383 protein-coding genes, 1 tRNA gene, 19 pseudogenes and 2 riboswitches (2 of these 405 cut by a window edge) are annotated in these 461,373 nt (G+C 70.7%); of the genes and pseudogenes, 156 read left to right on the top strand and 247 right to left on the bottom strand.

Going from position 1 to position 461,373, the window contains the following annotated elements; all coding sequences use genetic code 11:
* The 7 genes from K415_RS0113085 to K415_RS0113055 all read right to left on the bottom strand — a co-directional run.
* A protein-coding gene (locus K415_RS0113085; protein ID WP_024287494.1) for a TetR/AcrR family transcriptional regulator crosses the window boundary here: on the bottom strand, window positions 1-188 show its 5' end (the start). 469 nt of this gene lie to the left of the window's left edge; 188 of the gene's 657 nt are visible here — the first part of the coding sequence; its start codon is at window positions 186-188; the stop codon falls past the left edge of the window.
* Window positions 189-294: 106 nt separating this feature from the next.
* Complete coding sequence (locus K415_RS0113080; RefSeq protein ID WP_024287493.1) at window positions 295-1,482, bottom strand: ADP-dependent glucokinase/phosphofructokinase; 1,188 nt, start codon at window positions 1,480-1,482, stop codon at window positions 295-297.
* 15 nt (window positions 1,483-1,497) lie between these two features.
* Entirely contained in the window at window positions 1,498-2,358 is an 861-nt protein-coding gene (locus tag K415_RS0113075) for a ketose-bisphosphate aldolase (protein ID WP_024287492.1), read from the bottom strand.
* Window positions 2,359-2,407: 49 nt separating this feature from the next.
* On the bottom strand, window positions 2,408-3,253 hold the full coding sequence (locus K415_RS0113070) for a carbohydrate ABC transporter permease (protein WP_024287491.1): 846 nt from the start codon (window positions 3,251-3,253) through the stop codon (window positions 2,408-2,410).
* A gap of 1 nt (window position 3,254) precedes the next feature.
* Window positions 3,255-4,196 carry a carbohydrate ABC transporter permease gene (locus K415_RS0113065; protein ID WP_024287490.1) on the bottom strand — a complete coding sequence of 314 codons (942 nt, stop codon included), beginning with the start codon at window positions 4,194-4,196 and terminating at the stop codon, window positions 3,255-3,257.
* Window positions 4,197-4,269: 73 nt separating this feature from the next.
* On the bottom strand, window positions 4,270-5,586 hold the full coding sequence (locus K415_RS0113060) for a sugar ABC transporter substrate-binding protein (protein WP_024287489.1): 1,317 nt from the start codon (window positions 5,584-5,586) through the stop codon (window positions 4,270-4,272).
* 261 nt (window positions 5,587-5,847) lie between these two features.
* Window positions 5,848-6,912, bottom strand: a complete 1,065-nt coding sequence (locus tag K415_RS0113055) for a class I mannose-6-phosphate isomerase (RefSeq protein ID WP_231494891.1) — start codon at window positions 6,910-6,912, stop codon at window positions 5,848-5,850.
* A 202-nt stretch (window positions 6,913-7,114) separates the two neighbouring features.
* Between K415_RS0113055 and K415_RS0113050 the strand changes: the two genes are divergently transcribed.
* From K415_RS0113050 to K415_RS0113020, 7 genes are all read left to right on the top strand, one after another.
* Entirely contained in the window at window positions 7,115-7,942 is an 828-nt protein-coding gene (locus tag K415_RS0113050) for a DeoR/GlpR family DNA-binding transcription regulator (RefSeq protein ID WP_024287487.1), read from the top strand.
* Window positions 7,939-8,949 (top strand): aldose 1-epimerase, encoded by a 1,011-nt coding sequence (locus tag K415_RS0113045; protein WP_024287486.1) that lies wholly within the window; start codon window positions 7,939-7,941, stop codon window positions 8,947-8,949. The genes K415_RS0113050 and K415_RS0113045 overlap by 4 nt, the downstream gene beginning before the upstream one ends.
* A gap of 33 nt (window positions 8,950-8,982) precedes the next feature.
* Complete coding sequence (locus tag K415_RS0113040) at window positions 8,983-11,121, top strand: thioredoxin domain-containing protein (RefSeq protein WP_024287485.1); 2,139 nt, start codon at window positions 8,983-8,985, stop codon at window positions 11,119-11,121.
* A gap of 185 nt (window positions 11,122-11,306) precedes the next feature.
* Window positions 11,307-12,692: an MFS transporter gene (locus tag K415_RS0113035; protein ID WP_024287484.1), complete on the top strand. Its 1,386-nt coding sequence runs from the start codon at window positions 11,307-11,309 to the stop codon at window positions 12,690-12,692.
* A gap of 12 nt (window positions 12,693-12,704) precedes the next feature.
* The gene (locus K415_RS0113030; protein WP_081785238.1) at window positions 12,705-14,999 is read left to right on the top strand and encodes a molybdopterin oxidoreductase family protein; all 2,295 of its coding nucleotides are present in this window, start codon (window positions 12,705-12,707) and stop codon (window positions 14,997-14,999) included.
* Complete coding sequence (locus K415_RS0113025) at window positions 14,996-16,699, top strand: FAD-dependent oxidoreductase (RefSeq protein WP_024287482.1); 1,704 nt, start codon at window positions 14,996-14,998, stop codon at window positions 16,697-16,699. Before K415_RS0113030 ends, K415_RS0113025 begins: the two co-directional genes overlap by 4 nt.
* An 84-nt stretch (window positions 16,700-16,783) precedes the next feature.
* Window positions 16,784-17,890 carry an FAD-dependent oxidoreductase gene (locus tag K415_RS0113020; protein WP_024287481.1) on the top strand — a complete coding sequence of 369 codons (1,107 nt, stop codon included), beginning with the start codon at window positions 16,784-16,786 and terminating at the stop codon, window positions 17,888-17,890.
* 54 nt (window positions 17,891-17,944) lie between these two features.
* Here the strand turns inward: K415_RS0113020 and K415_RS24040 are convergent, their stop codons facing one another.
* Window positions 17,945-18,889 (bottom strand): helix-turn-helix transcriptional regulator, encoded by a 945-nt coding sequence (locus K415_RS24040; RefSeq protein ID WP_024287480.1) that lies wholly within the window; start codon window positions 18,887-18,889, stop codon window positions 17,945-17,947.
* A 372-nt stretch (window positions 18,890-19,261) separates the two neighbouring features.
* Between K415_RS24040 and K415_RS0113010 the strand changes: the two genes are divergently transcribed.
* Genes K415_RS0113010 through K415_RS0112990 form a run of 5 tightly spaced genes read left to right on the top strand, consistent with a single transcriptional unit; the run spans window position 19,262 to window position 25,765 of the window.
* Window positions 19,262-22,801: a hypothetical protein gene (locus K415_RS0113010; protein WP_155859462.1), complete on the top strand. Its 3,540-nt coding sequence runs from the start codon at window positions 19,262-19,264 to the stop codon at window positions 22,799-22,801.
* Between the two features lie 43 nt (window positions 22,802-22,844).
* Complete coding sequence (locus tag K415_RS24035) at window positions 22,845-23,819, top strand: hypothetical protein (protein WP_155859461.1); 975 nt, start codon at window positions 22,845-22,847, stop codon at window positions 23,817-23,819.
* Between the two features lie 14 nt (window positions 23,820-23,833).
* On the top strand, window positions 23,834-24,379 hold the full coding sequence (locus K415_RS22845) for a hypothetical protein (protein ID WP_024287477.1): 546 nt from the start codon (window positions 23,834-23,836) through the stop codon (window positions 24,377-24,379).
* Window positions 24,366-25,493: a M64 family metallopeptidase gene (locus tag K415_RS0112995; RefSeq protein WP_051480577.1), complete on the top strand. Its 1,128-nt coding sequence runs from the start codon at window positions 24,366-24,368 to the stop codon at window positions 25,491-25,493. Before K415_RS22845 ends, K415_RS0112995 begins: the two co-directional genes overlap by 14 nt.
* 17 nt (window positions 25,494-25,510) lie before the next feature.
* Window positions 25,511-25,765, top strand: coding sequence for a hypothetical protein (locus K415_RS0112990; RefSeq protein ID WP_024287476.1), 255 nt, complete (start codon window positions 25,511-25,513; stop codon window positions 25,763-25,765).
* A gap of 5 nt (window positions 25,766-25,770) precedes the next feature.
* Here the strand turns inward: K415_RS0112990 and K415_RS0112985 are convergent, their stop codons facing one another.
* The 16 genes from K415_RS0112985 to K415_RS0112910 form a co-directional block, all read right to left on the bottom strand.
* Window positions 25,771-26,529: a CE1759 family FMN reductase gene (locus tag K415_RS0112985; RefSeq protein ID WP_024287475.1), complete on the bottom strand. Its 759-nt coding sequence runs from the start codon at window positions 26,527-26,529 to the stop codon at window positions 25,771-25,773.
* Window positions 26,526-27,677 (bottom strand): LLM class flavin-dependent oxidoreductase, encoded by a 1,152-nt coding sequence (locus K415_RS0112980; protein WP_024287474.1) that lies wholly within the window; start codon window positions 27,675-27,677, stop codon window positions 26,526-26,528. Before K415_RS0112980 ends, K415_RS0112985 begins: the two co-directional genes overlap by 4 nt.
* A gap of 117 nt (window positions 27,678-27,794) precedes the next feature.
* Window positions 27,795-28,625 carry a DUF6390 family protein gene (locus K415_RS0112975; RefSeq protein ID WP_197024730.1) on the bottom strand — a complete coding sequence of 277 codons (831 nt, stop codon included), beginning with the start codon at window positions 28,623-28,625 and terminating at the stop codon, window positions 27,795-27,797.
* Between the two features lie 11 nt (window positions 28,626-28,636).
* The gene (locus K415_RS0112970) at window positions 28,637-29,554 is read right to left on the bottom strand and encodes a DMT family transporter (protein WP_024287472.1); all 918 of its coding nucleotides are present in this window, start codon (window positions 29,552-29,554) and stop codon (window positions 28,637-28,639) included.
* Window positions 29,551-29,817: a HypC/HybG/HupF family hydrogenase formation chaperone gene (locus K415_RS0112965; RefSeq protein ID WP_024287471.1), complete on the bottom strand. Its 267-nt coding sequence runs from the start codon at window positions 29,815-29,817 to the stop codon at window positions 29,551-29,553. The genes K415_RS0112970 and K415_RS0112965 overlap by 4 nt, the downstream gene beginning before the upstream one ends.
* Window positions 29,804-30,304: a hydrogenase maturation protease gene (locus K415_RS0112960; RefSeq protein ID WP_024287470.1), complete on the bottom strand. Its 501-nt coding sequence runs from the start codon at window positions 30,302-30,304 to the stop codon at window positions 29,804-29,806. Before K415_RS0112960 ends, K415_RS0112965 begins: the two co-directional genes overlap by 14 nt.
* Window positions 30,301-31,614: a Ni/Fe hydrogenase subunit alpha gene (locus tag K415_RS0112955; RefSeq protein WP_024287469.1), complete on the bottom strand. Its 1,314-nt coding sequence runs from the start codon at window positions 31,612-31,614 to the stop codon at window positions 30,301-30,303. Before K415_RS0112955 ends, K415_RS0112960 begins: the two co-directional genes overlap by 4 nt.
* On the bottom strand, window positions 31,611-32,414 hold the full coding sequence (locus K415_RS0112950; protein WP_024287468.1) for an oxidoreductase: 804 nt from the start codon (window positions 32,412-32,414) through the stop codon (window positions 31,611-31,613). Before K415_RS0112950 ends, K415_RS0112955 begins: the two co-directional genes overlap by 4 nt.
* 1 nt (window position 32,415) lies before the next feature.
* Window positions 32,416-33,282 carry an FAD/NAD(P)-binding protein gene (locus K415_RS0112945; protein WP_024287467.1) on the bottom strand — a complete coding sequence of 289 codons (867 nt, stop codon included), beginning with the start codon at window positions 33,280-33,282 and terminating at the stop codon, window positions 32,416-32,418.
* A 1-nt stretch (window position 33,283) separates the two neighbouring features.
* Window positions 33,284-34,471: a 4Fe-4S dicluster domain-containing protein gene (locus K415_RS0112940; protein WP_024287466.1), complete on the bottom strand. Its 1,188-nt coding sequence runs from the start codon at window positions 34,469-34,471 to the stop codon at window positions 33,284-33,286.
* A 108-nt stretch (window positions 34,472-34,579) separates the two neighbouring features.
* Window positions 34,580-36,529 carry a cellulase family glycosylhydrolase gene (locus K415_RS0112935; RefSeq protein ID WP_024287465.1) on the bottom strand — a complete coding sequence of 650 codons (1,950 nt, stop codon included), beginning with the start codon at window positions 36,527-36,529 and terminating at the stop codon, window positions 34,580-34,582.
* A gap of 113 nt (window positions 36,530-36,642) precedes the next feature.
* The gene (locus tag K415_RS0112930; RefSeq protein WP_024287464.1) at window positions 36,643-37,902 is read right to left on the bottom strand and encodes an arginine deiminase; all 1,260 of its coding nucleotides are present in this window, start codon (window positions 37,900-37,902) and stop codon (window positions 36,643-36,645) included.
* A gap of 111 nt (window positions 37,903-38,013) precedes the next feature.
* On the bottom strand, window positions 38,014-38,904 hold the full coding sequence (locus tag K415_RS0112925; protein ID WP_024287463.1) for a carbohydrate ABC transporter permease: 891 nt from the start codon (window positions 38,902-38,904) through the stop codon (window positions 38,014-38,016).
* Window positions 38,901-39,860, bottom strand: a complete 960-nt coding sequence (locus K415_RS0112920; protein WP_024287462.1) for a carbohydrate ABC transporter permease — start codon at window positions 39,858-39,860, stop codon at window positions 38,901-38,903. Before K415_RS0112920 ends, K415_RS0112925 begins: the two co-directional genes overlap by 4 nt.
* 102 nt (window positions 39,861-39,962) lie before the next feature.
* Window positions 39,963-41,318, bottom strand: coding sequence for an ABC transporter substrate-binding protein (locus K415_RS0112915; protein ID WP_024287461.1), 1,356 nt, complete (start codon window positions 41,316-41,318; stop codon window positions 39,963-39,965).
* A gap of 178 nt (window positions 41,319-41,496) precedes the next feature.
* Window positions 41,497-42,339, bottom strand: a complete 843-nt coding sequence (locus K415_RS0112910) for a substrate-binding domain-containing protein (protein ID WP_024287460.1) — start codon at window positions 42,337-42,339, stop codon at window positions 41,497-41,499.
* 140 nt (window positions 42,340-42,479) lie between these two features.
* On the opposite strand from K415_RS0112910, the gene K415_RS0112905 reads away from it, so the two are divergent.
* Window positions 42,480-43,739 (top strand): ROK family transcriptional regulator, encoded by a 1,260-nt coding sequence (locus K415_RS0112905; protein WP_155859459.1) that lies wholly within the window; start codon window positions 42,480-42,482, stop codon window positions 43,737-43,739.
* A gap of 47 nt (window positions 43,740-43,786) precedes the next feature.
* Here the strand turns inward: K415_RS0112905 and K415_RS0112900 are convergent, their stop codons facing one another.
* The 4 genes from K415_RS0112900 to K415_RS0112885 form a co-directional block, all read right to left on the bottom strand.
* On the bottom strand, window positions 43,787-45,097 hold the full coding sequence (locus K415_RS0112900) for a TrpB-like pyridoxal phosphate-dependent enzyme (protein ID WP_231494890.1): 1,311 nt from the start codon (window positions 45,095-45,097) through the stop codon (window positions 43,787-43,789).
* A 64-nt stretch (window positions 45,098-45,161) separates the two neighbouring features.
* Window positions 45,162-47,090 carry an FAD-dependent oxidoreductase gene (locus K415_RS0112895; protein WP_024287457.1) on the bottom strand — a complete coding sequence of 643 codons (1,929 nt, stop codon included), beginning with the start codon at window positions 47,088-47,090 and terminating at the stop codon, window positions 45,162-45,164.
* Between the two features lie 257 nt (window positions 47,091-47,347).
* Window positions 47,348-48,340, bottom strand: a complete 993-nt coding sequence (locus tag K415_RS0112890; protein ID WP_024287456.1) for an SDR family oxidoreductase — start codon at window positions 48,338-48,340, stop codon at window positions 47,348-47,350.
* Window positions 48,341-48,376: 36 nt separating this feature from the next.
* Window positions 48,377-48,787: a DUF5997 family protein gene (locus K415_RS0112885; protein WP_024287455.1), complete on the bottom strand. Its 411-nt coding sequence runs from the start codon at window positions 48,785-48,787 to the stop codon at window positions 48,377-48,379.
* A 157-nt stretch (window positions 48,788-48,944) separates the two neighbouring features.
* On the opposite strand from K415_RS0112885, the gene K415_RS0112880 reads away from it, so the two are divergent.
* Window positions 48,945-49,661, top strand: coding sequence for a LysR family substrate-binding domain-containing protein (locus tag K415_RS0112880; RefSeq protein ID WP_029663729.1), 717 nt, complete (start codon window positions 48,945-48,947; stop codon window positions 49,659-49,661).
* On the opposite strand, the gene K415_RS0112875 is transcribed toward K415_RS0112880, so the two are convergent.
* The 4 genes from K415_RS0112875 to K415_RS21915 form a co-directional block, all read right to left on the bottom strand.
* Complete coding sequence (locus K415_RS0112875) at window positions 49,599-51,128, bottom strand: nitronate monooxygenase (RefSeq protein WP_369795224.1); 1,530 nt, start codon at window positions 51,126-51,128, stop codon at window positions 49,599-49,601. The genes K415_RS0112880 and K415_RS0112875 overlap by 63 nt on opposite strands.
* Before the next feature lie 204 nt (window positions 51,129-51,332).
* Window positions 51,333-52,295, bottom strand: a complete 963-nt coding sequence (locus tag K415_RS0112870) for a DUF5692 family protein (RefSeq protein WP_024287452.1) — start codon at window positions 52,293-52,295, stop codon at window positions 51,333-51,335.
* A gap of 82 nt (window positions 52,296-52,377) precedes the next feature.
* Window positions 52,378-52,995 carry a TetR/AcrR family transcriptional regulator gene (locus K415_RS0112865; RefSeq protein ID WP_024287451.1) on the bottom strand — a complete coding sequence of 206 codons (618 nt, stop codon included), beginning with the start codon at window positions 52,993-52,995 and terminating at the stop codon, window positions 52,378-52,380.
* 98 nt (window positions 52,996-53,093) lie between these two features.
* Window positions 53,094-53,282 carry a hypothetical protein gene (locus tag K415_RS21915; protein ID WP_024287450.1) on the bottom strand — a complete coding sequence of 63 codons (189 nt, stop codon included), beginning with the start codon at window positions 53,280-53,282 and terminating at the stop codon, window positions 53,094-53,096.
* A gap of 17 nt (window positions 53,283-53,299) precedes the next feature.
* On the opposite strand from K415_RS21915, the gene K415_RS0112855 reads away from it, so the two are divergent.
* A complete protein-coding gene (locus K415_RS0112855) occupies window positions 53,300-53,986 on the top strand; it encodes a hypothetical protein (protein ID WP_024287449.1) in 687 nt (228 codons plus the stop codon).
* 39 nt (window positions 53,987-54,025) lie between these two features.
* On the opposite strand, the gene uxuA is transcribed toward K415_RS0112855, so the two are convergent.
* Complete coding sequence (gene uxuA / locus K415_RS0112850; RefSeq protein WP_024287448.1) at window positions 54,026-55,201, bottom strand: mannonate dehydratase; 1,176 nt, start codon at window positions 55,199-55,201, stop codon at window positions 54,026-54,028.
* Window positions 55,202-55,330: 129 nt separating this feature from the next.
* Here uxuA and K415_RS0112845 point away from each other — a divergent pair, with 129 nt between their 5' ends.
* Window positions 55,331-56,368 carry a LacI family DNA-binding transcriptional regulator gene (locus tag K415_RS0112845; RefSeq protein ID WP_029663725.1) on the top strand — a complete coding sequence of 346 codons (1,038 nt, stop codon included), beginning with the start codon at window positions 55,331-55,333 and terminating at the stop codon, window positions 56,366-56,368.
* On the opposite strand, the gene K415_RS0112840 is transcribed toward K415_RS0112845, so the two are convergent.
* Window positions 56,360-56,677, bottom strand: a complete 318-nt coding sequence (locus tag K415_RS0112840; protein WP_024287446.1) for a hypothetical protein — start codon at window positions 56,675-56,677, stop codon at window positions 56,360-56,362. The genes K415_RS0112845 and K415_RS0112840 overlap by 9 nt on opposite strands.
* A gap of 257 nt (window positions 56,678-56,934) precedes the next feature.
* Entirely contained in the window at window positions 56,935-57,756 is an 822-nt protein-coding gene (locus K415_RS0112830; protein WP_024287445.1) for an SDR family NAD(P)-dependent oxidoreductase, read from the bottom strand.
* Between the two features lie 208 nt (window positions 57,757-57,964).
* On the opposite strand from K415_RS0112830, the gene K415_RS0112825 reads away from it, so the two are divergent.
* The 3 genes from K415_RS0112825 to K415_RS22840 all read left to right on the top strand — a co-directional run bounded on the left by K415_RS0112825 (window position 57,965) and on the right by K415_RS22840 (window position 60,442).
* Entirely contained in the window at window positions 57,965-58,702 is a 738-nt protein-coding gene (locus K415_RS0112825) for a GAF and ANTAR domain-containing protein (RefSeq protein ID WP_024287444.1), read from the top strand.
* An 80-nt stretch (window positions 58,703-58,782) separates the two neighbouring features.
* Window positions 58,783-59,505, top strand: a complete 723-nt coding sequence (locus tag K415_RS0112820) for a GAF and ANTAR domain-containing protein (RefSeq protein WP_024287443.1) — start codon at window positions 58,783-58,785, stop codon at window positions 59,503-59,505.
* Between the two features lie 172 nt (window positions 59,506-59,677).
* Window positions 59,678-60,442: an anti-sigma factor antagonist gene (locus tag K415_RS22840; protein ID WP_024287442.1), complete on the top strand. Its 765-nt coding sequence runs from the start codon at window positions 59,678-59,680 to the stop codon at window positions 60,440-60,442.
* Between the two features lie 29 nt (window positions 60,443-60,471).
* Here K415_RS22840 and K415_RS0112810 read toward each other — a convergent pair whose 3' ends face one another.
* The 4 genes from K415_RS0112810 to manD form a co-directional block, all read right to left on the bottom strand.
* On the bottom strand, window positions 60,472-61,845 hold the full coding sequence (locus K415_RS0112810) for a mannitol dehydrogenase family protein (protein WP_024287441.1): 1,374 nt from the start codon (window positions 61,843-61,845) through the stop codon (window positions 60,472-60,474).
* Window positions 61,842-63,272, bottom strand: a complete 1,431-nt coding sequence (gene uxaC, locus K415_RS0112805; protein ID WP_024287440.1) for a glucuronate isomerase — start codon at window positions 63,270-63,272, stop codon at window positions 61,842-61,844. Before uxaC ends, K415_RS0112810 begins: the two co-directional genes overlap by 4 nt.
* A gap of 88 nt (window positions 63,273-63,360) precedes the next feature.
* Window positions 63,361-64,980, bottom strand: a complete 1,620-nt coding sequence (locus tag K415_RS0112800) for a UxaA family hydrolase (protein WP_024287439.1) — start codon at window positions 64,978-64,980, stop codon at window positions 63,361-63,363.
* Window positions 64,977-66,203, bottom strand: coding sequence for a D-mannonate dehydratase ManD (gene manD, locus K415_RS0112795; protein ID WP_024287438.1), 1,227 nt, complete (start codon window positions 66,201-66,203; stop codon window positions 64,977-64,979). Before manD ends, K415_RS0112800 begins: the two co-directional genes overlap by 4 nt.
* A 298-nt stretch (window positions 66,204-66,501) precedes the next feature.
* Between manD and K415_RS0112790 the strand changes: the two genes are divergently transcribed.
* From K415_RS0112790 to K415_RS0112770, 5 genes are all read left to right on the top strand, one after another.
* The gene (locus K415_RS0112790; protein WP_197024728.1) at window positions 66,502-67,497 is read left to right on the top strand and encodes a LacI family DNA-binding transcriptional regulator; all 996 of its coding nucleotides are present in this window, start codon (window positions 66,502-66,504) and stop codon (window positions 67,495-67,497) included.
* Window positions 67,498-67,561: 64 nt separating this feature from the next.
* A complete protein-coding gene (locus K415_RS0112785; RefSeq protein WP_024287436.1) occupies window positions 67,562-68,815 on the top strand; it encodes an extracellular solute-binding protein in 1,254 nt (417 codons plus the stop codon).
* Window positions 68,816-68,817: 2 nt separating this feature from the next.
* Window positions 68,818-69,960: an ABC transporter ATP-binding protein gene (locus tag K415_RS0112780; protein WP_024287435.1), complete on the top strand. Its 1,143-nt coding sequence runs from the start codon at window positions 68,818-68,820 to the stop codon at window positions 69,958-69,960.
* The gene (locus tag K415_RS0112775) at window positions 69,957-70,892 is read left to right on the top strand and encodes an ABC transporter permease (protein WP_024287434.1); all 936 of its coding nucleotides are present in this window, start codon (window positions 69,957-69,959) and stop codon (window positions 70,890-70,892) included. Before K415_RS0112780 ends, K415_RS0112775 begins: the two co-directional genes overlap by 4 nt.
* On the top strand, window positions 70,892-71,824 hold the full coding sequence (locus tag K415_RS0112770; protein WP_024287433.1) for an ABC transporter permease: 933 nt from the start codon (window positions 70,892-70,894) through the stop codon (window positions 71,822-71,824). The genes K415_RS0112775 and K415_RS0112770 overlap by 1 nt, the downstream gene beginning before the upstream one ends.
* Here K415_RS0112770 and K415_RS0112765 read toward each other — a convergent pair.
* The 15 genes from K415_RS0112765 to K415_RS25030 form a co-directional block, all read right to left on the bottom strand.
* The gene (locus tag K415_RS0112765; protein WP_024287432.1) at window positions 71,821-72,681 is read right to left on the bottom strand and encodes a CoA ester lyase; all 861 of its coding nucleotides are present in this window, start codon (window positions 72,679-72,681) and stop codon (window positions 71,821-71,823) included. The two genes, K415_RS0112770 and K415_RS0112765, sit on opposite strands and share 4 nt — an antisense overlap.
* Window positions 72,678-73,886, bottom strand: a complete 1,209-nt coding sequence (locus K415_RS0112760; RefSeq protein ID WP_024287431.1) for a CaiB/BaiF CoA-transferase family protein — start codon at window positions 73,884-73,886, stop codon at window positions 72,678-72,680. Before K415_RS0112760 ends, K415_RS0112765 begins: the two co-directional genes overlap by 4 nt.
* Window positions 73,883-75,886: an SUMF1/EgtB/PvdO family nonheme iron enzyme gene (locus K415_RS0112755; RefSeq protein WP_024287430.1), complete on the bottom strand. Its 2,004-nt coding sequence runs from the start codon at window positions 75,884-75,886 to the stop codon at window positions 73,883-73,885. Before K415_RS0112755 ends, K415_RS0112760 begins: the two co-directional genes overlap by 4 nt.
* The gene (locus K415_RS0112750) at window positions 75,883-76,809 is read right to left on the bottom strand and encodes a ribokinase (RefSeq protein WP_024287429.1); all 927 of its coding nucleotides are present in this window, start codon (window positions 76,807-76,809) and stop codon (window positions 75,883-75,885) included. Before K415_RS0112750 ends, K415_RS0112755 begins: the two co-directional genes overlap by 4 nt.
* Window positions 76,806-78,164 (bottom strand): ADP-ribosylglycohydrolase family protein, encoded by a 1,359-nt coding sequence (locus K415_RS0112745; protein ID WP_024287428.1) that lies wholly within the window; start codon window positions 78,162-78,164, stop codon window positions 76,806-76,808. The genes K415_RS0112750 and K415_RS0112745 overlap by 4 nt, the downstream gene beginning before the upstream one ends.
* Window positions 78,161-79,339: an ADP-ribosylglycohydrolase family protein gene (locus K415_RS0112740; protein WP_024287427.1), complete on the bottom strand. Its 1,179-nt coding sequence runs from the start codon at window positions 79,337-79,339 to the stop codon at window positions 78,161-78,163. The genes K415_RS0112745 and K415_RS0112740 overlap by 4 nt, the downstream gene beginning before the upstream one ends.
* A gap of 95 nt (window positions 79,340-79,434) precedes the next feature.
* Complete coding sequence (locus K415_RS0112735) at window positions 79,435-80,751, bottom strand: ABC transporter substrate-binding protein (protein WP_024287426.1); 1,317 nt, start codon at window positions 80,749-80,751, stop codon at window positions 79,435-79,437.
* Window positions 80,752-80,782: 31 nt separating this feature from the next.
* Window positions 80,783-81,610 (bottom strand): carbohydrate ABC transporter permease, encoded by an 828-nt coding sequence (locus K415_RS0112730; RefSeq protein ID WP_024287425.1) that lies wholly within the window; start codon window positions 81,608-81,610, stop codon window positions 80,783-80,785.
* A 1-nt stretch (window position 81,611) separates the two neighbouring features.
* Window positions 81,612-82,586, bottom strand: a complete 975-nt coding sequence (locus K415_RS0112725) for a carbohydrate ABC transporter permease (protein WP_024287424.1) — start codon at window positions 82,584-82,586, stop codon at window positions 81,612-81,614.
* Complete coding sequence (locus tag K415_RS0112720; protein WP_024287423.1) at window positions 82,583-83,620, bottom strand: LacI family DNA-binding transcriptional regulator; 1,038 nt, start codon at window positions 83,618-83,620, stop codon at window positions 82,583-82,585. Before K415_RS0112720 ends, K415_RS0112725 begins: the two co-directional genes overlap by 4 nt.
* A gap of 124 nt (window positions 83,621-83,744) precedes the next feature.
* Window positions 83,745-86,414, bottom strand: coding sequence for a cation-transporting P-type ATPase (locus K415_RS0112715; RefSeq protein ID WP_024287422.1), 2,670 nt, complete (start codon window positions 86,412-86,414; stop codon window positions 83,745-83,747).
* Window positions 86,415-86,626: 212 nt separating this feature from the next.
* Window positions 86,627-88,015: an FAD-binding oxidoreductase gene (locus tag K415_RS0112710; protein ID WP_024287421.1), complete on the bottom strand. Its 1,389-nt coding sequence runs from the start codon at window positions 88,013-88,015 to the stop codon at window positions 86,627-86,629.
* A gap of 521 nt (window positions 88,016-88,536) precedes the next feature.
* Window positions 88,537-90,123: an acetate--CoA ligase gene (acsA, locus tag K415_RS0112705; protein WP_024287420.1), complete on the bottom strand. Its 1,587-nt coding sequence runs from the start codon at window positions 90,121-90,123 to the stop codon at window positions 88,537-88,539.
* Window positions 90,124-90,257: 134 nt separating this feature from the next.
* Entirely contained in the window at window positions 90,258-90,632 is a 375-nt protein-coding gene (locus K415_RS22835; protein ID WP_051480575.1) for a holo-ACP synthase, read from the bottom strand.
* A 100-nt stretch (window positions 90,633-90,732) separates the two neighbouring features.
* Window positions 90,733-91,863, bottom strand: a complete 1,131-nt coding sequence (locus K415_RS25030) for an IPT/TIG domain-containing protein (RefSeq protein ID WP_024287419.1) — start codon at window positions 91,861-91,863, stop codon at window positions 90,733-90,735.
* Between the two features lie 295 nt (window positions 91,864-92,158).
* On the opposite strand from K415_RS25030, the gene K415_RS0112690 reads away from it, so the two are divergent.
* From K415_RS0112690 to K415_RS0112675, 4 genes are all read left to right on the top strand, one after another.
* Window positions 92,159-93,157 (top strand): patatin-like phospholipase family protein, encoded by a 999-nt coding sequence (locus K415_RS0112690; RefSeq protein WP_024287418.1) that lies wholly within the window; start codon window positions 92,159-92,161, stop codon window positions 93,155-93,157.
* 94 nt (window positions 93,158-93,251) lie between these two features.
* Window positions 93,252-95,231: an APC family permease gene (locus K415_RS0112685; RefSeq protein ID WP_024287417.1), complete on the top strand. Its 1,980-nt coding sequence runs from the start codon at window positions 93,252-93,254 to the stop codon at window positions 95,229-95,231.
* A gap of 4 nt (window positions 95,232-95,235) precedes the next feature.
* A complete protein-coding gene (locus tag K415_RS0112680) occupies window positions 95,236-96,660 on the top strand; it encodes an ATP-binding protein (RefSeq protein ID WP_024287416.1) in 1,425 nt (474 codons plus the stop codon).
* Window positions 96,657-97,331, top strand: a complete 675-nt coding sequence (locus K415_RS0112675) for a response regulator (protein ID WP_024287415.1) — start codon at window positions 96,657-96,659, stop codon at window positions 97,329-97,331. The genes K415_RS0112680 and K415_RS0112675 overlap by 4 nt, the downstream gene beginning before the upstream one ends.
* Window positions 97,332-97,375: 44 nt before the next feature.
* On the opposite strand, the gene K415_RS0112670 is transcribed toward K415_RS0112675, so the two are convergent.
* The 4 genes from K415_RS0112670 to K415_RS0112655 form a co-directional block, all read right to left on the bottom strand.
* Entirely contained in the window at window positions 97,376-98,221 is an 846-nt protein-coding gene (locus K415_RS0112670) for an Ig-like domain-containing protein (RefSeq protein WP_155859458.1), read from the bottom strand.
* Between the two features lie 147 nt (window positions 98,222-98,368).
* Window positions 98,369-99,112 carry a ParA family protein gene (locus K415_RS0112665; protein ID WP_024287413.1) on the bottom strand — a complete coding sequence of 248 codons (744 nt, stop codon included), beginning with the start codon at window positions 99,110-99,112 and terminating at the stop codon, window positions 98,369-98,371.
* A 50-nt stretch (window positions 99,113-99,162) separates the two neighbouring features.
* Complete coding sequence (locus K415_RS21905; RefSeq protein ID WP_024287412.1) at window positions 99,163-99,405, bottom strand: three-helix bundle dimerization domain-containing protein; 243 nt, start codon at window positions 99,403-99,405, stop codon at window positions 99,163-99,165.
* 215 nt (window positions 99,406-99,620) lie between these two features.
* Window positions 99,621-101,192 (bottom strand): CYTH and CHAD domain-containing protein, encoded by a 1,572-nt coding sequence (locus K415_RS0112655; protein ID WP_024287411.1) that lies wholly within the window; start codon window positions 101,190-101,192, stop codon window positions 99,621-99,623.
* Between the two features lie 163 nt (window positions 101,193-101,355).
* On the opposite strand from K415_RS0112655, the gene K415_RS24335 reads away from it, so the two are divergent.
* Window positions 101,356-101,601 (top strand): hypothetical protein, encoded by a 246-nt coding sequence (locus K415_RS24335; RefSeq protein ID WP_024287410.1) that lies wholly within the window; start codon window positions 101,356-101,358, stop codon window positions 101,599-101,601.
* Between the two features lie 73 nt (window positions 101,602-101,674).
* Entirely contained in the window at window positions 101,675-102,514 is an 840-nt protein-coding gene (locus K415_RS22830) for a 4'-phosphopantetheinyl transferase superfamily protein (protein WP_024287409.1), read from the top strand.
* A 29-nt stretch (window positions 102,515-102,543) separates the two neighbouring features.
* Here the strand turns inward: K415_RS22830 and K415_RS0112640 are convergent, their stop codons facing one another.
* The 23 genes from K415_RS0112640 to dgoD form a co-directional block, all read right to left on the bottom strand.
* Window positions 102,544-103,902: a M1 family metallopeptidase gene (locus K415_RS0112640; protein ID WP_024287408.1), complete on the bottom strand. Its 1,359-nt coding sequence runs from the start codon at window positions 103,900-103,902 to the stop codon at window positions 102,544-102,546.
* Window positions 103,899-107,819, bottom strand: coding sequence for a Pls/PosA family non-ribosomal peptide synthetase (locus K415_RS0112635; protein WP_024287407.1), 3,921 nt, complete (start codon window positions 107,817-107,819; stop codon window positions 103,899-103,901). The genes K415_RS0112640 and K415_RS0112635 overlap by 4 nt, the downstream gene beginning before the upstream one ends.
* Before the next feature lie 134 nt (window positions 107,820-107,953).
* Window positions 107,954-108,727: a phosphate ABC transporter ATP-binding protein gene (locus tag K415_RS0112630; RefSeq protein WP_197024803.1), complete on the bottom strand. Its 774-nt coding sequence runs from the start codon at window positions 108,725-108,727 to the stop codon at window positions 107,954-107,956.
* Between the two features lie 155 nt (window positions 108,728-108,882).
* Entirely contained in the window at window positions 108,883-110,424 is a 1,542-nt protein-coding gene (locus tag K415_RS0112625) for a WxL protein peptidoglycan domain-containing protein (RefSeq protein ID WP_024287405.1), read from the bottom strand.
* Between the two features lie 78 nt (window positions 110,425-110,502).
* Window positions 110,503-111,900, bottom strand: a complete 1,398-nt coding sequence (locus K415_RS22825; RefSeq protein ID WP_081785027.1) for an Ig-like domain-containing protein — start codon at window positions 111,898-111,900, stop codon at window positions 110,503-110,505.
* Between the two features lie 176 nt (window positions 111,901-112,076).
* Window positions 112,077-113,261, bottom strand: coding sequence for a hypothetical protein (locus K415_RS0112615; RefSeq protein ID WP_024287403.1), 1,185 nt, complete (start codon window positions 113,259-113,261; stop codon window positions 112,077-112,079).
* 125 nt (window positions 113,262-113,386) lie between these two features.
* On the bottom strand, window positions 113,387-115,075 hold the full coding sequence (locus K415_RS0112610) for an Ig-like domain repeat protein (protein WP_024287402.1): 1,689 nt from the start codon (window positions 115,073-115,075) through the stop codon (window positions 113,387-113,389).
* Window positions 115,076-115,105: 30 nt separating this feature from the next.
* The gene (locus K415_RS0112605; protein WP_024287401.1) at window positions 115,106-116,101 is read right to left on the bottom strand and encodes a substrate-binding domain-containing protein; all 996 of its coding nucleotides are present in this window, start codon (window positions 116,099-116,101) and stop codon (window positions 115,106-115,108) included.
* 151 nt (window positions 116,102-116,252) lie between these two features.
* Window positions 116,253-117,089: a sortase gene (locus K415_RS0112600; protein WP_034662834.1), complete on the bottom strand. Its 837-nt coding sequence runs from the start codon at window positions 117,087-117,089 to the stop codon at window positions 116,253-116,255.
* Between the two features lie 152 nt (window positions 117,090-117,241).
* Window positions 117,242-117,487, bottom strand: a complete 246-nt coding sequence (locus tag K415_RS0112595) for a hypothetical protein (RefSeq protein WP_155859456.1) — start codon at window positions 117,485-117,487, stop codon at window positions 117,242-117,244.
* Window positions 117,484-119,889 (bottom strand): hypothetical protein, encoded by a 2,406-nt coding sequence (locus tag K415_RS24330; RefSeq protein WP_024287398.1) that lies wholly within the window; start codon window positions 119,887-119,889, stop codon window positions 117,484-117,486. Before K415_RS24330 ends, K415_RS0112595 begins: the two co-directional genes overlap by 4 nt.
* Complete coding sequence (locus K415_RS0112585) at window positions 119,886-121,595, bottom strand: phosphate ABC transporter substrate-binding protein PstS (protein WP_024287397.1); 1,710 nt, start codon at window positions 121,593-121,595, stop codon at window positions 119,886-119,888. Before K415_RS0112585 ends, K415_RS24330 begins: the two co-directional genes overlap by 4 nt.
* A gap of 29 nt (window positions 121,596-121,624) precedes the next feature.
* A complete protein-coding gene (gene pstA, locus K415_RS0112580; RefSeq protein WP_081785026.1) occupies window positions 121,625-122,797 on the bottom strand; it encodes a phosphate ABC transporter permease PstA in 1,173 nt (390 codons plus the stop codon).
* The gene (gene pstC, locus K415_RS0112575) at window positions 122,797-123,807 is read right to left on the bottom strand and encodes a phosphate ABC transporter permease subunit PstC (RefSeq protein WP_029663704.1); all 1,011 of its coding nucleotides are present in this window, start codon (window positions 123,805-123,807) and stop codon (window positions 122,797-122,799) included. Before pstC ends, pstA begins: the two co-directional genes overlap by 1 nt.
* A complete protein-coding gene (locus K415_RS0112570; RefSeq protein WP_024287394.1) occupies window positions 123,804-124,199 on the bottom strand; it encodes a hypothetical protein in 396 nt (131 codons plus the stop codon). Before K415_RS0112570 ends, pstC begins: the two co-directional genes overlap by 4 nt.
* 134 nt (window positions 124,200-124,333) lie before the next feature.
* Window positions 124,334-126,010 (bottom strand): protein kinase, encoded by a 1,677-nt coding sequence (locus K415_RS0112565; RefSeq protein WP_024287393.1) that lies wholly within the window; start codon window positions 126,008-126,010, stop codon window positions 124,334-124,336.
* On the bottom strand, window positions 126,007-126,825 hold the full coding sequence (locus K415_RS0112560; RefSeq protein WP_024287392.1) for a lytic transglycosylase domain-containing protein: 819 nt from the start codon (window positions 126,823-126,825) through the stop codon (window positions 126,007-126,009). The genes K415_RS0112565 and K415_RS0112560 overlap by 4 nt, the downstream gene beginning before the upstream one ends.
* 99 nt (window positions 126,826-126,924) lie before the next feature.
* A complete protein-coding gene (gene hrpB, locus K415_RS0112555; protein WP_197024727.1) occupies window positions 126,925-129,483 on the bottom strand; it encodes an ATP-dependent helicase HrpB in 2,559 nt (852 codons plus the stop codon).
* A 42-nt stretch (window positions 129,484-129,525) separates the two neighbouring features.
* Window positions 129,526-130,440 carry a family 43 glycosylhydrolase gene (locus K415_RS0112550; RefSeq protein WP_197024726.1) on the bottom strand — a complete coding sequence of 305 codons (915 nt, stop codon included), beginning with the start codon at window positions 130,438-130,440 and terminating at the stop codon, window positions 129,526-129,528.
* A gap of 32 nt (window positions 130,441-130,472) precedes the next feature.
* On the bottom strand, window positions 130,473-131,312 hold the full coding sequence (locus tag K415_RS0112545) for a carbohydrate ABC transporter permease (RefSeq protein ID WP_024287389.1): 840 nt from the start codon (window positions 131,310-131,312) through the stop codon (window positions 130,473-130,475).
* Window positions 131,299-132,114, bottom strand: a complete 816-nt coding sequence (locus tag K415_RS0112540) for a carbohydrate ABC transporter permease (RefSeq protein ID WP_034661268.1) — start codon at window positions 132,112-132,114, stop codon at window positions 131,299-131,301. Before K415_RS0112540 ends, K415_RS0112545 begins: the two co-directional genes overlap by 14 nt.
* A 131-nt stretch (window positions 132,115-132,245) precedes the next feature.
* Window positions 132,246-133,592, bottom strand: a complete 1,347-nt coding sequence (locus tag K415_RS0112535) for a sugar ABC transporter substrate-binding protein (protein WP_024287387.1) — start codon at window positions 133,590-133,592, stop codon at window positions 132,246-132,248.
* 70 nt (window positions 133,593-133,662) lie between these two features.
* Entirely contained in the window at window positions 133,663-134,796 is a 1,134-nt protein-coding gene (gene dgoD / locus K415_RS0112530) for a galactonate dehydratase (RefSeq protein ID WP_024287386.1), read from the bottom strand.
* 290 nt (window positions 134,797-135,086) lie between these two features.
* Here dgoD and K415_RS0112525 point away from each other — a divergent pair, with 290 nt between their 5' ends.
* The 3 genes from K415_RS0112525 to K415_RS0112515 are packed head-to-tail and all read left to right on the top strand — an operon-like array spanning window position 135,087 to window position 137,398.
* Entirely contained in the window at window positions 135,087-136,046 is a 960-nt protein-coding gene (locus K415_RS0112525) for a sugar kinase (protein WP_024287385.1), read from the top strand.
* Window positions 136,047-136,058: 12 nt separating this feature from the next.
* Window positions 136,059-136,808 (top strand): IclR family transcriptional regulator, encoded by a 750-nt coding sequence (locus tag K415_RS0112520; RefSeq protein ID WP_024287384.1) that lies wholly within the window; start codon window positions 136,059-136,061, stop codon window positions 136,806-136,808.
* Window positions 136,805-137,398, top strand: a complete 594-nt coding sequence (locus tag K415_RS0112515) for a bifunctional 4-hydroxy-2-oxoglutarate aldolase/2-dehydro-3-deoxy-phosphogluconate aldolase (protein WP_051480920.1) — start codon at window positions 136,805-136,807, stop codon at window positions 137,396-137,398. The genes K415_RS0112520 and K415_RS0112515 overlap by 4 nt, the downstream gene beginning before the upstream one ends.
* A 26-nt stretch (window positions 137,399-137,424) precedes the next feature.
* On the opposite strand, the gene K415_RS22820 is transcribed toward K415_RS0112515, so the two are convergent.
* Window positions 137,425-139,734, bottom strand: a complete 2,310-nt coding sequence (locus K415_RS22820) for a GGDEF domain-containing phosphodiesterase (RefSeq protein WP_051480568.1) — start codon at window positions 139,732-139,734, stop codon at window positions 137,425-137,427.
* A gap of 306 nt (window positions 139,735-140,040) precedes the next feature.
* On the opposite strand from K415_RS22820, the gene K415_RS0112500 reads away from it, so the two are divergent.
* Entirely contained in the window at window positions 140,041-141,333 is a 1,293-nt protein-coding gene (locus K415_RS0112500; RefSeq protein WP_024287381.1) for a lycopene cyclase family protein, read from the top strand.
* A gap of 41 nt (window positions 141,334-141,374) precedes the next feature.
* On the opposite strand, the gene K415_RS0112495 is transcribed toward K415_RS0112500, so the two are convergent.
* The 13 genes from K415_RS0112495 to K415_RS21895 all read right to left on the bottom strand — a co-directional run bounded on the left by K415_RS0112495 (window position 141,375) and on the right by K415_RS21895 (window position 154,708).
* Window positions 141,375-141,956 carry a DinB family protein gene (locus K415_RS0112495; protein WP_024287380.1) on the bottom strand — a complete coding sequence of 194 codons (582 nt, stop codon included), beginning with the start codon at window positions 141,954-141,956 and terminating at the stop codon, window positions 141,375-141,377.
* A 121-nt stretch (window positions 141,957-142,077) separates the two neighbouring features.
* Window positions 142,078-142,299 (bottom strand): dihydrofolate reductase family protein, encoded by a 222-nt coding sequence (locus tag K415_RS0112490; RefSeq protein ID WP_024287379.1) that lies wholly within the window; start codon window positions 142,297-142,299, stop codon window positions 142,078-142,080.
* A gap of 125 nt (window positions 142,300-142,424) precedes the next feature.
* On the bottom strand, window positions 142,425-143,669 hold the full coding sequence (locus tag K415_RS0112485) for an O-succinylhomoserine sulfhydrylase (RefSeq protein ID WP_024287378.1): 1,245 nt from the start codon (window positions 143,667-143,669) through the stop codon (window positions 142,425-142,427).
* A gap of 50 nt (window positions 143,670-143,719) precedes the next feature.
* Complete coding sequence (locus K415_RS0112480) at window positions 143,720-144,142, bottom strand: rhodanese-like domain-containing protein (protein ID WP_024287377.1); 423 nt, start codon at window positions 144,140-144,142, stop codon at window positions 143,720-143,722.
* 86 nt (window positions 144,143-144,228) lie between these two features.
* Window positions 144,229-144,666 (bottom strand): OsmC family protein, encoded by a 438-nt coding sequence (locus tag K415_RS0112475; protein ID WP_024287376.1) that lies wholly within the window; start codon window positions 144,664-144,666, stop codon window positions 144,229-144,231.
* Window positions 144,667-144,668: 2 nt separating this feature from the next.
* Window positions 144,669-146,396 (bottom strand): DapH/DapD/GlmU-related protein, encoded by a 1,728-nt coding sequence (locus K415_RS25025; RefSeq protein WP_024287375.1) that lies wholly within the window; start codon window positions 146,394-146,396, stop codon window positions 144,669-144,671.
* 6 nt (window positions 146,397-146,402) lie between these two features.
* Complete coding sequence (locus tag K415_RS0112465) at window positions 146,403-147,284, bottom strand: fumarylacetoacetate hydrolase family protein (protein ID WP_024287374.1); 882 nt, start codon at window positions 147,282-147,284, stop codon at window positions 146,403-146,405.
* 67 nt (window positions 147,285-147,351) lie between these two features.
* Window positions 147,352-148,590, bottom strand: coding sequence for a glycoside hydrolase family 88 protein (locus K415_RS0112460; RefSeq protein ID WP_081785231.1), 1,239 nt, complete (start codon window positions 148,588-148,590; stop codon window positions 147,352-147,354).
* 97 nt (window positions 148,591-148,687) lie between these two features.
* Window positions 148,688-149,374, bottom strand: coding sequence for a DUF624 domain-containing protein (locus tag K415_RS0112455; protein WP_024287372.1), 687 nt, complete (start codon window positions 149,372-149,374; stop codon window positions 148,688-148,690).
* Window positions 149,371-150,279, bottom strand: a complete 909-nt coding sequence (locus K415_RS0112450; RefSeq protein ID WP_024287371.1) for a carbohydrate ABC transporter permease — start codon at window positions 150,277-150,279, stop codon at window positions 149,371-149,373. The genes K415_RS0112455 and K415_RS0112450 overlap by 4 nt, the downstream gene beginning before the upstream one ends.
* On the bottom strand, window positions 150,279-151,184 hold the full coding sequence (locus K415_RS0112445) for a carbohydrate ABC transporter permease (RefSeq protein ID WP_024287370.1): 906 nt from the start codon (window positions 151,182-151,184) through the stop codon (window positions 150,279-150,281). Before K415_RS0112445 ends, K415_RS0112450 begins: the two co-directional genes overlap by 1 nt.
* An 82-nt stretch (window positions 151,185-151,266) precedes the next feature.
* Window positions 151,267-152,610 (bottom strand): ABC transporter substrate-binding protein, encoded by a 1,344-nt coding sequence (locus K415_RS0112440; RefSeq protein ID WP_024287369.1) that lies wholly within the window; start codon window positions 152,608-152,610, stop codon window positions 151,267-151,269.
* A gap of 43 nt (window positions 152,611-152,653) precedes the next feature.
* Entirely contained in the window at window positions 152,654-154,708 is a 2,055-nt protein-coding gene (locus K415_RS21895) for a DUF2264 domain-containing protein (RefSeq protein ID WP_081785023.1), read from the bottom strand.
* Between the two features lie 299 nt (window positions 154,709-155,007).
* Here K415_RS21895 and K415_RS0112430 point away from each other — a divergent pair, with 299 nt between their 5' ends.
* Window positions 155,008-156,948, top strand: coding sequence for a heparinase II/III family protein (locus K415_RS0112430; RefSeq protein ID WP_024287367.1), 1,941 nt, complete (start codon window positions 155,008-155,010; stop codon window positions 156,946-156,948).
* Window positions 156,945-158,066: a substrate-binding domain-containing protein gene (locus K415_RS0112425; RefSeq protein ID WP_024287366.1), complete on the top strand. Its 1,122-nt coding sequence runs from the start codon at window positions 156,945-156,947 to the stop codon at window positions 158,064-158,066. Before K415_RS0112430 ends, K415_RS0112425 begins: the two co-directional genes overlap by 4 nt.
* A 37-nt stretch (window positions 158,067-158,103) precedes the next feature.
* On the opposite strand, the gene K415_RS0112420 is transcribed toward K415_RS0112425, so the two are convergent.
* The gene (locus K415_RS0112420) at window positions 158,104-158,709 is read right to left on the bottom strand and encodes a hypothetical protein (RefSeq protein WP_024287365.1); all 606 of its coding nucleotides are present in this window, start codon (window positions 158,707-158,709) and stop codon (window positions 158,104-158,106) included.
* 150 nt (window positions 158,710-158,859) lie between these two features.
* Between K415_RS0112420 and K415_RS0112415 the strand changes: the two genes are divergently transcribed.
* Window positions 158,860-159,600 carry a hypothetical protein gene (locus K415_RS0112415; RefSeq protein WP_024287364.1) on the top strand — a complete coding sequence of 247 codons (741 nt, stop codon included), beginning with the start codon at window positions 158,860-158,862 and terminating at the stop codon, window positions 159,598-159,600.
* A gap of 28 nt (window positions 159,601-159,628) precedes the next feature.
* Here K415_RS0112415 and K415_RS24025 read toward each other — a convergent pair whose 3' ends face one another.
* The 7 genes from K415_RS24025 to K415_RS0112380 form a co-directional block, all read right to left on the bottom strand.
* Entirely contained in the window at window positions 159,629-159,799 is a 171-nt protein-coding gene (locus K415_RS24025; RefSeq protein WP_155859455.1) for a hypothetical protein, read from the bottom strand.
* 288 nt (window positions 159,800-160,087) lie between these two features.
* Window positions 160,088-160,711, bottom strand: a complete 624-nt coding sequence (ribB, locus tag K415_RS0112405) for a 3,4-dihydroxy-2-butanone-4-phosphate synthase (RefSeq protein ID WP_051480567.1) — start codon at window positions 160,709-160,711, stop codon at window positions 160,088-160,090.
* Window positions 160,708-161,700, bottom strand: coding sequence for a sugar-binding transcriptional regulator (locus tag K415_RS0112400; RefSeq protein WP_024287363.1), 993 nt, complete (start codon window positions 161,698-161,700; stop codon window positions 160,708-160,710). Before K415_RS0112400 ends, ribB begins: the two co-directional genes overlap by 4 nt.
* Before the next feature lie 110 nt (window positions 161,701-161,810).
* Window positions 161,811-162,692, bottom strand: a complete 882-nt coding sequence (locus K415_RS0112395) for a carbohydrate ABC transporter permease (RefSeq protein ID WP_024287362.1) — start codon at window positions 162,690-162,692, stop codon at window positions 161,811-161,813.
* A complete protein-coding gene (locus tag K415_RS0112390; protein WP_024287361.1) occupies window positions 162,692-163,630 on the bottom strand; it encodes a carbohydrate ABC transporter permease in 939 nt (312 codons plus the stop codon). Before K415_RS0112390 ends, K415_RS0112395 begins: the two co-directional genes overlap by 1 nt.
* Window positions 163,631-163,695: 65 nt before the next feature.
* Window positions 163,696-164,979, bottom strand: coding sequence for an extracellular solute-binding protein (locus K415_RS0112385; RefSeq protein WP_024287360.1), 1,284 nt, complete (start codon window positions 164,977-164,979; stop codon window positions 163,696-163,698).
* An 86-nt stretch (window positions 164,980-165,065) separates the two neighbouring features.
* On the bottom strand, window positions 165,066-166,073 hold the full coding sequence (locus tag K415_RS0112380; protein WP_024287359.1) for a nucleoside hydrolase: 1,008 nt from the start codon (window positions 166,071-166,073) through the stop codon (window positions 165,066-165,068).
* 269 nt (window positions 166,074-166,342) lie between these two features.
* Here K415_RS0112380 and K415_RS0112375 point away from each other — a divergent pair, with 269 nt between their 5' ends.
* A complete protein-coding gene (locus K415_RS0112375; RefSeq protein WP_024287358.1) occupies window positions 166,343-167,335 on the top strand; it encodes a LacI family DNA-binding transcriptional regulator in 993 nt (330 codons plus the stop codon).
* Between the two features lie 10 nt (window positions 167,336-167,345).
* On the opposite strand, the gene K415_RS0112370 is transcribed toward K415_RS0112375, so the two are convergent.
* From K415_RS0112370 to K415_RS0112335, 8 genes are all read right to left on the bottom strand, one after another.
* Window positions 167,346-168,311 carry a transketolase family protein gene (locus K415_RS0112370; protein ID WP_024287357.1) on the bottom strand — a complete coding sequence of 322 codons (966 nt, stop codon included), beginning with the start codon at window positions 168,309-168,311 and terminating at the stop codon, window positions 167,346-167,348.
* Complete coding sequence (locus tag K415_RS0112365) at window positions 168,308-169,228, bottom strand: transketolase (RefSeq protein WP_024287356.1); 921 nt, start codon at window positions 169,226-169,228, stop codon at window positions 168,308-168,310. The genes K415_RS0112370 and K415_RS0112365 overlap by 4 nt, the downstream gene beginning before the upstream one ends.
* The gene (locus K415_RS0112360) at window positions 169,225-170,217 is read right to left on the bottom strand and encodes a sugar phosphate isomerase/epimerase (RefSeq protein WP_024287355.1); all 993 of its coding nucleotides are present in this window, start codon (window positions 170,215-170,217) and stop codon (window positions 169,225-169,227) included. The genes K415_RS0112365 and K415_RS0112360 overlap by 4 nt, the downstream gene beginning before the upstream one ends.
* Before the next feature lie 103 nt (window positions 170,218-170,320).
* Window positions 170,321-171,340, bottom strand: a complete 1,020-nt coding sequence (locus tag K415_RS0112355; RefSeq protein WP_024287354.1) for a D-ribose ABC transporter substrate-binding protein — start codon at window positions 171,338-171,340, stop codon at window positions 170,321-170,323.
* A 39-nt stretch (window positions 171,341-171,379) separates the two neighbouring features.
* Window positions 171,380-172,489 carry an ABC transporter permease gene (locus K415_RS0112350; protein WP_024287353.1) on the bottom strand — a complete coding sequence of 370 codons (1,110 nt, stop codon included), beginning with the start codon at window positions 172,487-172,489 and terminating at the stop codon, window positions 171,380-171,382.
* A 2-nt stretch (window positions 172,490-172,491) separates the two neighbouring features.
* Complete coding sequence (locus K415_RS0112345) at window positions 172,492-174,060, bottom strand: sugar ABC transporter ATP-binding protein (protein ID WP_024287352.1); 1,569 nt, start codon at window positions 174,058-174,060, stop codon at window positions 172,492-172,494.
* Complete coding sequence (locus K415_RS0112340) at window positions 174,057-174,722, bottom strand: DUF2291 family protein (RefSeq protein WP_024287351.1); 666 nt, start codon at window positions 174,720-174,722, stop codon at window positions 174,057-174,059. Before K415_RS0112340 ends, K415_RS0112345 begins: the two co-directional genes overlap by 4 nt.
* A gap of 100 nt (window positions 174,723-174,822) precedes the next feature.
* Window positions 174,823-176,328, bottom strand: a complete 1,506-nt coding sequence (locus K415_RS0112335) for an FGGY family carbohydrate kinase (protein ID WP_024287350.1) — start codon at window positions 176,326-176,328, stop codon at window positions 174,823-174,825.
* Between the two features lie 106 nt (window positions 176,329-176,434).
* On the opposite strand from K415_RS0112335, the gene K415_RS0112330 reads away from it, so the two are divergent.
* Entirely contained in the window at window positions 176,435-177,376 is a 942-nt protein-coding gene (locus K415_RS0112330; protein ID WP_024287349.1) for a ribokinase, read from the top strand.
* A complete protein-coding gene (gene rbsD / locus K415_RS0112325; RefSeq protein ID WP_024287348.1) occupies window positions 177,373-177,765 on the top strand; it encodes a D-ribose pyranase in 393 nt (130 codons plus the stop codon). Before K415_RS0112330 ends, rbsD begins: the two co-directional genes overlap by 4 nt.
* Window positions 177,766-177,774: 9 nt before the next feature.
* On the opposite strand, the gene K415_RS0112320 is transcribed toward rbsD, so the two are convergent.
* The 10 genes from K415_RS0112320 to K415_RS0112275 form a co-directional block, all read right to left on the bottom strand.
* A complete protein-coding gene (locus K415_RS0112320; RefSeq protein ID WP_024287347.1) occupies window positions 177,775-180,657 on the bottom strand; it encodes an alpha-L-rhamnosidase in 2,883 nt (960 codons plus the stop codon).
* Window positions 180,654-181,607 (bottom strand): nucleoside hydrolase, encoded by a 954-nt coding sequence (locus K415_RS0112315; protein WP_024287346.1) that lies wholly within the window; start codon window positions 181,605-181,607, stop codon window positions 180,654-180,656. Before K415_RS0112315 ends, K415_RS0112320 begins: the two co-directional genes overlap by 4 nt.
* Window positions 181,607-184,102, bottom strand: coding sequence for a beta-glucosidase (locus tag K415_RS0112310; protein WP_024287345.1), 2,496 nt, complete (start codon window positions 184,100-184,102; stop codon window positions 181,607-181,609). The genes K415_RS0112315 and K415_RS0112310 overlap by 1 nt, the downstream gene beginning before the upstream one ends.
* A gap of 73 nt (window positions 184,103-184,175) precedes the next feature.
* The gene (locus K415_RS0112305) at window positions 184,176-186,296 is read right to left on the bottom strand and encodes a beta-galactosidase (protein WP_231494889.1); all 2,121 of its coding nucleotides are present in this window, start codon (window positions 186,294-186,296) and stop codon (window positions 184,176-184,178) included.
* The gene (locus K415_RS0112300) at window positions 186,289-187,785 is read right to left on the bottom strand and encodes a glycoside hydrolase family 43 protein (RefSeq protein WP_024287343.1); all 1,497 of its coding nucleotides are present in this window, start codon (window positions 187,783-187,785) and stop codon (window positions 186,289-186,291) included. The genes K415_RS0112305 and K415_RS0112300 overlap by 8 nt, the downstream gene beginning before the upstream one ends.
* 47 nt (window positions 187,786-187,832) lie before the next feature.
* On the bottom strand, window positions 187,833-188,741 hold the full coding sequence (locus K415_RS0112295; RefSeq protein WP_024287342.1) for an ATP-binding cassette domain-containing protein: 909 nt from the start codon (window positions 188,739-188,741) through the stop codon (window positions 187,833-187,835).
* Window positions 188,738-190,594 carry a dipeptide/oligopeptide/nickel ABC transporter permease/ATP-binding protein gene (locus tag K415_RS0112290; protein WP_024287341.1) on the bottom strand — a complete coding sequence of 619 codons (1,857 nt, stop codon included), beginning with the start codon at window positions 190,592-190,594 and terminating at the stop codon, window positions 188,738-188,740. The genes K415_RS0112295 and K415_RS0112290 overlap by 4 nt, the downstream gene beginning before the upstream one ends.
* Window positions 190,591-191,532 carry an ABC transporter permease gene (locus tag K415_RS0112285; protein WP_024287340.1) on the bottom strand — a complete coding sequence of 314 codons (942 nt, stop codon included), beginning with the start codon at window positions 191,530-191,532 and terminating at the stop codon, window positions 190,591-190,593. The genes K415_RS0112290 and K415_RS0112285 overlap by 4 nt, the downstream gene beginning before the upstream one ends.
* Before the next feature lie 162 nt (window positions 191,533-191,694).
* Window positions 191,695-193,239, bottom strand: a complete 1,545-nt coding sequence (locus tag K415_RS0112280) for an ABC transporter substrate-binding protein (RefSeq protein WP_024287339.1) — start codon at window positions 193,237-193,239, stop codon at window positions 191,695-191,697.
* A 232-nt stretch (window positions 193,240-193,471) separates the two neighbouring features.
* Window positions 193,472-194,461, bottom strand: a complete 990-nt coding sequence (locus tag K415_RS0112275) for a LacI family DNA-binding transcriptional regulator (RefSeq protein ID WP_024287338.1) — start codon at window positions 194,459-194,461, stop codon at window positions 193,472-193,474.
* A 217-nt stretch (window positions 194,462-194,678) separates the two neighbouring features.
* Here K415_RS0112275 and K415_RS0112270 point away from each other — a divergent pair.
* Window positions 194,679-195,161 (top strand): annotated as a pseudogene (locus K415_RS0112270) (integrase core domain-containing protein); the annotation flags it as partial.
* On the opposite strand, the gene K415_RS0112265 reads toward K415_RS0112270, so the two are convergent.
* Window positions 195,092-195,781, bottom strand: coding sequence for a TetR/AcrR family transcriptional regulator (locus tag K415_RS0112265; RefSeq protein ID WP_024287336.1), 690 nt, complete (start codon window positions 195,779-195,781; stop codon window positions 195,092-195,094). The pseudogene K415_RS0112270 and the gene K415_RS0112265 overlap by 70 nt on opposite strands.
* Window positions 195,782-195,956: 175 nt before the next feature.
* On the opposite strand from K415_RS0112265, the gene K415_RS0112260 reads away from it, so the two are divergent.
* The 3 genes from K415_RS0112260 to K415_RS0112250 are packed head-to-tail and all read left to right on the top strand — an operon-like array spanning window position 195,957 to window position 198,410.
* A complete protein-coding gene (locus K415_RS0112260) occupies window positions 195,957-196,460 on the top strand; it encodes a heme-degrading domain-containing protein (RefSeq protein WP_024287335.1) in 504 nt (167 codons plus the stop codon).
* Entirely contained in the window at window positions 196,457-197,389 is a 933-nt protein-coding gene (locus K415_RS0112255) for a hypothetical protein (RefSeq protein WP_024287334.1), read from the top strand. The genes K415_RS0112260 and K415_RS0112255 overlap by 4 nt, the downstream gene beginning before the upstream one ends.
* Before the next feature lie 31 nt (window positions 197,390-197,420).
* A complete protein-coding gene (locus K415_RS0112250; protein WP_051480562.1) occupies window positions 197,421-198,410 on the top strand; it encodes a Gfo/Idh/MocA family protein in 990 nt (329 codons plus the stop codon).
* Window positions 198,411-198,415: 5 nt separating this feature from the next.
* Here the strand turns inward: K415_RS0112250 and K415_RS21890 are convergent, their stop codons facing one another.
* The 6 genes and pseudogenes from K415_RS21890 to K415_RS0112225 all read right to left on the bottom strand — a co-directional run bounded on the left by K415_RS21890 (window position 198,416) and on the right by K415_RS0112225 (window position 201,216).
* Window positions 198,416-198,694, bottom strand: a complete 279-nt coding sequence (locus K415_RS21890) for a substrate-binding domain-containing protein (RefSeq protein WP_024287332.1) — start codon at window positions 198,692-198,694, stop codon at window positions 198,416-198,418.
* Window positions 198,691-199,119, bottom strand: a complete 429-nt coding sequence (locus tag K415_RS24325; protein ID WP_024287331.1) for a hypothetical protein — start codon at window positions 199,117-199,119, stop codon at window positions 198,691-198,693. Before K415_RS24325 ends, K415_RS21890 begins: the two co-directional genes overlap by 4 nt.
* 125 nt (window positions 199,120-199,244) lie before the next feature.
* On the bottom strand, window positions 199,245-199,571 hold the full coding sequence (locus K415_RS0112235; RefSeq protein WP_024287330.1) for a putative quinol monooxygenase: 327 nt from the start codon (window positions 199,569-199,571) through the stop codon (window positions 199,245-199,247).
* 100 nt (window positions 199,572-199,671) lie between these two features.
* A complete protein-coding gene (locus K415_RS24715) occupies window positions 199,672-199,851 on the bottom strand; it encodes a TIM-barrel domain-containing protein (protein WP_024287329.1) in 180 nt (59 codons plus the stop codon).
* A 71-nt stretch (window positions 199,852-199,922) separates the two neighbouring features.
* Window positions 199,923-199,988: pseudogene (locus tag K415_RS25150) on the bottom strand (hypothetical protein); the annotation flags it as partial.
* Between the two features lie 61 nt (window positions 199,989-200,049).
* Complete coding sequence (locus K415_RS0112225; protein ID WP_024287328.1) at window positions 200,050-201,216, bottom strand: aminotransferase class I/II-fold pyridoxal phosphate-dependent enzyme; 1,167 nt, start codon at window positions 201,214-201,216, stop codon at window positions 200,050-200,052.
* A gap of 231 nt (window positions 201,217-201,447) precedes the next feature.
* Between K415_RS0112225 and K415_RS0112220 the strand changes: the two genes are divergently transcribed.
* Both K415_RS0112220 and K415_RS0112215 read left to right on the top strand, forming a co-directional pair.
* Window positions 201,448-202,482: a zinc-dependent alcohol dehydrogenase family protein gene (locus K415_RS0112220; protein WP_024287327.1), complete on the top strand. Its 1,035-nt coding sequence runs from the start codon at window positions 201,448-201,450 to the stop codon at window positions 202,480-202,482.
* Window positions 202,483-202,558: 76 nt separating this feature from the next.
* Complete coding sequence (locus K415_RS0112215; RefSeq protein ID WP_024287326.1) at window positions 202,559-202,939, top strand: DUF2255 family protein; 381 nt, start codon at window positions 202,559-202,561, stop codon at window positions 202,937-202,939.
* Between the two features lie 48 nt (window positions 202,940-202,987).
* Here the strand turns inward: K415_RS0112215 and K415_RS0112210 are convergent, their stop codons facing one another.
* The 4 genes from K415_RS0112210 to K415_RS0112195 all read right to left on the bottom strand — a co-directional run bounded on the left by K415_RS0112210 (window position 202,988) and on the right by K415_RS0112195 (window position 207,584).
* Window positions 202,988-204,172, bottom strand: coding sequence for an MFS transporter (locus tag K415_RS0112210; protein ID WP_024287325.1), 1,185 nt, complete (start codon window positions 204,170-204,172; stop codon window positions 202,988-202,990).
* A 210-nt stretch (window positions 204,173-204,382) separates the two neighbouring features.
* Window positions 204,383-205,171: a carbohydrate ABC transporter permease gene (locus K415_RS0112205; RefSeq protein ID WP_024287324.1), complete on the bottom strand. Its 789-nt coding sequence runs from the start codon at window positions 205,169-205,171 to the stop codon at window positions 204,383-204,385.
* On the bottom strand, window positions 205,164-206,024 hold the full coding sequence (locus K415_RS0112200) for a carbohydrate ABC transporter permease (protein ID WP_231494888.1): 861 nt from the start codon (window positions 206,022-206,024) through the stop codon (window positions 205,164-205,166). The genes K415_RS0112205 and K415_RS0112200 overlap by 8 nt, the downstream gene beginning before the upstream one ends.
* A gap of 159 nt (window positions 206,025-206,183) precedes the next feature.
* Window positions 206,184-207,584: an ABC transporter substrate-binding protein gene (locus K415_RS0112195; RefSeq protein WP_231494887.1), complete on the bottom strand. Its 1,401-nt coding sequence runs from the start codon at window positions 207,582-207,584 to the stop codon at window positions 206,184-206,186.
* A gap of 340 nt (window positions 207,585-207,924) precedes the next feature.
* On the opposite strand from K415_RS0112195, the gene K415_RS0112190 reads away from it, so the two are divergent.
* Window positions 207,925-209,085 carry an ROK family transcriptional regulator gene (locus K415_RS0112190; RefSeq protein ID WP_029663675.1) on the top strand — a complete coding sequence of 387 codons (1,161 nt, stop codon included), beginning with the start codon at window positions 207,925-207,927 and terminating at the stop codon, window positions 209,083-209,085.
* A gap of 266 nt (window positions 209,086-209,351) precedes the next feature.
* A complete protein-coding gene (locus tag K415_RS0112185; RefSeq protein WP_024287320.1) occupies window positions 209,352-209,810 on the top strand; it encodes a VOC family protein in 459 nt (152 codons plus the stop codon).
* Window positions 209,811-209,832: 22 nt separating this feature from the next.
* On the opposite strand, the gene K415_RS0112180 is transcribed toward K415_RS0112185, so the two are convergent.
* The 20 genes from K415_RS0112180 to K415_RS0112085 form a co-directional block, all read right to left on the bottom strand.
* A complete protein-coding gene (locus K415_RS0112180) occupies window positions 209,833-210,813 on the bottom strand; it encodes a Gfo/Idh/MocA family protein (protein ID WP_024287319.1) in 981 nt (326 codons plus the stop codon).
* A gap of 90 nt (window positions 210,814-210,903) precedes the next feature.
* Window positions 210,904-211,695, bottom strand: coding sequence for an SDR family NAD(P)-dependent oxidoreductase (locus K415_RS0112175; protein ID WP_024287318.1), 792 nt, complete (start codon window positions 211,693-211,695; stop codon window positions 210,904-210,906).
* A complete protein-coding gene (locus K415_RS0112170; RefSeq protein WP_024287317.1) occupies window positions 211,692-212,579 on the bottom strand; it encodes a PQQ-binding-like beta-propeller repeat protein in 888 nt (295 codons plus the stop codon). The genes K415_RS0112175 and K415_RS0112170 overlap by 4 nt, the downstream gene beginning before the upstream one ends.
* 4 nt (window positions 212,580-212,583) lie before the next feature.
* Window positions 212,584-213,612, bottom strand: coding sequence for a sugar phosphate isomerase/epimerase (locus K415_RS0112165; RefSeq protein ID WP_024287316.1), 1,029 nt, complete (start codon window positions 213,610-213,612; stop codon window positions 212,584-212,586).
* Between the two features lie 20 nt (window positions 213,613-213,632).
* Window positions 213,633-214,379: a sugar phosphate isomerase/epimerase gene (locus tag K415_RS0112160; protein WP_024287315.1), complete on the bottom strand. Its 747-nt coding sequence runs from the start codon at window positions 214,377-214,379 to the stop codon at window positions 213,633-213,635.
* 49 nt (window positions 214,380-214,428) lie between these two features.
* Window positions 214,429-215,586, bottom strand: coding sequence for a Gfo/Idh/MocA family protein (locus K415_RS0112155; protein WP_231494886.1), 1,158 nt, complete (start codon window positions 215,584-215,586; stop codon window positions 214,429-214,431).
* 70 nt (window positions 215,587-215,656) lie between these two features.
* Window positions 215,657-217,048 carry a GH1 family beta-glucosidase gene (locus K415_RS0112150; protein ID WP_024287313.1) on the bottom strand — a complete coding sequence of 464 codons (1,392 nt, stop codon included), beginning with the start codon at window positions 217,046-217,048 and terminating at the stop codon, window positions 215,657-215,659.
* Window positions 217,049-217,162: 114 nt separating this feature from the next.
* Window positions 217,163-218,026, bottom strand: coding sequence for an aldo/keto reductase (locus K415_RS21885; RefSeq protein WP_231494885.1), 864 nt, complete (start codon window positions 218,024-218,026; stop codon window positions 217,163-217,165).
* Between the two features lie 91 nt (window positions 218,027-218,117).
* Window positions 218,118-218,891: a VOC family protein gene (locus tag K415_RS0112140; RefSeq protein ID WP_024287312.1), complete on the bottom strand. Its 774-nt coding sequence runs from the start codon at window positions 218,889-218,891 to the stop codon at window positions 218,118-218,120.
* 185 nt (window positions 218,892-219,076) lie between these two features.
* Entirely contained in the window at window positions 219,077-220,201 is a 1,125-nt protein-coding gene (locus K415_RS0112135) for a Gfo/Idh/MocA family protein (RefSeq protein ID WP_231494884.1), read from the bottom strand.
* A 100-nt stretch (window positions 220,202-220,301) separates the two neighbouring features.
* Entirely contained in the window at window positions 220,302-221,144 is an 843-nt protein-coding gene (locus tag K415_RS0112130; protein ID WP_024287310.1) for a DUF1080 domain-containing protein, read from the bottom strand.
* A gap of 119 nt (window positions 221,145-221,263) precedes the next feature.
* Window positions 221,264-222,592, bottom strand: a complete 1,329-nt coding sequence (locus tag K415_RS0112125; protein ID WP_029663671.1) for a hypothetical protein — start codon at window positions 222,590-222,592, stop codon at window positions 221,264-221,266.
* A 2-nt stretch (window positions 222,593-222,594) separates the two neighbouring features.
* A complete protein-coding gene (locus tag K415_RS0112120; RefSeq protein WP_024287308.1) occupies window positions 222,595-223,662 on the bottom strand; it encodes an alcohol dehydrogenase catalytic domain-containing protein in 1,068 nt (355 codons plus the stop codon).
* 2 nt (window positions 223,663-223,664) lie between these two features.
* A complete protein-coding gene (locus tag K415_RS0112115) occupies window positions 223,665-224,735 on the bottom strand; it encodes a Gfo/Idh/MocA family oxidoreductase (RefSeq protein ID WP_024287307.1) in 1,071 nt (356 codons plus the stop codon).
* Window positions 224,735-226,276 carry an FGGY-family carbohydrate kinase gene (locus K415_RS21880; RefSeq protein WP_024287306.1) on the bottom strand — a complete coding sequence of 514 codons (1,542 nt, stop codon included), beginning with the start codon at window positions 226,274-226,276 and terminating at the stop codon, window positions 224,735-224,737. Before K415_RS21880 ends, K415_RS0112115 begins: the two co-directional genes overlap by 1 nt.
* On the bottom strand, window positions 226,273-227,205 hold the full coding sequence (locus K415_RS0112105) for an SIS domain-containing protein (RefSeq protein WP_051480558.1): 933 nt from the start codon (window positions 227,203-227,205) through the stop codon (window positions 226,273-226,275). The genes K415_RS21880 and K415_RS0112105 overlap by 4 nt, the downstream gene beginning before the upstream one ends.
* Window positions 227,202-228,131: an NAD(P)-dependent oxidoreductase gene (locus tag K415_RS0112100; protein WP_024287304.1), complete on the bottom strand. Its 930-nt coding sequence runs from the start codon at window positions 228,129-228,131 to the stop codon at window positions 227,202-227,204. The genes K415_RS0112105 and K415_RS0112100 overlap by 4 nt, the downstream gene beginning before the upstream one ends.
* Entirely contained in the window at window positions 228,128-229,093 is a 966-nt protein-coding gene (locus K415_RS0112095; RefSeq protein ID WP_197024723.1) for a shikimate dehydrogenase, read from the bottom strand. Before K415_RS0112095 ends, K415_RS0112100 begins: the two co-directional genes overlap by 4 nt.
* On the bottom strand, window positions 229,090-229,752 hold the full coding sequence (eda, locus tag K415_RS0112090; RefSeq protein WP_024287302.1) for a bifunctional 4-hydroxy-2-oxoglutarate aldolase/2-dehydro-3-deoxy-phosphogluconate aldolase: 663 nt from the start codon (window positions 229,750-229,752) through the stop codon (window positions 229,090-229,092). Before eda ends, K415_RS0112095 begins: the two co-directional genes overlap by 4 nt.
* Entirely contained in the window at window positions 229,749-230,396 is a 648-nt protein-coding gene (locus K415_RS0112085) for a glucose-6-phosphate isomerase family protein (RefSeq protein ID WP_081785015.1), read from the bottom strand. The genes eda and K415_RS0112085 overlap by 4 nt, the downstream gene beginning before the upstream one ends.
* Before the next feature lie 194 nt (window positions 230,397-230,590).
* Here K415_RS0112085 and K415_RS0112080 point away from each other — a divergent pair, with 194 nt between their 5' ends.
* Window positions 230,591-231,568, top strand: coding sequence for a phosphotriesterase (locus K415_RS0112080; RefSeq protein ID WP_024287300.1), 978 nt, complete (start codon window positions 230,591-230,593; stop codon window positions 231,566-231,568).
* A gap of 36 nt (window positions 231,569-231,604) precedes the next feature.
* Here the strand turns inward: K415_RS0112080 and K415_RS0112075 are convergent, their stop codons facing one another.
* The 10 genes from K415_RS0112075 to K415_RS0112030 form a co-directional block, all read right to left on the bottom strand.
* Window positions 231,605-232,522: an SIS domain-containing protein gene (locus K415_RS0112075; protein WP_024287299.1), complete on the bottom strand. Its 918-nt coding sequence runs from the start codon at window positions 232,520-232,522 to the stop codon at window positions 231,605-231,607.
* Between the two features lie 68 nt (window positions 232,523-232,590).
* Complete coding sequence (locus K415_RS0112070) at window positions 232,591-234,543, bottom strand: bifunctional diguanylate cyclase/phosphodiesterase (protein WP_024287298.1); 1,953 nt, start codon at window positions 234,541-234,543, stop codon at window positions 232,591-232,593.
* Window positions 234,544-234,729: 186 nt separating this feature from the next.
* Window positions 234,730-236,409: a phosphoenolpyruvate--protein phosphotransferase gene (ptsP, locus tag K415_RS0112065; protein WP_024287297.1), complete on the bottom strand. Its 1,680-nt coding sequence runs from the start codon at window positions 236,407-236,409 to the stop codon at window positions 234,730-234,732.
* A gap of 8 nt (window positions 236,410-236,417) precedes the next feature.
* Window positions 236,418-236,678: an HPr family phosphocarrier protein gene (locus K415_RS0112060; protein WP_024287296.1), complete on the bottom strand. Its 261-nt coding sequence runs from the start codon at window positions 236,676-236,678 to the stop codon at window positions 236,418-236,420.
* Complete coding sequence (locus tag K415_RS0112055) at window positions 236,671-236,931, bottom strand: PTS transporter subunit EIIB (protein ID WP_024287295.1); 261 nt, start codon at window positions 236,929-236,931, stop codon at window positions 236,671-236,673. Before K415_RS0112055 ends, K415_RS0112060 begins: the two co-directional genes overlap by 8 nt.
* A complete protein-coding gene (locus K415_RS0112050; protein WP_024287294.1) occupies window positions 236,928-237,809 on the bottom strand; it encodes a PRD domain-containing protein in 882 nt (293 codons plus the stop codon). The genes K415_RS0112055 and K415_RS0112050 overlap by 4 nt, the downstream gene beginning before the upstream one ends.
* An 84-nt stretch (window positions 237,810-237,893) precedes the next feature.
* Window positions 237,894-239,321 carry a glycoside hydrolase family 1 protein gene (locus K415_RS0112045; RefSeq protein WP_024287293.1) on the bottom strand — a complete coding sequence of 476 codons (1,428 nt, stop codon included), beginning with the start codon at window positions 239,319-239,321 and terminating at the stop codon, window positions 237,894-237,896.
* A gap of 97 nt (window positions 239,322-239,418) precedes the next feature.
* Window positions 239,419-241,296, bottom strand: coding sequence for a beta-glucoside-specific PTS transporter subunit IIABC (locus K415_RS0112040; RefSeq protein ID WP_024287292.1), 1,878 nt, complete (start codon window positions 241,294-241,296; stop codon window positions 239,419-239,421).
* 273 nt (window positions 241,297-241,569) lie between these two features.
* On the bottom strand, window positions 241,570-242,394 hold the full coding sequence (locus K415_RS0112035) for an HAD hydrolase family protein (RefSeq protein WP_024287291.1): 825 nt from the start codon (window positions 242,392-242,394) through the stop codon (window positions 241,570-241,572).
* A gap of 106 nt (window positions 242,395-242,500) precedes the next feature.
* Window positions 242,501-243,175, bottom strand: a complete 675-nt coding sequence (locus tag K415_RS0112030; protein WP_024287290.1) for an SDR family NAD(P)-dependent oxidoreductase — start codon at window positions 243,173-243,175, stop codon at window positions 242,501-242,503.
* A gap of 154 nt (window positions 243,176-243,329) precedes the next feature.
* On the opposite strand from K415_RS0112030, the pseudogene K415_RS23580 reads away from it, so the two are divergent.
* A pseudogene (locus tag K415_RS23580) lies at window positions 243,330-243,575 on the top strand (tyrosine-type recombinase/integrase); the annotation flags it as partial.
* Here K415_RS23580 and K415_RS0112020 read toward each other — a convergent pair.
* Both K415_RS0112020 and K415_RS0112015 read right to left on the bottom strand, forming a co-directional pair.
* The gene (locus K415_RS0112020) at window positions 243,505-244,596 is read right to left on the bottom strand and encodes a LacI family DNA-binding transcriptional regulator (RefSeq protein ID WP_081785011.1); all 1,092 of its coding nucleotides are present in this window, start codon (window positions 244,594-244,596) and stop codon (window positions 243,505-243,507) included. The pseudogene K415_RS23580 and the gene K415_RS0112020 overlap by 71 nt on opposite strands.
* 72 nt (window positions 244,597-244,668) lie before the next feature.
* A complete protein-coding gene (locus tag K415_RS0112015; protein ID WP_024287288.1) occupies window positions 244,669-245,661 on the bottom strand; it encodes a ketose-bisphosphate aldolase in 993 nt (330 codons plus the stop codon).
* 122 nt (window positions 245,662-245,783) lie between these two features.
* Here K415_RS0112015 and K415_RS0112010 point away from each other — a divergent pair, with 122 nt between their 5' ends.
* From K415_RS0112010 to K415_RS0111995, 4 genes are all read left to right on the top strand, one after another.
* Window positions 245,784-247,154, top strand: coding sequence for an FGGY family carbohydrate kinase (locus tag K415_RS0112010; RefSeq protein WP_024287287.1), 1,371 nt, complete (start codon window positions 245,784-245,786; stop codon window positions 247,152-247,154).
* Between the two features lie 148 nt (window positions 247,155-247,302).
* Complete coding sequence (locus tag K415_RS0112005) at window positions 247,303-248,388, top strand: substrate-binding domain-containing protein (RefSeq protein WP_024287286.1); 1,086 nt, start codon at window positions 247,303-247,305, stop codon at window positions 248,386-248,388.
* A 94-nt stretch (window positions 248,389-248,482) separates the two neighbouring features.
* Window positions 248,483-249,409 carry an ABC transporter permease gene (locus tag K415_RS0112000; protein WP_024287285.1) on the top strand — a complete coding sequence of 309 codons (927 nt, stop codon included), beginning with the start codon at window positions 248,483-248,485 and terminating at the stop codon, window positions 249,407-249,409.
* Complete coding sequence (locus K415_RS0111995) at window positions 249,406-250,170, top strand: ATP-binding cassette domain-containing protein (RefSeq protein WP_024287284.1); 765 nt, start codon at window positions 249,406-249,408, stop codon at window positions 250,168-250,170. The genes K415_RS0112000 and K415_RS0111995 overlap by 4 nt, the downstream gene beginning before the upstream one ends.
* A 532-nt stretch (window positions 250,171-250,702) precedes the next feature.
* On the opposite strand, the gene K415_RS22815 is transcribed toward K415_RS0111995, so the two are convergent.
* Complete coding sequence (locus K415_RS22815; protein WP_155859453.1) at window positions 250,703-251,944, bottom strand: EAL domain-containing protein; 1,242 nt, start codon at window positions 251,942-251,944, stop codon at window positions 250,703-250,705.
* Between the two features lie 447 nt (window positions 251,945-252,391).
* Between K415_RS22815 and K415_RS22810 the strand changes: the two genes are divergently transcribed.
* On the top strand, window positions 252,392-252,586 hold the full coding sequence (locus K415_RS22810; protein ID WP_024287282.1) for a hypothetical protein: 195 nt from the start codon (window positions 252,392-252,394) through the stop codon (window positions 252,584-252,586).
* A gap of 118 nt (window positions 252,587-252,704) precedes the next feature.
* Here the strand turns inward: K415_RS22810 and K415_RS25020 are convergent, their stop codons facing one another.
* Window positions 252,705-253,283, bottom strand: coding sequence for an ATP-binding protein (locus K415_RS25020; protein ID WP_369795280.1), 579 nt, complete (start codon window positions 253,281-253,283; stop codon window positions 252,705-252,707).
* Here K415_RS25020 and K415_RS24005 point away from each other — a divergent pair.
* Window positions 253,189-253,578, top strand: a pseudogene (locus tag K415_RS24005) (transposase); the annotation flags it as partial. The gene K415_RS25020 and the pseudogene K415_RS24005 sit on opposite strands and share 95 nt — an antisense overlap.
* A 111-nt stretch (window positions 253,579-253,689) precedes the next feature.
* On the opposite strand, the gene K415_RS0111970 reads toward K415_RS24005, so the two are convergent.
* Entirely contained in the window at window positions 253,690-254,712 is a 1,023-nt protein-coding gene (locus K415_RS0111970) for a LacI family DNA-binding transcriptional regulator (protein ID WP_024287280.1), read from the bottom strand.
* 164 nt (window positions 254,713-254,876) lie between these two features.
* Between K415_RS0111970 and K415_RS0111965 the strand changes: the two genes are divergently transcribed.
* The 7 genes from K415_RS0111965 (at window position 254,877) to K415_RS0111935 (ending at window position 264,945) form a co-directional block, all read left to right on the top strand.
* Window positions 254,877-255,803 (top strand): hypothetical protein, encoded by a 927-nt coding sequence (locus K415_RS0111965; protein WP_024287279.1) that lies wholly within the window; start codon window positions 254,877-254,879, stop codon window positions 255,801-255,803.
* A gap of 33 nt (window positions 255,804-255,836) precedes the next feature.
* Window positions 255,837-257,069, top strand: a complete 1,233-nt coding sequence (locus K415_RS0111960; protein WP_024287278.1) for an MFS transporter — start codon at window positions 255,837-255,839, stop codon at window positions 257,067-257,069.
* Window positions 257,070-257,949: 880 nt separating this feature from the next.
* Entirely contained in the window at window positions 257,950-260,031 is a 2,082-nt protein-coding gene (locus K415_RS0111955; protein ID WP_024287277.1) for an FAD-dependent oxidoreductase, read from the top strand.
* Window positions 260,028-260,684, top strand: coding sequence for an NADH-ubiquinone oxidoreductase-F iron-sulfur binding region domain-containing protein (locus K415_RS0111950; RefSeq protein ID WP_024287276.1), 657 nt, complete (start codon window positions 260,028-260,030; stop codon window positions 260,682-260,684). The genes K415_RS0111955 and K415_RS0111950 overlap by 4 nt, the downstream gene beginning before the upstream one ends.
* A gap of 35 nt (window positions 260,685-260,719) precedes the next feature.
* Entirely contained in the window at window positions 260,720-262,225 is a 1,506-nt protein-coding gene (locus K415_RS0111945) for an FAD-dependent oxidoreductase (RefSeq protein ID WP_024287275.1), read from the top strand.
* Between the two features lie 119 nt (window positions 262,226-262,344).
* Window positions 262,345-263,706 (top strand): MFS transporter, encoded by a 1,362-nt coding sequence (locus K415_RS0111940; RefSeq protein WP_024287274.1) that lies wholly within the window; start codon window positions 262,345-262,347, stop codon window positions 263,704-263,706.
* 246 nt (window positions 263,707-263,952) lie between these two features.
* Window positions 263,953-264,945, top strand: a complete 993-nt coding sequence (locus tag K415_RS0111935; protein WP_024287273.1) for an enoyl-CoA hydratase/isomerase family protein — start codon at window positions 263,953-263,955, stop codon at window positions 264,943-264,945.
* Window positions 264,946-265,364: 419 nt separating this feature from the next.
* On the opposite strand, the gene K415_RS0111930 is transcribed toward K415_RS0111935, so the two are convergent.
* On the bottom strand, window positions 265,365-266,270 hold the full coding sequence (locus tag K415_RS0111930) for a LysR family transcriptional regulator (protein WP_024287272.1): 906 nt from the start codon (window positions 266,268-266,270) through the stop codon (window positions 265,365-265,367).
* A 182-nt stretch (window positions 266,271-266,452) separates the two neighbouring features.
* Between K415_RS0111930 and buk the strand changes: the two genes are divergently transcribed.
* From buk to K415_RS0111860, 14 genes are all read left to right on the top strand, one after another.
* Complete coding sequence (gene buk / locus K415_RS0111925) at window positions 266,453-267,577, top strand: butyrate kinase (protein ID WP_024287271.1); 1,125 nt, start codon at window positions 266,453-266,455, stop codon at window positions 267,575-267,577.
* Window positions 267,578-267,621: 44 nt separating this feature from the next.
* Window positions 267,622-268,452 (top strand): 3-keto-5-aminohexanoate cleavage protein, encoded by an 831-nt coding sequence (locus K415_RS0111920; RefSeq protein WP_024287270.1) that lies wholly within the window; start codon window positions 267,622-267,624, stop codon window positions 268,450-268,452.
* On the top strand, window positions 268,449-269,447 hold the full coding sequence (locus K415_RS0111915) for a phosphotriesterase (RefSeq protein WP_051480550.1): 999 nt from the start codon (window positions 268,449-268,451) through the stop codon (window positions 269,445-269,447). Before K415_RS0111920 ends, K415_RS0111915 begins: the two co-directional genes overlap by 4 nt.
* Window positions 269,444-270,412: a phosphate acyltransferase gene (locus tag K415_RS0111910; RefSeq protein WP_024287268.1), complete on the top strand. Its 969-nt coding sequence runs from the start codon at window positions 269,444-269,446 to the stop codon at window positions 270,410-270,412. The genes K415_RS0111915 and K415_RS0111910 overlap by 4 nt, the downstream gene beginning before the upstream one ends.
* Window positions 270,412-271,599 carry an acetyl-CoA C-acyltransferase gene (locus K415_RS0111905; RefSeq protein WP_024287267.1) on the top strand — a complete coding sequence of 396 codons (1,188 nt, stop codon included), beginning with the start codon at window positions 270,412-270,414 and terminating at the stop codon, window positions 271,597-271,599. The genes K415_RS0111910 and K415_RS0111905 overlap by 1 nt, the downstream gene beginning before the upstream one ends.
* 11 nt (window positions 271,600-271,610) lie before the next feature.
* Window positions 271,611-272,291 (top strand): CoA transferase subunit A, encoded by a 681-nt coding sequence (locus tag K415_RS0111900; protein ID WP_029663655.1) that lies wholly within the window; start codon window positions 271,611-271,613, stop codon window positions 272,289-272,291.
* A complete protein-coding gene (locus K415_RS0111895; RefSeq protein WP_197024722.1) occupies window positions 272,288-272,977 on the top strand; it encodes a 3-oxoacid CoA-transferase subunit B in 690 nt (229 codons plus the stop codon). The genes K415_RS0111900 and K415_RS0111895 overlap by 4 nt, the downstream gene beginning before the upstream one ends.
* Window positions 272,978-273,070: 93 nt before the next feature.
* On the top strand, window positions 273,071-273,256 hold the full coding sequence (locus tag K415_RS0111890; RefSeq protein WP_024287264.1) for a hypothetical protein: 186 nt from the start codon (window positions 273,071-273,073) through the stop codon (window positions 273,254-273,256).
* Window positions 273,257-273,434: 178 nt separating this feature from the next.
* Entirely contained in the window at window positions 273,435-275,540 is a 2,106-nt protein-coding gene (locus K415_RS0111885; protein ID WP_024287263.1) for an FAD-dependent oxidoreductase, read from the top strand.
* Window positions 275,541-275,807: 267 nt separating this feature from the next.
* The gene (locus tag K415_RS0111880) at window positions 275,808-277,385 is read left to right on the top strand and encodes a 4-hydroxyphenylacetate 3-hydroxylase family protein (protein ID WP_024287262.1); all 1,578 of its coding nucleotides are present in this window, start codon (window positions 275,808-275,810) and stop codon (window positions 277,383-277,385) included.
* Entirely contained in the window at window positions 277,382-278,233 is an 852-nt protein-coding gene (locus K415_RS0111875) for a 3-hydroxyacyl-CoA dehydrogenase family protein (protein WP_024287261.1), read from the top strand. The genes K415_RS0111880 and K415_RS0111875 overlap by 4 nt, the downstream gene beginning before the upstream one ends.
* 84 nt (window positions 278,234-278,317) lie before the next feature.
* Window positions 278,318-279,913 carry an acyl CoA:acetate/3-ketoacid CoA transferase gene (locus tag K415_RS0111870; protein WP_024287260.1) on the top strand — a complete coding sequence of 532 codons (1,596 nt, stop codon included), beginning with the start codon at window positions 278,318-278,320 and terminating at the stop codon, window positions 279,911-279,913.
* 82 nt (window positions 279,914-279,995) lie between these two features.
* On the top strand, window positions 279,996-281,264 hold the full coding sequence (locus K415_RS0111865) for an OFA family MFS transporter (RefSeq protein WP_051480546.1): 1,269 nt from the start codon (window positions 279,996-279,998) through the stop codon (window positions 281,262-281,264).
* Between the two features lie 126 nt (window positions 281,265-281,390).
* Window positions 281,391-282,542: a thiolase family protein gene (locus K415_RS0111860; protein WP_024287258.1), complete on the top strand. Its 1,152-nt coding sequence runs from the start codon at window positions 281,391-281,393 to the stop codon at window positions 282,540-282,542.
* 143 nt (window positions 282,543-282,685) lie between these two features.
* Here K415_RS0111860 and K415_RS0111850 read toward each other — a convergent pair whose 3' ends face one another.
* Window positions 282,686-283,666 carry a zinc-binding dehydrogenase gene (locus K415_RS0111850; RefSeq protein WP_024287257.1) on the bottom strand — a complete coding sequence of 327 codons (981 nt, stop codon included), beginning with the start codon at window positions 283,664-283,666 and terminating at the stop codon, window positions 282,686-282,688.
* Entirely contained in the window at window positions 283,663-284,109 is a 447-nt protein-coding gene (locus tag K415_RS22805; protein ID WP_155859452.1) for a MarR family winged helix-turn-helix transcriptional regulator, read from the bottom strand. The genes K415_RS0111850 and K415_RS22805 overlap by 4 nt, the downstream gene beginning before the upstream one ends.
* A 235-nt stretch (window positions 284,110-284,344) precedes the next feature.
* Between K415_RS22805 and K415_RS24315 the strand changes: the two genes are divergently transcribed.
* From K415_RS24315 to K415_RS0111830, 3 genes are all read left to right on the top strand, one after another.
* Window positions 284,345-284,560, top strand: coding sequence for an ATP-binding protein (locus tag K415_RS24315; RefSeq protein WP_024287255.1), 216 nt, complete (start codon window positions 284,345-284,347; stop codon window positions 284,558-284,560).
* The gene (locus K415_RS0111835; RefSeq protein WP_024286078.1) at window positions 284,557-285,237 is read left to right on the top strand and encodes a response regulator transcription factor; all 681 of its coding nucleotides are present in this window, start codon (window positions 284,557-284,559) and stop codon (window positions 285,235-285,237) included. Before K415_RS24315 ends, K415_RS0111835 begins: the two co-directional genes overlap by 4 nt.
* Window positions 285,238-285,429: 192 nt before the next feature.
* A complete protein-coding gene (locus K415_RS0111830; RefSeq protein ID WP_197024721.1) occupies window positions 285,430-286,839 on the top strand; it encodes a ferric reductase-like transmembrane domain-containing protein in 1,410 nt (469 codons plus the stop codon).
* A 97-nt stretch (window positions 286,840-286,936) separates the two neighbouring features.
* Here K415_RS0111830 and K415_RS0111825 read toward each other — a convergent pair whose 3' ends face one another.
* Entirely contained in the window at window positions 286,937-287,608 is a 672-nt protein-coding gene (locus K415_RS0111825; RefSeq protein ID WP_024287253.1) for a TetR/AcrR family transcriptional regulator, read from the bottom strand.
* 196 nt (window positions 287,609-287,804) lie between these two features.
* On the opposite strand from K415_RS0111825, the gene K415_RS0111820 reads away from it, so the two are divergent.
* The 3 genes from K415_RS0111820 (at window position 287,805) to K415_RS0111805 (ending at window position 292,465) form a co-directional block, all read left to right on the top strand.
* Complete coding sequence (locus tag K415_RS0111820; protein ID WP_024287252.1) at window positions 287,805-290,285, top strand: MMPL family transporter; 2,481 nt, start codon at window positions 287,805-287,807, stop codon at window positions 290,283-290,285.
* A 508-nt stretch (window positions 290,286-290,793) separates the two neighbouring features.
* Complete coding sequence (locus K415_RS0111810; RefSeq protein ID WP_024287251.1) at window positions 290,794-291,408, top strand: TetR/AcrR family transcriptional regulator; 615 nt, start codon at window positions 290,794-290,796, stop codon at window positions 291,406-291,408.
* A gap of 55 nt (window positions 291,409-291,463) precedes the next feature.
* Window positions 291,464-292,465 (top strand): SDR family NAD(P)-dependent oxidoreductase, encoded by a 1,002-nt coding sequence (locus K415_RS0111805; protein ID WP_024287250.1) that lies wholly within the window; start codon window positions 291,464-291,466, stop codon window positions 292,463-292,465.
* A gap of 840 nt (window positions 292,466-293,305) precedes the next feature.
* Here the strand turns inward: K415_RS0111805 and K415_RS0111800 are convergent.
* A complete protein-coding gene (locus K415_RS0111800; RefSeq protein ID WP_029663648.1) occupies window positions 293,306-294,733 on the bottom strand; it encodes an MFS transporter in 1,428 nt (475 codons plus the stop codon).
* 144 nt (window positions 294,734-294,877) lie between these two features.
* Here K415_RS0111800 and K415_RS0111795 point away from each other — a divergent pair, with 144 nt between their 5' ends.
* From K415_RS0111795 to K415_RS0111780, 5 genes are all read left to right on the top strand, one after another.
* On the top strand, window positions 294,878-295,492 hold the full coding sequence (locus K415_RS0111795; protein WP_024287249.1) for a TetR family transcriptional regulator: 615 nt from the start codon (window positions 294,878-294,880) through the stop codon (window positions 295,490-295,492).
* A 125-nt stretch (window positions 295,493-295,617) separates the two neighbouring features.
* Window positions 295,618-296,163 carry a glycoside hydrolase family 3 N-terminal domain-containing protein gene (locus K415_RS25145; RefSeq protein WP_155859589.1) on the top strand — a complete coding sequence of 182 codons (546 nt, stop codon included), beginning with the start codon at window positions 295,618-295,620 and terminating at the stop codon, window positions 296,161-296,163.
* Window positions 296,045-296,983, top strand: a complete 939-nt coding sequence (locus K415_RS0111790; RefSeq protein WP_197024720.1) for an SDR family NAD(P)-dependent oxidoreductase — start codon at window positions 296,045-296,047, stop codon at window positions 296,981-296,983. Before K415_RS25145 ends, K415_RS0111790 begins: the two co-directional genes overlap by 119 nt.
* A gap of 8 nt (window positions 296,984-296,991) precedes the next feature.
* Window positions 296,992-297,630 carry a TetR/AcrR family transcriptional regulator gene (locus tag K415_RS0111785; protein ID WP_024287247.1) on the top strand — a complete coding sequence of 213 codons (639 nt, stop codon included), beginning with the start codon at window positions 296,992-296,994 and terminating at the stop codon, window positions 297,628-297,630.
* Window positions 297,631-297,692: 62 nt separating this feature from the next.
* Window positions 297,693-298,673, top strand: coding sequence for an alpha/beta hydrolase (locus tag K415_RS0111780; RefSeq protein WP_197024719.1), 981 nt, complete (start codon window positions 297,693-297,695; stop codon window positions 298,671-298,673).
* Here K415_RS0111780 and K415_RS23565 read toward each other — a convergent pair.
* From K415_RS23565 to K415_RS24910, 3 genes are all read right to left on the bottom strand, one after another.
* Window positions 298,601-299,191, bottom strand: a complete 591-nt coding sequence (locus K415_RS23565) for a DDE-type integrase/transposase/recombinase (protein ID WP_197024718.1) — start codon at window positions 299,189-299,191, stop codon at window positions 298,601-298,603. The genes K415_RS0111780 and K415_RS23565 overlap by 73 nt on opposite strands.
* A 175-nt stretch (window positions 299,192-299,366) precedes the next feature.
* A complete protein-coding gene (locus K415_RS0111770; RefSeq protein ID WP_155859450.1) occupies window positions 299,367-299,630 on the bottom strand; it encodes a hypothetical protein in 264 nt (87 codons plus the stop codon).
* A gap of 246 nt (window positions 299,631-299,876) precedes the next feature.
* Window positions 299,877-300,119 carry a helix-turn-helix domain-containing protein gene (locus K415_RS24910; RefSeq protein WP_034661247.1) on the bottom strand — a complete coding sequence of 81 codons (243 nt, stop codon included), beginning with the start codon at window positions 300,117-300,119 and terminating at the stop codon, window positions 299,877-299,879.
* A gap of 1,226 nt (window positions 300,120-301,345) precedes the next feature.
* Here K415_RS24910 and K415_RS24905 point away from each other — a divergent pair.
* Complete coding sequence (locus tag K415_RS24905; RefSeq protein ID WP_255347180.1) at window positions 301,346-301,930, top strand: tyrosine-type recombinase/integrase; 585 nt, start codon at window positions 301,346-301,348, stop codon at window positions 301,928-301,930.
* Here the strand turns inward: K415_RS24905 and K415_RS0111755 are convergent.
* The 6 genes from K415_RS0111755 to K415_RS0111730 form a co-directional block, all read right to left on the bottom strand.
* A complete protein-coding gene (locus K415_RS0111755; RefSeq protein ID WP_024287242.1) occupies window positions 301,863-303,005 on the bottom strand; it encodes a glycerate kinase in 1,143 nt (380 codons plus the stop codon). The genes K415_RS24905 and K415_RS0111755 overlap by 68 nt on opposite strands.
* A gap of 39 nt (window positions 303,006-303,044) precedes the next feature.
* Window positions 303,045-303,941, bottom strand: a complete 897-nt coding sequence (gene garR / locus K415_RS0111750; protein ID WP_024287241.1) for a 2-hydroxy-3-oxopropionate reductase — start codon at window positions 303,939-303,941, stop codon at window positions 303,045-303,047.
* Window positions 303,942-303,980: 39 nt separating this feature from the next.
* Window positions 303,981-304,781 carry an aldolase/citrate lyase family protein gene (locus tag K415_RS0111745; protein ID WP_024287240.1) on the bottom strand — a complete coding sequence of 267 codons (801 nt, stop codon included), beginning with the start codon at window positions 304,779-304,781 and terminating at the stop codon, window positions 303,981-303,983.
* 31 nt (window positions 304,782-304,812) lie between these two features.
* Window positions 304,813-305,709, bottom strand: a complete 897-nt coding sequence (locus K415_RS0111740) for a carbohydrate ABC transporter permease (protein WP_024287239.1) — start codon at window positions 305,707-305,709, stop codon at window positions 304,813-304,815.
* The gene (locus tag K415_RS0111735; protein WP_051480540.1) at window positions 305,706-306,632 is read right to left on the bottom strand and encodes a carbohydrate ABC transporter permease; all 927 of its coding nucleotides are present in this window, start codon (window positions 306,630-306,632) and stop codon (window positions 305,706-305,708) included. The genes K415_RS0111740 and K415_RS0111735 overlap by 4 nt, the downstream gene beginning before the upstream one ends.
* Before the next feature lie 81 nt (window positions 306,633-306,713).
* Window positions 306,714-308,075, bottom strand: coding sequence for a sugar ABC transporter substrate-binding protein (locus K415_RS0111730; RefSeq protein WP_197024716.1), 1,362 nt, complete (start codon window positions 308,073-308,075; stop codon window positions 306,714-306,716).
* Window positions 308,076-308,298: 223 nt separating this feature from the next.
* On the opposite strand from K415_RS0111730, the gene K415_RS0111725 reads away from it, so the two are divergent.
* Genes K415_RS0111725 through K415_RS0111715 form a run of 3 tightly spaced genes read left to right on the top strand, consistent with a single transcriptional unit; the run spans window position 308,299 to window position 310,906 of the window.
* Window positions 308,299-308,892 (top strand): GntR family transcriptional regulator, encoded by a 594-nt coding sequence (locus K415_RS0111725; protein ID WP_231494883.1) that lies wholly within the window; start codon window positions 308,299-308,301, stop codon window positions 308,890-308,892.
* A gap of 20 nt (window positions 308,893-308,912) precedes the next feature.
* Window positions 308,913-310,070, top strand: coding sequence for a mandelate racemase/muconate lactonizing enzyme family protein (locus tag K415_RS0111720; protein WP_024287235.1), 1,158 nt, complete (start codon window positions 308,913-308,915; stop codon window positions 310,068-310,070).
* A 32-nt stretch (window positions 310,071-310,102) separates the two neighbouring features.
* The gene (locus K415_RS0111715; RefSeq protein ID WP_024287234.1) at window positions 310,103-310,906 is read left to right on the top strand and encodes a hydroxypyruvate isomerase family protein; all 804 of its coding nucleotides are present in this window, start codon (window positions 310,103-310,105) and stop codon (window positions 310,904-310,906) included.
* A 141-nt stretch (window positions 310,907-311,047) separates the two neighbouring features.
* Here K415_RS0111715 and K415_RS24305 read toward each other — a convergent pair whose 3' ends face one another.
* Together K415_RS24305 and K415_RS0111705 are read right to left on the bottom strand one after the other, a co-directional pair.
* On the bottom strand, window positions 311,048-311,362 hold the full coding sequence (locus tag K415_RS24305) for a hypothetical protein (protein ID WP_051480537.1): 315 nt from the start codon (window positions 311,360-311,362) through the stop codon (window positions 311,048-311,050).
* A gap of 394 nt (window positions 311,363-311,756) precedes the next feature.
* On the bottom strand, window positions 311,757-312,416 hold the full coding sequence (locus K415_RS0111705; RefSeq protein ID WP_024287232.1) for an undecaprenyl diphosphate synthase family protein: 660 nt from the start codon (window positions 312,414-312,416) through the stop codon (window positions 311,757-311,759).
* 919 nt (window positions 312,417-313,335) lie between these two features.
* Here K415_RS0111705 and K415_RS23555 point away from each other — a divergent pair.
* Complete coding sequence (locus tag K415_RS23555) at window positions 313,336-313,506, top strand: CsbD family protein (RefSeq protein WP_081784996.1); 171 nt, start codon at window positions 313,336-313,338, stop codon at window positions 313,504-313,506.
* Between the two features lie 342 nt (window positions 313,507-313,848).
* Here the strand turns inward: K415_RS23555 and K415_RS24300 are convergent, their stop codons facing one another.
* Window positions 313,849-313,986, bottom strand: coding sequence for a GPGG-motif small membrane protein (locus K415_RS24300; RefSeq protein ID WP_197024833.1), 138 nt, complete (start codon window positions 313,984-313,986; stop codon window positions 313,849-313,851).
* 135 nt (window positions 313,987-314,121) lie between these two features.
* Window positions 314,122-315,223, bottom strand: a pseudogene (locus K415_RS21855) (IS1634 family transposase); the annotation flags it as partial.
* Here K415_RS21855 and K415_RS0111685 point away from each other — a divergent pair.
* Window positions 315,188-316,225, top strand: a complete 1,038-nt coding sequence (locus K415_RS0111685) for a DUF1206 domain-containing protein (protein WP_155859449.1) — start codon at window positions 315,188-315,190, stop codon at window positions 316,223-316,225. The pseudogene K415_RS21855 and the gene K415_RS0111685 sit on opposite strands and share 36 nt — an antisense overlap.
* 1 nt (window position 316,226) lies before the next feature.
* Here K415_RS0111685 and K415_RS0111680 read toward each other — a convergent pair whose 3' ends face one another.
* Window positions 316,227-316,925: a phosphatase PAP2 family protein gene (locus K415_RS0111680; RefSeq protein ID WP_024287228.1), complete on the bottom strand. Its 699-nt coding sequence runs from the start codon at window positions 316,923-316,925 to the stop codon at window positions 316,227-316,229.
* A 2-nt stretch (window positions 316,926-316,927) separates the two neighbouring features.
* Window positions 316,928-317,596, bottom strand: coding sequence for a phosphatase PAP2 family protein (locus K415_RS0111675; protein ID WP_024287227.1), 669 nt, complete (start codon window positions 317,594-317,596; stop codon window positions 316,928-316,930).
* Between the two features lie 142 nt (window positions 317,597-317,738).
* On the opposite strand from K415_RS0111675, the gene K415_RS0111670 reads away from it, so the two are divergent.
* A complete protein-coding gene (locus tag K415_RS0111670) occupies window positions 317,739-318,713 on the top strand; it encodes a diacylglycerol kinase family protein (protein WP_024287226.1) in 975 nt (324 codons plus the stop codon).
* A gap of 639 nt (window positions 318,714-319,352) precedes the next feature.
* The gene (locus tag K415_RS23980; RefSeq protein ID WP_155859448.1) at window positions 319,353-320,177 is read left to right on the top strand and encodes a bacterial transcriptional activator domain-containing protein; all 825 of its coding nucleotides are present in this window, start codon (window positions 319,353-319,355) and stop codon (window positions 320,175-320,177) included.
* Window positions 320,178-320,530: 353 nt separating this feature from the next.
* Here the strand turns inward: K415_RS23980 and K415_RS23975 are convergent.
* Window positions 320,531-321,458 (bottom strand): IS5 family transposase gene (locus K415_RS23975; RefSeq protein ID WP_197024800.1). Its coding sequence is split into 2 segments (ribosomal slippage): window positions 320,531-321,079 and window positions 321,081-321,458, totalling 927 coding nucleotides; the frame shifts between segments, so codons are not numbered across the junction.
* 338 nt (window positions 321,459-321,796) lie between these two features.
* Between K415_RS23975 and K415_RS0111645 the strand changes: the two genes are divergently transcribed.
* The 3 genes and pseudogenes from K415_RS0111645 to K415_RS21850 form a co-directional block, all read left to right on the top strand.
* Window positions 321,797-322,216 carry a hypothetical protein gene (locus tag K415_RS0111645; protein ID WP_024287222.1) on the top strand — a complete coding sequence of 140 codons (420 nt, stop codon included), beginning with the start codon at window positions 321,797-321,799 and terminating at the stop codon, window positions 322,214-322,216.
* Between the two features lie 102 nt (window positions 322,217-322,318).
* Window positions 322,319-322,669 (top strand): hypothetical protein, encoded by a 351-nt coding sequence (locus K415_RS0111635; protein WP_024287221.1) that lies wholly within the window; start codon window positions 322,319-322,321, stop codon window positions 322,667-322,669.
* Between the two features lie 95 nt (window positions 322,670-322,764).
* A pseudogene (locus tag K415_RS21850) lies at window positions 322,765-323,760 on the top strand (ISL3 family transposase); the annotation flags it as partial.
* Between the two features lie 202 nt (window positions 323,761-323,962).
* Here K415_RS21850 and K415_RS0111625 read toward each other — a convergent pair.
* Window positions 323,963-324,574, bottom strand: a complete 612-nt coding sequence (locus K415_RS0111625) for a TetR/AcrR family transcriptional regulator (protein WP_024287220.1) — start codon at window positions 324,572-324,574, stop codon at window positions 323,963-323,965.
* 94 nt (window positions 324,575-324,668) lie between these two features.
* On the opposite strand from K415_RS0111625, the gene K415_RS0111620 reads away from it, so the two are divergent.
* From K415_RS0111620 to K415_RS25140, 4 genes and pseudogenes are all read left to right on the top strand, one after another.
* Window positions 324,669-325,640, top strand: coding sequence for an ABC transporter ATP-binding protein (locus K415_RS0111620; RefSeq protein ID WP_081784992.1), 972 nt, complete (start codon window positions 324,669-324,671; stop codon window positions 325,638-325,640).
* On the top strand, window positions 325,637-326,773 hold the full coding sequence (locus tag K415_RS0111615) for an ABC transporter permease (RefSeq protein WP_024287218.1): 1,137 nt from the start codon (window positions 325,637-325,639) through the stop codon (window positions 326,771-326,773). Before K415_RS0111620 ends, K415_RS0111615 begins: the two co-directional genes overlap by 4 nt.
* Window positions 326,770-327,876 carry an ABC transporter permease gene (locus K415_RS0111610; protein ID WP_024287217.1) on the top strand — a complete coding sequence of 369 codons (1,107 nt, stop codon included), beginning with the start codon at window positions 326,770-326,772 and terminating at the stop codon, window positions 327,874-327,876. The genes K415_RS0111615 and K415_RS0111610 overlap by 4 nt, the downstream gene beginning before the upstream one ends.
* 9 nt (window positions 327,877-327,885) lie before the next feature.
* Window positions 327,886-328,372: pseudogene (locus K415_RS25140) on the top strand (FAD-dependent monooxygenase).
* Here K415_RS25140 and K415_RS22800 read toward each other — a convergent pair.
* Window positions 328,305-329,348 (bottom strand): hypothetical protein, encoded by a 1,044-nt coding sequence (locus K415_RS22800; protein WP_155859447.1) that lies wholly within the window; start codon window positions 329,346-329,348, stop codon window positions 328,305-328,307. The pseudogene K415_RS25140 and the gene K415_RS22800 overlap by 68 nt on opposite strands.
* Before the next feature lie 444 nt (window positions 329,349-329,792).
* On the opposite strand from K415_RS22800, the gene K415_RS0111595 reads away from it, so the two are divergent.
* From K415_RS0111595 to K415_RS0111585, 3 genes are all read left to right on the top strand, one after another.
* Window positions 329,793-331,100: an ISL3 family transposase gene (locus tag K415_RS0111595; protein WP_024287215.1), complete on the top strand. Its 1,308-nt coding sequence runs from the start codon at window positions 329,793-329,795 to the stop codon at window positions 331,098-331,100.
* Between the two features lie 123 nt (window positions 331,101-331,223).
* Window positions 331,224-332,573, top strand: coding sequence for a hypothetical protein (locus K415_RS0111590; RefSeq protein ID WP_024287214.1), 1,350 nt, complete (start codon window positions 331,224-331,226; stop codon window positions 332,571-332,573).
* Complete coding sequence (locus tag K415_RS0111585) at window positions 332,570-332,818, top strand: hypothetical protein (RefSeq protein ID WP_024287213.1); 249 nt, start codon at window positions 332,570-332,572, stop codon at window positions 332,816-332,818. The genes K415_RS0111590 and K415_RS0111585 overlap by 4 nt, the downstream gene beginning before the upstream one ends.
* Before the next feature lie 117 nt (window positions 332,819-332,935).
* Here K415_RS0111585 and K415_RS0111580 read toward each other — a convergent pair whose 3' ends face one another.
* Complete coding sequence (locus K415_RS0111580) at window positions 332,936-334,552, bottom strand: hypothetical protein (protein ID WP_024287212.1); 1,617 nt, start codon at window positions 334,550-334,552, stop codon at window positions 332,936-332,938.
* Window positions 334,553-334,616: 64 nt separating this feature from the next.
* Window positions 334,617-336,044, bottom strand: coding sequence for a HEPN domain-containing protein (locus K415_RS0111575; RefSeq protein ID WP_024287211.1), 1,428 nt, complete (start codon window positions 336,042-336,044; stop codon window positions 334,617-334,619).
* Window positions 336,045-336,425: 381 nt separating this feature from the next.
* Here K415_RS0111575 and K415_RS0111570 point away from each other — a divergent pair, with 381 nt between their 5' ends.
* On the top strand, window positions 336,426-337,595 hold the full coding sequence (locus K415_RS0111570) for a tyrosine-type recombinase/integrase (protein ID WP_197024714.1): 1,170 nt from the start codon (window positions 336,426-336,428) through the stop codon (window positions 337,593-337,595).
* A gap of 665 nt (window positions 337,596-338,260) precedes the next feature.
* Here the strand turns inward: K415_RS0111570 and K415_RS0111565 are convergent.
* The 5 genes and pseudogenes from K415_RS0111565 to K415_RS24680 all read right to left on the bottom strand — a co-directional run.
* Window positions 338,261-338,806 carry a hypothetical protein gene (locus K415_RS0111565; protein WP_024287209.1) on the bottom strand — a complete coding sequence of 182 codons (546 nt, stop codon included), beginning with the start codon at window positions 338,804-338,806 and terminating at the stop codon, window positions 338,261-338,263.
* Window positions 338,807-344,830 (bottom strand): RHS repeat-associated core domain-containing protein, encoded by a 6,024-nt coding sequence (locus tag K415_RS25015; protein WP_197024713.1) that lies wholly within the window; start codon window positions 344,828-344,830, stop codon window positions 338,807-338,809. It abuts the gene before it with no gap.
* A gap of 382 nt (window positions 344,831-345,212) precedes the next feature.
* Window positions 345,213-345,539 (bottom strand): annotated as a pseudogene (locus K415_RS0111555) (integrase core domain-containing protein); the annotation flags it as partial.
* 1 nt (window position 345,540) lies between these two features.
* Entirely contained in the window at window positions 345,541-346,938 is a 1,398-nt protein-coding gene (locus tag K415_RS0111550; RefSeq protein WP_029663637.1) for an IS30 family transposase, read from the bottom strand.
* 49 nt (window positions 346,939-346,987) lie between these two features.
* Window positions 346,988-347,873, bottom strand: a pseudogene (locus K415_RS24680) (IS3 family transposase); the annotation flags it as partial.
* Between K415_RS24680 and K415_RS0111535 the strand changes: the two are divergent.
* Window positions 347,859-348,311, top strand: a complete 453-nt coding sequence (locus K415_RS0111535) for a tyrosine-type recombinase/integrase (RefSeq protein WP_024287204.1) — start codon at window positions 347,859-347,861, stop codon at window positions 348,309-348,311. The pseudogene K415_RS24680 and the gene K415_RS0111535 sit on opposite strands and share 15 nt — an antisense overlap.
* Window positions 348,312-348,571: 260 nt before the next feature.
* On the opposite strand, the gene K415_RS0111530 is transcribed toward K415_RS0111535, so the two are convergent.
* Together K415_RS0111530 and K415_RS0111525 are read right to left on the bottom strand one after the other, a co-directional pair.
* Window positions 348,572-348,844, bottom strand: a complete 273-nt coding sequence (locus K415_RS0111530; RefSeq protein WP_024287203.1) for a hypothetical protein — start codon at window positions 348,842-348,844, stop codon at window positions 348,572-348,574.
* Between the two features lie 127 nt (window positions 348,845-348,971).
* Window positions 348,972-355,928 (bottom strand): IPT/TIG domain-containing protein, encoded by a 6,957-nt coding sequence (locus K415_RS0111525; RefSeq protein WP_024287202.1) that lies wholly within the window; start codon window positions 355,926-355,928, stop codon window positions 348,972-348,974.
* 375 nt (window positions 355,929-356,303) lie between these two features.
* On the opposite strand from K415_RS0111525, the gene K415_RS0111520 reads away from it, so the two are divergent.
* From K415_RS0111520 to K415_RS0111480, 9 genes and pseudogenes are all read left to right on the top strand, one after another.
* Window positions 356,304-356,741, top strand: coding sequence for a hypothetical protein (locus K415_RS0111520; protein WP_024287201.1), 438 nt, complete (start codon window positions 356,304-356,306; stop codon window positions 356,739-356,741).
* Entirely contained in the window at window positions 356,678-357,622 is a 945-nt protein-coding gene (locus K415_RS23540) for a tyrosine-type recombinase/integrase (RefSeq protein ID WP_197024712.1), read from the top strand. The genes K415_RS0111520 and K415_RS23540 overlap by 64 nt, the downstream gene beginning before the upstream one ends.
* Window positions 357,623-357,877: 255 nt before the next feature.
* Window positions 357,878-359,408 (top strand): annotated as a pseudogene (locus tag K415_RS21835) (transposase).
* Entirely contained in the window at window positions 359,405-360,205 is an 801-nt protein-coding gene (gene istB / locus K415_RS0111505; protein ID WP_051480526.1) for an IS21-like element helper ATPase IstB, read from the top strand. The pseudogene K415_RS21835 and the gene istB overlap by 4 nt, the downstream one beginning before the upstream one ends.
* 157 nt (window positions 360,206-360,362) lie before the next feature.
* Window positions 360,363-361,061, top strand: coding sequence for a DUF4760 domain-containing protein (locus K415_RS0111500; RefSeq protein ID WP_034661243.1), 699 nt, complete (start codon window positions 360,363-360,365; stop codon window positions 361,059-361,061).
* A 1,130-nt stretch (window positions 361,062-362,191) separates the two neighbouring features.
* Window positions 362,192-363,313, top strand: coding sequence for a site-specific integrase (locus K415_RS21830; protein ID WP_024287198.1), 1,122 nt, complete (start codon window positions 362,192-362,194; stop codon window positions 363,311-363,313).
* Complete coding sequence (locus K415_RS22795) at window positions 363,310-363,882, top strand: hypothetical protein (protein ID WP_024287197.1); 573 nt, start codon at window positions 363,310-363,312, stop codon at window positions 363,880-363,882. The genes K415_RS21830 and K415_RS22795 overlap by 4 nt, the downstream gene beginning before the upstream one ends.
* Window positions 363,883-364,195: 313 nt before the next feature.
* Window positions 364,196-364,363: a hypothetical protein gene (locus tag K415_RS22790; RefSeq protein WP_155859445.1), complete on the top strand. Its 168-nt coding sequence runs from the start codon at window positions 364,196-364,198 to the stop codon at window positions 364,361-364,363.
* Between the two features lie 39 nt (window positions 364,364-364,402).
* Window positions 364,403-364,603 carry a transposase gene (locus tag K415_RS0111480; RefSeq protein ID WP_197024711.1) on the top strand — a complete coding sequence of 67 codons (201 nt, stop codon included), beginning with the start codon at window positions 364,403-364,405 and terminating at the stop codon, window positions 364,601-364,603.
* Between the two features lie 6 nt (window positions 364,604-364,609).
* On the opposite strand, the gene K415_RS0111475 is transcribed toward K415_RS0111480, so the two are convergent.
* Window positions 364,610-366,061 (bottom strand): mannitol dehydrogenase family protein, encoded by a 1,452-nt coding sequence (locus K415_RS0111475; RefSeq protein ID WP_024287194.1) that lies wholly within the window; start codon window positions 366,059-366,061, stop codon window positions 364,610-364,612.
* A gap of 21 nt (window positions 366,062-366,082) precedes the next feature.
* Complete coding sequence (locus K415_RS0111470; protein ID WP_029663631.1) at window positions 366,083-366,766, bottom strand: nucleoside/nucleotide kinase family protein; 684 nt, start codon at window positions 366,764-366,766, stop codon at window positions 366,083-366,085.
* 211 nt (window positions 366,767-366,977) lie between these two features.
* Here K415_RS0111470 and K415_RS0111465 point away from each other — a divergent pair, with 211 nt between their 5' ends.
* On the top strand, window positions 366,978-367,706 hold the full coding sequence (locus K415_RS0111465; RefSeq protein WP_024287192.1) for an SDR family oxidoreductase: 729 nt from the start codon (window positions 366,978-366,980) through the stop codon (window positions 367,704-367,706).
* An 89-nt stretch (window positions 367,707-367,795) separates the two neighbouring features.
* Window positions 367,796-368,779 (top strand): LacI family DNA-binding transcriptional regulator, encoded by a 984-nt coding sequence (locus tag K415_RS0111460; RefSeq protein WP_034662726.1) that lies wholly within the window; start codon window positions 367,796-367,798, stop codon window positions 368,777-368,779.
* Between the two features lie 23 nt (window positions 368,780-368,802).
* Here the strand turns inward: K415_RS0111460 and K415_RS0111455 are convergent, their stop codons facing one another.
* The 7 genes from K415_RS0111455 to K415_RS0111425 all read right to left on the bottom strand — a co-directional run bounded on the left by K415_RS0111455 (window position 368,803) and on the right by K415_RS0111425 (window position 375,960).
* The gene (locus K415_RS0111455; RefSeq protein ID WP_024287191.1) at window positions 368,803-369,690 is read right to left on the bottom strand and encodes a tagatose-bisphosphate aldolase; all 888 of its coding nucleotides are present in this window, start codon (window positions 369,688-369,690) and stop codon (window positions 368,803-368,805) included.
* Window positions 369,691-369,751: 61 nt separating this feature from the next.
* Window positions 369,752-371,119: an L-fuculokinase gene (locus K415_RS0111450; RefSeq protein WP_024287190.1), complete on the bottom strand. Its 1,368-nt coding sequence runs from the start codon at window positions 371,117-371,119 to the stop codon at window positions 369,752-369,754.
* Window positions 371,120-371,242: 123 nt separating this feature from the next.
* On the bottom strand, window positions 371,243-372,262 hold the full coding sequence (locus K415_RS0111445; RefSeq protein ID WP_024287189.1) for an ABC transporter substrate-binding protein: 1,020 nt from the start codon (window positions 372,260-372,262) through the stop codon (window positions 371,243-371,245).
* On the bottom strand, window positions 372,263-373,357 hold the full coding sequence (locus K415_RS0111440; RefSeq protein ID WP_024287188.1) for an ABC transporter permease: 1,095 nt from the start codon (window positions 373,355-373,357) through the stop codon (window positions 372,263-372,265).
* Window positions 373,354-374,130, bottom strand: a complete 777-nt coding sequence (locus K415_RS0111435; protein ID WP_024287187.1) for an ATP-binding cassette domain-containing protein — start codon at window positions 374,128-374,130, stop codon at window positions 373,354-373,356. Before K415_RS0111435 ends, K415_RS0111440 begins: the two co-directional genes overlap by 4 nt.
* Window positions 374,114-375,193: a LacI family DNA-binding transcriptional regulator gene (locus K415_RS0111430; protein WP_024287186.1), complete on the bottom strand. Its 1,080-nt coding sequence runs from the start codon at window positions 375,191-375,193 to the stop codon at window positions 374,114-374,116. Before K415_RS0111430 ends, K415_RS0111435 begins: the two co-directional genes overlap by 17 nt.
* Before the next feature lie 209 nt (window positions 375,194-375,402).
* Entirely contained in the window at window positions 375,403-375,960 is a 558-nt protein-coding gene (locus tag K415_RS0111425; protein WP_081784985.1) for an AAA family ATPase, read from the bottom strand.
* A 360-nt stretch (window positions 375,961-376,320) separates the two neighbouring features.
* Here K415_RS0111425 and K415_RS0111420 point away from each other — a divergent pair, with 360 nt between their 5' ends.
* On the top strand, window positions 376,321-377,220 hold the full coding sequence (locus K415_RS0111420; protein ID WP_024287184.1) for an ArdC-like ssDNA-binding domain-containing protein: 900 nt from the start codon (window positions 376,321-376,323) through the stop codon (window positions 377,218-377,220).
* Window positions 377,221-377,255: 35 nt separating this feature from the next.
* Here K415_RS0111420 and K415_RS23970 read toward each other — a convergent pair whose 3' ends face one another.
* Window positions 377,256-377,399, bottom strand: coding sequence for a DUF6119 family protein (locus K415_RS23970; RefSeq protein WP_155859443.1), 144 nt, complete (start codon window positions 377,397-377,399; stop codon window positions 377,256-377,258).
* Window positions 377,400-377,442: 43 nt separating this feature from the next.
* On the opposite strand from K415_RS23970, the gene K415_RS0111410 reads away from it, so the two are divergent.
* A complete protein-coding gene (locus tag K415_RS0111410; RefSeq protein WP_155859442.1) occupies window positions 377,443-377,856 on the top strand; it encodes a hypothetical protein in 414 nt (137 codons plus the stop codon).
* A gap of 77 nt (window positions 377,857-377,933) precedes the next feature.
* Entirely contained in the window at window positions 377,934-378,323 is a 390-nt protein-coding gene (locus tag K415_RS0111405; RefSeq protein WP_024287182.1) for a DUF2511 domain-containing protein, read from the top strand.
* A gap of 378 nt (window positions 378,324-378,701) precedes the next feature.
* Here the strand turns inward: K415_RS0111405 and K415_RS0111400 are convergent.
* From K415_RS0111400 to istA, 3 pseudogenes are all read right to left on the bottom strand, one after another.
* A pseudogene (locus tag K415_RS0111400) lies at window positions 378,702-379,019 on the bottom strand (integrase core domain-containing protein); the annotation flags it as partial.
* A 7-nt stretch (window positions 379,020-379,026) separates the two neighbouring features.
* Window positions 379,027-379,728 (bottom strand): annotated as a pseudogene (locus tag K415_RS24295) (IS30 family transposase); the annotation flags it as partial.
* A 153-nt stretch (window positions 379,729-379,881) separates the two neighbouring features.
* Window positions 379,882-380,721, bottom strand: a pseudogene (istA, locus tag K415_RS24290) (IS21 family transposase); the annotation flags it as partial.
* A gap of 131 nt (window positions 380,722-380,852) precedes the next feature.
* On the opposite strand from istA, the pseudogene K415_RS0111390 reads away from it, so the two are divergent.
* From K415_RS0111390 to K415_RS0111375, 3 pseudogenes are all read left to right on the top strand, one after another.
* Window positions 380,853-381,069 (top strand): annotated as a pseudogene (locus K415_RS0111390) (transposase); the annotation flags it as partial.
* Between the two features lie 60 nt (window positions 381,070-381,129).
* Window positions 381,130-382,243: pseudogene (locus tag K415_RS23965) on the top strand (IS3 family transposase).
* 32 nt (window positions 382,244-382,275) lie between these two features.
* Window positions 382,276-382,497 (top strand): annotated as a pseudogene (locus K415_RS0111375) (IS630 family transposase); the annotation flags it as partial.
* Here K415_RS0111375 and K415_RS0111370 read toward each other — a convergent pair.
* A complete protein-coding gene (locus K415_RS0111370; protein ID WP_155859440.1) occupies window positions 382,494-382,688 on the bottom strand; it encodes a hypothetical protein in 195 nt (64 codons plus the stop codon). The pseudogene K415_RS0111375 and the gene K415_RS0111370 overlap by 4 nt on opposite strands.
* Before the next feature lie 496 nt (window positions 382,689-383,184).
* Here K415_RS0111370 and K415_RS23525 point away from each other — a divergent pair.
* The 4 genes and pseudogenes from K415_RS23525 to K415_RS24675 form a co-directional block, all read left to right on the top strand.
* Window positions 383,185-384,542: pseudogene (locus tag K415_RS23525) on the top strand (IS1380 family transposase).
* A gap of 422 nt (window positions 384,543-384,964) precedes the next feature.
* Window positions 384,965-385,573, top strand: a complete 609-nt coding sequence (locus K415_RS24285) for a TetR/AcrR family transcriptional regulator (protein ID WP_024287175.1) — start codon at window positions 384,965-384,967, stop codon at window positions 385,571-385,573.
* 31 nt (window positions 385,574-385,604) lie between these two features.
* Window positions 385,605-386,819 (top strand): MFS transporter, encoded by a 1,215-nt coding sequence (locus tag K415_RS0111355; protein WP_024287174.1) that lies wholly within the window; start codon window positions 385,605-385,607, stop codon window positions 386,817-386,819.
* A 264-nt stretch (window positions 386,820-387,083) separates the two neighbouring features.
* A pseudogene (locus tag K415_RS24675) lies at window positions 387,084-387,551 on the top strand (IS1380 family transposase); the annotation flags it as partial.
* Window positions 387,552-387,560: 9 nt separating this feature from the next.
* Here the strand turns inward: K415_RS24675 and K415_RS24670 are convergent.
* From K415_RS24670 to K415_RS0111340, 3 genes are read right to left on the bottom strand one after another with little or no spacing between them, the layout of a single operon-like run.
* A complete protein-coding gene (locus K415_RS24670) occupies window positions 387,561-387,830 on the bottom strand; it encodes an integrase core domain-containing protein (RefSeq protein WP_231494990.1) in 270 nt (89 codons plus the stop codon).
* Window positions 387,758-388,222, bottom strand: coding sequence for a hypothetical protein (locus tag K415_RS24665; protein ID WP_024287172.1), 465 nt, complete (start codon window positions 388,220-388,222; stop codon window positions 387,758-387,760). The genes K415_RS24670 and K415_RS24665 overlap by 73 nt, the downstream gene beginning before the upstream one ends.
* Before the next feature lie 59 nt (window positions 388,223-388,281).
* Entirely contained in the window at window positions 388,282-390,564 is a 2,283-nt protein-coding gene (locus K415_RS0111340; RefSeq protein ID WP_081784980.1) for a bifunctional diguanylate cyclase/phosphodiesterase, read from the bottom strand.
* Window positions 390,565-390,728: 164 nt separating this feature from the next.
* Here K415_RS0111340 and K415_RS23505 point away from each other — a divergent pair, with 164 nt between their 5' ends.
* The 3 genes from K415_RS23505 to K415_RS0111330 are packed head-to-tail and all read left to right on the top strand — an operon-like array spanning window position 390,729 to window position 391,779.
* Window positions 390,729-391,106 carry a helix-turn-helix domain-containing protein gene (locus K415_RS23505; protein WP_369795219.1) on the top strand — a complete coding sequence of 126 codons (378 nt, stop codon included), beginning with the start codon at window positions 390,729-390,731 and terminating at the stop codon, window positions 391,104-391,106.
* Window positions 391,106-391,474, top strand: a complete 369-nt coding sequence (locus tag K415_RS0111335) for a cupin domain-containing protein (RefSeq protein ID WP_024287170.1) — start codon at window positions 391,106-391,108, stop codon at window positions 391,472-391,474. The genes K415_RS23505 and K415_RS0111335 overlap by 1 nt, the downstream gene beginning before the upstream one ends.
* Window positions 391,475-391,530: 56 nt before the next feature.
* A complete protein-coding gene (locus K415_RS0111330) occupies window positions 391,531-391,779 on the top strand; it encodes an SCO4226 family nickel-binding protein (protein WP_024287169.1) in 249 nt (82 codons plus the stop codon).
* Window positions 391,780-391,962: 183 nt separating this feature from the next.
* On the opposite strand, the gene K415_RS23500 is transcribed toward K415_RS0111330, so the two are convergent.
* A protein-coding gene (locus K415_RS23500) for an IS5 family transposase (protein ID WP_369795279.1) occupies window positions 391,963-392,806 on the bottom strand; the annotation gives its coding sequence in 2 pieces (ribosomal slippage) (window positions 391,963-392,511 and window positions 392,513-392,806; 843 coding nt in all).
* Window positions 392,807-393,058: 252 nt separating this feature from the next.
* Here K415_RS23500 and K415_RS0111315 point away from each other — a divergent pair.
* From K415_RS0111315 to K415_RS0111290, 6 genes are all read left to right on the top strand, one after another.
* Window positions 393,059-394,411 (top strand): IS1380 family transposase, encoded by a 1,353-nt coding sequence (locus tag K415_RS0111315; RefSeq protein WP_024287166.1) that lies wholly within the window; start codon window positions 393,059-393,061, stop codon window positions 394,409-394,411.
* 188 nt (window positions 394,412-394,599) lie between these two features.
* A riboswitch (TPP riboswitch) is annotated at window positions 394,600-394,706 on the top strand.
* Between the two features lie 45 nt (window positions 394,707-394,751).
* Window positions 394,752-396,353: a phosphomethylpyrimidine synthase ThiC gene (gene thiC / locus K415_RS0111310; RefSeq protein WP_231494879.1), complete on the top strand. Its 1,602-nt coding sequence runs from the start codon at window positions 394,752-394,754 to the stop codon at window positions 396,351-396,353.
* Window positions 396,354-396,355: 2 nt separating this feature from the next.
* Window positions 396,356-397,258 carry a hydroxyethylthiazole kinase gene (gene thiM / locus K415_RS0111305; protein WP_231494878.1) on the top strand — a complete coding sequence of 301 codons (903 nt, stop codon included), beginning with the start codon at window positions 396,356-396,358 and terminating at the stop codon, window positions 397,256-397,258.
* Between the two features lie 4 nt (window positions 397,259-397,262).
* Entirely contained in the window at window positions 397,263-397,892 is a 630-nt protein-coding gene (gene thiE, locus K415_RS0111300; protein ID WP_024287162.1) for a thiamine phosphate synthase, read from the top strand.
* A complete protein-coding gene (gene thiD, locus K415_RS0111295; RefSeq protein WP_024287161.1) occupies window positions 397,889-398,713 on the top strand; it encodes a bifunctional hydroxymethylpyrimidine kinase/phosphomethylpyrimidine kinase in 825 nt (274 codons plus the stop codon). Before thiE ends, thiD begins: the two co-directional genes overlap by 4 nt.
* Before the next feature lie 150 nt (window positions 398,714-398,863).
* A complete protein-coding gene (locus K415_RS0111290) occupies window positions 398,864-400,174 on the top strand; it encodes an MFS transporter (protein ID WP_051480522.1) in 1,311 nt (436 codons plus the stop codon).
* A 422-nt stretch (window positions 400,175-400,596) separates the two neighbouring features.
* Here the strand turns inward: K415_RS0111290 and metE are convergent, their stop codons facing one another.
* The 6 genes and pseudogenes from metE to K415_RS0111260 form a co-directional block, all read right to left on the bottom strand.
* Complete coding sequence (gene metE, locus K415_RS0111285; protein WP_024287159.1) at window positions 400,597-402,846, bottom strand: 5-methyltetrahydropteroyltriglutamate--homocysteine S-methyltransferase; 2,250 nt, start codon at window positions 402,844-402,846, stop codon at window positions 400,597-400,599.
* A gap of 116 nt (window positions 402,847-402,962) precedes the next feature.
* Window positions 402,963-403,169, bottom strand: a riboswitch (cobalamin riboswitch).
* Window positions 403,170-403,242: 73 nt separating this feature from the next.
* Window positions 403,243-403,803: pseudogene (locus K415_RS0111280) on the bottom strand (ribonucleotide-diphosphate reductase subunit beta); the annotation flags it as partial.
* A 233-nt stretch (window positions 403,804-404,036) separates the two neighbouring features.
* Window positions 404,037-406,232, bottom strand: a complete 2,196-nt coding sequence (locus tag K415_RS0111275) for a bifunctional diguanylate cyclase/phosphodiesterase (RefSeq protein ID WP_024287157.1) — start codon at window positions 406,230-406,232, stop codon at window positions 404,037-404,039.
* A gap of 197 nt (window positions 406,233-406,429) precedes the next feature.
* Window positions 406,430-408,700, bottom strand: a complete 2,271-nt coding sequence (locus K415_RS0111270; protein ID WP_155859438.1) for a hypothetical protein — start codon at window positions 408,698-408,700, stop codon at window positions 406,430-406,432.
* Window positions 408,701-408,780: 80 nt separating this feature from the next.
* A complete protein-coding gene (locus tag K415_RS0111265) occupies window positions 408,781-409,128 on the bottom strand; it encodes a helix-turn-helix transcriptional regulator (RefSeq protein WP_029663616.1) in 348 nt (115 codons plus the stop codon).
* A 17-nt stretch (window positions 409,129-409,145) separates the two neighbouring features.
* Complete coding sequence (locus tag K415_RS0111260) at window positions 409,146-410,258, bottom strand: tyrosine-type recombinase/integrase (protein ID WP_029663615.1); 1,113 nt, start codon at window positions 410,256-410,258, stop codon at window positions 409,146-409,148.
* Window positions 410,259-410,287: 29 nt separating this feature from the next.
* Here K415_RS0111260 and K415_RS23955 point away from each other — a divergent pair, with 29 nt between their 5' ends.
* Window positions 410,288-411,343 (top strand): ImmA/IrrE family metallo-endopeptidase, encoded by a 1,056-nt coding sequence (locus tag K415_RS23955; protein ID WP_155859437.1) that lies wholly within the window; start codon window positions 410,288-410,290, stop codon window positions 411,341-411,343.
* 182 nt (window positions 411,344-411,525) lie between these two features.
* Entirely contained in the window at window positions 411,526-414,261 is a 2,736-nt protein-coding gene (locus K415_RS0111250; protein ID WP_197024708.1) for an AAA family ATPase, read from the top strand.
* Window positions 414,262-414,272: 11 nt separating this feature from the next.
* Here K415_RS0111250 and K415_RS22775 read toward each other — a convergent pair whose 3' ends face one another.
* Window positions 414,273-414,662, bottom strand: a complete 390-nt coding sequence (locus tag K415_RS22775) for a hypothetical protein (RefSeq protein ID WP_024287151.1) — start codon at window positions 414,660-414,662, stop codon at window positions 414,273-414,275.
* Complete coding sequence (mobF, locus tag K415_RS0111240; RefSeq protein WP_197024707.1) at window positions 414,659-418,237, bottom strand: MobF family relaxase; 3,579 nt, start codon at window positions 418,235-418,237, stop codon at window positions 414,659-414,661. The genes K415_RS22775 and mobF overlap by 4 nt, the downstream gene beginning before the upstream one ends.
* A 376-nt stretch (window positions 418,238-418,613) precedes the next feature.
* On the opposite strand from mobF, the gene K415_RS21785 reads away from it, so the two are divergent.
* The 3 genes from K415_RS21785 to K415_RS0111225 all read left to right on the top strand — a co-directional run bounded on the left by K415_RS21785 (window position 418,614) and on the right by K415_RS0111225 (window position 420,953).
* Window positions 418,614-419,042, top strand: a complete 429-nt coding sequence (locus tag K415_RS21785; RefSeq protein WP_051480518.1) for a hypothetical protein — start codon at window positions 418,614-418,616, stop codon at window positions 419,040-419,042.
* Window positions 419,043-419,133: 91 nt separating this feature from the next.
* Window positions 419,134-419,559, top strand: coding sequence for a hypothetical protein (locus K415_RS0111230; protein WP_024287148.1), 426 nt, complete (start codon window positions 419,134-419,136; stop codon window positions 419,557-419,559).
* On the top strand, window positions 419,556-420,953 hold the full coding sequence (locus K415_RS0111225; protein ID WP_024287147.1) for a hypothetical protein: 1,398 nt from the start codon (window positions 419,556-419,558) through the stop codon (window positions 420,951-420,953). Before K415_RS0111230 ends, K415_RS0111225 begins: the two co-directional genes overlap by 4 nt.
* Here K415_RS0111225 and K415_RS0111220 read toward each other — a convergent pair.
* From K415_RS0111220 to K415_RS22770, 3 genes are all read right to left on the bottom strand, one after another.
* Window positions 420,937-421,182, bottom strand: coding sequence for a hypothetical protein (locus tag K415_RS0111220; RefSeq protein WP_024287146.1), 246 nt, complete (start codon window positions 421,180-421,182; stop codon window positions 420,937-420,939). The two genes, K415_RS0111225 and K415_RS0111220, sit on opposite strands and share 17 nt — an antisense overlap.
* Before the next feature lie 319 nt (window positions 421,183-421,501).
* Window positions 421,502-422,494 carry a hypothetical protein gene (locus tag K415_RS0111215; protein WP_024287145.1) on the bottom strand — a complete coding sequence of 331 codons (993 nt, stop codon included), beginning with the start codon at window positions 422,492-422,494 and terminating at the stop codon, window positions 421,502-421,504.
* Window positions 422,495-422,688: 194 nt separating this feature from the next.
* Window positions 422,689-424,152: a hypothetical protein gene (locus K415_RS22770; RefSeq protein WP_155859436.1), complete on the bottom strand. Its 1,464-nt coding sequence runs from the start codon at window positions 424,150-424,152 to the stop codon at window positions 422,689-422,691.
* A gap of 479 nt (window positions 424,153-424,631) precedes the next feature.
* On the opposite strand from K415_RS22770, the gene K415_RS0111200 reads away from it, so the two are divergent.
* Window positions 424,632-426,104 (top strand): hypothetical protein, encoded by a 1,473-nt coding sequence (locus K415_RS0111200; protein WP_024287143.1) that lies wholly within the window; start codon window positions 424,632-424,634, stop codon window positions 426,102-426,104.
* Window positions 426,105-426,284: 180 nt separating this feature from the next.
* Window positions 426,285-427,124, top strand: a complete 840-nt coding sequence (locus tag K415_RS0111195; RefSeq protein WP_231494876.1) for a restriction endonuclease — start codon at window positions 426,285-426,287, stop codon at window positions 427,122-427,124.
* Window positions 427,125-427,282: 158 nt separating this feature from the next.
* Here the strand turns inward: K415_RS0111195 and K415_RS23495 are convergent, their stop codons facing one another.
* On the bottom strand, window positions 427,283-427,582 hold the full coding sequence (locus tag K415_RS23495; protein ID WP_081785224.1) for a transposase: 300 nt from the start codon (window positions 427,580-427,582) through the stop codon (window positions 427,283-427,285).
* Window positions 427,583-427,599: 17 nt separating this feature from the next.
* Between K415_RS23495 and K415_RS24900 the strand changes: the two genes are divergently transcribed.
* Entirely contained in the window at window positions 427,600-427,965 is a 366-nt protein-coding gene (locus K415_RS24900; RefSeq protein ID WP_081784978.1) for a transposase, read from the top strand.
* A gap of 97 nt (window positions 427,966-428,062) precedes the next feature.
* Here the strand turns inward: K415_RS24900 and K415_RS0111185 are convergent, their stop codons facing one another.
* The 3 genes from K415_RS0111185 to K415_RS0111175 all read right to left on the bottom strand — a co-directional run bounded on the left by K415_RS0111185 (window position 428,063) and on the right by K415_RS0111175 (window position 432,615).
* Entirely contained in the window at window positions 428,063-429,178 is a 1,116-nt protein-coding gene (locus tag K415_RS0111185; RefSeq protein ID WP_231494875.1) for a PIN domain-containing protein, read from the bottom strand.
* 214 nt (window positions 429,179-429,392) lie between these two features.
* A tRNA-Met gene (locus K415_RS0111180) sits at window positions 429,393-429,466 on the bottom strand.
* Window positions 429,467-429,615: 149 nt separating this feature from the next.
* Window positions 429,616-432,615 carry a UPF0182 family protein gene (locus tag K415_RS0111175; protein ID WP_024287140.1) on the bottom strand — a complete coding sequence of 1,000 codons (3,000 nt, stop codon included), beginning with the start codon at window positions 432,613-432,615 and terminating at the stop codon, window positions 429,616-429,618.
* A gap of 178 nt (window positions 432,616-432,793) precedes the next feature.
* Between K415_RS0111175 and K415_RS0111170 the strand changes: the two genes are divergently transcribed.
* Complete coding sequence (locus K415_RS0111170; RefSeq protein ID WP_024287139.1) at window positions 432,794-433,378, top strand: PPA1309 family protein; 585 nt, start codon at window positions 432,794-432,796, stop codon at window positions 433,376-433,378.
* 73 nt (window positions 433,379-433,451) lie between these two features.
* On the opposite strand, the gene K415_RS0111165 is transcribed toward K415_RS0111170, so the two are convergent.
* Both K415_RS0111165 and K415_RS0111160 read right to left on the bottom strand, forming a co-directional pair.
* Entirely contained in the window at window positions 433,452-434,585 is a 1,134-nt protein-coding gene (locus K415_RS0111165) for a PDZ domain-containing protein (protein WP_024287138.1), read from the bottom strand.
* A gap of 25 nt (window positions 434,586-434,610) precedes the next feature.
* Window positions 434,611-435,723 (bottom strand): hypothetical protein, encoded by a 1,113-nt coding sequence (locus K415_RS0111160; protein ID WP_024287137.1) that lies wholly within the window; start codon window positions 435,721-435,723, stop codon window positions 434,611-434,613.
* A 78-nt stretch (window positions 435,724-435,801) separates the two neighbouring features.
* On the opposite strand from K415_RS0111160, the gene K415_RS0111155 reads away from it, so the two are divergent.
* Complete coding sequence (locus K415_RS0111155) at window positions 435,802-437,271, top strand: zinc-dependent metalloprotease (RefSeq protein WP_024287136.1); 1,470 nt, start codon at window positions 435,802-435,804, stop codon at window positions 437,269-437,271.
* Window positions 437,272-437,287: 16 nt separating this feature from the next.
* Here K415_RS0111155 and K415_RS21770 read toward each other — a convergent pair whose 3' ends face one another.
* Entirely contained in the window at window positions 437,288-437,944 is a 657-nt protein-coding gene (locus K415_RS21770) for a M48 family metallopeptidase (protein ID WP_024287135.1), read from the bottom strand.
* 271 nt (window positions 437,945-438,215) lie between these two features.
* Between K415_RS21770 and K415_RS24280 the strand changes: the two genes are divergently transcribed.
* Both K415_RS24280 and K415_RS0111140 read left to right on the top strand, forming a co-directional pair.
* A complete protein-coding gene (locus tag K415_RS24280; protein ID WP_149204333.1) occupies window positions 438,216-438,371 on the top strand; it encodes a DUF5679 domain-containing protein in 156 nt (51 codons plus the stop codon).
* 139 nt (window positions 438,372-438,510) lie between these two features.
* Window positions 438,511-439,512, top strand: a complete 1,002-nt coding sequence (locus tag K415_RS0111140; protein WP_024287134.1) for a ThiF family adenylyltransferase — start codon at window positions 438,511-438,513, stop codon at window positions 439,510-439,512.
* Between the two features lie 17 nt (window positions 439,513-439,529).
* Here K415_RS0111140 and K415_RS0111135 read toward each other — a convergent pair whose 3' ends face one another.
* From K415_RS0111135 to K415_RS0111125, 3 genes are all read right to left on the bottom strand, one after another.
* On the bottom strand, window positions 439,530-439,886 hold the full coding sequence (locus tag K415_RS0111135; RefSeq protein ID WP_024287133.1) for a WhiB family transcriptional regulator: 357 nt from the start codon (window positions 439,884-439,886) through the stop codon (window positions 439,530-439,532).
* 143 nt (window positions 439,887-440,029) lie between these two features.
* Window positions 440,030-440,221, bottom strand: a complete 192-nt coding sequence (locus K415_RS0111130) for a hypothetical protein (RefSeq protein ID WP_155859435.1) — start codon at window positions 440,219-440,221, stop codon at window positions 440,030-440,032.
* 224 nt (window positions 440,222-440,445) lie between these two features.
* Window positions 440,446-442,473 (bottom strand): ATP-dependent helicase, encoded by a 2,028-nt coding sequence (locus tag K415_RS0111125; protein ID WP_024287131.1) that lies wholly within the window; start codon window positions 442,471-442,473, stop codon window positions 440,446-440,448.
* A 140-nt stretch (window positions 442,474-442,613) separates the two neighbouring features.
* Between K415_RS0111125 and K415_RS0111120 the strand changes: the two genes are divergently transcribed.
* The gene (locus K415_RS0111120; RefSeq protein ID WP_024287130.1) at window positions 442,614-442,877 is read left to right on the top strand and encodes a glutaredoxin domain-containing protein; all 264 of its coding nucleotides are present in this window, start codon (window positions 442,614-442,616) and stop codon (window positions 442,875-442,877) included.
* Window positions 442,878-442,881: 4 nt separating this feature from the next.
* On the opposite strand, the gene nudC is transcribed toward K415_RS0111120, so the two are convergent.
* Complete coding sequence (gene nudC, locus K415_RS0111115; RefSeq protein ID WP_024287129.1) at window positions 442,882-443,943, bottom strand: NAD(+) diphosphatase; 1,062 nt, start codon at window positions 443,941-443,943, stop codon at window positions 442,882-442,884.
* A gap of 148 nt (window positions 443,944-444,091) precedes the next feature.
* Here nudC and K415_RS0111110 point away from each other — a divergent pair, with 148 nt between their 5' ends.
* Window positions 444,092-445,390, top strand: a complete 1,299-nt coding sequence (locus tag K415_RS0111110; RefSeq protein WP_024287128.1) for a phosphotransferase — start codon at window positions 444,092-444,094, stop codon at window positions 445,388-445,390.
* On the opposite strand, the gene K415_RS0111105 is transcribed toward K415_RS0111110, so the two are convergent.
* From K415_RS0111105 to K415_RS0111095, 3 genes are all read right to left on the bottom strand, one after another.
* Window positions 445,378-448,971, bottom strand: a complete 3,594-nt coding sequence (locus K415_RS0111105; protein ID WP_024287127.1) for an ATP-dependent DNA helicase — start codon at window positions 448,969-448,971, stop codon at window positions 445,378-445,380. The genes K415_RS0111110 and K415_RS0111105 overlap by 13 nt on opposite strands.
* The gene (locus tag K415_RS0111100; protein WP_029663605.1) at window positions 448,968-452,300 is read right to left on the bottom strand and encodes an ATP-dependent DNA helicase; all 3,333 of its coding nucleotides are present in this window, start codon (window positions 452,298-452,300) and stop codon (window positions 448,968-448,970) included. The genes K415_RS0111105 and K415_RS0111100 overlap by 4 nt, the downstream gene beginning before the upstream one ends.
* A 98-nt stretch (window positions 452,301-452,398) precedes the next feature.
* Window positions 452,399-453,415, bottom strand: coding sequence for a DUF3152 domain-containing protein (locus tag K415_RS0111095; RefSeq protein WP_231494874.1), 1,017 nt, complete (start codon window positions 453,413-453,415; stop codon window positions 452,399-452,401).
* Window positions 453,416-453,506: 91 nt separating this feature from the next.
* Here K415_RS0111095 and K415_RS0111090 point away from each other — a divergent pair, with 91 nt between their 5' ends.
* Together K415_RS0111090 and K415_RS0111085 are read left to right on the top strand one after the other, a co-directional pair.
* Window positions 453,507-454,178, top strand: a complete 672-nt coding sequence (locus K415_RS0111090; protein ID WP_024287125.1) for a TetR/AcrR family transcriptional regulator — start codon at window positions 453,507-453,509, stop codon at window positions 454,176-454,178.
* 91 nt (window positions 454,179-454,269) lie between these two features.
* Window positions 454,270-454,500, top strand: a complete 231-nt coding sequence (locus K415_RS0111085; RefSeq protein ID WP_369795217.1) for a DUF3107 domain-containing protein — start codon at window positions 454,270-454,272, stop codon at window positions 454,498-454,500.
* Window positions 454,501-454,569: 69 nt separating this feature from the next.
* Here the strand turns inward: K415_RS0111085 and K415_RS0111080 are convergent, their stop codons facing one another.
* Window positions 454,570-455,301: a ferritin-like fold-containing protein gene (locus K415_RS0111080; protein ID WP_024287123.1), complete on the bottom strand. Its 732-nt coding sequence runs from the start codon at window positions 455,299-455,301 to the stop codon at window positions 454,570-454,572.
* Window positions 455,302-455,536: 235 nt separating this feature from the next.
* On the opposite strand from K415_RS0111080, the gene K415_RS0111075 reads away from it, so the two are divergent.
* Window positions 455,537-457,312 (top strand): DEAD/DEAH box helicase, encoded by a 1,776-nt coding sequence (locus K415_RS0111075; RefSeq protein ID WP_024287122.1) that lies wholly within the window; start codon window positions 455,537-455,539, stop codon window positions 457,310-457,312.
* Window positions 457,313-457,399: 87 nt separating this feature from the next.
* Here the strand turns inward: K415_RS0111075 and K415_RS0111070 are convergent, their stop codons facing one another.
* The gene (locus K415_RS0111070) at window positions 457,400-458,020 is read right to left on the bottom strand and encodes a MarC family protein (RefSeq protein ID WP_024287121.1); all 621 of its coding nucleotides are present in this window, start codon (window positions 458,018-458,020) and stop codon (window positions 457,400-457,402) included.
* Window positions 458,017-458,859 (bottom strand): PHP domain-containing protein, encoded by an 843-nt coding sequence (locus K415_RS0111065; RefSeq protein WP_024287120.1) that lies wholly within the window; start codon window positions 458,857-458,859, stop codon window positions 458,017-458,019. The genes K415_RS0111070 and K415_RS0111065 overlap by 4 nt, the downstream gene beginning before the upstream one ends.
* A gap of 83 nt (window positions 458,860-458,942) precedes the next feature.
* On the opposite strand from K415_RS0111065, the gene K415_RS0111060 reads away from it, so the two are divergent.
* Window positions 458,943-460,526: an aminopeptidase P family protein gene (locus K415_RS0111060; protein WP_024287119.1), complete on the top strand. Its 1,584-nt coding sequence runs from the start codon at window positions 458,943-458,945 to the stop codon at window positions 460,524-460,526.
* A 50-nt stretch (window positions 460,527-460,576) separates the two neighbouring features.
* Here the strand turns inward: K415_RS0111060 and K415_RS0111055 are convergent, their stop codons facing one another.
* Both K415_RS0111055 and K415_RS0111050 read right to left on the bottom strand, forming a co-directional pair.
* Window positions 460,577-460,780, bottom strand: coding sequence for a hypothetical protein (locus K415_RS0111055; protein WP_051480511.1), 204 nt, complete (start codon window positions 460,778-460,780; stop codon window positions 460,577-460,579).
* Window positions 460,777-461,373, bottom strand: the 3' portion of a protein-coding gene (locus K415_RS0111050) for an SPFH domain-containing protein (protein WP_024287118.1). It continues 339 nt past the right edge of the window; the window shows 597 of its 936 coding nt (coding positions 340-936); its start codon lies off the right edge, out of view; its stop codon occupies window positions 460,777-460,779. Before K415_RS0111050 ends, K415_RS0111055 begins: the two co-directional genes overlap by 4 nt.

The raw sequence follows: 461,373 nt of genomic DNA, 5'->3' as shown, positions 1-461,373 counted from the left end.
TCGTCCACCGACGCGAAGTGGTTGAAGACAGTACGTCTGGCGACGTCCGCCCGGGTTGCCAGGTCGTCGACCGTGAAGCCGACGCCCTCCTGCTCCGCCATGAACGATGCCGCGGCGTCGACGATCGCCCGCCGGTGGCGCTGCTTGAGCGCCGCACGGCGGTCCGGCGCGGGGATGTCGGGGCTCACCTGAATACACTAAGTGCAACGCTGCACCATGTGCAATCTCGGTGCCCGCCACGGACGCACGGCGCCGATGGGGCCACGGAGGCGCACCCCCACGCTCGGCGCCCGGTCAGCCCCGGGCCACCGCCGCGATGAACCCGCCGACGAAGGTGTCGCCCAGCCCGATCGTCGTCGGGCGCTCGACGTCCACCACGAAGGCCGGGACGCAGCAGACCGCGCTGCCCATCGCCTCCTCGATGCGGGTCGCGAACTCGGCACCACCCGGGTTCAGCGGGAGCCGGCTCACCTCGTCGTACTCCCTCTCGGTGAAACGGTCCCCATGCATGTAACGCGTGCTGGCCATCGTGATCCCGCCGCGCAGGTTCGCCTCATTGGCCCGAGCACGTTCTCCCAGCGCGAGCGACCAGTACTTGGTGTGGACGACGAGCGTCTCGGCCGGGATCACCCGGCGCAGCTCGTCGAGCGCCCGCTGCATCTCGCGCGGATCCAGCAGGTCCAGCGGACGACCGACGTACGACTGCAGCTCCTCCTCGTTCATGCTGTACACGTCGACCAGCCCGACCAGCGCGTCGCGCACGCGCAGGCTCAGCGACGGTACGTGGTAGCCCGCGTCCTCGTAGATGACGACGGCCTTCGGCGGCAGGTGCCGCATGTGGCCCAGCAGGGTCGCCAGCCTTCGGTCGAGCACCGCCGCGTCCTGGATGCAGTTGAAGCCCGAGATCAGGAAGACCTCAGCCCTGTCAAGCGCCGCGCCGAGCTCGTCGCTGAGCACCAGCTCCCGGTTCGGCGGGTCGTTCGTCAGGATCACCCGATTCGGGTGCGGTGAGCGCAGGTCGATGTCTCCGGCCCGGATGCGGACGCCCTGCCCGAACTGGACGATCAGGTGCGGATCGGTCGAGTCCCGCGTCGCGCTGCAGATGTACGAGCAGCCCTGCGGCAGCAACCTGCGGACGTGGTCGTCGATGCTGACCAGGTGGATCGTGGACGTGATACCCAGCGCGCGCATCGCCAGCGCGGCACGGACGGGTGTCCCCCCCAGCGTGATCCGGGTGTCGAACCGCCCGGCGAACGCCTCGACGATGTCGGAGGAGGCGACGAACCGCTCTCCTCCGACACCGTCCCGCACGAAGGCCAGCACGGAGACGACCAGGTCCCGCTCGCTGTCGATCGCGATCGCGGTCGTCAGCTCGGCGGCACTGATGGCGTACGCCGCGACGAGCGACTCGACGACCGCCGAGTCCCAGACGATCTCGTAGTCGACCGTGCCACCCAGGCCGAGCACCAGCGTGTCGCTCATGGGAGATGGTCCCGCTCAGTAGAGCGAGGCCTTGCCGGCCGCCTGGAAGAGATCGATCTTCTGCGCCGCGGTGACCTTCATCGCCGCGATGCAGGGCGGCTGGATCGTGTTCGGCTCACGCAGGCCCAGATCGGCCAGGACCTCACGCATCTTGTCGTGGTAAGCCACCTTGATGTCACTCGAGATGTTGATCTTGTTTACGCCCAGCGTGACCGACTCACCGATCTCGGCGTCCGGGTTGTTCGAGCCACCGTGCAGCACCAGCGGCACGCCGACCTTGCTCTTGATGCGCCGCAGGAGGTCGAGCTTGAGCTCGGCCTTCATCCCCGGGGGGTAGATGCCGTGGCACGTCCCGATGGCGATGGCGAGGCTGTCGACACCGGTCGCAGCGACGAACGTCACCGCGTCCTCGGGATCGGTGTAGATGATCGTGGCCGTGCCGTCCTCCGCCTCGTTGTCCGTCTTGCCGATGGTTCCGAGCTCACCCTCGACCGACAGACCCACCGCGTGTGCGGCGTCGACAACGCGCTTCGTGATGGCGACGTTCTCGTCGAACGGCAGGATCGAGCCGTCGATCATCACGGACGTGAACCCGCTCTTGACGGCCAGCAGCACCTGCTCGTAGGTCGCGCCATGGTCCAGGTGGACGGTCACCGGCACCGAGGAACGGTGCGCGCGGGCGATGATCGACGGCAACATGTCGACGCCGATGTGGCTGAGCTCATCGGGGTGGATCGCGATGATCACCGGCGCCTGCTTCTCCTCGCTGATCTCGAAGATGCCGTTGAGCATCGCGTGGTCGCTGACATTGAAGGCCGGGACGGCGAAGTTGTTCGCGTTCGCCACGGCGAGAAGGTCCTTGCCATTCATCAACATCTCGGGGTTTCTCCTTGGTTGGTTGACGTGCTCCGGAATATCCTGCGGCCTAGCCCTTGACCGAGCCACCGGTAAGGCCGCCGATGAAGTACCGCTGGAAGAAGAGGAAGAGCAGGAGCACGGGAATACACCCGAGAATGCTCATCGCCATCATCTCGTTCCACTCGTACGAGTGCTGGCCCATGAGCAGCTGGATACCGATCGGGACGGTCCGCATGTCTTCTGTCCGCGTCAGGGTCAGGGCGAACAGATACTCGTTCCAGGCGATCATGAAGGTGTAGATGCCGACCGAGACGATCCCTGGCACCGCGATCGGGACCAGAACGCGCCGCAGTGCGGTGAGCGCATTTCCGCCGTCCAGCTTGACGGCCTCGTCGAGCTCTCTGGGCAGGGTGTTGAAATAGCCGGTCATCATGATGATCGCGTACGGGAGGGTGAACACCATGTACGTCAGGATCAGGCCCTGATAGGTGTTGTAGAGCCGCAGGGTGACCATGAGACCGAAGTACGGGATGAGCAGCGTGATCGGCGGCACGGCCTGCACGCTCACGATGATCATGTTGAGCGGGTGCTTGTGCCGGAACTCGTAGCGGCTGAAGGCGTACGCGGCCAGGATCGCGACGATGAGGGTCAGTGCGGTGACCGAGAGCGACACCACATAGCTGTTGATGAAGAACCGCACCTTGACCGGATCGGTCAGGATCGTCGCATAGGCGTCGAACGAGAAGCTCTCGGTGATGATCCTCGGTGGGTACTCGAAGATCTCCGTGTTGGACTTGAAGGAGCTCACGAGCATCCAGAAGACGGGGAACCCGGCGAAGACGGCCCCGACGACCAGCGCGACGACGACGCCGAGCTTCTGTGCAGCACGCTTCTGCGCCCTGGTGTTCGACATGTCAGTCCCGCGCCTTCTGGTGCCTGACGTAGAAGAACGCCAGGACCATGGAGAAGAGGAGGATGAGGACCGCACTGGCCGAGGCCGCCGAGAACTCGTACCTGCTGAAGGCCAGCTTGTAGGTGTACGTGCTCAACATCTCGGTGACGTTGATCGGTCCGCCACCGGTGGTCATCCAGATGAGGGCGAACTGCTGGGTGGTCCAGATGATGTCGAGCATCGCCATCGAGATGATGATCGGCTTGAGCTGCGGGAGCGTGACGTTGAGGAACTGCTGGAACCCGCTCGCGCCGTCCATCGTGGCGGCCTCGTAGAGGTCACGGGGTATTCCCTGCAGGCCGGCCAGGAGGCTGACCATGTAGAACGGGTACCCGGCCCAGATGTTGATGAACGTGACCGCATACAGCGCGGTCTCGCGCGTCGCGAGCCACTCGACCCCGTTGTCCGTGAGACCGATGCTGATCAGGAGGTAGTTGAGGATGCCGTTGGGGTTGAGGAGCATCCGCCACAGGACCGCGATGATCGCCACCGTGAACAGCCACGGCAGGACGTACACGGTCCGGAACAGGGCCTTGGTCCGCGTGCTCAGCAGGCTCGTGTTCAGCAGCATCGCGAACATGAGGCCCAGAACGAGGTGGGCGACCACGCTGACGACGGTGAAGAAGGAGGTGTTGCGGATGGCGGTGTAGAACACCCGGTCCGTGAGGATCTCGCGGTAGTTGGCGAGCCCCACGAAATGCGGATCCTTGATCATGATGACGTTGTCCATGACCGAGTAGCCGATCACCATGACGATCGGCACCAGCATCAGGACGAACATCAGGAGTGCCGTCGGGGAGACGAACGCGTAGGGCGGGAGCTTCCGCCTGAGCGACGACCACGGCGTCCTGCTCCGCGCCTGCGGCTCGATCCGCACGTCGCGATCGACGAGTGCACGTGTCACAGCGCAAGCCTCCTGGGTGGTCGGCCGCGCCACGGGACCTGCCGTGGCGCGGCCTTGGTGAACCGCGATCGGTCTAGAACTCGGCCATCCAGGCGTCCTGGGACGCCTGCAGCATCTCCTCGACGGTCTGGTCGCCTTCCAGCATCAGCTGGAACTGCTCGTCGAACAGGCGCATCAGCTGCTCAGCCACCGGCAGGCCGGTGAACTCGTTCGCCGGGTAGCCGCTCGTGTAGATGTCGAACGCGGCGGCGAAGAGCTCGTCGCTCTCGACGAAGTCGGGCACCGCGGTGGTGTTGCCCGGGAAGGCGAAGGCGACCGACGCAAGCTCCGCGTTGGTTGTCTCGCTCATGAGGAAGTCCACCAGCTTCCAGGCCTCGGCCGGGTGCTCGGAGTTCTCGGCGACGCCGATGCCCCACGAGGCGTACGGGATACCCCGCTCGCCGGTGAACCCGTCCTCGGCGGGAAGCGCCGAGATGCTGAAGTTGAGATCCGGGTTGCTCTCCCGGATCAGGTTGATGTGCGCGAGCGAGTCGATCATCATGCCGACGCGGCCGTTGGTGAACTCCTCGACCTTGTCCTGCTCCTTCATGGTCAGGGCCCCCGGCGCGACGACCCCGGCGTCCCACAGGCCCTTGAGGTACTCCATGGCCTTGGTCACGTCGTCGTTCGTCAGGTCGGGCTGCCCGTCCGCGAGCATGCTGCCGCCCGACGCCCAGACCCACGACATCACGTCGTTCTGGATGCCGTTCGGCGCCTCGAGCGACAGTGGCATGACCCAGCCCGACGTGTTGTCACCCAGGCCGCCGATGGCCGCGGCCGCGGCCGCGAACTCCGTACGGTTGGTCGGCGGTGCCGCGATGCCGGCCTGAGCCAGGAGGTCGTCGTTCGTGAACATCGGGTAGACGAAGTTCACGACGGGGATCATGTACGTGGCGCCGTCGATCTGGATCTGGCTGGCCAGCTGGCTCTCGTCGTAGCCTGCGTCGGCCATCAGCGCCGAGAGGTCCGCGAGCGCGCCCTGCTTCGTGAAGTCGCTGACCCAAGCGCCGTCCAGGCCGACGACGTCCGACATGGTGCCCGCAGCGGCACCGGCCACGACCTGCTCCTTCGTCGAGGCGTAGGGCCCGCTGAGCAGCTCCACCGTGATGCCCGGGTTCTCGGCCTCGAAGGTGTCCATCAACCCGCGGAGCGCGCCGTCGGGCAGCTCCGGCTCCCACCACTGGGCGAACTCCAGGGTGACCTCTTCACCTGCTGTTGCTTCTCCGCCTGTCGTCGCGTCCGGCGTCGTGGCCTCCGGGGTGGAGCCACTGCAGCCGGCGACCAGCGCCAGGGCCGTCGCCGCGCCAAGGAAGGGCAGAACTCGCCGTGCGAGGTGAGCTTCGTTGCTCATGATTCTCCTATCGGTGTCGTGCAGTATCTCGCGGCTCTTTGCGGCTTGATGCACGTATCTGCATGCTAGGGCGGCGATCCGTGAGCCGTCAAGAACGGGCAGATGCCGTAACCATCCTGTGATCTGGACCGGTCCACCCGGTCGAGACGGCACTCTGGCCCCCAGGGGCAAGCCCGCCGTGCGCCTTGTTGCGGTTGTGTGCCGCGTCGGTCGCAGACGCCGATCTCCAGACGTGCGCACGCCCGCCGTCGGACGTGGTCGCTACTGGGCGGCGCCGGGCTCGACACGGCCTGCGCCGAAGGCGAGCACCCTCAGGTCGTCGGACCCCTCCAGGACCAGCGGCCCGGCTGCCGCCGGCACCGCGAAGGTGCCACCCCTGCCCACCGCGACGACCGGCGAGTGCCTGGACGTGGCGGGCACGAGGACGCCGGTGCCGGCGATGACCACGAGCGTCCGGTACTCCGCGGGGAGGGTCGAGCCCGCGCCGAGGACCGTCGCCGAGAAGTACTCGCGCGACTCCTCCGGCAGCAGGTCCGCGCCGACCGGGGACTCCAGCGCGCCGCGCCGGACGAGCGCTTCCGCGTCCGTGCGGGACATCCCGTGCAGGTCGACGCAACCGAGGGCCGCGGCACGCTCGACCCCGAGGAACGCACCCGAGCTGTCGGCGAAGAAGCCCGTCCACTCCAGGAGGACCGACAGGTCCGCCGCCTGCTGGACCTCGACCAGGAAGATGTCCTGGCCGATCGCGTGCACCGTGCCCGGCGGCACGTACACGCTGTCCCCGGCCGCGACGTCGAGGGCGTGCATCGCGCCTAGCATCGCCGCGACGTCCTGCTCGTCGACCCACCGGGTGAGCTCGTCGTCCCCGACGGCGCGGGTCCAGCCCAGGTGGACGACACCGGACGTCGGCGCCTCGATCACGAACCACGCCTCGGCCTTGCCCTGCGGCCAGACGCCCAAGGTCCGTGCGTACGCGTCGTCCGGGTGAACATGGATAGGCAGCCGCTGGCCGGCGTCGAGCAGCTTGACCAAGGGGACCGCGAGCTCGGGCGTCGGACGGTCGATCGGCCCCAGCCAGTACGCCGGATCGGCACGCACCGCATCCCGCAGGAACCGGCCGGTGACGAGCGTGGTCAGGCCGGCCGTCTCCTCGCCCAGGCGGGTCACCGTGGAGGCCACCCAGTCCTCGGGACGCTCGTCGACGTCCGGGGTCCCACCACGGAACAGCGCGATCCGGCCGGCTCCCCGGTAGAAGGTCGGTGGCGCGTTCGCCGTGAGCGCGACCGCTCTCGCACCGAGGATGCCCTCCTGCAGGCTCCGGTCCACGCTGACCTCCGATGGGGCGGTGCAGGGCATCACGACATCGGCTCTGCACTCTTCCGCGGTTTCATGCTGTCTCCTCGGACGCTAGACGGCGGACCTGCGGCGGTCAAGCACACCGACTGCACAGAACAGCACAACAGGGCATATGCTGTGCAGCACACTGCTCCACGACCGGCGACGAGGGCACGCCACCAAAGGGGGAGACATGGCCGCCACGAAACGTCCGCCGCGCCTACCTGCCCGGCGCAAGGACGAGCTGGTCACCTACGTCGACAAGGTCGGCGAGGTCACCGTCAGCGAGCTGTCCGAGCACTTCGACGTGTCGGTCGACACCGCGCGGCGGGACCTGGACGAGCTTGCGGCGGCGGGCCTGCTCAAGCGCACCCACGGCGGCGCGGTGCGGATCACCACCCTCACGCGATCGGAGACCCCGTTCCCGGACCGGATGCGGGTCCATGGTGCGGCCAAGCGACGGATCGGCCGGCTCGCCGCGTCACTCATCGAGGACGGGCAGACGATCCTGCTCAACGGGGGCACCACGACGCTCGCTGTCCTGCCCCACCTCGCCGTCCGCCGCAACCTCACCGTGGTGACCAACAACCTCGTCGCACCCAGCGAGATGCCGCGGGAGTGCGCCCGCGACGTCTACCTGCTGGGCGGGAACGTCCGGGTCGGCTCCCAGGTCACCGTGGGTCCCGTGGAGTTCCCGGGGACGGACGGCAGCCACTCCCACCGGATCCAGGCCGACATCGCCCTGATCAGCGTCGGCGGGGTCGCCGAGGAGATGGGGTACTCGACGAGCAACCTGCACGAGGCCCGGATGATGCTCGAGATGATGCAGTCCGCGCGGGTCGTCGTCGTGCTGGCGGACAGCTCGAAGTTCGACCGGAGCATCTTCGCCCAGGTGGCTGAGCTCTCCGCAGCCGACATCCTCGTCACGGACGCGCCGGTCTCCGAGCCCATGGCCGAGGCCCTCGCTGCTGCTCAGGTCAAGGTCATGGTGGCCTGGGAGAACTCCGGTGATGCGCTGTGAGGCGATCGAGCACGACGTCCGGGGCGCTCGAGGACGAGCCGACCGTCGTCCTGCGGTTCGGCGCTGCGACGGCCGAGGTCGCACTCCTGGGGGCCACGGTGCTGAGCTGGTTTGTCGACCTCGGCGACGGCCCCGTCGACCTCCTCGACGGCTACCGGACCGCCGAGGAGCTACGGTCCCAGCGCGGGATACGGAACGGCATCATGGCCCCGTTCGGCGACCGGATCGACGACGGCAGATACTCCTTCGAGGGCGTGGAGCACGACCTTCTCCCGGGACAGGCGACCCGCGTCGTCTACCACGGCATGGTCAGGTCGATGCCGTTCGCCCTCGAGGACGTCACCGACGGGGCCGACGCCGTCTCGGCCACGTTCGTCTGCCGGGGCCTGTCGGCCGAGCCGCAGCCGGGATACCCGTTCCTGGTGGACGTCCAGGTCACCTACCGGCTCGGCACCGCCTCGCTCGGGGTCGAGATCGTCGGGCACAACACGGGAGCGACGCCGGCGCCGTTCGCCGTCGGCTGGCACCCGTACTTCCGCCTGCCGGGCGCGGCCACCATCGCGGGGCTCGACCTCCTGGTCCCCTCCACCGTTCGTGTCGAGACGGATCCGGCTCTCATCCCGCTGCCCGGCCGGGCGGCGTACTACCGCATCGACCCAGCGGCAGCACGCTGGACGCCGATCGGAGAAGCGGTCCTCGACGTCGGATTCCTCGCGGGCGGCGACCATGCCGAGCCGACCGTCCTGAGGGATCGCGCGAGCGGGATCCGGTTGTCCCTCACACAGGACACCGGCCTCGTCCACCTGTTCACCGGGGACACGCTCGATCGTGACCGGCGCGCCTCGATCGCCATCGAGCCGGTGGTGTCGATGACGGATGCCTTCAACCGGCCGGACTGCGCGACGGCCATCCGCCTCGAGCCCGGCGAACGCCGCGCTTTCCGTGCGACGGTGGATGTCTCCCGCCTCGCGCACACCGGTGCCGTCGACACCGGTACCGCCGACTGAACCGTTCGTCCACTGATGTGAAGGGGAGCCGCCGTGGCGAACCGACTGGCGGCCAGCACCAGCCCTTACCTGCAGCAGCACGCGGGCAACCCGGTCGACTGGTACGAGTGGGGTGACGAGGCGTTCGCCGAGGCGCGGCGCCGCGACGTCCCGCTCCTCATCTCGGTCGGGTACGCGGCCTGCCACTGGTGCCACGTCATGGCGCACGAGTCGTTCGAGGACGAGGCGACCGCAGCGCAGCTGAACGCAGGCTTCGTCGCGGTCAAGGTGGACCGCGAGGAACGCCCGGACGTCGACGCCGTCTACATGGCGGCGACCCAGGCGACGACCGGCAGCGGCGGGTGGCCGATGACCGTCTTCGCGACCCTGGACGGCGCGCCCTTCCACTGCGGGACGTACTACCCGCCACGACCCGTGCACGGTCTGCCGTCGTTCCGTCAGGTGCTCGCTGTGGTGAGCGAGTCGTGGAGCGAGCGGCGTGCCGACGTCCTGGCGCACGCCGACGCGATCGGCTCGGCGCTGGCGGGCGCGGGCCCGCCGTCCGGGCTGCCGCACCGCGACGCCGCCGGTTCGCAGGCCTTCGCCGCGACGGCGGAGCAGGCTGTGGTCCAGCTCGCCCGGACCTTCGACGCCACCCACGGCGGGTTCGGGCGGGCCCCCAAGTTCCCGCCGTCGATGGTGCTGGAGTGGCTGCTGCGCCACGACGCGCGGACCGGGTCGGCGCAGGCCGCCACGATGGCGGAGCGCACCCTCGAGGGGATGGCCCGGGGCGGTGTCTACGACCAGCTGGCCGGAGGGTTCGCGCGGTACTCGGTGGACGAGCGCTGGGGCGTGCCGCACTTCGAGAAGATGCTCTACGACAATGCCCTGCTGCTGCGGGTCTACGCCCACTGGTGGCGCGCGTCCGGATCGCTGCTGGCGCGCCGCGTCGTCACCGAGACCGCTGAGTGGCTCGTCGGTGAGCTCCGCACGGCGGAAGGCGGCTTCGCCTCGGCCCTGGACGCGGACAGCCTCGACCACCACGGGGTGACCAGGGAGGGCGCCTACTACGTGTGGACGGCGGCCGAGCTCCTCACCGCCCTCGGGCCCGACGACGCCGCCTGGGCGGCGCGGGTGTGGACCGTCACGGCCGAGGGGACCCTCGAGAACGGGGCGTCCGTCCTGCAGCTGCGCACCGAACCCGGCGACGCCGACCGGTACGCGTCGGTCCGGGCGCGGCTGGCTGCGGCCCGCGAGCGCCGTGCGCGCCCCGCGCGGGACGACAAGATCGTGGCGGCCTGGAACGGCCTGGCCGTCGCCGCGCTCGCCGACGCCGGGAGCCTGTTCGACCGACCGGACTGGGTCGGCGCGGCTGCCGAGGCGGCCGACCTGCTCCTCGCGGTGCACGTGGTCGAGGGCACCGGCACCACCGCTCGTGGTGCCGGTCCGGTCCGGCTCGCGCGGACCTCGCGGGACGGCGTCGCCGGCTCCGCGCCGGCCGTTCTCGAGGACTACGCGGACGTCGCCGAGGGGCTGCTGGCCCTCTACCAGGCGACCGGTGCCGACCGTTGGGTCACCTGGGCGGGCCGGCTGCTCGACGAGGTGCTGCGCCGCTTCCCCGACGGTTCCGGCGGGTTCTTCGACACTGCACAGGACCAGACCGACCCGGCGATCGCGCGGATCGGACGTCCCCGTGACCCGGCCGACGGTCCCCACCCGTCCGGGCAGGCCGCGGCGGCCGGCGCGCTGCTCACCTACGCGGCGCTGACCGGCTCGCACCCCCACCGGGAGGCTGCCGGCCGGGCGCTCACCGAGCCGTTGCTCATCTCGGCCCACCACCCGCGGGCCGCCGGGTGGGCCCTGGCCGTGGCCGAGGCCCTCATCGACGGCCCGCGCGAGATCGCCGTCGTCGGGCCGGCCGAGGACCCCGCCACGGCAGCCCTGTGCGCGACGGCGCGCCACGCCCGCGCCCCCGGCGCCGTGCTCGCGGTCACCGACCCGCGACCGGCCGCGGCGGAGACGGTGCCGGTCCAGCCGACACGTCACGACGCGGCGGCCTACGCCGGGCCGGTGGCCCTGCTCCGGGACCGGCCGATGGTGCACGGGCGCCCGACGGCCTACGTGTGCCGCGGGTTCGCGTGCGACCGGCCGACGACCGACCCGGTCGAGCTCGCCGCCCAGCTGACGTCCTAGCCCCCACGGCCGCCGAGGCCGTCGGATCTCACAGGCCGGTGCGTCGGACCGTGCGGCGACCGTTCCGTGGAGGTAACACCGCGGCTCCTGTGTCCGTAACACCGCGTCCGTAGCGTCGTCTGCACAGTCCGGCTCCGGTCGGCTGCTCGCCCGGCACCACACCCGCCCGAGCAGGAGGCATCACGATGACCGCACCGACGACCTTGACTCCCGCCGCCCCCGGCAGCGCACCGACCGCCACCTCCGCGACCACGACCCGGCCCGGGGGCGCCCCGGCCCGTGGTCGCTGGATCGACCACTGGGACCCTGAGGACGCCACCTTCTGGAAGGGGGGTGGGCAGCGCATCGCCCGGCGCAACCTCTACCCGTCGATCTTCGCCGAGTTCCTCGGCTTCGCGGTGTGGGCATCGTGGAGCATCGTCGTGCCGCAGCTCGCGACCGTCGGCTTCGTGCTGAGCGTCGACCAGATGTTCTGGCTCGTGGCCGTGCCGAGCCTCGTTGGCGCGACACTTCGCATCCCGTACACGTTCGCGGTCCCCCGGTTCGGCGGTCGCAACTGGACGATCGTCTCGGCGCTGCTGCTCCTGCTCCCGGCGAGTGCGCTGGCCTACGTGGTGTCGCGCCCCGAGACGCCCTTCTGGACCCTCATGGTCGTCGCGGCCCTGGCCGGCCTCGGCGGCGGCAACTTCGCCTCGTCGATGGCGAACATCTCGTTCTTCTACCCGGAGAAGGAGAAGGGCAAGGCGCTCGGCCTCAACGCTGCGGGTGGCAACATCGGCACTGCCGCCGTCCAGTTCGCGGTCCCCTTGGTCATCGTCACGGCCGCGGGCCTGTCCCTGGAGCGTGCGGGGCTCATGTTCATCCCGCTGATCCTGCTCGCAGCCGTCCTCGCCTGGCGCAGGATGGACAACCTCACCGGCGCCAAGGCCGACTACAAGGCGTTCGGTGCGGCCGTGCACAACCGGCACACCTGGATCATCTCGTTCCTGTACATCGGCACCTTCGGATCGTTCATCGGCTACGCAGGTGCCTTCCCGACGCTGCTCAAGGGCCAGTTCCCCGAGGTCGTCATGAATCTGGCCTTCCTCGGTGCCCTGGTCGGCTCGCTGGCCCGCCCCGCGGGCGGCATCCTCGCCGACAGGTGGGGCGGTGCGCGCGTGACGATCGCCTCGTTCGCTGTCATGGCTGCCGGTGCCGCCGGCGCCGTCTTCGCACTCCGGGCCCACCACTTCGGGCTGTTCCTGACCGCCTTCCTGATCCTCTTCGTCGCCACGGGAGCCGGCAACGGTGCGACGTACCGGATGATCCCGGCCGTCTTCCAGGTCGGCGCGACCACCCCGGACCGCGCCGCACGTGCCCGCAAGGCCGCCGCCGGATGCATCGGCATCGCCGGGGCGATCGGTGCCTTCGGTGGATTCCTCATCCCGCGCGGCTTCGCAGTCTCCAACGAGCTGGCGGGCTCCCTCCAGCCGGCTCTGTGGGCGTTCGTCGCCGTCTACCTGGTGATGGGCGTCACGACCTGGGCGGTCTACACGCGCCGCTCGGCCGCCATGAGCCCTGCCGGGATCTGAGTGGTCACCACGATGCCCGCGAGGCACCCCGCGCCGCCCGCACCGGGTCGGCACGGGGTGCCGGGCAGTGCCGCGGTGCCGGGCAGTGCCGCGGTGCCGGGCAGCGGCGCACCGATCACGCCGACCGACACGCACTGCCCCTACTGCGCCCTGCAGTGCGCGCAGACCCTCTCCGCCCCCGACGACGCTGCACACGCGACCGGGGCGCCGGTCACCGTGGCCGGCCGGGACTTCCCGACGAACCGCGGCGGGCTGTGCCAGAAGGGCTGGACGAGCGCCCAGGTGCTGGGTACCCCCGACCGGTTGACCACACCGTTGCTGCGCGGCCGGGACGGTGAGCTGCGCCCCGTCGGCTGGGACGAGGCGCTGGGCCACGTCGCGGCACGGCTGACGGCACTGCAGGCCGAGCACGGCCGGGAGAGCATCGCGGTGTTCGGCGGCGGCGGCCTGACGAACGAGAAGGCCTATGCGCTCGGCAAGTTCGCCCGGGTCGTGCTCCGCACCCCGTTCATCGACTACAACGGCCGGTTCTGCATGGCGAGCGCGGCCGCCGGGGCGACTCGCGCGTTCGGCGTCGACCGGGGCCTGCCGTTCCCGCTCGCCGATCTCGGCGGCGCCCAGGCGGTGCTGCTCCTCGGCTCCAACCTGGCCGAGACCATGCCGCCGGCGGTCGCGCACCTCGCCGGCGCCCGGGCCGCCGGCGGGCTCGTGGTGGTCGACCCGCGACGGTCCGCGACGGCCGGTCTCACCGAGGGCGACGGCGGCCTGCACCTGCAGGCACTGCCCGGGACCGATCTGGCCGTCCTGCTCGGCCTGCTGCACGTGGTGTGGGCCGAGCGGCTCGCCGACACCGCGTACCTCACGGCCCGCACCACCGGCGCCGACGACGTCCGGCGCAGCGTCTCGGCGTGGTGGCCCGAGCGGGTCGAGCAGGTCAGCGGGGTGCCGGCCGCCGAGCTGCGGCGCACCGCGCGCCTGCTCGCCGACGCCTCACCCGCCCGCGGGGGCACCGGCGCGTACATCCTGACCGGTCGCGGTGCCGAGCAGAGCACCCAGGGCACGGCGACCGTGACGGCGGCGATCAACCTGGCGCTGGCCCTGGGCCTGCCCGGCCGGGTCGGCAGCGGCTACGGCGCCATCACGGGCCAGGGCAACGGCCAGGGCGGGCGCGAGCACGGACAGAAGTCCGACCAGCTGCCGGGCTACCGCAAGATCGACGACCCGGCGGCGCGCGCGCACGTCGCCGCCGTATGGGGCGTCGACCCCGCCGACCTGCCCGGCCCGGGCCTGCCGGCGATCGAGCTCCTCCGGCGGTGCGGCACCCCGGGCGGACCTCGCGCGCTGCTCGTGCACGGCTGCAACCTCGTGGTCAGCGCACCGGACAGCGACCGGGTGCGCGATCGGCTCGCCGCCCTCGACCTCCTCGTCGTCTGCGACATCGTCCCTTCCGAGACGACCCGGCTCGCCGACGTCGTGCTCCCCGTCACCCAGTGGGCCGAGGAGGAGGGCACGATGACCTCGCTCGAAGGACGGGTGATCCGGCGGCGCCTAGCCCTGTCACCACCACCGGGCGTGCGCTCGGAGCTCGAGGTGCTGCACGAGCTCGCGGTCCGGCTCGGAGTCACCGTGGGCTTCCCCACCGATCCGGCGGCCGTCTTCGACGAGCTGGCCAGGGCCAGCGCGGGCGGGCCGGCCGACTACAGCGGGCTGAGCCACGCCCGTCTCGACGCCGAGTCCCGCGGCCCGGGCGGGGCGCTGCACTGGCCGTGCCCCGCCGTTCCCGACGGTCAGGTCCAGCACCCGGGGACCCCGCGCATGTTCCTGGAGCGCTTCGGCACACCCGACGGCCGCGCGCGCATGGTCGCGGTCGAGCACCGCGGCCCGTCCGACGACCTGCGCCCGGACGCCCCGGTCTACCTGATCACCGGCCGGGTGCTGCAGCACTACCAGTCCGGTGCTCAGACCCGCCGGGTACCTGCGCTCGCCGCAGCCCAGCCCGAGCCGTACATCGAGATGCACCCGCTGCTCGCCGACCGGATCGGGGTCCGCGACGGCGAGCTCGCGCAGGTCACCTCGTCGCGCGGGACCGCCGTCGCCGTCGCGCACGTGACCGCCGGCGCCCGGCCGGACACCGTCTTCATGCCGTTCCACTGGGCCGGAGAGGGCAGCGCCAACCGGGTCACGACCGACGCCACCGACCCGGTCTCGGGCATGCCGGAGTTCAAGGTCTGCGCGGTGGACGTCCGCTCGGTGGACGCCCGCGCAGCCGATGTCCGGGCGGCCCGTCGACCGGCGGCGATCGCGTGACCCGCGTCGTGGTCGTCGGCAACGGGATGGTGGGCTCACGGTTCGTCGAGGAGCTCACCGCGCGAGCGCCCGGCGTCGACGTGACGGTGCTCGGCACCGAGGAGTACGAGCCCTACAACCGGGTCCTCCTGAGCGAGGTCGTCGCCGGCGCCCTCGACGTGGCGTCCCTGACGCTGCCCCGTCCACCCGCAGGACCCTCCCCGGCCGTCGGGGCCCGGGGGGCCGGGTCGCCGTCGAGCCCACTGGTCCGACCGGGCACCACAGCCCTGGCGATCGACCGGGTGCGCCGGAGCGTGTCGACGGACGCCGCAGGGCCGGTCGGGTACGACCTGCTGGTGCTCGCCACCGGCGCCCGTGCCCGCGTCCCGGAGATCCCCGGGCTCGAGGAGCTCGCCGGGCTCGACCCGCTCGACCGCCCGATGCGACCGGGCGCCCTGCCGGCCGGCGTGCACGCCCTGCGCACCCTCGACGACGCCCGTGAGATCGTCGCCGCGACGGTCAATGCCCGCCGGGCGGTCGTGCTCGGCGGAGGGGTCCTCGGGCTGGAGGCAGCCTGCGGGCTGGCGAGGCGCGGGCTGCACGTGACGGTGGTGCACGCCGGCCCGCACCTGATGGATCGCCAGCTCGACCGGGAAGCTGCCGACGCCGTGCTGCACGGACTGGATCGGCTGGGCATCGAGCACCGCACCGACACCCGCACCGAGCAGGTGCTCGTCCGGGACGGCGTGCTGCGGGGTCTGCGACTCGCGCCGTCCGCCGAGGCCGACGGCACCTTCGGGGACGACGACAGCTGCAGGGACGACGACATGCTGCCGGCAGACCTGCTCGTCCTGGCCACCGGGACCGTCCCCGAGACGGGCCTCGCCGCCACCGCCGGGCTCGAGGTCCGGCGCGGGATCGTCGTGGACAGCAGCGGCGCGACGTCCGACCCGGCCGTCTTCGCCATCGGCGACTGCGCCGAGCCCCCGGAGGGCGGCACCGGGCTGGTCGCCCAGGGCTGGGACCAGGCGCGCCGGCTCGCGGCGCAGCTGGCGGCCGGCCGGGTGGAGGCTGACCGGGTCGTCGACGGCAGGTTGCCGGCGACTCCCGTGACCCTGCACGGGACGGACGTCGTGCGGCTCAAGGCGCACGGCCTCGAGGTCGTGGCGATGGGCGTGTGCGGACCCCAGGGCCGTCGGTCGAACGGTCGCCGGGCGGTGCGTCTGAGCGACCCGTTCACCGGCCGGCATGTCGAGGTCGTCGTGCAGGACGGCGTGGTCGTCGGCGCCACCTGCGTGGGCGCGGGCGCCCTCGGGGCCGACCTGGCCGCGGCGTACACCCGGCAGACCCCGGCTCCGACCGACCCCGCTCACCTCCTCCTGCGGCCGGTCCGCGGGGCCTCGTCCGAGACCGGTGCGGAGCCGTCGCCGACCCTCATGCCGGATCGCGCGACCGTGTGCCGGTGCAACGGCGTGACCAAGGGCGACATCGTCGCCTGCTGGCGAGCCGGAGCAGCATCGGTCGCCGACGTCACGCGGGCCACCCGGGCGACGACCGGCTGCGGCGGCTGCACCGACGCGGTGTGCGGCATCGTCGACTGGCTCGAGCGCAGCGACCCACCGGCACCACCCACCGACCCACCGGCACCGCCCGCCGACCTGGCCGGGTCGACGGGTGCAGGGCAGCGGGTTGCGCGGCGGCCGGTGCGGTCTCTGCCCTGACCGGCCGTGGTGGGTCGCCTTTGTCGTCCGTGGGCACCATGCTGGACGGCGACGGGCACGGCGGCCGACCAGGAGGACGAGCAGATGCAGCAGCGCGTGGTGGTGATCGGCGGGGGCTACGGCGGCGTCGCCCTGGCCAAGGAGCTCGACGACCATGCCGAGGTCGTCCTGGTCGAACCGAAGGACGCCTTCGTGCACGCGGTTGCCGCCCTGCGGGTCGTCGTCGACCCGACGTGGCACGAGCGGGCGTTCTTCCCGTACGACCGCGTGCTGGAGCACGGTCGGGTGGTCCAGGACTGGGCCCGCCTCGTCTCGCCGGGCCTCGTCCAGCTCTCCGCGAGCCAGTCGCTCGAAGCCGACCACATCGTGCTCGCGACCGGCACCGGCTACCCGTTCCCGGCCAAGTTCCTCGAGGACCAGGCGTTCGTCGCGACCGCCCGGCTCGCTCGGCTGCGCGCCGCGCTGGCGATCTGCGAGCGCGTGCTCCTGGTCGGCGCCGGCCCGGTCGGCATCGAGCTCGCCGGCGAGCTGACGTCCGCGTTCCCCGGACTCGGGGTCACGCTCGTCGACCGGGAGCCGGACATCCTGACCCAGGGCGACTACCTGCCCGAGCTTCGCGACCTGGTGCGCGGCCAGCTGGTCGACCGCGGTGTCGTGCTGGAGCTCGGCGCCGGGCTCGGCTACCTCCCGCCGGTCGACGTCGGCGTCCACGAGCCGTTCACGGTCGAGACCGCCGCCGGTACGACCATCGAGGCGCAGATGTGGTTCCGCTGCTACGGCGCCCGCCCGATGACCGGGTACCTCGACGCGACCCTGTCGGCCGGGATGCACGACGACGGGTCGATCCCGGTCACCGCACACCTCAACGTCGTCGGGCAGGATCGCGTCTGGGCGATCGGCGACATCACCGACGTGCGCGAGTCCAAGCGCGCCACGGCGGCCCGCGACCACGCCGGCGTCGTCGCCCAGAACATCCGGGACGTGATCGAGGGTCGCGAACCGTCCGCCACCTATGCCGCGGCGCGCGAGCGCATCGTCCTGCCGATCGGACCGGACGGCGGTGCGTCCCAGATCGAGCAGGAGGACGGCAGCCGGATCGTGCTCGGCCCCGAGGAGACCAGCCGGATGAAGGGTGTCGACCTGTTCAGCGGCTCGATGGCAGAGCTCTTCGGCCGCCCCGGCGTGCGCTGACCTGGCGCGAGCCGGCCGAACCCTGCACACCGGTCGTCCGCCGCCCTGACGCGTTCAGCGGTCGGGACCTCGGCGGCCGGTGGCCGGCCTCTCACCCGTCCGGGCGCCGGCACCGACCAGTCCCGCCGCCTGCGCGCGGAGCACCGTGGTCAGCCGGTCACTGGTGTCGAGCTTGCGGTAGATCCGCTCCTGATGCTTGGCGACCGTGCGCGGTGAGACACCCAGCCGATGCCCGATCGCCTGCGCGATCAGGCCCTCCGCCATGAGCGCCAGCACGGCGTGCTCGCGGTTCGTCAGGGGTTGCGCGAGGGGCGACGGTGGCGCGAGCGGCGAGAGCTGCGACCGTGAGCGGAGCTGCGGCTGCGGCTGCGGCTGCGGCGGGACCGTGTCCAGCAGCCCAGGTGCCGCGAGGGACCGGACGGCCGGCACCCGACCATGCGTGACCGTCGAGTCCACCGGCTGCTGCCCCGCCGCCGCCGGCCGGACGCACGCCGCGTAGCGCTCGAGCCCGACGACCAGCGGATGGACCCGGCGCGCCAGCAGGAGCTCACGCTCGCTGAAGGGCTCGGACCGCGCAACGACGAGCCACAGCGGTCCACGGTCGCCGAGCGACGGAACCGGGAACACGAGGCACTGGTCGAGCCGGTCCGCGCGCAGCCGGCCGACGACGAGTCCGGATGCACGGTCGCCGTCGCACGGGTCGACCTCCTGGGAGCAGCGCACCTGCTGGTCGTACGGCCGCGCGAGGAAGTGCCGCAGCACCGGCGCGTCAAGCGCATGTCGCGCGTAGAACCCGACGTCGAGCGGCTGGGGACACCGCGGTCCGAGTGGTCGCAGGGTCGTGCAGTCGTGCCCGCTCGCGATCGCCACCGCAGCCGCCGCGTGGAAGTCGTCCGCGAGGGCACGGCAGACCGGGACCGTCGGATCAGTGCCGACAGGTTGCGCGAGCACCCCTGCCGCGAGCTCGAGCCACCGCAGGTAGACCTGCTTCATCCCCATCGCCGCCCGCCTCACGCCAGTTCTGCGTCCCGACAGCCCTGCGTCCCGATAGCTGTGCGTCCCGACAGCTGTGCGTCCACCAGCGCTGCCGTCCCGACAGCCTCCCGTGCGGCGAAGGACCGCGGTCGCCACGTCGCCGCGAATCGTGTCATATCCACAGGTTCAGGACCTTTACTCCGGTCACAGCCGGTTGTCAATGAGCGGTAGTGCGTATCGCCGTCCGCGGCACGCGCGGCGAGGCTGGACGGGTCGCGGCGCTCGACGGCAGGCGCCGGGCGCGACTGCCAGGTGGGGGACCCATGTCACAGCACGCACCACGCCGAGACCGATCGTCCGTCCCGTCCAGGGCATCGCGCGCAGGGGGTGGCCTCGATGGCTGAGCGCAAGGAACCACGGGTGACAGTCACGCTGCGCGACGCGGCGCGGACCGAGGCCGGCCTACGGGCTGCGTCGGGCGCCACCGGAGGCTTCCCGACCGACGCGGCGGGTACCGGGTCGGGTCTCGGCAGCACCGCGACCCGAGGCGACGCGTACGTGCTCGATGACCGCGTGACCCGGCCGGTCGAGAGCCTCGACCTGGAGGACCTCGGCCTCGAGGTGCAGATCTCGAGCGAGCAGTTCACCGATCTGTTCAAGGAGCGGCTCGAGGCAGTCACGAAGGTCTTCAGCACGCTGAACGTGATCAAGAAGGACCTCACGACCTTCCTGCCGCTGGTCCCCGAGACGTTCCCTCCGGTGATCAGCGGGCGGCTGCTCAACCCGGACGGCACGAGCGCGGCCTACGTCTCCGTCCGCGCGCTCGAGCCGACGAGTCCGGCGACGACACCGGGCGGGGCCTTCACGCTGACCCTCCCGTGGCCGAACCCGGAGACCACGGCCGACCAGCGCGGCGCGTTCCGGCTGTCGCTGCCGCCGAGACCGATCCCGGACGCCGGCCTGATCCTGCTCGTGACGGGGTCGAACCGGGTCGTCGAGGTCGGACTGCGCCGCCTCGACCTGATCGCGGGCACCGGCACCCTCGGGGTGCTGCCGCTCGACCTGCAGGTCGAGCCGCTGCCCCGCAGCGTGCTGGCAGAGCTGCACGACGTCGTGCTGCCCACCAGCGAGGACGACGTGTCCGACCACCCGGCGGAGTTCGCGCAGTCCGCACCGGCGCTGACCCTCGGCGAGGGCGAGTGCGCCAAGTCGTTCCGCTCCAACTCCGGGGCGATCGACACGTTCCGCTACTCGATGCTGGTGCGACTCGTGGCACCGCACCTCAGCAGCAAACGCCTGGGCACCCGGGTGACCCAGGGCCGCTCGTCCTACACGCTCTCGACCACATTCGCCGACCAGGGCCGGTACATCGAGTCCGGCGCCCTGATCGAGCAGCTCGGCAAGCTCGGCTCCTGGGAGATCGTCGAGCGCGTGCCGATCGAGGCACCGATCGATGTCTCGCAGTTCCTCGAGCTGGTCGAGCGCAACCCGCGCGCCGTGCCGAAGGCCGCAACGCTCGGGCTCGGCTACATCGTCAAGATGCATCAGCTGTGGATCCCCCAGGGCCTTTCCCTCGGCGACCTCGTGTACTCCCTCCCGCTGGCACCGGGCGAGCAGCAACGGATCGCCCTGTCCGACGAGCGCGAGACGCTGAGCGTCCGCGAGCAGGAGTCGATGACCGCGAGCGAGTTCCAGACGTACAACGAGAACGCCGACTCCTCGACGACCGCCGTGTTCTCCAGCGCCTTCGACGAGGCGGCATCCGGCGGAAGCACGATGAAGGTCAACACCGAGTCCGGATCCTTCGGCGGCGGGCTCGGCATCGGCGGCATCGTCGGCCCGGTCGTCGCGGGCCTCGGGGTCGGCGGCGGTTATGCGGACTCGACGACCACCGGCTCGACGTCGAGCTGGCAGAACGCCAGCCGGGACTACGTCTCGAATGCTGCCCAGGACTTCCACTCGAGCCTGGCCCGGCAGGCCGCAGCACGCCGGCAGTCCTCCCGGACGAGCGTGCGGCTCGCCTCCTCCTCGGAGCGCCGCGAGGTCGTGACCAAGGTCATCACGAACCACAACCACAACCACGCCCTGACCATGCAGTACTGGCAGGTGCTGCGGCACTTCGGGGTGACCAGCTCGGTCGACGACGTGCAGCTCGTCTGCTTCGTCCCGCTCGAGGTCATCCAGTTCATCCCGAGCGCCGTGACCAGGACCCTGCCGACCGGCTCCTACAGCCGCGATTTCCTGCTCTTCCGGTACGGCCAGCTGCTCAAGCACGCCGACGTCATCGAGAGCCGGGTCCGCCGTCGGCCGACGCTGCGACACGGCCTGAACGTCCTCAAGGCGTTCGCCGGGAACCCAACGATGCTCGTGGAGAGCTCGTCCGGCAGCGCCGAGGACGTCGTCAACGTGTCGATCAGGGGGACGTTCCTGCCGTTCGAGGACGTCTACGTCACGGCTGTCTCGACCACCGGCGCACGGGTCGGGCCGGTGCGGCTCACCGGTGCCAGCCCCGCGATCGCGACCGGTTCGGAAACTCGTGCCGGTCTGCTCCAGGTGCTGCGGACCCGCCGGTCGGAGACGTTCGAGACCCGCGCCGGTGCCCTCGTCCTGCCGAGCCACCTGCCACGCAGCAGCCTCGGCCGCTTCGAGTACTCCCGGGCGTTCCGGGCGTTCTCCTACCGGCTCAGCCTGCCGTCGAGCCTCGACTTCACCGACCTGCTGGCCTACCTGCGCAACACGGCGTCGCTCGACGTGACGATGGGCGCCGACGAGCTCGAGCGTGAGCTGTCCGGTCCGCTGGTCCTCGACCCCGATGCCAAGATCTTCGGAACCGGCGGCAGCGCGGACCTCGAGCTCATCGAGACCTACAACGGCCCGGGCAGCACCGATCGGATGCCGGTCGTGATGCCGGTCGCCGCCAAGCGGCTGCCGCCGGTGGTCGCGTTCGCCGACCTGCTGCGGATCGAGGAGCTGCTCCAGCACGTGGTGCAGAACACCGTCGAGTACTCCAAGGCGGTGTGGCAGTCCCTGACGCCGGAGGAGCGGGCGATCATGCTCGAGCAGTTCACGATCGGCGTCCCGTCCGGGGGCATCTCGGACCCGACGGACGAGGTGCCGCTGCTCAACTGCGTCGCCAACCAGGTGCTCGCGTACTTCGGCAACTGCGCCGTGATGCCGTTCTTCATCCCCGCGCCGCTCGCCGACGACGTCGGGTACACGTCTCGGGACATCCAGGAGGCCCTGCTCAAGTTCCACCGCCAGGCCTACCTCCCGGCGCAGTCGGCGCTCACGCTGCCCGCGCGCGGGGTCCTCGGTGAGGCCGTGCTCGGGTCGTGCAACTCCAGCGAGAAGATCGACCTGACCCGGTTCTGGAACTGGCAGGACTCCCCCGCCGACACCGCGGCCGAACCCGGTGACCTCACCGCCCTGCTCTCCGGCGGCAACCAGCTCGTCGGCTCCGGAGGCGCCCAGGCCCCGGCGACGCTCGAGTCGAGTCCGATGATCACCATCAACCAGGGCCCGACGGCGATGAGCCCGACGGACCTCGCCGCCGCCCTGATCGCGAGCCAGCCGGCCACCAACCTGCCGACGGACCTGACCGGGATCACCCAGCTGGGTGCCCAGGCGAAGGTCCAGACCGAGACGACAGCCGAGACGCTCAACAAGACGATCGCCGAGGCCAGCGGGCTGGCGAAGGCCGCCATGACGGCGCTGCCGGGTGCGATCAACGCAAAGAACGGCACGACGCCGGGTACCGGCTCGGGCTCCGGCGGCACAGGGACCGGCGGCACGGGCACCGGCGGCACAGGCACCGGCGGTGGTGGCGGGACCGGATCCGGCGGTACCGGCGGCACCGGCGGCACCGCCGGCACCGGCGGCACTGGCGGCACCGGTACGGGCGGTGCTGTCGACGGCGGCAGCGCACCATCTCCGTGACCTCGCCCGTTCCCGCCCGCGTCCAGCCCAGAAGGAGCCCACGATGACCGAGACGCCCAGCACAGCGGAGGACCGCGCGCTCGATGCGTTGACCAAGATCCTCGAGTCGGCGATCGCGCCGGACATGCTCGAGGCGCAGCAGCTGATCCTGCGTCGGCTCGCCCTCGCCGGGGACCTGTTCCCGGCGAGGGTGCCGCCGCCGCTCAACATCACCGAGGTGGGCGGGTATCTCAACCTGGTCAAGGACGACCCGATCCTGACCGCTCAGGTGCTCGCGGCCACCCTCGGCGTGGCCGGCCCCAACCCGGCCCCCGGCTTCGACCCGACACTGCCACCGCTCTACTACGTCACGCAGCCCAACGACCGCCCGCCCGGGCCGGCCCAGACCGCGACCCCGGTCCAGCTCACGGTGCGCAGCGACTTCGCGCCGTCGTTCACCGCGGCGCTGGCGGCGTTGCACGCGGCCGGGACCACGCTCCCGGTGCTCGCGACCAACCGTCCGCTGCCGCCGGTCGTGCTCGGCGTGCCGGGGCCGACGGACCTGCTGCCGTACCTGGGGCGATCGCTCGACCTCGTCCCGGGCGCCGCCCTCGTCGACCCGACCACCGACCCGCTGGCCGTCGGCCAGGAGGGCGGCGCCGGACCTCAGGTCGTGGTGACCCGGCAGCTGGACGCCACCGCACCCGCTGCGGCCACGATCACCTCGGCGGCGTGGTCGATGTGGACCTGCGACGCGACGGCGTGCACGCAGAGCACCGTCACCGACGCCTTCGCGCCGTTGGGGCCCGTGCTCAACGCCGCCGGGTGGTACCAGGCGACGCCGTTGGCCGCGCCGACCTCGCTCGGCCAGCCGGGCAGCTGGGCGCACTGGACCAACGTGACCAGCCTGGTCGCGGGCGTGAGCACCGTCGGTGACGAGCTCCGGCTGCTGCACAGCGCAGGCGTGATCGCGGCCTCGAGCGTCCGCGAGCGGCTCGACTGGGTGTGGGACGGCACGGCGTTCGTGGCGCCGGCCTGAGACCAGGGGGACACATGAGCGACGACAACGACGCCGGCCCACCGCCCGATCTCCCGGACAGCGTGCCGGACGCGCCGTCGACCCCGTACGCCTGGCGGCTGACCTTCGAGTACGAGGGCGAGGAGGTCCGTCTGGTCGCGCGTCAGCGGGTGGCGATGCTCGCGCCCGTCGACGATGCCGAGCTGCTGGACCGCGGCCAGGACGGGTTCTGGCTCGAGCTGCGTGACGAGGCCGACGGCTCCGTCTACCGCCAGGTGCTGCACGAGCCCGTCCAGACGCACTACGAGGTCTTCTCGCCCGACCCGGCCGAGCTGCCGCACCACGTGACGGCACCGCAGGTACGCGGGGTGTTCCAGGCCGTCGTCCCCGACCTCGCGGACGGGCGGTCGATCGCCCTGCACGGTCCGGCACGACGGGCTCCTGCGCCCGGTGGCGCCGCGCGGACCGCGGCCCGGCCCGGGGCCGCCAAGGGGCGCAAGGGAGCGAAGCCACCGCCCGAGCCGCGCACGTTGCTGGTCGCCCCGCTGCGCGAGGAGGGGGACGACGATGGGCGCGGCTGACGGCGCGGTGGTCACCACGACCAAGGTCGTCGACCACGGCCCGGATGCCGCCCGGTGGACCCTGGTGATCCTCGCGGAGGGCTACCGGGCCACTGAGCTGGCGACCTTCCACGCCGACGCGGACGCGTTCGTGACCAAGCTCTTCACGACCGCCCCCTTCGCCGCGATGTGGTGCGCGATCAACGTCTACCGGGTCGATGTGTCGTCGACCGACAGCGGCGCCGACGAGCCGGCCGCCTGCGCGGACGGCGGGGCCGGGAGCGGCGCCGTCGCACGGACGTTCTTCGACGCGACCTTCTGCGTCGCGGGCACCAGCCGGCTGCTCGCCGGCTCCGACGCGCTCGCGGTCGCGACCGCGACCGCCCAGGTGCCCGAGGTCGACGGCACGGTCGTCATCGTCAACAGCACCCGGTACGGCGGCGCGGGAGGTGCGGTGGCCTGGTTCTCCAGGGCGCCGGCAGCGAACGAGATCGGCGTGCACGAGCTCGGGCACGCGGCGTTCAACCTGCAGGACGAGTACGGCGACGTGATCAATGCCTGGCCCGGCGGCGAGCCACCGGAGCCGAACGTCACGAGCATCACCGACCGCGCGACGACGAAGTGGGCGGCCCGGATCGCGGCAGCCACCGCACTGCCGACCCAGCCCAACCCCGACTGCACGACCGAGAACGCCGCCGCCAGTCCCGTCCCGGCCGGCACGGTCGGCCTGTTCGAAGGCGGCGTGCGAGCACACTGCGGGCTCTACCACCCGGAGTTCGACTGCCGGATGCGGCACCTCGGACAGGAGTTCTGCGTGGTCTGCCAGGACGCGATCCGGCGTCGGCTGGCCCCGTTCCTGCCGGCGTTCTCGGGCCCGCAGGTCGGCGCACAGTTCACCGGGACGCTCGCTGCCGGTGGCACGACGCGCTGGTTCACCTACGACTGGCCGGCCTGCTGGCACGTCATCTGGAGCGTCGTCCCGCGCAGCCCGGTGACACCAGGTGAGTCGCTGACGTTCAACGTCCAGGTCGAGCGGTCCAGTCGCGAGCGCCTCACGTACTGGGTCTCGGCCACGAACCTGACCGCGGCTCCTCTGGAGCTCGAGGGTCGGTACGCGATCGTCGCGAAGGTCTAGGCAGCGAGGAGGTCGACATGCGCGTGGGCACACAGTTCACCGGTACGGTCCCGGCCGGCACGACCCGGCGGTGGTTCACCCACTCCTGGCCGCCCGCATGGCACGTGGTGTGGACGGTCGTCCCGACGACGCCGGGTCCCGGCGCGGCCCAGGTGGAGTGGGACGTGGCGGTGCAGCAGGCGTCCGCCACCGCCTTGACCTACTGGGTCACGATCCGCAACCTGTCGGCTGCGGAGGTGGGCGTCGAGGCCCGGTACGAGGTCCTCAGCTGACCGGCTCAGAGCCCGGCGAGCAGGTCCTCGAAGCTCGTGGTGAGCGCGAACGGGTCGGCCGGGCCACCCGGGCCGCGGGGCTGCCGCGTGGCCACGAGGGCGGCGAGCTCCCGGGCAGCACGCTCCACGCGCACGGCCAGCGGTGTGGTGTCGTCGGTCGTCGAGCCCGTGACCTGGCCGAAGTCCTCGGTCGCCGCGAAGACCGCCGTCGGCACGACGACGGAGCGCAGGTAGGCGAACAGCGGACGCAGGGCGTGCTCGAGCGCGAGGGAGTGCCGTGCGGTGCCGGCCGTGGCGCCGATCAGCACCGGCATGCCGTCGAGGGCATCCTGGCCGAGCACGTCGAAGAAGTTCTTGAACTGCCCGGTGTAGGAGCCCGAGAAGATCGGGGTCACCGCGATCACGCCGTCGGCTCGGGTGACCGTGTCCAGCGCGGCGGCCAGCGCGGGCGGCGCGAACCCGGTGAGCAGCATGTTCGTGAGGTCGTGAGCGCGCTCCCGCACCTCCACGACCTGCACCTCGACGGTGAGGCCGCGACCGCGCAGGTTCCGCGCGGTGGCCTCGGCGAGCCGATCGGCGAGCAGCCGGCTGGACGACGGCTCGCGCAGGCCACCGGAGACGACGGCGATCCTGCGCAGCCCGGCGGGCGTGCCCGCGGGCGTGTCGACTGCCGAGGCGGCGGGCGTGTTGGCCGCCGAGCCCGCGGGTGTGTCGGCCGCCGAGCCCGCGGGACCGCTCGTCGGGCTGTCGGTCCGGCCGCTCATCGGGTCACCGCCGGGATGGCGGGTGAGGCACCCGTCACGTCGTCGGCCGGCGCGTAGACGGTCGCGTCCTTGCCGCCACCGACCGCGGCCACCAGGGAGGCGTGCGTCGGGGCGTCGGGCACATGGGCCGGTCGGTTGATCGCGAACTCCTTGCGCAGGGCGGGCACGACCTCTCCGCCGAGGATCTCGAGCTGCTCGAGGACCGTCGTGAGCGGCAGACCTGCATGGTCCATCAGGAACAGCTGGCGCTGGTAGTCCCCGACGTGCTCACGCATGGTCGCGTACCGGTCGATGACCTCCTGCGGGCTGCCGACGGTCAGCGGGGTCTGCTCGGTGAACTCCTCCATGGTCGGGCCGTGGCCGTAGACCGGTGCGTTGTCGAAGTACGGGCGGAACTCGCGCTTGGCGTCCTGCGAGTTCTTGCGCATGAAGACCTGGCCACCGAGGCCCACGATCGCCTGGTCGGCCGCACCGTGGCCGTAGTGCTCGAAGCGCCGACGGTAGAGGGCGACCATCTGCCTGGTGTGCTCGATCGGCCAGAAGATGGTGTTGTGGAAGTAGCCGTCGCCGTAGTAGGCGGCCTGCTCGGCGATCTCCGGGCTGCGGATCGACCCGTGCCACACGAACGGGGGTACTCCGTCGAGCGGGCGCGGGGTCGCGGTGAAGGACTGCAGGGGCGTGCGGAACTTGCCCTGCCAGTCGACCACGTCCTCACGCCACAGGCGGTGCAGCAGCGCGTACTTCTCGATCGCCAGCGGGATGCCGTTGCGGATGTCCTCGCCGAACCACGGGTAGACCGGTCCGGTGTTGCCCCGGCCCATCATCAGGTCGACGCGGCCGTCGGCGAGGTGCTGCAGGGTCGCGTAGTCCTCGGCGATCTTGACCGGGTCGTTGGTGGTGATCAGGGTCGTGGCGGTCGACAGGATGATCCTCGACGTCGTGGCCGCGATGTAGCCGAGGGTCGTCGTCGGTGACGACGGCACGAACGGCGGGTTGTGGTGCTCACCGGTCGCGAACACGTCGAGGCCGACCTCCTCGGCCTTGAGCGCGATCTGCAGGGTCGCCTTGATCCGCTCGTTCTCGGTCGGGGTCCGGCCGGTCGTCGGGTCCTGGGTGACGTCACCGACGGTGAAGATGCCGAACTGCATGGTCTGCTCCTGCCTCGCGGATTGTTGAGTATTCAACCATCCACGGTTCAGAACCTCAAGAGGGTCTCCCCTATTCCACCCCGATCGCCGGCCACGTGGAGGCCGAGGACGACGGGCTCAGGCCAGCACACCGGCCGGTGCCGGGAACGGCAGGGCGTTGACGACCGCGAGCTGACGTCGCGAGCGGGTCTGCAGGGCTACGAGTCGTCGTCGGTCCAGGCGTTCGCAGACCCAGTCCCAGTGCAGCGCGCACCAGTCGCCCGGGTCAAGAGGACCGGCCAACCCGTGGCCGTCACGGGCGACGACCACGTCCTCGTCCCGCGGCTCACCCTCGTGCAGCACACGACCGTCCCACTCCAGCGGCCTGGACCGCACGACAGCGTGGTCCTCGACGACGGCCACCACCTGGCCCCACCGGATCCGGCAGCGATCCAGGACCAGCAGCGGCTCGTCGAGACGTCCCGCGCGCAGCAGGCCGAGCCACGGGTAGACGCCGAAGACGTGGAAGCTGTGGTGCGGTTGCGCACCCGGCACGGCAGCGACCAGACGCTCCCAGGAGCGCTCACCGGTGCGGTCCCGGAACCGGTGCTCGAGGGACGCCGCGGTCATCGCAGCGGGCACCCGGTCGAGCAGCGCGTTGCCGATCCAGTACGCCTCCACGACCCGGCGGTCCAGCGGGTCACGGATCCCGTTCGCCGCGGCGATCAGCTCGAGGTAGGGCCAGGCGCCCTCGAAGCCGCGGGCGAGCCATCGCAGGCCGTCGTCGGCCCCGTCGACCCCGCCCGCAGCGCGCTCCAGGAGCTCACCGGCGGCATCCGGGCCGCAGTAGCCCATCGCGTTCGGCGGGTAGGCGTACCGGGCGAACAGCAGGGCGCCCGCGTGCTGACCTCGCGCCCGCCCCGACGCTCGCCCGGCCGCGGTACGACCGCCCGGACCAGGCTCACCCACGCCGATCGACCCTAGGCCGCAGCCGCGCCGGGCACGACGTCCGCCGGGTGCCACGTCCGCCAGGCGAGCAGCCCGCCACCGGCGACGAGCATCGCCAGCCAGCCGAGCTGCGGACCCGGTGCCACACCGTCGACCGCTGCGGACAGCGCGGCCGTGACCAGTGCAGCCAGCACCAGCACCGCTGTGACATCGACAGCCTGGGCTCGGGCCAGTGCGGCGAACCAGGTGCCGACGTAGGCCGCGAGGATCACGCCGGTCAGCAGGACCCAGCCCCACTGGGCGCTGTCCATCGAGACCAGCAGGCCGGCCTGGCCGCGCACGATGGCCCAGGCGACCAGCACGACCGAGCCGATCCCCAGCCGGGCGACGCCGACCGTCCACGAGGACATCCCGGCCAGCATCTTCTTGGCGAGCACCACCTCGACCGACCACAGCAGGGTCGCAGCGACGATCATCATCTCGCCGGAGCCGAGACTGGTCGTCACCCCGCCCACGAGGCCGATCTGCCCGCCGACCAGCAGCGCGATCGCGACCCCGTGCGCCCCGGAGAGCTTCTCCCCGAGCAACGGCACCGCGAGCGCGGCGACCCAGACCACCAGCGTCTTGTGGATGAACGCCGACTGGGCGGACGACGCCCGGGCGAGCCCCTCGAAGAAGAGCAGGAACGGGACGCTCCCGCCGACCACGCCGATCACCAGCAGGACCAGCCACTGCCGCGCACCTGTCGGCCGGGTCAGGCGGGCACCGGCCCGACCGCCGAGCGCGACGACGGCGAGCAGCACGACTGCCGCCACCAGGTTCTTGGCCGTCGTGTAGGCCGAGGCGTTGCCGAACGCGCGCACGCCGTAGCCGTTGAGGAAGATCGCCACGCCGCTGATCGCGGCAGTGGTCAGCGCCAGGAGGAGCCCGGCCCGTCGGGTGCTGGTCATGTCGGTCCCTCTCGTTCGAGCTCGTGCGGACGGTCACCGGGCGCTGCCGGCGTGGTGCTGCTGCGCAGGGCGATCGCCTCGCGCGCCTCGTCGTCGGTCAGCCGCGACAAGGCGAAGCCGGCGTGCATGACGACCCAGTCGCCCACGGTCGCCGGGGCGCCGAGCGTGATCAGCGAGACCGGGACCGTCCGGCTCCCGCGCTGGGCCACCGCGGCGCCGTCGGCTCCGACCTCGACCAGGCGCACGATCTCACCGAGGCACACCGGTCACCACCGCCTCGTCCCGGGCCACCAGCGCGAGCACGGCGTCGACGACCGGGTCGACCGCGCCGGCGACGGCGTCGGACAGCGGCGCACCGTGCTCGAAGCCCGCCCCCTCGACGCCCACGACGACCAGCCGTGCCGGCAGCCGTCCCAGTGCGCGGCCCAGCTCCACCGCCGCCGCGAGGCCGAAGGCATGCGTCCCACCACGCCCGGTGCGGGCCCACGCCTGGTCGGCGAGCGGCGCAGCGCCGGAGCCTGCCTCGACCAGGAGCATCCCCCCGGCCGGCCCGCCGGAGCGCACCGCGTCGACCACGACCGTCATGTCCGTGTCGCTCCACAGGTCGATCAGGGCCGTCGGGTCCTCGTGCACGACGACTGTCACACCCGGGAGCCCGGCCGCCTCGACCCGGCGCGCCACCACCGTCCCGACGGCGTCGTCACCCCGGTCAGGGCTGCCGAGCCCGATGACCAGGCGGCGCTCGGTCACGAGCGTTCCACGGTCAGGTCGAGGAAGTGCGTCGCACAGGAGATGCACGGGTCGTAGTTGCGGATCGCCTGCTCGCACCGGTGCGACAGGTCGTGGTCGGACAGCGTGACCCACTGCTCGGCGAGCCTGCGCAGGTCGGCCTCGATGCTCGGCTGGTTCTGCGAGGTCGGCGGCACGATCTGGGCGTCGAGGATCGTGCCGTCCGCGGCCAGGCGGTACCGGTGGAAGAGCACACCACGCGGCGCCTCGGTCGCACCGAAGCCCTCGCCGGCGCGGGCCGGCACCGGGACCGACGGCGGGACACCGTCGCGCCAGGCGTCGATGATCCGGATCGCCTCGACGAACACCTCGACGAGCTCGACCGCGCGCACGATGATCGACCGGAACGGGTTGCGGCAGGTCGTCCCGAGCCCGCCCTCGTGCGCGGCCTCACGCGCGAGCGGCGAGAGCCGGTCGTGGTTGAGGGTGTACCGCGCGAGCGGCCCGACGACGTACGGTCCACCGGCACCGCCGTCGAGGCTCGCGTGCAGCGCGTTGGAGTGCGCGACGTGGAACTCGTCGATGTGCGCTCCGAAGTCCCGCACCTCGAACGCCTCGCTGTCGCTCGTCACGACGGTGCCACCCTCGATCGGGTAGCCGGTCTCCGAGCGGAGCGACAGGTAGGTGAAGTCCTGCTCGAAGTCGGGGAACTCGAACGTGGAGACCAGCCGGACGGTCTCCAGGGCGTCGGCCAGCCCGCGCTCGAGGGTCGGCCGCAGCGCCCGCAGCTCGGCGACCGTCGGCATCCGGTAGAAGCCGCCGAGCCGGACGTTGACGGGGTGCACCGACCGACCGCCGACGAGCGTCATGAGCTCGTTGCCGGCCTTCTTCAGCCGCAGCCCGCGCTCGACGGCCGGGCCGAAGTCCTTGGCCATCTCGATCGCCCCCGGGTAGCCGAGGAAGTCCGGGGCGTGCAGCAGGTAGATGTGCAGCGCGTGGCTCTCGATCCACTCACCGCAGTAGAGCAGGCGGCGCATCGCGGTGATCTCGTGCGGGACGGTGACCCCGCAGGCGTCCTCCAGGGCGAGGCACGAGCTGAACTGGTAGGCCACCGGGCAGATCCCGCAGATCCGCGCGGTGATGTCCGGCGGTTCGGTCCAGGCACGACCCCGCAGGAACGCCTCGTAGAACCGCGGCGGCTCGAAGATCCGCAGCTGGACCTGCTCGACGTGCCCGTCGTGGATCTCGATGTGCATCGCACCCTCGCCCTCGACCCGAGCGAGCGTCCCGACGTGCAGCACCTGGCCGCCGTCGGTCAGCTTGTGGCTCATGAGCCGACCTCCTGCGTGACGGCCGGCTCGTGCCGTTCGCTCTCCCGGCGGAACGGCTCCGATGCGGCGTTGAACGTCCGGTAGATGCGCATGACCTCGTCCTGCGCCATCCCCATGGCGAGCAGGCGGTCGGCGAGCGCGGAGGTGTTCGGGGTGTCCTGCGGCCCGAAGCAGCCGTAGCAGCCGCGCGAGTAGGCAGGGCACAACGCACCGCAGCCGGCCTGGGTGACCGGTCCGAGGCACGGGGTCCCGTGCGCGACGGCGACGCAGATGGCGCCCCGGCGCTTGCACTCCACGCACACGCTGTAGGTGGGGATCCGCGGTCTGCGGCGCTGGATGTACGCCGAGAGCACCTCGAGCAGCTGGCCCTTGTCGATCGGGCAGCCGCGCAGCTCGAAGTCGACGCTCACGTGGGCCGAGATCGGCGTGGAGCGCGCCAGCGTCGACAGGTACTCGGGGTGCGCGTAGACCACGGAGCGGAACTCGGCGACGTCACCGAAGTTGCGCAGCGCCTGGATCCCACCGCTCGTGGCGCACGCACCGATCGTCACGACGTGCTTCGAGATCTCCCGGATGTGCCCGATCCGCTCGATCTCGTCCGGCGAGGTGACCGACCCCTCGACCAGCGACACGTCGTACGGACCCTCGATGACGGCCCGGGTCGCCTCCGGGAAGTAGGCGATCTGCACCTGCCCGGCGAGCGCCATGAGCTCGTCCTCGCAGTTGAGCAGGGTGAGCTGGCAGCCGTCGCACGAGGCGAACTTCCAGACGGCGAGGGTGGGAAGTGGTGTCGTCGTCATCTCACAGCTCCCGACTCGCGAGCAGGGGAACGAGCTGGTCGTAGGCGTGCACCGGTCCGTCCACGCAGACGAAGAGCTCGCGGAGCTGGCAGTGCCCGCACAGCCCGACGCCGCACTTCATGTTGCGTTCCATGGACAGACGCACGCGGTTCTCGGGTACGCCGCGGTCGACCAGGCCGGACGCGACGTAACCCATCATCGTCTCGGGCCCGCAGACCAGGGCCAGCGTGTTGCGCGGGTCGAAGCCGGCCCGCGGCACGAGCTGGGTGACGAACCCGACACGACCGCGCCACGCGTGCTGCCCGTTGTCGACGGTGACCTCGACGACCACGCCGTGGTCCTTGGCCCAGGTCCGCAGCTCGTCGCCGAACAGGATGTCCTCCGGCGTGCGCGCCCCGTAGAGCAGCACGACCCGGTTGTACCGGTCACGGCGTGCGACGACCTCGAGCAGCGCGGGCCGCAACGGGGCGAGCCCGATGCCGCCCGCCACGAAGACGACGTCGCCGCCCTCGCCGTCCGCCACGTCCCAGGAGGTCCCGAACGGACCACGCACCCCGAGCACCGCGCCGGTCGGGGCGGTGATCAGGGCGTGCGTGACGACCCCGACGTCGCGGATGGTGTGCTCGAGCGGTCCGGGGCGGGTGGGGTCGCCGCTGATCGAGATCGGCACCTCACCGACCCCGAAGGCGTCGAGCATCGTGAACTGGCCGGCCGCGTAACCGATCGGCAGCCCGTCGACGGGCTCGAGCTCGAGGGTCCAGGTGTCCCGGGTGTCCTGGCGGGTGTGACTGATCCGGAACCGACGAGGCAGCATCGGGTCCATCGGGTCGCCGGGCGTCGGCGCCGGGGAACGGTCGAGGAGGGTCATCTCAGGCTCCGCCCGTCGTGCGGACCGGACCGGGCGCCGGCGGGGCTCCCGATGCCGGTGCGAGTGCCGGCTGGGCGACCCAGCGCAGCGCGGCCGCCTCGGCGGTGATGTCGATCGCCGCGGGGCACCAGGTGATGCACCGGCCGCAGCCGACGCAGCCGCTCATGCCGAACTGATCGATCCAGGACGCCAGCTTGTGGGTCAGCCACTGGCGGTACCGCGACCGGATCTCGGGCCGGATGCTCCCGCCGTGGATGTAGGAGAAGTCCTCGGAGAAGCAGGAGTCCCACACCCGGTGCCGCTCGGCGACATCACCGGTCAGGTCCGCGACGTCCTCGACGGACGTGCAGAAGCAGGTCGGGCACACCATCGTGCAGTTGGTGCAGGCCAGGCACCGCGAGGCGACGTCGTCCCAGCGCGGGCTCTCGGCTGCGGCGTACAGCACCTCCTTAATGCCGTCGGTGTCCAGGGTGCGGCCCATCCGACCGGCCGCGCGCACCGCGACCTCGTCGGCCGCCACGATCTCGTCGATGGTGACGGGACGGCTGGGGACCTCGGCGAGCACCTGCGCGCCGCGGTCGGTGCCGACCGTCACGACGAACCGGTGGTCGCCGCCGTCGAGCAGCTCGGCCAGTGCCAGGTCGTACCCGGCGTCGGGCCGCGGCCCACCGCCGGTCGACACGCAGAAGCAGGTCCCGGCCGGGTCGGAGCACGTGACAGCGACGACGAAGGCACCCTCACGGCGTGCGCCGTAGCGGACGTCGACGTACTGGCGACCGAGCAGCACCGTGTCGTGGATGGCCATCGCCCGCAGGTCGCAGGACCGCGCGCCGAGGAAGGCGTAGGGCTGGTTGTCGGACTCGGCGACGCCACGCTCGTCCACGGCGAAGTCGGTGCCGGTGCGCCGGCCGCGCCAGATCAGCTCCTCCGCCGGGAAGAGCACCTGCTTGACGGCCTGTGGCGGCGCTGCGAAGCCGAACAGCGCCTCGTCGTCGCGGCGTCTGAGCCGGTAGTGCGCCGCATCCTGCTCGTCACCCCACCCCCGCGGCAGGTCGTCGACCGTCGTGACGGGCGCGAGGACGATCGTCCCGTCGCGCACCGTGGGGCCGATCACCCGGTAGCCGCGGGCGGTGAGGGCATCGATCAGGCCCTGCAGACCGCCGAGATCGAGCAGATGCGTCGCTTCCATGAGACGTCTCCCCCGTGGGTTCTCTCCCACGCTGCGCGCTGCCGCCAGGTGACGCCAGGGACCTTCGTCGCCCCCCCGTCCCGGTGGCCCGTCTCCCCGACCGTCGGCTCAGGCCTCCAGGCGCAGCACCGTGACCCCGTAGGGCGCCAGGGTCAGCACCGGGACCGGGCCGTCGTCGCCCACCAGGTGGCCGGTGTCGACCTCCGGTGCCACCTCGAGCTGCCCGTCGCTCTGGCTCACGAACCAGACGAACCGGCGACCGTCCTGGTGGTGGATCTGCCCGACGAGCACCCGTGGATCGGCGACCCGCACGTCGGGCCGCACCCCGGCGTCGGCGGCGAGGGCGTCGTACAGCCGCCACGTCGGCTCCGGGTTGACCCCGGGGGTGACGGCCGCCATGTGCTCGAGCGGGTAGGTGCACAGGATCATCGACCCGGTGCCGACCCGGCGACGCAGCAGGACGGGGTTGCCGTGCGGGTCGACCGCGAGCACCTGCGCCTCGCGCGCCTCGACGGGCAGGAAGGACCGCGAGTGCTCCGTCCCCCCGACGGCGAAGACGAGCTCCGCACCGGCACGCAGGGTGCCGAGGTCCGCCGTCATGGTGACCCGGAGCTCGTCCTCGACGATCGGGTCGACGATCCCGTACCGCGTCTTCTTGATCACGCCGAAGGTCTCGTCGAGCGAGGGCCACCACGACCCGCGCTGCGTGCCGTGCGCGCCGACGAACGACGAGCAGTAGACCGTCGCACCGCCCTCGGCGAGCTCGAGCAGGTGCCGCCACGTCGGTGCGGTCAACGCCTTGACGGACGGCACGATGTACAACGCGCAGTCGTCGGGCAGGCCGTCCGCCTCGCGTGCCACCCCGACCGGGAGGTCGGCCTCCCGCGCCGCGACGTAGGCCTGGCGGGTGTTGTCGAACACGGCCGCGGCGTCCTGCGGGTAGGTGAACGGGAACTGCGCCTCCAGGTACGACGAGACGACGAGCGCGATGCGGCTGTCCGGCCGGTGGCAGTGCGCCAGGTCGACCTCGGCCACCACCTGGGCGAAGGCCTTGACCTCGCGCGCCTGCGCCTTGGGGTTGCCTGCGGCGTCCGTCAGGCCGAAGTGCATCTCGAACGGGTGGTGGCTGTACGGCGCCTGGTCCCACAGGTCGTCGTAGTCGGTGTTGTTCCAGGCGATCCAGCCGGTCGCACCGGCGAGCAGGGTGTTGTGCAGCACCTGCCGGTAGTAGTGCGCGGCGTTCTCCTCGCTGGCGTAGTCGCTGGTCAGACCGAACTCCTCCATGACGACCGGCTGCCCGTCGATGTCGAGCAGCTCGCAGACGAACGCCGCCCCGAGGTGCTGGCGCACGACGTCGGACTCCATCCGGTAGACGTGCGGGCCGAGGAAGTCGACCAGCGGCGAGAGATCACGGATGCGGAAGCCGTTGTCCTGGCCGGTGACCTCGACGCCCCAGGCACCTTCGCCGACCGAGACCGGCTGCGTGCCGCCACCCGCGCGGACCGCGTCGATCAGGATCTGCGCCCAGGAGACGATCTCCGAGGCGCGCTGGGTCCGGTCGCTGCCGACGCCGCGCTTGCGCCAGTCGTCGTAGATCGGGATCTCGTTGGTCAGCAGCCAGCCGACCACGGCCGGGTGGTCGGCGAAGCGGGCCGTCAGCTCCCGTACGTACCAGGCCTGCCGGGCGACGAACCAGACGTCCGCGAACAGGTCCCGGCCGCCGCGCCACACCGGGTCCCAGTTCTCCCCCGACATGTGGCCGACGAGGAAGGTCGGGATCGTGGTCATGCCGAGCGCGTGGTGGCGGTCGAGGAAGTCGCGGAAGTGCTCGACGAGCGTCTCGTCCAGGGCGTCCGGCGTCGGCATGAAGTCCGGCCAGTAGAAGAAGCTCCGGGTCAGGGTCATGCCGTGGTCCCGCATGACCCGCAGCTCCGACTCGACGGTCTCGGCGTCGTAGCCGCGCCACATGAGCGGTCCGCCGACGCGGGACCAGAAGTTGACCCCGATCCAGGTCTGCGGCTCGCCGTCGACGACGACCTTCGGGTTGCTGCGCTTCATCGCGGTCCTCTCGCACTGCCCTGGAGTCGTGGTGCGCCCATCATGCCAAATCGATTCGACCACCGACCACCGGACGCCGGTGGCCGGTGGTCGGCAGGGTCCGGCAGGGCCCGTCAGATCCCGTCGCGCAGGATCGGGCAGGTCATGCAGCGCGCTCCGCCGCGGCCCTTGCCGAGCTCGAAGCCCTCGATCTCGAGCACCTCGACACCGTGAGCGGCGATCGTCCGGTTGGTCCACTGGTTCTTGTGGTAGCCGACGACGACGCCTGGTTCCACCGCGAGGAAGTTGTTCGCCGAGCCCCACTGCTCGCGCGCCTGCTGGTTGTCGTCACCGCCGGTCGGGATCACCTCGAGCTCGGCCAGGCCCAGCGCGTCGGCGAAGGCGGCGAAGACCGAGCCCTCCAGGCGCACGTCCAGCGTGCCGGCCCGGTCCCCCGGCCGCAGCGAGTACGCCGAGGCGGACGCCATCACGGGCATGAAGGCGGTCGCCTTGTCCACGTCGAGGAACGTGAACACCGTGTCCAGGTGCATGTAGGCCCGGTGCGGCGGGATCGTCACCGCGATCACCCTGGTCGCGCCGCCACCGGCGAAGAGCTCGAGGGCGACCTTCTCGACCATGTGCGCCGTGGACCGCTCGCCGATGCCGATAGCCACGGTGCCGTGCCCGATCGGCATCATGTCGCCGCCCTCGATCGACGCCCGGCCGAAGTCCTCCTCGTCGAAGCGCCCGTCGTCGCCGAGCGGCGGGTACCAGAACGTGATGCCCGCATCGCGGAACATCGGGTGGAAGTGGTAGATCAGCGACTGGTTGATCGTCTCGAGCCGCCGGGCGTGCCAGAACAGCGGGTTCAGGCAGACGCCGTCGTAGAGCCACGCGGCCGGGTCGCGCTGGAACAGGGAGTTCGGCAGAGGCGGCAGGATGAAGTCGTTCGGGTCGGCGGCGGCCGTGACGAGCGAGCCCCGGGCCGCGCCGTCGTCGCCGTCCAGCTCCGCCTTGGTCAGCCCGCCGATCAGGTGCCGGGCCAGCCGGGCACCGTCCCAGGAGGCGAGCTCCGCCCGGATCTCGTCGACCAGCACCGGGCCGACCGTCAGGTGGTTGACGGTGCGCTCGACGGCGTGCACCTTGGCCCGGGGGTCGGCGTCGAGCGCCTGGGCGAGCAGCTCGTGGTGGTAGAGCACCTCGACGCCGCGCTCGCGCAGCAGGGTGACGAAGGCGTCGTGCTCCTTCTGGGCGTGCTCGACCCACAGCACGTCGTCGAACAGCAGGTCGTGGTGGTTGGCCGGTGTCAGTCGCTCGAGCGACACGTCCGGGCGGTGCACGATCACCTGTCGCAGCCGCCCGACCTCGGAGTGGACCCCGAACCTCGGTGACATGCGCCGTCCTCCCGTCGGCGGCGCGGACCACCCGCACCACCCCCACCCCACCCCCTGCGGCGCGAACACGCAATCCCTCGGTCGGAGGTGGCGCAGGGCTGGGGCCGGGGGCTACTTGGTCGCGCCGGACGTGAAGCCGTTGTAGATGTAGCGCTGGAGCAGCAGGAAGACGATCAGCGACGGGATGATCACGATGATGACCCCGGCGGCGATGACCTCCCACTGGGCGCCGAACGGACCCTTGAACCGGAACAGCGAGGTCGAGATGACGCCCAGGTCGCGGGACGGCATGTAGAGGAACGGGATGTAGAACTCGTTGTAGATCCCGATGCCCTTGATGATGACCACGGTGGCGATCGCCGGCTTCAGCAGCGGGAAGATCACCCTGCGGTAGATCGTCCAGTGGTTGGCGCCGTCCAGCGTCGCGGCCTCGTCGAGCTCCTTGGGGATCCCGCGCATGAACTGGACGAAGATGTAGATGGAGACGATGTCCGTCCCCATGAACAGGATCATCGGCGCCAGCCGGGAGTTGAACAGGCCCAGCGTGTTGACCACCTGGAAGGTCGCGACCTGGGTCGTGACCCCCGGCACGAGGGTGGCCAGCAGGAAGAGCATCACGACCGACTTCTTGAAGCGGAAGTCGAACCGGTCGATCGCGTAGGCCGTCATCGTCCCGATGAGGATCGTCCCGGTGATCGAGACGAGCAGGATCACCGAGGTGTTGACGAAGGCGTCGACCATGCGGCCCTTGGTGAAGGCGATGACGTAGTTCTCGACGTTGCCGAGGGCCTGCGGCAGGTCGTAGGGGCCCGTCGTCTGGAACTCCCGCTGGTTCTTGAAGGACGCCATCACGATGACGACCAGCGGGAGCAGGGTCAGCACGGAGCCGATCACGAGCGAGCCGTACTTGACGCTGTTCGCCAGGCCGCGGCGCCATCGGTGCGCCGACGGGCGGGCCGGCAGCTCGCGCTCGCGCGCAGCCCGGAGGTCGAGGGCGGTCATGTGAGGTTCACCTTCTCGTCGGGCACGAGGCGTCGTTGCACCCACGTGACGAGCAGCACGATGAGGAGCAGCACCACGGCCATGGCCGAGGCCTGCCCGACCTTGTTGAACTTGAACGCGGTGACGATCGTCTTGATCACGAACGTCTCCGAGCCGTTCGCACCGGAGGTCATGATGAAGGGGATGTCGAAGACCGCGAGGCTCCCGGAGATCGCCAGGATGAACGACAGCCCGATGATCGGCTTGATGCCCGGCGCGATGATGTACCGGAACTGCTGCCACCGGCTTGCGCCGTCGATCTCGGCGGCCTCGTAGAGCTGACCAGGGATCGACTGGATCGCGCCGAGGAACAGGACGAAGTTCAGTCCCGTGTAGCGCCAGACGGACGTGCTGGCCAGGGAGACGTTGATGATGTCCCGGTTCCCCAGCCACTGCTGCGACAGGTGCTCCAGGCCGACGGCGGTGAGCGTGGCGTCGAGCGTCCCGCCCGGCTTGAAGAAGTACAGGAAGATGAACCCGATCGCCACGCCGTTGATCAGGTAGGGGAAGAAGAGGATCCCCTTGAACAGGTTCCGGAAGCGCGTGCTGAAGCTCAGGATCGTCGCGTAGTACAGGGCGATCGCCATCTGGACGAACGACGCGGCGAAGTAGAACAGGCTCACGTAGAAGACGCGGAAGTACTCCTCGCGCGTGAAGACCCGGACGTAGTTGTCCAGGCCGACGAAGTTCTTGACCTTGTCCAGGCCGTCCCAGTCCGTGACGGAGTACCAGAACATGTTCAGCACGGGGATGTACGTGAACGTGAGCAGCAGGGCCACCGGGATCACGATGAAGAGGTACGGCGTGATGCGCCACCCCGTCAGTGATCCTCGCCGCCGCTCTCGACCGGGTGCGGACTCCCGGTCGGATGCGATCGGGGCGACCCCGACCGGGTGGACGTCTGATGCAGCAGCCATGTGGTCTCTCCAGCTCCGACGAAGCGCTCGGCCGGCCTCCGGTCCGTGCGGTGACGGGTCACCGCACGGACCGGGGCCGATCTCATGGTCAGGCTGGGACGACTAGCCCATGACCTCGGCGCGGGCCGCGGCCCATCGGGTGTTCAGGTCCTCGAAGATCTGCTCCTTGGTCTCGCCGGACTGGCCGCGGGCGGCGTCGATGATCCGCTTGCGGTAGATGTCCTGCCACAGCCCGACCTCCGCGGCGTCGTCGATGTCCTGGAGCTGGCTCTCCGTGCCCGGCTCGGCCGGGGTGGCCTCGATGAGCTCGACGCCGAGGGTCTCGAAGTCCTTGAGGGTCTCCGGGAACTCGCCGTCGCGCAGCGGCGAGAGGCCGCCCTGCGACTGGGCGTAGCCGGACTCGTGGTTGAACCACTCGATCCACGCGCGCGCCGCGACCTTGTTGTCGGAGTTCACGTTGATGCCGAGGTTGTAGTCGCCGCCGACCGAGGCGTGGAACGTCCCGTCGACCTGGTACGGGAACGGCAGGTAGCCGATGTCGTCCGGGTTGTCCGCGGCGTCCTGCATCTGGCTGATGGCCCACGAGCCGAGCACCATCGTGGCGATCTCGCCGCGGCCGAGCATGCCCTTGGAGGACTCCCAGTCGGTGGTGGTCGGGTCGTCCTCGATCAGGCCCGCCGCGACGACGTCCCACAGCAGGGAGTCGATCACGTAGTGGTCGCTGCCCTCGGTCCAGGGCGCATCCGTCTCCCGCAGGCTGTTGGCGTAGCCAGGGTCGGCCGAGACCTCGCTGCGGTGGCCCTCCCACTGCGTGACCGGCCAGCCGGCAGCGTAGTTGGTGTAGAGCGGGATGGCCTCGGTGTTGTCCTTGACGGCCTGCAGCGCGGCGATGAACTCCTCCGGCGTGGTCGGGATGCCGGTGACGCCGGCGGCCTCGAAGACGGCCTTGTTGTAGACGATGCCCTGGGTGTTGCCGACCACCGGGATGCCGTAGGCCTGGCCGTCGAAGGCCTTGTCCCGCACGAAGCGGTAGGTCTCCTCGACCTCGTCGATCGAGCCGAGCGGCTCGAAGAAGTCGGGCAGCTGCGCGGGGCTGATGGTGCCGACGATGCCGAGGACGTCCCCGTAGTCGTCAGTGCTCATCCGGGTCTTGACCTCACCCTCGTAGTCGGTGATCCCCTCGAAGGTCACCGTCACGTCGGGATAGGCCTCCTGGAAGCGCGACGCGTACTCGTCGAACGTCCCGTCCTCGAGCAGGTCGGTACGCCAGGTCAGGACCGTGATCTCACCCGACGGCGTCTCCTCGGTGGCGGTGTCCGCCGTGGCGTCCTCGGTGCTGCCGTCGCCGGCCGGGTCTTCCGCGTCGTCGGCGCCGGTCGAACAGGCGGCCGTCAGAGCAGCGACGGTGACGAGGGTCGTCACCGCGAGGAGCCGCCTGCGTCGTGTGCGAGGGAACATCGTTGATCCTCTCTGGGCCCGGCACGTCTGTGTGCCGGCGGTTCGGGTGTGGTTGCGCCCGGGCGGAACCGGCCGGTCCCGCGCTACGACATTCTTAGTTCGCCAAACTAAGTTCGTCAATGTGAGATGTGCCCATCGCGCACTTCGTCACACAATCGTGACGTCCGGAGCTCGGAGCTCAGGCCATCGGCGCCGGGCCCGTGCTGGCCCGCTCGATCCAGCGTGCCGTCGGCGCCCAGCGCGGCACCGACGGGCGGTCGTCCAGGAGGTCGAGCACCGCCTCGGCGACGCGGCAGCCGTAGCTGTGCACGTCGATGCTCAGCACGGTCAGCGGCGGCGTGGCGAGCCGGCACAGGCTCGAGTCGTCCCACGCGACCATGCTGACCTGCGCCGGGACGTCGATGCCGAGGCTCGCGGCTGCGGCGAGGCCGCCGAGCGCCATGAGGTCGTTGTCGTAGATGATCGCGGTCGGCGGCTCCGCCGAGCGCAGCAGGCGCCGGGTCAGCTCGGACCCGGAACGTTCGGTGTAGTCGCCCTCGACCACGACGGACTCGACACCTGCCGCCGTGCACGACTCGACCAGGGCGACCGATCGCACAGTGGTGTGCCGGAGCGACGCGGGGCCGCTGACCTGCGCGATCCGGCGGTGGCCGAGGGCGACCAGGCGCGCCACGGCGCCGCGGACCGGACCGGCGTTGTCTGCCCGGACCACGGGGAAGTCGGGTTCGCCGTCCCATGAGCCGACCAGCACGGCGCGCAGGCCGAGCTCGGCCAGCAGGGCCGGACGGGGGTCGTCCTGTGTGATGTTGAGCACGATGATGGCCTCGGCCACGTCGCCCTCCGCCCACCGGCGGTAGGCGGCGAGCTCGGCCTCGCGAGCGGCCACCACGTGCAGCAGGATCGACAGCCCGCGCTCGGCGAGCGTCTCCTCCAGGCCGGCGATGAGCTCCATGAAGAACGGCTCGACCCCGAACAACCGGGTCGGCCGTGCCAAGACGAGTCCGATCGCACCTGAGCCCACAAGGGGACAGGGTAGTTGCCTCCGACCGTCGTCGGTGCGACCGACTACCGTTGACCCCGGAGCTGGTGTCCCCGAGCCGGCCGACGACGTGATCGACAACGGAGGAAACGGTGACCGGCGCAGCCCGTGCCTTGCCCCACATGAGCACCCAGGCTGCCGTCATCGACGTGATCCGGGCTGCGGGGACGATCAGCCGGGCCGGGATCATCGAGGAGACCGGACTCACCGGAGCGACGATCTCGACGATCGTCCGCCGCCTGATCGACGACGGCCTGGTCCTCGAGACCGGCCGGGCCGAGTCCACCGGCGGCAAGCCGCGCGTCCTGCTGCAGCTCAACCATGCCGCCCGGTTCGCCGTCGGCGTGCACCTCGACCACTCCGGGATCGTCTACGTCCTGACGACGATCGGCGGCGCCGTCGTCGGTCGGATGTCACGTGCCGGCGTCGGTGTCGCCGACCCGCCGGTCGTCGTCGAGCGGATGGCGCGCGAGGTCGCGGCCCTGATCCAGAGCGCCGGCGTCGACCCGAGCCGGATCAGCGGGCTCGGGCTGGTCTCCCCCGGCCCGCTGACCCCGACCAGCGGGATGCGTCTGACGCCACCGGCCATGGCGCACTGGGAGGACTTCCCGCTCGACCGGGCCCTCGAGGAGGCGCTCGGGCTGCCCGTGCTGCTCGACAACGACGCCACCGCGGCGGCCCTCGGCGAGCACTGGACCGGCCGGGCCGGCACGAGTGCGACCTTCGCTGCGATCTACATCGGCACGGGCCTCGGTGCCGGCCTGATCGTCAACGGCGGCGCCTACGAGGGCATCAGCGGCAATGCGGGCGAGATCGGCCACATCTGCCTCGACCTGAACGGCCCGCTGTGCTGGTGCGGGGCTCGCGGCTGCACCGAGGCGATCGCCGGACCGGCGGCCGTCGTCGCGGCGGCGCGGGCCGACGCCCGGATCGCCGAGGCCGCAGGGCTCCGACCGGGCGGTGAGTCCGACCGACGCTCGACGGTCGCGGCCGAGTTCGCCGCCGTCGCGCGCGCGGCCCTGCGCGGGGACGACGGTGCGCGAGGTCTTCTGGAGAGCTCCGCGCGGTACGTCGCGGTCGCGGCCCGGACCCTGGCGAACGTGCTCGACCTCGACCTCATCGTGCTGACCGGACCGAGCATGGCGATCGCGGGATCGTTCTACCTACCCGTGGTCCAGGACGAGCTCGACCGGCTCTTCTTCCCCCGGTCGACGCACGGCGTGCTCGTGCGGCTGTCCCCGGTGGCGACCACCGCCGCGGCGGTCGGTGCGGCGGCCATGGTCCTCCAGTCCGAGCTCGTGCCGCAGCGCAGGAACCTTCGGTTGCCGATCCGGTTCGCCGACGTCGGCGACCTCCCGGCAGCGGGCGCGACGAACAGCTGAGAGTCGTCCGGCCGACCGCCCGGACGACGGCTCCGACGTAGGACGGCTCAGACGTAGGCGGCGTACGAGGGCAGGTCCAGCACGCCGTTGCCGGACAGGCCGATCAGGACGACCTCGCCGTCGGCCGCGGTCCGTGCGTACGCGATCGCCTCGGCGACCGCATGCGTCGACTCGGGCGCCGGGACGATCCCCTCGGCCCGGGCGAAGATCACGCCGGCCGCGAACGCGTCGTCCTGCTCGACCGCCACGGCCTGGATCAGGCCGAGGTTGACCGCGTGCGAGACCATCGGCGACATCCCGTGGTACCGCAGGCCCCCGGCGTGGATGGCCGGCGGGACGAAGTCCTTGCCGAGGGTGTGCATCTTGAGCAGCGGGGTGAGCCCGGCGACGTCGCCGTGGTCGTACCGGTACTCACCCTGGGTCAGCGACGGGCACGCAGCCGGCTCGCACGCCACGACGCGCGTGGTCGTGCCGTCGCGCAGGTTCTGGCCGATCAGCGGGAAGGACAGCCCGGCGAGGTTGGAGCCGCCACCGGCGCAGCCGAAGGCGATGTCCGCCTGACGCTCCCCCGCCTCGGCGAGCTGGACGAGCACCTCCTGGCCGATCACGCTCTGATGCAGCATGACGTGGTTGAGCACGCTGCCGAGCGAGTAGTGCGCACCCGGATCCTTGACCGCGACCTCGACGGCCTCGCTGATCGCCATCCCGAGCGAGCCGGTGGTGTCCGGGTGCTCGGCGAGGATGGCCCGGCCCGCCTCGGTCAGGTCCGACGGCGAGGAGTGGCACACGCTGCCGTACGCCTCCATCTGGAACCGCCGGTAGGGCTTGGCGTCGTAGGAGGCGCGCACCTGCCACACCTCGCAGGTCAGCCCGAGCAGCGAGCACGCCATCGCGAGCGACGCGCCCCACTGACCCGCGCCGGTCTCGGTGGTCAGCCGCGTCGTGCCCTCGATCGCGTTGTAGTACGCCTGCGCGACGGCGGTGTTCGGCTTGTGCGAGCCGACCGGGCTCACGCCCTCGTACTTGTAGTAGATCCGCGCCCGGGTCCCGAGCACGCGCTCGAGCCGGTGCGCACGGATCAGGGGCGACGGGCGCCACATCGAGTAGATCTCCCGGACGGTCTGCGGGATCTCGACGTACCGCTCGGTCGTGACCTCCTGCTCGATGAGCGCCATCGGGAACAACGGGGCGAGGTCCGGCGGCGTCAGCGGCTCGTGCGTCCCGGGGTGCAGGTGCGGCGGCACGGGCTCCGGCAGGTCCGCGTTGAGGTTGTACCAGTGCGTCGGGACGCTCGACGGGACGGCGAAGCCGATCGGGTCTGTGGAGCGTGCGTCAACAGGCTGGGCGGGGGTGCTCACGGCGCCGTCCTTCATCGTCGAGGGGATGACGCCGCGAGCATACCGATCACGGCAGGCCCGGGTGTCAGATGGCCATCCCGGCAAGGAATCCCGCGTGCACGGCCTCGCCGACCTTCGCCGGCTCGATGCAGTCACCGATCACGTGGACCCGGGGGTCCTCGATCACCCCCGGCCCGGCGAGGGCCGAGTTCGGGCGCAGGCCGAACGCCGTGAGCACGGTGTCCGCCGTCAGGCGCCGCGCCCCGTCCGCGCTGTGGACCAGGACGCCGTCCTCGTCGACGGCTCGCACCGTGTGACCGGTCAGGACCGTCACGCCGACCTCCGCGAGGCGGCGGAGCAGCGCCTTCCGGTTGAGCTGGAGAGTGTCGCGAGCGATCGAGTCCTCCTGCTCGACGATCGTCACGGTGTGACCGTCGATGGCCAGCTGCAGCGCCGCGTCGGCCCCGGACAGGCCGCCGCCGGCCACCAGGACGTTCTGACCGATCGGCACCCCGCGGTGGAAGTCCAGCACCTCCACGACGTCGTTCCGGCGCATCCCGGCCACACCGAGCGGGTGGACGGCCAGCCCACCGGTCGCCACGACGATCTCCTGCGCCGCCGCGAGCACGGACGAGCCGGGGCTGATCTCGCGGTTGAGGTGGACGGTGACCCGGTGAGCGGCGAGCTGACCCTTCCACCAGGCCACCATCGACCGCAGCTCGCGCTTGAACTCGGGCGTGGCAGCCGACCACAGCACCCCACCGAGGTGGTCGTTGCGCTCGTAGAGGTCGACCGAGTGACCGCGCAGCGCCGCGACGCGAGCCGCCTCGAGCCCGGCCGGCCCACCACCGACGACGACGACGCGCTTGGTGTGCGACGCGCGGCCGATCACCCGCGACGTCTCGTGACCGGCCTGCGGGTTCACCGAGCACGCCAGCGGGACGCCGAGAGCCACGTTGCCGATGCACATCGCGTTGCACCGGACGCAGGGCCGGATCGTGCCAGGACGGTCGGCGACGAGCTTGCGCGGGAGGTCAGGATCGGCGATCAGCGCACGACCCATGCCGACGAAGGCGGCGTCGCCGTCGACCAGCGCCTTCTCGGCGATCTGGGGCGTCATGTTGCCGGTGACCATCACCGGGATGCGCAGCCGCTTGCTGACGGCCGCGGCGCTCGCGAGGTACGGCGCGTCACCCAGGTAGTACGGCGGGTAGGCCCAGTCGGAGGCTTCGTACGCCCCCTCGTCGACGACCATCATGTCGACCCCTGCGTCCTGCAGGATCGTGGCGATCTCGAGGGACTCGGCCAGCTCCCGGCCGCCGTCGATGTGGTGGACGGTCGTGAGCCGGAAGCTGATCGGCAGTCCGGGCGCCGCCTCGCGCACGGCCCCGACGAGCTCGACGGCGAACCGGCTGCGGTTCTCCACCGAGCCGCCGTAGACGTCCGTGCGCCGGTTCCACAGGGCGCTGAGGAACTGGTCGACCAGGTGGCCGGCGTGACCGTGGATGTCGATCGCGTCGAAGCCCGCGGCCGCCAGCCGGCCGGCTGCCTGGCCGAACCGGCGCACGAGCAGCCGGACGTCCTCGGTCTCCAGAGCCCGGCAGGAGGCGGCCGGGTTCTGGGTCCACGGGACGGCCGATGCCGAGACGGGTACCGACCGCCCGGGCTCGGGTGCGCCGACCCGGCCGAGTCCGGGCGAGAGCTGTGCGGCGATCCGGCCGCCGGCCTCGTGCACCGCGGTCGTCAGCGCGCGCATCCCCGGCAGGAACCGGTCGTCGTCGGCGCGCGACATCAACGCCCGGGGCGGCTCGACGTCGGTCCCGGCGAGCATCGCGCCGGTCATCAGCAGACCGGCACCGCCACGGGCCCGCGCCACGAAGTACGCGATCTCCCGGCTGCTGACCGAGCCGTCCGGGTGCGCCATCCGCAGACCGATCGGTGGCAGCACGATGCGGTTGGGCAGAGCGAGGGACCCGAAGTCGCCGGGGGCGAGGAGGTGCGCGTAAGAGCTCATGGAGCCGTGCCTCTCGACAGTGAGCAGCAGGGACGCCCGACCACTGCTGCGGCGCTGCGGCGGTGCGGCCCACGGATGCCCCATTGTGTGGACCGCGGATCGGCCGGACCGGGGTCGATGGTCCCGGTCGCGCCTGGATCGGGTCGCATCCGGACCGACCGACCGCCGATCCGCCGCCGCGGGCGACGCCCGGTCCGGGCGACCGACAGTCGCTCAGCCGCCGCGGGGCGACGTCCGGTCCGACGACCGACGGCCGCTCAGCCCACCCGGAAGCGCTCGACGAGCTGGTCCACGAGCGCGTCGAACCGGGCGTCGACGGTGCGCCGGGACAGGTCGCCGTCGTACCACTCGACGATCTCCCGGGCGCCCTGCTCGAACGGGATCGTCGCCCGGAAGTCGGGCACGATCCGGCGCAGCTTGGTGGTGTCGAAGACCAGCGAGTGCGCCTTGTCGCCGAGCAGGCCGGCACCCCACTCCGGGTCGACCGCGGCGATCGCGTCGGACGGGACGTGCACGATGCGCGCCTCGGTCCCGGCGGCCGCAGCGAGGGTCTCGGCGATCTGGTTCCAGGTCAGGACGTCGTCCGACGTGATGTGGAAGGTGTCGCCGACGGCCCTCGGGTGGCCGAGGAGCGGGACGAGACCCTTGGCGAAGTCGGCGTGGTGGGTCAAGGTCCACAGCGAGGTGCCGTCGCCGTGGACGACGACCTCCTTGCCGCGACGCATCCGGTCGAGCACCGTCCAGCCGCCGTCCAGCGGGATGAGGGTCTTGTCGTAGGTGTGCGACGGGCGGACGACAGTGGCCGGGAAGCCGGTGGCACGGTAGGCCGCGACGAGCAGGTCCTCGCAGGCGATCTTGTTCCGCGAGTACTGCCAGTGCGGGTTGCGCAGCGGCATGGACTCCACGATCGGGAGCCTGGCCGGCGGGGTCTGGTAGGCCGAGGCAGAGCTGATGAAGACGTACTGGCCGGTGCGCCCGGTGAACAGGTCGATGTCGGACTGCACGTGACCGGGTGCGAAGGCGACCCAGTCGACGACCGCGTCGAACTCGTGGGTGCCGAGGGCCGCACGGGCCGAGGCCGGGTCGCGGATGTCACCCCGCAGGACCGTCACCCCGTCGGGCAGCGGCCGGGTCGTGCTCGTGCCACGGTTCAGCACGTGCAGGTCGATCCCCCGCTCGACGGCGAGGCGGGCCGATGCGGAGCTGATGACGCCGCTGCCACCGATGAACAGAACCTTGAGGGCGCTCATACCCGAACGCTACCCCGCCGGGTCGAATCGATCCGTTCAGCCGTCGGTGGCGGACGTCGCGGCCTTGGCAGCCTTGGCGGCCTTGGCAGCGAGCCGCTCCTCCTCCAGCCGGGCCTGCTCGAACGCGACCCGTTCGGTGCGCAGCCACAGCGGCGGGTCCTGCCGCAGCTCCTCGATCTGCTCGGTCGTCAGGGCCTCGGTCACCCCGCCACGGGCCAGGGCGGCGATCGAGACGCCGAGCCGTGACGCGACGACGTCGCGGGGGTGCGGTCCGGTCGCGCGGAGATCGGTCAGCCACTGCGGCGGAGCGGTGATCAGGCGGGCGAGGTCGGACCGCGACACCGCGGCGGCCTCGCGGAACGACTCCGGGGTGGCCGGCAGGTGGATGCCCAGCTTCTTGGCAGCCGTCACCGGCTTCATGGTCTGCTTCGAGTGCGAGGCGGTCATCCGTCGAGGATATCGTTCGCGCCGTGTGCGGCCGCGCCACGGGCCTCCCCGTAGCCTTGGCCGACGACAGGAGGCGGTCGGCATGCACGACGACGGTGACACGCACGACCGTGACACGCACGACCGCGACACGCACGACGATGGCGAGCGTGCGCCCGTGACGTTCCGCATCGCCACGATGCCGGGCGTCATCGTCTCGAAGTGGACCCGGGTGTGGGCCGAGCGCCGCCCGATGACACCTGTCGAGCTGATCCGCACGGACGAGACCAGTCAGGTCGCCGTCCTGCGCGAGGACCGCGCCGACGTCAGCTTCGTCCGGCTGCCGGTCGAGCGGGCCGGGCTCAGCCTCATCCCGCTCTACACCGAGGTCCCGGTGGTCGTGCTGGCGATCGACCACGAGCTGACCCTGCTGGACGAGGTGTCCCTCGCCGACCTGGTCGGCGAGCACCTCGTACCCGTGGGACCGACGGCGTCGGCCGACGCGACCCGGGAGGCCGTCGCGCTCGTCGCGGCCGGCATCGGCGTCCTGCTGGTGCCGATGTCGGTCGCACGCATGCACCACCGCAAGGACGTCACCCACCGACCGGTCACCGATGCCGAGCCGACCCGGATCGGGCTCGCCTGGCGGGAGGACCGGACGACCGCCGACGTCGAGGAGTTCGTCGGCATCGTCCGCGGTCGCACGGCCCGGAGCTCGCGAGGACCGTCGGATGCGGCGGCCGGCACGGACGACGACGCGAGCGAGCCGGCCGCGCCCCCGTCACGGCAGGGACGTGGCCCCGGTCCCGCCCGGGACGATCGCCGGAAGGGCTCAGACGCGCGCAGGACGGGGCGCCCCGGCCCACCCCGAGGTCGGCGCCGAGGCAAGCGCTGAGAGGCTGCGGACACCGCTGAGCAGCCACTCGAGGGCGGTCGCGGCCGACCAGCCCTCACGGTGACGTTCGGCGAGGCGACGCGCACCGTCGAGGTCGGCGCCGAGGGTGACCAGCGCGTCCTCGGTGTAGCCGTCGAGGCGGGTCTGCGCGAAGCCGACGTTGGCCATCAGCGCGTTGCACAGGCAGGCACGGCCGACAGTCTCCTCGATCGTCCCGCCGTGCCGCACGAAGTCCTCGACCGGCTCGGACGGGCAGCGGTAGCCGAGCGAACCGTTGTCCTTGACGTACGGGGTGCGCAGGTAGCTGAGGTCGCACAGGCGGGGGCGGCCGACCACCACCTCGGGCTCGGAGAGCGTGCCGGGGATCTGGGCGACCTTGAACGGGAAGCCGGTCGGCGAGGCCAACGGGTCGGTGCGGATCTCGAGCGTCCCGGCCCGCAGCCGCGTCATCAGCTCGTCGCGCAGGTTCCCGGTCAGACCGGAGTCGTCGCTCAGCGCGAACAGCGTGCCGACCTGCACACCGGCCGCGCCGGCAGCGCGGGCGCCGACGAGCGCATCAGGTGTGCCCTGGGAGCCCGCGATCCAGAACGGCAGACCCACCTCGGCGACCTTCGCGATGTCGGCGTCGTCCCTGGGGCCGAAGACCGGCTGACCGAGCTCGTCCAGGACGAGCCGCCCGCGCGGCGGGGCGTTGTGCCCACCAGCCTGCGGACCCTCGATGACGAACCCGTCCGGACGGATGTGCTCGTCGCGCGCGAGGTAGGACGCCAGGACGTGCGCCGAGACGATGGCGAGGAACATCGGCCGCACCAGCGGCGGGATGCCGGTGCCCAGCAGGGCGGCCGGGTCGAGCTCGACCGCCTGGCTCCCCGGCTCCGCCCCGACGACGTCGACCGGCAGCCGGACCGCTTCGTGGCCGGCGAGCTTGTTGAGCAGCTGCGGGATCTCGCGCGGGATCCCGGCGCCCATCAGCACGTAGTCGACGCCGGCCAGCATCGCACCGTACGCGGCCGCCGGCGTCGCCATCTGGACCTTCTCGAGGAAGTTGACGCCCACCTGGCCGTCGTGGCCCTCCTTGGCGAGCCACACCTCGACGAAGTTCCCGAGGATCGCCAGCTCCTGGGCGGACCGGTGCTGGCGCACGGCGAGTCGCGGGACTGCTGCATAGGGCGTGCCCGGCGGCCGGCCCTCGGGCCGGAAGTACCGCTTGAGGGCGCGCGTGACGATCTCGGGCACGGGGAACGCGGCCAGGGCCCGACGCACGGTGCCGTCGCGGTCACCGTCCTGGAGCCGGCGGGCGAGCACGGCGTCCAGGGCGATGCCCGAGACCACGCCGAGCTGTCCGAGCCTGGCGACCGCCGAGGCGAGCCGCCAGGACGAGACGCCGACGCCCATCCCGCCCTGGATCACCAGAGGGAGCTCGCGGCCCCGGTGGCGGGGGCTGGACGTGCGGGGCGACGTGATCACGCGGACCTCTTCTGACGGCGGCGACGGGCTTCGGACGGTACGGTGGGCGCCTACGCTACCGTAGGTTACGTCTCCGTAGGTTCGCATCGCCGTGAGCACGGCCTCGGGACCTAGGTCCCTGTCACCGAACGTCGTGGCACGTCGTCGGGCCGTAGCTTTTCTGGCCGCGACATCGCCCTGTCGAGAACCCCGTCGCCGGGCCGGTCAGGCCACCGGCACCGGCATCGGCGCCGGACCCGGGGCGGGCGTCGGCGCGTTGGCCACGACGACCTTCCGGTAGGCGGCGAGATCGGTGAAGAGCTCGTCCGTGAACGGGTTCTTCCCGGACGTCACGATCCGGCGGACCTGGTAGACGACGACGGCGATGTTGGCCGCCAGGGCGATCGCGCTGACGACGAACAACGCCTTCGGGTCGTGCGACGACGCGACCGCGAACTGCGAGCTCGTGACGAACGAGGGCACCGCCATCGTGAACATCATCCAGAACGCGAGGGTCTGGGCGCGGTGCTGGAGCCAGGCCCCCCGCTTGATGAAGAACGCCGGGATCGTGCACGAGACCAGCAGCGCCGCGCCCGCGTAGAACGCGTGGTCACCGACCGCGTTGTAGACGTAGGCGAAGTTCCACAGGTCGTAGGCGATGATCCAGAACCAGAGCATGTCCGGCCAGATCATGTCCTTCTTCTTGCCCTGGCTGATGAAGATCCCGGCCCAGCCGCAGATCGTCAGCAGGTTGAGGATGCCGGCGATCCCGTTCATCACGTTCCACGAGCCGCCGACCATCAGCACGCCGTCGACCATGCCGTTCATGCCCGTCACCTGGAAGTCACGGACGACGGCCTCGGCGATGTTGATCGCGAGGATCGCCGCCGGGAACATCAGCGCATACCGGTTCTTGGCCAGGCGAGGGATGTACCGCAGGGCCATGAAGCCGACGCAGCCGGCGAGCGCCGAGTAGACCTTGACCCAGTGGAACCACGTCCCGGTGCTGGAGCCCGCCCCCGCCGTGGTCGGCCACACGAAGACGGTGAGCACGACCGGGAGCGCGATGAACAGGACGAGACCGGCCCACTTGCTGATCCGGGCGAGCTCGTTGAAGAACATCAGCCCTGCGACGACCGCGACCCACATGAGGGCCGAGTACCAGGGGATCGACTCGAAGAGGAACATGCTCGGGCACTCCTGTGTCTGAAGGGGCGGGGTGGGGTCGCGGGTACTGCGGTCGCGGGTACCGCGGTCGGCGGGGTGGACGTCAGCCGGAGCGGTCCCCCGGTGCCAGGCGGAGGGTCTGGCGGACGATCGCGACGAGGACCGCGTCGTCGATGTCGGGGCGGGAGCGCGCCAGGCCGATCAACCCGTGGACCAGGACGTAGAACGTCTCGTAGACGTGCACGATCTCGATCCGGTGCCGCCTGGCGTACGCCTCGACGGTCGACGTCGACAGGCAGTCGACGATCGCTCGCACCGCTCGGTCGACGAACCGGTTGTAGAGGCCCGCGTTCTCGATCCGCGGCAGGTCCGTGCCGAGCGAGTCACGGCCCTGCAGGTGACGGCGGAACACCTCGATGCAGTCGGTCAGCGCCTTGTCGATGTTGCCGACCTCGCGCTCGGCGTCCCACCGGCGGATGCTCTCGACGAACTCGGCGATGTACTCCTCGAGGACGACGTCGACCAGCGTGTCCTTGTCGACGAAGTAGTGGTAGACGAGCCCCCGGGTGATGCCGGCCCGCTCCGCGACGTCGCTGATCGACGTCTTGGCGATCCCGCGCTCCGCGAACAGCGCCCGTGCCGCGGCGACGATCTCGTCCTTGCGCACGTCGGGCGCCTTGACGGACCGGACCGCCGGACGGAGGACCTCGGCGCTGGGCACAGACCCATCCAACGCTTCATTGACACACTGTCAATGGGACCTTGGTCGCGCCGACGGGGTCGAGACCTCGAACCGCTCGCGGTCCGGCCCGGACGCGATCAGCGCGGGCGGTGGCCCGATCGGGTCGGCGTCTCGGCCTCGGCCACCTCGGCATGGCGGGCACGCAGGCGCTCCCGGACCTCCTGCGGCGTGTAGGCGAGGCGACGCCGCTCGTCCCTCGCGATGAGCACGCCGGTGGCCGCGACACCGGCGAAACCGGCCACGCCCAGGACCTTCCACCATCGCACCTGCCTAGGCTACAGGCGTGGCGGCCACCCAGATCGACCTCGACGAAGCCCTTGACGCGACCCGGACCGGCGACGTCTGGCTCTTCCGTGGCACCACGGTCGCCGACCGCGCGATCCGCGTGTCGACGAACAGCCCGGTGAACCACGTCGGCATGTCGGTCGTCATCGGCGACCTCCCGCCGCTGATGTGGCACGCCGAGCTCGGTCGGTCGTTGACCGATGCCTGGACGGGTGCTCACCAGCGCGGGGCCCAGCTGCACGACCTGCGCGAGGCCACGACCGCCTGGGCGCACCGGTACGGCCAGCAGGCCTGGTTCCGCCAGCTCGACCACCCGGTCGACCAGGCGATGGAGGACGCCGTCCTGCGCACCATCGCGCGGCTGGACGGGACCCCCTTCCCCTCCACCACGCAGCTCGTGACCCGGTGGTTGCGCGGCCGCGCGCCGCGTCTGCTGCAGCGCGCGGCGCAGGCCGACCTCGAGACCGCCTACTGCGCGGAGATCGTCGCCGTCACGTACGAGGCGATGGGTCTGCTGCCCGGCGACCACCGACCGAGCTGGTTCGACCCGGGTCGGTTCTGGAGCGGTGACGACCTGAGCCTGTCCGCCGGCGCCCGGCTCGGCGCGGAGATCTCCGTCCGGATCCCGGCACCGGAGGCCGCCGGACCGGACCCGACGGCGCCGGGAGCGCAGTCGGCCGCCTGACGGCCAGGAAGCGACTCCCGGTCAGGGCATCGGGCGCGGTCAGGGCAGCAGACGCCGGACCGCGAGCTCGATGCCACGCAGCTCGGCGAGCCCCTTGAGCCGTCCGATCAACGAGTAGCCCGGGTTGGACCTGCGTCGCTGGTCGTCGAGCAGCTGGTGGCCGTGGTCCGGCCGCAGCGGGATCCTCGGTCCACCCTCACGTTCGCGGCGGCGCTCCTCGGCCACGAGCACCGAGACCACACCCACCATGTCGACGTCCCCACCGGCGTGGATGTCCTCGTGGAAGCTCAGCGAGTTGGCCTCACGCCGCGTCGAGCGCAGATGGGCGAAGTAGATCCGCGGCGCGAGAGCCGTGGCCATGGCGACGAGATCGTTGTCGGGCCGCACCCCGTAGGACCCCGTGCAGAAGGTCAGTCCGTTCGCCGGGCTCGGTGCGGCATCGAGCAGCCACTGCGCGTCAGCCTGGGTCGAGACGACGCGCGGCAGGCCGAGGATGGGCCGGGGCGGGTCGTCGGGGTGGATCGCCAGCCGCAGGCCGACCTCCTGCGCGACCGGGACGACCGCCCGCAGGAAGTACCCGAGGTTCTCCCGCAGCCCGTCGGGGCCGATCCCGGCGTAGCCGGCCAGCATCTGCCGGAACGAGTCGAGGGTGTACCCCTCCTCCGAACCGGGCAGCCCGGCGATGATCGTGCGGACGAGCTCGTCGCGCCCGTCCGGCGAGAGCTGCGCGGCGTAGGCGGTGGCGCGGGCGATCTCGGCGTCGTCGTACTCCGCGGCGGCACCCGGTCGGTCGAGGATCACCAGGTCGAACGCGGCGAACGCATCCTGGTCGAACCGCAGGGCCCAGCCGCCGTCCGGCAGCTCGTAGCGCAGGTCCGTGCGCGTCCAGTCGAGGATCGGCATGAAGTTGTAGCAGACGACGTCGATGCCGTTCTCCGCCAGGTTCCGCAGGCTCTGCTGGTAGGCGGCGATCCGCTCGTCCCGCCGGGGTGCGGCCCGCTTGATGTCCTCGTGCACCGGCACGCTCTCGACGACCGACCAGCGCAGCCCCGACGCCTCGATCATCGCCTTGCGCTCCGCGATCGCCTCGACGGTCCAGACCTCACCGTTGGGCACCTCGTGCAGAGCCGTGACGATGCCGGTCGCGCCGGTCTGCTTGATGTCGGCCAGCGTGATCGGGTCGCTCGGGCCGAACCATCGCCATGTGTGCTCCATGCCGTGCCTCCTGGGCAGCTGTCGTCCGGCCGGACCTCCCGGTCCTCGCCGCGAACCCATTGCAGCACGTCCGGGTAGCAGTCTGACAAGCGGTTGCCACAACGTGTCGGGAGACCTACCGTGCTGATCGTGGACGAGCCCGAGGACGGTGCGGTCCGGCGCAGCCCGACGATCTACGACGTCGCCGCGGCCGCCGGGGTGGCGCCGTCCACCGTCTCGCGTGCGTTCTCCCGCCCGGGGCGGGTCAACGCGGAGACCGCGGCACGCATCCGGGCCATCGCGGCGGACCTCGGCTACCGGGCCAACCCGCTCGCCCGTGCGCTGCCCACCGGCCGCACGTCGATGCTCGCCGTGATCGTCTCGGACGTGACCAACCCCTTCTTCTTCGAGATCATCCGCGGCGTCGAGGCGGCCGCCGCCGATGCCGGCTACGTGACCCTCCTGGTCGACACGCACGAGTCGCCGAGCGACGAGCGCGCGGCGATCGACCGGGCCATCCCGATGGTCGACGCCATCGTGCTGGCCACCTCCCGGATGTCGGACAACGCGATCCGGATGATTGCCAAGCAACGGCCGACGGTGGTCCTCAACCGCCCGATGACCGACGTGCCCAGTCTGGTGAGCGACAACCCGCGCGGGATGCGGCGGGCCGTGGAGCACCTCGGTGAGCTGGGGCATCGGGCGGTGACGTACGTCGCCGGTCCGGAGGCGTCCTGGGCGGACGGGATGCGGTGGCGCTCGATCCGCGAGGCGGTCCACGAGCTCGAGATGCGTGTGCACCGGATCGGGCCGTACCCCCCGACGCTCGGCGGCGGCTTCGCGGCGGTGCGTGACCTCGCGCAGGCGCCGACGACGGCTGTCGTCGCCTACAACGACCTGATGGCGATCGGCCTGATGCGCGGCCTGTCCCTGGGTGGTGTGCGGGTCCCCCATGACGTGAGCGTCATCGGGTTCGACAACATCTTCGGCGCCGACTTCTGCTCCCCCGCACTGACGACGGTCGCCGCCCCGCTGCGCGCACTCGGGACGGTCGGCGTGCAGCTCGTCCTCGGGCTCGTCTCCGCCGGCGGCCGGCGCGGCAGCGCGCACCCGAGCCCCGTCCGCCCGGCGATGCTGCCCGCCCAGCTGGTGGTCCGGGAGTCGACCGGACCGCGCCGTTCAGGCTGACGCCGACGCCCGGTCGGCGGCGAGCTCACCGACCTGGCCGAGGATCGCTGCCACCACGACGTCGTCGTCCGCGAGCTCCGGGTCGAGCGCCCCCGAGACCGACCGCACGGCCTCGGGGAGCGCGCCGGCCGCCAGCGCCGTGAGCTCGGCAGCCCGCGCGTCGGTGACCGGGGCGCCGAGCCGACGCAGGTGGCAGACCCACGCCGCGACGACCCGCGTCGCGCCGAGCGGGGGTTGCCACGAGTTGTCGCCACGCAGGCACCGGGCCGGTCGCACCAGGTCCAGGTGCGGCCCGGCGGACCGCGCCATGACGCTGCAGGATCCGCCGGGCCGATCAGGACAGGCGCACGTTCAGGACGGGCGCACGTTCAGGACAGGCGCACGTTCAGGACCGTACGCACCGTCGCCATCCGGTCACCCGCCGCCGTCAGACCGTCACCGAGACCCAGCCGATCGCCCACACCATGACGAGCAGGTCGCCGATCATCTGGCGCCGTCGCCGGGCGGGCCGGTCCGCAGAGGGCTTCATGGCCCGCATCCTGCCGTGCGGCGCGGGTCGGGGCGCGTCAGGCGGTGACCATCCGGGCGCTGCGTTCCCAGAGCTCCCGGGCCAGGTCGGCGTCGCGGGCCTGCGGGTTGGCCTTCGCGATCGCGCGCTTGGCGTAGTAGCCACCGGGCACCCAGTCCGCACCGGGACGGGCCGTCGCGAGCCACACCAAGGTGTCGGCGCCCTGCTCGGCCGACAGGAGGAGCCGCCGGAGCGCGGTCTGGTAGACGAACCGCATCGGGCTGGTCGAGCCCGCGGCGAACCCGGTCGCGACACCACCCGGATGGAAGGCCGCGGCATCGATGCCCTGCAGCCCGTGGCGCCGGTTCAGCTCGGTGGTGAACAGGATGTTGGCCAGCTTGGCGTTGCCGTACGCCCGGTTCGGCGAATACCTCGTGCGGGCGTCCAGGTCGTCGATCTCGAACCGGCCGAAGATCCGGTTGGCTGCGCTCGAGGTGTTGAGCACCCGGGCCCCACCGTCGAGCAGTCGGTCCATCAGCAGGGTGGTCAGCAGGAACGGGCCGAGGTGGTTGACCTGGAAGGTCTTCTCGTGGCCGTCCACGGTCTCCTCGCGCGCGCCCATGATGCCACCGGCGTTGTTGGCCAGGACGTCGATCCGGGGGCAGGCCGCCAGGAGCTCCGCGGCGAGCCGCCGCACGTCGTCGAGCCGCGCGAAGTCCGCGACGAAGGCGTCGGCCCCGATCTCCCGCGCGACAGCGGCCGTCTTCTCCGGGGAACGGCCGACGACGACGACGCGGTCGCCGCCCTCGCTGAGGCTGCGCGCCGCCGCCGCCCCGATCCCGTCGCTCGCGCCGGTGATGACGATGGTCCGCTGCGACATGTGGGGTCTCCTGATGGCTCGACGTGTCCGGCTCGTCGGGAGCGCGGTTCCGGCTCCAGTCTCCCTGACGCGGGACCGCTGTCCCTGTCGCCGCCGCCGGTCCGGGCGAATCCTGCCGGTACCGGTACCGGTACCGGGACCAGACCCTCCCGCGCCGAGGTTCCGCGCAGGCCCGACTACGCTCGGTGCTGCGGACGATGTGAGGCGGGTGATCGGCGTGACCTCGGTGCGGGTGGCTGAGATCCTGGCCGGGGTCGTGGACGGCTCCCCCGCGATGTCGAGCCTTCCCGAGCGTCTGGTCCGGGCGTGCGCGCAGGCGCTGCCTGTCACGGGGGTGGGCATGGTGCTGATGACGGACAACGGGCCGGCCGGGACCGTCGCGTCCACCGACGGTCCGGCAGCCACGATGGAAGAGCTGCAGTACACGCTCGGGGAAGGTCCGTGCGTCGAGTCCTCCCGGACCGGGCGGCCCGTGCTCCAACCCGATCTGGCCACGTCGGGTCCGGCGCGCTGGCCGGGCTTCTCCGCCGGCGCTCTGGATGCCGGGATCCGCGCGATCTTCGCTCTGCCCCTGCGGGTGGGAGCCATTCGCCTCGGCGTGCTGGATCTGTACCGCGACCTCCCCGGGGCACTGACCGATGGTGAGCTGACCGAGGCACTGTCGTTCGCCGACGCCGCGACGACGATCCTGCTGCACCTGCAGGCGCAGGACTCCCCGGACGGCTCTGAGTCAGGTCTGATCCGGGTGATCGAGGACCGCGCAGAGGTGCACCAGGCGACCGGCATGATCGCGGTCCAGGTCGGCGTGTCGCTCGCCCAGGCACTGGTCCTGCTCAGGGCCCGATCCTTCGCGGCGGAGCGCCCGATCATCGCCATGGCCCGTGACGTCCTCGCCGGGGTCGTGCGTTTCACGAGCGACGAGGATGGTCGCATCCACGGGCACTGACTGGCGGAGCCGGTGCCGCCGAGAACCAAGAACCTGAGTCCCGAGAACCCGAGCAAACGGGTGAGAGCAAAGGAGGAGTGATGGACGGACCCCAGCGCCTGGCGCGAGTCTTCGTCGAGCTCGCAGACACCCTGGTCGAGGAGTTCGACGTGGTCGACCTCCTCCAGACGCTCACCGAGCGCTGCATCGAGCTGCTGAGAGCAGACGCCGCGGGCCTGATGCTGGCCGACGAACGCGGGAACCTGCGCCTGATGGCGAGCACCACCGAGAGAATGCGCTTGATCGAGCTCCTCGAGCTGCAGGTCGCCGAAGGTCCGTGTCGAGACTGCTACGTGACCGGAAGGGCCGTGACGAACGTCGACCTCTCTGACGCGCGCGAACGGTGGCCCGTGTTCACGCCCGCGGCGGAGGCCGCCGGGTTCGGCGGTACCCACGCCCTGCCGATGCGCCTGCGCGGCCGGGTCATCGGCGCTCTGAACCTCTTCACCGACGAGCCTGTCGACCTGAGCGACGAGGACATCGCGATCGGGCAGGCGATGGCGGACGTGGCCACCATCGGACTGCTGCACGAACGGAACCTCCGCGAGCAGACGATCGTGTCCGAACAGCTCCAGGCAGCACTGCACAGCCGGGTCCTGATCGAGCAGGCCAAGGGAGTCCTGGCCGCCCGTGCAGACATCAGCGTGGACAAGGCCTTCGGCCGGATGCGCGACCACGCCCGGCACAACGGCCTGACCCTGACCGCGGTCGCGACTGCCGTGGTGGACGGCTCGCTCGACGCCCGCGTCCTGCTGGGCGCGTGACGCCGAGCACCGACAGGCGCGGCGCCGGACTCGTCGGTCGCCATTGTGCTCGGGAGGGCGACGCCGTAGATTCCTCGTGAGGGATGGGCCGCTTCGTCGGCCCATCTCCGCAGTTGTGTTGCCCCAGACCCGGCAGCACGTCGACACCGGCGCGCACTGGAGATGGGGACTCATGGCCTTCGCGACGGACTCGGCACGGAGCACGGTCATGCGCCAGCGGATCGTCTACGTCGTGGGCGAGGTCGACATCGCGTCCGCACCCTCCCTGCGTCGGGCGTTGACCCGGGTCGCCGCGGAGCCGACGAGTCAGGTCGTCGTCGACCTGTCCGGGGTCACGTTCATGGACTGCTCCGGGCTCCGGCCGCTGCTCGAGGCCGAGGCGCGCCTCGGGAGCCGACTGCGTCTGCGCGCCGTTCCCCCGAGGGTCGCCGAGCTGCTCCGGCTCACCGGCCTGCAGACGAGCTTCCACGTCGTCAACGATGCGTGGGCCAGGCGGTCCGATGCCGCGTACGCGTGGGATCACGCCGACCTGGACCGGCAGCACGCCGAGGGCGCAGCGCTCTCGACGACGGCGCCCTCAGGGTCGCTCGAGCTCGAGGAGGACGTCGCACGCCGACGAGCCACGGCCGACGGCGAGGCGCGGATCGACCAGGCGAGAGGCCTGGTCATGGCCACCCACGGGTGCGACGCCGAACAGGCTGGTCAGCTGGTGAAGCACGCCGCCCGCCGCCAGGACATGCAGGTCCACGACCTCTCCGACGCTCTGATCAAGGCCGCCACCGGTTCCCGGGGCGGTCGGTCCAGCGCGGCCATGAAGGCCGCGGTCCTGGCCGTCCTGTCTCAGGGCGACAGCACCCAGCCCGAGGCATCCGCGCAGCGGTACCACGGTGCGCCAGACGAAGCCCCCGAACCGGACCGGGACCTCCTGGCCCCCTGACCCCTCGGGCGTGCTGACCCCTACCGGTCCTAGGGCTCGGCGAGCTCCCGGGCCTGATCGATGACGGCCGCGACGACTGCCTCGTCCGCGGCGAGGTCGGGGGCCAGCGTCGTGAGCACGCGGCGCACGGCGTCGGGCAACGATCCGGCGGCCAGCGGGACGAGCTCGGCCGCCCGGGTGTCGGTGACAGTGGCGCCGAACCCGCGCAGATGGCAGACCCAGGCGGCGACCGCCAGCGTCGCGCCGGCCGGGAGCCGCCCGGCGGCCCGTTCCCGGCGCAGCGTCGGCAGGACCCGGATCGGCAGCTTCTGGGAACCGTCCCAGGCGATCTGGTCGAGGCGGTGCCGCATCCGCGGGTTCGCGAACCGCTCGGTCAGCGCAGCGCGGTACGCATCGATCTCGACGGTCGGCACGGTCAGGTGCCGCGATGCGGCGTCCCACCACGCCTCGAGCCAGGCCAGGCAGCGCTCGTCGCGCATGGTGTCGGCGACTGTCACATGACCACGGATCGACCCGGCGTACGCCAGCAACGAGTGGGCCCCGTTGAGCAGCCAGAGCTTGCGTTCCTCGAACGGCGCGACGTCGTCGGTGAAGGTCGCCCCGGCGTCCTGCCAGTGCGGCCGGCCGACAGCGAACTCGCCGCTGATCACCCACTCCGTGAAGGGTTCGGTCACGACCAGCGAGCGGTCGTGGACACCGGTCGCGGCCTGCGCGTCGGCGCGGTCCTGGTCGGTGGCCTCCGGGGTGATCCGGTCCACCATCGTCGTCGCGTACGCCACGGTGCCCGCGATCCAGTCGGCCAGCGACGGGTCGACCAGCCGAGCGAGGCCGGCCACGACCCGCGCGACCGCCGCACCGTTGTCCGGCAGGTTGTCACAGGGCACGATCGTCAGCGGCCCCGCACCCGCCGCACGGCGTGCGGCAAGACCCGCGACCAGACGCGCGGGAACCGTCACGACGGCGGCCGTCGGGTCGTTGCGCAGCGTGGCGAGGTCGGCGCGCACGGCCGGCAGGTCGACGTCGAGGTCACCGTCGGCGCTGCGCTCGTAGCCGGCCTCGGTGACGGTCGTCGTGATCACCTGGACCCGTGGGTCGGTCAGGTAGCCGAGCCAGGCGTCCCACTCGTCGGCGGTGTGCACCTGGGCGATGCTCCGAACCACCTCGAACGTGTCGCCTGCGCTGCCCCGGGTGACGACGGTGTAGAGGCCGTCCTGGGCCTTGAGCGCCGCCGCGACGGCGTCGGACCGCGCCGACGGGCGGCTGTTGAAGGCCGCGATCCCCCAGTCGGACGCGTCGGGCGCATGGTCGGTGTACCAGGCCTGGTGGGCGCGGAAGAAGTTGCCCAGCCCGAGGTGGACGTGCCGGACGGGCGGCGGGGCGGCATCCCTGCGGAGCTCGCTCACAGCTTGAAGACCTTCGTCGGGCGACCGGTCACCAGGTCGACCGCGGCGGCGTGGGCCTCGTCCTCGTCGAGCCGGTGCTCGGCGACGAGCTGGGCGAGGTGGCCGCTGTCGAGCCGACGCGCCATGTCGTGCCGGGCCGGGATCGAGCAGAACGCCCGGGTGTCGTCGATGAAGCCGGACGTCCGCGAGAAGCCGGCGGTCTCCGTGACGGCCGAGCGCCAACGGCGGACGGCGTCCGGCGCGTCCAGGAACCACCACGGCGCACCGATGTACACCGAGGGGTAGAAGCCGGCCAACGGCGCCAGCTCGCGGGAGAACGCCGTCTCGTCGAGCGTGAAGAGCACCAGGTGGAGGTTCGGGTGCGTGCCGTACCGCTCGAGCAGCGGCCGCAGCGGGTCCGTGAAGTCGGTGCGCAGCGGGATGTCGTGCCCGGTGTCCGGCCCGAACCTCGCCGCCGACGGCCCGTGGTGACCGCGGCGCACCCCGACGTGCAGCGTCATCGTCAGACCGTCCTGGGTCGACATCCGCGCCATCTCGAGCAGCATGTGGCGGCGCAGGGCCACCGCCTCGAGCGGGGTCGCCGTACCGCTCAGTGCAGCCCGGTGGACCCGGTCGGCCTGCGCCGGCTCGAGCGGCTCGGTGCCCGCGTCGGTGTGCGCATGATCGGCGGACACGGCACCGTGCTCGACGAAGTAGCGTCGACGCGCCTCCATCGCGGCCACCCAGCCCGGATACGTCCCGGTGTCGATGCCGGACACCTCGCCGAGGCGGGCGATCGCAGCGGGCCAGCCGGCATCGGCGGCCTCGAGGTAGCGGTCAGGTCGGAAGGTCGGGATGACACGTCCCGACCAGGTCGGGTCCGCGACCAGCGCGGCGTGCGCGGACAGGTCGTCGCACGGGTCGTCGGTGGTGGCCAGCAGCGCGATGTCGAACCGCGTGAACAGGGCCCGTGGCCGGTAGGCGTCCTGGGTGAGCCGCTCGGCGAGGTGGTCGTAGATCTCGTCGGCCGTCTCGGCGGACGGTCGGACCTCGACGCCGAAGATCTCGGCCAGCTCGGACTCCAGCCAGTACCGGACCGGCGTGCCGCGGAAGACCTGCCAGTGCGAGCACAGCAGCCGCCAGGCCTCGCGGGCGGCGGCCTCGCTCAGCGGACCCTGCCCGACCCCCAACGCCTCCAGCGGGACCCCAGAGGCGTGCAGGAGCCGGGTCACGTAGTGGTCCGGCGTGACGAACAGCTGAGCCGGGTCGCGGAACGGCACGTCGTCGAGCAGCATCTGCGGGTCCACGTGACCGTGCGGGGAGATGATCGGCAGCTCGCGCACGGTCCGGTAGAGCCTGCGGGCGATGTCCCGGACGGCGGGGTCGGCAGGCAGCAGGCGGTCCGGGTGGGGGGCCAGCACGGGCGTCTTGCTCGGCGTTGTGGGCATGGTGTCGCTCTCGCAGGGTCGTGGTGTTCGGTCGCCCGGTGGGTGTCAGCCGCTGGCGCGCCCCGGGGTGCGCGCACGTCCGGCGATCTCAGGTCACGGTGCCGAGCTGCCAGGGGATGAACTCCTCCTGGCCCAGGTCGAGCTCCTCGCTCACGGTCAGCTCACCCGAGGCGACCGCGATGATCAGCTCGAAGATCTCATCACCGACATCGGTCAGGCTCGCCGTCCCGTCGACGATCCGGCCGCAGTTGAGGTCCATGTCCTCGGCCATCCGCTCGAACATCTCGGTGTTCGTCGCGAGCTTGATGGCCGGGGTGGGTCGGCAGCCCAGGACCGAGCCGCGCCCGGTCGTGAAGCAGACGACCGTCGCACCGCCCGCGACGATCCCGGTCACGGAGACCGGGTCGTAGCCGGGGGTGTCCATGAAGACCAGGCCGCGCTCGGTCACCGGCTCCGCGTACTCGTAGACGGCGCTGAGGTCGGCCTGCCCCGCCTTGGCCACCGCACCGAGGGACTTCTCAAGGATCGTCGTCAGCCCGCCTGCCTTGTTGCCGGGCGACGGATTGTTGTCGAGGCTGCCACCGCCGGCCCTGGCGTAGTCCTGCCACCAGTCGATCCGGTCGAGCAGCCGGCGTCCGACCGCCTCGGAGACCGCGCGCCGGGTGAGCAGGTGCTCGGCCCCGAAGACCTCGGGCGTCTCGGCAAGGATCGACGTCCCGCCGGCCGCGACCAGCCGGTCGGACGCGTGCCCGAGCGCAGGGTTGGCCGTGATCCCGGAGTAGCCGTCCGAGCCCCCGCAGTTCAGGCCGAGCACGAGCTCGCTGATCGGCGCGGGTGCCCGCCGGCGGGAGTCCAGCACCGGGAGCATCTCGCGGATGAGCGCGACGCCGGCCCGGACGGTGGCGCGGACGCCGCCGGTGTCCTGGATCGTCAGCGTGTGCACGATCGTGTCGCTCGGCAGGTCGAGGCCGTCGACGAGCGACTGCACGGGCACCATCTCGCAGCCGAGGCCGAGCACCAGCAGCCCACCGAAGTTGGGGTGCTGGGCGTAGCCGCGCAGCGTGCGCAGCAGCACGTTCGCACCGTCGCTGCCGGGCACGAGTCCGCATCCGCTCTGGTGGGTCAGCGCGACCACGCCGTCGACGTTCTCGAACGCGTCGAGCGCCGTCCCACGGAACTGGTCGGCGATCATCTTGGCCGACGACGCCGAGCAGTTGACCGAGGTGAGGACCCCGACGAAGTTCCGGGTGCCGACGCGTCCGTTCGCCCGGTGGTAGCCCTGGAAGGTGCGCGACGGACCGGTCGGGGCGGGCAGCCCGGTCCGGGCGGTCCCGAACTCGTAGGCCCGCTCGGTGTCGTCCATGCCGAGGTTGTGCGTGTGCACGTGGCTGCCGGCGGCGATGTCGACCGTCGCCCGACCGATCGACTGCCCGTACTTGTGCACGGCCGAGCCGGCCGGCAGGTCGCGGACGGCCAGCTTGTGGCTGCGTGGCACGTCGCCGGGGAGCACGAGCTCACCGGTCGCGGTCAGCACCCGGGACCCCGCCGGCAGCCCCCGGGTCGTCACGGCGACGTCGTCGTCCGGGCGCAGGAGCAGGGCGCACTCCGCGAGCGGCAGTGCCGCCGTCCCGCCGTCCTGGGCCGTGCCGTCCTGGGTCACGTCGTCCTGGGCCACTGCCGGTCCTCCCTCGTGATCGTCGGTGCTCACCAGTCGTGCATCGTGCCGTCGAGCAGCCGGTTCACCGGCAGGTACGCGGGGGTGTACTCGAACGCCGCCGCCGCATCCTCGTCGAGATCGACCCCGAGGCCCGGGTTCTCGCCCGGGTCCAGCAGGCCGTCGACGAACGTGTAGCTGGTCCGGAACACCTCGAGCGTCCGCTCGTTGTGGACCATGAGCTCCTGGATGCCGAAGTTGTGGATCGCGATGTCCAGGTGCAGCGCAGCAGCCATCCCCACCGGGGAGATGTCCGTCGGTCCGTGGATGCCGGACTTGATCTGGTAGATCGCCGCGAAGTCGAGGATCTTGCGGAGCCCGGTGATCCCGCCGGCGTGCGTCGCGGAGGACCGGACGTAGTCGATCAGCTGCTCGGTGATCAGGGTCTGGTAGTCGTAGACGCTGTTGAGCACCTCGCCGATCGCCAGCGGGGTCGTGGTCTGCGAGCGCACCCGGCGCAGGCCCTCCTGGTTCTCGGCCGGCGTGCAGTCCTCGAGCCAGAACAGGTCGAACGGCTCGAGCGACCGGCCGAGCTGGGCACTCTGGTTGGGCGTGAGCCGGTGGTGGGCGTCGTGCAGCAGCGGCAGGTCCGCGCCGAACTCGGCGCGCACCGCCTCGAAGACGCCCGGGATGTGCCGGAGGTACGCGGCGGTGTCCCAGCTCTCCTCGACCGGGACCGTCGTCCGGCCGGCCGGCTCGTAGTCGTAGCGCTGACCGGCCTTCTGGTCGGTGCCGACGCCGTAGACCTTGGCCAGACCGGGCACGCCGGCCTGGACGCGGATCGCCGTGAAGCCCTCGTCGAGGAGGTTGCGGATCGCTGTGAAGAGCGCCTCGACGGTGGTCCCGGAGGCGTGGCCGTAGGCGAGCGCCCCACGTCGGCTGCGGCCACCGAGCAGCTGGTAGACGGGCATCCCGGCGACCTTGCCCTTGATGTCCCACAGGGCCATGTCGACGGCCGCGAGCGCCGCCATCGTCACCGGTCCGCGGCGCCAGTACGGCCCCCGGTAGAGGTACTGCCAGGTGTCCTCGATGTTGTCCGCCTCGCGGCCGACCAGCAGCGGCGCCAGGTGGTCACGCAGGTAGGACGCGACAGCGAGCTCGCGCCCGTTGAGGGTGGCGTCCCCGAGACCGACGACGCCGTCGCTGGTCGTGAGCTTGAGCGTGACGAAGTTGCGGCCGGGGCTCGTGATGAGGACGTCGACGGCCTCGATCTTCATCGCGTCACCTCACGGGCGTGGGCCGACGCGTCGTGGGCGTGTCGAGCGGCAAGCATTCCGTCTCCTCGTCGAAACAGTATGACCGGCGTTGGGACAACTGCGCACAGCGTACGCCTGGTCGGCAACGGGATCACATTCTGGCCGTTGACCTGCGCATACGTCGCCCACTCTTGAGGATTCCGGCGCACTTCCATGAGTTGATCGTGACAGAGGCTTGACGTATCCCTGCAATCCTTTGCATACTTGCCGCAGCCACGCCGACGTGGCAGCACACACCGATGGAGGTGGGCACGTGCCGGTGACCGCACGAGATGTGGCCCGCGTCGCGGGCGTCTCCGTCTCCACGGTCTCGCGTGCTCTGGCCAAGCCGGACTCGGTCTCTCAGCCCACCCGCGACAAGGTCCTGCAGACCGCGCGCGGCATGGGCTACCGCCCGAACCTCGCGGCGCGTGGCCTGATCACCGGGCGCACCGGCACCATCGCCCTGATCGTCCCCGACCTCGAGAACCCGTTCTTCGCGGCCGTCGCCAAGGGCGTGCAGAGCAAGGCGAGGACTGCCGGGTACGCGGTGATCATCGCGGACTCCGACGAGGACCCGAGCCAGGAGGCCGATCTCGTCCGCAGCCTGGCGAAGCAGGTCGACGGCGTGCTGCTCTGCTCGCCGCGGGCACCCGACTCCGTGATCGTCCAGCTGGCGCAGGAGTGCACGATCGTCCTGGTGAACCGCCGGTGCGGGGACATCCCGACCGTGGCGATCGACAACCTCGACGGGGTTCGGCAGGCCGTCATGCACCTGCGTGCCCTGGGCCACCGGACGATCGCCTACGTCGGCGGGCCCAGCACCTCCTGGTCCAACCGGCAGCGCATCGACGCCCTGCGGAACGTCGCCACCGAGCACACCGAGCTCGAGGTGATCGATCTCGGGTCCTTCCAGCCGTACATCTCCGGTGGCATCGCAGCGGCGGACCTCGTCATCGCCAGCGGCGCGACCGCCGTCCTGGCCTACAACGACCTCGTCGCCCTCGGCATCCTCAAGCGGCTGCGCCAGCGAGGCGTGCACGTCCCGGCGGACATCAGCGTCGTCGGGGTGGACGACATCCCGATGTCGATGCTGACCACGCCCGCCCTGACGAGCGTCGGGATCCCGCTGGTCAACTGCGGGCGGGCCGGCGTGGACATGCTGCTCAGCCTCGTCCGGGAGCCGTCGACCCCGCCCGTCCACCACCACGACCTGTCGTTCCGGCTGGTCGTCCGCGAGTCCACCGGCCCCTGCCCGACCGCACCACCCGTCTGAAGTCGGACCTGCTCGCCCCGCCCGGACGACGACGTCCGGGCACAACACAGAGAGAAGACCGTCGATGCGAACTTCCAGACCCCTGCACCTCGTGGCCGGTATCGCGGCTCTCGGGATGCTCCTCGCCGCCTGCACGGCCCCCGGCACCGAGACCACCCCCGACGCCGAGACCGACGCCCCCGCCGACACCGCTGCCCCGGCGGCGGCCGACGAGGTCCCCGAGACGCCCTCGTCGCCGGTCACCCTGAACATCCTCGACGTCGCCGGCAACGAGAAGCTCACCGGCGTGATGGTCGACGCGTTCGTCGCGGAGCACCCGGACATCATCTCGGCAGTGACCTGGGAGAGCGCCGGCGCCCCGGACCTCGTGGGCACCATCAAGCCCCAGGTCGACAGCGGGAACCTGTCGATCGACCTGGTCATGACCGGGACCGACGGGCTCTCCGCCGGCATCGAGCAGGACCTGTGGGTGCCGATCGTCGCGGACCACGGCGACCGGCTCTCGAACATGGCGAACTACATCGAGCCGGCCGCGAACATGCAGGGGCTGGCCGGTGACTACGGCGTCGTGACGACCTACTACCCGTCGGGTCCGCTGCTCCAGTTCGACCCGGCCGTCGTCACCGACGTGCCGACCACTCCGGAGGAGCTGCTCGCCTGGGCCCAGGCGAACCCCGGCAAGTTCGGCTACGCGAGGCCGGCGAACTCCGGTCCCGGCCGCACCTTCCTGCAGGGCCTGCCCTACATGCTGGGTGACACGGACCCGATGGACCCGGAGAACGGCTGGGACAAGACCTGGGCGTACCTCAAGGAGCTCGGCCAGACCATCGACAGCTACCCGACCGGCACCGGTCAGGTCATCTCGAACATGGCGGACGGCACCTGGGCCCTGATCCCGACCACCACCGGCTGGGACATCAACCCGCGCGCCCTCGGCCAGGAGCCGCCCACGATCGAGGCGGCGCCGTTCGACGACTTCACCTGGGTGACCGACGCGCACTACGCCGCCGTGCCCCAGGGGCAGACCCCCGACAAGCTGTCGGCGATCCTCAACCTCCTGCAGTACATCCTCACGCCGGAGACGAACGCCATGGCCTACGACACCGGGTACTTCTACCCCGGCCCGTCGATCGAGGGCGCAACCCTGGACCTGGCACCCCAGGAGAGCCAGGACGTCGTCGCGGAGTTCGGGCGCGACTGGTACGACGACCTGATCGAGGAGATGCCGAAGGCGACCCCGCTGCCGCCGGCCGACCTGGTCAAGGCGTTCGACATCTGGGACCGCGAGGTCGGATCCGGGAAGTACGAGGCCAGCTGATCATGGCAATCGCTGCCAGCAAGTTCGAGTCACTGGAGCTCAAGGGTGTCGGACGGAGCTTCGGCGGGGTCGACGCGCTGGTGGACCTCAACCTGACGGTCCGGGCAGGCGAGTTCATCGCCCTGCTCGGCCCGTCGGGCTGCGGGAAGTCCACCGCGCTGAACTGCCTCGCTGGGCTGCTCCCGCTCACCCACGGCCAGATCCTGATCGACGGCAAGCGGGTGGACACCGTCGCCGCGGAGAACCGCGGCTTCGGCATGGTGTTCCAGAACTACGCGCTCTTCCCGCACCTGACGGTCGAGAAGAACATCGCCTTCGGGCTCCAGATGCGCAACGTCGCCAAGCCCGAGCTCAAGCGCCGGGTCGCGGAGGCCATCGCACTGGTCAAGCTCGAGGTGCATGCCAAGAAGCTGCCGGGCCAGCTCTCGGGCGGCCAGCAGCAACGCGTGGCCATCGCACGCGCCGTGGTCCTCGAGCCACGGCTCGTGCTGATGGACGAGCCGTTGTCGAACCTGGACGCGAAGCTCCGCCTGGAGATGCGCACCGAGATCCGGCGCCTGCACCAGTCCCTCGGGCTGACGACGCTCTACGTCACCCACGACCAGGAGGAGGCGCTGTCCATGGCGGACCGCCTCGTCGTCCTGCGGGAGGGCCGGGTCCAGCAGATCGGCACGCCGGAGGACCTGCACGACAACCCGGCGAACTGGCACGTCGCCGACTTCATGGGCTACCGCAACCTGATCGACCTGGACGTCACCTCCGTCGACGGCACGACCGTGACCGTCGAGGACAAGGGGTTCATGCTGCGCGGGACGACGGTCCAGCCGGTGACGGTCGGCGAGAAGGTGCGGGCGGCCATCCGCCCCGAGGACCTCGTCGTGGTCTCCCCCGCCGCGCCCGTGCAGGGCGGCAACACGACGACGGCGACGGTGTCGGTCGTCGAGTACCACGGCCGTGAGTTCGCCGTCGGTGTCACGACGGCCGGCGGCCGCGCGCTGCACGTGCGCTCGGACCACGCGCCCGTCATCGGCAGCACCGTCGAGCTCACGGCGGACCCCGCCCGGGTACTCGTGTTCCGGGTGGACCCGAGCGACCTGGCCGCGCTGTCCGTCGAGGAGAGGGAGCTGCTGGAGGTGCGCACGTGAGCGCGCCGTCCATCGGCCGCACCAGGGCGACCAGGTCGACGGCCAGCCTCCGGCACAGGCTGGCCGAGCGGGGCATCGACACCTCGCTCCTGATGCTCGTGCCGGCGCTGGTCTTCGCCATCGCCCTGTTCATCTACCCGTTCTCCTACGGCATCGGACTGACGTTCCAGCCCTCCGCCGCGATCCAGGAGCAGTGGGGCGGCGGCATCTTCGCCAACTACGTCGCGTTCTTCAAGGACCCGTTCATCTTCGACTCGGTCTACCTGACGATGCGGCTGGCGCTGCCGGCGGCGCTCTTCAACGTGCTGGCGTCGATCCCGGTGGCCTTCAAGCTCCGGCACCGGTTCCGGGGCAAGAAGCTCCTCACCACGCTCCTGGTCCTGCCGATCACGCTCGGCACCGTGCTCACGGCTCAGGGACTGCTGATCTTCGCGGGGCGCCAGGGCTGGCTCAACCGGTTCCTGCTCCAGATCGGGCTGATCGACCAGCCTCTGACGCTCGTGAACAACTACCTCGGCGTGATGTTCTCGTTGATCATCTCCGGGTTCCCGTTCGCGTTCCTGCTGATCTCCTCGTACCTGTCCGGCATCGACCCGTCGATCGAGGCCGCGGCCAAGACGATGGGCGCCGACTGGAAGCAGCGCTTCCGCCGGGTGATCCTGCCCCTGCTGGCACCGGGGCTCGCGACCACGTTCATCCTGACCTTCGTGCTCGCGTTCAGCGTCTTCCCGTCAGCGCGGCTCGTCGGTGACGCCATGGGCTCGACCCGCGTGATGGCCCTGATGGGCTACCGGGCGTTCGCCGAGCAGATCGACTACCCGATGGCCTCGACGATCGCGATCATGATGGGCGTCGTCGAGCTCCTCGTCATCGGCGTGGTCCTCCTGTGGCGGTCGTTCATGTACAAGGGATCGACTGGAGGCAAGGGCTGATGGCCACCCAGACCGCGTCGAGCGGGACGCCGAGAGCGGACCTGCCCGAACCCCTGCCGCGCGCCCGGAAGCGGTCCGCAGCGGTGGCCCCCGGCGAGCGATCACTCGTCGCCTCCCCCACGACCTGGTTCGTCTGGGCCGGGACCGCTGCGTTCTTCATCTTCCTGATCGGCATCCTCGTCAGCGTGATGGTGGACTCCTTCGGGAAGTCGTGGTTCAACACCTGGCTGCCGGACAGCTTCTCCACGGACTGGTACACCGGCGCCTGGGACCGGTTCGACATGACGTCGGTCATCGGCGTGACCCTGACCGTCGCGTTCGCGGTGATCATCATCTCGGTCCTGATCGGTGTGCCGGCGGCCTACCTGCTGGCGCGGCGGACCTTCCCGCTGAAGAAGCTCGTCTCGGTGCTGTTCCTGCTGCCGGTCCTGATGCCGCCGATCACCTACGGCATCCCGCTCGCCACCGTGATGTACAACCTCGGCCTCGGGCGCACGCTGACCGCCGTGATCCTGGTGAACCTCGTGCCCTCGGTGCCCTTCGTGATCATGACGATGACGCCGTTCATCGAGCAGATCAACCCGACGATCGAGAGCGCGGCCCGGATGTCCGGTGCGAACATGCGGCGGGTCTTCACGAAGATCCTGATGCCGCTGCTCATCCCGGGGATCCTCGCGGCGTCGATCCTCGTCCTGGTCCGCACGGTCGGGATGTTCGAGCTCACCTTCCTGGTCTCGGGCCCTCAGTCGGACACCCTCGTGGTGGCGATCTACCGCGCCATGACGGCGGCCGGCGGCGGCGAGGCACGCCAGCTCATCTCGTCGATGGCTGTCGTCTACACGATCTCGATGATGGTCATCCTCATCGTCGCCCTGAGGTTCGTCAGCCCGACGCAGCTCGTCGCCCGGGTCAAGGAGTCCCGCGAGGACTAGGTGCCTGCGAGGGGCCGGTCGCGCTGCGGATCGGTCCCGTCGCGGCCGGCGAGGGCCAGGACGGCGCGCGCCTGCTCGATCATCGCGACGTCGAGGAAGGTCCCGTCGGCCAGGACCACCGCGCCCACCTCGTCGGCGCGCGCCCGCTGCACCTGGGCCAGGACGTCCTGCGCCGTCCGGACCTCGGCCGCGCTGGGGCGGAAGGCGTCGCGGATGGGTGCCAGCTGAGCAGGGTGGATCGCTGCGCGACCGACGAATCCCAGGGCGCGTCCGGCACGGCAGGACGCGACGAGTCCGGCCTCGTCCCTCAGGTGGGGGTACACCGACATCGACGGCGCGGGCAGGCCGGCGGCGCGCGCGGCGTTGACGATGCGACCACGCGCCCACGCCAGTCCGGCGTCGTCGGTCAGCCGCAGATCGGAGCGCAGGTCCGCCTCGCCGAGCCCGATCGAGACGACCCCGGGCGTCGTGGCGATGTCGAAGGCGTGCTCGACGCCGAGCGCCGACTCGACCAGCACGTGCAGCTCGCGTCCGTGCAACGCCGCGACCAGCCGCTGCACGTCCCGCACGCTCTCGACCTTGGGCACCCGCACGCCCACCGCGGGCGGCAGTCCACGGACCGCGTCGCAGTCGGCCTCGTGCCACGAGGTGCCGCCGTGGTTGACGCGCACCTGCACGGGACGCTCGGTCCCGGCGAGCAACGTGCTCACAGCGGCGCGCGCCGAGTCCTTGTGGCCCGCTGCGACGGCGTCCTCGAGATCGACGATCACGACGTCGGCCTCCGACGCGAGCGCCTTCGCCACGAGGTCCGGGCGATCGGCCGGTGCGTACAGGAGGGTGATGACCAGGGGTCTCACACCGCACCGTCCCTTCGCAGCGCCGCGACCTGGACGTCGGTGAAGCCGAGCTCCGCCAGGAGGTCGTCGGTGTCCGCTCCGTGCGCCCGGCCGGTGAACCCGATGACCGCGTCGTGCTCGGAGAGCCGAAAGAGCGGACCCTGCATGCGCATCGGCCCGAGCTCAGGGTCGTCGATCTCGTGGATCGTACCGAGTGCCTGGAACTGGGGGTCGGCCACGATGTCGGCCGCGTCGTAGACCGGCGCGACGGCGGCCTGCGCCTCCTCGAAGCCGGCGACCACGTCGGCACGGTCGCGCCGGGCGATCCAGCCGCCGACCGCCTCGTCGAGCTCGTCGGCATGCTGCGCGCGCGTGGCCCCCGCCGCAAACCACGGTTCGTCGACGAGCTCCGGCCGCCCGACCAGCCGGACGACGCGTTCGGCGATGGACTGCGCGGACGTCGAGACCGCGAGCCAGTGCCCGTCCCTCGTGCGGTAGGTGTTGCGCGGGGCGTTGTTGGTCGATCGGTTCCCGGTGCGAGGCTGGACCGTGCGGAGCTGGTCCCATCGGGTGATCTGCGGTCCGAGCATGGCCAGGATCGGCTCGACGATCGCCAGGTCGATGACCTGTCCGCGACCGGACACCTGCCGCGCGTGCAGGGCCACCATGACGGCGTACGCGGTGGCGAGGGATGCGACGCCGTCACCGAGGCCGAACGGCGGGAGGGTGGGCGGCCCGTCCGGCTCCCCGGTCATCGCCGCGAAGCCGCTCATCGCCTCGGCGAGGGTCCCGAAGCCCGGACGCGACCGGTAGGGCCCGATCTGACCGAACCCGCTGACACGGGCGAGCACGAGCCCCGGGTTGTGCGTCGAGAGCTCGTCGTAGCCCAAGCCCCACCGCTCGAGGGTTCCGGGGCGGAAGTTCTCGATGACCACGTCCGCCTGCGCTGCGAGCGCGAGGAAGACGTCACGTCCGCCGGCGGAGCTGAGGTCGGCCGTCATCGTCCGCTTGTTGCGGCCCAGGGTCTTCCACCACAGGTTGATGCCGTTCTTCGCGGCGCCGTGCCCGCGCGAGGGATCGGGTCGGGTGGGGTGCTCGACCTTGACGACCGTCGCTCCCATGTCCCCCAGGTGCATCGCCGCCATCGGTCCGGCGAACAGGGTGGAGGCGTCGACGACCGTCAGCCCCGCGAGGGGTCCGTCGGACGGGTCGCGTGAGACGGTCATCCGGCACTCCCCACGGTCCAGCAGCACCGGAAGCCGATGCCGGCACTGCGCGCCAGGCCCAGCCCGGGGAGCAGGAGCTTGGCCGAGAAGTCAGCCTCCTGGGGGCCACCGTCGAAGTACCAGTCCGACCCGTCGGCGCGATGGTCCCCTCCGCCCTTGAGCATGACGAAGCGGGTCCGACCATCGCTGTGCTCGCTCTCGGTCCAGTCCCACACCATCGGGCTGCCGCGCCGGAGGCGGCCGGTCTGCCCGGCGAGCTGCCACTCGTCCTCGGTGGGCAGGCGCCCGCCGAGCGATGCGCAGCAGGCCCGGGCGTCGGCGAGGTCGACGTATGTGACGGGCTCGTCCGGCCGGCCGGCCGGTGGGCGACCGTCGACCCAGTGCGCGAGATAGCGGTGCTGGTTCGCGGGTCGGTACCCCGTCCGTTCGAGAAAGGCCGCGAACTGGGCGTTCGTCACCTCGGTCGCCGCTACGGCGACCGGCCGGTCCAGGACGCCGTCGCGCTGCAGGGTGCGCGCGTCGTGCAGGCGCGGCGGCAACGGCTTCCACTCGTCGACGTACGGCGCGCCCTGGTACATGCCGGTCTCGCGGGCGCGGTAGCGGACGGTCAGCACGTACGGTCCGGCCGGGACCAGGACGATGTCGGCCGGCAGGTCCGTCGGCCGGGCCGGTGCCGGGGCGTCGGGCGCCAGACGGTGGGCGATGCGGTGCGGGAACGCGGCGTCGGCCTCCTGAGGCGGGAACGAGGTGCGCAGTGCAGCCAGCCATCGCGGTTCGGGCACGCCGGGGGCGAGCTGGACCAGGGCGCCGATCCCCCGGGCGGCTACCGTCACCGCGTCCGCGGCGTGCACCTCGGCACCGGAGTCGAGATCGACGAGCCGGCCCGCCACCTGGTCGACGACGGTACCGGTGTAGTCGGCCTGACCGCGGTTGATCAGGGTCCACAGGGTGATGCCGTCGCGCTCGAACGTGGAGGCGAACACGCCCGCGTCATGGGCCCGCTGCGCCAGTGCCGCGAGCGGCGTCCACGCACCCTCCAGGAGCAGGTCACCGGCGGCCCGCTGGACGGCGGTCATCCGGCGCAGGGTGGCAGCATCCCTCGGGCTCCAGCCCACCCACACCCCGAAGACCACCTCCCAGACCATGATCCCGACGCCGTTGATCCACGCCGACTGCAGCTCGGCGGAGTGGTCGCGGTGCCACCTACGCACGTGGTGCTGCATGTGGCGGCGCTCGTACCAGTGGGCGCGCAGGACTCCCGGTACGGGGCTGTCCGCGAAGTACTGGGCCCAGGACGACGCGTGGTCGACGATGCGTTCGACGGCGAGCTTGGACTCCCCTTCGAGCACGATCCCCGGGCGGGCGCGCTCGAGCCGGGTGACGAGCTCGGGCTCGGCCTTCCTGAGCGTGTCGAGGAACACGCCGTCGGCCGGCAGGTCCGCAACGAGCGCGGCGAGCTCCGTGAGGTCGTCCTCACCCCGGCGGGTGCCGGTGTCCCACGGGTTGTAGTCGACGAAGACGTGCAGGCCCGCGGCGTGCAGGTCCGCGACGAGCCGCTCGATCCCGGGGACGTCCCGGTAGAAGTCCCACTGGTTGCGCTCGTCGATGCCGATCACCGGGTACGCGTGCCACAGGACGACGGCGTCGAGGCCGCCGAACCGGTCGCGGGCGTCGGCGAGGAAGCGCTCGGGCGTGAACCTGCCGTCCTCGAAGGAGTACAGCAGCTCGTCCCACAACCAGACCTGGGCGACGGTCGAGCACCGGGCCGCCCACGCACCACCCGGCCGTCGGTACGTCTCGTCGGTGTACTGGTGCCGGCGTCGGGCGTCCGCACGCCAGGCATGGAGCCGTTCGCGCCACGCCGGCCACGCGGCCGGGTCCTGCGGGGCGGCGAGGATCTTCGCGTCGTCGAGGCCCGTCAGGTCGGCCCCGGGGTCCAGCGGGACGGACGTCGGCAGGTCGATCGGCCGGGGCAGGAGGGGGTCGAAGGTGGAGGTCATCGGGCATCCCCCCAGCCCGCACCGACGGTTGCGACGGCCAGCGCGGCGGTCTGCGCCATGGTCGGGACGGCGTCCTGCGCGCCGCGTACGGTGACCGCGAGCGCGCCCGCCGCCGAGGCGAGACGGGCTGCCGCGAGCAGGTCGCGGCCGTCGGCGAGCGCGGCGGCGAGGACGCCGCAGAATGTGTCACCGGCACCCGTGGTGTCGACCGGCGACACCGGCGGGGCCGCGAGGGCGACGAGAGGCCGCCCGCGCTCGGCCACGACGCAGCCCCGGCCGCCGAGGGTGATGACGACGGTCGGCACGCGCTGCAGGAGCACGGCGGCGAGCTCGTCGGTCGGACCGTCGACCCCGGCCAGGTCGCGCGCCTCGTGCTCGTTGACCAGGAGCAGGTCGACCTGCTCCCAGAGCTCCGACGGGAGCTCACGGGACGGGGCGGCGTTGAGCGCGAGCACGCTTCCAGGACGACGGGCCCGCGCGGCGGCGAGGACCGTCTCGACCGGGATCTCGAGCTGGACGAGCACGACGTCGGCCTCGCCGAGGCACTGCGCGGCAACCGGCCCGATGGTGAGCCGGGCATTCGCACCTGCTGCGACGACGATCGCGTTCTCCCCGTCGGGGCTGACGCCGATCATCGCGGTCCCGGTCGGGACCTCCAGCCGGGTGACGAGGTCGGTGCGGACCCCGGCCGCACCCAGCGAGCCGAGCAGGAGCTCGGCGGCGTCGTCGTCGCCCATCGCCGCCAGGAGGGTGGTCCGGGCGCCGCCGGCACGGGCGGCCGCGACAGCCTGGTTGGCACCCTTGCCACCCGGGCTGCGGGTGAGGTCCCCACCCAGGACCGTCTCGCCGGCACCGGGATGGCGCGGTACCGGCACGACCAGGTCGATGTTGGCGCTGCCCACGACGACGACCCGGCCGCTCATCGGGCCACCCCGCGCGCCAGGCGGAGCGTCCGCGAGGCCAGGTCGTCGATCGGGCGCCAGGCGGGTCCGGGCAGGGACGTGGCGATCCGGCCGTCCAGCGGCGCGGTCCATCGCTGACCGATGGCCTCGGCGCCGAGGAGCCCGCCCACCACCGAACCGACGGTCGCCCCCGCGGAGTCCGTGTCCCACCCGGCGGTCACGGCGACCGACACGCTCGGCCCGAACCGGCCGCCGCCCCTGGCCAGCGCATAGGCGATGACGGCGGCGTTGTTGATCACGTGCACCCAGTGCAGGTGCCCGTACTCGGCGTGCAGGGTGTCGAGGCCGTCGGCGACGTCCTGGGGCTGCGCAGCGACCTCCCTGCCGCGACGGACGGCCGCCGCGAGGCGGCTGTCGGGCGGCAGCACGGTCTGCGCGGCATCCAGGACCTCGTCCACGTCCGTGCACACCAGCGCGGCCGAGCACAGGGCCGCCGCCCACATCGCGCCGTACAGACCGTTGCGGGTGTGGCTGAGTCGGGCGTCCTTCCATGCCAGGTGCGCGGCGCCGCGCACATCGCCCGGCATGACCCAGCCGTGGACGTCCGCCCGGATCAGCGCGCCGATCCACTCCCGGAACGGGTTGAGGTGGGTCGCGGTCTCGGGGACCGGCCGCGCGTCGAGGATGTTCCGGTAGGCGGCCCGCTCGGCTGTGAAGACCCGGCCGGCGGGCAGGTTGTCGAGCCAGGCCGTCGCGACGTCGTCCGTGCTGAAGTCCACCCCTCGGCCCTCGATCAGGTCGAGCGCGAGGATCGCGAAGTTGAGGTCGTCGTCCTCGGGCATCCCGTCGATGTTCTCGACCAGCGACGTCGGTGCGCTGCGCCGGTTCCACGGCCAGCGCGCCGCGACGTCGTCGGGCAGCCCGACGGCCGTGAAGTAGCCGTCGAGGGGCCAGCGGTCGGTCGCGCGCAGGATCTCCTCGATGCCCCTGCGGGGAATCTTCTCCACCGGCTTGCCGAGCAGGCAACCGGCCGCACGCCCCGTCCACGCGCCACGCAACCGCGCCTCGAGCATCGATGCGTCCGGTGCCGGGATCCGGGGTGCCGGCGGCAGGAGGGCGGAGATCGCCGACCAGTCGTCGGGCTCGGTGGGCGACTCGGGCGCCGCCCGGCCCTGCAGCTCGGTCAGGAGCTCGCGGGCCAGCGCCCGCAGCGCCGGTGTCGCGGGCGCCGCACCGGCACCACCGGCCGCGGGCCGGAGGTCCCCGCCGGCGGCCGCCCACCGGGCCGCGACGTCGGCGACGTCGGTGCCCTCGGCGGCAGACTGGACCAGCTCGTGGGCGATGAGGTCTTCGGGCTGCGCCCAGGTGAGTCTCACCCCACCACCCTGCCCTGCGGGTCAAGGACGCCGGCCAGCGACTCGAGCCGCTGCCGGGCGAACCGGCGGTCCCCTTCGAGAATCTCCTGCGCGGCCTGACCCATCAGTCGGCCGGTGGCCCGGATGTCCATCCTGCTGGCGGTCTCGATCGCGTCGAGCCAGTCCGCCGGCACCACGGCGCTCCCGCCGAGCCCGGCGGCCAACGCACCCGCCATGACCGCGATCGAGTCGGCGTCCCGTCCGTAGTTGACGGCGGCCAGGACCGCGCCACGGAAGTCGCCGCGGTGTCCGATGAGGAGGCCGAGCGCAGCCGGGAGCTCCTCGATCGACTTCGTCCGGGACGGGCGACGGGCGTCGCGCGACATGGCCCGGTAGTCCGGTCCCACGGAGTCGTACGGGGCCACCGCCGCACGGACGACCCGAGCCAGCTCGCGCTCCTGCTCATCGGTCGCCGGGGCCGCGGACCACCCCGCCAGGGCGTCGACCACGGCACCGATGGCGTCCGCCGTGCCGTCGTGGGCGACCTCGAGGACGGCCGCCAGGACGGCCGGCACCGTGGCACCCGGGGTGACCGCGGCGGCGACAGCGGCGGCGAACACCCCCGCGGCCTCCCGCCCGTAGCTCGACTGATGGGCTCCGGCGATGTCGATGGCCTCGGCATAGGCGGCCCGGTGGTCGCCGGCGTTGACCAGCCCGACAGGCGCCATGTACATGGCGGCACCGCAGTTGACGATGTTGCCGGCGCCGGCCTCGCGCGGGTCGACGTGACCGTAGTGCAGGCGCGCCACGAGCCACTTCTCGGCGAGGAACACGCGCTGGAGCAGCAGGGCATCGGCCTCGAGCTCTGGGATCCACCGCGGCTCGCCGATCATGAGAGGGACCAGATCGTCCGCCACGGCGTAGGCGTCGAGGTGCTCGCGACGGCTGGCGTAGACGTCCACCAGCGCCTGCGTCATGAGGGTGTCGTCCGTGATGTGCCCGTCGCCCTTGTGGTACGGCGCGATCGGCCGGGCGTCACGCCAGTCGGGGTGGTACGGGCCGACGATGCCCCGGACCCGCCCGCCGTGACGCTCCTCGATCTGTTCCGGTGTCCAGCCCTCGGTGGCTCCGCCGAGGGCGTCGCCGACTGCCGCCCCGGTGATCACAGCAACTGACCTGTCCTGCAACCAGTCCACGTCCACTCCCCGCCCGTCGGTGTCGTTCCGAGTGTCCGGTGCCCGCCGACGGGTGCTCGAGGCACCCGCCGGCGACCGGCACCAGCCTTGTCGCGTCAGCCGGTGATCTCGTCCCAGCCGTCCTGCAGCGCGCCCGCCAGCCCGTCGGCGTCGATCTCGCCGGCGAGGAACCGCTGGAACGCGGGCGTCGCGACCGTGTCCTTCCACTGGGCGTAGGCGTCGACGAAGAGGTACGGCGCATCGGTCATGTACTGGCCGGACGACAGCACCACGTCCCAGCCGGGCTGACCCGCGAGGTTCTCGGCCATGAGGTCCTGGGCGGAGCTCGACGCCGGGATCAGGGCGTCGGCCTCGTTCAGGGCGGCGAGGTTCTCCGCCTCGGTGAAGAAGTTCAGGAACTCGGCCGACTCCGCCACGTGCTCGGAGTCGATGTTGACGGAGAGGGTCTGCGGGTTGGCGGCCTGACCGGCACCGTCGGGGCCCTCGAGCGGGGGCAGCACGATCCAGTCGAAGCCCTCAGGTGCGTCCGTGGCGATGTTCGCAGCCTGGTAGGAGCCCTGGATCGTCATCGCGATCGCCCCGGCGTAGAACGAGGCCAGGACCTCCGAGCCCGACTGGGTCAGGGTCACCGGCAGGATCGAGCCGTCCTCGGTGTTCATCGCCTGGACCAGCTCGGGGATCGCGAGCTCACCCTCGCCGATGGCCAGCTCGGCGTCGGCCCCGGTGCCCTCGAAGAACGTGCCTCCGAAGGCCGGCGCCATCGTCATGAAGGCGGCGGTCGGGCTCTTCAGACCCCACCCCAGCCCGTAGACGTCGCCGGCGGTGCTCGACTTGGCGATCTCCCGCAGCTCGTCCCAGGACATCGTCTCGCCACTGGGGATCTCGACCCCTGCCTGGTCGAGCAGGGTCTTGTTGGCGAAGACCATGTAGGACTGCAGCTCGGTCGGGTAGGCGATGACCTCGTCGTTGACGGTCACCGACTCCATGATCCCCTCGGGCACGTCGGCGACGAAGTCCGGCGACATGTACTCCGAGAGGTCCGCGAGGTACCCGTCCACGGCGAACGGCACGATGCTCGCGGCCTCGTAGTGGATGATGTCCGGCGCTGCGCCACCGTTGAACTGCGTGATCAGCTTGTCGTAGATGCCGTCCCAGCCGGCGGGCACGATCTCGACCTGGATCGCGGGGTTGGCCTCGTTCCAGGCCGCGACGACGGACTCGGTCGCCTCGATGGCCGCGGGCTGGTCGGAGAGGGACTGGAAGGTCAGGGTGATCGGCTCGGTCGCCTCCGCGACCTGCTCGGTCTCCTGATCGGTCGGGGTGCCGTCGTCGTCCCCTGCCCCGCCGCAGGCGGAGAGGAGGAGAACGCCGACCGTGAGGCTTGCCGCGATGGAAGCGCCATGCTTGTGCATGAGCCGCCCGCCTTTCGACTGGTGGATGGGGTCAACCTTTGACAGCACCGGTGAGCAGGCCACCGGTGAGCTTCTTCTGCATGATCGAGAAGAAGACGATGCTGGGGATCGCCGCGAGGACGGAGCCCGCGGCAAGGGGACCGAGGGCCACCTTGCCCTCCCCGCCGACGAACATCTTGAGCGTGATGGGGAGCGTGTAGTTGTCCGGGGACTGCAGCAGGACCAGGGCGAAGAAGAACTCGTTCCAGGAGGAGACGAAGGCGAACATCGCCGTCGCGACGATCCCCGGCATCAGGAGCGGGAAGACGATGTCGCGCAGGACCCGCAGCCGGCCGGCACCGTCCATCGCGCCGGCCTCCTCGAGCTCGTTGGGGATCGCGGCGACGTAGCCCTGCAGCATCCACAACGCGAACGGCAGCGTGTAGGTGGTGTGCACGAGGGTCAGGCCGACGAGGCTGTCGGTCAGGCCGATCGTCCGCAGGATCAGGAACAGCGGCAGGATGATCAGGATCACCGGGAACACCTGGCTGACCAGGATCCAGCCGGTCCCGACCGTGCGGAACAACCCCCGGAACCGCGCGAGGGCATAGGCCGCCGGCAGGGCGATCAGGACCACGAGGCCGGTGGAGATGAGCGCCACGACGATGGAGTTGGCGGCGGACCGGACCAGACCCTGCCGGTCCAGCGCGTCGGTGAAGTTCTCCCAGCGGAAGCTCCGCGGGATGAGGTTCACCGTGAGCGAGTTCAGCTCTCCCGAGGACTTCACCGAGGCCGAGATGAGCCACAGCAGCGGGAACCCCAGGAAGACGATGTAGGCGAACAGTGCGAGGTACTGCGCAGGCTTGACGACGGCTCGCATGTCAGCGCTCCTTCTCGGCGCGGAACTGCGACCAGAGGTAGGCCGACAGGAGCAGGACGACGACGACGACGAGCACGACACCCATCGCGGCCGCGTACCCGAGGTTCCGGTTCTTGAACGCCTCGAGGTAGGTGAAGAGCATCGGCAGCATGGTCTTGCCCCCGGGCCCGCCCTCGGTCAGCACGTACACGAGGCTGAACGAGTTGAAGTTCCAGATGAAGTTCAGCGAGGTGATCGACGTGATGATCGGCCGCAGGCTGGGCAACGTCACGGCGGTGAACCGCCGCACCGCGTTGGCGCCGTCCACCGACGCCGCCTCGTGCAGCTCTCCGGGGATCTGCTGCAGCCCGGCCAGGAGGGTGACCGTCGTCTGCGGCATGCCGACCCAGACGCCGACGAGGACGACGGCAGGCAGAGCGGTGGAGAAGTCCGCCAGCCAGTTGATGTCGTCCGGCAGGCCGACGGCGCCGAGGGCGGCGTTCAGGGGTCCGGCGTTGGGCGAGTAGATCATCCGCCACATGATCGCCACGACCACCGGCGGCATCGCCCACGGGATCAGGGCCAGGACGCGGGTGAGCCCCTGGAACCGCAGCTCCGAGTGGAGCAGGAGGGCCAGACCCATGCCGGCGAGGAGCTGCAGACCTGTGACCGAGACCGCCCACACCATGCCGATGCGGAAGGACTCCCAGAAGAACCCGTTGTCCAGGAGCCTGGTGAAGTTGTCCACCCCGACGAGCTGGTACTCCGGTCGCCGGACCAGACGTGCGTCGGTGAACGCCAGCAGCACGCCGACGAGCAGCGGCGCGACACTGAGCATGAGCACCGGCAGGAGCGAGGGGACCACGAGGCCGATCGCCTCACGGCGCTTGGCGCGACCGATCCCGCCGATCCGCCGCCCGGGGTTGCTCGGGGTGCTCCCGGACCCCACCGGGGAGGTCCGACCCGGCGCGCGGGTGGTGCGACCGGACGCCGTCACGCCGTGACCCCCTCGGGTTCGAGGGTCGACTCCCGGGCCATCAGGGTCGGTTCGACGAACGCCCGGCGCGACGGGCGACCGGGCTCCTCGAGGCGACCGAGGAGCAGCTCGGCCGCCGCACGGCCGCGTTCGCTCGACCGCAGCGACACACTGCTCAGGCTCGGCTGGAACACCCGACCGATCTCGGTGTCGTCCATCCCGGTGATCGCCACGTCCTGCGGGACGCGCAGGCCGAGCTCACGGGCGGCCTTGATCGCACCGATGGCAAGCAGGTCGTTGGCCGCGACGATCGCGTCGAGCGGCGTGCCGTCCGTCAGATGGCGGCCCAGCAGCTCGCGAGCGCCGGCCAGGCCTGCAGCGACCGTGAAGTCCTGCGCCACATGGGCGTCGACGACGTCCGCCGCGAAGTCCTCACGGCGGACCGCGGTGTCGAACCCGCGCTGGCGGGCGTCACCGGGAGTCGTGTCGAGCGGGCCGTTGAGGAACCCGATGCGGCGGCGGCCCAGCTGCAGCACATGCGCGACAGCCTGACCGATGCCGCGGGCCGAGTCGGTCGAGACCGAGTCGAAGCTCTCGCCGTCCAGGGAGCGCCCGATCACCACCACCGGCATCGCGGCGTTCCGGAGCGCGTCGACCAGCGCGTCGTTCACGCGGAGCGGGCTGATCACCAGACCATCGACGAGGCCGGTCGACAGCCCCTTGACCAGGGCGATCGTCGAGTCCGTCGTGCTGCCGGTGGTGGCGACGAGCAGCCGGTACCCATGGTCGGCGACGACCTCCTGGATCGCGGTCAGCATCTCGACGTAGACCGGGTTGCCGATGTCGGCGACCGCGAAGGCGATCTGGAACGTGCGGCGCAGCCGGAGGGACCGACCGGTCGCGTCCGGCTGGTAGCCGAGCTCCTCGGCCGCAGCCCGCACCCGCGCGACCATCGCGGGGCTCGCACCGTTGCCGTTCAGCGCACGGGACGCCGAGCCGAGGGAGACGCCGGCCCGGTCGGCCACCTGCGGCAGCGTCACTCGACGTGCGGTCACGATCTCTCCTTCCTCGACGTTGAGGTGCGGATCTGTCGGTCGATTGGAAACGTTTCCAACCGACTGTTTCCACTTTCGCACGCAGATCGCTCAGATGTCAACGGCCAGTTCGTCCGACGCCGCGTCAGGCGCGTCCGGGTGCGGGCCGAACCGGCCCTCGTGACCTGCGGCGCCGACGCCAGGCCTTGTCGGCTGCGTCGACGCCGAGCACCGCGACCCCGGCGAACCCGGCGACGAGCCAGCCCACCACCCCCGGCGGGCGCTGGCCGAGGACCGCGGCGAACGCCGGGACGAGCAGCACGACGAGCGAGAACGTGAACCCCGCCGCCGACGCAGGGATGAGCAGCCGGTTCGTCGTCCAACCCAGTGCGGCCGGCACCTGGGTGGCGCTGCGGCATGCGAAGCCGTTCGCCGCCTGCCCGATGACCACGGCGATGAATGCCGACCCGGAGGCGGTCGCCAGGGTCACGCCACCGGGAAATGCCTCGCCGGGTCGCCAGCCCGCGGCGAGGAACGTCGCGAAGAAGGCCAGCATCGAGACGATCGCCTCGGTCGGTCCGAGCAGCCCGAAGGCGCGACGCAGGACGCCGCGGTCGAGCAGCCGACCGCTGACCGGCGGTCGTTCGAGCAGGTGCTTCGCCGGGGGCTCGGCCCCCAGCGCGACGGCGGACAGCGTGTCCGTGCCGAGGTCGAGCGCGAGGATCTGCAGCACGCCGAGGGCCAGCGGGATGTTGCCGCCCGAGAGCCCCCAGACGGCGAACGGGGCGAGCTCGGCGACGTTGTCGCTGAGGTGGTAGGTGAGGAACCGCCGGATGTTGACGAAGGTCGCCCGGCCCAGCTCGATCCCGGCGACGACCGAGGCGAAGTGGTCGTCGAGCAGCACGAGGTCGGCCGCCTCGCGTGCGACGTCCGTCCCCGAGGCGCCCATCGCGATCCCGATGTCCGCCTCCCGCAGCGCCGGCCCGTCGTTGACCCCGTCACCGGTCATCGCCACGACGTGCCCCCTGGCGCGCAGCGCGCGGGCGATCCGCAGCTTGTCCTCCGGTGACACCCGGGCCACGACGACGCCGTCGTGGTCGAGCAGTGCGCCGAGCGCCGCGTCGTCGGCCGGCAGGTCGGCACCGACGAGCACCGGGTCGTCCGCCTGCCGGAGGCCGACCTGGGTCGCGACGGCCGCTGCGGTGGCGGGGTGGTCCCCGGTGATCATCGCCACGGCGACCCCCGCCCGGCGGCACGCGTCGAGCGCGGCGGCGACGTCCTCGCGTGGCGGGTCCTGCAGTCCCAGGAGCCCGTAGACGGTGAGCCCCTGCTCGGCCTGGGCGGCGACCGTCGGCGGCACTCCTCCGGCCGACCGGCCCGCGACGGCGAGCACCCGCAGTCCACGGGCGCTGAGCTCGGCCGCTGCCGCCGCGACCGCCGCGCGCTCGGCCGCACCCCCGGTGCACAGCGGCAGCACCGTGTCGGGGGCACCCTTGGCGATGACCTCTCCGTCGGCGACGACCGACATCCGTCTCCGGTGCGGATCGAAGGCGAAGGCGACGTCGGCGAACGCGCGCGCCCGTGGGCCGTCGGTGTCCAGGTCGAGCCGACGCGCGAACGTGTCGATCGCGGCCTCCATCGGGTCGCCGTGGGCGCGCCAGGAGCCCTCGTGCAGCTCGGCGTATCCCCGCGAGCACCGCGCACCGGACTGGGCCAGCCGCTCGAGCGCGGCGCGGGCGACCTGGGGCAGCACCAGGTCAGCCCGCGGGTCGTAGCCCGGGGTGCTGATGTGCGCGGAACCCACCGGTGTCCAGGCCTCGACCACCGTCATCTCGTTGCGGGTCAGCGTGCCCGTCTTGTCGGTGCAGACGAACGTCGTGCTGCCGAGGGTCTCGACCGCATCGAGCGAGCGGACCAGGACGTTGCGGTGCGCCATCTGCTCCGCGCCCCACGCCAGCGCGAGGGTGACGGTGGGCAGCAGGGCCTCGGGGACCAGGGCGACGGTGACGCCGAGTGCGAGCTCGAACCCCCGGGCGACCGGCTGCCCGAGGGCGGCGGACAGGACGAAGAACGCGATCCCGACGGCCACCGCGATCAGGCCGATCCCGCGGACGACGCGATGCAGCTCACGGGTCAGCGGCGTCGGATGGTCGGTGACCAGGCTGGTCGAGCGGGCGATACCGGCCAGCCGGGTGCGCGACCCGGTCGCGGTCACCACGGCGTCCGCCGTCCCCTCGACGACGAACGTGCCGGCGAACACGATCCCGCCGGCCTCGACCGACGTGGGCAGGCTCTCCCCGGTGAGGGTCGAGGTGTCGACCAGCAACGCGCCCGCGACGACGATCCGGGCGTCCGCCGGTACCCGGTCGCCCGCCTCGAGGACGAGCACGTCCCCGACGACGACCTCGACCGCGTCGAGCCGGCGAGGCACGCCGTCGCGGCGGACGGACACCCAGGTGGGCAGCAGGAAGTTCAGCAGCTCCGCGGCACGGTCGGCCCGCCGGCCCTGGGCGAACGAGAACGCCGCGTTGGCCAGGATCACGGCGACGACCGCGACCGACAGCTGCGGCAGGCCGGCGAGCCACCCCAGGGCGGCCGCGGCCCAGAGCAGCAGCGCGAAGGCGTGCACGAGCTGGGCGGCGAACCGGCGCGCCGCTGACGGCCGGTACGGGCGAGGCAGCTCGTTGGGACCGACCGCGACCAGACGCGCCCGCGCCTCGTCGGTGCTCAGGCCGGCGCGAGCGGTGTGGTCCACGGTCCGCGCGTCGAGCGCACCGGAGGGCCGAGGTCGCCCCTGGTCCCCATCGACCGTCATGCCGCCGCCTCCTCCGGGACGTGTCCCGTGGCGTCGCCCCCGGTCCCACGGTCCGCCCGGACGGGCGACGCGCGGAGTCGAAGGTCCCGAGGTCGACCGGAGCTCTGGCCGCCTGTCTCGGACCCTACCGCCGAGCCGTCCCGGCGGCTGGCCCGGCGCCCGGGTGCCCTACCGCGGCGCCCGCGAGCCGCAACCGCTCTCAGCGGGCCTGCTCACGTCGGCGGGATGTTCTGGTTGAGCCGGAAGACGTTCTCCGGGTCGTACCGCCGCTTGATCTCGACGAGCCGGTCCCAGGTACGTCCCGGGTAGGCCTCCCGGACGCGGTCCGGACCCTCGTCGCCGAGGAAGTTCACGTACACGCCTGGGCGTCCCTGGTCCAGGACCCCACGCATCCGCGTGATCTCGAGCCACGCCGGCTCGCGCTGCGCCGCCGCGCCGTACAGCGTCGCGACATTGACCATGATCGGTGCGTCGCGGTGCGCGTACGCGGTCGCATCGGACGGCACGTCTCCGACCGCGCCGCCGAGCACTCTGACCTGCACGACCCGGCTCGGACCGGACGAGCCGGCCACCCAGCTCACGGCCTGCTCGGCGGTCGCCGCGTCGATCGAGTCGACGAACATCGTCTGCGAGACGGCGGTGGGCGCCGGCCCGTCGGCACCGTGGCCCTCGTCGGCGAACATCGCCGCGTACGGCGAGGGGCCCACGAGGTCCGCCAACGGCTCGGCGAGGGCGCGCAGCTCCCCGATGACCCGCTGGCCCTCGTCGACGTCACCGGCCCACGCGATCATCGCCAGCACGACGGGCCGCCCGTGCGCCTCCGCAGGGACGAACGGCATCGGGGGGCAGAGCATCACGTTGACGATGGTGGTCAGCTCACGGGGTGCGCGCCCGGCGAGGTCGACGAAGCCTTCGAGCACGTCGGGCGTGGCCGGCAGCACGAGGATCCCACCGACGAAGTCCCGGACGTCGTGCAGCCGGAGCTTGAGCCGCGTCACCACCCCGAGGTTCCCACCCCCGCCGCGCAGGGCCCAGAAGAGGTCGGCGTCGGAGTCCGCATCGGCCAGCACCAGGTCGCCCGAGGCGGTCACGACCTCGGCGGCGAGCAGCGAGTCGATCGTCAGACCGTGCCTGCGGGAGAGGAGTCCGACGCCGCCACCCAGGACGATGCCGGTGATGCCGACCGAGCCCGTGTCGCCGAAGCCGGTCGCGAGGCCGTGCTCGCCCGCCGCGAGGGTGAACGCCCCGGCTGTGACACCGGCGCCGACCCACGCGGTGCGGTCGCCCGGGTCGATCGACAGCTCCGTGAGCCCTCGGAGGTCCACGACGAGCCCGCCGTCCGTCGTCCCGTGGCCCACGGCGCTGTGGCCGCCGGACCGGACGGCCAGCTCGAGCCCCGCACCCCGGGCGGCGGCGACGGCGTGCCGTACGTCCTGGGTGTCCTGCGCCTGGACGACGGCGGCCGGTCGCCGGTCGGGGTCGCCGTAGCGGACGAGCCGGGCGGCGTCGTACCCGGGGTCGCCCGGGGTGAGGACAGGTCCCGTGACGAGCTGCCGGAGGCCTGCGACGTCGAGCGTCGGGCGTGCTGTGTCGAACGGCATGGTGGGTTCCCCTCGGGTGGCTCGGTACGGGTGGGCTCGGTACGGGTGGCTCGCGAGGCCTGTGCTGTCGGTCGGACGCTCGCCCCGCCAGGGCGGGGCGTCCGGATTGTCCCGGTGCCCACCGTGTCTACCGGACACTCCCCCCGGAGGTCCAGGGTCTGCCCCGATCTCCGGTTTCCGCGGCAGTCAGATCCCCGACCACTGGATGCGGGACGGGATGACCCATGGGTCCAGGGGGTTCGTCGGTGTGTGACGCCGCGGAGCGAACCGGGCTTGCGCGATGGACTCGATGTCGTCGCTGTTCGCGACCTCGACATCTTTCCCACGGAATCCCGCGGCACTCATTCGGGACTTTCGTGGGAAACCCGAGATATCTGCCAAGCAAAGCACTGATCGTCACCAGGTCGAGATCAGCTGCCTATTCAGGCACCTGTGACCGATCATCGTTGTCCGTTGATCTCAATTGCGATGAGGTCACCACTCATCTGGGTCGGTGATAACGTCCATTCGCATGAACTTCGTCAAGGTGCCGGCTTGAGGATGACGAACGCCTTGACGATCTCGCCCGCGAGCGGGTCGGGCTTGCCGATGACACCGGCCTCGGCGACGGCGGGGTGCTCCAGCAGGGCGCTCTCGACCTCGAACGGCCCGATGAGGTGGCCGGAGGACTTGATGACGTCGTCGGACCGCCCGAGGAACCAGAAGTAGCCTTCGGCGTCGCGCGTGACGAGGTCGCCGGTGAGGTACCAGCCGCCGACGAAGCAGCGGTGGTAGCGGTCGTCGTCGTGCAGGTATCCCCGGAACATCGACGGCCACCCGGGCCGCAGGGCGAGCTCACCCTCGACGCCTGGTTCGGTCACGACCTCGACCGCGACGTCGCCGTCGTCCCCCTGCGGCAGACGCCGTAGCACCGTGGCCTCGACGCCCGGCAGCGGCAGGCCCATCGACCCGGGCTTGATGCCCGCGGCGACGGTGTTGGCGATCATGATGCCGCCGGTCTCCGTCTGCCACCAGTTGTCGTGGATGGGCAGTCCGAGCACGTCGACGCCCCACACCACGACCTCGGGGTTGAGGGGCTCACCGACGCTCGCGACGAAGCGCAGCGTGCTCAGGTCGGTCTGCCGGGCGAGCTCGTCGCCGAGCCGCATGAGGCGGCGGACGGCCGTCGGTGCGGTGTACCAGACGCTCACCCGCTCGTCGCGCAGGATCGCGTACCAGCGCTCGGCGTCGAAGTCCGCCTCGTCGACGATGCTCGTCACGCCGTGCGTCAGGGGCGCGACGATGCCGTAGGACGTGCCCGTGACCCAACCCGGGTCGGCGGTGCACCAGTAGATGTCGTCGGGGTGGAGGTCGAGTGCGAAACGCCCGGTCGCGTAGTGCATGACGACGGCCCCGTGCACGTGCACGGCGCCCTTGGGCGTGCCGGTCGTGCCGCTGGTGAAGTGCAGCAGCGCCGGCGTCTCGGGTTCGGTCGGCACGATCGTGTAGTCGTCCGCGGCCTGTGCCATGAGGGCGTCGAGGGAGAGCGTGCCGTCCGGCAGCGGCTCGTCGGCGGGCACGTCCATCAGCAGGACGTGGCGGAGGTTCGGCAGCCCGTCACGCAGGCCGGCGATCTTGCGCTCGTACGCGGTCCGCGTCGTGATCAGGACCTTGCCCTCGCCGATCTCCAGCCGCTGACGGACCGGATCGGGGCCGAAGGCGGAGAACAGCGGGCAGAAGACACACCCGGCCTTGACGGTCCCGAGCGCGGCGACGTAGAGCGCAGGGACCCGCCCCGCCAGGGCGAAGACCGCGTCCCCCGGTCGCAGGCCGAGGCCCTCGAGCACCCGGGCGAAGCGGTTGGTCCGCAGCCGGAGGTCGGCGTAGGTGATCTCCTCCCGCTCACCCCGCTTGCCCAGCCATCGGATCGCGACGTGCGCGGCCAGCGGACCGTCGGCGTGCCGGTCCACCGCCTCGTGGGCGATGTTCAGGCCGGCACCGTCCGGCAGCCCGTCGAGCCAGGACCGAGCCAGGTCCCACGAGAACCCGGCCCGGGCGTCGCCGCCCGCGTCGAGGTTGGGTGGCACGCGCCAGTCCTGCGGCCCCTTGTGGATCGTCGGGTAGGTCACGACAGCGTCCCCTCTCCCGTGTGACGACGACCGCGACGGCGCGCGCGGCGTCGTGGGACAGGCTCACGGCCCAGCGGTCGAGCCCCTGGACCCGGGCCGCGGCGAGCGCCGCACCCTCGAGGGCCAGCTCCGGCTCACCCCCGGGTACGTGTCCGGGTCTCGACCTCCCGCCAGGCGACCGGTCCGATGCCGAGACCGAGCGCCTTCGCCGTGGCCTCCTTGGCGGCGAACCGCACGGCCAGCCGCGGCAGGCTCCCCCGGCAGGTCTCGAGCTCGCGCGGCGTGAAGACCATGCCACCGAGCGTCGGCCCGCGCAGGGCCACCATCCGGGCGAAGCGGGGGACGTCGACGACGTCGACCCCGATCGCGATCGGTCGGCCCGGCGTGCTGCCCGCACCGGCTGCACCGGCGGTGCCGGTGGCTCCGCTGCGTCGCCGACCGGACGAAGCACGCGGCGAGGGACACCCGGGGTCGTAACGCGGCTTCGGGTCGATGCTCGGCGTCGACATATCGGTACCTCCGAGAGGAACCGTGCACCGCATCTTCCACCCGGGCGGCCGCGCACCGCCATCGGTCGAAGGTCCCCGCGTCGACGGTCTCCGCGCGTCCTCAGCGGGCGAGCGCCGAGCCGTCCACTGCCGGGTCCGACGCGGACTTCGCCTCCTTGATCTCGATCGTGGCCTGCTGCGTCTGGACACCGGCGGTCGACGTGACGAAGACGGCCCGCTTCCCCAGCTCCGCCGACGACGGCACCAGGAACGAGACCTGCGTGTCGGAGTAGTCGGCCGGGGGGACGTCGATCGCACGAGTGTAGCCGTCGAGGGTCACCGTGACCCATCGGACGTCGGTCGAGTCGGCCTGGGGAGGCGGGGTGTTCGGGTCGGGTCGGGTCGCCGGGCCGGTCGGGTCGAAGTTCGTCCCGAAGATGGTGACGGTCTCCCCTCGAGCCGGCGTCTTCGGCGAGACGGACGTGATCGTCGGCCGGTTGCGTTGCGCCGCCTTGTTCGCGACGAACGTCGCCGCCGTCAGCCCAGTCAGGGCGAGCAGGGACGAGGGCATCTCGGGCAGGACGCCGTCGACGGTCAGCCGGACCACGAAGTAGCCCATCGCGACGACGTTGAACAGCAGGTACTGGGAGTCGACGAGGTCGGCGCTGCCCTTGTCGTCGGTGGCGATCTGGGACACGGTGGTCTGGGCCGGGCTGGTCTTCTGCAGGGTGCCGTTCTCGACCTTCCACTCGACGATGCCCTTGGCCAGGACTGCGGCCGCGAACGGGCCGCCGAGCAGGATCAGGTAGGCGTCCCACCGGTCCTCGGGCATCAGCATCGCGAGGTCCGCCCCGGCGAAGGTCGCCACGCCCAGCAGCCACGCGAAGCCGGTCACGACGAGGACCGTCCACAGGCCGGCCTGCGTCTTGGACGTGGAGAAGCGGTTGTCGGCGCCGATCAGCGGGCGGAAGATCCCGTACCTCTCGGCGCCACCGAGCACATGGGTCAGACCGAGCCCCGCGGCGACGACGGCGAACGCGAAGAACAGGGCCCACTCCCGGCCGGCGTTCTGGCCCCGTGCGGCGGCCAGGAGCGCAGAGATCAGCCCGACCACGGCGATGAGCACGAAGAAGCCGACGACGTACCGACTGCCCTGGGTGACGGCTGCGCTGGCCTGGGTCGGGGTGTCGGTGCTCGCGACCGGGGCGGTGCCGGCGGGAGCCGGGCCGCCGGAGTCCGGGGCCGGCGCCACGGCAGCGCCGGGGACCGCCGGAGGCCCGGGTACCGGCGCAGCCCCAGGAACCACCACGGCGTCAGGAACCGGCGCAGCCGCAAGGACCGCCGATTCGGGAGGTGGTGAGCCGTCGACAGCTGCCGGCTGCGCCGGCCCTACTGCCTCGCGCCTGCGGGATCCTCGGTTGACGCCCATCACACACCGCCCAGAGTGTCGGATGATCGAGTCGTGCTGAGGCTAGCGCGGAGGACCCTCCGTGCGGCAGGGGCCAAGCCCCCACGATCTGCACCGGTGGCGACCTAGGATCGACGGCATGACACGCCCGACCCGCGTCGCGCTCGCGCTCGGCAGCGGAGGAGCCCGCGGCTACGCCCACATCGGCGTCATCGAGGTCCTCGAAGAGCGCGGCTACGAGATCGTGTGTCTGGCCGGCTCGTCGATGGGCGCCCTCGTGGGTGGTCTCCACGCGGCCGGTCGGCTCGGCGCGTTCGCCGACTGGTCGCGCACCCTGACCCAGCGGGACGTCCTGCGCCTGCTGGACCCGTCGCTCAAGGCACCGGGTGCCTTCCGCGGCGAGAAGATCCTGGCCCGCGTCAGCGAGCTGCTGGGCGGCGCGTTGATCGAGGACCTGCGCATCCCGTTCACCGCGGTGGCCACCGACCTCCACGCGAGCAAGGAGGTGTGGTTCCAGCAAGGGCCCGTCGAGACGGCCATCCGGGCGTCCATCGCCCTGCCGGGCGTCATGACGCCGGTGATGGTCGACGGTCACCTGCTCGCCGACGGCGGACTGATGAACCCGGTCCCGGTGGCGGCCATCACGGCGGCTCGCGCCGACATCACCGTGGCGGTCTCGCTCGGGGGCGACCGGACGGGCGGACCGGGGCGACGTCCCGCGCACGAGTCCGTGGTGCTCCGCCCTGCCGAGGAGCTGCTGGACCGGCTCCGGCGGACCGTCGACCAGGTGCGCGAGATCGACCTGCCGCGGTTCACGGCGAGCCATCGGATCCCCGGGCACAGCGCGTCACCCGAGGCCTCGTTGCAGCTGGAGACCGTGGACGTGGCCGAGGCCCTCCCGCCCGGGTTGCGGACGATCGACGTCGTGAACCTCTCGATCGAAGCCATGCAGAACCTCCTGACGAGGTACCGGCTCGCCAGCAACCCGCCCGACGTGCTGATCACCGCGCCGGTCGACGCGTGCGGCACGCTGGACTTCCATCTGGCCGCCGACATGATCCGGCTCGGCCGCGACCTGGCGGTCGACGCGCTCGACCTCGCCGAGCTCCCGGAGGACGCACCCACGCACCGCGACTGACCCGGCGGGGATCCGCGTCAAGATCGGTGGCGTCGGCGTCAAGGACGCGTCAAGACGGTCGGTGGCCACGTCGCACCGGGACTTCGATGGCGGTGTGACCCACGCCGTCAGTCTGCCGAAACGCCTGCTCGTGGGACGTCCACTGAGCTCGGAGCGGCTCGGTGACACCCTGCTGCCCAAGTTCCTCGCCCTGCCGGTGTTCTGCTCGGACCCGCTGTCCTCCAACGCCTACGCCACCGAGGAGATCCTGCTCGTCCTGTCCGTCGGCGGGCTCTCGCTGCTGCACCTGGCGCCCTGGGTGGCCGCTGCGGTGATCGTCCTGCTCCTCGTCGTGGTCATCTCGTACCGGCAGACCTGTCACGCGTACCCCGGCGGCGGCGGGGCGTATGCGGTCAGCCGGGCGAACCTCGGGCAGAACGCCGCCCTCATCGCGGCCGCAGCGCTGCTCATCGACTACGTGCTGACCGTGGCGGTCTCCGTGGCAGCCGGGGTGTCGAACCTCGTCTCGGCAGTCCCCGCGCTGGCACCGCACACCGTCCCGGTGTCGGTCGGCCTGGTCGGCGTGCTCGCCGTGGCGAACCTGCGCGGTCTGCGGGAGTCGGGCAGGGCCTTCGCGGTGCCGACGTACGGGTTCGTCGTCGCGGTGTTCCTCATGCTTGGCATCGGCCTGTGGCGCACGGCGGCCGGCGCGCCACCGGTGGCGGAGTCCGCGGACCTGTCGATCGCCACCACCGGCGCGCCCCTGGGCGGCCTGCTGCTGGTCGCCGTCGTCCTGCGCGCGTTCGCTTCAGGATGCACCGCGCTGACCGGTGTCGAGGCCGTGAGCAACGGCGTGCCCAACTTCCGGCCGCCCAAGAGCCGGAACGCCGCCTCCACCCTGTCGATCATGGCGGTGCTGACGGTTGCCATGTTCGCGGGTCTGACCGCCCTGGCGCTCATCTCGCAGGTGCACGTCGCGGAGGACCCCGCGAACCTGGTCGGCGCACCCGACGGGTACGCCCAGCGGACGGTGATCGCCCAGATCGCCGGATCCGTCTTCGGCTCGCAGAGCCTCGGCTTCTACGCGGTCCAGGGGTTCACCACGTTGATCCTCGTCCTGGCGGCAAACACGGCATTCAACGGCTTCCCCATCCTGGCCTCGATCCTGGGCAAGGACGGCTTCATGCCGCGCCAGATGGCCCGCCGGGGGGACCGCCTGGTGTTCAGCAACGGCATCGTGATCCTGGCCGCGTTCGCCGCGATGCTCCTGATCGCCTTCGACGCGAGCCCGACCCGCCTGATCCAGCTGTACATCCTCGGCGTCTTCGTCTCGTTCACCCTCAGCCAGGCGGGCATGGTGCGGCACTGGACGGACGTGCTGCGGCGGGCCGAGTCCAGGCACCTGGGGCGGCTGCGCCGAGCTCGTCTGGTCAACGGTCTGGGCGCTGCGATCACGGCCGCCGTGCTGGTCATCGTCCTGGCCACCAAGTTCACCCACGGCGCCTACCTGGTCGTCGTGGCCATGCCGCTGCTGTACCTGCTCATGCAGGGCATCCACCGCCACTACGACCGGGTCGACCGCGAGCTGGTCCCGCGGGCGGAGGGCGTGCCGCTGCCCAGCCGGATCCACGCCGTCGTCCTGATCTCGCGCCTCAACGCCCCGGCCCTGCGCGCCCTGGCGTTCGCCCGTGCGACCCGGCCGGCCACGCTCGTGGCCCTGACCGTGCGGACGAACGTCGAGGAGACCGAGCACCTGATGGCCGAGTGGGAGGCCCGGGACGTCCCGGTCGCCCTGACCGTCCTCGACTCGCCGTACCGCGACATCACCCGACCCGCACTCGACTTCATCGCCGACATCCGGACCCACGGTCCGCGCGACGTGGTCGCCGTGTTCATCCCCGAGTACGTGGTCGAGCACTGGTGGGAGCACCTGCTGCACAACCAGAGCGCGCTGCGGCTCAAGGCGCGCCTGCTGTTCCAGACCGGCGTCATGGTCACGAGCGTCCCGTGGCGCTTCGGGCTGGACGCCCCGCACCACCCGGATGCACCCGTTCCCGTCGAGGCCGCTGCAGAACGGTCGGACGTGCCACTCTGAGCCCGTGGCCGACGTCGAGGTGAGCACGAGCAGCCCGGAGCGGCCTGCGCTGACGCACCTCGCCAGCGGGCTCTCCCGGGCTCGACGATCCACCGGCCTGGCGATCGCCATCGTCGGCGTGCCGGCCATGACGGTGCTGCTCACGATCGTCGGCGACGACCTCGGACTGGGCAGCATCCTGCTGCTCTACCTGTTGGCCGACGTCGTCGTGGCCGCGGTCGGTGGGCTCTGGCCGAGCGCACTGGCCGTGGTGGGATCGCTGTTCGCCGCCAACTGGTTCTTCACGCCGCCCTTCCACACCCTGGCCGTCGAGAGCCGGGACAGCGTCGTGGAGCTGGTGGTCTTCGCCGTCGTGGCCCTCATCGTGAGCCTGACGGTCGAGCTCGCGGCGCGGGTCCGGGCGCGGGCCGGGCGGCTCGAGCTCGAGGCCGACCTGCTGTCCCGGTTCGCCAGGCAGCCGGCCTCACAGGTCAGCCTGATGCAGGTCCTGGAGCACGTCCGCACGACGTTCGGCATGACGTCGGCTGCCCTGGTCCAGCACCCCGCTGCCCCTGGTGGAGGTACCGTCCTGGCGCGCGTCGGGGATGCCGACGAGGTCCCCACGGCCCTGCGGATCGCCGCCGGCCCCGAGCTGGAGCTCGTTGCCCAGGGCCCCAGCCTGTTCGCCGAGGACCGTCGCGTGCTCGAGCGCCTGGCCGCGGCGGCAGCCCGGGCGTGGGAGAGCCAGGCGCTGACTGCCCAGGCCACGGAGCTGGCCGAGACCGACCGGGTGCGGTCCGCGCTGCTCGCTGCCGTCGGCCACGACCTGCGCACCCCGCTCGCCGGCATCAAGGCGGCTGTCAGCGGGCTGCGGCAGGACGACGTCTCCTGGTCGGAGACCGAGCACGACCAGCTCCTGGCGACCATCGAGGACTCCGCCGACCGCCTGACCGACCTGGTCGCGAACCTGCTGGACATGAGTCGCCTGCAGGCCGGCGGCATCACGGCGCAGCCCGTCCCGGTCGCGATCGACGAGGTGGTCTCGAGGGCGTTGCTGGACGCACCCGGTGAGCTCGTCCACATGGACATCCCCGACGACCTGCCCCTGGTGTGCGCCGACCCGGGGCTCCTGGAACGCGTCGTGGCCAACCTGGTGGACAACGCCCGCCGGCACAGCACGTCCGATCGTCCGGTGGCCGTGACCGCGCGGCTCGTCGGTCCGCAGGTCGTCCTCGCCGTCGCCGACCACGGGTCCGGCGTGCCGCAGGACACCTGGCCGACGATGTTCGAGCCCTTCCAGCGGTTGGGCGATCGCAGCAGGGGGTCGGGGACCGGCCTGGGCCTGGCCATCGTCAAGGGCTTCTGCGAGGCGATGGACGTCGACGTGGCACCGTCGCACACGCCCGGCGGCGGCCTGACGATGACGCTCACCATCCAGGTCGCACCATGACCAAGATCCTCGTCGTCGACGACGACCCGAGCCTTCTCCGGGCCCTGTCGATCAACCTTCGCGCCCGGCACTTCGACGTCCGGACGGCTTCCGACGGGCGCGAAGCGCTCCGGCAGGCGAGCACCTTCCTTCCGGACACGGTGGTCCTGGATCTCGGCCTACCCGACATCGACGGTGTCGAGGTCGTCCAGGGCCTGCGGGGGTGGACCAACGTCCCGATCATCGTCCTGTCCGCGCGGGACACCCAGTCGGCGAAGGTCGATGCCCTGGATGCCGGCGCGGACGACTACATGACCAAGCCGTTCGGCATGGACGAGCTGCTCGCCCGGATCCGAGCGGGTCTGCGCCGGGCCGCACCCGACCTCACCGCGCCCGTCGTCCGCACCGCCGACTTCACCGTCGACCTCGCGGCCCGTCGGGTCGAGCGCGCCGGCTCACCCGTGCGCCTGACCCCCACCGAGTGGCACCTGCTGGAGATCCTGGTGCGCAACCCCGGCAAGCTGATCACCCAGCAGCAGCTCCTGCGGGACGTCTGGGGACCGCACTACGAGCGGGAGACCAACTACCTGCGGGTCTACCTGGCCCAGCTGAGGCGCAAGCTCGAGCCGGAGCCGTCGCGTCCCCGGTACCTCATCACCGAACCGGGGCTCGGCTACCGGTTCGAGGGCTGAGCCCGCAGAGCTCGGCGGCCGCGGCGTCCGCCGGGACCGGCCGTTCAGACCACCGTCCAGACGACGCGCACCACGCGGCTGCGGTGCGGCAGTCCGGGGGCGGCGATCGTCCCGCGCACCCCGACCGAGCCGGTACCGATCCCGCCGGGGTAGGTCGCGACCCCGACCCACCGCCCGCGCACGAGGGGCTGACCCCCGCGGAGAGTCACCACGTCGGCAGCGTCAAGTCCGTTCCCCTCGACCTGAGTCGCCCGCACGTCGGTCAGGGTGAGCTGCCCCGTGCCGCCACCCGTGCCTGAGGACACCGACACCGTGAACCCCAGGTTCCCGGCTCGGGTGTCGGTCACGACGACGTGCGTGGCACCGGTGGCGGACGCACGGCGAGGTCCGGCCGCACCGGACAGCTCGACACGGTCGACGGCTCCAGAGGTGATCGTCAACGAACCGACGGGGATCACGACGGTGACGACGGTCGGGTCGGGCCCGGGGCGCCCGGCGGAGGCCCCGACCGTCACCGGCGTCGACGTCGAGCCGGCATGTGCGCCGTCCCCGGCGAACTGCGCCGTCAGTGTGTGGGCGACGTCCGGGGCGAGCGACGTGGTGGTGAGCCGGGCCGTGCCGTGGTCGACCGGCAGCACGGCGACGGTCGCGGTGCCGTCACGCACCGTGACCGTTCCTGAGGGTGTGACCGTTCCCGAGGGCGTGACCGTTCCCGAGGCAGTGCCGTCGGTCGCTGCCACCGTGACGGTCACCATCGTGCCGCCGCCGGTGGTGGTTGCCACCGCGACGACGGTGGTCGTGGGAGCGCCGTGCCCGCCCGTGGGCATCGGCCCTGCTCCCACGGAGACGAGCAGGACCAGGGCGGCTGCCGCGACGCTCGAACCCAGCATGCCGTCGTCCTCAGGTCGGGTGGCCGGCGCCACACCGGCCCGACACGTCTCCCATCGGCCTGCACGGTCCCGCGATGAGGCTCGCGCCGTCCCGATCGCCGTTCCGATCGCAGTTCCGATCGCCGGTCAGACGCGGAGCGCGGCCGCTCAGCGGGAGAGAGCCGCCGAGACTCCCGCCCACAGGGCGCCGTAGGCCAGGGCCGGCACGCTGCGCGGGGCGAACGTGGCGATGGGAGCCCGTTCGACGCCCATCCGCTCGACCATCGCGGAGGCCGGGACGACCACGGGCAGCACGTTCGCGGACTCCCTGGGCAGCCGCTCCGCGAGGTCGCGGTGGATCGTCTTGCGGCGATCGACCATGGACAGGAAGCCGACGATCGTCGGCCGCCGGCGCTTCATGGCGGCGACCATGGCGGTCACCTGATCGAGCGACCGCATCGAGAGCGGCGACGGCAGCAGCGGCACGACCACGACGTCCGCCGCCGTCAGGATGCTCTCGGAGAGCAGGGACATGCCCGGTGGGCAGTCGAGGATCACGACGTCGTAGCGCTTGGCCAGCGACGCGAGCATCTTCGCCAGCTGCCGCTCGGGCCGCTTCGTGGCGTCGAGCTCGAGGTCGAGGACCCGGTAGGAGTCGTGCGCCGGGATGACGTCGAGCCGCTTGTCGGCGGTGCTCCGCACGACGTCGGCGAGGTCCGCCGTGCCGCGGACCAGGTCGTGCGCGTCGCCCCTGACCCTGGGCTTGACCTGGAGCAGGTAGGTCGCGCCACCCTGGGGGTCGAGGTCCCACAGCAGCGTCCGGTGCTCCCGCGACGCGCTCCACGCGAGATTGACGGCGGCGGTGGTCTTCCCGACCCCGCCCTTGACGCTGTACGAAGCGACGATCTTCACGTGTCTCCCCCGTGCCGTGGGTCCCGCCGAGTGTATCGGCGCGACGCGCCTCACCGAGGCCGGGCGCGGGCGGCTAGCGCGAGGCCCGAGGGCGTTCGGCCCCGGCCGGCCAGGAGGTCACGCGCGTCGCGCTCGACCAGGAGCGGCACGAAGTCGCGGACCCGGCTGCCGGCGTAGACCCCGTGGGCCTCCTGGACCGCAGCCTCGATCGTCCGACGGTCGAGGTCAGGATGCCGCACCGCGAGGCGGTCGCTGACCGAGGCGATCTGCTTGAGCTCGTCTTCCTGCCTCACAGGCCTCATCCCCTCGGCGCGATCGCACGGCGGCTCCCCGATCGTGCACCGGCACCGCTGAGCCGGCCCTCGTGTGCCGAGGTCGGCGCCTCGCCCGCACTCGTGGAGTGGTGACCACGCTAGGACCCCGACAGCGCCGCCGTCCACGAAACGGACGACGTCATGGCGACATCACAGGAAGCCGCCCGGTGCGACCCCGTGCGGCTCGGTGCGGCTCAGTGCACGAGGCGTCGGGAGAGCGTCCTGCGCACCTGTGGCCAGAGCCGGTCGAAGGTCTCCTTGTCCCCTTCCGCGCGGTCGGCCTCGATCCCGTCGAGCAGGCCGAGCGCGTAGCCCGTGAGGCCGTCGATCTGGCGACGGGAGGCGAGCTCGCGCATCATCTGCTGGGCCACGGAGGCGTCGTGGAGGTCCCCGAGCACGTCGGTCACGCGGGCGAGGCCCTCCCCCCACCGTCGGGCGCGGGTGCCGAGGATCGGTGCGACGGCGTCGGCGGCGTAGCGCGCGCGCTTGGCCAGGATGCGCGCCCGGTGCCACTGGGCTGCCGGGCTGTCCGGCTCGAGCCGGTCGACGAACGCGGTCAGCCTGCGTGACGCGGCCCTGACGAGCGGGGGCAGGACCACGCCGGCAGGTTCGTCCGCGGCACCGGTGACGTGCGGATCTCGAGCGGCGTCGACGAGACCGGTCAGCAGACGCAGATGTCGCTCGCTGCGGAGCTCGCTGAGCGCGGCGGCCCGGGAACCCTCGAGACGCTCGCGCAGCCACCCACCGACGACCTCGACCGCGCGCGCCCGGTCCTCGGGCGGCAGGAGGGCGGCGTCCGTCTCGAGGCGGGCGAGGTGCACCTCGGTGTCGCGGATGGTCGCCAAGGCGTCAGCGACCCGTCGCAGGTCCGCGCGCAGTCCCGCCGACCACTCGGCGTCGACCAACGGCGCGAAGGTGCGCAGCGCGCTCCGCAGGGTCCGTGCGGCGACCCGCATCTGGTGGACGGAGTCCGGCAGGTCCCGCCGGACTCCGACGTCGGCCAGGAGGAGGGCGCGGACGCTCGTCGCCAGGACGCCGCGGATCGTCTCGCTCGCCGGGTCGTCGACCCCGGGCCAGGGCGGGACGACGACGTCGGGTGCACCGCCCCCGCGTGGCCCGAAGGCCTCCGCTGCCTTGCTCCGGGTCGTCGGCGTGCCGCCGTGCGCGACGAGCACCGTCACGACGGCGTCGAGCACGGCCATGACGTGCTCGCTCGGCTCGCGTCGCGCCTCGACCTCGAGCTCCCGGAAGCGGTGGACGACGACCCCGCCCTCGACGGTCTCCACCCGGTCGTCGACCAGCTCGGCGACCTCGGTCCCGGCGTCGTCGAGCAGGGCGTAGGGCGTCCGGCGGGTGCGGACGGTCACGACGTGGACCAGCGGCTCCGCCCTGACCAGGGCACGCACGACGTCCTCGATCTCGGCCGGCACCCGACCCGTCTCGCCGGCCTCGAGCGGCAAGGTGAGCTCGTCCCGCACCAGGACCCCGTCGCTCGCCACCGGGAGCTTCAGGTGCCAGCCCTCGTCGGGGCCGCCCTCCCGGCGGCGGAGCGTCGCCCCCCAGCGGATGAGGCGGAGGTCGGGGGTGTCGTGGTAGGCCGCGACCATCGTGATCTCGTCGCCCGCGACGACGTCGACCACCCCGGGCGCGACGCCTGCCAGCTGCGGGAGCGCGAGCACCTCGGGCACACGCACCTTGCGCTCGAGCTCCCGGTACGTCGTGAGCCGGGAGCCCGAGCCTGCGCCGGGCAGGTCGGAAGGGGACACGGTCGCAGGGTATCGAGGTCGTATGAACCGCCGTGGTGCGTGTGCGGTGTCCTGGTCACGTGCTGGACGCCGGCCGTTCAGACGCGTTGCCTACCCTGCACCCGTACCCCCAGCAGACCCGTACCCCCACGAGCATGTGCCGCCACACCCCCAGGAGGCCCCAGTGCCCGAGTACCACTTCATCGACGGTCCGCTCGCAGGTCAGACCCTCGCGTCGAGCGAACCGCACACCGAGGGTGAGGTCCTGGCCATCGAGGTGGTCGACATGGACCAGCACCCGGACCAGATCCCCCGGTTCGACTACTACGTCGAGTCGGGCCCGGACCAGTGCCGACCGGGACGCCTCCGTCACTCGGCACTGCACCCGGAACCGAGGACCGACCGCGTCGGGCCGTCGACGGCTGCCTGAGCCTTCCCGTCGCGGCCGCCCCGGGATGTCGCGTCCGCCCGGGGGATCGCGCCCGCCCTGGAAGGATGGGCCCGTGAGCCGAGACGGGGTCCGTCGGGCGAGGGTCGACGTGTGGGTGGCCGAGCCACTCCGATCCGACCCCGGTCCGTTGCTCGCCCTTCTCGACCCTGCTGAGCGGGCCCGTGCCGCGAGCCTGCCGGCCGAGCAGGCGGCGCGATTCGTCCTGGCACGGGCGTTGCTGCGCGAGGTCCTGGGCGAACGCCTCGGCTGCCCGGCGCAAGCCGTGCTCCTGCGGGTCCGATGCCCTGTCTGCGGCGGCCCGCACGGGCGGATCGAGGTCGCTCGGCCCGGCGACCTCGACGCGTCGCCACGCGGTGACCTCGTCCCGTCGCCGCGCGGTGACCTCGAACCGTCGCCGCCGCACGTGAGCGTCACGAGGGCCGGTCCCCTGATCGCGGTCGCGGTCACGGGCGCGGGGCCGGTGGGGGTCGACGTCGAGTCCCACGCCGCCGTGGCCGCCGGGCCCTTCGCCGACGTCGCCCTCTCGCGTGGCGAGCTCGCTGCCTACCGCCGGCTCCGACCGGGCGGTCGGACGGCAGCGCTGGCCCGCGCCTGGGTGCGCAAGGAGGCGGCGCTCAAGGCGCTCGGGACCGGGTTGCGGACCGATCCGGGTCGGCTCGAGCTCGGCGGTCCGGCCGGCGGGCCCGGCGACCGCCACGCCGTGCTCGGGGTGCTCGGGGACACCCGCCTCGTCGTCGCGACCCTCGGGCTCGGTCCGGGAGTCTCGGGGGCCGTTGCCGTGGCCTGGGACGGCTCAGGGCAGCGAGGGCTCGGCACGCGGGCCGGGCGACCGCGGCTGGACGTGCAGGTGCACGACGGCGCGTCAGGCCTCGCTGGCCTCGTGGACCGCTGACCGGCCGAACCGCCTGGACCACCATCCGTTCACGGTCGGCGCTGCGAGGGCTGTGCGAGCTTCGGCAGCTGTGGTCCGTCGAGCCAGGTGGCGAGCAGGGCTGCGACGGTGCCGGCGAGCCGATGACCCCCGGCAGCGGCCGCGTGCTCGGCGGCATGGGAGCGGAAGTCGGCGGTCGAGACCGATCCGTCCGCGTACCGCGCGGTCCACGCACGGACGAGACCGAAGAACACCTCGTCGCCGAGGGCGCCACGCAGCGCGTGCAGCGTCAGCGCCCCGCGCTTGTAGACGCGGTCGTCGAAGATGTTGGCGAGCCCCGGATCCGCCAGCACGAGGTTCTGCGGGAGCACCGTCAGGCGACCGTGCCACTGGCGCGCCATCGCCTCGGCGCTCGGTCCGCCGGCGGCCTCCGACCAGAGCCACTCGGCGTAGCACGCGAAGCCCTCGCTGAGCCAGATGTGCTGCCAGCTCGCCACCGAGACCGAGTTGCCGAACCACTGGTGGGCCAGCTCGTGCGGGATGAGGCGCTCGTCACCGTCCAGGGACACCAGGTGGTTCGCCCCGAAGATCGACAACCCCTGCGCCTCGAGCGGGATCTCGAGCTCGTCCGCCGTGACGACCAGGGTGTAGGTGTCGAAGGGGTACGGCCCGAAGAGCCCGGTGAACAGAGCCATGAGCTCTCCGTGGCGCGCGAGCCGCTCGCGCGCCACCTGCGTGAGCGCCGCGGGCACCACAGCCCGCTGGGGAACCGGGTCGGTCGTCAGGGCGATCTCGTCGTACTGCCCGATCTGGACCGTCGCAAGGTAGGACGACGTCGGGTGCCGTTCCTCATGGACCCAGGTGGTCGTGCCGGCCCGCACCCGGGTGCTGACCAGCACGCCGTGCGCGACGACCCGGTACGGGTTGTCCACCGTCAGGCTGGTCCGGTAGGTGGCCTTGTCCGCCGGGCGGTCGTTGCACGGGAACCAGGTCGGGGCGCCGGTGGGCTGACTCGCGACGACGACGCCGTCGGCAAGCTCCTCCCAACCCACCAGTCCCCACGGGGTGGCGACCGGGGTCGGGTTGCCGCCGTAGCGGACGACGACCGTCAGAGGGGTCGATGCGGGGACCTCCTCCGCGAGGCGCAGGACCAGTCGCCCGGCGCGGTGCACGTACCTGGCGAGGGTGGCACCGGTGACCGTCACCTTCGCGACCGCCAGACCCACGAGGTCGAGGCAGATCTCGTCGACCGTCTCGCAGGTCAGGATGTGCAGCGTCGCAGTACCCCTGAGCCGGTTGGCGTGGACCCGGTAGGTCAGGTCGAGGTCGTAGTGCTCGACGTGGACGGAGGTGGTCCCACGCCAGGCCCCGTACGGGTCGCGCGAGCCCTCGTCGCTCCGCGCCTTCACGCCGGGACCTCGTCCGGGTGCCAGGGAGCGATCGGGTTGCCGACCCACCGAGACCCCGCGGGAACCCGCTCGCCCCGCAGCACCAGTGACGCCGGGCCGACAGTCGTCCCCACGCCCAGCCGTGCGGCCGGCAGGATCACGCTGTGCGGGCCGAGCGTCGCGCCGTCGTCGAGGGTCACGGTGTCGAGGCTCATCACACGGTCGTGGAACAGGTGGGTCTGCACGACACATCCGGGACCGACGGTGGCACCGTCACCCAGCCGGACGAGGTCGGCCTCGGGCAGCCAGTAGGACTGGCACCACACACCCCGACCGATCCGCGCACCCATCCCTCGCAGCCACCACACCAGCGCGAGAGTACCCGTCACCGCATCGGCGAGGAACGGCGCCGCGACCACCTCGGTGAACGTGTCCGCGAGCTCGCCGCGCCAGACCGCCACGCTCCACAGCGGGTGGTCACCCGTCCGGAACCGGCCCACCAGCAGCCACTTCGCCACGACGGTGAGTGCTGCTGCGACGACCCCCGCGGCAAGGAGCACGACGCCACCCGTAGCAGCGGCCCATCCCCAGCCGCCGGCGAGCACCACGGCCTGGAGCGTGAGCAGGGTCCCCAGCGCGAGCGCGCCGGCGGCCATGACCGGGACGACCCGGCACAGCTCGACCATCCCGCGCGCCCAGCGGAGCCGTGCCGGCGGGTCGTAGGTGCGTCCGGGGTCGTCCAGGGTGGCCGCGCGCGGCAGGAGCACCGGCGGGCTCCCGAGGTAGCTGGACCCGGAGTGGGTTCGCTTCGGGGTGGCTGAGAGCACGGCGACAAGGCCGTTCTTGGGCACGGTCCGGCCGGGAGCCGTCATCCCGGAGTTGCCGACGAACGCCCGACGCCCGACCTTGGCGGACGCGACGCGGACCCAGCCGCCGCCGAGCTCGTAGGGCGCGACCATCGTGTCGTCGGCCAGGAAAGCACCGTTCTTCAGCCGCATCATCGTCGGCAGCCCGATCACCGTGGAGATCTCCGTCCCGTGGCCCACGTCGGCACCGAGCAGCCGCAGCCAGGTCGAGGTGACCACTGACGAGTACAGCGGGAACAGTGACGTGCGAGCGGCGTCCATCAGGCGCTCGACCGACCAGGCCTGCAGGCCGGCGCGCGACCGCACCGGGTGGTAGCCCTCCGTCAGCCCTCGACCGAGGACGCGAACGCACAGGACCACCAGCCCGGCGTAGACGGCGAACGCGACGACCGTCGCAACGAGCCCCGCCGCGAGCGCCGGCGCGACCGCGCCCGCCACCGTCGTCGTCCGGCGGATCGCCGAGCCCACCAGGAGCAGCGCGCCCCCGACGGCGAGCGTGGGCAGAGCAGCGATGACCGTGCCGGCCACCCCGTAGCCGACCACCCACCAGCCCGAGGCCGCCGACTGCGCCGGCCGGTCGGTCGGCCAGGGGTGGCGGGCCTCGTGCACCCGGTTCGCCGGTGACCCGGCCCAGTACTCGCCGTCGCCGGTCGCTCCGTGCACGGCCGACCCGGCGGCGATGTCCGTGCCCTGCCCGACGTGGGCCCCCGGGTACAGGACGCTGCGCGCCCCGACGGTGGCGCGAGCGCCGATCGTGATCCGGCCGAGGTGCACGACGTCTCCGTCGACCCAGTGCCCGGACAGGACGACCTCGGGCTCGACCGCACACCCCCGGCCGAGGGTGAGCATGCCGGTGACCGGCGGCACGGTGTGCAGGTCGACGTCCCGGCCCATCGTCACGCCCAGGGCACGCGCGTAGAGGCCCACCCACGGTGCGGTCGCAGGTGTCACGGCACCGAACCCCTCGGCCAGCCGCTCCGCGGCCCACAGCCGGAGGTGGACCGAGCCACCGCGCGGGTAGGTCCCGGGGCCGACCCCGGCCAGCAGGAGTCGCGCGCCGAGCGCCGTCACGCCCATCCGACCCAGCGGACTCACCGTGAGCACCCAGCCAGCGAGCACCCACCACCACGTGACCGGCACCGCCCACGGCACCTGCCAGACGGTGTCGAGCAGGGCGTTGATCGCGGCGAGCGCGGTGAGCCAGCGGAGTGCGACCAGGCCGCGCAGCGGGACCAGGGCAAGGAGCTGCGCGACCTGGCTGCCGACGGGTACCGGCCGGGCCGGGACCTCGCCGGCGCCGGTCGGGACGTCGTCGGAGCCATCCGGCCAGCGGGTGTGCAGGTGCGCCGCGAGGTCACCGACCGCAGGGTGGTCGTAGACCTCCGCGACCGTGACCTCCGGGTAACGCGTGCGGAGTGCGGACACCAGCTGCGCGGCTGTCAGTGAGCTCCCGCCGCGGGCGAAGAAGTCGTCGTCGTCGTCGGTCGGGTGGACACCGATGACCGCGGCCCACTGCTGCCCGACCCAGGCGGCCGTGCCCTGGAGGGTCGGGCCGGGACGCGATCCGCCGTCACCGGCCAGTGGCCAGGGCAGGGCGTCGCGGTCGACCTTCCCCGAGGTGCGGGTCGGGATCGCGTCGACGACGGCGAGCAGCGGGACCATCGAGCCCGGCAGCTCGCCGCGGAGCCGGGCGAGCAGCGGCGCCGTGTCGAGGCCGCCGGCGGCGGGCACGAGGTAGCCGACCAGCAGGCCGGCCCCGAGCGGCGAGCGCCGGACGGCTGCGGCCGCCGCAACCACGCCGGGCAGGGCCTGGAGCGCGGCGTCGACCTCGCCGAGCTCGATCCGGTGGCCGTTGACCTTCACCTGGTCGTCGACCCGGCCGACGAAGGCCAGGCCCGCGCGCTGCCGGACGACCATGTCCCCGGTGCGATAGGCGCGCCCCCAGCCGAGACCGGGCATCGGGCCGAACCGCACGGCGTCGAGCTCGGCGTCGAGATACCGCGCCAGGCCCACTCCCCCGATGACCAGCTCCCCGGTCCCGCCCTCGGGCACCTGCTCGCCGTCCGGGTGGACGACGGCGAGGTCCCAGCCGTCCAGCGGGAGCCCGATCCGGACGGGCTCGTCCGGCTCGAGGAGGGCTGCGCACGCGACGACTGTCGTCTCGGTCGGGCCGTAGGTGTTCCAGAGCTCACGGCCCGGACGCCACAGTCGCTGGGCGAGCTCGGGCGACACCGCCTCGCCGCCGAAGATGAGCAGGCGGACGGCGTCGAGGGAGTCGACGGGCCACATCCCCGCCAGGGTCGGGACGGTCGAGACGACGGTGACCTCGCGCTCGACGAGCCAGGGACCCAGCTCCGTGCCGGCCCGAACGAGCGCTCGGGGCGCGGGGACGAGGGTCGCGCCGTGCCGCCAGGCGAGCCACATCTCCTCGCAGGACGCGTCGAAGGCGACGGACAGCCCGGCGAGCACGCGGTCGCCGGCGCTGATCGGGGCGTCCCGGAGGAAGAGGACGGCCTCGGCGTCGACGAGCGCCGCCGCGCTGCGGTGGGTGACTGCGACACCCTTGGGCCTGCCGGTGGAGCCGGAGGTGAAGATGATCCACGCGTCGTCGTCCGGATGCGGCGGGTCGACCACGTGGCCGCCGTCGGTGGCGGCGGGTGACGTCCCGTCGGGGCGCAGCAGGTCCAGCCCGTCGCCCATGACGACCACGACGCCGGCCTCGGCGAACGCGTGCCGGGCCCGCTCGTCGGGGTCGTCGGCGTCGACCGGGACGTACGCGGCACCCGCGCGCAGCACCGCGAGGATCGACACGTACAGGCCGACCGTCCCGGACGTGGCGCGCACGCCCACCCGGTCGCCGCGCTGCACGCCGGCCGCAGCCAGGCGGTCCGCCCGGATGCGCACCGCCTCGGCCAGCGCCGTATAGGTGAGCACCTCGTCGCCGTCGTCGATGGCGACCGCATCAGGGTGCGCGGCGACGGTCGCCGCGAAGATGTCGACCAGCGTGCGCGGCGGGGCCGCCCGGTCGGCAGCCCGCAAGGGATCGCGCGGTGTGACGGCAGCGCTGCTCACGTGCGGCGGGTCTCCTGCTCGAGCGGGTCAGCCACGGGCGTCGCCGGGCGGCTGCGACCGTCGCCGGGCGATGCTGGTCAGCGGGATGCTCTCACACCGCTGTGAACGCCGAGCGCATCGACGCCACCGGCCGGTCAGCCGAAGCGACCGGCCACATAGGCGGCGGTCCGCTCGTCACGCGGCGCGGTGAACATCGAGCCGGTCTCGCCGTGCTCGACGATCACTCCGGGTGCGCCCTGCTCGGCGAGGAAGAACGCGCACCGCTGGGAGACCCGGGCGGCCTGCTGCATGTTGTGCGTGACGATGACGATCGTCACCTCGTGCATGAGCTCGGCCATGGTGTCCTCGATGACCCGCGTCGACGTCGGGTCCAGGGCCGAGCAGGGCTCGTCCATGAGGAGCACCCTCGGCCGCACCGCCAGCGACCGCGCGATGCACAGCCGCTGCTGCTGCCCCCCGGACAGGCCGCCACCGGGTGCGCTCAGGCGGTCCTTGACCTCGCGCCACAGCCCGGCCTTGATCAGCGACTCCTCGACCAGGTCGTCCTTGGTCGCCTTCGACGCCTTGACCCCGGTGAGCCGGAGGCCGGCCAGCACGTTCTCACGGATGCTCATCGCAGGGAACGGGTTGGGCTTCTGGAAGACCATACCGATGTCCCGACGCGCCTCGGTCACCCGACGGGAGGCTTCGTAGATGTCGTGCCCCTCGAGCATCACCTCGCCGGCCATGGCGGCCGACGGCACGAGCTCGTGCATCCGGTTGAGGATGCGCAGGAACGTCGACTTGCCGCAGCCGGACGGTCCGATGAGGGCGGTGACCTGCCCGGCGGGCATCGTCAACGAGACCCGGTCGAGCACCTGATGGCTGCCGAACCACGCCGAGATCGAGCGCGCCTGCAGCTCGGCCAGACCGGTCGGCGCGATGACGGGGGGTCCCTGGACCTGTGCGGTCGTGGCGGCGTGCGACAGGTACCCGCTCGAGGTTGCGGCGGCCGGGGCGACCGGGGGCAGCACGACTGTCACACCACCGGACCCGTAGCCGGCCGGGCCGGCGGTGAACTCGCTCACGATGCTGCTCCCATCCCACGGCGACCGATCAGGAAGCCGCGTCCGACGAGGCCCAGCCCGGCGAGCGCGCCTGCGCCACCGAGGCCGACCAGGGTCCACTGGACCGGAGACCACCGACGCGACTGCAGAGCCCAGAGCAGGTCGGGCAGCAGCCCGTCCGCGGTCGCCGTCACCTCGCCCGCGCCGGGGACGGCGCCCGGCTCGTCCGACGTGGCGCCCGGCTCGGTCGGCACCCCGGCCGGGCCGGCGGCGCCTCGGCTCCGCGGCGTCGTGCCGGTACCGGACCCCGTCGTGGTGGTGGTGCCCTTCGACGGCGCCCCGGGAACGGTGAGCGACAGGGCACCCTCGTCGCTCTCGTCCGCGTGTGCGGGCGGTGCGCCGAGGACGAGGCCGCCGACGCCCAGGGCGAGCGTCACCCCGAGGGTCAGTGCGGCCCCCAGCGCCCGGGCCGCCGGCCCCGAGCCGGTCGAGCCCGCCGCAGCGCGCGCACCCTCGGCACCGGCCTCCGCTTCCCGCCGGGCCTCGTCGAGCATCGTCGCCCAGTGCCCGGCGCGCGCACGACGGGTCCGGATCCGCCGGACGAGCAGCCACGCGGCGGCAGCCACGAGCAGGACGATCGCCAGCCCGGTCCACGAGATCGCCAGCATCGTGGTCCGCGCCGTGCTCGACACGAGCGGGATCTCGGTGGCCGGGCCCGGCGCCGCAGCCATCGCGACGTCGACGACCACGGTGGCCACACCGACCGGCGCGACCCTGTCGAGCACCGTCGTGACCATGAACGAGTCACCCGGGAGCACCTCGCGCGTCTCGTCGGCCTCGACCTCCGCCAGCTCGATGCCGAACGGGCCGGTGACCCGCACCCGCGGGACACCGTTGACCTTGACGTTGCCGGTGTTGACGACCTCGTAGGTCACTGTCGTGGCCGCGGACGCGAAGGGCACACCGGCGAGCGCGTAGTCGCCGCCGACCCGCCGCACCTCGAGGGCCGGGATGATCTCGCCGGGAACCCGCACGTTGAGCCGCACGGCCACCCGGGTGTCGACCACCACGCCGGTCTCGGTGACCTGGGCGCGGACCGGGGAGACGACGATCCCGCCGGGGTGGTCGCCCGGCGTCGCGTCGGCGGGAACGGCGACGGTGAAGGCGACCGTCGCGGTGGCCAGCGGACCGATCGTGACGGTGGGGCCGGCCGGTGTGACCCAGGCACCCACCTCGGTGGGCGGCGTGGCGGCCGGGGAGACGTCGTACCCGCCGGACGGGGTGCTGAAGGCGTCCGCGGCGTACACGGCGAACTCGCGTTCGACGGTCGAGGAGTTGGTGATCAGGACGTGCTGCTCGACGGACTGCCCGGCGTCCAGCTCGAGCTCGTACCGCGTCTGGCCGTCGGGTAGGCCATTCGCGTCGGCCGGCGTCGCCGACCAGGACGCCGTGCTGTCGTCGGCGTAGGCCGCCGTCGTCGGTAGTCCGACGACGGCGCCCCACGCCAGACCGAGAGCCAGGACGGAGGCTCCCAGGGCACGCTGCAACTGACGGGTCATGTGGGGTTGCTCCGGTCCTGGCTCTCGGTAGGGCGGTGATCGACGAGTGCGGTGCGGGGGCGGCCGTCGGGCTACCCGTCAGCCGCCGATCAGCGTCACGGTCACGACGGAGGTGTAGGAACCCTCGGCCGTGGTGCCCGGGATGGCCAGCGCGAGCCCGGCGTCCAGGACGCTGACGCCGCGCCCGGCGGTGGCGGCCTTGCCGAGCAGTGAGCTGGCCCCGAGACCGGCGCTCGCCGCGTCGTCGAGGAACGACGCCACGGCGGGACCCGCCTGGGCGACCAGCGGGCTGCCGGCGTCCTTGGTCATGACCGGCGTGGCCGGTGTCCAGCCGAGGTACTTGGCACCGACGGTGCCCGCCGTGCCGGTGAAGTCGGACGCCTGGGCGTTGACCTCCCAGCCGGAGAGCAGACCGTCGCGACGGGTGTCGGTCACGGTGACGGTCGGGAAGGCGCCGCTCGCGACGACCCGAGTGTTGGCGGAGTCGCGGGTACCGGCCAGGGCGACCGGCGTGTCGAACGGCACCGAGAAGGTCAGCGCGCCATCGGCCACCGGTACGGCCGGCACGTCCAGCAGGAGCTGCCCGCTCGTGCCGTCCAGCGAGAGCGTCACGGTGAGGGTGCCCTGCGACGCGCCATAGGCAGCAGGGTCGGTCGGCACGAAGTCAGCCGTGTAGGTGTGGTCACCCTGGGTGGGGGCCGTGACTGTCGCGCTCGCCGTGCCGCCGGCCACGGTGGCCGTCCCGACCACTGTCGCGCCCTCCTTGAAGGTGACCTGGCCCGCTGCGGCCGCCGGGCTCACTGTTGCCGTCAGGGCGAGGTCCGCACCAGCGGTGGTGGCGGTCAGGGTGGTGGTCGTCGCGACCGCCTCGGCCCCGCCACCGCCGACGAAGGCCGACAGCGGGATCGACCAGGTGAGGTCGGCTGCGGTGGTGCCGGAGATCGTGATGGCCGTGCGGAAGTACCCGAGCGATGCCCCCGCGATGTCACGGCAGACCGAGATGAACGGGTACGTGCCGGTGCCACCGTTGGCCAGGTTGTAGCTGGTGACCTCGGACTTGCTCAGACGGTCGGCCTGGTTCGCCGTCGTGGTGTAGAAGCGACCGTCAGCGTCCTGGGCCACGGCCGTGGCGCCGACCGGGACCTGGACCCAGTTGTTCTCCGCCACACCGACCTGCGGGATCCGGATGATGGACTGCATGTTGGTCGTGCCGGCCGGGCACGCGTTCTCGGTGGTCAGCGTCGCCCACGGCCGTCCGTTCGCCAGCGGGCCACCGGTCTGTGCGTTCGCACCGGAGCTGATCTGGGTCGCGGCCGACTGCAGGGCGAGCGGGTTGAAGTTGTCGAACCAGTAGATCGCACCGGGCAGCTCGGTGCCCTCGTCGTTGGCGGCGGCCGGCCCGGCCACGGCAACGAGCGCCGCACCCATCACGACCGAGGTCGCCAGCAAGCCGGCAAGCGTCTTCTTGACTCTCATGGAACTGTTCCCTTCGCGGAACGGAGATCTGTGGCGAGATGGGCGGAATCGCGTCGACTCGAGGATGGTCGGGTCAGGTGAACGACTGTCACCCGGCGGGCGTCCGGGGGATGACGGCGGGCCACCCGGCCGCGCTGCGGGCCCGAGCGGGGGATCCCGTCGGCTGCGGCCGCCGGTCAGTGCCGTGCGGCCCGGGCGCCGACCGGCGACGCGTGGACGGGCGGCTCGGCCTCGACCGCCGACCCGACGCCGACCGGCGCCGGAGCGTCCGACCTTCCGGAGCCGCGCCGCGAGCGGCGCCCACCCTGGGGCGCCTGGTTGCGGCGTGCCTGGCGACGTCGGGCCCGCAGCACTCGGCGGACCAGTGCGGCGAGGACGAGGAGAAGGACCCCGAGGATCACCCACGGCAGGGCCCAGGTCTGGACGGCTGCCGAGACGGTGCCGACACCAGGGTCCTCGCCGCCCGTCCCTGCCACAGCGGTGGCATGGACGGTGACGGTCTCCCGGAGCAGCGGCCAGACGTCCTGCACCACCGTGGTGATCCGGGTCTCGCCGCCGGGCATGAGCTCGTCGACCCGAGCGCCGTCGGCGCTGCTCGACAGCAGGCCGAACGGGCCGGTGACCTCGACCTGGGGCTCCACGGCCATCCGGACGTTGCCGGTGTTGCGCAGCGTGTAGTCGACGCTCATCGAGCCGGCACCGAACGCGGCGCCAGGCAGCCAGGTCGCCACGACGTCGCTGACCTCGAGCCGCGGGTCCAGCTCCCCCTGGACCCGGATGTAGACCCGGGCCACGACCCGCTGCTCGAGCTGGATGCTGGGTGCGTTCTCGCCGCCGGCACCGACGCCGACGAGCGAGGCGACGACGCCGCCGATGTGGTCGCCGGGCTCGGCGTCGGCGGGGATGGTCACCGTGAACGGGACGACCACGTACCCGAATCCGGTGTCGGGGGTCTGGGCCGGCACCTCGAGGGTGGTGGGCCCGACGATCGAGATCCACGACCCGGCGTCGGAGCTGACCTCGGCAGCGGCCCGGGCGGACAGGCCGCCCCCGTCGGCCATGATGACGTCGGTGCCGTAGACGTCGAGCGAGACGGGCGCGTCGTCCTGGTTGATGAGCGCCGCGTGCTCGTAGACGACGGCGCCGGTCGGGACCGCCATGCTCAGGTACGGCCGGTTGTCCGGTCGATCCACCCCCGCGGGACTGATGCCGAAGGAGACGAGGTCCTGCGGCGTGACCGTGGCCTCGTCGGCGCTGCCGTCGCTCGGCTCGGGCGTCGACGTCGCGGACGCGGGCGCGGCCAGCAGCAAGGTGGCCGTCAGGGCGGCAGCGGCCACAGCGGTGCGCAGGAGGTCGGGCATGGTGACGGCTTCCTCTGGGGTGCGGGGATCGAGGCGACGGATGGTGGACACGGGTTCGGGGAGGTGGGGCGCTGGGCGCCCCACCTCCCCTGGTCACCTGCCGGCCGCGGCCGGTCGGGTCACCGTCAGACGGCGGTGAAGGTCACCGTCGCGGTGTAGAGGCCGGGCTGCACCGAGGACGGGATCTGGTCGACACCGAAGGTGCCGTCCAGACGGACCGAGCCGTTCGGGTAGGCCGCACCGGCCGGGTAGCTCGCGAACGGCTTCTTGGTGCCCAGGCCGTCGACGAACGGTACGTGGTCGGAGACCGAGACGTTCGTCGCCAGCAGGGCGTTGCCCGGCAGCTGGACGGCGGTCAGGCCGGTCAGACCGGCGTAGAGGCCACCGAACTTGTCGACGCCCTCGACCGCGGCGGTCGGGGACTTCTTGAAGTCGCCCGAGATCACCGAGGCGGTGAAGCCCAGGTTCCCGGCGCGGCTGTCGGTGATGACGATCTCGTTGAACGGCTTCGACGCGGAGAACGTCGAGTCGGCCGGGTCGAGCGTGGCGATGCCCAGGGCGAGCGGCGCGGCCGGGGTGTACGGCGTGGTGATGGTGATGGTGCCGACCGGGATGTCGACGGTGACCGTCTGCTCATCCGGGACAGCGCCGGCCTGGGTGTAGGTCGCCTCGACCGCAGCAGAGGACGAGGCCGAGTACGGGCCGGTCCCGACGAACTCGGCAACCAGCGAGTGGACGCCGGCCCCGAGGACGTTGGTGCTGAAGCTCGGGACGACGCCACCGGCGACGATCACCGAGCCGAGGACGGCTGCGCCGTCCTTGAAGGTGACCGTGCCGTTGGGGGCACCGATCGAGGCCGTCACCGTGGAGGTGAAGGTGACCGTCGAGTTGGCGTCACCGGTGAGCGGCGTGACCGCGAGGGTCGTGACGGTCGAGCGCGCGGCGACCGGGGTGACCTCGATCGAGACAGCGGCCGAGGTCGAGGCCGCGTTGCTGCCACCGAGGTACTGGGCAGTCACCGAGCTGGTGCCCACCGGCAGGGCCGAGGTCGACAGCGTGGCCACGCCCGAGGCGACGACCGCGGTGCCGAGCGAGGTGGCGCCGGCGAAGAACTCGACCGAACCGGTCGCGGCGGACGGGGTCACCGTCGCCGTGAGGTCGACCGAGGAGCCGAACTCGATCGTCGGGGCCGAGGCCGCGAGGGTCGTCGTGCTGGCCTCCTGGGGCAGCGCCGACAGCGGGATCGACCAGGTGAGGTCGGCTGCGGTGGTGCCGGAGATCGTGATGGCCGTGCGGAAGTACCCGAGCGATGCCCCCGCGATGTCACGGCAGACCGAGATGAACGGGTACGTGCCGGTGCCACCGTTGGCCAGGTTGTAGCTGGTGACCTCGGACTTGCTCAGACGGTCGGCCTGGTTCGCCGTCGTGGTGTAGAAGCGACCGTCAGCGTCCTGGGCCACGGCCGTGGCGCCGACCGGGACCTGGACCCAGTTGTTCTCCGCCACACCGACCTGCGGGATCCGGATGATGGACTGCATGTTGGTCGTGCCGGCCGGGCACGCGTTCTCGGTGGTCAGCGTCGCCCACGGCCGTCCGTTCGCCAGCGGGCCACCGGTCTGTGCGTTCGCACCGGAGCTGATCTGGGTCGCGGCCGACTGCAGGGCGAGCGGGTTGAAGTTGTCGAACCAGTAGATCGCACCGGGCAGCTCGGTGCCCTCGTCGTTGGCGGCGGCCGGCCCGGCCACGGCAACGAGCGCCGCACCCATCACGACCGAGGTCGCCAGCAAGCCGGCAAGCGTCTTCTTGAGAGTCATCAACGTACCTTTCGGGTCTCGGAGATCAGGTCAGAGGGTGGTGAAGTTGGTCGTGGCGGCCTGCGTCGGGACGCCGCACACGCCACCGTCGAGGCCGGTCGCGAGCTGCGTGAAGCCGGAGGCGGCGATCAGCGTGCCGGCGCCACCCGAACAGACGAAGCCGTTCTCGCCGAAGATCTCGGTGAACCACGGCTTGGTCAGGTCCGCGGCGCGGACCACGTTGTACAGCGCACGCTGGGCGGTGAAGCTGCCGGCGCCGTTGACGAGCTTGATGCCGGTGGCCGTAGCGAAACGGCCGGTGGAGAACGGCGAGACGGCGTTCGGGTCAGCGGCGACCGGAGCGGCGTCGTGCTCCTGGGTCACGACGACGGATGCGCCCAGCACGACCGTGACGTTCCCGTTGGCGGCCTTGAGCTGGGCCTCGAAGAAGGTCCGGGTGCCCGAGCCCGCCTGCGGGATCATCGGGACGATGACGCCGTTGCCGCCACCGATCTGGTTCCAGTTGGTGACGGTGCCCTTGTAGATGTCGACCATCTGGGCCGGGGTGATGCTCGCCGGAGCGTTGGAGGTCGTCGCCGTGGCGAGCTTGAGCCCGTCGACGGCGAACGGCACGTGCCACAGGTTGGCGCTGTTCTCCGCAGGGGACGGACCGGAGGAGGAGCGGGCGTAGTTGACGTTGACGTTGTTGGTCGCCCCGTAGAGCAGCGCCTTGCCGGAGCCCGAGCCGTTCGGCCGGGTGATGGCGGCCGTGCCGGCCTTCAGGACGATGGTGGCCGGGCCGTCCGCCTTGAGCGCGTCGAACGAGACCAGGCGAGCGCTGGCACCGGCGTTGTAGCCGGCGTTGAACGAGCCGGCCACAACGCCGTCGGCGAGGTAGTTCAGGGCGAACTGCGAGGTGTCAGAGCCGACTCCGACGATGTCCTTCGGCTGGGGCGTCGGGTCCGCCGCGGCGGGACCTGCGAGCGACACGGCGAGGGCACCGATGAGGGCAGTGGTGAGGAGGGCTGAGACCTTCGATCGCTTCATGGGGGAGAACCCTTCGTGGTCATGGGCTGCAGACCGGTGTCCCGATCTGCCGGAACCATCCCGAGCCCGGGCAAACCCACCACGCTCTTCGGGTGAACGGGGGACAGCGCCGGACGGTCCGCAGGACGTCCCGGTCGACCACAGGTCTTGGTCAGAGCAGGTTGGGCAGCAGCTGGACGGCCGCGTCCGTCGCGACCCACGCGAGCGCGACCAGCACGGGGGTGGCGATCACCCACACGGCCCGGCCGGGCAGCCGGCGCAGCGCGAGCGTGGTCCCGGCGACGGCGATCAGAAGGCCCTGCAGGGCAAGGGCGAGCACCGGCAGCACGCCGGGGTCGCCGGCGAACGCCTTCTCCGCCTCGGGGACGCCCGCCGGCCGCCCGCCCGGGCCCATCGCGGCCTCGCCGACGAGGGTGGCGTCGACATACACCGAGTGGTCAGGAGCGATCGCAGCCAACGGGCCCTGCCCCTCGGAGGTGACCAGCGTGAGTCGACCCGCACCGATCTCGAGCGCCGGCGGCAGCGGGTCCCCCTCGCGGCGAACCCGGTCCACCCGGTAGACGTGCTCGCCCTGGGCGGTGGTGACAGTGATGCCGTCACCGGCTCGGAGCTGGGTGACGGTGCGGAAGGGTGCGCCGTACGCCGCCGATCGCCCGTAGACGATCGAGATGCCGGCCTGACCGGGCAGCACGGTGTCGCGACGGTGGCCGGGACCGCCCATCAGGTCTCCGGCGGAGGTGCCCTCGACGACCACCTGCCGGACGCCGAGGGTGGGGATGCTGAGCAGGGCCACCGGGGCGCCGGGGATGATGGCCCCACCGGTCGGCGCCGTCTGGGCGGCCAGCTGCTCACGCAGGTTCGCGTGCAGGACGCTCTGGGCGCGCGACTGGGCCAGCCCGCCGATCACGAGGACCTGGAGCAGGAACCAGAACGCGAGGGCAGCGACCAGCATGAGCGCGGTGACGACGACCGAGACGCGCTCCGGCATCGCAGGTCGGGGCGCACGAGGCGGGAGCGGACGCTGCGCCGGGCGGGCCGCCCGACGTCGGGAGCGTCGCCCGCTCTCGGGTGCGCGCACCGGGCCGGCCACGACGGCAGACTGGCTGATCGGAGGCGCGGCGCGATCCGCCTCGATGACGCTCACGGGACCCGACGCCGCGTCGACCAGGCCCACAGTGCCGGCGCCCCGACGATGCCGGCGAGCGCCGCGGCCAGCGAACCGGCGACCATCCGCCGTCCGGTGGTCGAGCTCTGGACCAGGGTGGTACCCGGCGCAGCAGCGGCGGCGACCTCGTCCGGCGAGGGCGCCGGCAGTCCCTCGGCTGTCGTCGTCCCGTCCGTCGCCTCGGGCGCGGTGCTCAGCGGCGCGGCAGAGCGCGGGGTCACCACAGCGGACGTCGTCCGCGGGGGGCCGGCAACGGCGTCGTCGTGGGCGTGGCCGTGGGCGTGGCCGTGGGCGTCGCGGTGGGGGTCGGCGTGGGCGTCGGCTCCGGCGGTAGCCCCTCCTGCGCCTCGATCAGCCCGGCGACCGTCTGCGCCGACGCGAAGAGCTCGGCGGTGACACCCGACTCGGTGATCGGCAGGTACCCGGCCGGCAGCTCACCGTTGGCCGATCCCGGCGTCTGCCCCTCCGTGCTGGCGATCCGGATGAACTCCGCGACGTGCCCGGCGTCGCCGGTGGGCAGGTCCGTCAGCCGTGCGGTCGCATGGACGATCATCGTGCCCGGGTAGGCCGTCGCCGGCAGCGCACCCCGGTCGATGGTGAACGGCGCCCCGACCGCCGTCTGGGAGGCGGTCTCGACCGCTGCCGCCATCGACGCCTCGCTCGCCGCGACGAAGGTCGCGTCGGTGCCGGTACCGGACGTACGCAGCTCGGCGGTCCGCAGGCCGAACCGCTCGGCGTCCCCGAGGGAGACCAGGCCGAGCATGTTGCGGTTGCCGAAGTCCTGCCGGGCGACCCGGCCGAGCTTGAACGGCACCGCCGCGGTCCCCGCACCCGTGCACACCGTCGAGACGTTGGGCCAGGCGTCGAGCGTCGCCACCGCGACCTTGCGCAGGCTGTTGACCGGGCTGGCGACCTTCTGGAAGTACGGCGCCGGGTTCGCCCGCAGGCACGCGTCCCCGGTCGAGGGGATCTCAGGGATGTACCCGTCGAGCATGGGCCACTCCGCGCGAGGCAGCGCGATGTCCTGGTAGGCGGGATTGACCACCATGCCCCACGGGTCGGCCTCGCCACCGATGAACGCCATCGCCTCGGCGTCGGCCGCGATGTACTGCGTCACAGCGCTCATCACGTCGGAGGTCTCGGAGAGGGACAGCACCGTCGCCATGGCCTCGAGGTCGTTCTGCTTCACGGTGGGGTTGAGCGCGAGGAACTCCGGATCGCGGCTGAGCACAAGAGGGTTGTCCTCGAGGCCTTCGCGGCCGCGGCCGAGGTTCGTGGCCGGGTAGGACTGCGTGAGCAGCTTGGCGAGCAGCCGCGGGGTCAGTCGCATCTGCGTCAGCTCCCCGGCGTTCTCCGCGAGGTCCGAGACGTAGGCCACCCCGAACCCGCTCACCGCAACCGGCGCGTAGCCGAGGGCAAGGGTCGTGGACTCCGCCGGCTCCGAGACGAAGGCTGCGACTGCCTCCCCGGTGCCCAGCAGTCGCAGCGAGAGGGGCTCGGCGAAGCGGTTGTGCTGGAACTTGAACCGGTCCTCGCGCAGGCAGTAGGCGGGCGCCCACTGCAACGAGGCCTGGTTGAGCAGCTCGGAGCCGTACATCGCGACCGGTGCGCGGTCGTCCAGCACGTCGCACGCGTCCGGCGGGAGCGAGAACGTGAGCGGCACGCTGAAGCGGTTGCGCCAGTTAGACTCCGACCACCAGTAGTACGGCGAGACCGCCGCATTCACCGTCTCGTTCAGGCTGTTCGTGGACCCGGCGGCAAAGGCGTTCTCCTTGCGGCACTGGGCGTCGCTGCCCTCGCAGCTGATCCCCATGATCGGGATGACCACGATCGAGCACGGAACGTCCGCCGAGCAGCCGAGCGACTCGTTCTCGGTCTCGGTGCGCACCTCGAACTGCACCTCACCGGTGCCGCTCTGGGACGTGAACGCAGCGACGTCCGCCGGTGGCAGGGCCGCGTCGATCGAGGACTCCGGTGCGATGGTCGCGTCGTTGCACGACTGGAAGACGGTGTCGTTGGCTGCCCGGAACGGCAGGAGGTGCTGCGCGAGGATGCTCGGCGGCAGCTGTGTGCCGCACTCCTCGGGCCAGGCGGCCGGGTCCACGGCCCCCCGGTCCGCCTCGGTGGCATACCTGTCGTGCTGCCAGACGGCGACGGACCTCCCCGCGGCGGAGTAGCGCTGCAGGTAGGTCGTCGTCCAGCAGGTCTCGGGCTGGAGCTGCTCGTCCGGGGGCAGCGTCGGGTCGTCCAGACCTCGACACTGCAGGATCACGACGGGGTACTCCTGGTTCATCCCCCCGTAGCCGTACGGGTTGTTCGCCCGGGCGGCACTCGGCCGCGCTCCGGACCAGCTCACCAGGACGCGCTCGCGCCCCCGCAGGCTCTGGGTGTGATCGACGGTGACGGTGACGGTCCGGGTGTCGGCGACGGTGGTGCTGCCGTCCGCGTCGAGGTGCTCACGGGTGAGCGTCTTCGTCTCGGTGTACTCCGGTGCATCCTCCGCAGCGGCGGCCGGCGCCGCGGGCGCCGCACCGGCGACGGTGAGCACCGCCAGGACCACCGCCGTCCCGCCGAGCGCTGCGGCTCGGTGCAGCCGGGTGGTCAACCTGCGCGCGAGGTTCACGGCGTCACCGCCGCTCGCCGCGCCCGCACAGCGAGCAGGCCGGGTACCAGGATGATCGCCAGCAGCTCGGCTGCGGCCAGGCCGCCAAAGGCGAGACCGCTGCCGACGGGTCTGGCCATCGTGGTGACCACGGCTCCCGTGGCCACCGCACCCGCTGTCTCACCACCGGCGCCCGTCGACGGGTCGCCGATCACCAACCCGGTCTCAGGGTCGGTCATCACCGCAGCGGCAGCGGCGCCGCCGCCCGTCACCGACCCCCCAGCGCCCGTCCCGGTGGTGCCTCCGGTCCCGACGACCGTGCCCGCCCCGGTCCCGGTACCCGTTCCCGTTCCCGTTCCCGTTCCGGTACCCGTCCCGGTCCCGGTACCCGTTCCCGTCCCCGTCCCGGTCCCGGTCCCCGTGCCGCCCGGGTCGGCCGCCTGCCCCGCGCCGAGGCACGGTCCGGCGCCCTGCTGGTCGCAGGCCGCCGGGGCCGCAGCGATCTCCGCCAGGCGGTTGCGGGTGAGGTCCCCGGCGACGAACGTCGGGTTGTTGCACGTCGTGGCGTCCCGGTTCGCGATGTCGACCCCCGAGTCGGCGGCACCGAGCTTGGCGACCTGCTCGAAGCCTGCCTGGACCAGGTTGAGCGGCAACGGTGAGTAGCCGAACGCCCCGGCCTTCCCCTGCCCCTCGCACAGCGAGTAGAACATGAAGTCCACCAGGGTCTGGCGCTTGTTGGTCGTCATGCGCTGGTCGCTCGAACCGGTCGGCAGGAGCATGTAGCTGTACGACGACAACGGGTAGGCCCGCGGATCGGCGTTGGCGTAGACCCCGTCCAGGATCTGGGTCAGGTACGCCGGTGACGACGCATCCGTGTTGATCTGCGCGGTGGTCAGGGCCACCGCGACCGCGTACTGGGTCGGCTCGACGTAGTAGCCGGCCGCGTTGAGCACCTTGACCACCGGGTAGCCCTTGTTCACCGGGTAGGAGTACTCGACGTAGGCGATCGTGCCGTTGCCGGCCGCCGAGGCGACAGTGTTCATCACCTGGTCCGAGCCCGCCGCGCCGATCATCCGGCTGCCGCTGGGCTGGGGGTAGTAGGACGTCAGGCCGGACTTGCCGAAGTACTCCCGCCAGATCGACGGGTACTGGGTGTCGAGGTACGTCGTGAACTGCGCTGTCGTGCCCGACCCGTCGGAGCGGACGACCGGGACGATCGGGGTGTCCGGGAAGCTGCGCCCGTTGTTGTCGGCCTTGATCGCCGGGTCGGCCCAGGTGGTGATCTGGTTGGTGAAGATCTTGGCGATCGTCTCGCCGGAGAGCCGGATGTCACGCACCAGCTCGCCGGCCGCCTCGAGGTGGTAGGTGAACGCCGTGCCGCCCGCCACGATCGGCAGGTAGGCGAACTCCCGTCCGTTCGCCGAGTCCGCGTTCCCGTACTCGTCGGTGCCCTGGTACGGGATCTCCGAGATGCCGAAGTCGGTGACGTTCGCGGCGAAGTTCTTGCGGCCCTGGGACGACCCGCCGCCGTTGTAGGTCACCTGCATCCCGTTGGCGGAGACATCGGCGATCCACTGGTCGACGATCACCTGGCTCCAGGTCGAGCCGGAGCCCTCGATCTGGCCGTAGGCGGCGAAGGCAGGGGCCTGGACACCGACCAGTAGCAGGATCGCGGCTGTGCTCAGCATCGCGGCAGCACGGCGCAGGTTCCGGCGCGGCTCGTTCATCGGTCCTCCAGGGACTGGTCGGCGGTGGGTCATCGACCGGTGCGCGGGCGGGCGACCCACCGGGCGGTGACGAAGAGGATCAGGACGAGGGAGAGCAGGATCGTCGCCGCGGCGAAGCCCCGCTGGACGTACAGCGGCTCACCGCTGCGCACGGTCGTGTAGATGAACAGGGGCAGGGAGTTCATGACGCCGTTGGTCGGGTCGACGACGAAGAACGAGGCCGCGCCGGAGGTCAGCAGCACCGGTGACGTCTCACCGACGCCGCGCGCGACGCCGAGGATGAGCGCCGTCGAGAGCCCCGGCCGGGCGGTGGGCAGCACGACGTGCCACACGGTGCGCCACCGGGACGCCCCCAGCGCGAGACTCGCCTCGCGCAGCCCGCTGGGAACGACGCGGAGCACGACGTCGGCCGCCCGGGCGATGATCGGCAGCATCATCACGCAGAGCGCTGCGGCCGCCGCGATGCCGGACCGCGGCACCCCGAGCGTCACGATGAGCACGGTGTAGACGAACAGGCCCGCGACGATCGACGGCAGCGCTGTCATCGCTTCGACGACGGTCCGCACGACGCGCGCGAAGGGTCCGCCGACCTCGGTCATGAACACCGCCGTGCCGAAGCCGAGCGGGACGGTGACCACGACCGCGAGGCTGATCTGGATCAGGGAGCCGACGATCGCGTGCGCCACGCCACCGGTGTCGAGCGGGTCGCGCGGACCGATGCCGGCCATGTCGTCGACGAACATGTTCAGGTGGGGCAGTGCCGGTGCGCCGCGCAGGAACGTGAAGATCACCGTCGAGGCCAGCGCGATCCCGACCAGGGCGGCCCCGCCGGTGATGACGGCCGAGGCCAGCCGGTCGACGACCATCGGCCCGTCGGAGGTCGCCGACGTGGCCACCGTGACGACCGCGAGGAAGACCACGAAGGTGACCAGCACGACGGCGGGCACGGTCCCCCACGGAAGCAGCCGGAAGCAGACGACCCAGGCCAGAGCGCCCGCGGCGACCAGCGACCCCGCGACGACGAACCGGTCCTGCGCCGTCGCACCACCCACGGCACGCCGGGTCGGCGCGGCGCCCCCGCCGCCGGCGTCATCGAGATCGCGCACCCAGGTGGCCGGGGCCCGACCTCCTGCGGCCAGTGCCTGGCCGGGTGCAGGGCCTCCCGAGGCCGGCGGTGGGGCGTGCGTATCCGTGGCGAGCATCAGATGTCCGTCCCGGCGCCCGAGCGGCTGCGGGCGACCACCATCGCGGCGAGCGTGTTGACCACCAAGGTGGCCAGGAACAGGACGAGTCCGGCCGTGAGCAGGGCGGAGAGCTGGGCGTCGGTCGCCTCGCCGAACCGGCCGGCGATGAGGGCGGAGACCGTGTTGGTGCCGATCTCCAGCGGCCGGAGCTTCAGGTCGAAGGACGGCGAGATGATCAGGAGGACGGCGATCGTCTCGCCGAGCGCACGGCCGAGGCCCAGCATCGTCCCGCCGATGACCCCGCCCTTGCCGAAGGGCAGCACGACGGCTCGGATCACCCCCCACCGGGTCGAGCCCAGCGCGAGGGCCGCCTCTCGTTCGCCCATCGGAGCCTGCGAGAAGACCTCGCGCATCACCGCGGACGCCATCGGCATGACCATCATCGCCACGGCGAGGCCCGCGACGAAGGCCGAGGCCGTGTACCGGGTCTGCTCCCAGACCGCGGCGTGCGGGTCGGTGTCCACCTTGAAGAAGGGCAGGAACCCGAGGTACGCGTGCAGCCACCGCGCGATCGCGCTGGCGTGCGGCTGAAGGAGGAAGAAGCCCCAGATGCCGTAGATGATGCTCGGCACCGCCGCCATGAGGTCGACCATCGAGACGAACGTGCCCCGCAGGCGCAGCGGCGCGTACTCGCTGATGTACAGGGCGGTGGCCAGCGCCAGCGGGAAGGCGACAGTCATCGCGACGAGGGCGACCGTCACGGTGCCGAGGAGCACCGAGGCGATGCCGAGCACGTCGGCCTCGGGCTGCCACTGGGTCTCGGTGAAGAAGTCCCACCCGTACCGCTGCAGGGTGGGCACGGCCTGGACGGCGAGGAAGAACCCGATGCCACCCGTGATCGCGAGCACCGTCGCCCCGATGCCACGGGCACCGATCACGAAGACCCGGTCGAAGCCGGTGGCCGCCGTGGCGAGCTTGCGCGGCACCGCGGGGACGGTCGGGAGCACCTCCGTCCGCAGGAGGGTCATCGGCTCGCCTGCTGGGTGCGGCGCGGGGCAGCGCGCCGGTGGAAGGTGTGCACGATGGGGTCGACCGCCGCAGCCGGGGCAGCGGCGGCGAAGCGGTGCGCAGCGTGCTCGCAGCGGACCCGACGGTCGTGGTCAGGCGAGCCGACGGCGACGACCGTCCCGTCGAGCCGCATCGTCCATCGCCAGCGGTTGTCCGAGACGGGTCGTACCACGACGGTCGCCCGGTCGAGCGCTGCAACCGCCGAGGCGATCGCGGCCCTGGCCTCGGCGACCGAGCCCAGCGGCTCGGGGCAGCGTGCGAGGCAGCGTCCGTTGGAGCTGAGGAACCGCCACCACACGAGGTCGTCGCCGGCCATCGTGTACAGCTGGAAGACGTGCCGAACCGGGCGCATTCCCGTCCCTGTCGCTCTCGGTGCCCCGGCGGAGCTCCCGGGACGACCCAAGGGACACCGGATGACACGCCGGGAGGAAACGGACAGCCGGGGGACGAGCGCCAGGTGAACGCATGACGTCGATGGCATGACATTCACCCGTTCGGGTCAGTCGTGGGCACGGGCGCGCGGCTCGGGGTGGGCTCGGGCGCGCGGCTCGGGGTGGGCTCGGGGGACGCCGGCGGGGCGGGTTCGGTCGGAGCAGGCGTCGGCTCCGGCGATCCGGCGATCAGCACGACCGTCTCGCCGACCAGCACGCGGCGCCCGGCGGCCGGCACGGTGGAGACGATCCGGACGTCCTCGCCGCCTGCCTCGAGCGGCGCGACGACGAGGCCGGCCGACTCCAGCGCCGACCGCGCCTGCGTCGGGGTCAGCCCGGTCACCCCGGGGACCGTGCTCGCGCCGGAGGCGACCACCAGGGCCACAGGTGCCCCGGTCACCACCGCACCACCCGGGACCGGCGTGCTCGCGAGCACGACGCCGGCGACCGACGGACCGTCCTGGTACGTCGTCGGCCCGACGGCGAGGCCGGCAGCCTGGAGCACCTCCTGCGCGGCGGCCAGGGTGAGCCCCGCCAGATCCGGCATGGGGACGTCGACGAGCAGTGCGGGGATCGGTGCCGACGTCGGCTCCGGTGCGCCGGTAGGGGACGCTGCCGGGATCGCCGTCGGCGACGCCGACGGCGACGGCGACGGGCTCGACGTCGTGGCATCGCTCCACGCCGCCGGAGCGGCGCCCTGGGCCGACCCGGGCTGGGCGACGGCCACCGCGACGGCGACCAGGGCACCGGTGACCAGCAGGACCATCGACGCACCGATGCGGCCGGGCGCCCGGCTGCCCGGGCCCGTCGATGCGTCGTGCCTGGGCATCAACGCACGCCCTCCGGGTCCGGCCGGTGCCGCCGGGGTCAGCTCGCGCGTCGAGCCCGGTGCGCCCCGTCGCGCGACAAGGGCACCTCGTGCCCGCGCGACGTCGACGGCCATCGCCGTCGCCGTGGGGTAGCGCTCCGCCGGCAGCTTGGCCAGGCACCGCGCGACGATCCGGTCGACCTCCGACGACAGCCCGGGGACGCGACTCGACGGTGTCGGCGGACGATCGTTGACCTGCGCCTCGAGCACCTCACCCGGATCCGGTCCGTCGAACGGTGGACGGCCGGTGACCAGCAGGAGCAGCAGTGCGCCCACCGAGTACAGATCGGCCTCCGGGCCGACCGCCGCCGCGGTCGCCACCTCGGGCGAGGCGTAGCACGGGCTGACCCGCACCAGAGGGACCGCCGAGCGGTCGATCGGCCGACCTCCCAGGTCGAGCACCCGGACGCGGGTGAGCTCGAGGCCCTGCGGGGACTGCGGCACCATGACGTTGCTCGCGGACAGGTCGAGGTGGAGGATCCCGCGCACATGCGCATGGCTCAGCCCGGCGAGCACGCCCGCGACCACAGCGAACGCGTCGGCCTCGGCCATCGGACCCGAGGCGGCCACCAGGTCGGCGAGCGTCACGCCCTCGACGAGCTCCTGGACCAACCACACGAGCTGACCGTCCTGGCCGGCGTCGAGCACCCGGACGAGGTTCGGGTGGTCCAGGCCCGCCCCGACGCGCGCCTCCGCCACGAACCTGTCCACCGCGTCGGTCCGCTGCGCGAGGTGCGGGTGCAGCAGCTTGACCGCCACCGGGCGGCACAGCAGCGTGTCCTCGGCCCGGAACACCGACGCGGACCCGCCGGCGCCGAGCAGCGCACCCAGCCGGTACCGGTCGCCGACCAGGCCCTCCGTCACTGCCCCGCCGCCCGGGTGACGGCCGCCCCGTAGCCGTCGGCGAGGGCGAGCACGTCGGCGACGTACGCGTCCGAGTGGTTGTAGGAGAACACGGCGGCCTGCCAGCCCGCAGCCGCGGAGAGGTCACGCCCATCCGCACAGAGGTAGCGCGCGGCTGCGAGCGCCGCGTCGTCGATGTCCTGCGGGTCGGCGACGCCGTCACCGTCGCCGTCGGCACCCCAGCGTCGCCAGGTCGACGGGATGAACTGCATCGGGCCCACCGCGTGGTCCCAGACCGGGTCGCCGTGCCATGCCGTGGACTCCGGTGTGGCCCGGATCGCCGCGACACCGTTGCCGTCGAGTGCCGGCCCGACGATCCCCGGGCTCGCCCGGCCGTCAGCCAGCAGCACCGATCCGTCGTGGCTGCCGTGACCCGACTCGACGGCCCCGAGGCCGGCCAGGGTCGTCCAGCCGACCCGGCAGCCGGGCGCCTCGACCTCCAGGGCGAGCACGGCGTCGCCGTACGCCCGGACGGCGACGGCGGGGATGCCGGTCGCCTCAGCGGTCGCGGTCTGCCACGTCGCGGCCGAGCGTGGTGCGCCGGGAGCCGGCCCCTGGGCGGCTGCGTCGGACGACACGAGCTCGGGCTCCTCGTCCGAGATCAGCGGCAACGGCTGGACCAGGACAGCCGGTCCCACGGCGGGGACCGTCCACGGCCTGGGCTCGCCCGTCCGCACCGCTGCCAGGCCGGTGAGGACGACGACGCCGATCGCGACCGTCGCCGCAGCGGCGGCCAGCGGGGCCTGTGGAGCGCGAGGACTGCGAGGGCTGGGCATCACACCCGAGGCTCGCGGGTGCGTGCGACCGCGACGGGGCCCGCAGGTGAACGAGGGACGACGACCGGGTCGTCCGTTGCGGCCGACGGACCGCCGACGTCAGCCCTGGGCCCGCCCACCTGCCCGGTCCCGGGTACCCCGGGTCGGCGCGGCGGTCAGCGGGTCGTCGGGCCACGAGTGCTTGGGGTAACGACCGCGCAGCTCGGCCCGCACCTGCGGGTACCCGGTGCGCCAGAACGAGGCCAGGTCGGCGGTGACGGCGGCAGGCCGGCGCGCCGGGGACAGCAGGTGCAGCAGCACCGGAACCCGACCGTCGGCGAGGCGCGGGGTGGCACGCCACCCGAACACCTCCTGGACGCGGACGGCGAGCACGGGCTGGTCGTTGCCGTAGTCGATCCGCACGCTCGTCCCGCTCGGGACCGTCACCCGTTCCGGGGCGAGGGCGTCGAGCCGGCCTGCGTCCGGCCACGGGAGAAGGCGCCGCACGGCGGTCAGGACGTCGATCCGTGCGAGGTCGCGCGCCCCGCGGACCCGCACCAGGTCCGGCCCGAGCCAGCCGTCGAGATCCCCGCGCAGCGCGTCGTCCGAGACGTCGGGCCACGGCGGACCCATCGCCCGGTGCAGGAAGTCCATCCGGTGACGCAGGCTCTCGGCGGCCGTCGACCAGTGCAGCAGCGCGAGACCCTCGCGGTCCAGGCCGTCGCGCACCGCCCGGGTCACGAGCGCGACCGGCGGGTCGGGGATCGTCGTCGTCGACAGGTCGATCGCCCCCAGCCACGTCGTGCGCTGCGCCACGACCTGCCCGGCGGACCACTCGACGCGCTCCTCGAGCCGCAGCAACGAGGGTGCGGCGCGCACCGCAAGATCCTCGTCGAGCGGGGCTGCCGAACGCACCAGGGCGTCGCTGCGGCCCGGGCTGCGGTCGGCGTCCGCGACGGCGAGCCACGGCAGCCCGGCCAGGGCACCGTTCTCCACCGGCAGCACGGCCCCGGTGCCGGAGGCCATCACGTAGGCCGAGCCGCCGGGTCGGCGGCGCGCGATCCGGTCGGGGTGCGCGAGCGCGACGACGAGGCCGACCGCCAGGTCGTCCGTGAGGTCGCCGTGGCTCGGGTCGATGGGGCCCGGGTCCCTGCGGCCCGGACGCGCAGCGGCGCCAGGCAGCGAGGCCTGGAGGCGCCGCACCTGGGCGAGCCAGGAGGTCGCGTCCGGCCCGCCGCGGCGCAGGCTCCGCAGCGCCGCCACGAGGTCACCACCAGGGGCGCGCACGTCCTCGGAGAGCAGCGCCACGACCTCCGCAGCCCGGCGCGTACCGACGGCCGGTGCCCCGTCGAGGAGCGCCCGGGCGAGCCGGGGGTCCGCGGCGATCGCGGCGATCGCCCGTCCGCGGGCCGTCGCACGACCGTCCGACGCGACTGCGCCGAGCCCGACGAGCGTGTCGCGCGCCACCGCCATCGCCGCCGCGGGAGGCGGGTCCATCAGGGCGAGACCGTCACCCGTCGGACTCCCCCAGCAGGCGAGGTCGAGAGCGAACGCGGTCAGGTCAGCGGTCGCGATCTCGGGCTCCGGGTGGCGCGGCAGCCGCACATGGTCGGACTCCGACCAGCACCGGTACACCGCCCCGGGGGCCTCGCGTCCGGCACGCCCTGCGCGCTGGGTCGCGCCCGCCTGGCTCACCCGAACGGTCACCAGCCCGGCCAGGCCGCGACGGTGGTCGGCGCGCGACTCCCGGGCGAGGCCGGCGTCGACGACGACCCTGACGCCCGGCACGGTGAGCGACGACTCCGCCACGGCGGTCGAGACGACGACCCGCCGTCGCGGCCCCTCGGTGAGCGCGAGGTCCTGCTCGCGATGGCTCAGCCGGCCGTGCAGCGGGCGGACGTCGGCGTCGACCCCGGCGAGCCGCCGCGCCACGCCGCTGACCTCGCCCGCTCCGGGGAGGAAGACGAGGACGTCGCCTGCGCACTCGGTCAGGGCGCGGCGCGTCGTCGCCGCCACATGGTCGAGGAACGCGGGTGTCACCCCGCGCTGGTCGACCGGTGGGGCGTGCCGGGACGGCGGGCACCAGAGGGTCGCCACCGGGTGCAGCGCCCCCTCGACGGCGACGACCCGCGCGGCCCGTTCGCCGCCCAGCAGGCCGGCGGTCCGCTCGGCCTCGACGGTCGCGGACATCGCGACGACCGTGAGGTCACGCAGGTGGGTCCGGACGTCGACCAGCAGGGCGAGGGCGAGGTCCGCATCGAGGTGCCGCTCGTGGCACTCGTCGAGGACCACGGCATGGACCCCGGGCAGCTCGGGGTCACGCTGCAGCCGCCGCAGCAGCACCCCGGTGGTCACCATCTCGATCCGGGTGTCCGCGCTCGTCCGGCTCTCACCCCGGACCGAGTAGCCGACGGTCCGGCCGACCGGCTCACCGAAGAGGTGCGCCAGGCGGCCGGCGGCGGCGCGTGCGGCGAGTCGCCGGGGCTGGGTCACGACGACCCGGCCGGCCACGACCGCCGCGAGCGCGGGCGGTACGAGAGTGGTCTTGCCGGTCCCTGGCGGGGAGTGCAGCACCGCCACGCCGTCGGCGCGCACGGCCTCGATCAGCTCGGCGAGGCCCGCGGCGACCGGGAGGTCAGGTGGGTCGGCGAGCAGTCGGGCGATCGGGTCGTCGGCCACGCCTGCAGTCTGCCCCGTCCTGCTGGCGCGCGGCTCCCGACGTCAGGCCGGCGGCCGTGCCGTGCTCAGGTCCACGGCCACCGAGCTGTCGCGGGTGCACACGAGACGGTCCCCCTCGACCCGGAGCTGCGCGACCTGGATGGACGACCGGCGGGGGTTGCCCGAGACGAAGTCGGGCCGGTGGCGGTCGGGATGTGTGAAGTAGTAGATCCACGCCGTCTCACCACCGACCACCACATCGCCGTGCAGCCCTGGACCGAGATCGTCCGTCCGCCCGCCCGCGCGACCGCTCGCCGCGTCGAGGACGGTCCCCGCGTACTCCCAGTGCTCGAGGTCGTCGGAGCGGTACACGAGCTGGCACTTGGCGTCGACCACCATCCAGTACCGATCACCGAGGCGGAAGACGTTGGGACCCTCGTGCGCGACGTCGGTGCGAAGGACCGCACCGATCACGTGCCACTCCGCCAGGTCGGGGCTGTCGGCCGCCCAGATGGTGTTGCCGTCCGCCTCGTCCTTGTACCAGAGCCGGTACCCACCGCCGGGCAGGGGGAAGACGCATGCGTCGATCACCCGGGTGGAGCTCAGCGGCACGGTGCTGCGGAAGGTCCACCGGACAAGATCGGGGCTCGTGTAGTGGCGGATCGTGCGCGGGTGGCCGGCCCAGACGGTCGGCACCCCGCGGATGTAGGTCACGTACATGTGGAAGACGCCGTCGACCTCGAGGATCTCGGGTGCCCAGAAGGTGTTGTGGCCCCACTCCGTCTCGAGGCCACTCAGCTGCCCGCGGTACGTCCAGGTCGTGCCGTCGTCGGCCGACGACGCCACCCCGAGCCCGGTGCCGTGCACCCAGCCGACGCCGTTCTCGGCCGATCCGACCCGGCGCGCCGTGTAGACCATCCACCACGCCGACTCGTGCGGGTTCCACACCAGCGTCGGGTCGGCGGCACCGTCCTCCACCGGGTCACGGTAGGTGGGACCGTCGATCCCGGTCACTTCAGTGCACCCGCCGTCAGACCGCTGACCAGGTGGCGCTGGAAGAGCACGAAGATGATCACGAGGGGTATCACCGCGATGATGGCCGCGGCCATCAGGTCGTTCCACTGGATCCGATCCTGACCGGCCAGCAGGCCGATGCCCACCGGCAGGGTCTTCATCGTGTCCGACTGGGTGAGGACCAGCGCATAGATGTACTCGTTCCATCCGGTGATGAACGAGAAGATCGCCGTGGCCATCACACCGGGGATGCTCAGCGGCAGCACGACCCGGAAGAACGTCCCCAACGGGCTGCATCCGTCCAGCGCCGCCGCCTCGTCGAGCTCGCGCGGGATGCTCTTCATGTAGCCCCACATCATCCAGGTGCAGAAGGGGATGGTGAAGGAGACGTACGTGATCACGAGTGCTGCGTAGGTGTCGTACAGACCCAAGGTCCGGATGATCTGGAAGTACGGGATGAGCAGCATGATCGACGGGAACATCTGGGTCACGAGCAGGAACGTCAGGAAGGTCCCCTTGCCCCGGAACTCGTAGCGCGACATGCCGTAGGCCGCCAGCGACGAGAAGAGGATCGAGACGAGGGTCGCTGCCGAGACCACGATGAGCGAGTTCAGGACGTACTGCGGAAGGGCGGTCTCGGTCCAGACGTACCGGAAGGAGTCGAGCGTGACCTCGTCCGGGATCCACTTCGGCGGCACCGAGAAGAGCTCGGGCTGGTGCCGGAGCGCCGTCGTGAGCATCCAGAAGACCGGGAACAGCGCCGCGGCGCAGAAGGCCGCCAGCAGGGTGAACTTGCCGCCGGTGAACGCGCGGCGACGGATGTCAGGCGTCGTCATCATCGCTGATGGCCTTCCGGTAGACGACGGTGATGGCGAGGACGATCACGAACACGAGCACCGCGATCGCCGCCGCCCGGCCGAACTGGAAGCTCTCGAAGGCCGCGCGGTAGATGTCGATGCTGATCAGCCGTGTTGCGTTCATCGGGCCACCGGCGGTCATCACCCACGGGATGGTGAACTGCTTGAAGTACCAGACCGTCTCGAGGATCACGACGATCAGGAGCACCGGACGCAGCCCGGGAAGGGTCATGTGGATGAACGAGGCCACCTTCCCTGCCCCGTCGAGCTCGGCAGCCTCGTAGCGCTCCTTGGGGATCGACTGGAGGCCTGCGAGCACCATGATCATGACGAGCGGGTAGCCCTTCCAGATCGAGGCGAAGATGACGCCGGCCAACGCTCCGGACGGGGTCTCCAGCCACTGGATGGGTTCGCCGCTGTAGCCCACGATCGCGAGCACGTGGTTGAGCGGCCCGTAGAGCGGGTTGAAGATCCACTTCCAGACGAGCGCCACCACCACCTCAGGGAAGAGCCACGGCAGGATCAGGATCGCCCGAACCACCGTGCGCCCCCGGAAGGCTTTGTTGAGCAGGAGCGCGAGGCTCGTCCCGACGACGAGGTTGCCCGCCACGACGGCGCCGGCATAGAGGAAGGTCGTGCCGATCCGCTGCCAGAAGGCACGTTGGGTGAGTGTCTCGACGAAGTACTTGCCTCCGACGAACTCCCACCGGTTCACGAGGTTCGTGTCCATGGTGCTCAGCACGAAGCCGTTCACCAGGGGATAGACGATCAGCACGAGCATCACGACGAGCGCCGGGAGGATGAACCAGTAGGCGGCCTTGTCCTGGTTGGGCCGGTAGCCGCCCTTCTTCGCCGCGGAGACGCGCCCGTCCGGGCCCCCCCGAGGGGGCCCGGACGGTCACCAGGGCTGCGTCAGCCATTGTTCGCGATCTCTTGGTCGATCTTCGTCGCGGCGTCGGCGGCGGCCTGCTCCGCCGGGGTCCCCGAGATCACAGCCTGGTAGGCCTCAGCGGCCATGAGCTGCACGTTCGGGTAGTACGGCACCGGAGGCAGCTGGATGCTGTTCTCCATCGCGGCGATGAAGCCCGCGTACTGGGGCGTCTCGAAGGCAGCATCGCCGGTGGCGTCCGAGCGCACCGGAAGGCGACCGGTGGTCAGGGCCCAGTCGATCTGGTTCTGCTTCGACAGGAAGAACTTGATGTACTCGGCAGCGGCTTCCTTGTGCTCGCTGGTCTCTGCGATGGACCAACCGAGCTGGCCCAGCACGGTGACCGTCTCGCCGTCGGGACCGGCCGGGAGCGGCGCGCTCGCGAGCTTGCCCTCGAGGTCGGGAGCCTGAGCGAGGATCGCACCGATGGCGTTCGAGCCGCTGACCATCATGGCGGTCTGACCGCTCGACATCAGGTTGACGGCCTCCGGGTAGCCCGTCTGCAGGACGCCGGGGGGTACCACGCCGTGGGTGTTGACGAGGTCACCGTAGAGCTGGAGTGCGGCGATGCCACCCTCGCTGTCGATACCGCTGGCCCACGTGCCGTCCGAGGCCTGCACCATCTCCTGGGCGCCGAAGGTCCGCAGCACCGGAACGAAGCGCGAGCCACCCGACCCGTTCGCCGTTCCCACCATCGCGAAGCCCCACTGGTCGGTGGTGCCGTCGGCGTCGGCGTCGACGGTCAGGGTCTTCGCCGCGTCGACGAACTCGTCCCACGTCGTGGGCGCCTCGAGGCCGGCAGCGTCGAAGAGGTCCTGCCGGTAGATCAGCGCCTGCGGGATCGAGTAGTACGGCGCGTACTGGAGCACGTCATCGATGTAGCTCTCGTCGAGGATGTTCGCCGCGAAGCCGTCGAGGAAGTCCTGCCCGAGGAGCGGGCCGAGGTCCGCGGCGATCCCGAGGTCGTTGACCCGCGTGTAGAGCTCGGGTCCGTTGGCGAAGACGTCGGGCACGTCGCCGCCGGTGGCGATCGTCGTGAGCTTCGTCGCGTACTCGTTGTACGCGACGCCGACGAACTCGATGGTGATGTTCGGGTTCTCCGCCATGAAGTCGTCGGCGATCCGCTCCTCGAGCGGTCCCTCGGGTGCGCCGACGACAGTCGTCGACATGACCCGCAGCGTGATGGGCTCGGTCGACTCGGCGGTCGCGGCGCCGGCGTCGTCGGTCGGTGCTTCCTCGGTCGCGCCGTCGTCACCGTTCGCGCAGGAGGTGAGCGCCAACGATCCCAGCAGCGCGAGGGAGGCGACGATGCCCGTTGTCCTCGTGTTCACAGTTCTCTCTTCTCTCTCAGGGGGCCTTGCAGAGTCAGTGCTTCTCACGCGCGGTGCTCTCCGTGCGAGCTCACCAATCAGCGACTCCGCCGTCGGCGTGCCGCAGCTGCGGGGTCTTCCAGGCGCCGTCGTACCGGCGCTCGCGCACGGCTTCCAGGTCGAGCTCGATGCCCAACCCCGGGCCGCGAGGCCTGGCGATGCTGCCGTCGACGACGTCGAACGGCTCGACGAGGAGCCCGACGCCGAGATCGGCGTGGTCCTCGACGCTCGGGTACTCCTGGACGAGGAAGTTCGGCGTGCACACGTCGAGCTGGAGGCACGCCGCGAGCGAGATCGGCCCGAGGGGGTTGTGCGGGGCGATCGTCGCGAAGCCGACCTCGGCCGCCGCGGCGATCTTGCGCGCCTCGAAGATCCCGCCCGCGTGGCACAGGTCGGGCTGGACCACCGCGACGGCCCGTCGCTCGAGGATCTCCCGGAACTGCCACCGGGTGAACAGCCGCTCGCCGGTGGCCAGCGGCACGTTCGTCCGCTCCGCGATGTGCACCAGCGCGGCCGTGTTCTCCGGCAGGCAGGGCTCTTCGACGAACATCGGCCGATACGGCGCGATGGCGTCGATGAGGCTGATGGCCGCATCCGGCGAGAGTCGGCCGTGGAAGTCGATCGCGACGTCGATCTCGTCGCCCACGGCCTCTCGGACAGCCTGGAACCGGCGCGCCTCAGCCTCGATGTAGCCGGGGGTGGGCAGCGGCGGCGCGGGCGCCGAGACGCCGACCTTGATCGCCGTCAGACCGTGGGCCACCAGATCCTGCGCGGTGGCCACCGCCTCGTCGACGTCGGTCGACATGCAGTGCGCGTACATGCGCACGCTCTCGCGGTAGACGCCGCCGAGCAGCTCGTAGACGGGCGCCCCGAGGCTCTTGCCCTTGATGTCCCACAGGGCCTGCTCGATCCCGCTGATCGCGCTCATGAGCAGCGGCCCGCCGCGGTAGAAGTTGCCCCGGTACATCGCCTGCCACAGGTACTCGATGCGCCGCGGGTCCTGCCCGACGAGGAACTCGCCGAGCTCGTGCACGACCGACTCCGTCGACCGGGCGAATCCCTCGACGATCGGCTCGCCGTAGCCGACGATGCCCGCATCCGTGCTGATCTGCAGGAAGAGCCATCGGGGCGCGACGTGGAACGTCTCGAGTCGGGTGATCTTCATCGGGCCAGCACTCCCTCGACTGCGACCTGAGCTCGCGCGGACCGGGCGACGCCACAGGTCGATCGCTTGTTCGGCATCGTCGTCGTCACCGCCTCCGATTGCACTATTTGCAACACTCTTGCGTATGTTGCCTCGACGCTAGGTGCTGCCGGAGACATCTGTCAAGACGGCTTGGGTGCCGATCTGCTCTGACGCTCGCCGCATCGCCCGTCATCCGTCGGCGTCGTTGTAGTATACGCTCGGCCCGTTGCGACCTCCGCAACACTCGGTACGCGAGCTCCGGAGTGCACATGCAGCGGAAGAAGGGTCCTGAGGCCCTGACTGTCGGCGAGACGATGGTCATGGTCGCTTCACCGACGCCGGGGGCGATCAGTGCCGAGACGAGCTTCATGCTCCGTCCGGGCGGGGCAGAGGCCAACGTCGCTGTTCACCTCGCACGCCTGGGGCACTGCGTCGAGTGGGCCGGGCTTCTCGGTGCCGATCCGTTCGGGTCCCTCGTGCTCTCCTACCTCGAGGACGTCGGCGTCGGCGTCGAGCACGTCCGCACGGTCCCGGGCGCACCCACGGGCGTCTACTTCAAGGACGCATCGCCCGACGGGACCCGGGTGTACTACTACCGGACCGGCAGCGCGGCCTCGCAGATGGACACCACCTACGTCGAGTCCCTCCGCGGGATCGAGCCCGCGGTGCTGCACCTCTCCGGCATCACGCCGGCGCTCTCCGACGACTGCCACGAGGCGATGCGGCGCCTCCTCATCGATCGCGCAGTGGCGACACCGTGCGTGAGCTTCGACGTGAACTACCGTCCCGGCCTCTGGCGGGACTCGAACGCCGGCGATGTCATGCGTGAGCTTGCGGCCTCGGCGGACGTAGTCTTCGTGGGGCTCGATGAGGCCACGTCCCTCTGGAACGTCACGAGCGCCCCGCAGGTCCGTGCACTCCTCCCCGAGCCGAAGGTCCTCGTGGTCAAGAACTCGTCACACGGTGCCATCAGCTTCGGACCCGAAGGGGTGCTCCAGGAGACCCCGGCGACCGTCGCGGTCGTCGAGCCGGTCGGTGCGGGCGACGCCTTCGCCGCCGGATGGCTCAGCGGACTGCTTCGCGGGGCGGATCCCCGGCAGCGCCTGGTGCTCGGGCATGCGATCGCGGGACACGTCCTCCAGACCACCTTCGACGACACGGATCTGCCCGCCTCGCTCGGGGTGGGGCCCCAGTCCGTCGGTCGTGTCCACCAGCCGTCTGCAGAGTGAGAGGAGCCGATCGTGTCGCAGACCGTCTCTCGGGCCATCGAGATCATCCGGTTCATCGCAGCCAAGCCGCGCACGCTGACCGAGGTCACCGAGCACCTCGAGGTGCACAAGTCCACCGCGCTGCGCCTCCTCCAGACCCTCGTGGAGGAGGGCTTCGCCCGGCAGGAGGCCGGTGGTCGGTACAAGGTGGGCTTCGGCCTGATCTCGCTCGCGAGCACCTCGCTGGACGACCTGGAGCTGCGCACCGTGGCGCACCGCCACCTGCAGGCACTCGTCGACCAGTACGGCCACACGGTGCACCTCGCACAGCTCGACGGTGACGAGATCCGGTACATCGACAAGATCGAGGGCGGCGGTCCGGTGTCGATGGGCTCGCGGGTCGGTCTCGCCGTGGACCTGCACACCGCGGGCGTCGCCAAGGCGATCCTCGCGAACCTCGACGACAGCACCCGTCAGCGCCTCGAGAAGAAGATCACCTTCACCCGCTTCACGCCGACGACGATCATCGCGCCGGCCCGGCTCGACGAGGAGCTCGCGCTCACCCGCGCCCGCGGCTGGGCCGAGGACGACGGCGAGAAGGAGGACTACATCAACTGTGTCGCGCTGCCCATCTTCGACTCACGCGGCAAGGTCTGCGGTGGCATGTCGGTGACCGCGCTCAAGGCTGTCGCCCCGCTCCCCGAGCTGCGACGCAACCTGACCGCGTTCAAGGAGGTCGCCGACGTCATCTCGCGCGAGCTCGGGTGGCAGGCGCCGGCATGACGAGGCTCTCGCTCGAGCACATCGCAGCGACCTCCGCGTTCTTCGAGACGCACCTCGGCACCTCCGGACTCATGGGGATCTTCCGTGACCTGGACCCTGCCGAGACGGTGCGGGCCTGCGGCGTGGCCTGGGACCGCGGCGCCGGCCTGGTCGAGGTCCCTGTGCAGAGCCCCGCGGCGTTCGCGTCGCTACGGGCCGCCGTCGCTGCCGGCCACGAGCGCGGCACGTTCGTCGGTGCGGGAACCGTCCTGACGGTCCGACAGGTGGAGACCGTCGCCGAGATCGGCGGGACGTTCTGCGTCTCTCCCGGGATCGATGCCGAGATCTCGCTCGCCTGCGAGCGTCTCGGCCTGCTCCACCTTCCCGGCGTCGCCACCGCGACCGAGGTCGGTCTCGCCTGGAAGCTCGGACTCCGCTGGGTCAAGGCCTTCCCTGCCTCGGTGCTCGGTCCCGCCTGGGTCACGGCGATGCTCGGCCCGTTCCCTGGGCTCAACGTCGTGTGCACCGGCGGGATGCGTCTGGACACCCGCAGCGACTACCTCGCGGCTGGTGCTCGCGCGGTCGCCATCGGCGGACGCTGGCCGACCTGACGCGCGGCCCTCGCGCCGCCGTCCACCTACTCCCCCGCTCCCGTCGCCGGGTCGCGGTCGCTGTCTGTCGCGTCGCGCCCGCCGTCCGTCGCGTCGCGGTCGGACTCCGCCTGTGCCCGGCCGCTCGCCGTGCTCCGGCGATCTCGCTGGGCCGCGTCGCGATGGCGCTCGTCCTGCGCCCGCCCGCTCGCCTCCGCGTCCCGGTCCTCCGACGCACTCGTCCGGTCGGACTGCGCATCCCACCGCGCGAGCGTCGAACGGGCGGCGCGGCCCATCGTGTGCGGCGTCCCCGGACCACCGTCCGCATCGTCCGGACCGTCGACCATCCGGTCCCGCTCGCCGGCCACGTCGTCGCGGACGTCGGCGATCGCGTCGCGCACGTCGGCAACCGCGTCCCGCGCGTCCGCACGCCGGTCGCGCAGGTCACCGACGTCGTCTCGACGGTCGGCCACCGCGTCCCGCAGGTCGGCCACCCGGTCGCGCCCGTCGGCCGGCTCCGCAGGCACACTCGTCGACGACGGTCCGCCGTCGGCGCCGACGGTGCCGACGGTGCCGACGGTGGATGGCACGACGGGCTCGACCACCGACGGGACGTGCGCCGTCAGCCACTCGTGCAGCGGCTCGAGGCCGAGCGGGCGACTGAGGTAGTAGCCCTGGGCGAAGTCGCAACCCATCTGACGCAGCATGGCGAGCTGCTCGGCGGTCTCGACACCCTCGGCCACCGCCTGGATCCCGATGCTGTGCGCCAGCGCGATCGTCGAGGCGACGATCGCGGTGTCGGCGTAGTCGGAGCCGAGACCTGCCACGAAGGACTGGTCGATCTTGATGCGATCCACCGGGAAGTGCTTGAGGTACAGCAGGGACGAGTACCCGGTGCCGAAGTCGTCGAGGTCGAGACCGACGCCCAGCGCCTTGACGGCCTCCAGGGTGGCCGTCGCCGCTCCCAGGTCGTACGTCAGGGCGCTCTCGGTGACCTCGATGATGATCATCGACGGCGCACATCCGCTCTCCTGGAGCGCGGCACGCAACATCTCGACCAGATCGGGGTCGCTGAGCTGCCGGGCGGAGACGTTGACGCTCACGCTGCGCGGTCCGCCCGCGAATCGCACGAGCTCCGCTGCGACGAGGCACGCCTGCCGCGCCACCCAGGCTCCCAGCAGCACGATCTGCCCGGTGCGCTCGGCGACGTCGATGAACGACACCGGGTTGAGCAGGCCGACGCCCGGCCGCTCCCAGCGGACCAGAGCCTCCACCCCGACGACATGGTTGGTCGCGAGCTCCAGGATGGGCTGGAAGTGCAGCCGTAGCTCGCCCTGCTGGATCCCGCGATGCAGGTCGTTGGCCAGCCGGAAGCCGCCGGCGGAGGTCGTCCGCAGCGCCTCGCTGAACCAGACTCCTCGATCCCGACCCGAGCTCTTCGCGACCCGCAACGCGTCCGTGGCGGCCGCGAGCAGATCGGCGTCCGGCGCGAGCTCACTGGTGACCATGCCCATGCTCACGCTCAGGCGCAGGCTCTCGGCGCCCACCTGGAAGGGCTCGTCGAGCACCGCCGTGACCCGCTCGCTCAGCGCCTCCAGCACGGCGGCCGAGTCCTCGACGTCCACGATCAGCACGAACGTGTCGGCCTGCCAGCGCCCCAGGTCGGCGATGCCCGCCACCGCCACGAGGCGCCTGGCGAGCTCGCTCAGGACGGCGTCCCCCGCGTCCGGGCCGTACGCCTCGTTGACCAGCGCGAACGCATCGACGTCCACGACCGCGACCCCGCGGGTCACCCCGGACGCCACCGGCTCAGCGAGGCGGTGCTGGAGACGACGGCGACCCGGCAGCCCGGTCAGCTCGTCACGTTCGAGGATGCCGAGCCGTGGCACCGTGCGGGCCGCGCCGGCCGCCCCCGTCGCCACCGGGGAGTCGGCCTGAGCGGGCTCGTCCGGGACCTGGTCGTCCCGCAGGATCGCGACCGCGCCGACGAAGTGGCCGTCGGCCCTGGTCGGGGCGATGTGGGTGCTGACGGACACCTCGGCCCCATCGCGCAGCAGCCGGAGGGTGTCCGGCAGCGGCGCGACCTCGCCGGCGACGAGCTGCGCCCACATCGCGTCGAACCGCACCCGGTACTCGGGCGGGACGAGGCGACGGGCGGGGATGTCGATGACCACGGCGCGCGGCAGACCGAGCAGGGCCTCGGCCGCCGGGTTCCACTCGCAGACCCGCCCCTGGGCATCGAGGATCACTGTGGCGTCCGGCGAGTGCTCGAGCAGGGTCGCGAACTGGCGACGCCTCAGCTCGCCGGTGACGTCAGCCGGCGCTGTACCGCGCTGCACACCTCCTGCGCCGGTCACCGGCGCACCGTCCCCTCGATCGACGTCGCCCCGGCGATCGCGATCCGGCTCGCGGGTGCACCGAGGTGCGACGCGGCGGTTCTCGGCGTCCCGGATCGGCGTCCACGGGCTCGCCCGGTGTGCAGGGGCATCGGCCCGGCCCCGATTCGTCGTGGTCGGGATGCGGCGCGAGCGGCAGTCCGACGGTTGTTCACACAACGATAGACGCGGTCGACGGCCGAGTGCCATCGCTGCGCGAAGTCGCGTCGGACGGCGGGGGCAGCGGGGGACGATCGACCCTGGCCCCGAGTCCCGAGGAACGGGACCGTGGCATGCGAGGACGTCGGCTCGAACGCAGCGGCGGACGCCCGCTCCGACGACAGGAGGACGATCGCCGTGCGCCCGCGAGCTCGCCCGAGGGAGACCGGCCTCGTCGAGGGTCTCGACGCGGTCATCGTGGGCGCCGGGGCGAGCGGGCTCTCGCTCGCAGCCCACCTCGCGGGGGCCGGCTGGCAGGGCCGCGCTGTCGTCGTCGACGACGGTTCGGTGCCCATCGACCACCAGGCGTGGGCGTACTGGTCGTGCGGCGACGGCCTGCTCGACGCCGCGGCCTCGCCCGGCGCCGACCGCCTGTGGGTCCGCGGGCCCGGCACGGCGCGCCTGCTGCCGCTGAGCCGCTACCGCTACCGGACGATCACGGGCCGTCAGCTCTCGGCGGCGACCGACGGCCTGCTCGCGACCGCCCCGGGGATCCGGCGGCTGCGTGGCCGGGTCGTCGCCGTCAGCGAGGACGACGGCGGCGCGCAGGTGGCGATCGACCTGATCGACGGTGCCAGGACCCGGTCGGTCACCGTTCGGACCCGGTGGGTCTTCGACGGTGCGGGGAAGGACGCACCGGGCCAGGACCGCGCGACATCGGCGCACCTGGACTTCGTGGGTCACCGCATCGAGTGCGACACCGATGCGTTCGAGCCGGCCGCGCCGACCCTGATGGACTTCCGGACCAGCCAGGCGGCCGGCCTGTCGTTCGTGTACGTGCTGCCGACGTCCCCGCGCACCGCACTCGTCGAACGCACCCGATTCGTCGTCCCCCGGGGCGACGGATGCACCGCCGCCCCGCCCGAGCACACCGCGGCGATCGGCCGCTACCTGCGCGAGGAGGTCGGCCTGGTGTCGTGGCGGGCCACCGGCACCGAGCAGGGCACGATCCCTCTGCTCACCACGGCGCCGGCTGCTCCGACGTCGGCGGTGGTCCCGATCGGCACCCGGGCCGGCAGGGTCAAGGCGAGCACGGGCTACGGGTACGACCGCATCCAGCGGCACAGCGCGGCCCTCGCACGCTCGCTCGTGCGCCACGGGCACCCGTTCGACGTCCGGTCGCCCGACCGATGGCACCGCTCGCTCGACGCGGCGCTCCTGGCTGTGGTCCGCGACGAACCGGAGTCCCTGCCCGGCGTCTTCACGAGCCTGTTCGGCGCCAACCCGCCCGACCGCGTGCTGTCGTTCCTCGACGAGGACACCTCCCTGCGCGAGGAGCTCCGGCTCTTCAGCACCCTGCCGGTGGCGCCCTTCGGACGCACCCTGCTCCGCCGCATCGGTCGCGCGCACGCTGCTCGGTGAGATCGCGTTCGGTGAGATCGCGCTCGGTGAGATCGCGCTGCTCAGCGGCGCGCCGCCTGCCGAGCCGCTGCCTCGATCCTTGCCCGGTGGTCGGCCCACTGCTCGGCGCTGCGCCGGGTGACGTTCGGGTCGTCCGGACCGTCACCCGCCGTGCCGTCGACGAGCTCGCGGAGGATGTCGGCCTGCCCGGCGTGGCGGGCGGCCTCGACGCACAGGTGGACCAGGATCTGGTGCAGGGTCACGGCGCGGCGCTCGGGTGGCCACCACGGCACCTCACCGCGCGCGTCGAGGGCCAGCGCGTCGATCGTCGCGTCGGCGTGCGCTGCCGAGAACCGGTGCAGCTCGACGACCTGCTCCCTGGTCTCGTCCGCCGTCACCCACAGATCGGCGTCCGGCTCGGCGTCGGCGGCGAACCAGGGCAGGTCCAGACCGCTCGGCCGACCGAAGACGTCGCCCAGGTAGCCCAGCTCGACGCTCGCCACGTGCTTGACCAGGCCGAGCAGGTTCGTCCCGGTCGGCACCAACGGCCGACGGATGTCGTACTCCCCGAGGCCGTCGAGCTTGCCGAGGAGGTCCGCACGTCGAAGCCTCAGGTACCGGTGCAGGGTCGTCTTCTCGTCCATCCCGACACTGTGCACGGCTGCTCCGACATCCGCCGGGTCGCGCCAGGCCGCACAGGGCCGGTCAGGGCCGGTCGGGGCCGGTCAGGGCCGGTCAGGGCCGGTCAGGGCCGGTCAGGGCCGGTCAGGGCACAGCACGCTCGTACCGCAGCAGGACGACCTCGTTGCCGAAGACCCTGGTCTCGACGAGCCGCAGGTCGACGGTGGCATCCGACGGTCGGAACAGCTGTGTGCCCCGCCCGATCAGGACCGGGTGGATGTAGAGCCGCAGCTCGTCGACGAGGTCGAGCGCCAGGAAGTTCTCGGCGAGGTCCGCGCCGCCCAGGAGCATGTCCCCGCCCGGCACAAGATGATCTTCCGCATCGTGCCCTCCCGGTTTCGGCAGTGGGGACGATCCTGCCGGATGCGTGCCGACCCCACCAGGGTTCGGCGGGCGCCCGTCCGGTGACCAGCGATCCTCAGCTGGCGCTGTCAGCCCCGCTCGGGAGGCAGGGCCTGGGCGAGGTCCTCGATCAGGTCGTCGCGGTCCTCGAGCCCGACCGACAGCCGGATCGTCGTCTCGCCGATACCCACGGCCGCGCGAGCCGCGGCGCCGACCTTCGCGTGGGTGGTCGTGGCGGGGTGGGTCACGATCGACTTGGCATCGCCGAGGTTGTTGGAGATGTCGATGACCCGCAGTGCGTCCAGGACCGTGAACGCCAGACGCCGGGCTCCCGCTGCCGCAAGCGCGTCGTCGACGGCGAGGGTGAAGGTCACGACGGTCCCGCCCCCCGACTGCTGGGCCAGCGCCAGGTCGTGCTGCGGGTGGGAGGGCAGATAGGGGTAGCGCACGTCGGCGACCGCGGGGTGCTGCTCGAGCCACTGCGCGATGTGCAGGGCAGACGCCGTCTGGTGACGGACCCGCAACGAGAGCGTCTCGAGGCCCTTGAGCAGCACCCAGGCGTTGAACGGGCTCAGTGACGGCCCGGTCGCCCGGATCAGCTTCTGCACCGGTCCGTGGATGTACTCGCCGGAGCCGAGGATCGCGCCGCCCAGCACCCTGCCCTGCCCGTCGATGTGCTTGGTCGCGGAGTACACCACGACATCGGCCCCGTGCTCGAGCGGCCGTGACAGGACGGGCGTGGCGAACACGTTGTCGACGACGACGACCGCGCCGGCCGCGTGGGCCAGGGCGCTGACCGCCCGGATGTCGACCAGGTCCTGCATCGGGTTGGAGGGTGTCTCGAAGAACACGACGTCCGCGGGCGAGGCCAGGGCGGCCGCCCAGTCGGAGAGCACGTGCCCGTCGACGTAGTCGACCTGGACACCCCACCGCGGGAAGATCTCGTCGAAGATCACGACGGTCGCGCCGAACAGGGCACGTGACGCCACCAGGCGTGATCCCGAGCTCAGCAGCGCGGCGAGCGACGTGAAGACCGCTGACATCCCGGTGGCCGTGGCGAAGGCGGCCTCGGCGCCCTCGATCAGGCGCAGGCGCTCCTCGAACATGGAGACCGTCGGGTTGCCGTACCGCGAGTAGAGGAACCGGTCGACGTCGCCGGCGAAGGCCGACTCGGCGGCCGCCGCGTCCGCATAGACGAACCCCTGGGTGAGGAACAAGGCCTCGGACGTCTCGGCGAACTCGGTGCGCACGAGCCCACCCCGGACGGCGAGCGTGTCCGGGCGCAGGCGCTCCCGGTCGAGGCGGTGGTCGTCCCAGTCGGCCGGTCCGGGCACGCGTCGGGGCTCGCCGGCCGCGGCGCCCGCTCCCCCGTCGGCTCGCGCGCTCACGACTGGCGCCAGGGCAGGCCGGCCGCGCGCCAGCCCTCGTGGCCACGGTGCCCGTCGCTGTCCAGACCACCCTCGAAGCCCTGGAGGATGTTGTAGGCCGGACCCAGGCCGGCCGCCGTCGCCGCCCGCGCCGCGTGGATCGAGCGGACGCCGGACCGGCACAGGAACACCACGGGCCGGCCGTCGCCCGGCCGCAGGCCGAGCTGGTCGAGCTGGTCGAGGAACGTGGGGTTCGGCCGCCCGGCAGGGAAGTCGACCCATTCGACGAAGCCGACCGGACGTCCGAGGGCTGTCGTGTCGGGCACGCCGACATACCGCCACTCGGGATCGGTACGCACGTCGACGAGGATCGCGCGGCCGTCGCCGCGCAGGAGCTCCCACGCATCCTGGGGTGTGAGATCTCCCGCGTAGTCGACCATCGTGCCTCCATCAGTACCGGCGGTTGCGTCCCCGCACGGGACGCCTGGACATCTCGAGCTCTCGGCCGTCGCGGCGGCGTGGACGCCTAGACCGGTGCCCGCCCCTGGAGGTGCACGCTGACGGGCGTGCCCGCCTCGATCGTGCGGGACACGGTGCAGGTCCGGTCGTGCGACGTCTGCAGCGCGCGAGGGAGGATCGCGCGTGCTGCGTCCCCGGCGTCGCCCGGCGGGAACTCCACCTGGAACGTCAGGTGGATGTCACGCAGGACGTTGCCGGTCGCATCCCGCACGTACTCGGCGTCGACGGTCGCCGAGAACACGTCGGCGGTCGCGCGACGACCGGTCACGACGTCGACGTCGACGGCCGTGCACCCCGCGATCGCAGCGAGCAGCAGCTCCACGGGGCTGAACCCGTCCTCGGCACCGCTGCCGAAGCGCAGCTCGACGCCACGCGCGTTGCGCGCGACGTAGACCCCTTCGTCGAGGCGGTCGAGGGTCACGGTACGACGGGACTGGTCTGCCATCGTCAGATCTTCCCACCCCGGGGACGTACCGGCCGACGGCAGGACGACGACGCTGCCGCCGCAGGCTCGGGGCGGTGGACACCCGTCGGACGGTAGCCGAGCGCGTCGGCCACCCCGAGGAGATCGGCCGCGTACCACGCGACGGCGAGCCACATCTCGGTGCCCTGCAGGGACGGTTCGCGTCGCGGGTCGAAACGGATGCCGCGGCCCGGGACCCAGCCCGAGACCGCTGTGTCGAGCACGGACCGGGCCACGTCCTCGATCTCGCACCGCCGGTGCTCGCGACCCGGGTCGCGGGCCCAGCGCAGCAGGTGCACGACGTCGAGGGCGTCGCACGCCGTCACGTCGACCCGGCCCACGACCGCCTCCGCCCGGGTCAGGACGCTGCCGATCAGGCGTTCCTGGCCACCGAGCCACACACCCCACTGCGCGAAGGTCCCGCGCACCAGGCGGTACGTCCCGTTCACCGGCTCACGCAGCCCGCCGGGAGAAGACCCCCACAGACCGGTCTGCGGATCCTGGTGGACGACGAGCCACCCGACGACCGCCTCGGCCAGACCCTCGGAGTGCTCGTACCCCGAACGACGCGCCCAGGTCAGTGCGGTGCCGACGGCGTCGACCAGGGCGCCGCTGCCCCAGGGCTCCGTGGTCCACGGCAGGGCGTCGAGCAGCCGCACCAGCCGGCCCGGTTCGAGGGCGGTCACGGCCCGGACCGGGTGCGCGAGCTCCGAACCGAGCAGGTCGAGCGCACAGCCGACGCTGAGCACGTGATACGCGCGTGCTTGGTCGGGCAGTCCCGGCTCGGGCCCGGGCTCCGCCCCCGGCTCGGGCGGGAGCCCGGCCGGCCACCGCCCGTCGACGAGCTCGGCGACCAGCCCGCTCGTCGGGTCCTGCGCCGCGCGCAGCCGCTCGATGTGCTCCTCGCGCCGCAGCTGAGGCGGCGGACCACCACTCAGCAGCGCGGCCAGCTCGATGGCGTCGCCGTGCGCCCGGACGGTCGGTGCCGCCGACGAGGTGTCCCGGTAGGCGCCGTCCTGCCACGACGCGGCCAGGATCCCCGGCAGCTCGTGGCGCGCCTGGTCGGCGAACGCGGAGAGCCGGCCGGCCAGGCCGCCGCCGGGCTCGTGCGGTCGTCGCCCCCGTCGGTCCCGCACCACCCGGGCCGGGTTGCCGACCACGACCGCCCAGGCAGGCACGTCCTTGGTCAGCACCGAGCCCGCGCCGACGACCGTGTGCGACCCGATCCGCACGCCGTCCAGCACCAGGGCGTGGCTGCCGATCCACACGTCGTCGCCGATCCGGACCCCGGCCGAGGTGAGCGGCTGGCGGAAGATCTCCTGGTCGGTCCCGGCGAAGCCGTGGTCGAACCCGAGCACTGACGTGTGCGCGCCGATCCGGACCGCCCGGCCGATGGTCACGCGACCCCGGACCGTGGCGAAGGCGTTCACCGATGAGTCCGCACCCATGCTGACCTCGCCCGACACGTGCGCGTGCGCGGCGACGTAGCTGCGGTCACCCAGCTCGAAGGAGTCCGGGTGCACGGCCGCGAGGCGCGACACCGTGCAGCCGTCGCCGATGGTGAAACCCCTGCTCCGCAGCTCCGCGAGCCGGTCGAGCTGGTCGGCGCGCTGCTCGGCCGTGGCGGTCTGCCAGAAGGACCACGCAGCGAACTCCGCACCCAGCGGCTCCTGCGCGCCGGGGTCGACCTGACCGGCGCCGTCAGTGCTCACGGGTGCTCATCGGTGCTCATCCGACACGACCGTGCTGGTCAGGGTACCGAGGTTGCCGATCATGATGTCGATCACGTCACCGTGCCGCAGGAACCGGTGGGCCCGCTCCGCCTCGGGCAGCTTGGCCGGCGTGCCCGTGGCGATGATGTCGCCGGGCTCCAAGGTCATGACCGTGCTCAGGTACGCGACGAGGTACGGGACGGTGAAGATCATGTCCCGTGTGCTGGCCCGCTGCATCACCACGCCGTTCACCGTGAGCTCCAGGTCGAGGCACTGGGGGTCGGGGACCTCGTCGCGGGTGACCAGCGTCGGGCCGAGCGGACCGAAGGTGTCGAACGACTTGCCGAGCAGCCACTGGGTGCCCCGGCCCTGGTAGTCGCGGGCGCTCACGTCGTCGAAGATGCAGTACCCGGCGACGTGGTCGAGCGCGTCGGCCTCCGGGATGTCCCGGCCACGCCGCCCGACGACCACGGCGAGCTCCGCCTCGTAGTCCACCTGCCGGCTGACGCGCGGCAGAACCACAGCGGCCCCCGGCCCGATCACCGTGTTCGCCGTCTTGGCGAAGATCTCCGGGAAGTCCGGCAGCTCGACAGTCCCGGCGGCGGCATGCCCGCGGTAGTTGTAGCCGACGCACAGGATCTTGCCGGGGCGTGGAACGGGCGCCAGCAGCGTGACGTCCGACGCCGGCAGGAGGGTCGCGGGGTCCGCTGCCGCGGCGGCCGCCCGGGCGCGGTCCAACGCGGGCTCACCGGCGGCGAGCAGGCGCGTCATGTCGACCGGGAGGTCGGGCTCGGTACGGCTCAGGTCCAGGACGAGGGGCCCGTGCTCACCGGGGAGCTGCACCCCGACGCGCTCCCGGCCGTCGCGCACGAAGGTCACGAGCCGCATGCCGCACCGCCCGCTGCACCGCTCGGTCCGGTGCGGCCCACCGGGACCGCCGTCATCCTCGGCGCCCTCACCAGTACGGCTTCCAGCCGGGCCTGGTCGCGCGGGTCAGAGCCTCGAGGTAGAAGTAGTCCCCCCAGAGGTTCCCCTCGTCGACCCCGACCGACTTGGGCAGGTCGTAGACGCCGTGCAGGAGCAGGGCGTTCGACTCGGGGTGGCCGGCGGTCGAGTAGCGGGCCGCGAGCGACGCGAGGATCTCCCGGGCTGCCACCTGGTAGCGCTGCCTGCGCGCGCCCTCGGGCAGCCACGACGCGAGCTCGTCCAGGCCGCAGACGGCGATCGCCGCCGCCGAGCTGTCCCGCTGGGCATCGCTGCCGTCGGTGAACACCAGGTCCCAGAACGCCACGTGATCGGCCGGCAGATGGTCGAGGAAGTAGTCGGCACACCGCTCGGCCGCGCGCAGGAGGCTCGCGTCCGACGTGTAGCGGTAGCTCAGGGCGAAGCCGTAGACGGCCCACGCCTGCCCCCGCGCCCAGCACGACTCGTCGCCGTGCCCCTGCTCGGTCGCGCCCCGGAGGGCCTCGCCGGTCGTGGGGTCCCAGTAGAAGGTGTGGAACGTCGTGCTGTCGGGCCGGATCATGTGGTCCCGAAGCTGGACCGTGTGCCGATGAGCCGCCTCGGCGAAGCGCGCGTCCCCGGTCACCTCGCTCGCCCAGTAGAGCAGCGGCGTGTTCATCAGCGAGTCGATGATCGTGCGGCCGCGCTGCTCGGGGTTGTGCAGGTCACCCCAGGCCTGGATGATCCCGGCCGGCTCGAGGTACCGCGCCATGAGGTGCTCGGTGGCCTCGACCGCAGCCGTCTTCGCGCGGTCGTCACCCGTCAGGCGCCACGGCGCAACGCACGCCAGCGTGTAGAGGAAGCCGAGGTCGTGGGTGTCGAGGTCGATCCGGCGCTCGACCCGCTCGGCGAAGTCCCCGATCAATGGCTCACCCGCGCGGCGGTAGGCGTCGTCACCGGTCAGCTCGTAGGACAGCCAGAGCATCCCCGGCCAGAAGCTGGTCGTCCAGCCGAAGTTGCTGCCCTCGGCGAGACCGCCCTTCGATGCGCGCCGGCGGTAGACGTTCTCGACCGTCGTGTCGTCCGGGTACCAGTCGCGGAAGGCGTCGATGTTCCGCCCGACCGTCGCCAACGCTGCGGACAGGGCGCGCTGGAGACCTGCGCCGGCCGGCGTCGGCTGGTCGTCGGTGGGCGTCTGGTCGTCGGTGGGCGTCTGGTCGTCGGTGGGCGTCCGGTGGTCGGTGGGCGTCATGGAGTGGTCCTTCCCGGGCATCGGGTGCCGGTGGTCGTGGTCCCGCGGGTCAGAACCGGGGCCGGGCTCGGCACGGACGCCAGGCGGGGCGCCTCCGTCATGCCGGGAGCAGGGCGTCGTCGGCGGCCTCGATCGCGGGCCGCAGGGTGAACCTGCTGTTCGCCCAGACCACGTACAGCAGCGGGGCGACGGCGAGGCCGAGGCCGAGCGCCGGCCGTGCGGCCACGAGCGACGCCAGGAGCCCCAGCACCAGCAGGGACACCGCGGTGAGGTACCACCTCCGTACGGCCAGGTAGAGCGCCGCCCGCAGGAGAGCACGCACCGGCGCCTCCGGCCGCGCCACCGCCCCGACCAGACCGAGCGTGGCTGTCGCCACGACGAGCACGGCGATGGTCAGGAAGACCGGGATGGCCACGGCCCCCCACCGGTTCTGGGACATCGCCCGCACGTCCACGCCGAGCACCACGAGCGCACCCGTGGCGAGCGCGCCGATCCTCAGCGACCGCGCGAGGTGGCGGCGCCAGGCCCCGCCGAAGGTGCGCACCACGGTGGTCGTCCCGTCCGCGGAGAAGGCGCCGAACACCGCGAAGGCCGCAGCGACCGCCGGCGCGCACAGCGGCGCGACGAGCGCGAGGAGCGGCCAGGACCTGACCGGGTCCGTCGCGACCAGGCCCACGACGAACGGCAGGCAGGCGACCACCAGCAGGAGGTTCGTCATCAGCGCCACGTACACCGTGCCGAACACCTGGGTGTACATCTCGTACGGCGCGCGCACGAGGCTCATCCCTTCAACCCGCTCGTGGCGATGCCCTCGACGAAGTACCGCTGGCCGAGCATGAAGATGATCGCGATCGGCAGCACCGAGAGGACCGAACCGGTCATGATCAGCGCGTGCTCGGCGTTGTACTGCCCGACGAAGGTCTTCAGGCCGAGCTGGATGGTCCACAGCTCGGGGCTGCGCAGGTAGATCAGCGGGCCGAGGTAGTCGTTCCAGGTGTTGACGAAGGTCAGCAGGGTGAGGCTCGCCAACGCGGGCACGGACAGCGGGAGCATGATCCGCCGGTAGATGCCGTACTCCGTCAGACCGTCCACCCGGGCGGCCTCGCTGAGTTCCTCCGGCACCGTCTCGTAGAACTGCTTCATCAGGAAGACGCCGAACGCACCGAAGGCCTGCAGCGCGATGATCGACCAGAGCGTGTCCGACAGGTTGATCTTCGACATCAGGATGAACTGCGGGATCATGTAGGCCTGCCACGGCACGGCGATCGTGCCGAGATAGACGAGGAAGAGCACATCCCGACCGGGGAAGCGGATCTTCGAGAAGCCGTACGCGGCGAAGCTCCCGGTGAAGACCTGCAGCGCCGTCACGGCCAGCGCCAGGACCATGGTGTTCTTCAACCACGTGGTCATGTCCGACTTCTGCCAGATCTCGACGTAGTTGCTCCACACGAAGGTCTCGGGGATCCACTGGATCGGGATCGTGAACACGTCGTTGTTCGTCTTCAAGGACGACATCAGCATCCAGAAGAACGGCAGGAGCACACCGACCGCCGCGACGGCGAGGGCGAGGTAGCCCAGCACCCGGCCGATGCTCCGTGCGGCCGGACCGTGACCCGAGGAGCGCGTCGACGGGGTGCCGATGTCCGCGGCGGGCCTCGTGACGGTCTCGGCGTGGTGGGGGGTGGCCATCAGTCGTCGCTCCTCTTGTTGATCAGGAACTGCACGACGGTGACGGAGATGCAGATCAGGAAGAGGACGATCGAGATGCTCGACGCGTAGCCGAGCTGGTTCTCGACGAAGCCCTTGTTGTAGATGTACTGCGAGAGCACGAGGGTCGACTGACCGGGTCCGCCGTTGGTCATGACCAGGATCAGGTCGAACACCTTGAAGCTGCCGATGGTCAGCATCACGGTGACGAAGAAGGTCGTCGGGCGGAGGCTGGGGACCGTGACGTTCCGGAACCGCTGCCAGGCGTTCGCGCCGTCCATCCGCGCGGCCTCGTAGAGCTCGGGCGGGATCGTCTGCAGGCCGGCGAGGAACAGGAGCATGTAGTAGCCCATCTCGCGCCAGGTGCCGACGATGATGACGGCGGGCATCGACCAGTCGGCCGAGGTCGTCCAGCCAGGCGGGTCGCTGATCCCGATCGCGGTGAGGAACTGGTTGATCGGCCCGAACTCCGGGCTGAAGAGCATGTTCCAGACCACCGCGATGGCGACGATGGAGGTCACGTAGGGGAAGAACGCCGCCGTGCGGAAGAAGGCGACACCGCGCAGCTTCCGGTTGAGCAGCAGGGCCAGGGCCAGCGACAGGCCCAGGGTGAGCGGGATGTGGAACGCGGTGTAGTAGAGCGTGTTGAGCAGCGCGGTCACGAAGCTCTGGTCGCCGAGCAGCCGGCTGAAGTTGTCGATGCCCACCCAGTCGGCTGTGCCGAACGCGTTCCAGTCCGTGAAGGCGATGTAGAACAGCGCGAACACCGGGATGAGCGTCAGCAGGGCGAAGCCGAGGAAGTTCGGCAGGATGAACGACCAGCCGAGCAGGGTGTTGCGCCGCTTGAGGCGACTGCCTGGTCGTCGGACCGCCAGCGTCGTTGCCATGGTTCTCTCCAGTCTCGGTCGGGGTCCGGCGCGCGGCGCGTCGCCGCGCACCGGGCCCTGACGGTTGGTCAGCGACCCGAGGTCACTGGTCGAGGACCTCGTTCTTCACGCGGTCGGCCGCTTCCGAGACGGCGGCGTCCACGGCCGAGCTCTCGGACATGATCGCCGAGTGTGCGTCGGCCAGGATGTTCTGGATCGTCGCGGTGTCCGGCGAGAGCGGGTTCTCCGGCCGCGTGTCGTGCGTGGAGAACGCGAACTTGGACAGCTCGTCGGCCGGCGCACCCTCCAGGGCGAAGTACGCCTCGGTCACGGCGTCCGAGGTGTAGGCGGGCGTGATGCCGATCCCTGCGAGGGCCGTCGCCGCGTCCTCGCCGCCGATGAACGCGAGGAACGCCTTCGCCGCCTCGACCTTGGACTCGTCGATCGCGGGGTTGATCCCCAGACCGGTCGGGTCGCCGAACGTGACGGGGACGTCCGTCGTGCTGGAGTCGAGCTGCGGGGCCGGGGCGATGCCCCAGGTGAAGGTGTCGGCCTCCCCGTTGCCCTGCTGGGCGATCAGGGTGGCCACGTACCAGCTGCCCATGGGCATCATCGCGGCCTTCTGGGTGCCGAACTGCGACTGGTAGGTGAGGCTGTTCGTCGTCGCCGTGCCGTAGGTGACCTGCGCACCGCTCTGCTGCAGGTCGAGCGAACGCTCGTAGTAGGGCGCGACGTACTGGTAGTCGCCGCCCAGCAGGTCGGCGTCCGGGGTCTGGGCGAGCGCGAAGCCCTGGACGACCGACTGCCAGACGTGCTGGTAGGTGCCCAGCGCCTCCGACCCGGCGCCCTGCAGGCCCGTCGTCAGCTCCTTCGCCGTCGACACGTACTCGTCCCAGGTCCAGGTCCCGTCCGGGTACTCGACACCGGCGGCGTCGAACAGGTCCTGGTTGTAGTAGACGTACCAGGAGTCCTGCCGGTAGGGGATGGCGTAGGTCGCTCCGTCGACCTGGTAGGACTCGAGGCCGCTGACGTTCTCGTCGTAGGACGATGCGACGTCGGAGACGTCCATCAGCTGGCCGCCGTCCTGGTACGTGAAGAAGTTCTTGAGGTTCTTCTGCACGAAGATGTCGGGGGCTGAGCCGGCTGCGAGGTCGGCGATCATCTGGGTGTCGTAGTTGGTGGCGTCGTACTCCTTGAGCTCGACCGTCACGTCGGGGTTCGCCTCGTGGAAGGCGTCCGCGAGCAGCTGGAACTCGGGGGTGGTGGCCAGGCTCCACCCGGCGAGGGTCACCGTCACGGGCTCAGCCTGTTCCTCGGCTCCGGTCGCCGCGGGGTCGGGCGCCGCGTCGGCGTCGGCGTCGGCGTCCCCGCTTCCACCGCCGCAGCCGGCAAGGGCCAGCGAGACGACCGCGGCAATGCCGAGGCCACTCAAGGTCGAGCGCTTCATCTTCTCTCCTTCGAGGTCTGGGCCCGTCGTTGGGCCCGAACAACTACCTGGTGGCCGGATCGGCGCACCCGGAAGACGGGTTGGTGAGCTGGGCTCGGGTGCGGGTACGGGCACCGTCCGGCCACGTCACTGTCACGTCGGCCGCCGGCCCGTCGCGCTCGATCACCGCGGTGCAGGTGCCGGCGCCGACGGCCGACCGCGCGCCCGTGAGCTCGAGGAGCGCCGCGACCCAGACGCCCTCGTGCACGGGGAACAGGAGCCACGGGACGACCGAGCCGCGACCGAGCGGGCTCGCGTCGACGCACGCGGTGGTCCCCACCTCGGGCTCACCGACCACCGCACGGATGCTCGACGCGACGCGGCCCGCTGCCGCCCCCGCCCCGACGGGCACCGGGTGGGATTCGGCGTCCGGACCTGACGCGGCCCAGCCGGCGATGCGCAGGCGGAGAGCAGCGACGGCCTGCTCGTGCCCTGTGCTGCCGACACGATGGACGTCGTCGACCCGAGCCAGCCGCAGCTCCCACGGGCCCCGCACCAGCGAGACCACGGTGATCCGCCCGGCCGGCGCGGCGACACCGACGTAGCCGGAGCCGTGGTGCTCCTGCTCCTGAGCGGGCGTCAGCCAGTGCGCCGCAGCGATGGAGGCCGCCACTCCGACGGGGCCGGCGTCGGTGTCCAGGACCTCGACAGTCAGGGTCCGCAGGCCCGTCCGGTGGGTCGCCCGACCGTCGGCGTCGACCAGGACGACGGACTGGTCGAGCGGGTCGACCCAGCTCGCCTCGTCCAGGAGGGGGCTGGTCGCCGTCGAGTAGCCGAGCCGCGCGTAGAGCGGGGAGTCCCCCGACGTCGCACCCTCGACGGCATGGTCCGTCCCGTGGTTGACGACCCGGACGATGCCGTCGGCCCGCGTGCCCGAGACGAGCCAGCCCGGGGCCCGCACGGCCAGCAGGGTGTCCTCGCGCTCGACCGGCAGCGGCTCTTCGACGGCCGTCCATACCGCGTGGTCGGCCGGCAGGGCGAGGCCGAGCATGCCCTTGCTCGCCCAGTACGGGGATCCAGGGCCGGAGTAGGCCTGCGCGATCCGCGGCCACGGGCCGTGCCAGCCCGGGGTGAGCAGGCCACGCTCGTCGAACGCTCCGTGCGCCGCGAAGTGCCCCAGGATCCCGGATGCGGCACGACGCAGCAGGCCGGGCGCCACGGAGGGCACCTCGGCCATCGCGCCGACCCAGAACGGGGCGGCAGCGGCGAACCGGTAGCCGAGGCTGCGGCCCTGGATCAGCGGCGACCCGTCCGCCCCGACCAGGGCGACGGCGTCGACGAGGTAGCGGTCGAGGAGCGCCGTGTCCGAGGCTCTCCGGGGTGCGGCGAGGTCCTGCGCGCCGGCCATCCGTGCCCACAGCGTGGGGTACAGGTGCAGGGCCCAGCCGACGTAGTGGTCGTAGGACCGCTCGACGCCGTCGGCCAGCCAGCCGTCGGCCCGCACGAACCCGTCATGGGTGGCCAGGTCCTCGGCCATGTCCGTCGCCGACCACGGTCCGTCGACCGACCGCAGGAAGGTCTGGACCACGAGCCGGAACCAGACCCAGTTCATCCGTGGGTAGGTGCTGTCCCCGACGGCGGGCGACAGGTACTCGATCACGCGCTCGCGCACCCGCGGGTCGAGCCGGTCCCAGATCCACGGCCGCGTCAGGTCGAGCACGAGGGCGATCGATGCCGCCTCCACCTTGGCCTGCGGGTGCTCGTCCAGACGCACCCAGCGGTCCGGCGAGGCGGGATCGGTACCCGTCGCGAGTCCCTGGGCGTACCACTCCGCCACGTTCCCGGGGTCGTCACCGCGCTCCCCCGCGAGGCGGAAGCCGGCAAGCAGGAACGTGCGTGCGAACCCCTCGAGGCCGTCGATCGCGCGCCCGTTCCCGCCCTCGGCGCCGGGCAGGGTGATCCGCGCGTGCCCCTCGGAGGCGTAGGGGCGGACGGCGGCGAGCATGGTGTCGGCAAGCTCGGCCCACTGCGTGCGGGACCAGCCGGTGCACGGGGACAGCGGGGACAGCGGGGACAGCGGGGGCAGCGGGGGCAGCGGGGGCAGTGAGCGGACGGTCATGCGGTCACCGTGCCCACTCTCGGCGTCCCGGGCCCGGTCACGACAGCCGACAGCACCGTCGGGGCGTGCGTCCTGGGCTGGCGATCCCTCACGTGCTCTTCTCCGTCGAAGTGTCTGAGGCCGGCTGCACCGTAGCGTGCACGTTCTCGATCTGATCTGATCGGATTGTGTGCGCGGGACCCAGTGAACCGCTCACATACGAACATGTCAATGCGCTGAATCGATCTGATACGATCACAATCGATCTCAGAGGCTCGAACATCATGATCGATCCAGCGTGGGGTCGGTGAGGAGGCACGGTGACGTCACAACGCTTCGTCGGTCCGCTCGCCGCCATGTGGCCCGCTGCGAGCCCCGAGGGACTCCGCACCTCCCTGCGCGGCCCGGACACTGCCCTCCCGGTGCCCTCGGCGGACGACCGCTCGACCTGGGACCTCACGGCCGGCTCCGTCGACCACGTGACGTTCGACGATCTCCGACGACGGGCCGACGCCGACCTGGGCCGCGCGTGGCCCCAGCCCAGCCCGCGAGGGTACGCCCGCTACTTCCGCGACGGCGATCGGGACGACTACGAGCAGGCCGTCTTCGCCAGGCAGCAGCGACTCAGCCGGGCCGCCGTGGTCGCCGCCGTCACCCTCGACCCGACCTGGATCGACGAGGTCGCCGATGGCATCACCCTGCTGTGCGAGCAGAGCTCGTGGTGCTGGCCGGCCCACGACGACACGCATCGCGTCCATGGCGCCGTCGTGCCGACCGTCACCGACCCGTTCCTCGACCTGGGAGCCGGCGAGGTGGTCGGCCAGCTCGCCTGGATCGACCAGCTGCTCGGCACCCAGCTCGACGACCGCGTCCCGGGCCTGCGCGCGCGGGTCCGGCACGAGGCACGGGTCAGGGTGCTCGACCCGTTCGTCCGCCGCCGCGACTGGCACTGGCTCGGCCTCGACGGGGACGTCCACAACTGGAACCCGTGGATCCACGGCAACGTGCTGGTCGCCGTGCTGCGCCTGGTCGAGGACCCGGTCGAGCGAGCCCGGCTGGTCGCCCTCGTCGTCGAAGGCATCGACCGGTACGTGGCCGCCCTGCCGCCCGACGGCGCGGTCGACGAGGGCTACTCCTACTGGTGGAACGGGGCCTGCCGGGCACTCGAGGCGCTCGAGGTCCTGACCCACGCCGCCGGCGGCGCGCTGGACGTGACGGCGGTTCCCGCACTGTGCGCGACAGTGGCCTTCCCGCACCGGATGCACCTCGGCGGTGACTGGTACCTCAATCTCGCCGACGGTCCCGCGCGCCCGCCGTCGGACCAGCCGTGGCATGCCCTGCACCGGGCCGCTGTCCGGGTCGGCGACGAGGACGCCCGCAGGCACGCCGCAGCCCACCGCCGACCCGGCGCGCCGGCGGCCGACGAGCGTGCAGGTCTCGGTCGGCTGCTGCAGGCCCTGACCGATCGGACCTGGCTGGCGGCCGGTCCCGAAGCCTCTCCGCTCCCGCGCGACGTGTGGCTCGCCTCGACCCAGGTGCTCGTGGCACGCGGGTCCGCCGGCACGCCCCGCGGCCTGACGGTCGCGGTCAAGGGTGGCCACAACGGCGAGCACCACAACCACAACGACGTCGGCAGCGTCGTGGTCGCGCTCGACGGCGTCCCGGTGGTCGTCGACGCGGGACGTCCGACGTACACGGCTCGGACCTTCGGGGACGATCGTTACGGCATCTGGACCATGCAGAGCAGCTGGCACAACGTCCCGGAGATCCGCGGCACCACTCAGTCCCCCGGCCACCGGTTCGGCGCTCGGGAGGTGTCCACGGAGACCGACGACGACCACGCGCAGCTGCGCCTGGATCTCGGTGGCGCCTACTCGCGCACCGACGTGCGGCACTGGTGGCGCACGGTCCGGCTCGACCGGACGCCCGATGCCGCACCCCAGCGCGCAGCCGAGCGCGTGACGCTCACCGACACCTGGGAGCTGGACGACGCGGCAGGCGCGCCGCCGAGCACCGTGCGCCTGCTGCTGGCCGGCGACGTCGTCGTCGGCACCGGCCGTGTCCTGATCACTGCGCCCGCAAACGCCGGTACCGTGATCCTGAGTTGGGAACCCGGCACGGCAGCCGCGGCCGTCGAGGTCCGCGAGCTCGACGACCCGCTGCTCAGCGACGTCTGGGGCGCCCGCCTCACCCGGTTGACGATCGAGGTGGGCGACGCGCCGTCCGGCACGCTCACCGTGACGGTGAAGGAGGACCGATGAGCACGCTCGACGCACGCGGACCCTTGCCGATCACCCGGCGGGCCCAGCTGCTCGAGGCGCTGCAGCGCCAAGGCACCGTTCGGGTGTCCGAGCTCACCGACGTCCTCGGCGTCACACCCGTCACGATCCGACGCGACATCGCGCAGCTGGCCAGCGAGGGCCTGGTCCGGCGCGTGCACGGCGGCGCGACCCTCGTCGCCCAGGACGAGGACACCGAGGACCGCTCACCGGTCCGGCCGACCACGGACCAGCCCGTGCTCCGATCGGTGGGCATGCTCGTCCCCTCGCTCGACTACTACTGGCCGGGCGTCGTGCGCGGAGCGGAGGAGGAGGCCAGGGTCCACGGGCTGCGGATGGTCCTGCGCGGATCCTCGTACGAGACCGACGACGACCGACCCCAGCTCGCTCGGCTGATCGAGCAGGTCGGGGTCGACGGGCTCGTCATCGCACCCCGGATGGACGCCCTGACCGCCAACGAGACGATCGGCTGGCTCGCGTCCACCCGGCTGCCCCTTGTCCTGGTCGAGCGATCGGCGACTGTCGGGCCCCATCACGCGATGGTCGAGTCCGTCGTCTCCGACCACGCCCTCGGTGCGGCCATGGCCGTCCGCCACCTGGCCTCGCTCGGCCACCGCAAGGTCGGCCTGGTGCTCAGCCGGCAGAGCCCGACCGGTCCGCACGTGCGGCGCGGCTGGCTGGAGGCGGCTGTCGAGTGCGGCTTCTCGGCGGATGCCACTGTCGACGCCCTCGTTCCTGGCCCGCGGTCGGCCGAGTGGGATGCCGCGCTCGACGCCGTCGTCGACCGGTGCCTGTCCACCGGGACGACAGGCCTTCTGGTCCACGCCGACGCCGAGGCGATGGCCCTGGTCCAGCGCTGCGAGGAACGGGGCCTCTCGGTACCGGGCGACCTGTCCGTCGTGGCCTACGACGACGAGGTCGCCGGGCTGTGCAGCCCGCCGCTGACCGCGGTCCGTCCACCGCGCCGGTCCATCGGCCGCGCAGCCGTCGGCCTCGTCGCCGCACGGCTGGCCGATCCGGGTCGGCCCGCCCACCGCGTGGTGATCAGCCCGTCGTTGCGGGTACGGGAGTCCTCCGCGCCGCCACGGTCCCTGCCCTGAGCGCGTCGTCGCGGATCGACGGGTCCTCAGGGACCCGCTAGCGACCGCGCAGCCGCCGGAGCAGGGTGTCGACAGCCTCGGAGCGGTCGGCCGGATCGTCCTCGGGGTCCGGTTCGGAACCGTCGGAAGCGTCGGGACCGTCGGGGTCGTCGCCCCACGGGCTCGTCTCCCGGCCGGCGACCATCGCGTCGAGGGCGGCCAGCACCGAAGGCGTCAGGTCGACGCGGTGCGTCGGCGTGCCGTCGGCCTCGAGACAGAGCCGCACCGGGAGCCGCTGACCGTTGAGGGTGGTCAGGAGCTCGGCGACCTCTCCGGCGGCGGACGCCGGGGCGCCCGAAGAGACCACGATCTCGAACGGGTGTTCGGGGATCTCGACGAGCGAGCGTACGAAGGCGGCACTCTCGAGCCAGTGCAGGATCTCGTCCTGCGGTACCGCGCCCCGTGGGATCGCGTCGTCGATGGTCAGGTCGGGGTGCGTCGCGGCGAGGGTCTGGAGCCGGGACAGCGCGCGGATGAGGCGGTCGGTGTGCTCTGCGACGTCGGCCAGACGGTCGGTGCCACCGAGCTCGCCCCGGTGGTACGTCCAGATCGCCTGGGCGTCGGAGATCGCGTCCAGGACGTGACGCGGGTGCAGTGGATCCACGGCGTTCCTATCGGCCCGGGTGGCCGAGACGTGAGGAGGCCACGGGCTCGGCGGCCCCGGGACGGCCGCTCTCCTGCCCTCGCCCGGCATCGACCACGAACGTCGGCCATACCGGTGTCATCGACGGCGCGGTGCTCCTATCGTGGCGGCATGGGCGGGGTGACGTCGTGGCCGATGTCGGTCCCGGTGGTCGCCGGACCGGGCTGCGAGCCCATCGCCGACGGCATCCTGCGGGAACCCGTCTCGGCGGTCTCGAGCCTGGCGTTCGTCGTGGCCGGTGCCGTCGTCGTGGTCGGCGCCCGCCGCGGTGCGCGGGGTCAGGGTGCTCCGCGTGGCACGCCAGGCGGCCGCTCGCCGTCACTGGTCGGCTACGGCGTCCTCGTGGCGGGCATCGGCCTCGGCTCGGTGGCCCAGCACGGGCCCAACCCGGTGTGGGCGGACCTCGGCCACGACCTGCCCCTGCTGGCCACGCTCGCCTTCATCACGGCCGACGCCGTCGCCGACCTGATCGGGCGACCTCGTGCCTGGTGGTGGTGGGCGTTGCCCTCCGTCGCACTCATGCCTCTCCTGCACGCTGCACCCCGGGCCGGCGACGTGTCCATGGACGTCGCGGCCGCGGTCACCGTGGCCATCAGCCTGGTCCGGGCCCGCGTCAGACCACGCCTGAGACGACCGATCGTCTGGACGGTGGTCCTGCTCGCGATCGGCGGGCTGACCTCGTTGGTGTCGGACGCCGGATGGCCGGCGTGCATGCCGGGGAGCGTCTGGCAGGGCCACGCCGTCTGGCATGCGCTCACGTCCGTGGCGCTCGTGGTCCTGGCCGCCGCCCTGGGCACGCAGGGGTCAGCGCCGCAGCACGTGGATGCTCCGTCGGAGGACGAACAGTGGTGATGCGGCGTCGCCGACGCCACATCAGCGATCACAGCCGGGCAGCGCCCTTGCGGTGGAGTCGGATGTGCGCCACCCGGAGGCCACGGGCCTTCGTCGGGCCGCCCGGAGCGCGCTCGTCGGCGGCGAACCGCTGGAGGAGGCGCTGCTCGAGCTCGCGCTCTTGCTGCCGGTAGATCGTCAGGAACAGGTCGGGATGCATGGGGTTCTCCTGCACATCATTGGGCAGTGGCGGGTAGCCACTTTCAGCCGAGGAGACGGGTCACGCCTCACGGGGCTGGTGGAACGGCAACGCTGCTCCACGTGACCAGCATTCCACCGGCGCGCACCGGAATCCTGGGATTCGTCGGGGAACATCGGGTGACTTCTCACCCCCACTCCAGGGCGTCCCACGGCACTCGTTCGTCGGGAGCCCGCTACTCGTACCGCCGGGGTCCCGGGGCGGCTCGGTCTGCGGCTACCGGCCCGAGCCGGTCGGGCACCGGTGCAGTCAGGAGGCGAGCCGGTACCGGGCCAGCTCCTCGATGGAGATCTGGACGAACCCGTGGCGACGGGAGAAACGGCGCAGCCGGGCTCCCCGCAGCATCTCCCCCTGCCGATCAGCGATCTCGCAGATCACCGCCACCGGATCCAGTCCAGCCAGCACGGCCAGATCCACTGCCGCCTCGGTGTGCCCGGGGCGACGCACCACACCAGCGGGATCAGCGACGAGCGGGAACACGTGACCGGGACGGACCAGATCGGCCGGGCGAGCGCCCGGGCTCCGCAGGAGGGTGATGGTGGCGGCCCGGTCGGCTGCCGAGATGCCCGTGGTGATGCCCTCGGCGGCGTCGACCGACACCGTGAACGCCGTGCGCATCGACTCGGTGTTCACCGGCACCATCGCCGGCAGCTGGAGAAGGTCGGCCCGCTCGGCCGTCATGGGGACGCAGATGAGCCCGCGGCACTGGTCCATCATGAAGGCGACCACCTGGCGGGTGGCATGCTGCGCGGCGACGACGAGGTCACCCTCGTCCTCACGGCCTGGGTGGTCCGTCACGACGACCGGGCGTCCGGACGCGATGGCGGCAACCGCCTGCTCGACGTCCCCCGTGCTGTGCTGAACCGCCGTCACGCGCTCGCCACCAGGGCCCGCGCCGTCTCCGAGTCGGTGATCAGCACGTTGACCCACCTGCCCCGCATGGCACCGCGGATGGCCGCGACCTTGCGCAGGCCGCCCGCGACGGCGATCCGGCGCGGGATCGTCCGCAGCACGTCCGGCGTGATGCCGATGACGCGCTCGTCGAGCTCCGTAGCCACGAGCTGACCGTCCTCGTCGAAGAAGCGGAAGCAGACGTCACCGACGGCACCGGCTGCCCGGAGCGCCTCCTGGTCGGCCTCGGCGATGCTGTTCCCGCTCTCCCGCAGCAGCGGGGACGGCTCGAGCGCGCCGATGCCGACGAGTGCGACGGTGAGGTTCGGCCAGCGGGATGTGACCTGCAGCACCGCAGGGTCCGCCATGAGGCTCTCCCTGGCCAGGGGGCTGCCCAGGAGACCGGGGGCCGGCAGGAAGATCGGCGCGGCGCCCGTCGCGTGGGCGAGTGAGGTGAGCAGTCGCGTCGCGTCGAGCTGGACCCGCGGCTCTCCCACGCCGCCGACGAGCTGGACGACGTCGGACACCACGGGGGTGCTCGACGGCCGGAGCGCATCGACCGCGGCGATGAGCGAGGCGCTCCACGACGAGATGCCGACGTCGTCGCCGCCGATGAGGGTCGTCTCCAGGTAGACCGCTGCGGCACCGCCGAGCGCCCGGAGCAGGTCCGCATCGTCACCGGCGTCGACGACCACCGCCTCGGAGATGCCGTAGATCGCCTCGAGCTCGTCCTCCAGGTCCGTGTGGACCCCCTGAGGCACGTTCACGGTGGTTCGCACGACGCCGGTCTCGACAGCACGCTTGAGCAGCCGCGAGACCCGCGGCTGCGAGACGTGCAGCTCCGCGGCGATCTCAGCCTGGCGCATCCCACGCTCGTGGTACATGCGCGCCACCTTGGCCATCAGCCGGACCTGCTCGTCGCTCTGACCGAACCGGCGGGTCGACGCGCCGACAGCTCCACCGAAGGCCACAGCAGGTCTCCTCTCGGGGGTCCTAGTCAGGGCTGACGACCCATTCATGCCACAGCGATCCTAGAGGCCGCTCCGTCCGGACGCCGACGACTCCCTCCACCGCATCGCAGCTACCCCTTGACAGCGCCGGAGAAGGCACCTTGTACGAAGTACCGCTGGAACATCAGATAGACGATGAGGACGGGGACCGCCGACAGGATGATGAAGGCGTTGAGCGCGCCGTAGTCCGTCGCGTGCTGCGAGCTGAAGCCCTGGACGGCCAGCGGGATGGTCCAGTTGGACTGGCTCTGCAGGAGGGTCGTCGCCATCGCGTACTCGTTCCAGGTGGCGACGAAGTCGAGGATGAACAGCGCCGCGAGCGCCGGCCGCGCGAGCGGCAGGCAGATCTGCCAGTACACCCGGAAGGTCGAGGCGCCGTCGATCCGGGCCGACTCGTCGAGCTCGTCCGGGATGGCCTTGAAGAAGCCGTAGAGCATGAACACCTGGTACGGGATGCCGAACGCCAGGTAGGGCAGCAGCAGCCCGGCGCGCGAGTCCAGCAGGTCCAGCGAGAGCATCGTGTTGAACAGCGGGCCGAGGGCCACCTGGATGGGCACCATCGAGCCGACGGCGAACAGCCCCAGCACGAGCTTGGACCGGCGGAACCGCAGGCGGCCCAGCGCGAACGCCGTCGCCGAGGCGACCAGCAGGCCCAACGGCACCTTGACGAGCGCGATGAGCAGGCTGTTGCCCCCGGTGACCCACAGGTCGCCGGTCTGCACGGCGTCGGCGTAGTTCTGCCAGAGCCAGACCGTCGGCAGGTCCCAGGTCGACAGCTGGCTGACGTCGGCCTTGCTCTTCACCGAGGTGAGGAACATGAACACGAAGGGCGTCGCCCAGGCGATCGCCGAGATCGCCAGGGCGATCCACAGGCCGATGCCGACCCAGTCGCGCGGCCTGCGGGTCGCCGACGCCGTGCCCGTGGGCACGCGGGTGAGGGTTGCGGTGGCCATCAGCGGTCCTCTCCCTTGAGGGCCCAGGTGAGGTAGGGCACGACGAGGCACAGGGAGATGACGAGCAGCACTGTCGCGACGGCACCACCCTGGCCGAAGTTGTGGTTCGAGAACGACTGCGTGTACGACCACAGCGCCAGGACCTGGGTGGACTGCGCCGGGCCGCCGCCCGTCATGCCGACCACCAGGTCGAAGACCTTGAGCGAGCTGATGATCGTCAGGATCAGCACGACGACGAAGGTGGGCCGCAGGGCCGGCATCGTCACGTGGCGGAAGATCTGCGGGCCGCGCGCGCCGTCGAGCTTGGCGGCCTCGACGAGCTCGACCGGGACCTGCTGGAGCCCGGCGAGGAACAGCACCATGTTGAAACCCACGCCCTGCCAGATGGCGGCGACGAAGACCGAGTAGAGAGCGATGTCGGGATCCCCCAGCCACTGGCGGCTCCAGGACTCCAGGCCGACCGCCTCGAGCACCTGGTTGACCGTGCCGAGGGTGGGGTTGTAGATCCAGCGCCACATCGCCGCCACGGTGATCGAGGCGAAGACGGCGGGGATGTAGAAGACGGAGCGGAAGAGGTTGCGGCCGACCATCCGCCGGTTGAGGGCGAGCGCGAGCAGCAGGCTCAGCGTCATCGGGACGAGCAGGGACAGCACGACCCAGATGATCGAGTTGCGGAACGCGGCCCAGAAGACCGGGTCCGCGGTGAAGAGCCGGACGTAGTTGTCCGTCCCGACGAAGGTGGGCTCCTCGGTGCGGAAGCCGGACCACTCGAAGAACGACAGCCGGACCGAGTCGAGCATCGGGTAGACGAGGAAGAAGCCGTAGAGCAGGGCCGCCGGGGCGAGGTAGGGCACAGCGGCCAGGAAGCGGTTGCCGTGCCGCCGGTGGCGGCGGCTCCGCATCGCGTCCGTCGCGGCAGGCGAGGTGGTGGTCGACACGTTGTCCTCCAGGGATGGGCCGGGGTGCGGGGGTCGCGACGTGCAGCCCCCGCACCCGTGCGGCGCTAGCTCGCGTCGATGAACGCCTGGAACGCGGCCCCGGCGTCCTGCGGGGCGATGTCACCGGTCAGCACCGAGTTCTGGATCCGCCAGTACTCCGTGGTCTGGTCCAGCGCCAGGTTCTGGTCGTTGTTGATGTACAGGCCCGTGGCGCCGGAGAAGACCGGGACCCACAGCTCGTGCAGGGGGTTGTCGGTCTTCGGGGCGACCTCGTTGTTGACGGACATGGCCACCCACACGCCGACGACCTTCTCCTGGGTCGCCGTCGACGTGGCCGAGTCGAGGAACATCGCGGCCTCGTCCGGGTGTGCGCTCTCGGCGTTGATGTAGAAGCCCTCGCCGAAGCCGTACAGCCGGCCGGTGTCGGTCGGGAAGGTGAAGATCCCGACGTTCTCGGGGTCCATCCCGTTCTCGACCGCGTTGGAGTCGAACCACGTGCCCTCGAAGGCCATCGCGGCGTCACCGGTGTAGAAGAGCTGGCTGGAGTCGTCGTTGCTGATCCCCATGAAGCCCTCGTTGATGTACTTCTCGCCCCACGTCTTGAGCTCGGTGAACGCCTCGGTCACGCACTCCTCGGTGTCCCACCCGGTCTGGGTGGTGTTGAGGGCGTCGGCCGTGTCGCTGCCGCACGTCGTCTCGATGAGGGCGTCGAGCAGGCGCATGACGTGCCAGTTGACCGTGCCGCCGAACTGGATCGGCGTGGTGCCCGCCGCGACGAGCGCGTCCGCGGCTGCGACGAGGTCCTCGTAGCTTGCCGGGGGCTCGGTGATGCCGGCCTGCTCGAAGAGCGCCTTGTTGTAGTAGATCGCCTCACCCTGCATCGTCCAGGGGATGCCGTGGAACCCGCCGTACTGGGTGATGCCGGCCAGGCCCGCCTCCGTGAAGCGGTCCTCCCAGCCGTACTGCGCGTAGTAGTCCGTCAGGTCGAGGCTCATGCCGACGTCGACGAGCTCGCCGCCCAGGCCCGGGCCCTCCCAGTACCAGTAGACGTCCGGGCCGGCGTCCGTGCCGACGACCTGGCGCAGGGCCTCCTTGTGGGCGTCGACCGAGCGCTCCTCGAGTGTGATGGTGATCCCGGGGTTGGCGGCCTCGAAGTCGGCGATGACCGTCGCGATCGCCTCCGTCTGGGCGTCCTCCTGGGTGGGCATCCAGACCTTGAGGTCGACGCTCTCGCCGCCCTCGCCGTCCGTCGTGCCGCCGTCACCGCTGCCGCTGCCGCTGCAGCCGGCGAGCGCGACGAGCGCTGCTGCCGCGGCGGCCGCGACGGCCGATTGCCGTGTGAAACGCATCCTTGCCTCCATCGTGTCGTCACTCCTTCGTGGGTCGGACGTCGGTGCAACCCGCCTCTGGCGCGCGCGCCGGTGCGGGAACTGGGTCAGGCCTGGGCGCGCCACTGGGCGAAGGCCTCGAGCTTGCCGAACATGTCCTCGAACATCAGGCGCGTGTCGAGCCGCGTGTAGACGCGGATCGGACGACCGTCCGCGCGGGGCTCGGCATCGCCGTCGTCCGTGAGCCGGGGCGCGGGCACGACGACGTGGTCGCTCGAGGAGGTGTCCGGCTGGAAGTACGACTGCAGCGCCGTGAGCAGCACCAGCGGGGAGTCGCCCAGCGCGTAGGTCTCGGCGCGCAGCGCCCCCGAGGCCCGGACGAACCGGTCCACGCCACCGAGCGCGTCGTAGAGGAAGCGCCCCAGCGCCCCGCGCGTCGCGACCCGCCGACGCAGCTCGATGTCGGAGACCAGGCACTGGCGGTACATGTTCCGCGGCACCTGCCACAGCGGCAGGTCCGCGTCGTTGAAGAGCACCTGGCCGGCCACGACGTCGATGGCGAGGTTGTACTCGGGGTCGGTGACGCCGGGCGGCTCGGCGGCGAGCCCGGGGTGCTCCGGGCCGCCGATCCACACGACCGTCAGGCGGTCGGAGATCGCGGGCTCGAGCAGCCACGCGCTGGCCAGGTCCGTCAGCCCGCCGCCGCACACCACGTAGAGCGGGGTGTCGACATCGGCGCGCATCGCCTCGGCGATGATCGCGCGGGCCGCGGGGGTGTCCTGCGGGGTGGTCCGGTCCACCAGGGCGACGTCGGAGCCCTGGACGATCCGGTCCTCGGCGTCCAGGCCCATGACGGCGAACAGCTCGCGCAGTCGCGCCACGGCGTTCGCGGCGGTTGTCGGCCCGCCGTCGAACGGGTCGCCGGGACGCAGGTGCGAGCCGATGATCGCGCGGATGTCCACCGACGGGGACAGCACGTGGTGGACCACCTGGAAGAGGTCGTCGGGGTCCCCCGAGAAGTCGTTGTCGACGATCACCCGGCAGCGGGGGCCGGGGTGGGCGTCGTCGTCCGAGATCCAGGGCGTCCGGCCCAGGGTCCAGGTCGGCTGCGTCATGGCGGTCCTCTCCGTCGAGGCCACCCGGTTCGTCAGGACGGGTGGTGTGAATTTCCATTCGTCAATGAATGTGTGAGTAGGTTATCGATAACACATCAGCCGGTGCAAGCCCTCGACGGGCCTGTTCCGGCTACGATTCGGTCACGATCACCAGCCGCGAGCAACCGCGAGCAACCCTGTGCGGACGCGTGCGGACACGTGAGTGACACCTGCGACGGAGGCGGCGAGTGACCCGGTCCACGAATCCTTCCCCACGGACCCGGGCGAGCATGGCGGACGTCGGTCGCGTCGCCGAGGTCTCGGCGCAGACCGTCTCGCGGTTCTTCACCGGCTCGGGCTACGTCAGCGCACCCGCCCGCGAGCGGATCGAGGCCGCGGTCGCCGAGCTCGGCTACCGACCCAACCGCACCGCGCGCAGCCTGCGGAGCAGCCGCTCCGAGACGGTCGGTGTCCTGGCCATGGGCCAGTCGAACTACGGCCTGTGGTCGATCCTCGGTGGCCTCAGCCGGGCTGCCCGGGCCACCGGGTACTCGCTGCTCATCGCCCAGCTCGACATCGACACCGAGGACGCCGGCGCCCTGGCCGAGGTGCGCCATGCGCTCGACGGCTTCCTGTCCTCCCGGGTCGACGGGATCGTCGTGTCCACGCCGTTCCTCGGCACCGAGCACCTGCTCGACCGGATCTGGGACACCCTGCCCGTGGTCACCGTCTCGGGCCGTCCGTGGTCCGGCGCGGACGCCGCAACCGCCGACTCCTACGCGGCCGGCCTCCTCGCGACCCGCCACCTCACCGGGCTGGGCCACCGCCGGATCCTGCACCTGGCCGGGCCGGCCACCCGGATCGAGGCCGTCGACCGCAACCGCGGCTACCAGGACGCGCTGGCCGAGCACGGCGCCGAGCCGCTGCCCCTCGTGCGCGGCGACTGGTCGGCGGCGTCGGGCCACGCGGCGGGGCTCACGGTCGACCCCGACGCCTTCACGGCGGTCTTCGCGGGGAACGACCAGATGGCGCTCGGCTTCATGAGCGCGCTGCGCTCGCGCGGGTTCGCGGCGCCCGACGACTACTCGATCGTCGGGATCGACGACATGCCGGACGCGCGGTACTTCGCCCCCCCGCTGTCCTCCGTCTACCTCGACTTCACCGAGCTCGGGGCCACGGCCTTCGCGATGATCCACGAGCGGATCCGCACCGGCGAGCGCCTCGAACGGAGGATCGTCGAGCCCGTGCTCAGAGCCCGCGAGTCGACGGCGCCGATCGGCTGACGGCGTGGGTTCAGCGACCCAGGACCTCCCGCGCGGACGCGGCGACACCCTCCGCGCTGATGCCGAAGTGGTCGAGCAGCCACTCGACCGAGCCGGTGGGCGCGAAGGTGTCCGGGACGCCGACGAACCGCATCGGCACCGGCGCGTGACGCACGACCACCTCGGCGACCGCCCCGCCCAGACCCGAGGTCAGTGCCTCCTCGACCGTGACGATCGCGCCGGTCTCGCGGGCGGCCGCGATGACGGCCTCCTCGTCGAGCGGCTTGATGGTCGGCATCGACAGCACCCGGGCCGAGATGCCCGCCCCGGCCAGCAGGTCGGCGGCGTCCAGTGCCCGGACGACGACCGTGCCGGTGGCGACGATCGTCACGTCGGTGCCCTCGCGCAGCGTGACTGCCTTGCCCGGGACGAACTGGTAGCCCTCGGGGTTGACGTCCGGCACACCCATCCGGCTGATCCGCAGGTACACCGGTCCGTCGTGCGCCGCAGCCCACCGAACCGCCTGCGCCGTCTCGGCGGGGTCGGACGGGACCACCACGGTCAGGCCCGGGATCGCCCGCAGCCAGGCGAGGTCCTCGATGGAGTGGTGCGTCGGGCCGAGCTCCCCGTAGGCCATCCCCGGGCTCATCCCGCACAGGACCATGTGGTGCTGGGAGTAGGCGGCGTCGACCTTGATCTGCTCCATCGCACGGGCCGTGAGGAAGCACGCTGCCGCGGAGATGAAGGGGATCTTGCCACCGTTGGCCAGGCCGGCACCCACACCGACCATGTCCTGCTCGGCGATGCCGACGTTGATCAGGCGCGGCCCGTAGGCCGTGCCGAACGGGCCGAGCTTGCTCGAGCCGACGGAGTCGTTGACGACCGCGACGATCCGCGGATCGTCCGCGGCGAGCTCGAGGAGGGTCGCGACGAAGGCGTCGCGGCAGTCGTGCAGGGCCCGCTCCGTTGCGGGGACGGGTGCGGTGTCGGTGCTCACGGGGTCTCCAGCTCGATCAGCGCGGTGGCCACCTGCTCCGGCGACGGGACCTTGTGGTGCCAGGCGACGTCGTCGGACATGAAGGAGATCGGGTGACCCTTGAACGTGTGGGCGATGACGGCCGTCGGTCTGCCCGAGGCCGCCGGGACGGCGGCGAAGACATCGACCAGGGCGCCGTGGTCGTGCCCGTCGACCTCGACGACCTCCATGCCGAAGGCACGGAGCTTGTCGGCGAGCGGCTCGAGGTCGTTGGTGTCGGCGACCCGCGCGCCCTGCTGCAGGCGGTTGCGGTCCACGACGACGCAGAGGTTCGCCAGCCGGTGGTTGCCGGCCGTCATGAGGGCCTCCCAGTTCGAGCCCTCCTGGAGCTCGCCGTCGCCGACCACCACGACGGTGCGCCGCGGCGAGCCGTCGAGCGCCCCGCCGAACGCCGTGCCGACGGCGATCGGCAGCCCGTGACCGAGCGGCCCGGTGCTGGCCTCGACAGCCGCGATCTTGGTCCGCGCAGGGTGCCCGTTGAGCTGGGCGAGCGGCCGCATGAAGGTGCTCAGCTCCGCCGGCGGGATGAACCCGGCGATGGACAGCGTCGTGTAGAGGGCGGCGGCCGCATGCCCCTTGGAGAGGATGAGCCGGTCCCGCTCCGGGTCCGTCACCGTCTGCGGCGTGACGTCGAGCGCGTGCAGGTACAGGGTCACGAGGATGTCGATGACCGAGAACTCGCCGCCGATGTGCCCCAGGCCCGCGGCCCGGATCATCTGGATGTCGCGGCGGCGGACCTGCCGGGCCGCCTCGGCGAGGTGCGCGACGACGGCCTCGCGGCCGGCTGACGCGTCGATCCGACCCATCACGGGCAGCTCGTCCACCGGCAGGCCGGTCGGGTCGAGCGCGGGGACCAGGTCTTCCTCGACCGCGCTCACTCGCCCTCCCGCAGGCAGGAGAACAGGACGTCCTGGACGAGCTTCTGCGCACCCATCGCGTCCTGGCGTGCCTGGGCCGCGCGCAGGGCGTCGATGTCCAGCTCCTCCAGGGCGCGGTGGATGCCCTTGAGGAAGCGGATCGAGAGCTTGGCGGCCTCGACGGTGTTCTCGCGGAACGGGAACTGGTCGAGCTGCCAGATGCCCTCCCAGTTGTTGATCTTCAGCGTGTAGAAGAACTCGAAGACCTCGACCGGGTGCACGGTGCCGACGACCATGTCGTCGTCCCAGCTGCGCAGGTTGTCGTTGACGTCCATCGCCCACAGCAGGCCGTGGTCGATGAGCAGCTGGGCGGCCGCCGCCGGCGACTCGCCACCGAAGAGCGCGTGGCCGAAGTCCAGCAGCACGCCGACGTTGTCCACACCCATCGCCTTGATGCCGAGCGCAGTCTTGGCTGCCGAGTCCCAGAACATCTTGTTGCGCGGCTCGCGCGGCTTGTACTCGATGACGATCTTGATGTCGGGGTTCGCCAGCGCCAGCTCACGCATCCCGGAGACAGCGAGCTCCCACTGCGTGTGGTGGTCGACCTGGAACGGGTAGTCCCAGCCGTCCTGGCCCGGCCACACCTTGAGGTACCGGGCGCCGAGCGCGCGGACCACATCAGCGGCCTCGTTGAGCGCCTCGAGCGCCTCGGCCCGGACCGCAGCGTCAGGGTTGGTGAAGGCGCCCTTGCTGAAGCGGCGCATGTAGATCTCCGGCGTGACGCCGATCGCCTCGAGGCCGTTCTCCGCGAGCGCGGCCTTGACCTGCTCGACGGTCACTCCCTCGGTGAACGGGTAGGGCACGTCGACCACCGACAGGTCGCCGACCGCACCGGCCAGGGCGATCTGCTCGAGGGTCGTGACCGGCGGCGCGTAGCCGTCGGTGGCGTAGCGGTCGACGTAGCTCGCGAAGTGCCACAGGCCGGCACCGAAGCGGGGGTACTCAGACATTTCTATTCATCTCCGATCGTTGATGCACATGGTAGCAGGTCGAGCCGCGCCGACGCGGTCGGTCCCGGCCCGCGCCCCGTGGGGCACGGGCCGGGACCAGTGCTCAGTCCTCCAGCGCGAAGGTCGTGTAGCGGTCGACGTTGGAGGCGTCGATCAGGACGCAGTCGATCGACTGCTTCTCCGGCTGACCCGTCTCACCCGTGCGGATGTAGAGGTCGGCCTGCTGCACGGCGAGCTCGGCGATGTGCACGGCCGGCTGGAGGCCGGTCGCCAGCATCGTGCCGGCCTTGATCGCTTCAGCGGCGTCGGGGCTGCCGTCGAAGCCGGCGACGATGACCTGGCCGGTCAGTCCGGCGGCGGCCACCGCCGCGACGGCGCCGAGGGCCATCGTGTCGTTGCCCGCGATGATGCCCTGGACGTTCGGGTCCGCCTGGAGCAGCGTCTCGACCTTCGTGAAGGCCTCCTGCTGGTCCCAGTTGGCCGTCTCCTGCGCGACCATCTCCATGTCGGCGTACTGGTCGATCACCGCGTGGTAGGCGTCCGAGCGCACCGCGGCGTTGGTGTCGGTCTCACGACCGAGCAGCTCGATGTAGCGACCCTTGCCGTCCATCGCCTCGACGAAGGACTCGCCGACGAGGCCGGCGCCCTGGGAGTTGTTCGAGACGATCTGCGCCATCGCCACGCCGGACTCGTTGATCTCGCGGTCGATGAGGAACACCGGGATGCCGGCGTCAGCGGCCTTCTGCACGGCACCGACGGTCACGTCGGCACCCGCGTTGTCGAGGATGATCGCGACGGCGCCGTTGGAGATCGCCGCGTCGATGAGCTCGCTCTGCTTGTTCGGGTCGTCGTCGTGCGAGTCGGCCTGGGCCTCGTAGCCGAGCTCCTCGGCCATGGCCACGGCGGCGGCGGCCTCGGCCTTGAAGAACACGTTGGAGTGGGACGGTGTGATGACCGCGATGAGGCCACCGGCCTCGCCCGCAGCCTCGGCCTCGGGTGCGGCCGCCTCGGTCGTCGCCTCGGTCGTCTCCTCCGGCTCGGCCGTGCCGCCGGAACAGCCGGTCAGTGCCAGTGCCGAGATCGCGGCAACGAGTACCGCGCCCGTGCGGAATGTGCGTCGCATTCGGTCAACCTCCGTTGTTGTGATGAGACCCGCCGCCCGTCAGCGCGCGTCGGGATGTGCTGCCGCCAGCTCACGCTTGACGCTCTGCGCGGCGACGGCGGCCGCTCGAGCGTTCTTCAACCTCTGCTGACCCTGGTCGAGCATGACGGCCAGGACGATGACCAGGCCCTTGATCACGGTCTGCCAGAAGCTGGAGACCCCGACCATGACCAGGCCGTCCGAGAGGAAGCCGATGACGAACGCGCCGATGAGCGCGCCCTTGACCGTGCCGCGTCCGCCCGAGAGCGACGCACCGCCGATGACGACGGCCGCGATCGCATTGAGCTCGAACGTCGTGCCGGTCTGCGGTGCCGCGGACGTGAGCTCCGAGGCGATGATGAGACCCGCCATCGCGGCGCACACGCCCGAGATCATGTAGACGCGCATCTTCACCGAGCGGACCGGCACGCCTGCCAGCTGGGCCGCGCGCTCGTTGCCGCCCGTGGCGTAGAGCCAGCGGCCGAACGGGGTTCGCGTGACCACCACGGCGATGATCACGGCGAACAGGACCATGATCCAGATGGCCGTGGGGATGCCGAGCGGTCGGCCGGTCCCGAGGATCCGGAAGCCGGTGTTGCCGAGGGCCGCCTCCCCCTGCAGCTTCGGGAACGTCGCCCCGTCGGAGATGAGCAGGGCCGCGCCGCGCGCGACGTACATCGTGCCGAGGGTCGCGATGAAGGGTGCCACGTTGAACCGGGTGACCAGCAGCCCGTTGAGCAGCCCGACCACCCCGCCGACGGCGAGCGCGACCAGGATGACCACCCACACCGCCGGGTAGGCGGTCGCGTCGAACAGGGACAGCTCCCAGCCGCGCAGCATGACGCCCGCGACGATCCCGGACAGGCCGACGATCGAGCCGATCGACAGGTCGATCCCGCCGGTGACGATGACCAGCAGCATGCCCAGCGCGAGGATCGCGTTGTAGGCCACGTGCTTGGTCATGGTGATGAGGTTGGTCGGGGTGAGGAAGGCGTCCGACAGCAGCGAGAAGATGATCACCAGCACGATGAGCGCGACGAAGGCGCGCTGGTCGAGCAGGAACTCGCCGATGGTCCGCTGGTTCGCGGCGGGCGCCGCCAGCGTCGTCCGTGATGCCGTGGTCGTGGCCATGTTCAGTCCTCGTCCGTGGTCCGGGCGGCGGACGAGACGTCCGAGGCCGCCATGAGCTGTTCCCTGTCGGTCCGGCGCGGGTCGAGCACGGCCGCGACCTGGCCGCGCGCCATGACGACGATCCGGTCGGACGCGTGCAGCACCTCGCCGACCTCGGAGGTCGCGAAGAGCACCCCGGTCCCGGCCCGGGCCTGCGCCGCCATGAGCGCGAAGATGTCGGCCTTGGCGCCGACGTCGATCCCGCGGGTCGGCTCGTCGAGCACCAGGACACGGGGCTCGGTGAGCAGGGCCTTGCCGATGACGACCTTCTGCTGGTTGCCGCCGGACAACGAGCCGATCGGGGCGTCCTGGCCGGCCCCCTTGACGCGCACCTGGCGCGAGGTCTCGTCGACCGCCGCGCGCTCCTGACCGCGCCGGACGAACAGCCCGTTCGCGAACCGCGTCACGGCGGCCAGCGACATGTTGCGACCCACCGTCAGCGCCTGGACCAGGCCGTCGCGCTGGCGGTCCTCGGGCACCAGGACGAGCCCGGCACTGATCCGCTCCGGGATCGACGCCCGGGTCAGGTCGCGACCGTCGAGCACCACCGAGCCGCCGAGGACCGGGTTGCGGCCGGCGATGGCCTCGAGCATCTCGGTACGCCCTGCACCCATCAGCCCGTACAGCCCGACGACCTCACCGGCGTGGACCGTGAGGCTCACACCGCGCACGGCGAGGCGCTCGGGGCCGTCCGGGTCAGCGACGATGAGGTCGCGGATCTCGAGGATCGGCTCGCCCGGGTCGTGCGCCATCGGCGCGTACAGCGCACTCTCCTCGCGGCCGACCATCTGGGCGACGATCCACGCGAGGTCGACCTGCGCCATCGGGGCCTGCGCCACGACGTCGCCGTCGCGCAGGACGACCGCGCGGTCCGCGATCGCCAGGCACTCGTCGAGGTGGTGCGAGATGTAGATGATCGAGACGCCGCGCGCGGTGAGCTCGCGGATCACCCGGAACAGCACCTCGACCTCGACCGCCGAGAGCGCCGAGGTGGGCTCGTCCATGATGAGCACGCGCGCGTCCTCGCTCAGTGCGCGGGCGATCTCGACGAGCTGCTGCTGGCCCAGCCGCAGGTCGCCCACCAGCATGCCAGGATCGATCGGCTCCTCGAGGTGCGCCAGCAGCTCGGTGGCCGCGCGACGCTGGGCCGCGAAGTCCACGAACGCGCCACGGGTCTGCTCGCGGCCGACGAAGATGTTGTCGGCGATGGACAGGTTGGGGCAGAGGTTGAGCTCCTGGTGGATGATCGCGACCCCGTGCGCGACAGCCTCGGCCGGGGAGCGGAATGCCACCGGCCGCCCGTCCAGCTCGATGGTGCCCGTGGTCGGTGTCTCGACCCCGGCGAGGATCTTCATGAGGGTGGACTTGCCGGCGCCGTTCTCGCCGATGAGCGCCGTGACGTGACCGCGTGGGACGTCGAAGTCGACCCCGCGCAGCGCGTACGTACCGCCGTAGACCTTGGTCACGGCCCGCGCACGCATGACGACGTCCGCGGCCGCACCGGCCGGGGCGCCCACCTCGGGCGCGCTCACGGGGTGACCTCGACCTGCACGGGGACCACCGAGACGTGGTCGATGTCACCGCCGGTGTCCGAGACCCAGGTGAACGCGCCGACCACGGTGATCTCCTGACCGATCATCGACGCCAGGTCCAGCTCGGGGAAGACCGTCTCGACGACCTTCTTGTTGAGCTCGATCGCGACGTTCTGGTACTCGGTCTGGTTGACGAAGTCGCCGAACGACAGGTCGGCACCCGCGTCGCGGACGGCTGTGGACGAGCCGAGCGGCGGGATGGCCACGCCGAGGGTCAGCCCGGCCGGCAGCCCCGCGACGTCCAGGCCGACCTCGCCGAACTCACCCTCCGTGACGATGCCGGTCGCCTCGACGGCGAAGCTGTAGGGCTTGGTCGCGTCCTCACGGCTGCCGAACTCCTCGCCTGCGGCGTCGGGGTCGGCGACGATCGCCGTGAGCAGGTCGGCGGCCGGCTGCGCGGCGTCGACGATGGTCGGGACCACGACCGTGCCGTAGTTGAGCTCGGCGAACTCGACGGCGGTGTCGGCCGCGACGGCCTGGCTCCCGGTGGGGACGAACGTGGTGCTTGCGACGGCGGCGGCCAGCACCGCGACGGTCAGGACACCGCCGATCGCCCGGGGCCGTCGCCACATCGGCACGCGAGTGGGGGCCGTCGTCGTCATCGGTTTCCTCTCCTTCGAGGTAGCAGTCCGGGCCGGGCCCGGGTCCGTCGGTGCGGGTGCGCCGTGATCCGGGCAGCCGCAGTGTGGAGGTGGGTGGGTCTCACCCCGGCGCGCGGTGGGGCGGCACCTGTCCGCGCGATCGAGCGACTGCGCCCGCCCACGCATGGCGCCGGGCGGTCCGGTCGGCGGCCGCGAGCCGCGGCGCCACCGGGGTGCCGGGCACCGGGGCTGCGACCGGCAGGCCGAGGGTGCGCGCGGCCAGCGCCGCGGCGCCCAGCGCCGAGGCCTCGGGGGCGTCGGCGACCAGCACGGCGCGGCCCAGCAGGTCGGCCTGCAGACCCATGAGCACGTCCGAGGCTGTCGCACCGCCGTCGGCGTGCAGCACATCGATCCGCGCGGAGCCGTCCTGCTCGATCGCCTCGACGACGTCCGCGACCTGGTGCGCGACGGCCTCGAGGGCCGCCATGGCCAGGTGGCCGCGCGACGTCCCGCCCGTGACGCCACTGAGCAGCCCGATCGCCGAGCGGTCCCAGTAGGGGGCGCCGAGCCCGGAGAACGCGGGCACGAAGCAGACGCCTCCGGCGTCCGGCAACCCGCGGGCCAGCGCCGTGAGGTAGGCACCGCCCGAGGTGCCCTCGGGCACGCCGAGCGTCCGGGCCATCCAGTCCAGCGCCGAGCCGCTCGCGACGATGTTGCCCTCGCGGGCGTACGTGGGCGCGTCGGTCAGCCAGGCCAGCGTGGTGGCGATGCCCGCGGGGGCGGCGTCGGGAGTGGTGCACGGCGTCATGACGGACGAGCCCGTTCCGTAGGTCGCCTTGCCGGTGCCCGGCGCGGTGCATCCGTGGTGGTAGAGCGCGGCGTGCGAGTCGGCCAGCACGGCGACGACCGGCACTCCCGCCGGCACGGGGCCCTGTGCGCGGGTGGTGCCGAAGCCCGCGTCCGAGCGACGGACCTGGCCCAGCGCCGAGGCCGGGATGCCGAAGAGGTCGAGCAGGGCCTCGTGCCAGTCGAGCGAGCGCAGGTCGAGCAGGAGCGTGCGCGAGGCGTTGCCCGCCTCGACGAGGTGCTCCCCGGTCAGCCGGTGCACGAGCCAGGAGTCGACGGTGCCGAGGCAGACGTCCTGCGGTGCGGCGCCGCCCTCGATCGCGGCGTCGAGCAGCCAGCGCATCTTGGGCGCCGAGAACATCGGGTCGAGGGACAACCCCGTGCGGGCCCTGACCTCGTCGGCTGCGTGCGCGAGCCGTCCGCACGCCTCGGCGGTGCGCGCGTCCTGCCAGCCGAGCACGGGTCCGAGCGGCTCACCCGTGGTGCGGCTCCAGGCCACGACGGACTCGCGCTGGTTGGAGATCGACAGACCCACGGGCCGGGCGTCGGGCACCCGGGCCAGGCAGCTGCCGATGGCCTCGACTGTCGCGTCCCACAGCTGGGTGGCGTCCTGCTCGACCCAGCCCGGGGCCGGGAACGTGATCCCGACCGGGCGCGAGCCGGTGGACAGGACGGTCCCGGAGGCCGGGTCGACGAGCAGGGCCTTGGTGTTGGTGGTGCCCTGGTCGACGGTGAGCAGCAGCCCTGCGGCAGCGTGCTCCGTACCGGGTCCAGCGATCACCGTCGACCGTCCTTGAATATGCATTCTGACTTGAATGAACTGGGCTCACCGTAAGTAGACTGGCGCCGGATGTCAACCACCCCTGCCCGGTCGAAGGAGATCGCTGATGCGGTACGACGTCGTCGTCGTGGGGTCGATCAACGTCGACCTCGTGCTCACGGTCCCGCGCCACCCCCTGCCCGGCGAGACCCTGCTCGGGGGCTCGGGCGCACACTTCGCGGGGGGCAAAGGTGCCAACCAGGCGGTCGCCGCCGCTCGCCTGGGAGCCGTCACCGCCATGGTCGGCGCAGTCGGTGACGACGCGACGGCCGCCACCGCCCTGGCCGAGCTGCGGGCTGCCGACGTCGACCTGGCTGCGGTCGCGGTGCACCCCGGCCCCACCGGCCTGGCGGTCGTCACGCTGGCGGACGACGGCGAGAACACCATCGTGGTGGTGGCCGGCGCCAACGCCTCGGTGACCACCGAGCGGGTCGACGCCGCGGCCGGGACGATCGGCGCCGCGGCGGTGTGCGTGCTCCAGGCCGAGATCCCGCTCGACGCCGTGGCCCGGGCCGCCGAGGTCGCCGCCGCGGCGGGTGTGCGTGTGGTGCTCAACGTCGCGCCGGCCTGCACGCTGCCGCTGGCGACCCTGCGCCTGGCGGACCCGCTCGTCGTCAACGAGCACGAGCTCGCGATCGTCCTGACCGCCGTCGACCACGGCGCCGACCTCGCACCCCTGACGGGCGACCCCGACGCCCTGGGTGACGGCGCCCTGACCAGGGCCGCGCGGCTCCACGCGCTCGGCGTGCCCAGTGTGCTCGTCACGCTCGGTGCGGCGGGCGTCGTCGGCGTCGAGGCCGACGGGAGCTGGTCGGAGCCTGCGCGGACCGTCACCCCGCGGGACACGACCGGCGCGGGTGACGCGTTCGTCGGCGCGCTCGCCACCCACCTCGCGCGGGGTGCCACCCTGCGCGACGCCGCCGTCATCGCGACCCGCGTCGCGGCGTACTCGGTCCAACGCCTGGGTGCCCAGGCGTCCTACCCCTGGAAGGACGACCCTCTGCCATGAAGCGCACCGGGATCATCAACGCCCCGCTGTCCGGCCATCTGGCACGTCTGGGCCACACGGACCTCGTCGTCGTCGCCGACGCCGGGCTGCCGGTGCCGGCGCACGTGCCTGTGGTCGACCTCGCGATCGTCTTCGGCCTGCCCCGGTTCACCGACGTGCTCGACGCGCTGCTCGCCGAGATCGTCGTCGAGCACGCGTGGGTCTCGGCCCCGGCGGACGACTGGCCCGCCGGCGGCTGGGTCGACACGCGCCTGTCCGCCCCGGCGCAGCGGCTGCCGCACGACGAGCTCAAGGCGATGGTCGGCCGCTCCCAGCTGGTGATCCGCACGGGTGAGGACACCGCATACGCCAACGTCGTGCTGCGTTGCGGAGTGCCGTTCGCCGTGTGAACCCGGCGCTCAGCCGTTGAGCGCCGCCACCGCACGGTCCAGGTCGGCGATCTGCTCGTGCGTCAGGAGCATGAGCATCTGGCGCACGGTGGTGTCGCTGCGCCACCGACCCTGCGACGTCCACCCCTGGGCGAACGAGAAGCCGACCTGTGCACAGGCGGCGAGCAGGGCCGCACGGGCGACGTCGTCGTCCATGAAGCGCGCGAGCGTGGTGTCCAGCGACCACGGCTCGTTCGGCGGCACCGGCGGCACCGGCAGCACCGGCAGCGCACAGGTCCACGTGCGCTCCCCCGAGCCCACCTCCGCGAACCCGCCGTCGGGCAGCGCGACCCGCGCCCGCATGTTCGCCGGCACCCGCAGGCGCAGGGTGAACGTCCCGTCATGGACGGTCCAGTGGACCGCGAGCACGCCGTACCCGGTGTCGAGCGACGCGCTGACGTCCGTCAGGCCGCCGCCCGGGACCGGTCGCACGTCGACCACCCGGGCACCCGGCTCGGCCGGGGAGATCCCGCCGATCGACCGGTGCAGCCAGTCCGCCACCGCGCCCAGGGCGTAGTGGTTGAACGACGTCATCTCCCCGGGGTTGATCGTGCCGTCCGGCAGCATCGAGTCCCAGCGCTCCCAGACGGTGGTGGCGCCCATCGTCACCGGGTAGAGCCAGGACGGCAGGCCTTCCTCGAGCAGCAGCCGGTAGGCCACGTCCAGGTGACCGGTCGCCTGGAGCGCGCCGGTGATGAGCGGGGTGCCGACGAAGCCCGTCCTGATCCGGTAGCCGAAGGCGCGGACCAGCTCGGCGAGCCGATCCCCGAGGCGTTGGCGCAGAGCAGGGTCGGCGACGAGGTCGAACCCGATCGCGAGTCCGTAGGCGGTGTGGGCATCGCTGGACATCAGGCCGCCCGGTGTGACGAACCGCGTGACGAAGGCGTCGCGGATCCGCTCGGCGAGCACCTCGTCCTGGGCCGCCTCCCGGTCATGGCCGAGCACACGAGCGGCCCGGGCCAGGGCGACGACCGACCGGTGGTAGTAGGCACTGGCGACGATGTCGCCGTCGGTCTTGGCCGCCCACGGCTCGTCCGGCGCTGCGGACGGGTCCAGCCAGTCGCCGAGCTGCATGCCGCCGGTCCACAGGTCGTCGTCCCCGGCCAGCTCCCGGACCTGCTGCACCCAGGCCCGCATGCTGGGGTAGGCCGCGGCCAGTGCGCCCGCGTCGCCGTACTGGTCGAACAGCGCGTCCGGCACGAGGGCGGCCGCGTCTCCCCAGGCCGCGTTCGCGGTCGCGGACTGCCGCAGCGGGTTGGGCACCACGAGCGGCACGGCGCCGTCGCGGCACTGCTCGGCCGCGAGGTCCCGCAGCCACGAACCGAGGAACGCCGACATGTCGTAGAGGTAGGCAGCCGTCGGGGTGAAGACCTGGATGTCACCGGTCCAGCCCAGTCGCTCGTCCCGCTGCGGGCAGTCCGTCGGCAGGGACACGACGTTGCCGCGCAGGCCCCAGACCACGTTGCGGTGGAGCTGGTCGAGCTTCGGGTGACCCGTGCGCAGGTGCCCGGTGCGGACCAGGTCGGTGTGGATCACCTCGGCGACCACGGCCGCCGGGTCGAGGGTGCCCGGCCAGCCGCTCACCTCGGCGTAGCGGAAGCCGTGGAAGGTGAACCGCGGGTGCCAGTCCAGCGCACCGTCGCCGGCCAGGGTGAGGTGGTCGGTCGCCTTCGCGAACCGCAGCGGACGCACGCCGAGCTCGCCGTGCTCGAGCACCTCGGCGTGCCGGACGGTGATCGTCGTCCCCGCCGGGCCGTCCACCCGCAGACGCAGCCGGCCGACGAGGTTCTGGCCGAAGTCGAGCAGGGTCGCACCCGACGGCGCCGTGAGCACCTCACGCACCGCGACGGTCTCGACGACCCGTACCGGTGGGGCGGCGGCCGGCACGAGCCGCTCGACGCGCAGCAGGTCCGCGGCGACCGGGTCGTCGCCCAGGACGCCGTCGAGCAGCACGGCCGGGCGGGCGTCCGGAAGCGCCGAGCCCGGCGTCAGGAGCGCATCGTCGGCCAGGCGGGCGTCGACGTCCTCGCCCTGGTAGATGCTCGCCGACGTGACCGGCCCGACGGTGGTCGCGGTCCAGCCGGGTCCGGTGGTCACCCAGGTGACCTGGCCGTCGGCGTCGACCAGGCGCAGCTGCGCCGCGAGCGCGACGGGCCCGAGATAGGCACGGGCGAAGCTGCCGTCGAACCCGAAGCGCTCGCCGTACCAGCCCTCGGCCACGGTGGCGCCGAGCACCACCGGTCCGTCACCGGCGGCGACCAGCTGGGCCGTGACGTCGTGCGTGGCGAAGGTCAGCACGTCGCGGTAGGCGGTCCAGCCCGGGGCGAGCTCCTCGTCGCCGACCCGCACCCCGGCGAGGCTCGCCTCGAGGACGCCGTGGGCGGTGACCGAGAGCAGCGCGCTGACCAGACCCGTCGGGGCGGTCAGCTCGGTGCGGAACCGGGCGGTCGCCCGATCCGGCCACCCCTGCGCCGGGTCGACGGTGATGAACGGCGCCCGCCAGTCCGACGACCCGAGCGGGCCGGTGCGCAGCTCGGTCCAGGCGCTCCACCCGCTCGGCGCCTCGGCCGGGTCCCCGGTCGTCACGCCGCCGCCCTGCACCCGCACCCGGATCTCGGCCGTCGCGTACGGGCCGAGCGCGGCGAACGGCCAGCCGACCTTCTGCGCGACCGGACCGGTCACCACGGCGGCGCTCACCGCACCGTCGAGCCGCAGCGCGAGCTCCGCCCGGGTCTGCTCCCAGCCCGCCACCGCGCTGTCGACCGCCCAGGACAGCGTGGGGCTGCCCGTCGCGAGGAAGGCCGGGCGACCACGGTCGCCGGCCCACAGCGCGGTGATGCGGGTGACGGTCATGCAGGCTCCTTCGGGGCGGCGGCGTGCCTCGCCAGCTTGGCGACCATGTCCTCGAGCATGAGACGGAGGTCCAGGTGGGTGTAGACGCGGATCCAGCGCCCGTCCGGCCGCGCGACGTACCGGCCGTCGTCGTCGATCGTCGGCGCCGACAGGGTGACGTACCGGCTGGAGGACGGATCGGGCTCGAACGAGGACTGCAGGGCCGTGAGCAGCACCAGTGGGCTGTCGCCGAGGATGTAGACCTCGCCGAAGTCGAACCCGTGCCCCGCTGCCATCTTGTTGACGGCCTCGAGCGAGGCGACGAGGTGCTCGCCGATCGCGCCGTGCGGACGCACCCGGGTCTCCAGCTCGGCGACGCTCATGATCGCCTGCCGGTAGGCGTCCCGCGGCACCTGCCACAGCGGGATCGGCGAGTCGAAGACGACCTGCGCGGCCGTGACGTCGATCCGCAGGTTGTACTCCGAGACCTCCGGACCGCCGGCCCGCGGCGGCGCCACGGCCAGGCCGGGGTGCTCCGGACCGCCGATCCACACGGCGGTGAGCCGCTCGGCGATGCGGGGCTCGAGCAGGTAGGCGCTGGCCAGCTCGGTCAGCCCGGCGCCGAGCGTGACGTACAGCGGCAGATCGGACTCGCGCATGGCCTCGGCGACGATCGCCTCGGCGGCCGCCGACCGGATCGGGGTGAACCGGTCGGCCAGGGCGGTGTTGGAGCCCTCGAGGGTCGTCACCCGACCGGTCAGGCCGAGCAGGTCGACGACGACGTCCGCCGCGGCCCGGGCCTTGGTCGCGGTGATCGGCGACGGGTCGAACGGGTCCTCGGCGCGCAGGTGCGAGCCGATCACGGCGCGCACGTCCACCGACGGCGAGAGCAGCAGGTGGGCCAGCTGGAACAGCCCGTCCGGGTCCCCGGCGTAGTCGTTGTCGGTGATGACCCGCATCCGGGGAGCCATCAGAGCGCCTCGGTCCAGGCGAGCTCCTCGACGAGCGGAAGGTCGGCACTGGAGGGTCCCACCTCGAGGGTGTAGGTCCCCGGCTCCACGGCCCAGGCATGGGTGTCGACGTCCCAGTGGGCCAGTGCCCTGGTGGGCAGCGCGACCTGGACCGTGACGAACTGCCCCGGCTCGGCCACCGCGGCGGCGAACCCGACGAGCCAGCGCACGGGGCGCTCGACCTCGCTGCCGGGCCGCGACAGGTAGACCTGGACGACCTCGCGGCCGGCGCGGTCGCCGGTGTTGCGCACCGTCACCTCGACCTCGCCGGGCCCGTCGGTCGTCGGGGCCACCGGTACGCCGACGGACTCGAACTCCCACGTGGTGTAGCCCAGGCCGTGCCCGAACGCGTAGCGCGCGGTGCGGGCCGGGTTGCGGTACCCGACGAGCAGGCCCTCGTCGTACCGGACCACGCCGTCGACCGGTGTGCCGGTGGGGAGGTTCGTCTCGTCGAGCGGCCAGGTGGTGGGCAGGCGACCGCCGGGCTCGACCACGCCGAGCAGCACGTCGGCCAGGGCGTTGCCGAACTCCTGGCCGGGGAACCAGGCCAGCACGACCGCCGCGACGTCGTCGGCCCACGGCATGAGGACCGGGGCGCCGGCGTTGACGACCACGACGGTGCGCGGGTTGACCGCGGCGACCCGCGCGACGAGCTCGTCCTGACGTCCGGGCAGGGCGAGCGTGGTGCGGTCGTAGCCCTCGGACTCGACCTCTTCGTTGGTCCCCACCACGACGACTGCCACGTCCGCGGCAGCGGCTCGGGCGACCGCGACGGCGATGGCCTCGTCGTCGCTCGCGTGCGGGGGCTCGATGTTGAGCTGCAGCATCGTGCCGAGCTCCAGCCCGTCCGGCGACACGGTCCCTCCGGTGAGCTCGTGCCGCAGCACGACGTCGAGCGACTGGCCCTGGACCAGCGTCACCCGGTGCACGCCCTGTGGCGGCGCCATCATGCCCTCGACGATGTCCGCGCCCGGCGGGAGCACCAGCGCGGTGTCCAGGACCTGGGTGCCGTCGACCGCCAGGCTGAACCGGCCCAGGCCGGACCCGCCGACCTCCCACGTCCCCGCCTCGGTCGCCGTCAGCCGGGCGGCGACCTCGACCGCGGCAGCGCCGGCCGCCGCCGCCGGGAACCCCGCCAGCCAGTTGAAGGTGCCACCCGAGCGCGGCTCGGTGAGCAGCACGGTCCCGTCGGCAGTCACGTAGCGGACCTCGACACCGGGGCTGCCGTCCGGGCGTCTGGTGAAGACGTCGCGCGCCGGGGACGTCCTCAGGTGCGCCCGCACACCCTGGGCGAAGGACACCTCGACACCCTCGCCGAGCGCAGCCCGGACCCCGTCCAGCGGGGAGATCGTGTACGGCGGGTAGACCGTCGCGCTGCCACCACCCAGGGTGCGGCCGACCTCGGCGTTCGGGCCGAGCACGGCGACCCTGGTCAGGGCGTCGGCCGCGAGCGGCAGCACGCCCTCGTTGCGGACCAGGACGAACCCGGCCGCCGCGTCCGCGCGCAGCTGGGCCGCGACGTCGGCGTCGGTGTAGGACGGTGCCTGAGCGACCGCCGCGATGCCGTCGAGCGCGCCGACCCGGGCGGCCAGCCGCAGGATCCTGCGCACGTGGTCGTCGATCCGCGCCTCGTCGACCTCACCGGCGCGCACGGCGTCGACCAGGGCGGGGCCCCAGTGGCCGGCCGGCCCCGGCATGGTCAGGTCCAGGCCGCCCGCGGCGGTGGCCACGGTGGAGCGGGTGGCGAACCAGTCCGACATCGTCAGCCCGTCGAACCCCCACTCGTCCTGCAGGATGTCGCGCAGCAGCGGGGACTCGGTCGCGGTGGTGCCGTTGACCTGGTTGTACGCGGCCATCACGGCCCAGACGCCCGCCTCGCGGACGATCGCCTCGAACGGCACGAGGTACAGCTCACGCAGGGTGCGCTCGTCGACCTGCACGTCGACACTCATCCGGTCGGTCTCGGTGTCGTTGGCGACGAAGTGCTTGACGGTCGCACCGACACCGCCGGCCTGGACGCCGCGCACGTAGGCCACCCCGATCCGCGCGGTGAGCAGCGGGTCCTCGCTGAAGCACTCGAAGTGCCGGCCACCGTAGGGCGTGCGGTGCAGGTTGACCGTCGGCGCCAGCTGCACGTCGACACCCTTGCGTCGGGCCTCGGCGGCCAGCAGCAGGCCCAGCGCCTCGACCCGGTCCGGGTCCCACGTCGCGGCGAGCGCGGTGGGTGAGGGCACGTTGGCCGAGGTGTCGCGCTCGTCCCAGAGCTCCCCGCGGATGCCGGCGGGGCCGTCCGAGACGACCAGCCGCCGCAGCCCCGCGGCGGGTTCCGGGTAGACCGACCAGAAGTCCGCGCCCGTCATGAGCCGCACCTTCTGCTCCAGGGAGAGCGCCCCGAGGCGGCGGGCGAGGTCGCCCTCGTCGACGGCGGGGACGGGGGTGGCGATCTGCTGGGTCATGGGGTTCTCCGATGAGCTCGTGCGGTGGTGCGGTCGGGTCAGGTCCGGGTCAGAGCCGGGTCGGGTCGGGGCGTCACTCGCGCAGCACCCGCACATCCCAGGGACCGAGCCGGAGGACGGTCCCCGCGGCGAGTCGTTCGCCGGTCAGGACGTCGACGACGTCGGTGGGCAGGCGGTAGGTCTGCGTCCCCCAGTCCCAGTGGTGGACGACGTGCAGGCGCCGGCCGGGGGCGTCCGCACGGTGCACGGTCACGCTCGCCGGGCGCGCGTCCCGCCACGGGTCCACCGGCAGCGAGGTGCGGGCCAACCAGCCGGCGAGGCCGGCGGCGAGTGCACGGTCGGGCACGGTGCCCACGGTGGTCACCCGTCCGGCGCCGTGGACCTTGGTGGTGACGGCGGCGAACTGGCGCAGGTGCGGGTGGTCGTAGCCGGCGAGCACCTGGGCGTCGTCGGGCAGCAGCCCGTCCGCCCAGGCGTGCGCCGAGCCGGTCCACCCCTCGCCCGTCACCGGGACGTCGACCGGCAGGTTGGTGTACTCGAGGTAGTGCACGCCGGCGGGACCGCGCAGCACGCCGGGCGCCACGACGGGCCGGATGACGTTCTCCTCGGTGGCGTACCCCGTGCGCGGCGTGAGCACCAGATGACCGCCCGCGGCGGCGTACCGCACGAGCAGGTCGAGCGTCTCGTCGGAGGCGATGTACAGCGCGGGCACCACGAGCACCGGCCAGCGCCGGACGATGGCCTCGGGGTCGGCAGGCAGCTGGCGGGGCGCGACGACGTCGACGGCCAGCCCGGCGTCGAACAGCCCCCGGTAGTACGCCGCGAGGATCTGCTCGTAGGAGGTCGGGTCGCCGAACCATGTGTGCGGGGTCACGGCGAGCGGGCCCTGGAACTCCAGCGCCCACCGGCTCTCCGGGCTGACGAGCAGTGCCACGTCGCTGTGCGCACGCAGGTCGGCCAGGTCATCGGTCGCGGCGGTGAGCTCGCGGGCGAGACGGGACAGCTCGGCGTACGTGCGACCGGGCTCCAGGCTGTGGCCGAGGATCCCCGTCCAGAACGACTCGGCGCCGTAGTGCTGCGTGGCCCAGTGCCAGTACTCGAGCATCCGGGCCCCGCGCGCGACCATGAGCCAGCCTGCCTGGCGCCACTGGCCGTCGTAGCAGGGCAGGTTGTCCCCCGCTCCGCCGATCGACGTCGCGTTGGTCTCGGTGACGAGGAAGGGCTCGTCACGGATCCCGCGGGCGGTGTCGGCCTGCAGCGCCGGGAACGCGGGCCCCGCCCACGGCACGAAGTCCGGGGCGATCCCGCCGACCAGCCCGTCCGGTCCGGGGTGGGTCAGGGAGTCCTGGGTCGCGTAGTAGATGTTGACAGCGGCCACGTCGAGCGGGGCCGTGATCGTCGTGACGTCCTGCGCCTTGTGGTGCGGGGCGATGCACGTCATGACGTACTGGTCCGGCCGGGCGTACTCGCGGACCACGGCGGCCTGCCAGGCGATCAGGTCGTCGGCCAGGGTCGCCTGGTAGCGCCGCCAGGCGAGGTCGTACGCCGGGGTGGTGTTGAGGTCCGGCGTCCACAGCTCGGACCAGTCGGCGATCCGGTGCGACCAGTACGTCAGGCCCCAGCGGTTGTTGAGCTCCTCGACCGTGCCGTAGCGGGCCTTGAGCGTCTCGACGAACCCTGCGAAGACGTCCGGGTTGAAGAGGATCTTGTTGCCCGGCTCGTTGTCGACCTGCCAGCCGACGACCGCGGGGTGGTCGGCGTAGCGGCCGACGACGGCGCGGACGACGCGCTCGGCGAGGCGGCGGAACGTCGGGTGGGCGTAGTTGACGTCCTGGCGCGCTCCGTACGGCATGGGCGCGCCCGTCGCGAGGTGCGCCGTCGTCTCCGGGTAGGTGTGGCGCAGCCACGGCGGGGCGGCGTACGTCGGAGTCCCGATGATGACGTCGATCCCCCGGGCGTACGCGCCGTCGAGCACCGGCTGGAGCCAGTCGAGCTCGAACTCGCCGTCGCGTGGCTCCCAGGTGGACCACACCGACTCGCCGACCCGGATGACGGAGAAACCACCGGCGACCATGAGGTCCAGGTCGGCGTCCAGCCGCTCGTAGGGCTGGTACTCGGCGTAGTAGGCGGCGCCGACGCGGATCCGGTCGGGCAGCCGGGGCCCCTCGGGGCCGCGCATTCTGGGCTCAGACATCGTGTCCCTCGTAGACGTAGGTGTCGAAGGCCACGGTGCCCGTGGCCGCATACATGCCGGTCACTCGACCGGTGAACGACGATGTCACGTCGGACGTCAGGTAGCGGCCGTCGACGACGGCGACCTCCACGGCGTCCGCCCCGCTGCCGTGGCCGAGCCGGACGAGGTCGCAGGTCGCCAGGTCGGGCATGTCGACCTCCGCTGCGGGCACGACGGGTGTCGTGGCGATCCACAGCTCGACCGGACCGTCCGGGACAGGGACCTCCCAGGTCTGCTCGATCTGGTCCAGGCGCACACGGGCGCGCAGCGTGCCGCTCGACACCTCGATGTCGTAGTGGTGGCGCTCGTCGTACCGCACGGACAGCCCGCCGGTGCCGGACCTGGCGTCCACCCGCACCGTGCAGCGGCTGGTCAGGTGCTCCTGGCGGCGACCGAGGAAGTGCGGCCGCGCCGCGTCCATCGCGACCGGGGGCGCGTCGTCCGGCGCGGTGATCACCAGTCGGCCGTCGGCCCGGGTGAGCCAGGACCGCTCGGCGTCGCGGATGGTCAGCCACTCCAGGCCGAGCGGCTGGTCGAAGGTCGTGCGGACCTCGACCGGCGGCAGGTCCGGTGTCAGGGTGAGCCGTTCGACGACCGGCCAGCCGCCCACCCACTGCACGCGGGTGGCGAACGTCTCGCGGCCCAGCGGGGCGAACATCTGGCTCATCCCGCCCGGGCGGGTGCCGAGCAGCAGCATCCGCCAGCCGTCGTCCGTGCGCACGAGATCCCCGTGGCCCGCGTTCTGCACCGGGTGGCTCGTCGAGCGGTGCGAGTACACCGGGTTGACCGGGGCGCCCTCGAAGGGACCCTCGGGCGACGGCCCACGGGCGATCGAGACCCCGTGCCCGCGCTCCGTGCCACCCTCGGCGATCATGAGGTACCAGGTGCCGTCGATCTCGTACAGGTGCGGCGCCTCGGGGAACTTCAGGCCGGTACCGGACCACAGCGAGCGCGGCTCCTCGAGCGCCTGTCCGGTCGCCGGATCCATCCGCACCTGCTGGATGCCCAGGTGCGTGCCGAAGTCGGGGCCGGTGAGCAGGAGGCCGGAGTAGGTGACGTAGCAGGTCCCGTCCGCGTCCCAGGCGATGTCGTGGTCGATGCCGTCGGCCCCGACCATGACGACGCCGTCACTCCACCGGCCTGCCGGGTCGGTCGCGGTGAAGATCAGCCCGCCGCGACCCATCGCGTCGGCCACCGTGAGGTGGAACAGCCCGTCGTGGAACCGGATGGTCGGCGCCCAGGCGCCGCCGCCCGTCGGGACGTCCTCGATCGCCAGCTGCCCCGGGCGGGTGACCACGTGCCCGATCGGCGTCCAGTGCTCCGCGTCCGTGCTGTGGAACAGCGGGATGCCCGGGAAGTACTCGAAGCTCGAGCAGGCGAGGTAGTAGTCGTCGCCCACGCGGACCACGCTCGGGTCGGGGTGGAAGCCGGGGACGGCGGGGTTGAGCATGGTCGAGCCTTCCTGGGTCGGTCGTGCGTCGCGCGTCGTGGTCGTGGTCAGGCGGTCCGCGGCAGGGACTCGGTCCCCCCCATGCCGGCTCCCGCCTGCTCGTCCTGAGCAGCGAGCTGAGCCGCCAGGCGCAGCCGGTCGGAGCGGCGCTTCTCCTGGCGGACCGGGTCGGGTACCGGTGCTGCGAGCAGCAGTCGCTGGCTGTAGGGGTGCTCGGGGGCAGAGGTCACCGTGGCGGCGTCACCCGTCTCGACGATCTCGCCGCGGTACATCACGGCGACCCGGTGGCTGATGTGGCGCACCACGGACAGGTCGTGCGTGATGAACAGGTAGGCGACGCCCGTCCGCTCCTGGATCTCGATGAACAGGTCGAGGACCCGGGACTGGTTGGACAGGTCCAGCGCACTGACCGGCTCGTCGCACACGATGAGCTTGGGCCCGCGGCTCAGGGCCCGCGCGATGGCGATCCGCTGACGCTGGCCACCGGAGAACTCCCGGGGCAGGCGCTCGCCGGCGTCTGCCGGCAGGTGGACGCTGTCGAGCAGATCACGCACCCGCCTGGTGGCCGCCGTGCGACTGGTCCCGGCGACGAGCAGCGGCTCGGTGAGGATGTCGTTGACCGTCATCGCGGGGTTGAGCGAGGTGTAGGGGTCCTGGAAGACGACCTGGATGTCCTCGCTCAGGGCTCGACGCTCGCGCGCGCCGATCCCGTTGATCGCGCGCCCGGCGTAGCGGATCTCGCCCCCGGTGACCGGTGCCAGACCGAGCACGGCCCGACCGAGGGTCGTCTTGCCGGAGCCGGACTCGCCGACCAGGCCGACCGTCTCGCCGGCCCTGATCGACAGGGACACGCCCTTGAGCGCCATGAACGGGGCCTTGCGCCAGCCCTTCATGGGGTACTCGACGACGACGTCCTGGGCGACGAGCAGCGGCTCGTCCGCCTGGGTGGCGTTCATGCGCCCTCCCCTCCGGTTGATGGTGCGCTCGAAGCGGCTGCGGGCTGCGGGCGCGGGACGGAGTCCTCGAGCGTGGAGTCGAGCAGCATCCGGGTGTAGGGGTGCTGCGGGTTGGCGAACAGCTCCTCGGCGGGGGCCGTCTCGACGATCCTGCCGGTCTGCATCACCGCGACGCGGTCGCAGATGTCGGCCACCACGCCGAAGTTGTGCGTCACGAGGATCATGCCCATCTGACGCTCCTCCTGGAGCGAGCGCATGAGGTCGAGCACCTCAGCCTGGACGGTCACGTCCAGTGCGGTGGTGGGCTCGTCTGCGATGAGCAGCTCCGGGTCGCAGGAGACCGCGCCCGCGATGAGGACACGCTGGGCCATGCCGCCGGAGATCTCGTGCGGGTACGCCTTGAAGGTGCGCTCCGGGTCGTTGATGCCCACCCGAGCCAGCAGGGCGATGGCCTTGGCCTTGGCCTCCTTCTTCGACAGGCCCAGGTGTTGACGGATCGGCTCGGTGAGCTGCGAACCGATCTTGAAGGACGGGTCGAGGTTGGACATCGGCTCCTGCGGGATGTAGGCGATCCGGCGCCCCCGGATGACGTTCATCGCCGATCGGCTCATCCCGGCGAGCTCTTCGCCACCGAAGGTGATGGTGTCTGCCGAGACCTTGGCCTCGGGGGGGAGCAGGCCCAGGATCGAGAACGCGGTCTGGGTCTTGCCGGAGCCGGACTCACCGACCAGGCCGAGGACCTCGGCCTTGCGGACGACCAGCGAGATGCCGTCCACGACCACGGACTCGCCGTCGATCTTCGGGTAGGTGACCCGCAGGTTGTCCACCTCGAGCAGGACGTCGGGGTCGACGGCGGTGTGGTGGACCCCGGAGTGGGCCACCTCGATCGTCGTGCCGGCGATCCGGTTCGCGGCAGCGACCCTGGCGGCGGCCTTGGCTGCCTTGCGAGTGGCCCGAGACTGCTTGACGGCCTGCGCGCCGAGCACATCGCGCAGAGCGTTGCCGAGCAGCGCGAACGCCGCGACCGTGATGACGATCGCCAGCCCCGGCCAGATCAGCAGGCGGGGGGCGAGGTAGATGTTGGCGAACGCGTCCGAGAGCATCGCGCCCCAGGACGCCTCACCCGAGGAGCCAATCCCGAGGAACTGCAGGCCGGCCTGGATGATGATGGCGATGCCGAGCATCTGGGCGGACTGGATGACCGTCGGGGCCGCGACGACCGGCAGGATGTGCCGACGCATGATCCGCCCCGAGCCCAGGCCCGAGACCCGGGCGGCGTCGACGTAGAGCTCCTCGCGCACCGCGATGACCGAGCCGCGCACCAGGCGGAACACACCCGGGGCCATCAGCACACCGAAGACGAGCATTGCGGCGTTGGTGCTCTGACCGATCGCCTGGGACACGACGATGAGGATGACGATCGCTGGCATCGCCATCGTGAGGTTCGCGATCCACGAGGAGACCCCGTCGAACCAGCCCTTGAAGTAGCCGGCGATCAGACCGGACGGCACGCCGATCGCCAGGGCGACGACCAGGGCGATGGCGGCACCCGTCAGGCTGACCTGCCCGCCGTAGAGCAGGCGGGCCCAGATGTCGCGCCCGACACCATCGAACCCCAACGGGTGTCCTGGCTCAGGCGTCCCGAGCGTGTTGGCCAGGGCCGGTGCGTTCGGGTCCGCGTCGGCCAGCAGCGGTGCCGCGAAGCTCGCCACGGTGATGACCAGCAGCACGCCGATCGAGAGCGCGGCGGTCGGGTCGGTGATCAGGCGCTTGAACCTGCCGGCCCGCTTCGGCAGCGGCGCAGGCACCCTGGCGCCCAGCGGGTCCATCGAGGCGAGGTCTGGGATCGTCATGCCACACGCACCTTGGGGTTGAGCACGCCGTATGCGACATCCATGAGCAGGTTGACGAGCACGATGATGATCACCAGGACCACGGTGATGCCGAGCACGACCGGCTGGTCGCCGCCCGAGGACGCGGAGAAGATCTCCGTGCCGATCCCGTAGAGACCGAAGACCTTCTCCACGACGATCGCACCACCGACCAGGCCGATGAACTGCAGGCCCAGCACGGTCAGGGCCGGCGGAACGGCGTTTCGCAGCGCGTGGCGGAACAGCAGGCTCCGTTCCGACAGGCCGCGGCTGCGCAGCGTCCGCACGTAGTCCGTGCCGAGCACGTCGAGCATCGAACCACGGACCTGCTGGGCGGTGGCGGCCATCGCACCGATGGCCAGCGCGACGGCCGGCAGCGTGACCGACATGATCCAGCCGCTGAACGACTCGCTCATCGGCACGAACCCGACGGCGGGGAAGATCCGCCAGTTCACGGCGAACGTCACGGAGAGCACCAGCGCGAGCAGGAAGGACGGGACGGCGAAGCCAAGGATCGCGAGGGACTGCACGGCCCGGTCGACCCACCCACCCTTGACGGCAGCGGCCACACCGATCAGCACCGCCAGCACCGCGGCGGCGAGCAGGCCGACCAGCAGGATGGAGAGCGTCACCGGCAGCTTGGCCGAGATGATCGTGGTGACCGGCTGACCGGAGTACCAGGAGCTGCCCAGGTCACCGTTCAGCAGCGCGGTCAGCCAGTCGACGTAGCGGCTGAAGAGGGGCTGGTCCAGGCCCAACTCGGCGGCCTTGGCGGCGACCTGCTCCGCAGAAGCGGTCTGCCCGGCGATGGAGCGGGCGACGGCGTCGTCCGACAGGCTCATGAGCGCGAAGATGGCCGATGCGGCGACCAGAACGAGGACGATCCCGGAAAGGGTTCGGCGGAGGAAGAACATCAGCATGGCTGCCCCTGACGACGGCGGCGGGTGGCGTGCACGGCGGTTGCAGCGACGGTGCTGCTGCTCGGTGGTGCTGGTTGCGGGTGGCGTTGGTGATGCCGCCGGTGAGCGGCCGGGGGGTGCGTGGGTGGACCGGCTCACCGGCCCACCCACGCACCCGTTGATTCAGCTGGCCGGGCTGTAGTTGTACAGAGCCGGGACCGAGCTGAAGTTCTGCGGCACGACCTCAACCCGCGTGGACGTGGCGTAGGTAGCCTGCGCCTCGGTCCACGGCGCGTTCCAGGCCTGCTCGGCGATGTAGGTGTTGAGCTCCAGGAACAGCGCGTCCTGCTCCTCACCGGTGGCCATCTGCGCCTCGTTGATCAGGTCGGTGACGATCGGGTCCTCGTACTTGAACGGGTTCCACAGAGCGTCCGGCGTGAGCTGGATCTGGATGGTGTCCCACGGGCGGAACGAGTCGAGCTGGAAGAAGCCCGTGGCCCACTTGCCTGCGAGCATGTCGTTGATGACCGTGTCCAGCGGTGCGGCATCGAGGGTCACGGTGATGCCGACGGCACCCAGCTGCTCGACGATCGCGGCCTGCGCACCGGCGTTGAAGGCAGACAGGTCGGGCATGACGAGCTCGAAGCCATCGGCGTAGCCGGCCTCGGCGAGCAGCTCCATGGCCTTCTCCGGGTCATACGGGTACTGGTCGTTGAGCGCCTCGTCGTACGCCACAGTCTGGGCGTTGAACATCTGGGCATGCGGCGAGCCCAGGCCCAGGAGCGCCGTGTCGATGATCGCCTGGCGGTCGAACGCGTAGTTGATCGCCTGGCGTACCCGGACGTCGGCCAGCGCAGGCTGAATCGTGCCGGCGCGGTCCCAGATGTAGAAGCCCATGATGGAGCCGGCCGAGTACTGCACGGTGTTGAGACCGGCGCTCTCGACCGTCGCGATGTTCTTCGAGTCGGTGATCAGCGCGCCGTCCACCTGACCGCTCTGCAGGGCGTTGAGGATGGCGGTGGAGTCCGTCAGCGGCGTCAGGACGACCATGTCGAACGGGAAGGCCTCGGTGTTCCAGTAGTCCTCGTTGCGGATGAACGTGTACTTGGCGTCGACTGTCGTGTTCGCCTCGTCCAGGACGTAGGGGCCACTCCCGCACGGGGTGGTCTGCAGCTCGGGGGTGCCGAGGGCGTCCGGGCAGGCCATCATGCCGGCCGTGTTGCCGAGGTTGGAGACCAGTGACGGGTCCGGGGCGCTCAGGTGGATCGCCGCGGTGAACTCGTCCACGACGTCGACGCTCTCGACGGACTTCAGCTGGTTGGCAGCCTCGTTGGTGCCGGTCTTGGTGTGCATGAGGTTGGCGGCGACGGCCTCGGCGTTGAAAGGCGTGCCGTCGGTGAAGACGACGTCTTCGCGCAGGGTGACGGTGAGCGTGGTCAGCGCCTCGTCGTACTCCCACTCGGTGGCCAGGTTGGGGCCGGTCTCGGCCTCGGGCGAGAGGCGGAACAGCTGGTCGTAGACCGGCTGGTAGTAGGTAACGTTGTTGCCGAGGCCCGCGTCCTTGAGGTCCCATGGCTGGGCGACCACGACGGGGGCCAGGGTCAGGGTGCCGCCGGTCGCGGTGCCGTCGGGCCCCTCGGTGGCGTCGTCGGTGCTCGAGCCGCCACCACAGGCGGTGAGGCCGAGCATGAGGGCGACAGATCCGGCTGCCAGCAAACGTCTGCGCATGACTCTCCCTTGAGTGCATCGGGTCGGGCGGGGCAATCCGCCACTGATACGTCTAGGTGATACGTTTAGGTACGCTAGATGAGCGGACCCGTGATCGCAAGAGTCGTGATGGAATCGTTATGCGCCCGTCATTCGAGGTGGGTCGAGCCGTCACGCGAGACCGCCCACGGCACGTCCCAGTCCGACGACACAGGGGTCGAGCACCCGCAGGTCGGGGTGTCGTCTCGCGGGGTCAGGCCGACTCGCGGATCACCAGACGCACGTTGTCGACGGTGAGCGGGTGCGGCGCGGGCCCGCCCTGCACGAGGTGGACTACCTCAGCCGCGAGATAGGCGGCGACGGCGTCGATGTTCTGGTCGATCGTGGTCAGGGGTGGGCTCGCGAGACTCGCGAGCGGGATGTTGTCCACCCCGATGACGGCCAGGTCGCCGGGGGCGCTGAGGCCTGCGCGGTGGAGGCCGGCGAGCACCGCAAAGGCCGTCTCGTCGTTGTAGGCGCAGACCCCGGTGACGGGCTCCGCGCGGTCGAGCCAGGCCCGGACCGCGACCTCGGCCTCGGCCGCGTCGAGGTGGACCGGCAGCACGACGGGGTCGTCCAGCCCAAGGTCGAGGCACGCCGAACGCACGCCGTCAAGGCGCAGCCGGTAGAAGTCGCTGACGCGGGCGTCGTCGGGCGCGGCGTAGCCGATCCGGCGGTGGCCGGTCGCTGCGAGGTGCTCCACCTGGAGCCGCCCGATGAGGGTCTGGGGCACGTCGGCGCCGACATGCCCGGCGGACGTCGAGAGCATGGTGCTGAGGACGTGGATCCCGGCGGCGCGCATGTCCTGCTCGTCGTGATCGGCGAGTCCGCCGACGACGACGACCGCGACGGGCCGGATCTCGCGCCACAGCGCCGCGACGGAGGAGCCCGCGCGCATCCGGCGGGTCACAGTGGTCAGGCCGGCGGGTTCGAGGTCGTCGGTGAGCTGCTCGATGACGTGGGCCACGACGGGGCCGAAGGGGACGTCCGGCAGCAGCAGGAGCACAACGTCGCTGGTCCCTCGGCGCAGCGCACGCGCGGCGGCCGACGGGGTGTAGCCGAGGTCTGCGACCGCGGCGAGCACGCGCGCGCGGGTGTCGGCAGAGATCGTCTGCGTCGGGGTGTTGTTGATGACGTAGCTCACCGTCGCCTGCGAGACCCCGGCGGCGCGCGCGACGTCCTTCGCGGTGACGGCCTTCGCCATGACTCCCCCTCGGGCTCGCTGAAACGTCACAGTAGCGGTTGGATCGCTAGGATGCCACCCCTCACGGACGAGGGAGTGGAACCGATCCCACGACGTCATCGTGCCCGTCGGCTGAGCGTCCCCAGCGAGCCAACTGAGGTGTCGCAGGACCGTGTTGTCGCCGGCTGTGCCCAGCTCGTCGAGGAGGACGGCATCGACGCCGGCGTCAGTGCACGGACGTTGCGTCCGTCGGGCCGTCGCCGCGGGCCAGCACGTGCTGTGCGTGAGTCGATCACCACGCCTGCGCCGGCGAGGCATGCCGCTGCTGGCCGACATGGACCCGCCCACCGGCGTGGTCATCCGGGCCAGCAAGGCCACCGCGGTGCGCTACGAACGCGACCGGCCCGGCGAGCTGGTCCACATGGACGCCAAGAAGGTCGGACGCATCCCCGACCGCGGCGGCTGGCGCGCCCTTGGCCGCGACGTCGCCGCCGATCTGGGCGCCAAGCAGATCTTCATCAAGCCGCACCGCCCCTGGCAGAACGGCAAGGTCGAGAGACTCAACCGCACCCTGCAGACCGAATGGGCCTACCGCCAGGTCTTCACCAGCAACGCCGAACGCGCCGCCACCCTTGCCCCCAGGCTCGAGCACTACAACACTCGACGTCGCCGCAGCACCCTCGGAGTACTACCACCCACCAGCCGCCTGTCAACAACCTGACGGCCGAGTACACCTAGCCGGGCGAGCCATTCCTCGAGGTAGCGGGAGTAGGTGGCGAGCAGGTCCATGGACGGGTCCAGAAGCCACTGGAGCTGGAGCCCGTCCATGGTCGCGGTGAGCTCGCGAACCTGATGGAGGGCCGACGCCTCGTCCAGGGGGGCGAGGTCGCCGGCAGCGCACGCCTCAAGGACGTGGCCGACGAGGGCCGAGCGGACACGTGCATAGCGCTCGACGATCGGGGCGTGCGCTGGCGCGTCGGGGTCGAGCGCCTCGGCGCCGAGGCGGACGTGGAGCTCGAGCAGGCCGGGGTGGGTGACGTGGTGGGCCATGAGGACCTCGGTGCGCCGCAGCAGCGCCACGCCGCGCTCACCACTGCCGCCGATCAGCTCCTCCTGACGGCGGTCCCACTCGTCGAAGACCGCCAGGAGCAGGTTCTCCTTCGAGCCGAAGAGCCGGACGATGGCGCCTGGGGTGATACCGGCGCCATCTGCGACGGCCTGCAGGGTGCCACCCCGGTATCCGCGGCGGCCGAACACCTCGATGGCCGTGTCGACCACGCGCACACGGGTCTCGATGCCCCTGCGGTAGGGGCCGCGGCGTGGTGCGGTCGCCTCGGACACAGGTTCGAGCGTACCGGCCGGCCACGGCTCTTGTGCGGAAGCTCAACGGTCATTTACGATTGACTCACAGGTGTGGCGACGAGCGGAGACCAAGACGGTGGCGGGGCCAGCCGGTGGACCTCGCCAGTAGTCGTGCACCGGCAGCGCTGCTGCCCGAGGGATGGAGGGTCGAGGCGTGAACGACAAGGACGCAGCCGCGCGGGAGGTGCGCGACGGGATCGAGGAGATCGAGCGACAGGAGGCCGAGCTCGTGCTCGGGTCGTTCACCCTCGCCACCGCCTGGGAGATCGGCAGCAGCATCGTGCACCAGGCGCAGGCCCGCGGCCTTGGTGCGGTCGTCGACATCCGCCGCCCGTCCCAGGTGCTGTTCCACGCCGCGCTGCCCGGGGCTACAGCGGACAACGACCGCTGGGTCGAGCGCAAGACGGCGACCGTGTTCCGCTTCGAGGTCAGCACGCTGCTCCTGCAGCGGCGGTTCGCCGAGGCCGGCATCTCGCCGTCGGACCACGGCTGGCTCGACCCCGCGGTGCACACCCTGGCGGGTGGGGCGTTCCCCGTGGTCGTCGCCGGTGCCGGGCTCGTGGCGGTCGCAACCGTGTCCGGCCTGACCGACCTGGAGGACCACATGCTGGTCGTCGAGGCCCTGCGGGCGCACCTGGCCGGGCAGGTGCGCAGGTGACCGCGCCGGCAGGGGCGGCTGCGGAGCCCGTGCGGTGGGTACGGACGCTGGCCGCGGGGCAGCGCGCCCAGTTGTTCGTCCTGGACGTCGAGACGGGTGAGTCCGTCCTGGTCCTCGATTCGGCCGAGTGGCTGTTCGAGTCGCCGAACTGGCACCCGTCCGGGCGCTGGATCGTGCTCAATGCCGACGGACGGCTGTTCCGGGTCGACCTCGAGGATCCGGCTGGGCTCGAGCCGATCGCGCTCGACGGTGTCCCTACGGACGTCAACAACGACCACATCCTGTCGCCCGACGGGTCGCTGCACGTCGTCTCGGTCAACGACGGGCATCTCTACACCGCGCCCTGGCGGGGTGGGCCGGTCCGACGGGTCACGTCGGACAAGGACCCTGCGCGCGCCTTTCGTCACTTCCTGCACGGAATCTCGCCGGACGGCCGCGTCCTCGCGTTTGTCGGCACAGAGGTGCTGGGCGACGACGAATTCGGAATCCGCAGGCTGTGGACCCTCGACGTGTCGACGGGTCGTGAGGCGCTGATCGGCAACGGCTTCTCGGTGGCCGACGGCCCCGAGTTCTCGCCCGACGGCGCCTGGCTGTGGTTCAACTCCGAGATCGCCTCGACGGCGCCTGGCCACGCACAGGTGTTCCGGCACAGGCTCGCCGACGACACGACGGAACAGCTGACGGACGACGAACGGGTCAACTGGTTCCCGCACGTGTCCCCCGACGGGCGCCTGCTGAGCTACCTGAGCTACCCGCCGGCCACGCTCGGCCATCCGGCCGACCTGCCCGTCGAGCTCGTGCTCGTTGACCTCGCCACCCGCGGCACTCGCGGCCGCATCGCGCTGCAGGGGGGCCAGGGCACCATCAACGTCAACAGCTGGGCGCCCGACTCGCGGCGACTCGCCTACGTGGCCTACCCGTCTGCCTGAGGACTTCCCTACGAAGAGAATGAGGTATCACATGCCGGTACGGATCGGTGTGATGAGTGCGGCTCGCATCGTCGAGATGGCCTTGCTGGAGCCGGCGGCGGTCGTTGAGGGGATCGAGGTCGTCGCCGTTGCCGCCCGTGACCCGCAGCGTGCCGCTGAGTACGCGGCGCAGCACGGGATCGGCCGCGTGGTCGCCAGCTATGCCGAGCTCGTCGAGGACGACGGCGTCGACGCCGTCTACATCGCAACGCCCGCGTCCCTGCACGGGCCCTGGGTCCGCAGGGCCGTCGCCGCGGGCAAGCATGTGCTGTGCGAGAAGCCCTTCACAGCGAACGCCGAGGAGGCCGCCGACATCGCCGCCGCCGTTGCCGGGAGCCCGGTCGTGGTGATGGAGGCGTTCCACTCGGCACACCACCCGCTGTGGGGCGAGGTGGCGCACGTGCTCGCCTCGGGCAGGATCGGGACCGTCCAGACGGCATCCGCGTCACTGCGCAACCCCAATCCCGACCGAACCGACATCCGGTGGCAGGCCGGTCTTGGCGGCGGAGTGCTCATGGACATGGGCGTCTACCCTCTGCGCCTGCTCACCTACCTGTTCGGCGATCCGACGGTCCTCACCGCCAGCGCCGGCCAGGTGGACGGCGTCGATGGCTCGATGACGGCCACCTTGGAGTTCGCCGGACCGGTGACGGGCATGCTGGAGACGTCGATGTTCGAGGACGCCGTCCTCGGTGCGGAGCTCTGCGTCTTCGGCTCGTCTGGTGAGGTGCGGGTGCACATGCCGTACCACCCTCAGTTCGGTGCGACTGTCACGGTCACGGACACCGACGGCACGACCACCACCAGCGCAGACCCCACGTCTACCTACCGGTATCAGCTCGAGGCCTTCCGCGGCGCCGTGCTCACCAGCGGCCCCGTCGTAAGCGGCCCGGCCGAGGCCGTTGCGATGATGCGGACCGTCGACGAGATCTACGCGGCCGCCGGCATGGCCGCGCGGATGCCGTCGGAGGTGCGGCCGTGACCTTGTCAGGCGGACTCGCGCACGACGATCGTGACTGCGTCCGCCGGCAGCGGCCGGGGAGCGGGCGTGCCGAGCACGTCGTGGGCCACCTCACGCGCCAGGTGGGCGGCGAGCGCGTCAGTGTTCTGGTCGACCGTCGTGAGGGGCGGTTCCGCCAGGGGAGCAAGTGGGATGTTGTCGACGCCGATGACCGCGAGATCGGCGGGGACTGCCAGGCCCAGCCTGCGCGCACCGGCGAGCACAGCGAATGCGGTCTCGTCGTTGTAGGTGCAGATGCCGGTCACGGGTTCGGCCGTGGTGCCGCCGCACCACCGACCGCGCGCCGACCACGTCCGAGCGAAGTCGGCGGGCACGCGGACGGGGGGGCCACGCCGGTCATGGCCGCACCTGCCCTCGTAAGCACGCGGTCATCGCGCCGGGCGTCGTCCCGCTCACCCGCGTAGATCCCGGCCGACACCACCTGTCCTACAGCAGTGGCCGCCCAGGACTCGTCGGTCAGGACCCTGCGCGCTCCGGTGGCGTCGCCGAGGCGGGGCTGGGCGGCAAAGGCGAGCGGCCGCGCGGGACCGCCGAGCAGGCGGATCGTGCCGAGGTCCGAAGCCTCGGCCGCTGTCACGAAGGGAGTGACCCAGTCACCGGCGAGGGGCCCGGGCTCGACCTCGATCCACGACCACCACTCGGAGAGCCCGACCTCCTCTTCCCCGCGCACGGCGACCCACCCTCGCGGTCCCGTGGGGCCGAGCGACGAACTCGGCCATGGCACGTGCTGGGACCCCCGCACCGGTGGAGACGACCCGACCTGGGCGCCGGACGTCCAGCGTCCAGCGCCCGGCGTCACGACCTCCCGGGGCCGGAGGAGCGCTCCTTGAGCGGCCCGAGGGTCAGGACCTCGACGTCGGCGGGGCCAGCGAGCAGCTCCGCCTTGCGCGCGTGGAAGTCGATGACATGCGGCGCATGCTCGTGGGCCTGGAAGGCCTCGTCGTCGCGATAGACCTCGTAGAACACGCGAGTCAGCGGCTCGCCGGTGGGCCGGTGCGTGGCGTACACCAACGTCCCCGGCTCCTTGGCGGTGATCTCGGCCACCGCCGTGGCGGTCAGCTGGTCGAAGTGCCGTGCGGCGACCTCGTCATGCACTCGGAATCGCACGAGTAGGCAGTACATGGGGTCAGCATCCCCCTGCAAGTGCCCACCTCACCAACTCGTCCGCCGCAGGAGCCGATGACATCCGGGAAGCGACCCGGCGACCCGTCACCCGGCCCGCTCAACCCCCGCCCCGACGCGCCCGACCAGCTCGAGGCGCGTCGACGTTCACGAAGCGACCGCCGGCCAGGACCTCACCGGACGTCAGGTCGGTCCACGTGCTCTCGGCGGGCAGGTGGACCCTCCGGGAGGTGGCGTGCGGCTCGAGGACCGGCGCGACCAGCAGGTCCGAGCCGTACATCTCGGTCGGCTGGCTGTCCCGCGCATCCGCATCACGGGGCAGAAGGTGCCGAACGGGAACCAGCGCACGAGGAGGTCGCAGAAGTCCGCGTCGTCGATGTGACCGTCGAGGAACCCGCCGATGTCGGTGGTGAACACGGGAACGCCGGCGACGCCCAGGTGGATCCCGGCCTGCCGGGCCGGCCGCGGGCGCGACTGATCAGCCGGCAGCGACCTCGCGGAGCGCGGGCAACGCCTGCTCGAGCATCGCCATCGTGGCCGTCAGACTGATGCGGAAGTGGCCCGGCCGGTCGAAGACAGTCCCGGGCAGCACGTAGACGCCGCGCTCGGCCAGCGCGGCGGCGAAGGCCACGGCGTCGCCGCCCGGTGCTGCCCCCCAGAGGTAGAACGTGCCCTCGGGCACGGTGAGCGTGTACCCCGCCCCGATGAGCGCCGCCACCATCCGGTCCCGTCGGCGCGTGAGCTCACCGAGGTCGATCGAGACCGTCTCGAGGGCCGGTGCTGCGTACTGCATGAGCGCGTCCGGGAATGCCCACCCCAGGGCCAGCTGGAGCGGCAGGATCGCGTCGCGCAGCTCGGTGCGCTCCGGCGTCGGGATCAGCGGGGAGAGCGCGAGGTAGCCGAGGCGTTGCCCGGGGGCGAGGAGGACCTTGCCGTAGCTGTAGTCGATCAGGGTCCACGGGTAGCAGGCCGCGGGGCTGGTGAAGCGGATGCCGTCGAAGCGGATGCGCCGGTACGGCTCGTCCGACAGCAGCCAGATGCGTCGGCCGTTGCGCGCGGAGGCTGCCTCGAGCACGGCCGCGAGCTCGACCAGCCGGTCGCGGGCATAGACGCGACCGGTCGGGTTCGCCGGCGAGTTGACGACGACCATGCGCGTGCGCGGTGAGATCGCACGCGCGACGGCCTCGACGTCCAGGTCGAAGGTCTCCGGGGCGAGCGGCGCCCTGACCGGGATCATGTCGGCCGCGCGGAGCATCGGGGCGTAGAACCAGCCCGGCTCCGGGATCACCACCTCGTCGCCGGCGTCGGCGACCAGGTGGAACGCCAGCGCGATCGCACCGAAGGCCCCTTGCGTCATGGTGATGTCCGCGGCCTCGTAGGGCAGCCCGAGCTCGTCGCGGAGCCCGGCGGCGATCGTCTCCTGCGCGGGCGCGAAGCTGGACTTGTAGGCGAACCAGTCCTCCGCCCGCGGTTCGATGGTCGCGCGCAACGCGTTCACGAGGGCGGGGAGCGGCATCTCGTGCGGGTCGCCGAACGTCAGGTCGACGACGTCGGGCTGACCGTCCATCGCGCGCAAGGAGAGGAAGAAGGACGTCACGGGCTCGATCGCATCGCCCGCCGCCCGAGCCCGGTCCGACAGCTCCATCTCGACAGCCCTCTCGTGCGGCGCCCGCCACTCGGCCGGCGTGGGTTCCCATGATTGCCCGCCGCGCGGGCGAGCGGCAGTCCCAGGTTCGGTGGGGGGTTCGGTGGGGGGTTCTGCCAGTACCCGGACAGGCAGGGACTCCCCCATCTCGTCCGGCGGGCGTCTCCTTGTGTCTGGGCGCGGCGCCACCCCTCGGCGTCGGCCCCGTCGACACTCCCGAGGAGACTGCTTGTGCGAGCGACCCTGATGTACGGCGCCGGTGACGTGCGCGTGGAGGACGTGCCCGACCCGGTGCTGCGCCGGCCGACCGACGCGATCGTGCGCGTGCTCGTCTCGTGCGTCTGCGGCAGCGACCTGTGGCCCTACGCGTCGATGGCCCCCGTCGAGCACGGAAGCCGGATGGGGCACGAGTTCCTCGGCGTCGTCGAGGACATCGGCGCCGACGTGACCACGCTGAAGCGCGGCGACGTCGTCGTCGCGCCCTTCGTGTGGTCGGACAACACCTGCGACTTCTGCCGGGCCGGCCTTCAGACCTCGTGCCGGCACGGCGGCCACTGGGGTGCGGGCGACGTCGACGGCGGCCAGGGCGAGGCCGTCCGCGTCCCGCAGGCCGACGGCACCCTCGTCAAGGTCCCGGTGGGCGAGGACTCCGAGCTCCTGCCGGCGCTGCTGACCCTCTCCGACGTGATGTGCACCGGCCATCACGCCGCTGTCACCGCCGGCGTCGACGCCAGGACCACCGTCACCGTCATCGGGGACGGCGCCGTCGGTCTGTCCGCGGTGATCGCCGCGAAGCGCTTGGGCGCCGAGCGCATCATCCTGATGGGCCGCCACGAGGGTCGAACCGCCCTCGGCCGGGACCTCGGCGCTACCGACGTGGTGGCCGAGCGCGGCGACGAGGGCGTGGCGCGCGTGCGGGACCTCACCGGCGGGGACGGCACGCACGCGGTCCTCGAGTGCGTCGGCACCCGCGCCGCGGTCGAGACGGCGATCGGTGTCACCCGCGACGGGGGCGTCATCGGCCGCGTCGGCGCACCGCAGTACACCGACGTCCCGATGGACTTCGGCACCCTCATGCGCAACATCACCCTGACCGGTGGGGTCGCGCCGGCGCGCGCGTACATCGAGGACCTCCTTCCGGACGTCCTGGACGGGACGATCCAGCCCGGGCGGGTCTTCGACCGCACCGTCACCCTGGACGACGTGGCCGCCGGGTACCAGTCGATGGCCGACCGGCGAGCGCTCAAGGTCCTCATCCGCCGCTGAGCCGCGTCCGACGCGTTCTCCGTGACACCCGTGCCCGGACACCCTGGGAGAACGCACTGTGGAGGGAGTCACTGAGATGACGAGCTGGACCAAGGACGAGCTGACCCGGATCGGGAACGCCGAGGAGCTGCAGATCGCCTCGACCCGACCGGACGGGACCCTGCGCCCGTACGTGACGATCTGGGTCGCCGGCGCCGGGGACGACCTGTACGTGCGGTCCGCCTACGGCTCGACGAACCCCTGGTTCGTCCGGGCCCAGGCCAGCGGCACCGGCCGCATCCGCGCCGGGGGCATCGAGCGCGACGTCGTGTTCGACGAACCCACCTCCGGCGCACACACCGCTGTCGACGCCGCCTACCACGCGAAGTACGACCGGTACGGACCGGGCATCGTCGGCAGCGTCGTCGGCCCCAAGGTCCATGACGTGACGATCCGCCTCCTGCCGCGCGACAGCTGATCCGGGGTCGCCGTCGGCCACGGCCACACTCCGAGAAGACGGGCCGGCCTACCCGCGGAGCAGGCTCTGCCGGCAAGCCAGTGTCCAGCCGGCGGCGATCCCGGAGAGTCCGGCGGGGACGCCGAGCAGCAACGCCGGCGCCATGAGATCCGCCATGAACCCTGCCGCCGCGCTGCCGCCGGCGATGGCGACGAGGTTCGTGCTCACCAGCAGGGCGTAGGCGCGGCCGACGACACCACGGCGCGTCACGTCGTCGATCAGTGCCGAGAGCACGATGGCAACCGGCCCGGCGGCCATCCCGGAGACGAACAGGACCACCACGAGCACGACCGTCGACGGCACTGCCACGACAGCTGTCGCATAGGCGCCCCCGGACCCCACGAGGCCCAGGACCAGGTGGAGGGGGCGCCGTCCACGCCATCGCCACGACCCGTAGGCCAGGGCCCCGCACACCTCGCCCACCGCGATCGCGGCGAACAGGACCCCGGAGAGAGCCGGCGTTCCCCTGTCCGTCATGACGGCCGGGAGAGCCACGACCACAGCGCCGAAGCCGACGCCGGTCATGGCGGTCACGGCCAGCACGACCCGCAGCCCCCGAGTGAGGACATCCCCCGGCCCAGCGAGGCGCCCCCGGAGAGAGGCAGGGTGGTCCGAGCGAGCGGCCCGCACGTACATCCCCGCCGCAACGCCTACGAGCACCGCGGCGACCAGTCCCCCGAGGGCGGGTCCGGCCACCACGACGCACACGCTCACGAGCAGCGGACCGACGGCGATGGCCGCCTGGAAGGCCACCGACAGCAACGCATAGGACGCGGTCCGATCATGCTCGGAAACCAGGGCGCTCGGCAGCCAGGACCGGACGGCGGCGGTGACGGCGGGGACGGTGCCACCCGCGACGACCACGGAGACGAGCAGGACGCCCGATGGTGCGCCGGCCGAGCCCGCGACGACGAAGACCAGGATGGCCGACGCGCAGACGGCTCCCGCGACACCGACCACAGCCCCACCGCCCGCGCGGTCCAGGAGGCGGCCCTGCAGGGCGATCCCGGCCGCGTTGCCGAGACTGAAGAGTCCGCTGGCGACTCCGGCCAGGGCGAAGGAGCCGGTCCACTCGCGCACGCAGAGCACGACGGTCAGCGACATCATGCCCAGGGTGACGGCGCTGACGAAGACCGCGCCGAGCCGGACCGGGACACCCGGTGTGCGCACCAGGGTGAGGTAGGGGTGGGTCATGGGCGCGCCTCTCTGGACGAGCCCACCCACCCGGGAGCCGAACTCCCAACGACGCCGCACCGGATCGGCGGCGTGCACACGATCACCCCAGGCTAGCGTGCGCCCGACCCGGCGCGACGGGAGCCAACCGGCAGCGCCCTCCGGGAGACGGGCAGGGTCGACGCCGGTCTCCAGGGGTGCCCGCCCCGCGAGTCGTCGTGGACCCCGGTGCTACTTGAGCGCGCCCGCCGCCATGCCGCGCTCGAACTGCTTCTGCATCGCGATGTAGGCGACGATCGTCGGGATCGCCGTGACCACCGCCGCCGCAAGGATCTTCGGGGTGTCGTCGTTGTACTGGCGGCGGAAGAACTCCGGCAGCAGCGTGACGACGCCCATGTTGTCGTTGATGAGGAACACCTTGGGCAAGAGGTACGAGTTCCACGCGTTGATCAGCACGAGGATGATGATGGCCGTCGCCATCGGCCGGGCCAGCGGCACGAGGATCGACCAGAAGAACCGCCAGGTGTTCGCCCCGTCGAGGCGGGCGGCCTCGAACAGCGTGTCGGGGATGCCGTCCATGTACCCGCGGGTGAGCAGGATGGTGAACGGCACCTGGAGTGCGGCGATCGGCAGGATCACCGACCAGAACGTGCCCATCATCCCGAGCCGCACCGCAGTGGCGTACAGCGGAGCGATCAGGACGACCTCCGGCAGCGTCAGCGCTGCCATCATCATCCAGAAGAAGACCTCCTTGTGCCGGATCCGCAGCTTCGAGAAGCCGAAGGCGCCGGCCATCGTCGCCAGGTAGATGATGACGATGGAGCCGCCCGCGACGATCGCCGAGTTGCGGAAGAAGGTCAGGAAGCCCGGCACCTCGAGCACGGCCAGGTAGTTGCCCCACCCGCGTCCCTCGAGCGAGCGCGACACCATGGTGACGAGCGGGATGAGGAACGGGATCACCGCGATGGTGACGAGCACCTGGAGCACGATCTGGGACCAGCGGGTCCGCGTCTCAAACATCGTTCGCCACCCTCACCTTCGGCTTGCGGACGCCCGTCGGGCTCTTCTCGCGGGAGCGCAGCTGGATCGCGATCGACGTCCCGATCGCCAGCACGAGCAGGACGATCGACAGCGCCGCCGCGTACCCGAGGTTGCGCGACGAGCCGGCCGTCTCCGCGTAGATCATCGTGCCGAGGAACTCCGACGAGTGGGCGGGGCCGCCTTGGGTCAGCAGCCACGGCCCGTCGAAGAGCTTCAGCGCGGTCATGAAGTTGAGGATGCCGAGCGAGATCGTCACCGAGCGGACGCTCGGCAGCACGATCGACGTGAGGAGGCGGACGTTGCCCGCGCCGTCGATCCGTGCGGCCTCGATGATCTCCGGGTCGATCTGCCCCATCGCCGCGAAGTACAGGATGAAGCCGAACCCGATCGCACCCCAGCACCCCGCCATGATGATGACCAGCAGCGACGTGGTGGACTGCCCGATCCAGCCCTGCGTCCACGCGTCCAGGCCGATGGCTCGCAGGATGGTGTTGAAGGTGCCGTTGGTCTGCCAGACCTCGATGTGGGCCGGCGCCATCGTGGCCGGGGCCACGACGACCGGCACGATGATGATGATCTTGTAGATGTTCGCCAGGTAGACCTTCGAGTGCATCGCCGCCGCGAAGGAGATCCCACCGATCACCTGGACGGTGAAGATCACGACGAAGTAGACGAGCGTGTTCCGGATGGCGATCCAGAACACCGGGTCCGAGAAGACCTCGAGGTAGTTGACCAGGCCGACCGCGGTCATCGGCTGTCGGCCGCCCGGCCAGTCGAAGAAGGACAGGTAGCCCGAGTAGATGATGCTGTAGTAGATCAGGCCTACGGACAAGATGAAGCCGGGGAGGATCCACTTCAGACCACCCGGGACGAGGTGGGCGGCCCCTGGACGGAGCCACCCACCTCCCTTCGCACCCGGGGTGGAATTCAGTGAACCGGCCGACCTTTCGAGGATCGCCATCAGTTACGAACTCCAGTCCTGTCGGGTGGACTACTCGACGCCCACGGTGCTCGGGACCGACGACTCCTGCAGCTGGGCAGCGATGTCCTCGATCGAGATGTCGATCGTCGGGTCGAGGACTTGCTGGATGGCCAGGACGATGGCGTCCAGCGTGTCTTCGGTGGTCTGCCACTGGCGGGACTGGGTCGTGGCGTTGCTGGCCTCGATCAGCTGCTCGATGGCAGGTTGCTGCACCTCCTGGTCCACCAGGGCGATGGTCTCCCAGTTCGGGGCCACGCCGCCGAGCGAGGGCAGCAGGTCGAGCGCGTTCGCGACATTCTGCTGACCGGCCTCCGACATCGTCATCCACTGGATGAAGGTCTTCGCCGGGCCGATGTTCGCCGAGTCGGCATTGATCGCGAGGCCGTAGTCCGCCTCACCGAAGTACTCGGAGCCGTTGCCGCGGCCTGCGACGTCCGGGAACTCGGCGGGCAGCTGGACGAAGCACTCGGGGTTGCTGACGCCGGCGCTCTCCATCGCGGCGAGGCAGGACTCGGCGCCTGAGTACTGGGTGTACCAGAAGCCCATCTGCACCATCGCGGCCTCGCCCTTCATGAACTCCTCGTTCGCCAGCGGGTACTGCCCGGCGTCGAGGACGTTGTCGGCGATGATCCCGTCGTCCCTCATGCTCTTGATGATCTCGAGGGTCTCGATGCCCTCCGGGTCATCCCACCGGGCGTCGCCGACAGCCGCCTTGAGGAAGAACTCGGGGTCGACGGAGTTGGCGATCGAGTGGAACATCTCGGTCGGGAACGTGTCCTCGCCGCCGGCGCCGACCGCGAAGCACTTCTTCCCGATGGCCGTGATCTTCTCGCAGGCCGCGAGCCACGAGTCGTAGTCGGTCGGCACCTCGGCGCCGGCCTCGTCGAAGATGTCCTGGTTGACCCAGACGAAGCCCGCGGCCATGCCGCCGAGCGGCAGCGAGACCACGCGGCCCTCGGAGTCGCTCAGCTGGCGCACGTAGTCGGCGCCGAACTTCGACTCCCAGTCGGCACCGAGAACCTCCTCGGCGAACGGCGCGAGGTCGAGCGCGTACGGGCCCCACGTGTCGGGAGAGCCGCCCGCCGGCGAGAGGTCGAAGACGTCCGGGCCCTCACCGGAGTCGAGCGCCGGGGCGAGGGCGTTGCGGAAGTCGACGTTCTCGAAGTTCTTGTAGGTGACCGTGATGTCCGGGTACTCCTTGTTGAACTCGGCGATGTAGCGCTCGGCCACCGGGGTGTCCGGCGTCCAGCCCCACCAGCTGACCTCGCCGGACTCGGCGGCAGGGGCCTCGTCGCCGCCATCGCCGCCGCCGCTGCTGCTACATGCCGCCAGCGCCAGGGAGGCAGCCGCGACCGCGGCGACCGCCGCTGCCCTGCGGGTTCGCAACGCTCCCATTCCCAGGTGGGTCATGGGGTTCCCTCTCTCGAGTGGGCCCACGTCGTCGTTGGGGCCAGTGAGAGAAAAAGTAGCAGCGATGTAGTCAAACTCCAAGGGCCTTCGGTTGATCGAGACACAAAAGTTACACTGTGCGCAGCCGATGGGCACGGCCGGCATCCGGCTGCGCGAGGGCTCGGCCAGCTCCGCCCGCGGTGCCCCCGGTCGGCCGCCGACGCTTTGCCGCCGTGACTCGGTGCGGCGCGCCTCGGTGGCGTACCGGTCGACGCCGAGCAGGCAACGTTGTGATCACGCGGCCTTCATGATGCACGGCGGCGCTCGCTCGGCATGATTCACTTGACCTGTGTCATGGAACATGCAGAACTCAGGGGACTTGAGCGGCACTTTGGGGCTGCTTCGAGACGGGAACCCGCACACGCGGGCGGAACTCGCCCAGATCACCGGCCAGGCCCGGTCGACGGTTGCCGCGCGCGTGGAGCAGCTCCTCGAGTCCGGACTCATCACGCCGACCGGCGACGCGGTCTCGACCGGCGGTCGACCGCCCGCGACGTTCGCCTTCAGTCCGGGCGCCCGCATCGTCGCCGCTGTGGACCTCGGCGCCACGCACGCGCGGATCGCCATCACCGACCTCGCCTCGAAGGCCATCGCCGAGCATCTCGAGACCATCGTGATCGGTGACGGACCGGAGCTGGTGCTCGCCCGGGCTGCCGCGATGACCGTCGAGCTGATCGAGCGGAGCGGACGCACGATGTCCGAGCTGGTCGGGGTCGGCGTCGGGCTGCCGGGTCCGGTCGACTTCAGCACGGGCCGGCCGATGAACCCGCCGATCATGCCGGGGTGGGACGGCGCGGACGTCGTCGGCCAGCTCAGCCCGCTGCTCGGCGGCGCCCCCGTCCTGGTCGACAACGACGTCAACCTGATGGCGCTGGGCGAGCACCAGTCGGACTTCCCCACTGTCGACCACCTGCTCTTCGTCAAGGTCGCGACGGGGATCGGCGCGGGCGTGATCAGCGACGGCGCCATCCGGCGTGGTGCTCAGGGAGCCGCCGGCGACCTGGGCCACGTCGCGGTACCCGGGGGGCGGGAGGTGATCTGCCGCTGCGGCAACGTCGGATGCCTGGAGGCACTCGCCAGCGGTCGCGCGATCGCCGCCAAGCTCACGGCGGCAGGCCTGCCGGCCGCGTCGGGCGCCGACGTCATCGCCCTGGTCCGGGCCGGCGACGTCCGGGCGTCCAGCGCGGTGCGTGAGGCGGGCCGCGATCTCGGGCGGGTGCTGGCTACCTGCGTGAGCATGCTGAACCCGTCCGTGATCGTGATCGGCGGGCGGATGGCGGAGGCCGGCGAGCACCTGCTGGCGGGAATCCGCGAGGTGGTCTACGGGCGGTCGCTCCCGCTCGCCACGCAGCACCTGAGCATCGTCACCAGTCGCACCAAGGGCCGTGCCGGCATCGTCGGCGCGAGCACCATGGTCATCGACCACGTCCTGTCCAGGGACGGCCTCGAAGCGCTCCTGTAGCCGCTGCCGGGCGGCCGCTCCCGACTTCCCCTCTGACGACTGTCTCATCTGCCTACCCGGACTTGCACTTCGCGCACTGGCCTGTCAGTCTTCTGACGGCGATCGACAGATGTCCAGCGGCACTCGTGAGGCGGACCCGACGGAGTCACGCTCGCGCGCGGCCGGCTCGGGCCTCGTCGATCCCGAACGCTCCGGCGTCGTGATCCACGATCGACGGAGGGCACCCACGACAGCCGACAGCAGAGCCACGCCAAGGAGAAGACCCGATGCAGAACCCGATCCCCCTCACAGGCCTCATCCAGATCGCCGTGGTCGTCGGCGACATCGAGCGCGCCCTCGACGCGTGGTGTGAGCTGTTCGACGCTCCCCGACCGGACGTCCGGGTCACCGATGCGACACCGAACCCGAGCGAGACGTACCGCGGAAGCACGGCCGCCTACGGGCTGAAGCTCGCGGTGATCGACTGCAAGGAGCGCGGCTTCATCGTCGAGCTGCACGAGCCCGACGAGAACCCCTCCACCTTCAGGGAGTTCCTCGACCAGCACGGCAACGGCGTGCACCACATCGGCTTCCAGGTGGGCGAGGCCCGTGATGCAGTGATCGGCGAGCTCGAGGGACTGGGCTACGTGATGCGCACGATCGGCATGTACCCGGGCGGCAGCTGGACGATCGTGGACGGCGAGGCCGGCCTCGGCGTGAACCTCAACATCAAGCCGCACATGTAGGGCATCGGCCTGCGGGCAGCGCCTATGCGTGCCCCCGGTCGAGACCGGCCACCCGGTAGATCGCATCGATCGTCGTCATGTTCGCGACGAAGTCCACCGACTCCGTCGGAAGCGGCTCCCCGCTGAGGATGCCCTTCACCACGGCGTCCAGCTGGTGGTCGTAGGTCTCGGCCCCTCCGATGGTGAGCGTGCGCCGCACGCCGTCGGTCGTGATGCGCACGCTGTGCCCGTTGTGCGGCAGGACGGGGTTGTCCACCTCGAGCCGCCCGCGGGTCCCCACGGCGACCAGCGATGCGCAGAACGTCTCCTTCTCCGCCATGCTCGCCAGAACCCTCGCCTCGACACCCGAAGGGAATCGCAGGCCGGCCTCGACCGTCTCGTCGGCACCCATCGCGTTCGGGGTGCAGGAGGCCTCGACGACCTCGGGCTCCTCGCCGGCGAAGAACCGCACCCAGTGCACCGGGTAGCAGCCGAGGTCCATCAGAGCGCCGCCCCCGAGCGCCGGATCGTGCCGGATCGACGTCCGGTCGAACGGGATCGCCACCGTGAAGGCGGCGTCGAGCGAGCGGAGCCGGCCGAGCTCACCGGACTCCCGGACCCCCAGCAGGTACTCGCTCAACGGGTGGTACCGATCGTGGAACGCCTCGATGAGCCGCCGGCCCGTGCGCAAGGCCACGCTCGCCATCGCCCCGGCCTCGGCGGCACTCATCGCGATCGGCTTCTCGCACAGGACGTGCTTGCCGCTCTCCAGCGCCGCGATCGACCACCGTGCGTGCTCCGACGGCGGCAAGGCGTTGTACACGAGGTCGATCGAGTCGTCGTCCAGGAGCGCCTGGTAGCTGCCGTAGGCCACCGGTATCGCGTTCGCCCGGCCATACGCGACGGCCGACTGCTCGCTGCGTGACGCGACGGCCGCGATCACGACGTCGTCACGCCGGCCCGCCGGCCGGATGATCGCCTGCGGAGCGATCCCCGCGGCACCCAGCACCCCGATCCGCAGCACTGGCACTCCTCTCACAGACCTCGATGTGGCAGCTCGGTCACGGCGCCGTCGCCCGGCATCCGACGTCCGGCACGCGACGTCCGAGGTCGCTCAGAACACGCTGTACCCGCCGTCGATCGTGAGCACAGACCCGGTCATGAAGCTCGACGCGTCGCTCGCGAGGAAGACGACGGCAGGACCGAGCTCGTGGGGTTCGCCCGCGCGGCGCTGGGGTGTGTCCTCGATCCAGTAGCGCTGGAACCGCGGTTCGTCGATCGGTGACATGTCCGTCCGCATGTACCCGGGTGCGATCGCGTTGACCCGCACGTTCACCGGTGCCCACTCGGCCGCGAGGCTCCGGGTCAGGTGATGCACGGCAGCCTTCGACGCGTTGTACGCGGGCTGCCACTGCGGCCGGTTGACGATCGACGCGGACATCGAACCCACGTTCACGATCGAGCCGCCACCCTGCTCGATCATGTGCCGACCGAACACCTGGCTCGTCACCCACACCGCGTCGAGGTTGACATCCATGACAGCGCGCCAGTCGGCGTCGGTGACCTCGACCGCCGGCTTGTGGATGCACGTCCCGGCGTTGTTGATCAGCACGTCGGCACGGCCGAAGACCGCCACGGTCCGGGCGAGGATCCGCTCGACGTCGTCCCGGCGGGTCACATCGGCGATCACCGTCGTAGCGCCCACGCCGAGCGAGGCGATCTCCGCCTCGACCTCGGCTGCCGCCACCGCGTCGCGCCCGACGACGACGACGTTCGCGCCCGCCTCGGCCAGGGCGCGGGCGAACGCCCGGCCCAGTCCGCGGGTCGCGCCGGTGACCACGGCGGTCCTGCCGGCGAGGCTGAAGCTGTCGAGAACGGACGTGCCCTGCTGCGGTCGCCGGCTCACGGCAGCTCGATCGGGTACGCCACGTAGGCGATCCTGCGGCTGTCCGGGGACCAGCTGGGGACGTTGATCGTCCCCTGCCCACCGAACAGGTGCACCAGGTCGCGGGCCGTCGTGCCGTTCTCGATCAGCCGAAGGATGACGTCCCGATCGGCCGGGTGGCCGAGCGTGCCGCTCGGGAAGCTGATGTAGGCGATCCGGTTCCCGTCCGGGGAGACGTGCGGGAACCAGTTGACCCGCTCGTCCTCGGTGAGCTGCTCGACCCTCGCCCCGTCCAGGGACACCCGGAACAGCTGGGCGTGACCCGGGAGGGCCGAGCCCCGCTCGGAGTTGAAGTAGATCCACTCGCCGTCAGGGCTGAACTCCGAGCCGTCGTCCGCGTAGGAGTCGTCCGTCAGCTGCGCGTCCTCGCCGCCCGCGGCCGGGATCGTGTAGACGTTGGTGGTCGCCGTCCCGTCGGGGTTCTCCACGAGCCCGATGTACGCCAGCGTCGCGCCGTCGGGCGAGATCCCGTGCAGGAAGTAGTGGAACTCGGGCCCGTGGTCGTTCGAGACGCGCGTCGGCCGCCCGGTCGCGATGTCCACCGCGTACAGGTGCCCGTCGTCGGCGGACACGTACACCGTGCGCCCGTCCGGGCTGAGCACGTGGTCGTTGTTGATCGGCGGGATGCCGCCGAGCGGGATCTCCTCCGGCTCGCCGCGGCCGGAGGCCGGGACCCGGAACAGGAGGCCGTCGCCGTTGACCACGAGCGACCCGCCGTCCGGCGTCCAGTTCGGTGCCTCGAAGAGGAGCGTCGACGAGGAGTGCACGAGCTCGCGCTCACCGGTGGTGACGTCGATCACGTGAAGCTCCGCCCGCTGGCCGGGGCGCAAGGTGCGTGGGGGCATGTCTCTACTCCTGGTTGCTGAAAGCGGCGTCGAACGACTGGGCCGGTTGTTCCCAGAGCTTGGATCGGACGAAGGCGACCGCCTCCTGTGCACCGTGCAGCCGGTCCATGCCGGCGTCCTCCCACTCCACCGAGATCGGGCCCGCATAGCCGATCGAGCTCAGGGCACGGAACGCGTCCTCCCACGGCACGTCACCGTGCCCGGTGGACACGAAGTCCCAGCCTCGGTGGGGGTCACCCCAGGCGAGGTGGGAGCCGAGCACACCCGCCCGACCGTTGGCCGGGCGCAGGCGGGTGTCCTTGCAGTCGACGTGGTAGATGCGGTCGGCGAAATCGACGATGAACCCGACCGGGTCGATCCCCTGCCACATCATGTGGCTCGGGTCCCAGTTCAGACCGAACGCCGCACGGTGGTCGATCGCCTCGAGCGCGCGAACGGTGCTCCAGTAGTCGTAGGCGATCTCGCTCGGGTGCACCTCGTGCGCGAACCGCACCCCCTCGCCGTCGAACACGTCGAGGATCGGGTTCCACCGGTCGGCGAAGTCCTGGTACCCCGCGTCGATCACCGCGGCGGGGACGGGCGGGAACATCGCGACGTAGGGCCAGATCTTCGAACCCGTGAAGCCCACCACCGTCTCGACGCCCAGCATCCGCGCGACCCTGGCGGTGAGCTTCAGCTCCTGGGCCGCGCGCTGCCGCACGCCCTCGGCGTCGCCGTCCCCCCACACCCGGGAGCCGACGATCGCCTCGTGCCGGAAGTCGATCGGGTCGTCGCAGACCGCCTGGCCCTTGAGGTGGTTCGAGATCGCCCACACCTTCAGGCCGTGCCGGTCGAGGATGTCGAGACGGCCCTGCAGGTAGCCGGGGTCCTGCGCCGCGCGCCAGACGTCGAGGTGCTCGCCCGAGCAGGCGATCTCCAGACCGTCGTACCCCCAAGCACTCGCGTACGCGGCGACCTGCTCGAGGGTCAGGTCGGCCCACTGGCCGGTGAAGAGCGTCACCGGCCGGGTGGCGCGGGTACGGGTGTCTGCCATGGCTCCTCCGATCTTCCGGTTCAGGCTCTGCTGCCGTGGGCGGTCAGGTAGGCGAGGCTGTCGCGCAGCGCGTCGAAGACGTCGCCGGCGAAGTCGTCGAGCTCGACCACGCGCAGCGCCCGGGGCGCAGCGGCCATGATCGCCAGGACGTCCAGGCTGCCCGAGCCGACGGCGACCTGGTCGCTCATCACCTGCGTGCCAGGTCCGTCCTTCACGTGCAGGAGGCCCACCCGGTCGCCGAGGCGCCCGAGCAGCTCGACCGCCCCCTCGCCGCCGACCTCCGCCCAGTAGGTGTCGATCTCCAGCACGACCGCGTCATCCAGGTTCTCGGCAAGCACCTCGAGGGCCGAGGTACCGCCGATCCGGCTCTCCAGCTCCCACCAGTGGTTGTGGTAGCCGACGACGAGTCCGCGATCGGCGGCCTTCTCGGCGATCTCGTTGAGGGCACGCGCGGTGCCCACCACGTCGTCCAGCTCCGCCCAGCGGTCCGCCGCCACCATGGGCTGGATCACGGTCCGCATCCCGATCGTCAGCGCTGCGTCGAAGACCTTGCCGGCGTCCTCGCCGATGAGCATCGCGTGACCCGAGGGGGCCGCGAGCCCGCGCTCGCCCAGCAGGTCGGCGTAGGCGTCCGCCCGATCGACGAAGTCGAACAGCTCGACGGCCCGGAAGCCGAGGTCCGCGAGGCGCGACAGCGCCGCGCCGCGATCCTCGGCCAGCGCGTGCCTGATCGTGTAGAGCTGGACCGAGAGGTCAGAGCCGGACATCTTGTCTCCTCGTCGAGCGAAGCCGCACCGCGGTCACCACCTCGTCGTCCTACCTGGAGGTCTCCACCCAGGACCGTGCAGCCGCCGACGCCAGGACGGCCTCGGTGAGCTCCGCCGCACGCAGGCCGTCCTCGAAGCGGGGCATCCCCTCGGGCGCCTCACCCGCGACCGCAGCGTAGACGTCGGCGACGAACCCGTTGAAGCACTCCTGGTACCCCTGCGGGTGGCCCGCAGGCAGGACCGACAGCCGCTGCGCGTCCTGCGACATGTCGCTCGAACCGCGCTGGACGAGCGTCGTGCTCGCACGGCTGCCGACCCACAGGCTCTCGGGGAGCTCCTGGTCGAATGCCATGGACGTGTCGGCGCCGTCGAGCGAGAACCAGAGCCGGTTCTTGCGTCCGGGCGTGACCTGGCTGACCACCAGCGAGCCGATGGCTCCCTGGTCGGTCTCGAAGACGAGCGTCGCAGCGTCCTCGGTGGCCACCCGCTGCGTCGCTGCCGGGACGCCCGCACCGTTGGCCCGCTCGGGCACGGCGGTGATGAGGCGGGCCGCGAGCGCTGTGATCCGGTGCCCGGTCGCGAACTCCACGAGGTCGCACCAGTGGACCCCGATGTCGGCGAAGGTGCGCGACGCGCCGCCGAGGGTCGGGTCGACGCGCCAGTTCTGGTCCTTGGCGGTCGAGAGCCAGTCCTGAAGGTACGAGCCGTGGATCAGATGGATCGGACCGCTCGCGCCGCTCGCGACGCGCGCCCGCGACTCCCGGACCGTCGGGTAGTACCGGTAGATGAACGGCACGGCTGCGACGACGCCGGCCGCGCGCGCCAGCTCCACGAGCTCGGCGGCGTCCGCCCTGCTCGTGGCGAGCGGCTTCTCGCAGATGACGTGCTTGCCGGCGCCGAGCGCCATCCGGACCAACGGGGCGTGCAGGTGGTTCGGCGTGCAGATGTGCACGACGTCGACATCGGGCGAGGTCACGAGCTCCTCGGCTGACGCGGCACCCCGGGTGGCCCCGAGCTGGCGTGCCAGGTCCTCGACGTCCGTCGCCGACGAGTCGGCGACCGCGGCCAGGGTCCCGCCGGACGCGCGCACCGCCCGCGCGTGGACCTCGCCGATGAAACCGAGCCCGACGATCCCGGACCGCAGCCCGGAGGTCGACCTTCGTCGAGCACCGCCGAACGTCATGGTGGCTGGAGTCGATTCGGGCATGGTTCATCTTTGTACAGTGAGAATGCAAAAGTCAAATGTTGCCCGGCACAACCCCCTGTCGCACGGCAGCTCAGCCCGCACCACCTGCCGGTCCACCGAGGAACGCCGCGAACCATCTGCCGCTGCGCTTGATCGTGCGCTTCTGCGTCGAGTAGTCGACATGCACGAGACCGAACCTGCGGGAGTAGCCCCACGCCCACTCGAAGTTGTCCGCGAGCGTCCAGACGAAGTACCCCTTGAGCGGGATCCCCTTGTGGAGGGCGGCCGCGCAGGCCATCACGTGCTGCTCGAGGTACCGGCGACGGTCCTCGTCCTCGACCTCGCCGTCGACCATCGCGTCCGGATAGGCCGAGCCGTTCTCGGTGATGTACAGCGGAAGGTCCGGCCGGTACGCGTGGGCGAGCTCGAGGACGTCGAGCATGCCCTCCGGGTGGATGGGCCAGCCCATCTGGGTGCGGTCCGCGCCCGTGTCGACGAGCTGCAGACCCTCGCTGCCCGGGTACGTCAGGCCGGCCGCCGCACCCGTCACCGACGAACCGAGCGGCGGAGCGGCGACCGTGTGCCGGCTGTAGTAGTTGATCCCGAGGAAGTCGATCGGCGCGGCGATGTCGGCGGCGTCCGCGGCCGGGTTCCGGTCGAACCACTCCCCTTCGCCGAGGTCGGTGATGACGTCCGGCGGGTAGTGCCCGGCAAGGATCGGCTCAAGGAATATCCGGTTGGTGAGCCCGTCGATCCGTCGGGCCCCGTCCCGGTCCGCCGCGCTGTCGGTCGCCGCCCGCATCGAGTACAGGTTCAGCGTCACGCCGACGGTCGCGTCCGGCTGTGCGGCGCGGATGGCCGGTACCGCGCGCCCGTGCCCCAGCAGCAGGTGGTGGGCTGCGTGGCTCGACAGCGAACCGAGCCGCTTGCCCGGCGCGTGGACGCCGGAGGCGTAGCCGAGGAAGGCCGAGCACCACGGTTCGTTGAGCGTGATCCAGTGCGTGATGACGTCGCCCAGCTCGGTGGCCACGAGACCGGAGTAGTCGCCGAAGCGCTCAGCGGTGTCCCGCTCGAGCCAGCCACCCCGGTCCTCCAGCGCTCCGGGGAGGTCCCAGTGGTAGAGGGTCGCGTACGGCGTGATCCCCCGCTCGAGCAGCGCCTCGGAGAGCTCACGGTAGAAGCCGATGCCCGCGGGGTTCACCGGGCCGGTACCGTCCGCCTGGATCCGCGGCCACGCGATGGAGAAGCGGTAGGCGTTGACGCCGAGGTCCGCCATGATCGCGACGTCCTCGCGGAAGCGGCGGTAGTGGTCGTCGGCGAGGTCGCCGGTGCGACCGTCGGCGATCGCGCCGGGCACGCGCGTGAAGGCGTCCCAGATGCTCGGCCCGCGGCCGTCGACGTCGGTGGCGCCCTCGATCTGGTACGACGCGGTGGCCGTGCCCCAGGCGAAGTCCGCCGGGAAGTCCCTGCGGTCGAAGCTCATGACGCCAGGCCCCCTTCGGGGTCGAGCTCGGTCGCGACGCGAGCGTCGACTCGGACGAGCGGCATGACGACAGTCCTTTCGTCGGGGTGCACCGACCGAAGGCCGGTGCGGGACCTACCGGGCATCGAGCCAGTGCTGCGGTGCGGGGACCAGGGTCTCGAGCTCGTCCCAGAACTCCTGGGCGAGATCGACCCGGGCGGCCTCGAGCAGGCCGTCGAGGCGACGCCTCTTGCTGATCCCGACGACGGTGAGACCCACCCGAGGGTCGCGCAGCGAGAACTGCAGCGCCGCGGTCGGCAGGTCGGTGTCCCAGCGGGAACAGAGCTCGCTCATCCGGACGATCGCGTCCAGGGTCGCCGCCGACGCCGGTCGGTACCCGTACCGGGTCGAGCCGCCCGAAGGATCGGCGAGGATGCCTCCGCCGTAGACCGCGGCGTTGATGACGCCCACCCCGCTCGCGGCGGCCCGTTCGATGAGCTCTCCCGCGCTGCGGTCGACGATCGTCCACCGGCTGTGCACGAGCATCGCCTCGAAGACGCCGAGGTCGAGGTAGCGGGACATCACGTGCACGTCACCGCCGGCGACGCCGATGTGGCCGATCTCGCCCTCGTCCCGGAGCTGCACGAGCGTCTCGACCGCACCCCCGGGTGCCGTCAGGTCGCCGAAGTCGTGGAACTCCGGGTCGTGCAGGTGCACCAGGGGCAGGGTGTCGAGGCCCAGCCGCTCCTTGCTCTCCCGGACCGACTCCCGCACCCGCGCACCGGAGTAGTCCGCGTCGCGCGCATCGACCTTGGTCACGACGAGGAAGTCGTCCGGGAGGCCGCCGGCGCGCGCGATGCCGGCACCGATCCGGCGCTCGCTCTGCCCGTCCGAGTAGCCGTTCGAGGTGTCGATCACCCTGATCGGGCTCGCCAGCACGGCCGTGACGAGGTCGATCGCGTCGTCCTCGGCGACGGCGTAGCCGAAGGCCTCCGGCATGCTGCCCAGCGGCCCCCGCCCACGCACAGGGCCGTGACCCGTAGGCCGGTCGAGCCGAGCAGTCGGGGCCGGTACGCGGCTGCCATCGCCCCTACCGCCCGACCATGACCGCGAAGTCGTTCGCGTCCGCGTACACCGTCCGGCCGGCGACGGTGCCGACCGTCGACAGCTGCGGCAGCGCCGTCGCATCGCCCTCGAGCTCGACGGCGAGAAAGCCGAGCGCGTCGGTGAGCGGCGGTACCGGGAAGACCTCGACGTCGAAGCTGAAGACCTCGATGACCGACCCACCACCCTTGAGGTAGTCGATCCGGAACCCGCGCGGGTCGTCCTGGAAGAACAGCGTGCCGATGTTCTGGAAGCCGAGGGGCCGGTACAGGTCGGCGGTCGCGGCCAGGTCGCGGATGGTGACCCCCACGTGGTCGAAGCGCGGGCGCGACGGCGTCGCCGTCGCGCGCTCGGCCGCGACGGCGTCCCGGTCCACGACGTCGTGGTACTGAAGGTTGCCCTCGACGACCTCCAGCACCGTGCCGTCGGGGTCGAAGAAGAAGGCGATCCGGACGCCGCCGACCGCGTCGACCGGCTCGAGGCGGAACGGAACCCCCGCGAGCCTCAGCTCGGCCACGAGGGGGTCGACCTGCGCCACCTTGAAGCCCACGTGCCGGAAGCCGAGGTGCTGGTCGTCCTCGTGCCAGGTGGACGGCACCGCGCCGTCGACCCGCCGGAGCTCGATCGTCGCGGTCACGAAGTCGAGCACGGCGCCGTCGGCCGTCGCCGCCCCGAGCTGCTGCCCGCCGAGGAGGCGCGCGTAGAAGTCGGCGGATCGGGCGACATCCGAGACATTGATCAGGACGTTGTGGATCGCCATGCTCAGATCGCACTCCCAGCTCGTGTGGTGCTCGGTCAGCCCGTGGTGCCAGGTCCCGCCGCTGGCGCCCTGGCTTTGTAGTGACACTACATACCGATGTCCGCCACCGTCAACACGCCCACCCGGACGCGGCCGCTGCGACCGGTCGTCGGGCGGCGCCCGCCGGTCGCCCGCGGCGCTGTCGTTCAGGAGGCCCAGGGCTGACGCGTGGTGCGCACGGTGGCCCCGACGGCGAGCGACTCGTCCATCGCCAGGGCGAGCATGTGGTCCTGGCACCCCTCCGCGAGGGGGTAGGGCGCCGGGCCCTCGCCGCGGACCCAGGCGCCCATCCGCTCGAGCACGGACGCGACGGCGATCTCGTCGTCGGCGAGCCGGCCGCCCTGCCAGGCGTTGCGGTACACGACGTCGCCCTCGAACGTGATGTGGTCCAGGTCGAAGCCCTCGAAGTTCATGTCGACGCCCAGCTGGCGACGCACGAGGTCGGACTCCAGCACGGTGAGCTCGTCCCGCACGTGCACGACGTGATCGGTCACCAGCTCGCCGAGGCTGCCGCGGACGAGGATGCGGTTGCTGCGGAGCTCGTTGTGCCACTGGTTGTCGGTGAAGTCGTACAGCCCGGTCCGACCGGCACCGAAGTCGAGGTGGGACAGGAGGTTCCACGCCGGCAGCGGCGTGAGGTCCTTGGTCCAGCTGTCCCGGCCGATGGGGCTGACGAGCGGGAACTCGCTGCGGTGCGCCGTCACGGCGGCGTTCTCGAAGCCCACGCCGAGCATCGCGCGCATCAGCGCGATCGCGTGGTACTGGTGCGTCGAGGAGACCTGGACGTTGCTGACCGTGCCGAGGAGCCCGTTCTTGATGAGCTGGATCCGGGCCGCGTGCCCCGGGTACAGCGGGTACTGCTCGGCGACCTGGACGAGTCCCGATCCGCCGACCTGGGACCACAGCTCCAGCAGGCCCGGGACGTCGGCGGCCGGGGGCGTCTCGCTCAGGACGGGGACGTCGGCGGCCACGGCCTCCCTGATCACCCGCGGCGTCGCCGACCACGGCACCGCGGCGACCACGAAGTCAGGCCGGTCGCCAGTGATCGCATCCCTGATGGTGCGCACGGACGGCAGGCCCCACTGCCGCTCGGCCGCCAGGCCCGTCTCGGCCTTCGGGGTCACGACGGACGTCACCTGCAGCCGCTCGGGGAAGGTCCTCGCGAGCCGTAGGTAGAACCCCGCCCGCCAGCCGTTGCCCACCACCGCGTACCGGGCCGGTCCCCCGGCGCCGCCGATGTCGTTCCCAGCACTGCCCACTGCACTCGTCACTGTCGGTCTCTCCCTGTCGTCGTCGTCATTGCTCGATCTGCCCCCGCTCCCGACGGCTGCCGGCCCGTCCGGAGCGGCGGAGGTTCATCCGCGGCGTCGCCTACAGGGTCTCGATCCTGAGATTGCGCCACCGGACTGCCGCGTCGGGCGCCCAGCGGTCCGCGCCCATCGGCTCGTCGTTGTCGTGGACCTCGAGCGCGATGTGCCCGCTCCTGCCGAGCAGTGCCGCGACGGCCGCTCGGTCATAGGTCGGGTGCGAGATCGCACCGGTGTCGACCTCGTAGATCGTGACCCCGTTGACCGAGCTCGTCAGCACGGGGTACGCGCCGACGCAGCGGACGGACATCTCGTTCCAGTCGCCCCATCGCCACGCCCGGAAGAACTCCTCGGCCGGTGCCGCGTACGAGAGCAGGGCCCGCTTCGCGGCCGTGACGGGTTCGAGCGTGGTGGCCGGGTCGTCCTCGACGAGGCCGACGGGCCGGCCGGACTCGTCCCGTGCGACGTCCACGCCGTAGGCGAGGGCGTGGAAGCCGCCGATGCCGTTGCCGTAGAAGCCGCCGATCCCCCCCGACCTGCGGTGGTCGATCAGCACCTGGAACCCCTGGGCGCCCAGGTCGCTGGCCCGTACGAGCACGCCCGTGTCCGCAGGCCAGTCGGGTCGCACCTCGTACGTCAGCCGGAAGTCGTCGTACCGGTCATCCGTGAGCAGGTAGCCACCGAGACCCGAGCCGGCGGGGCTCTGGGTCCCCACGATGGCACCGTCCTGGACCGACCACCCGCCGACGCTGCTCGCCGCCGCCAGGTACTCGGCAGAACCGGGGTCCGGCGCCGGTCCCCCGGGCCAGGCGGCGACGGGCAGCCGCGGCACCGCGTGCCACCCGTCGAGCGTCGTCCCGTCGAAGAGCTCCACGACCCGACCGCGCTCCTGCTGGCTCTCCGACACCTGTTTCCCTCCCGCTCCTGCCGGTGCACCCTGCACCGGGACGGCACCTCCGACCCGCATCACCGGTGCCCGCCCGGGGGCCCGCCGCCCGCAGCACCGGACCTCCGCGCACCTCGCCGTCAGATCTTCAGCACGTCCAGCCCGAGCACGCTCGACATCACCTCGAGGCGACGCACCAGGTCACCCGTGGCGAGGATCGCGTGATGGGACGGCAGGTTCTCGACGAAGCGGTAGCCGTCCTCGACGCGGAGCACCGCCCCGTTGAGACAGTCCGAGTTCGTGAACTGGTGGTAGCCCGTCAGGACGGACGGGGCGACCACCAGCGTCTTCATGTCGCCGGCGATCTTGACGATCGTGGTCGCACCCTCGGCGAGCCGCGCGTCGATCACGTTGGCGCTCGGGTCGACGATCTCCAGCACGCGCGGCCGCAAGGTCCACTCGGTGGCGAAGGACTGCGGCACGACGCCGAGGAAGCCGCAGTGCGCCACGAGGACGTGGTTCTCGGGCTCCTCGTCGACCGGGGGGAAGAACGGGATGCGCTCGTGCGCGAGCGCGGCCTGGCCCATCAGATAGGGGTACAGGTTGGTCATCATGACCGGGGCCTTGAGCGACTTGTGCACCAGCGTCTTGGTGATCATCGAGGTCAGGTCGGCCTCGCAGCCCCACATCAGGCCGCGCTCCTCGAAGAGCAGGTTCCAGGCCAGGCACGGCGTCGTGGGAGACGTCGTCGACTCGTTCAGGCAGTTGATGCCGGCCGCGATGACGTCGCCGGTCTCGTCGAGCTCGTCGCCGAGCGCGACGTACAGCCGCAGGGCGTCCGCCCTGCCTCTGGGGGCCAGGCCGACGATGGGCGTGCGGGCCGACAGGCGGTCCCAGGCGGCCTCGACCCGGGCGTCCGGCACGGCGGCCGCACGCGCGGCGAGGTCGTGGAAGCTGCGCCGCTCGACGCGTACCCCGAAGGCCTTCTGCAGGTCGAGGACGCACTCGTCCTCCCACCAGTAGAACCGCTTGAAGATGTCCGGCTGCATGCCGGCACCGAGGTCGTCCTGGTAGGCGAGCATCGAGGAGTGCCGGAGGGTCTTCTGGGTGGCGAGCGTGCGGCAGACGTCCTCGCACTCGGTCAGGGAGGTCGGTGCGATCGTGGCGACGCCCTTGCGGCGCAGGTGGTCGCGGATCTCCCAGTCCCACATCAGGACGCTGCCGAACTCGGTCGACAGGAGCAGGATCGGCACATCGATCCGGCGGAACGAGTCGACCATGCGGTACGCCAGACCACTGAGGTCCGGCACGACGACAGCACTCGTCCCGGCGGGGACCGGGCGGTCGATGTGCGCGGGCTCGAGCCAGTCGACGAGCTCGCTCGTCAGCTCCTTGAGCTTGCCGAGCTGGCGGACGAACGTCTCGCTCGGGACGTCTTCGAGGTGGACGGGCAGCAGACCCGGCTTCATGATCACAGTGCCTTCCGTGAGAGCGAGGGCTTGACGACGACCTTGAGCGCAGCCGGGTCCTGGGCGCGACCGACGGCCGCCGCGAAGTCCTCGAGGGCGTAGCGGTCCGAGACCATCCAGTCGAGCTCGAGCCGGCCCCCGCCGACCAGCTCGGCCGCCCGGCGGCAGTCGTCGAGCGTGGATGCCGTCGTGCCTGCGACGAGCAGCTCCTTGTAGTGGATGAGGTTGGTGTCGAGCTCGACGGTTGGCCGGCTCCTGGGCAGACCACCGAAGTACAGCACCCGCCCGCCGGTCGCGGCGAGGTGCAGCGCCGCGGACTGGAGGGCGTGCACCGGAGCGGCGGTGATGACGACGTCGGCGCCGAGACCCCCGGTCGCCGCGGCGACGCTCTCGTACGGGTCGGCCGCGGTCGGGTCGACGACGACCGCGGCCCCGGCGCGCTGGGCCGCCTCGCGCCGGACGGCCGACGGCTCGGAGCAGATCACCAGCGCGGCCCCCCTGGTGCGCGCGAGCGCCACGTGCAGGAGCCCGACCGGCCCCGCGCCCGCGACGAGGACCGTGTCACCCTCGTGGACGTCGACCTTGTCCTGGCCCCGGAGCACGCAGGCGAGCGGTTCGATGAGGACCCCGGCGTCCGACGACACCGCACCGAGCGGGATGAGGTTCCCGCGCGCGACGGCGCGGGCGGGGACCAGGACGCTCTGGGCGAAGCCCCCGTCCAGCGAGATGCCTATCGCCTCGGTCGTCGGGCACAGGTTCTCGTTCCCCCGTCGGCACTGGGCACACACGCCGCAGCCGATGTTGGGAGCGACGAAGACCACGTCGCCGACGGCAAGGCCGGGCGGGGCCGCACCCGGGCCCACCTCGCTCACTCGGCCGACCACCTCGTGGCCGGGCACGCGTCCCGTCCCGTTCGCGAACCCGGAGTGCTCGCCCTTGAAGATCCGGACGTCGGTGCCGCACACCCCCGCGCTGTCCACGGCGACGCGCACGTCCCCGGGACCCAGGGGCCGGACGTCGACGTCGGCCACGACGAGGTCGCGCGGGCCCCGGTACACCACGGCGCGCATGGTCACTGCCCCGTCCGCGTCTGCCAGGCGGGGACGAATCCCGCCGCCTGCACCTCGGCGACCGTCACGGTCCGGCCCTCGAGCATCGAGAGCGTCCCGGCGAGGACCAGGCCGACGGCTCGGGTGCCGTCGGCGGCGCCGACCCGCAGGGGGGCGCCATCCATCGCGTCGACGAAGGCCACCATCTCCCGCACGTAGGCGTCGGCGAACCGGTCGCGCCACGAGCGGTACACCGCCTCGCCCCGCAGCGCCGTGCCGGCGACGATGCTCGCCGGCCCGCCGGGCCCGGTGTGACCCACCTGCACCATGCCCGCCGTGCAGGTCACCTCGACCCGCGCGTCGTAGCCGTAGTCGGCGGGACAGACCCCGGCCACGGTGGCGATGGCCCCCGACTCGAAGGTCACTGTCGCGACCAACGTGTCGTAGAAGTGCTCCGTGACGACGCCCCGCTGGGCGCCCTTGAAGTTGGCGACCCGGGTGTGGATGTCCACCGGCTCGGATCCGGCGTACCAGCTGATCGTGTCGAGGTCGTGGCTGTTGACCTCCGCGATCATGCCGTTGGAGGTCCGGATGTCGTTGGCCCACGCCGGCGGCAGGCCCGGTCCGTGGGTGAGGGACTTGATGATCATCGGGTCGCCGATCTCCCCGCTGCGGAGCAGCTCGGCGCCTGCGACGAAGTCGCTGTCGAAGCGACGCATGAAGCCGAGCTGCAGCGCGATCCCGGCGGCTTCGGCGGCCCCGCTGATCTCCGCGCACTCGACGAGGTTCATCGCCATCGGCTTCTCGAGGTGCACGTGCAGGCCGGCGCGGATCGCCGTCAGCGCGAGCGGGTGGTGGGTGAAGGTCGGGGTCGTGATCACGACCCCGTCGTAGGTCCCGCGCTCGAGCGCCTCCGCCAGGGTGGCGCACACCAGGCCGACGCCGTAGTCGGCGGCCAGCTCGGCGGCGATCTCGCGGCTCGGGTCGCAGATCGCCGTCACCTCGGCTCGGTGCCCGACGTGCTCGGTGATGCTCCGGGTGTGGAGCCGACCGACGCGTCCCGCACCGACCATGCACAGCCGCTTCGTCGCCATCAGATGGTGTCTCCCGTTCCGTGGTGCTCGGTCAGTGCTGACTCGCTGCGGTAGCCGGCGGCCCATCGCGCCGACCACCGCTGGTAGCTCTCGGTGGCGGCCGCGTAGGCGGCCGTCGTGGCGGGATCGGGGCGCGCGACCGGTCCGTACGCGGACGGCTCGAGCTCGGGCAGCTCCTGCCCGATCGCGGCCATCGCGACCATCGCGGCGCCCCGGGTTCCCGACTCGGCGCCCACGACAGGCCGGTACGGCGTCGCGAGGACGTCCGCCTTGATCTGGTTCCACACGTCGAGCCGGCTGCCGCCACCCGTACCGATGATCTCCGTGACCGCGACATCCGGTGCTGCGCCGCGGGCGATGTCGGCGTAGCGCCGGTACTCGAAGGCGATCGCCTCGAGCGCCGCCCTGGCCAGGTGCGCGCGGCCGGTCACGGCCGACAGCCCGACGATCGAGCCGCGCATGCTGGGCGACACCGGGGCCACGCGCCCCGAGAAGTGCGGGGAGACCATCACGCCGTCGCTGCCGGGCGGCACGCTCGACGCCGCGGCCGCGAGGTCGGCGTACGCGTCGGGGTCGACGGACGCGTGTCCGAGCACCTCGCGACACACCCACTCCACGACCTGCCCCGCACCACCCACGTAGGCGAGCGAGTACCACCGGCCGGGCAGGGCCGCCCGCATCGTCATGAGCGTCCCGTCCGACGCGTCCGGTGCGAACACCGGCAGACAGACGCCGAAGACCGCGGCGGTGCCGGCGATGTCGAACGCCTGACCGGCCCGCGCGGCGCCCGCCCCGAGCGCACTCGCGGCCGTGTCACCGCAGCCGGCCGCCACCGGCACACCAGGCCGCAGACCGAAGTCCGCCGCAGCCCGGTCGGTCAGGGTGCCGACGATCTCGGCGCTCTCGACGATCCGGGGCAGGAGATCCGGATCGACGCCGACGGCGTCCACCAGCGCCTCGTCCCACGCGGCGCGTCCCACGTCGGCGACGGAGGTGAAGTGCAGGTACGAGGGGTCGATGAAGGCGGACCGGCCCACCGTCGCCGTGGCCCGGCCGGCCACGTACCCGGCTGCCGTGACGAACGACGCCGCGTCGCGGCAGACGTCGGGGCGATGGCGACGCCACCAGAGCATCTTCGGTCCGATGCTGATCGTCGGGGCGCACCCGGCCGTCGCGGTGATCCGATCGCCGAGGGTGCGCGAGAGCTCGTCGGCGACGTCGCCGCAGCGGGTGTCGAGCCACGAGTCGAAGGCGGCGAGCGGCCGGTGATCCTTGTCGACGATGCCGACCCCCGCCATCTGACCGACCATCGCGACCGCCCCGATCCGCTCGGGGGCGTACCCCCCGGCGAGGCACACCCGGCTCGCAGCGGCCGCGGCCTCGTAGAAGTCGTCCAGGTCCTGCTCGGCCCGGCCCGGCCCCGAGTGGCTCAACGTCAGCGGGCAGCTCGCGCTCGCGTGCATCGCGCCGTCGAAGCCGTAGATGCCGGCCTTGACCACGCTGGTCCCGAGATCGATGCCGAGCACCGCTTCCGCGTTCATGGTCGGCCGCTCCCGTGGCCGTCGCGCGCCGCCGATCTCGTGCGGCGCCGATCTCGTGCGGCGCTGCCGCGGAACGAGGACAACGCCTGCTTCATCTCGCCGAGCCGTTCGAGGTGGTCGCGACCGCGCTGGACGGCGACGGCCGTCGCGAGCACGTCGATCAGGACGAGCCCGGCCAGGCGGCTCACGGTGGGCGTGTAGACGTCGGTGTCCTCGAACGTGCGCAGGATCAGGCCGACGTCGGCGTGGTCGATCAGCGGGCTGGGACCACCGGCGATCCCGATCAGCGTTGCTCCTCGGTGCTTGCCCTGGGCGGCGATGTCCAGGACGGAGGTCGAGCGGCCCGTGTTGGAGATGGCCACGATCACGGTACCGGGCCCGCTCATCGAGGCCGTCATGAACTGCTGGTGCAGGTCGATGGGCGCGGCGCACGGCACGCCGAACAGCACGGCCTGCTGCAGGGCGTCCTGCGCGATGATCCCGGATGCGCCCAGGCCCACGAACAGGAGGTCGCGGGCGTCGAGGAGGACGTCCACGGCCGAGGCCACCGCGCGGGTGTCGAGCGCGCGGCGCGCCCGGTCCAGGCTGCTCACCGTGTGATCGAAGATCTTCATCGCCATGGCCTCGACCGTGTCGTCGAGCTGGATCGCCGAGTGCGTGACCGGGATGCCGATCGCGAGCGCCTGGGCGAGGGCGAACTTGAACGTCTGGAACCCGTCGAAGCCCAGCGCGTTGCAGAACCGCATGACTGTCGGCTCGCTCACCCCCACGGTCGCGGCGAGGCCGGCCATACCCATGCCCATCGTCGCGGCCGGGTCCCTCAGGACGAGCTCGGCGACCTTGCGCTCCGACGGCCGAAGGCGGCCCTCGATGGTGCTCAGCCGCTCCATCAGCGCCAGGGGTGCTGCCGCCACCATCGCCGGCCTCATCCCTGGTCGAGGGCGTGGATGAGGTTCTCGACGGCCTGGGTCGTGGACCGCCGGATGCTCGCGTGCGTGTAGCCGCCCAGGTGCGGCGTCGAGATCACCCGGGGGTGGCGCAGCAGCGCCGTGATCTCCGGCGGCTCCACGTCGAACGCGTCGACGGCGTACGCGCCCAGCGTGCCGGCCTCGAGCGCCGCGAGCACGGCGTCGTCGTCCACGAGCGCCGACCGCGCCGTGTTCACCAGGACGGCGCCCCTGGCCACGTGCGAGAGCCTGGCGGCGTCGATCATCGGTGCGCCGTCCGCCGCCGGTGGGCAGTGCAGGCTGATGACGTCGCACACCTCGAGAAGGTCGTCGAGGTCCATCAGGGGCACGTCGGTGGCGGCGACGAACGGGTCGAAGCCGACCACCCGGGAGCCCAGCGCCGAGAAGGCCTGTGCCGTCCGCCGCCCGATGGCGCCGAGGCCGACGATGCCGACAGTGCAGTCCGGGAGCTCCGCACCCGGCGTCCGCTCCCACCGGCCGGCGACGAGGGCCGCGGCGCTCCACGGCACGCTGCGCAGGGCGCTCAGGCTGAGCGCGAGGGCGAGCTCGGCCACGCCCTGGGCGTTGGAGCCGACGGCCCGCTCGACCCGGACGCCGGCGCGGGCGGCGGCCGCCATGTCGATCGCGTCGGTCCCGGACCCGTTGCGGCTGATCACCCGCAGACCGGTGGCGCTGCCGAGCACCCGCTCGCTGATCCGCTCCACACCGGCCAACCAGCCGACGCAGCCGGGTACGACCTCGAGCAGCTGGTCCTCGGTGGGCATCCGGCCGGGGGGCGCGCCGACGAGCTCGTACCCGCGCTCGCGGACGGGGGCGAGCTCGGGGACGGTCTCCAGACCCGCCTCGGTGAGCGACCGCGGCGTCACGAGCACCCTGCCGGCCGTCATCGCCGGGTGTCCGTGGCGATCCGGTCCAGCGCGTCGAAGACCGGCCCCGAGGTCGGGATCTCGAGGTCGAACACCTCGGCGACGACCTGCGTCCAGCCGTGCAGGAAGTAGACCCAGCCGTCCTCCACCTGCACGTGCCCCGCGGCGCGCGCCTGGTCCAGGAACACCAGGTCACCCCGGTAGTTGAGGTCCCAGGCCACGGCGTCCAGCGGGAAGGCCGCCGCATCCGTGAGCGGCGACCCCGGGGCGTCCTTGCCGAGGCCCGTCGCGTTCACGACCAGCGAGCCCGGCGCCAGCGTCGCGAGGATGGCATCACTGGCCTGCGGCGTCGGAGTGTGCACGACCTCGACCGGGACGTCGGTGCCCAGCTCGTCGTGCACCCGGCGCAAGGCCTCCAGACGTGGCGTGCTGCGGTTCGCCACGACGATGCGCGCGGGGCGATCCGCACCGCGCTCGGGACGCGAGAGGTACCAGCTGATGGCGATCGCCGACCCGCCCGCACCCATGACGAACGCGTCGGCGCCCGTGCGCTGCCAGTGGCCCGGCGGCAGGAACGCGTCGATGGCCAGGCCCGAGGAGATCGGGTCCTTGGCGTGGCACACGAGCCGGCCGTCGCGCTTCGACAGGCAGCTCGTCTCCCCCATGAGCTCAGCGTGCGGGTCGATCACGTCGAACATGTCCCGGCACGCGTCGTAGAGGTCGATCTTGTGCGTGGTCACGAGTGCGCCGCGGCTCAACGGGTCGTGGGCGATGAAGTCCACGACGCGGCGGTAGTCCTCGGCCGGCGCATGCAGCGGCAGGTCGATGCCGACCAGCCGCACGTCGCCGAGGCCGAGCTCCGTGGCCCATCGCGGGAACACCGTGCGGATCGAGGACTTCCCCGTGGTGACACCGATGAAGTAGATCGTCGGCACGTCCGCTGCCGCCGGCAGGGGGTCGGTGGTGCCGGTGGCAACGGTCACCGGGTCACCGCCTCGGCCCGTGCGCTGCACGCCGTCACGATGGCGCGAGCCCTCGCCCCGATGTCGTCCCAGCGCCGGGCCGCGACGTCGGCACGGGGTGCGACCCACGTCCCTCCGACGGCGAAGACGCTGGACAGCGCGAGGTAGTCGCCGACGTTCGCGGCGGTCGCCCCGCCGGTGGGCATGAAGCGCACCCCGGTCGCGGCGAACGGCCCGGCGAGGGCCTTGAGGGTCGGGACACCGCCGTAGGCGCCGGCCGGGAAGAACTTCACGTGGCGGATCCCGGCGTCGAGTATCACGATGATCTCGCTCGGGGTCACCGCCCCGGGGATGAACGGCAGGTCCCGCTCTGCGGCCGCGGTCAGCAGCGCGGCCGAGACGCCCGGCGACACGCCGAACTGGGCACCGGCGTCCACCGCGGCGGCCACCATGGCGGCGGTCAGCAAGGTCCCGGCGCCCAGCAGGCACTCCGGCACCTCCGCGGCGATCCGGGCGACCGACTCGAGCGCCGACGACGTGCGCAGGGTCACCTCGATGACCGGCAGCCCCGCCTCGACGAGCGTGCGGGCCAGCGGAACCGCGTCTGCCACGTCGTCGATCTCGACGACGGGCACCACACCGTGCCGCTCGACGGCCGCGAGAAGGTCCTGGGCGTTCATCCGCGCGTCGCCCGGTAGCCGACGTGCTGGGGGTTCGGCCGCGTGGTCCAGCCGCCGGCCCCGTCGGTGACGACCAGCTGGGCCATCCCGCCCGCGTCGGCGATCAGCCCGTAGTCCTGGCCACTGTCCGCCGCGTAGCAGAACAGGGTGACGAACGGCTCGCTGCCGACGTTGACGCTCCGGTGGATCCAGTGCCCGGGGACGTGCACGGCCTCCCCGGCGGAGAGCGGGATGGCCTTGCTCTCCCCGGAGAGCGTCTCGAGGAGCATCACGCCACGGCCGCTGAGGCAGTGGTAGAGCTCGGCGCGGTCGGCCTTGGCGTGCAGGTGGCCGCGCGTCACGGCGAACTCGTCACCGATCCGGCCGGGCAGCACGGTGCTGGTCCCGATGATCAGCGCACCGGCGCCGTCGGCCCCGCGGTGCTCGTCGACGTGGTAGACGAGACGATCCGCGCCCTGCGACCGCACGGCTGCCTCGAACGCGTCCCCGTCGGCGTACACGCCGACCAGGTCTCCCAGGACCTTGTCGTACGCGCCGGTCCGGCCCGCCATGGCACCGTCGGCACCGATCGTCAGCAGCCCGGGCTGCATGAGGACGTCCGGAGCGTCCAGGTCCATGGGCGTCGGCTCTGGCATCGCCGGCATCGGTCTCCCCCTCGTCGTCGGAGCGTGTTGTAGTGAGACTACTGACTGCCCGCACCCCGCGCAACCCTCCGCACGGGTGAACGCGCCGGTCTGCGTCTGTACGCCACCTCGTGCGTAGTGGTACTACTGGGATCGGAGCTCAGCCAGCCTGCTGAGGCACGGGCCTGCGCCGAGCACAGGGAGCCGAAGAGAGCATGTCGTCCAGCACAGCGCACGACCACGGCCTCGTCCGCACGGTGCTCGGCGACCGACCGGCGAGCGAGCTCGGTCGCTGCGACTACCACGACCACCTCTTCCAGACGTCCCCGCTCCTCGCCGGCGACGAGCTCGACGACGAGGACTCCAGTCGCCGGGAGGCGGCCGAGCTCAGAGCCGCGGACATCACCACCATGGTCGAGGCCACCCCGACGGGCCTGGGCCGTGACCCCGCCGGGGTCGCCCGGATCAGCGAGGCGACGGGGCTCGCCGTCGTCCACGTGAGCGGCGCCCATCGCTCCGAGCACTACGCCGCGGGCCACTGGCTCTTGGCGGAGGGGGTCACGGACCTGGCAGACCGCTTCACGCGCGACATCCGCGACGGCTTGCCCGACGAGGACGTCCCCGATCGCGGTCCGACTGCCCGTGGCCCGTCCGGTGAACCCGTGCGGGCAGGCCTGCTCAAGGCCGGTATCGGATACTGGCGGATCGACCCCTTCGAGCGTCGGGTGCTCGCCGCCGTCGCGGCTGCCGCCGGCGAGACCGGCGTCAGTGTCATGGTGCACCTCGAGCACGGCTCGGCGACCTGGGAGGTGCTGGACGTCCTGGCAGCGGAGGGGCTGCCCGCCGAACGGGTCGTGCTCGCGCACGTCGACCGCAACCTGGATCCCGGCCTGCATGCCGAGCTCACCCTCGCGGGTGCCTACCTCGGCTACGACGGCATGGCGCGCCACCGCGAGGCTCCCGACTCCGCCATCCTCGACTGCCTCGAGCGGGTGCTCGCCACCGGAGACCCGGGCCGTGTCCTGCTCGGCGGCGACGTCGCACGACGTCATCGGTACCACTCCTACGGGGGCATGCCGGGGCTGACGTACCTGCCGCTGCGCTTCGTGCCCCGCCTGCGCCGGCGCGTCGGCGGGCACCTGGCCGAACAGCTGCTGGTCGACAACCCCGCACGCCTGCTGACCCTGCGCTGAGCCGCGCGCCGAGGGCGCAGATCCGACAGTCCGGCGTCAGCCGACGCCAGGGCCGGCCGACGGATGCGGGTCGCCGTCCGGGCTCCCCGGTTCGAAGCTCCCCCGGAACTCGGAGAGCGCCGCCTTCATCTCCCGCAGCCGCTCCAGGTGACCCGGTCCACGGCGGACGGCCACCGCGGTCGCAAGCACATCGACCAGGACCAGGCCGGCGAGTCGGCTCACGGTGGGCGTGTAGGTGTTGGTGTCCTCGAACGTCCGGAGCACGATACCGACGTCGGCGAGGTCGAGGAGCGGGCTCGGACCACCGACCACGCCGATGATCGTGGCTCCGTTGCGCTTCGCCTCCACCGTGATCTCGAGGATCGATCGCGACCGGCCCGTGTTCGAGATCGCGACGAGGACGCTGCCGGGCTCCATCATCGAGGCGGCCATGAACTGCTGGTGCAGGTCGATCGGGGCGGCGCACGGCACGCCCAGGAGCACGGCCTGCTGCAGCGCATCCTGAGCGATGATGCCCGAGGCGCCGAGGCCCACGAGGACCACCCGGCTCGCTTCGAGCAGGACGTCGACCGCTGTCGTCACGGCTGTCGTGTCGAGTCCACGGCGGGCGCGGTCGAGACTGCTCAGGGTGTGGTCGAAGATCTTCGTCGCCATCTCGGCGACGGAGTCGTCGACGCTGATGGCCGAGTGGGTGACCGGGATGCCGATGGCGAGGGCTTCGGCGAGTGCGAAGCGGAACGACTGGAAGCCGTCGAAACCGAGGCCGTTGCAGAAGCGCATGACCGTCGGCTCGCTGACCCCGGCGCTGGCGGCCAGGGCTGCCATGTTCACCCGCACGGCCGCAGCCGGATCAGCGAGCACGGCCCTGGCGACCTTGAGCTCCGAGGGACGCAGCCGTTCGCTGTGGTTCGTGAGCCGTTCAAGGAGCGGCAACGTGTTCGGCTCCCGAACCATCAACCCTCCACGGCTAGCCAGATCCTCGCGCGACAACCGAGTTTGGCACATCGCACTCCCCCACACCCTCAGGTGCCGAGCGGCGGCGCGGCCGGCGGCGACGGACGCTCTGGGGCGGGCAGGACGTCAAGGTGAGTGGTGATCGCCGTCGGGGCAGCGGCGGGGCGGCCGAGGAAGGACCCTTGCCCGGCGATCCCGGCGACCGCGGACGGTCCACGGCCGATGCCGAGGACCGCGCCGAGCATGTCCGCGTCCTCGATGCCTTCGGCCACGACCCAGCCGCCCGTCTGCTGGACGAACGTCGTCGCCGCGGCAACTGTCGCGTCGGAGGCCGGGTCGAGACCGAGTCGGGCGATCACGTGGCGGTCGATCTTGACCACGTCGAAGCGGACGTGCGTCAGGGCGCGGAGGCCCGCGTTGCCCCGGCCCATGTCGTCCAGGGCCAGCCGGAAGCCAAGGGCGTGTGCCCGCCTGAGCACCCCGATGGGCTCGGGCAGATCGAGGCCGGTGTGCTCGGTGACCTCGAGGATGACGTCTCTCGGAGCGAGGCCGGCCGACGCTGCCTCGGCGACGAGCGCCTCGACATCGAGCCGAGGCAGCGCGTCGGGATGGACGTTGACGAACAGCAGCCCGTCCCAGTGCCGTGCACGGACGCTCGCCAGGACCGTCCGGCGGGCGCACTCGTCGAGCTCGGCGGCAAGACCCAGGCGTCGGGCCAGCTCGAAGGCCTCCTGCGGGCCGTCGATCGGTACGCCCGCGGGAAGCCGAAGGAGGGCCTCGTGGCCGATGATCTGACCTCGGCGAAGGTCCCAGATGGGCTGGAACGCGACGGTCAGTCCGCCGTCGTCGGTGAGGAGGGAGGACATCGCGTCGAGCTTCTCCGCGCTGACCGTCAGCCCGGTGGACATCGAGTCGAAGGTCACGGTCTGGCGGCGGCCGCGGGCCTTGGCGTCGTACAGCGCGGCGTCCGCGCGCTCCCACAGCTCCTGAGCGGCGACCTCGTCGTGCGGCCGGGCCGACGCGATGCCGGCGCTGAACGTGATGCCGGGCGCCCGTTCCGTCAACGAGCGACGGACCCGCTCGAGCGCCTCGTCGGCCTGCACGTCGGTGCTGTTGACGAGCAGGACGGCGAACTCGTCACCACCCAGCCGGAAGGGGGTGTCGGACGCGCGCAACGTGTCGAAGGAGTCCGCCAACGCACACAGGACCCGGTCGCCGTAGGTGTGGCCCAGCCGATCGTTGACCTGCTTGAAGTCGTCGATGTCGATCAGACCCAGCACGACGTTCGTGGCGGTGTGGTCCGCGAGCGCGGCCTCCAGCGCGGGACGGAACGGGCGTCGTGCAGCGATCCCGGTCAACGCATCGGTGTTCGCCGTCCGCTGCGCCCGACGATGCTGCCGGTGCAGCGTACGTCCCCCGAACAGGTAGGAGAGCGGGATGGCGAGCACCAGCCCGAGCAGCAGCCCATAGACCTGGCTCACCCGTAGGTCGGCCAGCACGTTGCCGATGATCTCGGCCCGCTGATCGATCTCGATGACCAGCATCCCGTCCGGTGAGCGCACCGGCAGCAGGAACTCGTACCGCTCCGACTGCCCGGCTTCGCCCACGTCACGTTCGGAGTCGGCCGACGGCTCTCCGGACAGGAGGACGGCGTCGAGCCGCTCCGCGTCGACGGTGTTCGTGCCGGTCCCTACGACACCGACGGGTCGTCCGTCCGCGTCGAACAGGCCGACGTACTCGGTCCCGTTGGTCACCGCGATGTGCTCCAGCTGCGCCGCCACCGCTGCCCGCCGAGCGTCCGGCGCCAGATCTGCGGCAAGGACCGCCTCGAGGCCGACGATCTCAGCCTCATAGGTCCCGATCGCCGCTTCCAGGGTCCGCTGCTCCACCTGGCCCGAGGCGACCGCGTACTCGATCAGGCCGGCGCTGACGACGCTCAGTGTCACCGCCAGGACCCACCGCACGAGGAACGGCACGCGGCCGGCCGCGGAACGCGCACGACCCAACGGCTTGACGTCCATCCGAGGCCCCCTCGCCCGCAGTCCACGATCCGACCTGCCAAGCATGCGGGTCGAACGGGGATCGCGCCGGAGGCGAACCACAGGATCGCCTCCGCGTGGTCGTGCGCGGAGGCTGTCGGCTGCGTGATGTCGAGGTACCGGCCGCACATGCGGGTGCGCCCCGTCCGGGCGCGCGACCGGACCGCCTCAGTCCAGCGCGAGGAGCTCGCGGGCCTGCGGGTCGACCAGGGCGAGCGCCGCAGCCCGGGCACGGGCGGCCGAGCCAGCGGCTCGGGCCGCCGCGGCGATCTGACGGCACTGGTCCAGAGTGTGCAGGCGGAGCGCGAACCGCACTCCCGGCACCGATGCCGGTGACATCGACAACGATGTGATGCCCATGCCGGTCAGCGCGAGGGCCATGACAGGGTCGCCCGCGGACTCCCCGCACACACCCACCGGCTTGCCCAGATCGAGGCCGGCCGCCGCGGTCGCCGCGACGAGGTCCAGCACCGCGGGCTGCCAGATGTCCAGCAGATCGGCGAGCTCACCGCGCAGCCGGTCGGTCGCCATCGTGTACTGGGCCAGGTCGTTGGTGCCCACGGACACGAAGTCGACCTCGGCGAGCACCTCGCGCGCACGCAGCGCGACAGCGGGCACCTCGACCATCACACCTACGGTCCCGATCCCCGCGGCGCGTGCGCGGGAGGCGAACTCGGCGGCCTCGTCCACGGTCGCGATCATCGGAGCCATCACCCACGGGTGCTCGCCGGTCTGCCGCGCGGCGCGGGCGATGGCGGCGAGCTGGGCGTCCATCAGGCCAGGCGCCGTGCGGATCAACCGGTAGCCGCGCACCCCCAGTGCCGGGTTCTCCTCGCCGGGCTGGGTGACGAACGACAACGGCTTGTCCGCGCCCGCGTCCAGGGTCCGGATGACCACCTTCCGGTCGCCCAGCGCGGTCAGCGCCCGGGCATAGACCGCCGCCTGGTCGTCCTCGGTCGGCGCGGTCGACGCGTCGAGGAACAGCACCTCGGTCCGGAACAGCCCGACGCCCTGGACGGCCAGGTCGGTCAGCCGCTCGGCGTCGTCGGCGGTGCCGATGTTCGCCAGGAGCTGGACCGCGTGTCCGTCGGAGGTCGCGCCCGCAGCGGTGTCCTCGGCGAGCGTGGCGAGGGACTGGCAGCGCCGGCGCACCGCGGCGCGCGCGACGTCGTCCGGGTCCACCGTGACCGTGCCGCGGGCGGCGTCCACGGCCACCTCGTCGCCGTCCCGCAGGCTGGCCGCATCGCCGGCGCGCACCACGCACGGCAGCCCGAGCTGTCCGGCGATGATCGCGGTGTGGCTCGTCGGGCCGCCCTTCTCGATCACGATGCCCAGCACCAGCGACAGGTCCAGCACCGCGGTGTCCGCCGGCGAGAGGTCCTCAGCCACCACGACGGACGGGCGCCACAGTGCGGGAACGCCCGGCTCGGGCAGCCCCTGCAGGCGGGCGACGACGCGATCGCGCACGGAGGCCAGGTCCGTGGCACGCTCGGCCAGGTACCCGCCCGCCGCGGTGAACATGTCGATGAACTGCCCGGCGACCTCCCAGACCGCGAGCGCCGGATCGGTCCCCGCACGCACCTTGGCCGTGGACTGCGAGGCGAACGCCGGATCCTTGGCCATCAGGCTCGTCGCGTGCAGCACGTCTCTGAGGGTGCCCTGCGCGGCCTCCGCCCGCTCCTGCAGCGAGTCCGCGACGGCGTCGAACGTGGCCGCGAGGTGCGCAGCGGCGACCTCAGGATCAGAGTGCGCCGGCGCGCCGGCGGGAACGTGCGGTACCGGATGGGCCCGGGCCACCGGCCCGAGCACCGCGCCCCGCCCCACGCCGACCCCGGTGATCACACGCATCGGCGAGCTCACTCGGCGTCCAGGTCGGTCTCGAGCATCTCGACCAGCCGGTCGAGCAGCGCCGTGTCCTCGCCGGCGAGCACGACCTCCGCACCGTTCTTCACGCCCATGCTCATGACGAGCAGGATGCTCGAGGCGTCCACGGGCTCCTGGCCCGGGCGGGCGATGGTCACTGCCCCCCCGCCGGCGGCAACCACCTGCGTGAACAGCATCGCGGGACGGGCGTGCAGTCCGACCCTCGATGCGACGACGACGGTGCGCTCAGCCATGGTGAACCTCGTGGTGCCGGTTGATGAGAGCGGTCAGGTCGTCGAAGGTCTCGAGCAACCTGCCGCCCAGGACGACGTGGTACTGCCCGTGCTGGTGCACCGCCATCGTGACCTCGGGCAGGGCCTCGACGCGCGGCTCGTCGACCGCCGCGTCGTCGTGCAGCTCGAAGCGGAGCCTGGCCCAGCAGTGGGTCAGCGCCGCGACGTTCTCGGGCCCGCCGACGGCGTCGAGCAGCTCCGCGGCGAGACTCATGGCTCGACCTCTCGACCTGGCCCCGTGACGGGTGTCGGGGACGCCACGTCGACGAGCCGGCTCACGTGCAGGGCGAGGTAGAGCACCTCGTCGATCGTGATGGTCCAGCCGAACTCGTCGTGCAGCAGCTCCCCGACCCGCCCGGCCGACGTGTACTCCCGGGGACGGGCGTTCCGCAGCGCCGCATGCAGCTCGGCCGGGGTCTCGCTCAGCTTCTTGCCCTGCCGTTCCCGGAGGAAGAGGTAGCGCAGATGGGTGACGAACCGGGCCACCTCGACGGAGTCCTCGTCGATCTCGGTGCCGTACTCCTCGCGGATGACCGCGAGGATCTGGTGCAGCAGCGCGGTCATCTGGACCATCTGGCCGAGGTCGCTCGCGCCGAACTGGGCGTTGACCAGGTGCAGCGCGATCGGCACGGCCTCGATGTCGGGCAGCCGCACACCCCGCTCCTGCTCGACGAGGTCGAGTGCGGCCCGCGCCACGGCGACCTCGCCGGGGTACAGGTACTGCACCTCCCACCGCAGCGGGTACTCGATCTCGGTCGTGCCCCCGGCGGCGCGGCGCAGCGCGAAGCTCAGGTGGTCGGCCAGCGGGACGAGCACGTGCTCGGTGACGTGCGGCCCGAGCCGCTCGCGTGCCATCGCGACGACCTTCTCCGTGAGCTCGATGTCGGCCATCGGGATCTCGTCCACGAACGCCGCGATCCGCTCGGCGCTCGTGGCGCCGCTCGGCACGAAGACGCGCTCGATCCTGGCGGGGTCCACCTCCGTACCCGGGCTCATCTGGAAGCCCAGACCTCGCCCGAGGAGGACCCGCTCGACCCCGCGGTCATCCACTCCGAGCACGACGTTGTTGTTGAAGACCTTGACGACCTGCACCTGCTCCTCCTCTCCTCGTCGAGAGTCCGGTATCCCATCCTGGCGGGTGCCGTGGCCGCCGGACAGCGACCACGGCACCACCTGTCAGGACCGGGTCAGGCTTGCGCCGTTGGTCCGGATGACCTCGGCGTACCAGGCGAACGACTTCTTGCGGTATCGCTCCAGCGTGCCGGTGCCGTCGTCGCTGCGGTCCACGTAGACGAAGCCGTACCGCTTGCTCATCTGCGCCGTGCTGGCTGACACGAGGTCGATGCAGCCCCACGAGGTGTACCCCATGACCTCGACCCCGTCACGGACGGCCTCCCCCACCTGGTAGAGGTGGTCGTTGAGGTAGGCGATCCGGTAGTCGTCGACGACCGTCGTCACACCGTCGACCACGACGAGCTCGTCCTTGGCGCCCAAGCCGTTCTCCACGATGAACAGCGGCTTGCCCCACCGGTCCCAGAACTGGTTGAGCACCACCCGCAGTCCGACCGGATCGATCTGCCAGCCCCACTCCGACGCGGGCAGGTGCGGGTTCGGGATCCCACCCATGATGTTCCCCTCGCCGCGGACCTTCTTGGCCGGGTCGGCCGTCTCGCACAGCGACATGTAGTAGCTGAACGAGACGAAGTCGACGGTGTTCTGCAGCAGCTCGCGGTCCTCCGCGGTGATGTCCAGCTCGATGCCGTGCTCGCGGAAGTAGCGCAGTGCGTACCCGGGGTAGGCACCGCGCACGTGGACGTCGGAGAACATGAGGTTGGCGTGGTCGGCGTCCATCACCGCGAGCATGTCCGCCGGGTCGGGCGTGAGCGGGTAGATCGGCATCGAGATGACCATGCAGCCGACCTGGATGCCGGGGTACGACTCGTGGGCGATCTTGGTCGCCAGCGCGGACGCGACCAGCTCGTGGTGCACCGCCTGGAACAGCTGGGACTGCGTGAGCTCGTCCTTGGGCGTGCCGATCCCGCCCGACATGAACGGCACGTGCAGCACGGAGTTGATCTCGTTGAAGGTCAGCCAGTACTTCACCTTCGAGGAGTACCTGTCGAACAGGACCCGCACGTAGCGCTCGTAGAATCCGATCAGCTCGCGACTGACCCAGCCGTCGTACGTCTCGGTCAGGTGCAGCGGGGTCTCGTAGTGGGAGATCGTCACCAGGGGCTCGATGCCGTGCCTGTGACACTCGTCGAACACGCGGTCGTAGAACGCGAGGCCCTCCTCGTTGGGCTGCTCGTCGTCGCCGTTCGGGAAGATCCGGCTCCACGCGATGGACAGCCGGAACACCGAGAAGCCCATCTCGGCGAAGAGCGCGATGTCCTCGGCGTAGCGGTGGTAGAAGTCGATCCCGATCAGCTTGAGGTTGTCGGGGGTCGGCTCCGGCGTGCGCGGGGCCATGATCCCGCGCGGAGTGACGTCCTGGATGGACAGGCCCTTGCCGCCCTCGTCGAATGCTCCCTCGAGCTGGTTGGCGGCGGTGGCGCCTCCCCAGAGGAATCCCTCGGGGAACGTCCGTGGCTCAGCGTGCGTCATCCTCTGTCTCCGTCTCGTGCGGTGCTGATGGGGTGGGCGCGACGGCGCCGGGAGCCGGTCGGTGGTCGGGTCGACCCGACCACCGACCGACGCTGCGTCAGCCGACCAGGTCGAGGGCCGGCTCGTTGCAGCGGACGTCCCCGGTCGCGACCGGGACGACGGCGGCGTACCCGCCGTCGTCGGTCACGATCATCACGGTGATCGGGTTGTAGCCCGCGGCGGTGATCCCGGCGATGTCGAACTCGACGAGCAGCTCCCCGGCGGTCACGCGCTGGCCCTGAGTGACCAGTGGTGAGAAGTGCTTCCCGTTGAGCTCGACGGTGTCGAGACCGATGTGCACGAGGACCTCGAGCCCCTCGTCACCGCGGATGCCGAACGCGTGCGGCATCACGGTCAGCAGGACGCCCGAGATGGGCGCGTAGGCCCTGCCCTCCGACGGGATGACGGCCAGGCCGGTCCCCATCGCGCCGGAGGAGAAGACCTTGTCCGGCACGGCACTGAGCGGGACGACCGCACCGGCAACCGGCGAGGTCACCGCTGCGGCCTCGCTCGGCACGGCACCGCCCGCGACGGCCTCGGCATCCTCCTTGTTCGGGATGTCCTTGAAGCCCAGCACCATCGTCAGGGTGAAGGCGATCGCGATCGCCAGGCCGGTGCCGAGGAGCTGCAGCGCGAAGTTGCCGACGTCGACCGTTGAGGTGAGCGTGATCGCACCCGGCAGGACGAAGCCCATGGACGCCGAACCGCCCGACGCAGCGATCGCACCACCGATCGCGCCACCGATGCAGGCGAAGATGAAGGGCTTCTTCAACCGGAGCGTCACACCGTAGATCGCGGGCTCGGTGATGCCGGCCAGGAAGGCCGAGATGGTCGCCGGGCCGGCGACCGCCTTGAGGTCGCGGTTCCGGGTCTTGAGGAACACCGCGGCAGCCGCGCCTGACTGCGCGAGGACCGCGGCGAACAGCGGGCCGGTGAGCAGCGAGTAGCCCTGCTCCGACAGGTCCTGGATCATGACCGGCACGAATCCCCAGTGCACCCCGAAGATCACGAAGACCTGCCAGAACGCCCCCATGAGCGCACCGCCGATGAGCGGCGACAGGCCCCAGAACCAGTTCACGCCGGACGACAGGCCGCTGCCCGCCCAGTCCGAGATCGGGCCGATGACGAGGAAGGTCACCGGGACGATGACGGCGAGCACGACCAGCGGCGTGACGAAGTTCCGGATCGCGTCCGGCAGCACCCGGTTGAGCACCTTCTCGAGCTTGCTCTGGGCGTAGATGGCCAGGATCGTCGGGATGACCGCGGACAGGTAGCTGACCATGACCACCGGGATGCCGAGGAAGGTCAGCTCCCCGCCGCCCGAGGCGAACGCCGAGAGCGTGACGCTCGCGCCGTCGGCGTTCGGGATGACCGCGACGGTTGCGGAGTAGATCAGCGCACCGGCGATGGCGAGCGCCGAGTAGACGTCGGCCTTGAACTTCTTGGCCGCGGTCACGGCCAGCAGGATCGGCAGGAACTGGAAGATCGCGTCACCGGCGGCGAACAGGATCGCGTAGCTGGACGACGCGGCCGCCGTCTCGTCGGCCTTCGCCCAGACGGCGAGCAGGGCCTTGAGCAGGCCCGAGCCGGCGAGCACCCAGAGGAACGGGGTGAAGATGCTGGTGATGAGGTCGATCGCCTTGGCCAGGAGGCCACCCGACGCGGCGCCCTCCGACGTGACCTCGTGGTGGGCCGTCAACGCCTCGTAGACGTTGTTCACGGTGTTGCCGATGACGACCTGGAACTGACCGCCGGACTCCACGACGGTGATCACGCCGCGGGTCGCCTCGACGGCGGCCTTGTCCGCCTTCGACCGGTCATGAAGCTGGAAGCGGAGCCGGGTCGCGCAGTGCGTCACCGACTTCACGTTCTTGGCACCGCCGACGGCCCGCATGACCTCGTCGGCGATCACTTCGTACTTGCTTGCGGTAGCCATGATTCCTCCTTGAACCCGTCACGTCCGCAGCGTGGGCCTTGCCTGAGGCAACAAAAAAACCCAAGCCGTGCAACCGACTCGACCGTGAGGGCCGAACGGATGCCAGCTTGGGTTTTGCCTGCCGTGCAGTAACAATCCCAGACATCGGGGACGCACTGGGCGCCCGAGTCGGAACCTAGACCACCGGGCCCGTCCGTGTAAACCCCCGACTCTCGACCGCGTCGACGAGGGGCGTGCGCGCGGCCATGGCCCCGGGCCACCCCGCGGTCCGTCTCAGATCAGCCCGAGATCCTCGAAGGCGCTGACCAGGCCCGCACGCTCCGGACCGGCGGCGACGCGGTCTGCCACGGCGAGCACCCGTGGGTCCGCCCCCTCGATGGCCACCCCGATCCCGGCCTCGGCGATCATCTCCAGGTCGTTGAGCCCGTCGCCGAACGCGATGACGTCCGCGAGCGCGACGCCGACATGCTGAGCGGCGATCCGCATCCCGACGGCCTTGTGGACGCCCTCGAGGTAGATCTCGCCCGCGGACTCGCCCATGCCGGGGATCGAGCTCGGGAGCACTCCGAGCGGACCGCCGATCTCGTCCCGGAGCGTGACGACGGGCACGGACGAGCCGAAGCAGGTGATCTTGCCGAACGACGCACCGGCCAGGTCGTCGGACATCGTCAGGCCGTCCAAGATGTCCGACGGCCCTCCGTGGCGCTCGCCGGGCTGAGGGTGCAGGTGCGCGCCGAACAGCGCGGCGAGCCTGCGGTCGAGGCCCAGCGGCCCGTAGAGCGCGTCTGGCGCTTCGAGGATGAATGCGACGTCGTGGGCCCGGAGCGCAGCGACCGCCCGCTCGGCAAGCGGCGCGGGGAACCGTCGGTCCGCGAGCACCTCGCCGTCGACCTCCACGTACCCGCCGGCGGCGGCCACGATCCCGTCGAAGCCCGCACCAAGGATGCGCGCCGGCAGCATCGACTTGGGGCGCCCGGTGCACAGCAGGACGGCATGCCCTGCTGCGCGAGCTGCGCGCACCGCCGACGCGTGCGCCGCGGGGACCTCACCGTGGTGAGCGTAGGTGCCGTCGACGTCCAGGAACACTGCTCGCCTCATCCCGGCGACCGTACCCGAGCCCCGGCGGGCTGCCGAGGAGGGTGGGCGCGGAGCACCACGGGCTGCACGTCACGGTCGTGCGCGTCGCGCGTCGGACGCACGCGCCTCACTCTCGGCCGTCCTCCAGCGGGATGAGCATGGTCCGGAACGGGCCCCGGGAGCCGTGGAGCTCCCAGATGCGCGCCGCCACGTCGTCGATCCCGTTCTCGAGCCGAAGCTTCGGGATGCCTCCCGGGATGACGAGCTGGATGACGCGGATGCCCTCGTCCTGCAGCGCGTCGTGGAGCATCTCGCCGTACGCGCTCTCGGCAGGGAACGCGATCGAGGTGCCCGCGAAGCCGCTTCGCGCCTTCACCGACGTGCCGCCGTTGACGAGGATGATGCTGCCGTCGCCCGCCGTCCGCATCGCCGGCAGCACCGATCGAACCGCGTGGATGAGCCCCAGGGCCGAGAACCGCAGCGCCTCCAGCGCCAGCTCGGGCGTCATCTCGAGCACCGGTTCGAGGTACTCCCTGGACGGCAGCGGGCTGTACTGCAGCACGGCGATCGGGCCCAGCTCGGCCGCGGCACGCGCCAGGGCGACCTCGAGGGCGGCAGGGTCAAGGACATCCGCCGCGTAGCCGCGCGCGACCAGACCACCGTCCTGGAGCTGGGCCGCCAACGCGTCCAGCTTCGCCTGATCCCGAGAGATGAGCGCGATCGAGAAGCCCTCCGCACCGAACCTGCGCGCGACGGCGGCCCCGAGGCCCGGTCCAGCACCGATGATCGCGATGGTAGGCATGGCCGTCCCCTTCCGAAGAGTGTCTGATCGACCATAGCCGGAGCCCTGCGGAGCGCGGCGCACCGGTCGCGCGCCGCAGGTTCGAGCCCACATCCAACGCAAGAGACCCTCCCGATCCGAAGATCGAAAGGGCCTCTGATGCTACTGGCGCCCGGCCGTGGCCCGCGCCGGCATCGACTTCCCGGTCCGCATGCACGACCTGCGCCACGCCCACGCGTCCTGCCTCCTGGCCGGCGGAGCGGACCTGAAGTCCGTGATGGAGCGCATGGGCCACGCCCAGGTCATGACCACCCAGAGGTACCCGCACACCGTCGAATGCGCTCGTGGCACTACCGGTCGGCCGTCCGACGGGCGACCTTCAGGGGCGGGGTCTGGTCCGCCTCGACGCATCCACAGGTGACGCCGTACTCGATGTCGCAGTCCAGCAGGATCTCGCGGAACGGGCGCGCGGGGTCGTTCGACCGCTCGGTGAGCAGCTGCAGGGCGCGCGCCGCCATCGTCGGCACGGGCAAGGTCGCCCGTGTCGGCGTCATCCCGGTGAGGTCCGGGTCCCCGACACCGTCGAAGGTGACGATCGCGACGTCCCGCGGCACCCGGAGCCCGAGCCGGGTGATCGCGGTCATCGCCGCGCTGAACATGCGGTTGCCCGTCGCCAGCACGCCGAACGGCGGCTCCATGGTGCGGAAGAGCTGCAGCGCGCCCGCCGCGGCCTCCCCCTGCGAGGTGTGACCGCTGGACTCGAACGGCTGGAGCCCCGCCTCGGCCAGCACGTCGGCGTAGCCGAGCTGACGTTCGTGGACGCTCGAAATCGCTGCCTCGCCCGTGACCATGGCGACCTGTCGCAGGCGGTGGTGCTCCACCAGGTGGCGTGTCAAGACCCGAGCGGCCTCGCGGTTGTTCACCAGGACGTGGTCGGCTCTCGAGCGGATGCTCTCGACTGTCCGGTCGAGCACGACGATCGGAAGGCGCCGGGAGACGTCGGCAAGGCTCGGTGCACCCGCAGGAAGGACGATGAGCCCGTCCACCCTCTGCTGCCGGAACAGCCGCAGGTAGCGTTCCTCCTTCTCGGGGGACTCGTCGGAGATACCGAGGAGGATCGTCTGTCCACTCGAGCTCAGGCGCTTCTCGATGTTGTGGGTCAGACCCGCGAAGAAGCCGTTACGGATGTCAGGCACGATCAGACCGAGGTAGCCCGACTTGCTCGTCCGGAGCAACCGCGCGCGGTTGTCCGTCGTGTAGCCCAGGTCGTCGACCGCGCCGAGCACCCGCTCGCGCATCGCGTCGGTGACGTACGGCTCGCCGTTGAGCACACGGGAGACGGTCTTGATCGACACCCCGGCGGCCTCGGCTATGTCGACCAGGCGTGCGGCTCGGGGGAAACCCCTGGGCGCCCGCGGGCTGACCACCTCGTCACCGCTCATGGCGTGAGGTTAGTGGCTCGCCCGCGAAACCGGCGGCGACGGTCGGCCGTGTCCGGCCTCACGTCCCCTCGTTCACCGGGCGACGGCGTGGAATGGCTCGGCGACGTAGTCACCGGCGTGCCCTGCCTGTCCGAAGACCTCCATGCGCTCCGCGATGAGGTCGGTCATCGCCCGACGTCCGGCGCGCAGAGCAGGAGCGGGATCCGCCGTGAGCCCGTCGGTCGCGAGAGACCGGCGGACCTCCGCCATGAAGGCCATGTGGGAGTCCATGCCCTGGTTGATCTTCGTGACACCGAGCTTGGTCGATCGGGCCTTCTCGTCCTCCGGCACGCCCCAGGACTCCGGCAGGGTGCCCCCGTAGGTGTTGATCACGGCTCGCAGGTCCCCCGGCAGGGAGGAGGACCCGTGCATCACGAGGTGGGTGCCAGGCACGCGCCCCGCGATCTCCGAGATCAGGTCCATGTGGAGCACCGACCCGTCCGGCGGGCTCGAGAACTTGTAGGCGCCGTGCGAGGTGCCGATCGCGACGGCGAGGGCATCGACACCCGTACGGCGAACGAACTCGGCTGCCTGCTCGGGGTCCGCGAGGACGATCTCGGCGTGCTTCGACCCGTCCTCCGAACCGCCGATCGTCCCGAGCTCGCCCTCCACCGACACGCCGCGTGCGTGCGCATACTCGACGACCCTGGCGGTCACGGCAACATTCTCCTCGAAGGAGGCCGGCTGATGGGTCTGGCGGTCGAGGCTCCCGTCGATCATCACGCTGCTGAACCCCGCGTCGATCGCACGCCGGCAGGACTCCTCGTCCGGGCCGTGGTCCAGGTGCAGGACGACGGGCACATCGGGGTAGTGGGAGATCGCCCGCAGGATGAGGTCCCAGAACAGCTCGTCCGACGCGAACGCCGAGGCACCCACGATCGTCTGCACGATCACCGGCGAGCTGGTGCGAGCCGCCGCATCCAGGACCGCCTCCACCTGGAGCACGTCGGTGACGTTGAACGCACCGACCCCATACCCCCCCTTGCGTGCCTCGTCGAGGGCGTTCCTCAGTGTGATCAGGGTCATCGTGTCTCCCGGGATGATGAAGGTGGTGGTTGTTTCGTCTGACAACGTTGGACAGACTAGTGCACTAAACGGGACACGTCACGCCTTCCGCGCGGCGACAACACACGGGCGAGGACAGACACGTGGATGAGCTTGTGCTCGGGATCGACATCGGCACGTCGCGGACGAAGGTTGCCGCCTATGGGCGCGACGGCCGGGCGGTCACGTTCCGTGCCTCACCCACGCCGATCGGGAACATCGCCGGTGCCGTGGACTTCCCCGTCCTGGCCATGCTCGACACCGTCGAGTCGCTGATCGAGGGTATGGGGCTACGCGGCTCGCCGATCGTCGGCGTGGGCATTGGCACCATGGGTGAGGTCGGCACCATCCTTGCCGGCTCCCGTCTGCAGCACATCGACTTCCCGGCCTGGTACGACGACCGGGGAGCGGATGTCGTGCGGGCCCTTGAGGAGGCGTTCGGACGGTCCTGGCTCGCCGGGCGAACCGGCGGCCACGTCCGCTCGACCTCGTCCCTGGCCAAGCTGGCCTGGTTGAGCGCGCATGGACGGCTGGTCGACGGGACGTTCCTCGGTCTTGCCGGCGCCGTTGCATGGCGCCTGACCGGCCAGGCCGTCCAGGAGGCGTCACTCGCGTCGACCAGTGGCGCCTTCGACCCCGTAGAAGGACAGTACGTCGAGGCCATCTGGGTCTCGGCGGGGCTGGGTGGCGTGAGGCCCGCACGGGTCACCCCGCCTGCGACGGGCACGCCGGCCGACACTGCGCTGGCGCGCCGACTAGGCCTCCGACCTGGGGCGATGGTGGTCATCGCGGGACATGACCACCCCGTTGCCGCGGTGGGGACGGGCGCCCGGGCGGGTGAGGTAGTCGACTCCATGGGCACCGGCGAACCCGTTCTTGCGGCGGTGACCCGCAGCACGCCCAGGCCCAGCCACGCGGAGGTCGCCCGGCTGGTCGCTGATGGTCTGACCGTCGAGTCATGGCCGTCCACGGGTGACGTCGCCCTCATCTGGGAGGGCCTGCGGCCCGGCCTGGCGATGCAGACATTCCTCGATGCGACACGCGGGGACCGGGCGGCCCTCGATGCCCAGGCGCCGCCTCCGGGGACCGCCGGGCTCCCCGCCCCGGACGCCGTCCGCACCCTCGAGCAGGGGGGCGCCTGCCACCTTCCCGAAGGTCCGAGCTCGTGGGCCCAGATCCTGGATCACTACGCCGTGATGGCCGCGAAGGGCGAGCAGGCGGTCCGCGCAGCCACGGGAGCGTCCGGCGTGACGCTCCTGACCGGCGGCGGTCTGAGATCGCCTCGATGGGTCGCCGCGAAGGCCGCACTCGGCGCGACGTCTCCGGTGGTCTCGCAGGCGACCGAGACGGTCGCGCGCGGAGCAGCAGCGATCGCCGGGATGGCCTGCGGCTGGTGGTCCGACACCGCTGACATGCCGGGAGCAAGGCGCCTGACAACGGACACATCGGGCAACGGTTACACGGAGACGGGGTAACAGATCAGTCACGTCGTCGGACAGGGCTAGACAACGCTGTCAGAAACAGGACAGCATGAGTCAGCGACGTGGACTGTTCAGTCGCAGATCGTGGTCCGTTCGGATCGGCGTGATCCGGACGGCATCTCAACGAAGAGAGGTAGCCCCCATGAGCATCCCCACCTCGAGGCGTCGCCTGACGCCCCTCGGCACAACCCTCGTCGCGCTCCTCGCGCTCGCCGCCTGCGGCACGACGGCGACCGACGACACGGACACGGCCGGCGAGGCCACCGAGGCTGCCGGGGACGTGACAGCGGCACCGGCCGACGATGCGGCCGGTGACGACCAGGTCAGGGTGGCATTCATCACCAAGCCGCTCGACAACGTCTACTTCGGCTCCATGGTGACTGGCGGCGAGGCGGCGGCCGAGGCCCTGGGTGTCGACCTCATGGTCGCCGCCGCCCAGAACGTCAGCGATGACACCGGGCAGGCCTCAAAGCTCAGCAGCCTGGTCTCGCAGGGCTTCGACTGCTACATCCTCAACCCGACCAGCCCGACCAACCTGATCACCCCGCTCACGAGCGCAGGTGACGCGACCATCATCAACATCGACCTCGAGATGGACTTCGAGGGGGCGGCGGCTCAGGGCGTCGACGTGACCACGTTCATCGGGACGGTCAACGAGGACGCCGGGGCCGCTGGAGGCGAGGCGATGCTCGGCCTGGTCCCTGAAGGCTCTCAGGTGGCCATCATCGGCACCCTCGCTCAGGACGCGGGCAACATCGCGCGCCAGGCAGGCTTCAACTCCGTCGTCGAGGGGAAGCTCGAAGTGGTCCAGACCGTCTCGGCCGACGCCGACCGCGTCAAGGCCAAGAACGCTGCGGCTGCGATCATGCGTGCGAACCCCGACGTCAAGGGCTTCTTCACGCCGGCCGGGACGCAGGCCATGGGCATCCAGGAGGCCATCGAACAGGAGGGTCGCACCGGGGAGGTCGTCGTGGTGGGCATCGACGGCACCGAGGAGGAGCTGCAGTCGATCGCGGACGGCAAGCTGGCCTCGACCGTCGAGCAGTTCCCGTACCTCATGGGCTACCAGGCCGTGCAGGCATGCGTCGCGGCGCACGAGGGCTCGACCCTGCCGGAGCGTGTCGACACTCCGGTGATGATCGTGACGAAGGACAACGCCGCCGCTGCGCTGGCCTCCTCCCCCGCACCGCCCGAGGACTTCGAGGTTCCGAACCCGTTCGAGGACTGACCAGCTACTGATGGGATCCGCACCCGTGTCCACATTGACCCGCGCGCCAGCGCCAGCACCCGCCGCCCCGACCCGGGGCCAGAGGTTCGTGCGCGTGGCGCGACTCGAGGAGACCTGGACGAAGGCGACTGCACCCACCGCCCTGGTCCTGAGCTTCATCGCCTTCTCGCTCTTGTCCCCCTACTTCGCGACGTGGCAGAACGTCAACGGCATGCTCGCTGACGCAGCCATCCCGATGCTGCTCGCCATCGGGATGACCTTCGCGGTGATGCTCGCAGGCATCGACCTGTCGATGGCCGGAACTCTCGCCCTGGCGAGCGTGGTCTTCGGCATGGCGTACTCGGCCGGCTGGGGCCTCGCCCTGGCGTGCACGCTGGCCGTTGGCGTGGGGGTTGCGGTAGGGGCGACGAACGGGTTCTTCGTGGGCCGGGTGCGGATCCCCGACATGATCGTGACTCTGGGCACGATGGGTCTGGTGCAGGGCATCGGTCTCATCGTGTCGAGGGGCATCCCGGTCCCGGTCGCCGACCCGGTCCTGCGGACGGTGTCGAGCCAGTCCGTCGGGTTCCTCCGCTACAACATCATGATCGTGCTCCTCATCGGTGCCGTGCTGCACTTCGTGCTGACCTACCGCCCGACGGGGACCCACCTGCTGGCCGTCGGCGACAACGTCGACGCGAGCAAGGCCATGGGCCTGCGAGTCCCGCGGACCAAGCTCATCGGGTACGTGATCGCCGGCGCCATGTCCGGTACGGCCGGCATCTTCCTCGTGCTCTACGTGGGAGCAACCCAGCCCGCCACGAACACGGACTACGTCATGAAGGCCGTGGCCGCCACCGTCCTGGGCGGCACCAGCCTGTTCGGGGGCAGGGCGACGATCTGGGGTCCGATGCTCGGTGCCCTCCTGCTCACCGTCATGCAGACCGGCCTGACCATGGTCGGTGTCGAGGCCTTCTACGAACCTGCCGTCGTGGGCGTCGTCGTCCTGGCGGCCGCGACACTGATGCGAGGAAGGAGATGAGCGCGGAGAGCAGGTCGCAGCACAAGGTCGAGGTCGTCGATGTCACCAAGTCGTTCGGGAGCGTCGAGGCCCTGCGTGGGGCGTCGATGTACGCGAACGCCGGGGAGGTGACCGCCATCGTCGGCGACAACGGCGCAGGCAAGTCGACCTTGATCAAGTGCCTGTCCGGCTACCACGCCCCGGACCAGGGGCAGATCCTGGTCGACGGCGCACCTGTCCGGTTCAGCTCGCCTCTCGACGCACGTCGAGCCGGTATCGAGACTGTCTACCAGGATCTCGCTCTGGCAGACCAGCTCGCGGTGTGGCAGAACATCTTCCTGAACCGGGAGCTGACGCGGGGGGTCGGGCCCTTCCGTGCGATGCGACGGGCCGAGATGCGACGGCAGGCGGCCGCCCTCGTCGACGGACTGGCCGTGACCGTCCCGTCGGTCACCAAGTCGGTGAAGCGGCTCTCGGGGGGTCAGCGCCAGGCAGTGGCGATCGCTCGGGCCGTCATGTGGTCCAGCCAGTTCGTCATCATGGACGAGCCGACTGCTGCCCTGGGCCTACGGGAGACGGCGCAGGTGGAAGACCTCGTACGCCGGATAGTCGACAACGGGACGACCGTGCTCGTCATCTCGCACAACTTCGAGCAGGTCATGAGGTTGTCCCAGCAGGTCTGGGTCATGCGGGGAGGTCGCGTCGTCGACGGGCACCGCACGTCGGACGTCACGGGCGTCGACCTGGTCGCCCAGGTCACGGGCGCATCGACCTTCAGGTGACCCGCCGGTTCCGGCCGCCGTTCCTGAACCTGACGACCGAGCACCCGTGCGAGAGCACGCGGGCGGGGACCTCGCGAGTGTCGTCCCGGCAGCACGTTGGTGCGCACGAAGGTCACGGAGTCCAGAACGGTCAGGCGGTCGAGTCTCGCCTGGCCGTCCGGTTCCGGGTGTGGGCGCATCTGGCGCAGTCCGTGCGGGCACGACGACGCGTCGCAGACGACCGGCGGTCGGCCCTCACCACTCGCGCCCGAGAGCGCCTCGAAGGCTCGCGTCGCGATCACGTCGTTGCCTGCGGTGAAGCCCTTCGACGCCCACAGGGTGCCACAGCACGGTGCGTCGGTACCGTCGGGCACCGACACCGGTACACCGGCCCGCCCGCACAGCGCCAGGAAGGCCCACACCGCACCGAGGCCGGGAGCCCGATGGTCGTCGCCCGCAAGCCGAAGAGCACGACGGCCCTCCGGCGGCTTCGCAACATCGGATCGCCGGCGCACGCGCCCGTCGATCGCGGCTCTGGCTCTCGGCTGGCCGTCTACCTCGGCGGCGACGCGCTCACAGGCTGCTCAGGCCATGACCGCTGTACGGGCAGGCCTGCGGTGGCGGGTATGGCGTCGGACTGCATGTCGAGCAGTGCCGTGATGATCGGACTCGCGGGCTCGGCCGGCAGAGAGCCCGGTCGGCCCACGAGGTAGCCCTGGACGGCATCAGCATCGAGCTCGGACCAGGCGCGCAGGTCGGCTTCGTCCTCGATGCCCTCGACAACGAGCATCGCCCCGGTGTGGTGAACGAACTCGACCAGGGCGCGTCCCAGGGCCCGGCGAACCGCGCTCAAGCCCATGTTCTGGGTCAGCGAGATGTCGAGCTTGATCACGTCCGGGGACAGCTGGACGATGTGCTGGAGGCTGGCGAACCCCGCCCCCGCGTCGTCCACCGCGATCATCACACCGGCGCCGCGCAGGGCCGCCAGGGGCACCTCGAGCAGGTCGTAGTCCTCGATGACGGCGTGCTCGGTGAGCTCCAGGGTGAAGTCGCGCCCGTCCCGGGCCAACAGCAACTCATGGAGGCGGGGATCGGCCAGAGTGGCCGGGGAAGCGTTGAGCGACAGGCTGACGTCTCCGGGCAGGTCGGTGGTCGCCTCGATGGCCGCCTCGATCGCTGCGATCTCCAGGTCCGCTCCCAGACCGGCGAGCTCCGCGGCGGCGAACCACACATCCGGGGGACGGTAGGGCTCGACGTCGAACCGCGTCAGGGCCTCGACCGCCACCAGCCGGCCATTGTGCAGGGAGTAGATCGGCTGGAACACCGGGTGGAACGCCCGCCGGCTCAAGATGTCGGCGACCAACGGGATCAGAGCCGTGTCGATCGTGACCGCCGGCGCCGGCGGGCCACTGAGTAGGTCCTGAACGTCTCGGGCAGCCAGTTCGCCGTCGAGCCGCTGCCCTCGGACCAGGAACAACGATGCCAACACGCCCACCGACAAGAACGACGATCCGCGGACCAGCATGCCCACGAGGGCCTGCTGCTCACCGGTGCCGGTATCGATCGGCAGGAACGAACCGGCCAGGACAGCGGCGACCACCGCGACCACCGACGCACCTCGTATCCCGAAGAGCACGACCGCGAGAAGGATCGGGATGTAGAACAGGTGCGGTGTGGCGGTCTTCGTGCCCCCGGCGGCATAGACCACCCCCCAGGCCATGGCCAGCAGCGCGCCGACCACCACGACCGCCGCCCATCGCGGGACCGTCGGGCCCCAGCTGACCACCCGGTCCATCGAGATGCGGCTCCGGAAGCCGGCCCCCGGTCGCGCCCCAGCACCGTGCCGTGTCTCGCTCCCCGTGAGCCGCATCCCACCACTCCCGAACACACCGAGTGGCGGACCCAGTAGTCATCCGCCACACCCATCATGGTCACGTCTGGTGTGACAGGCCGCCCCGGACGCCGGGTGAAACCTCCCTTGCGAGACTCGACACCCTTGCCCTCGGCTCCCCCGTCTCGCCCTCGCGCGTCCCTGCGACAAGCCCCGAGCACCACCAGCGAAGGCTGCAGCGGCATCCGGCAGAGTGGTCGACGACTGGTCCGGGGGCGCTGGAAGGCCTGGTCTCGTGGAGGCCGCTGCGGCGTACCGTCCGCTTGCCCAGGGGCCGGTCTCGTTAACCTTCCCGTTACGTTCACTCCGACGGGCGATGCGCCCTGGGTCGACGCGCGTCAGACTCCTCCGGTGGAGGATGTCGCGTGGCGGGTCGATCTGACAGATGAGGACATCCTCGCCGCCAGGAACGCCTGGTGGGATGCCCGCGAAGGCGGCGCGCCACCGGAGCGTGTTCAGGTCCTGTGGGACGACCTGGGGCGGCTCATGAGGGAACAGGTGCGTCAACTGGTGATCGACTTCAGGAACGGGCGCGACCTCACGTAGCCAGGCAAGCACCGGGAACCTGCGACTGCCGGGACGAGGCGGAACTCCTGGCCAGCCGTCACGCCTCTGACCTTCAGCGACCAGCGGTGTCGCCGACGATCGCCCTGGCGTCAGTCAGTCAGGAGTCGCCCGATCCGCCTGACGATGACCCGCCACCGGGAGACTCAGGCGCTGGGTGAGGCCGCAGTCGAGATCCGGGTGCGGAAGAAGAGTGCGGAGGGCCGCCTGGGCCCTTCGAGGACCTCGAGGTAGTCCGGGTCGAGGCGGGCATGCCGACCGCGAGGTTCTGTGAGCTGATCGGCGTGCCCGAGCGAACCTGGATGACGTGGAAGAGCAGTTCGGCGCCGCGGGGGTCGATCTGGACGTAGCCGAGCTCGTCGAGGAGCAGCAGGTCCAGGCGGGCGTAGCGGGCCACGACGCGTGACAGGGTGCGGTTGTCGGCGGCTTCGGCGAGCTCGTTGACCAGGTGGGCGGTCGTCACGTAGCGGACCCGGTGGCCTTGTTCGCAGGCCGCGACGCCCAGGCCGATGAGCAGGTGGGTCTTGCCGGTGCCGGAGTCTCCGAGGAGCACGACGGGTTCCCCGGCGGCCAGGTAGGCGCCGGTGGCCAAGTCGCGCGCCGCGGTACTGCTGGAGAAGACCGGCATCGGGCCCGTGACCGCCGCGATCGCGCTGACCGCCTGGTCCCACCCAGGCAGAGTGCGGTCGGAGGCCGCATTCGCCTGCCTCGCCGGGGTCAACCCCATCCCCGCCTCGTCAGGGAACACCGCCCGACACCGGCTCAACCGCGGCGGAGACAGACGCCTGAACCGTGCCGTGCACATGGCCACAATCGTCCGGATGACACACGACCCCGCTACCCGCGCCTGCGTCGAGATGCGACGCGCCGAAGGACGCACCACCAAGGAGATCCGCCGCGTCCTCAAGCGCTACCTCGCCCGCCAGATCTACCGAACCCTCAACACCACCATCACCAACCCCAGCCCGGGTTGACAAGACACAGAAGGGTCTGCGCGACACCACTCGGAGCCTGCACCGTGCCGTCCATGACTGGCGTGTGGCTACTCGACCATCCGAGGCCGTTCCGGGTTGCGCGCCGGGTCTTCACGTCGATGAGCGCTGGACGAGGAACGCTCGGCTCGTCGTTGCCAGCGGCTGGTATCCACCTGGAGAGTCCCCGGTTGACGCGCGGACGACGCTGATCACGGCATTTGCCAGCTCCCTGGCGTTCACGTCGTCGGACTGATCGACGGAGGTCAGCGGGGGGTCCGAGAACCGGCCGGACGCAAGGTTGTTGACGCCGATCACCGCGAGGTCAGCGGGTGCCGCCAAGTGGTGTGCGCGCATCCCGGCGAGGACGGCAAGGGCGTGGTCGTCGTCGAATGTGCATACGCCCGACAGTCGGGGCTGTGCCGAGACCCACCTCGCGACCGCCTCCGTCGCGGAGTCGACGTCGAGTGCAATCACCTCGAGGGAGGCAGGAGCAGCCGACCGTTCGCGACAGGCGCGCTCGACCCCAGCGCAACGACCTCGCTGGAGGACGCTCAGACGCGGATCGTTCGATCCTGCGTACACGATCCGCTCGTGCCCGCGGTCAAGCAGGTGGGTGGCCTGGAGGTATCCGATCGACGCTTGTAGGTCGTGCACCGCCAGCACTCCGTCCTCTGGCGCGCCGACCAGGGCCACTCCGGCGGCTTTCAGAGCTGCCCGGTCCGCCGCGGCGACCGGGCCGGGGCTGGTCACCGCTAGTGGTGCGAGGGCGCAGGCCACCTGGGCCAGCGAGGTGCCGCTGGCGTGCTCGCGGAAGATCACCTCGTAGCCGGCCCGGGCGACGACCTCGCCGAAGGTGTCGATGAACCGCGCGAGGGAGAAGGTGATCGGTTCATCGGGGAGCAGTACCAGGATCGTGTCGCTGCGCCCGCGCGCGAGGGTGCGGGCGGCGGCCGACGGGATGTAGTGCAGATCGTCGGCGGCCCGTCGGACCCGTTCGCGGGTCGGGGCGGGGATGGACTGGCCGGCCACGTCGTTCATCACGTAGCTGGCCGTGCTGAGCGAGACACCCGCCCGATCCGCGACGTCCTTGAGCGTGACGCGAGCCGACCGCGCTCTGCTCCGGCCCTGAACCACGGCGCGAGCCTACTCGGACAGCACCGCCACCCGGCCGGTCGTGCGTGCGACGTCGTTCTATGCGCGATCGGTCTTTCCTCACACGGTCGGCGCATAGATAGCGTGAGCGCCGTTACCGAAGCGCTTAAGTGAGCGACCGGTGGCGCTGACGACGAGGAGACCCAGTGGAGAAGCACGTCCAGGCCCTGCTCGATTCGATGGTCGCGCATGATCCAGGGCGCCTGCCGCTGGCCGCTCGCTACGCGGCTACCGAGGACTCCCGGCCGTCGGCCCTGGCGCTGATGACCGCGTGGCGCACCGTGACCGCGGTCAGATGCCTGTCCCAGGTGGTGGCCGACGACCAGGCCGGCACCGTGGTGTTCGCCGCAGCGGTCGAGGAGGCAGGCTCTCCGACCATCGTGTTCGGTCGGATCAAGGTCGAGGCCGAGGTGTTCACGGAGATCGAGCTGTACCTGGACCGCTCTCGCGCCGATTCGGGGTTCGTCTACCTGCCCGATCAGATGGCCGAACTGCCGGAGGTCTGGACCAGGGAGATCGACCCCAGCCAGCGGGCCACGCGCGAGGAGCTGGTAGCGCTCGGTCGGGCCATCTACGACACCGATGGGGCGCTGGAGTACGAGACCGCCGACCAATGCGTGCTGCTCGAGATCGGCGGTGTGGTCTTCGAGGACGCCAAGTACCTGGCGGCCCTGCAGGGTCGTGAGGTGCCCGAGGACACCGAGCCGTCTCCTGTCGGAGGTGGTCTGTGGCCCGGTCGCCCGGTCGACCCGACCGGCGGGCAGGTGCTGGCCGTCGACGTGGAGCACGGGGTGGTGGTCTCGCGCCTGACGGTGGATGGGTACGTCTGCCCCTACGTCGTCGACCACGAGAACTCCTCGTGCTTCGTGCCCGAGATCATGATCGACGCCCATCAGCGCACCCTCGACATCGCCGACCTGACGGGCCGGTCGGTGCTGCAGCAGATGCCCGCGTCGGCGACCACGTACGAGATGGTCCGGTTCTTCGGCGGCCGGGTCCAGGGCATGCACCGCTACATCCAGCTCCAGGCGGCCGGTGGGCGCAGCCCTTGGTCGCGCACCCAGGTCCGCTAGCAGCAACGTCGCTGTCAACAGAAGAGGTGTCAGATGGTCAAGACGAATGGATGGCTCGTCCGCACGGCCGTGCTCTTCATCTTCCTGCTCAACATCGAGGTGTCGCTGATCAACAGCGCCCTGGGCGAGATAGCCAAGGCGTTCCCCACCGCCGACCCGGTTCTGATCAACCTGGTCTCCACCAGCTCCGTGGTATTCATGTTCCTGTGCTCGTTCATCGTCGGACGAGTGGGCGCGCGGTATGACAAACGGAAGATCGTGCTCATCGCCCTGGTGATCTACATCATCGGTGGCCTCGGCGGCTACCTGTTCAGCTACTCGATCTGGGCGCTCATCTTGTCCCGGAGCCTGGTCGGCATCGGTGCGGGCATGACGGCGCCGCTGGTCGGGTGCATCGTGTCCGAGCTCTGGCACGGCCCGGACCGCGCCAGGATGCTCGGCTGGGCCAACGGCTTCGACAGCCTGCTCGCGGTGTTCATCACGATGCTCGCGGGCGTGCTGGGCGCGATCAACTGGCGCTACACCTTCTTCGCCTACGGCGTGTTCATCCTTGTCCTGCTGCTCGAGGCGTACGCCCTTCCGTCGATCCCGCCACCCGTTGCCCGCCAAGCCGTCGAGAAGCCGCAGTTCACCCCGAAGCAGAAGGCCAAGCTCGCCCTGATCGCAGGGTTCGTCTTCCTCAACCTGATGGCCGGCATGCTGCTCTTCCTGAAGATGCCGATCATGGTGACCCAGGACGGGCTCGGCGGACCCGCGCAGATCGCGATGGGCTTCTCCGCGAACACCGCTGGCGCCTGCATCTCCGCGCTGTGCTTCGGCTGGATCTACCGCGTGTTCAAGCGATACACCCTCGCGGTCTACCTGGCGCTGACCGCTGTGGCGTTCCTGATCGTGCTGAGCGCGCACAGCATCCCGATCATCGTCCTGGGCTTCTTCATCAACGGCTTGGGCAACGGGCTGATGATCCCCTCGATCGAGATGAAGGCGATCGGCACCGGCCCGCGGGCCAACGTCTCCTACGCGATGTCCGTCGCGTTCGGTGCCCTCTTCCTCGGGCAGATCGCGGCCGGCTTCGTCGAGAAGCTCCTCGGGGTGTTCGGCGACCCGGCGCCGCGCACGCTCATGACCTTCTCGCTGGTGATGTTCCTGCTGTACCTGACGGCGTACCTCATCTGGACACGCGTGGTGCCCGAAGAGAACAACGAGATCAGCCCGGAGATGCGGGGCGACGTGGCCCCCGAGGTGAGTGAGCCCGCCCTCGGTTGACGGGAGGAACTGAGGCCCGAGCCGGGGACACCGTGGACAGTGCCCCCGGCTCGGGCCTCGCTCGACCTACCGGCGGTCGTCACGCCCGCTGGTATGCAGGAACCTGATGCCCTGGTCCTGTCCGACGTGTCGCCGAGCCCGCGCACACCGGAAGGGCCAGGGCATCGGCGCACCCGCGGCCTTCGGGGGGTGGACGGCAGACCGCGTCGTGCAGGCGCTACGACAGCCGCGGCTCGGTGCGACTCGTGGCCGATCGGCAAGCAGGTGCGCGGGGGCGGATGACCTGCCCGACGCTGGGCGCCGCGGCGATCGCCGATGCGGGTCGTCCCCAGGACGGCAACCCGGTCTTGCGTATCGCTCGCAGGCGAGAGCTCGACCATGCCGCAGACGGTGGCGTTGCGCTCCGACCGGTCGTCGCGAGTGCGCGCGCGGTCTATGGGCTCGCTGTCGACGGCGCGACTGACGCCGCGGGCCTGAGTCGCGCTGCGGTCGCCTCGGAAGCTGGGTCGTGGAGCCAACCGTGGAGCCAACAGGTGCGTGCAGGTGCGTGCAGGTGCGGTCCACGGTCATCGTGACGTCGGCGCAGCTCGCGCTGACGACCTTGGCGCGCGCCGCCTCTGCCGGAGAGGTCCGAGCTTCGCTGGGACCCACGGTCCGGCATCCCGCCAAGTCTCTGGTGAGACCCCGTCCGGCCCGGGACCAATGGCCGTCGGACCGCCCTCCTCCTATGCGAATACTGAATGTCACCATCCACCGTGGCGCACCTACTGTCCGTGACGACGGCTCCGCGACCGTCTGTCCGGCGCGGCGCCGCGGGGGACGGGTCGCTGGCGCTCGCGTCGGGGCACGGACCGCACGACGCGAGCGAGAGGCGGTCGAGATGGTCGGGATCGAGGTGGACGGGGTCGCCGTGCGGGCGCGACCCGGCCAGGACCTCCTCCACGCCTGTCTCGACGCCGGCATCTATGTCCCGCACCTGTGCTCGCACCCGGACCTGCCGGCCGAAGGTGGCTGCCGGATGTGCACGGTCGAGGTCGACGGGCACAGCCAGCCTGTCCAGGCGTGCGAGGTCGCCGTCGCCGACGGGATGGTGGTGCGGACCAAGACCGAGCGGGTCGAGCACATCCGGAACGTGGCGCTCGAGCTGATCCTGGCGCCGCACCCCAAGGACTGCACGTCCTGCAGGGCGTACCTGAACTGCGAGCTCCAGGCGCTGATGCAGTACACCGGCGTGGCCCACTCGCGGCTTCGTGAGATCGAGAAGGAGACGGCGCGGACCGGCGCCTCGAACCCGATCATCTCCAAGGAGATGTTCCGGTGCATCCAGTGCACGCGGTGCATCCGGGCCTGCAGCGACCTGCGTGGCGTCTCCATCCTCGAGATGAACTACTCCGGCGGCGAGGCGTACGTCGGCACCGTCGACGACATGCCGCACGACCAGACCGACTGCCGGTTCTGCAGCGCCTGCGTGGAGGTCTGCCCGACCGGCACGCTGATGGACCCGCCAGGGCTGTTCCGCCAGGACGTGGCGCGCCGACAGGCGCTCGTGCCGTGCAGCAACGCCTGCCCCGCGCACACCGACATCCCGCTGTACCTGCAGCTCGCCGGCCAGGGCAGGTACGCCGAATCGGTCGCGGTGTTCCGCGAGAAGCTGACCTTCCCGCTCAGCCTGGGCTACGTGTGCAGCCACAACTGCGAGCAGGACTGCAAGCGCGGGAAGATGGATGCTCCGATCGCGATCCGCGAGGTGAAGCGGTTCGCGGTCGAGAACGACACGGAGCAGACCTGGCGTGGCCGGACCTGGGTCGAGCCGGCCACCGGCAAGCGGGTCGCCATCGTGGGCGGCGGGCCTGCCGGACTGACCGCCGCGCACTACCTGTCCCGCAAGGGTCACGAGGTCACGGTGCTGGAGCGCCGGTCGCGTGCGGGGGGCATGCTCAGCTGGGGCATCCCCCGGTACCGGCTGCCTCAGGAGGTCGTGGACGGCGAGATCGCGATCCTGCAGGAGGTCGCCCCGTTCGTCATCGAGACGAACGTCCGCATCACCGACCTCGCACCGCTGCGCGAGCAGTTCGACGCGGTCCTGGTCGCCACCGGCGCGCAGGCCGGCAAGCGCCCACCCGGCTACCAGACCGGATGGGCCAACGTGGTGGACGGCGTGGACGTCTGCCGGCGCTGGAACGACGGCGAGCGTCCCGACCTCGGTGCCACCGTGGCCGTGCTCGGCGGCGGGAACGTCGCGTTCGACTGCGCCCGGTCTGCCCTGCGGTCAGGTGCCGCCGAGGTGCACCTGCTCTGCCTCGAGCCGTTCGGGCAGATGCTGGCCGACCCGGTGGAGGTGCGGGACGCGATCGCCGAGGGCGTCGTCGTGCATGCGTCGGTCGCTGTCGAGCCGACCACGCTGGACGACCGGGTCGTCGGCCTGCGGGTGACCGACGTCCGGTCCTTCGCGTTCACCCCCGAGGGCCTCACGCTCGACGAGGTCGCCGGCAGCACGCGGGCGCTCGCGGCGGACTCCGTGATCGTCGCCGCCGGCCAGCAGTCGGACCTCACGCCGGGGTTCGGCGTCGAGCTGCGGCGGGGCAACTTCGTGGTCACCCAGCCCGACGGCAGCACCTCGACGCCCGGCGTGTTCGCCGCCGGCGACGCGATCACCGGCACCTCGACGGTGATCGGCGCGATCGCGCTGGCCCGCACCGCAGCGTCCAGCATCGACAGGTACCTGGGCGGCGACGGCGACATCGAGGACACCTACTTCGACCGCACAGAGCACGACCCTGTGCTCGGGACCATTCCGAGCTTCTCGCAGCTGACCAGGACCGACTGCAGCACCGCGGAGGCGGTCGTCACCGAGACCTCCCGGTGCCTGCACTGCGAGCTGCGCCCGGACGTGGACACCGTCAAGTACTGGAACGACGCGGTCTACCAGTCCGGTGCGGCGAACCGGGGAGCGCGCTCATGAGGTGCGACCGCGGCGCCGAGGCGCTGACCCTGATCGACGCCGCGGCGGCCGCCGCCGGGACCGCGTGCCCCGTGACCCAGGCGGCCGCGCTGATGTGGCAGGCGGCGGCGTCGTCGTGCGGACGCGAGGTCTACTGCCGCGAGGGCACCCGGCAGGTCGCCACGATCGTGAGTGACATCACCGTCGGCAAGGGCGAACCCGGCGACCTCCCCTTGGTCCAGGAGCTGTGCGGTCTGATGGTCGACCTCGTGCCCTGCGCCATGGCAGGGACGGCGGCGCGCAGCGTGCTTGACTCGTTGGACGACCACGCCGACGAGTGGGACCGGCACGTGCGCCGCGGGCGGTGCACCTCGCTGACCTGCACCATGTCGTTCACCGTGTACGTCGACCCGGCGACCTGCACCGGCTGCGAGGCGTGCCGACCGGTCTGCCCGGTCGGCGCGATCGCGGGCGGCCCGGAGCTGGTGCACGTGGTCGACGACGCCGTGTGCACGCGGTGCTCGGCGTGCCTGCCGGTGTGCCCGGTGGGCGCGATCGCCAAGGCCGGGCCGATCAAGCCCCGGCTGCCCTCCGCCCCCGTCCCCGTCGGCGCGTCCGGCGGGGCTGAACCGGCTGGTCCCGGCGGCATGCATCGCCGGCGGCGGCCCTCCTGACCAGAACCCACCCCATCGAGAACGAGGAGGTTTTCATGAGCGACCTGGAAGCGGACGTCATCGTCATCGGCGGTGGCGCCTCGGGCATCACGGCGGCTGTCGCCGCGGCCGAGAAGGGCGCCAGCGTCATCGTGCTGGAGAAGGGCAGCACCACCGGCGGTGCGGCAAACATGGGCATGGGCTTCTTCGCGGTGGAGTCCAAGCAGCAGAAGGCCCAGATGGTCGACCTGTCCGTGGAGGACGCGTTCCGCTTCCTGATGGAGTACACCCACTGGCAGGTCGACGCCCGGCTGGTGCGCAAGTACTTCGCGCAGTCGGCGGACACCATCACCTGGCTGGAGAAGATGGGCGTGGAGTTCCTCGGCGCCTACAAGTACTTCGAGACCTCCAAGCAGACCTGGCACGTGGTCAAGACCGCCGGGTCGGACAAGCCGGCCGAGCGCGCGGCGTCCAGCCTGTACAAGGCGCTCACCGAGCAGGCCGAGGACCTCGGCGTACGGATCATGTACCGGACCAAGGCCACCAAGATCGTGCTCGAGGTCGGTGCGGTCGCGGCGGTCGAGCTGGTCGGCGAGGACGGCGTGGCCCTGACCGCCGCGTGCAACGCGGTGATCGTGGCCACCGGCGGGTTCGGCAACAGTCCGAAGATGATCAACGACCACCTGGGCTTCGAGTGGGGCAAGGACCTGCACTCGTTCCGGGTCCCGGGCGTGGACGGCGAGGGTCTGTCGATGCTCTGGGAGGTCGGCGCCGGGCGCACCAAGCCCACCATGGAGCTCACCTACACCACGCCCGGCGTGACCGACGTCCTCAAGACGATCTCCGAGACCATGCGTCAGCCGAACCTCATGGTCAACCTCGACGGCAAGCGGTTCATCGACGAAGAGATCATGAACAACACCGTCTACACCGGCAACGCGATCGCCCGGCAGCGCGAGCGCGTGGCGTTCACGATCGTGTCCGACTCGGTGATCGACGACTACCGGGCCAAGGGCCTGGACTACGTCACCTTCCACCACAACGTCAAGACGGTGGACAAGTGGGACAAGGAGGTCGACGCGTACGTGTCCGGCGCGGGGGTCGAGGCCTCAGGCCTGTCCGACCTGCACAACGATGAGCAGAGGCACACCAAGAACTTCTGGGTGTGCGACACGCTCGACGAGGTCGCCGAGCTGACCGGCATCGACGCCGGAGCCCTGAAGGCCACCGTCGAGGAGTACAACCAGCTCTGCGCCACGACCGATGACCAGTTCTTCAAGCCGTACAAGTACCTGCGGCCGCTGACCGGCGCGAAGTACTACGTGGCACGGCACTTCCCGGCCGGCTACGGCAGCCTCGGCGGCGTCGCGGTCAACGACGACCTCCAGGTGCTCGACACGGCGGGTCTGCCGATCGACGGCCTGTACGCCTCAGGCACCGACGCCTGCGGCATCTTCGGCGACTCGTACTGCTTCTACCTGCCCGGCAACACCATGGGCTTCGCCATCAACTCCGGCCGAATGGCCGGGTACCACGCCAACCGGTACATCGACAGCTTCTAGCCCCCCGCAGTTCGCACGACAGCCGTTCTGGGATTGAGCCCACGGTCCTCCGGCCCCGACGGTGCAGCACCCCAACCTCCCTACCCGAAGCAGTACCTCATCAAAGGGGATGTGCACCCATGTCCACACCGATCAAGGAGATCACGTACTCACCATTCAGGTGGGTCGTGCTCGCCACGTTGTTCATCGTCACGGCCACCACGGCCCTAGCCCTGATCTCCCCGGCACCACTGATCCCGAACATCTTCGGCAGCCAGTTCGCCGACCCGGCGATGATCGACCAGGTCCTCAAGGGCGAGGTCCCGCTGCCTGACGGTCTGCTCTCCATCGGCCAGATCGCCTGGATGACGATGGGCTGGTTCAACCTCGCGGTCGCCGTCGCGGCCCTGCTCGGCGGGTACTTCGTCGACAAGCTGGGCTTCGTCTGGATCTACGTCATCGGCATCGCCCTCATCGTCACAGGGTGGCTGCTCGTCGGCACCATCGGCGACACCTACAACGGGATGATGGTCATCCGTACCATCCAGGGCATCGGCACGGGCCCGATCATGGCCTCCGCCGCGGCGGTTGCTGCCACGCGCTTCCCGATCAAGGAGCGCTCGATCGTCACGGGTACCCAGGGTGCGGCGATGAGCGCCGGCATCGGTCTCGGCCTGGCGTTCATGCCGAAGCTCGCCGTGTCCCAGGGTGGCTGGGAGTCCGCGCTGGTCAGCCTGTGGCCCGTGGCCGTCGTCGCCCTCGCGATGACCGCAGTCGTCGCCTTCGGCCCCAAGCAGGCGCCGGTCGAGGCAGTGGCCGAGTCCGCCGAGCAAGTCGCAGAGGCCAAGCACGCCCTGCGCAAGGCCTTGGCTACCCCGACCGTGTGGGCAGCCATCGCTTGCATCGTCATCCTGTCGTGGGTGTTCCAGGCCTTCAACGACCTGACGCCCGCCTACCTGAGGCTCGCCGCGCCGGTCGGCGTCGGCTTCGCCAACGGCTCGACGCTGCTCAGCTACGCCCAGATCGCGAACTTCCTCGGGGCTTTCGCGGGGGGCATCGTCACGGAGCGGTTCTTCCGTGGTCGCGTGCGCCCGGCTCTCACGATCGGCTTCACGATGGGCGCAGTGTTCGGCCTCGGCCTGCTGCTCCCTGCTGCGACGTCCAGCGCCGGCCTGATGGCCGTCTTCCTGTGTGTCGCTGCATTCTTCTTCGCCTGGGTCAACCCGAACGCCCTGGGCTACATCGCCAAGACCTTCCCGGCCAGCATCACCGGCAAGCTCGGTGGCTACGCGATGGGCATCGGCGTCTTCGGTGGCACCGCCGGTGTTGCGGCGGGCGCTGCGGCGCTGCACGCGACGGGGCGCTACACCGTGTCGATCCTCATCATGGTCGGCGTGTGCGCTCTGGGCGTCGTCCCGGCGCTGTTCCTGCGGCAGGCCAAGGCTGACAAGGCCTCGCTGATGCAGGAGGCCGCCAGCAGCGTCAGTTCGATTCTGCACTGATCTGACTGACCAGAAGCGGGGCGGGGCGTGCAGCCGCGCGGACTGCACGCCCCGCCCATTCGCCTCGGTCATCCGCGCACCCCCGCCGCGGGCCGACCCTGCCCTGCCGCGCCCGCCCGCGGACCTATGCGGCATCGCGATTGGCTCACTCATCGCGGGACTGCGTGAATGCCAGTTGGCGGTGGTCGAGCGTGTCGCCTCGCTCGCCACCTCGATGCTCAGTCCCATCAAAGGAGAGTGGAAGAAATGATCCGCGGCAACTACGAGTCGGACCACGACAAGCGGAAGGCGATGTCCCACGAGGAGCTGGGCACCATCCCGCACATGCCGTTCGAGGAGTACTCGGAGAAGCTCAAGCACTGCTTCACGATGAAGCGCACGAACGGCATCCTGGAGGCGCGTCTGCACACGAACGGCGACAGCCTGCAGTGGGGTGCCCCTGCCCACCAGGGCCTGCACTACTTCTTCGACTGGGCCGGCCGTGACCCCGAGAACGAGGTGATCATCCTCGGCGGCACCGGCAAGGACTTCATGCGCGGCATCGGCCGCCTGGACAAGGACGGCAACTGGCTGCCCTCGACCGAGTTCGCCTCGGCGCCGGACGAGGCCTGGAAGATGTACGAGTACCAGTACTACGACGGCACGAACGACGTCGAGGGCCAGGTCTTCGACGTCGAGGTGCCGACGATCGGCGTGTGGAACGGCGCCGCCTTCCACACCGACCTGGTGCTCTTCTCAGACATCACGCTGGCCACCGAGGACGCCTGGACGACGGAGATGCACTTCCGGGTCAACATGGTCCCCGGCGACGGCATCCAGATCGCCTGGCGCGAGCTGATGGGCCGCAAGCGCTACGCCTACGCCGAGCTGACCGGCGAGATCATCACCGCGCGCAAGGCGCTCCAGCTGGGCATGATCAACGAGATCTGCGACGACACCGAAGCGGCCTACGCGCGCGCCCACGAGATCGCCGAGCTGATCATGCACGCCGGCACCCGGGTGACCCGGCGGATGACGGTTCAGCAGCTGCGCAAGGCGTGGAAGGAGGACATCGCCAACGAGCTCCGCAACGCGTTCGCCACGGAGATGTTCGTCACCGCCACCGAGCACTCGCCGCACGAGGTGGGCTACTGGGAGTGGGCGCACGAGGAGGCCGAGCTGGTCAGGGCGGCTGAGAAGAGGGGCAAGGTCATCCGGCCGCGGCTGAACGGGGGCCAGGAGGAGGACGAGATCAAGTAGTCGGACGCGCGGGCTTCCGAGCCCGCCAGGCGTCCCCAGCGACCCTCCCAGGAGCCCCTGTCGACCGCGTCGGCCGGGGCTCCTGTCCGTCGCGGGAGGGGGGCGACTGATGCGTCATGGGCATTTCTCGACCGCTGCGGCCCCCAGCACGATCAACAGGTCAGCGAACCGGCGCAGCGGCGGCAGGTCCCTGTCCTGGTCCGGAAGTTGAGGGAGCCAAGGTGACCAACACCGAGTACGTGAAGTGGCCGTCGTTCGACGAGGTCGCCGAGATGTTCAGAGGAGCACCTGCTGGTCGGCAACGTGCCGGGGGACGGATCCGGCCGACCACCGGTGGCCTGAGGGCTCCGAGCCCCCGAAGAAGCACTGAGACCTGAGTCTTCGTGACGGGCGGAGCGGATGACGGTGTCCCGGAGGGCTCACCGAGCCACCCGATACCCCCTCCGCTCGTCACGAACCAGGTCAACGAAGTTCTGCAGGGTCGTCGACTCGTTGTCCTTCCGCCGCACCAGCAGCAGGGAGAAACGGGAGTCGACGTCACTCAGCCGGCAGGACTTCATCAGCTCGGACTCGGCGGATGCACTGAGGATCCGCCTCGGCACGAAACAGATGCCCATGCCAAGGCCGGCCTGGAGAACGGCGGTGCTCGTGTTCGGGACGTACTCGATCCCCGGGCCATTGCCGCCGCGCTGTCTGCTCGTCAGACGCAGCTGCTTGAGAAAGGGCGGATCGACATGATGCGGAATCAGGAGCGGCTGCTCGAGCAGCTCAGCCAGGCTGACCGCGTCCCCGAGCTGCGGTGCGAGGTCGCGGTGCATCAACGCGATGAACTCGTCCGTACCGATCGGCATGGTCACGAGCTTGTCGTTGTTCGGCACCGCGTAGTCGAGGGTGAACGCGGCGTCGTAGACGCCGTGGATGATGCTTTCGGAGAGCTCGTCGAACGGCACGTCCTCCACCCGGGTGTGCACGTTCGGGTAGTCCTGCATGAAGTGCTCCACGAAGGCGGTGAACAGCGGGCTGAAGTCGCGCACCGCCGCGATGCTCAGGTGGCCTTCGAAGCCCCGCTTCGCGGCGTCCAGCAGGGACAGCACGTGCTCGTGGTGCCGCAGCAGCAGGTCGACGTGCGCGTAGAGCACCCGACCGGCCTCGGTGAGGTCGACGTTGCGGGTGTCCCGGTTGAAGAGCTGGACGCCCAGCTCCTTCTCCAGGCCCGCAATCTGACGGCTCAGCGCGGGCTGGCCGATGTAGAAGTGCTCGGCCGCCTTGCTGAAGTTCCGGTACATCGCCACGAACTGGAAGTACTTCAACGACTGCAGGTCCATCGGTGTCCTCCTTGCCGCTCGGTCCGTCCGACCGCCGACCGTAGCGCTGGACCGCCGGGGCGGGCCGCGACAAAGGTCCGGCGTGGGCCGACCGCGGTCGCCCCCAAGTCCGGCGCCGGCGCCGGCGCGTGTCGCGCTGACCGTACCGCGCCGCCCGCCGGCGTCACCACGAGGAGTGAACGATGAAGCGCCTCCTGGCGATCAACTGCGGGTCCACGTCGACCAAGATCGCGTGGTTCGAGGACGCGACCATGGTGCACAAGGACTCGCTGGACGTGCCGCTGGCCGACCTCGCCACGATGCCCAAGGTGCTCGATCAGCTCGCCTACCGCACCGCGCAGGTCACGGGGTTCCTGGCCGAGCATGGCTGCTCCGTCGCCGACCTGGCCATGGTCGTGTCGCGTGCCGGGACCATCTGGCACGTCCCGGAGGCGGGCGCCTACGAGGTCAACGACCTGATGATCGCCACGCTCAGGTACGCGCCGGCCGCGCAGCATGCCTCGTCCCTCTCCGCCCTGATCGGTGTGGAGCTCGTCGCGGGGACCGACGTGCCCGTGATCATCTACGACCCCACCTGCGTGGACGGCGTCGACCCGGTCGCCAAGATCACCGGCATCCCCGAGGTGGTGAACATGCCGGTGCTGCACCTGCTCAACACCCGAAAGGCCGGCCGCACCTATGCCGCATCAGTCGGCAAGCGGTACGACGAGCTCACCCTGGTCATCGCCCACCTGGGCGGTGGCATCTCGCTGGGACTGCACGAGCGCGGGCGGGTCGTCGACTGGGTGTACGACGACGAAGGCCCTATGTCACCGCAGCGCGCCGGGCGGATCCCCACCCGCTACCTGGCCGACCTCTGCTACGACGGCAGCCGCAACCACCAGCAGATGCGGATGTACCTGGCCGGCGGCGCCGGCCTGGCCGCGTGGTTCGGCACGCAGGACGTGCGTGACGTCGAGGCGATGATCGTGGCCGGCGACACCCGGGCCGAGCTCGTCTACCGGGCGATGGCCCTCGGCGTCGCGAAGGCGATCGGCGAGCTGGCCGTGGTCCGGGCCGGCAGCGTCGACCAGATCCTGCTCACCGGCGGGATCGCCTACTCCGCGCAGTTCACCGCGATGGTGAGCGACCTGGTGTCCTTCATCGCCCCGGTCACGGTGCTGCCCGGCGAGCAGGAGATGGAAGCGCTCGCCGAGGGTGGCCTGCGCGTCCTGGGCGGCGAGGAGCCGCTGTACCCGTACGAGTCACTGCCCCCGGGCTACTCCTCGATCGAGGAGATCCGCGCCCACCCCAGCTTCCTGGCCTGACCACAGCGCCGGGCGACCGACACCACCACCGAAAGGACAGACCGATGGGTCTCGAGAACAAGGTCATCATCTCCGCGGCGTTGACCGGGGCGGTCACCCCGACATCATTCAACGAGAACATCCCGGTGACTCCGGAGCAGATCGCCGCCGACGCCTACCGCTGCTGGCAGGCAGGTGCATCGACGGTGCACCTGCACATGAGGGACGACCAGCAGCTCGGCACGATGGACTCCGGCCGCTTCGTCGCGACGGTCGACCTGCTGCGGGCGAAGTCCGACTGCGACGTCGTCATCAACTGCACCACCGCCGGGGACCACCGCGCGTCGGACGAGGAGCGGATGGCGCACCTGCCCCTGACCCGGCCGGAGATCGCCTCCTACGACGTCGGCTCCTTCAACTGGATGCCAGACGGCATCTTCGCGAACTCGCCGCAGTTCCTGGAGAAGCTCGGCGTGCTCATGCAGGAGCTGAGCATCAAGCCTGAGCTCGAGGTCTTCGACACCGGCTTCATGGGCATCGCCGACTACTACCTCAGGAAGGGCGTGCTGGTCGCGCCCCTGCACTACCAGTTCGTGCTCGGCGCGGGCGGCGGTATGGCGGCGACCGTCGAGAACCTCGCCTACCTGGTCCGGCACGTGCCCGAGGGGAGCACCTGGTCGGCGTTCGGCATCGGCCGGGCGCACATGCCGATGATGTACGCGACGATCGCGCTGGGCGGCCACGTGCGGGTCGGCCTGGAGGACAACGTCTGGTACTCCAAGGGCGTCAAGGCGACCAACGTGTCCCTGGTCGAGCGGGCGGTGCGTGTGGTGCGCGAGTTCGGCAAGGAGCCGGCCACGCCGGACGAGGCCCGCCAGATCCTCTCCCTGAAGTGACGGGCTCGGCGATGGGCGTCGTGACGACGGTGCGAGGAGCAGTCGACCCGGACGACCTGGGTCGCACACTCGTGCACGAGCACTTCTTCTTCGGCTACCCCGGCCACGAGGCCGACCGGACGATGTGGCACTACGACGAGAAGGAGCTCATCGAGAAGGCGGGTCAGGTCGTCGAGAAGGTCCGGGCGTACGGCGTGACCACCGTGTTCGACCTGACGCCCAACGACTGCGGTCGCGACGTCCGCCTCCTCAAGGAGATCGCCGAGCGCTTCGGCATCCACGTGGTGGCGACCTCCGGCTACTACCACGAGCACGAGGGCGCGGCCGGGTACTTCAAGTTCCGTCGGCTCTTCGGCGACATCGTCAAGGAGCTGACCGAGCTCTTCGTGACCGAGCTCACCGAAGGCGTCGAGGGCACCGGCATCCGGACCGGCGTGATGAAGGTCGCGACCAGCCCGGGTCGCATCACCGACTACGAGAAGGCCACGATCCAGGCGGCTGCCGCCGCGCAGCAGCTCACCGGCGTGCCGATCCTCACGCACACCTCGCACGGCACCATGGGTCCGCAGCAGGCGCGCCTGCTGATCGACTCCGGCGCCGAGCCGTCGAAGGTGGTCATCGGCCACATGTGCGAGCGCGCGCACAACATCGACTACCAGCTCGAGGTGCTGCGCCAGGGGGTGGGTGTGGCGTTCGACCGGATCGGCGGGACGCACATGTTCAACGACGTCACGGACGACGACCGGATGGACATGGTCGTCAACCTCATGGACCGGGGCTTCGGCGACCGGGTCTTCCTGGCACACGACTCGGTCAACCACTGGAAGGGCCGCGACTCCAGCGGGTTCCACGAGCTGCCAGGCACCGAGAACTGGGGGATCCATCGGATCGGGGAGTACATCATTCCGGGGCTGCTCGAGCGTGGGCTGACCCAGAACGACGTCGACGGCCTGCTCAGCGACAACGTCAAGCACCTGTGGAAGAGCGGGTCATGAGGTACGCGAGCTTCGCCGAGCTGATCGATCGGGCGCGGCGCTCCGGGCTGGTGGCCCGGTGCGCCGTGGCCGGTGCCGCCGACGAGCACGCCCTCGAGGCCGTGTTCGAGGCGGCTGAGCTCGGCTTCGTGCGCCCGGTCCTGATCGGGGCGGCGCACGAGGTCGAGGCGATGGTGTCCCGGATGCGGCTGGACCGTGGGTGCGCGGTGATCGTGGACTGCCCCCCCGACGAGAGCCCTGCGGCGATCGCAGTCCGCCTGGTCCGTGCCGGCGCCGTCGACTTCATCCTCAAGGGCGGGATCGACACTCGGGAGCTGTTGCGCCCGATCCTCGACAAGGAGACCGGGCTGAACGACAGCGGGTTCGTCACGCACTTCGGCCTCATGCAGATCCGCGGCTACCACAAGCTGCTCGCGATGAGCGACTCGGCAGTGGTGCCGTACCCGACCCTGGAGGACAAGGCCAAGATCGTGCGGGTCTGCACCGAGGCGCTCGCGCACCTCGGCATCGACCGCCCGGTGGTCGCGGCGCTCGCGTCGGTCGAGGTGGTCAACCCGAAGATGCCCGAGTGCGTCGAGGCAGCCGAGCTCGCTGCCATGTCCGAGCGGGGTGAGCTCGGCGACTGCGTGGTGGTCGGACCGATCTCCTACGACCTGGCCACCAGCCGCGAGTCCGCGGCGATCAAGGGCTACGACAACCCGTACGCGGGCGACGTCGACATGCTGCTGGTCCCGCAGATGATCACCGGCAACGTGATGAGCAAGATCTGGAATGCCGACCCGGACAACATCCTGGCCGGCTGCCTGGTGGGCACCCGGGTGCCCGTCGCACTGACCTCGCGCAGCGCTGGCAGAGCCGAGAAGCTCCACTCCCTGCTGCTGTGCAGCTTGCTCGGCGCGCCCGCGCCCGCACCGAACCCCGTCCCGGTCGGCGCAGCCGACCCCTCCCAGACCGAGGAGCACTGATGACCACCCAAGCACACGACGTCGTCGTGGTGGGTGCCGCCCGCACCCCGAACGGCAGGCTCAGAGGTGGGCTCGCGACCGTGCCCGCGGTCGAGCTCGGAGCGACTGCGATCCGTGCGGCACTCGCACGGTCCGGAGTGCCCGCCGAGGCCGTGCAGCACGTGGTGATGGGTCACGTGCTGCAGGCTGGTCTGGGTCAATGCACCGCTCGGCAGGCGGCCGTGGCCGCCGGCCTCGGCTGGGACGTGCCGGCCACCACCGTGAACAGGGTGTGCCTGTCCGGGCTGACCGCGGTGATCGACGCCGCCCGGATGATCCGGCTCGGCGAGGCGCAGGTCGTGGTCGCCGGGGGCATGGAGTCCATGACGAACTCCCCGCACCTGCTGGTGGGCTCTCGGTTCGGCTACGGGTTCGGCAACGTCACCCTGGTCGACTCGATGGCCACCGACGGGCTGTCCGACGCCTGGTCGCACGAGGCGATGGGCCTGGACACCGACACCCGCACCGCCGACTACCCCGCGAGTCGCGCCGAGCAGGACGAGGTCGCGGCGCGCTCCCACCGGCTGGCCGCGAAGGCCTGGGCCGATGGCGCGTTCGACGCCGAGGTGGTGCCGGTGGTGGTCAAGCAGCGCAAGGGCGAGACCGTGGTGGACCGCGACGAGGGCATCCGGCCGGAGACGACCGTGGAGACCCTGGCCGCGCTGAAGCCGGCCTTCCGGCCGGACGGGTCGATCACCGCGGGCAACTCCTCGACCATCAACGACGGCGGCGCTGCGCTGGTGCTCACCCTCCGGGCCAGGGCCGAGGCGGAGGGCTGGACGGTGCTCGCCACTCTGCGCGCCCACGCGCAGGTGGCCGGGCCGTCCCCGGCGCTGGCCCCGCAGCCGGGCAACGCGATCCTCGCCGCGCTCGACGCGCAGGGGTGGACCGTGGCGGACCTGGACCTGCTGGAGATCAACGAGGCGTTCGCCGCGGTCGCGGTGCACGCAGTGCACCAGCTCGGCGTGCCGCTGGAGAAGGTCAACGTGCACGGCGGCGCGGTCGCGCTGGGGCACCCGATCGGCCAGTCCGGCGCGCGACTCGTCGGGCACCTCGCGCACGAGCTGCACCGCCGCGGCGGCGGCCGGGCTGCGGCGGCGCTGTGCGGCGGGACCGGCCAGGGCGACGCCCTGCTGCTCGAGGCGTGAGGGAGGTCGAGATGAGCACGTTGACCGGGACCGGGATCAAGGTGGTCAGCCTTGCCGAGGCCATCAGCCACGTCACCGACGGGATGACCGTGATGTCCGGCGGGTTCATGGGCTGCGGCAACCCGCACCGACTGGTCGCCGGGCTGCTCGAGGCCGGCGTCAAGGACCTGACCCTGATCTGCACGGACGCCTCGCGGCCGGGCTACGGGGTGGCCCAGCTGGTCGAGCAGCGGCGGCTGCGCAGGCTGATCGCCTCGCACGTCGGGCTCAACCCGGCGGTGGCCGAGCAGATGAACGCGGGCGAGCTCGAGGTCGAGCTCGTGCCTCAGGGCACCCTGGCCGAGCGGATCCGCGCCGGTGGCGCAGGGCTGGGCGGCGTGCTGACCCCGACCGGCCTCGGCACCCCGATCGCCGAGGGCAAGCAGGTGGTCGAGGTCGACGGCCGGCAGTTCCTGCTGGAGAAGCCGCTGCACGCCGACGTCGCCCTGATCACGGGCTACCGGATCGACCTGTTCGGCAACGTCTGGTATCGGGGCACCACCCGGAACTTCAACCCCGTGATGGCGACCGCCGCCGACCTGGTGATCGCTGAGGCGGACCACCTGGTCGAGGTGGGTGCCATCCCACCCGAGGACGTGGTCACCCCCGGGGTCCTGGTCGACCTCATCGTCGAAGGAGGCGAGCTGGCATGACCGCCACGACCGACACCACAGGGCTGCGCGTGCTGGACAAGGCCCAGGTCCGCGAGACCATCGCACGCAGGGTCGCACGCGAGCTCAAGGACGGCGACTTCGTCAACCTCGGGATAGGCCTTCCGACCGAGGTGCCGGACTACCTGCTACCCGGTGTTCAGGTCGTCCTGGGGTCGGAGAACGGCATCGTGCGGGCCGGCGGGTGCGAGCCGGGGGGCGATTCGCCGTATGTGGTCAATGCGGGTGGGCGGCCGGCGTCGTGCCTGGTCGGCGGCGCGTTCATCGACTCGGCGACCTCGTTCGGGCTGATCCGTGGCGGCCACATGGAAGCCACCGTGCTCGGCGCGCTCCAGGTGGACGCCGCGGGCAACCTCGCCAACTGGATCATCCCCGGGAAGATGGTGCCCGGCATGGGCGGCGCGATGGACCTGGTGGTCGGCGCCAAGCGGGTGATCGTCGCGATGGAGCACACGCAGAAGGGCGCCCCCAAGATCCTGCGCCGGTGCACGCTGCCGCTCACCGCCGTGGCGTGCGTCGACCTCATCGTCACCGAGATGGGGGTCATCGAGGTCACCGACGGCGGGCTCGTGCTGACCGAGATCAACCCGGTGTTCACCGTCGACCAGGTCCGCGCCGCCACCGAGGCGGACCTCGCGGTCGTCGCCCCGCTCCCCTCGATGCTCTGACCGACCACGGAGGTCAACGACGAGCAGGCCGTTCGGTACGACATCTACGCCACGGCCTGGCACAGCATCCGGCGGTCCGGGTTCCGGGCCGGGATGAACGTCGCCGTGGTCGGGGCCTCCACCGACGACGAGATCCGCGCCGTGTTCCGGTTCATGGAGCGGGGCCTGCTGCACACCGACGGCATGCTCGAGCGGGTCGTCTCCCTCGAGGACTCCGCGGGGGCGACCGCGGAGCTCGCGGCGACCACCGAGCCGGTGCGCTGGGCCGTTCGACCCTGAGCGTCCGCCCGCCCTCCGCGAGGGCCGGGGGGCGGTCGGGCGGCGGGGCATCTATGCGAATCCGGCAACTCCCTATGACGACGACCGGTCGTACCGTCGGCGGTGCTGCGTACGGGTGCGCGGCGGAGACGGCGTCGTCACCCGGCCAGGCAACCGCCCGTGACGAGTCGAGGAACCGATGAGCACCAGCACCTACACCCACCTGGCCCAGCCGATCGACATCGGTGCGGTGACCACCAAGAACCGGATCATGAAGAACGGCACGGGGTTCTTCTGGGACGACCCGGCCACCGGCAGCTTCATGAACGACCGGTACCTGGACTACTTCGAGGCGCTGGCCAAGGGCGGTGCCGGGCTCATCTCCTCCGCCACCGGTCCGCTGACCAGGGATCTCAGCGTGCCGATGCCCGGGTTCAAGCTCCTCACCGACGACTACATCCCCGGCTGGGAGAAATGGGCAGGCGTGGTGCAGAAGCACGGCGCGCTCGCGTTTCACCAGATCTTCCACCTAGGCCCGATGACGCCGCTGTTCGTCACCGCGCCCTCCGGCATCTCGGCCTCGTCCATCCCGCGCGAGCAGTCGCCGCGCCCGGGCTTCTCGGTCCCGCGTGAGGCGACCGTCGCCGAGATCGAGGACGTCATCGACATGTTCGCCTCGGGCGCGGAGCGGATGAAGCGGGCCGGTCTGGACGGCACCGAGGTCAACGGCGCGTGCAACCACTTCCTCAACAACTTCCTGTCCCGCGCGTGGAACAAGCGCGAGGACGAGTACGGAACCCAGACCCTCGAGAACCGGACGCGTCCGTTCGTGTCGGTGATCAAAGAGATCAAGCGGCGCAACGGCAAGGACTGGCCGGTCATCGCGCTGTTCAACGGGCTCGAGATCGACCTGGTCGACGGCATCACGATCGAAGAGAGCAAGCGGTTCGCCCAGGCCTTCGTCGAGGCGGGCGCCGACGCGCTCGAGGTCCGCGGTGAGTACTACACCTGGGTCGACGCGGTGGACCGCCGGCAGAGCCTGCACTTCCCCGACGTGTACTTCTACCCGGGCCACGAGGGCCCTGTGAACCCGTACGTGGACGCGAGGGGCAAAGGCCCGGGCGCGAACATCCCGATGGCCGCAGCGATCAAGGCAGTGGTCGACGTCCCGGTGATCACGGTCGGCAAGCTCGACCAGAACATCGGCGAGAGGGCGATCGCCGAGGGCAAGATCGACATCATCAGCATGAACCGGCGGCTGTTCGCCGACCCCGAGCTGCCGCGGAAGGTCTTCGAGGGCCGGCCGGAGGACATCAACGTCTGCAACTCCTGCATGACCTGTTTCGACGCGTGCGAGCACTTCCAGGGAGTGACCTGCCGGGTGAACGCCGCCCTCGGCAAGGAACGCGAGTACGCGATCACACCGGCGCCCGTCAGCAAGAAGGTCATGGTGGTCGGTGCAGGCCCTGCGGGCCTGGAGGCGGCCCGGGTCGCCGCGCTGCGCGGCCACGAGGTGCACCTGTACGACACGCAGCCGAAGCTCGGCGGCTCGCTGCCGGTGGCCGCGATGGTCAAGGGCACGCGTGAGGACCTGCTCGGGACCGCGGCGTACCTCGCGACCCAGGTGAAGAAGGCGGGCGTGCACGTGCACACCGGCACCACGGTGACCGGTCAGACCGCCGACCAGCTCAAGCCCGACGTGATCGTGGTCGCCGCCGGTGGCGTGCACGACGTGCCGGACATCCCCGGGATCGGCGGGCGCAACGTGCTGACCGCGGAGAAGCTGCACCACCAGGTGAAGTCGCTCCTGCGGTTCACCGACGCGAAGACGCTGCGCACCCTGTCCTCGCTGCCGGTCGCGAAGAACGTGGTGATCGGCAAGCACGTCGTGATCATCGGAGCACGGCTGCACGGCTGCCAGACCGCCGAGTTCCTGCTCGAGCAGGGCAAGCAGATCACCATCGTGGACTCCCTCACGGAGGAGGAGGTCGGCGGGGGCATGCTCGAGGTGTTCATGAAGCCGTACCTGCTGTGGTGGCTGAAGGACCACGGCGTGCGGTTCGTGACCGAGGTCGAGTGCGACTCGGTGGTCAACGACGGCCTGGTGGTCAAGCACAAGGACGGCCGGCGCGAGACGATCGCCGCGGACACCGTGATCACCGCGCTGCCGCTCAAGCCGAACACCGCCGTGCAGAAGGTGCTGGCCGGCAAGGCGCCCGAGGTCTACACGATCGGTGACGCCGCCGAGCCGAAGCTGATCGTGGACGCGATCGCCGCCGGCGCGAAGATCGCCAGGACGTTCTGAGCCACCCCCTTCCCGACTCGGAGCAGCGCGGGTGGGTCGTCCGGTCGGCGGCCCACCCGCTCCTGCGTCTGCATCGGCCCGGTGGAGGCGTGGCCGGCGGGAGGGCCGGCACCCATTGATGCGTGTTCGGACTTTCCCGATGCTCGCAGGCCGTCCGTACGGTCGCCGGGAGCGATGGCCCGACCTGTGCCGGGTCCGGGCGGAGCAGGACAACGCAGCCCTTGCGGAGCCGGTGTGATCCCGGTCGCGAACAGAGGAGTGAACGACATGGGAATCGGGACCTACGAGCAGTACCGGGACCGGCTGTACAGCATGACGCCGAACATCTACGTCGGTGCCGAGCTGATCGGCCGAGAGGACCCGCGCCTCGAGAGCGGCATGTACGTCATGCGGCAGACCTTCGACTGCGCGCACGACGAGCGCTACACCGACGTGTGCGTCGCCAAGTCGCACCTCACCGGTGAGGAGATCAACCGGTTCACGCACATCCACCAGACCGCCGAGGACCTGCTGGCCAAGCAGAAGATGACCCGGCTGCTGTGCCACCGGGTGGGCGGCTGCATCCAGCGCTGCATGGGTACCGACGCGATGAACGCGCTGTCGGTGGTCACCTACGAGATGGACGAGGACCTCGGTACCGACTACAACAAGCGGTTCCTGAAGTACCTGGGGTGGTCGCAACAGAACGACATCGTCGCCAACTGCGCGCAGACGGACGTCAAGGGCGACCGGTCGAAGCGGCCGCACGAGCAGGTCGACCCGGACATGTACCTGCGGATCGTCGAGTCCCGCGAGGACGGGATCGTGGTCCGGGGCGCGAAGTCGTGCAACTCCGCCGCGCCGTACGTCGACGAGATCATCGTGACGCCGACCCGCTTCATGGGGCCGAAGGACAACGCGTACGCGGTCTCGTTCGCTCTGCCGGCCGACTGGCCCGGGATCAAGATCGTGGCTCTGCCCGGCCAGCGGCACAAGCGGGCCTACATCGACGCGCCCATCGCGCACGTGGGCGACATGGAGTCGCTGACGATCTTCGACGACGTGTTCGTCCCGCGGGAGCGGGTCTTCATGGACGGTCTCGGCAACCCCGAGTGCACCCCGTACGCCGGCTTCCTGGCCATCATGTTCGCCCACTTCCACCGGCACTCCTACACCGGCTGCAAGCCGGCGACCTCGGAGGTGTTCGCCAGCCAGGCCGCGCTGGTCGCCGAGTACAACAACATCGAGAAGACCAGCCACGCGCAGGAGAAGATCGCCCACATCCTGGGCATCGCCGAGCTCGTGTACGCCGCGGGGGTCGCGAGCGTCTCTCGGGCCGAGAAGTCGCCGTCCGGCACGATGATCCCGGACGAGATCCTCACCAACGCCGGGCGCAAGCTGGCCGGCGAGGAGATCTACAACGAGGCGAAGATCCTCGCGGACCTGGCCGGCGGCTTGATCGCCACGCTCCCGCTCGAGGAGTCGTACTACACCGAGGCGACCGGCGAGCTGATGAACAAGTACATCATGCGCAACCCCGCGGTCTCGGCGGAGGCCGTGCACCGCTGCTTCCGGATGATCGAGGACACCCTGGTCAGCGAGTTCGGTGGCGCCATGATCGTGGCCGGCCTGCACGGCGGCGGGTCGCCCCAGATGGAGACCATCGCGATGATGGGCGGGTACGACGTCGAGGAGCTCAAGGGCATCGCCAAGTACCTCGCCGGCATCCAGCCCGAGATCCCGATCTACGAGCGCAAGACGGTCACCCCGCGGCGCGTCCTGGCGAAGTTCAAGGCGCGCAAGGCCGCCGAGGAAGCGTCGGCCCCGGTCGAGTCGGCCACGTCCGCGACCGAGGTGCAGAAGTGACCATCTCGGCCATCGGCATCGTCGGCGCGGGGACGATGGGCTCGGGCATCGCGCAGGTCGCCGCGCAGTCCGGGCTCGACGTGGTGCTGTGCGACATCGAGCAGCGCCTCGTCGAATCGGCGGTGCGGCGGATCGACGCCCACCTGGAGAGGGCCGTCGTCAAGGAGAAGCTGACCGCTGACGACAAGCAAGCCGCGCTTGCCCGGATCACCACGTCGACCGACCTGGGCGCCCTCAGCGCTGCCCAGGTGGTCATCGAGGCGGTCATCGAGGACCTCGAGCTGAAGAAGTCGGTGTTCACAGAGGTCGCCTCGGTGTGCCCGGAGGACACCGTCCTGGCCACCAACACGTCCTCGATGTCAGTGACCGAGCTCGGTGCCGCCTCAGGACGGCCCGACCGGTTCTGCGGTATCCACTTCTTCAACCCGGTGCCCGTGATGCGGCTGGTGGAGGTCATCCGCGGGGTGAGCACCTCCGATGCGACGGTGGCCGTCGCCGACGAGCTCGTCGAGCGACTGGGCAAGACGGTGGTCCACGTGGCCAAGGACTCCCCGGGGTTCATCGTGAACCGGCTGCTCGTCCCGTTCCTCAACGAGGCGGCGCGGCTGCTGTCCGAGGGTGTGGCGAGCATCGAGGACATCGACACGGCCGTGAAGCTGGGCCTCAATCATCCGATGGGGCCGTTCGAGCTCATCGACATGGGTGGTGCGGATCTGACCGTGACGGTGCTCGACTACTTCCAGGCGGAGCTCGGCAGCGACCGCTACGCGCCGCAGCCTGTGCTGCGGCGGATGGCGCGGGCGGGTCTGAACGGCCGCAAGTCCGGGGCCGGCTTCTACCAGTACTGATCCGACGGTACCGATCCGACGGACCGGCACGACTACGGGCGGCACGGTGTGCGGTGACGCATGCCGCGCCGCGGAGGGCAGACCATGATCAGCGTCATCGCGGCCGGCGACGTGCCCGGGCTCATCCCGGACGGCGCCACCGTCATGCTCACGGGCATCACCCTGGGCGGGTTCGCCGAGGAGGCGATGGTCGAGCTCGAGAAGAGCTTCCTGGCCACCGGCGCACCCCGCGACCTGACGTTCTACTTCCAGTCGGGGGTCGGCAACCGGAAGGACCGTGGCCTGGCCTACGTCGCCCGCGAGGGCCTGATGAAGCGGGCGGTCGGCGGCCACATCATGGGCTGCGGACCGGCCCTGGTCGAGCTGTGCCGGGACGACAGGGCGGAGGTCTACAACCTGCCGCAGGGCGTCATGGCGACCATGTGCCGGTACATCGCAGCTCGCAAGCCAGGAGTGATCACCAAGGTCGGGCTCGGCACGATGGTCGACCCCCGCCTGGGCGGCGGCAAGATGAACTCGCGCACGCGGGACTGCGAAGACCTCGTCGAGGTCGTCACCCTGCTCGGCGAGGAGTGGCTCCTGTACCGGCTGCCGCGCCTCGACGTGGCGTTGATCCGCGGCACCGAGGCGGACGAGCGGGGGAACGTCACGCTCAGCCACGAGGGGTACCAGCTCGGGCAGCTCGCGGCCGCTCAGGCCGCGCGGGCGTGCGGCGGCATCGTGATCTGCCAGGTCGAGCGGATCGTCAAGAGCGGGACGCTGCACCCGAAGGCGGTGAGGGTCCCGGGCATCCTGATCGACCACGTCTACGTCGCCAGGCCCGAGTACCACTGGCAGACCGCCCAGACGCCGTACAACCCGGTGTTCAGCGGCGAGGCCAGGGTGCCGCTCGACGCGATGCCCGTCGAGAAGCTCAGCATGCGCAAGGTCATCGCCCGTCGGGCGACCATGGAGCTGGCGCCGGGCATGGTCGTCAACCTCGGCGTGGGGATCCCCGAGGCCGTCTCGTCGGTGGCCGCCGAGGAAGGCGTCGGCGACGCGTTCACCTTGACGACCGAGGCGGGAGCCGTCGGAGGACTGCCTGCCGGTGGTCACGACTTCGGCTGTGCCTGGAACCCGGAGGCAACGCTGGAGATGGCCGACCAGTTCGACTTCTACGACTCCGGAGGCTTGGACCTGGCCGTCCTGGGCTGTCTGCAGGTCGCGCCGAACGGGGACGTGAACGCGAGCATGCGTGATGGCGGTGGCATCGGCGTCGGTGGCTTCATCAACGTCGCCCAGGGCGCCAAGCGGATCGTGTTCGCCATGACCTTCACCGGGGGGCTAGACGCCGGCGACGGCGCGAAGGTCCGGATCGGGGACGGCCGCCTGGAGGTGGGCGAGGAGGGCAACCGGAAGAAGTTCGTCCGGTCCATCGAGCAGATCACCTTCAACGCCGAGCAAGCCCTGCGCAACGGTCAGGAGGTCCGCTACGTCACGGAGCGGGCCGTGTTCCGCCTGTCGGCGCGGGGCCTGGTTCTCACCGAGCTCGCCCCGGGCGTCGACCTGGAACTGGATGTGCTCGCCCAGATGGAGTTCGCGCCGATCGTCGCGGACAGGCTCGGGGTCATGCCGCCGGAGATCTTCCAGGAGACCTGGGACGGTCTCGGCCCGATCGTGGCGGCCGCGCAGGCGAAGTGACTGGCGGCCCGAGTGGGCTGTCGCGAAGGACTCACCGAGGGGATCAGTCATGTCCGGAGCGGCACCCGCCCTGGTTCGGCCCGTGAACCGCAAAGCCGTCCTGGTCGCGTCGTGCGTCCTGATGTTCGCGCTCGGCGCCCTGTACACGTTCTCCGTGCTGCGGAACCCGCTCGTGCAGGAGAAGGGCTTCGGCCTCGACGGGGTGCTCCTGGCCTACTCGGTCAACGCCGGGATCTCGCCGATCCCGATGGTGCTCGGCGGCTGGCTGGTCGACAAGGGCTGGGCGCGGTGGACCGCGCTGGTGGGCGGCGTGATGCTCGGCGTCGGCTGGATGCTGTCCGGGGCGTCGACGAGCCTGGTCCAGCTGATCGTCGGCTACGGCGTGGTCGCCGGGCTTGGCCAGGGGCTGGCCTATTCCGCGCTGCTCGCGAACGCGATCCGGTTCTTCCCCGACAAGCGCGGACTGGCCGCCGGTCTGAGCGTGGGCTCGCAGGGCGCCGGCGCGATCGTGGTCGCACCGATGGCCCGTGCGCTCATCTCCGGCGCGGGCGTCGGGCACGCGATGGTCGTGCTCGGCGGGGTCTTCGTCGTGGTGGCGGGCCTCACGTTCGTGGTGATCCGGGTGGCACCGACCGGCTTCTGGCCGGCGGGTGTCCCGCAGACCAGGCAGGCGGCGGCCGGCCCGTCGGGCGGGGGAACGGCGGTCCCGCCCCAGCGGATGATGCTCACTGGCGCGTTCTGGGCGATCTTCGTGGTCTTCGTGTGCGGCGCGTTCTCCGGGCTGATGATCGCCGCCAACGCCTCGCCGATCGGGGTGGCGATGTACGGCATGACCGCGACCACCGCGGCGTTCGCGGTGAGCGCGTACGCCGCGGGGAAGATGACCGGCGGCTTCGTCCTCGGCAGCGTCTCGGACACGCTGGGTACTGCGCGCACGCTGGTCCTGATCTTCGCCTTCGTCGCCGCGTTCCTCGGGCTGCTGATCGTGGTGCGCGGCAACGCGGCGGGGTTCATGGCCGGCGTGTTCGGCCTCGGCGTGTGCTTCGGCGGCGTGATGGGTGTGATGCCCTCGCTGGTCTCGACGCGCTTCGGCCTGCGCTACCAGGGCATGAACTACGGGCTCGCGTTCTCGGCCTACTCGGTCTCGGCGTACTTCGCGCCGCACCTGGCGGCCCAGCTTGGCGAGGCGTCGGGCGACTACAGCCAGGCGTTCCTCATTGCGATCGGCGCGGCGGCGGTGGGGCTGGCGGTCACCGTCGTGCTCTCCCGGCAGCTCGTGCGCCCGACGCGGCCGGTCGGCGCGGCGGCCGAGGGCGCACCGGCCGAGGAGATCGCGCGGTCCGGCCACTGACATCGGCGCCGGGCTCTTATGCGAACCGTGAATGCCCCCATCCCGCGCTGCATCCCTACTGTCGAGAAGCAGCCATCCATTGACCGTCCGTGAGCGAACGGGGGTCGCACACGAAGGGACGATGAGATGACGAACGCGGTCGTCGTGGCCTACGGACGTAGCGCAATCGGCAAGGCCGGCAAGGGCAGCCTCGCCCGCACGCACCCCGTGGACTTCGGCGCCGAGGTGCTGAACGGCGTGCTTGCCCGGGTGCCACAGCTCGACCCGGTCGAGATCGACGACCTGGTTCTCGGCTGCGCCATGCCGGAGAGCACGATGGGGATGAACCCGGCGCGGAACATCGTGCTGCGCGCCGGGCTGCCCGACGTCGTCAGCGGCCAGACCGTGAACCGGTTCTGTTCGTCAGGGCTGCAGGCGATCGCCACCGCCACGGCCCTCATCGACGCGGGGATGGCCGACGTCATCGTCGCCGGTGGCGTGGAGCACATGAGCAGCCCGGTCCTGAGCGCCGCCCCGGAGTACCAGGATCCCTGGCTGCGCGAGCACACCGACGCATACATCTCGATGGGTCTGACCGCCGAGCGGGTCGCCCGGAAGTGGGGCGTCACCCGCGACGAGATGGACCAGATGGCCGTCGACTCGCACGCGCGCGCCGCCGCCGCCCGTGACCGCGGTGCCTTCACCGCGCAGATCGTCCCGGTCGCCGCGGTCGGCGAGGATGGCGCGACGACCACGTTCGCGGTCGACGAGGGCGTCCGGCCGAGCACGACCAAGGCGGCGCTCGCGGGGCTTGTCCCGGTGTTCGCCGAGGACGGCCTGGTCACCGCGGGCACCTCGTCCCAGCGCAGCGACGGCGCGGGCTTCGCCGTCCTGACCTCGAGCCGGAGGGCGCAGGAACTCGGCGCGACGCCGGTCGCCCGCCTGCTCGGGTTCGCCGTGGCGGGTGTCGAGGCGCAGTACATGGGCATCGGGCCGGTCGCCGCCGTGCCGAAGGTCCTCGCCCGGACGGGCCTGACGCTGGCGGACATCGACGTGATCGAGCTGAATGAGGCGTTCGCGGCCCAGGCGATCGCCGTGATGCGCGAGCTCGGCATGGACTGGGGGAGCGTGAACGTCAACGGCGGGGCGCTCGCCATGGGGCACCCGCTCGGTGCGACCGGCGCGATCCTGGTCGCCAAGGCCCTCGCCGAGCTCGAGGTGACCGGTGGGCGACTGGCCCTGGTGACGATGTGCATCGGCGGCGGCATGGGTGCCGCCGGTGTGATCGAGCGGCTCTGAGGACGTCGACCTGACCGGCAAGGTCGCCGTGATCACCGGCAGCACCGCCGGCCTCGGCTTCGGGATGGCCGTCACGCTGGCCTTCTACGGCGCCGGCCGTCCCGGTCCCGAGGTTCGCTGACGAGGAGCCGTCAATCCTCGCTTCACAGCACGACCACGGCCTTGCCGCCGAGGACACCGGTCTCCATGTCGGCATGGGCGCGCGCGATCTCGTCGAGGTGGTAGACCCGGCCAACGGGCACCTTGGCGCGCCCGTCGGCCACGGCGTCGAGGAAGTCCTGCAGCACCGAGGCGGGCAGGTCGGCCGCCTCGCCGGAGTAGGCAGTCAGCCGCACCCCATTGGGTAGCCAGTCCATCGGGTAGAACCCGTCGATGGTCCACTCGTCTGAGAGCATCCCGGTGAAGCACGCGGTGCCCCCGCTGCGCACGGCACGCAGGGTGTCGCGCAACACGTTCACACCCACCAGCTCGACTGCTCCGTCCACACCCTCAGGGACAATCGCGCGCACCTGGTCGGCAATCGCGCCGTCGTCGAGCACGACGTGGTCGACACCCATGCCCTCCAAGAGGCTGCGGCGGGCCGGCGACCTCGTGGTGGACAGCACGGTCAGGCCTTGAAGGCGACCCAGCACGGCCAGGGCCAACCCGACCGACGACGTGCCGCCTCGCACCAGCAGGCTGTCCCCCGCCACGGCCCGGACTCCGACCGCGAGCGACCCGTATGCGGTCTGCAGCATCTCGGGGATCGCGCCGAGGACGTCCCACGGCAGGTCGCTGACGAACGGGATGACCTGGGCGGCGGGCACGAGCACGTACTCGGCGTAGCCGCCGTCGATGGTGCGGCCCATCCCGCCCATCATCGTCGCAACCTGAGTTCCGACGGCGACTTCACCGCCGGGCGCTGCCTCGACGATCCCCGTCGCCTCTATCCCCGGAATGCGCGGGAGAGTTCCGAAGGACGCCTGACCACGCCGGAAGTGCAGCTCGGACCGGTTCAGCCCGAACGCGAGCACCCGCACCAGCACCTGGCCCGCCACTGCCTGGGGAACCGGGACTTCACTCACCCGCAGGACGTCCGGACCGCCGGGGCGGTCGACGACGACGGCGCGCATCGACGCGTTCACCGCGCCTCCCCGGAGGTGGTGGCGGGCGCGGGGGCGAGCACACCGAGCATGTGACGGAGCGCGGCCGTGGTGTCGTCCACTCCCGTCGCCCCTGCCAAGTGCTCGGCGAGCGCCAGCTCGACGACAGCGATCCCCGCGTCGTGCGCCACTTCGCCCGCCTGCGTCAGGGCGATCAAGGACGAGCGACGGTCCTCGGGGTGTGGCCGTCGCTCCGCGAGCCCGTCGCGCTCGAGCCGGTCGACGAGCTTGCTCGCCGCCCCGACGGTGATCCCCAGATCGGCCCGCAGCTCTTGTACCCGGCACGCACCGGCGCGATGGCGCACCGTCCGGAGTGCGGACAGCGTCCCCAGGGAGGTGCATCCGGCCTCACGGAGTCGGGCGTCCAGGTGGTTCCAGAGGTGGGTCTCGTAGCGCACCACGGCATCGAAGAAGTCCATGCTCATGGAAACATGATGCCTGAGAACTATATTCCAAGCAATACACCTACGACGAGGCCCCGGAGCAGTACCTGCCAAGCTCCGCTGCGGCTGCCTTCACCACCGTCCGGGCCGCCGGGACCGAGGTCCTCGGAGCGGGGGCCGGAGCAGTGGTCCTGGCCGCCTGGGTCCTCGTCGCCATCACCCGCCGCGACGTGTGAGCGGGTCCGGCGGGGCCCGCCTGGTCCGTAGGGTGACGACCATGGACCTGGGTCGATCGGTCGTGGAGCCGCTCCGGCGTCGTCCCGCGTCGGTGCCGCCCCTGAGCCTTGCTGCGGACAGCACCGGCTCCGGCCTGGGCCTGGTCGGCATGCGCGAACGCGTCCTGGCGGCCGGCGGCTCGTTGGAGACCGGCCCCACCGCGGACGGCGGGTTCCGCGTCACAGCTCGACTGCCCCTGGCCCAGGAGGACCCATGACCATCCGTGTGCTGATCGCCGACGACCAGGCACTGATCCGTGCCGGCTTCCGCGTCCTGGTCGACGGCGCCGACGACCTCGTGGTCGTCGCCGAGGCCTCCGACGGTGCACAGGCGGTGGCACTGGCCAAGAGCGAACGGGCCGACGTCGTGCTCATGGACATCCGCATGCCCGGCCTCGACGGCCTGCAGGCCACCCGCCGCATCAGCGCCGACGAGGACCTCGCCGGCGTCAAGGTGCTGATCCTGACGACATTCGAGCTGGACGAGTACGTCTACCTGGCCCTGCGCGCCGGCGCGAGCGGCTTCCTCGGCAAGAGCGTCGACCCCGACGACCTGCTCGACGCGATCCGCCTCATCGCGGCCGGCGAGGCCCTCCTGTCGCCCGCCGCCACCCGATCCCTGATCATGACGTTCCTCGCCCAACCCAGCCGGGTCACGGCCGCGGCCGCTCCCGCCCAGCTCGAGCAGCTCACCGAACGAGAACGCGAGATCGTCGCACTCGTCGCCGAGGGCCTGACCAACGACCAGATCGCCACCCGGCTGTTCATCTCACCGATGACCGTCAAGACCCACGTCAACCGCTCCATGACCAAGCTCGACCTACGCGACCGCGCACAGCTGGTCGTCGCCGCCTACCAGTCCGGCCTCGTGCGGATCGGCCCGACCGACGGCTGACCGTGAGGGCTGTGGCCCCAGTCGGCTAACGGTGGGCGGTGGCTCAACGCGCTCTGCCAGCACAGAAGCGCCCTGCCCGGCCTCCGTGGCCGAAAGCGCGGCCGACTCGATCGCCCTACCGCAGCCGCGGTAGCGGCGGGATACGGCGCCACGGCGATGCGGGCTACGTACATCGCTCGGGACGCTCGAACCATGACGACAAGGACACCCCGCGGGCGGCTCGCTCCTGCCGACGCCACGGCCCTTCCCCCTTCCGGAGCGGCCCTTCCCCCTTCGGGAGCGGCCCACCGCCCCGCAGGAGCGACCGCCCCACGGCGCGCCCACCGCACAGCAGGCGGGCTGATCCACGCGTCGATCGCCGTGCTGATAGCCATCGTCTGGATCACCGTCGGCCCGGTCGGCGGGCCCCTCCAGAACCATGTGGCAGAGCTGCTCGGCCTCGAGTCCATCTGGCTGATGAGCTCGTCGGTCCTCGTGCTCACACGCTCGGCACGAATCGACCGCTGGTTCGGCGGCGTCGAGGGGACGCTCTTGTGGCACCGCGCGGCCGGCGCCGTCGGCATCGGGCTCGGGCTGGTCCATCCAGCCCTGTTCGTGTCGAGCGACGGCCAGCCTTCAGTCCTTGTCGGCTTGCTCAGCCCCCTGATGATGCTCGCCGTCGTGCTCGTGGGTTGGGCCTTCATGACGCCGACCTCACGCGTCGCCTCGTGGCGGGGCCCCCTCGGCTGGCTCGCCCGGCGCGGCTACGACCGCTGGCGCGCCATTCACGGCCTGCTCGCAGTATTCCTCATCGTCGCCATGGCCCACGGCATCGCCGACAGTGCCAGCCTGCTCAAGTCACCGGCGCTGCTCATCGTGTATGCGGGCATCTGCGCCGTCGGCCTCTACGCGTTGCTCGAGCGCGTGCTCGTCTCTCGCCTGAAGATGCGCGACGTCCCGGGTACGGTCGTCGCCGTCGAGCGCTTCGGCCAGGGTACGGCCGTGATCACCATCGACCCCGAACGACCCGTCAGCTACGAGGCAGGCCAGTTCATCGAGCTCGGTGTGCCCGTCTCCGGCGAGCGCCCGCACCCGTTCACGATCACCAGCGCACCCGACTCACCGCACGTTCAGGTGGCGGTGCATGCCTCGGGTGCCGGCACGACCCACATCGTCAAGGACGTGGCCGTCGGCGACCGGGTCTCCCTGGGGCCCGTACGCGGGCTGCTCCGGTACCAGGACGCCGGCCCCCGTCAGGTGTGGGTGGCCGGGGGCATCGGCATCACTCCGCTCATCAGCTGGGTTCGCGCCCAGGGCGAGCACTACCCCGGTCACCACGTCGACCTGGTGTGGTCCAACCGCGGGTTCGAGGACGAACCGTTCGTCGACGAGCTCGTGGAGGCCGCACTGAACTCCGCATGGCTGGACGTCCACCTGCACGACACCACGCGGTTCTCGCGCCTGACCGCCGACGACATCGTGGCCGCGGGCGGCGGGAGTGCCGACGCGATCACCGTCCTGGCCTGCGGGTCGGCCCCCATGATCTCGTCGCTGGGGGCCGATCTGATCGACGCGGGCCTGCCTCGCGAGCGGCTGCGCACGGAGGCCTTCGCCTACCGCTGACCGACCGCACGTGTCACATCACGAAGGGAAGCACACCATGACGATCTCGGTCACCGGCGGAACCGCGTCTGGTGGGGTCCCGGCCGATACGGCTGGCTCATCGGGGGCCAACCCAGCGCAGCGCGATCGCTTCCGCCGAGGGCCGGTCGAGGGCGCCGGACAGCGGGGCCGCATCAGGGTGCGCACGGAATCCGTCCATCAGCAGCTGCAGGTAGCGCCGCCATGCGTCGGGGCGGATGCCGGCGCTGTGGCGGGCCACCTCGCTGATCATGCACTGCACCATGATGAAGTCCTCGACGGTCACGCCCGGGCGCATGTCCCCCTCAGCCTCGGCGCGTTCGAGCAGCGTCTCGATGAAGGGAATGAAACGGTGATCCGCGGCATCATGCGCCTGGTGAGCCCCCGATCCCAGCGCGATCTCGCGCAGGCCCAGGTTGCTCGCCAGCACTTCCAGGCCTCGATCGAGCAGAAGCATGAGCCCGTCCCACGCACGCGCCGAGGCGATCGCCTCGTCCGCGACGCTGAGCAGCAGGTCGACCTGATCATGCAAGGCGGCGTCGATGAGCGCCTCCTTGTCGGGGAACCTGCGGTAGACGGTGCCGACGCCTACCCCCGCATGGTGCGCGATGCCATTCAGGCCCGCACCCAGCCCCTGAGCCGCGAACACCTCCCGCGCCGCCTGGATGATGCGCAGCCGGTTCCGTTCGGCGTCGCGACGCAGCGAGCGGTCGCCAGGTGCCTGCGCGAACGGTGCGTCGGGGATGCCCATGTCTGAATCGTACCCGAAGTGGATTGCGTTCATCCGGTTGTTGGGTACTGTGGTCCCTACGGATAGACCTCATCCGCTTCTGCGGGTGCCAGCACGCGAGTCCTCCCATGACGCGTAACCCGTACTGACGCTGTCGTCGCTAGCCCACACCCCGGGTGCCGACGGACGGCCCCGACCGAAGAGGAGCAGATTCCACATGGCTGAGTTCTTGTACCGGCTGGGACGGGCCTCGGCCCGCCGGGCCTGGCTCGTGGTAGTCGCCTGGATCGTGGTCATCGCGGCCGCCGGTGGCGCGTTCGCGGTCTGGGGCGGGACGCTGAGCACAGCGATCACGATCCCCGGCACCGAGACCGCACGGGTCACCGAGCGTCTGCAGTCAGCACTGCCGCAGGCCAGCGGCGGCACGGGGACGCTCGTGTTCAGCTCGAGTGACGGATCGGCGCTCACCACCACCCAGCAGGCGGCGATCACCGCGGTCATTGCGGAGGCCGCCCAGGTCGACGGTGTCGAGGCGGTCGTGGATCCGTTTGCCACGGTGGACCAGCGCGCCGCGGGCGAGCTGCAGATCACCGAAGGCCTTGCCCAGATCGAGGCCGCGCGCGCGCAGCTGCAACAGGGTCAGGACCAGCTGGATGCCGCCGTGGCCCAGGCCACGAGCAGCGGGGCGTTCGACCAGGCGCGGGCGACCCTCGACGCCCAGCAGGCGACGATCGACGCGTCGGCGGCGGCGCTCGACGCGCAGAGGAGTCAGCTCGAGCTCGGTACGGCCCTGCTCGAGATGTCGGCCGAGATGCGGTCCGTGTCACTCGACGGTTCGACCGCGGTCGGCACGATCGTGTTCACCGCCCCGGAGCTGGAGGTCTCCACCGAGACCAAGGCTGCTGTCCTCGCCGTCCTTGACGGCGGCCCGATCGATGGCGTCCAGACCGATGTCTCCGCCGAGATCGCCAGCGCCACCCCGGGCTTGGGAGTCGGCGAGGTCCTCGGTGTCGCGATCGCCGCCGCCGTCCTGCTGGTGATGCTCGGCACCTTCGTCGCTGCGGGCCTGCCGCTGATCAGCGCCCTGCTCGGCGTCGCGGTCGGCGCACTCGGGACCCTCGCCCTGTCCGGCAGCATCGAGATGGTCTCGGCCACCCCCTTGCTGGGCGTGATGCTCGGACTGGCCGTCGGGATCGACTACACCCTGTTCATCTTGAACCGGCATCGCCGCCAGCTGCGCGAGGGCCTCGAGCTGCACGAGTCCATCGGCTTGGCGAACGGCACCTCGGGCAACGCGGTCGTCTTCGCGGGCGTGACCGTCATGATCGCCCTGCTCGCCCTGAACGTCACCGGCATCCCGTTCCTCGGGCTGATGGGCGTCGTCGCAGCGTTCAGCGTCGCGGTCGCGGTGCTCATCGCCATCACGCTCACCCCCGCGATGCTGGGCATCGCCGGCACCCGTGTGCTGCCCCGCAAGCACCGCACCATCACGCCGCACGATGTGACCTCGCCTGCGCCGAAGCTCGCGCTACCGATGTCCACCCGCCGTGCCGTGCTGTCCATCCTCGGCGGCGTCGCCGCCCTCGGCCTGATCGCACTGCCTGCCCTGTCCATGCGCCTGGGCCTGCCCGACGGCTCGTCCGAGCCACAGGAGTCCACCCAGTACGCGGCCTACACCACCATCGCCCAGGAGTTCGGCGCGGGCCAGAACGGTCCCCTCGTGGTCGCCGTCGACCTGCCCGCGAACATGTCCGACGACGACATCACCGCACTTCAGGTCCTCGTCGGCGAAGCGATCATGCAACAGGACGACGTCGTCGCCGTGGCACCGATCGCGACGGCCGCGGACAAGAGCCTGACCGCCTTCCAGGTCATCCCCGCAGGCGGTCCCACCAGCGTCTCGACCGAGCAGCTCGTCCACGACCTGCGCAATCTGACGTTCGCCGAGGACCCTGACCTCACGCTGTCGGTGGCCGGTGCCGCGAGCGGCAACATCGACATCTCAGAGAAGCTCTCCAGCGCCCTGCCGATCTACCTGATCCTCGTCGTCGGGCTCTCGCTGATGATCTTGGTCCTCGTGTTCCGGTCGATCCTCGTGCCGTTGGTGGCCACCGGAGGATTCGTCTTGTCCCTGTTCGCCGCGTTCGGTGGGGTGACCGCGATCTACCAGTGGGGCTGGCTCGGCTCGGTCTTCGGCGTGCACGACCCGGGGCCCGTGCTGAACTTCCTGCCCACCCTGCTCGTCGGCATCCTCTTCGGACTGGCGATGGACTACCAGCTGTTCCTGGTCTCCGGGATGCGCGAGGCCTACGTCCACGGCGCGCCGGCCCGCAACGCCGTCATGGAGGGCCTGCACGCGGGGCGCACGGTGGTCACCGCAGCGGCGATCATCATGATCTCGGTGTTCGGCGGCTTCGTGTTCTCCGAGACCACCGTCATCCGGCCGCTCGGCTTCGGACTGGCGTTCGGGGTGCTCCTGGACGCCTTCGTCGTCCGCATGCTCATCGTGCCCGCCATCATGCACCTCGCCGGCGACAAGGCCTGGTGGCTGCCCCGCTGGCTCGAGCGCCTCCTGCCCAACGTCGACATCGAAGGAGCCGCCCTCGAACGCCGCCACCACCAGCACATCGCGACGGTCGACGAGGTCGCTCCTGCCCCGACGCCGGAGCCGGCACTCGCGCCGGCGACGACGGAGTGACCGAGCGCGCGTCGACAACACACCTGGCAGCCAGGCTCTCGCCCGGAGGACGAGCACCGCTCCTCGGGGTCCAGAAGGTGGCTCGCGCCCATCGAGTGGGGACCCGCGGCGGTCGAGCTCCTGCTCAACCCGGAGGCGGGGGGGTCATCCCCCACCACGCCCACGATGGAGAAGTGATGTCAATCCTTGGCGGACCACGACCGCCGCCGGGGTGGCGCGGGACTGGAGCAGGGCGCCGCCGATCGCCCTTCAGGTCCTGAACCACCCCTCTCGGCGATCCTCGAGATCGTGTCCTTGCCAGACACTGGCGCCGTAGACGTCGGTGGAGTGCGCTGCGACCTCCCCCGTCGTCAACCCCCGGGCCGTCAGGGGGAAGCACGATCTGGTCGACCCCCTCCAGCCGGCCTTGTCGCTTCTTGACGATGACCGGATCACCGAGTCGGACGGGAAGGAACTGCACCAGAGCGCATATTTGCACCGCTCTGCAGAATTGTCGTAGCATGCAGCGGTGGGCGACACCCTGGGACTCCGCGAGCGCAAGAAGGCGGAGACCCGCGTGGCCATCCAACAGGCTGTGCTGTTCCTCGCGCTCGACCGCGGGCTCGACGCCGTCACGGCCGACGAGATCGCCGCCGCGGCCAACGTCTCGGTGCGGACGTTCCACAACTACTTCGGCTCCAAGGAGGAGGCGCTCGTCGCCGCCTGGGTGTCGGAGCTGAGGGTCTACGTCGAGGCCCTGCGCGACCGTCCGGCCGACGAGCCGATCCTCGATGCGCTCGAGCACGTCTTCGGCGAGATCGCGTACCGGATCGGGGAACGCCCCGGCGAAGCGGAGAGCCACGCCGACCTCGTCTGGACGAGCACGGCGATGGCGCGCCACCGGTCCATCCTCCTCGACCAGGCCATCTGGATGGTGACCGACGTCGTCGCTTCGCGCACCGGCACCGACCCGGCGACCGACGTCTATCCCCACCTCGTGACGGCCGCAGGGATCTCGGCGATGGTCACGGCCTACCAGTTCACGCCCCGAGACGGAGCGCTCGGCGATCGTCGACGTCTCCTCGCGGAAGCGTTCGCCCTCCTCCGGTCGGGGCTGCAGCGGGGGCAGCCGCCGCCCGACTGAACATCCACGAGAACCGCGCCACTCATTTGCGACAGGGAAAGGCAGCGTAACAACCATGACGGAACTCAGGTTTGACGGCAGGGTCGCGATCGTCACCGGCGCCGGCCGAGGGCTCGGCAAGGAGTACGCCCTGCTGCTGGCAGCGCGCGGAGCGCGGTTGGTGGTCACCAGCCGCGCGGCCTCGGTGTCTGGTGCGGGATCGGACGTCAGTTCGGCCGAGATGGTGGCCCGCGAGATCCGCGACGCCGGCGGCGAGGCCGTGGCAGTCACCAGCGATGTTGCTACACCCGAGGGTGGGGAATCCATCGTCCAGGCGGCCCTCGATGCCTACGGGCGTATCGATATCGTTGTCAACAATGCGGGAGTCTCGCTCGACGATCCGTTCGCCGACATGACCCTCGACACGTTCCAAGCCATGATCGACATGCATTTGAAGGGCGCGTTCCACGTGATCAGGCCGGCGTGGACCACGATGCGGGAGCAGGGATACGGCCGGGTGATCAACACCTCCTCGAGCGCTGGCGTCTGGGGCGTTGCACTCAAAGCCCACTACGGTGCCGCCAAGTCCGGCCTGCTCGGCTTCACGCGGGTCCTCGCGCTGGAGGGTGCCAAGGACAACATCAAGGTCAACGTGATCACTCCAACGGGTGCAACCCGGATGCTCGCCCAGTCCCTGGCCAACGCACAACAAGAAGCCGAGGCGCTCGAGGCACGACAAGAGGAGGCGTCGGCAGGTAGTGTCAGCGCGGCGCAGCTCACAGGGTTGGGCGAGATGATCATGAGCAGATTCGACCCCGCGCTGGTGGCACCCGTGGTGGCCTTCCTCGCCCACGAGGACTGCCCTGTATCTGGCGAGATCTACACCCTGGGCGGTGGGCAGGTCTCTCGGGTCTTCATCGGGATGACCAAGGGCTACTTCAACCCGATGCTGTCGCCTGAAGACGTGCGAGATCACTTCGCCGAGATCCGCGACGAGACCGGCTACATCGTCCCAGCCCACAGTGGCGATGAGATGGCCATGTTCCTCCAGGCCGCCGCTACCTGGTCCACACCCTGAGGACGGGCCGCAGTGCTCCTCGGGACAGAAGGGACCTCGGTTGACCAGGCCGGTCTCGCCGTGACGCTCGTAGGCGCTCCGCCAGGTGTCGTAGCGCTGGCATGAGATCCCGCAGTGTCGCCAGGTTCTGGCGACGTTGCCGCAGTCACCAACGTGCTCGAGCACTGCGAGCTTCCGTTTGATGCCCTTCGCAGATCCGTTGGGAGGAGCGAGACGCGCCGGGTGAGGAGGGGTCCGGGCTGGTGCAGGTCGGGGCCCTCAGTATCAGGAGCGACGAAGCGACCGCACTTCGAGAATCTCGACGATGCCCAACGTTTCGGGGTGCGCTGTTGGCGCGCCCGCAACTGACCCGTGCCTGCGCGGCGATGTGCTGCTCGGCCTGACCGGTGTGCACGTGATCGCGGTGCACCGCCGGGAGGACCGGCTGCGGGTCACGGTCCAGACTCCCTGGCAGCTGGTGGGCTGTCCGGGCTGCGGGGCCGTCGCGCTCAGCACGGACCGACGCACCAGGGTGCTGCACGACGTCCCCGGGGCCGTGCCCGTCGAGGTCGCCTGGCGGCAGCGCCGCGGGCGTGCCCGGATCCGGGATGCCCGCGGGGGGAGAGCCACCCCGTCGCCCGGTGCACCGTCGAGCGGCTCTTCCGCCTGCACGGGCGGAAGGCGCGCGCTACACGCGCAAGGCGCGCACCACGGTCCCCGACGCCGGGCACCAACGCGCACCGGACGGGACTGCTGCCTGCGGCCTCGCCGAATGTCTCCCCCACTCCGCGCCAAGTCGCGGCTGCGGCCGTGGTGGGGGCGCGTCGGTGGCCCGGCCCGCCGGCCGCCGGTCCCGTTCGCTCATGCGTCTGCCTGTTGCGTCGTTCGGCGAGGCAGGAGGAGCGACGCCAGCAGGCCGACGACGAGGACTGCCGCGCTGAGCCAGAAGCCCTGGGTGAAGGCCGCGTCGGTCGGGATTCCGCGGTCGGAGACTCCGGCCGTCAGGAGGCCGGCGAGGATGGCCGCGCCAAGACTGCCCCCGACGGTTCGGACGATGGTGTTCACACTGGTGGCGACGCCGGTCTGTGTCGGGGGGACTGCCGCGACGATGGCGTTGGCCATGGCGGCGAACGCAAGACCGATCCCGATGCCTACAAGGGACACCGAGACCAGCAGCTGCCAGGCCTGGGTGTGGGAGATCGCGAGGAAGGCGAACGCACCCGCGGCGATCGCAGTGCCGAGCACCATGGGCACACGTGCGCCGACCCGGCGCTCGAGTGCGCCGGAGATCGGTGCGAACACGAGCATCCCGGCGGTAGCGGGCAGCAGGTAGAGCCCGGCGGTCGTCACCGATGCTCCGAAGCCGAACCCGGTCGCCTTCGGCAGCTCGAGCAGCATCGGGACGAGCAGGAATGCGCCGAACATGGCGAATCCGAAGGCCAACCCCACGACGTTGGTCGCCCAGACCGCGCGTGTGGCCATCATCCGCATGTCCACCAATGGCTCTTGGATCCGACGCTCGATGATCACCCATGCACCGAGTGTGAACCCGGCGGCGATGAGCATTCCCACGACACGGCCACTGGACCAACCCCAGGCCGAGCCCTTGCTCAGCGCCAACAGCAGCATGGCCAGGCCGGCAGACAGCAGCAGCGCGCCGGTCCAGTCCACCCGCCCGGGAGCACGCACGGGGGACTCCGGTACACCGAAGGCGACTCCGGCGAAGGCGATGCCGATCAGCGCGAGCGGGAACCAGAACAGCCAGTGCCACGAGAGATTGTCGACGATCGGGCCGGCCAGGACGATGCCGAGACCGCCCCCGACCCCGAAGATCGCCGAGAGGGTCCCCACGGCCATCCCGACTCGCCCGATCGGCAACTCGTCCCGCACGATGCCGATCGACAGCGGCAGGATCGCGCCGGCCGCGCCCTGCAGCACACGACCGGCGATCAGGACCGAGAGGTTGGGCGCCAGCGCGGCGACCAGGGTGCCGGCGGCGAGCATGGACAGGACAACCAGCAGCACCCTGCGCTTGCCGAACATGTCCCCCAGACGCGCGGCAACCGGGGTCGAGACCGACGCGGCGAGCAGGTACGCCGTCAGGATCCAGCTGACGTCGGCCGTCGTTACCGAGAGGTCAGCCGCAATCACCGGCAGAGCGGGGGCGACCAGGGACTGAAGGATCGAGATCACCAGCCCGGCCAGCGACAGGAAGCCCAGGACAAGGGCCGGGTTCGCATGGCGCGTCGATCGACCCGCCGGCAGCCCGGCCGGTCGTACTTCAGTCATCTCCGCGACCATCAGGCGCACTCCTCTACATGTATACCGCTGCTTACTTAGGACCCTACGACCCGGGTCGGTTGAAGTCAACACGCGTGTACTTGGTTCGAAGGACCGGTAGCCTGGAGCCGACACGAAGGAGGCATCCGGTCGATGACAACGGCTCCGCTGGATCCACGGACGCCCCACCCGCGGGACGCCAAGGCGACGACGGCAGCGTTGCTGGACGCAGCGCGCCGGCGGTTCACTGTCCTCGGGTACGCGGGGACGAAGGTGCGTGACATCGCTGCTGACGTCGGAGTGAACGTCTCGCTGATCAACCGCTACTTCGGGTCGAAGGAGCAGCTGTTCGCCATCTGCCTGGCGACACCGTCGACGCAGACCCCGTTCGGCGCCGATCCGGGCGACCGCACGCTCGCCGACGACCTCGCACGCCATCTCCAGGAGTCCGTCTGGCCGGAGTTCGGGCACCAGCACCCGATCATGCTGTGGCTGCGCGGCCCAGCCGACGAGCCCGACATCGCGCTCCGCCGAGCCGCTCTCGAGCGCTTCATCGACGACGTACTCAAGGCAGCTGGAACCGGCACGTCACCAGAGCTGCGGCTGCGGGCCCAACTCATCGCGGCGCTGGCCGTGGGGATCGCTGCGACCAAGGCGATCGCCGCGCCTGAACCGCTCACCACCGCCAGCCCCGATGAGCTCGCGGGCCCGCTCGGCGAGGTCATCGAAGTGCTGCTCGAACTACCCCCAGGGCCTCGTCAACGTTGACCTTGCCGTGAGTCAACACGGCCCAGGACGGTCGCACGCAGCGATCTCATACCCCTTGGCGTGCGCGGCGACCTGACCCAAAGGGATCGCCGTGCCGTCAACCTCAAGGCCACCCGCCCCGCAGCATCCTCGCTCTGAGTCAAGACCATGCCGCACTCGGTCTGAACACCGTGGAGCTGAATCGCTCCACCGTGGACGCTCAGGTCGACCAGCGCACCCTGCACGAGCTCTACCTCGCGCCCTTCCAGGACGTCGTGCAGGATGCCGACGTCGGCATGGTGATGTGCGCCTACACCAAGGTCAACGGAACTCAGGCCTGTGACAGCGCGGACCTGATCGGCGACGTGCTCCGAGGGGACTGGGGCTTCGACGGCATCGTCCGCACAGACGCCGGCGCCGCACACCGCCTGGAGTCGCTGCCCTACGGGCTGGATCAGGAGTTTCGGAGTGAGAGCGTCTTCGGCCTCCCAACGATCTGGACAGTGCTGTCCGTTTCGGACGACAATGCAGGAGTCGGGACACAGCCGTGCGTCCAGTTGTCAAGGATGGGAGATGAAGATGGCGATCGATTTCGAGGACCAGTCGGTCGTCGTGACGGGTGCGGGCCGTGGACTTGGCCGCCTGTTTGCGCTGGAGCTGGCGAGGCGTGGCGCACAGGTGGTTGTCAATGACCTGGGTGGGTCGATGCACGGCGAGGGCTCGGACGAGAGTGTCGCCGAGCAGGTGGTCCGCGAGATCCAGGATGCGGGCGGCGCGGCTGTCGCCTCGCACGACTCGGTCGCAGACCAGGGGGGTGCGGCGGCGATTGTGCGCACCGCGGTCGAGCAATTCGGCCGGCTCGACGCGATCGTGAGCAACGCCGGCATCTTCGGCACCGTGCCGTTCGAGGACATCTCGGCCGAGGAGTGGCGCCGCATGATGTCGGTGCACGTCGATGGCGGGTTCTACCTCACCCAGGAGTCGTTCCGGGTCATGAAGGAGCAGGGCTACGGGCGGATCGTCCTCGTCGCGTCCTCCGCCGGGGCCTTCGGTCAGCGACTGAGCGCTCACTACACCGCCGCGAAGTCCGCGCTCATCGGCCTATCGAACACTGTCGCGCTCGAGGGCGCACCGTACGGCATCGCCTGCAACACGCTGCTCCCCTTCGGCTTCTCGCGCATGGTGAGTGAGACGGTGGCAGACCCCGCGATGCTGGAGATGCTGGAGAATGCCATCCGCCCCGAGCTCGTCGTGCCGATGGCCGTCTTCCTCGCTTCTCGCGAGTGCGGCCTCACGCACCGCAATCTGACCGCGGGCGGGGGAGGGTACTCGCGTGCGTTCATGGGGCTGTCCGCTGGGTGGTTCGCTGGTCTGGGAGTGCAGCCGAGCGCCGACGATATCGCGACGCACATCGAGGAGATCACCGCGACAGGCGACTTCGTCGTGCCTGAGGCGATCGACGATGAGATGAGCAAGATCTTCGGTCGGCTTGCGCAAGGAGCGGCCCAATAGCCGGCCGCGTGCCCGCGCCGCACCAGCAGGGAACAGAGCTCCGTGGCGCCTCGCGACCGTCCGATCCACCCCTCGCGCAGAGGCCCGTCCGCGCGGATGCTCGCCGTAGCAGGGAGGCGATCATTGCCGCGTTCGAACGCTTGACGGTGGAACGCGGTGCGGACGTGGCGATGTACGAGGTCGCTCGCGCTGCCGGCCTCGGGCAGGGCACGCTCTACCGTCACTTCCCGACTCGATCGGTGCTTGTCGCCGAGGTGTTCGAGCGGATCATCGACCACTTGGGGTTGGACGCGGGCGAAGCCGACGACCCCGGGCGCTTCCTTCGGATGCTCACCGCCGCGCTTCGTAGTCAGGTGCGCACTCACGGCCTGACCCGAGCCCTGCGTGACGCACAGGACGGCATGCGTCTCCTCGAGCGGCTTACGCGTCGTGCCGTCGAAGCATTCGAGGAACCGCTCGCCGCGGCCCGGGCGGCAGGTGTCGTGCGCGAGGACCTGACGACCGACGACGTCCTCACGATGATGGCCATGCTTGACGGCGTCATCTCGAGCCTCGTAGCGCTCAAGCGACGCGACGAGGCCGCCGAACGGGCGATTGAGCTGCTACTGGAGGGTGTGCTCGTCGACGGAAGCGAACCGCCCGGTTGATCCCCACGAGCACCTGTCCATCCCGTCTCGACTGTTCGCCCACACGCAGAGGAGTACGTCGCATGGTTGACCGGCCGCCCGAGAGACTGACCCTCGGCGATCTTCACCCCGACCTCCGCCGGAGCTATCGCTTCGTGCCGAACATCCCCATCCGGCACCGGTGGCAGCGTGCGATGATCCGCGCTCTGATGAGGCTCTCACCCGGTCCGCGGCTCACCCCGGACGTGGCCTACGAGCGGATCGACCTCGCCAACGAGGTCGTGATCCACCTGTTCACCCCCTTGGGCGACAACACCGGCGCCGCGCTGTTGTGGATTCACGGTGGCGGCATGGTGATCGGCTCCGCCGCGCAGGACTACCCGAGAAGTGCCGACCTGGTGCGTGACCTGAAGATCACAGTTGCATCCGTTGACTATCGGCTTGCGCCGGAGCACCCCTTTCCGGCACCGGTGGACGACTGCCACCGGGCCTGGGAATGGCTACTGGCCAACGCCGCAGACCGCGGAATCGACCCTGGCCGTATCGCGATCGGCGGTCAGAGCGCCGGCGCCGGGCTCGCCGCCGGCCTCGTCCAACGGCTCGCCGACGAAGGCGGCCGTCAGCCGGCGGCACAATGGCTCTTCTGCCCGATGCTCGATGACCGAACCGCCGCGAACCGGGACCTTGACCGGATGAGGCACAAGGTCTGGAACAACGCCGCCAACCGTGTTGGTTGGCGTGCTTACCTCAACCAAGAACCCGGCACCGACGGAGTCTCGCCGTATGCCGCCCCGGCACGCCGCGCGGACCTCAACGGCCTGCCACCGGCCTGGATCGGGACCGGAACGGCCGAGCTGTTCTACGCCGAGAATCGCATCTACGCGCACGCCCTCGCCCACGCTGGCGTGGACTGCACCCTCGACAGCGTGGAAGGAGCACCTCACGCGTTCGAATCCTCCTCCTCCCGCACCCCGATCGCACAAGGCTACATTCATCGCTCGCGTGCGTGGCTTCGCGCGAAACTCGGATTGCAGCCGGCCGTGTCGACGACGCGTCGAGACTGACCCGCTAGCGACGGATCGGGACTGACGGGTCTGCTGCACGAGTAGGTACGCCGGTTCAGGACGTTCTTCTGCAGCAGCGAGAAGAAGGACTCCATGGCGGCGTTGTCGCCGACCGAGGCGACGTGGCCCATCGAGCCGACCAGGTCGTGACGGTCCAGCTCGCGCAGGACCTTTCTGGAGCGCAACTGCGATCCCCTATCGGGTTGGACGATGCAGCCGGCGACCTGCCCTCGGCGGGCCACCGCACTGACCAGTGCGTTCGCTGCGATCCGGGACTTCGTCCGGTCGCTGATCGAGTAGCCCACTACTCGGTTGGAGAACACGTCCTTGATCGCGCAGAGGCAGAGCTTGCCTTCAGCGGTGGGGTGCTCGGTGACGTCCCAGAGCCACAGCTGGTTGGGTCGGTCGGCGCGGAGCTGCCGGCGAACGCGGTCCTCGTGGGCGGGCCGGGCTTCTTGCCGCTCTTGGCGCGCTTCTTGCCGAACACGCTCCACGACCGGTTGTCGCGGCAGATCCACCCGCGGGCACCACAGGTCAGGTGTCACCTGTCCGTGCAGCAGACCCGACGACCCAGGGGACGTCACCCGTGCATCGCCACCGTGCTTCCTGTTCGACCCCGTTCGCCAGAACCGTCAAGTCCCGGCACCCGCCTGACAGGTTGGCCCCGGTAGGTGCCTGACACCCGTGCGGTGGTCAGGCGGCGTTGGTGCGGTGGGTTCGGCCGCCGGGGTTGGCCAGGGCGCCGTGCTCGCGGGTGGGGTCGCGGCGGGTGCGGTGGGTGCGGATGAGCTGGGTGCCGGCGGAGATCTCCACGGTGCGCCCGACGACGGCGACCTGGACCTGACGGCGGGCCCAGGCGGATCCGACCCGGTAGGCCACCTCGGCGACGGACACGTTGCCCGAGGAGTCGACCTTGCGGGTCACCGCCGCCTCCGACAGCGTGGCCTCGGCGGGCATGGTGGGGTGGCTCGTCGCGCGGAGGGGGTCTGCCGGGCCGGGGTGACCGATGTCGTGACCTGCGCAGATCCGATCGAAGCGCACCGGACCCGGCCCGGGGTCGAAGCGGGCGGTGAACACTTGCCGTTGTCGGTCAGGATCTGTCGCGGCGCCCCGAACCGGTCGATCGCCAGCTCCAGCGCCGCGCACACCGGCCCCGCCGTCGCCCGGGCCACCACCCGGGCGGACACCACGAACCGGGAGTGGTCATCGATCCCCGAGACGATCTTCGCCTCGGTCCCGTCGACCAGGCGGACCCCGCCGACCACGTCCATCCGAGCGGTCCGCCAGAGCGCCCAGCCCGCCCGAGGCGTAGTTGCGCAACCACACGTGCACCGTCTGGCGGGCCACCCCGAACCGGCGCGCGACCTCGGTCACGCTCGCGCCGTCCTTGAGCACCTCGAGCACGGCCCGATACCGCTGCTCCACCAGTCCCAGCTCCACCAGCATCGCCGGCCTCCTCCCGGGCGATGGGTCACACACCCACCAGGAGAAGGCGACACCCGAACAGGTCGACCTGTCAGCCAGGAACCGGGGCCACTGTCGCCCACCTACCGGGGCCGCGTCCCGAAACCGTCAGCCACCTACCGGGGCCACGGTGTCCAGCATCAACCGGGAATGCACACTCCCGGGCGGCGACGAGTATTGACCATCCGTTGACCACAACGCCAAAGGCCCTCTCGATCCGAAGATCGAAAGGGCCTCTGACCTGCACTTTCACTTGTAGCGGGGCAGGATTTAAACCTGCGACCGCTGGGTTATGAGTGACGCCCCGTTGCATACGCGCAGGTCAAAGGCACATTCATGGTCCACCGTGGTCCATGGTCATCCAGTTCCGTCGACCGGCGTCTGCTTACCAGGTGCATACCGGGTTTCGGGGGGTGATGGCGTGGGGTGGGCGGTCAAGCGGATCCGCAGCGGCAAGCCCCGCTACACCGGCGCCTACCGCGACGACGGCGGACGCCTGCGCTCGGCCGGGACATTCGACTCCGCACGCGAAGCCGTCGATGCCGCCCGACGCCAGGAGATGAAGGTCGGCGACGGCACCTGGATCGACCCCGCCGCCGGACGGATCACGTTCGCCGAGTACGCCCTGGAGGTGTGGCTCCCCTCCCGGCACCTGGAGGTCAGTACCCGCGCCGGGTACCTGTCGATGTTGCGCACCCACTTCGTGCCTCCCTTCGGGCGATGCCGGATGCTCGCGTTCAACCCCTGTGCCGCGACCGAGCTGCCCAAGGTCGTCGTGAGGAAGGCCCGGATCCTGACCCCCCGCGGAGTTCGAACTCCTCCTCGCCGAGATCCCCGACCGGTTCTACGTCCTGGTCCAGACAGCCATCGAGACCGGCCTGCGCGGGGGCGAGCTGGCCGCTCTGCGACCACGACGCATCGACTTCCTGCGCCGCACCATCACCGTGCAAGAGACCATCGTCGATGGTCTCCCGCAAGGACTCCCCACCGGTCAACGCATGATCGTCAAGCCCTGCCCCAAGGACGACGAACCCGCACCCTGCGCGTCTCGGACACGCTCCTGCAGTCCATCAGCGCCCGCATCGCCAGACTCCACCTCAGCCGAGACGACCTGCCCTTCCCCTCCACCGAGCACGCCGGCGGTGACCCGCTCTCCCGTGCGACGTTCGACACCCGGTACTGGCGCCCCGCCGTGACCCGCACCGGGCATCGACTTCCCCGTCCGCATGCACGACCTACGCCACGCCCACGCCTCTTGGCTCCTCGCCGGCGGCGCCGACCTCGCCGCCGTCATGGAACGTATGGGACACGCCCAAATCATGACTACCCCAGAAATACCTCCACACCCTGCCCGACGCCGACGACAAGGCACGCGCCGCCTCCCAGTCAATCCGCGGAGAGCGACGCAGAGGCGGCGTCGAGCCCCGCACCTGGGGCGATACCCGCCTCAGGTGCCCTGGATGCGAGGGCTACGGCGATTTCACTCATCTGACACTGACCTGGAGACACCGTCGCGTTCGGTCCTCAGGACGCGCGCTCATGGCCGAGATCGGGACGCCGAGAGGGGACCTCCTGGCAATCCAGATCTGCCGATGACGGCGCACCGGGGGTCCGTCCTCGTCTTCGTGTGCGACTCGCGCAGCGACTGCGTCAGTCCCGGAGTTTGGCTGGGCTGGCCTCCGGGTGAGGGTCCCCCGTCAATGGATCGCCGGCCGATGCTGCGACTCACATGCGCCTCTGCTCGTGCAAAGCGAGCAGTCGGCAAGTCGTCGCGACGGCTCGTTCAAGGTTGACCGGCCCCTCGGCCAATGCGGTCGGAAGGTCACTGACCGCTTGGACGATCGGGACGAGCGCCGCGAACCCGTGACCGTGTAGCACGCCGGCGTCGCTGACACGACCGGCGAAGGCGATGACCGGAACACCGTGGCGACCTGCGGCTTGTGCGACGCCGAAGGGGGTCTTGCCGCGCAGTGTCTGGGAGTCCACGCTGCCTTCTCCGGTGAAGACGTAGTCCGCGCCCGCGAGCTTCTCGTCGAGGCGTGCGGCCGCCATGACGACGTCGACCCCGCTACGCATCTCGACGTCGAAGAAAGCAAGGAATGCGGCGCCGAGGCCACCTGCGGCGCCGGCGCCCGCGAGCGTGGCGACGTCGCGGCCGACCGTCGCAGTCACCACCCCGGCGTACGTGCCGAGCGCGGCATCCAGCTCGCGGACCGCGTGGCCGTCGGCGCCCTTCTGGGGTCCGAACACGACGCTGGCTCCGTCCGGGCCGAGCAGGGGGTTCGTGACGTCACCGGCAATCTGGAACGCGGCCGCGCCAACACGTAGATCGAACCCAGCGAGGTCGATCCGGTGCAAGCGGGCGAGTGCACCGCCCCCAGGGGGGAGGGGCACTCCCGAGGCGTCGAGGAACTGTGCCCCGAGCGCATGGAGCATGCCTGCGCCTCCGTCATTGGTCGCCGACCCTCCCAGTCCGACGACGAAGCGCACCGCACCGTGGTCGAGCGCATCGCTGATCATCTCCCCGACGCCGTAGGTGCTGGCGATCAGCGGGTCACGCTCGTCTGCGGCAATCAGGTCGAGCCCGGCCGCTGCCGCGACCTCGATGATCGCCAACCGCTCGGCAGCCACATAGCCGTACCGAGCCACGATCGGTCGGCCCAGGCCGTCGTGAACGCGCACCGCTACGTCGGTGCCGCCGAGGGCGCCGAGAAGGGTGGCGGTGGTCCCCTCACCGCCGTCTGCCATGGGTGCGCGGATGCAGTCGGCGTCAGGAAAGACTGCGCGGATTCCGCGCTCCATCGCAGCGACGGCTTCGGGGGCGGTCATGGACTCCTTGAAGGAGTCCGGGGCCAGGATGAATCTCATCGTTGGGTCTCCTCGGCCGGGCCCGCTGCCCTGTGCGTCCTACTCCGGGCCGCCCCGGCTGAGCTCGATGCCGGCCAGCTTCTCGTGGAAGCGGACGAGCGCGCTGTGATCGTCCAGCTCGCCACCGGAGACCCTGAGCGCGGTCATCATCTCCAAGGCGGCGGCGGTGAGCGGCACGGGGGCGCCGACCGCGTGGCCAGTGTCCAGCGCGTTCGTCAGGTCCTTGATGTGCAGGTTGATCCGAAAGCCCGGCTTGAAGTTCCGGTCCAGCATCATGGGCACCTTCGCCTCCATGACCGTCGACCCAGCGAGGCCGCCGCGGATCGCCTGGAAGACGGCCTCGGGGTCGACGCCAGCCTTCTGGGCGAAGACGAGCGCCTCGGAGACCGCTGCGATGTTCAGCGCGACAACGATCTGGTTCGCGAGCTTGGCGATGTTACCGGCGCCGATCTCACCGACCCGCACCACCGAGGCACCCATGACCGTCAGCACGTCCCGATACGCCTCGAAGATGCCGGCGGGACCACCCACCATGATGGACAGCGTGCCGTCGACCGCCTTGGGCTCCCCACCGGAGACCGGGGCATCGAGCATCCCGATGCCCTTGGCGGCCAGGGCGGCGCTGACCTCTCGGGAGACGAGAGGGTCGATCGAGCTCATGTCGATGTAGGCGAGACCGTCGTGCGCGCCTTCGAGGACGCCCTCGTCACCGAGGACGACAGTCTTCACGTGTGGCGAGTTCGGCAGCATCGTCAGGACCAGCTGGACCTGCTCAGCCACCTCTCTGGGCGTGCCGGCCCCGGTAGCGCCGACGGCTGTGAGCTCGGCGACGGCGGCGCTGTTCGGGTCGCGGACGACGAGATCGTGGCCGGCGGCGACGAGATTCTTGGCCATGGGCTTGCCCATGATGCCGAGCCCGATGAATCCGATCTTCATGTCATTTCCTCACGTTCGATTGGCATGCTCATCTGGGGCTCACGCACCGGGTCGGCCGAGGATCGGACCGCCCCGGAGCTCGGTGCAGGCCGCGAGGTGGGCAGTGGCAGCGGCTTCCAGGTGCACGATGTCGGATGCGACGCTGGCGAAGGTGAACCCTTCGGCCAGACGCTTGGCGGCGGCCTCGCCCGACGCGCAGTGGATGCCGACCGCCTTGCCCGACGCCTCGGCCGCGTTCCTGATGCGGACGAGCGCACGCTCGAACTCGCTCGTCACGAGCGGGTCCCCGGGGAACCGAGCACCGAGCACGAGCGACAGATCGGACGGACCGACGTAGAGGCCGTCGACTCCGGCGACCTCGGCGACCGCTTCGACGTTCGCAAGCCCGTCGGCCGTCTCGACCATGGCTAGGCAGACCACATCGCGGTCGCGATCCGTGGTATCGGCGGATCGACCGAGCCTTGACCTGATGGGGCCGTACGATCGGATGCCACGCGGTGGGTACCGGCATGACCGCGCGGCCACCTCGGCGTCGGCCGCGCTGTTGATCAACGGAACGATCACCCCGCTGGCACCCGCGTCGAGAGCCCTCGCGATCTCCATCGGAGAATTCTCGGCGACCCGCACCAGGGCCGCGCTCGTGGCGGCCGCGTCAATAGCGATCAGCCCGTGAATCAGGCCCGGGTAGCCACCGAAGCCGTGCTGCGCATCGACGCACACGTAGTCGTAGCCCACGCGGGCCAGGCGTTCGATGGCGACGGCGGAGTCGAGCATCGACCAGTATCCGACGAGCGACTCCCGAGCCCTGAGCCTCTCTGCGAACGTCTCAGCGATAGTCATCTGCACATCTCCCCATCCTCGGTGCCGGGCATCAGCCCTTCACCGCCCCGGCGCTCAGGCCCTTGACAAGAAACTTCTGCACGTAGCCGAAGATGAGGATCACCGGCAGGACTGCGACGAGGCCGCCTGCGGCCAGGGAGCCGTAGTCGACCCCGAACTCGCCAAGCATGTAGCTCAAGGCCACAGGGACCGTGAACCTGTCCTGCTGGCTGATGAACATCACCGCGAAGAGGAAATTGTTCCAGGCGCCGATGAAGGCGTACGCGCCCACCGCGACTATGCCTGGGACGAGCATCGGCAGGACGATGCGCCTGAATCCACCGAAGCGACTGCAGCCATCGACCCACGCGGCCTCTTCCAACGACTCGGGCACGTTCGCGACGAAGCCGGACATCAGCAGCATCGAGAGCGGCAGATGGAACACCGTGTCGGCGATCACGAGCGCCCAGAGGCTGTTCATGAGACCAAGCGCCTGGAACGTCTGAAAGAGCGGGATCAACATCATCGCCCCGGGAACGAACTGCGTGCACAGCATGATGAGCTGGAAGGTGCCCTTTCCGCGGAACTTGTAGCGCGCAAGCGCGTATCCACTCATCACCGCGACCGCCGTCGAGACGATCACGCTGACGACAGCGACGAACATGCTGTTGGCGAAGTAGGTGGCGAAATGGCTGTCGACCCAGACGTGCTGGATGTTGTCGAGGGTGAAGGGCAGCGGGAGCAGCGACGTCGATCCGCGCTCGCGAAATGCGAACATCACCATCCAGTAGAACGGGATCAGCGTGAAGAGGAGGTAGAGGACCAGTGGAACCTTCACCTGCCAGCCGGCGCCACGTCGCGTTGCTCGACGCCTCACGTCCTGATGACCAGCTCGATCCGTGCTCGTCCCCGGTCGGGATCCGAGCGCCTCGCGCGCCGTCGTGGTCATTCGTCGTCTCCCATCTTCGTCAGCTTCAGATAGAGGACGCAGACAATGAAGAGTATGAGGAATGCGACCATGGTGAGCGCGGACCCGTACCCGAACTCTTTGGTCTCCAGCGCGGTTTGTGCGACGTAGAGCGGGAGCGTCGTCGTGGCGTTCGCAGGCCCCCCGCCGGTCAGCGTGAGCAGAAGGTCCACGTTGTTGAACTCCCAGATGCCCCGAAGGAGGGTGGCGATGAGAAGGGCGCGCTTGATGTGCGGGAGTGTGATGCTCCAGAACCGTCGGATACGGCCGGCCCCGTCGACCTTTGCCGCCTCGTAGAGCTCTCCCGGGACGGACTGCAGGTCGGCGAGAATCATGATTGCGAAGAACGGGATCCCCTTCCACATCTCTGCGAGCACGGCTGCCCAGAACGCTCCGCTCGAGCTCGACAGGAGCGAGGTGCCGTAGCTTCCGATTCCCATGTCTGCGAGATAGCGCGTGATACCCGTGGTCGGGTTGTAGATCAGGATCCAGATCGTCGTCGTAAGGATCCCGGCGACTGCCCACGGGGAGAAGAGGAGTGCCCGTGCGAGGCCGCGTCCTCGAAACGCTTCATTGACGATCAGGCCGAGACAGAGACCGAAAACGAGCTGGAGACCGACCTCGGTCCCCACCCACTTGGCACTGAAGGCGAGGCTGCTCCAGAACAGGTCGTCCCGGAGGATCGCGGAGTAGTTGGCGAGCCCGATGAACCCGTCATCGAACGGCTTGAGGACGTTCTCCTGGCGGAAGCTCGAATGGACGACCTTCGCGACGGGGTAGACGAGGAACACCGCTACGAGCAGCGCCGCGGGGAAGATGAGGGCGTAGGGTGCCCGGCTCGACCGCACACGGCGGGCGACCAGGGGCGGCGCCTGGCCTTCACGAATGTGGTTGATGGTTGTCATGAACGCTCCGGATGGGACCTCTGTGGAGTGGCAGGCACTTCCTCGGGCGCCGACGTGTCGGCGCCCGAGGATGGTGCTCGATTACTGGCGTGCGTCGTAGGCGGCGCGTGCCTCGTTGAAGAGGACAGCCGTCTTCTGCATGAACTCCTCGACGGTCTGCTCGCCCTGCAGGGTCTTCTGCCACTCGGGCAGGAGCTCGGTTCCCGTGATCGCGCTGAACTCGGGGAGGTAGTACGGGTGGTCGAGCGGGACGGTGTCCTCTTCGGCCATCGCCTCGAGCGACACCGCGATCGGCTGGGACTCCTTCACCCAGTCCTGCTCGGCGACCTCGAGGTTGCCGGGGATGTACCCGGACTCCTTGGCCCAGTAGCCATCGCCCTCTGCCTCCATCACGTACTGGAGGAACTCCCATGCCTCATCCGGGTGCTCGCTCTTCTCGAATGCCGAGAAGCCGAGGACCAGGCCTGCCTGGACCCGCACACCGTTCTCGTCGGACGGGAACGCGGCTGCCGCCATGACGTTCTCCTCGCCCAGTGCGGCCACGTGGTCGGGGTAGGACCCGATGGAGTGGCTGAGCATGGCCGCCGACCCTCCACCGAACTGCGCGACCATGACCTTGAAGTCGGCCGTCAGATCACTCTGGGCCGTCACGGTGTTGTAGAGGCCGGCGTACCGCTCGGCCGCAGCAACGACCTCCGGCTGCGTGAAGACGGCCTTGCCGTCCTCGTCGAAGTAGCTTGCGACGCCTGCCATCGGCAGGACCATGCCGACGAACTGCGACCAGAACCCGGCTCCGCCGCGGATCGTGTAGCCGAACTGCCCAGTCTCCTTGTCGGTCAGAGTCTCCGCCGCGGTGAAGAAGTCGTCCCAGGTCGTGGGAGTTCCGAGACCCGCCTCCTCGAAGAGGTCGGACCGGTACCACAGGACATCGGTGAGGGACGTGGTGGGGGTGAGGTAGATCTTGTCGTCTCCCGCGGCTGCCCGTGCCGAGGTGACCATGCCTTCCGACAACAGCTCGGTGAGCCCGGCCTCCTCGATGCGATCGTCGAGCGGGGCGAGGGCGCCCTGCGCGACGAGGGCCGAGATGTCCGACGCCTTCATCGTGATGAGATCAGGCGTCGAGTCCGTGGCGATCGCCGTATCCACCTTCTGCATGTACGAGTCGCTCGGCAGCCCGACGTACTCGACGGTGATGTTCGGGTGCTCCTCCTCGAACATGCCGATCAGCGTCTCGAGGCGCTCGGTCCTACCGGTCCGAGCGTCCGTGTCCCAGAAGGTCAGCTCGACCACTTCGGCAGGTCCGGCCTCCACCTCCTCAGCGCCTCCTGAGCAGGCCGTGAGGGTCAAGACCGACACCGTCAGAGCGGCAGCCAGCCGGGCGCCAGTCCTGCGCTTGGGCACGTGCATCCTCCTGGTGAGGCCAGGCCGACTCTCGTACGTCATGGGTGAGCTCCTTCGCGTCATTGCGGGGTGCTCGGCCGGCGGGACGCCGGCCAAGCTGGGTGGCCGTGCGGGTTGTGGGGGGCGAGCGGACCGCTGTAGGATGTGTAACGTATCGTACGTCATATACGAAAGCAAGGACCAGATGAAGCCCACCGCAACAGCGCCACAGCCCCCGTCGCCCTTGGCGCCGGTCGCACCCATGCCTCCACGCACGGGCTGGGTGATGACAGGGATCAGGCACGCGATCTTGGCCGGGCAGCTGACGGCCGGGCAGCCGTTGGTCGAGGCCGACCTGGCCCGGCTCTACGGCGTGTCCAAGACCCCGGTCCGCGAGGCGTTGAAGACGCTCGCCGGCCAAGGACTGGTGCGCCTGGGTGACTTCAAGGGCGCAACGGTGACCAGGGTGGACGCCGCCCTGGTCAAGGACGTCTTCAACGTCCGGGGCCTGCTCGAGCCCCCTGCGGTCGGCGCATCGGTCCGGGCAGGCGTGGACCTTCATCCCGCCGAGGACCTCCTACGACGCGCCCGAGACACCGACTCCGCTCTCGAGCGCAGCGTCCTGAACCGGGAGTTCCACCGAACGCTCTACGAAGGCTGCGGAAACGAGCTCATGATCGAGATTCTTGACGGCCTGCGCGAACGGACGGCACTCATCTCCGTCACCCTCTGGAAGTCCGTGCACAGCTGGGACGACGAAGCCGAAGAGCACTCGGCGATGTTGGCGGCCGCACTGTCGGGCGACGCCGAGGAGGCCGAGCGGCTCGTGGCCGCACACATCGAGCAGTTCGCTGCAAAGTGCTTCGCCCAGCTGCCTTGACCGGCCACGAGAGGTCTGACGTGTCAACGACGAATGTTCCGGTCCGGATCACCGGTCTGCGCAGCTACATGCAACGCGTGGGAGATCGACCGAGGCTCCTCGTACGGATCGACACGGACGCAGGCATCAGCGGCTGGGGCGAGGCCTACAACCACGGTCCCGACCTTGCTCTCACGCACGTGCTGGACTACTTCTTCGAACTGATCACGGGGCTCGACGCCCGTCGGGTGGAGCACGCGTCGACAGTCCTTCTCCGCAGTGCCCGCTTTCCGCAGGGCGCGATCGGTCTCGCTGCCATCGCAGCCATCGACCATGCTCTGTGGGACATCGCAGGCAAGGCTGCAGGGCTACCCGTGTACATGCTGCTGGGCGGGCAGGTCCGTGACCGCGTCCCTGTCTACTGCGGCCTCTACGACGCGCCCGACGTCGACGAGTGCCTGGACCGCGCGAACCAGATGCACGCGGACTACGGCTTCACGTCCTTCAAGCTCAGCCCGTACCGCCGCACACCCCACGACACACGGTGGGGAGTCGTCTGCCGGGAGGCCGGCGACTACTTCGGCGCCCTCAGGTCAGCGGCACCGGACGACTGGGAGTTCGCCTTCGACGCACACGCCAAGATCTTCGAGCCGATCAAGGCCGTACAGCTCGCGGACGCCCTCGCCCCCTACGACCCTCTCTTCCTCGAGGAGCCGTTGCGGCCGGAGCACCTTCCGGCATGGCGCGACCTTCGGGCCAAGATGCGCGTCCCACTCGCGACCGGTGAGTCGCTCTACTCACCGTACGAGTTCCTCGCACTGCTCTCAGCAGGCGGCGCCGACATCGCCCAGCCGGACATCTGTGTGGTCGGGGGCCTGAGCCAGATGCGGAAGATCGCGGCCATCGCCGAGGCCCACTTCGTGCCGATCGCCCCCCACAACCCCATGGGCCCGTTGGCGACCGCACACAACGTGCACTTCGCGGCCGCGACGACCAACTTCGCGTACCTGGAGTACAAGCCGGATGTCACGACGTGGTGCCCGGACCCCTACCTCCCCGTCGACGGTCACCTGGAGCTCCGGCCCGATCGACCCGGCTGGGGAGTCGAGATCGATGAAGGGGCACTCGCCGAGGACCACTACGTGCGATGGGAGCGACGGCTGCCCGTCCGCCCAGACGGCTCCGTGGCATTCGTATGACCAGTCGACCGCAAGAGCTAGAGAGGCACGCTGTGACCGATGACCCCCGAATTGCGCTCAACTGCTCCATGCTGTTCAAGGAGTACCCACTCCTTGACCGACCCAGAGCGGCGCGAGACGCAGGCTACGCCGCGGTTGAGTTCTGGTGGCCGTTCGCGGGCCCGGAACCAACCGGCGCTGAGGTCTCTGCGTTCATCCGGGCGATCGAGGAAGCCGACGTCGAGCTGGTGGCCCTGAACCTGTTCGCGGGCGACATGGCCAACGGCGACCGGGGCATCCTCAGTCATGCGGACCGTCTCACCGAGCTCGAAGCGTCGTTGCGCGCCACCCGCGAGATTGCCGAGGCGACCGGTGTCCAGGCGTTCAACGCGCTTCACGGCCTGCGAGACTCAGGTCGCTCTCCGCAAGCTCAGCACGGTGCAGCCCTAGACGCACTCGCCGTGGTCGCCGCGAGCCTCTTCGAGGTCGGCGGCACGGTGCTGCTCGAGGCTGTGAGCGGGATCCCGGACTTCCCACTCGCCACGTTCCAGGACTGCGTCGACCTCAGAGATGGTGCCAGGCGTCGGGGACACACCAACATCGGTGTTCTCGCCGACCTCTACCACCTCGCCGCCAACGGTGACGACGTCAACGAGATCATCAGTACACGGGTGAACGACATCGCTCACGTTCAGATCGCCGACCTTCCGGGCCGCCACGAGCCGGGGACGGGGCAGCTGCCCCTCGCAAGGTGGGTCTCGACGCTGCGCGCGGGCGGCTACGAGGGATGGATCGGTCTGGAGTACAACCCCGAAGCGGGCACGGCCGAGGGTCTCAAGAACGTCGCTGGCATCTAGGACAACCTGTCAGAGACGGGCGCCCCCGGGCGACGCAGCCTCGCTGCTTGCCTGCGACGATCCGCCGCGGTATCGGCAGCGACAATGGCAAGCATCGCGGTGACTCACCCGACAAACGGCGATTGACGCCGGAGCTCAGTTTCAGGCGTCATCGACAATACGAGCTGTCCCCTCGAACAGCAACCGCGAGGACGTGCGCAGCACCGTCGGCGCCGCCACCGCCCGCCGGCGCGGCTGGGCGGACCGATCACCGAACAGGGCCGGCGGCGACGGCACCGCAAGCAGCGATGCCGCCCTCTGGGGAACCCGCATGCCTAGGTCAAGGACTCCCTGCCGATCATCAACGAGCAGATCGTTGGCCTCCTGGATCAGCAGGCCGAGCTCAGCCTCGTCATGAGCCGAGCCGACATGCCGAACGATCCGACGCCGACCCGCCACGGACTCAGCGATCTGCACCGCAGTCGCTCCCGAAGCCGTCCGCACCCGCCGGTGCCATGCCACGACCCCAACCTACTTAGTGCCTCGACAGCGCACTAAGCCCGGACATCACCCCAGGTCAGAGCGATCCAGTCGCCCAGGAGGACCCAAGGTGACCCAAGTCAGGTCGGACGACACCGGGACACCGGGTCACACCCGGACACCAAAATCACACCCGGACGGCACCGGAACTGCCCGACGCCAAGCGCCACCGTTCATCATGAAAGATCGAGGTGAGAGAGCGGTGCTTCACCTGGAAGGTGCTCCTCGAACTGGTACGGAATGGGCCTCAACAATCCCTATCATCCCAGGTCAGGGGCACTTTTCCGGTCAACGACACGAGCTCACGCCACCCTGCCATGAAACCGCGAGGCTAACCGCCCAGCGTTATGTCTTGGTCTTGATACCATTCCAAGGCCTTGTAGACTTGCTCAATGCTGTAGTCGGGCCACATCTCATCCAACACATAGAAGTCCGCATAGACTGACTGGATCGGTAAGAATCCACTCAGCCTTCGCCCGCCGCCCCAGCGGATGATCAAGTCGATTCTTGAGATATCCGAGGACGCTATACCGTCAATGATGTTGCCACTTGAGCTGGTGGCACTGTTCTGCACCGAATAGTTGAGGTCCCAGTTCCAGCCATAGTTGGCCAGGAAGTTGACTTTGATGAGACCGCTCCCGAATCTAGTTCTCTCGGTGTACGGCAGCAGTGCCTTTGGAAAGAATCGCGACTGAGTATTCCCGACGACCAGCAAGTCCGTGTCTTTGCTTGCCAGGTATTCAACGGCGTCGACACACGCCTTCTGAAAAGCTATGATCTGCACGGAGGGGCGCTTTGTGTTATCTACCGTGAACCCGTAGAAGGTTAGCTCCTTAATCCCCAGCTCCAAACATAGTTCGTACAGCTCGAGTCCTGGCCGAAGGCCGGACTCATACCCGTCCTGCTTCTTCAGGCCCTTGTGCTGAGCCCACCTTCGATTGCCGTCAGGAATAATGCCAATGTGTTGCGGGAGTCGACTAAAGCTCTTCACTACGGTCTCCTGCGTATGCCGGCCACGGGCCGCCCTGCTGCCCCTGGCCCGGCCGGGGTGACGCCGCATGGCATACCGCTGTCGGACCGGTCCACGGTCGGCGAGACCTTCGGAGTGACGTCGCTGGACCAGATCACTGCGTCCCGGCAGCGAAGCCGGCTGCGGTCCTGCGGGTTGTCGCGCCACCCGGATTGCTGCGTCATGGGACCAACCCTGCCACGAGAAGGTTTCAAGGCGAGCCAAAGCCGTCATCTGGGTTCGGCAAGTGATCCTGGCAACCACTGGGCGGCCATTCCGGCTGTGCCACTCGGGCTCGACTGCGGCGACAAGACCCTTGTCCACGTGCTCGACGGCGCGACCGGGGAGTCCTGGCACCAGCGGTAGGACGGGTCGTGTGCTCCTCCCGGACGCCCGCCACTGCGCCCGCCGCGAGGCGCATGGCGACCCCGATCGGCTGCTCGGCACCCGCGGTCATCGACCGGCGCTTCCCGCTCGAGCGGATGGCCGAGGCGCACAGGTACGCCGAACCCGGCCAGAAGGTGGGAAACGTCGTTGTCGTCGTCGCAGCGGGCCTGCCAGGCGCCGGGCGCGGGCCAGGGCGGACTCGTCCAGGGCGCGGGCACCGGTGGCGGTCGTGGCGAATCTGGGGGCGGGGGCGTCCTTCGCGCCGGCGACGACGTCGCGGGCACGGTTCTCCTGGGCGGTGAGCGTGGTGTTGTCGCGCACGAAGCGTTTGCGGGAGAACGCCCACACGGCCCGCCACGAGGGCCGAACCAGTGGCCGCGCCACCACGTCAGGTCGACGACCACGGCCGGGTAGCACCGCGCATCCGGTCGCGGATGCCGATCGCCGAGGTGCCGAGTACCGTGATTTCGAGACCTCAACGAGGGGTCCCGGAGAACGGAAGAGGAAGCCCACCATGGGTCTAGACGACAAGATCAAGAACGCCGCCGAGGAAGCCAAGGGCAAGGCGAAGGAAGCTGTCGGCGACGCCACGGACAACGAGCGCCTCCAAGCAGAGGGCCGCGCCGAGAAGGCAGGCGCCCACATCAAGCAGGCCGGCGAGAATGTCAAGGACGCCTTCAAGTAGGTCGCGCTGATACCTCGTCGGCCCCGCCCTGATCGGGGCGGGGCCGACGCGTCCCGCGGCCCGCCCGGCCAGCGACGATCGCAGGGTTAGTGAGCACGTCGCGGCTCACCGCGTGGCGCGAGGCTCCGCAGCGGGGAGCGACACACTCCCCCGGGCTGGCTGACCGCCGACCGCGCCAACGACATGATCAAGAAGCTCCTCACCGCACTTGCGAGCCGTGTGGGGTCGCTCGAGATTCGATGATCTCCAGAAGGATGGCCCTCGCGCTCACGTCTGCCTGGGTGTCGTGCGCCGCGTCGACTCGTCTGATGTCGACTTGGTGGAACCGCAGGCGGAGCTGTCCTACGTGAAGATGCTCACCCCGCCCGGCCCTACCAGGAGCCCGACGACGATAAGAACGATGCCCCACAGGAACTGCTTGCGCACGATCGCAACAATTCCGGAGATGACCAGGATGACGGCGAGAATCCACAACAGCATTGCCATGATCTTCACCTTCTGTCGACGGGACTCGGACCCCAAGTATACCCAGGTTCGCCTGGATCGCACGCCCTGAGCGGCGCCTGTTCAACGGGCGGATTCGCCGCAGCTAGCGCCCTATGTTGGCTCATTCGCTTAGTGTCTGACGACTGCGTCGAGTAGGGCTAGCTGCTCGGTCGGGATGGCGGGTGGGAAGGTCTGGGTCGCGCCGTTGATCTCGATGGTCGCTGAGCGCAGGGGTCGTAATTGGCGCACGACGTTGCGGATGGCCAGACCGGTGCGGTTCTGGGTCTCGCGGGCCACGGCCAGGGCGGTGAGCACGATGGTCAGGTGCGCTTCGATCGCGTCTCGGGTCCGGTGGCACATGGGTCGGGCGGCCAGGTCGGTCTTGCTGATCCGGAAGGACTGCTCCACGTGCCACAGGTCGTGGTAGCAGCTGATCACCTCGGCCGGTGGCATGAGGGTGGCGGGGATGTTGGTGACGTACCCCTTCAGGCCTGCCAGGCGCCGGGCGCGGGCCAGGGCGGACTCGTCCAGGGCGCGGACGCCGGTGGCGGTCGTGGCGAATCTGGGGGCGCGGGCGTCCTTCGCGCCGGCGATGACGTCGCGCGCACGGTTCTCCTGGGCGGTGAGCGTGGTGTTGTCGCGCACGAAGCGTTTGCGGGAGAACGCCCACACGACCCGCCACGAGGGTCGGGTGCAGGTCAGGGTCCCAGACCGGTTCGGCCCGCACGGCCGGGTCGTTGTCGTGGTTCGCGCCGGTCTTGGGAGTGAGGGTGTCGATGAGCTGCCCGTCGTCGAACCCGTCCCCGTTCCAGTGGAAGTGCGAGGCCAGATCGATCGGCGCCTTCGTCACGCGGGACCCGACGATGAACCCGAGACCGGCAGCGTCCAGCTCGGCCAGGTTCGCGGCCGAGAGCATCCCGGCGTCAGCGACCACGACCATGTTCTCGATGCCGTGGCGGGCCTGGAACTGTTTGATGATCGGCAGAATCGTGTGCTTCTCGGCCTTGTTGCCCTCGAAGCAGCCGATCTCCAGCGGGAACCCGGCCCGGTCCACCAGCAGGCCGACGACGATCTGCGGGTCGACCCGCCGCTCCTCGGAGTAGCCGACCTTGCGCAGGCCGTCTTCCTTCTCGGCCTCGAAGTAGAGCGTTGTCACGTCGCAGTGAACCAGGGAGACATCACCGCTGGTCAGGGCATGGGTGAAGCACAGTCCGGCGACGCGGTCGCGGTACTTGCCGGACGCGCAGCGGGCCAGGGCAGCGTCGTGCCGCCTCGATTCACGCTCGGGTCGGTTCCGTGTGAGGCTGCAACCGAGACAGCCATCGCCGGAATTGTCGAGTCTGGTGGGTGCCTTCGGTCAGTTAGGTCGCACTTTTCACGGCTTCCCGAGAGGCTCCCCCCGATGGCTGACACACCCGGACAGGACGCCGCGGCGCAGGTGTCCGAGGCGACCCGGCAGGCGGCCGACAGCCGACAGATGGGTTGGGCGGGGCGGGCGGGCCTGACGGCTCGCGCGGTGGTCTATCTCCTGATCGGTTTCCTGGCCCTGGCCGTGGCCGGCGGCAGCGGCGCGAAGATGGACCAGAAGGGTGCTCTGGCGCAGGTTCTGGCCCAGCCGTTCGGCCCGGTGATGGTCGGCCTTCTCGCCGTCGGGTTCGTGGGCTACGCGGTGTGGCGGCTGACGGAGGTGGCATTCGGCGTCACCGGCGAGGGACGCGCGGTCGGTCCGCGCCTGGTGTCCCTCGCCCGGGCGCTCGCCTACGGCTTCCTGGCGTACACGGCCGTGACGTTGATGCGGGGCTCGGGCGTTGATCAGAGCAGCCAGCAGCGGGGGTACGCCGCTCAGCTCATGACTCACCCGTTCGGGCGATGGGTCGTGGGCCTGGTCGGGGTCGCGATCGCCGTCGTCGGTCTCGTGATGGTGGTCCAGGGGGTCAAGCTGACCTTCATGCGCTACTTCCCGGCGGCAGGTCTGCCGCCCCGCACGCGGCAAGCCGTCCGCCACCTCGGCCGGGTCGGCACGATCGCGAGAGGATTGGTATTCACTCTGACGGGCGTTCTGGTGGCCTCAGCGGCCTGGACCTACGACGCGTCGAATGTGGGCGGTCTCGATGGCGCCCTGCAGACGTTGCGCGACCGCCCCTTCGGCGGGCTGCTGCTGGCCGTGGCGGCGGCGGGACTGATCGTGTTCGGGGTCTACGGGCTCTGCGAGGCCCGCTACCGACGGGTCTGAATCAGGTCCGGGGGTGGTCGACAGCCTGACGGCGCAGGTAGCGCCAGGCCAGCCACGCGCACGCCATGCCGTTGGCCAGGCCGACGACCACGTCGGAGAGGTGATGCATGCCGCGGTACAGGCGGGCGTAGGCCACGAGCAACGGCACGAGCAGGCAGAGCCCGGTGGCCACCGCGCGCAGGGCGGGGTGACCGATCCGTTGCGAGGCCATGGCCAGCGTGATGTACAGCGCGGTCGACGCGCCGACGTGACCGCTCGGGAAGCTTGACGTCGGCGGGGCGTCGTCGAGCTGTGTGACCTCTGGCCGCTCGCGCGCCACCACCGCGGCCGCAGTGACGAACACCGCCGACTGCACGGAGATCGCGATGACCGGCACGACGGCGAACCACCACTGCCTGGTCCGCCACCAGATCAGCGCCACGGCGATCAGCGCGGCCACGACGACCAGCTGGGTGCCGCCGACGTGTGACGACACCGACGTCAGGGTGTTCCAGGCCGGGGTTCGCGAGGCCTCGAGGGCGCGATTGATTCGGACCTCACCCGGCAGGGATCCGAGCGGGCCGACAAGCAAGAAGCCGACGGCGACGATGGCAGCCCACAGCGCTGTGGCGGGCAGCAGGGTTCGCCGTGACAGGTCGACCCCGGCCTGCGCGACGGTCGGTCGGGACAGGTCGTCGCTGTAGCGGCGCAGAAACGACATTGTCACTCCCCTACTTCGTCGGCCGGAGCCGCCGCCGCAGCGTTCCATCTCTGGTACCCGAGGTAGGACGCACCCGCCAGGGCACTGCCCAGTGCGATGCCCCCGATGACGTCACCAGGATAATGGACGCCGAGGAACACCCGGTCGAGCGCGGTGCACAGGACCAGCGCCATGACGACGGCGGGCACGGCGATCCGGGCGCGGGCGCCCAGCAGGGGCCAGACCAGCAGCGTCAAGGTCAACCCGGCGGACGCCGCGTTGGCGGCATGCCCGGATGGGAAGCTGTACCCCGGCACCAGCACCACGGCGTCCTCGAGGATCGGACGGGGCCGCTGGACCACGAGCTTCATGCCCAGTTCGAGGTTCCACGACACCAGCAGCGTGAGGAACGCCCACAGCGCGCGCGCCGGCAACCCGTGCCTCCGCCACACCCAGACGCACAGCCCGGTGCCCACGAGGTTGACCCACCGGCCCTGGAACGCCTCCTGCCAGAGGATCAACGCCTGGCGCAGCTCAGGGTTGGTCCGGGTGATGTCCGTCGCGGCCTGGACGAGACGCTGATCGAACACGACCAGCGGCGATTCCGGCATCGAGACGACCAGTGCGAGGGCAATCACCGGAATGCTGAACACGGCCGCCGCGCCGACGGCCCGGGCCACGCCGCGGCGCATCGCCCTCCTCCCCCCGCGGCGCCCACCCGGAACGTGTGTTGTCATCGGGCTACGGTGACACGCATAACCGCGTCGCAAGTACGTCAGGTCCCCGAAAGTCCTTCCGAACGTCTCCCGCCGCCCCTCTGCCGAAGGATCCACCGTGACGTCGAGCTCGATCGCTTCGGACGCCACCCCGCGTTCACCTCGCGGCCCGCTCCGCTCGGCGGTGGTCTTCAACCCCGTGCGAGTAGAGGACATGCCTGAACGGCGCGAGCTCATCGAGTCCATCCTCACGGACGCTGGGTGGCCGTTGCCCAGCTGGCTCGAGACCACCGAGCAGGACCCCGGGGCGGGCCAGGCCCGCCACGCGATCGAGAACGGTGCGCAGCTCGTGTTCGTCTGCGGCGGCGACGGGACCGTCCGCTCGTGTATCGAAGGGCTCGCCGATACCGGGATCGCCCTCGCGATCCTGCCCGCCGGGACCGGGAACCTGCTCGCGACCAACCTCGAGGTGCCCCTGGATCCGGCAGCGGCGGTGCGCCTGGCCACCGTCGGCGGCCGCCGCCGCATCGACATCGGCGACGTGGAGGGGCACGCGTTCGCGGTCATGGCGGGGATCGGCTTTGACGCCGCCCTGATCGGGGACGCCTCGACGACGCTGAAGGCCCGCATCGGCGCCCCCGCGTACGTCGTGTCCGCGCTGCGCCACCTGCGGGACCGGCGCATGAGCATCGAGATCCGCATCGACGAGGAACTCACGCTGAACCGTCGGGCGCGCACGGTCGTCGTCGGCAACGTCGGACGACTCCAAGGCGGGGTCGAGCTCTTGCCGGACGCCTCGCCCGGCAGCGGCCAGTTCGATGTGGCGATTCTCACGCCCCGCACCCTGGGCCAATGGGCCGCGCTCGCCTGGGGAGTGGTGCGTCGCAACCGCCAGGTCCACCACCGGGAGGTCCTGCGTGGCTCCCGCATCACCGTGACCAGCGACCGGGACGAACCCCGCCAGCTCGACGGCGACGTCATCGACCCCGGACGCACCCTGGCTGTTGCCGTGCGGCCGGGCGCACTCGAGATCTGCGTGCCGCTGCCCGACGGCGGCTCCGCACCATCCGCACGCGAGAGGAAACCCAGGTGATGCTGGTCCGCCCCTCAACCGACCCTCCTCAGCTGAACCCGAAGTCAGCATCACCGCTTGAGCAAGGTGACGTCGCACCCCACGTAGCAGCGAAGAGGGAACAACCCAAAGATCGTGGTCTCGGCGCGCTCGTGTGCCGTCCGGATCGCGCGTCTCGACACCGTCATCCGAGCCCGTTCGCGGAACATTCACAGAAGCGGCGTCCTGCGCGCCATCGTTTCCGAGCTCGCCACCAGCGAGCTGTCCGGCCGGATTGGGCTCACGGCCGGAGACGAGTTCGCAGACCTAGCCGCGGCCTGCGCGCCAGCGCGGCTGCAGGCCCCACTCGCACCCGGACCAGCGATCCAGCTCGCCGACCGCCTGGATCGCGCCGGCCGGTCACTCCAGCACGACGGGCTCGACGACACCCTCCAGGCCCGTTCGGACCGCACCTGCCCAGACCTCTGGCTACCGGTCGTCTTCGTCGACGACCTGCCCGACCCCGCCCCATGCGCACCGTGGTGCGGGACGGTCCTCATCACCACGCGGGAGGGGCCCGGCGGGTGGACGCTCACCGTCGACCGCGACGGGGACTCACACCTGGACGCCCTCGACCTGCGACTCACCGTCGCACGCCTCGATCCGCCTGGACTGCGACTGGTGACTGAGCTGCTCACCACGGCGTCGCCGCCGGCGCCCGATCAGCCACTTGCGCCCTCGACCGCTACCCCCGCGGACGAGGGTGCGCGGGCTGCCCTCGCAGCACTGCCGATCCCCCGTCCACCAGCGCCCGAGCCGGGCGAGTCCGACGGGGCTCGCGGCCTCAGGATCAATGTGCTCGGCACTGTCGAGATCGAGAACGTTCCGACCGAGCAGCGGCTCACTCCACGCCAGACCGAACTGCTGGTCTACCTCGCCCTGCGGGGCGAGACGAGCGGGCCGGCGATGGACGAGGACCTATGGCCGGGTTCGCGCACCGACGGTGTCGCCCGGTGGGGCCTGGCGTACCGAACGCGGCGGATCGTCCTCGACCACAACCTGCCCAGGACCGAAAAGGGCGACGCGCTGCGGCTCGGGCCTGGCGCCACCTGCGACTGGGACGACTTCCGTCGGCTCGCGATGTCCGGCCTCGCGGCCGACGCAGCGGGCGTCGCCGACCTTCAGCACGCCCTCGACCTCGTCCGAGGCCGACCCCTCACCGGCGTCCCGCCCAACGCATACGCGTGGGCAGATCGCGACACCGACACGATGATCAGCACCGTCGCCGACGTTTCTCTTTCGCTCGCTCGGCACCTGCTCGACAGCGGCGACTCGCGCAATGCCCTGAGCGCAGCAATGACCGGGCTCGCCGCCGACCCGTGCTCAGAGGATCTGCGGGAGATCGCCGTCGCGGCGGCCCTCGGCCACGGCGACATCGACGAGGCGCGCCGCATCCAAGACCGGCACGCGGCGCTCTTGGCCGAACTCGACGACGAGTACGTGTAGCTCTACGCCCGAGGGACGGGCTGACCTCGAAGTCGCTGCGCCGAGTCGACCTTCACGATCTCGCATCACCAATTGAGCCCGTCGACGGTCACGCGGTCACGAAGATGGGCGACCCGCGCGCCCAGCCGGTTTGAGGTCGTTTGATCTCGGGGTGCACGGGTGCCGCCGTACGGCAGGCCCCGCTACGGCGAGGGCGTGGGTGTCTTGTCGGCGTCCTCGACCGGCACCAGGTCGGACTGCTCGATCACCCAGGTGTCCTCATGGCACACCTCACCGGAATGCTCGGCGGTGAGCGCGCCGTCCCTGGTAACCGCGTTGACGCCGGAGACGCAGTACGCGCTCGAATAGCTAGGTCATGTCTCCCATATGCGCGTCCAGGTGAGGCAGGCGGCCAGGATGATCGCGGCGCGGTAGGTGATGGCGAGCTTGTCGTAGCGGGTGGCCAGGCCGCGCCATTGCTTGGTCAGGGCGAAGTGGCGTTCGACGACGTTGCGGCCGCGGTAGGCGGCGGTATCCAGCCCGGGTGGTCGCCCGCCGCGCGACCCCCGGCGTTTGCGGGCGGCGATCTGGTCGGACTTCTCGGGGATCACGACCGTGATCCCTCGGGCGTGCAGGGCGTGGCGGTAGACCCCGGCGGAGTAGGCCTTGTCGGCGATCACCGCCTCGGGCCGGGTGCGTGGACGCCCAGGGCCCAGGCGTGGGACGCGGATGTCGGCCAGGACTGCTTCGAGCAGGGCGCCGTCGTTGCGGTGCCCACCGGTGACCACGGCGGCGAGCGGGCGTCCGTTCCCGTCGACGGCGGCGTGGATCTTGGTGGTCAGCCCACCGCGTGAGCGTCCGATGCCGTGACCTGCAGGTTCACACTCTCTGATCGGCAGATTCCTGTGATTCGACCCTGCCCCCCGTGTCCTGGTCCGGGCGGGACGTGTTCGTGCCGTGCTGGTGCGCGCGAGCGATCGTGGCGTCCACCGAGACCTTCCAGTCCAGCTTCCCGGCCGCGTCGGCCTCGGCCAGCAACCGCGCCAGCACCCGGTCCCACGTCCCGTCCGCGGCGTAGCGGCGGTGGCGCTTCCACGCCGTCTGCCACGGCCCGAACGCCTCGCGCGGCAGGTCGCGCCACGGGATCCCGGTCCGGTACCGGTAGGCGATCGCCTCGACCACCCGCCGATTGTCTGCGAAGGGATGACCCCGCCGGCCCGCGTTGGACGGCAACAACGGCTCCACCCGAGCCCACTGCGCGTCAGAGAACACCTGATACCGAGAAGACGACGTCACCGGCACAGACTGCCGCAAGCCTCACCCCAGATATGGGAGACACGCTCTAGGCAGCTGCCTCGCTGGGTGCGGGCGCGTGGTGCTCCATGTCAAAGTGCCAGAGGTGTCCCGGATCCTCTTGCCCCACCCGGCCCCAACGCGGGCCGCTGCGACGTCGACCCGTCCGCTGGGCTCCCTCTCGGTCCGCGCCCGAGGTTGTCGACGATTCTCCCCACCTGCTGTTGACCCGTTCGCTGTCCACAGAACCGGCTCGTGCTTGTTCGGGTGGAGTGTCTCGGCGGCGAGGTTGGAGACGGGTGTCGCGACGACCACGGCGGCGGCTGGTTGGCGAGCTGGAGGATGCGATGACGACGATCGAGGCACTGCGGGCCTGGGCCGAAGGTTCATACGCCGACACGGCGGCGGTCGAGCTGCTCGCCCGGGCGTTCGGTGGGCGCTTCGCCGGGGCAGGTCATCCGTGGATCGGTACCGACGCGGCGGGCCGGATGTGGCTCGACGGTGACGCCCTGCGCGCGGCGTCGGGACTCTCCGGCGGCGAGCGGCGAGTTCTCGCGTTGGTTGCCGCACTCATCGACGCGCAGCCGGTCGAGATCGTGGACGTCGTCAGCGGCCTGGACCGTCACCACCTGGACCTCGTGCTGGCTGCCCTGGCGCACGCCGGCGGCAGCCACGAGCACGCGGCCGTGACTCTCGACCCCGACGGCACGGCTCACCTGTCGAGCCCCGGCCCGCTGCACCCATGGCCGCCCGCCGGCACACGGTGAGCCAAATCGAGTGGGAGGAGGTTGCGGCACACGGCGCCTACCTGCTCGTGAGCACCGACGACGACGCCGGGCACGGTCGTCCGATCTGAGAGGTGAACGGCGATGAGCCTGTCCTGGACCGCACCGGCCGACGTGCTGACCGAGGGCGCCGAGCCCGGCTGGGCTGGTATCTGGACGTTGACCCACGCCGCGGCCCGCGCCGCTCTGCACTTGGCCGATGCCCTGCCTCTGATCGACGCCCTGGATGTCATCTACGCCGCAGCCGACCTGCGCGAGGCCCAGGACAAGCTCGAGTGGGCCCATCCCGCGCTGCCTGCCCGGTGCGCCGCCGTCGACCTCGGCCCCCTCGACTCCGGCGATGGCTTCACACGTGGACGGCTCGTCCTCGACCAGCTGACCACCGCCGCGCTGAACCGGCTCTTCGCGATCGGGGGTGTAGTCGCGGGGTGTTGAGCCTGGCGGGGATGGTGGGCGCGTCGATGGCTGGGTAGGCGTCGAGGTCTTCCGAAGATGGAAGTTCTCACACTGCCCACCGGGAAGACCTCGACGTGCCTGACGCTACCTTCGCCTGCCTTGACCTGACCACGTTCGCTCGGTTGGACGAGCTCGGCCTGGTGGTCGTGGGGCAGCGGCTCGAGCCCGTTCGTGCGGTCCAGGCCTGCCGGGTGGTCGATTCGGACCAGTGGTGTCGGCGCTGCGGGTGCGAGGGCGCCGCGAGGGACACGGTGACCCGGCGGCTGGCGCACGAGCCGTTCGGGTGGCGTCCCACCGTCTTGAAGGTCACGGTGCGCCGCTAGCGGTGCACCGGGTGCGCTCACGTGTGTCGTCAGGACACCAGCCTGGCGGCCGAGCCCCGGTCGAAGCGGTCCCGCCGGGCGGTGGGGTGGGCGCTGGAGGCTCTGGTCGTGGCGCATCTGACCGTCGCTAGGGTCGCTGAGGCCCTGGCGGTCTCGTGGAACACCGCCAACAACGCGGTCCCCCTGGTCGAGGGTCGGCGGGTCCTGATCGACGACCCGCACCGGTTCGACGCCGTAGCGGTGATCGGTGTCGACGAGCACGTGTGGCGTCACACCCGCCGCGGCGAGAAGTACGTCACGGTCGTCATCGACCTCACCGGCGTCCGCGACGGCACAGGGCCGGCCCGGTTGCTGGACATGGTCGAAGGCCGCTCCAAGCAGGCGTTCAAGGCGTGGCTCGCTGCTCGGCCCGAGTCATGGCGGGCGGGGGTCGAGGTCGTCGAGATGGACGGGTTCACCGGGTTCAAGACCGTCACCACCGAAGAGCTGCCCGACGCCGTGGCGGTCATGGACCCCTTCCACGTCGCCCACCTGGCCGGTGACGCGCTGGACCGGTGCCGCCGACGCATCCAGCAGGAACTCCACGCTCACCGCGGCCGCATGAACGACCCCCTCTACCGGGCCCGGCGCACCCTGCACACCGGCGCCGACCTGCTCACCGACACCCAGCGCGCACGGATCGGGGCACTGTTCGCCGACGACGCCCACATCGAGGTCGAGGTCACCTGGGGCGTCTACCAGGCCATGAGGCCACTGTGGGCTTCGGTCGTGCGTTTCGGTCGGCCCTCTCCCCCCGCGCGGCGAGTGTGGCTTGAGTCAGTTTCCGAAGTGGTCTGCACAGGTGTCTGGAGTCGCGTGCACACGCGTGGTCGTGCTCCGGTGGTGTTCCGCCAATCGTGGTCCTGTTAGCCGGGCTGTGGAACTCGCCGGAGAGCCGGTGTGCGTTCGTTTAGCGACCCTTGTCGGGGCAAGGCGCCCTCGCCCGCAGGCTCGCGTCGAGGGCTGGGGTGAGGTAGCGGACGATCTCCGCGCGGCTCATAGAGGCGATGGGCTCTAGGCGTAGGACGTAGCGGGTGAAGAACACGCCTGTGATGGTGGCCGCAACGCCGCTGGCCCACCGGCTGGCGTCTGGGCCGCCGATGATCGCGGCGATGCGGGTGACCAGCTGGCTTTGGAAGTACTCGGTCATGACCCGATGGGTGGCCGGATCGGTCAGTGACCCGTTGAACAGTTGACTGAGTACGAGCTGCTGCTGGGGGACATCCCATGCGGCGAGGGCGGCGTCCAGAAGGGAGGGCGCGAGGTTCGTCGGTACAGCCCGGGCCATGGCTGCTTCGAGGACCTCCGCAGGGGTGACCACGAGCTCCATGACCGCGCGGAACAGGCCCTCCTTCGACCCGAAGTAGTAATTCACCAGCGAGTGGTCCACCTGCGCGTCCTTCGCGATCGCGCGGACCGTGCAGTCGGCATATGCGTGGGTCCTGAACCGCGCACGCGCTGCGTGGAGGAGGCGCTCCCGTGCACCGGTGGGTTGGGATGGCCGCCCTCGTCCTTTATTCACCACAGTTGAATAGTCCGCCTGCCGGTCTGAGGATGTCAACTGACGCGAGCCACTAGGCCTCCGCGGCTCTCCGGGTGGTGAAAGGGGAACTCACATGGGTATGGGTGTAGCGGCGCTGGAGTTCGAGAATCTGCGGATGGTGTTCGCCCGGAAGCGGGCGGATGACCTGGTCGCGCTGGATGACCTGTGTCTCACGGTGGCCACGGGCCAGGTGTTCGGATTGCTCGGCCCTAACGGTTCAGGCAAGACGACGGCCGTGAACCTTCTGTGCGGCCTGCTGCGCCCGACGGCAGGCACGGTCCGGTGCGAAGGGGTGGATGTGCGGGAGGACGTGGCCGCCGTGCGGGCGCGACTGGGAGTGGTGCCCCAGGAGACGGCGCTGTACAACGACCTGACCGCCCGCGAGAACCTCACCTTCCATGCGCGTCTGTACGGTGTGCCCCGGGACCGTCGCGCGGAGCGCATCGCCGAGGTCCTCGACCTCGTTGGGCTCACGGAGCGGGAAGACGACCGGGCTGGCACCTACTCCGGAGGCATGCAGCGGCGCCTCGCGCTGGCCCGGGCACTGCTGACGGAGCCGTCGGTGGTGGTCTTGGACGAGCCGACTCTGGGCGTCGACGTGCAGTCCCGCGCTGCCCTGTGGGAACGAATCCGCGGCATCGCCGATGAAGGCGGCACCGTTCTGCTCACCACCAACTACATGGAGGAAGCGCAGGCGCTGGCCGATAACCTGGCGATCATTGACCGCGGCAAGCTCGTCACCACCGGAACGCCTGCGGGTCTTCGCCACCAGTTCGGCCGGTCCTTCATCGAGCTGCGGACAGACGTACCGGCCGACCAGCGTGCCGCTGTGACCCATCTGCCCGGGATCAGCGCAGCCGAGTGGCGTCCGGACGGCACCGTCTCGCTGTCGGCTGATGGCCACCCCGAAACGCTGGAGACCACCCTGGCGTGGTTCACCCAGCAGGGCCATCATCCCCAGCTCATCGGCGTTCGCACACCCGACCTCAACGACGTCTTCCTCGCGTTGACCGGCAAGGCGTTGCGGGATGGCGGTGCAGCGTGAGACAGGCACTCGGGTCGGCGTGGGCCATCGCCGTCAAGGACTGGCAGCGGTTCGTACGGCAACCATTCCTGATGCTCATCAGCATCGTGATTCCGCTGGTGTTCATCTTCTTCTACTCGATCATCGTGCCGCTGAGCGCGACGAATCCCATCATGGTCGCCGTCGAGGACAACTCCCCGCCAGCGGCCGCCCTCGTTCACCAGATCCGTGACATCCGCAGCGTGGAAGCCCCGTACTTCGAGGTGATCACCACCGACGCCGCGACCGCCAGGCAAGCGTTCCAGGAGGGCAAGGCGTTGGCGATGATCGTTATCCCCGACGGCTTCGGCGAACGAGCCGCAACCGGGGCCGCGACGGTGGAGTTGCACCTCAACAACATCAACTCCGACTACTCCAAGAACCTGCGCCTCAGGCTGGACCTCGCCGTGAAGAACGTCAACGCGAACCTCACCACGCCAGTCGCGACCGTCCAGGAGACCAGCTGGCTTCCGGTCGACCCCACCATGCTCGGCTACATCTCCACCAGTCTGCTGCTCTTCGGCTGCCTCTACGCCGGCATGGTCAACACCGGTCTGGCGGTGGCGTCCGAGTGGAACGACCGAACGGTCAAGTCGTTGCTGCTGGCGCCCGTGGGCCGCGGCATCCTAGTCGCTGGCAAGGTCATCGCCGGGCTCGGCCAAAGCTTACTCAGCATCGCCCTGGTCGTCCTCGTCCTGCTGGTGGGCTTCGACTTTCGGCCCGTCGGCAGCATGTGGGCAATGGCCGCGATCATGGCCATGACGACGATCATCGGGGCCGGTATCGGCGCGGCCATCGGCGTCGCCACCAAGAAGACGCTCGCTGCCACCTCCATCCTCGTCGCGCTGGCCATCGCCTTCTTCATGGTTAGCGGCAACGAGGAATCCATGAGGGGTCTGGCCTGGTCCCAGCCCATGATCGGACTGTGGCAGTTCTCCCTGCTCCTGCCACCCACCTACGCCTTTCTCGCTGCCCGCAGCATCTTCCTCACCGGCGACACCAGTGACCTCGCCCGCAACCTCTCTATCGTCGCCGTCTCCGCCATCGCCATGCTCGCGCTCGCTTCCTGGATGCTTCGGCGGGCCTACAGCCAGCTCACCGGAGGAAACGCATGAACCTCGACCGGACAGCCGCCGTCGCCACCAAGGACCTCAAACAGTGGGTTCGGGACAAGCAAGCGCTGGCCGGCCCCATGCTCATCCCGCTCGCGCTGATGTTCTTGAGCACGATCCTCTTCGGATTCGGCGGCGACCAGTGGAACATCGGCCTGGTCAACAACGGCAAAGGCCAGCACGCTGCTGCCTTCGAAGACCAGATCAGGACACTCCAGAGCAACATTTCGCCCTACTTCAACGTCGTCACGACCGATCCCGCCGAGGCTGACCGGCTCGTCACCGAGGGCCGGCTTCAGCTGGTCGTCACCATCCCCGAGGACTTCGACGCCGACATCGCGGCCGGCCACGTCCCGCAGCTTCAGACCAAGGTGTTCAACATCAACACCGACATGATGAAGAACGCCCGGCTGCGTCTAGACCGAGCGCTGCTGGACTATGCCGCAGTGCACCGCCCGGGATTCGCCCCAGTCACCGTCGAGCAGCACACCACACGGGCAGATGACGTGTGGCGGCGTGCCTTCATCGGCCTGGGCGCCACCATCTTGGCCATCATGGTCGGAGCAGCTCTCAACGCGGCCATCATTGTGGCCCGCGAGTGGGAACGCGCGACGTCCAAGGAAATCCGCCTCGCTCCGCACGCACAATGGCCGGTGTTCTGGGGAAAAATCACCGCCGGTCTCGTCGCTGGCGCGGTGAACGCCACCGTCGCGGCCGCGTTCGCGGCGCTTGTCTTCGGCGTGCGAGTTCCGTGGCAGCGTCTTCCGCTGCTGCTCGCAATTGGTGGGCTTGCCGCCATCACCTGCGCGGGCATCGGGGTGGCGCTCGGCGCCTGGCTGCGGGATTACCGCGCCATCCAACCTCTGCTCATGGTCACCTTCGCCGGCACGTTCTTCGCCTCGGGCGGTTTCTCCAGCCTCGCCACCCTCCCGCCCGCCGTCCGCGCGTTCAACCAGTGGTGGCCACCCGCCTACGTCTTCGACGGCATGCAGTCCGTCGCCTTCATGGCCCAACCCCCCAGCATGACCGGCCTGCTTCTCGGCGAATCCTTGGCAGCCATCCTCGCACTCACCGTCGGCGTGGCCGTGTTCCGCGCTCGCACATAGGAGACCACGGTGACGCTCACCATCGAAACCACCGTCTGCGTCGTCGGCGACGGCCCCCGCTGGCATGATGGCCGGGCTCTTGCTTGCACGACAAGGAATCGACGTCGTCGTCTGCGAGAAGTACCCAGACTTCTTCCGGGACTTCCGCGGCGACACCATTCACCCATCGACCCTCGAACTCGTCCATGAGCTCGGCTTGAGGGCAAGGGTGCGCCATGGAGGCCAGCCCCAGGCAGCCGCTCACGTGAGCTCGAGCGGACACCGGATAGCACTGACCGCCGCCGCGAAGCATCCACAGAACATGATCGCCGCCTACCGCGAGCCTGACCGCGAACGCGGTCGTCAGCTCATGCGCGAGCTGATCGACTCCGTGAGCCACAGTGTCCCCCGCGCCCTGAACGAGGTCATCACCCTGGGGGTTCGTGCTTTCAGGTACGGCTTCGTCGGGTCACAATCCAGGCAACATCGAGCAGTCGCGACACGACGGCGACGATGAGAGCCGCGACCAGCCCCAGCGCAACGCCTGCCCACATCAGAACGGTGTCTCTCGTGTCTCCCTCGTCGCGATCGGCAAAGATCCATACCGGGTTGTCCGTGAAGCCCACGTTCGCCTCGCCACCGAGGGTCCCGGCCCACGTCACGGATGACTTGTACAGCCAGCTATCGTCCTGCACATCTGGTGCGGGGTATGCCTCCGCCAGTTCGATGCCGTGCGCGCGGTCGACGTGAATCCTGACGTCGAGCTTGGCCTGGTGGTCGGTTGTCGAGTCAAGTGACGTCCAGTCGACCTGCGGCGGAAGCAGTGTGCGCCGACCTGTGGCCCGACCACCAGTGGACTCGTCTCGCCAGAGCGCGGCGTAAGGCAGGGAACACGACTCGGCCCAAGTATCCGTCGAACCTTCGATCGGTGTCCGTTCCGCATACCCATCCGCGTCGTCCAGCGTCCACAGTGTTCCTCGGAACTCAGGGAACACACGCCCGGTCATGTCGGCGGTCGAAACGTCACCGTTGTAGTTCAGGGCCGACGCTGAACCACCGTGCGCGTCGATCTCAATCGCCTTCTGAGCTCCGACAGCGAGGTTGGTGAACACCTGGCGCGCGATGGGGTCTTGGCTTGTGCCGCATGTCACGCCGGAATCAAGCGATTCACCAGCGAAGGAAACAGAGTACGAGACGCTGGTCGTCGTTCCAGCCTCGCCGTACGTCACGTCCTCCTCCGTCACGTACAGCACCATCGTGGCTGCGCCGTCGCGGTCGACGTCTATTCGGACGTGCAGGGTCAGGTCCGCCGCCCCGCCCCTCGTTGCTACCACCACCAAGCCTCGCGGGCCTTGGTCAACAACCGTGTCGCGAGCTAGATAGGCGGCCAGCCGAGGCCACCCGAATACGACTGTTAGGGCGAGGAGCGCCAGAGCGCCGAGTACCTTGACGACGTTAAGGCCGAGCGATTCCTGCGGCCCATCGTGGTTCACTATTGCCGCCTCTCAGGGTTCCGGTCCGGACGGGCCAATGAGCGTCCCTCGCGTGCGGGCCGCAGCATCTCGAGAGTTGGTGCCGCGCTAATCGTCTCGTGGGTGAGCCCGTGCCAGTTCGTCGTCCACGTCTAGACCGTAGGAAGCCGCGATGATCGCAACTTGGAGCTCGACTCCAGCCCGCAGGGCCTTCGGCGCATCTCCGAACCAGTAGTGGTTCATCCGCCGCCGTTGGTCTGCGAAGAGGTGGCGACATCCAGCGGCGGTGTCGTCGGAGATTGCCAACAGTTGAGCCTCTCGTCGCGTCATCCGCCTGTTCGGGGTGAGACTATCGGGCTCTTCGCAGATGAGGGTGGAGTCGGGGTGGGCGCGTCGCTGAGCGGGTAGGGGTCGAGGTCTTCCGAAGATGGAAGTTCTCACACTGCCCACCGGGAAGACCTCGACGTGCCTGACGCTACCTTCGCTGCCCCTGACCTGACCACGTTCGCGCGCCTGGACGAGCTCGGCCTCGTCGTGGTTGGACAGCGCGTCGAGCTCGGCCGGGCGGTGTTGGCCTGTCGTGTCGTGGAGCCGGATGCGTGGTGCCGGCGGTGTGGGTGCGAGGAGGCGGCGAGGGACACGGTCACTCGTCGGCTCGCGCATGAACCGTTCGGGTGGCGCCCCACGGTGCTGGAGGTCAGGCTGCGGCGCTACCGGTGTTCGGGGTGCGGCCACGTCTGGCGGCAGGACGCCTCGAGGGCGGCCGAGCCCAGGGCGAAGTTGTCTCGCCGGGCGCTGCGGTGGGCTCTTGAGGGGCTGGTGGTGCAGCACTTGACCGTGTCCCGTATCGCCGAGGGTCTCGCGGTCTCGTGGGACGCCGCCAATACTGCGGTCTTGGCCGAGGGGCGCCGGGTCCTGATCGACGATCCGGGCCGGTTCGAGGGTGTGCGCGCCGTAGGAGTCGATGAGCACGTCTGGAGGCACACCCGGCGCGGGGACAAGTACGTCACCGTGATCATCGACCTCACTGCGATCCGCGAGGGCACCGGCCCGGCGCGGTTGCTGGACATGGTCGAGGGTCGCTCGAAGCAGGCGTTCAAGACCTGGCTCGCCGAGCGAGGTGAGTCCTGGCGGGCCGGCGTCGAGGTCGTCGCGATGGACGGCTTCACCGGGTTCAAGACCGCCACCAGCGAGGAACTGCCCGACGCCGTCGCGGTGATGGACCCCTTCCACGTCGTCCGCCTGGCCGGCGACGCTCTGGACCGCTGCCGGCGCCGGGTCCAGCAGGAGCTCCACGGCCACCGCGGACGCGCCAGCGATCCGCTCTACCGGGCCAGGCGGACCCTGCACACCGGGGCTGACCTGCTCACCGAGAAGCAGACGGCACGGATCGAGGCGTTGTTCGCAGCCGACGAGCACGTCGAAGTCGAAGCCACCTGGGGGATCTACCAGCGGATGATCGCCGCCTACCGCCACCCCGACCGCGCCACCGGCCGTGCGCTGATGGAGAAGCTGATCGCCTCGGTCAGCAGCGGCGTTCCCGCCGCCCTGAGCGAGATCATCACCCTCGGGCGCACCCTGAAGAAGCGCGCCGTTGACGTCCTGGCCTACTTCGACCGTCCCGGCACGAGCAACGGGCCGACGGAGGCGATCAACGGCCGCCTCGAACACCTCCGCGGCTCCGCCCTCGGCTTCCGCAACCTCACCCACTACATCGCCCGATCACTCCTGGAAGCAGGCGGCTTCAGACCCCGACTACACCCCGGATCGTGAAGAGCCGCTGAACCGCGCCTCGGACCTGTTCGACGCGGACCTGACGATTGCCGACGTCCTGACCCTGGCCGACGTGGAGGCCGCTCTGCGTCGTGCGCGGGAGAAGATCCTCGGGCCCCGGCCATGACGCCCGCGGCCTACCGGGACCTGATCGCTCAGGCCACGACGTTGATCGAGGACGGTCGGCGTTCGACGTCCGTCCGGATGGACGATCGCAACAGTGCCCTGTCCGTCGTCACGGACCGGCACGCCGTCCTGTCCGCCCTCGAGGCCCACGTGTGGGCATTGATCGGTCCCGGCCGCGCCGCAGGGGTGCGCTCAGCCCTGCACCCCGACCCCGTCGAAGCCGCCGCGCTCCACCTCGCCGCGACGATCACCGAGACTATCGGCGTCGAACGGCCCCACCCGTCACTGATCGCCGGCCCTCATGGCGCCTGGGGTCGAGCTGCCCAGGCCATCCGGGCCGCCACCGACCTCGTCTCGGTCCACCACGACCTCGCCGGTTCGCCGCGCTCCCCGAATGCCCACGTCCTTGAGGCGGCCGACGCCCGCGACGCCGCGCTGGCCCAGGTCGCTGCCCTCGCCCTGACCACGGCCTCGGTGGAGGACGCGCTGGCACTCCGCGTCGGGCAGACCGGAGTCCCGTGGACCACCGTTCGTTCGTGGTTGCCCGGCATGCAGCACGTCACCCTCGCCGCCCGAGACCTCGCCCGAGCAACCGAGTCACGCGACCCACGCCCCCTGCCCGACATCGGCCTGATCGCCTCCCGCGTGCGCACCGGCGACGTCCTCATCGAGCTCACCGACCGCCTCGCCCGCGTGCGACAACGGGCCTGGGAACTGGTGAACTCACCCGACCGCTCCGTGGCCACCCTGCGCGACCTCGCCACGATCGGCATCGCCGTGCACGCCCACGCCGCCGCGTTCCACGCCGGCCCCACCGGCCCAGCCAGCACGCTCGTCGCACGCGGTCGGAGCTGGCAAACCCTGGGCAGCAAGCTCGCCGCGCTGGTCAGCCCAGTCCCGCACGACGACCTCGTCCGCGCCGACTTGACCGCACTCGCGCGCCTCTTGCCCGCCGTGGCGCCTCTGTCGGGCCCGGGAAGGGCGCGTGAGGCGGACCCGACCATCCGCCGGACGGGCGCCGCCCTCGGCGGAGCGGTCGCACTGATGACCGAGGTCGCCGACCACAACGCCCGGACCTTCGCCAAGATCACCCGCACCAGCACCGTCTACGTCCCCGCACGGGCACTGACCGGCGACGAGATCACCGACCACCCGGAATTGGTACGTGCGCGCTTGGACGGCAGGCTCGCGCCCGCACCGGAGCGTCAACTCGACGAGGTCAGCAGGCTCTACCAGGACCTTCGCAGTCACCCGAGCCCAACCCCCGCGCTCGGGCCGGCACTCGTCCACGCCCAGGCGGACCGGGTCGTCGACGTCGAGCCGATCGGCTTGCAGGTGGACGCATGAGCCTCGCCGACGAGTTCGTGCGCGACATCAACCTGCCCGGCTGGGCCGAGCAGTCGATCTGGGGCTACAACCCACTCCTCGAGTGCTACTGGGCCGCCCTGTGGCGCGACGAAGACCGCACAGACGCTCCCCGGATCGAGTTCAGCGTCTACCACCTGATCCCCACTATGGCCCTGCTGACCCGGCTCCTCGCCGACGCACTGGACCTGCCCGAAGTTGACGTCGTCCGCGCGCTGACGACCTGACCCACCTCGAGCGCGAGCCGCGGGTTCCCGTGTCGCGGGGTGACGTGTCGACTGACGGGCGAGCGGCGTCGGACGTGCACAAAGATCCGAGTGGTCGCCATGGGGCCATGCGCACCTTCAGCCCTCGCCGAGGAATGCCTGCTCGTCGAAGTGGGACAGGCCCCAAGGCGTCGGTTCTAGTAGGTCGTTGTCACCAGCGATCTGTCGCTTCTCGGGTGCCCAGGCGACGAACGGCTCGTCTCGCGGGACCACCATGTTCATGTGATCCTTCGGTGGATCGCTGCCTGGCACTTCGGTGACCGACTCCGGAGCCATGAGCGGGTGCCGGATGAAGGTCGTGGGTACGGGAACCTCCGTGTCGGCGATCGAATGGTTGGTCGCCGGCATCACGATCACCTGGGGAACAACACCTGCTGGTGCAGTGGTCGACAGAGGGCCCGATCGGAACGGAACGACCCGTCCCTCCCAGAGAAGGCGGGTGCGGCGCAACAGCGCCCGGTCGGCGCTCCTGTAGGCACCGGTCATCGGTCTCAGAGCTTGGCGTGTGATGGTCTCAATGACGACGAGGTCGTAGAGGCTGTCGATGGAGACATCGATGTACGTCACTTCCTCCGCCGCGTGTGGGGGCACGTCGAGGGCGAAGAACTTCTGGCCCGCGACGTAGAAGCTGATCTCGCTGCTGGTCGCCATCTCGCGGGCCAGCATCGCCTCGGCGAGCTTCATCCGGTTCGTCGTGGCGTGTGACGTGATGCCCTCGAAGCGGCTGTCCCTGATCTCCTCATCCTCCACGCCGAAGGACACTTCGAAGGTCACAGCGCCTGCCACGAGAGCCTCCCAGTGCAGCCGACCGTCTTTCTCCCCGCGCCGAGACACAGCAGCCTCGTACTCACCGACCTTGGAGCCGTGTGCGGTGAGCACGACCTGGACCTGGCCGGCCGGCACCTGTCGCAAGAGCTCCGTGACCGTAAAGGGGCGGAAGCCCTCGGGAGGCTCCTGAATCGCGATGTCGAGGCTCGGCATGGGGGAGCCAACCGGACCGACGTAGGCCACACCCTCATCCACGAGTTCATCAGCGCCGATCACGACATCCTCTCGGAGCGAGTCTTCGTCGAGGGCGATCACTCCAAGCTCATGCAGCGCCACCACCAGATCCAAGGTCATCAGGGTGAGCACCACCGCGTGAGCGAAGTAGGTGACCGCAGCGGAGTAGCGCTCCTTGACCGGGAACAGCTGACCATCGCTCTTGTCCCCGCGCGTGTCGACATGGACCAGATCGCCGTAGAGCCATGCAGCCGCCAGCTGGGTATCGGACACCTGTGGAGTGCTCTCGGAACCGTCGGTCTTGGCGGATTGCATGGCAAACCGCAGAACGTTGGTGCTATCGAGGTCGAACTTAGGCCACTCGTTCTGCAGACCTGCGAGCCGGACCAGAAGGCCCTCGGGGATCTCCGACTCGGTTGCGTCGATGGCGGCCTGTATGGCTTCGAGGACCCGCCCGTGGTGGACCGACTCCGTCTTGACCAGCACCGGGCGTACCCGCGCGGCCAGCGACTCGAAGGCTTCCTCGTCCGGCAACGCGCGACGCATCTGCATCGTGCCGTCCAGCTCGATGTGGCCCGTCAACGTGAACTCGCTCAGAGACAGCAGAGCCTGCCGGTCGCTCGCCAGGGAGTGCGCCGCGATGCGCCGCGCCCGCAGGACGAAGCGGCCAAGTGTCTTCGGTTGGTCGACCACAATGCGAGTCTGTCAGCCGCCACCGACCGCACCCTGCGCTGTCGCGCCGATGCGGACCCAGTCATCACCCGGAGGGCGTGACACCTCCGCCGTCTGAGGCCACCCCCTCGACGGGGGCGCACGCTGACGGACTCGCGCCCTCCCGCGGCCCAGCCCTGGAGTCCCGACCGACGAATCCCACCAGCACGGGGAAACACTCGTCGATGGTCTTGCGGCGTGCCCAGAACGGGTGTCGCCGTTCGACGAGCGCCGCGGCGCGCTCGACCGTGAAGCCGAACTCGACTAGAACGTGCATCTCGAAGAGCAGTTCGAGCGCCTCCGTGGCTGCAAAGAGCGGGCGGGGATCCGGCACGAGATCTCGCGTCCTCTCGACACCGTGCAGCACCACGTTCCTGAGTTCCGCGATGTAGAACCCCCAATCGGGCACCCTGCCCACCAGCCGACCAACGAAGCCGCCGGCCTCATCATCGAGGCGCATAACAGGTTCCTTGAAGCGTCCCGTTCGCTTCTTATCCGGGTGTCTCGACCGATCGAACGCATCGATGACGCGGGTCATTGCGACGAACCGTGACAGGTCACCGACGGAGTGCTCGGAGAGCATCTCCGCGTACCTCTCGAAAGCGAGGCGGTGGCGCGCGACCGCCTCCAGGACCTGAGGCAGTTGGGCTACGAAGTCGAAGTCGTCCAGCAGATGCAGGTATCGAAGGCTACCGGGGGCAAGACCCCTGGGTCCGCCGTGGTAACGCCTAATCGAGACCCACTCGCTGTGAACGGTGGCCGGTTTCCCGTGCGCGAACCAGGCGGGGTTGGTCCCCACGATCGACATCGCGCCAGGCATGTTCCCAGTGGCTGTGAGGAGCAGAATCTGGAGCGGGTAGGCGTACCGGGTCATAATCTCCGGGATGGGCACGGGCTCGTCAAACCGGTAGGCAAACCGGCTTCGAATCTGCAGGGTCGTCCGGCGCGTCACCGAGTCCTCATGGAGGTACGAGTCGTCCTGCAGCTGCAGCAGTCCACCGTCGACCCCCACCTCCAGATCCGGCGGGCGCTCGAAGCGGACGGAGGCGCGCTCAAGGCCATTGGCTCCGCGCGACTGCTCCACCTGGTGCGGACTCCAACCCGTCCACGCCTCCTGGTCTGTGAAGCAGAAGCGCACTTCGGTGAGTGCCAGTTCGTCTTCGGATAGGTAGACGAACCCCTCGACGCCGTAGTCCACACCGATCCGGACGTCCTGCTGGCTCGTAACCGTCGTCTTGCCGCCAAGGTCGCGGCAACCGACAAGCGTCACTGCCTCGCGGAACACCTCGCCGTAGAGGATCGTCGGGAAGTCCTCTGCAGGCATGAGGGCCAGCGAGCCCTGGTCGTCCCAGTTCTCGTACAGCCTCACCTCGATCCTGCCTGCGTCGTCCACCTTGTACGACCCGGGAACGCCTCGTTCAGGATCGCGACCCGGATGGAACCAGCGCAGGTGGTGGACCTCCCCGATCTCCATGCAAGCATCCTGCCCTGTGACCCGAGCATCCGAGCATCCGAGCATCCGAGCATCCGAGCATCCGAGCATCCGAGCATCCGAGCATCCGAGCATCCGAGACCGTCCCAGTGCGCGCCAGTCCGCAGGCGTCCGCAGGCAGCCCTCGTTGACATCTCGTTGACACGAACGCCAGAGGCCCTCTCGATCCGAAGATCGAAAGGGCCTCTGACCTGCACTTACATTGGTAGCGGGGGTAGGATTTGAACCTGCGACCTCTGGGTTATGAGCCGGGAGCACCTTGCCATTCGCGAGGTTCCGACTAGCATCGATCTGAGCGTTTGCCCAGGTCAGAGGCGGTATCGGGGTCCACTGAGATACGCCACGATCCACCCGGATCCAGGCATGTCTGCTTACGAACTGCTTACGAGGACGCTGGAGGTGGCGGCGATGGGCTGGGTGGTCGAGCGACCCGTCCGAGGCGACAAGTCGCGGTTCACCGCCGTCTACCGGGACCGCCACGGCAAGATCCGCTCCGCGGGCACCTTCAACACCAAGCGCGAGGCCGAGCGCGCTGCCGGCCGGCAAGACGACAAGGTCACCGACGGCACGTGGGTCGATCGGGCGGCCGGCCAGATCACGTTCCAGCAGTACGCCCAGGAGGTCTGGCTGCCGTCGCGGCACCTCGAGGTCAGCACCAGGGCCGGGTACCGGTCCTACCTGCGCAACCACTTCGTGCCCTTCTTCGGGCCCATGCGCCTGGCTCGGATCATGCCGTCGACCGTCCAGGAGTGGGTCACCCTCGCCGCCGCGCAGGGCCTGTCTCCCCGGTCCATCACCAAGTACCACGTCATGCTCCACTCGGTCTTCGCCCGGGCCGTGCGCGACAGGATCCTGGCCTACAACCCCTGCGAGGCCACCGAGCTGCCCAAGGTCATCACCACGAAGTCGCGGATCCTGACCCCCGACGAGTTCGACGCGGTCCTGGCCGCGGTGCCCGACCGGTTCAAGGTCCTGGTGCTCACCGGGATCGAGACCGGGCTGCGCTGGGGCGAGCTCGTAGCCCTGCGCCCCCTGCACATCGACTTCCTACGTCGCACCATCACCGTCCAGGAGACCATCGTCGAGGTCTCCAGCAAGGACTCCCCCACCGGCCAACGAATGATCTTCAAGCCCTACCCCAAGGACGACGAACCCCGCACCCTGGCCGTCTCATCAGCACTTGTCGAGGCCATCGCCGCACGGATCGCCACCCTCGGCTTGAGCCGAGACGACCTGCTGTTCCCCTCACGAGAGATCGCCGAGGGCAGCCCCCTGTCACGATCCACCTTCCGAGCCCGCTACTGGCGTCCGGCCGTCGAACGCGCCGGCATCGACTTCCCCGTCCGCATGCACGACCTGCGCCACGCCCACGCCTCCTGGCTCCTGGCCGGCGGCGCGGACCTGAAGTCCGTGATGGAGCGCATGGGCCACGCCCAGATCATGACCACCCAGAAGTACCTGCACACCCTGCCCGACGCCGACCAGAAGGCCCTCGCCGCATTCGAGTCAATACGCGGTCGATCCACCCCGTAAGAACACGTCCGCCGTGAGGTCACAGTCGTCGGCATCCCGGAGAGCGAACTCCCGGGACTCCCTGAAGTGATCTTGTCGCCACACTGTGCACCGAGAACACCCGGCGTGTCCGAGGTCTCGATCCTGCTTCATCGGGCCCAGAACTGCAGCGCCCCCATGGCTGCGGGGTCGGTCGGGCTCGTTGAGGTCAAGGGCCTCACGAAGGGCGCCTCACCGAGGGACGCGGCCCAACTGACGGGCCGTCCGGTCCAGGCCCGTGTCAGAGGGCACGGTCGCTTGCCCGGCCCCGGGCGCTCGGGCGCGGCTCGATCACCGATGTGCTGGCCGAACGAGACGGCTCGCTCATCGACACCCGAGGCCCGCTGAGAGTGACAGCCTGATGTGGCCCCACTTGGGGCCGTAGTGATGGGGCGAGAGACTCCAGGTCCTCGGCGGTCAGGGGCTCAGATCGAAGACGCGCCTGCCTGGGTAATGGGCAACTGCCGTGGACCGGTGAGAGCGTCAGCCACGGCGTGATTCGCCGAATCGCTGCGTTCTGAGTTCGCCGCCTGGTCGTCTCCGGAGCTCACGCGCTTGAGCCTTCGCTGCGGCGGATGGTCCCGACGGCGCGGGTTGCCCTCGGACGGGTGTTGTCGGTGGTCACGGCGACAGTCGTCCTGAAGTCACTAGCGGGACGGTCCAAGGATCACTCCGGCGATCATCATGATGCTGAGCACCCCGCCTATTGACATGCCAATGACGGCATCGACCCCGCGCGGGAGCGAGCCGTCGACGGGCTGCTCGTCCTCAGGCTCGCCCCTAGCTTCCCATGCGCGTAGTTGATGGCGTGCCCGAGCAAACCGTACCGACAACGGAACCACGAGCCCGAGCACCGGAAAGAGGACAGCTGCCGCTAGGGCGAGAACGTTCCCCGTTGCAGGGCCACCGAAGATCGGCCGCACGAGTAGGGCGCCTACCAGCAGCGGGACGTATGCCGCGGTCGCAACGATGGGAACCGCGTACGTGAGCATTTCGACCGCGTGGTCACGACCCCATACCGATGCGCGCGGCCCGAGACCGTCGTTGACGATGTCCGCGGCGAGCTGCTCGCGTGACCGGCCGCGGACGTCACGCGCCACGATCGCTTTGGTCACGAACACCCTTGAAATGCGGTGCAGCGCTCGCCAGGCGAGGGCGCTCTCCCTGATGAACCGGACGTCCGACGTCGGCATCTAGATCACTCCTTCACACCAGAGGGCGCGAGCTCCATCCAGGAACGTCAGAGGTGTGTAGCCCAGCACGTCGAAGGTCTCCAGCACATCGTCGACTGCACGTCCCGCGGACCCGGCTCCGCGAGTGTAGGCGGATGCCGCCCGCGCGGCGGCGACGGAACCCTTGGCGACGGCCCTTGCAGCCAGTCCGCCGGCACCAGTGACAGCGCCCACGCCAGACAGCGCGATGTCAATGAAATCGTCCCCTTGTCGGACTCGGTTGACCGTTGCGACAGCTGAGGTGGCCATGGCCACTCCGCCGAGGACGGCCGCGACCGGTGCCCCTACTCCTGTCACCACCAGGATTGCCGCCGCACCGCCTGCGATTGCTGAGACCGTGTCGAGCACATCGGGGTCCCAGTCCAGCGGATTCCAAGAAAACAGCCCCAACGGGTCGATGAACTGGAGAGGGTTGCCGCTGGTGTAGCCGTAGGGGTCGAGGGTCCGGTCTTCCAGTGGGTCTCGAGTTAGGAACTGTGCGGTGGTTGGGTCGTAGTAGCGGTTGCGGAGGTAGATGTAGCCGGTGGGGTCGGTGTACTCCCCGGCGTATCCGAAGCGTGTGACGTCGCTGACCGGGCTGTTGGTGATGGTCAGTGGTTGGCCGTAGGTGTCGTAGTTGGCGTCGGCGGTGACCTGGCCGTTGGTGTCGGTGGTGGTGCGGATCGAGCCGATCAGGTCGGTGTGCAGGTACTCGACGTGCCCGTCGTCCAGGGCGACCTGAGCCAGGGGCGCCGTTCCGGCTCCGTAGAGGTAGGTGAACCTGGCGTCGGCCAGTAGCAGCGGGATGGGCGCGGCAGAGTCCCAGGTGAAGTCCTCGACGGCGTCAGGCCCGGTGCCGGTGGTCGCCGAGGCGCGGAGCCCTGCTGCGTTGTAGGTGTAGCTGGTCGTCACGCCGTCGGGGCTGGTCAGTGACGTGAGCCGGTTGGCCAGGTCGTAGGCCGCGGTGGTCGTTGCGGTGCCGGCCACCCCAGTGGTTGCGGTTGTGGTCCGGTTGCCCCGTCCGTCGTACCCGAACGCCGTGACGGTGATTGCGGTGGGGTTGGTCAGGCCGGTGACCTGACCGGCGGGGTCGTAGGTCAGGGTGCGCCCGTCGGCCAGGGCCGTCAGCGACCCTGTGGTGTCGAAGGTGAATGTCCCGGCCTGGTCTCCGCTGATCTGGGCGATCCGGGCCAGCGGGTCCCAGGTGAAGGTCGAGGTGCTGGTCGTGGCGGTCGGTGGGGCGCGGGCTTCGGTGGAGCGGGTGGTGGTCTGGTCGGCCATCAGCCCGGCGTCGGTGTAGGAGTAGGCGAGCTCGAGCAGGTCGATCCCGGTGTCATTGGAAGTGGTGATGCCCAGAACCTGCCCGGTCGCGTCCTGCTCGTAGTCGGTGGTGACCCCGTTGGGGTAGGTGAGCTGGTCGACCTGCCCGTCGTCGGTCCAGGTGTAGGTGAACACCCGGTCGGCCCAGTCGGTGAGCGTGGTCAGCTGCCCGGCCGCGTCGTAGGTGCGCTGAACGCTCTGGCCGCTGGGGTAGGTCAGGTCCGTCAGCTGCCCGACGTTGTCCCACCCATACCCGACGGTGGTCGCGCCGCGAGTGACGTCCAGGACCTGGCCGAGCACGTCGTAGGAGTAGTCGGTCTGCCCGGTCCCGTCGGTCACGGCCGTGGCCCGCCCAGCGGCGTCGTAGGTGTAGGTCACGTCCGGTGTGGTGTCGGAGTAGTCGATGCCCACTACCTGACCCGCTGCGTCATAGGAGTACGAGGCGTGCTGGGCGTCGGGGTAGGTGACGGTGGCCAGCAGGCCCGCCCGGTCATAGGCATAGGCGGTGGTGCGTCCGGCGGCATCGGTCGATGTGGCCCGTCTGCCGGCGGTGTCGTAGGTGTAGGTCGTGGGGGTCCCGGCGGCGTCGGTGTAGGCGGTGATCTGCCCGGAAGCGTCATAGGCCCACGCCACGGTGCTGCCGTCGGCCCGCTCCAAGGCGACCGGCCTGCCGGCGTCGTCATAGGTGCCGGTGACGGCACGCCCGTCGGCATCGGTGACCGTCACAGGGCGGCCTGCCGGGTCGTAGGTCGTGACCGTCTGACCGCCCAGGGGGTCGGCGACGGTCAGGAGCTGGTCGGCGACGTCGTAGGTGTAGGTGGTCCGCGCACCGGAGGGCGCTACCGTGGCCACGACCCGGTCCCCGGCGTCGTACTCGGTCCGACTGATCCGGCCCAGGGCGTCGGTCAGCCCAACCGCCCGCCCCAGGGCGTCGTACTCCGTGCTGGTCGTGGCCCCGAGGGCGTCGGTGACGGTCAGCATGCGCCCGGCACCGTCATAGGTCATGGTCGTGCGGCCACCCGCGGCATCAACCACCGCGACCAGCTGACCGGCGGCGTCGTACTCGCGCAGGCTTTGGGCCCCCAGCGCGTCAGTGACAGTGGTCGGTCGCCCGGCGGCGTCATAGGCCGTGGCAACGACGGCACCCAACGGGTCGGTGCCCGAGGTGCGGCGGCCGGCCGCGTCGTAGCTGAACGTCGTGGTGTACTCCGCGGGCGAGGCGCCAGGTGCGGTGCCGCGCGGATCGGTCGTCGCCACCACCCGCCCGAGCTCGTCGAACTGGGTCACCAACGCGGCCCCATCCGGACCGGTGACCGTCGCCAGGTAGCCGTTGGTGTCATAAGCGAAGCTTGTCACGCGACCCAACGGGTCGGTCGCAGTTGCGATCGTCCCGTCCGGGTTGACCGTCATCGTCGAGACCGCACCATCCGGGCCGGTGCTGCCGGTCAGGTTTCCGTGCTCGTCATACGCGAACGACGTGGTCTCCCCTGCAGCGTTGGTCACCGTCAGCGGGTTGTTCCACTGGTCAAAGGTCGTGGTCGAGATCCGTCCCAGCGGGTCGGTCACCGACGTGCGATTGCCCCGAGCGTCATGGGTGAACCGGACCACCCGGCCCAGCGGGTCGGTGGTGGACTCGACCTGGTTGGTGGCCCCGTAGGTGAAGAAGGTTGTGGCCTCCAGGTCGGTCCCGGCCGCCGTCGTTCTAGAGAGCACCTGGCCATCGACGTAGCGTTCGATCCCCACCGAACCGGTCGGTTCGGTGATCGTGGTCTGGCCGTCGCCATAGGCGAACGTCAGGACGCGCCCAAGCGGGTCGGTCTGCTTGATCACCCGCGACGCCACGTCGTAGTCGTTGCGCGTGATCCCACCATCTGGGTGGATCATCGAAACGACCCGGTGGGCGGTGTCATAGGAGTAGACCTTGACCGAACCATCGGGACCAACCACACGGGTCAGGTCACCGGCCGCGGAGTAGGTGTAGGTGACACTCCGACCGGTCTGATCGGTGACCGACGCGATCCGATCTTCGGACCATGTCAGCTGCAGGGAGCGACCCTTGTCGTCGGCGGCCGCGGCAAGCTGATCACCGTCGTAGGACAGGGTCACCGTGTTGTTGTTGGCGTCGGCCAGCGTGGCAAGGCGACCCTGGGCGTCGAAGGTGAACCGTTGCTGACCGTTCCGGGTCAACACGTAGGTCCCGTCCGTGTCCCGAACCAGGGAGGCGAACGTACGGTCAGGGCCGACATAGGTGCCGTTCCACAGCCGCGAGAACGTGATCACGCTGCCGTTCTCCTGTGTGACCTGGACCTGAGACGCCGTCTCCAACGAGTTGCCAACCGCACCGACTCGGATCGACAAGCGCATCGCGAAGCTGTCCGTCCAACCGCGGCCCAGCGTCCCGGCCACGTCGGTGCGACTCACACCGTAGGAACGGGTGAACGCCAACCCCGGACCGGACCCAGGAACCGCCAGGTCAGTGGTCGTCTCGAAGAACTCACCGGTCGTGGTGTTGACGGGGTCGCCGGCGCACCGGTCGTTACATGCCTGGGACAAGTTGTACCCCGCAGCGGTCTCGCCGGACTCCGTCGGCCCACGACCCGCCGTGCTGTAGACCCCACTGATCGCCCGCACGTCGTTGATGGGGGGCCCGGTCATGGGTCGGTCTTGGGCCACGTAGGCGGTGTAGGTCCGGGTGGCGTTGCTGGGCGTCCAGGCGGTGAACGTCGCCCCACCCTTGCAGGTCGAGGAACCAGCACAGTCGAACACCTGACGCCCGGTGTCGTCATAGACCGTCAAGTAGTACGGCGAAACCACATCCTTGCTCGGCGTCACGGTCATGGTGCGGCTCGTCGGGCTCGACTGCCGTTGCAGGAGCGCGACTGAGCCTGTCCAGCCGTGGTTTCGGACCGTGACTGCCACCGGTGAGCGGACGTCGTTGACCGGGGGCCCGGTCATGGGTCGGTCCAGGGCCACGTAGGCGGTGTAGGTCCGGGTGGCGTTGTTCGGCGTCCAGGCGGTGAACGTCGCCCCACCCTTGCAGGTCGAGGAACCAGCACAGTCGAACACCTGACGCCCGGTGTCGTCATAGACCGTCAAGTAGTACGGCGAAACCACATCCATGCTCGGCGTGACCGTAAAGACCGTCGCCGCGTTGTTCGCATCGACGTCGGTCCGGTCCGCCGACAGCTCAAGAGTCCCGGTCCACCCCAGATTCGCCACCGACACACTCGACGCCCCACGCACGTCGTTGACGGGGGGCCCGGTCATGGGTCGGTCCAGGGCCACGTAGGCGGTGTAGGTCCGGGTGGCGTTGTTCGGCGTCCAGGCGGTGAACGTCGCCCCACCCTTGCAGGTCGAGGAACCAGCACAGTCGAACACCTGACGCCCGGTGTCGTCATAGACCGTCAAGTAGTACGGCGAAACCACATCCTTGCTCACCGCCACCGTGAAGGTCGTCGACGCATCATTCGCATCGGCGTACGGCGAGTCGGCGGTCAGCGTGGTCGACCCGGTCCACCCAAGATTCCCCACCGTGACTGCCACCGGTGAGCGGACGTCGTTGACCGGGGGCCCGGTCATGGGTCGGTCCAGGGCCACGTAGGCGGTGTAGGTCCGGGTGGCGTTGTTCGGCGTCCAGGCGGTGAACGTCGCCCCACCCTTGCAGGTCGAGGAACCAGCACAGTCGAACACCTGACGCCCGGTGTCGTCATAGACCGTCAAGTAGTACGGCGAAACCACATCCATGCTCGGCGTGACCGTAAAGACCGTCGCCGCGTTGTTCGCATCGACGTCGGTCCGGTCCGCCGACAGCTCAAGAGTCCCGGTCCACCCCAGATTCGCCACCGACACACTCGACGCCCCACGCACGTCGTTGACGGGGGGCCCGGTCATGGGTCGGTCCAGGGCCACGTAGGCGGTGTAGGTCCGGGTGGCGTTGTTCGGCGTCCAGGCGGTGAACGTCGCCCCACCCTTGCAGGTCGAGGAACCAGCACAGTCGAACACCTGACGCCCGGTGTCGTCATAGACCGTCAAGTAGTACGGCGAAACCACATCCTTGCTCACCGCCACCGTGAAGGTCGTCGACGCATCATTCGCATCGGCGTACGGCGAGTCGGCGGTCAGCGTGGTCGACCCGGTCCACCCAAGATTCCCCACCGTGACTGCCACCGGTGAGCGGACGTCGTTGACCGGGGGCCCGGTCATGGGTCGGTCCAGGGCCACGTAGGCGGTGTAGGTCCGGGTGGCGTTGTTCGGCGTCCAGGCGGTGAACGTCGCCCCACCCTTGCAGGTCGAGGAACCAGCACAGTCGAACACCTGACGCCCGGTGTCGTCATAGACCGTCAAGTAGTACGGCGAAACCACATCCATGCTCGGCGTGACCGTAAAGACCGTCGCCGCGTTGTTCGCATCGACGTCGGTCCGGTCCGCCGACAGCTCAAGAGTCCCGGTCCACCCCAGATTCGCCACCGACACACTCGACGCCCCACGCACGTCGTTGACGGGGGGCCCGGTCATGGGTCGGTCCAGGGCCACGTAGGCGGTGTAGGTCCGGGTGGCGTTGTTCGGCGTCCAGGCGGTGAACGTCGCCCCACCCTTGCAGGTCGAGGAACCAGCACAGTCGAACACCTGACGCCCGGTGTCGTCATAGACCGTCAAGTAGTACGGCGAAACCACATCCTTGCTCACCGCCACCGTGAAGGTCGTCGACGCATCATTCGCATCGACCTCAGAACGTGCCGCTGACAATGCGAGCGTCCCAGACCACGGCCCCTCATCCGCAACAGCCAGGGCCGCCGGGGCCGCCGGCACAACGCCGACCAGCATCCCGAGGAGAAGCGTCACCACCACAGCCCGAGCTACAACCCGAAGACGAATCGCCAGCAAACCGCGCACGGTCATGCCCCCTGTCAAGTCCAGGGCCGCCGCTTGTGACTCCCCGTCCTGGAGGCTAGTGGTCTCCTACCCCGCCGCGCGGCACTTCGTCGGAAGATCACCCGAATGCCTCAGGACCGGCCGGCGTGGCCGACACGGGCCGGTACCGCTCGTGAGGAAGTGTCTCGTGCCGACTTCAGTGGAGGCTCGCAACTGACGCTCCGGCGGTCGCCGGGGCGTTGTTCTGACGGTAGTAGGTGTCCTCCTGCTCGACTGGTGGGATCAGTCCGATCTCCCCGTGCAGGCGCCGGTGGTTGAACCAGTCGATGTATTCGGCGACGGCGATCTCCAGGTCGTCGATGTTCTTCCAGGGGCCCTTGTTGCGAACCAGCTCGGCCTTGAACAACGAGTTGAACGCCTCGGCCAGGGCGTTGTCGTAGGAGTCGCCGGTGGACCCGACCGAGGCGACGGCGCCGGCCTCGGCCAGCCGCTGGGTGTATCGAACCGCGAGGTACTGACCGGATTCAACCGGTCGATGCAACACCGGCTTGTTGGAGCAAGAGTAGGTGCTCGTTGAAGGCTTCGGCGGGGGTCTTCCAGCCGAGGGTCTTGCGGGGCCTGGTGTTCAACGCGTGGGCGACGGCTTCGAGGTCTTCGGCGCTCCAGCGGGACAGGTCGGTGCCCTTGGGGAAGTACTGGCGCAGCAGCCCGTTCGTGTTCTCGTTCGTGCCCCGCTGCCACGGGGACTGCGGGTCGGCGAAGAACACCGGGATGCCGGTGGCGACCTTGAACTGGGCGTGGGCGGACATCTCCTTGCCGCGGTCCCAGGTAAGTGAACGGGCCAGTTGCGCCGGCAGCGTGGACATCGTCGTAGCGAGGGCGTTCTTCATGGTGATCGCCCCGTAGCCGCCCAGTGCGGGACCGTTCCTGGGCGTCTCCTTGTGGCGGTAGCCCTCCTCGCGGGGAAGGTGCACCAGCATCGTGAACCGGGTGGTGCGCTCCACGACGGTGCCGATCGCCGATCGCTCCAGCCCGATCAGGAGGTCACCTTCCCAGTGCCCGGGGACGGCGCGGTCTTCGACCTCGGCGGGGCGTTCACTGATCAGCGTCTCGGGCGTGACGTGCGCCCAGGTCTTGCGCCGCGACCGCTCCCGCGGCGCGCGCAGCGCGCGCCCGGTGCGCAGACACCACACCAGCTCGCGCCGCAGAGCACCACGGCCCTGGATGTAGAGCGCCTGGTAGATCGCCTCATGGCTGATCCGCATGGACTCATCCTCAGGGAAGTCGACCCTGATCCGGTTCGCGATCTGCTCCGGGCTCCACGCCCGCACCCAGACCCGGTCCCGGCGGTGGGACTTGTGGTTGCCGGTGAACCGCGGCGGCACCGGCCCGCTGACCGTGGTCCCGTCGGGCCGGCGGACCTGCCCCGACAGGCGCTCCTGGACATAGGCGTGCAGCCGCGGATCGGCGACCAGCTTGGCGGTCTTCGGTCGACGGGCGGCGAGATCGGCCTTCCACTGCGCGACCGACGCCCGGTACTCGACCTTCCCGCCACGGGTCGCCGCGTTGCGGCGCAGCTCACGAGAGATCGTCCCCGGGTCACGGCCGACCGCCCGGGCGATCTCGCGCACGCCCTGGCACTGGGCCCTGAGCAGCGCGATCTCCTCGCGCTCAGCGAAGGACAGGTAGCGGCCCGACGGTTGCGCCTTGAGGTCGAACGGGGGCATGCCGCCACCGTCGTGGAACCACCGCTGCCCGACCGGCTGCGACACACCGACCGCGGCCGCCGCCTCGATGGGCAACAGCCCCTTGACGATCTCGACCCAGAACCCGGTCTCGACCTCGCGCTGGAACTTCGGATGACCGGGCGACCTCAACTTCGGCCGAACCGCCCGATCCGCTGCCCGCTGCCGACGAACCATCGAACACCTCCGAGACCTCGAGGTGTTGCGACGACCGATTGAATCCGCCTTGCGATCCGCGGTCGGAGTGAACCACGCAACCGGCGACCGCGGCCCGTCCGCCGCGGCGGGCCACCGCGGAGTTCAGGGCGTCCACGGCGAGCTGGGACTTCATCCGGTCGCTGATCGACTACCCCACGATCCGGTTGGAGAACACGTCCTTGACCGCACAGCAGTAGCTCTTGCCTTCGCTCGTGGCGTGCTCGGTGATGTCCGTCAGCCACAACCGGTTCGGGGCGGTGGCGGTGAAGTTCCGCTCGACCAGGTCGTCGTGGACCGGCGGACCGGGCCGGCGGCCCTTGCCGCGCTTGACCGAGTGCACCGAGAACACCCCCGCGACTGAGCACAGCCGCCAGACCCGCCGCTCGGAGACCTGGTGGCCGGCCTCGATCAGCTCGTCGGCGATGAACCGGTAACCGAACTCCGGGTCATCGCGGTGGGCGTCGATCGCGGCGTTGGTCGCATACGCGTCGACCAGGTCCCGGGCGCTGACCGGGTCAGCCAGCCAGGAGTAGTACGCCTGCCGGGAGAACCCCAGCACCCGGCAGGTCACCGCGACCGGCACCCGCACAGGGGCACCGGCCGCGGCCAGCTCAGGACCAGCGGGAAGATCATTTTGGGAGCGACGCCTGCGACAAGTAGGCCGCCGCCCGGCGCAGGACCTCGTTCTCCTGCTCCAACAACCGGTTGCGACGCTTGAGCTCGCGCAGCTCAGCGGACTCCGCCGCGCTCTGGCCGGGACGGTGACCGTCCTCGACGTCGGCGGCATGCAGCCAGTTGCGCAGACACGAGTCGGAGATCCCGAAGTCCCTGGCGATCTGAGCGATCGGAGCATCACCGCGCCTGGCCACAGCCACGACGTCCGCGCGGAACTCCTTCGGATGAACTCTGGACACGATCGACATCCTTCCAGCGAGGGCTCCCGCCCCCACAGACCAGGTGTCAACCAAACCCTCAGCAGTCCCGCCGTCTCCTCAGCACTGGTCGAGGCCATAGCCGCCCGGATCGCCACTCTCGGCTTGAGCCGGGACGACCTGCTGTTCCCATCGCGGGAGATCGCCGGGGGCAGCCCCCTGTCACGCTCGACCTTCCGAGCCCGCTACTGGCGCCCCGCCGTCGAACGCGCTGGCATCGACTTCCCCGTCCGCATGCACGACCTACGCCACGCCCACGCGTCCTGGCTCCTGGCCGGCGGTGCCGACTTGAAGTCCGTGATGGAGCGCATGGGCCACGCCCAGATCATGACCACCCAGAAGTACCTGCACACCCTGCCCGACGCCGACCAGAAGGCCTTCGCCGCGTTCCAGTCGATACGCGGGCGATCCGCTCCGTAAGGACTTGTCCGCCGTGAGGTCATGGTCGTCGGCGTCTCGGCGAGCGAGCTCCCGGGACTCTCCGAAGTGATCTTGTGGCCGCACTGTGCGCCGAGAACGCCCGACGTGTCCGGGGATCTTGATCCTGCTTCGTCGGGTGCGCGGTCAAGGGCCGAGGGGCTCAACCCGATAGGTCGGGCTGACCGCCCTGCAGCCTACGAAGACGAGTCCGATATCGATCCGCCACCTCGGAACGGCGTACTTGACCGCCCGGGCGGCAACTAACTTTCGGCGTACTCCAGGGTGCCGTCTTCGTTGATCGTCAGCGCCCAGCCCGGGCAGGCCGGCTCGTCGACCCGGCCCACCGGCTCACCGTCCTGGGTCTCCACCACGATGGCGGTCCCAGCGCACTCGTCCAGCTCGTAGGCCACGTCACTCCGAGTACGGACCGGTTGCGCGGGCTCGAACGCCGTGCCTTCGATGCTGACGAGGACCCCTTCGTCGAGGTTGTTGTGATAGACCACCGACGGACGCGGCGCGTCGTAGGAGAACATGCACCCACTGAGCAGCCCTGCCAGCGCGACGCTTCCTGCACAAGCCTTGAGTCGACGCCTCATCTAGCCACCTCTAGTCCGCTCACGGGCACCGTTAGTGCATCTCCACGGCACTGTCTGCACTTGCTCACACCGGGTCCGGCCCAGGTGTCGGCGACACCGGCAGGCGACTGAGGTCGGAGACCCCGAAGATACCGATCACACCTCCTGGGACGTCGGGCCCCGCACCCGGCTCGGCAAGTGCGTACAGAGCCGGGTCCACAGCGTCCACCGCCGCGGCAGCACTTGACGAACCGGTTGCCACCCCCACATACACAGTGAACCCGACCCTGTCGCCGACTGCGAGCTCACCGAGGTCGAGCCGGATCACTGTGCCCTGGTCGCTCGGTCCGTAGGGCTCGCCCAGCACCACGGGTCCGCCGAGGCTGCTGGGCTGAGTGAGCGGGTTGCCGTTGTGGAAGCCGTTGCGCCCGAGGTAGTCGACGAACGCGGGCACCTCCCCGGTCGCAGAGTCCCAGGTCACGCGCTCACTGTGTACGTCGGGCGGGACGTCGAAGTCCAGTGCCGTCTCGAACAGGATCCTTCCGCTGGTGGGCGTCATCGCGGTTCGCTCGACCTGGACATCGATGGCGTACAGGCTCGGGCTCGCCGACGGTCGGTAGCTCAGTTGGACGTCGAGGCTCCTCTGGACTGTCGAGCCCACGAATGCCGCGAGTGACGCGTCCACGGCGGCGGTCCGCCCGTCGGCGGCAAAGCCGGACACGCCCAGCATCCCTTGGGGCACGGAACTGAAGTTGGTGTCCGCCCACCCGCTGGTTGTCCCGTCCGCGATCCCCCAGGCCGCACAGGCGCACCCCCACGAGAGCACGTCGCTGCCCGGGTCCCCGGCGCGGCGCACACCCACGCCGTCCGAAATGATCGACCCGTTCCGGTTGACCCCAACCTCGATGACGCCGTTGCTGAGGACTGTCCACGTCGGCTCGAACGCCACCGACCAGTCGAAGTCCTTGAATACCGAGTCCTTGCTGGTGTTGGTGATGGCGAGGGTGAGCGTGGAGCACCCCGGTGCGAGTTGGAACGAGCCTTGCAGGGACTCGCCACCGTCAACCGACATCAACGACGGCGAGGGGTCGCCAGCGTCGACCGCCATCAACGACGGCGGGGGCTCGCCAGCGTCGACGGGCGTCAGTGCCTCAGCGTTCCCGCACAAGGTCGGGTAGTTGGAGACGGGGATGACCGAGGCGCGTGCGCCGGAAAGACCCGCGCTCTCGCGGGGATGAGGCTTCCGAGTCACGGTCACCACCACAGTGCCACCGACACCGGCGGGTTTGTCGATCTCGATGTAGGCGGTGTTGCTCGCCGCGGCACGGACGCTGCCGTCCGCCACCCCTGTTACCGGATCGATCGCGGCTGTCGCCGTGACGCGACGGAAGTAGTTGTCGCTTCCGGGTCCGTCCATCAGCCGCTGACGCCAGAACTCGTCCGCTTTGGCGTCGTCATCGCTGAAGCCGATATTGCTGCCAGTGTCGGCAAGCACGTAGGTCCACAGCCGGAACTCTTCGATGGCCTCGGCGTAGGTCGAGCCTTGTGTCTGGACGTAGTCGTCCACCGCGTCGAGCGGGCGGATCCCGAAGTACCCGTCTCCGATGCGGTCCCAGGTCCAGCGGATGGCCTCGTCTCCGCCGAATCGGTCCTCGAGGTACTCAGGAAGGACGAAGGCACCGTACTCGTTCCCACCTGGTGACAAGACCGCCGACTGCGCTATGTGCAGCGGGGCCCCGGACGAGAGGAATCCCTTCAGATTTGCGGCGTATGAACTCACCTTGTTGCCAGGGAACCCGAGTTGCTCCTGCGCGCGGTGTGCGGCCCACTCGGCCGTGGCCTCCATCCACCAGTACGGCTCGCTCGCGGTGTCCCATCCGTTGAAGTACTCGTACTGCACCTGGTGGAAGTACTCGTGCATCGGCAGGTAGTACTCGACGCTGTTGGTCACGTTCATGTTGATGACCCCGGAGGGCAACGAGACGCCACCACCGGGCTTGAGGAACAGGTCGTCCACGAGGTTCACGGAGATCGTCCGGTCGGGAGTGGCGAAACCCATGCCCTCGAACGTCAACTTCGCGTAGGCGAGCGCGTCATAGACCGTCTGTACGCGAGGAGGGATGCCCTGGAAGTCGTCCGGGACGCCGACCATGGCGTGCATGTACGTGATGCTGAAGCCTGGGAAGTTCACGACACAACCCGGCGGGGAGTCATCCAACGAGACGCAGTCCGGTACCCCCTCAGTCGCTGTCCGGGGTGTCTGGGTCGGGGTCCGGAAAGCGGGCGTCGGGGCCGGCTGCTCAGGGGTGAGGGCGGCGATGAACGCGTCACGCAGCTCCGGGTCGAGGAGGCCCAGCGCCTGCAGGATGATCGCCGTCGTCATTCCACCCTCGCTCGCCCCCGCCAGGTACCTGGTCGGCACGCTCGTCGGGCTGGTCAGCATGCGAACGAGCAGGTCGACGAGCTCGGTCGCGCTGATGATGCCCGCCCGGTACTCAGAGATCACTCGGTCGACCGCGGTCGACGTGACCGCTACGGTCACCGGCACACGCGCAGAGACCTCGTTCCCGTCGGCGTCTGCGACGGCCAAGTCGTAGGCGCCGTCAGGCCAGACGCGCTGTCCGTCCAACAAAGTCGTCGGGTCCCAGGTGACCAAACACGCACCGTCACCAGGCACGAGCGGCCCCACGGCCTGGACGGCCCCGTCACCGTCGAAGGTCACGAGCTGCATACCTGCGACGTCCACCTCGCACGCGACGCCGATGGACGTGCTCGTCCAGACCCAGGAGTCCGCGGCCTGCAGGACGGCGACATCCGTGGCGGTCACGACGACCTGGACGTGCGTCGGCTCGCCCCACCGACCGAGCGCGTCACCCGCAGAGACGTGCAGCCACCACACCCCAGGCTCCAGCGTGGCGACGAGCCGCGGCTCGACATGACCCGCTGCAGGGTTCGGCACCGTGCCCGGGTCTTGGTCCACCACTGCCGACCACCGAGACACGACGTCGTCATCACCGGGAGCGAACTCCGCCACAAGGGTGCGGCTACTCGACTCGACACCGTCCTCGTGGGTGCCCGTCACCAGCGGGGCCGCGGGTGCGTCCCCGTCCACGTTGACCTCGTAGGCCTGCGCCTCACCGACATTGCCGGCGATGTCGACGGGGCGAACCCGTAGATACCACAGACCGTTGGAGTCGAGCTCGAAGGCGTGCCCGGTGGCCACGGTGTCAAACGTCGCGTCGGGTGCGCTCGACGGGCTCTTCGAGGCCCCGATGCTGTATCCGGCGATCCCGGAGGCGTCCTCTGGCTCGGTCCAGGTGAGCTGTACCGTCCGATCCCCGTACAGGACGGCGACATCGGGATGGGACACGGTGGTCAGTGGCCCGAGCTCCGGCGGCACCGTGTCGACCATGATCCGCGCGTGCGCGGTCGGGCCGAGGGTCCCGTCAGCGAGCACACCGCGCACGTGCACCCAGCTCTCCCCTTCCGGGACCTCGATGGTCCCGGAGGCGGCCGTGTGGGTCGTCTCGGTGGGCTCGGTCGCCGGGTCGTCGTCCTGCACGACGGCGTAGCCCACGATGGTCTCCGCGCTTGCCGTCGGCCAGGTCACGGTCATGGAATGGACCGAGTACCAACCACTGGGGCTCAGGGGCAGACCGATCTTCGGCGCTCCCACACCGCTGAACAACGCACAACGCCAGGACCCCACGACGGCGCCCAGCGGGTCGACGGTGATCGTGTAGATCCCATCGGAGGGCGCGGTGAACGCGATCGTCCGGTCCAGGCTCGAGCTGTCGTTGGTCACGACCGTGTTCCCGGCAGCGTTGCGGACCGTCACCGTCGTCCGACCACTCGCCGCGTCGATCCGCAGTCCGTACACAACGCCTGCCGTGAGCTCCGTATCGAGGCGGATGTACTTCCCGGGCGAGGTCGTCTCAACGGTGACTTCTTCGCCGCCAGGCACGATCTCATAGACGACCGCGACGTCGACGTCGACAATCTCGACCTCGACCTGCCCGATCGCGGCCTTGGCCGGGTTGACCACCAGCTTGTAGTCCCCACTGACCGGCAACGTCACCGCATCGACGAACGCCGTGGCCGCCGCGAAGGACGCCGAGACCAACACCGACCCATCAGGCTTAACCAACGTCAACGCCGTCGACGCCGTCCCGAAGGTCGACCCGACCAGCGACAACGCCACCCGCTGACCCGCCACACCAGAGAAGACCACCGCACCGTTCTGACCCGGAACCGACGTGCCCACCACCACCGGGGCACCACCGGGCGACGCGTCCACAACCACATCCGCCGGCACCCCGTGCAACCGCAGCCCCACGGTCCCGGTCAGCACCCCGGTCGGATCGACCACAACCCGGTACTCACCACCGGCCGCCAGCACCACCGGCTCGATGAACGTGCCCTTCGCCGACTTCGTCGCGACCACCACGCTGGTCCCACCCGGACCGACCAGCGACAGATACAGCGACGACGTCGAGATCCCATACGTCGAGTCCACGACCTCAATCGCAACCCGCTGACCCGCCACACCAGAGAACACCACCGCACCGTTCTGACCCGCCACCGACGTCGCCACCGTCAGGAGCCCACCATCGGCAGCACCGGCCACCACCGCCTCAGAGGCATCCAACACCGACACCTCGACCTGCCCGATCGCGGCCTTGGCCGGGTTGACCACCAGCTTGTAGTCCCCACTGACCGGCAACGTCACCGCATCGACGAACGCCGTGGCCGCCGCGAAGGACGCCGAGACCAACACCGACCCATCAGGCTTAACCAACGTCAACGCCGTCGACGCCGTCCCGAAGGTCGACCCGACCAGCGACAACGCCACCCGCTGACCCGCCACACCAGAGAAGACCACCGCACCGTTCTGACCCGGAACCGACGTGCCCACCACCACCGGGGCACCACCGGGCGACGCGTCCACAACCACATCCGCCGGCACCCCGTGCAACCGCAGCCCCACGGTCCCGGTCAGCACCCCGGTCGGATCGACCACAACCCGGTACTCACCACCGGCCGCCAGCACCACCGGCTCGATGAACGTGCCCTTCGCCGACTTCGTCGCGACCACCACGCTGGTCCCACCCGGACCGACCAGCGACAGATACAGCGACGACGTCGAGATCCCATACGTCGAGTCCACGACCTCAATCGCAACCCGCTGACCCGCCACACCAGAGAACACCACCGCACCGTTCTGACCCGCCACCGACGTCGCCACCGTCAGGAGCCCACCATCGGCAGCACCGGCCACCACCGCCTCAGAGGCATCCAACACCGACACCTCGACCTGCCCGATCGCGGCCTTGGCCGGGTTGACCACCAGCTTGTAGTCCCCACTGACCGGCAACGTCACCGCATCGACGAACGCCGTGGCCGCCGCGAAGGACGCCGAGACCAACACCGACCCATCAGGCTTAACCAACGTCAACGCCGTCGACGCCGTCCCGAAGGTCGACCCGACCAGCGACAACGCCACCCGCTGACCCGCCACACCAGAGAAGACCACCGCACCGTTCTGACCCGGAACCGACGTGCCCACCACCACCGGGGCACCACCGGGCGACGCGTCCACAACCACATCCGCCGGCACCCCGTGCAACCGCAGCCCCACGGTCCCGGTCAGCACCCCGGTCGGATCGACCACAACCCGGTACTCACCACCGGCCGCCAGCACCACCGGCTCGATGAACGTGCCCTTCGCCGACTTCGTCGCGACCACCACGCTGGTCCCACCCGGACCGACCAGCGACAGATACAGCGACGACGTCGAGATCCCATACGTCGAGTCCACGACCTCAATCGCAACCCGCTGACCCGCCACACCAGAGAACACCACCGCACCGTTCTGACCCGCCACCGACGTCGCCACCGTCAGGAGCCCACCATCGGCAGCACCGGCCACCACCGCCTCAGAGGCATCCAACACCGACACCTCGACCTGCCCGATCGCGGCCTTGGCCGGGTTGACCACCAGCTTGTAGTCCCCACTGACCGGCAACGTCACCGCATCGACGAACGCCGTGGCCGCCGCGAAGGACGCCGAGACCAACACCGACCCATCAGGCTTAACCAACGTCAACGCCGTCGACGCCGTCCCGAAGGTCGACCCGACCAGCGACAACGCCACCCGCTGACCCGCCACACCAGAGAAGACCACCGCACCGTTCTGACCCGGAACCGACGTGCCCACCACCACCGGGGCACCACCGGGCGACGCGTCCACAACCACATCCGCCGGCACCCCGTGTGCCGTCACCGAGGCTGAACCCACGGCCACTCCCTGCGGATCCACGAGGATCGTGTAGGTGCCGTCGACGGGCACGGCTGTCGAGTCGATCCACAGGCCCGAGCTGCCGAAGCCCGTTGCACCAACGAGGAGCGACCCGTCGGGCCGCCGCACGCTCACCCGCGCGCTGGACGTGGAAGACCCGAAGGTGCTCCCGCTGATCTGGACCGCCAGACGATCGTCGGTCGTGAGCGGGACGGTCAGCAGGGCGATCTGGTTGGGCGCCCCCAACGCAACCGTGACTGGCTCGCCCGACACGAGGCGCCCCGTGACGGCGACGAGATCGGGCGTGAACCCCGACGGGACGATATAGAGGTCCAACTCCGACACGACCGTGGTCCCGCCAGCGGTCACGGCGACCGGTCCGGACCCGGCAGCGGCTGGGACCAGGATCTCCAGCTGCGACGTGGTCGCCGCCGTGACCACGGCCGACTGGCCGTTGACGGTGACGGTGTTCTCCGAGAGCTCCGCAGCGAAGCCAGCGCCGTCGACTACCACCGATGCACCCGGCACTGCCACGGGCGGGCTAAGTGTGGAGATCACGGGACCCGACTCGGTCACGGACAACTCCGCCGGCGAGGGTGCCGCGGCTGCGGTGAGGTCCGATCCCGACGACCCCGTGCCGTCGAGATCGTCGACCGCCCCGGCCGGTGGGATGGCGGTCGTGGTCAGCAACGCAACGGTGACTACCGAGACGAGGCTGCGGACGAGAGCACGTGGGATCGACATTGTTCTCCAGCGGCTGTGCCGCGGAGCCCCCTGCCCCGCCAACCACACGCTATCCATCCAAGATCGCTAGCGAATCGCCCATACGGGTGGGACCCAGGTGCCCTGAAGGCGTGACCGAGTCCGCCTGGCTGGGCTGAGACGATCTAGCGGGGTTCCTCCGCTTCAACCTCGGAGGAGCCTCGCTGTCGCTGCGGGTGACCAGGGCGGGCCTGATTGCGTGCAGACGCGTGGGCGCGGTACGTCGACTGAACAGTTGATCGTCAACAGTCGGCGCGCATCACCGGGCCGATCGGGCCGCGGGTCACGGCCGCGGTTACTCGACCGTGGTCACCGAAAGTCGCCTGCGCGGGCTAGCCGCTCAGTAGCCTAGCGACCATGAGCGACTGGCTCCTTCAGCGGCGTGTCCGGTCAGCCGAGCGCCGCTACCTTGCCGCGTACCGCGCTTCCCTCCGAAGCGCGAAGCCGACCCGCCAGGCGGACGCCAAGACCCTCAGCCGGTGCCACACGGCCGCGAGCGATGCTGCCCTCAGGACGCTCCGCCCCGACGAGGCTGCGATCTTCCGCGACACGCTCGACCGGTCGGGCCTGGCCCTGTTGACCGAAACCGTCTCGCGGCCCTTCGGTGATGTCGCGATGGACACGCTCTGCACCGCCTGGGTAGGGAAGTTCGAGGAGGCTTTCCTCTTCGCTCGCATGCAGCTCGCGCCACACGGGTTCGAACTGGGGCTCCGGAGCCCTGAAGTCCAACTGTGGGCTGCTTCGTACGCGATCGCCTCGGCGAACGGCGGCGTCTCTCTGCTTCTCCGGGACTGAGCACTCGCGCCGGGTACCGGTCCTACCTGCGCAACCACTTCGTGCCCTTCTTCGGGCCCATGCGCCTGGCTCGGATCATGCCGTCGACCGTCCAGGAGTGGGTCACCCTCGCCGCCGCGCAGGGCCTGTCTCCCCGGTCCATCACCAAGTACCACGTCATGCTCCACTCGGTCTTCGCCCGGGCCGTGCGCGACAGGATCCTGGCCTACAACCCCTGCGAGGCCACCGAGCTGCCCAAGGTCATCACCACGAAGTCGCGGATCCTGACCCCCGACGAGTTCGACGCGGTCCTGGCCGCGGTGCCCGACCGGTTCAAGGTCCTGGTGCTCACCGGGATCGAGACCGGGCTGCGCTGGGGCGAGCTCGTAGCCCTGCGCCCCCTGCACATCGACTTCCTACGTCGCACCATCACCGTCCAGGAGACCATCGTCGAGGTCTCCAGCAAGGACTCCCCCACCGGCCAACGAATGATCTTCAAGCCCTACCCCAAGGACGACGAACCCCGCACCCTGGCCGTCTCATCAGCACTTGTCGAGGCCATCGCCGCACGGATCGCCACCCTCGGCTTGAGCCGAGACGACCTGCTGTTCCCCTCACGAGAGATCGCCGAGGGCAGCCCCCTGTCACGATCCACCTTCCGAGCCCGCTACTGGCGTCCGGCCGTCGAACGCGCCGGCATCGACTTCCCCGTCCGCATGCACGACCTGCGCCACGCCCACGCCTCCTGGCTCCTGGCCGGCGGCGCGGACCTGAAGTCCGTGATGGAGCGCATGGGCCACGCCCAGATCATGACCACCCAGAAGTACCTGCACACCCTGCCCGACGCCGACCAGAAGGCGTTCGCCGCATTCCAGTTGGTGCGCAGTAGATCCATTCCGTGACCCGCGCGACACTCGTGTCCAGCAGAGTGGGCGTGACCGGCCCGATGGGGGCGACGTGAGGTGGTGACAGCGGCCACGAGAAACTGCCCGGAGACGGCCAAATAGCTGCCTGGTGGCGGACATGAATGTTGCCCGCTGGCGGTCATGAGATCTGCCCGACACGACGTCGTTCGCCTCGCCGCTTCCCGCGGTTGAGGCCCCTCCTGGGGTGCGGTTGGCGGTGCTGATGCGCCGTTCGCCCCCAGGAGGGACACCGTGAAGTCTGCCGAGGAGATCATGAACATGTTGGAAGCATTCGACTTGACCGGGTCGTTGCGTGATGCCGGGGAACTGGCCGGGGTCTCTCACCACACCGTGGCCCGGTATGTCGCGGCCCGCGACGCGGGCGGATTGTCTGATCGTTACGCACCGCGCCCGCAGCTGATCGACGCTCACTTGGCCAAGGTCGAGGAGTGGGTCGAGAGGTCGAAGGGCAAGGTCCGCGCCGACGTGGCCCACGACAAGCTCGTCGCGTTGGGGTTCACCGGCTCGGAGCGCACCACGCGCCGGGCGGTCGCGGTCGTGAAGGCGAACTACCGGGTCGGGCGGACCCGGGTGCACCGCCCGTGGGTCACCGAGCCGGGGATGTGGATCCAGTACGACTTCGGCGACGGGCCCACGATCGACGGGGCCAAGACGACGTTGTTCGTCGCGTGGTTGGCGTGGTCGAGGTTCCGGGTGGTGCTGGCGATCAGGGACAAGACGTCACCGTCGGTGATGGCGGCCCTGGACGTGACGATGCGCCGGATCGGCGGGGCACCGACGTATGTCCCGACGGATAACGAGAAGACGGTCACGGTCGAGCACGTCGCGGGCATGGCGGTCCGCAACCCGGCGATGGTCGCGTTCGCCCGCCACTACGGCGTCACGTTGCACACACACGTGCGTGCCGGTGGACCCCGCGTCCAAGGGCGGCAGCGAGTCGTCGGTGAAGGTCGCCAAGGCGGACCTGGTCCCCAAGGACACGAACCTGCTGGAGGAGTACGCATCGTTCGCGGACCTGGAGGACGCGTGCGAGGCGTTCTGCGCGCAGGTCAATGCCCGTGAGCACCGCGTCACCCGGCGGGCCCCGGACGTAATGCTCGCCGAGGAACGCGTCCGGTTGCACCCGGTCCCGGCCGATCCGCACACGCTCGCGTTCGGCCTCACGCGTGTGGTCCCGGCGAAGATGCCGATGGTCACGTTCGACTCGGGGCAGTACTCCGTGCCGCACGTGTTGCTCGGGGCGGCGGTCAGGGTGCGGGTGCACGGGCGCGGCTCCGACGAGCAGGTCGTCATCGTCCACGTCGGGCCCACCGGCCCGCGCGAGGTCGCCCGCCACGCCCGCGCGACGCCGGGCAGCCCACGGATCATCGACGCCCATTTCCCGCCCTCACCTGCGGGAGCACTCGGCCGGGTCCCGTTGGCCCGGACCGTGTCCGAGGCCGCGTTCTTGTCCCTCGGTGACGGCGCGAGGGTCTGGTTGGCTGAGGCCGCCGCGGCGGGCACGACGAAGATGCGCGTGAAGATGGGCCAGGCCGTCGAGCTCGCGAAGCTGTTCTCCCGGGCGGAGGTCGACTGGGCGCTGGGGCACGCGGCGGTCCATGCCCGGTTCGCCGAGGCCGACCTCGCCTCGATCCTGGACCACCACGCGACCACCACGGCGGCCGGGCCCGTCAGCCAGGCAGGCGAGGACCGGTCCCTGACCCAGGGCACCGCAGGCTGGGCCACCCTCGGTGCGCCGGCCGCGGCGGAGCTGACCGCATGAGCACCCCGACCCGCACGCGCGACACATCCGTGCCGGTCGCCGGGGTCCCGGCCGCGCCAGCGATGCCCGCCGACGTCCAGGCGCTCCTGCACCGGCTACGGCTGCCCCACATCCGCCGGCACGCACCGGACGTGATCGCCACGGCGAAGGCCCAACGGTGGGAACCGGTCGAGGTGCTCCGCGCCCTGCTCACCGAGGAAGCCGCCGGCCGGGAACGCTCCGCGCTGGCGACCCGGCGGGCCGCCGCAGCGTTCCCGACCGGCAAGACGTTCGACGCCTGGAACCCGGGCGCGTCCTCGATCCCGGCCCCGACCCAGCAAGCGCTGCGCACCGTGGAATGGGTCCACCGCCGCGAGAACCTCGTGGTCTGCGGGCCGTCCGGCACGGGCAAGACGTTCCTGCTCGAGGCCCTCGGCCAGCACGCTGTCGAGCAAGGACTACGGGTGGCCTGGTTCACCCTGGAAGACCTCGGCACGCTGCTGCGCCGCCACCGCGCCGACGACTCCGTCACGAAAGCCATCGCCCGGGTCCTGCGCGCCGACCTCGTCGTCTGCGATGACATCGGCCTGTTGCCGGTTTCTCAGGACGCCGCCGAGGGCCCCTTCCGGCTCGTCGACGCCGCCTACGAGAAACGGTCCGTCGCGATCTCGTCCAACCTGCACCCCGCCGCGTTCGACGAGCTCATGCCCAAGACCCTCGCCACCGCGACCGTCGACCGGCTCCTGCACCACGCCCACGTCTGCCAAACCAGCGGCGAAAGCGTCCGCCAGGCCCAGGCCCTCGCGGGCCAGGGGTGAGTCCGTTGAACTGAGCACCCTGCCGGTGATGGTCAGCACTGGGCAGATCCCATGGCCATCACCGGGCAGGTTTCACGACCGCCCCTGGGCAGAACTCAATGGCCCTTGACAAGGTCGCCCCTCGCGCTAGCCACCCGACATGCGCTTGAATCGGAAGATGAACAGCCCGCGCTTCTGGTCTCCGACCGCCCGCGTTCTCGGCGTGATCGCTCTCTTCTTGACCGTTCCGATCGCGGTGGGGGCAGTGGCAGTGGCACTACGGACCCGAACCGTCGGGACCAACCTCGTAACGGCGGCTCCCGTCGTTGCTGCGACCATCGCCCTCCTGAGCCTGGCGGTGGCTGCGGCGAGCACGACGGCGAACTGGCAGCGCGGGAAGCGCGCGGCGACGATCGACGCCTGGCACACGTGGTCGTCAGACTCGCTCGCGCACCGCAAGACCGTAACGAGGCTGATTGGGACTGGTAGCTTGACCGCCGCTCAAGGCAAAGCACTAGTCGACGAGACAGTGCTGCCTGCACTCCAAGAGCCCGTCTCAGCTGAGGAGCAACGCTCTCTTGCCGAGGCAATTCGCAGCACGCTCAACGGCCTTGAGCGACTCGCGGTGGGTGTCGAGATGGGGGTCCTTGACCTCACGACACTGCGAAGGCTCGGCGGCACCACGATTACGTACTGCTTTGAGCGCTGGGAACAGTACGTACTAAACAGGCGAAATGCGGAGAACCCTGCAGTCGCGTTCGAGTTTGCCTTTGTCGAACTTGAGGGACTCGTCCAACGCCTCAAGTCGCAGAGCCTCTTGAAGCGGGCGCGAGCCATCGACCAGGCGTACGTGACAGCTCGCTTGCGACGCCACTAGGAAATGCAAAAGACGCCGAGGCCTGCCTCGGCGTCTTGGACACAGCGAGATCTAGACGTCCTCATCCTCTTCTTCAAAACGGATTTCGATCAAGGCCTGTCACCTCCCTCTATAGCCAGTAGCCTACTCCGACTTCCCTGAAGTCCGGGCCTAGGCGGCTTCGCGGCTCCTCAGCCATGGGCGAACGTCTCCGACACACGATGGTGGCACACGGCAGTCCGCGCGGCCAGGGGCACGACCGGGACGGCCCCAGCTTCGGTTCCGGAGTGACGCTATCGCGATGGCCCGTCGCGGGGAGCAGTCCCGGGTGCAGGTTGCCCTGGGCATGGACCTGCCGGTGGGGTTGGCAAGTGCGAGCCTCTCACAGCGTTCCGTCTTCGGTGAGGCGAACCCAAGTTTCGTGCGCGGGTCTGGCCCCCGTCATGGCCCACCTACGACCTCACGCCGGATCGGTGTATGTCCGGTCTCGCGCGGCAGTCCCACCAAGGGCGCCGAACGCAGCAACATACCCTCAACGCCGAGCGCGGCGGCGCGCGATTCTGGTCGAACCCTCGCGTAGTGGCTGCCGACATCGACTAGGTCTTCATGGGGCACCGGCACATGCGCTCGGGTCAGCTTGGCGTTGATAAGGACAGCGTCGTCGGAGACCTGATCTCCGGTGAGGGTGGCGGCCTGGACGTAGACCTGGTTCGCGCCGCCCGTCCGGCGACCGCATCTCGCTGCCCAGGTAGCCGGACGGTGAACGACACGGCTCATGGCGCCCACCTGCGTCCTCCGACATCCAGGTCGATCCGTGGACGTCGCCTGCTTACAAACTGCTTACGAGCAAGCAAGAGGCCCCCTCGATCCGAAGATCGAAAGAGCCTCTGACCTGCGACTTCACTTGTAGCGGGGGCAGGATTTGAACCTGCGACCTCTGGGTTATGAGCCGCATTCTTGGGGTCCTGAGCGGTGCTCGACGCGCCAGGCCGCGTGCGGTAATCTGGGATAACGCCGCAGGTCACGGTAGGTTTCTAGTGTCCGTCAGCATCCGCCCGAGTTCGCTGGTAAACGGCAAGCAATGTTGACCATCCGTTGACCACGGTTGACCACTGGGTCGCGTGATGGGTTGTGGCGAAGGAGGTGATTCCGTGCCGTCGGTGCGAGTGCGTCAGCGCGCCAAGGGCGCCATGTTCACTGCCATGTATCGCGACCCGACCGGGCGTCAGCGCTCGGCCGGGACCTTCACCTCGGAGCGGGCCGCGCTGCGAGCGGCACGCCGGTCGGAGTCGAAGGTCGAGACGGGCGGATGGATCGACCAAGCGTCGGGGCGGATCACGTTCCGCGACTACGTCGAGAACGTATGGCTGCCGTCCCGGCAAGTGGAGGTCTCCACCCTCGCCGGTTACCGCTCCTACCTCGACAAGCACTTCCTGCCGTTCTTCGGGGACCGGCCGATGGCCGAGATCCTGCCGTCATTCGTGCAGGACTGGGTGACCGCGGCCGTTGGATCGGGACTGTCGCCGACGTCGGTGCGCAAGTACCACGTCATGCTGCACTCGGTCTTCAAGCGGGCGGTACGCGACCGCATCATCGTGACCAACCCGTGCGAGAGCATCGAGCTGCCGAAGATCCCGCCACGGAAGGCGCGCATCCTCACCCCCGAGGAGTACGACCAGCTCTTGTCGCAGATGCCCGACCGGTTCCAGGTTCTCGTGATGACCGACATCGAGACCGGACTTCGCTGGGGCGAGCTCATCGCCCTGCGACCGAGGCACATCGACTTCCTGCGCAAGACAATCTCCGTCGAGCAGACGATCGTCGAGGTCTCGCGCAAGCACTCCCCCACTGGCGAACGCATGATCGTCAAGGACTACCCCAAGGACAACGAGTTCCGCACCCTGCGCGTGAGTGAGACCCTGCTGCGGTCGATCGCACGCCGGATCGAACAGCTGGGCCTGAACCGCGACGACCTGATCTTCGCTTCGACCGAGACCGCCGGCGGCCGGCCGATCTCACGCAACACCTTTCGGACCAAGGTGTGGCTGCCTGCGCTCGAACGCTCTGGCATCGACTTCCACGTCCGCGTCCACGACCTACGCCACGCCCATGCCTCGTGGCTCTTGGCCGGCGGCGCCGACCTCAAGACGGTCATGGAACGCATGGGTCACTCCCAGATCATGACGACGCAGAAGTACCTGCACACCCTGCCCGACGCCGACGACAAGGCCCTGACGGCGTTCGAGGCTGTGCGCCGGCGGTCGACGCCATGAGCGACCGGTACGCCTTCGTCGACGAGAGCTACATCGTGGAGACCCGGCACTACCTGCTGGCCGCCGTCGTCGTCCGAGAGGAAGTGCTCGACGACGTTCGCGCCTCGGTCCGTGCCGTGCGTCGCCGTCGCCGGGACGCCTTCCACTGGCACGGCGAGTTCGACCGCTCACGAACTGCGATGCTCGAGCTGATCGCGGCGACGAGCGACCTGCAGATCGTGGTGGTCAGTCGGCCGGTGCCACCACGCCGCCAAGAACGCGCCCGTGCCAGGTGCACCGAGTCGCTCCTGGCACAACTCCAGGTGCTCGATCCACCGGTGCACGACGTCGTCCTCGAGAGCCGCACTCACGTGCTCGACAGACGCGACGGGACCCGCATCGAAGGCCTCCGAGCATCAATGCGGATCGGACCCGGGCTCCGGTTCTCCTTCGCGACCAAGGCCGAGCCACTGCTCTGGATCGCCGACGCCGTGGCCGGCGCCGAGAGCGCTCGAGCCAGAGGGGACGGGCGGTACACGCAAGCCCTGGGGGACCGGCTGATCCGCATCAGCATCCCCGGCGTGCCCTAGGCAGCGCGAAGGCCCGGGTCCCGCCATCAGGGGCGGGTAGCACCGGGCCTCACTTCCAACACCCGTCCGGGTGCGGCAGTACGAGTCTAGGCCGAGTGTTCAGGGGTGTCGAGGGCTCCGTCGCAGCACTCGGGACGCATCCTCATCAGATCCCAGCTCGACCGGATCCTCAGCCGCCCCCACCAAGAAGAGCGATCGCTGCGGCTGCGAGCATCTGGCCCAACGCCCCTGCTGCCGTACTCGTCGCCAGACCGCCGACCCATGTGAGCGCCTTTCGCATGTGGCCGTCGTCCTTGCCGTCGCGCATTGGATCGTGCCGATCCCCGGCACCACCAAGCCCCACCGTGTGCTGGAGAACGTCGGAGCACTCGACGTGACGCTGAGCGCGAGCGACCTCGCCGAGCTCACGGATGCCAGCGACCGCATCGCCACAGCCGGCGACAGGTACCCCGAGGCCATGCAACGGTGGATCAACCGCTGAACCGACGGTGTCGGCGACGGTCGAGCGATCCGCACGATTATGGCCGCCACGCTCGACCAGGTCCGCGTCCCGCGGGCCCGGGCCGGCCGCCCACGCACCCGCCCGGACAGGGTCCTGGCCGACAAGGGCTACCCCTCCAAGGCGAACCGCGCCTGGCTGCGCACCCGCGGGATCGCCGCGACGATCCCCGAACGAGACGACCAGATCGCCCACCGGGTTCGACGAAGGCGGCGAACCTAGGTCGGTCTACACCAGGGCCGCGAGGACCGCCATGGCCCCCCGCGCGCCGAGCGCGATGCGTGCCTCGACGTAGGCGCTGCGCAGGCGAGGGTTCGCGCCCAGGTCGCCGAAGACGGAGGCCACGTCCAGCATCGCTCCGGGTGTCCCCTGCTCGTTGAGGGTCGCCGCGAGGAGCGCGTCGTGCTGCGGGTCCGGCGCCGGGGCGACGGCTCGCTCAAGGCGAAGGCTCCAGGCCGCGAGGACCACGGCGCAGCAGTCGATCGGGCCACCGAGACGCAGCTGCTCCGCCACGACCGGAAGGAGGAACTTCGGGACCCGGGCGGACGAGTCGACGACCTGGCGCGCGAGCGTGTCCTGGACCTGCTCGCTCGCGAACCGCTCCAGGAGCTGGTCGCAGTAGGCGCCGAGCTCGATGCCCGGGACCGGGCCCAGCGTCGGGATCGCCTCGGTCTGCATGTAGCGGCGCAGCAGCGCGACGACGAGCGGGTCGCGACAGGCGTCGTGGACCCACGTGAAGCCGGCCAGGAGCCCGACGTGGGCCATCACCTGATGCGAGCCGTTGAGCAGTCGGAGCTTCATGTGCTCGTACGGCTCGACGTCCTCGACCAGCTGGACGCCCGCAGCGGCGAAGTCGGGCCGCCCGTGGCTGAACGAGTCCTCGACCACCCACTGGCGGAAGCTCTCCGAGCGTACGGGCCAGGCGTCGTCGATCCCGAGGACCTTGCGCGCGAGCTCGCGCGTCGCGTCGTCGGGCACGGGGGTGATCCGGTCGACCATGGAGGAGGGGAAGGCCACCTCGCGGCCGATCCAGTCGGCGAGATCCGCGTCGCGACGGCTCGCGAACGAGGTCAGTGCCACGCGGGCGACATGCCCGTTGCCCTGGATGTTGTCGCAGGAGAGCACCGCGAAGGCGGGGATCCCGGCCTCGCGCCGCCGCCGAAGACCCTCGGTCAGATACCCGAGCGCGCTGCGCGGCGGGCCGCCCTGCTCGATGTCGGCGAGCGTCGCGCTGTCCTGGGGTGCGAAGAGCCCCGTCGCGTCGTTGACGCCGTAGCCACCCTCGGTGATCGTCAAGGAGACGATCCGGGTGGCCGGGTCCGCAAGGACGTTCAGCACAGCCTCGGGGTCGTCGGGGCCGTACAGGTACTGCACGAGGCTGCCGATCACGCGGGACGTGAGGGCACCGTCCGGGTCGACCGTCATGAGGGTGTACAGACCCCCCTGTGCGGCAGCAGCGTCCCGGGCTGCGACGTCGGCGGGCATGAGGCCGACACCGCAGATGCCCCAGGCGAGGTCGCCCCCGGCGAGGACGTCGTCCAGGTAGAGGGCTTGGTGCGCGCGGTGGAAGCCGCCGACCCCGATGTGGACGACCCCGACCGTGACGGCCGACCGGTCGTACCGGGGAACCTGGACTCTGGATGCGAGTGCCGCAAGGGCACCTGGCTCGAGCATCGTCATGACGTCTCCTTCGACGGGCCATCAGGCGATGGCCGTTGGTCCCCCGGGGGGTTCGGTGTGCAGCTGGACGACCAGGTCGGCGGCGTCACGCCCGGCCTCGACCACGACGGCATTCGCCTCGTCCACACCGAGCACCCATGCCCGCGCAGCGGGCTCCGGGTCGCCGAAGGAGAGCCGGCGGGCGACGAGGCGACGGATCCGCTCCGCCGGGGGCACGTCCAGGAACCAGACCTCGTCGAGCCTGGCCCGCACCGAGGACCAGCCGTCGGCCGCGTGCAGGAGGTAGTTGCCCTCCGTGATCACCAGTTGGACGGCGGCGGGGACGGGCACGGCGCCGGCGATCGCCGCCTCAAGGGACCGGTCGAACTCGGGCGCGTAGACCACGTCGTCCTGCGCGCCCCGCAGGCGGTCCAGCAGGGCGACATAGCCCGCGACGTCGAACGTGTCGGGGGCTCCCTTTCGATCGCGACGCCCGAGGTCCTCGAGCACCGGATCGGCGAGGTGGAACCCGTCCATCCCGACGATCACGGCCCGCGTCCCAAGGGCCGCGCTGAGAGCCTGGCACAACGTCGACTTGCCTGAGCCGGGCGCTCCGACGATGCCCAAGATGGTGCGCGGGCGTTGGTCGACGAGCCACTCGGCCCGTCGCACGAGCTCGCCGACACGGAGCGACACGGCCGCGGCATCGTCTGGCTCGGGGTGCACCCGATCGCCTCCTTCGGCCTGGCGCCAGGGGCGCACCCACGATGTGGCACCCGGCTCGAGATCACGCTAAGGATCCAATGACACCGGTGTCAAGATGGCCGCATGACATCGGTGACATGGACGCCCACGTTGTGGCACCATCTGACCTGGCAGCACCAACGGCGACGCGCCAGAGCTCGCCGGCAGCACCGTGACGAGAGGACACCCAGCCATGACGGGATTCGAGGGTCGGACCATCCTGGTGACCGGCGCAGCCGGCGGGATCGGCGGTGCGATAGTCCGGCACCTGGTGGCCGCGGGCGCAGACGTCGTGGCCAGCGGCCGGACCCAGGACGGCCTCGAGCCGATCGCGAAAGAGACGGGGTGCCGCACCCTGCCGTTCGACCTGACGTCGGAGGACGAGGTCGCCGCGGCCCTCGGGGACCTCGACCTGTGGGGAGTGGTGAACTGCGGTGGGTTCGGCGGGGAGATCGCCACCCCGATGGAGACCGACATCTCGGTCTTCGACCGGGTCATGGCCATCAACGCCCGTGGCACGCTGCTGGTCACCAAGTACGCCGCGCGGACGCTGATCCGGCTGGGTGCGGGTGGGGCGATCGTCAACGTCTCCAGCCAGGCCTCGCTGGTCGCCCTGCCCAACCACGTCTCGTACGCGGCCTCCAAGGCCGCCGTGGACTCGATCACGCGCGTCAGCGCGCTCGAGCTCGGCCCCTACGGCATCCGGGTCAACAGCGTGCACCCGACCGTCGTCATGACCGAGATGTCCGAGTTCTACTGGGGCCGGCCCGAGATCGGTGGGCCCTTCCTCGAGCAGATGCCGCTCGGCCGGTGGGCGACCCAGGACGACGTGGCCGGGCCCGTTGTCTTCTTGCTCAGCGACGCGTCGTCGATGATCTCCGGGGTGCACCTGCCGATCGACGGCGGGTACACCTGCCGCTGAGCCGGGGCAGCCTCCGCCGAGGTCGCGAGCCGGTTCCGGATGCTCTGCACGATGCTGGTCTCAGGTGACAGGAGTCGACCGTGGTCCGGATGCAGGACGTCGCCGCGGAGGCAGGGGTCTCCGTCAAGACGGTGTCGCGCGTCCACAACGACGACCCGCACGTCGCACCTGAGACCCGCGCGAGGGTCGAGGCAGCGATCCGCCGGCTGGGATACCTGCCCAACACCCTCGCGACGACCTTCCGGGACGGCAGGTCACCCGTCATCGGGGTCGTCGTCCCGGACATCGAGGACCCGTTCTTCGCGGCCATCGTGCGCCAGGTCGATCGCACCGCCGCGGAGCACGGCATGCTCACGATCGTCGCCGGGACCGGCGAGGACCCGCAGGAGGAGCGGACCAGGGTCACTGCGCTGCTCAGTCGGCGCCTGAGCGGCCTGATTCTCGCCCCGGTCTCGGACGATCAGGCCTATCTGCGGCCGTGGCTCGCGACCACCCCGACGGTGTTCGTCGACCGGCGCCCCGCCCGGGTGTCGGCCGACTCTTTCACGTCGGACGACGACGGCGGGGCGCACGCCGGTGCCGCTCACCTCGTCGGTCACGGGCATGCGGCGGTCGCGTTCCTGGGCGACACCCTGCGGCTGCCCACGACCGCTCTGCGGCTCGCCGGCTACCGCCGCGCCCTGAGCGACGCCGGCCTGCCCTGGCGGCCGGAGCTCGTGGCGATGGACGGCGCGACCCGGGCCGGAGCGGCGGCGGCCGTCACTCGGCTCGCGTCGATGCCGGACCCACCGACCGCGCTGTTCAGCTCGAACGCGCGGTGCACCATCGCACTCGCACCGCTCCTGCCCGGGCTGGGCATGGCGCTGGTGTCTTTCGGGGACTTCCCGCTCTCGGACGCCCTCGCGCCGACGGTCACCGTGCTCGACCAGAACCCCTCGCGCCTCGGGGAGCTCGCCACCGCCCGGGTGCTCGATCGTCTCGAGCACCCGGGCCGCAGGCACCGCCGCCGTCAGAGCCTTCCGGTGAGCCTGGTCGAGCGCGAGTCGTGCTGGTTCCCGGGCCCGCCGCGCTAGGTGTGGTCCCGGGGCCGCGACGCTCAGCGCGGGCCGTCGACCGCCGCGGCGAGCTCGCGCAGTCGGGGCTGAGCCCGCTCGGTGAGCAGCGCCTCCCGCTCCTGCGTCGTCATCGCCAGGCTGTCCTTCCACAGCGAACGGCCGGCCATCGCGCCGGCCGCACCGTTGGCCACGGCCGTGGTGACCTGCTCGATGAAGGTCGCGTGGTCGACGCCGGCGGACAGGACCGCCCACGGCACCCCGTCCGCGGCAGCCGTCACGGCCGCGCACGCCTGCGCGCTGCCCGGGTACGGCAGCTTGAGGACCTTCGCACCGCAGGCCACGGCAAGGGCAGCGGCGTCGATGATCAGCCCGGGGAAGCGCTCCGCGTACTCCTCCGCGGACTCGTCCTCGAGACGGTAGGTGAGGATCTCGACGATGAGCAGCAGGCCCTCGGCCGTGCAGGCGCTGACGAACTCACGCATCTCGTCGGCCACCCGCGAGTCCGGGCCCTGCTTGTCGGCGCGGACGTACCAGAGCATCTTGGCGGCGTCGCCACCGAGGTCACGCACCTTCTTCGCGGTGGTGCCGGGCACGATCCGCGTGTACCGCAGGCCGTCGACCGTCTCGAAACCCGAGGCGTCCATGCCGACCACGAGTGCCGTGCCGCGTGCCAGAGTGCCGTTGTCCACGACCTGCGGGAGGGCGATCTCCGGGTCGAGGAGGATCGCGGGGGCGTGGTTGCCGAGGTGGCGCACCAGGTCGGCCTTGGCCGCGAGGAGCTCGTCGTGCGTGATGGCCCCGGCGCCGTCCGGGTGATTCATCACGGCCTTCATGCCGTTGCGCTGGTCGGCAGCGACGATGAGCAGGTGGCCGGCGTCGGTGCAGATGGCGCCGAACCCTCGGTGCTCGGGGGTGGTCAGGGGGTTCATGGATGCTCCAGTCGTGATCGGTGGTGGTGGCCCGAACGCGGTGCCCGGGCCGGGGGCTGTGTCAGTGCTCCGCCGACAACGCGCGGTCGGTCGCACCGAGGCGAGCGGCGAACATCGCCGCACCGAACGCGGTGTCCTGGCTACGCGTCGAGACGTTCATGCCCGGCAGGACCTCCGCTCGGGCCCCGCAGACGCTCTGCATCCCCACCCAGCCACCGGTGAGGAGGGTCGACCGCGCGGGCCGTACCTCGTGGTCCATGACCTCGATGAGTCGGCTGATCTCCTCGTTGCCGTGCCGGAGCACGGCACGGAAGACCTCCGCCGGCGTGACGCCATCAGCCCGGATGGTCAGCGACAGCATGCCGTCGTCGTTGCGCGCTCCGTGGACCTCAACGGCGCCCTCGACTAGGCCAGGGCTCCGGTCCAGCGCCAGGACGGCGGCGTCGAGCGCATCCCGCCCGGCGGCGTCCGTGATACCGACGAGCTGGAGCGCCCGGCGCATGAGCAGTCCGGTCTTGACGCCCGCGACAAGCACGTGCTTCCCCGGGACCACGTGGTGCACGCAGTTGATGAGGGCGGCGCCGAGGCGGCTGCGCGCGTCGTAATCGAGCGGTGAGTCCACGACGCGCAGCAGGACCTCGGCCGTGCCCATCGAGACGTGGTAGCGGTCGCTCTCGGTGAGCCCGCCGCTGACGGCCGAGACCAGGTGGTCGTGCCCGGCGACGGTGAGGCGCGCGCCCTGGAGCGCGGCTGGCACGAGGACACCCGACGCAGCGCCCAGGTCGGCTCCGGACGGGACGAGCGGAGGAAGGAAGGTCGCATCGACGCCCAGGTACGCGAGCATCTCGGGCCATGGTCGGCCCGTGTCTTGGTCGAGCAGGCCGGTCCGGGAGACGAGCGAGACGTCACCGACGAGGCGGGCCCCGAGGGACGCGGCGACGAACTCCGGAAGGTTGGCCCAGCGGGTGCCGGCGAGCGTCAGTCCCTCGTCGCGCAGCAGGAGCAGCTTGGCGACCGTCACCTGGGCGCCCAACGGCAGGCCGGTCCGGCCGGCGAACTGCTCGCGCAGCGCCGCGGGCAGGTTGCGCACCTGATCCGCGCCGCGAGGGTCGAACCAGGCGATCCCCGGTGAGACGACCTCCAGGCCGCTGCCCAGCAGGAAGCCGGTCTCTCCCATGCCGGACACCGCCAGAGCGGAGATCCTGGCGCCCGCATCTCCCGTGACCTCGGCCAGGCCGTCCGCGACGTCGGCGAGCAGCGCCCGCACGCTGGCGAGCAGGTCGTCGGCGTCGAGCTCCGTGGCGCCGTGCGGGCAATCCCGCCACGGCGTGCTCACCTGTCGGAGAAGGACCTCCTGCCCCTGCCGATCGGCGATGAGGATCTTGATGCCGGTACTGCCGAGGTCGAGCCCCGCAACCAGGTCGGCCACGAATGTCTCCTTCAAGGTGTGCTGGGTGCACCGAAGGTGCGAGATGCCTGACTGGTGTCCATGCCGGTGGGTACCGCCCGAGGCTCCACCTCGGGCGGTACCCACCGCTGGCACGTCAGAGCGTCAGCACCCGGACGCGTAGAGGGCCGCCTGGCCCTCCTCGGAGTCGAGGTTGGCGAGCGTGATGATGGTGAAGCCGGTCTGGATCTTCGACTCGGTCGCCTCGCCGCGCAGGGCGGCCACGGCCTGCTGCACGCCCTGGTAGCCGATGTCGTACGGCTGCTGGGCGATGATCGCCTGGACGGTCCCGGCGCGGAGCGCGTCGACCTGGGCAGGGCCAGCGTCAAAGCCCACGACCTGGACCTTGCCTTCCATCCCCGCCTGGGCGATGCCCGTCGCAGCGCCCTCGGCGCTGAACAGGTTCGTCGCGAAGATCGCCTTGAGGTCCGGGAACCGCTGCAACGTCGAGGTCACGATGTCCGCAGCACGGGCAGGCTGGTTCTGCGCGTACTGCACCCCGACGTACTCGAAGCTCGAGTCCTCCGCGACCGCCCCCTCGAAGCCCTGGACGCGAGCGTCAGACGTCGAGATGCCGGGCTGGTTGTCGATGACCAGCACCTTTCCACCGTCCGGCACGAGCTCCTGGATCGCCGCGAAGGCAGCTGCGCCGCCACCGACGTTGTCCGAAGAGATCTCGCTGACCGCGAAGGACGGGTCCTCGACGGTGGTGTCCACGAGGACGACCTCGCTCGCGCCCGCCGCCTCCTCGAGGGGACGCTGCAGCGCGCTGACGTCGTTCGGCGCGATGAGGATGGCGTCGGGCTCGGTGGCGAGCACGGAGGCGACGATCGGCTGCTGGAGAGCCGCGTCCCACTTCTGGGGACCCTGGACGCTGACCTCGATGCCGCCCATCTCCTCGGCGGCGGCAAGGACACCGCACTCCATGGAGATGTAGAAGTTGTCGCCGATCACGCCCTGGATGAAGGCGAGGTCGATGGTCTCTTCCTCCTCCGGCGCAGACGTCGCCTCGTCGGTACCGGGCTCGTCGGTACCGGGCTCGTCGGGCGTGGCGCTCGAGCAGGCGGCAAGGCTCAGTGCCATGGCGAAGGCCGCACTGATCGTGACGAACTTGTGGTGACGCATCTACTTGTCCTTTCGGTTGGGGTGGAGCAGGCGAGACACGAGCGAGGACTTCTGGTGACCTCGCAGGTTTGCGGTCCGACGCAGCTGGTCGGCGTAGACAGCCGTGATGAGGAAGGCACCGACCACGACCTGCTGCCAGTACGGCTGCACGCCGAGGATCACGAAGCCGTTGCGCAGGGTGGCCGGGATGAGCAAGCCGATCACCGTCCCGAAGACGGTCCCCACGCCCCCGAAGAGGCTCGTGCCCCCGATGACGACGCCTGCGATGACGTCGAGGTTGGTCAGGCTGTTCCCGGCGATCGTCGTCGACCGGAAGAACGCCAGGTTCAGCAGCCCGGCGAGCCCCGCGAGCAGCCCGGCCAGGCCGTAGACCAGGACGATCTGTCGATCGACGTTGATGCCGACCCGTCGGCATGCCTCGGCGTTCGAGCCGACGCCGCAGGTCAGGAGGCCGAAGCGGGTCCGGTTGAGCACGATGATCCCGCTCGTGACGACGACGACCGCGACGATGACGAGGCTGGGGACCCCGAGAACCCGCCCGAACCCGATGGTGTCGACGAGCACGGCGGGTACGGCTCGGCGGTCGATACCGCCGGTGATCACCTGGGCGAGGCCGAGAGCGGCCCCGAACGTTCCCAGGGTGACGATCATCGCCGGGACCTTCGCCTTGGCGACCAGGAACCCGTTGAGCAGTCCCCACGCCAGGCCCGCTGCCAAAGCCACAACGATCCCGACGAACGCGGAACCCCAGCCTTCGCCGCCGCCGACCCGCTCCATCGTCATCGACGACACGACCCCGCTGAAGACCAGGACCGAGCCCATCGACAAGTCGATTCCGCCGGTGATGATGATGAACGTCGTGCCGACGCCGAGCACAGCAAGGATCGACACGCTGATCGCGATGTTCCGAAAGTTGGCCGGGTCGAAGAAGGCGTTCGGGCTCAGGAAGCTGAAGAGGGTCACGATCGCCAGCCAGACGAGGACGATCTGGAGCGCCTGTGCACGCACGCCCTGCCTCAGTCGCGCGGCCAGGCCTGGATGCGCGACGGCTGGTTCCTGCGCGAGCTGTGTCTTGTCGTCTGCCATGACGCTCATGCCGCTTCCCTCCCGTCGAGGGCGCCGGTCATCGCCCCGACCAGCTCTTCGACATTGGTGGTGCCGCCCTCGTACGTGGCCACCCGGCGACCGTGGCGGAGCACGTGGACGCGGTCAGCGACCTCCAGGACGTGCGGCATCGAGTGGCTGATGAGCACGACACCGATGCCCTTGTCGCGGATGCGACGGATGAGGTCGAGCACGCCCTTGGTCTGGACCACCCCGAGCGCAGCGGTCGGTTCGTCCAAGAAGATGACCTTGCTCGCCCAGGTTGCCGCCCGCGCCACCGCGATAGCCTGACGCTGCCCGCCGGACATCCCCCCGACCGGACCCGAATAGTTCGTGACCGTCGCACCGAGATTGGCGAACGCGTCGCGGCCGGCGTTGCGCATCTGGGTGCGCTCCATGAACCCGAGCAGCCCGAGCAGACCCGGCTTCATCACCTCCCGCCCGAGGTACATGTTCTGGATCGGGTCCAAGTGGTTGGCGAGCGCCAGATCCTGGAAGACCGTCTCGATGCCGCGGTTGCGGGCATCGGTGGGGCTGGAAAGAGTGATCTCCTTGCCCTCGAACAGGACGCTCCCGTTGTCGGCTGGCTCGGCGCCGGAGAGGATCCGCACCAGGGTCGACTTCCCGGCGCCGTTGTCTCCGATGAGCGCGGAGACCTCCCCGGGGTAGACGTCGAAGTTCGCGCCTTGCAGGGCGAGCACGGAACCGTAGGCGCGGTCGATGCCACGCGCCTCGTAGATCGGTGAACTACCGGTGGTTGCCATTCCTCCTCCTTCTTGGTTGAGGCGTCGTCGAGCCGTGGGAAAGGCCCGGGCCGGGTGGCTCGAGCTCGCCCGAACCGCGCACGATGAGGCGGGCGGGGACGGTCTGGATCCGGTCGAGGGGGAGGTCTGCCCCGGCGTCAAGCCGCAGGAGCATGGCCTGTGCCGCAGCGGCACCGACCGCCTCCGGTGAGTGGTCGATGACCGTGACCGCGGGCGAGAGGCTCTCGGCCATCGCGAAGTCCCCGATCGCGACGAGTGCGATGTCGGTGCGCCCGTGCTGGTGCAGCGCAGGTACGACGCCGAGCGACAGTCGCGTGTTCGTCGAGATGAGCGCCGTCGGGGGCTCATCGAGCGCCAGCAGGGAAGTAATCACCCGCATCACGTCCGCGGCGCCCGGGCAGTCGGCCCGAACGAGCTGCTCGTCGACTTCGAGCCCAGCAGCGGCCATCGCCGCCCGGAACCCCTCGTGGCGGAGCCGCGTGGTCTCGACGAGCGGCGCGTCGCTGAGCAGGGCGATCCGCCGGTGTCCGTGGCGGATGAGGTGATCGGTCGCCGTGAGTCCGAATCCGAAGTCGTCCGACACCACGCTCCGCGCCCCATCGAGGTCACCGATGCGGTCGACGAAGACGATCGGCGTGTCGCGCAGCCGCAGGTCGGCCAGGGAGGCCCGCCCCGTGGGGGCCAGGATGACGCCGGCGCAGCGGCGCTGGACGAAGTTCTGCACGGTCTCCCGCTCGCGGGCGGGATCACGGTTGCTCGACGCCACGAGCACTCGGTAGCCGGCGGCGTCCAGGATCGCCTCAACGGTGGCCACCAGCTGCGCGAAGAACACGTCGCCGATGCTGTCGATGACGATACCGACGACGCGGTCGGTCCCGGCCCGCAGCGACCGCGCGGCGGGATCGGGCTGGTAGTCGAGGCTTCTCATCGCCTGGATGACGGCGGCTCGCGTCGCGACCGCGACCTTGGGGTGCTCGTTGAGCACCCGCGAGGCCGTCTTGGTGCTCACCGAAGCGAGCTCGGCGACGTCCTTGAGGGTCGGGCCACCCTTCGGGATCGTCATGACGTGATCCCGGCCGGCCGGACGATGGATCGCCGAGAAGCCAGGGGGTACTGGCGCGGTGCGCACATCCCAGAAGTCCTCTCCGTTGAGGTGATGTCATCGTTGTCATCTTCTGCGATGTCATCGATGTCATCCGCAGCGATATGACTATCGAGGACCGGTGACATGGTTGTCAACCCGCTCGGGCCCAAGACCGGCGGACGCTCGGATCAGGCGAGCGCGGCGCGCAGGTGACGAGCCTGGCTCTCCGGAGCGGCCGCGGCATCCACGACGATGTGCGGAGCCCGGGGAGGCTCAAGGTCGAGGCCTGCGAGGTAGGCATCGAGGTCTGCCAACTTGGCCGCATCGCGACTCAGACCACGCTCGCAGATGCGGCGGCGGAGCTCTGGCGCGTCGAGGCGCAACCACCCGAGCACGGCCCGCCCGCCGACCGCTGCGATCTCGGACTCCCAGCGCGCCCATTGCTCGGCGTCGCGCCGTTCAGCGGTGAAGGGTGCGACGAGGATCGCAGGAACCCCGGCGGACACGCAGTCGGCGGCCACCCTGGCGAGACAGGAGTAGCGCGCAGGCCGGACCAGACCCGCCAGGCACGCGTCGTCATAGTCGGTCGCACCGATCAGCCCGGCCACGACGTCGACGAGTGGATTCGTCATCGCGTCCTGGTCGAGGATGGCGGCACCGGCGATCCGCGCGAGCTCACGGGCGGTCGTGGACTTCCCGGCACCGGGAGCGCCGGTCAGGGCGAGCACCCAGGGTTGCTTTGACACGCCGCGAGCGTAACCCTCGTACCGAGGTTCTCTGCGGCCGCGCCCAGCCCAACCGAGAGGACCGCGGTGGTGAAGGGCATCGGCGCACTGACGCGCGGCGCGGTGCTGGTCGAGGTCTCAGCCTCGATCCACCGGTGAATGTGGTGTGTTGAGCGGGTCGTGACGCACGAATGTCCTTCTGACCTGGGACGATGGGACCTGTCGAGGGCTCCAACGCACCGAGAAGAAGGACATCCGGTAGATGCGATCTTGCCACAGCCTCTCGGCAGGTTTCGATGATCCGAACCTCGTGTCGTGCGCCGGGTTGATCCCGGTGATGGCGTTGGCCGAGCGGGTCGCGGACCTTGCCACCTCCGACGGGTGGGCCCGGATGCTCGCCGCCGCACCGCGGTTCCACGACTACCGTCGAACATCCTGCTGGTCGGCGCCCAGCGCCCTGACGCCACCCGCGTCGCAGGGTTCCGCACCTGGCACGCCCTCGGGCGCCACGTGAACAAGGGCGAGCACGGCATCGCAATCCTCGCCCCGTGCGTCTACCCCACCCACCCGCTGGACAACGCCCCACGGACACCCCAGGCCGATGCGGCGCTCGGCCGCGAGTCGCACTCTCGGCCCGCGTCATCGCCGAGCGAAGACGAGCCCGCTGCGAAGCGGGTGCTGCGCGGCTTCAAAGTCGTGCATGTCTTCGACGTCACCCAGACCGATGGGGAGCCTCTGCCCGACGTCGAGCGCCCACTACTGCACGGCGACGCGCCCGACCGCCTCTGGGACCACCTCGTCGGCCTCATCGCGGCCGATGGGTACCGGGTCGAACGCGGACCCTGCCACGGCGCCAACGGATACACCGACTACACCCACCGCATCGTCCGGGTACCCGACGACGTCGAGCCCGCCCAAGCCGCCAAGACCCTTGCCCACGAGCTCGGCCACATCCGCGCCGACCATGAGCACCGCTTCACCGACTACGCCACCAGTTCGGCCTGCCGCGGCCAGGCGGAGGTCGAAGCCGAGTCCATCGCCTACCTGATCACCGCTCAGGCCGGCCTCGACTCCGCGACCTACTCAGTCCCCTACCTCGCGAGCTGGTCCGGTGGTGACATCGACCTCCTGCGAGAGTCGATGGCGAGGGTGGTGACGGTGGCACGCGCCGCCACAGGCGACAACAGGGTCGGCATCTGGCCACCCGCCCCCGAGGCCCTTCCCGCAGGCCAGCACCCCGGCCCGGCTCCTACTGCAGCTGCGCCCGGACCCGCGAGGTGAGTTGCAGAGAACTGACGGGTCGACTGCGCGACGACTCACCTGGCCTCGACGCGGTCGAGCGTGACATCGATACCGAGGTTCTGGAGTGCCCGCGCGGACTGCATCAAGTTGAGCTTGCTGAAGAAGGGCAGCCAGTCGTTGCCTGCCGGGGCCACACCCCGGTCCCGTTCACCGTTCACCTGAACGTGGCGGCCTGACGCCATGGGCCGCGACACTCAGCCCATGGACCCGGAGCCCACACGCGCGCAGGGGCGCGCCCCGGAGGCGCACGCTCGGCCGCTCAACATCCCTCCCCGGTTCCCCCGCCCCGCCGACGACGCAACCGTGCAGATCGTGACCCTCTACGGGCCACCCGGCCCCACCGAGGCACCCGCCGGGTGGCTCCTGTGCGACGCCACCGCCGACTCCTTGGAGTGGATCAGCGCCCACCACGATGACCCAGACTCCGTGCCCGCCATCGTCGCAACGGACGCCGGGACGGCGGTGCTCTACGGCCTCCGAGACGGGAAGCCCGCCGGGCAGGTCTGCCAGGCGTTGCGCCTGGCGTGGCTCTCCACCGCGCCGCGCACCACAACCGCCCCTGAGGTGCGCGCAGAGGCCGCCGAGGCTTGGGCCACCCTCACTTCGTTGGAGTGACGGCCGCCCGACTTGGCGACCGTCGCGGCGCCTTCATCGGGCACCCCGGACCGGATGAGGTGCCCTAACTTGGCACCATGGCGGAATCGGAAGTGCCCAAGAACCGGAAGCCCCTCCTTGTCGGGTGCCTCACCGTCGCAGCGCTGGTCATCGGCATCCCTGTCGCCTGCACCGCGCTGCTGAGCGCCCGCGACCCCAGGGACACCCACGACGTATCTGCCGACAACGCGGAAGCGCTGGGGTACCAGTGGCCATTGACCGTGAGCGAGGGCCTAATCTGGTGTGTCGGCGCGGGGCGGCTGGTGTTTGAGGCGGACGGCACTCAGTACGCGCTGAACGGCCTGGCCAAGGGGACCGGTGAGTACGCGGACATTGAGGCGATCTGGCTCGACGACCCCGAGGTGGACGGGCTGAAGGTGGGGATTGACGGCCTGATCGGCTGGGGGAATTCCGTTTGCGGTTACTGAGCGGCCGTTCTCGCGGCTGCCCGGGGCGCGTCGTCGGCATCACGCCACGCTCTTGCCGCCGGGTCGCCGTCGCCAGTGACTCAGACTCCCCGTTCCGGAGAACAGCCGGACTGGCGCTCCGCGCAGAGTCTCGACATGACGTGCGGCGCCGGGCGCTACCGTCGGAACCGTGAGCCTAGATTCCCAAGCGGTCAAAGCAGTCGTTGACGGATTCGTGACGCTCTGGAGCCTGACCGGTCCCCTGATTGGCGGCGTGATCGGGGCGGGGCTGGTCGCGAGGAGCCAGAGGAACGTGGAGCACCAGCGAACCCTCGCTGCCATCGCCGCGGAGCACCGGCAGGCCAACCGCGACCGGTACATTGATGCGCCCCGGGTTCGCTACAGGGCGGGTTCTCCCACGAGCGGTCGCTGCGTGGGGGTGATCTGACGGTAGTACTCGTTCTCGACCTCGACCGGTGGCCGGTAGTCAAGGGCTGAGTGCAGCCTGGTGTGGTTGAACCAGTCGACCCAGCCCAGGGTCGCGAGCTCGAGGTCGTCGACGCCCTTCCAGGGCCCCTCCCAGAAGACGAGCTCGGTCTTGAACAGCGCGTTGACGGCCTCGGCCATCGCGTTGTCGTAGCTGTCCGCGACGGTCCCGATCGAAGCCTGTAGGCCGGCTTCGGCGAGCCGCTCGGTGTAGCGGATCGAGGTGTATTGACCGGATTCAACCGGTCGATGCAACACCGGCTTGTTGGAGCAAGAGTAGGTGCTCGTTGAAGGCTTCGGCGGGGGTCTTCCAGCCGAGGGTCTTGCGGGGCCTGGTGTTCAACGCGTGGGCGACGGCTTCGAGGTCTTCGGCGCTCCAGCGGGACAGGTCGGTGCCCTTGGGGAAGTACTGGCGCAGCAGCCCGTTCGTGTTCTCGTTCGTGCCCCGCTGCCACGGGGACTGCGGGTCGGCGAAGAACACCGGGATGCCGGTGGCGACCTTGAACTGGGCGTGGGCGGGCATCTCCTTGCCGCGGTCCCAGGTAAGTGAACGGGCCAGTTGCGCCGGCAGCGTGGACATCGTCGTAGCGAGGGCGTTCTTCATGGTGATCGCCCCGTAGCCGCCCAGTGCGGGACCGTTCCTGGGCGTCTCCTTGTGGCGGTAGCCCTCCTCGCGGGGAAGGTGCACCAGCATCGTGAACCGGGTGGTGCGCTCCACGACGGTGCCGATCGCCGATCGCTCCAGCCCGATCAGGAGGTCACCTTCCCAGTGCCCGGGGACGGCGCGGTCTTCGACCTCGGCGGGGCGTTCACTGATCAGCGTCTCGGGCGTGACGTGCGCCCAGGTCTTGCGCCGCGACCGCTCCCGCGGCGCGCGCAGCGCGCGCCCGGTGCGCAGACACCACACCAGCTCGCGCCGCAGAGCACCACGGCCCTGGATGTCGGGTGGGACGGAGTACCGGTTCCCGCGGAAGGACACCATCGCCTGCGCCGAGACGGTCCGCTCGACGCTCAAGGTCGCCGGGAACGGGGCCGGCACCGGGCGCAGCAGCTCGGCCGCGGTCAAGGCGCCGACCGTCGTCTTGCCCGCCTGGGTGGACCGGATCCGGGCGTCGGCGCGCCGCGCGCACCACGTGTCCAGCCGTGCCTGGGCTTCCTCGATGCTGACGTTGTCGGGCAGGGTCCGCCAGAACCGTTGCGCGGCGACGTGGTTGGCCTTCTCCACCACGCCCTTGCGGTTTCCGCGCCGCGGCGGGCACGGGCGCACCACGACGCCGTAGTGCTTGGCGACCCCGGCGAACGACGCGCTCACCTTGCCCGTGCCCGGGCTGATCACGGTCGCCATCCGGTCGAAGCGCCAGTCCCGGGTCAGTCCGCCCAGCGCGCGGGCGATCCGGTCCAGACCGTCCACGAGGTGGGGCTGGTCCTCGGACTCACACAGCACCCCGCGCCACGCCCCGGAATGCGACAACGCCCCGACGAGCAGGTGGGCGTGCGCGCCCCATCCCCACGAGGGAGGCGGGTCGGGCAGCTCGACCCAGTCCCACTGCGTTTCCTCGCCGGGCGGGTGGTCGATCACCGCGATCGGGCGGCCCGTGGCGGGCCGGCACGGCTCACACGCCGGGCGCAGCCCGCGGGTGCGGATCTGGCGGGTCATTGTCGGATACGACCCGTCGTAGCCCAGGTCGGTCACCTCGTCGAACAAGGTCCTGGCCAACAGATGCGGGTCATCGGCCAGGCGCTGCGCGCAGTACGGCGCGAACACCTCGAAGAAGTCCGGGACGGTCCGGGCTCGGACCCCGGCCTCACGATCCCCGGACAGGTAAGCGCGGATGGTCTTGCGGTCCCTTCCCAGGTGACGGGCGATCGCGGAGATCGTCCACCCCTGGCGGCGCAATGCGTGCACGTCGATGTCGTCCTCCCGTGTGAGCATGAGCGGAGGGGCTCCCTTGAGCTGGTCGGAGGTCAGAGACCGCCAGCCTTGAGGGAGCCCCGCCCGACTCGGCGGAGCCACGCGGGTGGGGAATTTCAGTGAGCAGAACCGGGGAACTTCAAACGAGCGTCATCATCGCCACCGGCGAGGTCGCTGACGCCTGCTACGACCGGCACCGTCACGAGGAGTTCCTGCGGTTTCTCAAGCAGGTCGCCAAGGCCTACCCGAGGGTCAAGCTGCACGTGGTCGCCGACAACTACGCCACCCACAAGCACCCTGCGGTCAAGGCGTGGCTGGCGAAGAACCCGCGGATCACGATGCACCCCGACCTCGGGGTCGTGGATGAACGGGTCTGCTGCACGGATAGGTGACACCTGATCTGTGGGGACGAGGGTCCCCGCTGAGAGGATGTTCACCGTGTCAAGACGACCCCATCCGAAGGAGTTCCGCGACGACGTCGTGGCCGTGGCTCGCCGCGGCGAGGCGCCGATCGCCCAGATCGCGAAGGACTTCGGGATCTCCGACTCGTGTCTGCGCAACTGGTTGGCTGCCGCCGACGTCGCCGACGGTCACCGCCCTGGCGTGACGGTCAGCGAGTCGGCCGAGGTGCGTGAGCTCAAGCGCCGCAACCGGCTGCTGGAGCAGGAGAACGAGATCCTGCGCCGAGCTGCGGCCTACTTCGCCCAGGCGCACCTGCCGGGAAAATGATCTACCCGCTCGTGAGAGAGCTCGCCGGCGACGGGATCCCCGTCGTGGTGACGTGTCGGGTCCTGAAGCTCGCAAGACAGCCCTACTACCGCTGGCTCGCCGCACCCGTCGGTGCCCGCGAGCTCGAGGAGGCATACCTGGCCAACGTGCTCTTCGACGCCCACCACGACGACCCGGAGTTCGGTCATCGGTTGCTGGCCGACGAGGCCGCCAGGGCCGGCTTGCGCGCCTGTGACCGGCGGGTGTGGCGGATCTGCCGGGACAACCGCTGGTGGTCGGTGTTCGGCAAGAAGCGTGCCAAGAACGGCAAGAAGCCCGGCCCACCCGCGCACGACGACCACGTCCGGCGCCAGTTCCGCGCCGAGCGACCCAACCAGCTGTGGCTGTGGGACATCACCGAGCACCCCACCGGTGAGGGCAAGCTCTACCTCTGCGCGATCAAGGACGTGTTCTCCAACCGGATCGTCGGGTACTCGATCAGCGACCGGATGAAGTCCCGAATCGCAGTGAACGCCCTGGTCAGTGCCGTCGCCCGTCGCGGGCAGGTCGCCGGCTGCATCGCCACGACCTGGTCGGCTCGATGGGGCAGGTCGCCTCCGCCGGGGACAACGCTGCCATGGAGTCCTTCTTCAGCCTGCTGCAGAAGAACGTCCTGAACCGGCGCCGATGGGCCACCCGTCAGGACCTGCGGATCGCGATCATCACCTGGATCGAACGCACCTACCACCGCCGCCGCCGCCAAGCCCGCCTCGGACGCCTGACACCGATCGAATTCGAGGCCATCATGACCACTCAGGTCGCACTCGCCGCCTGAGCCCGACTGTCACCTATCCGTGCAGCAGACCCAACCTCGTCGAGACGTTCTTCGGCATCATCACGCGTCAGGCGATCCGCCGCGGGACGTTCACCTCCGTGTCCGACCTCGAGGCGGCGATCGGCACCTACATCGACGCCTGGAACGAACGTTGCGAACCGTTCCGCTGGGTCAAGGACGCCGACACCATCCTCGCCAAGGACACCCGCCCCAAGGTGACGAACACACAAGACACGTCAGTTACACGCCGCTAGGTGAGTTCGCGCCCGTTGTTGAAGTCGATCACGAGCTGAGTCACCTGCTGCCTCAAGAGCCGCCCCAAGCCGTCCCAGAGCACCTGAACACGCTCCGGTGGTGCACCGCGTTGGTAGGCATCCCACCAGGCGTTCCTAGCGGCGAGGATGTCCTCATCGGTCAGATCGACCCGCCACGCCACATCCTCCACGCTGCGAGTCTGACGCACGGCGACCACGGGCGCATCGCCCGCCGGAGTGAATGTGACGGGAAGGTAAACGAAGCGGGCGCCATGGGCAGGGGACGGTACGCCGCACCGATCCCGGCGAGATCAGGTCTCGCTGCCTGACCGGACGGGTCGTCGACCGCTCTGCCGGGTGCCGCGTCACGCATTCGCCGATGGTGCTGACAGCTCGTTACAGGACACGCGGGGTTGAGCTGTGGGATGCCGAGGGCGGGGTCATCAAGCCGGGTGAACGTCGACGCGTTCGTGTGTGGCTGCTGTGGTCGGGGCCGAGGCCACGACAAGGGTGCAGTCCCAAAGCGCCGGGAAGTTTGCCCGGGTCATGCGGTCGGCCTCGGCTCAGCCTCGATCCACCGATGAGCGTGGTCTTCGGTGCGGGTCGTGACGCACGAATGTCCTTCTGACCTGGGACGATGGGACTTGTCGAGGGTTCCAACGCACCAGACAAGGGGACATCCGGTAGATGCGAGTTTGCCACAACCTCTCAGCGGGTTTCGATGACCCGAACCTGGTGTCGTGCGCGGGTCTGGTCCCGGTCATGGCCTTGGCCGAGCGGGCCGGGTTGCACGACCTGGCCGCCGCCCATGTGCGGGTCCCGGGGTCGGCCGGGTCGAACCCGGGGGTGAAGGTCGCCGCCCTGGTCGCAGGGATGGTCGCCGGGGCGGAAATCGACGCCATGGACCTGCTGCGCCATGGTGGGATGGGCTGGGTGCTGACCGCCGGGCGGGCACCCTCGACGTTGGGCACGTTCTTGGGGGCGTTCACGTTCGGCCACGTGCGCCAGCTCGACGCGGTGGCCTGCAGGGTGCTGGTGAACCTGGCCGGGCGGGCGCCGACCAGGTCGCGTTCGTGGATATCGACGACACGATCAAGGCGACCTACGGGCACAAGAAGCAGGGCGCCGGGTACGGGTATTCGAAGGTCAAGGGTTTGAACGCGTTGCTCGCGACCTGCTCGACACCACTGTCGTCGCCGGTGATCGCCGCGACCCGGCTGCGGGGGTGGGTCGACGAACTGCGCCAAGGGCGCGGTCCGGTTGGTTGCTGACGCGCTGGTGACCGCGGCCAAGGCCGGCGCGACCGGGCAGGTCACTGTTCGCTGCGACTCGGCGTACTGCAACCACGACGTCATCGCCGCAGCGCGCACCGGCGGGGCCCGGTTCTCCATCACCGCCCGCATGGACCCCGCCGTGACCAGGGTGATCACCCAGATCCCCGACTGTGCGTGGGTGGGAATCAAGTACCCCCACGCGATCTACGGCGAGCAAGAGGGCCGGTGGGTCTCTGACGCCGAGGTCGCCGAGACCTCCTTCACCGCGTTCACCTCACGCAAGAAGTCCGAGCACATCAGCGCCCGGCTGATCGTGCGCCGCGTCAAGCGCCTGAACCCCACGACGGTCCCGGCCGGGCAAGGCGCCCTGTTCACCACCTGGCGCCACCACGCGGTCTTCACCGACTCCGGTGAGGCGATGCTGGCGGCCGAGGCCACCCACCGCGACCACGCCATCATCGAGAAGGTCATCGCCGAACTCAAAGCCGGGCCCCTGGCGCACCTGCTGTCGGGGTCGTTCGCCGCGAAGGGCGCCTGGCTCGTGCTGGCGGCGAGCTCGTTCAACCTGACCCGCGCCGCCGGAACCCTGGCCTCCAGGTTCCACGCCCGGGCGACGACCGCCACGATCCGGACCCAGCTCATCGCCGTGCCCGCCCGCATCGCCCGCTCCGCCCGCCGGCCCGTCTCCACCTGCCCGAGCGATGGCCCTGGGAAGACCCCTGGCAGGCGATGTTCACCGCCGCCGACGAACCACCCGCCTGCGCGGCCTGACCACCCGGCCCCAGCGGCGCAACCAAGAACCCGAAGTGAAAGACCCGGACAGACCGGCAACCCACCCACGCCCGAATCAGAAATCACACACCCACGGCCCGATCAGGTGTCACCAGAAAGCCGACCGGTGGATCGAGGCTCACACGGCACCGCCGACCAAAGCGTCACGGACAACGTGCCGGTCTTGCGAGTACACCCCGGCGGCGGCAACGGCACAGTGCGGGGGGCCCAGCGGTGGCGGCCTGCCTAGCGACCGTCCGGCGCGCTCGGCGAAGTCCACCGCGTCGATCACACGTAGTCGGGGAGCATCCGCTCCTTGCATCACGCCGGGCACACGGCGCAACGACGCAACTCGGCGCCGTCACCACGAGCAGAGACGAGCTGTCTTGACAGACTTATACATACAGGGTTGTCTGTTAAGCGTGAGAAGAACCGCAGAAGATGCCGCCGAGACGCGGCGCACCATCATCCGAACGGCACTCCGGGAGTTCGCCACCCACGGTTGGGCTGGTGGGTCGTTGGTGGTGATCGCCCGTAGAGCCGGGCTGACCAGGGGCGCGGTCTACCACCACTTCGAGAGCAAAGAGGCACTGTTGCGGGCGGTGTTGAACGAGGAGTGGGTGACGCAGATGCAGCCTGTCCTAGACACCCTGGGCGCAAGCGGCGTTTCCCCGCTAGGACGGCTCGTGTCGTTTCTGGAGATGTATATCACGCTGCTTGGCACTGATGAGGCGTTTCGCGATCTGACCGTGGTCTCCACGGTGGTTGCCCCGCAGGCTGTCGAGCTGACCTCCGGCATTGAGGAAAAACGAAGCGCTCTCACCGGCTGGGAGGAGCATCTCAGCCAGACTCTCACAGAGTGCGGTCCGCTGCGCGAGGGGATGTCGGCGAGTCAAGCCGTGTTCGTGATCATGACATTCGTCCATGGCCTGACCTTGACCGCGGCTACAGAGGCGGCGTTGTTACCACGCGGTGCCGCCATTTCCTCCACCAGCCGGGCCATCCTCTACGGCCTGGTCCCCACTCCATAGACAGAACCAACCCAATAATCGAGGACCCTTCATGACAACAGCCCCACCCAACGCAACGTCATCCAACATTTCGGGCGCAACACGACCCCGGGCAGCAGTCGTCGTCGCGTGCATCGCCCTGTTCACTGACATGCTCGTCTACGGGCTCGCTATTCCGGTGCTGCCGCTCTTGGATGCCACGGTCAAGGCCGGACCCGTCGGCACCGGCGCATTGTTCGCCAGTTATGCCGCGGCAATGATTATCGCTACTCCCATCGCGGGGCGCATAGTCGATCGGCGTGGACCTCGCGGTCCGCTCCTGATCGGGCTCATCGGGCTCGCCACCGCAACCCTCCTGTTCGCGGTCGGCGGGCCGTACTGGCTCCTGCTGCTCGGACGCATCCTGCAGGGTGTGGCCGCCGGCATGTCCTGGGTCGCCAGTCTCGCCCTGATCGCCGCGGTGATCCCGCTTCCCAAGCGGGGAAGATACATGGGGATCGCGATGAGCATGATCGCCCTCGGCACCCTCATCGGTCCCCCGATATCCGGTCTTCTGGTCCACAACTTCGGCACCGCCGCCCCATTCATCCTCGCGACCGGTATCGCCCTGGCTGACGGTGTGCTGCGGATCGTGTTCATCAAACCGATGCCCGCACCGACCGATGACCCCACCGGCCCTCTGGCCGTGCTCCGCGTGCCCGGGTCCCTCTCGGTGATCGGCGTAGTCGCCCTCAGCGCGGCGATCATCGCCACGATCGAACCGACACTCCCGCAACACCTGAACACGGGGTACAGCGTCGACGCGCTCGGCATCGGACTTCTCTTCGCCCTGCTCGTCACCGTGGGCGTCCTCCTCAACCCGATCGTGGGCAACCTCGTCGGCAGAATCGACGCCCGCTACCTCGTCGCCGGCGGCGTCCTGCTCGCCACGACAGGACTGCTTGTCCTGGGGCTCGGGAACCAGCTCTGGCACATCATCATTGGCCTCGTGCTGCTCGGTGCGGCGATCGCGTTCTTCTCCGCACCCTCCAGCACCCTGATCGGCGTTCAGGGTATGCAAACAAGACCCCCAGCCCTCGGCGGAGCCTACAGCCTGTACAACCTCGCCTACGCCGTCGGCCTCATGACCGGCCCCGCTCTTGCCGGGATCCTCGTCGGCAGCATCGGATTCCAGGCAGCGTTCATCACACTCGCCGTGACCACCGGACTGCTCGGCGCGAGCACCCTCCGCAAACTTCCAGCGGCATTGATAACGGCGGCCAAGTAAATGACGGTTTCCCGTCCCCGATGAAGGTCAGCCAGAGTGTCCCAGTCGCGGCAAAACCGAACGAGCGTAGCCGTCTTACGCTGATGTGAGTGCGTTGCGCTGACCCACCTGGGGTCTGGTGCCTCATGCGCTCGAGAGGTTCAACCTGGATCCACCGATGAGCGTGGTGTTCTGAGCGGGTCGTGACGCACGAATGTCCTTCTGACCTGGGACGATGGGACTTATCGACGGTTCCAACGCACCGAGAAGAAGGACATCCGGTAGATGCGAGTTTGCCACAACCTCTCAGCGAGTTTCGATGACCCGAACCTGGTGTCGTGCGCGGGACTGATCCCGGTGATGGCCTTGGCCGGGCGGGCCGGGTTGCACGACCTGGCCGCCGCCCACGTGCGGGTGCCGGGCTCGGCCGGGGCGAACCCGGGGGTGAAGGTCGCCGCCTTGGTTGCGGGGATGGTCGCGGGCGCGGACAGCATCGATGACATGGACCTGCTGCGCCACGGGGGGATGGACCGGGTGTTCACCGCGGGTCGGGCGCCCTCGACGTTGGGGACGTTCCTGCGGGCGTTCACCTTCGGCCACGTGCGCCAGCTCGACGCGGTGGCCCGCAGGGTGCTGGTGAACCTGGCCGAGCAGTCACCGTTGCTGGTCGGCGCCGACCAGGTCGCCTACCTGGACATCGACGACACCATCAAAGCGACCTACGGGCACAAGAAGCAGGGTGCTGGGTACGGGTGTCCCGCGTCAAGCAGATGGCAGGTTGTGGGGCTCGGGAGAGTTGGGGATCTTCGGGTCGGCCAGGCCGAGGTGGACCTCGATCGGGCGGCACCAGGAGAGGTTCTCGTGGGGTCGGACGGTGTTGTACTCGATCCAGTAGTGCTCGGCGTGGGCGGCCAGGTCGATCGCGTCGGGGATCTCTTCGAAGGACAGCCGTTCATACTTCAGCGACCCGAAGCCGCGTTCGCGTGAGCCGTTCTGGCCCGGGGTGCGGACCCGGGTGCGGACGTGGCGCAGCTCGGGGTGGGTGGTGATGAACGCCTCGAACCGGAACGAGCGCCACCGTTGTCGGTCACGATCGTCACCACGGGCACCACGTTGCCCTGGTCGTCGACGGTCGCGAGGTCGCGCAGGGGCCGGCCGAACAGCTCGGCGGCCTCGGCCAGGGCCAGCTCGACCGCGGCGATCGCGTCGTGCATGTTCGCGGTCGGGGAGATGTGGAACCGGCGGGCGTCCTTGGACCAGTAGTCCCGGCAGCCGGCGATCCGCCAGGTCAGCAACCCACCCGGGCCGACCAGGTCGATCCCGGCCGCCCGGGCCTGCTCGACCATCTGCGCCGCATGCTCACGCTGCGCATGCTTGTCCAACACCGTATCCGTCCTCGTCACGGACTCGATCGTCTCGGTCATGCTGCCTGCTTCCCCGCCAAGCCACGCTCGGCGTGTCCGGCCAAACAGCACTTGCACCGTTACTCGGACAGACCCCTGTTGAGCACGTGCGTTCCGAGGACTGCGGGAAGTCGTTCCTGGATGCGTGCAACGAGCTCGGGGACGAGCGGGGCCGGCACCGGGCGCCCGAGTCCGAAGCCCTGAGCTGCGAAGCACCGCATGTCTCGGAGCATGAGCAGCGTCGCGTCGTCCTCGACCCCTTCAGCCACCACGTCAAGGCGCAGCACCCGTGCCAGCTCGACGGTCGAGCGCACGATGGCCGCGCTCGCATCGTCGTCGATCATTCCGGTGACGAACGAGCGATCGATCTTCAGCCGCCGGACCGGCAGTCGCTGGAGGTACGCCAGCGAGCTGTGGCCGGTGCCGTAGTCGTCGATCGAGAGCATCACGCCGAGCTCCGAGAGTGCGCTGAGGACCTGCATCGAGCGCCGTAGGTCGACCATCGCGGTGCCCTCGGTGATCTCGAGCTCGAGCGATCGTGCCTCGACGCCATGTCGAGCAAGGGCCGCGCGCACGTCACCGACGAGGCCGGGGGCTAGCAGGTTGCGTACCGACAGGTTCACTGCGACCGTCAGGTCCAGGCCTTCGCGCCGCCAGCGCGCGCACTGGTGCAGCGCGCTGTCGAGCACGTACTGCGTGAGGGGGCCGATGAGTCCGATGTGCTCGGCCGCGGGGATGAAGGCGTCCGGTCCCAGCAGCCCGTGGCGCGGGTGCTGCCAGCGCACGAGGGCTTCGACCCCGAACACGCGCCCGCTGCGGATCTGGAGCTGCGGCTGGTAGTGCACGACGAGGTCGGCGTGTTCGATCGCTTCGCGCAGCTCCGCGATCACCATGGGCGCGAGCGTGCCGCCCTTCGCCATCTCGATGCCGTAGCGCGCTGACCGGTCCGACCGCGCCCTGGCGGCCGACAACGCCGCGTCCGCTCGGAGTAGCGCGACCGCCGTTTCCGGTCCGTCTTCGGGCAGGACGAGGGCTCCGACACTCACCTCGACCGAGACGGACAGGTCGGCCAGGTCCAGGGGGAGCTCCAGGGCCATTCGGATGCGCACCGCCTCGCAGTAGGCCTGCTCACCAGTGGTGATCGACGGGTCCAGGACCCCGAACGTGTTGCTGCCCATCCGCGCCACCAAGGCGCCCCCGCCGGTCAGCTCGCCCAACCGGACGCCGACCGCGTGCAGGATCGCGTCGCTCGTGCGGGATCCGAGGGTGTCGTTGATCTCGGAGGACCGCTCCAAGTCGATCAACAGGAAGCCCGCGACCTGCCCGTGCGCATCGCTGAGGAGCCCGTCGAGCCGATCGACGAAGAGTCGGCGGTTCGCCAGACCCGTCCCGTAGTCGGTGTCCGCGAGCAGACCGAGCCGGTCCGCTTGGTGCTCCAGCTGGCGCACGATGCGGACCATTCGGACAACAAGGAGCGGCACCATCAAGCCTGACGAGATCAGGACTGCAGCGTTGTGCGGCGGGACGCCAGCGATCACTTCGCCGGCGAGGAGGGCCGGTCCGACAGCTACGGCGGCCGCTAGCGCCACCATCCGAGGCACCGACAGCCTCCCGGCGCGCTCGGGTGCCGGCGCGGACAGTGCGCGCATCGACGGGTGCAGGGCCGCCGCACCCATCAGCACGTAGGAAACCAGCCACCCGAGGTCGAGCAGGTGCGTATGGGCGGCGATGGCGGGCACGAACACCCCCGCCGCGAACACGCTGTCGGCGACCAACAATGCGCCGAACGAACCCGCGACCAGACGGGACGCGCTGTTCCACACCCTCTCCGCCATGGCAAGCCGCACGAGCATGGTGAAGAGCAGCACGTCACCCAGCGGATACGCGACGCCGACGACCCGGGTGAGCATCGGCTCACCGTCGGCGGTCCAGGTCGGCTCGATCAGGAACACCCAGGAGAGCAGACCGAGACCGACCATGAGGATTGCGGTGTCGAGGAGCACGGCCGAACCGCGTGCAGGGCCGCGGCTTCGCACGAGCACCCACAGCCCGCCGGCAAAGAGGGGGTATGCGGTGAGGTAGAGCGCGTCGGCCGGCGAGGGGAACGGCTCGATCAGCGCCACGTGCTCATACCAGCCGTACAGCCCGTCCGCCGCGACCCAGGTCACGGTACCGGCAGCCATCAGGTACCACGCGACGGGGTGGGCCGGCCGGTACCTACGAACGCCAACCATGATCGCGGCAGCGCCGGAGACGCCTATCAGGCAGTAGACGACATCACGGCTCACCCCGAGCGGCAGCGCGACGCAACCCGCGGCGGCCAGGACGCCGAGGAACAGATAACGGCGCCAAGACGCCTTCACTGCACAGCCACAGCACTTTCATCGGCATTTCGCGGCCGAAGGTGAGGGCTTTCGGGGCTCATCGGACATCCGGTAGGGGCGCGGCTCGCCGGTGAGCGCGGTGCGGGGTCGTCGCGGTTGGTCGTGGACGGCGGCTGCGCCGGCTGCATGACGTTCCCGGAGCCGTGCCGGTGGTGGTCCGGTGGCGCCAGCGCACGTGGCGGTGCCCCGACCCGGGGTGTCCGGTCGGGGTGTTCGTCGAGCAGCACCCCACTCTGGTCGCGCCCCGCGGGTCGCTTAGCTGCAGGGCCGTGACCTGGGCGATCACTCAGCTGCGCCACGAGCACGCCACAGTCGCTGGCCTGGCGCGCCAGCTGGGAACCTCGTGGAAGACGGTGTGGCGTGCGGTCCGACCCCGGTCGGTTGAGCTCGCCGACGACGAGTCCCGGCTCGAGCGGGGTCGGCTCGGGTGGGGCACCCTTCAGGATGGTGATGAGCCCCATTGTTCGATGTCGGGCACCGGCGTAGGTTCGAGTGCACCACGCGATCGAGGAGGCTTCTGATGGCTGGACTGGAGTTGAAGAGTTTCGATGCACCCGATGACGTTCGGCCGTTCGCGGACAAGGGTGAGGCGCAGGTTGTGACGCTCGCCGGCAGTTCGGTGCTCAAGGCTCGGTTTGAACCGGGCTGGCGGTGGTCTGAACACCTCCGTCCCGTCGCCGGCACCGACAGCTGCCAGTCACCCCACTTCCTCTACGTGCTCTCCGGGCGGATGCACGTGGTCATGAACGATGGCACAGAGGCCGAGGCCGCACCCAACGACGTCGTGCGCATCGAACCTGGCCACGACGCCTGGGTCATAGGGGACGAGGCATGCGTCGTCGTCGACTTCGGGGCGTCCCCCGCCTACGCCTCTCCCCACAGCACCTGATCCGGAGTAGAACCGGTGCTAATCGGGCACCGCTTGCCCCTCTGGAGGTTCTTGCCATGCCCAAGTTCATGGACGTTCACCACGGGATGCACGGCATCACCCCCGAGGCCCTAAAAGCCGCGCATCAGGCGGACCTCGACATCCAGGGTGACGAGGGGGTCGACTTCCAGAGGGCGTGGGGTGACCCTGACTCCGGGATGGTCTGGTGCGTTTCGGAGGCACCCAGTGCCGAGGCGGTCAAGCGCATCCATGAGCGCGCCGGTCACCCGGCCACCGAGGTCTACCCGGTCCCGGTGGAGGTCTAGCCTGACTCGTGCCACCCTCGGCGCCCGGATGTGACGGCGGACCGCTGACCTGCTGATTCGTCTCGCGGGTGGGCGGAATCGAACCGACTTGGGCCGCACCGGCTCCAAGGCCACGGGTGCCGGCAAGGGGTCGGTCAGCCCGCCAAACCCTGGAGCACGGGCGGCCCCTGGATCGCTCGCCCACTAGGCCGTGTTGACTAAGTCGGTCTTGATCCAGATGAGGGTGGCAGCGAGCTGGATCGCGGCGCGGTAGCTGCGGGCGGTCTTGTCGGTGCGCATCGCGATGCCGCGCCAGCCCTTGAGCGTGTTGAAGCACCGTTCGACGACGTTGCGGCCGCGGTAGCGGCGGCGCTGGTCGGGTCCGAAGTCGATCGGCCGTCCGGGCTTCTTGCGGCGGTGGGCGATCTGGTCGTCTCGTTCGGGGATCGTCGCGGCGATCCCGCGGGCCCGTAGCCAGGCGCGGTTCGCCTTGGAGGGGTAGCCCTTGTCGGCCAGGACCCTGTCCGGGCGGGTGCGGGGGCGCCCGGCTCCGGCCCGCGGGACGCGGACCTGGTCCAGCGTGGCGGCCAGCATCGTGGTGTCGTTCACGTTCCCGCCGGTGAGCACCCAGCTCAGCGGGCGGCCCTTGCCGTCGGCGACAAGGTGAACCTTGCAGGTCAGGCCGCCGCGGGAGCGACCGATCGCGTGGTCAGGCGGTTCGGCCCACGGATTCTTGTGATTCGCCAAGGCCCCCTGTGTCCCGGGTTAGGGTCGCGCCGTGCTGGTGGACGCGGGTGATCGTCGAGTCGATCGAGACCACCCAATCCAGGCTTCCCGCCGCGTCGGAGCGACGCTGCACCTCGGCCAGAAGCCTCGCCCAGGTGCCATCGGCGGCCCAGCGCGTGAACCGCTTGTAGATCGAGTTCCACTTACCGAACCGCTCCGGTACGTCCCGCCACGGCGCCCCGGTGCGGTACTTCCACACCATGCCCTCGACCGCCAGACGGTGATCGGTCCACGGACGCGAACGTCCCGAGGCCGCCGGCATCAGCGGCTCCAGGACAACCCACACCTCATCAGAGATCTCACGACGCGCCACCGGTCAAGACTCCCCGAACAACCCCCGAAACCTCTTGATCAACACGCCCTAGGTGGCGTTAACCTCGCCCTTTCACGGCGGTGGCGTGCCGAGGACGTGAAAAGTGCTCCTGACCAGGGATGATGTGGCTTGTCGAGGGCCGTATCAGTCCAGTTCGAGGAGCACCTTCCAGGTGAAGAAGCGTACCGGTTTCTACCACGGTTGACCGTTGACGCCGACGGCGGGTCGGCGGTCGGCCAGGCCGGCGGGGTGCTGCTGACCTCGACCGTGCGGGCCGCTGGTCTGGATGTCGAGTTGTCCCGGGCGTTGGCGCCGTGGCGGTCGCCGTCCGCGACGCACGACCCGGCCAAGGTCCTGCTGGATCTGGCCATGACCCTCGCCCTGGGTGGGGACACCTGCTCGGACCTGGCCGTGGTCCGCGCCGAGCCTGCGATCTACGGTTCGGTGGCCTCCGACCCGACGCTCTCACGGGTGCTGGCCCGGCTGGCCGGCGACGCGGACGCGGCCCTGGCCGCGATCAACCGGGCCCGGGCCGCCGCCCGCGCGAAGGTCTGGAAGGCAGTCGGCGTCCACGCTCCAGACCATGGCCGCGACGCCGCGCACCCGCTGGTCATCGACATCGACGCGACCCTGGTCACGGCACACAGCGATAAGCAGAACGCGGCGCCGACATTCAAGCGGGGGTTCGGGTTCCACCCGTTGTGCGCGTTCGTCGACCACGGGCCCGAGGGGACCGGGGAGCCGGTCGCGGTCCTGTTGCGGGCCGGGAACGCGGGTTCGAACACCGCCGCCGACCACCTGCACGTGATCTCGCAGGCGCTGGCACAGATCCCGGGGGCCACCCGCGGCAAGTCGATCCTGGTCCGGATCGACGGGGCCGGCGGGTCGCACAAGGTCATCGAGGCCCTGACGAGGCGACGGCTTGCGTACTCGGTCGGGTTCACCCTGCCGCAGAACACCCCTGACCTGCTGGGGCTCATCCCCGAGCACGTGTGGGCACCGGCCTACGACGCGGTCGACCAGGTCCGCGACGGCGCGTGGGTCGCCGAGCTGACCCACCTGATGGACCTGTCCGCCTGGCCGAAGGGGATGCGGGTGATCGTCCGCAAGGAACGACCCCACCCCGGCGCCCAGCTGCGCTTCGAAGACGTCGACGGCATGCGGATCACCGCGTTCGTCACCAACAGCACTCAAGGCCAGCTCGCCGACCTCGAGCTGCGCCACCGGCGCCGAGCCCGCTGCGAAGACCGCAGCCGCATCGCCAAGGACACCGGCCTGAACAACCTGCCGTTGAAGTCGTTCGCCGCGAACCGGATCTGGTGCGCCGTCGTGGCCCTGGCCGCCGACATCACCGCCTGGATGGGCATGCTCGCCCTGACCGGGCACGAGGCCCGGCGCTGGGAACCCAAGACCTTACGGTTCCGACTCTTCACGATCCCGGCGACCCTGGCCCGCTCCGGGCGGCGCGTCCGCCTGCACCTGGCAGCCCGGTCGCCCTTCGCCCCGCTGCTCCTGGCCGGGCTCTGTCGACTCGGAGCACTGGCTCCCGGCTGACACCGAACACCACCGCCCCGACGACCCCGAGCACACCCCCGGCCACTGGAACCGGCGCCCAACCCGCACGACAGCGGGCCGCCGTGTCATACCCACCGGCCAGAATCAGCAACCAGCACGACCATCGAGCCGCGCCAGACCCTCACGCCCGAGACCTGTGAAAGATCGAGGCTAGGCTGTGGGTGTCAGTCAACCACCGCGGGAGTTCGCACCAGTGAGCTGAGAGGACGGCTAGGGCCGTCGACCGTTGAACCTGTCCGGGTAATGCCGGCGTAGGGAGAGCATCACGATGCGCCAAGATGACGCTACAACTGTGTCCGCTGTGACCACGGGTCCTGTCATGGGCAGCACGAAGCGATTCGAACTTGTCGCCGGATTCCCGGGGATGAGTGTCCCGCTCCGGCGAGTGAACCTGAGCAACGGTGAGCACTTCGACCTCTACGACACCTCCGGGCCATACACCGACGAGAGCGCCGTGATCGATCTGGTGGCCGGGTTGTCCAAGACGCGAGACGGGTGGGACCGCCCCCAGGCCATTGACGGGGCTGCCACGCAGCTGGTCTGGGCAAGGTCCGGGATCATCACTCCCGAAATGGCCTATGTGGCCGCCAGGGAGGGGCTACCGGCAGGACTTGTCCGCGACGAAGTAGCACGGGGCCGGGCTGTCATCCCGGCCAACCACAGGCACCCAGAGAGCGAGCCGATGATCATCGGCAAGGCGTTCTCTGTGAAGATCAATGCGAACATCGGCAACTCCGCGGTCACGTCCTCCATCGCTGAAGAAGTAGAGAAGATGGTGTGGGCCGCCCGGTGGGGCGCGGACACGCTCATGGACTTGTCGACGGGTAAGGACATTCACCTGACCCGCGAATGGATTCTGCGGAACTCGCCCATCCCGGTGGGTACGGTGCCCATCTATCAGGCTTTGGAGAAGGTCAAAGGCGATCCCACCGCGTTGACCTGGGAAATCTACCGCGACACGGTCATCGAGCAGTGCGAACAGGGCGTTGACTACATGACGGTCCACGCCGGGGTCCTGTTGCGGTACGTGCCGCTGACAGCCAGGCGCGTCACCGGGATCGTTTCCCGCGGCGGTTCGATCATGGCGGCCTGGTGCCTCGCGCACCATCAGGAGAGCTTCCTGTACACGCACTTCGTCGAGCTCTGCGAGATCCTTCGACGCTACGACGTGACCTTCTCCCTCGGTGACGGGTTGCGCCCCGGATCCATAGCCGACGCCAATGACGAAGCCCAATTCGCCGAGCTGCGCACGCTGGGGGAACTCACCAGGATCGCCAAGTCCCACGGTGTGCAGGTCATGATCGAGGGCCCCGGACACGTCCCCATGCACAAGATCGTGGAGAACGTCCGGCTGGAGGAGGAGCTCTGCGAAGAAGCGCCCTTCTACACGCTCGGCCCCCTGGCCACCGACATCGCCCCGGCCTACGACCACATCACCTCGGCCATCGGCGCGGCAATGATCGCCCAGGCCGGAACCGCCATGCTGTGCTACGTCACACCCAAAGAACATCTGGGCCTGCCGAACCGCGACGACGTGAAGACGGGAGTCATCACCTACAAGATCGCCGCCCATGCGGCCGACTTGGCCAAACAGCACCCGCGCGCCCAGGAACGTGACGACGCGCTCAGTCGAGCCCGTTTCGAGTTCCGGTGGAATGATCAGTTCGCGTTGTCCTTGGACCCGGACACGGCCCGCAGCTTTCACGACGAGACACTTCCGGCGGAACCCGCAAAGACCGCACATTTCTGTTCCATGTGCGGGCCGAAATTCTGCTCCATGCGCATCTCGGCCGACGCAAGAACCTATGCGGGAGACAACGGGCTCTCCAGCCTGGAAGCGATTGACGCCGGCATGGCCGACAAGTCCGCAGAATTCGCTCGCATGGGCAGCTCGGTATACCTGCCGTTGCAGGCGATCTAGCCATGGCCGCCGCACCGCTGCCCGAGCCGGAGTCTCGGGAAATGGGAGGGGAACACGCTGTATCGCAGCGCCCCGACGGGACGGGTCGGGGCGCGCTCGCTCCACCGCGCGTTCGCGCGTCCGCTGATGATGCGATCCGCGTTCTTGACGAGCTGCGCCGGCGCGGCCCCCTCGTGCACTGTATGACCAACATCGTCGTGGCCGGCTTCACCGCGAACGTCTTGCTGGCTGTCGGCGCGTCACCGGCGATGGTGGAGAACTCCGAAGAGTCCGCAGAGTTCGCCCAAGTCGCGGACGCGGTCCTGGTGAATCTCGGGACCCTTTCCCCCGACAAGGTCACGGCGATGCGCGCCGCCGTTGCTGCCGCCGCACGGGCGGGCACCCCCTGGGTTCTGGATCCGGTCGCGGTCGGGGCCCTGGCGTACCGGACCCGGTTCGCGACCGAGCTGCTGGCCAGCGGCCCCGCAGTGATCCGCGGCAACCCATCGGAGATCCTCTCGCTCGCCGGTGTGACGGATTCGGCGGGACGCGGGGTGGACTCCACGTCCGGCTCGCGAGACGCCCTTGAGCGGGCCATCGAGCTTGCCCGTCGGCAAGGGACCACGGTCGCTGTGAGCGGTGCCATCGACTACATCACCGATGGCGCCGTGGTCCTGGACGTGCGCACCGGTCACGAGATGATGACCAGGGTGACCGGCGTCGGATGCGCCCTGGGGGCACTGGTCTCGGCGTGCTGCGCGGTGGAGCGCTCACCACTCCTGGCCGCGAGCGCGGCGACGACGATACTCACCGTGGCCGCCGAGGTCGCAGTCAAGCGGAGCGAGGGCCCGGGTAGCTTCGCGGTCTCCTTGCTGGACGCCCTGTACAGGCTTGACTCCGCAGCCCTTCGCACGCACGCGGGTTGAAGCCATGGCCCTTGACCTTACGGTGTACCTGGTGATCGGCACCCAGCCATCTGGTCCGCGCGGGACGCTCGCCACCGTGGACGCCGCGGTCCGCGGCGGCGTGGGCGCGGTGCAGCTGAGAGACAAGCAGGCGTCCGGACGCGAGCTTCTGGCGCTCGCCGTCGAACTGCTGGGCGCGCTGAGCGGCTCAGGGATCCCCCTGCTGATCAACGACCGACTTGACGTGGCCCTCGCGGCCGGCGCGGACGGCGTCCACCTGGGCCAATCCGATCTGGACGTGCACCACGCGCGGCGCCTCGCCGGCCCGCGCTTCCTCATCGGTCTGTCCGTCTCGCGGGCCGAGGAGATCGCGCAGGTGCACGCCCTGCCCACCGGCACCGTGGACTACCTCGGCATCGGCCCCGTGTTTCCCACCACGACAAAGCCGGATGCCCGGGCTGCCCTGGGACTCGACGCGGCAGCCGCCCTGCGCAGCTGCACAGACCTGCCGTGCATCGGGATCGGTGGCATCAACCGTCACAACGCGCCCTCGGTCTGGGCGACCGGGGTCGACGGGCTGGCCGTCGCGTCAGCGATCTGCGCCGCCCCCGACCCCGGCGCCGCAACCGCCGCTCTGCGCAATGGCCGCCCATGATCGTCCATGCGCTGAGCATCGCCGGCACCGACCCCAGCGGCGGCGCCGGCATCCAAGCCGATCTGAAGACCTTTTCCGCCTTGGGCGTGTACGGCACGACCGTCATCAGCGCGCTCGTCGCCCAGAACACCATGGGGGTCGCGGCGATCCATCAGGTTCCCGGTGACTTCGTCACCGTGCAGCTGGAGAACCTGTTCGACGATGTTCGCATCGACGCAGTGAAGATCGGCATGCTCGGCACCGCCGACGTCATCGGGGCGGTCGCGGCCGCCCTCAGGAGGCACCGTCCCCCGTACATCGTGCTGGACCCGGTCATGGTCGCCACAAGCGGTGACCGGCTGCTCACCGCCGATGCAAGGAGAGCACTACGAGAGGAGCTGCTGCCCGTCGTCGACCTGATCACCCCGAACCTGCTGGAGGCCGCCGACCTGCTCGGCGCGGACGAGGCCACCAGCGAGGACGAGATGTTCGGCCAACTTGAAGGACTCCAGCGGCTTTGTCCCGGTGTGCTCATCAAGGGTGGCCACCTCAACGGCCCCGAGAGCGTGGACCTGCTCCAGGTTGACGGGAAGGTCACCCGCCTGCGCGCCGCCCGCGTGCCGACGCGCAATACCCACGGCACCGGCTGCACCCTCTCCGCCGCAATCGCCGCGCTACGCCCCCAACGGCCGGACTGGACCAGCGCGGTCGCTGACGCCAAGGACTACCTGACCGGCGCACTGCTCGCCGCGCACGCCCTTGACGTAGGTCACGGGCACGGCCCGGTACACCACTTCCACGCGCTATGGCCACGAGGACGACCCCGCTCAGCAGCGTCCTGACGGACCGGACCCGGCAGCGTCGGCCGCATCCACGACGGCGGCGCCCGCCGCACGTCGGCCACCGAAAGCGCCTGCCCTGGCGTACACACCCGAGAACGCGAGCCCCGGCGAGGGGCTCTGGCTCATGCCGTCGAAGAAAGGGAGCATCCGATGTGCCCGCAGCTCGAACATGCAACAACCCTTGAGACCCGATCGAACCCGGAGGGCGCTGCGATGCCCCTTGCGGCCAAACGTGCTGTACGAGGCGGAGTACTTGGCAACTACGTCGATCAATTCGACATATTCCTGCCGATCATCGCGCTGGCCCCCGCCGCCGCAAGTCTCTACGGCGCCGAGAATGTGGCGACGAACGCAGGCCTGATCTTCGTCGCCACGTTGATCGGACGCCCACTCGGCGCTGCGATCTTTGGTCCGGTGGCCGATCGGATCGGCCGGACCACCACAACGAAGATCACGATGGCAGGCGTCGCCACCACAACCCTGCTTGTCGCTCTGGTACCCGGCCAGGCGCTGCTGGGCCCCGGTACCCTCATGTCGATCCTCGCGCTGCGCCTCCTGAGCGGGGTCTTCATCGGCGGTGGATACACGTCCGCCGTGCCGCTCGCGATGGAGTGGACAGTCCCGCGCCGGCGCGGCCTCGTCAGCGGTTTGATCATGTGGATGTCACCGTGGGCCAACGCCTCGATCGCGATGCTGGTCTTCGTTCTGCTTGGCGTATTGGGCGCGGACAGGTACAGCGCATGGGGCTGGCGGATTCCGTTTCTCCTGGGCTCGCTGATGGCGTTTGCCATGCTGATCTACTATCGTAAGTACGTTTCCGATGCCCCGGTGTGGAAGCGCACTGCCAAGGTACCGAACCCGCTCCAGGACATCTTCGTCGGTGCGAATCGCCGCCCGCTGCGGCAGGTATTCGTCATGATGACCGGGATGTGGCTCTTCACCAACATGGCGCTCGCGGTTCTCACCGGCCAGCTGAAGACCGACGGACACCTCTCCGATCAGGGCGTTTCCTTCACCATGATGTGTGCGACGGTGGTCTCGGCCATCGCCATGGCCGGCTGCGGCCATCTCTCGACCCTCATCGGACGGCGCGTCTTCTTCATCGGCTTCGGCGTTCTCTCCACGATTCTGGCGCCAATCGTCTACCTGGCGATCTTCCATCAGACAGCTCAGGCGGCGCTCGTGCTCCTCGTGGTGTCGCTGCAGATTGTCACGGTGTCCGTCTATGGTCCGATTGCTGCCTACCTGACCGAACGCTTCCCGACCGCAGTGCGCTCGAGCGGGTACGGCCTGGCATACAGCCTCTCGATCGTGCTGCCCGCCCTGTACCCGTACTACCTGCCGCCGCTGCAGCAGGCCCTCGGGGATCAGGAGGCCGTGGCCGCCCTGCTGGCACTCGCGGGCCTCCTAGTCGCGATCGGTGCGGTCGCCGGCCCGGAAACGGGTACGGTGGCGAGCTGAGGTGGTGCCGAAAGGGCTGCGCAGGTCTGCACGGATGGCACGTTCGCAGCACGGCTCGCCCATGACGAGCGCCCCGTGAGGACGGCGAGCTGGTCGCTGGCCACTGACTCGAAGGACCCTGCCCGTAGCGGTCCTGGACCCCCAGCAAGACCATGGACAGGCACCCGGTGATCAGCCCCACCGACGAGCAGGGGCGCGACGACGACGGCCGTGCCCATCAGGGGCACCGGGCGCCACCGGCGCACTGCGGTCGGCGAGAGGGCGAGGCCGCTGCGGCTCCCCGCATCGTCACTGCCCTCTGACCCCCTGTGCTCGCCATCCGTGCAGGACGGATGGCGAGCACAGGACGACACGCAGTCGAAGGCGTCGTCATCCCGACGCTGTGGTCACGCCGTCCGGGCTCGGCGCGAGCTGACCCGCTGTCATTGCAGCGTCGCTCGGATTCGGCGCGTCGCCGCGACAAGGTGGCGCAGCGCGGGCTCGACCTCGGCGTAGCCGCGGGTCTTCAGCCCGCAGTCCGGGTTGACCCACAGCCGCTCACCGGGCACCGCACGCACCGCCTCGGTGAGCAGGGCGACGATGTCGTCCTCGCTCGGCACCCGCGGCGAGTGGATGTCGTAGACCCCCGGCCCGACGGCACGTGCGAAGCCGGCCGCCTGCAGGTCGCCAAGGATCTCCATCCCTGAGCGTGCCGCCTCGATCGTCGTCACGTCGGCGTCCAGACCCTCGATCGCGCTCATCACGTCGCCGAACTCCGAGTAGCAAAGGTGCGTGTGGACCTGCGTGGTCGGTGCGGCCCCGGCGGTGGCGAGCCGGAACGCGCCGACCGCCCAAGCCAGGTACGCCGAGCGCTGCGCCTCCCGCAGCGGCAGGAGCTCGCGCAGCGCGGGCTCGTCGACCTGCACGATGTGGGTGCCCGCTGCCTCGAGGTCCCCGATCTCGTCGCGCAGTGCGAGAGCGACCTGCGACGCAGTCTCGGCCAGCGGTTGGTCGTCGCGCACGAACGACCACGCCAGGATCGTGACGGGGCCGGTGAGCATCCCCTTGACGGGCTTGGTGGTCAGACCCTGGGCGTAGGTGGTCCAGCGGACCGTGATCGGGGCGGGCCGGGACACGTCCCCGTGCAGGACGGGCGGCCGCACGCACCGCGAGCCGTAGGACTGCACCCAACCGTGCTGCGTGGTGGCGAACCCGTCGAGGTGCTCGGCAAAGTACTGCACCATGTCGTTGCGCTCGGGCTCGCCGTGCACCAGCACGTCCAGGCCGACGTCCTCCTGCAGCGCGATGACGCGGGCGATCTCCTCGCACATCCGCTGCTCGTAGACGCAGGTGTCGAGCGCGCCCGAGCGTAGCTCCGCGCGGCTACGTCGGATCTGCTCGGTCTGCGGGAACGAGCCGATGGTCGTCGTGGCCAGGAGCGGCAGTCCCAGCAGCTCCTGCTGGGCGGCAGCGCGTTGCTCGAACGGCACGCGGTCCAGGTGCTCGGGGCGCAGCGCCGAGACGCGGGCGCGGACGACGTCGTCGCGGCGCGGGGCGGGTGACGGCCTGGCGACCTCCACCGTCCAGTCCGCCCCTGCCTCGCCCGCGAGGGCAGCCCCGAGGAGCACGACCTCACGCACCTTCTGGCGGGCGAATGCCAGCCGCTCGCGCACCTTCGGCTGCAGGGCGGTCTCTGCGTCCAGGTCGTAGGGCACGTGCAGCAGCGTCGCAGACGCCGAAACAGCCACCTGCCGGGCGAATCCCAGCAGCGCCCGGGCGGTGGCCAGCGCCGCCGGGAGGTCCGTCCGCCAGACGTTGCGGCTGTCCACCAGGCCGGCCACGACGGTCTTGTCCCGCAGCCCGGGCAGGCCGGCGAGCGAGCTGCCGGGCGCCGCGACGAAGTCGACCGCCACTGCCTCGATCGGGGCGTCCGCCAGGACCGCGAGCGCCGGCCCGAGGTCGCCGTAGTACCCGGTGACGAGCAGCTGCGGCCGCTCCGCCAGGCCACCCAGCCGCGCGTAGGCACGACGCAGGGCGTCCAGCTCGGCCGAGGTGCGGTCGGCAGCGAACGCCGGCTCGTCGAGCTGCACCCAGGGCGCACCCTCGGCGTGCAGCCGAGTGAGCAGCTCGGCGTAGACGTCGAGCAGCCTGTCGAGAAGGCTAAGCGGGTCGAACCCGCTGGCGGTCGGCTTGGCGAGCAGCAGGAAGGTCACCGGGCCGAGCAGCACCGGTCGCGTGACGATGCCCTGGTCGAGAGCCTCGCGGAACTCGGCCAGCGGCTTGTCCCCGGCGAGCCGGAACACGGTCTCGGGCCCCAACTCCGGGACGAGGTAGTGGTAGTTCGTGTCGAACCACTTGGTCAGCTCCAGCGGCGGCTCCTGGCCGTACCCGCGCGCCGCCGCGAAGTAGGTGTCCAGCGGGGACAGTCCGATCGCGGCGAACCGCGACGGCAGGGCGTCGAACAGGGCCGCCGTGTCGAGCACGTGGTCGTAGAACGAGAACGTGTTGCCAGGGACGGAGTCCAGCCCGGCGTCGCGCAGCTCGGCCCAGGTCGCGGCGCGCAGGCCCCGCCCGACCTCCAGCAGGGCGGCCTGGTCGATCCTTCCGGCCCAGTACTGCTCGACGGCGCGCTTCAGCTCCCGGCGCGGGCCGATTCTCGGGTATCCGAGGACGGTGGTACCGATCGTGGTCACAGACTCTCTCCTCGCGAGCGTGCGGAAAGCACCGGAGACAGCGGGAGCAGGGCTGGGCAGGGCGCGACGGCACCCATCCACCCAGCCCACCCGAGAGGCTCCGGACACCGCGCACCGGCGGTGCGCGGACCAACGGCAGGTCTTCGGACTCGTGGGCGTCCTGCTCGCTCCTACCGGCCGTCGCTTCCCAGGCTGGCGCCCAGTGCTTCATTGACGGCTGTCGTTCCCACATACCGCTGCGGGGCAGTCCCGGACTCGCACCGGGTTCCCTCTTGCCTCACCCGGCCCCGTGGGGCTGGTGAACCGTTGGCGACAGCCACCCTAGCCGACAGGGTGGACGAGGTTCTCACGATGCGATCACCCCGTCCGCCCTCGACCGAAGGTCGCAAGCGGTCGTCAGCCCCGGGCGGTCGACGCGCTCGCATTGACCTCGTACGACGTGTTCGTCGCCTCGAAGAAGTTGACCAGCTGCAGGGTGTCGTTGGCCGTGGCCATCCACTTGGCCGGGTTCGGCACGTTGTAGTGCGGCTCGAAGCCGAGCTCCTCCAGGCGCCGGTCGGCGAGGTACTTGACGTACTGGTTGACGTAGTCGGCGTTGAGCCCGAGGATCCCGTGCGGCAGCAGGTCGTGGTTGTACTGCTCCTCCAGCGCGACGGCGTCGAGCACCATCTGCCGGATCTCGTCGGCGAACTCCGGGGTCTGCAGGTCCTCGTTCTCCTCCAGCACCGTGAGGATGAGGTTGATCCCGAACTTCAGGTGCAGCGACTCGTCGCGGACCACCCAGTCGATCAACGAGCCGAAGTTCCGCAGCAGGTTCCGCTGCCGGAAGCTCAAGGCGACCATGAACCCGCTGTAGAACCAGATCCCCTCGAGGACGACGTTGTACGCCACGAGGTTGCGCACGAAGTCGCGCTTGCCCTCGGTTGTGGTGATGTCCAGGGTCTGTCGTGCCACTCGGCATCCCAGCGTCGTGAAGGCTCTGGGTCTGGCGTCTCGCAACGGGACAGTTCGAGTGCCCCGGCGAGCTGGACGCGGCACAGTGGCGCGGTCAGACACGCAGGCAGGCGGCTGGGCACTTGAAGGTTGGTCCGTTCTCGTATGGGGCCTATGGGAGCACCGCCCCCCTTGACAGTTCCGAGTCACGGTCACCGGTGCCGGGACTCAGGTGGCGCTCTGCGGTGGGGTTGAGCTCAGTGCCTACCCGAGGGGCGCAGCGGGCCGCGGTTGGGGAGATCAATGAGCTTCGCGGTGGCGCGGCGGGCGCTGAGCCAGTGGTCGAGCTCGGCGGCGGGGACGGGTCTGGACATGAAGTAGCCCTGCGCCTGGTCGCAGCCCAGGCGGGTCAGCTCGGTGTAGGCGACGTCGGTCTCGACGCCTTCGGCGACCATGCGTAGGCCGAGGCTGTGGGCCAGGTCGATGGTGGAGGCGACCAGGGCGGCGGCGCGGGCGTCGTCGGCCATGGGGAAGATGAAGGAGCGGTCGAGCTTGAGCTCGTCGATGGGCAGGTCGCGCAGGTAGGACAGCGAGCTGTACCCGGTGCCGAAGTCGTCGACGGAGATCTGGACCCCGCTGTGCCGCAGCCGAGTCAGGATGGCCCGGGCCCGATCGCGGTCGGCCATCAGGAACTCCTCGGTGATCTCCAGCTGGAGGGAGCGGGGCTCAAGACCTCGGGCAGCGAGCATCCCGGCGACCTGCTCGGGCAGGTCGGCGTCGACCAACGAGCTGGCCGAGATGTTCACCGCGACCGTCAGTTGTTGGCCCTGCGCCTGCCAGGCCGCGATCTGGTCCAGGGCCAGGTCGAGGACCACCGTGGTCATGGCGCGCATCAGCCCAGCCTCCTGGACCAGGTCCAGGAAGGCGTCGGGGTAGAGCAGACCCCGCGTGGGGTGGTCCCAGCGCACCAGCGCCTCGACACCGCGGACCTCACCGGTGAGCAAGTCGATCTTCGGCTGGTAGTGCACGACGAGCTGATCCTCGGCCAAGGCGGTCCGCAGCTCCCCCACCGTCCGCAGCCGGGTGCCGTCGTGGGCGTCGTCGGCAATGCTGTAGACGTGATGGCCGTCGCCGGATGTCTTGGCCCGGTACATCGCGATGTCGGCCTTGCGCAGCAAGGAGCTCAGGTCGGGGCCGTCGTCGGGGGACAGTGCGATCCCGACGCTGACGCTGCTGTGCAGCGCGATGCCCTCCAAGGCGAACGGCTCGGCCAGCGCGGCGCGCAGCTTGACGGCGACAGCCGCGGCCTCGTCGCGGCCGACGTCCTCGAGCAGCACCGCGAACTCGTCGCCGCCCAATCGTGTGAGCACGTCGCCGGCACGCAGGTGCTCGCTCAGGCGGGCGCCCACCTGGATCAGCAGCAGGTCCCCGGCGTGATGGCCCAGGCTGTCATTGACCTCCTTGAACCTGTCCAGGTCCAGCATCAGCAGCGCTAAGCGCCACCGCTGCGGTTCCACCAGCCGCGCTTGTGCTTCGGCATATAGGGCCCGCCGGTTCGGCAGCCCCGTCAACTCGTCGGTGGTGGCGGCCCGGTGACGCAGATCCGCCATCCGCGCGAGCTGGCGGAACGCCAACTGGGTGCGCGCCGCGGCCAACACCAGCGTCACACCCGCCAGGACCACCGCCAGGGTCGACAGGGCCGTCGCACCGGTCGTCGAACCCGTCTCCCGCGTCGCCAGGCCGTCGTCTTGCGCGACGGCGTCGACCCACATCGCCATCAGGGCGAGCCCGAGCGCCCATCCGGCGTCCAACGGTGAACCGACCACGTAGAGGTCACTGGTCACCCGAAGCGCGTAGACCACGTCCGCCGCGGCGAAGGCCATCAGGCCCGCGGCCAGCAGGACCCACCGGCTGCCCACCCGCACGCCCCCCAAGGCGACGATCCCGGCGACAGCGGCCACGAGCAGCAGGTCGAACATCGGGTAGGCGACCGCCACCGCGGTGGCCAACGACGACGAACCGGCCAGGGCAGAGTCCAGCACCGGGCTGAGCACGACCGCCAGCACCGAAGCCGCGCCAAGTGATCCCACCGCACAGTCCAACCACAGAGACGAAGCCAGCCCCCGCACGTGACGGCGCATCGCCACGAGCAGCGCGGCCAGCATCAGCGGGTAGAACAACAAGAACACCGCGTCCGCGGGCGAGGGAAGCGGCACTGACCCACCGCCGGCCACCACCACGCCGAGGTAGGTGAGTCCGGCGGCCTGCGCAACGACCGCGGCCGCAGCGAGCAGGACATCCCAGCGCCGGAACCCGACTCGCCAGACCGCCAGCCAGCACACCGCCGCGGACACCCACACCACCAGGATCCCCAACCCGTCCACGACCAGGGTCCGCGCGTCGCCGTGCAGAGCCAGACTGCCGACGACGGCGGCGACCAGGAGCAGTCCCATCGCCCACACCAGGCCCGCGCGAAGTGTCACTCGTGTGCCCAACCGCACCTGATCCACCCCCGGGCTACAACCGCATGGCGATGCCACCGTCCACCACGTCATCGGCATCTGCCGCCTCTGCATGAGCCCTCGGGTGACCGGGGTTCGGGAGAGGTGGGGATGGTCGGGTCCGCGTGCCACCCACCATTTGACGGTCGTCATGTCGCGCGGTCGGCGGCATATTGCGCCCAGTCGCCGCCGGCGCGGGTGGTGTGCCGGACCACGTGAGAGGTCTTGAGGCCCAGGACCCCGGCGAGCATGGCTGGAGGGATCTCGGCGCTGAGCTGGTCGAGGGCGGCCAGTCGGGTCCGGCGTGGCTCGATGGCGATGGTGCGCAACCGGCGTCCCAGGCTCGCGGCAGCGAGGTGGAGTCCGGCCCGCTGGCCGGGGAACAGCCAGTCCCCGGGGATCTGCTCGGCGACACCATGGCGCCGAGGCTGCGGTAGCGACTGGATCAGGGTCGCGAAGGGTTCGGGGAGCTCGAGCCGGTCGCCGCCGAGACGTACGGTCACGATGGCGCCGTCGGTGGCGATGTCGTCGGTGGTCAGCGCGCAGATCCGGACGAGGGTTTGGGCGTAGAGGACGCCGAGGGCGCCGGCGACACGGTCGGCGGTGTCCGTGGTGTCGCCCTGGACAAGGCGGCGGGCGATGGACCATCGCTGTTCGGGGTCGGTGTGCAGCTCGCTTCGGCCACGGAAGGAGGGCGGCAGCCGGATCGCCGCAGGGAGCACCCTGGTGCGCCGGGCCCAGGCCAGGAACGGCCGGACCTGGTGGGGTCGGGTGCGGGGGCTGGCAAACCAGCTGTCGATGTCGCCCTGGTGGGCACTGGCCAGGGTGCGGTGGGCGGCTTCGATGGTGGCCAGGAACGCGATGACGGACCGTAGGGTGCGTCGCGCGTTGGCGACGGCGGCGCCGACGTCCACGGGCCCCGCCTGGTGGCGACGCAGGCGCGGTAGGACCTGCCAGCGCAGCCATGAGCGCACGATCCGTGCATCGCTGGCGTCCAGGGCCGCCAGCATCTGGTCGCTGCCGTGCTGGAACCGGTCGACGAGCCGGTCCCGGTCGGGGGCCAGCGCGCCGGTGGCCAGGAGCAGGTCACGCAGATGCTCGACCGCTCTACTGGCGGGTTGGGCGTCCAAGGTGGCGTGAGTCAGCGGGAGTCGGCCGGAGTCCAGAGCTGCGAGCAGCGCGGCGACCGCTGGTCGGCGCAGCCAGCGGCGGGTGGTCATGGGCTCGGCGGCCAGGACCGGCGCCCGAAGCGCATACAGGGCACCGGGCGGGCGGTCGACGAGCAGCCCGTCGACGGTCCGCCGCAACGCGCACCTGTCGCACAGCTGGTGTCCGGCGACGATGGTCAGGGCGCGGTTCTGGTGGCAGTCGGCGCAGCGGCGCGCTGCGCGCTCCCGGCACCAACGGCACAACCCCCGGTCGTCGAGGACCCGGCCCGGCTCGTTGCAGCCCGCGCACGAGCCCCGCCGCCGGTGAGCGTCGCGCCGGCACCGTCCGCACACGCGCTCATCCTCACGCCGGGCCGGCCTGGCGCACCCGGGGCAGTGCCGCACGCAGGTCCGGCACCGCACCCGGGCCCCGTACACGCTCGCGTCGCTGCCACAGGGCTGCTGGCAGGACTGACATGGCGGGCCGGGCAGGTCAGCCCCCGCGGCGCGCAACGCGACCGCGAGCCGGGCCACGACGAACGGGAGCCCGGGGTCGGTCAGGCGGTGCTCGGCCACCTGTTCGGCCAAGACCCGCAGGTCATAGCCGCGGGGCGCCACAGCCGCCAGGACGTCGGCGACTTGGGCGCGGTCCAGCGACACCTGCCCGGCCAGCGCGGACGTGAGCTGCTCGAGCGCCTCGGTCCGTTTCGCCTCTGCGCGGACCCGGTCGGTGCAGCCGCGGCAGCGCGGGTGACCGGCCTGGTCGCGCGCGTAGGGGCGCCGCCGCTGACCGCACCCGGCACACATCTGCGTACTGGTGCGTCGGGCGTAGCACGCTGAGCAGATCACCGCGCCGCCGGGGAGGTGGTGGGCGGGTCGGGTCCGTCCGCAGTCCTGGCAGGTCGGGTGGATCGTCGTGATCGTCTTCGCGCCTGCCGTGATCAGGGCGTCGACGAACCGGTCCAGGACCGGCGGCAGGCTGGTCGGGCCGGTGGTCAGGACGTCGGGGTGGGCGTGCAGGTGGTCGGCGAGCTGTCCCAACCGGCGTCCTTCGGCCATCTGGTCGATGACCCGAAGGACGGTGGCCTTGGCCAGCGCCGGTTCGGCGGCCGCGACGGCGACCAGGATCACGGCGCGGCGCCGGGCGGCCAGCCGGGCCGCAGCCGCGGTGCGGTAGCAGGCGTCGCACCACGGGGCCCCGTCGGGGTTGCGGCCCACGAGCTTGCGCTGCCGGCCGCACGAGGCGCACATGCCCTGGTGGGCGCGGGCCACGCACGCCGTGCAGATGCGCCCGTGCGGGCCGGCGCCCCTGAGCGTGACCTGCCGCCCGCACCCCGCGCAGGGCGGATCACTCACCGGTCGCGGTGGATCTCGGCTCGCCGCGGAACCCGTCCCCGCCCACCGTCCGCGGCCCCGGTCGCTGCTGGTCCGCTGGTGCCGGTCGCCCGGGACCGGCGGGTCGCAGCGACCGGTTCGATCAGGTCGTTGGGGCTGCACGCCAGGATGTCGCACAGCGCCATCAATGTGCGCAGGCTCAGGCGTTCTGGGGTCTGGGTGACCAGGCGGTAGACCTGCGCGGCCGACAGGACCACGCCGCGCTCGGCCAGCAGCGGGACCAGGTCGGTGGTGGCGAACATGTTCTGTTCGGCCATCCGCAGTCTCAGGTGCCAGGCGTATCCCAGCTTGCGAGCGGGTGCCATCGCGATGCTCCTGTCTGTCACGGCGTAGCCGGATCGGTGAACGCCCTGCTCAGGGCCCGACGCAGCGCCTGGTTCTTGTAGTCCGAGCCGACCGACGTGTACCCGGCGGTGGTCGATCCCCAGGAGTGGCCGACCTGCTGCTGGACGAACAGGTGGTCGAACCCGTCCTCGATCAGGTGCGTGATGTACGAGTGGCGCAGGCAGTGCGGCCCCAGCTCGGCCGGCAGACCGCACTGGTCGCGGTAGGCGGCGAACCGGGCGTTGATGTGGTCAGTCGAGATGGCCGCGCCCCGCTCGGTCGGCCACAACGTCGTCGACGCCGAGGCGTAACCCGGGCGGATCTCCTCGACCCACTCCGCGAGGGTCTCGGCGGCCCAGCCCATCGTGGTCAGTACGGTGCGCCGGCGCGGCGTGCCGCCCTTCATCGCCTTGCCGTAGCGCACCGAGACCGCGCCGTACCGGCCGAACTGCTCGGCGTGCGCGTTGGGCGACAGGTCGGCCAGGTCCAGCATCGCCACCTCCCGGCGGCGCAGCCCGAAGGCGTACACGGTCTTGAACAACGCCGCGTCACGGAACGCCGCCAGCCAGCCCTTGCGCCCGGACCTGCCCACCGCCACCACCCGCTCGTCGCAGTAGTCGAAGAACTGCTGCAGCTCCTGGCGGCTGAGTGGACGGTTCCCGGGCCGGGCCTCGCTCTGGTCGCGATGCACGGCGGTGTTCCACTCGTGGAAGACCTGCACGGGGTGGGTGCCGAACCGCTGCTCGCACACTTCGTCCCAGCCGTAGCGGCGATCGGTCACGTACCCGCAGAACAGCTGCACCGCCATCTGATAGTTGCGCAGCGTCGAGTGCGCCAGGCCCCGACCGACCAACGCCGTCGTCCACTCCTCGACATCACTCGGGGTCCACGTCCACGGGTAGGCGTTGGTGAACGTGACCAGCCGACGCACCAGGAGCACCCGCTGCTCGATCGTCGTGGCCGCCAGGAGCCGCGAGGTCTGCTGCGCGGCCCAGCCCGCCAGCATCGCGTCCAAGACCGCCTCCTCCGGGGCGAGGAACGACACGCCCGCGGCCAGCACGGACACGGCCGAGCCAGCCACCACCCCCCGAACCGATCGATCAGCTCGCATCCAACTCCGTCCCAGACCGTCGTGGTCCGATGACCGTATCACTCATCAGATGCACGATTGCGGGCGCCGTCCGTCGTCCAACGCCCCCGGTCCGGCCCACATCACGGCCTCCGCCGTCCGCCGCTGTCACCCCGGTACCGACGCCCGAAGCGCAGTGCAAAGACCGTGAATCACGCAGTCGATGCGATTGGCCGCAGTCGCCCTCGAACATCCTGCTCATCTGCGTTCAGCGGCCCGACGCCACCCGCGTCGGCGGCATCCGCACCTGGAACAGCCTGGGCCGCCGCGTCAACAGGGGCGAACACGGCATCGCCATCCTCGCCCCCTGCATCTACCGTGCTGCACCCGGCGAGACCCCGACCGCAGACCAAGGCCCGGACATCGCGTCAGCCACGCCCGCGCTACTCAAACCCACGGCGAACACCGACGGGGCGATCCGGCAGCTTCGCGGGTTCAAGGTCGTCCATGTATTCGACGTCTCCCAGACCAACGGAGACCCGTTGCCCGATGCCGGACCGACGCATCTCACCGGCCCGACTCCCGATGGGCTATGGGACCACCTGGCCGGGCTCGTCGGCGAGGACGGATACCGGATCGAGCGCGGACCCTGCCGCTTCGGAGCCAACGGCTACACCGACTTCACAGCGCGCGTTGTCCGGGTTCGCGACGACGTCGACCCTTCGCAGGCCGCGAAGACCCTGGCCCACGAGCTCGGGCACATTCGCGCCGACCACGAGCACCGCTTCACCGACTACGCGACCTCCGCCGCTTGTCGCGGCCAGGCCGAAGTCGAGGCCGAGTCGATCGCCTACCTCATCACCGCACAGGCCGGCCTCGACTCCGCTTCGTACTCACTTCCTTACCTCGCGAGCTGGTCGGGAGGGTCCACCGACCTGCTGATCGCGTCGATGGCACGGGTAACCTCGGTCGCGCGGACGGTAGACGCCAGTCCGTTCGGTGGCCAAGTGCATGCGCTGGAGGCGGATGCCCAACTACCCGAGTCACCGCCGAGCGCATCCTGGAAGCAGCCCCGTCAGGTGGCACCGCGCGTTGAACTTTCGGCGTCTGCCTCCGTGAACCGCTGAGGATGAACTCCGGCCATGGCGCCCCGTTGACGACGCCCCGGAGACGCGGGTCACCTACGGACGAGGGACGACGCGCCCTCATCCATGCGCCAAATGAGCGGGTGATCCTCCCCCAAATCGGCCGCGGGGCTGGCGTGCCAGCGGTACCGTCCGAGCAACGCGATCGGCGGGGGGGAACGAACATGCCGGACTCGGTCTACGAGCAGCTTCATACGTGGTCTACCAGCAGCCTGGTGCCGTGGCAGCAGGATGCACTACGTCGAATCGTCCAGGCGGACTTCGCGTCCCGCCGAGACACCGAGGAAGTTGCCGGGATCGCCTACCGTGCAGCGGCGGATCGGCGGCAAGCGGCGCGGTACATCCCGCCGGGGCAACCTGATGCGGACGTACCGGTCAGCACGGTGGCGATTCCGCTTGAACTGGTGCATCTCCCGGTGCGCTCGTCATCTGAACCTCCGGTACGGCTCGGCGCCCTTCGTCACATCAGTGGAGTCAACAGGCTCAAGCCCGACGCTGCGATTCCGTTCGCACTCGATGGGCTGACGGTCGTCTACGGTGGCAACGGAGTAGGGAAGTCCGGCTTCACGCGAATCCTCAAGCGCGCCTGCCACTCACGCGCACCCGAGGAGATCGTCCCGAATGTCTTCAGTGACATTGCAGAGCAACCCCGAGCAGCCCTCACCTACCTTCTCGGCGATGAGGAACAGACACACACCTGGGACTTGGACAAGGACAGCGCCGACCCGAATCTCCCGCGAATTGCAATCTACGATAATCGCGGTGCTATGGTCCATTTCCACAGGAACGGCGCTCAGGTGGAACTCCTCCCCCCGGGTCTGGACGCACTGGCTAGGCTCGCTGACTTCTATGATGAGATCGCCGGATGGGCAAAAGCCGAACTTGCCCGCAGGAGGGCCGTGCTACCACCAGGGGCGCACCGAAACGCCGTGGCTCTACGCTCGCAGATGGATGCCGTCGGCACGCAAGGCGCGATGGAAGCGCTCCAAGTGCTAGCGCTGCTCAGCCCAACCGAAGAGAAGGAGCTCGCTTCGCTGGCAGACCAGATTAGGGTGCTCGAGTCCGGCAGCCGCAAGACCCGCATTGCGGCCGAGACGCTACATGAGTCGCAGTTCCGCTCGCAGAGCGCTCGCGTTGCGACCACTTCCGAGGCGTTCTCCAACGAGCAGATCACGCAACTCGCAGAAGCCGCGACCTCACACGCTGAGACCCTCCGCGATGCTTCCACCGCGCCCGCACCGCCGGAGGAACTGCTCGAGGGTGTTCACGGTGCCCACTGGGAAGCAATGTGGGAGGCTGCACTCGCCTACGCACTGAACCATGCCTACCGAGGCGAGTCCTACTCTCCGGAGGAGGGCTCGCTGTGCCTCCTGTGCCAACAGCCTCTCGACGGTGCGGCCGCGGAAAGGCTCCAGCGGTATGCAAGCCGGGAGTCCGAGACATCGGCGGCGCGCATGCGGCGCCTCAAGAGGACCTTCCAGGACATCCTTCGCAGTCTCACAACCTGCAGCCTCGATGGCGTGCTCGACCCTGCCCTGCTGGCAGTCCTTCCTCCAGAGGCGGCAGCAGACGTGAGCGCAGCAACCGCCGCACTTACATCGGCCGCTGCCGTATGCGAACGAATCGATACGGAGCACGACCCAGAGCTGAGTGCAGAAGACGAGGCCGTACTCCGTGCCGTCCTGGGCCCCCTCAGCCGTCTCAAGACCCACGTCTCGGCCGAGGCTGACCGCGCGCACACGATTATCGAGACGCTCTCCGCCCAAAGCGACGATCCGCAGCAGATCAGCGCGCTGCGCCTACGCCTTGGTCTTCTCCAGGAGCGCAAGAGTCTCCAGGGAGATATGGAGGCCTTGATTGCCCTCCACGACGCAAAGATTGAGGCCGACGCGCTGAACGAAGTGCTCGCGCAATCCAATACACAACCGGTGAGCCGCAAGTCCGGGACGATCTCGGAGACGTACGTCACCGCGATCTGCGAAGCGTTCAGCGGCGAGGCCGCATTGCTCGGTGGATTCGACATTTGCGCCTCCATGGCTCCGCTGACAACCCAGAAGGGTACGCGCCGGACAGGAATCGTTCTGCGACAAGCCAAACGTACATCAATACCAGCCGATAACGTGCTCAGCGAGGGCGAGCTGCGCGTCATGAGCCTGGCCGCATTCTTCGCGGATCTTCGAGGCAGCGGGGAGGCTTCCGCCATCGTGCTGGACGATCCGATGACATCGCTCGATCACCGCTTCCAGAGAAAGGCCGCCGAGAGGCTTGTGCGAGAGGCACGCTCCCGGCAGGTCATCGTCTTCACTCACAGCACGGCGTTCCTCAGCGAGATTCAGTCGGCCGTTGAGGATGATCCCGCAGCCCAGATCAGCGAGGGAATCGATCCGCATGATCCGGTTCCCCTCTCCGTGATCGAGGTGGCCAGGGACCGCAACTCGGGCTTCTCCGGCATCAAGGTCGAAACCTTCGTGACTGCCACCAATGTCCTTGAAGAGCGCGTCAAGCATCTGGGCAAGCTCATCGCTGCCAGCCAGGCGCACTGGGACGCGGGTGAGGTCGACCTCTACGAAAGGAGCATCGAGAACTTCGCACGTCACCTGCGCGGTTCGTGGGAGAGTGCCGTCGAGGATCTTCTGCTGTGCAAGATTGTCCGCCGCAATCGAAAGTCGATTACTACGGAGAACAGGATCTCAGGACTCATCGGCATTACCGCGGAGGAGGTTGCTTCCGTGGCAGTTGGCATGAACGTGGAGTCGTTCTTCGTTCACTCCACACCGGACGGAAGCGAGAGGGACAGCCCAACGCCCGACGAACTCCGCAGCCGCGTTGACGCGCTACGCGAGTGGATCCAGAAGGTGAAAGCGCGTCAGAAAAGTGTCAGGGGTCAGTACCCCATCTAGGCATCCAGCGTTCACTGAACGCGGTGTTCCCCAGCGCGACATCCGCTTCGCGCGGCCCACTCGGCCAGCCGGGGCCGGGCGAGCCCGAGTCGCTCGTGCCAGGTTAGCGGTGCGTCCGCGTGCGAGGTGGTGGCGTAGGCGGCTTCCCATGCGAGGTGGAGGGCTGAGAGTTCTTCGATGAGCTGCCAGTGCTTGGTCCAGCATTCGGGGACATAGCGGCGGTCGAGTTGGTAGTGGTCGACGAGCCAGGTGACCCACAGGTCAAGCTCGTCAAGAAAGTGCCGCTGCTCGTCGGTGGTGTGTGCGGCCCACATGATCGGCATTGGTGGGCCGCTGGGCTGGTGCAGGACCGGCTCGGGGAAGAACCCGTCGGGGGCGGCGTTCGGTCTGGTCCTGGTCATCGGGTCACGCTCCGTTCGGAGGCAGGTGTCGGGACTCGCGGGGTTGTTGACCGGGGCGCGCTGACCGGTGTTGGCCTGCTCATCGCGTCGTCGCGGGCGACGTTGGCGCCGATCGCGGCGCGCCACGCCAATCGAGCACTCGGGTCCGCAGGCGCCGGTCCGAGGGCGACAAGCCACTCCGGTTCGGCGCCAATCGCCTGGTCGGTCAGGGCGTCGATGCGTGCCGCGATGAGCTCGTCAACCTGGTGGAGGAGCTCGGCGACGTCGTCGGGCATGCCTGCTGCGTCGGGAACTACACGGATGCGGGTGGGGTCGTCGACCTGGGTGTGCAGCCAGTCATTGACACGGTGGTGCAGAAGGGCGGCGACGACGTGGGCGGAAGCGGTGTCGTCGATGGGCCGGGCGGCGATGAGCCCCACCAGGACCTGGGGCATCGGGTGGCCGAGCGTACGGCCGCGTTCAAGTGCGGTGATGAGGGGGCCCCGGGCGGGTGAGGTGGCAATCTGCTCGCACTGCCCGGCGGTCAGTCCGAGGGTGGGGAAGGTGCTGTCCCAGCGGTGGCCGGCGGCGTCGGCGATCAGAGTTTGGTGGATGGGCTCGAGGCGTCTGAGGGAGGCGACCTGGTCCTGGGAGGCGGCGATGGTCTCGGTGGCGGACAGCTCGGCGCCGGAGGTGGCCAGGATCGCGGCGAGGGCGTCGTGTCCGTCGGGGATGTGTTGGCGATCGGGCAGGTAGTCGCAGGTGGGGTCGACTTCGTCGAGGGCAATGTAGACGTGGTTGTCGTGACGGCCGCGGCTCATGCCGACGTAGAGGTTCTCGCGGACCATGCCGGGTGCGGCCAGGACATGGGCGCGGTCGACGGTGATGCCCTGGGCGCGGTGGGTTGTGGTGGCGTAGCCCAGGTCGACGTGCTCGGCGACGTACCCGGCCGGGAGGGTCGCTTCTCCCCCGGTCGCGGGCATTGCGGAGCCGGGGCGGGTGACCGGGGTGACGGTGATGGCGCCGTCGGGGGCGATGGCGGCGACCTGCCACAGGTCGCCGTTGCGGACGTGTCCGTTCGGGGCGCGAAGGCGCCGGTTGTTCGAGCGGGTCAGGACGCGGTCGCCGACGCTGATGGTCGTCCCGTCGGCCTTGGTCAGCCCTTCCGGTGCGACGAGGCCGTCGGCGACGCGGTCGTTGTGGGCGCGGGTGTTCAGGACCGCGACGGTGTGGGAGTCCGCGGCGATGAGGATCGCGGGAACGCCGGCTTCGGTGTCGGTCTGCCAGGCGGCGTAGGCGTCCTCGCACATGACCTCCGCGGCGCCGGCGCTGATGCGGTCGTGCTCGGCGTAGGCGTCGATGACGCCGGGGTCGCCCCGGCGGAGGCGCCGTGTGGCGGCGGCCTCCCACGGCTGGCTGAACCGCCACAGCGACGTGAGTGTCGCGGGTCGTCCGCGTTCGGCGAGCAGGTGGAACGCACCGCCGGCGTCGACCGCGGAGAGCTGCTTGTGGTCCCCGACGAGCAGCACCTTCGCCCCCGCCGCGGCCGCCTGTGCCGTCAGGGCGTCGAGGGTGAAGGTCCCGGCCAGGGAGGCTTCGTCGATGATCAGGAGCTGGTCGCGGCTCAGCCGGTAGCGGTCACCTTGGGCGGCCAGGGTGTTGACCGCGGTGTCGATGGTGCGCAGCCGGGTCCGCTGGTCGATGCCGAGCGCGGTGGAGCGTTCGGCGTGCAGGTGCGCCAGCAGGTTCGTGCGGCGTTGTGCGCCCGAGCCGACGGACTCGTGCAGCCACTTGGCGGTGTTCTCGCACCCGATCCCCAGGGCCTGGCCGAGCTCGGCGGCTGCGGTTGCTGAGGGTGCGAGGCCGACGACCGTGCCGCGCCCGTAGGCCTGCTCCCACACCGCCTTGAGCGCGGCGAGCGTCGTGGTCTTGCCCGTCCCAGCCGGCCCGACGAGGACCTCGACCCGGGCGGCTGAGGCGACGACATGTTCGACGGCGTCGGCCTGGTCGGGCGCGAGGGTGACGGTGCGCCCGTCGGTGCGGTCGATCGGCCGGGAGGTGACGGCCTTGGCCAGCCACGCGGGTGCCGTCGGCGCCGCGGCGTCCAGGGTGGCCGCGTCGAGGAGTCGGGCCTCGGCGTCGAGCACCTGGTGGTGGGTGTACCGGTCCTCACTGGTCCGGGTGAACTGGGAGGCGCCGTCGGGCCGGGTGTAGGCGGCGGCGACGATCAGCGGGTCGGGTGCCTGCAGGCTCACGCACGAGGCCAGGGTCGCGTCAGTGACGCGCTCGAGCAGGGCGGTGCGGTCGGTGGGGGTGGCCATGCGCATCGCCCGGGTGGACCGTGCGGCCTCGGCCATGACGTTCCAGCGGGTCCAGGTCGACCGGCGCGTCATCACCTGCCCGATGGTGTGCTCGGCCAACCGGTCGACGACAGGCGCCGGGATGTGAGCAGCGCGCTGCGGGACGGCGTGGGACAGGCGCATGACCGCGGCGGTCAGCTCGGCGGGGGTCTTGCCGGTGCGGCGGGTGGCCCTGGCCTTCCACACCGTCATCAGGTCGCCCAGTGGGGTGACGTGCTTGTCCGGGCGGGTGGCACGGGTGACCTGCTGGCGCAGGCGGGAGACCTCGATGCGGTTCGGGCCGCGCCCGTGGGTCGCGTAGAACGCCCCCAGCACGCCCGTCATCGCCTCATCGATCTGGGTGGTGCGGGTGGAGAACTCCGTCATCAGCGCGTCATCGACCCCGTCCAGCTCGAACCCCGGCGTCCGGCGCGGGCCGCGATGACGCCACCCGAACTGCACCGGCAGGCGGCGTGCGAGCTCGTCGGCGAGCAGGTCGTCATAGACCTCCGAAACCATGACGACCGCGTGGTGCAGAGAACGGGAGTCCACCGACAGCCACGCCCCGTGCGGGCCGTGGACCTTGTTGGCGATGACGAGGTGGGTGTGCAGGTTCGGGTCCCCGGCGCGCGAATCCCAGTGGTCGAAGCCAGCTGCGATCAGGCCATCGACCTTGTGCTGCTGGCAGCCGTCGGTTCCGGTGCGCGTGAACGCCGCGGTGTCCTCCAGGAAGGCCAGTGCTTGCTCAACGGCGGCCCGGTGCGCGGCCAGGACCGCGGCCTGGGTGGCCTCGTCGGACACCGCCCAAAGTGTCGACACGGACTTCGTCGGGGTGAACGTCAGGTCGAACCCGGCAACGGCGCTCGGGGTGCGCTTGGCCAGGTCGACGCGGGTGATCGTGGCGATCGCGGCGGCGCGGGCCTCGCCGGCCATGTCCTGCGGGAGTGCGGCGACCTGCTTGGCGATGCGCTCCGCCGCCGGCGTGTGGTTCCGATAGGGGCGACCCAGCGCGGCACCGGTGGTGGGGTCCTTGCCCTCGCCGAACAGGTACGCCATCTGCGGCTCGCTGACCTGCGACCCAGCCGATAGCCCGTCCGCGTCGAGGGCGGCCAGTCCCCGGCCGTACCAGCGGCCCGCAGGGTTGCCTGACGACGTGTAGTAGGCGGTCAGGTCGGCCTTTGCTGACCGGTCGCAGTCGCCCGACGCGGTGTGCTTGAGCAGGTACTGGTAGCCGGCGCCGGCCGTCAGCCGGTGCATCGTCATCACCACGGTCGGCCACCGCCCGTGTTCGCCGGCGCGCAACCTTGGCCCGGCTCACGGAGGAGGCCAGCGGGCCATGTCCGCGGCGGCGTGGTTGTCGTCCTCATGCCTACAGGTGTGCGGATCCAGGCAAGAAGATGCGCCATCGCGGATCGCGATAATGCCCACTCGAACCTGGAATGCCAGAAGTGTCATGGCTCCTACTGCCCTCCGCCGCGCGATCTTCGTGCCCGGTCGCGCACCCCTGCCCTCGAGGACCCGTCATCCACAGGCTCGGCCGCCCGATCGCCACCTGAGAGCTGAGCGTGACGAGCCTCGAAGAACGGGTCGACGCTGCGTCGGCCCGCTGGGGACCGATCGCAGGAGGTTCGTGATGAGCGCGATGCAGCTGGACGAGATCGCGGCAGGGCTGCGCGACTGGGCGCGAGGCTCACTGCCGATGGCGGCCGGCGCCGAGCTGATGCTCCGTGCGTTCGACGGACGGTTCGCGCGCCCGTCGAGGTCGTGGATCGTTACCGAGCCCGACGGGCGGGTGTGGGTTGACGCCGGCGCCCTGAGCGACGGCGTCGGCGCCCTGTCCGGCGGGGAACGCCGGGTCCTCGCGATGGTCGCCGCCCTGCTCGACGAGACACCAGTCGACGTCGTCGACGTCGTGACGGGGCTCGACCGGGCGAACCTGCACCTGGTCCTGGCCGCCCTCGCGCACGCCGCGGGGTCGCACGAACACGCCGACGTCGTCGTGGGCCCGGACGGCCTCGGACACCTGACCCGTCCCGGTCCTGTCGTGGCCTGGCCGACGTGACCAGGGATGGCTGCGATCTTCTCGCCTCGATCCGCACACCTGCAGTCAAGAGACCCCGACGCCGTCGGGCACGTGAGGGAAGGCGAAGGCGATGAGCACGACGTGGACACAATCGGCGCAGACGCTGATCTCCGAAGCGACCACCGGGTGGGAGGGCATCTGGTCGCTGACCTACGCCGCCGGGTTCGGTGCCCTGAACCTGGCGATGAGCGTGCCCCTGGGGGTCGGGGTGTCGATCTCCTACGCGGCGATGGACTTCCGCGACGCCCAGGACGAGCTGGAGTGGGCACGCCCCAACCTGCGGGCCACCGCCGCGGCCGTGCGGCTCGGGCACGTGCGCGACGTCGACGACGCCGTTGAGGCACGGGCGATCCTGGACCAGCTCGCGGCCGCCGCCCTTGACCGGGCGGCCGCGCTGGCGGAGGTCGAGCTCAACCTGTCCGACCAGGCCGCCCTGTCGCGGGTCATGGCCCGCCTGATCACCGGACGGGCCAAGGTCACAGGGCGCTGGGCATGACCACCTACGCCGACCTCCTTGGCGGCGCCGCCGAGCAGATCCGGATCGGCGCTGGCCAGCTGCGCACCGACACGTTCTGGTCCGCCGATGATGCGCTGGACGTGATCGGCGACTTCCACGCGGTCCTCGACGCGGTCGCCTCCCACACCCGCCGCCTGCTGTGGCCGGCGCAGATCCACCGCATCGGCTTCACCTCCCACCGCGACGGCCTACCTCCGAACGAACGCGCCGCGATCGCACTGGCGGCCTGCATCGAAGCCCTCGTCGGCCAGGCGCGCCCCCACCCCTCACAGCTCACCCCTGCAACGACTCCCTGGCTCCGAGCCGCCCTGCAGCTGCGCGCCGCCTCCGACCTGGTCGCCACCCACTTCCATCCCGACGGACGCCCGCGCACCCCCGACGCCGCCGCCACCAACACCCGTGCCTTTGACGCCGGCCTGGTCGACCTCGGCCACCTCGCCGCCACGATCCTCAGCGCCGAGGAACCCCTTGCCTTGCGCGCGCTCCAGGCCGACGTGAGCAAGACCGTCGTCATCAGACACCTGCCCGGCCTCGGCTACCTCGCTGACCTCGCCCGAGACCTGAGCACCACCGACGACGGCCTCGACCCGAGCGCCCGGACCCGACTCGAGGCACTGCCTCAGACCTGGACACCGATCCGCACCGACGACCCCGCAACCGAGCTCGGCGACCGCATGCACCGCCTCCGCCAAGCCACCTTCGACATGGCCGCCGAGGCCGGCGACACCCTTGCGACCCTGCGAGACGTCACCACGATCGGCATCGCCGTCCACGCCCACGCCGCGGCCTTCCACGGCGCCCAGCCCACAACGGCGCTGGATCCAAGTCCTGGCGCACGCGGCGCTGGGGCGCTCATCTTGCGGGGCCGGGCTTGGCAGTGGCTGCACCGCGAACTCTCCCACTTCGTCACTCTCGCCCCGCCACACGAGACCGTCCGCGACGACCTCGTCGCCCTCAGCCGCCTGCTGCCCGCCCTCGCACCGCTCACGGCCCGCGCGAGCAGCGCGACACTCGCGGACCCGGCATCGCGGCGCATCGGCGCGAGCCTCAACGGTGCCGTCGCGACCATGACCGACATCGGCGAGCACAGCGCCGCGGCGTTCGCCGACCTCGCGCGATCTGGTGCTCTCCGTCTGAACGCTCGCGACTTACCGCGCGGCCTTGTCAGCGACGATGCCGAACTCGTCCAGGATCGGCTCCGAGGGGCGCTCGTCCGGGCGCCCGATGCTGTCGTGGAGGCGATCCACGCGGAGTTCGACATCGTGCATCGACACCCGGCACAGGCCCCTCCCGCGAGCCCGCCACCCGTCGCACTCCCGGGCCGTCCTGGGCTGGTGTTCGAGCCGATCTCCCAGGTCAGTGCACGCCGGTGACCACTGACTTCACATACGGTCCCGGGGCGCCGCGGAGGCCGACGTCCAACACGAGCGGTCCGACAACACGGCTCCGTAGGTATGTGAGCAGGGCCGTGGCGGTCGGCCCGTCCCAGCCCTTGGCGTCGATGGCGTCGAGCGGGCCGCGGAGCCCATCGCTGTCGCGGCGGATCTCCGTCGGCGCGTCGTCCACAGTGGGCCGTTGGGACTGAACGTCGGAGTGGTCCATCGTCGTCTCCTCCGTGAATCGGTGGGAGACACGCTGCTCAGGGCCGATGCACGCGGCGATGACGCGGAGGGTGCACGGTGGACCGTCATCGATACCGCTGGAGTTGTGGAGAGTGCGTCATCGAGCAGAGCGAGGCAGCGCGAGCGTCATCGCCGTGGCTACCGCTCCTGATCAGGGCTGGGACCACTCGTCGGCAGCACATGGAGCCTCCGGATCCAACGTGCTGAACCCGTCCTTGGAAGAGCTCCGCCCGACGATCTCTTCGACCATCCGGTCCGGCGACGAGGTAGCTGCCCTGAACGCGAAGTCGGCGTCGTCGCTATTTCAGATGGCCGTAGTCGCGCAGGATCATCGCCGTAGCGAGGCCGTCCATGATCATGAAGCGGCGCGGGTTGCGCATGTCATAGGCGAAGGTCTCCGCCATGTGCACCACTGGCGCCGAGATCGCGTCGTTGTGTTGCACCACGAGCAGTTCGACCGGTTCGGTCGCCAGGCGTTCGATCTGGTCGCCGTTCTTGCCCAGGTGCGCTATCTGCATGGTCCCTTTGACGCTGCGGCCCTTGAGGAGCCACGCGGCCGAGGTCTGCTGGCCACTGACGAGCAGGTTGTTGGTCGACAGGTCGGAGCGCTCGCCGCCCCAGTCCTTAGGGACAAATGGCGAGCCGATGATCGCGGCCAGGGCATCCTTGACTACGTCCTCGCGCATGTTGTTGACCTTTGTCGCGTCGTCGCGGCTGACGCCGTGGGCCCAGTCGACTTCCGAGAACTGATCTACTTGCTGAACGTGGACACGCCGTTCATCCGGTGTCCACAGCCCAGCGGTCTCCTCCAGCCAGCTCCGGTGTCCGATAAACAGCGGTCGGAGCCGGATCGTCTGGTCTTGAACGTCGCTGACGATCGCCACCATGAGGACGTTGTTCCGCTTCCTGAGATGCTCGGAGGTTGACGAGAACGGGAAGCGGCTCGTGTCCACGACCCCCTCGAGCCTCCACTGCTTGTCGGTGTTCAATTGAGCGTGGAAGTCGACGAAGTCGTTGGAGGAGCGCCGCCTGAAGTAGAACGCCTGCTCCACGGCAACGAGCTGCCCGCCAAACGGCAGCGACGTCAGGAGGAGGCGCTGCAGCTCAGCCGGCGGGTCTGTCCTGAGCAACTGTTGAAGCCGGTCCGTCAAGCCGTGCTGCTTGACGGCGCGATCCGTCTGAGTGTCGCCCGTGGCAGGCAGGAACCGCGCCCGGTCTACGGGTCGAAGCCCCAACAGGTCGACGAGCCCGTCCTGGTTGGCGAAGATGAGTGTGAGTCGAACTTCCTGCATTCCTCACGCTCCTGGCGTCTCCTCGCGACCGCCCGTTTGCGGCGGACCTTTGGCTCACTCTAGATGGCGATGATGGTCGCGAAGTGGCCCCAGTGGTCGACGTTGAGCGAGAGCCGAATCCTCACGGAGTCGGCAAGGCGGCGGGAGTCGAGCCATGATCGTCGCGGCTCGTACGAAGTGCCGTGAGAGACCGTCTATGCGAAGAGCGCCTCCAGTTCGCGCCGGCTCCACACGCCTGCCCGCCCGGGGAAGCTAAAGACGTTGGGACGGTCCCCTATGGCGAACGGGTCGTCGGGGTCGCCAGTTTGGCCGCCCTCGAGCAGATGCTTGACCGAAGCCGTCAAGTGGCTTGGGCCTGCGCCCGGATACCCGGCGTGGTACCCGCCCGCGCGGCCAGGAAGCGGGGCCCACTCGCCGTCGTCGCCGAAGTAAAGTGGCACGCGCGGGTCGGTCAGGTCCAACTGGTCGATGCCGCTTGAGAGGAACACGTCGGGCATCGCGAAGACGAAGCGCTTGCCGAGCGTCGCTGCGGCGATCGGCAAGGTGCGGTGCCGCAGGAATCGAACGCTCGCGGGACTCTCACTGGCCGAGTACCCGAGCAGGTAACGGCGCAGGATCAGGTGCGCGAGCCCTGCCTGTCTTGGCTGCACTGCCGCGAACCGGCCCACGAACGCTTCCTGAGGCGCGGAGAACTTCCCAGGGCCGATCTCGGCGACCTCGCGGATGGCGTCGGCGAAGTCGATGGCCGAGGCGATCCGCTCGGTGCCCGCGCTGTCGCCGACCGGCTCGAGCATGAGGTGCGTCCAGTCGTCCACCGACCCAGATGGCGCTGCAGGGAGCGGCTCGCTCGGCTCGACGGCGAGAATGACCGAGTCGGCGAAGCGCTTGGCACGGTCGACGGCGCGCCACGCTTCGTGAAGCGCCTGGTCGTGAGCCCAGCGCCAGTGCCTCTCGACGGCTGCATCGATAGGCGACTGATGGGGCAGGGCGCCGCGGTAGCGCCGCAGGTCGTCGGCGTCATCCTGGGCGAGTACATCCCCCTTAATGGGGCTGGGCTCGCCGGGCCGCCAGCGGTGCAGGGCGCCGGTGTGGACCAGTGGCCACGGGATCACGGGCACCGGTTGGCCGAGCGCGTGGGCGAGCTGTGGAGTTGTGACCTCGTACGTGACGTCGGGGTGTGCGGGATGCCGCACCCGGACGAAGAAGCCGTCATCGGACTCCTCCCAGCCCATGTCGCAGACGACGTCGTCCGACGCCGCGGCGCGCGAGGACTTGGACGCACGGCGATTGCTTCGCTCGGTCGGCGTCCCATAGGCGCTGCGGTATCGCAGGGTGATGGTGCCGAGGCCCTGTTCGGGCTGGAATACGAGTTCAAGAGCGTGGTCCGTGTTCTCGACAGCCGCAAGCCGGGCGGCCACGGCTGGCCGAGGCCAGAAGTGCACCGGGATGGGCGGTCGACGGGTCGGCGCCAGGCTGTCGAGCAAGTAGGCGTAGATGTCCACTGTCGCCCACGTGAGGGGATTGCGGGTGACGGGCTCCGGGAAGTCGCCCGGGCGCTGAGCACGCTTGCGAACGGCGGCTTCGGAGACACCGAGAACCTGCGCGACGTCTTCGACGTCGGCTTGGGCCGTTTGAATGGTGGCTGCACGTTTCCTCATGTCCACGACAGTAGCGACCACATGTCCCCGAGTCAAGGGACACGAAGTCGCAAGAAGCGTGGACAGGTGATTCCACCACCGTGCACTTCCAACCTGTGCGGGCCACTGGGGCACTGGCGGGCGGAGCAAGCTGTGAGGTCGCCCTGGGGGTGGAGCTCGTGGCCTTGGAACGAGGATGGAGTCAGACCACGAGAGGTGTCGTAGGGGGAGGCCGACCACGCGCCGGCACCCTGAGAAGGAGAAGGCCGCGGCGGTGCTGATGGTGCGGGCGTTGCGCGCCGGGCCATGCGGCCGAAGGCGGGTCGCGGTTGATGAGGGCAGCGCAGGTCACGGGCGTTTGCCACCGGCGCAAGCGCGTCGGCGCCGCCAGAGGACCTGGTCCAGCGTAGGTTCGGCGCCAAGGGTCGGAACCGGTTGTGGTGCACCTACATCACCGAGCACCCCACCCACTTCGCCCAGGTTCCTGCGGAGGTCGAGCCATGACGCAGCTCCCGATCCCGGTCCACGTCGGATCCGAACCGCCCGACGACTGGGACGACATCGAAGCGCGGCAACGGCAGTACACCGAGGATGCGGGGCCGTACCTGCGTGACAAGCGACGGCCGGCCGTCGCCAAGGCGGACCTCGACTGGGGCGCTCTTGGCTTCGAGCCGCGCTGGGTGGGTTTCGACACCGCCGACTGTGCAGCCGCCCTGCAGCCGAGCGTCTACTCCGGGCGCGGCGCCGACGAGTTCGACCGTTTCCGGCAGGGTGCTGAGCGCCGGGGCGAGACGGCGCTGGTGATCAGCCCAGTCGGAGAGGTCGACGACGCGTCGCGCAACGTTCACAGCGTCTTCGGACCGCCAGTCGACTCTGTGTCGGTCGGGCGGACCTATACGAGCATCGACGGTCGCGTGATCGGAAGGGGTGCACGGGTTCGGGCTGCCGCCGACCTGGGCGACGCGGATGGCCAGCTCGCGCTGCGGTTGCTCAGCTGCAACCCGGCGCCGACGTGGCGCAGTCTCTCGCTCCGCGGGGCAGTGATGCACTCCGTCTTCGGCCCCGAAGAGCATGCCGCTGAGGGCGAGCTCCTGGCGATCTTGGAGACTGAGCTCGGCGAGCCAGTCGTCGCCGCCTGGATCTCGTTGGACGGCGTTGAGCGCCGCTACCTCGTTCCGGTCGAGACACCGTGGACGCTGCTGCTCTCGTGGCTGCTGGAGCAGGCGCTACCTGAGTTTGTCCCCGGCGCGATGCGCCGGGCGCGGCGTCCGCTGGCCTCCGACGAAGAGCTGATGACTCGTCGTGAGCGCGATGTCCGTGCCGCCTTGGCCGCGCTTCAGGCGGACTACTCCGCACGCCGTGAGGAGCTGGAGCGCAAGCTCGAGGAAGCACAGGGTGCGGCCGTGGCGATCCGCGAGGGCCTGCTCTATGGCACGGGCCAGCAGCTCGTCGCGGCCGTGCGGTCGGTCTTCGAGTCCGCCGGCGTCATCGTCGTCGACCTCGACGTGGAACTCGGTGGCACTAAGAACGCCGATCTGCTCTGTACCTCTGGTGGCCGCTCCCGATTGGTCGAGGTCAAGTCGGCGAGCGGGAGTGCTTCCGAGCGCGCCTACCAGGATCTGCTTCGTCACCTGCGGGAGTGGCCGAACCTGCCAGGTGCCACGCCGATCGACGGCGGAGCACTAGTAGTGAGCCACGACCTCCGCACGGCTCCCCTTGAGCGGAGCCTAGAGCCTTACGCCCGCCCAGAGTTCCTGGCAGCGCAGACGGAGCCTGTGATCTCCGCTCTGGAGCTCTTCGTGGCTTGGCGCGACGAGGACCAGGATGGGATCCGTCAGATGCTGTCCGGTCCTGTCAGAGCTCCCGTGGCTCCGTCCCCGGCGGAGGCCGGCTCACCAGTTGTCGACGCGGAACCGGTCACATCGGGCGCAGGACGACGGCGCTGGTTCGGGCGACGTCGCGTGGGTTCGTAGGCGGCTTAAGGCAGGCTCCACCGAGGTGATCCTGCGGTTCCTCGGCTCGCCGCCCAACTTGGCCTCGGCGCTGGCTCGTACGATCAAGACATGACCAAGCGCATCTCGACGGAGGCCTACCAGGCGCTTCGCGACGCGCTGGCTGTCGTGACTTGGTTCAAGCGACCCTTCCAGGCGCTGGTGACCACGGCCCTGCGCGATAGCCCCGAGTTTGTAGCTGGTCTGAACTTCTCGGACACCAAGCGCAACGTGGCCGACGAGCTCGTGCGGCGGCTGGTCACCCAGGAGGGCCGCTACCAGGATGTCGCCATCCGGTTCATGCTGGAGATCGCCACGATGACGCGGTTCCCGGACATCGAGCAGCTCCCCGAGCCGGATCGGGCGACTCGCCTTGCCGATGCCCGGAACGCCGTGGCGCGCCTCCACGACCTGACCGAGCGGTTCAGTGACCGGCAGCAAGTGCAGGAGCGGTTGCGGACTGAGCGCGAGGCCAACCGGGCGAGGGCGGAGGCCCTGCGGCGGTTCGACGACGATGTCTCCGCGCTCAAGGACCGGTTCATCGAGCTCCAAGGCGCGACGGATCCGCGTCGCCGTGGATACGCCTTCGAATCCCTGCTCTCCGATTTGTTCAAGCTTTTCGACATGGAGCCCCGGCTGGCTTACCGCCTTGAGGCCGAACAGATCGACGGCTCCCTGAGCTTCGACACCGACGACTACATCCTGGAGGCGAAGTGGATCGCCGAGCCTGTGTCCCGAGAGGCAGCTGACGCCTTCGCAGCCAAGGTCCGGCGCAAGGGCAAGAACGCCCTCGGGCTCTTCGTGGCGATCAGCGGCCTGTCGTCTGCCGCTCTCTCCACCTATCGGGAGTCGACGCCGTTCATCACGATGGACGGCGGAGACGTCTTCCTGGTGCTGGACGGACGGGTGCGTCTCGACGACCTGATCCGGGCCAAGCGACGCCACGCCAATGAGACGGGGTCCTGCTACCTGTCGGCGTCGGAGATGCTCTCGAGGTCCTGAGTCGGGAGCGCCATCACCGCTCGACGCACGCGTGGCGAGCCCGGACATCGGCTGCACGTGGACATGGCGCGGCGCGGCCACCGCGTAGCGACAGCGATAGCCCCGGGCGGTGCTCGGACTGGCGCGCCGAACGCGTCAACTTTGACGGCTGTTCGGATCTACGCGTGGTTGAGGCGCCAGGGTCGGTTGCCGGAGGCTGCCAGGAGGATGCGTGGCCGGTAGTGGTCGAAGGTCCGGAAGCCGTGGGCCAGGCGCCGGGTCTTCTCGATGATCAGGTTGATCGCCTCGGTGCCGCCGTTGGAGACGCTGTCGGTCTCGAAGTAGGCCAGGACCTGGGTTCGCCAGGCTCGCAGGGTCCGGCCGAGGCGGGCGATTTCGGGGACCGGGCAGGTGTGCAGGGTCGTGATGACCTCTTCGGCGATCTTGCGGCCGGCGGCCGGGGTGCGCTGGTGGTAGATCCGACATCACCGCCTGGATGCAGATGCTCGCCTTCACCGGCCACCAGGCCCGCCGCTGGGAACCCAAGAAGCCGCGCTACCGGGTCTTCACCATCGCAGCCACCCTGGCCCGCAGCGGGCGACGGACCTGGCTGCACCTGTCCACCCGATCAGCCTGGGCCACGCTGACCCTGACCGGACTGGGCAGACTGGCCGACCTCGCCCCGACTGACGGCGACCGCGACCCTGCCCCCACGACCCCGCCCGACCCCGGCCCTGGAACCGGCGCCCACCCCGGACGACACCGGACGCCGTGTCACACCCACAGAGCAGAATCACGCACACACGGCACCAGAACTGCCCGACTCCGCAAGCCAGCCGTCACCGTGAAAGATCGAGGCTAACCGGCCCCCATCAGCCGGAGAGTTCCGGTGATCGACTGGATGGCTGGCCGGTCTGCGGCCGCAGCGAATAGGGGCTCGAGGTGAAGCGGCTCACCACTTACGTATCGAGGAAGTCCCATTCGCTGCCGAGGACCCAGCGCAGCGCGGAGAGTTTGCCGTTGAGCATGCCGAGCTCGAAGTCCGTGTAGGGCCCGAGCTCACCGGGCTGCACATAGGTCTCCTCGACGCGCTTCCGGCCCAAGACAGCGATCGCGAGCAGCCGCTCGACCTCGGCCCGCTCGCCGGCGTCCTGCAACCGGTACTCGTGCTGGAGCGAGCGGTGGTACCAGATGCGATCAAACAGCTGCTTCTCGGCATCCGCGATCTCGTCCAAGCGCCGTGGCTCCTCGATGAAGTCGGTCTCAGCAAACAGCTCGTCGATCTCAGGCCCGAAGTATGCGAGGAGGACATGGTTGAGCCCGTCGACGCCGAGCGCGTACACCGACCCGCCTGGCGCGAAGATTGCGGCGATGTCGGGATGCGGCTGCCGCTTGTCCCCACTCTGCAGCGAGAAGTCATCGCTGTTCGACGAGACGAACGCGTGCGGCTCGCGTGCAAGGTCAGCGCCATCGATGGCGGTTGCGTACAGCTCGATGAGCAACGCGTCTGCAACGCTGTTGCGCGACCGGTGAAGCGGCGCCTGCTTCGCGAGGCCACGTTCGACCACAGCACGGTGGTTCGCGTCGGTCGGCTCGACGACCCGCCCGGCGCGCAGCAGCGCGAGCACCTCATCGAAGTTGCGTGTCGTCATCGCGCCGATCAGCGGCACATGGCGGGCGAGATCCTCGATGACCTTGAACGCGTGCTCACTGCCCGTGCCCCCGTAATCGTCCAGGTCTTGCCTGATGAGCTTGAACCGCTGTGCGACGCTCGCCGTCATTGACGCCTCGATCCGCTCCCGGTTCCGCTCGAACTCATCGACTACGAGCGAGGGCACGATCAACTCGACCTCGCCCTGGTGGATGAGGACGCGGAGGGCGACGATCCACCGCTGCCCGGCACGCCGCTTGGACATGTCAAGCCACGTCGACGTGTCAACGAGCAGGTGCAGCACGCGTCCCAACGTATCGGCCACCGAGCTCCACCACTTCCCCGCCGACGCGGTCTCGCCGGCCAACGTGTCGGCGTCCCGCGTCGGCGGGTCCAGCAGGCTTGCTCGACCGACTCCTGTCACGCGTGCATCAAGCGACCCCTGGGCACCCTCGGCGCGTACGCGATGTGACGTCATTACGCAGCGCCCGGCGTCAGCTCCTGGTCCAACGTCCGCCTGGAATCGGCGCCGTCCGCGCCGGTTCGGCGGCGAGCCATGTTGACCATCCGTTGACCACCACGCCAGAGGCCCTCCCTCCCCGAAGGGAGAAAGGGCCTCTGACCTGCAATTTCACTTGTAGCGGGGGCAGGATTTGAACCTGCGACCTCTGGGTTATGAGCCCAGCGAGCTACCGAGCTGCTCCACCCCGCGTCGGTTCCGTAACCATACGTTGCCCCTGCCCCACGGGCAAATCGCTTCGCCTGCAGCGCAAACGGGGAAAGCCCGTGACGGATGACGTCACGAACCCTCCCCGCTCCTGCGTCGAGCCCGGCGGGCGGCCGGCCCGGCCGCCTGGGCTGTCAACCTTCGAGGTCGGCCTCGGCGGCGATCGCAGCTTCCAGTGCGGCCTGGAGACGGTCCTGCGCCGCACCGTAGGCCGCGAAGTCGCCGTCGGCCAGTGCGGCCTGGCCGTCGACGATCGCTGCCTGCGCCTCGGTCAGGGCGGCGTCCAGGCGGCCCCGCGCGTCGAGCGTGCCCGGGTCGACGGGCTCCGTGGTCGGCGTGGTCGTCGGCCCGGCGGTCGGCTCGGTCGTCGGCCCGGCCGTGGGCTCGGTGGTCGGCTCGACCGGAGCGTCCGGCACCTGCTCGGCGTCCTCGCCCGGCTGCACGCCCTCGATCCCGGCATCACCGCCGAAGACCTGGTCGAGCGCTTCCTCGAGCGTCTCGGCGAAGCCGATCTGGTCGCCGAAGGACACCAGCACCCGCTGCAGCAGCGGGAACGTGGTGCCGGTCGAGGACTGGACGTAGACGGGCTGCACGTAGAGCAGGCCGCCACCGACCGGCAGGGTCAGCAGGTTCCCGCTGACCACCGTCGAGTTGCCCAGCTGCAGGACGTTCAGGCTCTGCGAGACCTCCGGGTTGGAGCGGAAGTTGTTCTGCACCTGGCCCGGTCCGGGCACCGTCGTGTTGCGTGGCAGCTCGAGCAGCCGCAGCTGTCCGTAGTCGTCCCGCCGGACGCCGGCCTCGTTCCCTGGTTCGGCGTCCACCGCGAGGAAGCCGGTCAGGACGTTGCGGTCGGTCTGACCACCGGGGATGAAGGTCGACGTCAGGGAGAACGTCGGCTCGTCCTGGGTCGGCATCTTGAGGGTCAGGTAGTACGGCGGCTGCTTGAGGCTCGCCGTGATCGGGTCCTCGGGGTTCTGCCAGAAGTCCTGGCCCGAGTAGTACTCCGCCGCCGTGTCCACGTGGTACGTCGCGAGCAGCTCGCGCTGGACCTTGAACATGTCCTCGGGGTAGCGCAGGTGGCTCATCAGGTCGCCGCTGATCTCGGTCATCGGCTTGATCGACGTCGGGAAGATCTCCGACCAGGCGGCCAGGACCGGGTCCTGGTCGTCCCAGGCGTAGAGCGTGACCTCGCCGGAGTACGCGTCGACGGTGGCCTTGACCGAGTTGCGCAGGTAGTTGACCTCCTGCGGGGCGAGGGCGGCGATGGTCTCCGAGCTCGCGGTCAGGGCATCGAAGGTCACGTCGTCGAGCGGCCGCGACTTCGAGTACGGGTAGTGGTCGGACGTCGTGTAGCCGTCGATGATCCACACGACCCGCTCGTCGACGACGGCCGGGTAGGCACGCGAGTCGAGCGTCAGGTACGGGGCGATCTTGGCCACCCGATCATGCGGGTCCCGGTCGTACAGGATCTGCGACTCGTCGGTGACCCGGTCGGAGAAGAGCATCTCCTCCGAGCCGAACTTCAGCGAGTAGAGCAGCTTGTTCCACATGCTGCCGATGCTCGGGCCGGCCTGCACCTCCTGCGTCGGGAACGTGGTGTCGACCTGGCCACCGGCGGCGTCATCCGGGTAGTCGAGCTCCCACGGGTCGGTGCCCTCCGGTGCGCCGACGATCGAGTACTCGGGCATCGTCTGGCCGAAGTAGATGCGCGGCTCGTAGTCGCCGAGCGAGCCCGTGGACGGGATGCCGCCCTGGTAGAACGCCGGCCGACCGTCGGCTGCCGTCGTGTTGCCGTAGGCGGCGACGACCCCGAAACCGTGCGTGAAGACGGTGTGCTCGTTGACCCAGGTGCGCTGCCCGGCGTCCAACCCGTCGAGGTTGAGCTCGCGGACCGCGATCACCGTGTCGCGGCTCTCGCCGTCGATCTCGTAGCGGTCCACCGACAGGGTGTCCGGGAAGTCGTAGTACTGCTTGTTCTGCTGGAGCTGGCGGAACGACGGGCTGATGATCGCCGGGTCCAGCAGCCGGATGCTCGCGGTGGTCTCGGCGTCCTCGCGGAGCGCACCTGCCTCCGCCTCGAGAGCGGCGTCGTACGGCGTGACCTCGACGTCGTCCAGGCCGAAGGCTGTCCGCGTCGCATCGATGTTCCGCTGGATGTACTCGGCCTCGAACTCCTGGGCGTTCGGCTCGGCCTGGAAGCGCTGGACGACTGCCGGGTAGATACCGCCGATCGCGACGGCGGACAGCACCATCAGACCCACGCCGATCGCCGGCAGCCGCCAGTTGCCGCGGAAGGCCGCGATCACGAAGAGCGCCGCGACCAGGACGGCGACACCCGTGAGGATCGCCTTGGACGGCAGGACGGCGTTGACGTCGGTGTACGAAGCACCCTGGATCAGGTCGCCGGCCTTGGTCAGCAGCGAGTACCTGTCGAGCCAGTAGTTGGCCCCGATGAGCAGCATGACGACGGCGGCGGTCAGGCCGAGCTGGACGCGCGCGGCGGGCGAGGTCCGGTCCCCCCCGGTGCCGCCCAGCCGCAGGCCGCCGTACAGGTACTGGGTCGCGATGGCAGCGATGGCAGCGATCACCGAGACCGCCATCAGGAACGACACGAGGAAGCGCAGCGCAGGCAGGGTGAAGACGAAGAAGGACAGGTCGAGCCCGTACTGCGGGTCGACGGTGCCGAACTCGCCACCGTTGAGGAAGAGCAGCACCGCGTCCCACTGCGAGGACGCCGCCGCGCCGGCGAAGAAGCCGAGCACGGCCGGGGCGGCGATCATCACCAGGCGGCGCAGCGGCTCGATCATCTCGCGGTACTGGTCGAGCGACGCCTGCTCGGGCGTCGACGGCGCGTAGACCGGTCGCGTGCGGTAGGCCACCGACAGCGAGGCGAAGACCGCCCCACCCATGATCAGGAAACCTCCGACGAAGAGCAGCCCGCGGGTGATCCACTCGGTCCGGAGCACCTCGATGTAGCCGAGCTGGTCGAACCAGAGCACCTCGGTCCACACCTGAGCGGTGATGGCCAGAAGGATGCCGAGCGCCACCAGGACGACGATCGTCGGGCCGAGGGCCCCGCGGCGTCGGGCGGGGCGCAGGGCTCCGGCTGGTCGGGGCGTGGGTGTGAAGCTCACGGGTCACTACCTCAGATCGTCAGCACGTCAGGTCTCGCGTCGCGGGCACGGCAGGCCGTACGCCGCTCGCGGGGTCAGCAGGAGAACGTCCCTGCGTGGCCCCAGGTTCCCATATCGGACCGCCCGCCGGGCCGGTCGGGCCGACCGATCGTGTGCGACGACCTGCGACCATGGGCCGATGAGCGAGAACGACGACCACGGCCCCGCCACGACACCGGCCCGTCCCCTCCCGGCCGCCGACCGCGGACTCGCCGAGGCCGTGCAGGAGATCGAGCGGCACGTCGCCCTCGGTGGCTGGGACGGACCCGTGCGCGTGTTCGCCCTGGTCAGCACTCGACAGGCTCTGGCAGCCGAGCCCACGCTCGCCACCCAGCTGGCACCCGAGGTCCTGAGCCAGGCCGCCGACGACGCGCACCACCTCACGGCGGTCGAGCAGGAGGGGCTTCCCGCAGCGACCAGCCTCGAGGAGCTGCTCGCCGGTCTGTCGTGGCCGGCGACCGTCGACGGCGTCGCCGTGGTCGTCGAGCGCGTCGTCCTGCCGTCGGCAGCCGAGGAGGCGATGCCGACCGAGCCCGATGCCGCCCTGGAGTACCTCATGGCGCACCCGGACCGTCAGGACGTGCGCCTGGCCGTCGGCGTGCTGCGGGCCGGTGGCTCGTGGTGCGCCGTGCGGACCAGGGCGAACGACGTCGACGACGCCGTCGCGGGCGGGCCGGACCTCGTGCCCGGGCTCGTCGAGGCCGTCGCCGCGACACTCCTGTGAGGATCGCGCCGCCCTGACCTCAGGAGCAGGTCTGAGCTCAGGAGCAGGTCCGAGCTCCCGAGCAGGTCCGTGCTCAGGAGCAGGTGGGCAACGATCCGCCGTCGCCGGAGCCGATGGCCGCGACCGCCGCGCGCGCCTCGGCAAGGGTCCCGATCTTGACGACCTGCAGGTCGTCGGGGACGTTGCCGACGACCTCGTCGCAGTTGTCCTGCGGCGCCAGGAACCAGGTGGCACCGTCACGCGCGGCACCGGCCATCTTCTGCTGGATCCCGCCGATCGGGCCGACCGTACCGGTCAGGTCCATCGTGCCGGTGCCCGCGATCGTCAGACCGTTGGCCTCGTCCTCCGCGGTGAGCAGGTCGATGATCCCGAGCGCGAACATGGTGCCGGCGCTCGGCCCGCCGATGTCCTCGATCGCGATCGTCACGTCCACCGGCAGGTCGAACACGGGGTCGATGAACACACCGAGCAGGGCCTTGCCGTTGCCGTCGTCCACCGTCGTGACCTCGAGGTCCTGGCGGACCCCGTCGCGGTCCACGCCGATGGCGACCGTCGCGGACGGCTCGACGTCGTCCATCCAGGCGCTCAGCTCGGAGAAGCTGGGGACGTCGTGCCCGTCGACAGCGACGACCACGTCGCCCTCGAGCAGGACGCCCTCGGCCCCGGTGCCCTCCGCGACGCCTGCGACGTTCAGGACCGTCGGCACCTCGTAGCCGAGCTCCTCGAGAGCAGCGACCGTGGCGTTCTCCTGGGAGGAGATCATCGCTGCCTGGTTGCGTGCGTCGATGTCGTCGCGCGACTCCGTCGGCTCGAAGATCGTCTCCACCGGCGCGACCGAGCGGGTGCGGTCCAGCCAGCCGGCCAGGACGTCGACGAGGGTGACCGGGTAGTCCGGCCCACCGGCCACCGACACCGTCGTCAGCAGCAGCTTGCCGGTCGGCTCGTAGGTGGCTGCGTCCTTGATCGAGATGAGCGAGATGTCGTCCACCTCGCCGAGGGTGTCGCGGGTGGGCCCGGGACCGGTCACCGCGTACGGCACCGGCAGCAGGGACGCCCCGGCGACCAGCAGCGAGGTCAGGACGGTGGCGGCCGACAGGGTGATGGCACGCGGGGTCAGGACCCCGGCTGGAGGCCCGGTCGGTGGCGTGGCCGGCCGCGGGTAGGGCTCGGTGTCGGGGCCATGGGGCGGCTCGAGGACGTGCGTCACCGGGACATCATCCCTTCCGGACGGCTCAACCGTGACGCCGGGCCCGCGCCTGGCGCCACACGGCGGCCGTACCGAGCAGCGCCACGGCCGCCCCCGCAGCGCCGAGGGCGACGTCGCGCCCGTCGACCTGGCGCCCCGCGAGCGCGACCCGACCCCGGACCCCGGCGAGCAGCACGCGCAGGCACTCCTCGGTGTCGTGCGTCGCCGTCCACCCGGCAGCGCGCAGCCGCGCGGGGTCGACCGTCCACGGGTAGACGACGTAGGCGAGCTCGGCGGCGGGCACCGGCAGGACGCCGACCCGGTGCAGGCGCTCGGCGGTGCCGAAGGCCGTCACCGCGGCAAGCTCGATCCGGCGCATGCCGGCCAACCGCTCGACGGCCGAGGAGCTGAGCAGCGGTTGCGCCGCGACTGTCGCGGCGCCCGACCAGCCGAGCCGCACGACGAGCTCGACGGCCGACGCGACGTCCTCGACGTGGACGAGCTGCCAGTCGCGTTCCACACCCCTGACCGCGAGCACCCGCGGCGCCGCGAAGTGCCGTGTGACCAGCGTGTCGACGCCCGGCCCGACGACGGCGGCCGGCCGCAGCACCATGATCGACGGCATCCGGGGACCCCGTCGCGTGGCCGCCCTGGCCAGCACCGCCTCGACCGCGACGAGATCGCCGACGTGCCCGTCACCGGGTGCCGTCGGGGGCGCCTCGTCGTCGGTGATCACCGGGCGGTCGGGCTGCGCGCCGTGGACCATCGCAGAGGTCACAGCGACCACCTGCCGGACACCCGCCGTCCGCGCACCGGCCACGGTGCGCTGCGCGAGCGAGACGAGCGCGGCCCGCCGCTGGTCGGCGGTCCCGGGGCGGAGGGCCGACAGGTCCGCGTCGTCGGCGACCAGGACGACAGCGCGCGCGCCGGCCAGCGCCGCCTCCGGCGCGAGCTCGGGCAGGTCCGGCAGGGCGCGCACGGCACCACCCGCGTCGAGCGCGAGCCGCGCGACGACCGCGGCGGCGATCGGGCCACGGCCGAGCACGACGACGTCGCCCGCGCCGGCCGCGCCGTCGTCCCCGGCGCCGTCCCGTGCACGGGCGTCGTCGCGCGCATCGGTGCGCGCCTGACTGCGCTCAGAGCGAACCTGCCTGCTCATCGCCGTCGCACGACCCTTCGGACCCGTCGCAAGTGGTTACGGTTGACCGATCTCGCCCATCGTCTCAGGAGCAACCCGATGAGCACGCCGCCCGCTGACAACGACCACGGCGCGCCAGACGTGCCCCCGCAGTGGGAAGAGCTCCTGCGCCAGATCCTCGGGCCGGACGCCGACGCCGTGCTGGAGGAGCTCCGTGAGCGGGGCGGGCTGGCCGGCCTCGGCCTGACCGGGGCGGACGGCGCCCCGCTCGACCTGACGGCGCTCGCAGCGGCCGCCGGCCTGCCGAACGACCCGGCTGCCCTCGGCCAGGTGCTCGGGCAGATCCAGCGCATGCTCGCGGCCTCCGGTGACGGGCCGGTGAACTGGGACCTCGCGCACGACCTCGCCCGCCAGGCAGCGGTCGCCGAGGGTGACCCGTCCGTCGGGGAAGCGCAGCGCCGTGAGGTCGTCAGCGCGTTCTCGGTCGCCGAGCTCTGGCTCGACTCCGCGACCGACCTGCCACCTGCCGGTGGGCCGGTGCGCGCCTGGAGCCGCTCGGAGTGGGTCGAGCACACCATCGGACGGTGGCGCACGCTCGCCGAGCCGATCGCCGTCTCCGTCGCCGACGCGCTCGCCACGACCCTGGCGGGCCAGGCTCCCGAGGCGTTCGGCGGGGGCGAGCTCGGGGTCGAGGACAGCGACGAGGCGCACCCCGGCGCGGGCGCGGGCCAGATGATGCGCCAGCTGGGCGGCACGGTCTTCGGGATGCAGGTCGGGCACGCCGCCGGGACGTTGTCCCGGGAGGTCTTCGGCGGCACCGACATCGGCATCCCGCTGCTCGACGGACCAGGCACCGCCCTGCTGCCACGCAACGTCGCCCAGTTCGCCGAGGGTCTCGACATCCCGGCCGACGAGGTCCGACTCTTCCTCGCGCTGCGCGAGGCGGCGCACGCGCGCCTGTTCACCCACGTCACCTGGCTGCGCGGCCACCTGCTCGGCGCGGTGGGCGCCTATGCCCGCGGGATCACGATCGACACCGACGCGCTCGAGGACGCCGTCCGCTCGATCGACCCGACCGACCCGGCCGCGCTCCAGGAGGCACTGTCCGGCGGCGTCTTCGCGCTCGGCTCGACCCCCGAGCAGCAGGCTGCGCTGCTGCGCCTCGAGACGGCCCTCGCTCTCGTCGAGGGCTGGGTCGACGAGGTCACGGCGGCCGCCGCGACACCCCACCTGCCGCACACCGTCGCACTACGGGAGATGATGCGCCGCCGGCGAGCCGCCGGCGGTCCAGCGGAGGACACCTTCGCGACGCTCGTCGGGCTCGAGCTCCGGCCCCGGCGGTCGCGGGACGCGGCCCGGCTCCTCGCGCAGATCGCCGCCGACGGCGGTCCGAGCGCGCGCGACGCCGTCTGGGACCACCCCGACCTGCTGCCGACCGCGCTGGACCTGGACGACATCGCGGGCTACGCGGGCCGGCGGGCCGCCGCCACCAGCGAGCTGGCGGACGTCGACCGCGCCCTTGCGGAGATCTTCGGCGACGAGCCGGGCGCCGGCGTCACGGGCCCGTGACGGACGCCGGCCCGGGTCAGTCGGGCGGCCCCACGTCGGTCTGAGCGACACCGTCGTCCGATGGGTCGCCCTCATCGCCCGACGGGTCGCTCTCGTCGTCCATCGACGTGAGGTCGTCGTCTGCCGGTCGCTCGGAGGCGAAGGCGTGGCCGTCGAGGAAGCCCCGGGCCCGGTCGGTCCGCGGGTACGCCTCGAGCAGGACCCAGAACTCCGGCCCGTGGCCACCGCGCAACAGGTGCGCGAGCTCGTGCAGGAGCACATAGTCCAGGACCCAGCGCGGCATCCCCCGCACGCGGTCGGAGATCCTGATCGTCCCGTCCGACGGCGTGCACGAGCCCCAGCGCCGGCCCTGGTTGGACGACCAGCTCACGCTCGTCGGCTTCGCCAGGCCGCCGAGGTAGCGGGTGGACAGGTAGGCAGCACGGGCGGCGAGCTGGCCGTCGGACGGCCGGCGGCGCTGATCCTGGGACGCGAGCTTCGTGACCATCCGCGTGACCCACTCGCGCTCCTGCGCCCTGGTGAACCGGGCCGGGATCGCGACGACGGTCCGGCCGCCCTCACGGAACGCGGTGACCGTGCGGACCCGGCGTCGGCTGCGGCGCACCTCGACCGTCCCGAGGGCCGCCGCGACGGCGACCTCGAGCGACGGCCTTCCTGCTGGCTGCGCGTGCACGGCAGCACGGTAGCCGCCCTGACCCTCAGATGTGCGCCATCGGTCCCGTCCGGGCGGTCCGCGTCGCGCCGCAGCACGCCCGCCGCACGCGAACCGTCGGCCGTCGGGGCGTCGCGCACGGCGCGCCGAGCGTCGTTCGAACGGACAGTCCCGTGCCTGAGCACTACGCTGTCCGGTGACCGATGAGCACGATCGACCCCTGATCGCCGCTCATCGACGGTGGCCGGGTCGATCACGTCCGGTGCGAAAGCCTTCTGAACGGAGATACCTCATGGCCGAGACCTACAAGGGCGAGTTCTACTGCGTGAAGTGCAAGGAGAAGCGTGAGGCCGAGGGCGACGTCGTCGTGGCCAACGGTCGCAAGATGGCCAAGGGCATCTGCCCGGTGTGCGGCACCAAGCTGAACCGCATCCTCGGCAAGGCCTGAGCTCACTCGTCATACCTCGAAAGGCGGCCCCCGACGGGGCCGCCTTTCGTGTACCGGGCACTGTGGACAACGACCGCCAGGGCCCGGTCTCGGCCAGGCTTGCCCGGTGGCGCCCGCCACGTGGGCGAGGAGGTGCACGGTGCGGCTGCGACCCGGCCTGGCTGTGCTGTGGCGAAGCCCGACGCAGGTCCAGCTGGGCACCGACCCACGATGGGCGACGACGGTCACGGACCTCAGCCCGTGCGCCGCACAGGCGCTGCGCGGGCTCACGGCCGGGACGGAGATCCGCGCGCTGCGCGCCGGCCTCGCCCGCCAGGGCGTCCCGTCCGCCGAGGTCGAGACCCTGGTGGACCACCTGCGGGCGGCCCGACTGCTCATCGACGGCCCGTCGAACGACCGGTCGGCCGATGCGGCCACATGGTCGCTGCTGAGCGCCGACGGTGACGGTTCTGCGGTGCTGACGTACCGCGCCCGGGCCACCGTCCGGGTCACCGGGCTCGGTCGGCTGGGCACCGGGCTGGCCGCGATCGTCGCCGCCGGCGGGGTCGGCGTCGTCGAGCTGGACGACGACCGCCTGGTGGGCCCGGACGACGTCGGCGCGGGCGGGCTGACCGCTCAGGACATCGGGGCTCAGCGGACCGCTGCCGCGGCGCGCGTGGTGCACGATGCCGCGCCGAACGTCCGGACGACCGGCCCGGGCCGGGAGCCTGTCGATCTGGCCGTCGTCGTCGAGCACGACGTCGCCGATCCGGTGCGGTACCGGACGCTGATGGACGACGACGTCCCGCACCTCTCGATCGTGGTGCGTGAGGCGTCGGTGCTCGTGGGTCCGTTGGTGGTGCCCGGGCACTCGGCCTGCCTGCGGTGCGCCGACCTGCACCGGGCCGGTCGCGACCCGGCGTGGGCGGTGGTCGCCGCCCAGCTCGCCGGCCGCGGGAGGAGGCGGCCGAGCGAGGAGACCTCGATGGCGGCGGTCGCGGCCGCCCTCGGGGCAGCGCAGGTGCTGGCCCACGTGGACGGGCGGACCAGTGCCGTGGTGGGCGCGTCGCTCGAGATCCGGCTGCCGGACCTCCTGCCGCGACGGGTCGCCCGGCCCGCGCACCCCGACTGCGGGTGCCGCGGGCCAGGCCCGGTGGCCTGACCCCGCCGGGTGGGGGGTCAGGCCGCCGAGAACTCGTCCTTGCGGGGACGCCCGCGACCGCGCTTGCGCGCGACGACGACGCCACCGATGAAGACCTCGCCGCCCCAGACGCCCCACGGCTCCTCGCGGGCGATGGCACCCTCGAGGCAGCCCTGTCGGATCGGGCACTCGTGGCACAGCGACTTGGCCAGCTCGACGTCGGACGTCGACTCGGCGAACCACAGCTCGGCGTCGTACTCGCGGCACGGGATGAGCGTGGCGACCAGCTGGTCGAAGGTCTCGGCCTCGGTGGGCCGGGCGGTGGTGCTGGACGGGGTGGGCCAGGGGCCGGATCCGCCCTGGTTCAACGTGTCGAGCAGCGTCGTGAGCCGCACGATGTCCTCCTGGGTCCGGAGTGATCAGCTGGTGATTCGGTGCCGGGACCGGCTGCCTTCGCTGATCGCCCGAACGGGCGAGGACATGAAGAAGGCCGCGGGTCCCGAGTGGACTCCGCGGCCTGGTATGGGCTCCTGGTCGGTCAGACCCGGAACGCCTCCCGTGCGGAGTCGTGCTCGGTGGGGGCGGTGCTGCGCGCATCGCGCCGGCGCCATGCGGCGCGAACGCCTGCGGGCACACCCGTCCCCTGAAGAAGGGCGGAGATGGGCGCGGCAGGACGCGGCACGAAGCTCGCTGCGTTCGCAGCGAACGGCACCAGAGTCTTGGTCTTCATCAGATCACCCACCCCCTTCCGGTTCAGCTCCAGCCTCTCGGCCAGACCTCCTACAAGGACGACACGAACCCTAGGCCCGGTCAGCGCGAGGACACAACCGAATAACCGACAGAACTTCGGAGAACTTCTGCCAGGTCCTGGATCGTCGAGGCGTCCGGGTCCGTGCGGGGTGCGGGAGGGGTCCGTGCGCGGTGCGGGAGGGGTCCGTGCGGGGTGCGGGAGGGTCAGCGCCGGCCGGCGACGATCGCGAGCAGCGACGGGCCGTACTGGTTGATCTTCATCGGACCGATCCCCCGCACCCGCGCGAGCTCGGCGACCGTCGTCGGCCGCAGCTGGGCGATGCCCTCGAGCGCCGCGTCGACCAGGACGGTCCAGGCCGGCCGATCCAGCGCGAGCGCGACCTGCCGCCGCCACTCGTGCAGGGCCTCGAGCAGGGCCGGGTCGAGGTCGTCGAGGGACGGCGCGGCCGTGACCCGGCCGGCCGTCCCGGCCCGACGCCGGGTCTCGCCCTCCGGCCAGATGCCGTCGAGGAAGCGGGTGCGCTTGCGCCCCGCGCGTCCGCCAGGGTTGCGCGCCCGCCCGAAGCTCAGCTCCAGGTGCTCACGGGCGCGGGTGACACCCACGTAGAGCAGGCGTCGCTCCTCGGCCACGGCGGCGTCGGTCTCGGCGAGCGAGATCGGCATCAGGCCCTCGCTCAGACCGGCGAGGAACACGGCATCCCACTCCAGGCCCTTGGCCGCGTGCAGGGACGCGAGAGTCACCCCGTCGACTGCCGGCGCGTGCTGGGCGGACGCCCGCTCGTCGAGCTCGGCGACGAGGTCGACGAGGGTCGCCTGACGGCCGCTGCCCACGTCCGACGCCACCTGGTCGGGTACGGGACGTGCAGCGAGGTCGTCGGCCAGGGCCACCAGGGCCTGCAGCGAGTCCCAGCGTTCGCGCACGGCGCCGCGAGCCGCCGGCGGCTCCTGGGACCAGCCCGCCGAGGAGAGCACGTCACGCACGGCCGTCGGCATCGGCTCGTCGTTCATCGACCGGGCGGCCCCACGGAGCAGGACGATGGCGTCGCGGACCTCCTTGCGCCCGAAGAACCGCTCGCCCCCACGCACGAGGTAGCCGATACCGGCCTCGGCCAGCGCCTGCTCGAAGGCCTCGGACTGGGCGTTGGTCCGGTAGAGGACGGCGATCTCCCGAGCCGAGGTGCCACCGGCGATCAGGCGGGCGATCCGGGCCGCGATCCCGGCAGCCTCCGCCTCGTCGTCGTCGTACGCCGTGTAGCCGACGGCGGGACCGGTCGGACGCTGCGCGACGAGCTCGAGCGCACCCGACTGACGACGCTGCCGGGATCCGCTGATCAGCCGGTTGGCCAGCGCGACGACCTGCGGGGTCGACCGGTAGTCGCGCACCAGGCGGACAACCGTCGCGCCCGGGTGCCGCTGGCCGAAGGTGAGCAGGTGGTACGGCGTCGCGCCGGTGAACGAGTAGATCGTCTGGCTCGGGTCCCCGACGACGCACAGCTCGGTGCGACCGCCGAGCCACTGGTCGAGCAGGTACTGCTGCGCCGGCGAGACGTCCTGGTACTCGTCGACCACGAAGCGCCGGTACTGCGAGCGGACGGCGTCGGCGACGTCGCGGCGGTTCTCGATCATCGCGCCGAGGATGGTCAGGACGTCCTCGAAGTCGATCACGCCACGCGCGTCCTTGGCCTCCTCGTAGGACGCGATGAGCCGGGCGACCGCGGCCCGGTCGAAGCCGGCCGGCGGCGGACGGTCGGTCGCGGTCGCCGCCCGCACGTAGTCGTCGGCCGTGACCAGACTGACCTTGGACCACTCGATCTCGGCGGCGAGGTCACGGATGCTGAGGCGGTCGACCGAGAGCCGGAGCCGCGCCGCGGCCTCGGCGACCACGGGGGCCTTGTGGTCGAGGATGCGCGGCGGTGCTCCGCCGACCACCTGGGGCCAGAAGAACGACAGCTGGCGCAGGGCCGCCGCGTGGAAGGTGCGCGCCTGGACACCGACGACGCCGAGCTCGCGCAGACGGGTCCGCATCTCGCCCGCGGCACGCGCGGTGAAGGTGACCGCGAGCACGCTCGTCGGCGCGTAGGTCCCGGTCTGCACCCCGTAGGCGATCCGGTGCGTGATCGCGCGGGTCTTGCCCGTCCCGGCACCGGCGAGGACGCACACGGGCCCGGTCAGTGCGAGGGCGACCGCACGCTGGTCGGGGTCAAGGGCTTCGAGGAGCTCGTCGGCAGACATCAGCACCGAGTGTGTCAGGCACCGCCAACACGGCCGACACCTCCGAGCGGGTCCACCACCGATGTGGACCGACGTGACGGGAAGCATCCGGGTGCGCGCACCGTTAGGTCCACGACACCGGAACCGACGTGAGGACCTCGATGATCGACGCCACCGCACTGCCCCCCGCCGGTACCGTGACGATCTTCACGACGGCATGGTGCGGCTACTGCTCGAGGCTCAAGTCGCAGATGACGACTGCCGGCGTCGTCTTCGCCGAGGTCGACATCGAGCAGCACCCCGACGCCTCGGCGTACGTCGAGCGGGTCAACGGTGGCAACCAGACGGTGCCGACCCTCGTCTTCCCGGACGGTTCGGCCGCGACCAACCCGTCACTCGCCGAGGTCCAGCGACGGCTCGGCTGACCGGTCAGGCCCAGCTCCCACCCACGGGTCCGCCGAACCAGTCCTCGATCAGGGTGAGTGCGACCGACGTCCGCATCGGTAGCAGGACCGTGCCGTCGGCGACCGCCTGCGCGAGCTCGGCCCTGGTGAACCACCGGGCCGCGGTGAGCTCGACGCCGTCGACCACGACGTCCGTCGTCCGGGCGTGCGCGACGAAGGCGAGCATCAGCGAGGCGGGGAACGGCCATGGCTGGCTGCCCCGGTACGAGACGCCGCCGATGACGACGCCGGACTCCTCGGCCACCTCACGGCGCACCGCACCCTCGAGGGACTCCCCCGGCTCGACGTACCCCGCGAGGGTCGAGAACCGCCGCTCCGGCCAGTGCGCCGCGTGGCCGAGCAGGATCCGGTCGGCGTCGTCGAGCACGGCCATGATCACCGCGGGGTCGGTCCGCGGGTAGTGGTCGCTGCCGTCGACGGTGCACCGACGGGTCCAGCCGGCCTCGGCCGGCAGCGTCGGCGCACCGCAGCGGGGGCACCGCGGGTGCCGCTCGTGCCACGCCGCGAGCCCGATCGCGGCCGTGGCCAGCCCCGCGTCACGGTCGGGCAGGGCGTGGCCGACATCACGCAGGGTCGACCAGGTCGCACCGTCGAAGAGCTCCGCGACACCGTGCGGCTCGACGCCCTCGAGGTCCACGCCGCCGGGTTCGGGCGGATCCGGCAGGACGAGCGCAAGGTACCGGGTACCTCCGTCGTGCTCCCCGGCCGGCGCACCCGGCCCGAGGAGCAGGTCCGCGCCGAGGATCGCGTCCGGCCCGGGGAGCGCGTCCTGGCCGAGGAGCGCGTCCTGGCCGAGGAAGAGAACCAGCGAGTCCGGCGTGCGCAGACCCTCGACCTCGGCAGTGGTCTGAAGGTCGAGCGCCGGACCGCCGAGGTCGGTGACCCGGGTGAGCAGGCGCCCACCGGCGATCAACAGCACGGCGGTCCGGGGGTCCGCCCAGGCGCGGTCCAGCAGGTCGGGCTCGCCACGTCGGTGCGCCGCGCGATCGACGGAGGCGCGGGCGAGCGGTAGCCGGGTCCAGTCCACGAGCGCAACGGTACGGCGCCGTCGGGGTCGCGTGCGCCGGCTCGTCGGCCGTCGTCGCACGGCGGCCGGGACGCGGGAGGCCAGCGGAAACCGGACACGCCCGGCCGTCGTCGCGTCCGTCCCGCGCGTGGGCGCCTACCGTTGCCCCGTGCCCCGTTCACCGCTCGCCCTGGCAGCGCTCGCGACCGTCGCCGTCACCGGCCTCGACGCCTACGACGTACGACGGCCCACCCACTCCGGCGTGGGGGTGGACACCGCGATCGTGGTCGATGCCGCCGGCGGGCGCTGGGTCGTCCAGGCGCCGCAGGATGCCACAGCGGGGGCTGCCCTCGAGGCCGAGGTCGCCCTGCTCGCGGCACTGGCCGTGCATGTCGACGCCGGACGGCTGCCCTTCGACGTCCCCCGGGCCGCCGGGTTCGCCCACCTGCCGGAGGGGGGCCGTGCCGTCGTCCACCGGCAGCTGCCCGGACACCCGCTCCAGCTCGAGCTGCTCGGACCGGGACCGGGGCTCGCGGCGGCGGTCGGCCGGGCCATCGCCGCACTGCACGAGCTGCCCCACGCCACGATCGAGGACGCCGGGCTGCCGGTCTACGAGGCCGAGGCCTACCGCCGGCGACGGTTGTCCGAGGTCGACGAGGCCGCGCGGACCGGGCACGTGCCCGCCACGCTGCTGCGTCGGTGGGAGCACGCGCTCGAGGACGTCGCCCTGTGGCGCTTCCAGCCGACTGTCGTGCACGGGGACCTCTCGACCGACCACGTGCTCTGCTCGCGCACGGCGCCGACCGGGATCCTCGGCTGGTCGGAGGCCAAGGTGGCCGACCCCGCGGACGATCTCGCCTGGCTGCTCGTCGCGGCCCCGCACGAGGCCGTGGACCCGATCCTCGAGGCCTACAACCTGCGGCGCACCGAGCTGACCGACCGGCACCTGGCGGACCGGGCGCTGCTCGCCGGTGAGCTCGCCCTCGCGCGGTGGCTGCTGCACGGCGTCCGGGCGGACGACGCCGCGATCATCGACGACGCGACGGCGATGCTCGTCGAGCTCGACGGGCACACCGCGCCGCCCGCCCCGGCCCCCGTCGCCGCGCGAAGGACGACCGGCCGGTGGGGCTCGGTCCTCGGGCGCGACGACGACGTGCGCGAGGACGGCGTCGATCACGTCGGCGATGACGACGAGGTGTCGGACGACGAGGTGTCGAACGACGCGGCGCCCGACGATGCGGCGCCCGACGATGCGGCGCCTGACGATGTGGCTCCGGCCGACGTGGCGCCCGATGACGCGGTGCCGGACGACGAGATGCCTGACGACGCGGCGCCGGCCGACGCCATTCGTGACGACGTGGTGCCTGACGACGGGCTCGACGACGGGACGAGCGGCGAGCCTCACGACGACCACCGGCCTGACGACGACAGCCGGCCCGACGACGACCGGCCGGCTCAGGTGCGCTGACCCGCCGCGCCGAACCCGACCAGCGCCTCGATCTCCTGCGGACCCAGCAGGCGCTCGGGTCGGACCGTCTGCCCCGAGCCGACGTAGAAGAACGCTGCGCGCACCCGGTCGAGCGGCACGCCCTTCCACCGCGACCAGGCCAGTCGGTACACCGCGAGCTGGATCTCCCTGGTCCGGATCACGGCCGGATCGGCCGGCGGACGCCCGGTCTTCCAGTCGACCACCACGACGCCGTCGCCCTCGGCGAACACCGCGTCGATCCGGGACCGCAGCACGACACCGCCGACCGGCGTCTCGATGTCCACCTCGACGGCCAGAGGTGACCGACCGGCCCACGGCGAGGCCAGGAACACCCGCTGCAGGGCGTCCAGATCGGGGTCCCCACCGACGCTCTCGTCGTCGGCGCCGGGCATCGCGTCCACGTCGACGAGGGTCGCGGCGCCGAAGTACCGCTCGACCCAGGCATGGAAGGTCGTACCGCGTCGGGCGCGGGTCGAGGGCTCGAGCGGGACCGGGCGGCGCAGCTGGAGGGCGAACCCGTCCGGGTCTGCGGCCAGCCGCACGACCGCCGACGCCGACAGGTGCGCCGGCAGGGCCACGTCCGACCGCTCGGCCCGACCACGGCGCCGCTCGTCGAGGAGCAGGTCCGCGACGTCGTCGAGCCCGCCGCGGCGCGAGGGGTCTGGTCGTCCGGGCCCGGAGACGGCGAGCTCGGCCGCTGCAGCGCGAACGGCCGCCGCTGCACGTTCGAGCCTGGCGTGCCGCTCGTCGTCGTAGACCTGAGCGGACGGCCAGAGCACGGGCGCCTGCTCGGCCGGGACCGGCGGCACCGGCCGGGGCACGATGCCGTTCTCGTCCGGGGTCCGCGGGTCCGGTGCCCACTGCCCCAGGTCGACGGTGCCCGGCTCGGACTCCATGACCTCCAGCAGGAACGCCGAGGGCTCGACGGGACGCGCCCCGCCGCGCCACCAGGACCCGGTCAGCAGGAGGTGCGACTTGGCCCGCGTGAACGCGACGTAGGCGAGCCGGCGCTCCTCGCGACGGTGATGCTCCTCGTGGTCGTCCCGGAAGCTCGCGATCCGCGCGGCGAGCTCCGCCACGTCTGCGCAGCCGTCGACCCGGAACGACGGCAGGTCGGCCTGGTCGCCACGCAACGGCGTCGGCAGGGCACCGGCCTCCTTGATCCAGCCCCACGAGCGCGCACCGGTGGGGAACGTCCCCTCGACGAGACCGGGGACGGCGACGATGTCCCACTCGAGCCCCTTGGCGGCGTGCACCGTCAGGATCTGCACCGCATGCGGGTCGATCTCGGTCACCGGGGACTCGAGCCCACGTTCCTCCTGCTGAGCGGCGTCGAGCCAGGCGAGGAACGCGCCGAGCGTCGCCGTGTCGCTGCCGTCCCCGAAACCGCCCGCCACGGACCTGAAGGCGTCGAGATGGGCTCGCGCAGCACCGACGTCGTGCCGTGCGTCTGCACCGTCCCGCGCGCGTGCCACCGCGACCTCGATGTCGAGCCCGAGCAGCCGCTCGGCCTCGACCACGAGATCGACCACGGGCAGGAAGGTCTGGCTCCGCAGGCTGCGCAGCACACCCGCGAGGTCCGCCAACCGAGCCCTGCCGGCCGGTGACAGCGCCCTGCCGGCCGGGCTGACCCACGTCTCGGGCGGCAGGTCGTCGAGCGCGTCGACGATGCTCCGCTCGTCGATCGGATCGGGTTCGAGGACACGGTCCTGTTCGACGACACGTTCCGTTTCGAGGACACGGTCCGGTTCGACGACACGGTCCGATTCGAGGACACGGTCCGGTTCGACGACACGGTTCGCCTCGCCCGGCACGGGCCGGCCCGTCGTCGGGTCGCTGCCCACGTGAGAGGTCACCCGACGGCGCCCCGGCAGCCCGGCCCGACGCGCGAGCTCGCCCGACCAGTCGGCGAGCGCATGCAGGTCCGCCAGCCCGATCCGGGCCCTCGGCCCGGTGAGCAGCCGCATCAGCGAGTCTCCGCGGGACGGGTCGTGGGCGGCCTCGAGCGCCGCGACGAGGTCGACGACCTCGGGCGTCGTGAGCAGACCACCCAGGCCGACGACCTCGACCGGCAGACCGCGAGCCAGGAGCGCGGCGTGCAGCAGCGGGAACTGCGAGCGCTTGCGGCACAGCACCGCAGCCGTGACGGGTGCGACCGGCGCGACCGGACGCCGCCCGGTCCGTCGGGTGCCCGGTGTGGGCTCGGCCGCGGCCGCTCGGACCGGCGGCGCCGGGGCTGCCGTGAGCCGGGCCGCCATCACGCGGGCACGGTGCTCGGCGACGAACTCGGCGACCGCGACCGCCTCGTCCTGTGCCGTCACGTGGAACTGGATCCTGACCGCGCCCGGCCCGGCCGACGGCCGGGCGACGAGCTCCGGCAGCGGGATCGTCGCCGCCTCCCGCAGCGGTGCAGCGACCCGGTTCGCCGCACCGAGCACGGCCCGGTCGTTGCGCCAGGAGGTGGACAACGTGAGCTCGGCTGCTGGTGTCCCGTCCCGCCGGGGGAACTCGACCCCGAAGCGTTCGAGCCCGCCTGCGCTCGCGCCCCGCCAGCCGTAGATCGACTGGTGCGGGTCACCGACGGCCGTCACCGGGTGCCCCGGCCCGTCGCTCGCCCGGTCCCCGAACAGGTGGCGCAGCAGCACGAGCTGGGCCACCGAGGTGTCCTGGTACTCGTCGAGCAGCACGACACCGAACCGGGCTCGCTCGCCCGCGCCCACCTCGGGCACCTCCCGCGCGAGCCGCGCGGCCAGTGCCACCTGGTCGGCGAAGTCGATCACGTCCGCCGCCCGCTTGCGGGCAGTGAAGTCCTCGACGAGGTCGACCAGCGACGCGCGCAGGGCCAGCGAGCCCGCGACCTCCCTGACCGGCACCAGGTGCTTGCTCAGGGGCTTGACACCCGGTGCCGCGTGCGGCACCGCAGCGATCGCCTCGATGATCTCCTGAGCTGTCGACCGCAGCCGATCCGGTGCGACGAGGTGCTCGGCGAGCTCACCGGCGAGACTCAGCACTGCCTTCGTGATCGTCGACGGGGCGCTGTCGACACCGAGGTCGGCCGACCAGTGCTCCACGACGTCGTGCGCGAGCTGCCAGCGGGCCGCCTCGCTGAGCAGGCGGGCCGACGGCTCGACGCCGATCCGCAGCGCGTGGTCGGCGACCAGCCCGGCGGCATAGGCGTTGTACGTCGAGATGGTCGGCACCACGAAGGCGGTGCCGTGATCGTCCTGGACCCAGGCCGGCCGGACACCGTCGACCCGCAGGGCGCGCTCGAGGGCACGCAGCCGATCACGGACCCGCTGCGAGAGCTCCCCGGCGGCCTTCCGGGTGAAGGTCAGGCCGAGCACACGGTCCGGTGCGACGTGCCCGTTCGCCACGAGGTGGACCACCCGGGCCGCCATCGTCTCGGTCTTGCCCGAGCCCGCGCCCGCCACGACCAGCAACGGCTCCAGCGGGGCCTGCGTGGCCGCAACCTGCTCCGCGGAGGGGACGTCGGCCTTGCCGAGCAGCGCGGCGATGCCGATCGCGTCGAGCGGAGCCTCGACCCGTGCGTCGACGCTCATCGGCCCACCACGCGCCCTTCGACCTGCAGCGGGCACGAACGCCGAACCGGACACATCGCGCACAGGTCGTTCTGCGTCGCGGACATCGCCGAACCGCACACCGTCGTCACCACCCGGTCGAGCAGGTCGAGCGCCCAGCCCGGCTCGGCGTCCCGTGCCAGGGCCGTCTGGTCGCGCAGGGCGACGTTCTGGTTGCCGGTGCCGACGAAGACCAGGGACGCGCCCGCGCTGCGCTCGCCGGCCGCGGGAGCAGGCGAACCCGCCGCGGGAGCAGGCGAACCGGCCGCGGGAGCAGGTGCGCCGCCCGGCTCGTCGCGGCCGCCACCGTCGAGGAGGTCGTCGAAGGCACCCGCGTCGACGGCGAGCTGGTAGGCACCGAGCTGCGCGTTGTGCGTCGCCTTCGCTGCGGGCGTCGGGGTCTTGCCGGTCTTGAGGTCGACGACGCGGAGCCGGTCCGGGCCGCCGTCGGCGCCGGTGACGCGCTCGAGCCGGTCGACCGAGCCACGCAGGACGGTCCGTCCGATCTGGGCGGTGAACGCCGCCTCGACCGCGACCACCTCGTCCGCACCCGCCAGGTACTGCGCGAGGTGGGTCATGATCCGGTCCGCACGGCGCCGCTGGACGGCCCCGGTCCAGCCGTCCGGCAGCCCGAGCTCACCCCACCGACGATCCAGCGCCGCGGCGAGCTCGGCCCGGCTCGCAGTGGGCAGCTCAGCGGCGATCGAGTGCACGAGCGTCCCGAGGGACTGCTCGCCCGAGCTCGCGGCCGTGCCGCCGGCCGCCTCGAGGGCCCAGCGCAGCGCGCAGGTGTCGGCCGACTCGATCCTGGACGGCGAGAGCGGCACGAGGGCGTCGGCCGGCCACAACGGGGCCTCGGTGCTGAGCTCCGGCGCGCCGTACCACTGGTCGGGCAGGGCCCCGCAGACCTGCTCCGCGGCAAGCCGCGCGAGCAGCACGGCAGCCGGGTGCGTGGCGTCGACCTCGCCCTCCGGCGCGCACTCGAGCTCGACCCGGCAGCCCGCCACGACGGCGCGCAGGTCGAGCGCAGGCGGCACAGTGATCCGGCGTGCGTCGTCGTCCCCGGTCACGCTGCGGAGCCGCAGGTCGTCCGGCAGAAGGGTGTACTGCCGCAGCGGGTCGACCGTCTCCGGCCGGGGCTCGACGAGATCGAGCAGTGGCGACGGCTGGTGGTCGGCGTCGCTGACCGCCGTCACGACCAGGCAGCGGCGTGCACGCGAGACAGCGACGGCGAAGGCCCGCAGCTCGTCGTCGAGCACCGCCGCGCGCGCGGCGGCGAAGCCGTCCGCGCCGTGGCTGCGCGCGCCGCGCCCGGTGAGCACGTCGACGAGGTCCTGCGCCCCGAGCAGCGAGTCGCGCAGCCGGAGGTCGGGCCACACCCCCTCCTGCACGCCCGCGACCACGACGAGGTCCCACTGGCCTCCGGCAGCGCCTGCCGCGGTGAGCAGGGCGACCGACTCGGCGAGGTCGCCGTGCGCCGCGAGGGTGTCCGCGGGCAGGTCCTGGGACTGCAGGTGCTCGAGGAACGCGGACGGCGACGCCTGCGGCATCCGGTCGACGAACCGTTCGGCCGCGGCGAAGAGCGCGAGCACGGCGTCGAGGTCCCGGTCACCGCGCGCACCTGCGGACCCGCCGGTCAGCGCGGTCCGGCGCCAGGCCTCGGCCAGGCCCGCCGTCGACCACAGCGACCACAGGACGTCGAGCGCTGTCGCACCCGAGCCGGCGACGGTCTGACGACCGGCCGCGAGCACCCGCGCGACCCGCTGCACCGCGCGTCGGACCGTCGCCGGGAGCGTCACGGACCGCTCCGGACCGGCCAGGGCATCCACGAGCAGCGGGTCGCTCGTCCGGACCCCGCCGCCGGCGATCTCCTCGGAGCGGAGCGCCCGGCGCAGCCGGCGCAGACCGACGGCATCCAGCCCACCGAGCGGTGACGTGAGCAGCTCGGCGGCCCGGTCGGCGGTCAAACCGTCCGGCTCGAGCACCGTGGCCAGGGCGAGCAGCAACGGGCGGACGGCGGGCTCCGCACGCAGCGGGACGTCGCTGCCGAGGACCGCTACCGGCACCGCGGCGGCGAGCAGCGCGCGTCGCAGCTCGGCGACCTGGGCGCCCGACCGCACCACGACGGCCATCTCGCTCCACGGCAGCCCGTGCTCGAGCCGGGCCGCGCGCAGCAGGTAGGCGATGCAGGCCGCCTCCTGCGCCGGCGACCGGAGCAGCCGGACGGCGACGTCACCGGCCGCATCCGTCGCCGGCCCGACCGTGCGCTGGCGTCGAACGGTCCCATGGATCGCGTCGGTCACCTGCCGCGCGACCCGGCGCAGCTCGGGGCCGTGCCGCCAGACCCGACCGAGGACCATCTGGTCCGCACCGAAGGCGCCCAGCCCACCGGTGCCTGTCGGGACCGTCGCCTCCGCCACGAGGCCCGGCTGCGCTCCACGGAACGTCTGGACCGCAAGGTCCGGGTCGGCGAGCAGGACCAGCGCCGCGCCGTCGGCCACCAGGACGTGCAGCAGCCGCACCGTCGCGGCGGTGGACTCCTGGTAGTCGTCGACCACCACCAGGCGCCACCGGGGACGGGTCGCACCGGGCAGGTCGGCATCCCACGTCTCCAGGGCATCGGCGGCCTCGTCGACGACCACGGCGGCGTCGTAGCGCGCACCGGCGTCGGGGGTGGCGGCGCGCAGCCGGGTCACGTCGAGGTACTCGGCGTACAGCCGGGCGGCGGCGGACCACTCCGGTCGCGCGTGACGCACGCCCAGCGCCTCGAGGTCGGCGGGTAGCAGCCCACGCTCGGCCGCGCGCATCAGCAGGTCGCGCAGCTCGTCGCGGAAGGCCCGCAGGCCCAGCGCCTGCGCAGGCACGCGGGGCGGCCACGCGATGTCGACGCCCTGGGCCTCGGCGTGGCCCGCCAGGAGCTCGGCCAGGACGAGGTCCTGCTCGGGACCGCTGATCAGGGTCGGCGCCGGGTCGCCGAGCAGTGCGTCACGCGCCCGGAGCACCGAGAACGCCGCGGCGGCGGGTGTCCTGACGATCGGCACGCCGGTCGTCCGGAGCAGCCTGGCCGAGAGCGCGTCACGCAGCCGGGCTGCCGCGCGACGGGTCGGCGCGAGCAGCAGGACGTCCTGCGGCCGGACCTCTCCGCTGTCGATGCGATCGGCGACGACCGCGAGCGCCGTCGTCGTCCGACCACTGCCTGCCGGCCCGAGCACGAGGAGGGCCGGCCCGCGGTGCTCCAGGACCCGCCGCTGGTCGTCGTCCGGCACCGGCCACGCGGCCGGTGGCGCGGGAGAGCGGAGGGTCAACGGCACGCGCAGATCCCATCACACAGCGCTGACACCGGCGGCGCCGACACGGGGCGGCTCTGGGACGGGCGGCGCTCACACGGGCGGCGGCGCCGCACCTCGCGTCAGGCGGCGTCCGGGAACGGCCACCCGTTCGCGATGCACGGCGCGACCCCGACCGTCTGCTGCTGCATCAGCGGCGCGACCTCACCGGGACCCGGGCACTCGAGGTGCCCGTGGCCGAGCAGGTGACCGACCTCGTGATTGATCACGTACTGGCGGTACAGGGTCTTGTCGGCGAAGTCGGGCGTCGTGAAGACCCAGCGCTTGTCGTTGATGACCGCAGCCCCGTCGCTGCCGCACGAGTACTCGCCGACAGTGCTCAGCGGTGCGCACAGGTCGTCGACCGTGCCCGGCGAGGCCAGGACGACCCGGAGGTCGGCGTCGCCGTCGGTCCGCGCGAAGCTCACCGAGCCGTCGGCGCCCCAGCCGCGCGGGTCGTTGAGGGTCGCCATCACCGTCCGCGCGAACATCTCACCGTCAACGTCGAGTCCCGCCTCGACCTCGACCCGGACCGTCCGCACGGCGCGCTCGGGCGCCGGCGCCGGTTCGCTGCCCGGCACGACGACGAGCTCGCCGCTGAGCCCGTCCGGAACGACTGTCGACAGCAGACCGGCCTCGCGGTCGGCGAACGTCAGGCCCGCCGCGTCGAGCGCCGACGGATCGATGGCCACCGGTACGGCAGGGGTCGCGGCCGACGGCGGGCCGACCTGGTCCGCCCTGCTGTCCACGAGCACGCTGTCCACCAGCGTGGGCGACCCGTCGGACGGCACCTCGGCAGCAGCACCGACGCCGCCGACGACCCGTTCGAAGGCGCCCCGGCCGGGCAGGCCCTCGTCCGGCCGGGACACGGACACCCCGGCCGCCGCGACCGTCGCCTCGACCCCCGAACGCTCGATCGCGGTCCCGGTCACGACGCCGCCCGCCAGGCCGACGGCGACCCCGGCGGCGAGCGCCAGCGGACCGAACCGCTGTCCCGGCGCACGCGGCGGGCGCCACGAGCGCCGACCTGTGCCATGGCGCGGTGGGGTCCGGGGTCGGGCCCGCGCCGGGCTCCGCGCCCCGGAATGGGCGGAGGTCACCGACCCATGGTCGCACCTACCGCGCTCCGGAGCAGCCAGTCGTGCTCAGGACCTGCTCTGGACCTGCTCGGCACCTGGCTAGCATCGATCCGTGACCGAGACCGCGCCGCGCCCCAGGAGTCCCCGCATGGCGCGGGACGCCCGCCGCGCCCAGGTGCTCACGGTCGCCCTCGACCTGTTCGCGCGCGAGGGGTTCCACCACGTCTCGATGGACGACATCGCCGAGCGCGCGCAGGTGAGCAAGCCGGTCCTCTACCGGCACTTCCCGTCGAAGCTCGACCTCTACCTCGCCGTCGTCGACCACCGGGGCGAGGCGCTCGTCGCGGCCGTCGGCGCCGCCCTGGCAGCGGCGGACCCGGACGACCCGCAGGGCGGTCGCGCCGTCGTGCGCGGCATCGTGCGCGCGTACGTGGAGTTCGTCGAGGATGCCGGCGACTCCTTCTCGCTGCTCTTCGAGTCGGACGTGACGCACGACAACGACGTCCGGCTGCGCGTCGACCAGGCGTCGGCCGAGGCGGCCCGGGCGATCTGCGGCGGCCTGCGCGAGCTCGCCGGCCTGCCGCCCGAGCATGCGGAGCTGCTCAGCACGGCCCTGGTCGGGATGGCACGGGTCGCGGCCACCTCGCGCTACCGGAGCCGGCGGGTCGCGGTGGACGAGACCGTCGAGCTCGTGACCCAGCTCGCGTGGCGCGGGGTGGCCGGCCTGGTCCGCGACCGACCGGAGCCCGGCGACGACGCTCCCGAGCAGTGTTCCGGCACGTGATCCGGCACGCGATCCGCCCTGGGCGGACAGAGGCACGGATCGGCTCCGGGCCTGCCTAGGATGGGCGAACTGAACCAAGGCTGTGGAGGCGATGGGCGTGGAGATCACGATCGGCGTACGGCACGTGGCACGCGAGCTGGTGCTGGAGACCGACCAGACCTCCGAGGAGGTCGCGAAGGTCGTGGCCAGGACCATCGAGAACGATGAGCCGCTGCAGCTCACCGACACCCGTGGTCGCCGAGTGATCGTGCCGGCAAGCGCCCTGGGCTACGTCGAGATCGGTGGGGACGAGACCCGCAAGGTCGGCTTCCACAACATCTGATGGCCGGGTCGGCGGCGGCCGGCCTCGACGCGGCTGGGCTGCGAACGGCGCGGCCGGGCTGCGAACGCCTCAGGGTGTCAGCCCGAGGCGCTCCATCCGGCGGCTGTGCTCGGCGGTCAGCTCCGCGAACAACCGCTGCTGGACGTCCCCGTTCCCGGGCACGTCCGCCATCGCCAGGTCGAGCAGGTCGGCGAGCTCGGGGTGGTCGGCGATCACGCCCTGCACGACGCCGAGCGCCTCGCCCACCAGACGCCGTCCCCACAGGGCCAGTCGTGACGCGAGCGTCGCGTCGACGGTCGCTGCCTGGGCGAGCGACTCGACGACGAACCGCGAGTGCCCGTCGTCGGAGAGCACCGTGGCCACCAGGTCGCCGGTCCTCGGGTCGAGCGCCTTCGCGATGATCCGGCCGAAGTCGTCGGACACGCCGTAGCCGACGTAGCCCTTGAGCAGCCGCTCCCCCCACGTGCTCGGAACGGTGCGCTGGTCGAACTCGACCAGGACCCCGGCGAACGGGGCCATCACGGGCTGGAGCTCCCCGCCCAGCTCGACCACCCGTGCGCCGACCCGACTGAGCCGGTCCAGCGCGACCCCGGCGAGCCGGGAGAGCTCGAGCCGCTGGTCGAGGGACGGGGCTGCGGCCGCGTCGGCGGCCAGGCGGGAGAAGGTGGCGAGCTCGCTGAACGCGATCATCCCGAGCACCGCGAGGCTGTGCCCGAGGGCGGTCGGCGTCAGGTCCGCGTCGTCGGTCACCTCGTCCGATGCGGTGTGCTCGAGAGGGTCCGCCGGCGGTGCACTGGTCATCCGGCCAGGCTATCGCCCGTCCGCAGGCGGCGGTCCGTTAGGATGGGCGGGTACATCGGTTGACCGGTCGTCCCGACATCCTCGCCCGCGCAGGCACATTCGAGCCCAGCGCCCGGGCGGCGCCTTCCACGATCGGCTGCCGGCCTTCGCCCGCGGCGCGGCCCGCTCCCGGTGCGACGAAGCTCTCGTCGCGCCGATGCGTGTGGCCCCGTGGGACCGACCTACGAGGTAGGACATGACCACCACGACCGATCCCGGCTCTCAGCCGGATACCGACGAGACCATCGACGTCGCTGCCACCAGGTCGCAGCCGACCGAGCCGCAGGACCTGTCCGCTGCCGCGTCGAGTGCCGATGCGCAGACCATCCAGGCACGTGACCCGTCGTTCGCCGACTACGACATCCGCCCCGAGATCGTCCAGGCCCTGGCCGACGTGGGGATCAGCAACCCGTTCCCGATCCAGGCGATGACGCTGCCGGTCGCCCTGGCCGGCCACGACATCATCGGCCAGGCCAAGACCGGCACGGGCAAGACCCTCGGCTTCGGGGTCCCGCTGCTCAACGGCGTGCTCGCACCTGACGAGGAGGGCTTCAGCTCCCTGCCCGCGCCCGGCAAGCCGCAGGCGCTCGTGGTCGTGCCGACCCGCGAGCTCGCCGTCCAGGTCGCCGGTGACCTGGCCACGGCCTCCACGCGACGCAGTGTCCGGGTGCTGCAGGTCTACGGCGGCCGCGCCTACGAGCCGCAGGTCGAGGCGCTCGCCCGTGGCGTCGAGGTCGTCGTCGGCACCCCCGGCCGCATGATCGACCTGATGAACCAGGGCTTCCTCGACCTGTCCCGGGCACGCACCGTCGTGCTCGACGAGGCCGACGAGATGCTCGACCTCGGCTTCCTGCCGGATGTCGAGAAGCTGCTGTCCCGCACACCGGCGTCCCGCCAGACCATGCTGTTCTCGGCGACCATGCCGGGCGCCGTCGTGGCGATGGCCCGCCGGTACATGACGCAGCCCACGCACATCCGCGCGCAGGACCCGGACGACGGCGGCGCGACGCTCAAGGCGATCAAGCAGGTCGTCTACCGCGCGCACGCCATGGACAAGGTCGAGGTGCTGGCCCGGATGCTGCAGGCACGCGGCCGCGGTCTGACGATCGTCTTCGCACGGACCAAGCGGACCTGCGCCAAGGTGGCCGACGATCTCGCCGAGCGCGGCTTCGCGTCGGGCGCCATCCACGGCGACCTCGGTCAGGGTGCGCGTGAGCAGGCCCTGCGGGCCTTCCGCAGCGGCAAGATCGACGTGCTCGTCGCCACCGATGTGGCGGCTCGCGGCATCGACGTCGACGACGTCACGCACGTGGTCAACTACCAGTGCCCCGAGGACGAGAAGACCTACCTGCACCGCACCGGGCGCACCGGGCGCGCCGGCAAGACGGGTACCGCCGTGACGTTCGTCGACTGGGACGACATGCCGCGCTGGGGCCTGATCAACAAGGCACTCGACCTCGGCTACCCCGAGCCGGTCGAGACCTACTCGAACTCGGCCCACCTGTTCACCGAGCTGGACATCCCCGAGAACACCAAGGGCCGCCTGCCGCGGTCCGCGCAGGTTCGCGCGGGGCTCAGCGCGGAGTCGCTCGAGGACCTCGGCGAGACCGGCAAGCACACCACGCGCGCAGCGCCGAGGCCCGACGGCTCCGGCCGCGACGGGCACCGGTCGGGCGGCGGCCACGGCGAGCACGGCCACGGCGGATCCGGGGGCGGCGGTGGCCGCGGCGGAGCCGGCGGTTCGGGAGCCCGCGGCGCGCGCGACGAGCGCGGCGGTCGGGGCGAGCGCTCCGGCGAGCGCACCCGCGGTGCGGCCGGCACCGCACAGTCGTCCGAGCCGACCACGAGCCAGGCCGGCCCACCAGCAGAGGGTGCGTCGTCCGGCGAGGGCGGCAAGCGACGGTCACGCAGCCGGCGTCGCACCCGGGGCGGGGCCGGCGCCGACGGCGGCACCACCGCGACCGACGCCTGACGCACCGACGCACCGACGCACCGACCGAGCCGCTCCACCGATCCGGTGGGGCGGCTCGGTCGTCCGGTGGCCCGGTCGTCCGGTGGCTCAGCCGGCCTCGATGAACGCACGGACCGCGTCACCGACGAGCTGGACCGCGATCGCTGCGAGCAGCAGCCCGGCGATCCGGGTGACCAGGGTCGTGCCGCTGTCCTTGAGCACCTTGTGGATCACGTTCGCGAAGCGCATCGCGAACCACAGGGTCAGGTGTACGGCGATGACGCCCAGCGCGAGGGAGATCCAGTGCTCCGCCGTGTGGGCGCGCTGCACGAAGACCATGGTCGCGACGATCGCGCCGGGCCCGGCCAGCAGCGGCGTACCCAGCGGCACGAGGGCCACGTTGACCGCGGCGTTCCCGGACGGCTGGGGCTCCTCCATCTTGCCGGTGAGCAGCTCCATCGCCACCAGGAGCAGCAGCAGGCCACCGGATGCCTGGAGCGCCGGCAGCGAGATGTGCATGTAGCTGAGCAGCTCCTGGCCGAAGAGCGCGAACGACACGATCACGCCGAACGCCACCAGGATCGCCTGCCGCGCCGCGCGGTTGCGCTGCCGGCCGGTCATCGTGCTGGTCAGGCCGAGGAAGACCGGCACCGTGCCGGGCGGGTCCATGATCACGAACAGCGTGATGAAGACCTCGGCGAAGAACCTGGCGTCGACGAGGGCGGTCATGGTCGGAGCACCGCCAGCCTGCCCTGCGACTCGATCGCCTCGAAGGCCTCGACGGATGTCACGTTCTCTCCCAGCACGTTCGGCTTCCCTGCTCCGTGGTAGTCGCTCGAACCCGTGACGAGCAGGCCCGACGCCGCTGCGACGGCGGCGAGACGCTCGCGCTGCGCGGCGTCGTGGTCGCGGTGGTGCACCTCGAGCCCGGCCAGGCCGGCATCGACCATCCGCCGGATCACCTGGTCGGAGATCACCTGCCCACGCTCGATCGCGCCCGGGTGCGCCAGCACCGGGACACCGCCCGCCGCCCGCACGAGCTCGACCGCACGGACGACGTCCGGCGCGTGGTGGTGCACGTAGTACGGCGAGCTCACCGCCAGGAGCGACACGAAGGCCGCCGACCGGTCGGCGACGATGCCCTTGGCCACCAGCGCGTCGGCGATGTGCGGACGACCGACAGTCGTTCCGGTGACGGTCTGCGCCTGCACGTCGTCCCAGGTCAGGTCGTAGTCGAGGGCCAGGCGCTCGACGATGGCCCGAGCACGTCCGACGCGGCTGCGTCGGGTCCGGTCGAGCTCGGCCACGAGCTCCTGGTCGGCCGGGTCGTGCAGGTAGCCGAGCAGGTGCACGCTCGTCCCGCCCGCCCGGCAGGAGATCTCGACACCCCGGACGAGGGCGATGCCGTGGTGGCCGGCGGACACCGCCGCCTCGTCCCAGCCGAGCGTCGTGTCGTGGTCGGTGAGCGCGACGACGTCCAGGCCGGCCCGGGCCGCCTCGGCCACCACGTCCGCGGGTGCGTCGGTGCCGTCCGACGCCGCGGAGTGGGTGTGGAGGTCGATGCGCACCCGCCCAGGGTAGGGCTCCGCCGCGTCCCGTCCCCCCGGACCTGCGGGGCGGACCGGTCCGGGCGGGTGGGACGATGGGTGGCATGGCAGACGACCGGTCCATCGACAGGACCACCGACGACCAGGTACCGACGACGACCGGGACCGCCCCGATGCCCGGGACCGGCGCCGCCGCCCAGCCGGCGCAGGCGCTGGCCGACCGCGGCTCGAACCGCTCGCAGCGACCGACGTCGGCCGCGTTCCGGGCGTTCATCGCCGACCGCTGGGCCGACCGTCCGGCCCACGACGCCGGTCCGGCCGCCGCGGCGCCGTTCGCCGCAGCCCGTCGTGACCGGATCTCGGAGATGTTCCCGGGCGAGCGGCTCGTGGTCCCCGCCGGCCCCCTGGTGACGCGGTCGAACGACACGGACTACCGGTTCCGTCCGCACTCCGCCTTCGCCCACCTCACCGGGCTCGGTACCGACCAGGAGCCCGACGCCGTCCTGGTGCTGCACCCCGTCGACGACGGCCACGAGGCGGTCCTGTACTTCCGGCCGATGTCCGGCCGGGACACCGAGGAGTTCTTCGCCGACTCGCGCTACGGCGAGTTCTGGGTCGGCGCCCGCCCGACGCTCGACGACCTCGCCGTGCTCACCGGCATCACCACGGCCGCGCTCGACGGGCTGGCGGCGGCCCTGTCCAAGGACGTCGGCCCCGGGGGCGTGCGGGTGCGGATCGTCCCGGATGCCGACGCGGCGACGTCCGAGGCGGTCGAGACGGCGCGGGCCGACTCGGACCTGACCGACGCGCAGAGGGCCGTGGCCGACGCCGAGCTGGCCGAGGCGCTGAGCGAGCTGCGACTGGTCAAGGACGAGCACGAGGTCGCCCAGCTGCGCGCGGCCGTCGGGGCGACAGTCGTCGGGTTCGAGCGTGTGGTGCGCAACCTGGGCCGGGCCACCGGTCACACCCGCGGCGAGCGCGTCATCGAGGCTGCCTTCGACGGCACGGCCCGCGAGGAGGGCAACGCCGTCGGGTACGAGACGATCGCCGCCGCAGGCGAGCACGCGACGACGCTGCACTGGATCCGCAACGACGGTCAGGTGCGCGCCGGCGACCTCGTGCTGGTCGACGCCGGCGTCGAGGTCGAGTCCCTCTACACCGCGGACGTCACCAGGACGCTGCCGGTCGACGGTGCGTTCACCGAGGTCCAGCGACGGATCTACACCGCCGTCCTCGACGCCGCCGACGCCGCGTTCGCCGTCGCCCGGCCCGGGAGCAGGTTCCGCGACGTGCACGCGGCCGCGATGGCGGTGATCGCCGCACGCCTGGCCGAGTGGGGCCTGCTGCCGGGCACGGCGCAGGAGTCGCTCGACCCCGACGGGCAGTTCCACCGCCGCTGGATGGTGCACGGCACGAGCCACCACCTGGGCCTCGACGTGCACGACTGCGCCCAGGCGCGGCGCGAGATGTACCTCGACGCCGTGCTGGAGCCGGGCATGGTCTTCACGATCGAGCCCGGCCTGTACTTCAAGGCCGACGACCTCGCCGTGCCACCGGAGTACCGCGGGATCGGCATCCGCATCGAGGACGACGTCCTGATCACGGCCGAGGGCAACGAGAACCTGTCCGCCGCCCTGCCCCGGCGACCCGAGGACGTCGAGGCCTGGATGGCCGGCCTCCTGCGCTGAGGCGCAGCAGGCCGGCCACCGGTCCGGCCGGGTCACGAACGCCCGGACGGTCAGCGCCCCGGTAGTCGACCGGCCTGCTCGAGTGCTCGGCGCAGCAGCCACTCCACGTGGGCGTTGGTGCTGCGCAGGTCGTCCGCTGCCCAGCGCGCCAGCGCCTCGTGCACCGCGGGGTCGAGCCGCAGCAGCATCGACTTGCGCTCACGGGCACCGGACGACCCCACGGGGCCGGGGTCGTCCGCAGGACCGGATGTCACTGGTACAGGGTGCCCGTGTTCACGACAGGTGTCGCGCGTGAGTCCCCGCACAGCACGACCAGGAGGTTGGAGACCATCGCGGCCTTGCGTTCCTCGTCGAGCACGACGACGCCCTGGGCCGCGAGCTGCTCCAGTGCCATCTGCACCATCCCGACCGCACCCTCGACGATCCGGGACCTGGCCGCGATGACCGCGGAGGCCTGCTGACGCTGGAGCATGGCCTGGGCGATCTCGGGGGCGTACGCGAGGTGGCTGATCCGGACCTCGACGATCTCGAGCCCGGCCAGGGCCACCCGCTCGGCGACCTCGTGCGCCAGCTCGAGCGAGACCTGGTCGGTCGACCCGCGCAGGGAGCGCTCGCCGTCCGCCCCGTCGTAGGGGTAGGTGCCGGCGACGTGCCGGACCGCGGACTCGGCCTGGACGGCGATGAACTCGCCGTAGGCCTCGACGGCGAACGTGGCCTTCGCGGTGTCCGCGACCTGCCAGACGACGATCGCGGCGATCTCCACCGGGTTGCCGGTCGAGTCGTTGACCTTCATCCGCGCGGTCTCGAAGTTGCGGACCCGCACCGACAGCGACTTGCGGGTGCTCAA

It is taken from the genome of Cellulomonas sp. KRMCY2 (assembly GCF_000526515.1).
Lineage (GTDB): Bacteria > Actinomycetota > Actinomycetes > Actinomycetales > Cellulomonadaceae > Actinotalea.
This window is presented reverse-complemented; position numbering and strand designations above follow the sequence as displayed.

Coding starts and splice junctions, on each gene's coding strand:
- K415_RS0112290 (WP_024287341.1), bottom strand. CDS start 190,594: ATGACGATCCCAGACCTCGCCTCGATGGACCCGCTGGGCGCCAGGGTG.
- K415_RS0111800 (WP_029663648.1), bottom strand. CDS start 294,733: ATGACTGAAGTACGACCGGCCGGGCTGCCGGCGGGTCGATCGACGCGC.
- K415_RS0111250 (WP_197024708.1), top strand. CDS start 411,526: ATGCCGGACTCGGTCTACGAGCAGCTTCATACGTGGTCTACCAGCAGC.
- K415_RS0111405 (WP_024287182.1), top strand. CDS start 377,934: ATGGCGGAATCGGAAGTGCCCAAGAACCGGAAGCCCCTCCTTGTCGGG.
- K415_RS0112285 (WP_024287340.1), bottom strand. CDS start 191,532: ATGCTGATGTTCTTCCTCCGCCGAACCCTTTCCGGGATCGTCCTCGTT.
- K415_RS0112395 (WP_024287362.1), bottom strand. CDS start 162,692: ATGGCCACCGCAACCCTCACCCGCGTGCCCACGGGCACGGCGTCGGCG.
- K415_RS0112690 (WP_024287418.1), top strand. CDS start 92,159: ATGACACGCCCGACCCGCGTCGCGCTCGCGCTCGGCAGCGGAGGAGCC.
- K415_RS0111995 (WP_024287284.1), top strand. CDS start 249,406: ATGAGCGCGGAGAGCAGGTCGCAGCACAAGGTCGAGGTCGTCGATGTC.
- K415_RS0112450 (WP_024287371.1), bottom strand. CDS start 150,279: ATGGCCACCCCCCACCACGCCGAGACCGTCACGAGGCCCGCCGCGGAC.
- K415_RS23555 (WP_081784996.1), top strand. CDS start 313,336: ATGGGTCTAGACGACAAGATCAAGAACGCCGCCGAGGAAGCCAAGGGC.
- K415_RS0111550 (WP_029663637.1), bottom strand. CDS start 346,938: ATGGTTCGTCGGCAGCGGGCAGCGGATCGGGCGGTTCGGCCGAAGTTG.
- K415_RS24035 (WP_155859461.1), top strand. CDS start 22,845: ATGACCGAGACGCCCAGCACAGCGGAGGACCGCGCGCTCGATGCGTTG.
- K415_RS0112925 (WP_024287463.1), bottom strand. CDS start 38,904: ATGACCGCCCTCGACCTCCGGGCTGCGCGCGAGCGCGAGCTGCCGGCC.
- K415_RS0112985 (WP_024287475.1), bottom strand. CDS start 26,529: ATGAGCGGCCGGACCGACAGCCCGACGAGCGGTCCCGCGGGCTCGGCG.
- K415_RS0111565 (WP_024287209.1), bottom strand. CDS start 338,806: ATGCCGACGTCGGACGTCCGGTTCATCAGGGAGAGCGCCCTCGCCTGG.
- K415_RS0111445 (WP_024287189.1), bottom strand. CDS start 372,262: ATGCGTCACCACAAGTTCGTCACGATCAGTGCGGCCTTCGCCATGGCA.
- K415_RS0111890 (WP_024287264.1), top strand. CDS start 273,071: ATGAACGTCGCCGTGGTCGGGGCCTCCACCGACGACGAGATCCGCGCC.
- K415_RS0111125 (WP_024287131.1), bottom strand. CDS start 442,473: ATGTCTGCCGACGAGCTCCTCGAAGCCCTTGACCCCGACCAGCGTGCG.
- K415_RS0112930 (WP_024287464.1), bottom strand. CDS start 37,902: ATGTCACCGAGGTTCGGGGTCCACTCCGAGGTCGGGCGGCTGCGACAG.
- K415_RS0111080 (WP_024287123.1), bottom strand. CDS start 455,301: ATGACCAGTGCACCGCCGGCGGACCCTCTCGAGCACACCGCATCGGAC.
- K415_RS0111870 (WP_024287260.1), top strand. CDS start 278,318: ATGATCAGCGTCATCGCGGCCGGCGACGTGCCCGGGCTCATCCCGGAC.
- K415_RS0111680 (WP_024287228.1), bottom strand. CDS start 316,925: ATGTCGTTTCTGCGCCGCTACAGCGACGACCTGTCCCGACCGACCGTC.
- K415_RS0111780 (WP_197024719.1), top strand. CDS start 297,693: ATGGTTGACCGGCCGCCCGAGAGACTGACCCTCGGCGATCTTCACCCC.
- K415_RS0112045 (WP_024287293.1), bottom strand. CDS start 239,321: ATGACGCACGCTGAGCCACGGACGTTCCCCGAGGGATTCCTCTGGGGA.
- K415_RS0112735 (WP_024287426.1), bottom strand. CDS start 80,751: ATGCACAAGCATGGCGCTTCCATCGCGGCAAGCCTCACGGTCGGCGTT.
- pstC (WP_029663704.1), bottom strand. CDS start 123,807: ATGACCCTCCTGCGGACGGAGGTGCTCCCGACCGTCCCCGCGGTGCCG.
- K415_RS0112920 (WP_024287462.1), bottom strand. CDS start 39,860: ATGGCTGCTGCATCAGACGTCCACCCGGTCGGGGTCGCCCCGATCGCA.
- K415_RS0112085 (WP_081785015.1), bottom strand. CDS start 230,396: ATGCCGGCGATGCCAGAGCCGACGCCCATGGACCTGGACGCTCCGGAC.
- K415_RS0112030 (WP_024287290.1), bottom strand. CDS start 243,175: ATGCCTACCATCGCGATCATCGGTGCTGGACCGGGCCTCGGGGCCGCC.
- uxaC (WP_024287440.1), bottom strand. CDS start 63,272: ATGCCCACAACGCCGAGCAAGACGCCCGTGCTGGCCCCCCACCCGGAC.
- K415_RS0111755 (WP_024287242.1), bottom strand. CDS start 303,005: ATGAGATTCATCCTGGCCCCGGACTCCTTCAAGGAGTCCATGACCGCC.
- K415_RS0112020 (WP_081785011.1), bottom strand. CDS start 244,596: ATGAGCGGTGACGAGGTGGTCAGCCCGCGGGCGCCCAGGGGTTTCCCC.
- K415_RS0112820 (WP_024287443.1), top strand. CDS start 58,783: ATGGACGGACCCCAGCGCCTGGCGCGAGTCTTCGTCGAGCTCGCAGAC.
- K415_RS0112440 (WP_024287369.1), bottom strand. CDS start 152,610: ATGAAGCGCTCGACCTTGAGTGGCCTCGGCATTGCCGCGGTCGTCTCG.
- K415_RS0112125 (WP_029663671.1), bottom strand. CDS start 222,592: ATGAAGCCGGGTCTGCTGCCCGTCCACCTCGAAGACGTCCCGAGCGAG.
- pstA (WP_081785026.1), bottom strand. CDS start 122,797: ATGCTCGCCACGGATACGCACGCCCCACCGCCGGCCTCGGGAGGCCCT.
- K415_RS0111435 (WP_024287187.1), bottom strand. CDS start 374,130: ATGGCAACCACCGGTAGTTCACCGATCTACGAGGCGCGTGGCATCGAC.
- K415_RS0112950 (WP_024287468.1), bottom strand. CDS start 32,414: ATGACGACGACACCACTTCCCACCCTCGCCGTCTGGAAGTTCGCCTCG.
- K415_RS0112540 (WP_034661268.1), bottom strand. CDS start 132,114: ATGCTCGTGCTGATCGTCTATCCCCTGGTGAACGGCTTCGTGCTGAGC.
- K415_RS0111575 (WP_024287211.1), bottom strand. CDS start 336,044: ATGGAGATCGGGGAGGTCCACCACCTGCGCTGGTTCCATCCGGGTCGC.
- K415_RS0113050 (WP_024287487.1), top strand. CDS start 7,115: ATGGCCGCCACGAAACGTCCGCCGCGCCTACCTGCCCGGCGCAAGGAC.
- eda (WP_024287302.1), bottom strand. CDS start 229,752: ATGAACGCCCAGGACCTTCTCGCGGCCGTCGAGCGGCACGGTGTGGTG.
- K415_RS0112380 (WP_024287359.1), bottom strand. CDS start 166,073: ATGACGCAGCCGACCTGGACCCTGGGCCGGACGCCCTGGATCTCGGAC.
- K415_RS0111105 (WP_024287127.1), bottom strand. CDS start 448,971: ATGAGCGTCGACGCACGGGTCGAGGCTCCGCTCGACGCGATCGGCATC.
- K415_RS0111955 (WP_024287277.1), top strand. CDS start 257,950: ATGGTCGGGATCGAGGTGGACGGGGTCGCCGTGCGGGCGCGACCCGGC.
- K415_RS0112210 (WP_024287325.1), bottom strand. CDS start 204,172: ATGACCCACCCCTACCTCACCCTGGTGCGCACACCGGGTGTCCCGGTC.
- mobF (WP_197024707.1), bottom strand. CDS start 418,237: ATGCACCGGCTGACGGCCGGCGCCGGCTACCAGTACCTGCTCAAGCAC.
- K415_RS0111465 (WP_024287192.1), top strand. CDS start 366,978: ATGACGGGATTCGAGGGTCGGACCATCCTGGTGACCGGCGCAGCCGGC.
- K415_RS0112100 (WP_024287304.1), bottom strand. CDS start 228,131: ATGACGGCCGGCAGGGTGCTCGTGACGCCGCGGTCGCTCACCGAGGCG.
- K415_RS0112080 (WP_024287300.1), top strand. CDS start 230,591: ATGTCGTCCAGCACAGCGCACGACCACGGCCTCGTCCGCACGGTGCTC.
- K415_RS22795 (WP_024287197.1), top strand. CDS start 363,310: ATGAGCGACCGGTACGCCTTCGTCGACGAGAGCTACATCGTGGAGACC.
- K415_RS0112475 (WP_024287376.1), bottom strand. CDS start 144,666: ATGGCAGACCAGTCCCGTCGTACCGTGACCCTCGACCGCCTCGACGAA.
- K415_RS0112170 (WP_024287317.1), bottom strand. CDS start 212,579: ATGCCCCCACGCACCTTGCGCCCCGGCCAGCGGGCGGAGCTTCACGTG.
- K415_RS0112235 (WP_024287330.1), bottom strand. CDS start 199,571: ATGTACTGCCTACTCGTGCGATTCCGAGTGCATGACGAGGTCGCCGCA.
- K415_RS0112445 (WP_024287370.1), bottom strand. CDS start 151,184: ATGGCAACGACGCTGGCGGTCCGACGACCAGGCAGTCGCCTCAAGCGG.
- K415_RS0112250 (WP_051480562.1), top strand. CDS start 197,421: ATGCCGGTACGGATCGGTGTGATGAGTGCGGCTCGCATCGTCGAGATG.
- K415_RS0112605 (WP_024287401.1), bottom strand. CDS start 116,101: ATGAAGCGATCGAAGGTCTCAGCCCTCCTCACCACTGCCCTCATCGGT.
- K415_RS0111935 (WP_024287273.1), top strand. CDS start 263,953: ATGATCCGCGGCAACTACGAGTCGGACCACGACAAGCGGAAGGCGATG.
- K415_RS0111570 (WP_197024714.1), top strand. CDS start 336,426: ATGTCTGCTTACGAACTGCTTACGAGGACGCTGGAGGTGGCGGCGATG.
- K415_RS0112895 (WP_024287457.1), bottom strand. CDS start 47,090: ATGAGCTCTTACGCGCACCTCCTCGCCCCCGGCGACTTCGGGTCCCTC.
- buk (WP_024287271.1), top strand. CDS start 266,453: ATGAAGCGCCTCCTGGCGATCAACTGCGGGTCCACGTCGACCAAGATC.
- K415_RS0111215 (WP_024287145.1), bottom strand. CDS start 422,494: ATGCAGGAAGTTCGACTCACACTCATCTTCGCCAACCAGGACGGGCTC.
- K415_RS0111795 (WP_024287249.1), top strand. CDS start 294,878: ATGACAACGGCTCCGCTGGATCCACGGACGCCCCACCCGCGGGACGCC.
- K415_RS0111745 (WP_024287240.1), bottom strand. CDS start 304,781: ATGACTATCGCTGAGACGTTCGCAGAGAGGCTCAGGGCTCGGGAGTCG.
- K415_RS0111160 (WP_024287137.1), bottom strand. CDS start 435,723: ATGAGCAGGCAGGTTCGCTCTGAGCGCAGTCAGGCGCGCACCGATGCG.
- K415_RS0112755 (WP_024287430.1), bottom strand. CDS start 75,886: ATGACCTCCACCTTCGACCCCCTCCTGCCCCGGCCGATCGACCTGCCG.
- K415_RS0112310 (WP_024287345.1), bottom strand. CDS start 184,102: ATGACCCAGCAGATCGCCACCCCCGTCCCCGCCGTCGACGAGGGCGAC.
- K415_RS0113010 (WP_155859462.1), top strand. CDS start 19,262: ATGGCTGAGCGCAAGGAACCACGGGTGACAGTCACGCTGCGCGACGCG.
- K415_RS0112940 (WP_024287466.1), bottom strand. CDS start 34,471: ATGGAAGCGACGCATCTGCTCGATCTCGGCGGTCTGCAGGGCCTGATC.
- K415_RS0111225 (WP_024287147.1), top strand. CDS start 419,556: ATGACCACCTACGCCGACCTCCTTGGCGGCGCCGCCGAGCAGATCCGG.
- K415_RS0113060 (WP_024287489.1), bottom strand. CDS start 5,586: ATGAGCAACGAAGCTCACCTCGCACGGCGAGTTCTGCCCTTCCTTGGC.
- thiC (WP_231494879.1), top strand. CDS start 394,752: ATGGGCAGCACGAAGCGATTCGAACTTGTCGCCGGATTCCCGGGGATG.
- thiD (WP_024287161.1), top strand. CDS start 397,889: ATGATCGTCCATGCGCTGAGCATCGCCGGCACCGACCCCAGCGGCGGC.
- K415_RS0111430 (WP_024287186.1), bottom strand. CDS start 375,193: ATGACGATCCCGAAGGGTGGCCCGACCCTCAAGGACGTCGCCGAGCTC.
- K415_RS0112460 (WP_081785231.1), bottom strand. CDS start 148,590: ATGACGCCCACCGACCACCGGACGCCCACCGACGACCAGACGCCCACC.
- K415_RS0111455 (WP_024287191.1), bottom strand. CDS start 369,690: ATGAACCCCCTGACCACCCCCGAGCACCGAGGGTTCGGCGCCATCTGC.
- dgoD (WP_024287386.1), bottom strand. CDS start 134,796: ATGAAGATCACCCGACTCGAGACGTTCCACGTCGCGCCCCGATGGCTC.
- K415_RS0112330 (WP_024287349.1), top strand. CDS start 176,435: ATGCGGTACGACGTCGTCGTCGTGGGGTCGATCAACGTCGACCTCGTG.
- K415_RS0111585 (WP_024287213.1), top strand. CDS start 332,570: ATGAGCCTCGCCGACGAGTTCGTGCGCGACATCAACCTGCCCGGCTGG.
- K415_RS0112670 (WP_155859458.1), bottom strand. CDS start 98,221: ATGCTGGGTTCGAGCGTCGCGGCAGCCGCCCTGGTCCTGCTCGTCTCC.
- K415_RS0112055 (WP_024287295.1), bottom strand. CDS start 236,931: ATGAGTCTCGCCGCGGAGCTGCTCGACGCCGTCGGCGGGCCCGAGAAC.
- K415_RS24040 (WP_024287480.1), bottom strand. CDS start 18,889: ATGGGGATGAAGCAGGTCTACCTGCGGTGGCTCGAGCTCGCGGCAGGG.
- K415_RS0111220 (WP_024287146.1), bottom strand. CDS start 421,182: ATGGACCACTCCGACGTTCAGTCCCAACGGCCCACTGTGGACGACGCG.
- K415_RS0112295 (WP_024287342.1), bottom strand. CDS start 188,741: ATGAACGCCACCCAGGCGGACGAGCCGCTGCTCGTCGCCCAGGACGTC.
- K415_RS0111685 (WP_155859449.1), top strand. CDS start 315,188: ATGGGTGAAGCACAGTCCGGCGACGCGGTCGCGGTACTTGCCGGACGC.
- K415_RS0112480 (WP_024287377.1), bottom strand. CDS start 144,142: ATGGTCGACTACGCGGGAGATCTCACACCCCAGGATGCGTGGGAGCTC.
- K415_RS22835 (WP_051480575.1), bottom strand. CDS start 90,632: ATGTCGACGCCGAGCATCGACCCGAAGCCGCGTTACGACCCCGGGTGT.
- K415_RS0112275 (WP_024287338.1), bottom strand. CDS start 194,461: ATGGCGAAGGCCGTCACCGCGAAGGACGTCGCGCGCGCCGCCGGGGTC.
- uxuA (WP_024287448.1), bottom strand. CDS start 55,201: ATGGAGCACACATGGCGATGGTTCGGCCCGAGCGACCCGATCACGCTG.
- K415_RS0111825 (WP_024287253.1), bottom strand. CDS start 287,608: ATGGGCATCCCCGACGCACCGTTCGCGCAGGCACCTGGCGACCGCTCG.
- K415_RS0112715 (WP_024287422.1), bottom strand. CDS start 86,414: ATGACGGTCGATGGGGACCAGGGGCGACCTCGGCCCTCCGGTGCGCTC.
- K415_RS22825 (WP_081785027.1), bottom strand. CDS start 111,900: ATGAGAGTCAAGAAGACGCTTGCCGGCTTGCTGGCGACCTCGGTCGTG.
- K415_RS22840 (WP_024287442.1), top strand. CDS start 59,678: ATGGCCTTCGCGACGGACTCGGCACGGAGCACGGTCATGCGCCAGCGG.
- K415_RS0112615 (WP_024287403.1), bottom strand. CDS start 113,261: ATGCCCGACCTCCTGCGCACCGCTGTGGCCGCTGCCGCCCTGACGGCC.
- K415_RS0111070 (WP_024287121.1), bottom strand. CDS start 458,020: ATGACCGCCCTCGTCGACGCCAGGTTCTTCGCCGAGGTCTTCATCACG.
- K415_RS22775 (WP_024287151.1), bottom strand. CDS start 414,662: ATGACCAGGACCAGACCGAACGCCGCCCCCGACGGGTTCTTCCCCGAG.
- K415_RS0112890 (WP_024287456.1), bottom strand. CDS start 48,340: ATGAGCGCCCTCAAGGTTCTGTTCATCGGTGGCAGCGGCGTCATCAGC.
- K415_RS0111905 (WP_024287267.1), top strand. CDS start 270,412: ATGACCACCCAAGCACACGACGTCGTCGTGGTGGGTGCCGCCCGCACC.
- K415_RS0111475 (WP_024287194.1), bottom strand. CDS start 366,061: ATGACGATGCTCGAGCCAGGTGCCCTTGCGGCACTCGCATCCAGAGTC.
- istB (WP_051480526.1), top strand. CDS start 359,405: ATGAGCACCCCGACCCGCACGCGCGACACATCCGTGCCGGTCGCCGGG.
- K415_RS0113070 (WP_024287491.1), bottom strand. CDS start 3,253: ATGTCGAACACCAGGGCGCAGAAGCGTGCTGCACAGAAGCTCGGCGTC.
- K415_RS0111770 (WP_155859450.1), bottom strand. CDS start 299,630: ATGCCCGCCGAGGCCACGCTGTCGGAGGCGGCGGTGACCCGCAAGGTC.
- K415_RS0113080 (WP_024287493.1), bottom strand. CDS start 1,482: ATGAGCGACACGCTGGTGCTCGGCCTGGGTGGCACGGTCGACTACGAG.
- K415_RS0111120 (WP_024287130.1), top strand. CDS start 442,614: ATGATCGACGCCACCGCACTGCCCCCCGCCGGTACCGTGACGATCTTC.
- K415_RS0112350 (WP_024287353.1), bottom strand. CDS start 172,489: ATGGCCACGACCACGGCATCACGGACGACGCTGGCGGCGCCCGCCGCG.
- K415_RS0112495 (WP_024287380.1), bottom strand. CDS start 141,956: ATGGACGAGAAGACGACCCTGCACCGGTACCTGAGGCTTCGACGTGCG.
- K415_RS0112015 (WP_024287288.1), bottom strand. CDS start 245,661: ATGACCCTGATCACACTGAGGAACGCCCTCGACGAGGCACGCAAGGGG.
- K415_RS0111590 (WP_024287214.1), top strand. CDS start 331,224: ATGACGCCCGCGGCCTACCGGGACCTGATCGCTCAGGCCACGACGTTG.
- K415_RS0111610 (WP_024287217.1), top strand. CDS start 326,770: ATGAACCTCGACCGGACAGCCGCCGTCGCCACCAAGGACCTCAAACAG.
- K415_RS0113030 (WP_081785238.1), top strand. CDS start 12,705: ATGCCCGCGAGGCACCCCGCGCCGCCCGCACCGGGTCGGCACGGGGTG.
- K415_RS0112195 (WP_231494887.1), bottom strand. CDS start 207,584: ATGACCCACCTGGGAATGGGAGCGTTGCGAACCCGCAGGGCAGCGGCG.
- K415_RS0111930 (WP_024287272.1), bottom strand. CDS start 266,270: ATGGACCTGCAGTCGTTGAAGTACTTCCAGTTCGTGGCGATGTACCGG.
- K415_RS0112830 (WP_024287445.1), bottom strand. CDS start 57,756: ATGTCGCAGCGGACCATCGTCATCACCGGCGCGAGCGACGGGATCGGG.
- K415_RS0111085 (WP_369795217.1), top strand. CDS start 454,270: ATGGGCGTGGAGATCACGATCGGCGTACGGCACGTGGCACGCGAGCTG.
- K415_RS0111895 (WP_197024722.1), top strand. CDS start 272,288: ATGACCGCCACGACCGACACCACAGGGCTGCGCGTGCTGGACAAGGCC.
- K415_RS0111820 (WP_024287252.1), top strand. CDS start 287,805: ATGGCTGAGTTCTTGTACCGGCTGGGACGGGCCTCGGCCCGCCGGGCC.
- K415_RS0111410 (WP_155859442.1), top strand. CDS start 377,443: ATGGACCCGGAGCCCACACGCGCGCAGGGGCGCGCCCCGGAGGCGCAC.
- K415_RS0111530 (WP_024287203.1), bottom strand. CDS start 348,844: ATGTTCTCCTACGACGCGCCGCGTCCGTCGGTGGTCTATCACAACAAC.
- K415_RS0112060 (WP_024287296.1), bottom strand. CDS start 236,678: ATGGCTGAGCGCACCGTCGTCGTCGCATCGAGGGTCGGACTGCACGCC.
- K415_RS0112870 (WP_024287452.1), bottom strand. CDS start 52,295: ATGTTCCTCTTCGAGTCGATCCCCTGGTACTCGGCCCTCATGTGGGTC.
- K415_RS0112515 (WP_051480920.1), top strand. CDS start 136,805: ATGACGAGGCTCTCGCTCGAGCACATCGCAGCGACCTCCGCGTTCTTC.
- K415_RS0111500 (WP_034661243.1), top strand. CDS start 360,363: ATGAACAGCCCGCGCTTCTGGTCTCCGACCGCCCGCGTTCTCGGCGTG.
- K415_RS0112970 (WP_024287472.1), bottom strand. CDS start 29,554: ATGACCAGCACCCGACGGGCCGGGCTCCTCCTGGCGCTGACCACTGCC.
- K415_RS0112545 (WP_024287389.1), bottom strand. CDS start 131,312: ATGACGACGCCTGACATCCGTCGCCGCGCGTTCACCGGCGGCAAGTTC.
- K415_RS0112415 (WP_024287364.1), top strand. CDS start 158,860: ATGGGCGGGGTGACGTCGTGGCCGATGTCGGTCCCGGTGGTCGCCGGA.
- K415_RS0111075 (WP_024287122.1), top strand. CDS start 455,537: ATGACCACCACGACCGATCCCGGCTCTCAGCCGGATACCGACGAGACC.
- K415_RS0111330 (WP_024287169.1), top strand. CDS start 391,531: ATGCCCAAGTTCATGGACGTTCACCACGGGATGCACGGCATCACCCCC.
- K415_RS0112150 (WP_024287313.1), bottom strand. CDS start 217,048: ATGAGCTTCGACCGCAGGGACTTCCCGGCGGACTTCGCCTGGGGCACG.
- K415_RS0112320 (WP_024287347.1), bottom strand. CDS start 180,657: ATGACCGTCACCCGCATCACCGCGCTGTGGGCCGGCGACCGTGGTCGC.
- K415_RS0112355 (WP_024287354.1), bottom strand. CDS start 171,340: ATGCGACGCACATTCCGCACGGGCGCGGTACTCGTTGCCGCGATCTCG.
- K415_RS24900 (WP_081784978.1), top strand. CDS start 427,600: ATGCAGATGCTCGCCTTCACCGGCCACCAGGCCCGCCGCTGGGAACCC.
- K415_RS0112885 (WP_024287455.1), bottom strand. CDS start 48,787: ATGACCGCCTCGCACTCGAAGCAGACCATGAAGCCGGTGACGGCTGCC.
- K415_RS0112760 (WP_024287431.1), bottom strand. CDS start 73,886: ATGACCGTCTCACGCGACCCGTCCGACGGACCCCTCGCGGGGCTGACG.
- K415_RS0111355 (WP_024287174.1), top strand. CDS start 385,605: ATGACAACAGCCCCACCCAACGCAACGTCATCCAACATTTCGGGCGCA.
- K415_RS0112945 (WP_024287467.1), bottom strand. CDS start 33,282: ATGACCCTCCTCGACCGTTCCCCGGCGCCGACGCCCGGCGACCCGATG.
- K415_RS0112625 (WP_024287405.1), bottom strand. CDS start 110,424: ATGACCCGTCAGTTGCAGCGTGCCCTGGGAGCCTCCGTCCTGGCTCTC.
- K415_RS0111945 (WP_024287275.1), top strand. CDS start 260,720: ATGAGCGACCTGGAAGCGGACGTCATCGTCATCGGCGGTGGCGCCTCG.
- K415_RS0112115 (WP_024287307.1), bottom strand. CDS start 224,735: ATGGCGACGAAGCGGCTGTGCATGGTCGGTGCGGGACGCGTCGGTCGG.
- K415_RS0111835 (WP_024286078.1), top strand. CDS start 284,557: ATGACCATCCGTGTGCTGATCGCCGACGACCAGGCACTGATCCGTGCC.
- K415_RS0113020 (WP_024287481.1), top strand. CDS start 16,784: ATGCAGCAGCGCGTGGTGGTGATCGGCGGGGGCTACGGCGGCGTCGCC.
- K415_RS0112075 (WP_024287299.1), bottom strand. CDS start 232,522: ATGGTTCGGGAGCCGAACACGTTGCCGCTCCTTGAACGGCTCACGAAC.
- K415_RS22815 (WP_155859453.1), bottom strand. CDS start 251,944: ATGGACCGGGTGGTCAGCTGGGGCCCGACGGTCCCGCGATGGGCGGCG.
- K415_RS0112280 (WP_024287339.1), bottom strand. CDS start 193,239: ATGCGCAGACGTTTGCTGGCAGCCGGATCTGTCGCCCTCATGCTCGGC.
- K415_RS0111170 (WP_024287139.1), top strand. CDS start 432,794: ATGAGCGAGAACGACGACCACGGCCCCGCCACGACACCGGCCCGTCCC.
- K415_RS0112995 (WP_051480577.1), top strand. CDS start 24,366: ATGGGCGCGGCTGACGGCGCGGTGGTCACCACGACCAAGGTCGTCGAC.
- K415_RS0112165 (WP_024287316.1), bottom strand. CDS start 213,612: ATGGCAGACACCCGTACCCGCGCCACCCGGCCGGTGACGCTCTTCACC.
- thiE (WP_024287162.1), top strand. CDS start 397,263: ATGGCCCTTGACCTTACGGTGTACCTGGTGATCGGCACCCAGCCATCT.
- K415_RS0112770 (WP_024287433.1), top strand. CDS start 70,892: ATGGCCACCCAGACCGCGTCGAGCGGGACGCCGAGAGCGGACCTGCCC.
- K415_RS0111620 (WP_081784992.1), top strand. CDS start 324,669: ATGGGTATGGGTGTAGCGGCGCTGGAGTTCGAGAATCTGCGGATGGTG.
- K415_RS24715 (WP_024287329.1), bottom strand. CDS start 199,851: ATGTACGGCTCGGACCTGCTGGTCGCGCCGGTCCTCGAGCCGCACGCC.
- K415_RS0112385 (WP_024287360.1), bottom strand. CDS start 164,979: ATGCGTTTCACACGGCAATCGGCCGTCGCGGCCGCCGCGGCAGCAGCG.
- K415_RS0112905 (WP_155859459.1), top strand. CDS start 42,480: ATGAGCACCCAGGCTGCCGTCATCGACGTGATCCGGGCTGCGGGGACG.
- K415_RS0112585 (WP_024287397.1), bottom strand. CDS start 121,595: ATGAACGAGCCGCGCCGGAACCTGCGCCGTGCTGCCGCGATGCTGAGC.
- K415_RS0112780 (WP_024287435.1), top strand. CDS start 68,818: ATGGCAATCGCTGCCAGCAAGTTCGAGTCACTGGAGCTCAAGGGTGTC.
- K415_RS0111910 (WP_024287268.1), top strand. CDS start 269,444: ATGAGGTACGCGAGCTTCGCCGAGCTGATCGATCGGGCGCGGCGCTCC.
- K415_RS0112035 (WP_024287291.1), bottom strand. CDS start 242,394: ATGAGGCGAGCAGTGTTCCTGGACGTCGACGGCACCTACGCTCACCAC.
- K415_RS0111200 (WP_024287143.1), top strand. CDS start 424,632: ATGACGCAGCTCCCGATCCCGGTCCACGTCGGATCCGAACCGCCCGAC.
- K415_RS0111440 (WP_024287188.1), bottom strand. CDS start 373,357: ATGAGCGTCATGGCAGACGACAAGACACAGCTCGCGCAGGAACCAGCC.
- K415_RS21885 (WP_231494885.1), bottom strand. CDS start 218,026: ATGCCGGAGGCCTTCGGCTACGCCGTCGCCGAGGACGACGCGATCGAC.
- K415_RS0112225 (WP_024287328.1), bottom strand. CDS start 201,216: ATGGAGCTGTCGGACCGGGCTCGGGCGGCGGGCGATGCGATCGAGCCC.
- K415_RS0112315 (WP_024287346.1), bottom strand. CDS start 181,607: ATGGCTCCCCGGATGCGGGTCATCACCGACAACGACTACGCCGGGGAC.
- K415_RS0111265 (WP_029663616.1), bottom strand. CDS start 409,128: ATGGCACCCGCTCGCAAGCTGGGATACGCCTGGCACCTGAGACTGCGG.
- K415_RS0112990 (WP_024287476.1), top strand. CDS start 25,511: ATGCGCGTGGGCACACAGTTCACCGGTACGGTCCCGGCCGGCACGACC.
- K415_RS0112730 (WP_024287425.1), bottom strand. CDS start 81,610: ATGCGAGCCGTCGTCAAGCCTGCGCAGTACCTCGCACTGTTCGCCTAC.
- K415_RS0111460 (WP_034662726.1), top strand. CDS start 367,796: ATGCAGGACGTCGCCGCGGAGGCAGGGGTCTCCGTCAAGACGGTGTCG.
- ptsP (WP_024287297.1), bottom strand. CDS start 236,409: ATGCGTGTGATCACCGGGGTCGGCGTGGGGCGGGGCGCGGTGCTCGGG.
- K415_RS0111480 (WP_197024711.1), top strand. CDS start 364,403: ATGGCCGCCACGCTCGACCAGGTCCGCGTCCCGCGGGCCCGGGCCGGC.
- K415_RS24025 (WP_155859455.1), bottom strand. CDS start 159,799: ATGCATCCCGACCTGTTCCTGACGATCTACCGGCAGCAAGAGCGCGAG.
- K415_RS0112750 (WP_024287429.1), bottom strand. CDS start 76,809: ATGAGCGGCCGGGTCGTCGTCGTGGGCAGCGCCAACATCGACCTGGTC.
- K415_RS24280 (WP_149204333.1), top strand. CDS start 438,216: ATGGCCGAGACCTACAAGGGCGAGTTCTACTGCGTGAAGTGCAAGGAG.
- K415_RS0112980 (WP_024287474.1), bottom strand. CDS start 27,677: ATGCAGTTCGGCATCTTCACCGTCGGTGACGTCACCCAGGACCCGACG.
- K415_RS0111880 (WP_024287262.1), top strand. CDS start 275,808: ATGGGAATCGGGACCTACGAGCAGTACCGGGACCGGCTGTACAGCATG.
- K415_RS0111950 (WP_024287276.1), top strand. CDS start 260,028: ATGAGGTGCGACCGCGGCGCCGAGGCGCTGACCCTGATCGACGCCGCG.
- K415_RS0112155 (WP_231494886.1), bottom strand. CDS start 215,586: ATGCCCGAATCGACTCCAGCCACCATGACGTTCGGCGGTGCTCGACGA.
- K415_RS24910 (WP_034661247.1), bottom strand. CDS start 300,119: ATGCTGGTGGAGCTGGGACTGGTGGAGCAGCGGTATCGGGCCGTGCTC.
- K415_RS0111290 (WP_051480522.1), top strand. CDS start 398,864: ATGTGCCCGCAGCTCGAACATGCAACAACCCTTGAGACCCGATCGAAC.
- K415_RS0112040 (WP_024287292.1), bottom strand. CDS start 241,296: ATGGCTACCGCAAGCAAGTACGAAGTGATCGCCGACGAGGTCATGCGG.
- K415_RS0112710 (WP_024287421.1), bottom strand. CDS start 88,015: ATGCCGTTCGACACAGCACGCCCGACGCTCGACGTCGCAGGCCTCCGG.
- K415_RS0111805 (WP_024287250.1), top strand. CDS start 291,464: ATGACGGAACTCAGGTTTGACGGCAGGGTCGCGATCGTCACCGGCGCC.
- K415_RS0111635 (WP_024287221.1), top strand. CDS start 322,319: ATGAGCCTGTCCTGGACCGCACCGGCCGACGTGCTGACCGAGGGCGCC.
- K415_RS0112560 (WP_024287392.1), bottom strand. CDS start 126,825: ATGCCCAGCCCTCGCAGTCCTCGCGCTCCACAGGCCCCGCTGGCCGCC.
- K415_RS0111275 (WP_024287157.1), bottom strand. CDS start 406,232: ATGGGACTGCTCCTGGTCGCCGCCGTCGTCGGCAGTCTGGCTCTGCAC.
- K415_RS0112955 (WP_024287469.1), bottom strand. CDS start 31,614: ATGAGCCACAAGCTGACCGACGGCGGCCAGGTGCTGCACGTCGGGACG.
- K415_RS0111920 (WP_024287270.1), top strand. CDS start 267,622: ATGGGTCTCGAGAACAAGGTCATCATCTCCGCGGCGTTGACCGGGGCG.
- K415_RS0112300 (WP_024287343.1), bottom strand. CDS start 187,785: ATGCTCAACCCCGCCGTCCCCGGCTTCCACCCCGACCCGAGCGTGGTC.
- K415_RS0112105 (WP_051480558.1), bottom strand. CDS start 227,205: ATGAGGCCGGCGATGGTGGCGGCAGCACCCCTGGCGCTGATGGAGCGG.
- K415_RS0112425 (WP_024287366.1), top strand. CDS start 156,945: ATGAGCACGCTCGACGCACGCGGACCCTTGCCGATCACCCGGCGGGCC.
- K415_RS0111675 (WP_024287227.1), bottom strand. CDS start 317,596: ATGCGCCGCGGCGTGGCCCGGGCCGTCGGCGCGGCGGCCGTGTTCAGC.
- K415_RS24665 (WP_024287172.1), bottom strand. CDS start 388,222: ATGACCGAGACGATCGAGTCCGTGACGAGGACGGATACGGTGTTGGAC.
- K415_RS0111335 (WP_024287170.1), top strand. CDS start 391,106: ATGGCTGGACTGGAGTTGAAGAGTTTCGATGCACCCGATGACGTTCGG.
- garR (WP_024287241.1), bottom strand. CDS start 303,941: ATGAAGATCGGATTCATCGGGCTCGGCATCATGGGCAAGCCCATGGCC.
- K415_RS0112340 (WP_024287351.1), bottom strand. CDS start 174,722: ATGACGACGACGGCCCCCACTCGCGTGCCGATGTGGCGACGGCCCCGG.
- K415_RS0112360 (WP_024287355.1), bottom strand. CDS start 170,217: ATGTCTGAGTACCCCCGCTTCGGTGCCGGCCTGTGGCACTTCGCGAGC.
- manD (WP_024287438.1), bottom strand. CDS start 66,203: ATGAAGATCGAGGCCGTCGACGTCCTCATCACGAGCCCCGGCCGCAAC.
- K415_RS0112375 (WP_024287358.1), top strand. CDS start 166,343: ATGGCGGACGTCGGTCGCGTCGCCGAGGTCTCGGCGCAGACCGTCTCG.
- K415_RS0111960 (WP_024287278.1), top strand. CDS start 255,837: ATGGTCAAGACGAATGGATGGCTCGTCCGCACGGCCGTGCTCTTCATC.
- K415_RS0112570 (WP_024287394.1), bottom strand. CDS start 124,199: ATGCGCCCGGTTCGGCACGTCTTCCAGCTGTACACGATGGCCGGCGAC.
- K415_RS22845 (WP_024287477.1), top strand. CDS start 23,834: ATGAGCGACGACAACGACGCCGGCCCACCGCCCGATCTCCCGGACAGC.
- K415_RS23955 (WP_155859437.1), top strand. CDS start 410,288: ATGACCGTATCACTCATCAGATGCACGATTGCGGGCGCCGTCCGTCGT.
- K415_RS0112215 (WP_024287326.1), top strand. CDS start 202,559: ATGACGAGCTGGACCAAGGACGAGCTGACCCGGATCGGGAACGCCGAG.
- K415_RS0112465 (WP_024287374.1), bottom strand. CDS start 147,284: ATGCGGCTCGTGACCTTCGTGCGCGACGGCCGGGAGCGCGTCGGGGTG.
- K415_RS0112785 (WP_024287436.1), top strand. CDS start 67,562: ATGCGAACTTCCAGACCCCTGCACCTCGTGGCCGGTATCGCGGCTCTC.
- K415_RS0111725 (WP_231494883.1), top strand. CDS start 308,299: ATGACAGGGATCAGGCACGCGATCTTGGCCGGGCAGCTGACGGCCGGG.
- K415_RS0112915 (WP_024287461.1), bottom strand. CDS start 41,318: ATGTTCCCTCGCACACGACGCAGGCGGCTCCTCGCGGTGACGACCCTC.
- rbsD (WP_024287348.1), top strand. CDS start 177,373: ATGAAGCGCACCGGGATCATCAACGCCCCGCTGTCCGGCCATCTGGCA.
- K415_RS0112600 (WP_034662834.1), bottom strand. CDS start 117,089: ATGCCGGAGCGCGTCTCGGTCGTCGTCACCGCGCTCATGCTGGTCGCT.
- K415_RS0112140 (WP_024287312.1), bottom strand. CDS start 218,891: ATGGCGATCCACAACGTCCTGATCAATGTCTCGGATGTCGCCCGATCC.
- K415_RS0113075 (WP_024287492.1), bottom strand. CDS start 2,358: ATGTTGATGAATGGCAAGGACCTTCTCGCCGTGGCGAACGCGAACAAC.
- K415_RS0111885 (WP_024287263.1), top strand. CDS start 273,435: ATGAGCACCAGCACCTACACCCACCTGGCCCAGCCGATCGACATCGGT.
- K415_RS0112610 (WP_024287402.1), bottom strand. CDS start 115,075: ATGACTCTCAAGAAGACGCTTGCCGGCTTGCTGGCGACCTCGGTCGTG.
- K415_RS0111525 (WP_024287202.1), bottom strand. CDS start 355,928: ATGTCGATCCCACGTGCTCTCGTCCGCAGCCTCGTCTCGGTAGTCACC.
- K415_RS0111900 (WP_029663655.1), top strand. CDS start 271,611: ATGAGCACGTTGACCGGGACCGGGATCAAGGTGGTCAGCCTTGCCGAG.
- K415_RS0111645 (WP_024287222.1), top strand. CDS start 321,797: ATGACGACGATCGAGGCACTGCGGGCCTGGGCCGAAGGTTCATACGCC.
- K415_RS0112005 (WP_024287286.1), top strand. CDS start 247,303: ATGAGCATCCCCACCTCGAGGCGTCGCCTGACGCCCCTCGGCACAACC.
- K415_RS0112205 (WP_024287324.1), bottom strand. CDS start 205,171: ATGTTTGAGACGCGGACCCGCTGGTCCCAGATCGTGCTCCAGGTGCTC.
- K415_RS0112160 (WP_024287315.1), bottom strand. CDS start 214,379: ATGTCCGGCTCTGACCTCTCGGTCCAGCTCTACACGATCAGGCACGCG.
- K415_RS0111830 (WP_197024721.1), top strand. CDS start 285,430: ATGACGACAAGGACACCCCGCGGGCGGCTCGCTCCTGCCGACGCCACG.
- thiM (WP_231494878.1), top strand. CDS start 396,356: ATGGCCGCCGCACCGCTGCCCGAGCCGGAGTCTCGGGAAATGGGAGGG.
- K415_RS0112305 (WP_231494889.1), bottom strand. CDS start 186,296: ATGTCTGAGCCCAGAATGCGCGGCCCCGAGGGGCCCCGGCTGCCCGAC.
- K415_RS0111735 (WP_051480540.1), bottom strand. CDS start 306,632: ATGACAACCATCAACCACATTCGTGAAGGCCAGGCGCCGCCCCTGGTC.
- K415_RS22805 (WP_155859452.1), bottom strand. CDS start 284,109: ATGAGCATGGACTTCTTCGATGCCGTGGTGCGCTACGAGACCCACCTC.
- K415_RS24315 (WP_024287255.1), top strand. CDS start 284,345: ATGGACCTGGGTCGATCGGTCGTGGAGCCGCTCCGGCGTCGTCCCGCG.
- K415_RS0111260 (WP_029663615.1), bottom strand. CDS start 410,258: ATGCGAGCTGATCGATCGGTTCGGGGGGTGGTGGCTGGCTCGGCCGTG.
- K415_RS0113035 (WP_024287484.1), top strand. CDS start 11,307: ATGACCGCACCGACGACCTTGACTCCCGCCGCCCCCGGCAGCGCACCG.
- K415_RS21785 (WP_051480518.1), top strand. CDS start 418,614: ATGAGCGCGATGCAGCTGGACGAGATCGCGGCAGGGCTGCGCGACTGG.
- K415_RS0111230 (WP_024287148.1), top strand. CDS start 419,134: ATGAGCACGACGTGGACACAATCGGCGCAGACGCTGATCTCCGAAGCG.
- K415_RS0112675 (WP_024287415.1), top strand. CDS start 96,657: ATGACCAAGATCCTCGTCGTCGACGACGACCCGAGCCTTCTCCGGGCC.
- K415_RS0112840 (WP_024287446.1), bottom strand. CDS start 56,677: ATGGCGCGGTCCGCCGGGCCGCACCTGGACCTGGTGCGACCGGCCCGG.
- K415_RS0111155 (WP_024287136.1), top strand. CDS start 435,802: ATGAGCACGCCGCCCGCTGACAACGACCACGGCGCGCCAGACGTGCCC.
- K415_RS22770 (WP_155859436.1), bottom strand. CDS start 424,152: ATGAGGAAACGTGCAGCCACCATTCAAACGGCCCAAGCCGACGTCGAA.
- K415_RS0112935 (WP_024287465.1), bottom strand. CDS start 36,529: ATGAAGCGCAGCAACCCGAAGGTCGTCGTCGACGGCGAGCCGCAGACC.
- K415_RS0112525 (WP_024287385.1), top strand. CDS start 135,087: ATGCAGCGGAAGAAGGGTCCTGAGGCCCTGACTGTCGGCGAGACGATG.
- K415_RS0112190 (WP_029663675.1), top strand. CDS start 207,925: ATGCAGAACTCAGGGGACTTGAGCGGCACTTTGGGGCTGCTTCGAGAC.
- K415_RS0111130 (WP_155859435.1), bottom strand. CDS start 440,221: ATGAAGACCAAGACTCTGGTGCCGTTCGCTGCGAACGCAGCGAGCTTC.
- K415_RS0112455 (WP_024287372.1), bottom strand. CDS start 149,374: ATGAGCCTCGTGCGCGCGCCGTACGAGATGTACACCCAGGTGTTCGGC.
- K415_RS0111060 (WP_024287119.1), top strand. CDS start 458,943: ATGGCAGACGACCGGTCCATCGACAGGACCACCGACGACCAGGTACCG.
- K415_RS24300 (WP_197024833.1), bottom strand. CDS start 313,986: ATGCTGTTGTGGATTCTCGCCGTCATCCTGGTCATCTCCGGAATTGTT.
- K415_RS0111860 (WP_024287258.1), top strand. CDS start 281,391: ATGACGAACGCGGTCGTCGTGGCCTACGGACGTAGCGCAATCGGCAAG.
- K415_RS0112185 (WP_024287320.1), top strand. CDS start 209,352: ATGCAGAACCCGATCCCCCTCACAGGCCTCATCCAGATCGCCGTGGTC.
- K415_RS0111790 (WP_197024720.1), top strand. CDS start 296,045: ATGAAGATGGCGATCGATTTCGAGGACCAGTCGGTCGTCGTGACGGGT.
- K415_RS0112120 (WP_024287308.1), bottom strand. CDS start 223,662: ATGCGCGCCGTGGTGTACCGGGGCCCGCGCGACCTCGTCGTGGCCGAC.
- K415_RS0112070 (WP_024287298.1), bottom strand. CDS start 234,543: ATGGACGTCAAGCCGTTGGGTCGTGCGCGTTCCGCGGCCGGCCGCGTG.
- K415_RS21880 (WP_024287306.1), bottom strand. CDS start 226,276: ATGAACGCGGAAGCGGTGCTCGGCATCGATCTCGGGACCAGCGTGGTC.
- K415_RS0111520 (WP_024287201.1), top strand. CDS start 356,304: ATGAGCGACTGGCTCCTTCAGCGGCGTGTCCGGTCAGCCGAGCGCCGC.
- K415_RS21895 (WP_081785023.1), bottom strand. CDS start 154,708: ATGACCGTCCGCTCACTGCCCCCGCTGCCCCCGCTGCCCCCGCTGTCC.
- K415_RS0111740 (WP_024287239.1), bottom strand. CDS start 305,709: ATGACCACGACGGCGCGCGAGGCGCTCGGATCCCGACCGGGGACGAGC.
- K415_RS0111940 (WP_024287274.1), top strand. CDS start 262,345: ATGTCCACACCGATCAAGGAGATCACGTACTCACCATTCAGGTGGGTC.
- K415_RS0111535 (WP_024287204.1), top strand. CDS start 347,859: ATGAACTCTGGACACGATCGACATCCTTCCAGCGAGGGCTCCCGCCCC.
- K415_RS0111730 (WP_197024716.1), bottom strand. CDS start 308,075: ATGACGTACGAGAGTCGGCCTGGCCTCACCAGGAGGATGCACGTGCCC.